The sequence below is a fragment of the Sphingobium sp. GW456-12-10-14-TSB1 genome, assembly GCF_059424385.1.
Genome location: NZ_JBWKZI010000002.1, coordinates 681,460 through 1,142,832 on the forward strand (window position 1 = coordinate 681,460; position 461,373 = coordinate 1,142,832).

At 61.6% G+C, this 461,373-nt stretch carries 392 protein-coding genes, 9 pseudogenes and 1 riboswitch (2 of these 402 cut by a window edge); of the genes and pseudogenes, 217 read left to right on the top strand and 184 right to left on the bottom strand.

Going from position 1 to position 461,373, the window contains the following annotated elements; translation table 11 throughout:
* The 3 genes in view from AC07X9_RS20365 to AC07X9_RS20375 are tightly spaced (at most 49 nt apart) and all read left to right on the top strand, a layout consistent with a single transcriptional unit that may run on beyond the window.
* A protein-coding gene (locus tag AC07X9_RS20365) for an SOS response-associated peptidase family protein (protein ID WP_086486049.1) crosses the window boundary here: on the top strand, nt 1-128 show its 3' portion. 535 nt of this gene lie to the left of the window's left edge; the window shows 128 of its 663 coding nt (coding positions 536-663); its start codon lies off the left edge, out of view; its stop codon occupies nt 126-128.
* Nucleotides 129-177: 49 nt separating this feature from the next.
* Nucleotides 178-828, top strand: a complete 651-nt coding sequence (locus AC07X9_RS20370; RefSeq protein WP_086486048.1) for an SOS response-associated peptidase — start codon at nt 178-180, stop codon at nt 826-828.
* The gene (locus tag AC07X9_RS20375) at nt 825-1,016 is read left to right on the top strand and encodes a DUF6961 family protein (protein ID WP_086486047.1); all 192 of its coding nucleotides are present in this window, start codon (nt 825-827) and stop codon (nt 1,014-1,016) included. The genes AC07X9_RS20370 and AC07X9_RS20375 overlap by 4 nt, the downstream gene beginning before the upstream one ends.
* A 10-nt stretch (nt 1,017-1,026) precedes the next feature.
* Here AC07X9_RS20375 and AC07X9_RS20380 read toward each other — a convergent pair whose 3' ends face one another.
* The 6 genes from AC07X9_RS20380 to AC07X9_RS20405 all read right to left on the bottom strand — a co-directional run bounded on the left by AC07X9_RS20380 (nt 1,027) and on the right by AC07X9_RS20405 (nt 4,235).
* A complete protein-coding gene (locus tag AC07X9_RS20380) occupies nt 1,027-1,620 on the bottom strand; it encodes an alpha-ketoglutarate-dependent dioxygenase AlkB (protein WP_086486046.1) in 594 nt (197 codons plus the stop codon).
* A gap of 49 nt (nt 1,621-1,669) precedes the next feature.
* Nucleotides 1,670-2,044, bottom strand: coding sequence for a helix-turn-helix domain-containing protein (locus AC07X9_RS20385; protein ID WP_086486045.1), 375 nt, complete (start codon nt 2,042-2,044; stop codon nt 1,670-1,672).
* Nucleotides 2,045-2,200: 156 nt separating this feature from the next.
* Nucleotides 2,201-2,863, bottom strand: coding sequence for a JAB domain-containing protein (locus AC07X9_RS20390; protein ID WP_176342139.1), 663 nt, complete (start codon nt 2,861-2,863; stop codon nt 2,201-2,203).
* Nucleotides 2,773-3,219 (bottom strand): hypothetical protein, encoded by a 447-nt coding sequence (locus AC07X9_RS20395; protein WP_489009458.1) that lies wholly within the window; start codon nt 3,217-3,219, stop codon nt 2,773-2,775. The genes AC07X9_RS20390 and AC07X9_RS20395 overlap by 91 nt, the downstream gene beginning before the upstream one ends.
* Nucleotides 3,220-3,263: 44 nt before the next feature.
* Nucleotides 3,264-3,599 (bottom strand): hypothetical protein, encoded by a 336-nt coding sequence (locus AC07X9_RS20400; protein ID WP_086486043.1) that lies wholly within the window; start codon nt 3,597-3,599, stop codon nt 3,264-3,266.
* Between the two features lie 54 nt (nt 3,600-3,653).
* Complete coding sequence (locus tag AC07X9_RS20405; protein WP_086486042.1) at nt 3,654-4,235, bottom strand: helix-turn-helix domain-containing protein; 582 nt, start codon at nt 4,233-4,235, stop codon at nt 3,654-3,656.
* A 271-nt stretch (nt 4,236-4,506) separates the two neighbouring features.
* On the opposite strand from AC07X9_RS20405, the gene AC07X9_RS20410 reads away from it, so the two are divergent.
* From AC07X9_RS20410 to AC07X9_RS20430, 5 genes are all read left to right on the top strand, one after another.
* Nucleotides 4,507-4,884: a sigma factor-like helix-turn-helix DNA-binding protein gene (locus tag AC07X9_RS20410; RefSeq protein WP_086486041.1), complete on the top strand. Its 378-nt coding sequence runs from the start codon at nt 4,507-4,509 to the stop codon at nt 4,882-4,884.
* 4 nt (nt 4,885-4,888) lie between these two features.
* Nucleotides 4,889-5,839, top strand: a complete 951-nt coding sequence (locus AC07X9_RS20415; protein WP_086486396.1) for a DUF7146 domain-containing protein — start codon at nt 4,889-4,891, stop codon at nt 5,837-5,839.
* The gene (locus tag AC07X9_RS20420; protein WP_086486040.1) at nt 5,836-7,896 is read left to right on the top strand and encodes a ParB/RepB/Spo0J family partition protein; all 2,061 of its coding nucleotides are present in this window, start codon (nt 5,836-5,838) and stop codon (nt 7,894-7,896) included. Before AC07X9_RS20415 ends, AC07X9_RS20420 begins: the two co-directional genes overlap by 4 nt.
* Before the next feature lie 123 nt (nt 7,897-8,019).
* Nucleotides 8,020-12,336 (top strand): strawberry notch-like NTP hydrolase domain-containing protein, encoded by a 4,317-nt coding sequence (locus AC07X9_RS20425; protein ID WP_086486039.1) that lies wholly within the window; start codon nt 8,020-8,022, stop codon nt 12,334-12,336.
* 56 nt (nt 12,337-12,392) lie between these two features.
* A complete protein-coding gene (locus AC07X9_RS20430) occupies nt 12,393-12,629 on the top strand; it encodes a hypothetical protein (protein ID WP_086486038.1) in 237 nt (78 codons plus the stop codon).
* A 109-nt stretch (nt 12,630-12,738) separates the two neighbouring features.
* Here AC07X9_RS20430 and AC07X9_RS20435 read toward each other — a convergent pair whose 3' ends face one another.
* The gene (locus AC07X9_RS20435) at nt 12,739-13,710 is read right to left on the bottom strand and encodes a Ros/MucR family transcriptional regulator (RefSeq protein ID WP_086486037.1); all 972 of its coding nucleotides are present in this window, start codon (nt 13,708-13,710) and stop codon (nt 12,739-12,741) included.
* Here AC07X9_RS20435 and AC07X9_RS20440 point away from each other — a divergent pair.
* The 5 genes from AC07X9_RS20440 to AC07X9_RS20460 all read left to right on the top strand — a co-directional run bounded on the left by AC07X9_RS20440 (nt 13,709) and on the right by AC07X9_RS20460 (nt 18,282).
* The gene (locus tag AC07X9_RS20440; RefSeq protein ID WP_140159610.1) at nt 13,709-14,317 is read left to right on the top strand and encodes a hypothetical protein; all 609 of its coding nucleotides are present in this window, start codon (nt 13,709-13,711) and stop codon (nt 14,315-14,317) included. The genes AC07X9_RS20435 and AC07X9_RS20440 overlap by 2 nt on opposite strands.
* A 186-nt stretch (nt 14,318-14,503) precedes the next feature.
* Nucleotides 14,504-15,700 (top strand): DUF932 domain-containing protein, encoded by a 1,197-nt coding sequence (locus tag AC07X9_RS20445; protein ID WP_086486036.1) that lies wholly within the window; start codon nt 14,504-14,506, stop codon nt 15,698-15,700.
* A gap of 101 nt (nt 15,701-15,801) precedes the next feature.
* A complete protein-coding gene (locus tag AC07X9_RS20450) occupies nt 15,802-16,014 on the top strand; it encodes a hypothetical protein (RefSeq protein ID WP_086486035.1) in 213 nt (70 codons plus the stop codon).
* 69 nt (nt 16,015-16,083) lie between these two features.
* The gene (locus AC07X9_RS20455) at nt 16,084-16,488 is read left to right on the top strand and encodes a DUF5983 family protein (protein WP_140159609.1); all 405 of its coding nucleotides are present in this window, start codon (nt 16,084-16,086) and stop codon (nt 16,486-16,488) included.
* Between the two features lie 126 nt (nt 16,489-16,614).
* Entirely contained in the window at nt 16,615-18,282 is a 1,668-nt protein-coding gene (locus AC07X9_RS20460) for a sensor histidine kinase (RefSeq protein WP_140159608.1), read from the top strand.
* 5 nt (nt 18,283-18,287) lie between these two features.
* On the opposite strand, the gene AC07X9_RS20465 is transcribed toward AC07X9_RS20460, so the two are convergent.
* On the bottom strand, nt 18,288-18,485 hold the full coding sequence (locus AC07X9_RS20465) for a hypothetical protein (RefSeq protein ID WP_176342138.1): 198 nt from the start codon (nt 18,483-18,485) through the stop codon (nt 18,288-18,290).
* On the opposite strand from AC07X9_RS20465, the gene AC07X9_RS20470 reads away from it, so the two are divergent.
* The 4 genes from AC07X9_RS20470 (at nt 18,426) to AC07X9_RS20485 (ending at nt 19,660) form a co-directional block, all read left to right on the top strand.
* Nucleotides 18,426-18,641, top strand: coding sequence for a DUF5983 family protein (locus AC07X9_RS20470; protein ID WP_086486032.1), 216 nt, complete (start codon nt 18,426-18,428; stop codon nt 18,639-18,641). The genes AC07X9_RS20465 and AC07X9_RS20470 overlap by 60 nt on opposite strands.
* A gap of 104 nt (nt 18,642-18,745) precedes the next feature.
* Nucleotides 18,746-19,015: a type II toxin-antitoxin system ParD family antitoxin gene (locus tag AC07X9_RS20475; protein ID WP_043150469.1), complete on the top strand. Its 270-nt coding sequence runs from the start codon at nt 18,746-18,748 to the stop codon at nt 19,013-19,015.
* Nucleotides 19,015-19,302: a type II toxin-antitoxin system RelE/ParE family toxin gene (locus AC07X9_RS20480; protein ID WP_086486031.1), complete on the top strand. Its 288-nt coding sequence runs from the start codon at nt 19,015-19,017 to the stop codon at nt 19,300-19,302. The genes AC07X9_RS20475 and AC07X9_RS20480 overlap by 1 nt, the downstream gene beginning before the upstream one ends.
* A 151-nt stretch (nt 19,303-19,453) precedes the next feature.
* Nucleotides 19,454-19,660, top strand: a complete 207-nt coding sequence (locus tag AC07X9_RS20485) for a hypothetical protein (RefSeq protein ID WP_086486030.1) — start codon at nt 19,454-19,456, stop codon at nt 19,658-19,660.
* Nucleotides 19,661-19,677: 17 nt separating this feature from the next.
* Here the strand turns inward: AC07X9_RS20485 and AC07X9_RS20490 are convergent, their stop codons facing one another.
* A complete protein-coding gene (locus AC07X9_RS20490) occupies nt 19,678-21,111 on the bottom strand; it encodes a DUF6880 family protein (protein ID WP_086486029.1) in 1,434 nt (477 codons plus the stop codon).
* Nucleotides 21,112-21,461: 350 nt separating this feature from the next.
* On the opposite strand from AC07X9_RS20490, the gene AC07X9_RS20495 reads away from it, so the two are divergent.
* From AC07X9_RS20495 to AC07X9_RS20520, 6 genes are all read left to right on the top strand, one after another.
* Nucleotides 21,462-21,965 (top strand): DUF736 domain-containing protein, encoded by a 504-nt coding sequence (locus AC07X9_RS20495; RefSeq protein ID WP_086486028.1) that lies wholly within the window; start codon nt 21,462-21,464, stop codon nt 21,963-21,965.
* 76 nt (nt 21,966-22,041) lie between these two features.
* On the top strand, nt 22,042-23,055 hold the full coding sequence (locus AC07X9_RS20500) for a DUF2493 domain-containing protein (RefSeq protein ID WP_086486027.1): 1,014 nt from the start codon (nt 22,042-22,044) through the stop codon (nt 23,053-23,055).
* A gap of 65 nt (nt 23,056-23,120) precedes the next feature.
* Complete coding sequence (locus AC07X9_RS20505; RefSeq protein ID WP_086486026.1) at nt 23,121-23,351, top strand: DUF6117 family protein; 231 nt, start codon at nt 23,121-23,123, stop codon at nt 23,349-23,351.
* A gap of 191 nt (nt 23,352-23,542) precedes the next feature.
* Complete coding sequence (locus AC07X9_RS20510; protein WP_176342137.1) at nt 23,543-23,998, top strand: DUF6878 family protein; 456 nt, start codon at nt 23,543-23,545, stop codon at nt 23,996-23,998.
* A gap of 12 nt (nt 23,999-24,010) precedes the next feature.
* Nucleotides 24,011-24,385 carry a DUF6915 family protein gene (locus AC07X9_RS20515; RefSeq protein ID WP_043150414.1) on the top strand — a complete coding sequence of 125 codons (375 nt, stop codon included), beginning with the start codon at nt 24,011-24,013 and terminating at the stop codon, nt 24,383-24,385.
* 372 nt (nt 24,386-24,757) lie between these two features.
* Nucleotides 24,758-25,756 carry a DUF2493 domain-containing protein gene (locus AC07X9_RS20520; RefSeq protein WP_043150416.1) on the top strand — a complete coding sequence of 333 codons (999 nt, stop codon included), beginning with the start codon at nt 24,758-24,760 and terminating at the stop codon, nt 25,754-25,756.
* Between the two features lie 54 nt (nt 25,757-25,810).
* Here the strand turns inward: AC07X9_RS20520 and AC07X9_RS20525 are convergent, their stop codons facing one another.
* Entirely contained in the window at nt 25,811-26,206 is a 396-nt protein-coding gene (locus tag AC07X9_RS20525; RefSeq protein WP_489009528.1) for a hypothetical protein, read from the bottom strand.
* 488 nt (nt 26,207-26,694) lie between these two features.
* On the opposite strand from AC07X9_RS20525, the gene AC07X9_RS20530 reads away from it, so the two are divergent.
* The 5 genes from AC07X9_RS20530 to AC07X9_RS20550 all read left to right on the top strand — a co-directional run bounded on the left by AC07X9_RS20530 (nt 26,695) and on the right by AC07X9_RS20550 (nt 33,900).
* Nucleotides 26,695-26,997: a hypothetical protein gene (locus AC07X9_RS20530; RefSeq protein ID WP_043150418.1), complete on the top strand. Its 303-nt coding sequence runs from the start codon at nt 26,695-26,697 to the stop codon at nt 26,995-26,997.
* A complete protein-coding gene (locus AC07X9_RS20535; RefSeq protein WP_086486024.1) occupies nt 26,994-29,024 on the top strand; it encodes a type IV secretion system DNA-binding domain-containing protein in 2,031 nt (676 codons plus the stop codon). Before AC07X9_RS20530 ends, AC07X9_RS20535 begins: the two co-directional genes overlap by 4 nt.
* Complete coding sequence (gene mobF / locus AC07X9_RS20540; protein ID WP_086486023.1) at nt 29,021-31,984, top strand: MobF family relaxase; 2,964 nt, start codon at nt 29,021-29,023, stop codon at nt 31,982-31,984. Before AC07X9_RS20535 ends, mobF begins: the two co-directional genes overlap by 4 nt.
* Nucleotides 31,956-32,495: a lytic transglycosylase domain-containing protein gene (locus AC07X9_RS20545; RefSeq protein ID WP_254908112.1), complete on the top strand. Its 540-nt coding sequence runs from the start codon at nt 31,956-31,958 to the stop codon at nt 32,493-32,495. The genes mobF and AC07X9_RS20545 overlap by 29 nt, the downstream gene beginning before the upstream one ends.
* Before the next feature lie 166 nt (nt 32,496-32,661).
* The gene (locus AC07X9_RS20550; RefSeq protein ID WP_086486022.1) at nt 32,662-33,900 is read left to right on the top strand and encodes a site-specific integrase; all 1,239 of its coding nucleotides are present in this window, start codon (nt 32,662-32,664) and stop codon (nt 33,898-33,900) included.
* A gap of 483 nt (nt 33,901-34,383) precedes the next feature.
* Here AC07X9_RS20550 and istB (AC07X9_RS20555) read toward each other — a convergent pair whose 3' ends face one another.
* Together istB (AC07X9_RS20555) and istA (AC07X9_RS20560) are read right to left on the bottom strand one after the other, a co-directional pair.
* Nucleotides 34,384-35,229, bottom strand: a complete 846-nt coding sequence (istB, locus tag AC07X9_RS20555) for an IS21-like element helper ATPase IstB (RefSeq protein WP_019054274.1) — start codon at nt 35,227-35,229, stop codon at nt 34,384-34,386.
* On the bottom strand, nt 35,226-36,728 hold the full coding sequence (istA, locus tag AC07X9_RS20560) for an IS21 family transposase (RefSeq protein ID WP_026149933.1): 1,503 nt from the start codon (nt 36,726-36,728) through the stop codon (nt 35,226-35,228). Before istA (AC07X9_RS20560) ends, istB (AC07X9_RS20555) begins: the two co-directional genes overlap by 4 nt.
* Between istA (AC07X9_RS20560) and AC07X9_RS20565 the strand changes: the two genes are divergently transcribed.
* Nucleotides 36,702-36,824 (top strand): hypothetical protein, encoded by a 123-nt coding sequence (locus tag AC07X9_RS20565; RefSeq protein WP_019054272.1) that lies wholly within the window; start codon nt 36,702-36,704, stop codon nt 36,822-36,824. The genes istA (AC07X9_RS20560) and AC07X9_RS20565 overlap by 27 nt on opposite strands.
* A 227-nt stretch (nt 36,825-37,051) precedes the next feature.
* A pseudogene (istA, locus tag AC07X9_RS20570) lies at nt 37,052-38,002 on the top strand (IS21 family transposase); the annotation flags it as partial.
* 232 nt (nt 38,003-38,234) lie between these two features.
* On the opposite strand, the pseudogene AC07X9_RS20575 reads toward istA (AC07X9_RS20570), so the two are convergent.
* Nucleotides 38,235-39,528 (bottom strand): annotated as a pseudogene (locus AC07X9_RS20575) (IS110 family RNA-guided transposase).
* Nucleotides 39,529-39,681: 153 nt separating this feature from the next.
* Here AC07X9_RS20575 and AC07X9_RS20580 point away from each other — a divergent pair.
* Both AC07X9_RS20580 and AC07X9_RS20585 read left to right on the top strand, forming a co-directional pair.
* A pseudogene (locus AC07X9_RS20580) lies at nt 39,682-40,044 on the top strand (integrase core domain-containing protein); the annotation flags it as partial.
* Between the two features lie 28 nt (nt 40,045-40,072).
* Nucleotides 40,073-40,276: pseudogene (locus tag AC07X9_RS20585) on the top strand (transposase domain-containing protein); the annotation flags it as partial.
* A 48-nt stretch (nt 40,277-40,324) separates the two neighbouring features.
* Here AC07X9_RS20585 and AC07X9_RS20590 read toward each other — a convergent pair.
* The 5 genes from AC07X9_RS20590 to AC07X9_RS20610 all read right to left on the bottom strand — a co-directional run bounded on the left by AC07X9_RS20590 (nt 40,325) and on the right by AC07X9_RS20610 (nt 45,449).
* On the bottom strand, nt 40,325-41,089 hold the full coding sequence (locus tag AC07X9_RS20590; protein WP_130754661.1) for a class I SAM-dependent methyltransferase: 765 nt from the start codon (nt 41,087-41,089) through the stop codon (nt 40,325-40,327).
* Nucleotides 41,090-41,248: 159 nt separating this feature from the next.
* Nucleotides 41,249-42,121, bottom strand: a complete 873-nt coding sequence (locus AC07X9_RS20595) for an alpha/beta fold hydrolase (RefSeq protein WP_495197998.1) — start codon at nt 42,119-42,121, stop codon at nt 41,249-41,251.
* A 215-nt stretch (nt 42,122-42,336) separates the two neighbouring features.
* The gene (locus AC07X9_RS20600) at nt 42,337-43,278 is read right to left on the bottom strand and encodes an MlaD family protein (RefSeq protein ID WP_086486020.1); all 942 of its coding nucleotides are present in this window, start codon (nt 43,276-43,278) and stop codon (nt 42,337-42,339) included.
* A gap of 70 nt (nt 43,279-43,348) precedes the next feature.
* Nucleotides 43,349-44,965, bottom strand: a complete 1,617-nt coding sequence (locus AC07X9_RS20605; RefSeq protein ID WP_254908111.1) for an ABC1 kinase family protein — start codon at nt 44,963-44,965, stop codon at nt 43,349-43,351.
* On the bottom strand, nt 44,955-45,449 hold the full coding sequence (locus AC07X9_RS20610; protein WP_086486019.1) for a MarR family winged helix-turn-helix transcriptional regulator: 495 nt from the start codon (nt 45,447-45,449) through the stop codon (nt 44,955-44,957). The genes AC07X9_RS20605 and AC07X9_RS20610 overlap by 11 nt, the downstream gene beginning before the upstream one ends.
* 222 nt (nt 45,450-45,671) lie before the next feature.
* Here AC07X9_RS20610 and AC07X9_RS20615 point away from each other — a divergent pair, with 222 nt between their 5' ends.
* The 9 genes from AC07X9_RS20615 (at nt 45,672) to AC07X9_RS20655 (ending at nt 55,564) form a co-directional block, all read left to right on the top strand.
* Nucleotides 45,672-46,781 carry an ABC transporter permease gene (locus AC07X9_RS20615; RefSeq protein ID WP_495197989.1) on the top strand — a complete coding sequence of 370 codons (1,110 nt, stop codon included), beginning with the start codon at nt 45,672-45,674 and terminating at the stop codon, nt 46,779-46,781.
* An 8-nt stretch (nt 46,782-46,789) separates the two neighbouring features.
* Nucleotides 46,790-47,566 (top strand): ABC transporter ATP-binding protein, encoded by a 777-nt coding sequence (locus AC07X9_RS20620; protein ID WP_031309820.1) that lies wholly within the window; start codon nt 46,790-46,792, stop codon nt 47,564-47,566.
* Complete coding sequence (locus AC07X9_RS20625) at nt 47,566-48,495, top strand: MlaD family protein (protein ID WP_024020666.1); 930 nt, start codon at nt 47,566-47,568, stop codon at nt 48,493-48,495. Before AC07X9_RS20620 ends, AC07X9_RS20625 begins: the two co-directional genes overlap by 1 nt.
* 137 nt (nt 48,496-48,632) lie before the next feature.
* The gene (locus tag AC07X9_RS20630) at nt 48,633-49,190 is read left to right on the top strand and encodes an ABC-type transport auxiliary lipoprotein family protein (RefSeq protein WP_235955281.1); all 558 of its coding nucleotides are present in this window, start codon (nt 48,633-48,635) and stop codon (nt 49,188-49,190) included.
* 401 nt (nt 49,191-49,591) lie between these two features.
* Nucleotides 49,592-50,170, top strand: a complete 579-nt coding sequence (locus tag AC07X9_RS20635; RefSeq protein WP_235955309.1) for a DUF4142 domain-containing protein — start codon at nt 49,592-49,594, stop codon at nt 50,168-50,170.
* A gap of 149 nt (nt 50,171-50,319) precedes the next feature.
* On the top strand, nt 50,320-50,793 hold the full coding sequence (locus AC07X9_RS20640; protein ID WP_405053679.1) for a hypothetical protein: 474 nt from the start codon (nt 50,320-50,322) through the stop codon (nt 50,791-50,793).
* Nucleotides 50,794-51,361: 568 nt separating this feature from the next.
* Nucleotides 51,362-52,510: an HlyD family secretion protein gene (locus tag AC07X9_RS20645; protein WP_086486325.1), complete on the top strand. Its 1,149-nt coding sequence runs from the start codon at nt 51,362-51,364 to the stop codon at nt 52,508-52,510.
* Between the two features lie 53 nt (nt 52,511-52,563).
* On the top strand, nt 52,564-54,069 hold the full coding sequence (locus AC07X9_RS20650; RefSeq protein ID WP_024020661.1) for an MDR family MFS transporter: 1,506 nt from the start codon (nt 52,564-52,566) through the stop codon (nt 54,067-54,069).
* Between the two features lie 7 nt (nt 54,070-54,076).
* Entirely contained in the window at nt 54,077-55,564 is a 1,488-nt protein-coding gene (locus AC07X9_RS20655; RefSeq protein ID WP_086486326.1) for an efflux transporter outer membrane subunit, read from the top strand.
* Between the two features lie 791 nt (nt 55,565-56,355).
* Here the strand turns inward: AC07X9_RS20655 and AC07X9_RS20660 are convergent.
* Genes AC07X9_RS20660 through AC07X9_RS20680 form a run of 5 tightly spaced genes read right to left on the bottom strand, consistent with a single transcriptional unit; the run spans nt 56,356 to nt 60,459 of the window.
* Nucleotides 56,356-57,798, bottom strand: a complete 1,443-nt coding sequence (locus AC07X9_RS20660; protein ID WP_239019096.1) for an efflux transporter outer membrane subunit — start codon at nt 57,796-57,798, stop codon at nt 56,356-56,358.
* Nucleotides 57,795-58,703 (bottom strand): HlyD family secretion protein, encoded by a 909-nt coding sequence (locus AC07X9_RS20665; protein ID WP_086486394.1) that lies wholly within the window; start codon nt 58,701-58,703, stop codon nt 57,795-57,797. Before AC07X9_RS20665 ends, AC07X9_RS20660 begins: the two co-directional genes overlap by 4 nt.
* A gap of 10 nt (nt 58,704-58,713) precedes the next feature.
* A complete protein-coding gene (locus AC07X9_RS20670; protein ID WP_086486327.1) occupies nt 58,714-58,926 on the bottom strand; it encodes a DUF1656 domain-containing protein in 213 nt (70 codons plus the stop codon).
* Nucleotides 58,923-60,257, bottom strand: coding sequence for an FUSC family protein (locus tag AC07X9_RS20675; protein ID WP_185705174.1), 1,335 nt, complete (start codon nt 60,255-60,257; stop codon nt 58,923-58,925). Before AC07X9_RS20675 ends, AC07X9_RS20670 begins: the two co-directional genes overlap by 4 nt.
* Complete coding sequence (locus AC07X9_RS20680) at nt 60,238-60,459, bottom strand: winged helix-turn-helix domain-containing protein (RefSeq protein ID WP_254908173.1); 222 nt, start codon at nt 60,457-60,459, stop codon at nt 60,238-60,240. The genes AC07X9_RS20675 and AC07X9_RS20680 overlap by 20 nt, the downstream gene beginning before the upstream one ends.
* Before the next feature lie 56 nt (nt 60,460-60,515).
* Here AC07X9_RS20680 and AC07X9_RS20685 point away from each other — a divergent pair, with 56 nt between their 5' ends.
* On the top strand, nt 60,516-60,950 hold the full coding sequence (locus AC07X9_RS20685) for a cation-translocating P-type ATPase (protein ID WP_165418760.1): 435 nt from the start codon (nt 60,516-60,518) through the stop codon (nt 60,948-60,950).
* A 69-nt stretch (nt 60,951-61,019) separates the two neighbouring features.
* Here AC07X9_RS20685 and AC07X9_RS20690 read toward each other — a convergent pair whose 3' ends face one another.
* The 11 genes from AC07X9_RS20690 to AC07X9_RS20740 all read right to left on the bottom strand — a co-directional run bounded on the left by AC07X9_RS20690 (nt 61,020) and on the right by AC07X9_RS20740 (nt 72,950).
* Entirely contained in the window at nt 61,020-62,024 is a 1,005-nt protein-coding gene (locus AC07X9_RS20690; RefSeq protein ID WP_086486392.1) for an IS30 family transposase, read from the bottom strand.
* 146 nt (nt 62,025-62,170) lie between these two features.
* Nucleotides 62,171-63,372 (bottom strand): IS3 family transposase gene (locus tag AC07X9_RS20695; protein ID WP_119744648.1). Its coding sequence is split into 2 segments (ribosomal slippage): nt 62,171-63,067 and nt 63,070-63,372, totalling 1,200 coding nucleotides; the frame shifts between segments, so codons are not numbered across the junction.
* A gap of 681 nt (nt 63,373-64,053) precedes the next feature.
* The gene (locus AC07X9_RS20700) at nt 64,054-65,418 is read right to left on the bottom strand and encodes an efflux transporter outer membrane subunit (protein ID WP_017183390.1); all 1,365 of its coding nucleotides are present in this window, start codon (nt 65,416-65,418) and stop codon (nt 64,054-64,056) included.
* Nucleotides 65,419-65,423: 5 nt separating this feature from the next.
* Complete coding sequence (locus AC07X9_RS20705) at nt 65,424-66,539, bottom strand: HlyD family secretion protein (RefSeq protein WP_017183391.1); 1,116 nt, start codon at nt 66,537-66,539, stop codon at nt 65,424-65,426.
* A complete protein-coding gene (locus AC07X9_RS20710) occupies nt 66,536-68,224 on the bottom strand; it encodes an MFS transporter (RefSeq protein ID WP_254908172.1) in 1,689 nt (562 codons plus the stop codon). Before AC07X9_RS20710 ends, AC07X9_RS20705 begins: the two co-directional genes overlap by 4 nt.
* Nucleotides 68,225-68,649: 425 nt before the next feature.
* Nucleotides 68,650-68,994 carry a MarR family winged helix-turn-helix transcriptional regulator gene (locus AC07X9_RS20715; protein ID WP_017183393.1) on the bottom strand — a complete coding sequence of 115 codons (345 nt, stop codon included), beginning with the start codon at nt 68,992-68,994 and terminating at the stop codon, nt 68,650-68,652.
* A 172-nt stretch (nt 68,995-69,166) separates the two neighbouring features.
* Complete coding sequence (gene istB / locus AC07X9_RS20720) at nt 69,167-69,895, bottom strand: IS21-like element helper ATPase IstB (protein ID WP_031304487.1); 729 nt, start codon at nt 69,893-69,895, stop codon at nt 69,167-69,169.
* The gene (gene istA, locus AC07X9_RS20725; protein ID WP_021238707.1) at nt 69,882-71,396 is read right to left on the bottom strand and encodes an IS21 family transposase; all 1,515 of its coding nucleotides are present in this window, start codon (nt 71,394-71,396) and stop codon (nt 69,882-69,884) included. Before istA (AC07X9_RS20725) ends, istB (AC07X9_RS20720) begins: the two co-directional genes overlap by 14 nt.
* Nucleotides 71,397-71,471: 75 nt before the next feature.
* Nucleotides 71,472-71,765 (bottom strand): metal-independent carbonic anhydrase family protein, encoded by a 294-nt coding sequence (locus tag AC07X9_RS20730; RefSeq protein ID WP_241763619.1) that lies wholly within the window; start codon nt 71,763-71,765, stop codon nt 71,472-71,474.
* A 413-nt stretch (nt 71,766-72,178) separates the two neighbouring features.
* Nucleotides 72,179-72,463 (bottom strand): hypothetical protein, encoded by a 285-nt coding sequence (locus AC07X9_RS20735; protein WP_017182449.1) that lies wholly within the window; start codon nt 72,461-72,463, stop codon nt 72,179-72,181.
* Between the two features lie 25 nt (nt 72,464-72,488).
* Nucleotides 72,489-72,950, bottom strand: a complete 462-nt coding sequence (locus tag AC07X9_RS20740; RefSeq protein WP_019052796.1) for a DUF3299 domain-containing protein — start codon at nt 72,948-72,950, stop codon at nt 72,489-72,491.
* A gap of 402 nt (nt 72,951-73,352) precedes the next feature.
* Between AC07X9_RS20740 and AC07X9_RS20745 the strand changes: the two genes are divergently transcribed.
* From AC07X9_RS20745 to cobA, 8 genes are all read left to right on the top strand, one after another.
* Nucleotides 73,353-73,934 carry an ANTAR domain-containing response regulator gene (locus AC07X9_RS20745; protein ID WP_017182451.1) on the top strand — a complete coding sequence of 194 codons (582 nt, stop codon included), beginning with the start codon at nt 73,353-73,355 and terminating at the stop codon, nt 73,932-73,934.
* Nucleotides 73,931-75,145 carry an ABC transporter substrate-binding protein gene (locus AC07X9_RS20750; RefSeq protein WP_017182452.1) on the top strand — a complete coding sequence of 405 codons (1,215 nt, stop codon included), beginning with the start codon at nt 73,931-73,933 and terminating at the stop codon, nt 75,143-75,145. Before AC07X9_RS20745 ends, AC07X9_RS20750 begins: the two co-directional genes overlap by 4 nt.
* A 214-nt stretch (nt 75,146-75,359) precedes the next feature.
* Entirely contained in the window at nt 75,360-76,604 is a 1,245-nt protein-coding gene (locus tag AC07X9_RS20755; protein ID WP_017182453.1) for a nitrate/nitrite transporter, read from the top strand.
* Between the two features lie 87 nt (nt 76,605-76,691).
* Nucleotides 76,692-77,912, top strand: a complete 1,221-nt coding sequence (locus AC07X9_RS20760) for an alginate export family protein (protein ID WP_017182454.1) — start codon at nt 76,692-76,694, stop codon at nt 77,910-77,912.
* A gap of 203 nt (nt 77,913-78,115) precedes the next feature.
* A complete protein-coding gene (gene nirB / locus AC07X9_RS20765) occupies nt 78,116-80,623 on the top strand; it encodes a nitrite reductase large subunit NirB (RefSeq protein WP_086486391.1) in 2,508 nt (835 codons plus the stop codon).
* Nucleotides 80,624-80,628: 5 nt separating this feature from the next.
* Nucleotides 80,629-80,964 (top strand): nitrite reductase small subunit NirD, encoded by a 336-nt coding sequence (gene nirD / locus AC07X9_RS20770; protein WP_017182456.1) that lies wholly within the window; start codon nt 80,629-80,631, stop codon nt 80,962-80,964.
* Complete coding sequence (locus AC07X9_RS20775) at nt 80,964-83,573, top strand: nitrate reductase (protein ID WP_017182457.1); 2,610 nt, start codon at nt 80,964-80,966, stop codon at nt 83,571-83,573. Before nirD ends, AC07X9_RS20775 begins: the two co-directional genes overlap by 1 nt.
* Complete coding sequence (cobA, locus tag AC07X9_RS20780) at nt 83,560-84,351, top strand: uroporphyrinogen-III C-methyltransferase (protein ID WP_017182458.1); 792 nt, start codon at nt 83,560-83,562, stop codon at nt 84,349-84,351. Before AC07X9_RS20775 ends, cobA begins: the two co-directional genes overlap by 14 nt.
* Before the next feature lie 92 nt (nt 84,352-84,443).
* On the opposite strand, the gene AC07X9_RS20785 is transcribed toward cobA, so the two are convergent.
* From AC07X9_RS20785 to AC07X9_RS20820, 8 genes are all read right to left on the bottom strand, one after another.
* Nucleotides 84,444-85,856 (bottom strand): short-chain fatty acyl-CoA regulator family protein, encoded by a 1,413-nt coding sequence (locus tag AC07X9_RS20785; protein WP_017182459.1) that lies wholly within the window; start codon nt 85,854-85,856, stop codon nt 84,444-84,446.
* A gap of 109 nt (nt 85,857-85,965) precedes the next feature.
* Nucleotides 85,966-88,644 carry an aconitate hydratase AcnA gene (gene acnA, locus AC07X9_RS20790; protein WP_086486390.1) on the bottom strand — a complete coding sequence of 893 codons (2,679 nt, stop codon included), beginning with the start codon at nt 88,642-88,644 and terminating at the stop codon, nt 85,966-85,968.
* A 108-nt stretch (nt 88,645-88,752) separates the two neighbouring features.
* Nucleotides 88,753-89,673: a methylisocitrate lyase gene (prpB, locus tag AC07X9_RS20795; RefSeq protein WP_017182461.1), complete on the bottom strand. Its 921-nt coding sequence runs from the start codon at nt 89,671-89,673 to the stop codon at nt 88,753-88,755.
* A gap of 11 nt (nt 89,674-89,684) precedes the next feature.
* Nucleotides 89,685-90,842: a bifunctional 2-methylcitrate synthase/citrate synthase gene (prpC, locus tag AC07X9_RS20800; protein ID WP_017182462.1), complete on the bottom strand. Its 1,158-nt coding sequence runs from the start codon at nt 90,840-90,842 to the stop codon at nt 89,685-89,687.
* On the bottom strand, nt 90,839-91,141 hold the full coding sequence (locus AC07X9_RS20805; protein WP_017182463.1) for a hypothetical protein: 303 nt from the start codon (nt 91,139-91,141) through the stop codon (nt 90,839-90,841). Before AC07X9_RS20805 ends, prpC begins: the two co-directional genes overlap by 4 nt.
* Nucleotides 91,138-92,325, bottom strand: coding sequence for a 2-methylaconitate cis-trans isomerase PrpF (gene prpF, locus AC07X9_RS20810; protein ID WP_017182464.1), 1,188 nt, complete (start codon nt 92,323-92,325; stop codon nt 91,138-91,140). Before prpF ends, AC07X9_RS20805 begins: the two co-directional genes overlap by 4 nt.
* Entirely contained in the window at nt 92,325-95,009 is a 2,685-nt protein-coding gene (acnD, locus tag AC07X9_RS20815) for a Fe/S-dependent 2-methylisocitrate dehydratase AcnD (protein WP_017182465.1), read from the bottom strand. Before acnD ends, prpF begins: the two co-directional genes overlap by 1 nt.
* Nucleotides 95,010-95,170: 161 nt before the next feature.
* Nucleotides 95,171-95,650 (bottom strand): uroporphyrinogen decarboxylase/cobalamine-independent methonine synthase family protein, encoded by a 480-nt coding sequence (locus tag AC07X9_RS20820; protein ID WP_254908171.1) that lies wholly within the window; start codon nt 95,648-95,650, stop codon nt 95,171-95,173.
* Nucleotides 95,651-95,768: 118 nt separating this feature from the next.
* Between AC07X9_RS20820 and istA (AC07X9_RS20825) the strand changes: the two genes are divergently transcribed.
* Complete coding sequence (gene istA / locus AC07X9_RS20825; protein WP_021238707.1) at nt 95,769-97,283, top strand: IS21 family transposase; 1,515 nt, start codon at nt 95,769-95,771, stop codon at nt 97,281-97,283.
* A complete protein-coding gene (istB, locus tag AC07X9_RS20830) occupies nt 97,270-97,998 on the top strand; it encodes an IS21-like element helper ATPase IstB (RefSeq protein ID WP_031304487.1) in 729 nt (242 codons plus the stop codon). Before istA (AC07X9_RS20825) ends, istB (AC07X9_RS20830) begins: the two co-directional genes overlap by 14 nt.
* 110 nt (nt 97,999-98,108) lie before the next feature.
* Here the strand turns inward: istB (AC07X9_RS20830) and AC07X9_RS20835 are convergent, their stop codons facing one another.
* On the bottom strand, nt 98,109-100,766 hold the full coding sequence (locus tag AC07X9_RS20835) for a TonB-dependent receptor plug domain-containing protein (RefSeq protein WP_086486389.1): 2,658 nt from the start codon (nt 100,764-100,766) through the stop codon (nt 98,109-98,111).
* A gap of 303 nt (nt 100,767-101,069) precedes the next feature.
* Here AC07X9_RS20835 and AC07X9_RS20840 point away from each other — a divergent pair, with 303 nt between their 5' ends.
* Together AC07X9_RS20840 and AC07X9_RS20845 are read left to right on the top strand one after the other, a co-directional pair.
* Nucleotides 101,070-102,719 carry an ATP-binding protein gene (locus tag AC07X9_RS20840; protein WP_176342168.1) on the top strand — a complete coding sequence of 550 codons (1,650 nt, stop codon included), beginning with the start codon at nt 101,070-101,072 and terminating at the stop codon, nt 102,717-102,719.
* Entirely contained in the window at nt 102,716-104,041 is a 1,326-nt protein-coding gene (locus tag AC07X9_RS20845; RefSeq protein WP_086486387.1) for a sigma-54-dependent transcriptional regulator, read from the top strand. The genes AC07X9_RS20840 and AC07X9_RS20845 overlap by 4 nt, the downstream gene beginning before the upstream one ends.
* Before the next feature lie 58 nt (nt 104,042-104,099).
* Here the strand turns inward: AC07X9_RS20845 and AC07X9_RS20850 are convergent, their stop codons facing one another.
* The 3 genes from AC07X9_RS20850 to AC07X9_RS20860 form a co-directional block, all read right to left on the bottom strand.
* Nucleotides 104,100-105,017, bottom strand: coding sequence for an ROK family protein (locus AC07X9_RS20850; RefSeq protein ID WP_086486386.1), 918 nt, complete (start codon nt 105,015-105,017; stop codon nt 104,100-104,102).
* Nucleotides 105,005-106,114: a glycoside hydrolase family 68 protein gene (locus AC07X9_RS20855; protein ID WP_086486385.1), complete on the bottom strand. Its 1,110-nt coding sequence runs from the start codon at nt 106,112-106,114 to the stop codon at nt 105,005-105,007. The genes AC07X9_RS20850 and AC07X9_RS20855 overlap by 13 nt, the downstream gene beginning before the upstream one ends.
* Before the next feature lie 109 nt (nt 106,115-106,223).
* Nucleotides 106,224-108,668 carry a TonB-dependent receptor gene (locus AC07X9_RS20860; protein WP_411779441.1) on the bottom strand — a complete coding sequence of 815 codons (2,445 nt, stop codon included), beginning with the start codon at nt 108,666-108,668 and terminating at the stop codon, nt 106,224-106,226.
* Between the two features lie 155 nt (nt 108,669-108,823).
* Here AC07X9_RS20860 and AC07X9_RS20865 point away from each other — a divergent pair, with 155 nt between their 5' ends.
* Nucleotides 108,824-110,158 carry an MFS transporter gene (locus AC07X9_RS20865; RefSeq protein WP_019052825.1) on the top strand — a complete coding sequence of 445 codons (1,335 nt, stop codon included), beginning with the start codon at nt 108,824-108,826 and terminating at the stop codon, nt 110,156-110,158.
* Between the two features lie 3 nt (nt 110,159-110,161).
* Here AC07X9_RS20865 and AC07X9_RS20870 read toward each other — a convergent pair whose 3' ends face one another.
* The 4 genes from AC07X9_RS20870 to AC07X9_RS20885 all read right to left on the bottom strand — a co-directional run bounded on the left by AC07X9_RS20870 (nt 110,162) and on the right by AC07X9_RS20885 (nt 115,536).
* The gene (locus tag AC07X9_RS20870; protein ID WP_019052826.1) at nt 110,162-111,166 is read right to left on the bottom strand and encodes a LacI family DNA-binding transcriptional regulator; all 1,005 of its coding nucleotides are present in this window, start codon (nt 111,164-111,166) and stop codon (nt 110,162-110,164) included.
* Nucleotides 111,167-111,344: 178 nt separating this feature from the next.
* On the bottom strand, nt 111,345-112,793 hold the full coding sequence (locus AC07X9_RS20875; protein ID WP_086486384.1) for a TolC family protein: 1,449 nt from the start codon (nt 112,791-112,793) through the stop codon (nt 111,345-111,347).
* Nucleotides 112,794-112,795: 2 nt separating this feature from the next.
* A complete protein-coding gene (locus tag AC07X9_RS20880; RefSeq protein WP_086486383.1) occupies nt 112,796-113,857 on the bottom strand; it encodes an efflux RND transporter periplasmic adaptor subunit in 1,062 nt (353 codons plus the stop codon).
* Entirely contained in the window at nt 113,854-115,536 is a 1,683-nt protein-coding gene (locus AC07X9_RS20885) for an ATP-binding cassette domain-containing protein (RefSeq protein ID WP_086486382.1), read from the bottom strand. The genes AC07X9_RS20880 and AC07X9_RS20885 overlap by 4 nt, the downstream gene beginning before the upstream one ends.
* 448 nt (nt 115,537-115,984) lie before the next feature.
* Between AC07X9_RS20885 and AC07X9_RS20890 the strand changes: the two genes are divergently transcribed.
* Genes AC07X9_RS20890 through AC07X9_RS20900 form a run of 3 tightly spaced genes read left to right on the top strand, consistent with a single transcriptional unit; the run spans nt 115,985 to nt 119,691 of the window.
* The gene (locus AC07X9_RS20890; RefSeq protein ID WP_167383168.1) at nt 115,985-117,364 is read left to right on the top strand and encodes a glutamine synthetase family protein; all 1,380 of its coding nucleotides are present in this window, start codon (nt 115,985-115,987) and stop codon (nt 117,362-117,364) included.
* Between the two features lie 43 nt (nt 117,365-117,407).
* Nucleotides 117,408-118,703, top strand: coding sequence for an aspartate aminotransferase family protein (locus tag AC07X9_RS20895; protein ID WP_086486380.1), 1,296 nt, complete (start codon nt 117,408-117,410; stop codon nt 118,701-118,703).
* Nucleotides 118,696-119,691, top strand: a complete 996-nt coding sequence (locus tag AC07X9_RS20900; RefSeq protein WP_086486379.1) for a phosphotransferase enzyme family protein — start codon at nt 118,696-118,698, stop codon at nt 119,689-119,691. The genes AC07X9_RS20895 and AC07X9_RS20900 overlap by 8 nt, the downstream gene beginning before the upstream one ends.
* A 49-nt stretch (nt 119,692-119,740) precedes the next feature.
* Here the strand turns inward: AC07X9_RS20900 and AC07X9_RS20905 are convergent, their stop codons facing one another.
* Nucleotides 119,741-121,237: an aldehyde dehydrogenase gene (locus AC07X9_RS20905; protein ID WP_086486378.1), complete on the bottom strand. Its 1,497-nt coding sequence runs from the start codon at nt 121,235-121,237 to the stop codon at nt 119,741-119,743.
* Nucleotides 121,238-121,256: 19 nt separating this feature from the next.
* The gene (locus AC07X9_RS20910; RefSeq protein WP_017183747.1) at nt 121,257-122,084 is read right to left on the bottom strand and encodes a type 1 glutamine amidotransferase; all 828 of its coding nucleotides are present in this window, start codon (nt 122,082-122,084) and stop codon (nt 121,257-121,259) included.
* 92 nt (nt 122,085-122,176) lie between these two features.
* Between AC07X9_RS20910 and AC07X9_RS20915 the strand changes: the two genes are divergently transcribed.
* The gene (locus AC07X9_RS20915) at nt 122,177-122,749 is read left to right on the top strand and encodes a DUF3237 family protein (protein WP_241763668.1); all 573 of its coding nucleotides are present in this window, start codon (nt 122,177-122,179) and stop codon (nt 122,747-122,749) included.
* 13 nt (nt 122,750-122,762) lie between these two features.
* On the opposite strand, the gene AC07X9_RS20920 is transcribed toward AC07X9_RS20915, so the two are convergent.
* Nucleotides 122,763-123,503: a GntR family transcriptional regulator gene (locus AC07X9_RS20920; RefSeq protein ID WP_017183745.1), complete on the bottom strand. Its 741-nt coding sequence runs from the start codon at nt 123,501-123,503 to the stop codon at nt 122,763-122,765.
* A gap of 252 nt (nt 123,504-123,755) precedes the next feature.
* Here AC07X9_RS20920 and AC07X9_RS20925 point away from each other — a divergent pair, with 252 nt between their 5' ends.
* The 10 genes and pseudogenes from AC07X9_RS20925 to AC07X9_RS20970 form a co-directional block, all read left to right on the top strand.
* Nucleotides 123,756-125,057, top strand: a complete 1,302-nt coding sequence (locus tag AC07X9_RS20925; protein WP_017183744.1) for an NAD(P)/FAD-dependent oxidoreductase — start codon at nt 123,756-123,758, stop codon at nt 125,055-125,057.
* Between the two features lie 40 nt (nt 125,058-125,097).
* Entirely contained in the window at nt 125,098-127,371 is a 2,274-nt protein-coding gene (locus tag AC07X9_RS20930) for a TonB-dependent receptor (protein WP_017183743.1), read from the top strand.
* A gap of 41 nt (nt 127,372-127,412) precedes the next feature.
* Nucleotides 127,413-128,573, top strand: a complete 1,161-nt coding sequence (locus tag AC07X9_RS20935; RefSeq protein ID WP_017183742.1) for a hypothetical protein — start codon at nt 127,413-127,415, stop codon at nt 128,571-128,573.
* A 14-nt stretch (nt 128,574-128,587) separates the two neighbouring features.
* Nucleotides 128,588-129,733 carry a serine hydrolase domain-containing protein gene (locus AC07X9_RS20940; protein ID WP_495197999.1) on the top strand — a complete coding sequence of 382 codons (1,146 nt, stop codon included), beginning with the start codon at nt 128,588-128,590 and terminating at the stop codon, nt 129,731-129,733.
* Nucleotides 129,714-131,162 carry an NAD-dependent succinate-semialdehyde dehydrogenase gene (locus AC07X9_RS20945; RefSeq protein ID WP_017183740.1) on the top strand — a complete coding sequence of 483 codons (1,449 nt, stop codon included), beginning with the start codon at nt 129,714-129,716 and terminating at the stop codon, nt 131,160-131,162. Before AC07X9_RS20940 ends, AC07X9_RS20945 begins: the two co-directional genes overlap by 20 nt.
* An 89-nt stretch (nt 131,163-131,251) precedes the next feature.
* Entirely contained in the window at nt 131,252-132,364 is a 1,113-nt protein-coding gene (locus tag AC07X9_RS20950; protein ID WP_017183739.1) for an acyl-CoA dehydrogenase, read from the top strand.
* Between the two features lie 2 nt (nt 132,365-132,366).
* The gene (locus AC07X9_RS20955; RefSeq protein WP_017183738.1) at nt 132,367-133,545 is read left to right on the top strand and encodes a CaiB/BaiF CoA transferase family protein; all 1,179 of its coding nucleotides are present in this window, start codon (nt 132,367-132,369) and stop codon (nt 133,543-133,545) included.
* Nucleotide 133,546: 1 nt separating this feature from the next.
* The gene (locus AC07X9_RS20960) at nt 133,547-134,941 is read left to right on the top strand and encodes an aminotransferase family protein (protein WP_140159648.1); all 1,395 of its coding nucleotides are present in this window, start codon (nt 133,547-133,549) and stop codon (nt 134,939-134,941) included.
* A 37-nt stretch (nt 134,942-134,978) separates the two neighbouring features.
* Nucleotides 134,979-135,500, top strand: coding sequence for a serine hydrolase (locus tag AC07X9_RS20965; RefSeq protein WP_254908170.1), 522 nt, complete (start codon nt 134,979-134,981; stop codon nt 135,498-135,500).
* A 44-nt stretch (nt 135,501-135,544) separates the two neighbouring features.
* A pseudogene (locus tag AC07X9_RS20970) lies at nt 135,545-136,084 on the top strand (serine hydrolase domain-containing protein); the annotation flags it as partial.
* 218 nt (nt 136,085-136,302) lie between these two features.
* Here AC07X9_RS20970 and AC07X9_RS20975 read toward each other — a convergent pair.
* From AC07X9_RS20975 to istA (AC07X9_RS20985), 3 genes are all read right to left on the bottom strand, one after another.
* The gene (locus AC07X9_RS20975; protein WP_081490946.1) at nt 136,303-136,863 is read right to left on the bottom strand and encodes a zinc/iron-chelating domain-containing protein; all 561 of its coding nucleotides are present in this window, start codon (nt 136,861-136,863) and stop codon (nt 136,303-136,305) included.
* Between the two features lie 366 nt (nt 136,864-137,229).
* Nucleotides 137,230-137,958, bottom strand: coding sequence for an IS21-like element helper ATPase IstB (istB, locus tag AC07X9_RS20980; RefSeq protein WP_031304487.1), 729 nt, complete (start codon nt 137,956-137,958; stop codon nt 137,230-137,232).
* Nucleotides 137,945-139,459: an IS21 family transposase gene (istA, locus tag AC07X9_RS20985; protein WP_021238707.1), complete on the bottom strand. Its 1,515-nt coding sequence runs from the start codon at nt 139,457-139,459 to the stop codon at nt 137,945-137,947. The genes istB (AC07X9_RS20980) and istA (AC07X9_RS20985) overlap by 14 nt, the downstream gene beginning before the upstream one ends.
* 118 nt (nt 139,460-139,577) lie before the next feature.
* Between istA (AC07X9_RS20985) and AC07X9_RS20990 the strand changes: the two genes are divergently transcribed.
* Complete coding sequence (locus tag AC07X9_RS20990) at nt 139,578-139,856, top strand: glutathione S-transferase C-terminal domain-containing protein (protein WP_017181607.1); 279 nt, start codon at nt 139,578-139,580, stop codon at nt 139,854-139,856.
* A gap of 57 nt (nt 139,857-139,913) precedes the next feature.
* Here AC07X9_RS20990 and AC07X9_RS20995 read toward each other — a convergent pair whose 3' ends face one another.
* Nucleotides 139,914-143,366, bottom strand: a complete 3,453-nt coding sequence (locus AC07X9_RS20995; RefSeq protein WP_086486377.1) for an indolepyruvate ferredoxin oxidoreductase family protein — start codon at nt 143,364-143,366, stop codon at nt 139,914-139,916.
* A 136-nt stretch (nt 143,367-143,502) separates the two neighbouring features.
* On the opposite strand from AC07X9_RS20995, the gene AC07X9_RS21000 reads away from it, so the two are divergent.
* From AC07X9_RS21000 to AC07X9_RS21025, 6 genes are all read left to right on the top strand, one after another.
* Nucleotides 143,503-144,189: a Crp/Fnr family transcriptional regulator gene (locus AC07X9_RS21000; protein ID WP_167383169.1), complete on the top strand. Its 687-nt coding sequence runs from the start codon at nt 143,503-143,505 to the stop codon at nt 144,187-144,189.
* Between the two features lie 351 nt (nt 144,190-144,540).
* The gene (gene nhaA, locus AC07X9_RS21005) at nt 144,541-145,734 is read left to right on the top strand and encodes a Na+/H+ antiporter NhaA (RefSeq protein WP_086486376.1); all 1,194 of its coding nucleotides are present in this window, start codon (nt 144,541-144,543) and stop codon (nt 145,732-145,734) included.
* On the top strand, nt 145,731-147,302 hold the full coding sequence (locus AC07X9_RS21010) for a DUF389 domain-containing protein (protein ID WP_017181611.1): 1,572 nt from the start codon (nt 145,731-145,733) through the stop codon (nt 147,300-147,302). The genes nhaA and AC07X9_RS21010 overlap by 4 nt, the downstream gene beginning before the upstream one ends.
* Entirely contained in the window at nt 147,299-148,576 is a 1,278-nt protein-coding gene (locus AC07X9_RS21015) for a cation:proton antiporter (protein ID WP_017181612.1), read from the top strand. The genes AC07X9_RS21010 and AC07X9_RS21015 overlap by 4 nt, the downstream gene beginning before the upstream one ends.
* Entirely contained in the window at nt 148,573-149,982 is a 1,410-nt protein-coding gene (locus AC07X9_RS21020) for a DUF2254 domain-containing protein (protein WP_017181613.1), read from the top strand. The genes AC07X9_RS21015 and AC07X9_RS21020 overlap by 4 nt, the downstream gene beginning before the upstream one ends.
* Before the next feature lie 64 nt (nt 149,983-150,046).
* Nucleotides 150,047-151,393, top strand: coding sequence for a chloride channel protein (locus AC07X9_RS21025; protein ID WP_017181614.1), 1,347 nt, complete (start codon nt 150,047-150,049; stop codon nt 151,391-151,393).
* A 55-nt stretch (nt 151,394-151,448) separates the two neighbouring features.
* Here the strand turns inward: AC07X9_RS21025 and AC07X9_RS21030 are convergent, their stop codons facing one another.
* The 8 genes from AC07X9_RS21030 to AC07X9_RS21065 are packed head-to-tail and all read right to left on the bottom strand — an operon-like array spanning nt 151,449 to nt 158,167.
* The gene (locus AC07X9_RS21030; protein ID WP_017181615.1) at nt 151,449-151,553 is read right to left on the bottom strand and encodes a DUF2474 family protein; all 105 of its coding nucleotides are present in this window, start codon (nt 151,551-151,553) and stop codon (nt 151,449-151,451) included.
* Nucleotides 151,553-152,551, bottom strand: a complete 999-nt coding sequence (gene cydB / locus AC07X9_RS21035; protein ID WP_017181616.1) for a cytochrome d ubiquinol oxidase subunit II — start codon at nt 152,549-152,551, stop codon at nt 151,553-151,555. Before cydB ends, AC07X9_RS21030 begins: the two co-directional genes overlap by 1 nt.
* Nucleotides 152,548-153,951 (bottom strand): cytochrome ubiquinol oxidase subunit I, encoded by a 1,404-nt coding sequence (locus AC07X9_RS21040; RefSeq protein ID WP_086486456.1) that lies wholly within the window; start codon nt 153,949-153,951, stop codon nt 152,548-152,550. The genes cydB and AC07X9_RS21040 overlap by 4 nt, the downstream gene beginning before the upstream one ends.
* Before the next feature lie 53 nt (nt 153,952-154,004).
* Nucleotides 154,005-154,802, bottom strand: coding sequence for a sulfite exporter TauE/SafE family protein (locus AC07X9_RS21045; protein WP_017181618.1), 798 nt, complete (start codon nt 154,800-154,802; stop codon nt 154,005-154,007).
* Entirely contained in the window at nt 154,799-156,376 is a 1,578-nt protein-coding gene (locus AC07X9_RS21050; RefSeq protein WP_017181619.1) for a bifunctional protein tyrosine phosphatase family protein/NAD(P)/FAD-dependent oxidoreductase, read from the bottom strand. Before AC07X9_RS21050 ends, AC07X9_RS21045 begins: the two co-directional genes overlap by 4 nt.
* A 29-nt stretch (nt 156,377-156,405) precedes the next feature.
* Nucleotides 156,406-156,819 carry a DUF6691 family protein gene (locus AC07X9_RS21055; protein WP_017181620.1) on the bottom strand — a complete coding sequence of 138 codons (414 nt, stop codon included), beginning with the start codon at nt 156,817-156,819 and terminating at the stop codon, nt 156,406-156,408.
* The gene (locus tag AC07X9_RS21060) at nt 156,816-157,253 is read right to left on the bottom strand and encodes a YeeE/YedE family protein (RefSeq protein WP_017181621.1); all 438 of its coding nucleotides are present in this window, start codon (nt 157,251-157,253) and stop codon (nt 156,816-156,818) included. Before AC07X9_RS21060 ends, AC07X9_RS21055 begins: the two co-directional genes overlap by 4 nt.
* The gene (locus AC07X9_RS21065; protein ID WP_017181622.1) at nt 157,250-158,167 is read right to left on the bottom strand and encodes an MBL fold metallo-hydrolase; all 918 of its coding nucleotides are present in this window, start codon (nt 158,165-158,167) and stop codon (nt 157,250-157,252) included. Before AC07X9_RS21065 ends, AC07X9_RS21060 begins: the two co-directional genes overlap by 4 nt.
* 101 nt (nt 158,168-158,268) lie before the next feature.
* Between AC07X9_RS21065 and AC07X9_RS21070 the strand changes: the two genes are divergently transcribed.
* On the top strand, nt 158,269-158,892 hold the full coding sequence (locus tag AC07X9_RS21070) for a peroxiredoxin (protein WP_037514041.1): 624 nt from the start codon (nt 158,269-158,271) through the stop codon (nt 158,890-158,892).
* On the top strand, nt 158,889-159,272 hold the full coding sequence (locus tag AC07X9_RS21075) for an ArsR/SmtB family transcription factor (protein ID WP_017181624.1): 384 nt from the start codon (nt 158,889-158,891) through the stop codon (nt 159,270-159,272). Before AC07X9_RS21070 ends, AC07X9_RS21075 begins: the two co-directional genes overlap by 4 nt.
* A gap of 55 nt (nt 159,273-159,327) precedes the next feature.
* Here AC07X9_RS21075 and AC07X9_RS21080 read toward each other — a convergent pair whose 3' ends face one another.
* Entirely contained in the window at nt 159,328-160,164 is an 837-nt protein-coding gene (locus tag AC07X9_RS21080; protein ID WP_017181625.1) for a YncE family protein, read from the bottom strand.
* Nucleotides 160,165-160,274: 110 nt separating this feature from the next.
* Here AC07X9_RS21080 and AC07X9_RS21085 point away from each other — a divergent pair, with 110 nt between their 5' ends.
* The 25 genes from AC07X9_RS21085 to AC07X9_RS21205 all read left to right on the top strand — a co-directional run bounded on the left by AC07X9_RS21085 (nt 160,275) and on the right by AC07X9_RS21205 (nt 188,343).
* A complete protein-coding gene (locus AC07X9_RS21085) occupies nt 160,275-161,531 on the top strand; it encodes a glycosyltransferase (RefSeq protein WP_241763578.1) in 1,257 nt (418 codons plus the stop codon).
* Nucleotides 161,528-162,466, top strand: coding sequence for a hypothetical protein (locus AC07X9_RS21090; protein ID WP_017181627.1), 939 nt, complete (start codon nt 161,528-161,530; stop codon nt 162,464-162,466). Before AC07X9_RS21085 ends, AC07X9_RS21090 begins: the two co-directional genes overlap by 4 nt.
* Complete coding sequence (locus AC07X9_RS21095; RefSeq protein ID WP_017181628.1) at nt 162,463-163,008, top strand: DUF2141 domain-containing protein; 546 nt, start codon at nt 162,463-162,465, stop codon at nt 163,006-163,008. The genes AC07X9_RS21090 and AC07X9_RS21095 overlap by 4 nt, the downstream gene beginning before the upstream one ends.
* Before the next feature lie 3 nt (nt 163,009-163,011).
* Nucleotides 163,012-164,187, top strand: a complete 1,176-nt coding sequence (locus tag AC07X9_RS21100) for a glycosyltransferase (protein WP_017181629.1) — start codon at nt 163,012-163,014, stop codon at nt 164,185-164,187.
* 120 nt (nt 164,188-164,307) lie between these two features.
* Nucleotides 164,308-165,405 (top strand): endonuclease/exonuclease/phosphatase family protein, encoded by a 1,098-nt coding sequence (locus tag AC07X9_RS21105; protein WP_026002134.1) that lies wholly within the window; start codon nt 164,308-164,310, stop codon nt 165,403-165,405.
* Nucleotides 165,405-166,577: a TonB-dependent receptor domain-containing protein gene (locus AC07X9_RS21110; RefSeq protein ID WP_017181631.1), complete on the top strand. Its 1,173-nt coding sequence runs from the start codon at nt 165,405-165,407 to the stop codon at nt 166,575-166,577. Before AC07X9_RS21105 ends, AC07X9_RS21110 begins: the two co-directional genes overlap by 1 nt.
* A 15-nt stretch (nt 166,578-166,592) precedes the next feature.
* Nucleotides 166,593-168,083 carry a glycosyltransferase 87 family protein gene (locus AC07X9_RS21115; RefSeq protein ID WP_017181632.1) on the top strand — a complete coding sequence of 497 codons (1,491 nt, stop codon included), beginning with the start codon at nt 166,593-166,595 and terminating at the stop codon, nt 168,081-168,083.
* Nucleotides 168,084-168,233: 150 nt separating this feature from the next.
* The gene (locus tag AC07X9_RS21120) at nt 168,234-169,370 is read left to right on the top strand and encodes a bile acid:sodium symporter family protein (protein ID WP_086486375.1); all 1,137 of its coding nucleotides are present in this window, start codon (nt 168,234-168,236) and stop codon (nt 169,368-169,370) included.
* Entirely contained in the window at nt 169,367-170,701 is a 1,335-nt protein-coding gene (locus AC07X9_RS21125) for an AtzE family amidohydrolase (RefSeq protein ID WP_086486374.1), read from the top strand. The genes AC07X9_RS21120 and AC07X9_RS21125 overlap by 4 nt, the downstream gene beginning before the upstream one ends.
* Nucleotides 170,701-172,050, top strand: coding sequence for an NCS2 family permease (locus AC07X9_RS21130; protein ID WP_017181635.1), 1,350 nt, complete (start codon nt 170,701-170,703; stop codon nt 172,048-172,050). The genes AC07X9_RS21125 and AC07X9_RS21130 overlap by 1 nt, the downstream gene beginning before the upstream one ends.
* Nucleotides 172,047-172,964 carry a 5'-methylthioadenosine/S-adenosylhomocysteine nucleosidase gene (locus AC07X9_RS21135; protein ID WP_017181636.1) on the top strand — a complete coding sequence of 306 codons (918 nt, stop codon included), beginning with the start codon at nt 172,047-172,049 and terminating at the stop codon, nt 172,962-172,964. Before AC07X9_RS21130 ends, AC07X9_RS21135 begins: the two co-directional genes overlap by 4 nt.
* 4 nt (nt 172,965-172,968) lie before the next feature.
* Nucleotides 172,969-174,552 carry a gamma-glutamyltransferase family protein gene (locus tag AC07X9_RS21140; protein ID WP_017181637.1) on the top strand — a complete coding sequence of 528 codons (1,584 nt, stop codon included), beginning with the start codon at nt 172,969-172,971 and terminating at the stop codon, nt 174,550-174,552.
* Complete coding sequence (locus AC07X9_RS21145; protein ID WP_017181638.1) at nt 174,546-175,781, top strand: allantoate amidohydrolase; 1,236 nt, start codon at nt 174,546-174,548, stop codon at nt 175,779-175,781. Before AC07X9_RS21140 ends, AC07X9_RS21145 begins: the two co-directional genes overlap by 7 nt.
* Nucleotides 175,768-177,006, top strand: a complete 1,239-nt coding sequence (locus AC07X9_RS21150; protein ID WP_086486373.1) for a pyridoxal-phosphate-dependent aminotransferase family protein — start codon at nt 175,768-175,770, stop codon at nt 177,004-177,006. Before AC07X9_RS21145 ends, AC07X9_RS21150 begins: the two co-directional genes overlap by 14 nt.
* A 163-nt stretch (nt 177,007-177,169) precedes the next feature.
* Complete coding sequence (gene puuE / locus AC07X9_RS21155; protein ID WP_017182014.1) at nt 177,170-178,039, top strand: allantoinase PuuE; 870 nt, start codon at nt 177,170-177,172, stop codon at nt 178,037-178,039.
* On the top strand, nt 178,036-178,416 hold the full coding sequence (gene hpxZ, locus AC07X9_RS21160; RefSeq protein ID WP_017182013.1) for an oxalurate catabolism protein HpxZ: 381 nt from the start codon (nt 178,036-178,038) through the stop codon (nt 178,414-178,416). Before puuE ends, hpxZ begins: the two co-directional genes overlap by 4 nt.
* Nucleotides 178,413-178,853 (top strand): 2-oxo-4-hydroxy-4-carboxy-5-ureidoimidazoline decarboxylase, encoded by a 441-nt coding sequence (gene uraD, locus AC07X9_RS21165; RefSeq protein WP_017182012.1) that lies wholly within the window; start codon nt 178,413-178,415, stop codon nt 178,851-178,853. Before hpxZ ends, uraD begins: the two co-directional genes overlap by 4 nt.
* Nucleotides 178,850-180,268 (top strand): FAD/NAD(P)-binding protein, encoded by a 1,419-nt coding sequence (locus AC07X9_RS21170; protein WP_017182011.1) that lies wholly within the window; start codon nt 178,850-178,852, stop codon nt 180,266-180,268. Before uraD ends, AC07X9_RS21170 begins: the two co-directional genes overlap by 4 nt.
* Nucleotides 180,265-180,597, top strand: coding sequence for a hydroxyisourate hydrolase (gene uraH, locus AC07X9_RS21175; protein WP_017182010.1), 333 nt, complete (start codon nt 180,265-180,267; stop codon nt 180,595-180,597). The genes AC07X9_RS21170 and uraH overlap by 4 nt, the downstream gene beginning before the upstream one ends.
* A 1-nt stretch (nt 180,598) precedes the next feature.
* Nucleotides 180,599-182,026, top strand: coding sequence for a xanthine dehydrogenase small subunit (gene xdhA / locus AC07X9_RS21180; RefSeq protein ID WP_017182009.1), 1,428 nt, complete (start codon nt 180,599-180,601; stop codon nt 182,024-182,026).
* Nucleotides 182,019-184,328 carry a xanthine dehydrogenase molybdopterin binding subunit gene (gene xdhB, locus AC07X9_RS21185; RefSeq protein WP_017182008.1) on the top strand — a complete coding sequence of 770 codons (2,310 nt, stop codon included), beginning with the start codon at nt 182,019-182,021 and terminating at the stop codon, nt 184,326-184,328. The genes xdhA and xdhB overlap by 8 nt, the downstream gene beginning before the upstream one ends.
* Entirely contained in the window at nt 184,325-185,245 is a 921-nt protein-coding gene (xdhC, locus tag AC07X9_RS21190; RefSeq protein WP_086486372.1) for a xanthine dehydrogenase accessory protein XdhC, read from the top strand. Before xdhB ends, xdhC begins: the two co-directional genes overlap by 4 nt.
* Nucleotides 185,242-186,552 (top strand): guanine deaminase, encoded by a 1,311-nt coding sequence (guaD, locus tag AC07X9_RS21195; protein WP_017182006.1) that lies wholly within the window; start codon nt 185,242-185,244, stop codon nt 186,550-186,552. The genes xdhC and guaD overlap by 4 nt, the downstream gene beginning before the upstream one ends.
* Entirely contained in the window at nt 186,549-187,553 is a 1,005-nt protein-coding gene (locus tag AC07X9_RS21200) for an adenosine deaminase (protein ID WP_086486371.1), read from the top strand. The genes guaD and AC07X9_RS21200 overlap by 4 nt, the downstream gene beginning before the upstream one ends.
* Nucleotides 187,554-187,647: 94 nt before the next feature.
* The gene (locus AC07X9_RS21205; RefSeq protein WP_017182004.1) at nt 187,648-188,343 is read left to right on the top strand and encodes an HAD family hydrolase; all 696 of its coding nucleotides are present in this window, start codon (nt 187,648-187,650) and stop codon (nt 188,341-188,343) included.
* Here the strand turns inward: AC07X9_RS21205 and AC07X9_RS21210 are convergent.
* The 3 genes from AC07X9_RS21210 to AC07X9_RS21220 form a co-directional block, all read right to left on the bottom strand.
* Nucleotides 188,340-188,918, bottom strand: coding sequence for an LOG family protein (locus AC07X9_RS21210; protein ID WP_017182003.1), 579 nt, complete (start codon nt 188,916-188,918; stop codon nt 188,340-188,342). The two genes, AC07X9_RS21205 and AC07X9_RS21210, sit on opposite strands and share 4 nt — an antisense overlap.
* Nucleotides 188,918-189,448: a phosphoribosyltransferase gene (locus tag AC07X9_RS21215; RefSeq protein ID WP_017182002.1), complete on the bottom strand. Its 531-nt coding sequence runs from the start codon at nt 189,446-189,448 to the stop codon at nt 188,918-188,920. The genes AC07X9_RS21210 and AC07X9_RS21215 overlap by 1 nt, the downstream gene beginning before the upstream one ends.
* Before the next feature lie 78 nt (nt 189,449-189,526).
* Nucleotides 189,527-190,462 (bottom strand): LysR family transcriptional regulator, encoded by a 936-nt coding sequence (locus AC07X9_RS21220; RefSeq protein WP_017182001.1) that lies wholly within the window; start codon nt 190,460-190,462, stop codon nt 189,527-189,529.
* Nucleotides 190,463-190,779: 317 nt separating this feature from the next.
* On the opposite strand from AC07X9_RS21220, the gene AC07X9_RS21225 reads away from it, so the two are divergent.
* The 3 genes from AC07X9_RS21225 to AC07X9_RS21235 all read left to right on the top strand — a co-directional run bounded on the left by AC07X9_RS21225 (nt 190,780) and on the right by AC07X9_RS21235 (nt 195,817).
* Nucleotides 190,780-193,260: a TonB-dependent siderophore receptor gene (locus tag AC07X9_RS21225; RefSeq protein ID WP_017182000.1), complete on the top strand. Its 2,481-nt coding sequence runs from the start codon at nt 190,780-190,782 to the stop codon at nt 193,258-193,260.
* A 63-nt stretch (nt 193,261-193,323) separates the two neighbouring features.
* A complete protein-coding gene (locus tag AC07X9_RS21230) occupies nt 193,324-194,424 on the top strand; it encodes a purine nucleoside permease (RefSeq protein ID WP_017181999.1) in 1,101 nt (366 codons plus the stop codon).
* Between the two features lie 310 nt (nt 194,425-194,734).
* The gene (locus tag AC07X9_RS21235) at nt 194,735-195,817 is read left to right on the top strand and encodes an IS5 family transposase (RefSeq protein ID WP_031309815.1); all 1,083 of its coding nucleotides are present in this window, start codon (nt 194,735-194,737) and stop codon (nt 195,815-195,817) included.
* An 81-nt stretch (nt 195,818-195,898) separates the two neighbouring features.
* Here AC07X9_RS21235 and AC07X9_RS21240 read toward each other — a convergent pair whose 3' ends face one another.
* Nucleotides 195,899-197,473, bottom strand: a complete 1,575-nt coding sequence (locus tag AC07X9_RS21240) for an adenosine deaminase family protein (RefSeq protein ID WP_086486455.1) — start codon at nt 197,471-197,473, stop codon at nt 195,899-195,901.
* Between the two features lie 218 nt (nt 197,474-197,691).
* Between AC07X9_RS21240 and AC07X9_RS21245 the strand changes: the two genes are divergently transcribed.
* Genes AC07X9_RS21245 through AC07X9_RS21265 form a run of 5 tightly spaced genes read left to right on the top strand, consistent with a single transcriptional unit; the run spans nt 197,692 to nt 204,133 of the window.
* On the top strand, nt 197,692-200,214 hold the full coding sequence (locus tag AC07X9_RS21245; protein ID WP_017182398.1) for a DUF1592 domain-containing protein: 2,523 nt from the start codon (nt 197,692-197,694) through the stop codon (nt 200,212-200,214).
* 10 nt (nt 200,215-200,224) lie between these two features.
* A complete protein-coding gene (locus tag AC07X9_RS21250) occupies nt 200,225-201,565 on the top strand; it encodes a DUF1552 domain-containing protein (RefSeq protein WP_017182399.1) in 1,341 nt (446 codons plus the stop codon).
* Nucleotides 201,558-202,925, top strand: a complete 1,368-nt coding sequence (locus AC07X9_RS21255) for an ankyrin repeat domain-containing protein (RefSeq protein WP_017182400.1) — start codon at nt 201,558-201,560, stop codon at nt 202,923-202,925. Before AC07X9_RS21250 ends, AC07X9_RS21255 begins: the two co-directional genes overlap by 8 nt.
* Nucleotides 202,926-202,952: 27 nt before the next feature.
* The gene (locus AC07X9_RS21260; protein WP_026002260.1) at nt 202,953-203,450 is read left to right on the top strand and encodes a c-type cytochrome; all 498 of its coding nucleotides are present in this window, start codon (nt 202,953-202,955) and stop codon (nt 203,448-203,450) included.
* Nucleotides 203,451-203,503: 53 nt separating this feature from the next.
* Nucleotides 203,504-204,133: a cytochrome b/b6 domain-containing protein gene (locus AC07X9_RS21265; protein ID WP_017182402.1), complete on the top strand. Its 630-nt coding sequence runs from the start codon at nt 203,504-203,506 to the stop codon at nt 204,131-204,133.
* Between the two features lie 16 nt (nt 204,134-204,149).
* Here the strand turns inward: AC07X9_RS21265 and AC07X9_RS21270 are convergent, their stop codons facing one another.
* Nucleotides 204,150-204,614, bottom strand: coding sequence for an Lrp/AsnC family transcriptional regulator (locus AC07X9_RS21270; RefSeq protein WP_017182403.1), 465 nt, complete (start codon nt 204,612-204,614; stop codon nt 204,150-204,152).
* 117 nt (nt 204,615-204,731) lie between these two features.
* On the opposite strand from AC07X9_RS21270, the gene alr reads away from it, so the two are divergent.
* The 4 genes from alr to AC07X9_RS21290 all read left to right on the top strand — a co-directional run bounded on the left by alr (nt 204,732) and on the right by AC07X9_RS21290 (nt 208,012).
* Nucleotides 204,732-205,865 carry an alanine racemase gene (alr, locus tag AC07X9_RS21275; RefSeq protein ID WP_017182404.1) on the top strand — a complete coding sequence of 378 codons (1,134 nt, stop codon included), beginning with the start codon at nt 204,732-204,734 and terminating at the stop codon, nt 205,863-205,865.
* On the top strand, nt 205,862-207,118 hold the full coding sequence (locus tag AC07X9_RS21280) for a D-amino acid dehydrogenase (RefSeq protein ID WP_017182405.1): 1,257 nt from the start codon (nt 205,862-205,864) through the stop codon (nt 207,116-207,118). The genes alr and AC07X9_RS21280 overlap by 4 nt, the downstream gene beginning before the upstream one ends.
* A gap of 18 nt (nt 207,119-207,136) precedes the next feature.
* Nucleotides 207,137-207,481 carry a RidA family protein gene (locus AC07X9_RS21285; RefSeq protein ID WP_017182406.1) on the top strand — a complete coding sequence of 115 codons (345 nt, stop codon included), beginning with the start codon at nt 207,137-207,139 and terminating at the stop codon, nt 207,479-207,481.
* A 255-nt stretch (nt 207,482-207,736) separates the two neighbouring features.
* Nucleotides 207,737-208,012, top strand: coding sequence for an HU family DNA-binding protein (locus tag AC07X9_RS21290; RefSeq protein ID WP_017182407.1), 276 nt, complete (start codon nt 207,737-207,739; stop codon nt 208,010-208,012).
* 69 nt (nt 208,013-208,081) lie between these two features.
* Here AC07X9_RS21290 and AC07X9_RS21295 read toward each other — a convergent pair whose 3' ends face one another.
* From AC07X9_RS21295 to AC07X9_RS21305, 3 genes are all read right to left on the bottom strand, one after another.
* The gene (locus AC07X9_RS21295; protein WP_017182408.1) at nt 208,082-210,106 is read right to left on the bottom strand and encodes a M3 family metallopeptidase; all 2,025 of its coding nucleotides are present in this window, start codon (nt 210,104-210,106) and stop codon (nt 208,082-208,084) included.
* 144 nt (nt 210,107-210,250) lie between these two features.
* Nucleotides 210,251-210,913, bottom strand: coding sequence for a thiaminase II (gene tenA, locus AC07X9_RS21300; protein WP_286867756.1), 663 nt, complete (start codon nt 210,911-210,913; stop codon nt 210,251-210,253).
* Nucleotides 210,914-210,927: 14 nt separating this feature from the next.
* A complete protein-coding gene (locus tag AC07X9_RS21305; RefSeq protein WP_241763614.1) occupies nt 210,928-213,072 on the bottom strand; it encodes a TonB-dependent receptor in 2,145 nt (714 codons plus the stop codon).
* Nucleotides 213,063-213,190, bottom strand: a riboswitch (TPP riboswitch). (Overlaps the previous gene by 10 nt.)
* 190 nt (nt 213,191-213,380) lie before the next feature.
* On the opposite strand from AC07X9_RS21305, the gene AC07X9_RS21310 reads away from it, so the two are divergent.
* Nucleotides 213,381-214,556, top strand: coding sequence for a carbohydrate porin (locus AC07X9_RS21310; protein ID WP_244917277.1), 1,176 nt, complete (start codon nt 213,381-213,383; stop codon nt 214,554-214,556).
* Here AC07X9_RS21310 and AC07X9_RS21315 read toward each other — a convergent pair.
* Nucleotides 214,553-215,791, bottom strand: a complete 1,239-nt coding sequence (locus tag AC07X9_RS21315) for an MFS transporter (RefSeq protein WP_017182412.1) — start codon at nt 215,789-215,791, stop codon at nt 214,553-214,555. The two genes, AC07X9_RS21310 and AC07X9_RS21315, sit on opposite strands and share 4 nt — an antisense overlap.
* A 181-nt stretch (nt 215,792-215,972) precedes the next feature.
* Between AC07X9_RS21315 and AC07X9_RS21320 the strand changes: the two genes are divergently transcribed.
* The 5 genes from AC07X9_RS21320 to AC07X9_RS21340 all read left to right on the top strand — a co-directional run bounded on the left by AC07X9_RS21320 (nt 215,973) and on the right by AC07X9_RS21340 (nt 222,705).
* Nucleotides 215,973-217,442, top strand: a complete 1,470-nt coding sequence (locus AC07X9_RS21320) for an aldehyde dehydrogenase (RefSeq protein ID WP_086486368.1) — start codon at nt 215,973-215,975, stop codon at nt 217,440-217,442.
* A gap of 8 nt (nt 217,443-217,450) precedes the next feature.
* Entirely contained in the window at nt 217,451-217,855 is a 405-nt protein-coding gene (locus AC07X9_RS21325) for a hypothetical protein (RefSeq protein ID WP_241763616.1), read from the top strand.
* A gap of 148 nt (nt 217,856-218,003) precedes the next feature.
* Nucleotides 218,004-218,942, top strand: coding sequence for an AraC family transcriptional regulator (locus AC07X9_RS21330; RefSeq protein ID WP_017182414.1), 939 nt, complete (start codon nt 218,004-218,006; stop codon nt 218,940-218,942).
* Between the two features lie 89 nt (nt 218,943-219,031).
* Nucleotides 219,032-221,617 (top strand): TonB-dependent receptor, encoded by a 2,586-nt coding sequence (locus AC07X9_RS21335; protein ID WP_086486367.1) that lies wholly within the window; start codon nt 219,032-219,034, stop codon nt 221,615-221,617.
* Nucleotides 221,618-221,619: 2 nt separating this feature from the next.
* Entirely contained in the window at nt 221,620-222,705 is a 1,086-nt protein-coding gene (locus AC07X9_RS21340; RefSeq protein ID WP_017182416.1) for an NAD(P)-dependent alcohol dehydrogenase, read from the top strand.
* 78 nt (nt 222,706-222,783) lie between these two features.
* Here the strand turns inward: AC07X9_RS21340 and AC07X9_RS21345 are convergent, their stop codons facing one another.
* From AC07X9_RS21345 to AC07X9_RS21355, 3 genes are read right to left on the bottom strand one after another with little or no spacing between them, the layout of a single operon-like run.
* Nucleotides 222,784-224,220: an aldehyde dehydrogenase family protein gene (locus tag AC07X9_RS21345; RefSeq protein WP_026002264.1), complete on the bottom strand. Its 1,437-nt coding sequence runs from the start codon at nt 224,218-224,220 to the stop codon at nt 222,784-222,786.
* A 10-nt stretch (nt 224,221-224,230) separates the two neighbouring features.
* The gene (locus tag AC07X9_RS21350; protein ID WP_241763618.1) at nt 224,231-225,052 is read right to left on the bottom strand and encodes a glutathione S-transferase family protein; all 822 of its coding nucleotides are present in this window, start codon (nt 225,050-225,052) and stop codon (nt 224,231-224,233) included.
* 5 nt (nt 225,053-225,057) lie between these two features.
* A complete protein-coding gene (locus tag AC07X9_RS21355; RefSeq protein WP_017182419.1) occupies nt 225,058-225,810 on the bottom strand; it encodes a glutathione S-transferase family protein in 753 nt (250 codons plus the stop codon).
* A 238-nt stretch (nt 225,811-226,048) separates the two neighbouring features.
* Between AC07X9_RS21355 and AC07X9_RS21360 the strand changes: the two genes are divergently transcribed.
* Complete coding sequence (locus AC07X9_RS21360) at nt 226,049-226,717, top strand: glutathione S-transferase family protein (RefSeq protein ID WP_017182420.1); 669 nt, start codon at nt 226,049-226,051, stop codon at nt 226,715-226,717.
* Nucleotides 226,714-227,139, top strand: a complete 426-nt coding sequence (locus AC07X9_RS21365; RefSeq protein ID WP_017182421.1) for an acyl-CoA thioesterase — start codon at nt 226,714-226,716, stop codon at nt 227,137-227,139. The genes AC07X9_RS21360 and AC07X9_RS21365 overlap by 4 nt, the downstream gene beginning before the upstream one ends.
* Here AC07X9_RS21365 and AC07X9_RS21370 read toward each other — a convergent pair whose 3' ends face one another.
* Entirely contained in the window at nt 227,140-227,769 is a 630-nt protein-coding gene (locus tag AC07X9_RS21370; RefSeq protein ID WP_017182422.1) for a TetR/AcrR family transcriptional regulator, read from the bottom strand. It abuts the gene before it with no gap.
* Nucleotides 227,770-227,853: 84 nt separating this feature from the next.
* Between AC07X9_RS21370 and AC07X9_RS21375 the strand changes: the two genes are divergently transcribed.
* Genes AC07X9_RS21375 through AC07X9_RS21400 form a run of 6 tightly spaced genes read left to right on the top strand, consistent with a single transcriptional unit; the run spans nt 227,854 to nt 233,898 of the window.
* The gene (locus AC07X9_RS21375; protein ID WP_017182423.1) at nt 227,854-228,978 is read left to right on the top strand and encodes an acyl-CoA dehydrogenase family protein; all 1,125 of its coding nucleotides are present in this window, start codon (nt 227,854-227,856) and stop codon (nt 228,976-228,978) included.
* Nucleotides 228,979-228,989: 11 nt separating this feature from the next.
* The gene (locus tag AC07X9_RS21380; RefSeq protein WP_026002265.1) at nt 228,990-230,174 is read left to right on the top strand and encodes an acetyl-CoA C-acyltransferase; all 1,185 of its coding nucleotides are present in this window, start codon (nt 228,990-228,992) and stop codon (nt 230,172-230,174) included.
* Nucleotides 230,175-230,191: 17 nt separating this feature from the next.
* Entirely contained in the window at nt 230,192-230,953 is a 762-nt protein-coding gene (locus AC07X9_RS21385) for an SDR family NAD(P)-dependent oxidoreductase (RefSeq protein WP_017182425.1), read from the top strand.
* Nucleotides 230,953-231,735 carry an enoyl-CoA hydratase/isomerase family protein gene (locus tag AC07X9_RS21390; RefSeq protein ID WP_017182426.1) on the top strand — a complete coding sequence of 261 codons (783 nt, stop codon included), beginning with the start codon at nt 230,953-230,955 and terminating at the stop codon, nt 231,733-231,735. Before AC07X9_RS21385 ends, AC07X9_RS21390 begins: the two co-directional genes overlap by 1 nt.
* A gap of 4 nt (nt 231,736-231,739) precedes the next feature.
* Nucleotides 231,740-232,903 carry an acetyl-CoA C-acetyltransferase gene (locus AC07X9_RS21395; protein ID WP_017182427.1) on the top strand — a complete coding sequence of 388 codons (1,164 nt, stop codon included), beginning with the start codon at nt 231,740-231,742 and terminating at the stop codon, nt 232,901-232,903.
* A complete protein-coding gene (locus AC07X9_RS21400; protein ID WP_017182428.1) occupies nt 232,903-233,898 on the top strand; it encodes an NAD(P)H-dependent flavin oxidoreductase in 996 nt (331 codons plus the stop codon). Before AC07X9_RS21395 ends, AC07X9_RS21400 begins: the two co-directional genes overlap by 1 nt.
* A gap of 3 nt (nt 233,899-233,901) precedes the next feature.
* On the opposite strand, the gene AC07X9_RS21405 is transcribed toward AC07X9_RS21400, so the two are convergent.
* Entirely contained in the window at nt 233,902-235,509 is a 1,608-nt protein-coding gene (locus AC07X9_RS21405; RefSeq protein WP_017182429.1) for an alpha-amylase family glycosyl hydrolase, read from the bottom strand.
* Between the two features lie 461 nt (nt 235,510-235,970).
* Between AC07X9_RS21405 and AC07X9_RS21410 the strand changes: the two genes are divergently transcribed.
* Nucleotides 235,971-236,663 (top strand): CDP-alcohol phosphatidyltransferase family protein, encoded by a 693-nt coding sequence (locus AC07X9_RS21410; protein ID WP_026002267.1) that lies wholly within the window; start codon nt 235,971-235,973, stop codon nt 236,661-236,663.
* A gap of 242 nt (nt 236,664-236,905) precedes the next feature.
* On the opposite strand, the gene AC07X9_RS21415 is transcribed toward AC07X9_RS21410, so the two are convergent.
* Nucleotides 236,906-237,739: a helix-turn-helix transcriptional regulator gene (locus AC07X9_RS21415; RefSeq protein WP_017182431.1), complete on the bottom strand. Its 834-nt coding sequence runs from the start codon at nt 237,737-237,739 to the stop codon at nt 236,906-236,908.
* 112 nt (nt 237,740-237,851) lie between these two features.
* Here AC07X9_RS21415 and AC07X9_RS21420 point away from each other — a divergent pair, with 112 nt between their 5' ends.
* On the top strand, nt 237,852-238,733 hold the full coding sequence (locus tag AC07X9_RS21420; RefSeq protein WP_380789501.1) for a beta-keto acid cleavage family enzyme: 882 nt from the start codon (nt 237,852-237,854) through the stop codon (nt 238,731-238,733).
* 10 nt (nt 238,734-238,743) lie between these two features.
* Nucleotides 238,744-239,682 carry an SDR family NAD(P)-dependent oxidoreductase gene (locus tag AC07X9_RS21425; RefSeq protein ID WP_017182433.1) on the top strand — a complete coding sequence of 313 codons (939 nt, stop codon included), beginning with the start codon at nt 238,744-238,746 and terminating at the stop codon, nt 239,680-239,682.
* Nucleotides 239,683-239,748: 66 nt separating this feature from the next.
* Here the strand turns inward: AC07X9_RS21425 and AC07X9_RS21430 are convergent, their stop codons facing one another.
* The 8 genes from AC07X9_RS21430 to AC07X9_RS21465 all read right to left on the bottom strand — a co-directional run bounded on the left by AC07X9_RS21430 (nt 239,749) and on the right by AC07X9_RS21465 (nt 250,667).
* Nucleotides 239,749-241,167, bottom strand: a complete 1,419-nt coding sequence (locus AC07X9_RS21430) for a porin (protein WP_017182434.1) — start codon at nt 241,165-241,167, stop codon at nt 239,749-239,751.
* 106 nt (nt 241,168-241,273) lie between these two features.
* The gene (locus AC07X9_RS21435; RefSeq protein ID WP_086486366.1) at nt 241,274-242,146 is read right to left on the bottom strand and encodes an amidohydrolase family protein; all 873 of its coding nucleotides are present in this window, start codon (nt 242,144-242,146) and stop codon (nt 241,274-241,276) included.
* Nucleotides 242,136-244,253 (bottom strand): PQQ-dependent dehydrogenase, methanol/ethanol family, encoded by a 2,118-nt coding sequence (locus AC07X9_RS21440; protein WP_017182437.1) that lies wholly within the window; start codon nt 244,251-244,253, stop codon nt 242,136-242,138. Before AC07X9_RS21440 ends, AC07X9_RS21435 begins: the two co-directional genes overlap by 11 nt.
* A gap of 37 nt (nt 244,254-244,290) precedes the next feature.
* Nucleotides 244,291-245,853, bottom strand: a complete 1,563-nt coding sequence (locus AC07X9_RS21445; RefSeq protein WP_086486365.1) for an AMP-binding protein — start codon at nt 245,851-245,853, stop codon at nt 244,291-244,293.
* A gap of 4 nt (nt 245,854-245,857) precedes the next feature.
* The gene (locus AC07X9_RS21450) at nt 245,858-246,607 is read right to left on the bottom strand and encodes a glutathione S-transferase family protein (protein ID WP_017182439.1); all 750 of its coding nucleotides are present in this window, start codon (nt 246,605-246,607) and stop codon (nt 245,858-245,860) included.
* A complete protein-coding gene (locus AC07X9_RS21455; RefSeq protein ID WP_017182440.1) occupies nt 246,604-247,371 on the bottom strand; it encodes a glutathione S-transferase family protein in 768 nt (255 codons plus the stop codon). The genes AC07X9_RS21450 and AC07X9_RS21455 overlap by 4 nt, the downstream gene beginning before the upstream one ends.
* Nucleotides 247,372-247,433: 62 nt before the next feature.
* Nucleotides 247,434-249,938 (bottom strand): TonB-dependent receptor, encoded by a 2,505-nt coding sequence (locus tag AC07X9_RS21460; RefSeq protein WP_241763617.1) that lies wholly within the window; start codon nt 249,936-249,938, stop codon nt 247,434-247,436.
* A 270-nt stretch (nt 249,939-250,208) separates the two neighbouring features.
* The gene (locus AC07X9_RS21465) at nt 250,209-250,667 is read right to left on the bottom strand and encodes a Saro_0803 family transcriptional regulator (RefSeq protein WP_229380626.1); all 459 of its coding nucleotides are present in this window, start codon (nt 250,665-250,667) and stop codon (nt 250,209-250,211) included.
* 112 nt (nt 250,668-250,779) lie between these two features.
* Here AC07X9_RS21465 and AC07X9_RS21470 point away from each other — a divergent pair, with 112 nt between their 5' ends.
* Nucleotides 250,780-252,249: a lignostilbene-alpha,beta-dioxygenase gene (locus AC07X9_RS21470; RefSeq protein WP_017182443.1), complete on the top strand. Its 1,470-nt coding sequence runs from the start codon at nt 250,780-250,782 to the stop codon at nt 252,247-252,249.
* A 3-nt stretch (nt 252,250-252,252) separates the two neighbouring features.
* Here the strand turns inward: AC07X9_RS21470 and AC07X9_RS21475 are convergent, their stop codons facing one another.
* The 5 genes from AC07X9_RS21475 to AC07X9_RS21495 are packed head-to-tail and all read right to left on the bottom strand — an operon-like array spanning nt 252,253 to nt 258,562.
* Complete coding sequence (locus AC07X9_RS21475) at nt 252,253-253,857, bottom strand: MFS transporter (RefSeq protein WP_017182444.1); 1,605 nt, start codon at nt 253,855-253,857, stop codon at nt 252,253-252,255.
* Nucleotides 253,854-254,909: an amidohydrolase family protein gene (locus AC07X9_RS21480; RefSeq protein ID WP_017182445.1), complete on the bottom strand. Its 1,056-nt coding sequence runs from the start codon at nt 254,907-254,909 to the stop codon at nt 253,854-253,856. Before AC07X9_RS21480 ends, AC07X9_RS21475 begins: the two co-directional genes overlap by 4 nt.
* 3 nt (nt 254,910-254,912) lie before the next feature.
* Nucleotides 254,913-256,340, bottom strand: a complete 1,428-nt coding sequence (locus tag AC07X9_RS21485) for an NAD-dependent succinate-semialdehyde dehydrogenase (RefSeq protein ID WP_017182446.1) — start codon at nt 256,338-256,340, stop codon at nt 254,913-254,915.
* Nucleotides 256,341-256,345: 5 nt separating this feature from the next.
* Nucleotides 256,346-257,104 (bottom strand): nuclear transport factor 2 family protein, encoded by a 759-nt coding sequence (locus AC07X9_RS21490; RefSeq protein ID WP_086486364.1) that lies wholly within the window; start codon nt 257,102-257,104, stop codon nt 256,346-256,348.
* Nucleotides 257,105-257,146: 42 nt separating this feature from the next.
* A complete protein-coding gene (locus tag AC07X9_RS21495) occupies nt 257,147-258,562 on the bottom strand; it encodes an MFS transporter (RefSeq protein ID WP_017183421.1) in 1,416 nt (471 codons plus the stop codon).
* A gap of 133 nt (nt 258,563-258,695) precedes the next feature.
* On the opposite strand from AC07X9_RS21495, the gene AC07X9_RS21500 reads away from it, so the two are divergent.
* Nucleotides 258,696-259,598: an SDR family NAD(P)-dependent oxidoreductase gene (locus tag AC07X9_RS21500; RefSeq protein WP_017183420.1), complete on the top strand. Its 903-nt coding sequence runs from the start codon at nt 258,696-258,698 to the stop codon at nt 259,596-259,598.
* 1 nt (nt 259,599) lies between these two features.
* Here AC07X9_RS21500 and AC07X9_RS21505 read toward each other — a convergent pair whose 3' ends face one another.
* Nucleotides 259,600-260,175, bottom strand: coding sequence for a hypothetical protein (locus AC07X9_RS21505; RefSeq protein ID WP_017183419.1), 576 nt, complete (start codon nt 260,173-260,175; stop codon nt 259,600-259,602).
* Nucleotides 260,176-260,686: 511 nt separating this feature from the next.
* Here AC07X9_RS21505 and AC07X9_RS21510 point away from each other — a divergent pair.
* The gene (locus AC07X9_RS21510; protein ID WP_017183417.1) at nt 260,687-261,070 is read left to right on the top strand and encodes a c-type cytochrome; all 384 of its coding nucleotides are present in this window, start codon (nt 260,687-260,689) and stop codon (nt 261,068-261,070) included.
* Nucleotides 261,071-261,073: 3 nt separating this feature from the next.
* On the opposite strand, the gene AC07X9_RS21515 is transcribed toward AC07X9_RS21510, so the two are convergent.
* Together AC07X9_RS21515 and AC07X9_RS21520 are read right to left on the bottom strand one after the other, a co-directional pair.
* Complete coding sequence (locus tag AC07X9_RS21515; RefSeq protein WP_017183416.1) at nt 261,074-262,441, bottom strand: ATP-binding protein; 1,368 nt, start codon at nt 262,439-262,441, stop codon at nt 261,074-261,076.
* Nucleotides 262,438-263,172 carry a response regulator transcription factor gene (locus tag AC07X9_RS21520; protein WP_017183415.1) on the bottom strand — a complete coding sequence of 245 codons (735 nt, stop codon included), beginning with the start codon at nt 263,170-263,172 and terminating at the stop codon, nt 262,438-262,440. The genes AC07X9_RS21515 and AC07X9_RS21520 overlap by 4 nt, the downstream gene beginning before the upstream one ends.
* Before the next feature lie 340 nt (nt 263,173-263,512).
* Between AC07X9_RS21520 and AC07X9_RS21525 the strand changes: the two genes are divergently transcribed.
* From AC07X9_RS21525 to AC07X9_RS21570, 10 genes are all read left to right on the top strand, one after another.
* Nucleotides 263,513-264,640 (top strand): efflux RND transporter periplasmic adaptor subunit, encoded by a 1,128-nt coding sequence (locus AC07X9_RS21525; protein WP_017183414.1) that lies wholly within the window; start codon nt 263,513-263,515, stop codon nt 264,638-264,640.
* 10 nt (nt 264,641-264,650) lie between these two features.
* Nucleotides 264,651-267,800 (top strand): efflux RND transporter permease subunit, encoded by a 3,150-nt coding sequence (locus tag AC07X9_RS21530; protein ID WP_017183413.1) that lies wholly within the window; start codon nt 264,651-264,653, stop codon nt 267,798-267,800.
* The gene (locus tag AC07X9_RS21535; protein WP_026002433.1) at nt 267,797-269,152 is read left to right on the top strand and encodes an efflux transporter outer membrane subunit; all 1,356 of its coding nucleotides are present in this window, start codon (nt 267,797-267,799) and stop codon (nt 269,150-269,152) included. The genes AC07X9_RS21530 and AC07X9_RS21535 overlap by 4 nt, the downstream gene beginning before the upstream one ends.
* A 91-nt stretch (nt 269,153-269,243) precedes the next feature.
* The gene (locus AC07X9_RS21540; protein ID WP_017183411.1) at nt 269,244-270,350 is read left to right on the top strand and encodes a ThuA domain-containing protein; all 1,107 of its coding nucleotides are present in this window, start codon (nt 269,244-269,246) and stop codon (nt 270,348-270,350) included.
* A gap of 111 nt (nt 270,351-270,461) precedes the next feature.
* Complete coding sequence (locus tag AC07X9_RS21545; protein ID WP_017183410.1) at nt 270,462-271,115, top strand: TetR/AcrR family transcriptional regulator; 654 nt, start codon at nt 270,462-270,464, stop codon at nt 271,113-271,115.
* A gap of 175 nt (nt 271,116-271,290) precedes the next feature.
* The gene (locus AC07X9_RS21550; RefSeq protein ID WP_026002432.1) at nt 271,291-272,466 is read left to right on the top strand and encodes an amine dehydrogenase large subunit; all 1,176 of its coding nucleotides are present in this window, start codon (nt 271,291-271,293) and stop codon (nt 272,464-272,466) included.
* Between the two features lie 2 nt (nt 272,467-272,468).
* Nucleotides 272,469-272,999, top strand: coding sequence for a MauE/DoxX family redox-associated membrane protein (locus tag AC07X9_RS21555; protein WP_017183408.1), 531 nt, complete (start codon nt 272,469-272,471; stop codon nt 272,997-272,999).
* Between the two features lie 6 nt (nt 273,000-273,005).
* A complete protein-coding gene (locus tag AC07X9_RS21560) occupies nt 273,006-273,608 on the top strand; it encodes a thioredoxin domain-containing protein (protein WP_017183407.1) in 603 nt (200 codons plus the stop codon).
* Between the two features lie 23 nt (nt 273,609-273,631).
* Entirely contained in the window at nt 273,632-274,177 is a 546-nt protein-coding gene (locus AC07X9_RS21565; RefSeq protein WP_019052330.1) for a methylamine dehydrogenase light chain, read from the top strand.
* Between the two features lie 12 nt (nt 274,178-274,189).
* Nucleotides 274,190-274,696: a cytochrome c family protein gene (locus AC07X9_RS21570; RefSeq protein ID WP_017183405.1), complete on the top strand. Its 507-nt coding sequence runs from the start codon at nt 274,190-274,192 to the stop codon at nt 274,694-274,696.
* 80 nt (nt 274,697-274,776) lie between these two features.
* Here AC07X9_RS21570 and AC07X9_RS21575 read toward each other — a convergent pair whose 3' ends face one another.
* Nucleotides 274,777-277,530: a TonB-dependent receptor gene (locus AC07X9_RS21575; RefSeq protein ID WP_026002431.1), complete on the bottom strand. Its 2,754-nt coding sequence runs from the start codon at nt 277,528-277,530 to the stop codon at nt 274,777-274,779.
* Nucleotides 277,531-277,900: 370 nt separating this feature from the next.
* On the opposite strand from AC07X9_RS21575, the gene AC07X9_RS21580 reads away from it, so the two are divergent.
* Nucleotides 277,901-279,931 (top strand): tetratricopeptide repeat-containing sulfotransferase family protein, encoded by a 2,031-nt coding sequence (locus AC07X9_RS21580; protein ID WP_019052329.1) that lies wholly within the window; start codon nt 277,901-277,903, stop codon nt 279,929-279,931.
* Here the strand turns inward: AC07X9_RS21580 and qhpE are convergent.
* The 12 genes from qhpE to AC07X9_RS21640 form a co-directional block, all read right to left on the bottom strand.
* On the bottom strand, nt 279,919-280,539 hold the full coding sequence (gene qhpE / locus AC07X9_RS21585; RefSeq protein ID WP_017181224.1) for a subtilisin-like serine protease QhpE: 621 nt from the start codon (nt 280,537-280,539) through the stop codon (nt 279,919-279,921). The two genes, AC07X9_RS21580 and qhpE, sit on opposite strands and share 13 nt — an antisense overlap.
* The gene (locus AC07X9_RS21590) at nt 280,532-282,235 is read right to left on the bottom strand and encodes an ABC transporter ATP-binding protein (RefSeq protein ID WP_019052328.1); all 1,704 of its coding nucleotides are present in this window, start codon (nt 282,233-282,235) and stop codon (nt 280,532-280,534) included. Before AC07X9_RS21590 ends, qhpE begins: the two co-directional genes overlap by 8 nt.
* Nucleotides 282,232-283,239, bottom strand: a complete 1,008-nt coding sequence (locus AC07X9_RS21595) for a hypothetical protein (protein ID WP_017181226.1) — start codon at nt 283,237-283,239, stop codon at nt 282,232-282,234. The genes AC07X9_RS21590 and AC07X9_RS21595 overlap by 4 nt, the downstream gene beginning before the upstream one ends.
* Entirely contained in the window at nt 283,236-284,324 is a 1,089-nt protein-coding gene (locus AC07X9_RS21600; protein ID WP_017181227.1) for a YncE family protein, read from the bottom strand. Before AC07X9_RS21600 ends, AC07X9_RS21595 begins: the two co-directional genes overlap by 4 nt.
* Nucleotides 284,325-284,332: 8 nt before the next feature.
* Nucleotides 284,333-284,692, bottom strand: coding sequence for a quinohemoprotein amine dehydrogenase subunit gamma (gene qhpC / locus AC07X9_RS21605; RefSeq protein ID WP_017181228.1), 360 nt, complete (start codon nt 284,690-284,692; stop codon nt 284,333-284,335).
* A complete protein-coding gene (gene peaB, locus AC07X9_RS21610; protein WP_017181229.1) occupies nt 284,689-286,143 on the bottom strand; it encodes a quinohemoprotein amine dehydrogenase maturation protein in 1,455 nt (484 codons plus the stop codon). The genes qhpC and peaB overlap by 4 nt, the downstream gene beginning before the upstream one ends.
* Nucleotides 286,140-287,870 (bottom strand): quinohemoprotein amine dehydrogenase subunit alpha, encoded by a 1,731-nt coding sequence (peaA, locus tag AC07X9_RS21615; RefSeq protein ID WP_019052327.1) that lies wholly within the window; start codon nt 287,868-287,870, stop codon nt 286,140-286,142. Before peaA ends, peaB begins: the two co-directional genes overlap by 4 nt.
* 281 nt (nt 287,871-288,151) lie before the next feature.
* Nucleotides 288,152-290,335, bottom strand: coding sequence for a xanthine dehydrogenase family protein molybdopterin-binding subunit (locus tag AC07X9_RS21620; protein ID WP_017181231.1), 2,184 nt, complete (start codon nt 290,333-290,335; stop codon nt 288,152-288,154).
* The gene (locus AC07X9_RS21625) at nt 290,332-290,784 is read right to left on the bottom strand and encodes a (2Fe-2S)-binding protein (protein WP_026002074.1); all 453 of its coding nucleotides are present in this window, start codon (nt 290,782-290,784) and stop codon (nt 290,332-290,334) included. Before AC07X9_RS21625 ends, AC07X9_RS21620 begins: the two co-directional genes overlap by 4 nt.
* Before the next feature lie 139 nt (nt 290,785-290,923).
* Nucleotides 290,924-291,955: a ribosome small subunit-dependent GTPase A gene (rsgA, locus tag AC07X9_RS21630; protein WP_017181233.1), complete on the bottom strand. Its 1,032-nt coding sequence runs from the start codon at nt 291,953-291,955 to the stop codon at nt 290,924-290,926.
* A 52-nt stretch (nt 291,956-292,007) separates the two neighbouring features.
* Nucleotides 292,008-293,507, bottom strand: a complete 1,500-nt coding sequence (locus tag AC07X9_RS21635; RefSeq protein ID WP_017181234.1) for a UxaA family hydrolase — start codon at nt 293,505-293,507, stop codon at nt 292,008-292,010.
* 67 nt (nt 293,508-293,574) lie between these two features.
* On the bottom strand, nt 293,575-294,357 hold the full coding sequence (locus AC07X9_RS21640) for an N-formylglutamate amidohydrolase (protein WP_017181235.1): 783 nt from the start codon (nt 294,355-294,357) through the stop codon (nt 293,575-293,577).
* Nucleotides 294,358-294,570: 213 nt separating this feature from the next.
* On the opposite strand from AC07X9_RS21640, the gene AC07X9_RS21645 reads away from it, so the two are divergent.
* The 4 genes from AC07X9_RS21645 (at nt 294,571) to AC07X9_RS21660 (ending at nt 298,877) form a co-directional block, all read left to right on the top strand.
* Nucleotides 294,571-295,398, top strand: coding sequence for a transglutaminase-like domain-containing protein (locus AC07X9_RS21645; protein WP_017181236.1), 828 nt, complete (start codon nt 294,571-294,573; stop codon nt 295,396-295,398).
* A 111-nt stretch (nt 295,399-295,509) separates the two neighbouring features.
* Entirely contained in the window at nt 295,510-295,962 is a 453-nt protein-coding gene (locus AC07X9_RS21650; RefSeq protein WP_017181237.1) for a PA2169 family four-helix-bundle protein, read from the top strand.
* Nucleotides 295,963-296,169: 207 nt separating this feature from the next.
* Nucleotides 296,170-297,318, top strand: coding sequence for an extracellular catalytic domain type 1 short-chain-length polyhydroxyalkanoate depolymerase (locus tag AC07X9_RS21655; RefSeq protein WP_019052326.1), 1,149 nt, complete (start codon nt 296,170-296,172; stop codon nt 297,316-297,318).
* A gap of 374 nt (nt 297,319-297,692) precedes the next feature.
* Nucleotides 297,693-298,877: a FadR/GntR family transcriptional regulator gene (locus AC07X9_RS21660; protein WP_140159646.1), complete on the top strand. Its 1,185-nt coding sequence runs from the start codon at nt 297,693-297,695 to the stop codon at nt 298,875-298,877.
* 16 nt (nt 298,878-298,893) lie between these two features.
* Here the strand turns inward: AC07X9_RS21660 and glpK are convergent, their stop codons facing one another.
* The 6 genes from glpK to AC07X9_RS21690 form a co-directional block, all read right to left on the bottom strand.
* Nucleotides 298,894-300,387: a glycerol kinase GlpK gene (gene glpK / locus AC07X9_RS21665; protein WP_017181241.1), complete on the bottom strand. Its 1,494-nt coding sequence runs from the start codon at nt 300,385-300,387 to the stop codon at nt 298,894-298,896.
* The gene (locus tag AC07X9_RS21670; RefSeq protein ID WP_017181242.1) at nt 300,387-301,877 is read right to left on the bottom strand and encodes a glycerol-3-phosphate dehydrogenase; all 1,491 of its coding nucleotides are present in this window, start codon (nt 301,875-301,877) and stop codon (nt 300,387-300,389) included. The genes glpK and AC07X9_RS21670 overlap by 1 nt, the downstream gene beginning before the upstream one ends.
* Nucleotides 301,878-302,016: 139 nt before the next feature.
* Nucleotides 302,017-302,886, bottom strand: a complete 870-nt coding sequence (locus tag AC07X9_RS21675; RefSeq protein WP_017181243.1) for a DeoR/GlpR family DNA-binding transcription regulator — start codon at nt 302,884-302,886, stop codon at nt 302,017-302,019.
* Nucleotides 302,883-303,392, bottom strand: a complete 510-nt coding sequence (locus AC07X9_RS21680) for a DUF3237 domain-containing protein (protein ID WP_241763565.1) — start codon at nt 303,390-303,392, stop codon at nt 302,883-302,885. The genes AC07X9_RS21675 and AC07X9_RS21680 overlap by 4 nt, the downstream gene beginning before the upstream one ends.
* Before the next feature lies 1 nt (nt 303,393).
* A complete protein-coding gene (locus tag AC07X9_RS21685; protein ID WP_017181245.1) occupies nt 303,394-305,091 on the bottom strand; it encodes an alpha/beta hydrolase family protein in 1,698 nt (565 codons plus the stop codon).
* On the bottom strand, nt 305,091-307,271 hold the full coding sequence (locus tag AC07X9_RS21690; RefSeq protein WP_017181246.1) for a TonB-dependent receptor: 2,181 nt from the start codon (nt 307,269-307,271) through the stop codon (nt 305,091-305,093). The genes AC07X9_RS21685 and AC07X9_RS21690 overlap by 1 nt, the downstream gene beginning before the upstream one ends.
* 217 nt (nt 307,272-307,488) lie before the next feature.
* Here AC07X9_RS21690 and ku point away from each other — a divergent pair, with 217 nt between their 5' ends.
* The 4 genes from ku (at nt 307,489) to AC07X9_RS21710 (ending at nt 313,737) form a co-directional block, all read left to right on the top strand.
* The gene (gene ku / locus AC07X9_RS21695) at nt 307,489-308,358 is read left to right on the top strand and encodes a non-homologous end joining protein Ku (protein ID WP_017181247.1); all 870 of its coding nucleotides are present in this window, start codon (nt 307,489-307,491) and stop codon (nt 308,356-308,358) included.
* Entirely contained in the window at nt 308,358-308,831 is a 474-nt protein-coding gene (locus AC07X9_RS21700; protein ID WP_017181248.1) for an MgtC/SapB family protein, read from the top strand. Before ku ends, AC07X9_RS21700 begins: the two co-directional genes overlap by 1 nt.
* Complete coding sequence (gene ligD / locus AC07X9_RS21705; protein WP_017181249.1) at nt 308,831-311,335, top strand: DNA ligase D; 2,505 nt, start codon at nt 308,831-308,833, stop codon at nt 311,333-311,335. Before AC07X9_RS21700 ends, ligD begins: the two co-directional genes overlap by 1 nt.
* 242 nt (nt 311,336-311,577) lie before the next feature.
* The gene (locus tag AC07X9_RS21710; RefSeq protein ID WP_017181250.1) at nt 311,578-313,737 is read left to right on the top strand and encodes a dipeptidyl-peptidase 5; all 2,160 of its coding nucleotides are present in this window, start codon (nt 311,578-311,580) and stop codon (nt 313,735-313,737) included.
* 69 nt (nt 313,738-313,806) lie between these two features.
* Here the strand turns inward: AC07X9_RS21710 and AC07X9_RS21715 are convergent, their stop codons facing one another.
* Both AC07X9_RS21715 and AC07X9_RS21720 read right to left on the bottom strand, forming a co-directional pair.
* Nucleotides 313,807-314,250, bottom strand: a complete 444-nt coding sequence (locus AC07X9_RS21715; protein WP_017181251.1) for a DoxX family protein — start codon at nt 314,248-314,250, stop codon at nt 313,807-313,809.
* A gap of 49 nt (nt 314,251-314,299) precedes the next feature.
* The gene (locus AC07X9_RS21720; protein WP_019052323.1) at nt 314,300-314,575 is read right to left on the bottom strand and encodes a BufA1 family periplasmic bufferin-type metallophore; all 276 of its coding nucleotides are present in this window, start codon (nt 314,573-314,575) and stop codon (nt 314,300-314,302) included.
* A gap of 210 nt (nt 314,576-314,785) precedes the next feature.
* On the opposite strand from AC07X9_RS21720, the gene AC07X9_RS21725 reads away from it, so the two are divergent.
* The 5 genes from AC07X9_RS21725 to AC07X9_RS21745 all read left to right on the top strand — a co-directional run bounded on the left by AC07X9_RS21725 (nt 314,786) and on the right by AC07X9_RS21745 (nt 318,028).
* Nucleotides 314,786-315,325, top strand: a complete 540-nt coding sequence (locus AC07X9_RS21725) for a sigma-70 family RNA polymerase sigma factor (RefSeq protein WP_017181253.1) — start codon at nt 314,786-314,788, stop codon at nt 315,323-315,325.
* Complete coding sequence (locus tag AC07X9_RS21730) at nt 315,322-315,963, top strand: DUF1109 domain-containing protein (protein ID WP_017181254.1); 642 nt, start codon at nt 315,322-315,324, stop codon at nt 315,961-315,963. Before AC07X9_RS21725 ends, AC07X9_RS21730 begins: the two co-directional genes overlap by 4 nt.
* A 111-nt stretch (nt 315,964-316,074) precedes the next feature.
* Nucleotides 316,075-316,344 carry a BufA2 family periplasmic bufferin-type metallophore gene (bufA2, locus tag AC07X9_RS21735; protein WP_017181255.1) on the top strand — a complete coding sequence of 90 codons (270 nt, stop codon included), beginning with the start codon at nt 316,075-316,077 and terminating at the stop codon, nt 316,342-316,344.
* A gap of 59 nt (nt 316,345-316,403) precedes the next feature.
* Complete coding sequence (bufB, locus tag AC07X9_RS21740; RefSeq protein WP_017181256.1) at nt 316,404-317,234, top strand: MNIO family bufferin maturase; 831 nt, start codon at nt 316,404-316,406, stop codon at nt 317,232-317,234.
* Complete coding sequence (locus AC07X9_RS21745; protein ID WP_017181257.1) at nt 317,231-318,028, top strand: HvfC/BufC N-terminal domain-containing protein; 798 nt, start codon at nt 317,231-317,233, stop codon at nt 318,026-318,028. The genes bufB and AC07X9_RS21745 overlap by 4 nt, the downstream gene beginning before the upstream one ends.
* Nucleotides 318,029-318,041: 13 nt before the next feature.
* On the opposite strand, the gene AC07X9_RS21750 is transcribed toward AC07X9_RS21745, so the two are convergent.
* Nucleotides 318,042-320,024 (bottom strand): BCCT family transporter, encoded by a 1,983-nt coding sequence (locus tag AC07X9_RS21750; RefSeq protein WP_017181258.1) that lies wholly within the window; start codon nt 320,022-320,024, stop codon nt 318,042-318,044.
* A 146-nt stretch (nt 320,025-320,170) separates the two neighbouring features.
* Between AC07X9_RS21750 and AC07X9_RS21755 the strand changes: the two genes are divergently transcribed.
* Entirely contained in the window at nt 320,171-321,880 is a 1,710-nt protein-coding gene (locus AC07X9_RS21755) for a ubiquinone-dependent pyruvate dehydrogenase (protein ID WP_017181259.1), read from the top strand.
* On the top strand, nt 321,877-323,514 hold the full coding sequence (locus AC07X9_RS21760; RefSeq protein ID WP_019052322.1) for an FMN-binding glutamate synthase family protein: 1,638 nt from the start codon (nt 321,877-321,879) through the stop codon (nt 323,512-323,514). Before AC07X9_RS21755 ends, AC07X9_RS21760 begins: the two co-directional genes overlap by 4 nt.
* A 25-nt stretch (nt 323,515-323,539) precedes the next feature.
* Here the strand turns inward: AC07X9_RS21760 and AC07X9_RS21765 are convergent, their stop codons facing one another.
* Nucleotides 323,540-324,079: a MarR family winged helix-turn-helix transcriptional regulator gene (locus AC07X9_RS21765; protein WP_017181261.1), complete on the bottom strand. Its 540-nt coding sequence runs from the start codon at nt 324,077-324,079 to the stop codon at nt 323,540-323,542.
* A gap of 187 nt (nt 324,080-324,266) precedes the next feature.
* Between AC07X9_RS21765 and AC07X9_RS21770 the strand changes: the two genes are divergently transcribed.
* From AC07X9_RS21770 to AC07X9_RS21795, 6 genes are read left to right on the top strand one after another with little or no spacing between them, the layout of a single operon-like run.
* A complete protein-coding gene (locus AC07X9_RS21770) occupies nt 324,267-327,182 on the top strand; it encodes a TonB-dependent receptor domain-containing protein (protein ID WP_086486363.1) in 2,916 nt (971 codons plus the stop codon).
* 24 nt (nt 327,183-327,206) lie between these two features.
* Nucleotides 327,207-328,619: an MFS transporter gene (locus AC07X9_RS21775; protein WP_017181263.1), complete on the top strand. Its 1,413-nt coding sequence runs from the start codon at nt 327,207-327,209 to the stop codon at nt 328,617-328,619.
* Nucleotides 328,620-328,633: 14 nt separating this feature from the next.
* Nucleotides 328,634-329,548 (top strand): TauD/TfdA dioxygenase family protein, encoded by a 915-nt coding sequence (locus tag AC07X9_RS21780; protein ID WP_241763566.1) that lies wholly within the window; start codon nt 328,634-328,636, stop codon nt 329,546-329,548.
* A gap of 9 nt (nt 329,549-329,557) precedes the next feature.
* Entirely contained in the window at nt 329,558-330,529 is a 972-nt protein-coding gene (locus AC07X9_RS21785; RefSeq protein ID WP_086486362.1) for a 2-hydroxyacid dehydrogenase, read from the top strand.
* Nucleotides 330,529-331,410 (top strand): hypothetical protein, encoded by an 882-nt coding sequence (locus AC07X9_RS21790; RefSeq protein ID WP_017181266.1) that lies wholly within the window; start codon nt 330,529-330,531, stop codon nt 331,408-331,410. The genes AC07X9_RS21785 and AC07X9_RS21790 overlap by 1 nt, the downstream gene beginning before the upstream one ends.
* A gap of 53 nt (nt 331,411-331,463) precedes the next feature.
* On the top strand, nt 331,464-331,955 hold the full coding sequence (locus AC07X9_RS21795) for a DUF3237 domain-containing protein (RefSeq protein WP_017181267.1): 492 nt from the start codon (nt 331,464-331,466) through the stop codon (nt 331,953-331,955).
* A gap of 22 nt (nt 331,956-331,977) precedes the next feature.
* Here the strand turns inward: AC07X9_RS21795 and AC07X9_RS21800 are convergent, their stop codons facing one another.
* From AC07X9_RS21800 to AC07X9_RS21810, 3 genes are all read right to left on the bottom strand, one after another.
* The gene (locus AC07X9_RS21800; protein ID WP_017181268.1) at nt 331,978-333,726 is read right to left on the bottom strand and encodes a PAS domain-containing protein; all 1,749 of its coding nucleotides are present in this window, start codon (nt 333,724-333,726) and stop codon (nt 331,978-331,980) included.
* Between the two features lie 173 nt (nt 333,727-333,899).
* A complete protein-coding gene (locus AC07X9_RS21805; RefSeq protein ID WP_254908168.1) occupies nt 333,900-335,204 on the bottom strand; it encodes a hypothetical protein in 1,305 nt (434 codons plus the stop codon).
* A 194-nt stretch (nt 335,205-335,398) separates the two neighbouring features.
* Nucleotides 335,399-335,761, bottom strand: a complete 363-nt coding sequence (locus AC07X9_RS21810; protein ID WP_017181270.1) for a 2Fe-2S iron-sulfur cluster-binding protein — start codon at nt 335,759-335,761, stop codon at nt 335,399-335,401.
* Nucleotides 335,762-336,506: 745 nt separating this feature from the next.
* On the opposite strand from AC07X9_RS21810, the gene AC07X9_RS21815 reads away from it, so the two are divergent.
* From AC07X9_RS21815 to AC07X9_RS21825, 3 genes are all read left to right on the top strand, one after another.
* Nucleotides 336,507-337,514, top strand: a complete 1,008-nt coding sequence (locus AC07X9_RS21815) for a sterol desaturase family protein (RefSeq protein WP_241763567.1) — start codon at nt 336,507-336,509, stop codon at nt 337,512-337,514.
* A gap of 353 nt (nt 337,515-337,867) precedes the next feature.
* Nucleotides 337,868-340,192 carry a TonB-dependent receptor gene (locus tag AC07X9_RS21820; RefSeq protein ID WP_037513921.1) on the top strand — a complete coding sequence of 775 codons (2,325 nt, stop codon included), beginning with the start codon at nt 337,868-337,870 and terminating at the stop codon, nt 340,190-340,192.
* Nucleotides 340,193-340,202: 10 nt separating this feature from the next.
* Nucleotides 340,203-341,747 carry an alpha/beta hydrolase domain-containing protein gene (locus AC07X9_RS21825; RefSeq protein WP_026002076.1) on the top strand — a complete coding sequence of 515 codons (1,545 nt, stop codon included), beginning with the start codon at nt 340,203-340,205 and terminating at the stop codon, nt 341,745-341,747.
* Nucleotides 341,748-341,909: 162 nt separating this feature from the next.
* On the opposite strand, the gene AC07X9_RS21830 is transcribed toward AC07X9_RS21825, so the two are convergent.
* The 13 genes and pseudogenes from AC07X9_RS21830 to AC07X9_RS21890 all read right to left on the bottom strand — a co-directional run bounded on the left by AC07X9_RS21830 (nt 341,910) and on the right by AC07X9_RS21890 (nt 353,929).
* Entirely contained in the window at nt 341,910-342,299 is a 390-nt protein-coding gene (locus AC07X9_RS21830; RefSeq protein ID WP_017181275.1) for a carboxymuconolactone decarboxylase family protein, read from the bottom strand.
* A gap of 26 nt (nt 342,300-342,325) precedes the next feature.
* Nucleotides 342,326-343,753 carry an NAD-dependent succinate-semialdehyde dehydrogenase gene (locus tag AC07X9_RS21835; protein WP_017181276.1) on the bottom strand — a complete coding sequence of 476 codons (1,428 nt, stop codon included), beginning with the start codon at nt 343,751-343,753 and terminating at the stop codon, nt 342,326-342,328.
* A gap of 36 nt (nt 343,754-343,789) precedes the next feature.
* Nucleotides 343,790-343,966: pseudogene (locus AC07X9_RS21840) on the bottom strand (cytochrome b); the annotation flags it as partial.
* Between the two features lie 102 nt (nt 343,967-344,068).
* Entirely contained in the window at nt 344,069-344,875 is an 807-nt protein-coding gene (gene istB / locus AC07X9_RS21845; protein WP_069338825.1) for an IS21-like element helper ATPase IstB, read from the bottom strand.
* Nucleotides 344,865-346,388: an IS21 family transposase gene (gene istA / locus AC07X9_RS21850; protein WP_086485527.1), complete on the bottom strand. Its 1,524-nt coding sequence runs from the start codon at nt 346,386-346,388 to the stop codon at nt 344,865-344,867. The genes istB (AC07X9_RS21845) and istA (AC07X9_RS21850) overlap by 11 nt, the downstream gene beginning before the upstream one ends.
* Nucleotides 346,389-346,494: 106 nt before the next feature.
* Nucleotides 346,495-346,860 carry a cytochrome b gene (locus AC07X9_RS21855; protein ID WP_254908165.1) on the bottom strand — a complete coding sequence of 122 codons (366 nt, stop codon included), beginning with the start codon at nt 346,858-346,860 and terminating at the stop codon, nt 346,495-346,497.
* Between the two features lie 17 nt (nt 346,861-346,877).
* Nucleotides 346,878-347,663: an SDR family oxidoreductase gene (locus AC07X9_RS21860; protein WP_017181278.1), complete on the bottom strand. Its 786-nt coding sequence runs from the start codon at nt 347,661-347,663 to the stop codon at nt 346,878-346,880.
* Nucleotides 347,660-349,249, bottom strand: coding sequence for an acetolactate synthase large subunit (locus AC07X9_RS21865; RefSeq protein WP_086486361.1), 1,590 nt, complete (start codon nt 349,247-349,249; stop codon nt 347,660-347,662). Before AC07X9_RS21865 ends, AC07X9_RS21860 begins: the two co-directional genes overlap by 4 nt.
* A gap of 15 nt (nt 349,250-349,264) precedes the next feature.
* On the bottom strand, nt 349,265-350,173 hold the full coding sequence (locus AC07X9_RS21870; RefSeq protein WP_241763568.1) for an alpha/beta fold hydrolase: 909 nt from the start codon (nt 350,171-350,173) through the stop codon (nt 349,265-349,267).
* An 18-nt stretch (nt 350,174-350,191) separates the two neighbouring features.
* Nucleotides 350,192-350,797 (bottom strand): amino acid synthesis family protein, encoded by a 606-nt coding sequence (locus AC07X9_RS21875; RefSeq protein WP_017181281.1) that lies wholly within the window; start codon nt 350,795-350,797, stop codon nt 350,192-350,194.
* Between the two features lie 67 nt (nt 350,798-350,864).
* A complete protein-coding gene (locus AC07X9_RS21880; RefSeq protein ID WP_017181282.1) occupies nt 350,865-351,353 on the bottom strand; it encodes a VOC family protein in 489 nt (162 codons plus the stop codon).
* Nucleotides 351,340-352,374 carry a WD40/YVTN/BNR-like repeat-containing protein gene (locus tag AC07X9_RS21885; protein ID WP_241763569.1) on the bottom strand — a complete coding sequence of 345 codons (1,035 nt, stop codon included), beginning with the start codon at nt 352,372-352,374 and terminating at the stop codon, nt 351,340-351,342. The genes AC07X9_RS21880 and AC07X9_RS21885 overlap by 14 nt, the downstream gene beginning before the upstream one ends.
* A gap of 46 nt (nt 352,375-352,420) precedes the next feature.
* Nucleotides 352,421-353,929 (bottom strand): aldehyde dehydrogenase family protein, encoded by a 1,509-nt coding sequence (locus AC07X9_RS21890; protein WP_017181284.1) that lies wholly within the window; start codon nt 353,927-353,929, stop codon nt 352,421-352,423.
* 229 nt (nt 353,930-354,158) lie between these two features.
* On the opposite strand from AC07X9_RS21890, the gene AC07X9_RS21895 reads away from it, so the two are divergent.
* Complete coding sequence (locus AC07X9_RS21895) at nt 354,159-354,896, top strand: 2-keto-4-pentenoate hydratase (protein ID WP_255209707.1); 738 nt, start codon at nt 354,159-354,161, stop codon at nt 354,894-354,896.
* Nucleotides 354,893-355,696 (top strand): SDR family NAD(P)-dependent oxidoreductase, encoded by an 804-nt coding sequence (locus AC07X9_RS21900; RefSeq protein ID WP_017181286.1) that lies wholly within the window; start codon nt 354,893-354,895, stop codon nt 355,694-355,696. Before AC07X9_RS21895 ends, AC07X9_RS21900 begins: the two co-directional genes overlap by 4 nt.
* Nucleotides 355,697-355,801: 105 nt before the next feature.
* Here the strand turns inward: AC07X9_RS21900 and AC07X9_RS21905 are convergent, their stop codons facing one another.
* Together AC07X9_RS21905 and AC07X9_RS21910 are read right to left on the bottom strand one after the other, a co-directional pair.
* On the bottom strand, nt 355,802-356,986 hold the full coding sequence (locus tag AC07X9_RS21905; RefSeq protein WP_017181287.1) for an MFS transporter: 1,185 nt from the start codon (nt 356,984-356,986) through the stop codon (nt 355,802-355,804).
* A 63-nt stretch (nt 356,987-357,049) separates the two neighbouring features.
* Entirely contained in the window at nt 357,050-358,417 is a 1,368-nt protein-coding gene (locus tag AC07X9_RS21910) for an aminotransferase (RefSeq protein WP_086486360.1), read from the bottom strand.
* Between the two features lie 209 nt (nt 358,418-358,626).
* Here AC07X9_RS21910 and AC07X9_RS21915 point away from each other — a divergent pair, with 209 nt between their 5' ends.
* Nucleotides 358,627-359,577 (top strand): LysR family transcriptional regulator, encoded by a 951-nt coding sequence (locus tag AC07X9_RS21915; RefSeq protein WP_241763570.1) that lies wholly within the window; start codon nt 358,627-358,629, stop codon nt 359,575-359,577.
* A gap of 65 nt (nt 359,578-359,642) precedes the next feature.
* On the opposite strand, the gene AC07X9_RS21920 is transcribed toward AC07X9_RS21915, so the two are convergent.
* Nucleotides 359,643-360,830, bottom strand: coding sequence for an acyl-CoA dehydrogenase family protein (locus AC07X9_RS21920; protein ID WP_017181290.1), 1,188 nt, complete (start codon nt 360,828-360,830; stop codon nt 359,643-359,645).
* Between the two features lie 391 nt (nt 360,831-361,221).
* Between AC07X9_RS21920 and AC07X9_RS21925 the strand changes: the two genes are divergently transcribed.
* From AC07X9_RS21925 to AC07X9_RS21950, 6 genes are all read left to right on the top strand, one after another.
* A complete protein-coding gene (locus tag AC07X9_RS21925) occupies nt 361,222-363,621 on the top strand; it encodes a TonB-dependent receptor (protein WP_241763571.1) in 2,400 nt (799 codons plus the stop codon).
* Nucleotides 363,622-363,961: 340 nt separating this feature from the next.
* Nucleotides 363,962-366,475, top strand: a complete 2,514-nt coding sequence (locus tag AC07X9_RS21930) for a TonB-dependent receptor (RefSeq protein WP_051034277.1) — start codon at nt 363,962-363,964, stop codon at nt 366,473-366,475.
* 10 nt (nt 366,476-366,485) lie between these two features.
* Nucleotides 366,486-367,739, top strand: coding sequence for a YdcF family protein (locus AC07X9_RS21935; RefSeq protein ID WP_017181293.1), 1,254 nt, complete (start codon nt 366,486-366,488; stop codon nt 367,737-367,739).
* Complete coding sequence (locus tag AC07X9_RS21940; RefSeq protein WP_017181294.1) at nt 367,736-369,670, top strand: glycoside hydrolase domain-containing protein; 1,935 nt, start codon at nt 367,736-367,738, stop codon at nt 369,668-369,670. The genes AC07X9_RS21935 and AC07X9_RS21940 overlap by 4 nt, the downstream gene beginning before the upstream one ends.
* Entirely contained in the window at nt 369,667-370,872 is a 1,206-nt protein-coding gene (locus AC07X9_RS21945) for a Ca2+-dependent phosphoinositide-specific phospholipase C (RefSeq protein WP_019052314.1), read from the top strand. The genes AC07X9_RS21940 and AC07X9_RS21945 overlap by 4 nt, the downstream gene beginning before the upstream one ends.
* A gap of 273 nt (nt 370,873-371,145) precedes the next feature.
* Nucleotides 371,146-373,923 (top strand): TonB-dependent receptor, encoded by a 2,778-nt coding sequence (locus tag AC07X9_RS21950; protein ID WP_086486359.1) that lies wholly within the window; start codon nt 371,146-371,148, stop codon nt 373,921-373,923.
* A gap of 86 nt (nt 373,924-374,009) precedes the next feature.
* Here the strand turns inward: AC07X9_RS21950 and AC07X9_RS21955 are convergent, their stop codons facing one another.
* Nucleotides 374,010-375,032 carry a LacI family DNA-binding transcriptional regulator gene (locus AC07X9_RS21955; RefSeq protein WP_017181297.1) on the bottom strand — a complete coding sequence of 341 codons (1,023 nt, stop codon included), beginning with the start codon at nt 375,030-375,032 and terminating at the stop codon, nt 374,010-374,012.
* A gap of 168 nt (nt 375,033-375,200) precedes the next feature.
* Between AC07X9_RS21955 and AC07X9_RS21960 the strand changes: the two genes are divergently transcribed.
* From AC07X9_RS21960 to AC07X9_RS21975, 4 genes are all read left to right on the top strand, one after another.
* Complete coding sequence (locus tag AC07X9_RS21960; RefSeq protein ID WP_017181298.1) at nt 375,201-377,060, top strand: alpha-amylase family glycosyl hydrolase; 1,860 nt, start codon at nt 375,201-375,203, stop codon at nt 377,058-377,060.
* A complete protein-coding gene (locus tag AC07X9_RS21965; RefSeq protein ID WP_017181299.1) occupies nt 377,057-378,667 on the top strand; it encodes an alpha-glucosidase in 1,611 nt (536 codons plus the stop codon). The genes AC07X9_RS21960 and AC07X9_RS21965 overlap by 4 nt, the downstream gene beginning before the upstream one ends.
* Nucleotides 378,664-380,721, top strand: a complete 2,058-nt coding sequence (locus AC07X9_RS21970; RefSeq protein ID WP_019052313.1) for a glycoside hydrolase family 97 protein — start codon at nt 378,664-378,666, stop codon at nt 380,719-380,721. The genes AC07X9_RS21965 and AC07X9_RS21970 overlap by 4 nt, the downstream gene beginning before the upstream one ends.
* Before the next feature lie 142 nt (nt 380,722-380,863).
* Entirely contained in the window at nt 380,864-382,360 is a 1,497-nt protein-coding gene (locus tag AC07X9_RS21975; protein WP_017181301.1) for an MFS transporter, read from the top strand.
* A gap of 35 nt (nt 382,361-382,395) precedes the next feature.
* Here AC07X9_RS21975 and AC07X9_RS21980 read toward each other — a convergent pair whose 3' ends face one another.
* Both AC07X9_RS21980 and AC07X9_RS21985 read right to left on the bottom strand, forming a co-directional pair.
* Nucleotides 382,396-384,612 carry an amylo-alpha-1,6-glucosidase gene (locus AC07X9_RS21980; RefSeq protein ID WP_086486358.1) on the bottom strand — a complete coding sequence of 739 codons (2,217 nt, stop codon included), beginning with the start codon at nt 384,610-384,612 and terminating at the stop codon, nt 382,396-382,398.
* Nucleotides 384,613-384,620: 8 nt separating this feature from the next.
* On the bottom strand, nt 384,621-385,715 hold the full coding sequence (locus tag AC07X9_RS21985) for a glycosyltransferase family 4 protein (protein ID WP_017181303.1): 1,095 nt from the start codon (nt 385,713-385,715) through the stop codon (nt 384,621-384,623).
* A gap of 300 nt (nt 385,716-386,015) precedes the next feature.
* Here AC07X9_RS21985 and AC07X9_RS21990 point away from each other — a divergent pair, with 300 nt between their 5' ends.
* Both AC07X9_RS21990 and AC07X9_RS21995 read left to right on the top strand, forming a co-directional pair.
* The gene (locus tag AC07X9_RS21990) at nt 386,016-386,846 is read left to right on the top strand and encodes a 23S rRNA (adenine(2030)-N(6))-methyltransferase RlmJ (RefSeq protein ID WP_017181304.1); all 831 of its coding nucleotides are present in this window, start codon (nt 386,016-386,018) and stop codon (nt 386,844-386,846) included.
* A gap of 58 nt (nt 386,847-386,904) precedes the next feature.
* Nucleotides 386,905-388,185 (top strand): cation:proton antiporter, encoded by a 1,281-nt coding sequence (locus AC07X9_RS21995; protein ID WP_017181305.1) that lies wholly within the window; start codon nt 386,905-386,907, stop codon nt 388,183-388,185.
* Between the two features lie 68 nt (nt 388,186-388,253).
* Here AC07X9_RS21995 and AC07X9_RS22000 read toward each other — a convergent pair whose 3' ends face one another.
* The 4 genes from AC07X9_RS22000 to AC07X9_RS22015 all read right to left on the bottom strand — a co-directional run bounded on the left by AC07X9_RS22000 (nt 388,254) and on the right by AC07X9_RS22015 (nt 393,093).
* Entirely contained in the window at nt 388,254-390,377 is a 2,124-nt protein-coding gene (locus AC07X9_RS22000) for a TonB-dependent receptor (RefSeq protein ID WP_017181306.1), read from the bottom strand.
* Nucleotides 390,378-390,603: 226 nt separating this feature from the next.
* Nucleotides 390,604-391,098, bottom strand: coding sequence for a DUF3299 domain-containing protein (locus AC07X9_RS22005; RefSeq protein ID WP_017181307.1), 495 nt, complete (start codon nt 391,096-391,098; stop codon nt 390,604-390,606).
* A gap of 7 nt (nt 391,099-391,105) precedes the next feature.
* Nucleotides 391,106-392,425, bottom strand: coding sequence for an ABC transporter permease (locus AC07X9_RS22010; protein ID WP_017181308.1), 1,320 nt, complete (start codon nt 392,423-392,425; stop codon nt 391,106-391,108).
* A complete protein-coding gene (locus AC07X9_RS22015; protein WP_017181309.1) occupies nt 392,422-393,093 on the bottom strand; it encodes an ABC transporter ATP-binding protein in 672 nt (223 codons plus the stop codon). The genes AC07X9_RS22010 and AC07X9_RS22015 overlap by 4 nt, the downstream gene beginning before the upstream one ends.
* 225 nt (nt 393,094-393,318) lie before the next feature.
* Between AC07X9_RS22015 and AC07X9_RS22020 the strand changes: the two genes are divergently transcribed.
* Both AC07X9_RS22020 and AC07X9_RS22025 read left to right on the top strand, forming a co-directional pair.
* Nucleotides 393,319-395,400, top strand: a complete 2,082-nt coding sequence (locus AC07X9_RS22020; protein ID WP_017181310.1) for a TonB-dependent receptor domain-containing protein — start codon at nt 393,319-393,321, stop codon at nt 395,398-395,400.
* A 122-nt stretch (nt 395,401-395,522) separates the two neighbouring features.
* On the top strand, nt 395,523-396,179 hold the full coding sequence (locus tag AC07X9_RS22025; RefSeq protein WP_017181311.1) for a hypothetical protein: 657 nt from the start codon (nt 395,523-395,525) through the stop codon (nt 396,177-396,179).
* A gap of 61 nt (nt 396,180-396,240) precedes the next feature.
* Here the strand turns inward: AC07X9_RS22025 and AC07X9_RS22030 are convergent, their stop codons facing one another.
* Nucleotides 396,241-396,645 (bottom strand): MerC domain-containing protein, encoded by a 405-nt coding sequence (locus AC07X9_RS22030; protein WP_019052312.1) that lies wholly within the window; start codon nt 396,643-396,645, stop codon nt 396,241-396,243.
* Between the two features lie 85 nt (nt 396,646-396,730).
* On the opposite strand from AC07X9_RS22030, the gene AC07X9_RS22035 reads away from it, so the two are divergent.
* From AC07X9_RS22035 to AC07X9_RS22050, 4 genes are all read left to right on the top strand, one after another.
* Nucleotides 396,731-397,390 carry a GTP-binding protein gene (locus AC07X9_RS22035; RefSeq protein WP_017181313.1) on the top strand — a complete coding sequence of 220 codons (660 nt, stop codon included), beginning with the start codon at nt 396,731-396,733 and terminating at the stop codon, nt 397,388-397,390.
* A gap of 112 nt (nt 397,391-397,502) precedes the next feature.
* The gene (istA, locus tag AC07X9_RS22040; RefSeq protein ID WP_021238707.1) at nt 397,503-399,017 is read left to right on the top strand and encodes an IS21 family transposase; all 1,515 of its coding nucleotides are present in this window, start codon (nt 397,503-397,505) and stop codon (nt 399,015-399,017) included.
* Nucleotides 399,004-399,732, top strand: a complete 729-nt coding sequence (gene istB, locus AC07X9_RS22045; protein WP_031304487.1) for an IS21-like element helper ATPase IstB — start codon at nt 399,004-399,006, stop codon at nt 399,730-399,732. Before istA (AC07X9_RS22040) ends, istB (AC07X9_RS22045) begins: the two co-directional genes overlap by 14 nt.
* A 459-nt stretch (nt 399,733-400,191) precedes the next feature.
* Nucleotides 400,192-400,320 carry a hypothetical protein gene (locus tag AC07X9_RS22050; RefSeq protein WP_019052405.1) on the top strand — a complete coding sequence of 43 codons (129 nt, stop codon included), beginning with the start codon at nt 400,192-400,194 and terminating at the stop codon, nt 400,318-400,320.
* Between the two features lie 41 nt (nt 400,321-400,361).
* Here AC07X9_RS22050 and AC07X9_RS22055 read toward each other — a convergent pair whose 3' ends face one another.
* Complete coding sequence (locus AC07X9_RS22055; RefSeq protein ID WP_081609930.1) at nt 400,362-400,550, bottom strand: hypothetical protein; 189 nt, start codon at nt 400,548-400,550, stop codon at nt 400,362-400,364.
* Entirely contained in the window at nt 400,547-401,293 is a 747-nt protein-coding gene (locus tag AC07X9_RS22060; RefSeq protein WP_019052406.1) for a Crp/Fnr family transcriptional regulator, read from the bottom strand. Before AC07X9_RS22060 ends, AC07X9_RS22055 begins: the two co-directional genes overlap by 4 nt.
* 346 nt (nt 401,294-401,639) lie before the next feature.
* On the opposite strand from AC07X9_RS22060, the gene katE reads away from it, so the two are divergent.
* The 10 genes from katE to AC07X9_RS22110 all read left to right on the top strand — a co-directional run bounded on the left by katE (nt 401,640) and on the right by AC07X9_RS22110 (nt 411,838).
* On the top strand, nt 401,640-403,730 hold the full coding sequence (katE, locus tag AC07X9_RS22065; protein ID WP_086486357.1) for a catalase: 2,091 nt from the start codon (nt 401,640-401,642) through the stop codon (nt 403,728-403,730).
* A gap of 77 nt (nt 403,731-403,807) precedes the next feature.
* Nucleotides 403,808-404,962, top strand: a complete 1,155-nt coding sequence (locus AC07X9_RS22070; RefSeq protein ID WP_017183435.1) for a glycosyltransferase family 4 protein — start codon at nt 403,808-403,810, stop codon at nt 404,960-404,962.
* A complete protein-coding gene (locus tag AC07X9_RS22075; RefSeq protein ID WP_017183436.1) occupies nt 404,955-405,890 on the top strand; it encodes a glycosyltransferase family 2 protein in 936 nt (311 codons plus the stop codon). The genes AC07X9_RS22070 and AC07X9_RS22075 overlap by 8 nt, the downstream gene beginning before the upstream one ends.
* 242 nt (nt 405,891-406,132) lie before the next feature.
* The gene (locus AC07X9_RS22080; RefSeq protein ID WP_241763652.1) at nt 406,133-406,930 is read left to right on the top strand and encodes a glycosyltransferase; all 798 of its coding nucleotides are present in this window, start codon (nt 406,133-406,135) and stop codon (nt 406,928-406,930) included.
* Entirely contained in the window at nt 406,927-408,042 is a 1,116-nt protein-coding gene (locus AC07X9_RS22085; RefSeq protein ID WP_017183438.1) for an acyl-CoA dehydrogenase family protein, read from the top strand. The genes AC07X9_RS22080 and AC07X9_RS22085 overlap by 4 nt, the downstream gene beginning before the upstream one ends.
* Nucleotides 408,036-408,716, top strand: coding sequence for a PIG-L deacetylase family protein (locus tag AC07X9_RS22090; protein WP_026002438.1), 681 nt, complete (start codon nt 408,036-408,038; stop codon nt 408,714-408,716). Before AC07X9_RS22085 ends, AC07X9_RS22090 begins: the two co-directional genes overlap by 7 nt.
* On the top strand, nt 408,713-409,303 hold the full coding sequence (locus tag AC07X9_RS22095) for an SAM-dependent methyltransferase (protein ID WP_017183440.1): 591 nt from the start codon (nt 408,713-408,715) through the stop codon (nt 409,301-409,303). The genes AC07X9_RS22090 and AC07X9_RS22095 overlap by 4 nt, the downstream gene beginning before the upstream one ends.
* On the top strand, nt 409,300-410,151 hold the full coding sequence (locus AC07X9_RS22100; RefSeq protein ID WP_253204307.1) for a glycosyltransferase family 2 protein: 852 nt from the start codon (nt 409,300-409,302) through the stop codon (nt 410,149-410,151). The genes AC07X9_RS22095 and AC07X9_RS22100 overlap by 4 nt, the downstream gene beginning before the upstream one ends.
* 338 nt (nt 410,152-410,489) lie before the next feature.
* Nucleotides 410,490-410,945: a MaoC family dehydratase gene (locus AC07X9_RS22105; RefSeq protein WP_017183442.1), complete on the top strand. Its 456-nt coding sequence runs from the start codon at nt 410,490-410,492 to the stop codon at nt 410,943-410,945.
* Nucleotides 410,942-411,838: an HpcH/HpaI aldolase/citrate lyase family protein gene (locus AC07X9_RS22110; protein ID WP_017183443.1), complete on the top strand. Its 897-nt coding sequence runs from the start codon at nt 410,942-410,944 to the stop codon at nt 411,836-411,838. Before AC07X9_RS22105 ends, AC07X9_RS22110 begins: the two co-directional genes overlap by 4 nt.
* A 241-nt stretch (nt 411,839-412,079) precedes the next feature.
* On the opposite strand, the gene AC07X9_RS22115 is transcribed toward AC07X9_RS22110, so the two are convergent.
* The gene (locus AC07X9_RS22115; RefSeq protein WP_100215222.1) at nt 412,080-412,919 is read right to left on the bottom strand and encodes a phosphotransferase family protein; all 840 of its coding nucleotides are present in this window, start codon (nt 412,917-412,919) and stop codon (nt 412,080-412,082) included.
* Nucleotides 412,920-413,031: 112 nt separating this feature from the next.
* Here AC07X9_RS22115 and AC07X9_RS22120 point away from each other — a divergent pair, with 112 nt between their 5' ends.
* A complete protein-coding gene (locus AC07X9_RS22120) occupies nt 413,032-413,205 on the top strand; it encodes a hypothetical protein (RefSeq protein ID WP_017183445.1) in 174 nt (57 codons plus the stop codon).
* Nucleotides 413,206-413,364: 159 nt separating this feature from the next.
* Nucleotides 413,365-414,597, top strand: coding sequence for an FAD-dependent oxidoreductase (locus tag AC07X9_RS22125; protein WP_017183446.1), 1,233 nt, complete (start codon nt 413,365-413,367; stop codon nt 414,595-414,597).
* Nucleotides 414,598-414,783: 186 nt separating this feature from the next.
* Here AC07X9_RS22125 and speD read toward each other — a convergent pair whose 3' ends face one another.
* The 8 genes from speD to AC07X9_RS22165 are packed head-to-tail and all read right to left on the bottom strand — an operon-like array spanning nt 414,784 to nt 421,669.
* Nucleotides 414,784-415,182 (bottom strand): adenosylmethionine decarboxylase, encoded by a 399-nt coding sequence (gene speD / locus AC07X9_RS22130; protein WP_019052409.1) that lies wholly within the window; start codon nt 415,180-415,182, stop codon nt 414,784-414,786.
* A complete protein-coding gene (locus tag AC07X9_RS22135) occupies nt 415,179-416,789 on the bottom strand; it encodes an NAD(P)-binding protein (RefSeq protein ID WP_017180983.1) in 1,611 nt (536 codons plus the stop codon). The genes speD and AC07X9_RS22135 overlap by 4 nt, the downstream gene beginning before the upstream one ends.
* Nucleotides 416,779-418,314 (bottom strand): polyamine aminopropyltransferase, encoded by a 1,536-nt coding sequence (locus tag AC07X9_RS22140; RefSeq protein ID WP_017180982.1) that lies wholly within the window; start codon nt 418,312-418,314, stop codon nt 416,779-416,781. Before AC07X9_RS22140 ends, AC07X9_RS22135 begins: the two co-directional genes overlap by 11 nt.
* Nucleotides 418,307-418,519, bottom strand: coding sequence for a DUF350 domain-containing protein (locus AC07X9_RS22145; protein ID WP_017180981.1), 213 nt, complete (start codon nt 418,517-418,519; stop codon nt 418,307-418,309). The genes AC07X9_RS22140 and AC07X9_RS22145 overlap by 8 nt, the downstream gene beginning before the upstream one ends.
* A gap of 9 nt (nt 418,520-418,528) precedes the next feature.
* A complete protein-coding gene (locus AC07X9_RS22150; RefSeq protein WP_017180980.1) occupies nt 418,529-418,675 on the bottom strand; it encodes a hypothetical protein in 147 nt (48 codons plus the stop codon).
* Nucleotides 418,672-420,012, bottom strand: coding sequence for a DUF4178 domain-containing protein (locus tag AC07X9_RS22155; protein WP_086486356.1), 1,341 nt, complete (start codon nt 420,010-420,012; stop codon nt 418,672-418,674). Before AC07X9_RS22155 ends, AC07X9_RS22150 begins: the two co-directional genes overlap by 4 nt.
* A complete protein-coding gene (locus AC07X9_RS22160) occupies nt 420,005-420,673 on the bottom strand; it encodes a DUF4178 domain-containing protein (RefSeq protein WP_017180978.1) in 669 nt (222 codons plus the stop codon). The genes AC07X9_RS22155 and AC07X9_RS22160 overlap by 8 nt, the downstream gene beginning before the upstream one ends.
* A 6-nt stretch (nt 420,674-420,679) precedes the next feature.
* Nucleotides 420,680-421,669, bottom strand: coding sequence for an SPFH domain-containing protein (locus AC07X9_RS22165; protein WP_017180977.1), 990 nt, complete (start codon nt 421,667-421,669; stop codon nt 420,680-420,682).
* Between the two features lie 182 nt (nt 421,670-421,851).
* Here AC07X9_RS22165 and AC07X9_RS22170 point away from each other — a divergent pair, with 182 nt between their 5' ends.
* Nucleotides 421,852-423,996 (top strand): DUF3857 domain-containing protein, encoded by a 2,145-nt coding sequence (locus tag AC07X9_RS22170; protein ID WP_253204306.1) that lies wholly within the window; start codon nt 421,852-421,854, stop codon nt 423,994-423,996.
* Between the two features lie 122 nt (nt 423,997-424,118).
* Here AC07X9_RS22170 and AC07X9_RS22175 read toward each other — a convergent pair whose 3' ends face one another.
* Nucleotides 424,119-424,601: a vWA domain-containing protein gene (locus AC07X9_RS22175; protein ID WP_140159645.1), complete on the bottom strand. Its 483-nt coding sequence runs from the start codon at nt 424,599-424,601 to the stop codon at nt 424,119-424,121.
* 18 nt (nt 424,602-424,619) lie between these two features.
* On the opposite strand from AC07X9_RS22175, the gene AC07X9_RS22180 reads away from it, so the two are divergent.
* Entirely contained in the window at nt 424,620-424,904 is a 285-nt protein-coding gene (locus AC07X9_RS22180) for a nuclear transport factor 2 family protein (protein ID WP_140159644.1), read from the top strand.
* A 211-nt stretch (nt 424,905-425,115) separates the two neighbouring features.
* On the top strand, nt 425,116-425,448 hold the full coding sequence (locus AC07X9_RS22185; protein ID WP_017180974.1) for an alpha/beta fold hydrolase: 333 nt from the start codon (nt 425,116-425,118) through the stop codon (nt 425,446-425,448).
* On the opposite strand, the pseudogene AC07X9_RS22190 reads toward AC07X9_RS22185, so the two are convergent.
* A pseudogene (locus AC07X9_RS22190) lies at nt 425,437-425,775 on the bottom strand (integrase core domain-containing protein); the annotation flags it as partial. The gene AC07X9_RS22185 and the pseudogene AC07X9_RS22190 overlap by 12 nt on opposite strands.
* A gap of 153 nt (nt 425,776-425,928) precedes the next feature.
* Here AC07X9_RS22190 and AC07X9_RS22195 point away from each other — a divergent pair.
* Nucleotides 425,929-427,222 (top strand): annotated as a pseudogene (locus AC07X9_RS22195) (IS110 family RNA-guided transposase).
* Between the two features lie 213 nt (nt 427,223-427,435).
* Here the strand turns inward: AC07X9_RS22195 and AC07X9_RS22200 are convergent.
* From AC07X9_RS22200 to AC07X9_RS22210, 3 genes and pseudogenes are all read right to left on the bottom strand, one after another.
* Nucleotides 427,436-428,149: pseudogene (locus AC07X9_RS22200) on the bottom strand (transposase); the annotation flags it as partial.
* Nucleotides 428,150-429,343: 1,194 nt separating this feature from the next.
* Nucleotides 429,344-430,186: an NAD(P)-dependent oxidoreductase gene (locus tag AC07X9_RS22205; RefSeq protein WP_017180971.1), complete on the bottom strand. Its 843-nt coding sequence runs from the start codon at nt 430,184-430,186 to the stop codon at nt 429,344-429,346.
* 250 nt (nt 430,187-430,436) lie between these two features.
* Nucleotides 430,437-431,660, bottom strand: a complete 1,224-nt coding sequence (locus AC07X9_RS22210) for a cytochrome P450 (RefSeq protein ID WP_017180970.1) — start codon at nt 431,658-431,660, stop codon at nt 430,437-430,439.
* A gap of 116 nt (nt 431,661-431,776) precedes the next feature.
* Between AC07X9_RS22210 and AC07X9_RS22215 the strand changes: the two genes are divergently transcribed.
* Complete coding sequence (locus tag AC07X9_RS22215; RefSeq protein ID WP_017180969.1) at nt 431,777-432,142, top strand: nuclear transport factor 2 family protein; 366 nt, start codon at nt 431,777-431,779, stop codon at nt 432,140-432,142.
* 36 nt (nt 432,143-432,178) lie between these two features.
* Here the strand turns inward: AC07X9_RS22215 and AC07X9_RS22220 are convergent, their stop codons facing one another.
* The 3 genes from AC07X9_RS22220 to AC07X9_RS22230 all read right to left on the bottom strand — a co-directional run bounded on the left by AC07X9_RS22220 (nt 432,179) and on the right by AC07X9_RS22230 (nt 436,479).
* Nucleotides 432,179-432,982 (bottom strand): SDR family NAD(P)-dependent oxidoreductase, encoded by an 804-nt coding sequence (locus AC07X9_RS22220; protein ID WP_081490866.1) that lies wholly within the window; start codon nt 432,980-432,982, stop codon nt 432,179-432,181.
* A gap of 75 nt (nt 432,983-433,057) precedes the next feature.
* Nucleotides 433,058-435,454: a TonB-dependent receptor gene (locus tag AC07X9_RS22225; RefSeq protein WP_017180967.1), complete on the bottom strand. Its 2,397-nt coding sequence runs from the start codon at nt 435,452-435,454 to the stop codon at nt 433,058-433,060.
* Nucleotides 435,455-435,600: 146 nt separating this feature from the next.
* Complete coding sequence (locus AC07X9_RS22230; RefSeq protein ID WP_017180966.1) at nt 435,601-436,479, bottom strand: AraC family transcriptional regulator; 879 nt, start codon at nt 436,477-436,479, stop codon at nt 435,601-435,603.
* 224 nt (nt 436,480-436,703) lie between these two features.
* Between AC07X9_RS22230 and AC07X9_RS22235 the strand changes: the two genes are divergently transcribed.
* Nucleotides 436,704-437,993: a spinster family MFS transporter gene (locus tag AC07X9_RS22235; RefSeq protein WP_017180965.1), complete on the top strand. Its 1,290-nt coding sequence runs from the start codon at nt 436,704-436,706 to the stop codon at nt 437,991-437,993.
* A 53-nt stretch (nt 437,994-438,046) separates the two neighbouring features.
* Here the strand turns inward: AC07X9_RS22235 and AC07X9_RS22240 are convergent, their stop codons facing one another.
* The 3 genes from AC07X9_RS22240 to AC07X9_RS22250 all read right to left on the bottom strand — a co-directional run bounded on the left by AC07X9_RS22240 (nt 438,047) and on the right by AC07X9_RS22250 (nt 440,741).
* A complete protein-coding gene (locus tag AC07X9_RS22240) occupies nt 438,047-438,439 on the bottom strand; it encodes a carboxymuconolactone decarboxylase family protein (protein WP_026002038.1) in 393 nt (130 codons plus the stop codon).
* Nucleotides 438,436-439,290, bottom strand: coding sequence for an NAD(P)-dependent oxidoreductase (locus tag AC07X9_RS22245; RefSeq protein ID WP_241763557.1), 855 nt, complete (start codon nt 439,288-439,290; stop codon nt 438,436-438,438). Before AC07X9_RS22245 ends, AC07X9_RS22240 begins: the two co-directional genes overlap by 4 nt.
* A gap of 122 nt (nt 439,291-439,412) precedes the next feature.
* On the bottom strand, nt 439,413-440,741 hold the full coding sequence (locus AC07X9_RS22250) for a spinster family MFS transporter (protein ID WP_017180964.1): 1,329 nt from the start codon (nt 440,739-440,741) through the stop codon (nt 439,413-439,415).
* Nucleotides 440,742-440,884: 143 nt separating this feature from the next.
* Here AC07X9_RS22250 and AC07X9_RS22255 point away from each other — a divergent pair, with 143 nt between their 5' ends.
* Nucleotides 440,885-441,157 carry a PRC-barrel domain-containing protein gene (locus AC07X9_RS22255; protein ID WP_017180963.1) on the top strand — a complete coding sequence of 91 codons (273 nt, stop codon included), beginning with the start codon at nt 440,885-440,887 and terminating at the stop codon, nt 441,155-441,157.
* A gap of 69 nt (nt 441,158-441,226) precedes the next feature.
* Nucleotides 441,227-441,856, top strand: a complete 630-nt coding sequence (locus AC07X9_RS22260; protein WP_017180962.1) for a TetR/AcrR family transcriptional regulator — start codon at nt 441,227-441,229, stop codon at nt 441,854-441,856.
* 27 nt (nt 441,857-441,883) lie between these two features.
* Here the strand turns inward: AC07X9_RS22260 and AC07X9_RS22265 are convergent, their stop codons facing one another.
* The 12 genes from AC07X9_RS22265 to AC07X9_RS22320 all read right to left on the bottom strand — a co-directional run bounded on the left by AC07X9_RS22265 (nt 441,884) and on the right by AC07X9_RS22320 (nt 452,971).
* Nucleotides 441,884-442,417, bottom strand: coding sequence for a VOC family protein (locus tag AC07X9_RS22265; protein ID WP_017180961.1), 534 nt, complete (start codon nt 442,415-442,417; stop codon nt 441,884-441,886).
* Nucleotides 442,414-443,682 (bottom strand): hypothetical protein, encoded by a 1,269-nt coding sequence (locus AC07X9_RS22270; RefSeq protein ID WP_017180960.1) that lies wholly within the window; start codon nt 443,680-443,682, stop codon nt 442,414-442,416. Before AC07X9_RS22270 ends, AC07X9_RS22265 begins: the two co-directional genes overlap by 4 nt.
* Nucleotides 443,679-444,455 (bottom strand): SDR family NAD(P)-dependent oxidoreductase, encoded by a 777-nt coding sequence (locus AC07X9_RS22275; RefSeq protein ID WP_009823710.1) that lies wholly within the window; start codon nt 444,453-444,455, stop codon nt 443,679-443,681. Before AC07X9_RS22275 ends, AC07X9_RS22270 begins: the two co-directional genes overlap by 4 nt.
* A 25-nt stretch (nt 444,456-444,480) precedes the next feature.
* Nucleotides 444,481-445,668 carry a sulfotransferase family protein gene (locus AC07X9_RS22280; protein ID WP_017180959.1) on the bottom strand — a complete coding sequence of 396 codons (1,188 nt, stop codon included), beginning with the start codon at nt 445,666-445,668 and terminating at the stop codon, nt 444,481-444,483.
* A gap of 124 nt (nt 445,669-445,792) precedes the next feature.
* Nucleotides 445,793-446,923 carry a phosphotransferase family protein gene (locus AC07X9_RS22285; protein ID WP_017180958.1) on the bottom strand — a complete coding sequence of 377 codons (1,131 nt, stop codon included), beginning with the start codon at nt 446,921-446,923 and terminating at the stop codon, nt 445,793-445,795.
* Between the two features lie 2 nt (nt 446,924-446,925).
* A complete protein-coding gene (locus tag AC07X9_RS22290; protein ID WP_017180957.1) occupies nt 446,926-448,008 on the bottom strand; it encodes a TIGR03857 family LLM class F420-dependent oxidoreductase in 1,083 nt (360 codons plus the stop codon).
* A gap of 60 nt (nt 448,009-448,068) precedes the next feature.
* Nucleotides 448,069-448,524, bottom strand: a complete 456-nt coding sequence (locus tag AC07X9_RS22295) for a nuclear transport factor 2 family protein (RefSeq protein ID WP_017180956.1) — start codon at nt 448,522-448,524, stop codon at nt 448,069-448,071.
* Between the two features lie 11 nt (nt 448,525-448,535).
* On the bottom strand, nt 448,536-449,729 hold the full coding sequence (locus tag AC07X9_RS22300) for a DUF1214 domain-containing protein (protein WP_017180955.1): 1,194 nt from the start codon (nt 449,727-449,729) through the stop codon (nt 448,536-448,538).
* 106 nt (nt 449,730-449,835) lie between these two features.
* Complete coding sequence (locus AC07X9_RS22305) at nt 449,836-450,600, bottom strand: tyrosine-protein phosphatase (RefSeq protein ID WP_017180954.1); 765 nt, start codon at nt 450,598-450,600, stop codon at nt 449,836-449,838.
* A 4-nt stretch (nt 450,601-450,604) separates the two neighbouring features.
* On the bottom strand, nt 450,605-451,117 hold the full coding sequence (locus tag AC07X9_RS22310) for a VOC family protein (protein ID WP_017180953.1): 513 nt from the start codon (nt 451,115-451,117) through the stop codon (nt 450,605-450,607).
* Nucleotides 451,118-451,179: 62 nt separating this feature from the next.
* Nucleotides 451,180-451,971 (bottom strand): SDR family NAD(P)-dependent oxidoreductase, encoded by a 792-nt coding sequence (locus AC07X9_RS22315; RefSeq protein ID WP_017180952.1) that lies wholly within the window; start codon nt 451,969-451,971, stop codon nt 451,180-451,182.
* A gap of 121 nt (nt 451,972-452,092) precedes the next feature.
* Entirely contained in the window at nt 452,093-452,971 is an 879-nt protein-coding gene (locus AC07X9_RS22320; protein ID WP_017180951.1) for a helix-turn-helix transcriptional regulator, read from the bottom strand.
* A 151-nt stretch (nt 452,972-453,122) separates the two neighbouring features.
* On the opposite strand from AC07X9_RS22320, the gene AC07X9_RS22325 reads away from it, so the two are divergent.
* The 3 genes from AC07X9_RS22325 (at nt 453,123) to AC07X9_RS22335 (ending at nt 455,362) form a co-directional block, all read left to right on the top strand.
* Nucleotides 453,123-454,412, top strand: a complete 1,290-nt coding sequence (locus AC07X9_RS22325) for a sulfotransferase family protein (RefSeq protein WP_017180950.1) — start codon at nt 453,123-453,125, stop codon at nt 454,410-454,412.
* A gap of 90 nt (nt 454,413-454,502) precedes the next feature.
* Nucleotides 454,503-454,820 carry a 2Fe-2S iron-sulfur cluster-binding protein gene (locus tag AC07X9_RS22330; protein WP_017180949.1) on the top strand — a complete coding sequence of 106 codons (318 nt, stop codon included), beginning with the start codon at nt 454,503-454,505 and terminating at the stop codon, nt 454,818-454,820.
* 38 nt (nt 454,821-454,858) lie between these two features.
* A complete protein-coding gene (locus AC07X9_RS22335) occupies nt 454,859-455,362 on the top strand; it encodes an ester cyclase (protein ID WP_017180948.1) in 504 nt (167 codons plus the stop codon).
* Between the two features lie 32 nt (nt 455,363-455,394).
* Here the strand turns inward: AC07X9_RS22335 and AC07X9_RS22340 are convergent, their stop codons facing one another.
* Entirely contained in the window at nt 455,395-456,048 is a 654-nt protein-coding gene (locus AC07X9_RS22340) for a TetR/AcrR family transcriptional regulator (protein WP_241763555.1), read from the bottom strand.
* Between the two features lie 78 nt (nt 456,049-456,126).
* Between AC07X9_RS22340 and AC07X9_RS22345 the strand changes: the two genes are divergently transcribed.
* From AC07X9_RS22345 to AC07X9_RS22355, 3 genes are read left to right on the top strand one after another with little or no spacing between them, the layout of a single operon-like run.
* Nucleotides 456,127-457,065: a Rieske 2Fe-2S domain-containing protein gene (locus tag AC07X9_RS22345; RefSeq protein ID WP_017180946.1), complete on the top strand. Its 939-nt coding sequence runs from the start codon at nt 456,127-456,129 to the stop codon at nt 457,063-457,065.
* A gap of 14 nt (nt 457,066-457,079) precedes the next feature.
* On the top strand, nt 457,080-458,153 hold the full coding sequence (locus AC07X9_RS22350; RefSeq protein ID WP_017180945.1) for an aromatic ring-hydroxylating dioxygenase subunit alpha: 1,074 nt from the start codon (nt 457,080-457,082) through the stop codon (nt 458,151-458,153).
* A 59-nt stretch (nt 458,154-458,212) separates the two neighbouring features.
* A complete protein-coding gene (locus AC07X9_RS22355) occupies nt 458,213-459,289 on the top strand; it encodes an LLM class flavin-dependent oxidoreductase (RefSeq protein ID WP_017180944.1) in 1,077 nt (358 codons plus the stop codon).
* A gap of 94 nt (nt 459,290-459,383) precedes the next feature.
* On the opposite strand, the gene AC07X9_RS22360 is transcribed toward AC07X9_RS22355, so the two are convergent.
* Together AC07X9_RS22360 and AC07X9_RS22365 are read right to left on the bottom strand one after the other, a co-directional pair.
* Complete coding sequence (locus AC07X9_RS22360) at nt 459,384-461,039, bottom strand: FAD-dependent oxidoreductase (RefSeq protein WP_017180943.1); 1,656 nt, start codon at nt 461,037-461,039, stop codon at nt 459,384-459,386.
* A gap of 73 nt (nt 461,040-461,112) precedes the next feature.
* Nucleotides 461,113-461,373 carry the end of a TIGR03619 family F420-dependent LLM class oxidoreductase gene (locus AC07X9_RS22365; protein ID WP_026002035.1) on the bottom strand. The gene runs 660 nt beyond the window's last position, so 261 of the gene's 921 nt are visible here — the last part of the coding sequence; its start codon lies beyond the right edge, outside the window — the gene reads right to left on this strand; the stop codon is at nt 461,113-461,115.

A 461,373-nucleotide genomic window follows, 5' to 3' on the forward strand; every position in this document is an offset into this window, starting at 1 on the left:
GGGACGTCATCGGATTCCAGCATCGCGCACCCTTTGCTGCTGAGCGCATGGTCGTCGAGCATACAGAAGATCTCTGGCGCAGCGGAAAATTGCCGGCGAAAGCCCAGCCGCAGCTTGCCTTGCTCTGAACGCCGCGCAACACTTGCAGTCGGGCGGCGCGACTAGGCAGGTGCGACGATGTGTACTCTTTATACCGAGCGACTAAGCGCAGCCGAGGTGGCGGCGCATTTCGGCGTCGAAGCGCCCGACATCGCCGCCATGAACGTGCCGGACGAAGTCTATCCCGGCTATCCCGGCATGGTGGTGCGCGAGACGGAAGGAAAGCGCGTCCTTCAATCCATGGTCTGGGGGTTTCCGCTGGTCCTGCGCGGCATGAAGCCTGGATCCAAGCCAAAGCCTGTCAATAACATTGCCGACCTGCGCAAACCCATGTGGATCGGCCTCGCGCGAAAGCCCCAATGGCGTTGCCTCATCCCGCTGACTGCCTTTGCAGAGGCCGAAGGCGAGAAAGGGAGCAAGACCCGGACCTGGTTCAATCTGAAGGAGCGGCCTGTTTTCGCCTGGGCCGGACTTTGGCGAGAAAGCCAGGAATGGGGCGCGGTCTATTCAGGCGTCATGACGGATTGCAATGAAGCGATCCGCCCGGTGCATGATCGCATGCCTGTGCTTTTGCATGAGGATGAATATGACCATTGGCTGGGCGGATCGTTCGAGGATGCAGTCGCTTTCCAGGATCGCTGCTTCCCCGACCACCTCATCGAGATGACGCGCACCAGCGATCCCTGGAACAAGCCACGAGTGGCAGCATCCGCGCCGTCGCTCCTGTGAGGGGCGATCTTGAGCGCTGGGCCGAAGCACTGGCGGTAGAGCGGCAACATGGCGCCGATGCAGGGCAATTTATCGCAGAAAGAGTAAGAACTCTCGCACTGGCGGGTGATGAGGCAGGAGTGACGCGATGGCTCGACATTGCAACACGGCTCGATCAGCTACTTGATGCAGGCGCCCTGGAGCACTGAAGCTTTGTTGCTATCTGACCATGTTCCGGTCCGTCAGTGTGTCTGACAGCGTACGGAAGGTGATCGACCAGCGGGTTTCTTCCATTTCAGCTATGCTATGTTCCCATTGATGCCGCGCTTCACCCTGAAGGTGATAGATCGAACGCGGTGCTAGCGGGACGGTGACGCGATCGAACCCGCCGGCCTTGCGCCGCCGAAAGCGTAGCGGTGCGGACACGCCCAGCGAAATGCCAACGACATGGTCGAATACCGGACGATCGCGGTGCCAGCCAATGCCAGCGCCCGGATCGTAGCGGATGAGGAGCGCCTGGGCGAGGCTAGCAGGCTCAAGGCCGGCAAAGGCGGCGGCTCTGCCGCGCGTAGGTAGCAGCCAATCAGGCATGGGATCGGTCGGCCCGAAGCGCGCATCGTCAAAATCATAACGCCAGCCAAAGGAACTGGTCAGGCGTTTGCCAAGCCAGCCCTGGAAGCGAAATGGCTCGAGCGTGGTAGCATTGATCCCGGCTATCAGGCTCAATTCCTCGTCGCGAGAGAGAAGGTCGTCACGATAGGAGAGGCCCGGAATTTTCGGGGGCTCGAACAGATCGGGAAACAGGCTGGCCATCCATGCCTAAATTGGGACGCTGCGCTTAGAAGGCAATCGCATAGGTGATTTATGATTTCCCGCCTTCCCATAACTCAATAATCCGATCAAGCAGACGGTCGACGATGGCAAGGCCTTGGGCCGTCATCGAAATCGCGACGCGTCGCCCATCAGGACGAGGAATGTCCCGCGTCACCAACCCCCGCTTTTCCATCTCGGCGATCTTGCGGTGGGCGGTCGATTGCGGAATGTCGGGGGCGGCGGTATACAGGGAAAAGAGATAGACCTCCCGCTTCTCATATTGCGCCAGGTAAAGATCGAGCAGCATGTCCCAGACAGGGCTGGGGCATAGACGATAGCCAATAGCCTCACCAATCGTCCGCCGCATCACCACCAGCCTGCGGCACATATCGATACGTCTGTCGGGGGGATATATCTGCGTCATGTCATGCCTCCTTTTTTGGATACTGACCCTTCGCTCCTCTCTTCGGCCCGTGGACGAGCGGGCCATGTTTGACAGCCACATCGATCATTGCAGTTCGCCTGAAGTGGTTGCCGCCTTTCTGGCTACGCCTGCTGTGCGGCGCGGCGGGGCGTGGGGCTAAAGATACCCCGCCTGGCGGAAGCTCACATGTCCGGCATGGGCGATGACCAGATGATCATGGACCGCGACATCCAGGCAGCGTGCGGCATCGACAATCTTCCTCGTGAAGGCCCGGTCAGCCCGTGAAGGCTGAGGTTGGCCCGATGGATGATTATGAATAAGAAAAATTGCGGTCGCGCCTATCTCGACGCATCGCTTCATGATTTCGCGCGGATAGGCGTGCACATGAGATATGGTGCCGGTAGCCAGCACCTCATCTGCCAGTATCTCATTGACGGCGTTGAGGAAAAGCACCCGCAACTGTTCGACCGGCGCGAATGCCATGGTGGCGCGCAGATAGTCCAGCAGTGCCTGTTCGTTCGAGAGTATCGATTTACCGGCGAGTTTTCCGCGCAGAATATGGTGGATAGACATTTGCAGGCACTCAAATGTCCGCTCGACACATAGCGCGCCATCCAGAAGGCGCATCCGGTCCTGGCGCCGCGCAGAGAGGGTTGCAGCAAAAGAACCGAACCTGTCGACCAGCCGCTGCGCCAGTTCGGGCGCGCGCGCCGGACAGGTGAGCGCGATCAGCTCTTCCAGGGCCTGTCGACACCGCGCTGTTTTATCCGGCTGCGATGTCGAAAGGTCGCGCCGATGAGCATGGTTTGTGCCACCCAACTCCACACCGCCAGCGCATCGACATAGGCACGCGGTACAATCGCCGGCATCAGGATCCGCATCAGATGCACGGCTACCTCTGCGCCTAGCATCGCCGCAACCCAGAGCGGCCAGAACCGTGTGCTTTGTAGAGAAAGCCATATAAACACACTCAATAAAGCGAAATCGACCAGGAGAATGGCGATCTCGATATGATGGAACCGGTCGCCGAACGGGTCGACAAGCCCTACGGACAGACAGGCAGCGCCCAGCAGGGCTGCAGCGCCGATCCTTTCGGGCGTGCCGCCCCGCCATGCGGCATAGAGGGTGCTGACAATGAGCAGGGTCAGGAACGCGATTTGCCGGGTCATGACCATGATTGAACCCAGGTAGCCGCATTGCGTCAATCGTCTCGTGCGCGTCAAACGACGCGCAGATGGGCAGGCTGATCATGCGAGACAACTTTGAAAAGATCGCCATAGGCGGTTTGCCCGAGGCCAACATCATCGCTGGCCCGTTTGAGATGGGCGTGGGTTATGACCATCTGCTCGCGTGTCTGCGCAATCAGCATGACAGCAGCGGCAGATGTCGCGATAGCCTCCTGGCCGATCGCGGCCGCAAAACGGGCATCAAGACGGGCCAGAGGTAGCGAGGCGTTGAGTTCGGCAATCCGGGCAGCAGCAATATCGAGCGCAGCTTCGGCAGCAAACAGCCGCTCGGCAACCGATTTGGCGATGGTCTGTCGTTTAATACGCATAGAATCTCCTTCCCGCAAAAGCGGGTGAACAGGGAAAACATAAAAATGTTGGTTCTATTGGCGAGCCAGGGCGTCTAGCGCCGAGAGCAGAGACGCGGCCGATCCTGCCATCACAAGAGCAAGCGCCGCCATGATCGCCAGAGCAATCAACGTCATGTTCGAATTCAGGTCATTGTCGGGCCTCCCGCTTGTGCGGAATGGCAGAAAATTGCCCATCAGGGGAAAGCGTACCGAACCATGGTAGCCCTCCTGCTGTGCGGCCAATAAACCGGCATCGGCAATATCTGCGTCCACTTGATCGTCAGAGGAATCAGATTGGCCAGACGCAGCCGGGAATGGCAGAACCAAAGATTGGGCGCCTATTTTTTGGGCCCCCAAAGACGTCTCGGTGCGATCCGCTTCATAGGCAGCCACGAGGCGTGCCGCCTGCTGCCGACCAATGCCGCCCAGCTTCCCGCGCGCTTCATATATATGCTTGTCAACACGGCCGGAACTATTGCCCAGTCGCGTAGCAATTTCCTTGCTGGAATAGCCCTGCGCCACCAGGACAAGGCATTGTCGTTGCCGACCCGTAAGGCTGGCAAGCCTTGTCCTGAATACCGCAATGTCGGGCGGAACGGGTGGTTTGTTCATCATCGCGCACTGTCTCCAGCCTTGCGACGCATCGGGGCAGATCGGTCGCGCCTGATATCTCCTCTGCGGCCCCGCTCACAATGTCATGAAATTGCAACGCAAACGCAACCATTTGGCCGAGCAATTGAGACGAATTGAAGAAAATTTGCATAGCGATGTCGCGACTGACCTAGTGCGGGATGCCGCCATCCAGACCTCCGGGCATAGAGGGGAGGGGATGGACAGGGGATGATCGTGGCCGGTTTCGGCCAGAACGTCCCAACGGATATCCACCATGAACGCACTTATCGTCCGCCTCGCGCGCCATATATTCGCCTGCCTGCGTTGTCGCAGTGATGAGGCTCTCATAGGCACTATATTTGTCTGGCTCGATGACCAGGAACAAGCGGATCGGCATGATCTTCTAACCAAGCAGCGGTCGCAGGACCGATCCGCATGGCCTCGCGAGCAATCTGCTTTGCCTTCCGACAAAACCGATATGACCGCACGCTGCGCTGAACATATGCCAACCCTGACCCGGCTCTTTCTCTTGCTGCGCGTACGTTATGCCATGGAGATTGACGACATTGCGCGAACCTTCGAGATCCGCCCCCGCCGGGTTCGTCGCCATTTACGGCGAGCCGTAGCGATCGTTGCGCGCAACAGGCTTTGACGAAATGACGGTTCCCATCGACCGGCTTGTAATGGAAGCGCGCGCAAAGCTGCTGGTCAACCGTCTGGGCGGCCGCTGGGCCTCGTCTGGCGGTCTGTGCCTTTGTCCGGCCCATGACGATCATGATCCCAGCCTTTCTGTCCGACTGGGCAAGACAGCTCTGCTCTTCAAATGCTTTGCAGGCTGCCATGCCAGCGATGTCCTGCGCGCAATCGCACGGATCGACCATCAGGCGCTGGCAGCTTGTCATGAGCCAGATCATTCGACGCGCGATTTCCAATCCGGTTTCCGGCGCCAGGCGAGGGACATCTGGCGTGCGAGCCGACCGATCGCTGACACGCTGGCGCAGGCCTATCTGCAGTCGCGGTCCATCACCAATCTGGGAGAATGGCTGCGTTTTCATCCGCGAACGCCCTTGCGAACCGACACGGGGCTTGAGTTTCGCCCTGCCATGATTGCTGCCGTGCGCGACAGAGAAGAAATTGTCGCCATCCACCGGACATTCCTTGATCCTCGCTATTCCCGTCTCGCTACCGAGGTACAACCGGCCCGTCGTTTGCTGGGCCGACCCGGCCATGGTGCCGTCATGCTGGCTCCAGTTACCAATATTCTTGGCCTTGCCGAGGGCATCGAGACGGCCCTGTCGGCCATGTCCTTTCTCGACATTCCGGTCTGGGCCACGCTCGGCAGCGAGCGCTTGCACAGCATTGCCATTCCCGCGTCGGTTAAGCGGCTAATTATCCTGCCCGACAACGATCGTGCGGGCAAAATCGCCGCAATGCGTGCGCTGGCGGCGTATCGCGGCGCCGGCAGGCCAGTCAGGCATATCTGGCCGCCATCAGGCTATAATGACTGGAACGATGTCCAGCAGGCAAGGGAGGGAGGGGGATTGGATGATGTGGCGCAGGAAGACCCGATGGTCGGGTCTTTGGCGCCTGGAGATCTAAGTCGATGAACCAGCTTCCCATTCTCGTTGCCGCGGCGAACCTCAGCAAGTCGCCATCCAATGTCCGCAAGTCCAGCGATGCTGTCGCCGACGCCCAGCTTGAGGCCAATATCGCCGCCAAGGGCGTAAGGCAGAATCTGATCGGCGTGCCGGTCGCGCGCAAGAAAGGCCATTATCGTATCGCCGCGGGCGGACGGCGCCTCGATGCGGTGCATCGTCTCATCGAAAAGGGCGTCTTTGCGCCAGACTATCAGGTGCCTGTACTGGTCCTGCGCGACGCGAAAGATGCGATCGCCACCAGCCTTGAGGAAAATTTCTTCAAACTCAGCATGAACCCTGCCGACACCTGCCGGGCTTTCCAGGATATTGTCGAAACCGAAGGCAAGACTCCGGCCGAGATCGCCAAACGCTTTGGCCTGTCCGAGCGCTTCGTGCTGGGACGGCTGCGCCTCGCGGATCTGACGCCCTGCATTTTTGATGCCCTGCGCGACGGTGAGATCAGCCTCGAGATCGCCACGGCTTATGCCAGCAGTCCCGATACCGTCCGGCAGGCGCAGATATTCGAAACTCTGGGGCAGAGCTATTACCGCAATAATTTAAACGAGATCCGGCGCCAGCTTGCCCAAGGCAGCTATAGTGGCAATGACCCTAAAGCCCTGCTTGTCGGCCGCGAGGCCTATGTGGCCGCCGGTGGCCGGATCGACAGCGACCTGTTCACCGACGATGCGAGCGAGATGTGGATCGATGGCGACCTGCTCGATCAACTGGCGACCGACAGGCTGGCGCAGGCGGCGCAAGCGATCCGGGAACGGGAAGGCTTTGGCGATGTCCGCATCGTGCCGACCACCCATATTGCCTATAGCGCAACCTGGGATCTCAAGCCCCTTGAGGGCGAACAGCCACCGCTGACGCCAGAGCAGGAACAGCGGCTTGCTGATATCGAAGTGGAACTGGAAGCGTTCGAGAACCCGGTTGAAACCGACGAGACCGAGGAGGAGGTCGAAGCGCGCTATGATCGGCTGAATGCTGAATATGAGGCAATCCGGCAACGGGCACCGATTCTGACCGAGGAGCAAAAGGCGTCCGCACTGGCCTATGTGGTGATCGGTTCCGACGGTCAGCCGCGCGTCCACGAACAGCTTTATCATGTTCCGGCTGAACAGGCCGACGATGCGCAGGATTCGACCGGTGATGATGAAGGCGATGCGGATGCGGATTGCGCGCCAGCACAGGTGGCGCCGGCCCAGCCAAAGATCAGCCAGCGCCTTGCCGATGAGCTCGCTGAAATGAAGGCTGAACTTCTGCGCGTCCATATCGCCAGCGATCCGCGGTTCGCGCTCGATCTCGCCACCTTCTTCATCGCTGACGCGGCAACGCGCACCTATGGCAGCGCGGAACGGGCCACCGACCTGCGCGCCAATGCCCCCGCATCGCCGCTTCATGGCTATGAGAGCGATACGCCTGCCGCCGGACAGTGGCTCAAGCTGGAAAAAGATCTTGATCGATGCTGGATCAATCATGCCGATGTGCGGACACGCTATGACGCCTTTTGCGCTTTGAGCCATGAGGCACGGGCTGCCTGGTTCAGCTGGGCAATTGCCCGGACGGTCCAGGCGGTGCCTGCCGGGCGGACCGGCAGCGTGTTTCTCGACCATCTGGGGGTCAAGTTCGGGATCGATGTTACCGCCTGGTGGCGACCGACCGCGCGCAACTATTTCGACCGGGTCAGCAAGGCGATGATCCTCCAGGCGTTCGAAACGGTCGGCGGCCTGGAACTGAGTTCCCGCTACGCGGCGTCGAAGAAGCATGATCTTGCGCTCTCGGCCGAGCGACTGTTCAGCGGCGATCTCATCGTCGAGGCAGAGGTCAAGGAACGCGCGCTGCAATGGTTGCCGGACGCCATGCGCTTTGTGCCGGTTGGTGAAGCTGAAGCCAGTCTCACCGGAGATGGCGATGCCGATTGTGGCGTCGGGCGGGTCAGTGTCGATGGAGATGCTGCGGCGGAAGCGCTTGCTGAGGCGCCTGACGAAGATTCTGGAGAGGACCGCGTCGCGCAGGCGGCCTGAGCCCGGGGTATAATGCTGGGGACCATGATGTGTCGTCATGGTCCCTTTTTCTGTCCGCCGTCCTGGGAGGGAAGGGGAGCGGACGAGGTGTGGACCGATCGGGTCCGAGCCCTGGAGATTTTTATGACTCTTCCTTTGTTCGCTACGCAGCAGCCTGATCCCGTCGCAACGCGTTCATGCGCGCAACGCCTATTCGATGTCGCGACAATACTCGCCGGCAGTCTGACGCAATCGCAAATACCGACCCGACATGCCCTACGAAAGCTGATGACAGCAAGCTTTGGCGCGAGCGATGCACAAGGCGCATGGTCGATGCGCCAGGCCTATGATGCGCTTGAAATCGCCCTGATACTGTTCCTGCGGCGGGGGAATAGTGGCATCGCCAGATCCGGAGATCCGACTGCCTGTTACGCCGCTTTGCGCCGTCTTGAAACCAGCCTGCCCACGCACAGCTATCGCAGCGAACAGCAGATCGAGATGCAGCAGTTCAGCACGCCGCTGACCCTCGCCTGGCTGGCGGTTCAGGCAGCACGCCTTGGGCCAGAGGATCATATTCTCGAACCATCGGCAGGCACGGGAATGTTGCTCGGACCCATTCCGCCTGGACGCTGCACCTTCACGCTCAATGAACGCGATCCCGACCGCGCGGCGCTGCTCACGCTTGCCATCGGGCAGGCTGTCACCTGCCATGACGCGGAATATATCCATGACCTGTTGCCCCTGGGCGATGATCCTTCTGTGGTCCTGATCAATCCGCCCTTCGGTCGCAGCGAGGGACGCGGCAATGACCGGCAGGCCGGGGCGCGGCATTTGCGCTCGGCCTTGCTACGACTGCGCCAGCACGGTCGCTGTGTCGCCATCATGCCACCTGGCTTTGCTGCTGATGGCAGCGGCGCAAACGCCTATGCGACGATCGCGCAATTGATCCCGCCCCGCGCTGAAATAACCATCCTGGGCAGCCCCTTTGCCAAACATGGCACCGGTATCGCTGTACGACTGCTGTTATTCGACAAGGGATGGCATGGTCAGGGACAAAGTCATGTCGCCGATAATCTGGACGCAGCGCTTGATCTCGTCCTGGCACTGCCTGACCGGCTCGATCCACCTGCCTTGTTGCCACCCCCGCCGTTGCCAAAGCCACCAAGTCCTGCCGTCGCGTTCCATCTCCCTCGCCCAAAGGCAAAGGATGAGGCGGCATCGCTGTTTCGCACTTTGTCCGCCACGCCGCTCGCCGCGCCGGCGCGTATAGCAGCAAACAATGCCAATGCTGTTCCGCTTTCCTACGCCGTTCGCGACACGCCTCTGCCGGTAGGCGAGCCTGTTGGCATCTATGCGCCCTGGCGGCTTGCGCGGATTGCGATCGAAGGTGCGACACCTCATCCCGACAATCTGGTGGAATCCCTGGCCATGGGATCAGTATTGCCGCCCGTACCGCGCTGGCAGCCATTATTACAACCAAGGGCGCTCGCTGCCCTGTCCGAGGCGCAACTGGAAACCATCATCCATGCAGGCGAAGCCTTTTCACGCGATCTGCCCGGTACGTTCACGCCCAATGCAGCAGGGGATCAACTCCATGAAGATCCTGCAGGGCGCGCCTATCGGACGGGCTATTTCATTGGCGATGGCACAGGCGTTGGCAAGGGCCGGGAAGGGGCGGGCCTGATCCTTGACCAGTGGAACAGGGGTAATCGCCGTGCCATCTGGATTTCGCGCAGTGCTGCCCTGCTCGAAGACGCCCGAAGGGACTGGAGCGCCCTTGGCGGCCTGCCGATCGATATCCAGCCGCTCGATGCGTTCCCGCTCGGTGAGCCGATCGCCATGACGTCTGGCATTCTCTTCCTCACCTATGCAACGCTGCGCTCGGTCCGTCAGGACAACATCTCACGCCTGCAGCAGATATTGGGCTGGACCGATGCTGAATTTGAGGGCGTCATCCTGTTTGATGAATCCCACGCGATGGGCAACGCTGCGGGCACGCAAGGCGATTTTGGAACGGCGAAGGGGTCAGAGCAAGGCCTGGCGGGCGTTCGCCTCCAAAATGCCCTGCCCCGCGCGCGGATAGCCTATGTGTCCGCGACGGGTGCCACCAAGCCTGAAAACCTCAGCTATGCCTCGCGCCTTGGCCTGTGGGGGCCGGGCACAGGCTTTACCGACCGCAGTGCTTTCATGGCGGCGATGGACGGGGGCGGGATCGCCGCGATGGAGATCGTGGCGCGGGATCTCAAGGCCACCGGCCTCTACACCGCGCGGGCGCTGAGCTTTGCCGGAGTAGAATATGATCCGCTCGAACATCGATTGAGCCCTGACCAGATCGCCATCTATGATGCCTTCGCGGATGGGTGGGCGGTGATCCATGCCAATCTGCACCAGATATTGGGCACTTCCGGCGTCGTCGATGCCATGTCGGGTCAGACGCTGAACGGCCAGGCCAAAGGCGCGGCGCTCAGTCGATTTGAAAGTGCCAAGCAGCGCTTCTTCTCGCAATTGTTGATTGCGATGAAGGTGCCGAGCCTGATCAAGTCCATAGAGGCAGAGATAGCCGTCGGCCATGTTGCTGTCGTGCAACTCGTCACGACAGCCGAAGCGATATTGGAACGCCGTCTTGCCGATTTATGTGCGGAAGATCGTGCCAGCTTAAATCTTGACCTGTCGCCGCTTCAAATCCTGATTGATTATCTCACATCGGCCTTTCCCACCCGGCAGATGCGGGTGTACCGCGCCAGCGACGGCGAACTACGCTCTGAACCGATGATCGATGCCGACGGGCAGCCCGTCCATTGCCAGGAAGCGCTCGATGCGCGCGACACGATGATCGAGGATCTGTGCGCGCTCCCTCCCATCCCTGCTGCCCTGGACGCGCTCATCGCGCATTTTGGTGCGGACAAGGTCGCCGAGGTTACCGGGCGCTCACGCCGGATCGTCGTTGATAGCAGCGGGCGGCAGCAGGTCGAGCGGCGCGGCACACATGCCAATATCAGCGAAACACGAGCGTTTATGGAAGGGGTCAAGCCCATATTGATATTCAGCGACGCCGGATCCACCGGGCGCTCCTACCATGCCGATCTTGCCAGCAAAAGCGCAGACAAACGCCGCATCCATTTCCTGCTCGAACCAGGTTGGCGTGCCGACGTCGCGATCCAGGGGCTTGGACGCACCCATCGTACCAACCAGGCCTGCCCCCCGGTGTTCCGGCCTGTGACCACTAACTGCAAGGGCGAACGCCGCTTCATCAGCACGATTGCGCGAAGGCTGGATGGCCTTGGAGCCCTAACTCGCGGACAACGGCAGACGGGCGGCCAAAATATGTTCGATCCGGCCGACAATCTTGAAAGCGACTATGCGCGTGAAGCGCTTGGGCAATGGTATCGGCTGCTTTTCGCAGGCAAGCTTTCCAGCGTGACGATGGGCGACTTCGTCACACTGACTGGTCTCAAGCTCGTCGATGAGGGCGGTAACCTGCTTGAAACCCTCCCGCCCATCCAGCGCTGGCTCAATCGCATCCTGGCGCTGCGGATCACGATCCAGAATGCGATCTTTGAGGAATATATGGGTCTTATCCAGGCGAGGGTGGACGCAGCACGCGCGGCGGGCACGCTGGACCTTGGAGTCGAGACTATTCGCGCCGAGCGGATCGAGACCTTGTTTGAGCAGATTTTGCGCACAGATCCGGTGACCGGCGCGCAGACCTGTCTGTTGCGCCTCGAGCTTCACATCCGGCCCCGCGTTACCACATGGCACATCCTGAACCAGCGGTATCAGGGCATCGATGACATGGCTTGGTTGCGCAACAGCCGCTCCGGGCGCGTCGCCTTGCAATTGCCCTCCTGGTCGATCACCGATGAAGAAGGGCGACCCATTCTCATGTGCCAGCTTGTCCGGCCCACTGGATCGACGCGGATCGACCGGGCATCGCTCGCGCATAGTCACTGGGCCTGCATCGATGCCCAGACATTCAAGGCTTTCTGGGACGAGGAGGTAGCCGCCGCGGAGGGACGGCTCGACCTCGAGACCATCTGGGTCGCGACGGGCCTTCTTCTGCCTGTTTGGAACAGGCTACCACAGGACGATGTGCGCGTGTGGCGTATCGATAATGGCGCGGGCACATCCATCTTAGGCCGGATCATTCGTCCGGGCGCGGTCGAAAAACTGCAGGCAGCCTTTGGACTGGAACAGGGCATAAGGCTCGGTGCCAGAGACCTGCTTACTGCCGTAAAAGCTGGGGACGAAGTCGCCATACCGGGTCTTGGTAAAGCGCGTCTTGCCTATGTTCTCGTCAACAGTGCCCGTCGCCTTGAAATCCGTGACTATGATGCTGATGACCGCGCCTGGCTGAAAGCGCGCGGTGTGTTCAGCGAGATCATCCAGTATCGCACGCGGCTTTTCGTTCCCGTCGACAGGGCTGTCGAAATACTCGACGCGATCATCGCGGAGCGACGCTGAGACGGCCACGTGTGACATGGCAATACCCAAACCCGCTCATCTGACAGGGGAAACTTATGTTCAATCCGTTTCAGCGTACATGCGCCGACGCCTATTGCGAGGGTGACTTCGCCCATGTCGAAGATATCGAGCAGGTTCGCGCAGTAAGCGATACGCTCTTCACATTTCTGATGATTGAGTTGGGCACCCCCGAGGATTGCGACACGCGCGAAGAAGCACTGCGCAGAATGGCGATGGCGATTGGAAACATCCAGGATGTTGCCGCTGCGATTGAAAAGATCCAGACAGCCTGAATATCTGGACTTGTAGGTACCAATCCTATGGTCAGACATTGGCCGCCGAAGCTTATGGAACCCAAGCACCCCGGCGGCTGTCCTGCTTATCTCGATGTCTCGGACTAGGTCAGCTTTCCGCCATTTCCGGCGCGGGCTGCGCGTCGGGCGTTTTGATACCGAGGGTCTTTCGAGGGGATTTTACGGCCTTTGCAGAGCGAGCTTTGGGTGCGGGTTGCACTGGCGTCTTTTTCGCGGTGACGCTCGATTGACGTTTCGCTTTCGCAGGCTTCGAGGCTTTGACGGTGTCAACAGGTGGGGCGATCGCATCACTAGATGTCGCCGATATGCTGACTTTGGAAGGCGTTTTTCGCGCAGGCTTGGCGACAGGCTGGTCTCCTGCTGCCTTCACCTTGCGCGATGCCTTGGGTGGTAAAATGTCGGCAGATGTCGTTATGACTGGATCTTTTGGAGCGTCGGTTGCGGACATCTTCTCATCGGCGGTTGATGCTATGAGCGCAGATACAGCCTTGCTTGTGGGCCTGGCCCGGCTTGTTGCGACCGTCGTTTTAGGCGTCTTTACCTTCCGCTCCTTGCCCGTCACAGGCGCAGACGCTTGTTCGGTAGAGACATCGGCGGCGGTCGTCTCGCTCGTCGCCGGCGACGCTTTAGCAGCGCTCGCTGAGGCGGCTTTTGCTGCAGTTCCACGCTGTCCAAGGCCGAGCCTTTGCGCCACTTCCCGGCGCTGCGCGGAATAGCCCGGTGCAACCATGGGATAGGTTGAAGCAAGACCATAGCGCTCACGATATTGCGCGGGCGTCAGGCCATGCGAGGCCAGATGCCGTTTGAGCGTTTTATAAGGCCGGCCGTCGATGAGGCTGATGAGATGCTCGCGGGAGGCGAGACTTTTGCGAACACTGACTGCAGGCGTGTATTCCGGTACGGGCTCTGCCTCCGCTGCCGATGTTTGCGCCACCAGCGCTGCGCGAGTCGACTGGATCAACCCTGCCAGATCTGCGCTTGGCACCATATTATTGGTGACATAGGCGCTGAGCAACTGAACGGTCAGAACCGTGTAGTCGGGCTGGTCGGCATCGGTCATGGGAATATCCTGTCCAAGGCATGGTAAGAATGTCGGCGCTGCAGGAGCCGCAGCTCAAAAACAGGACTTTAGCCATCCGGGCCGTGATTTGTCAAAGGGGAGGGGGAGCCATGTCTGTGCAGGCAAACAGATTGGGCAGGTAAACCGGTACAGGAGCATATGGACAGTGGCGGACATATATATTCAGGGGAGTTTTGCGTTCACATGTCATGTGGAAGAGGCCGAAACATTGGACCAAGCCTGGTACGCCGTAATGTCGTTGCGCGATGACGTCGAGCCAGACACGCCCTCCGCCGCACTCACTACATTGTTTCCCCCTCTTGATGAAGACGATCCATGGTCAGGCCTGCTCAGCATCTTCGACGATCGCGATTTCCCCGACTTTGGTGCTGATCTCCAGATCGACGTCGACCGCGATAATCGGGACATGCGAATAGTGGTGATTTGCGGGATGACGGATTTTCAGCCTGCGCCGATCGAAAAGCTGATCCAGCGCTCCTGCGCCCAAAGCCTGGCACAGGCACCGATCGGTTTTGAATGGGCGGAAGTCTGTTCCAGACCGCGCGTCGGACATTTTCGCGGCGGGTGGTGCGCCCATCTTTTCTGATCGCCTCGAATTTGAAAGCACGCATCACGCCTTGTCGGCCGCCCTGAGCGGTGACGTGATCTGAACGGTGACACGCTGTTTGTGGGACACAAGTCCGTGGCCCCACATGCGGAGGGGAGGGGGGAAGGGATTTGCGAGGATCAGTGGCGCTGCCCTGGCTTCATGACCCTATGAGGAGAGCCTCCCATGTCCAGTCTTGCAATACCTGTCGACAGTGCGCCGGTAACAGGGGCCTATCGCGTCGATATTTCCCGCGGCCATAATGTCAGCCGTGTCTCGTCAGAATGGTTTTCGCGTCCCGATGACGAGAAATTCCTGTCGCTGACAGACCTTTACGACAATGTCCGCACAAGGGCCGCGCGAGCGACGACACGGATCGTCGAAAGCCGATCGCTCCGGGTTGAAGCGCGTGCCGATAATCCGGAACGCCTGACCCTGTTCTTGCCAGGCGAGGATATGCCTATCGCGCCCACCAACTGGTCCTTTGGCCAGCTCTCCAGCCTGGTCGGTGCACCCGCTTCCTATCTGCGCTCACTGCCCGCAGCGCTTGCTGGCATCAATCTCCAGCATGGCCTGCTCTCCCATCGCGGCGAACAGGTGAAGCTGCTTCAGACGCACAATGGCCGCGCTGAATTGCGCGCGGTCACAGGTCCTGATTATGGACGCATCTGGGATCATGAGCTGGTCGCCGCAGTCATGAAGATCGCGGGCGACGGCGTGGGCGATACGCGCTGGAAAGTGCCCGGCGTCCTCGACTGGTCTTCGATGCACTATAACCCCTTTGTCGATGTAACCCGCGATACCACGACGCTCTATGCATCCGATCGCGATGTCTTCCTCTTCCTTGTGGATGATACCCACCCGATTGAGGCCGGACGTCTTGCCAATGGCGATCCGGACCTGTTCTTCCGCGGTTTTTACTGCTGGAATTCGGAAGTCGGGTCAAAGACGCTGGGCATTGCCACTTTCTACCTGCGCGCCGTCTGCATGAATCGCAATCTATGGGGTGTGGAGAATTTCGAGGAAATCTCGATCCGCCACTCCAAGTTTGCCGCCAATCGCTTCGCCCATGAAGCCGCGCCTGCACTTGAAAACTTCGCTGATTCCTCCGCCAGCGGCTTCATCCAGGGCATCCGCGCCGCGCGCGAGCGCATCGTTGCCCGCAGCGACGAAGATCGCCAGACATTCCTGCGAGGTCAGGGTTTTTCCAAAGCCGAAACCGGCAAGATCATCGCCACCGTGCTGGCCGAAGAAGGTCATCCGCCTGCCAGCATTTTCGACTTTGTCCAGGGCATCACCGCCCATGCCCGGTCCAAATCCAACCAGGACAGCCGTCTCGACGTTGAGGCGAAGGGACGCCGCTTACTCGAACGGGCGCATTAAACCCGGCTGATCCCGGCACCGCGTCGCCCAATCCCCCATTCCCCCACCAGTGACGGTCGTTGGAAGGCGATCGTCACGCTCGCCCTTGAAAGGACGCCATCATGCGGACCTCGTCCCAGCATTCGCTCCAAAGCTTTCGCGTCGATATCCACTTCTTCAGCGGATCTGACCTTTATGCCTGTGAAACATACCAGATCGATGCACCCGATTGGTATCGCGCCGAGCAGCAGGCGCTGCAATTGTCGGGCGAGAGCGCTTACGACAATAGTCGAGTGCCGGATCTTCGGCGCACGGCGACATCATCGCTGGCCTGACCGTGCGTCTACCGCGCCATGTCGCCGCGCAGACACATCTCCTACACCATATATTTCAGGAGTTTTCCTATGCCTTCCTCTGCAATGCGCGGCCTTGCCTCGCTACTGGCGGGATCGTCCATGCCCGCACGCACCCATCCTGAATTGCGCAGCCGACCTGCAGAACAGTCGCCTACGCCCGCAATTGGCGTGATCGGCAAATATCAGCTGCTTTCCACCGCGCATCTCTCAATGAACACGGCGCTGTTGCTTGACAGCTGGTGCAATGGCCACGCCCATGAAGCGCCAACCATCGTGGCGCGCAACGCTCATGGCTGGTTTCTGTCGACCCGCTCTATGTCAGCCGATTGCGAGCGCGCCCTGCCTGCCGATCTGATGGCGGCCATCCTCTTTGCGCGGCGGCGCGGCATCGATCTGCTGCATTTCGACTGCGATGGTCCAACGCTGCCGCAATTGCTCGTGCATGACTGGTGAACATGAAGCACGCGGCGGCAAATCGCTTTGCGTGGATCGGCCTGGCAGCGGCGCATTTGCGATCGGAGGGGAGGGGGACTTTGACAAGGGGCGGAAAATGACCGCCTGTCCAAGGAGACACATATCATGGCTTTACCTCTCAGGATCACCCCACAGGTGGGCGCGTCCCTCATCACGCGCGTCACGCGCCTGTTCAATGGCACGATCCACGATGTGCTGAACGAACTTCTGCAAAACAGCCGCCGCGCTGGCGCCAGCGCTGTAACCCTGGATCTTGAAGGCTCTGATGGTGCCCCCATCCTTGTCGTGAGTGATGACGGTTCGGGCATCGATGACCCGGTTGCGCTGCTGACTCTTGGCTATTCTGGCTGGAATGATGCGGTTGCCCACCGCGAAGATCCGGCCGGCATGGGCATGTTCAGTCTTGCAGGACGTCAAGTTGAAGTACGATCCTGGTCGTGCGGCGCGGGCAGGGGCTGGATGGTCGAGATCCCCGAACAGGGCTGGCAGAGCCCAGAGCCGCTCGCGATCCAGCCCTGCGCCATAACCGGCGGTACGCAGTTGCGCATCGCTTTGCCGGACGCATGGACCAAGAATTTGTTGGCCGCCGCCCGCAACGCCGCCCGCTATTTTCCGCTGCCGGTGACATTGTCAGGCACGCCTCTGCCACGGGAGGATTTCCTCGCCGAGGCTGTGCGGGTCGAAAACTGGCAGGGCTGCCGCATCGGCATTTTCAGCTGGCGCGGCTACCAGCCGATCGACATGGCCCGCATCAATTTTCATGGGCTTACCGTGCCTTGCGATTTGCCGTTCGTGTCGGAGGTGGGCAAAATCGACAAATGGTGCGTGAAGGTCGACATTATCGACGCGCCCGATCTGCAACTGGTCCTGCCTGCGCGCAAGGAAATGATCCGCAATGCAGGGCTCGACGCGCTCAAGATCGCGGCAGAAGCCGCTATTTATCGGATGATCTGCGACAATGGCGACCATCGACTGGGCTTTACGGAATGGACGCGCGCCAGGGCATTGGGCATCATGCTGCCGCATGCAGCGCCCTGGCTTCCATGCTGGGCACCAATGACCGCCGACAGCATGGGGTGCGATCAGGGCGAACCCATATCGTCTCCTGATATGCTGGTCGTGCCCGCAATGGAGATAGATCTTCAGCAAGGCGCTGCGCCGATATTGGATGCGCCGGAAAAGCTCGGCATGCGCACGGTACGGATCGCGCCGGAATTTTCCGGCTATGACTGGTATGACAGGCTGCCCCGCCTGCAGACTCTTGCCTTTGTGATCGAACAAAATGGCCTCGAACATATCTATGAGGCCGACACCGAACTGGATCCGTCCTGCACATCGGGACGGGCCGACGCAATCACGCTCGAACTGGGGATCGCCGATTGCGCATTGCCTGGTGCGACGCTTACGAAGCGATGCTTCCCGCTTGAACTACTGGTGTGTCGCAATGAAGGCTATGATCTCGATGATGCGATCATCCTTATTGGAGGCAACGCCGTCGTTTCACCCGATGATCTGGCCTGGCAAATGGAACAGAGCCTTTTTAGGGCATCGGATGACAGCGATTGCGACAGTTGGGAAACCCAACAGGATAATTTTCAACGAAGCGCGCGTAACAACGCTTATGCGTTGCTGCTGAGCGAGGAGGAGGCTCTGCTGCGGCAAATCCGCGACAGGCTTACCGATAAAGTGCAATGGCTGATACCGCCGGACCGCACTCTCACGGTTACAGCGACCCGTACGGGCGTCGAACTGACATTGGAACCGGCGCCATGACGCCTTTAGACCATCCAAAAAGTCCTGCTCTGGGGGAGGCCTGATATGCGACGATCCGCGATGTTCACCCTGTCCACTATGCATATTCCGCTCGCCGAGCGACAGAAGATCGAAATGCTGATCAGCGCGGCGACGATGGCCGATTGCATGTCGCGCATGATGATCTGGTCATCGAACCCCATCTCTACGGCTTCTTCGTTCATTGTGGCATCGCCGCCTGGCAGGCCGCCGATCCGCCGGACATCTCGCCTCAACTTTGGGCGCTTCTTTCGGCAGCCGATGCGAGCGGAGCATCCTGGCTGCTGTTCGACCGGGATGAACCTCCATCCTCTTGCTGGCCGATATTCGATGCAGATTGAGGGAGCACTTCGCCTCTCGTCACCTGCTTGTCAGCATTCTGTCGAGCGCGGCTCTTGCAGAATTATATCATAAAGTGATATTTGGGCCGGAAAGGAGTTTGACTATGCCATCCAGCTTCACCTTAGGAACCCATTTCGAGGGCTTCATCAAGCAACAGGTGAACACCGGTCGTTATGCATCGGCCAGTGAGGTCATTCGCGACAGCCTGCGTCTGCTAGAGGAGCAGGACGCCATGCGACAGGCGCGGCTTGAGGCGCTACGCGCCGAGATCGATCTGGGTGCGAGCAGCGGGACTGGCATACCTGCGGAGCAAGCCTTCGCAAATGCAAGGGCACGCATTGCTGACATCGCCGCTGCCAACAAGGAGCAGTGATGCATCTTTCGTTTTCGCCGGCAGCCGACGCTGATCTGACAGATATTGCCAGTTTCATTGCCCGGGATAATGTTGATCGGGCGTTGACATTCATCGATGAACTCCAAGCGGCTTGCACAAAGCTTCTCGATTTTCCTGGCTCTGGCACGGTGCGTTCCGAGCTTCGCCCCGATCTGCGGTCCACAGTATATGGCAGTTATGTGATTTTCTACACGCTTGTGCCGGGGAGTGTCCGCATTGAACGCATTCTCCACGGTGCCCGGGATGTGAGCACTATCCTGTCGTAAGACTGATATGGCATCGGCCGGTCGTGGCGGCCGTTGCTCGCGCATTAAGCTGGACCGACTTCCTTCCTGTCAGGAGTCGAACCGTCATGCCGCATTGATGATGCTCGCTGGTTAGTCATCGGCGCAAAAAGCCCCTGATGGAGAAGTCCCAATGTCCAACACCGATCCTGCGGCATCGCTATCGCCGCGCCGCCAGCGACTGTCCTCGTTCGAAAACTCTTACGCCGTCGCCTTGCAACGCCAGCGGCAGACCGGCGTCAGCCAGTTCATCCTTCGCACGGCGAACCCTCTGCAGCCCTTCCGCACGACCAGTCGTGCGCCCAGATTGCAGGAAACCATCGTGGCGCTGGTCGCTTGAACAGAAATGGTCTGCGTTCAGCCCTCCCAGAAACCCCGTTTGCGTCCATGCTGCGCCTGGAGCGAGGCCACATAGGTTTCATGGTCGGGATGATCGCCATAATCATCGATCCTGCAGGCAAGATGTGCGCAGCTTTCCAGATGGCGGGCGGCGTGCGGATAGCGTTTGACCCGCGTCCGTTCCAGCGCGAAATCGACCATCGCGCGAAGCGCCAATGTGGCCGCCAGCGGATGGCGGGTTTCCAGCGCCTCGGCAGCATGGTTGAGCAGTTCATACGGATCGCCATCCAGCTCGTCAGCGCGCGCCAGCACCATAGCTGCCGCGCCCTCGATATCAGGCCAGGCGAGCAGGAAATGCAGGGCATGGGATAAGGACGGGAAAGCGCGGACATGGGCCAGCGCCTTCTTCTCCGCGTCGAGATCGTCAAAATCGGGCAGGCGTTTGAGATAGGCCCGCAGATATTGCGCGTCGAGCGCCTTGGCGAACCTATCCCATCGTTCGGTCTGCGCCTCGTCGGTGCGGCCCAGGGAATCGAGGATAGCGATCCGCACCCGGTCCCAATCCGGCCAGTGGCCACCTTTCTGCCGTACGGCCTGCGCGTGCTCGATAGCCGCCATCGCCTCGTCCGTCCGGCCCGCGTCGCCCAAGCGCTCGGCTATCGCCGCGGCGATGGCGGGATTGTCGCGCTGTTCGACGGGATATTGGGCTATGAAAGCATCCACATCACCCAGCGCATCGGCAATGTCCAGCAGCGCAGTCTGGACCGTGCGGGCGTGACGCCGGATCTCCATATCATCCTCGTAGAGGACGCCGCCTGACCCATAGCCGATGACCTGCCGCCCGGCCTGTGCCTGGCGTTTCGGAGGGTTTGTCGCCATCGCCTCGAACCTGGTCTTGAGCAAGCGGAGGCCGCCTTCCGCCAGAACAGGCGCCATCAGGAAGATGAGTCGGTCAAACTGGCCATAGCCATTGTCGCAGACGCTATCGAATACCCTGTCCGCTAGCCGGGCGGTTGGCATTTTCGCTGCCGCGGCCAAGGGCGCAAGATCGGGTAACGCAGTGGCGAATATCGTGCCGATCTGGCCGCTGCTATCATCACAGCGATCGAACACCGGCCTTGCCAGGGCAACCAGCTTCCAGAGCAGATCCAACGCCGTCGCCGGATCATGGGGGGCAACATGATCCATGATCGCTCTCCGTTGCGTCTCTATGTCCGCTGCCAGCAGCTTGACCTTGTGCCAGTCGACAAAGGCTTTCGCCTTGGCGATGGTCGCAAGCCGCTTGCCGATCTCGCCGGCAACATCCCCGCTGCCACGCACGCTGGCCAGCTCCAGCCGCAACCGCCGCTTGGCCTGCGCGTCCCCCGTCACAAGCTCCAGCAGCAACTGCGCCAGGCGCTGGGCACCAAGCGCTTCAAGGTTGGTCTGATTGAGGGTTTTGGATGTGGCCATGCGCCATTTCTGTCGTCCCGGAACGATGGGCGTCAAGAGTGGAATGATATCGGAACTGGGAACGGGCGGCTGCCCGCGCGGTGCGCGGGCACCGGGCTGGCGGGCTTGCGCCCCAAGCCCCGCTGCGCGGGTCTTGGCCCTGACGGGCGCACATCCCTGCCGCGTGGGGAGGGGGTTTGACCAAAAAGAAGGCGCGGTGGGGCGTGGGGCCTTGGGGGCATAAGGCGGAAAGGCAGCGGGTCGCCGCTACCAGTGGCGCAGGGGGCGAGGGCAGGATCAGAGGAGAGGAGGATCTGAAAAGATTGTCGCCGGAAATGGGTTTCGAGCGATTATCTGGAAAGGTTAAGTCAATGAACATCGGAGAAGTTCGTATCGTCAATGGTCGTCTGGAAGGCCGTGTCGCCACCCGCACCATCGATCTCCCCCGCATCGGCCTGCGCAAGGTCGACAGCCAGAACCCCCGTGCGCCGGTCTATGAAATCCTCGCGCTCAACGTCGCACGGCGCTGGGTGCAGGTCGGTGCGTTGTGGGAAGCGGTGGCCAAAAAGTCGGGCGAAATATTCCTCGCCGGCAATATCGATGATCCCAGCCTGCCCGAACCGCTGCCGGTGGCCTTTTTCCCGACCGACAATGGCGGCTATTCGATCGCCTGGCGGCGTGACACGCTGCGCTCGGACTTTGGCGGCACTGGCTTTGGCGCCGCCAATTATGACCGGATGGGTGGCGGTGACGCTGGCTATGATCGGGCAGAGGATAGCGGCTTTGGCGGTAGCACCGCTGGCATGGACGGGTCGCTGGCCGGTGCCGACGCGGGGTTCGACAGGCAAGCCGACTTTGAACGGCTGAACGGCTGATCATCCGCACTGTGGCCGGGGAGGCGTTCGCTTCTCCGGCCATTTTTTTGTCATGCCATCACCCAGGAGACAATCCATGTCCCAGGATAATGCCCGCAGCATCGACAGCTTTGCTGATCTAAAAACGCTCTATGCCGCCATCACCGCCAGTCCCGATTTTCAGCGGGCCTTTGGTGATCCGATTCCGCTCAGCATCATTGAGCCGGGCGAAAGCCCAGGCGAACATGACATGCCCGAACCGCTTGCCGCGCAGGCCGAATGCGGGGCCGTCATTGCCACCATCTTCGACCTGTTTTCTGGTACCCGGCTCGAACCGCTGGCCGCCGAGATCGCCTGGGGGTTCGTCAACAGCTTCCATTTCGTGGCGTCCAGACTAGAGCGGCGCGAGGACGCGCTGGTCGATGAACTACGCGACATGCTGCGGCGGCCCGATCTTTCCGAAGTCTTCAACAGCGAGCTGGAAGAACGGCAGTTGCTGTGCCAGTCGACCACCGAACAGCGCGAAGCGATCGAATGTATGCGCGACTATGCCGCCCATATGTATAGCGCCCAGTCGGGCTGGCCCTGGTCGCCCTCCCGGGGGACGCGGGCGTCGCCTGCATCCAGCGCCACCCAGATCGCAGTGCAGGATTTCATGCGCGCCCGCGATCTGGCTGCGCGCGAGCGCTATCTGCCCAAAGGCCCGATTGTGGTCGCCTCCGGCCATGCCGACTGGCATGACTGGCAACCGATATGGGACCGGCTCGATCTGGTGCGCAAGCGGGTGCCGCACATGACATTGGTGACAACAGCCCAGCGCAAGGGGTTCGACGCGATCGTCGCGGCCTGGGCCGGTGACCGCGGCGTGCCGCTGGTCGCTTACACTCTGGCGGGGTCCGGTCGCAAAGCCCCGTTCCTGCGCAACCGCAAGATGGTGGAACTGAAACCCGTCGAAGCGGTGCTGGGCGAAGGTTCGGGCATTCAGGCCAATCTATACCAGGCGCTGCGTAAGGCGGGCATTCCAATCCATGCCTTCCGCAAGGCGGATCAGGCCCCGGCCGAGGCCGTGGGCAGGCCTGGCGCTATGCGCCGGCGCAGCGCCGCTGCCTGATCGTCCAATCTACTAAACCGGGGACGGCGCATGAGCGACCGTCCCCTTTTTTTGGGGAGGCCAATATGGCGATACCAGATCATCACAGCCGTAATTTTCAAACGCTGCTGCGGGCAGCGGAAGACGGCAATCTTGCGCTGATGGAATGTACCGATTCCGTGACGGGCGAACCAAAATATGTTCTGTGCGCGGTTGGACGGGATGGAGAGGCTTATATCATGACGCCTTTCGGGCATCTGTGTGAAGGCGATCCCTACCTCGCCTATGTGCCACCGGGAAATCCTGAAACATTCTGATCGCAGATCTGCGCGCGTGGCGGGCAGGCGTCTAAGGCGAGTGTCGGGGCATTGCTCTTAAGTGAGCGACTGCAAGCTTGCGGCCCCAGGATAGGAGCGGAGGAGGGGGGATGTGGCGCGATGACAGGATCATCGCGTAGCTATGAAGGAGCCTGCGCATGGAAGAAGGATCAGAACGGGGCGATGGGTCTGTGTCGCCTGTAGAGGTAGACGACATCATGGCCAGATGGGCGCGCCGGGAAGCGCAGGAGGCCCAGCTTCTGCCGGTGAACAAGACCAATATTTTCGCAATATTGGCGGCTGCTGGCATGGCCATGGTGCTGATCCGTTTCGATGGATCGGGCGATAGTGGCCAGATCGAAGAGATGGAAGCGCGCGATGCAAAGGGCATCAGCCTTCCGATAACTGATACACCGGTGAACATGCTGGTCCTGCCTTGGGGCGAGGATATCCCTAAATCGCAGACTGTTCCGCTGGGCCAGGCCGTGGAAAATATCACCTATCATTTACTGGGTTCAGCCCATCCGGGCTGGGAAAATGGAGACGGGGCCTTTGGTGAATTTACCTTTGATGTTGCCGCAGGAACGATCCGGCTCGACCATTATGACCGCTACACCGCCACGGAAGAATTTACCCACCATTTCTAAAGGAGGCGCATCATGGGACATTGCTATCATCATGCGCTTTCGAGCGTACGCAAATGGGGCGGTGAGGCCGAAGATTTCCTGCCTCTCCATCAATGGTTCGACGAGCCGTCCAAACTGATCATCGCTGACTATCGGCACCGAAGCCTGCGCCATCATGCCGAAGGCATTTTCATGGCGGAGCATTTTTTCGGACCAACGATCACCCTTTCAACCGGCCGCATTGTTCCCGTGCGCCTGATCGCCGAACAGCATGTCATCGAGGATCTGGGATTTATTCCTTCCTTTGCCGATTGGGTTCGCGCCATCAAGCCCGAACCATGGATGGGACGAGCGCAGCCTATCCATAGCCTGGTCGATCCCTTTGCTATCACCGCGGCGGCGGCCTGAACTTTGGCATATTTAGGCGCGATGCCCCGGCAGTGTTTATGTTCAAACGGGGTTTGCTGATGGCGTAATATCGCCAGGTCATCCCAGGATCCATTCCCGAATCAGGGGCATCGAGCCCCAGATTCGGGAGCCTCCTCTCTTCTCTCAACTCTTTTTAGTGTGGCACGGGGTCAGCACCGGCCTCAAGGACGGCGGGGCCCCACCATTTTTTCCGGCGGGTCTGACCTGTGTCTGTAGATCCAGCCTGAGTGGCCGCCAGAAAAAATCGTGACCCCCACCGCCGCTGCGCGGTCGGGCTACGCCCGATCCTTGACCCCGGTGCTCGGAGCCCGTGCCGAAGAGAAAATCTCAAACTGTAAAGAGGAGGTTTTCATGACAAGGATTTTCCGTACCATCCGTTCTTTCCCCGAAATTGCCGACCTGCTGGCGCTCGAAACAGGGCAGGTGTCCGACCGCTTCAGCCAGGCTTTTACCGAGACGATCGACGGTTTCCGCATGGGGCATGTAGAAGAGGAGAGCGATGCCGGGATGCCCGATCCCTGGCAGGTGCAGCAGGCGACCGAACTGATGATCTGTACCCTGTTTGACGTCCTGCGAGACACAAGGCTTGAAAGCATGGCTGGGCGGATCGCCTGGGGGATCGTGCACAGCTTCCACAAGGTTGCAGGACAGCTCGATGGCGAGGCGGACAAGGCAGCGCTCAAGGTCCGGGATCTGATCCGCGATGCCGACGGCAGCGAGGTGCTGATGGCGCAGCTGGAGGAAGCGCAAACTATCTGCCAGTCCCTCGACCAAGCGCGCGATGCGGTGGCTTGCATGCGCGACCATGCCGCAGGAAGTTATCATAACGAAACCGGGCGACCCTGGTCTTCACCGCGGGGATCGCTGGTGTCGAGCAAGCGCACAGCCTCGGTGGTTGCCGCCCAGGACTTCCTGGCCGCTCGCAGGGAGAAAAAGGCCGCAAGCCATTCCCCAAAGGGACCGATCGTCATATTCTCCGGTGGGCAAGCCTGGGAGGATCATGACCAGATCACTACGACCCTTGATGCGATACGCCAGCGCATTCCGACAATGGTGCTGGCGACGAGCGCGCAGGACAAGGGATGCGATGCGATCGCGGCATCCTGGGCGGCACGCAGCGGTACACCACTCATTGCGTTCACCCTCAACCGCAAGCTGGGACAAAGGGCCGGGTTCGCCCGCAATGAGCAACTCCTGTCACTGCAGCCGGTCGAGGCGGTGGTGTGCGAAGGCTCAGGGCTTCAGTCCCATCTGGCACGATTGGTCCGCGCAAAAGGCGTGCCCGCGCACTTCTTCCGGCTTGCAGATCAGCGGAGCGGCTCAGCAGGGCAGCGTCACAGCGCGGCCTGACGGGAAGGGGTGAGGAGGATCGGTTCGGGTTTGTCGGACCGGTCCTCCTGTTTTTTACCGTCGGGATATGTCGCCCCGCTCAGGGACCCGCAAGGGGTCCGTCGCGGAGCGATGCGGTGTCGCCCTTTGAGCGACCCCGGCTCCTGCGCGCGGCTCCGCCGTGCTCGTCGCAGGGACGCCCTGCGGGCGCGGGTCGGGTTGTTGGTTATGTGCGATTGTGGCGGGCGGCAGGGCCTTGAGCGTAGCGACAGAAGCTGTGCCACCAGCGCGAATCGCGTGGGTGAGAATGTCGCGCAATTCGCGTTCGGTCAAAAATTCGATCGGCAGTTCGGAGACGATAGCGGCATATTTGCCGCGCAATGCGCGGCGGGTCTGGCCGATCTCCTGCGCAACTTTCCTCTGTCGCGCTTCAAGGTCAGCGAGGCGTTCGCGTTCGGTCATTCTGGGCATGGCATCTTCCTTTCAGATGGCCTGCCCGCCACCTGTTTCTTATCGATGGAGTGCATCATGATCGCAATGGAAATGTTGCAGCTGGGGTGCGTTTGCCTGTGGCGCGATGTGCCGCAGAAAAGAACAAAAACCCCTGCGGGGAGCCCCGCGCCTTCCGGCACGAGGCAGCGCAGTGGCAAGCGCGCTGCGAAGGAAGGACGCACGGCACGAGGCCGTTTTGTAATGCACCGTACGCACGGATGCTGCGAACGCGAAACGCCCTAATTTCCGTAGCTTATGCCCGTCACACCGGTCGGACAGTTTGTCACTGATCGTCATACCTGTATGACGCCCGATCAGTCGATCTATGCTAAGTCTTTGATCGCCCATGTCATCATTTGTCCGACGTGGCAGACACTGAACATTTCTCTATGGCATTGAGATCAAGCGACGAATCTGCTATAAGGCCCGAGCTTCACTACCCGTCGGCGCAGAAACAGGATCTGCGCATGGCCCGAATAACGATCCGTCTCGATGACGCCCTGTTCGACCGACTGGTCGATCAGGCCCATAACAGTGGCAGCACTCCGTCTGCCTATCTTCGTGATATTCTGCACCGCTTTGAGGGGGATGATCCATCGGGCTATCATGCCCGTCTGGATGAGCTGCACGCGACCGCCATTCAGACCCTGGCGATTCTCGCCAAGTCCATTGGCACGCGCACGCCCGACATATTGGCAGCCGGGCTGGCCGATGCCCGACGCCTGCTCAAGGAAAGGGGGCTGCTCGATCCTGAGCAGGATCGGCCATGAGCATTTTCCGGCATGATACATTGGGGTCCTGGACGCGTGGCGGACAGGCGATCGTCCACAATGTCCGCATGACCACGCAGGTCTTCTACCAGACCTTTCTTGCCAGTGTCATTATCTGGGTTGGCGGCATCATCTGGTATGCGCTGGAGAAGTCATCCGACTATGAACGCTTCGTTCTGATGAAGCTCGGCCAGGCAATGGTGATGGGCGATACCATCCCTGGCAACGTCACGCCCATATTGTTCAAGACACCCGCTGGCCGCGAATATTGGACGACGCCCAGAGATATACTGGAATCCGGCATTGCCCATAAGACGCTTGTCGCTTTCGAAACCTATCTCCTGCACGGGGCGGCGCTTTCGGGCCTATTTGCCCTCGCTATGCTGTTCTGGGCCTGGTTCTATTTTACCCGCATGGGCAGGGGGCTCGGGTCGAACCAGTTCCTGCGCGGTGCGCGCTTTGGAACCGTGCGGCAGATACGCCGGGCGTTGCGCTGGCAGAAGCGCGGCAGCCTCGCCATCGGCGGCGTTCCCGTGCCTCACGCATTCGAGCCAGAGCATATCCTCATCTGCGGCGCGCCTGGCACAGGCAAGACCAACCTCATCATCAAGATGCTCGACGGGGTACGCAAGACGAAGCGCCGGGCTATCATATATGACACTGCGGGTACGTTTGTGGAGAAATTCTACCGGCCAGGCACCGACATCCTCCTCAACCCGCTCGATGCCCGCGCTGATGCCTGGGCCCCCTGGGTCGATGTGCCGCGCGACTATCATTATGACCAGATTGCGGAATCGACCATCCCCGACAAGACCGGCGATCCCTTCTGGGCGAAAGCGGCGCGCGGCACGCTGGTCGCCGTCATGCGCAAGTTGGCGCGGCAGGAACGGACCCTGGTTTCGATCCTGCTGGACACCCTGCTTCGGTCCAAGCTCAAGGAACTGGCCGCTTTTGCCGCCGGAACCGATGCGTCGGCCTTTATTTCCATTGAAGGGGAACGAACCTCAGCGGGCATCCAGGCGGAACTCGCTTCGGTCATGCGCAGCTTCTCCTATCTGGATGATACAGATGATGGCCTGTCGATCCGCGATTGGGTCGCCAATGAAAAGGATGATAGCTGGCTATTCATTACCGTAAAGGCTGACCAGTTGCCCTCGCTTCGTCCGCTGATAACGGTCTGGCTGGACATCGCGATCAGCGCCATCATGAGCCTGGAGCCGGACCAGGATCGGCGTCTTTACTGTGTGATCGATGAACTGCCATCACTCCAGAAACTGCCCTCGCTCTCCGACTTTCTGGCCCGCGCCCGCAAATATGGCGGATGTGGTATATTGGGGTTTCAGAGCTATCCGCAGCTTGAAGCCACCTATGGTATTCAGGATGCAGCAGCCATCACCGGCTATTGCTCGACCTGGGTAGCGCTGCGCGCCAACGACACCCCGACCGCAAGGCATGTCAGCGAAAATCTGGGACAGGTTGAACAGGTCGAAGCCAATGAGGGCATGTCCTACGGCGTCAACGATATGCGCGATGGGGTAAATCTGTCGCGCATGCAAGTGACCCGGCCGTTGGTCATGCATACCGAGGTTACCAACCTTCCCAATCTCGTCGGCTATCTGCGTTTTGGTCGCAGTCTTCCGGTTGTGCGCTTTATCGACAGCTATAATAAGTTGCCCTCAATTGCTGTCGCGTTTGCAGAGCGGATTGCCCCGCCTGTCCGCCTGTCACCGCAGTTGGATGGGGAAGGGGCACCGACAAACACTGCATCGAAACGCGGGGCCAGGCTGACCCGTCGCAAGACTTCATCGTCATCCCACGCGACCGCCGAAATTCCGCCTGAACAAGAAGCCGGTTTTGGCGGGGTAGATGCGCCCGCACCAAATGCCGTTATGCCGAGCAGGAATGATGGTGAAAGCCAAGCGCCACCTGTACCACCGCCGTTGGAGCTTTTTGGCAAGCCCGCGGGCTTCCGCCTTTCCCAGCATGCGCGTCATGATGGTGCTCGCAACAGGGCGACGCCGGCATGATCCATCCTCGTCGCTTGAAGGGCACACCGACCAATCTCACCCGCTATTATATGGTGGGTGATTATTACACCAAAGGTGCCGACGAACATTCGCAATGGGGTGGCGCCATCGCTGCGGAGCTTGGACTGAACGGTAAGGTCGATCCCTCGACCTTCCAGGCTTTGCTTGATGGGAAGGTCGATGAGCAGAAGCTGGGGCGCCGCCGCGGCGAAAGCAAGATCCAGCATCATCCAGGATGGGACTTTGCAGTGAATGCGCCAAAATCGGTGTCGATCATGGCGCTCGTTGCTGGTGACGAACGGGTCATTGCCGCGCATGAAAAAGCGGTGAGCGTGGCGCTATCCTATCTGGAGGAACATGCGACGCTGCGTCACCGGGTCGATGGCAACATCACTCATGAAACCACCGGGCGTCTGATCTATGCTCGGTTTACCGAACATGCCTCGCGCGAACTGGACCCCCACCTCCATACCCATGTCGTGATCATGAACATGACAAATCGGGGGGACGGAACGCCCATGTCCAGCCTCGAAACCCGGGCGATGTTTTCAGAACAGATGGTTGCAGGGCAGGTTTATCGCAACGATCTGGCCCATCGGCTTAAAGAACTTGGCTATGGAATCGACTATGATCCGCGCAAGGGACTGTTCGAGATTGGTGACGTACCCAAAGAACTCATCAAACATATGTCCCAGCGCGCGGAGCAGATCGAGGCGCATGCGAGAGAAAATGGGCTGGCGGGCCAGGCGGCCCGACGTATGTCCTTTTACCAGACGCGCGGTCCCAAGGAAAAACTTGCCCTGGACGCGCTGCACGGCCGTTGGTCAGCACGCCTGGGTGTCCACCAAGATGCTATCGAAGGCGTACAGGAGGCGGCCGAGCAGAAGGGGGAGCGCCGCCTTGGTATCGAACCCGCCACCGCTGCGCGCGCCATGCTCTTTGGCCTGCGCCAGGCGGAGGGGCGCGAGGCGGTCAATAATCTGGGCAAGCTGTTGCGTATCAGCCTTGCCTCCCATGTCGGCGAAGTACGGTTGGAAGACATCCGCCCCCTCGCGCAGGGGCATGAAGCCAGAGCCAGGCTGCTTGAAACCCGCCAGCCAACTGGCGACGAAATCCACACGCGCGGGCGCACTTCGCGTCGAACCGCGCGGCTTGAACTGGCGCTCTCGGATCAACTCGCGCTCGCGCTCAATGATGCAAAGCCAATCGCCACCGGCAAGAAACTTCAAAATCTGGCTGGCGAAAATGGCCTCAACGCCGAGCAGGCTGCGGCGTTGGTGATGATCGGCACGACGGTTGACCGCGTGGTCGGTGTCCATGGCGTTGCGGGCGCGGGCAAATCGACGCTGGTCAGGGTATTGAACGCAGCCGCCGGGCCTGAAACGACCCTGATCGCGCTGGCACCCACCTCCTCGGCCGCCGCCAATCTGGGTTACAGCGCGGGAATAGAATCGCGGACCGTGGCCAGCCTGATCGCGGGTGGTGGCCGCAATGTCGATGACAGCCATGTCCTGATTCTTGACGAGGCCGGACAGCTTGGCAACCGCCAGGCGATGCGGGTGCTGGAGATCAGTCGCAAGACCGGCGCGCGCCTGATTCTGCTCGGCGATAATATGCAGACCGGTGCGATCGAGCAGGGTAAGCCTTTCTGGCTCATGCAGCGCTTGGGGCTGCCCAAGGCAGAACTGACCGCATCGGTTCGGCAGGAAACACGCCCTATGAAGGTCGCAGTGACGCAGGCCCGGCTTGAGAATTATGGGGCTTCGCTGGCATCGCTCGACAAAGTGGTAAGTGGCGATACCGCCGAAAATCTGGCGCAAGCGCTTGTAGGAGAGTGGACGCGCCTCGGTGCCAAGAGCCGCACCAAGACCAACATATTGGTGCTGGAAAATGCCACCCGTCTCATCCTCAACGACAAAATTCGCGAAGCGTTGAAGGCCGAAGGAGCGCTCGCCGGACAAGATACCGGGTTTTCCGTTCTGACGCCTTCCGGGATGACGGATCAGGAAAAGCGTTTCCCCCGCTTCTACACGCGCGGGCAGATCGTGCTTTTCTCGCGCGACGATATTGGTCTTGGTGTCGCCCAGGACAGGGAATATCGGGTCGCTGGAATTGCCAAGGACGAGACAGGGCGACAGCGGGTCCGCCTTTCCGATGAAAACGACCGCACAATACTGTGGGATCCACGCTTGGGTCGGACGTCAAAGGTCAATATCTTCAATGAGGAGCATCGTGATCTGGCCAAAGGCGATCGGATCCAGTGGCGTCTCGTCGATCATGCGCTCGGTATCCGAAATGCTGACCGGGGAACCGTAGAAAAGCTGACAGATCGAACCGCGACGATATTATGGGATCGTGACGGCAGACGTCAGGAAATTGACCTCACACGACACAAGAACTGGGACCATGGATATGCGGAAACGGTCTATTCCGCACAGTCAAAAACCTATGATCGTGTCTATGTGCTCGCTCCGGTAGGTTCGTCGCTGGTCACTGGTAAGAATTATTACACGGCCATCACCCGCGCGCGCTTTGGGGTGAAGCTTTGGACGGAGAGTGCGGATCGCCTGATCGAAAAGCTTGAACGCAATTCTGGCACCAAGACCTCTGCGCTCGAAGGGCTTGGTCGGCTCGACAAGGACAGCGTGAAGGGCAGGGCAGTCAGACATGAGCAACGCTGGGACGAGTTGCGGTTGCTACAGCAGGCGAATCGGGAAGCGCGCAAAATGCGGACATTTGATGAGCGAGAGAGGCGATCACAGCCGATGCCTGGCAGTCTGGCGACGAGCCTTGCCGGCCGCGCACAGTCGGTTGCACAGATGGTTGATCGGTGGCTGACGTCATTGCTGACCAAGTCCGACAACCAACATCGGCAGAGTATCGATCAAGCAGCGTCACGACAATCTGATGTTAATACGCCACCCCAATCGCGTGATCATCGAGGTGGTCATGATCGTTGAATGGGCAACCAGCGTTTGCCGTATTGGGGTCACGTTGCTCGCAATGTTGATGCTGACGCAAACTGCGCCCGCACAAGCCAAATCAATACTCTCTGCTTCGCACGAAGCGAAGATCGAACAATGTATTCGGCAGGCAGCGGCGGGACACGAATGGCTCGAAAGGACGCTGTGGGGACTGCGCGACCAGGAAGGTGGGTGGATTGGTGCCGAGATTTTGACTACAGACGGCAGCTATGATTTGGGACCGATGCAGGTCAATAGTTGGTGGGTGGGACGGATTTCCAGAATCCTCCGCCATCGCGGGTCGGATGTGCGCCATTGGTTGATCCACGATGCGTGTTTTAATGTGCGGGCCGCACGTTGGATATTTCTATCTGGGCTCGCTGTGACGGGTGATTACTGGCAGGCTGTTGGCGCCTACCATAGTCCGACAAAGCTGCGTCAGCAGCGCTATCGGGCGAATGTCGCGGAAAAACTGATTAAAAGATTTGGTTCGGATTTATTCGAATGAAAATATACCAAGCTGCAACTAAATCAGAGAACGAGCCTCCGTAATTATTTGAAAAGTGGATAGAAGAAACTAAGACTGGACACTCGATAATTGCAGTTATCATAGAAGCGGAATTGACCGCTCTCTATAAGGTGCGTATAGGCGCGGCTGAGGAGCGCAGGGCATCATGGGCACTGAAACCGCCCAGGAAGGGCAGAAAACCTCTGTGGCGACGCCGGAGGCGTTCATGCCGGTCCTCAGATCACCGGCCGACCTTGCATGGACAATCGTGCAGATGCGCGCCGGCGAGCGTGTTATCGTCAACGAGGCGCTGATCGCGGCTTATCAGGCCGCCTCGTCGCCCCACAGCATCCGCGCGCTCAAATCCGACGCCGAGGCGTTCGACGCCTGGTGTCGGCGCACCAACCGCATCGCGTTGCCGGCCACAGCCGAGACTGTGGCCGATTATCTCGATGTGCGGGCAGGGAAGGGGAGCCGGCCTGCTTCGCTCGCGCGCTACAAGGCGTCGATCGCCAAGATCCACCAATTGCTCGACCTCAAGGATCCGACGTCGGCACCTTTGGTCAAGCTGCGTCTGCAGGCTGTGCGCCGCGAGAAGGGGGCGGCGCAGAAGCAGGCGCGGCCGCTGCGGTTCAAAGGGCCGGTGCGCGACGTCGAGCGCGACAAGGCGCGTGGGCTCAACATCCGCGCGCTGCTCGAGAGCTGCGAAGACGATCTGCCGGGCCTTCGCGATCGTGCATTGCTGTCGGCGGCCTATGACACCGGCCTGCGAGCCTCCGAACTCGTGGCGGTAGCCGTCGAGCATATCGAGGAGGCGATCGATCCCGAGGCACGGTTGCTGCAGATCCTGCGGAGCAAGGGCGACCAGGACGGAGAGGGGGCAACCGCCTACCTCAGCCCGCGCACCGTGGGAGCGATTGTGGCCTGGACCGAGGCGGCTGAGATCACGGTGGGGCCGCTGTTCCGACGGGTGCAGGTGCGGCGGTACAAGGCCCGCGCCACCGTGCGGGGGCGGCCGATCGACAGTATATCAGGCAGGGAAACGTGGGATCTGCGCAAGACGCTATCCAAGCCGGCGGTGAAGGCGCGCGTCGAATATGACATCGGCACCGTCGCGCTGCACCCGGGCTCGATCGGGCCGATCTTTCGGTCGATCATCCAGCGGGCGTTCGATCGCGGCGCGCTGCCCGATCTGACCGCAGAGGATTTGGCCAGATTGCTAAAAGGGATCAGCGCGCATTCGACACGGATTGGGCTGAACCAGGATCTGTTCGCGAGTGGCGAGGACTTGGCCGGCATTATGGATGCGCTCCGGTGGAAATCGCCGCGGATGCCGCTCGCCTACAACCGCAACCTCGCCGCTGAGCATGGCGCTGCAGGTCGCCTCATGGCGAAAATTGCTTAGCCGTCAGCGCCGAGATCGAACGAAAGCTGGGACACTTCCGCCGTTCCTGACTCACGGCTTGAATGGCTGCTTCTGTCTGAAGCAAACGATGCCGATGGACAGAGGGTCTGACCGTAGATGTGCCGAACCTTTGGGAAGAACTCGTTAGTGCGAGAACGGATCCAGCTGAGCAATACGGCTGGAAGCACGGCGCGCCGGCGGCTAGATCGGTTCAGGGAATTACTATCTCGTGGGGGCGGAGTGCTGACTTCAATTGGGATTGCTGGCGAGGCGACATATCCAGCCGCAGGTGAGAAGCTCACCAACCTTAAAAAGATCAACTACCTATTCGGTCACAATGGCTGCGGGAAGACAACCGTATCCTGGCTGCGCAATGCGCCACATATGGCGCGGCGATCTGGATGAGAAGTTTCCGTCAATCAGGATGAGAACTGATCGTCGCGGTTTTCAAGTGGTGCCTGCTTTGATTGACGCTGGCAAGCGCTACTCGCAGGTTTGATTGTCGCTGCGCGACATTTCCTCGTTGGACTTGATTGTCGCGAAGGTCGGTGGCCGACCAGCGCGTGATTGTCGCTGGATCGCCGAGCGGCGGCGGTAGCTCTCGACATTCATCTCGAAGATTGTCGCGTGGTGAACGAGGCGATCTACGGCGGCGAGCGTCATGGCGGGATCGGGGAAGACCCGGTTCCATTCACCAAAAGGCTGGTTGGCGGTGATGAGCGTGGAACGCCGTTCGTACCGTGCGCTGATCAACTCGAACAGGACGGACGTTTCAGCCTGATCCTTGGTCACATATGCGAGGTCATCGAGGATCAGCAGATGATATTTGTCGAGTTTGGCTATCGCGGCTTCGAGCGCCAGTTCACGGCGGGCAACCTGAAGTTTCTGGACCAGGTCGGAAGTGCGGGTAAACAGGACGCGCCAGCCATTTTCGATCAACGCAAGGCCGATTGCGGCTGCCAGATGGGTTTTACCCCCACCCGGTGGACCAAAGAAGATGAGGTTGGCGCCTTTTTCGAGCCAGCCATCACCAGAACACAGCGCCGTCACCCGGGCGCGGGAGATCATTGGCACTGCATCGAAGGCGAAGCTGTCGAGAGTCTTGCCAGGTGGCAGGCGGGCTTCGCCCAGATGCCTTTCGATCCGGCGTCGGTCCCGTTCTGCGATCTCATGCTCAGCGAGCGCCGCAAGCAGGCGGGCCCCAGGCCAGCCTTCCTTGTCTGCCCGCGTGGTAAAGTCGGGCCAGATCAGTTTGATTGCTGGCAGGCGCAGGTCGTTGAGGATGAGGCTCAGACGCTGGGCGTCGATAGCGGGTGCGTTCCGGCTCATGCGGCTTCTCCCGCCAGGAGAACATCATAGGTGACAAGGGGGACCAGTTCCACCACCACGTCGGGAAGTGCCGCCGGATCGGGAGCGAAGCGTATTCGCAAGGCATCCATGTCGGGGAGACGGTTAGCAGCGACGTCGGCTGCCAGCAGTTCCGCGAGTTCGGCTTCGCAGGCCCTTTCGTGCGCCATTGCCAACAGTTCTACCATCTGCCGACAAGCGATCCGTTCGGGCAACGCGGCGATGAGCCGGTCGAAGGTCTGACGATAAGGCTCCCTTGGGAAGAGCTGGTCACGATAGACCAACTTCAGGAGCGCCATGGGTTTGCGCCGCAGGCTATGGATGACGTGCCGATAATCGACCACATGGCCGTGGGAGCCGTTATTGAACGACCGCCCCCGCGGCAATGTCATGAGGTGAGTGCCGCCGATGAACAGATCGAGGCGATCATCGTAAAGCCGAACGCGCAGCCGATGCCCGATCAGCCGTGAGGGCACGGTATAGAACACCTTACGAAGCGTGAAGCTGCTGGTCGAGGTGACCGTGACGATCGTCTCCTCATAATCGCTGGTGCGCGCGCCAGGCAGGGGCTGCAATATCGCACGCTCGGCGTCTATGCGTGGGCCGTTGCGCCGGTTCTTGCGGCTGACGACTTCGTCGATGAAGTGCCGGTAACTCGCCAGATCATCGAAGTCTCGCGAACCACGCATCAGCAGCGCGTCCTTTATTGCTGCCTTCAAATGCCCGTGCGGGCTCTCGATCCCGCCATTCTCATGGGCAACGCCGCGGTTGTTGCGCGTCGGCGTCATGCCATAATGTTCGCACAGCGCGTCATATCGCAGCGTCAGATCTTGCCGGGCATCAGCGTCCAGGTTGCGAAACGCGGCCGACAGGCTATCGCTGCGATGCTCAACCGGGGCACCGCCGACGGCCCACAGGGCGTTTTGCAACCCTTCTGCAAGCGCGACATAGCTCTCGCCGCCCAGAATGACATGGACGTGTTCGAAGCCCGACCATATCAGCCGAAAATGGTAGAGGCGATGATCGAGCGGCACGCCGACGATCGTTACGTGCTCATCGTTCATCTCGGTGAAGTCCGAGAGGCCAAGCCGTCCCGGCTCATGCACCTGCCGGAAGATCACTTCCTGCTCGGGACCATGGATCGCCCGCCATGTTCGGATCCTTCGCTCCAATGTGCGCCGAATGCGCCCATCAAGCTCAGGGTGACGGCGACATATCTCCTCGAAAATTGCCACTGACCGCAAACCAGGCGCAGCCTGGAGCATGGGGACCACATCCTCGTCGAAGATCCCGGCTAACGGGTCCGGGCGTCGCCGCTCTCGCTGGACCTGCCTTTGCGAGGGAAGCCGAGGATCTCCCTCGATGCGATATGCGGTCGCCGTGCTGATACTGGCCTTGGCGGCGGCGATCGGAACGGCATGGGTATGTCGGAGCTTCATGTAGAGCCTCATCTGATGATCGTTGACGTGGCGGCCCGGCATGAACGACATCCCCTCTCGCGAAGTTATGCCTTTGAATACCTGACCGGCCGCAACCATCAGAAACGCCCCGGAAAGGGCGACATCGCCACCTGCTGATCCGGCTCCGGGCTACGCCCTACGCCGCATCAGCAGGTGGCGATTCTCATCTTGATTGACGCTGCTCTCTCATCCTGATTGTCGCGCGGCACGCCACAATCGCCGGCTGCGCGCAATATTGTGCAGGGCGGTGACAAAACCGGCCACAGGAACGCTGGCGTTATGCTGAGCGTGGCGGAGTAAAATCCGGCCAGTGGTTAGGCTGATCGCTTTGGGGTCGGCCAGGGATGTTTGCCGTGGAGAGCTATGCCGCCGTTCGGCGCTTCGTGTTTGTAGAGGGTCACAGTCGCCGTGAGGCTGCACGGGTGTTCGGACTGAGCCGAGATACGGTCGCCAAGATGTGCCGTTTCTCGCTGCCGCCGGGCTACACGCGGACCAAGCCAGCAGAGAAGCCGAAGCTTGGGCCGCTGTTGCCGGTCATCGATGCCATTGTGGAAGCAGATCGGACGGCGCCGGTGAAGCAGCGTCATACGGCCAAGCGGATCTTCGAGCGACTGCGCGACGAGCACGGCTTTGCCGGCGGCTATACTGTGGTGAAGGATTATGTCCGGCTGTGCCGGGCGCGGGGCCGCGAGACGTTCGTGCCGCTGTCTCACCCGCCGGGCCATGCACAGGTGGACTTTGGCGAGGCGATCGGAGTGATCGGCGGTGTGCGCCAGAAGATCCACTTCCTGTGCATGGATCTGCCGCAATCGGACGCGTGCTTCGTGAAGGCCTATCCGCGCGAGACGACCGAGGCGTTCCTTGATGGTCATGTGTCGGCGTTCGCCTTCTTCGGCGGCGTGCCGTGCTCGATCCTGTACGACAATACGACGATCGCCGTGGCGAAGATCTGCGGCGAGGGGAAGCGCGAGCGCACGCGTGCCTTCACTGAGCTGTGCAGCCATTATCTGTTCCGCGACCGCTTTGGCCGGCCTGGCAAGGGCAACGACAAGGGAAAGGTCGAGGGACTGGTGAAGTTCTCGCGCGCCAACTTTATGGTGCCGATACCGGTGGCGGCGAGCTTCGACGAGTTGAACGCCATGCTCGCCGGCCGCTGCCGGTCTCGCCAGACCGAGCGTGCTGGCCGTCACGTGGAGACGATTGGCGAGCGGATGGCTGCTGACCTGGCAGCGCTACGCTCACTGCCGGCGGTACCACTGGAGCCGTGCGAGAAGCGGGCGGCGCGGGTCTCGTCGATGATCGTCAGCGACAACGTCCTGGGTCGGGAAGCAATAGGGAGATTCGGCCAGCAGGTCTCTTTGCGCCAACTACGGTCGGCGCTGCATGCATTCTGAGCCAAGTGGCTTCCACCGTCAACGGGATCGCTCTCTGCCATAGCAAACACAGGATCCAGCGGCGCCGAAGCGGCCGTGGTCCTCACCGTCCTTAGAACGAGATACGCACCCAGGTGGAAGGCCCGAACATTATCTACAGGGTCGCTTTCGCGCCCTCACGGCACTTGCAGAGAGGGGTCCTTCCACCTGGCATCCGACCGTTCGACGAACGGTCGGTACTCTGTCCCCGTCTTGACGACCGCGTGAGCCACGCGCGCCATCTTGGCGGTGAGCGCCGTCATCGCCTTTCGGCGACGATCGGCATCGTCCGCGTGCCCGGCGGTATATCGTCCGAGCTTGTCGCGGAAGCTGTTGTCGCGCTGGCGCGCGGCGACTTGGGCGGCCATCCAGAAGGTCCGGCGCAATCGTGCGTTGCCGTACTTGGATAGCTTCGTGCGACCGCGAAACGTGCCTGATTGGCAGGTCGCGAGATCGAGGCCGCAGAACTTAAGAAATTGGCGATGATGGCTGAAGCGGCGAAGATCGCCTGCCTCTGCCAGGATCGTCAGTGCATTGATCGGACCGATGCCGGGAATCTTGCGCAGCAGCTGGTAGTCAACGTCATCGGCGAGCCTGAGATGGGCAAGCCGCTCGATCTCGTCGCGCTGCTGGATGAGACTTCGTCCCTGCGCAATGACCATACGGAACATGGTGATCGCCGTAGAGTCCTCTGGCACTGGTAACGCGGTAGAAGCACACGCTGTCTCATACACATCGTTGATCAGCCGCGCCTTGGAGACCTTGCGCCCGATCAGGGGCCATACCTCGGCCGAGAAGGCCTCCCGATCAAGCGAGGTGATGCTCGTCGGGGTCGGGAACCGCTCGATCATCGCCAGGAACCAATCCGACCGGCTGTTGCCGGCAAAGCGCGCGATCTCGGGAAAATACAGCGGAAGGTAGTGGGTCAAGATGCGATGCCAGGTTTGCGTCTTCATCCTAGACACGACCTCGTGGGTCTTGGACAGTTCCTGCAGATCGTTGATCCCGGCGGCAAGTGGGTCGACGTAGCGTTGGGTGGCACCGATCCGTAGCATGTGGAGGATGACCTGCGCGTCTTTGGGATCATTCTTATCCCAGCCATTGTGCAACGCCTCTCGCGTGCGCGCCAAAGCAACCGAGGAGATGAGCCGCAGCTCGAACCCTGCAGTGAGCAAGCGATGCGCAAGGGTCCGGTGGTAATTGCCGGTCGCCTCAAAGCCGACCACGATGGGCCTGCCAATGGCGGCGAGCTGCTCGGCTAAGCCATCATAGTCCGCCTTGGTCGCGAGCACCGTCATGCGCCTGCGCCGTCCTCCTTCAGGGCGCTCGATGAGCACCTCCTGGCGGTTTTTGGCCATATCGATCGCTACGAGCACGGCGCCTGCGGGTGTAGAAGAGAGCTTGGTCATGGTTGGTCAGCCTCCAAAGTGTCGTCTCGACAACCTCACTTTAGAGACCTGCTGGGCGATCATGACCGCCTTGATGAAGCCGGCGGGCGCTACGCGCTCTTGTCTCCATCAAGGCAACCGGACCATTCCAGAACCTGCTTCCCAATTTACTACGGCACCGAGCTGACCTCGAACGCGGTCCTCGCCTGGTGCGGACAGATCGGGGTCGAGTGGCACTACATCGCGCCGGGCAAGCCGATGCAGAACGGCTACGTCGAGAGCTTCAACGGCCGCATGCGCGACGAGCTGCTCAACGAGACGCTGTTCCTCAGCCTGGACCATGCCCGCGTGGTGATCGCCGCCTGGGCTCAGGATTACAACCAGGAGAGGCCGCACTCATCCCTGGGATACGAGACCCCAGCGGCGTTCGCCGCTGAACTGGATAAGCAATGGCCTGCTTCGCTACGCCCTACGGGCTCCGCTGCGCAGGCCATTGCTCAACCCGCGCTCATGCGCAACAAAGCTGAAGGGCTCTAATCCGTGCTGGTGGAAACCAGGGGGTCACGTCACCTTGAACCGCAAGAATGCCCTGTTCGCCGGATCGGACGAAGGCGGCGATAACTGGGCGGTGATCGCCACGCTCATCGAATGCTGCAAACTCAACGCCATCAACCCGCACGACTGGTTGACGGCTACGCTCTCGCGCCTCGCCGCAGGTCATCAGGCCAATGCCGTCGACAAACTCATGCCCTGGATCGACGTGGGCTGAAAACACCGCTTACGAATCAGCAACGGAAGTCGCTAATGCATTACAGCGTCACTTTTGGCGATTATCCGATCTGTCGATCCTCCGTCCCGTTAGCAAGCCTTTGGCGCCCGTGCCTTCGAACTTGAACTCGAAGTCTCTCCAGGTTTTCCTCCAGCGTCGCGCCACGTATCTTTCTCCCGGTCTTGCTGCATCATCGAGCATGATAAGGCCTCCCGGTGCGATACGTTCGAAAAGGCGTTCCGCCATTCCTCGGGTAAAGGGATGAATTGACCAAGGCGGTCCATCTATGACAAGCAGATCAATTGTCTGTGGAAGGTCGTGCAAGGCATACCATAATCCAGGCCAGGCCTGGTCCCGAAAGTTCAGCGGAGCATGGCTGAAACTTGCCGACAGGTGGTGCTCAGCGAGCCAAATGCCCATCTGCTCAACGAACGGTTCATACTGATCGTAGCTGTATAAATGCCCGCCACCGTGAAGCGACAATGCTTTGGCGATAACCAGCGAAGTTACTCCGGAACCTAGTTCCACAACATTTTTCGGTTGTCGGACTTCAATCTCATCAACAATCCTGTGAAGAAGGTAAGTATCTGCTTTCCAGCTGCCAAGATGAGGCAAGGCGTCCTGTTCAAGGTTTATACGCTCAAGAACAGCATTTTTTTCAGCTTTGTTTCCCCCATAAAGGCTTTTCAACAGCCAAGGCCATTGGATGAGCGCAAAGAATAGCTGGAACAGGGTTTCGCCCTTTGTGCGCGCGGTGCCTGTTTCCCGCGGCATCTTTTTGGCCAGCATGCCGGTCAGATTTCTGGTCGTCAACTTTCGTCACCTTCGTTATGGATAGCAGTCCAGTGAGCGAGGCAGCAGCCAGTTACCGAGTGTCATCTTAGGCAAACCCACCAATGTATGGCGCTCTGCACAGCAAGTCGTCCGACCCTCGATGATCAGGAGCAAATCTCTTCTCCCATGCTCGTCCCTCTAGGAGCTGGACTGGCGCCCTAAAAAGCCGAGAATTGCGGCAGAAAAGGCGTCGTTTGCATCGCCTGCGACCATATGCGTGGCATCGATAATGTCGGTATATTCAGCATGCGGTGCCAGTTCGCGCAGATGTTCGACAGCGCCTTCCGAGACAAGATCACTGGATCCGCCCCTGATCAGATGCAGCGGTAGCGTCAAATTAGCGGCAGCCTTGTATAATATATTGACTTGCTGCTCCTGATGCGCGGTGTCGCTGCAATGTGCAGCCACCATATTGCGAATAAATGCTGGATCCCAGTGCCAGTAATAGCGGCCATCCTCTTTCTGCCGGAGATAGTGCCGTAGGCCACCACCCGCTCTGCGCTTGCGACGATGTGGCATGTAGCGCGCAATGACTTGTGCAGCTTCTTCCGGAGACGAAAAGCCAGTCTCGACATGTTCTTGCATGAAGCTGACCACCCGCATCACGCCGCCCGGCTCGATACGCGGGGCTATATCTACAAGAGTGAGCGATGCGAAGCTGCCTGGGGCGAGGTCTCCTTCGGCTATCATTCCGGCAAGGCCGCCGAGGGAGGCGCCTACCAGAGCCGGTTTGCGATCCATTCCTGATGCTACCGCGACGAGATCGGCCGCAAAGTCGCGCACGTCATACGCACCTGCGCTCGACCAGTCGCTATCGCCATGCCCACGCATGTCTATAGCGATAGCGCGAAACCCCGCCTCGACCAGATCTTGCACTACCCGCTTCCAGGCGCGGCGAGTCTGACCCGCCCCGTGGGCAAGCAAGACGGGCATCGCCCTGCATTCGCCCTTCACTTCAGCAGCCAGGCTGATACCAGCGGCTCCATCGATTTTGCAATTCTTCCCGGTCATCCACCAGTCTCGATCCTGCAGGCCCGATTGAAGATAAACCCCTTAGTCCATTTTTGGCTTTGCCTTTGCGCCACTTCAGGACGTTGCATCCACACACGCGCGAAGAATTGAGAGGGTTGTTCTATCGTCCTGAGTTCGTGCTTCACAGAAGCTGATTGCGCGCCTGTGCATGAAGACGAGGGTTGGTCCGTTCCTGAGCGGTCGATCGCGATCATCTATTTCCGTTCCTCAGTCGTGGGCCGGTAGTCAGGTAGTTTGGGAGATCCCAAGCCTTCCCGGTCAATCTTCTTGGCCGCATCGCCCACGCGTCGAACTGGTTCGCGAACGGAGCGGGCGGTTTCGGCGATTTGTTGCGCATCCCCTTCCAATTGCCTGATCCGGGGCCGTGCGTGTGCAATGGATAGGCCCAGAGACCGGGCCTTGCCTTCGGCATCATGCAAGGGCCGGCCGAGGCTGTCGCGAAGACCGCCCGGCGATGCCTCGAGCCTCAGGCGAAGCCTCTCCGCGTCGTCTCCCGCCCGAGCCATTACATTCCCTAGAGAATGGATCCTGTCTTCCTGCAGGGCCTCCCCCGCGATTTGACTGACATCGCTTTTCCAGTTCCGCGAGCGCAGCGCGAGTTGGCCAAGACGTTCCTCGATGGATCGCTGACCGGCAGGGTCCAGCTTCTTTGCGATGCTATCGGCACCTGACGATATCTTGGCGATCATCTCGCCTGGATTGAGGTCGCCGCTGAGGAGGCCGCCGGTCTTCACTGGTACAAGCGGGAATGGCTGTCCCGCTTGAACTGTAAGTGCCGGTTCACGCTTGTTGCTTCCCGCCAGGCTTATCTCTGCCGATCCATCGAAGAATGATTTATCGACCGACGCTGTCACGCCGCGATGGAGTAAGATGTCCTTGGTAAGGACGAACCGGACCACGACCGTATCCGGATTTGAAGGTTGGAGCCGGACCTGGGTTACTTTCCCAACGGGAACACCAAGAAGGTTGACGCCCGATCCGATTTGAACGCCGTCGACCGATTGTTTAAACTGCACCTCATACGTGGCCCCGTCAGCCTCACGTGACTGGATGAGCCACAGGGTGAACCCAATGACGGCGGTTATGAGCAGGCCGACAACAAGGCTCACCTTCAACCAGTTCGAACGCGTTTCCATGTGACCTAGAAATCCTGGAGCCGGTAGCGCGACAAATGAGCTTTTAATTTTCGCGAGATTTGGAACGTGATCACCGCCGCTTCACTCGTTCGCCAATTGCCAGGGCAATGGAAAGCACCGACAGCAGCCCGGCGATGATCGGTTCCGAGGCGAAAAGGATTGCAGCACATATTCCCAATGCTGCGGGGTAGAGCTGGGGAGTGGCTCTGCTGTTGCGCTCATCGCCGCGCAATCGTTCAAGATCCCTGGGTGCGATACTGACGGTGATCGATCCGGTACGCGCAACTCTCTCGATCTGTCCCACCAGGCTCGGCGTTGACAAGGCGGCTCTTCCAAGCGCTGCAAACAGCTTGCCCGCTTCGCCACGCAATCGCGCCGGACTCGTTCGCTCGCGCATCAGTTCCTTTGCCAGCGGAGCCAGTTCTCGAGTGATGTCGAATGTCGGATCGATGCGCCGGACAAATCCCTCTGCCGTGAGCAGCGTCCGGAGCACCAGTGCCAGATCGGGCGGGAGCGCGAGATGAAAGTCGCGCAGTATCGCAAAGACGATTTGGAAAATGTCGGTAAGGTCAATTTGCTCGAGCAGAACATTGCTGAAACGGTTGATCAGTTCGGCCAGGGCCTCTTCCAGCCTGACACGGTCAACATCAGGGTCGCCCGCCCAAAGCAGCAGAATATCGACGACCCCGCCTGTGTCCTCCGCCGCGATCGCCAGGCCAAGCCGTACCAATTCTTCCCGGCGTCGTGGCAGAAGCGTCCCCACCGCTCCGAAGTCGATAAGCCCCAGCGTTCCGTCCTCCAGGAAAAAGACGTTGCCGGGGTGGGGATCGGCGTGGAAATGACCATTGATGACGATCATGTGGAGGATCGCCTGCGCATAGGTGCTGGCGAGGCTAATGAGATCAAGGTCGCTTTGCCGCGCCGCCTCCAGATTGCTTGCCGGAACGCCTCGAAACCGCTCCTGTATGTTGACACGCCTGCCGGACAACTCCCAGTCAAAGCGAGCCGTTCGCACGCCGAAAGCTTTGAGATACTCTCCGATCGTATCGCTGGCGCGAGCTTCCGCGCCAAGGTCCATTTCCCGATCGATACTTTCAGCGAAGTGGCGCAGCAGTTCGTCCGGCTTTAGTCGCGCGATCTCGGGGATGCGGCGCTCTGCGATCCGGGCGACGCGGCGCAGCAGCCGAAGGTCGGCGTCGACAATCCGCTCGATCCCGGGACGACGGACCTTGACGATAACGTCCCGGCCGTCGAGCAGCGTTGCTGCATGGACCTGAGCGATCGAGCCGGCCGCAATCGCTTCGTCTTCAAAGGAGGCGAAATAGCTTTCCACAGTTCCGCCGATCGCCTCTTCGATAAGTGGTCGCACGGTGGCGAACGGCAGCGGCGGAACCCGGTCCTGAAGTTTCGAAAGCGCATCGATCCAATCGGGCTCCAGCAGATCACTTCGCATTGCAAGAATCTGCCCGAACTTGACCGCTGCAGGACCGATATCTTGCAGCAGCGCAACGACTGCTTCTGGTCGAGCGCTATCAAATGGTTCCTCACCACCCAGTCTGAGACCTAGCCGGGAGGCCATTCCCTTGAGGCCGTGTCGCCCGAACAGAAGCAGGATTTGTGCGAACCGCTCCCGCTCCTTCAATGCGACCGCTTCAGGCCCGTCCATCAAATGAGGATCAGCCATCATTATGTGCCTTGAGCGTGGGGACGCGACCTTGGCGGAAGCCAGCTTGCGTTTCGAGTTGATCCACGACCTTGTCGAGGTGAAGGATCGCCCTATCCAATGCTTCCAGTTCTTCCGCGGTCAAGCTGCCGAAGGTCTTCGCCACAATGCCATCGTAGAGTGGCAGGGCCTGCTCCAGCATCGCCCTGCCTGCGTCCGTGATTTCCACGAGCTTTACACGACGGTCCTCTTCAACGGGCGAGCGCGTGACCAGATCATTCTGCTCCAACCAGTCAATCGCCTGGGTTACCGTGCGCGGGGCCTGATCGAAGAAGCTTGCAATATCGGTTGAGCGGCTGGGTTGCTCGGCGAGATATACCAGCAGCTTAAGACGGGCCATCGATGCACCTTGGGACGCAAGGTGCGTGTCGATCAGCCGCCGCATTCTGTACCAGGTCCAGCCAAAGGCCGTCGCGAGTGCGCGCAAATGAACTTCCTGAGGTTCCATATGTTATGTCCTTGCTCAATCTTCGATGGCATGGCAAGGGGAGAGGATAAAGTTATGACTGCGACGAAGCTGGCACCTCTTGGCCCATGGCGTGCCATTGCTCGATCATCATCGTGAGACCCCAATGCTTGACCATGCCAAGGTTCAAGATATGCGCTGCGTGGCGTTGATGCCAGCAGGAGCCGAAATCGTCCGCTGCTCAATTCCCATGCTGCTAGTGCGATGATCGCGGCAGATTGGCATATTGACGAGGGTGGCGGCCCGACTCTGCATGTGAGCGGTGACTGGACTTCGCTTGCTTTGGGCGATGCGGAAGGGCGCCTGGGTGCCCAGGCGGCCAGGAGTCTAGTCGTGCAGCGTCTCGATCTTTCTGCTCTGGGGCGGATCGACACTGCCGGTGCCCTCCTGCTTTTGCGGTCCATGGCTCCAGACGCCGATATAGACTTTGGCGAAAGAGAGGATTTGCAAAGGCTGATAGACCTTGTTCGACCTGCCCTTGAATCAGATACGGCCGGTAAGGCTGGCGTCACTGGTGTTCTGGGATTTTTCGAGCGCTTCGGCCGTCAGTTAGTCGGGATCGCCGATGACGCCTACCAGATGCTGGTGTTCACTGGGCAGCTTATTGTGGCGCTCGGCCGTACCCTTGGCGATCCTCGCCGACTGCGCATGACGCCGCTTGTCGCGTTCATGCAGGACGCGGGCATTAATGGGCTTCCGATAGTTTTTATCATGACCTTCTTCATCGGCGCGGTCATTGCGCTCGTTGGCACCAACCTTTTGACAACGCTTGGCGTTGAGGTGTTCACGATCCAGTTGGTGGGCGTGGCCATCCTGCGCGAGTTCGGCGTGGTGATCACTGCCATCCTTCTGTCTGGACGTTCCGCATCTTCCTTTGCCGCTCAGATCGGTTCGATGCGGATGAACCAGGAAACCGATGCGATGCAGGTTATGGGCGTGGACCGCTTCGATGCGCTGGTAATCCCGCGCATCTTAGCCGCGCTTCTCATGATGCCTCTTATGACCTTCTGCGCGGATATCGGCGGTCTTGCTGGCGGACTCTTGGTCAGTTGGGTGACGATTGATATCAGCCCGGTCTTCTTCATCCAGCGTACGCTCGAAACGGTGGACATTAAGCATTTCTGGATAGGCATGTGCAAAGCGCCGTTTCTGGCTCTGATCATCGCTGCTGCGGGCTGTCGGCATGGCCTTATGGTCGGCGGCGACGTCCAAAGCCTTGGTCAAAATGTGACGTCCGCGGTCGTCCAGTCAATCTTCATGGTCATTATGTTCGATGCGATTTTCGCGGTTATCTTCATGGCGCTCGATCTGTGAGGGCGCTTGTGGAAACCGATGCCGAAGACGTGCCCATTCGCGTCAAAGGCCTGCGCACGGCTTTTGGCGACAAGGTCATCCATGAGGATCTCGGCCTTGAGGTCAAGCGCGGTGAGATATTGGGTGTGGTTGGCGGATCGGGTTCCGGTAAGTCGGTGCTGCTCAACACCATCCTGGGCCTCAAGCAGCCCGATGGCGGATCCGTCGAGATATTCGGGCAGGACATCCGCGATCCGCAAGCGCACAGTGAAGTCGAGCGTCGGATTGGGGTGATGTTCCAGCAAGGCGCATTATTCTCCTTTCTCACCGTACAAGAAAATGTCGAGGCGCCACTTCTGGAACATACGAAACTTACACGTGAGTATGTGCACGATCTTGCAAGGCTGAAGATCAAGCTTGCTGGTTTGCCGGAAGATGCAGGCTGCTTGAAGCCTGCCGAGCTATCTGGCGGAATGCGCAAGCGCGCGGGGGTAGCCCGCGCAATCGCGCTGGATCCTGATATCCTCTTTCTCGACGAGCCGACTGCCGGCCTCGATCCAATTGCTGCAGCCGAATTCGATGATCTTATCAGAACATTGCGGGATGCTCTTGGCTTCACCGTGTTCATAATAACCCACGACCTCGATACTCTGTACGCGATTTGCGACCGCGTTGCGGTTGTCGCTGACAAGAAAATCGCCGCTGTTGCAACGATCAAAGAACTTGAACGGTCAGATCACCCGTGGATCCGGAGCTATCTTCTGGGACCGCGCGGCCGTGCCGCGAAAAAAGAGAAAGAAAGCTGATGGAACGCCATGCCAACTATGCTCTGGTAGGCGCCGCCTCCATCGCGTTGCTTATCGCCACGCTTGTTTTTGTGGTCTGGCTCGGCGGTTCGGCCAAAGGAAGTGATTCTTACCAGATCGTGTTTCATGGGCCAGTCAGAGGTTTAAGCGTTGGAGGCGAAGTGCAGTTCAACGGCATCAAGGTCGGGGAAATCGGCGGAATCCGCCTCGACCAGCGCGACCCCAACCGTGTGATCACGGATATCGAACTGACGCGCGGGACACCGGTGCGCGAAGATTCGGTCGCATCCTCTGAAAGTCAGGGCATCTCAGGGGTCAGCATCGTGCAAATCAGCGCGGGCACGCCGAGCAAGCCGCTGCTCAAGACCAATGATCACGGTAAGCGGCCTGTCATCGCCAGCAAGCCCAACGCTATGTCTTCATTGCTGCAAGGCGGAGGACAGGTGGTGGCAAGCGCGACCGAGGCACTGAGCCGTGTGAACAAGGTCCTTTCGGATCGTAATATCGCCAACATCGGCGGTGCCATTCGCGATGTCCGAATGACTACGGCGGAACTGGCGGCCAATCGGACCATGTTCGCCCATGCCGGTTCCGCGCTCGCCAAACTGGATCGGGCGGCTGACGATATTCAGGGCGCGGCCTCGGCCGTTCGGCAGATTGCCGATGGCGATGGCAAGCGCGCCTTCGCCGATATCTCCCAGGCGGCAAACGAACTCAAATCGGCAGTTCATGAGGCTCGCGGCGTGATCGCCAAACTCGACACGCAAAGCGCCGATATCGGTACGACCACGATCCCTAATATCAATGCGACCATGCTGACCTTGCAAGAAACAGCTGAATCGCTGGACGGGCTAATTCGCGGGATCCGACAAAGTCCCCGCGAAGCTCTGGCCAAAAGCCGGGGTGCTGAACTGGAGTTGCCTAAGTGACATTATCAACCAGGAATCGGACTTTTGCACTTCTGTCGAGCGCCTTGCTGCTGGGTAGCTGTGGAAACCTGCTAGGCGGCGGCGAGCGCGCTGACCTTTTCAGGTTTGGCGTGGTTGAGCCCACGTCCGTCACCGGGATGCAGGGTGCGCTCCCGACTCGCTCTGTATCTCTGCTTCGCCCCCGGTTCTCGCAGGAGGTAGAGGGCGATCGCATGCTCACCACGCGGGGGGAACGTGCGCTCTACCTTAAGGGGGTTCGTTGGGTGGCGCCGGTCCCCGATCTTTTCACCCAGGCGCTGATGCGTCAATATGCGGCGCGGGCACCTGACGTGCGCCTGACGGGCGTCAGAAATGCCACCGGGGCATCGCATGCGCTGCAGATTGATATCGAGCGATTCGAAGCACGGTATGCCCTAGATGGGGGTGAAAAAGCACCGCCCACTGTCATTATCGAAGGCGATGCAACCCTGTTTGACCTTACTGATCGTCGTCCCGTTGAGGCCAAGCGCTTCTTGGTGCAGGAGCCAGCGTCCGCAAATACCACGAGCGGGATAGTCGCCGCTTTCGATCGTGCAGTAGCTCGCTCAACCACAGAATTGACGGATTGGTCCGCGCAAGCAGCGCGGAAGCATTCCACGGAGCGCGCGCTTGATACATCGAAGGATCGAATGGAACGCAAGCAGGGGATAAATTGATCATGAACTTGTCGCCGATCTCTACAATCTTAGGGCGCGAAAGCATGTACAAAATCGCCATGCGCCAGATAGCTTCGTAGGTATCTACGAGTTTTTGTTTTTATCTGAAGGGCTGACCCGATCGGAGCCAGAGTAAGCAAGATAGTATAATCCCGGATTCTACGTCTTAATAAGCGATAGCATATCGACCATGTGATAAGTCAAATCTCGCAATGATTAATATTGCTATCGGATTATGAAATGCAGTCCGCTGTCGATTTAAGTGACACTCATTTGACAATTTAATTTATGCAATGCGGGCGATGGTGGAACGATTATCCAACAGCATCGTTACGACGTCGTCACGATTAACGTGATGCGGCCACTTGACCGCTCGAAATCTATTCTACGGAGAAGGTATTATGCTGAAAGTCATTATGGCCGCGGGCGCGCTAGCGCTTTCAGGTTCAGGGGCTCTCGCCCAAGCTGTTTCACCAACAAACACAGGTTCAATGTCGAGCATGGATACCGGCACAACACCGATAGCTGGACAGAATGAGCCAGCCTTTGTGATGGCTGCATCGGATGCGAACCTCTATCAAATAAAAGCAGCGCAGTTCGCCGTGACCAAGGCTCAGCGTGACGATGTGAAGGCTTTTGCCAAACGTGTTCAGACCGAAGCGCAAATCGCGCAGAAAGCACTCATGGCCGCGCTGCGCAACGATCAGCGGACAATAAAAGCGCCATCGTCATCGCTTTCCTCCGACAGAGCCGCACTCGTGAAGCTGCTCCAGAAGACGCCGCGCGGCAGCTTCGATAATCTTTATCTATCCCAGTCCGCCCAGGTACTACAGGCGGCATGGGCCATCAACAAAGGCTATGCGCAAGACGGCACCGACCCAGCCTTGAAGCAAGTCGCGGGAACCGCCGTTCCCACACTTGAGCAAGAACTCACCAATGGGAAGGCACTTCTTCCTTCAGCATTGACCGGCGGTCAATGATCATAGTGGCGCCCGTTCTTCACGGGCGCCACTCAATGTGATCGTCATGCCCTGGCGGGCAGCCGCTGTTATTTCAAGCGCGGTAACAGCGAACCCCACAGCGGTCGTGTTTATGCTTTCAACCTTGTCTTCAGGATATTGGGCGGATGATGATACTTGTTTTTGCCATGGCGGCTCTTGCACAAACCCCCGAGCAACCCGCCAGAAAAGATGAGACAGTTGACCGCGGTCGGGAAATCGTCACGCAGCCGGCGAAAGATATTGGCGCGGCCAAAACCGAAATTCCAGCTATTCTGGAAAGAGCGCAAGAAAATCCATATGGTCTCGCCGGCTTGAAATCCTGTGCGCAGATCAAGGCCGCAACTACGGAGCTCGATAGCGTCCTCGGACCTGATTTTGCGGTCGGCAACAACAAAAAAGAGAACAGGGCTGGTCGGCTGGCCGAGGCTGGAGGGAAAACTATTGTTAACACAATCATACCGTTTCGGGGCTTAGTTCGGGAGATTTCGGGCGCAGCTCCGGCCGAAAGACGCCTGGCGGCAGCGATTGACGCCGGCTTCGCACGCCGCGGCTTTCTTCGTGGAACAGCGCTCGCGCGGCGCTGTCCGGGGAGCAAAAATTAGCGACGAAAGCTGACGCTATTGAATTCGACGCCTCTGTGTGACGCTGCGCATTATCTCTTGAACTATGGCATTGCAGGGTAATGGGCCGGGGCGGGAATAACGAAAAGCTACTCGGGCCAGAAACAATCTATATTATTGCTTCCAGGCAAGGTGACGGCGGCCCAACCGATCAAAGTGCCGGGTCACCTTTCGTGTGACCCTGGCTGATATCACCATAGGCCACAATTGTGGGGATTGAAACGGGACACCAATTCGAGGCTCACTTCTTAACGACCGCCCGATCGGGAAAGTAATTTTTCGCGTCGGAGTGCTCGGCATCACGCGCCATCAGTTTCTGTGTTGTGCACCAGCCTGGCAAACCGCTCCTCGGTATCTTTTGATTCTTGCTTGAAGATTGGGGGAGCTACAGCCTGATATGCGGCTTAGGTGTAGGACCGGTCCAGCGGCGGCGGGCAAGGAGCGGGTTATCTCTGCGTAATGCTGAGGTTCCATATAATATGCAATTGCCGATCACTCCTTAATGCTGCAAGACAGAACCACACCGCGCAACATTGGGATTGTAATTTATATGGCGGACAAGTCGGCCACTGTTTCGGCGGATCCTGAGGGCCTCGGCGAATCTGCGGTGTCGCCGCTTAAATCGCCGCGCGTTCGCCTCGCGATGCTCATTGGCGCGATCCTGCTGCTCATCGGTGGCTTTGTCTGGTACTTGGATCATCAGAACCGGGGCCGATACATGCAGGTGACCGACAACGCCTATGTTGCGGCAGATTCCGTCATCACAGCGCCCAAGATCGCCGGATATGTTGAACGGGTGTTCGTTATCGAGAATCAGACGGTTCGGCAGGGGCAGTCTCTGGCTGAACTCGATCCCCGCGAATATCGGGCGCAGACCGAACAGATTACCAGCCAGATCGAAACGGCAACGGCTGCGGGGGATACGACGCGCTCTCAGATTTCCGAACAGCAGGCAGCCATAGCGCAAGCGCAAGCCCAGCTCAACGCGGCGCGCGCCGAGGCTGCTTTCGCCGCACAGCAGGTTACGCGATATCAGCCGCTTGCCGCATCAGGCGCTGAGCCAGGGGAGCGTTTCGCGCAGCTTCAGACGCAGGCACGACAAGCTCGCGAGCGAACCAATGCTGCGCAGGCGGCGCTGATCGCCGCGCAACGGCGTGTCGGTACACTGGGCGCGCAGGTGCGTCAGGCCCAGTCGCAAGCAGAGGCCGCGCGTGCCCAACTCAAGGTGGCGCGCGTCAACGTCGAATCGACAGTGCTCAAGGCTGCAATCAATGGCCGTGTGGGCGATCTGGCTGTCCGTGTGGGGCAATTCGTGCAGCCCGGCACACGCATGATGACACTGGTTCCTGTCGATCGATTGTTCATTGAGGCGAACTTCAAGGAAACTCAACTGGGGCTTATGCGCGTCGGCCAGCCTGTTGGCATCGAAATCGATGCGCTCCCTGGCGTCGAACTGACCGGGCGTATTGCCAGTATCGCCCCTGGCACGGGCGCCCAATTCTCGGTGCTCCCCCCCCAGAATGCGACCGGAAACTTCACAAAGATCGTACAGCGCGTGCCTGTACGCATTGCAATCGATGCTCCTCTCGAAGTGCGCACGCTCCTTGTGCCGGGAATGTCGGTTGGAGTAACGGTCGATACGCGTTCAGCCAGAGGAGAGATGGATCGACTCCGTCAGGCCGTAAGCCGGAAGCGTTGACAGTGGTCACGGTCACAGCATCTCCAGACGCAGCTCGTTCCGCGCGTGCGGACTTGACCGCTTGGATCGCTGTTGCTGCCGGCTCGCTCGGCGCACTGCTGGCGACCCTCGACATCTCGATCGTCAACTCGGCACTGCCAACGATCCAAGGCGAAATCGGAGCAACCGGCACTGAGGGAACGTGGATCGCCACCGCCTTTCTCGTTGCCGAGATCGTCGTCATTCCGCTGAGCGCCTGGCTTGAACGGCTTTTGGGACTGAGAACCCTCCTTCTCATTTCCGTGACTGCCTTTACCGGGTTCTCCATCCTATGCGGCATCGCCACCGACCTTATGACGATGATCATCGGACGAACCGGGCAGGGCCTTATGGGAGGGCTGCTGATACCCACCGCCATGACGATTGTCGCAAAGCGACTCCCGCCACCCCAGCAGCCCATCGGGATGGCCCTTTTCGGAATGACCGTAATCTTGGGACCCGTTCTTGGCCCCTTGCTCGGTGGCTGGCTGACGGAAAATTTGAGCTGGCACTATGCCTTCTTCGTCAATGTTCCGGTCTGCGGGATACTCCTCTTGCTCCTGTTGCTCGGCCTGCCGCACGAACGTACGAATTGGGTCTATCTTCGCGAGGCCGACTGGTTGGGTATTATAGGCCTGATCCTTGGCCTTGGAGGACTGACGATCGTGCTCGAGGAGGGGCACCGTGAAGACTGGTTCGAATCGACGCTTATCATCCGGCTGACGTTTATAACCGTAGCAGGGTTTGTGATGTTGGCGATCGGACAGATCTGGGCAGCAAAGCCCGTCCTTAAGCTGCGAATCGTCATGAGCAGACAGTTCGGCAGTGTCGTTATCATGGCGCTAGCGCTGGGCATGGTGATGTACGGATCGACCTTCGTCATCCCGCAGTTCCTGTCGCTTATCGCCGACTATAATGCCCTCGAGACCGGACAGGTCATCTTTCTCATGGGCGTTCCTGCCTTCTTTGTGATGCCGTTCGTGCCGTTTCTGATGCGGGTTGTCGACATCAGGCTGGCCGTTGGCGCTGGCCTCGCGCTTATGGCTGCTAGCTGCTTTGTGAACACCAGTCTCACAGTGGAATCCGCAGGCGAAGCCTTTACTACCGGTCAGCTGCTGCGCGGGGTGGGGATGATCTTTGTCATGCTCTTTCTGAACCAGGCCGCCATTACCTCAGTCAGCAAGGAGGATGCTGGAGATGCCTCAGGCATCTTCAATGCTGCGCGAAACCTCGGTGGCTCATTCGCTCTGGCGGCCCTGACGTCGTTCCAGGACCAGCGTATGTCACTCCACAGCCGACGGATGGAGGAAACGCTGTGGGCAAACGATCCAAGCGTGCAGGAGTATATCGCGGGGATGTCTCATACTCTGGGAAATATGGACGCGGGCCTTCAGTCGCTCGCTGGCACAATTCAGCAGCAGGCGTTCGTCATGACCTATAACGACATATTCTTGACGATGGCGGTAGCGACTTTTGTGACGCTTCCGTTCGTGTTTTTCCTTCGCCCGCTCCCCAAGGGGATGTCGCTGACGATGCATTGAGGTGGTAATGGCAAAGTTAAGTGGTCTCATCCTTCCGCTGCTCCTTGGTGGATGTGTGGTCGGCCCGGACTATTCCGGACCACCAGAGCTCGGCCAAGCCGCGCCGCGGCCGACATTCGTTCGTCAACCAGCGGATGCGTCGACCAGCGAGCCCGAACTCGCCGAATGGTGGACGACGCTGCAAGATCCGGTTCTCGATGAGCTCGAGCGGCGCACTCTTGTCGCGAATCCCTCGATTGATGTTGTGCAGGCCCGACTTCGCCAAGCCCGTGGGTCTGTACGCCAGGAGCGAGCAAACCGCCTGCCGACGGCTGGTGCTCAGGGCGCGGCCATATTTGCTGATCTTCCCGGGATCGATCTCCAGGCCAGTCAAGGAAGTACTCTACCCACACCTGTTCCGGCACCTTCATCCGCCCAGGATGCGGACACGTCTCTGCGTTTCTACAACCTTGGTCTGAACGCAAACTGGGAAATAGATCTCGCGGGCGGGCAGGTGCGAAAAATCGAAGCGGCAAACGCGCTGGCGGCCGCAGCGGCGTATAATGTTGCAGACGCAAAGGTTCAGCTCAGCGCTGAAGTCGCGCAGACCTATACCAATCTTCGTGACCGGCAGCAGCGCGCCGCTGCTTTTCGGGGAGGTCTCGACCTTCAGCGCCAGCAACTCGCCCTAGCCCGGCAGCGTTTCGGGCAAGGCACAATCCCGGCCTTCACTGTCGGCCAAGCGAACCGCGCGGTTCAGGCCACGATCAGCGATCTCGCCGCGGCCGATGCTGAGATCGAAATATATATGAATGCGCTAGCGGTTCTCGCCGGTGAAGCGCCGGGATCTCTCGATCCGCTATTGACGCCACGGCGCGATATCCCGATCCCCCCTGCGCGGGTGTCGATCGGAGACCCTTCGGCGCTCCTGCGCCGTCGTCCCGACATCCGCGCTGCGGAGCGCAATCTCGCCGCCACAACCTCCCGGATAGGGGTCGCGGAAGCAGCTCGTTTTCCGAAAATCAGCTTCATGGGGATTCTCGGGATTGGCGGCACGTCCATCGGAGACCTGGTAGATCTGGGCAATATTTCCAACATCGCCGTCCCTCAGCTGCAATGGGGCTTGCTCGATTTTGGACGAACGTCAGCGGCGATAGCGCAGGCACGCTCTGGTCGCGATGAAGCCGAGGCACAATATAGGCAGGTAGTGCTCGGCGCGCTTGAGGACGCGGAGACGTCGCTTGCGCGCTTTGCACAGCAAAGGCGAAACGTCGCCGCATTTGCCGAAATCAAGCGGTCCGCAGATGAAGCGGCAACGCTGATGCGGCAGCGCTATGCGCGGCAGGTCATTTCGAGAGGCGACACTCTTGAGGCTGACCGCCAGCAGCGGCTTGCAGAGGCAAACCTGCACAGTGCGGTTGCGGCCCTCACCGCCAGCTATGTTGCCATACAGAAGTCGCTTGGACTGGGATGGACAGAAGCTGGGAGTCAAGCTTCAGCCCTTATGAGCAAATAATGATGGTATCTGTCCGGACTTGCCAATACAAGAATCGGCGGCCCTGCCCACCGCCAATGATGACTTTTGGCACAGGGCAACCCGCCTGTTCGGCATCCATCCTGCTGCCCTTGCGATTATACAGAGTTTCGCGGGGTAACGCGCCCCGGGGCGATTGCGATGTCTTTGACGGGGGTTGCCCCCGATAGGATGAAATACGGATTCACGACCGCATAGCCGGACGCAACATCGGACCGGAGACAACCACAGAGCAGTTTATCGGCCTCGACGTGTGATTGAATAGAATTTCTGTCCGACGAAGATCTATCCCGCGGGGAGTTGTCCTGACCGCGTATACGACCTTGTACCCGACAGACGGCATCACCCGCAGGCAGAAGATGGGGCCGCTTGTAAAACCAGCCAAGCTTACGACCTCACAACCATAGATCGACGAAGATCGAAATTGCCTTGACCGTGATGCGATTAAACAACCCACAAGTGCATCATTGGCGAGCATCGTGCCGAATTGGATATCCATGAGGCGAGACCAACCCCACCACATGATCAGGCTGCCGGGTGCCGAACACGCGCTTCGGCGATATCATTCGACGGGTTGGAGAACGGCGCCCGTCAAATCAGTTGATCGAGCAGCGGATCGTTCAATTCCCGCCACCATGGCGTCAGTTGCGGCGTGGAGGGGCACCGGGACCTGATCCGTCAGCACAAAGGATACCTATCGAGGCGGGGCTGCTCCTCTGTAATTCGGCCCCATCAAACATCCGCGGAGCGTACGCCTCGCGAAGGCTCGGTCATCATGGCCCCGCCATCCCTCCTTCCCAGCCGCCGCCGAGCGCAAGGAACAGCCGAACGCGATCCGAGGCGATGGACGCATCCGAGGCCGCCAGCGCCGCTTCGGTTGTGGCAAGGCTTCGCTGCGCGTCGAGCAGTTCAAGGCCTGTTCCAAGACCGCCCCCGGTTATCCGGGCCTGGAGCCCGGAAGCCCTCCGGCTCTCTTCGCGCGCGCGCCTGAGCTTTGCATTCTGGTCCAGATCACGGGCATAGGTGCTGAGGACCGTCTCGGTTTCGCGGAGAGCTGCGAGGACGCTGCCGTCAAATGCCGCCAGCGTCGCGCGCGCCGCTGCATCGCTTTCCGCGATCCGCGCCCTGGCGACGCGTCGGTTCGGGAAGGACCACGAGATGAGCGGGCCGAAGCTGAACCGCAACGCCGAATCGTCGACCAGCCCGCCCACGCTCCGCGAGGTCGTGCCGAGCGATGCGCCGAGGCTGACGCTCGGATAGAGGTCCGCCGTCGCCACTCCGATGCGCGCCGTCGCAGCCGCGAGCCGGCGTTCAGCTTCGCGGATGTCAGGCCGGCGCCGGATCAGCGCCATACCGTCGCCAATCGGCAGGGGGCGGTCGACGGAAGGGATGATCCGGCAGGTCGCGAGATTGGGCGGATAATCTTCGGGCGTCCGGCCGAGCAGCACGGCAAGACTGAATAGTGCAGCTTTGCGGCCTGCCTCGATCGGCGGCAGCGCTGCCTCGAGCTGAGCCAGGAGCGCGCGCGAGCGGGTGGCGTCGAGGTGCGTGTAGAGGCCGGCGCGCACGCCTCTTTCGGTGAGGGCGAGGCTTTGCCGCTGCAGTTCGACCGAATGGCGCGCAACGGTCATCCGCGCGCCGGCCGCGCAGGCATCTCCATAGGCGCCGACCACTCCGGCCACGACCGTCGTGCGCGCAAGGTCATAGGCGGCGGCCTGCGCTTCCGCATCGGCCTGCGCGGCTTCGATCGTGCGCCGAATCCGGCCCACGACGTCGAGTTCATAGGATATGCCGACGCCGGCGTCGAATGTCGCATGGGTCCCGTTGGGCGAGCCGAGACCGAGATTGGACGGCTCGCCCACCGATACGCCGCCCGCCGTGGAAGTCTGGACGCCCGCGCCGGCCTCGACCTCCTGGACAATCGCGCGCGCGCGTTCGAGATTGGCCGCCGCGACCCTGAGGTCGGTGTTTGCCTCGATCGCTTCCTGGACCAGCGCATCGAACTGGGGAATAGCGTAGAGGCGCCACCAGCGCTGGGGCAAGGGTTCAGCCGAATAGGCGGGCGATTTTCCTTCGGCAAAGCTTGCGGGCCGATCCGAGATGCCTGCGGGCAAGGGCGGCGCCCGATAGCTGGGGCCGACCGTGCCACAGCCAGCGAGCATCAGCGCGCCCATCAGTCCGAGCGGCCTTTTCGTTCCGACGCGCCCCATCGTCATTCGCTCCGGCCGGGGCCGAGCGCATTTTCCGCGCCATTGAGCGTCACGGTGACCGTCCGGCCCGCGATCAGATCGATGCCGGGCGGCACCTTGTCGATGGCGATCCGCACGGGGATGCGCTGGGCAAGACGGACCCAGCTGAAGGTGGGATTGACATTCGCGAGTAGCGTTCCGGACGCGGTCGTCCGTTCGCGATCGTCAATGCCCGCCGATCGGCCTTCAACATGGCCAGAAAGCGGCCTATCCTCGCCCATTACCCGGATCGTGACGCGGACGCCGGGGCGGATGTGCGAAAGCTTCGTCTCCTCGAAATAGCCGGCAACGTAGTAGCTGTCGGAATCGACCAGCGTCATCACGGGCTGCCCGGCGGTGGCATAGGCGCCGGGGCGGAGCGAGAAATTGGTGACGATGCCGTTGACCGGCGCACGCACCTCGGCGCGCGCCAGATTGATGCGGGCGAGATCGCGATCAGCGATCGCCTGGGCATAGCGTGCGCGGGCCTCCTCGGCGGTGGAGCGGCGGTCGTCACGTTGCTGCCCCGAGACGATATCAGAGAGGGCCTGATAGCGGCGGTTCTCCCGTTCGGCGGCGTTCAACGTTGCCCGTGCCGTGGCGACAGCGGCCTCGGCCTGCTCAACGGCATTGCGCAGCCGAACATGGTCGATGGTAAACAGGATGTCGCCGCGCCTGACCACCTGGTTGTCGCGAACGTGGACCTGCTCGACCCGGCCCGACACGTCTGCCGCGAGAGGGACCACATCCGCCCTGATCTTCCCGTCGCGCGTCTGTGGCGCGTAGGTGTAGTAATTATAGAGGTGCCAGAAGACGAACACGCCCGCACCCACCACCAGCAGGGTGAGCAAGGGCTTGAGCAGGCGGAGGAGGGTATCGCGATCTAGGGTCATGGCGGGCACTTCAGGATGCGGTGACAAGGCGTAGAGCCAGAAAGGCGGTGCCGGTCAGGATGAGGAGCAGGGCGGTGTCGAACAGCGGGCGCTGCCAGACGAGGCGGTAGAAGCTGATGGACTCGAGCACCCGCGACAGCAGCAGGCGCATCGCGAAGCCGAGGATCGCGCAGAGGAGCAGCGGCGAAACGAACACGCCCGCGATGTCGATTTCGCCGATCATGTCGCCGGTACCCAGGCCGGCGCGCGCTCGAACAGGGCGATGCGCAGACCCGCTAAGGCATGAATGGCGCGGTCGGGGCGAGCGCCGGGCGAACCATCTCCCGGCCAGAGCGCATCAAGTGCTTCGTCGATGAGCGCGAGCAGACGGGACGACGGCTGCGGTTTGTCGAACTCGCTGCGGAGTTGATCGAGAACCCGATCCGTCGCCTGCCGCCCATCGGCGGGAAGCGCGTTGCCCATCGAGCGCAGGTCGGCGACGTTCGCGCCGACCCGCAGCCGGATGAGCAGGCCGGCGCTCCGCTCGATCTGCCCGGCTGCGGCAAGGCGCGCCGTCACCACCGAAATGCGGTCGAGCGCCCGCTGGACATAGCTGTCCCGCAACCGTCGGCTGGGCGACCGGCTCAGCCGCGCGATCTCGCGCGCTTCGATGCGGAGGACGCGCTGAAGCTGATGCTGCACGCCCCAGGTACGGAACAGGCCGGCGCCGAGAATGGCGGTGAATATGCCCAGCATGCTGGCGACGCTCGCCTCGACGAAGGTTCCGAAATCGGGCGGCGAATAATGGCCCTGGAGATTGATGTTGCTGAGCCCGAAAGCGAGGAGCAGCGTCGCCATCGGACTGACGGCCGCCCAGACGCCCAGCGGCAGCATGAACAGGCCCATCATCATCGCAAAGGTCGCGAAATCGGCAGCGAGCGGGAGCAGGCCATAGCACAGGATCCCCGCCAGCAGGGTCGCTAGCAGGGCGAAACGCGCGAACATTCCGATCGCTCGGCCAGGCTCGTCGCCGCCGCCGAAGAAGGCCAGCGCTATAGTGCTGAACAGGACGGCGTTCGCGCCCTGATGCCAGCCCGTCGCATACCAGAGCCCGCAGAGGAGGGCGTAGGTTACGAGGATTCCCGCCGCGATCCGGGCAGCGTGATCAATGTCGGGGTTGAGCGGAAACGCCCGCGTCTCGCTGACTGTTCGCGCGAGCGCGGGCGCAAGCTTCGCCTTTCCGCTCAACGCCGCCTCGATCCGCGAGACTTCGCTCCAGAGCGTCAGCATTTCGGTCAGCATGTCGGCCAGCGCATCATGAATGAGCTGCTGCCACGCGCGCGCATCACTGGCATCGAGCGGAAGCGAGCGCACGGCATCGGCCAGATCGGGTGGCGGTTCCGTACCGGCATCGAGATGGGCCCTGGCCGTGGCGAGAGAGGGTCGGAGGGCCAAGCGCTCCGCTTCGCCAAGGCCCGCGATGCGGCTGCCGATCGCGGAAAGGAGCGGGACCATGCGCAGCAGGCGTTGCTGGATCGCGAGCGCGTGCCGCAGGTCATCGCGATGGATCACCACGCACCGTTTCGATGCGGGTCCGGCCGAGTTTCGCACGGAGCTTGTGGATGTGTACCTCCACCGCGTTGCTTTCGATTTCCTCCTGCCAGCCGTAGATGCGATCTTCCAGCTGACTGCGCGACAGGACGTGCCCTGGGCGCTCGGCCAAAGCATGCAGGATCGCAAACTCCCGGCGAGAGACGGCGATTTCCTTGCCATCCAAGGCCACTGATCTACGCGCTTCGCTGATTATCAGCGCACCCAGTTCCAGATCGCCGCTTGCCCGCCCACTGGCTCGAGGTGGGACTGAAATCCGGCGAAGTCCTGTCGGAGTGCACTCCGGGCGCCAAGGCCGATTTGGTGCGGACTTTGCCATGGCCGGTGCTGTTCATCGGCGACGGAGTCAACGATGCGCCGGCGCTTGCTGCGGCAGATTGCGGGATCGTTGTCGCGCGCGCCCATCCTGCGGCGGCTTCCAGTGCAGCCGTTTCCTTCCTTTCGGGAGGGGTGGAACAACTTGCGATCACCCTGTCGATCGCCCGGCGTTATCAGCGGATCTCAAGACAAAACATCTTGACTGCAATCGGCTACAATATGATTGCCGTACCAACCGCGCTCCTTGGAGGTTTGTCTCCTGTTACGGCGGCCGTTGCAATGTCCGCAAGCTCGATACTGGCTCTCGCAAACGCTGCCCGATGGGCGGTTTCGATTTGAAGCGCGACATCCATGGGATGCGTAGCATTTCATCCAGGGTGGGGCGAGCCCCACCCTGGATGGCAAAATCTATCGGGCCTTGAGGAGCTTGATTTGCTCTCCCAGAACGTCATGCGGGGTGCGATAGTTCAGGCATTTGCGAGGGGTGCTGTTGATGCGATCAGCAACGGCCTCGATTTCCTTATCCGATAGCAATGCCAGGTCCGTGTCAGACGGCAGGAAGCGCCGTATGCGACCGTTGCTGTTTTCCACGCTGCCCTTTTGCCAGGGTGCCGATGGCAGGCAGAAATAGCTCGTCATCGCGAGTTTCTTCTGGAGTGTCGCAAAGGCAGCAAATTCCGTTCCCCGGTCAAAGGTGATGCTCTGACGCAGGGAAGGGGGCAGCATGTGCAAGTGGTGCTGGATTCCCGACATGACGCCGGCGGAATGCCGACTGGGATTGCGGGCGAGGATAGTAAACCGGCTGCGGCGCTCGACTAACGAGGTGAGGTTGGCTTTGCCATATTCCAACCTGAAGATCATCAGGTCGCCTTCCCAATGACCAAAGCTGCTGCGATTACCGATTTCGGAAGGGCGTTTGCCAATGGTGTTGACCAAGGGAATATGCAGACCGCGGGGCTTACGCGCATAGCGTTGACGTCGAGATCGACGGGCAACAGGCAAAAGGCGCCACAGGCCTTGGCTTCGTCCGTCCGGCCCATAGACGAACTGGTAGATGGTCTCATGACAGACGGCTTCACGAATACCGCGATGGCGCCGAAGATATCCCGCAATCTGCTCGGGCGACCAAGCTGCTGACAAGCGGTCGGCGATATAGGCGGCAAGCTCGGGCTTTCGGGCAATCTTGCCACCACGCACCCGGCGCCTGTCCGCCATCGTTTGTGCGGCGGTCGGAAAATAGCCACGAAACATTGGCTCGTCATCGAGATGCCGGTTGCGTTTGAGCTCACGATAGATGGTCGAACGATGTCGCTGCAGCGCCGCTGCTATCTGCTGCACGGACCGCCCGGTTGCAGCCAATTGATAAATCTGTCGCCGCTCGTCCAAACCCAGATGCTGATAGCCGTTCATCATGTGCCTTCCTGGAAAAGGGATCAAACCCCTATAAATCCTAGGATTTCGCACTTCGATCTAGAATCCACCATGAGAAAAATTCCGGCGCGATAATAATAGGTATGTTAAATTGTTTAGGAGCGTGCCCTGTATGGTGTTGTTGCCCCCTAAAGGCCGGACAGTTCCTCACGGGTTGAACGTTCGATAAACTCTCTTGGCGATCTGTAGCCTAGAGCGCGATGCGGATGCACGCCATTATAGTGGTCGAGCCATTTTGGCAGCTGGTCGATGACGGCCTGTGCGTTGGGTAGCGGGCTGACGCGGGCGTAGTCTCGTTTGAGGGTCCGGACGAAAGCCTCGGCCATTCCGTTGCTCTGCGGACTTTCGACCGGCGTGGTGCGTGGTGCCAGGCCGATGTCGCGCGCGAAGCGCCTTGTATCTTGGGCAGTGTAGCAGCTGCCGTTATCAGTCAGCCATTCGATGGTGTGGGGCAGCTTGTTCACCTGGCCGAAGCGATGCTCGACGGTGGCAACCATGAGGTCGCGCACGTCCTCGGCGGTGATGCCGCCGGTAGTGGCCACATATCCCATCGCCTCCCGGTCGCAGCAGTCGAGGGCCAAGGCGACGCGGACCTTCTCGCCATTGTCGCAGCCGATCTCGAGGCCGTCCGAACACCAGCGTGTATTGCGAGTGACGACGGCGATCTTGCCGTCATGCCGGCGTTCCTCGCGGCGTCCGGCGTGGCGCTGGAGCAGTAAGCCATGCAGCTTCATGACTCGGTAGACGCGCTTTGGATTGGGCGCTGCGCGCCCGTTTTTTTCCGCCTCGCGGCGCAGCAGGGCATGCACGCGCCGATAGCCATAGGTTGGCAGGTCGGCGATCAGCCTGCGGATATCGGCGGCGAGTTCGGCGTCGGGCAAGGGCGGCCGCCCGCGACGCCGTCGTTCTGCTGGTCGTTGCATTGCGGAGAGATGCGGTCGTGACATGCCGACGGCATTTGCAACCCCGCTCACCGTCCACCCTCGGGCCACGAGGTCGAGCGCAACAGCTGTTTTTTTGGGCCTGCGGCCCGGGAGACAGCCTCGCGCAGCAGTTCGTTCTCCATCGTCTTCTTGCCGAGCAGGCGCTGCAGTTCGCGGACTTGCGCCTCAAGCGCGCGGTAGTCGGATGCGGCCACAACTTCCTCGCCGGCCGCAGCGGCTGTGAGTGCACCCTGAGTCATCAGCCGTCGCCAGGTGAATAGCTGGTTGCCCGCGATGCCATGGCGGCGGGCGACCAGCGACACCGAGTTCCCCGGCAAATAGGTCTCCTCAACGATGCGAATCTTCTCCTCGGGCGTCCAGCGCCGACGGCGCTGCACCGAGGTAATGACCTCTACGCGGTCATACGGTCAGGCATATGCATCACACTTCCATAAGTGTGAGGGCCTGTCAGGCGTTTTTGGGGGCTACTTCATATGGTGACGACATCACATTTCGGAACAATGTAGATGTTCGAATTCCCGGCACCTTTCGCCCAAGGGGATTTGAGTGAATGGAAATCTACCGGCGAGGCGTCACGACAATGTCTATGGGTCAATCGCTTGATAATTTCGACCGCCAAGTTTTCTTTGGCGAAAAGGGCAGATCGAAACTTATCAATCGCGTAGCCGTTACAAGCAAACACATCATGCATCGATGGGGACCGTGCGCGGGCCGCGGAACGGTCTGTGGAGTAAGTGTTCACAGTGATGTAAAACTTTGAATAATATTAAAAATATGGAACTTCGATCATATACGTGAGGATATTGGATGTCGGCTTCGGTTGTATCGCCCTCCCGCAACCAATGCCAGACACCTTACTCAAAGCCCCGACGCAAAAGTGCCGGGGCTTTGCGCATTCTCAACCAGTCGAGCCATTTCCAAGGTGTAATCAGCTCCATCTACTTAAGAGTTGGGGCCTTCGACAAATCCGGCATGGTTCACTATTATGAAATCGCGCTTGTTTAGGGGACTTAATATGCTGCCAAGTGCTCTGGTTTCTATTTTCGCATTGATAATGGCGGCGCCATCTAATCTGCCGCGCCTCCCACCGCCTGGTAAAGACCAATTAGGGTAGTGAGTTCATCGGTTCTGGTCTGTATCAAAGACAGGTCGACTCCCAAAAGCGCGCGCTGAGCGTCGATTTGCTCGATATAGGCCGTATAGCCGGCTCGATATCGGTTTGAAGCATGGCGCAGGGCGTCTGCCACCGCCATTCTCTGGGCCCGCAACGCGACCTCTTGTTTGGTGAGATTGGCGAGCACCGCCATACGGTCGTCTACCTCGCGGAACGCGTTGAGTGCCGCCGAGCGATAGGCCCAAGCGGCCTGATCGCGCTGTGCAGTTGTGGCGTCCAGCTGCGCGGTAAGACGTCCACCCTGAAAGATCGGCGCAAGGATGCTGCCGCCTACCGACCATAAGCTGATCGGATCGGCGAGCAGATCCGAAATCGCGATGCCAGCGCTCGCGCCCAAGTTGATCGATGGCATAAATTGCGCACGGGCTGCCCGCATCTGCGCATCGGCAGCGGCGAGGCGATACTCGGCAACCGCAATGTCGGGACGGCGCCGAAGCAGTTCGGAAGGTAAAGTCGAGGGCGCCGCTGGCTGACGCAGGTTATCAAGCGTGCCACCACGATCAACCGTTCGTGGCAGATCGCCGCTCAGCACCGCAAGCGCGTTTTCCTGCCGCGCAATCTGTGCCCGGAGCTGTGGCACCAGCTGGACCGCCGCCTGATATTCGGCTTCGGCCTGACGGAGTTCGAGCTGCGATGTATAGCCGACTTCGGCGCGGTCACGGGCGAACTTGAGCGCCTGCTGACGCGCTACGACCGTATCTTCGAGCACCATCAGACGCGCGTCGAGCGCCAGCAGCGTGATATAGCCAGTTGCGGTTGCGGCAGTCACGGAGAGCCTGACTGCCTCTTCACTGGCCTCGCTCGCGGCAACGCCGGCGCTGGCCGCGTCGATCTGCGCGGCATTCTTGCCAAAGAGATCAAGCTCGTAGCTGGCGCGAAATGCCGGTTGCACACCGACTGATTCCAGTCCTTGGCCGAAGGGAGACACTTCTCGCCGAACCGCGCCATCGACGCCTATGCCGAGCGAGGGCAGCAACAAGCCGCGTGATCCACGCTCCGTGGCGCGCGCTTGCTCGACACGGGCAGCGGCGATCCGGACATCCGGATTGTTCGCGCGAGCCTTTTCGACCAGTGCAGACATTTGCGGATCGCCAAAGCGTTGCCACCATTGCGCCTCGACCGGAGCGGGCACGCCAAGCTGCGTGCGCCAAGCGATCGGCGCAGCCACCGACGCACCCCGGGGTGCATCTTGCAAGGCAGGCGCGCAGCCAGAAATCAGCAGGGCGCCGGTGAGCGTGGCGATGAAGCGGCTGCGCATCGGCTTCACTCCCCGGTATGCACGGTGGCGACTACGGACATGCCGGGGCCAAGCCGTCGGGCGATCTTCTGGTCAGGATCAAGCACGATGCGCACAGCGATCCGCTGTGGCACTTTGACGAAATTGCCCGCGCCGGTGTCAGGCTTGACGATACTGAATTCGCTGCTGGCCGCAGGCGCGATGCTCTGGACCCGGCCGGTCAGCTGTGCCCCGCCGAGCGCATCGATTTCCAGTGTGGCGCGCTGGCCGACCGACATATTCTCCGTCTGCGCTTCCTTGAAGTTCGCAACCACCCAAAGTTCATCGGGGACGATGTACATCAACTGGGTTCCGGCGCTGACCAGCTGGCCTTCTCGCGCGGTGATTTCGCTTAATCGACCCGATCGCGGTGCGCGAATTTCCGTCCGCGACAGCTCGAAGGCGGCCAGATCGCGCGATGCCTCGGCGCCTTGGACTTGAGCCTCCAGCGCTCCGCGACCCACCCGGACGGATCGGACATTCTGGGCCGCAATAGCGCGCTGAGCCTCAGCCTGCCTTACGCCGGCCTGCGATTGACGCAGCGCCGCCAGCGCCTGATCGCGTTCGCGCAAGGAGATCGAGCCTTCATCGACCAGCTCGTTGATGCGGTTCATATCTGCCTGTGCCTTCTGGTAGCCCGCCTGGGCGCTGGCCACAGCCGCATCCTGGAGCTGCAACTGTGCCTGGGCCGAGCGCAGGCTCTGCTCGCTATTGGCCAGTGTCGCCTGCTGTGCGGCGATGTTCGCGGCTCCCTGTTGCACCTTCTGGCGGAATGGCGTGGCATCGATCCGCGCGAGCAACTGGCCCTCTTTCACTGTCTGGAAATCGGCGACGCGAACCTCGACGAGATAGCCTGCGACCTGCGGGCTGACGATGGTCGTGCGCCCGCGCACATAGGCGTTGTTGGTGGTTTGATCGCCTCCGGCAAAGGGTGGCAACCCCCAAGCAAACAGCGCAACCAGCACGCCAATGACTATCAGCGCGCCAGCAATCAGCACGCGCTCGCGCGACAGCTGGGGCGACCAGCCCTTTTCGGGCGGCGCAGGCGTGCTGGCGGCGGCCGATGTTTCGGTGGCGGCAGCTTGCGGGTTGACGGATGTCATGGGTCGTTCCTTGCGCGCATGGCCTCGATAAAGGCGAGTTCCTTGGCGAGCGGATTGCGCCCGCGAATCTTGTTGATCACCCAAGGCACGAGCAGCGCAACGAAGGTGATCGCCGAGAGCGTGCAGATGAGGAAGAAGACGTCGTTGAACGCGAGCACCGCTGCCTCGCGGCCGATCTGGGCCGAGATACTGGCCGAGGTAGCCTGCTGCACCAGCGCCGGGTCCTGCTGCAATGGCGCGGTGCGCTGCGCCGTGTTCGAGAAAGCTTGAGAGAGCTGGACATTGCTCATCGCGAGCGTCGTGCCAGCATCGATCAGATGCGTCTTGAGCCGGACCGTGTGGAAGGCGGACAGCAGCGCAATGCCAGCAAGGCCGCCGACCGATTGCGACAGCGAGAAGATGGCAATGAAGCTGATTATATAATTTTGCCCCGCAGCAAGCGCGCGCAGCATCCCCTGCATCAGCACGGGCCCCATGGCGAACACGGCAGCAAAGGCGATAGCTGCCTGTGACAGATAGAGATCCTGAGGGCGACTCATGACGCCGGTGCGGGTGTCGGCAAAGGCTGCGACGCTGATCACGAGCACGGCAAATAGCACGGGCCGGGTCAAATCCTTTGGGTCGAGCCGGATGACCGATAGCAGCATGCCAGCAGTAGTCGCTCCGGTCAGCACCCAGAAATAGCCGGTCAGCTGCTCATTGCCATAACCAAGCGCCGTGAACATGCCGCTCGCCCCGAAACCTTGCTCTGCGACCAGGATGCGCACCGTCGCCCCAATCGCCGCGATGCTGAGGATCGCACGGCTCGATAGCCAGCTCAGGTCGAGCATCGGGCTCCTTCGGTTGGCCTCGATCAGCAGACAGCCGCCTAGCCCGATAACCGCAAGCACCACCGTATAGCCCAGCCATGGCGCGTCCCACCACACGATGCGTCCCAGGATCAGGAACGCGCAGAGCGAGGCGACGCCCAGCACGAACAGCATCATGCTCGGGATATCGAGTTTTTCGAAGGTCATCTTGCGCACGCCCGGTGGCAGACGCAGCAGGTAGACAAAAGCAAGACCCAGCAGCGAGAGTGCGAACTGGAACTTGAAAACATGGGTCATATCGCCATCGACCAACAGCGCGGGGGACAGCGCACGGCAGAACGGAAAAGCGATTTGCGTGAGTCCAAGTGAGAGTACGAGACCCGCAGTCCGCATCGTCGGCGGAAGGCCCTGCATAAGATAATAGATAGTGAGAGCCGACAGTCCGCTCGCAGCAATTCCGGCAACGGCACGCGCGGCCAATTCGGCGTGATAGCCCGGCCCGATAAGCTGCACGAAATTGGCGAGCACGAGCCCCGCCATCGCCCATCGCAAGAACAGCTGGATGCCAAATTCTTGTCGCACGCGAAACAATAGCATGCTCATCGTGGCATAGGTCGCGTAGAATGCGACCGTCATCCACCCCGCCTCGACTGGCGTCAGCGCAAATTCCGCCTGCAGAGCTGGCGTATTCGCCAGCAAGAAGCCATTTTGCGCGCCGCCGACGAGGCCGATGAATACGCCGATCGCCAGATAGGCGGCGCGCCGACGGGCTGGATGGTCCGGGTTGGCGGGCGATCCGGGTAGGATCGGCATTTCATGCGGTTTGAAGGCATATCCATCGGCCTTGTCGATCAATGGGGGCGGCGGCTCAGCCACAGGCCAGCCCCTCGTCCTTGGGACGGCCGGAATTTTTCCGATGTGCCATATGTCACCCCTGAGCGGCCAACCAACATGGTCCGGCCTAATTCAACTTGTGTCGAATACGTTATGTCTTTGCTGAAGTTCCCGGCACGTCGCAAAAAACATAACATGGATTAATTTCAAAGGTGGATTTGGTTGTCATGCAGATGGTGTTGCAATGTCGCCGCCCGGCTTCGATCAACATCTTGGCCTGGGCATTGGGCAGTTCGTTGCGTAGCGGCCTCGACCAAGATTGGTCATGCGCATCAGTTGCCACAAGCGGAACGTCCGCAAACAGATTTTAGCATGATCGGTGTTCAAGCATCTGCGACGAATGCGGAGAGGGAATACTGGCCGCTTTGCTCAGCGCTGCTTTCCCGGGACACCTTACCAGATCGCCTCTATCGTGCCGCAGGATCGCGCAGTGCGGCACCTAGCTTGGCAAGATTGCTGTTCAGCGTTTTCAGCGCAGCTTCATCCATGCCGGTTGCCTTGAGAACTTCAGCAGGGACGCAGCCCAGAGCTGTCTTGGCAAGATCACTGCCCGCCGATGTCAGACCCAGGCGGACAACCCGTTCGTCTTGCTTGTCCCGCGTGCGGGTCACCAATCCGGCCGCTTCCAACCGTTTGATCAAGGGAGTGAGCGTATTCGATTCCAGATGGAGTCGCTCGCCCAGTTCGCTGACGGTCTGGCTTTCCTTGCTGCTGAGCGCCACCAGCGCGAGATATTGCGGATAGGTTGTCAAACGGCGTTCAAAAGGGACCCCCGATCGGCGTCGAAGAGGGACCCCCTTTTCAGATAATATGATGCTGGTTTGTTGAAGATGGCCTTGCGCTGCGTGCGGCGGAGGGCGGGCGTAGCCCGACCGGAGGCGCGCGCAGCGCAAGATAGATTTTTGAAGGCGCCGAAGGTGGCTGTCAGCTGCGGTTTTTGAAGCGCCAGCTGTCGTTGCCCGTCTCGACGATATCGCAGTGGTGGGTGACGCGGTCGAGCAGCGCCGTGGTCATCTTGGGATCGCCGAACACGGTCGGCCATTCGCCGAAGGCGAGGTTCGTGGTGATGATGACGCTGGTCCGCTCATAAAGCTTGCTGATGAGGTGGAACAGCAACTGCCCTCCCGAGCGGGCGAACGGCAGATAACCGAGCTCGTCGAGAACGATCAGGTCGAGCCGCGACAGCTGCGCCGCCAGGGTCCCGCCTTTGCCGATCCGGGTCTCCTCTTCGAGGCGTGTCACCAGATCGACGGTGTTGAAGTAGCGGGCGCGAGCGCCCCTTCGCACGACATTGGCGGTGATCGCGATGGCGAGGTGGGTCTTGCCTGTCCCCGTGCCGCCGACCAGCACGATATTGCGGCGAGGCGGGAGGAAGGAGCCATCGTGAAGGGAGCGGATCATCTCCTCATTGATCGGTGTGCCCTCGAAGCTGAACCGCTCCAGGTCCTTCACCACGGGCAGCCTCGCAGCCGTCATCCGATAGCGGATGGAGGCTGCATCCCGGTGGGTCGCCTCAGCACGGAGCAGGTCGGTCAGTATCTCCATGGTGGTGCGCTTGCGCTGGAGGCCGGTGGTGACCGCCTCGTCGAACGCCGCCGCCATGCCCTTGAGTCCGAGGCCGCGCATCGTGTCGATCATATCATGCCGCTGCATCATAGCCTCGCAGCAGATCATAGCGGGCACAGTCGGCGAGCGGAGGATGCTGCAGCATCCGGTCTTCCGAAGTGACGATGCTGTGGGGTGTCGCCGGCTCGCGGCGCCGGGAGAGGATGTTGAGGATCAGCTCGTCGCTGGCCGTTCCGTTCGCCAACGCTTCGCGCACGGCAGCCTCTACCGGCTCCAGGCCATCGGTGAGCACCGCCGAGAGGACCCGCACGAACCTGCGATCGGCCTCGTCCCCGGTGCCGAGCCTTCGCCGTAATCGGTGCAGGGCGGGCGGCAGATCCCAGTCCTGGAACGGTGCGCCGTTACGCAGCGCGCCGGGCTTGTGCGCGAGGACCGGCAGATAATGCCAGGGATCGTATATCGTGCGGTTCCGACCGAAGTGGCGCTCATGCTCCCCGACGATCGCATCGCCGCAGCGTATGACGATGCGATCGGCATAGGAGCGCACCTGAACGGTCCGGCGTGCGGCCGTCGACATGACCGAGTAGCGGTTGCGATCGAAGCTGATGAGGCAGGTGCCGGTGACGGCATGCTCGCTCTCATGGAAGCCGTCGAACGGTGCCAGGATCGGCTGCAGGGCCGGTCGCTCCATATCCAGCGCCTCGGCGACGGTAATATCCCCGCGTTCGGGATGGGCATGATGCTCGGCCCAGCGCCGGCACTCGGCCTCCAGCCACCCGTTGAGCTCGGCCAGGCTGGCGAACCGGAGCCGCGGCTGGAAGAAGCGGCCTCGGATTGTCTGGACCTGCTGCTCGACCTGGCCCTTCTCCCATCCCGCCGCCGGCGAGCAGGCGGTCGGCTCGACCATGTAATGATCGGTCATGATCAGGAAGCGGCGGTTGAACACACGCTCCTTGCCGGTGAACACGGCCGTCACCGCCGTCTTCATATTATCGTAGATACCGCGTCGCGGCACACCGCCGAAGAACGCGAACGCCCGGGCATGGGCATCGAACAGCATCTCCTGGCCCTCGCGCGGATAGGCCCGGACATAGGGTGCGCGCGAGTCGCAGAGACGCATATGCGCCACCTTCACCCGCATCGGCTTGCCGGCGATCTCCACATCCTCGTGGCTCCAGTCGAACTGGTAGGCCTCACCCGGCTGGAAGGTCATCGGGATGAACGCCGGTGCGCCTTCGCCAGCATCCTTCCGCCGCGCAGCACGCCAGCGCGCCGCATAGCGGCGCACCGCATCATAGGATCCATCGAACCCCTCGCGCACCAGCAGGTCATGGATACGCGTCATCCGTAGCCGATCGCGGCGGCCGCGACCTTCGTTCTCCTCAAGCAGCGCATCGAGACGATCCTGATAAGGACCGATCCGCGGCAGCGGCTGGACTTTGCGCTGATAGTTGAACGCCGCCTCCGGCGACCGGATCGCTTTGCGGACGACCTTCCGCGACAAACGAAGGTCACGAGCGATCGCCTTGATCGCCTTACCCGCTGCATGCTCACGCCGAATCCGAACCACTGTCTCCACGATCAACATCCCGTTCTCGCCAACTGATCAAAACCAGTCGGCCGACTAAATCCCCGGGATGAAGGGGTCCTTTTTGCACGCCGATCACCCCACGAAGGGGGTGCCTATTGCACGCTGATCCTCATTGTCGTCGGGAAAATTCTCGTCGCCGCCCGTGAAATAGGCGAGCGCCCCCTCCTTTGTGGGACGATAGGTCTGCGTGCCAAAGGTCAGGGTCGGCTTGAACAGAACCTTTCCATTATCATAGTCATAATTATCGTGCAGGACTTGTACCGCGACAGCACGGGCGTCTCCGCCTTCGGAATGCGCCTTGCCGACTGCGACGACGTTGTCGCACCATGTCTGCAACGCGTTATGCACCATATCTTCCGTAAACATTCGTTCGCCAACTCCGATATGCTCTGCCTTGGACAGGCAAAGCCGCTTCCGATCCGCCTTCTTGCACATGCAAGATGATCTCATATTGCACAGTATGTTATACCATAACATACTGTGCGTGTAATTTTATATTGCTGGTTCTGTTGCCATCGCTGCTTCGTGGCGTCCGGCGCAGCTACATTCGGCGCAGACGATCACCTATGTTCAGCTATGTGTCGGGATGAGCCGCCCCCGCTCCGATCAGATTAGCGCGTTGCCATGGGCAAAATCGTTGAGCGACAGGCCAAGCCAGTGACCACATGATTCTGCCAGCCGCAGCCTACTCGGCAATAGGCATCTGGGCTTTGCGATCAAGCATCGGGCGCAGGCAGTTCATTTTGCACCAGCCATGGCTGATCATCGTCAATACGGGTTTATTGCTGCGCCATTTCGACCGGTGCGGGATCAACCTTGAAACGTGAAGCGAACGCCGTCTTGGCCCGTTCCAGTTCGGCAGCCTTCTCTTGTTCATAGCGAGCCAGCGCTTCCTCTTGCGCGGCGAGCTGTTCCCTGTAGGACAGGCCAGTATAGTCGATCGCGGCCAAAATATCCGCTTCCCCGAAGCCATATCCGTGCATATCGCAGGCCATGGCCGGCATCGCGACGAGCAGCGACGCGGCCGAGGCGAGCTGAACGCCGATTGAAACTGGACCTCGCATAAATCACGTCCTTTCGACGCCGCGCTCAAATCTCGCGGCTCTCCTTCATAAGGTAGAAAATGCCGCTTTCGTCTTCGCCACTCAAGATCAACTGTCCCTCGAACGACTGTACGCCCGATCGCACCGCAATGGGTGCACTGGTCCTGATCTCGACAAACTGATTAGGAGCCGGGTTCAGGTGGAAAGGACAATCGGGTGGGTAGGCGAGCAGTACGAAATGCGTCTGCTTGGGGCTGTTCTGAAGCGGCATGACATAACCGCTTACCTTGATCCGCTTGCCTTTCAGCGCCTTGACCTTCGGTGAGAAGGCAGGCTTTGAATAGATGGTGCCAGCTTGGCGTCGCTGGATCTCCTTGGTCGATTCCAGCACGGCCCAGGATATGCCGCCCGGCGGCGCAGCCGCAGGCTTCCAGATCGATTCTGACGGTTTCAAATTATCGGGACGCTGCGCGACCGCCGCCGGTGCGATCAGGATCGCAGCCGCCATGGCATGGCAAAAAAACAAAGCCGCAGCTCGCAACGCATGTCTCCGATCAGATATGAGATAACGTTATATTCTGGCATGGTGAAGTCAAGCGGCGCTTCCGCCTCTCTGCTTTTCGGAAGTCGGGAGAGTCGAGGAGGAACAGACGCCTTGGTCCCCGACCGACTGTGACGCTATGATAGCGCAAGTCGTTGCTAGTGCCGTAGTGGTATTCTGCGACCACATGGCAATTCGCTAGCCCGCGAAAAGGCGCACAAGGCAGCTTCAGGTCAAAGTTCCTGACGATATTCGCCGGCAGGCGTGACAGGGCCATCTGAGGCGAAGGGAACGCATCCGTGGCTTCTCCTCTTGACCTTGCCTTGCCGTTGCCCGACCTGCCGTCCCCATGTCCGGCGAGTCAGCTCCATGCGAATCGTGATCATTGATGACAGCGGGCTGCGGGCCAGCGTCCTCGAAGAGGGGCTGCACGAGGCGGGCTATGACGATATTCATATCGTCCCGCCGCGCGGCGGCTTTGTCGCGCGCCTCGAACGCATGGCCCCCGATGTGGTTCTGATGGACCTTGGCAGCCCCAGTCGCGATACGCTGGAGGAGATGCTGACGGTCAGCCGTGCGCTCGCCCGGCCGATCGCCATGTTCGTGGACCAGTCTGACGAGGCGATGATCGGTGCGGCGATCGATGCGGGCGTGTCGGCCTATGTCGTTGACGGATTGCGCAAGGAGCGGGTCAAGCCGGTGCTGGAACTGGCGGTGCGGCGCTTTAACGCCTTTGCCAAGATCCAGAGTGAACTGGAAGAGGCGCGCAGCGCGCTGTCCGACCGCAAGATCATCGACCGCGCCAAGTCCATTCTGATGAACCAGCGGTCGCTGAGCGAGCAGGATGCCTATGCGCTGCTGCGGACGGCAGCGATGAATCAGGGCAAGAAAATCGTGGAAGTGGCGCAGGCGCTGATCACCGCCAGCGACCTGTTGGGAGGGGGATTATGACGACAGGGCTGCGCATCGCCTTCCTGCCGCTGACCGATGCCGCCGTCTTGGTGGCGGCGCGGGAAAGGGGTTTTGCCGAGGAGGAGGGGATTGCCCTTGATCTCGTGCGCACGACCAGTTGGGCGACGCTGCGCGACCGGCTGGTTTTTGGTCAGGTGCAGGCCGCGCACATGCTGGCGCCGCTGGCCGTAGCGGTGACGTTGGGGCTGAGCCAGCAGCCCGCCGCGCTGGCTGCGCCCTACAAGCTGAACGTCAACGGCAATATGCTGGTCATGGCCTGCGATTTCGCCAAGGCGCTGGAGCAGGCTATCGCCAGCCGTCTGGCCGATCCGCTGGGCACCGCGCATGATTTTGCCGCCGCGATCGGCCTGTGGCGGCGTAAGCCGGTGATTGGCGTCGTCCACCGCTTTTCGAGCCATGCGATCATGCTGCGCTATTGGCTGGCGAGCGCGGGCGTGGACCCGGATCGCGATGTCGTGCTGCGCGTGCTGCCGCCCTCACTGACGGTCGAGGCGATGCACGCGGGCGAGATAGACGGTTTCATCGCGGGCGAACCGTGGGGCAGCGCGGCGGTGGAAGCGGGCCTCGCTGAAACCGTGGCGATCGGCGAGCGCATCTGGCGACGCGGCGTCGAAAAGGTGCTGGCTTTCCGCGAATCCTGGCTGGAGGAGAATCCGCAAACCGTCGACCGACTGCTGCGCGCGCTGGTGCGGGCGGCGGCATGGTGCGATGATCCAGCGCACCGCGACGACCTGACGCATTTGCTGGCCCGACCGGATTATGTCGACCAGCCCGCCTATCTGATCGATCGCGCCCTCTCCGGCACACTTGTCGCGCGGGCTGGCGAACCCTCGATCGTCAGTCCCGATTTCATGCTGTTCGGGCGGGAAGCAACGCCCTTTCCCTGGCGCAGTCAGGCGTTGTGGATCTATTCGCAATTGGTGCGCTGGGGCATGGTCGATCATGATCCGGATATGGCTGCGCGGGCAGGGGCCGTGTTCCGCCCCGACATATTCCGCCGCGCGCTGGCCGACAGCAATGTGCCGATGCCCGGCGCCAGCATGAAGCTGGAAGGGGCGGTCGCCGCACCGCTGGCGGTCGGATCGCGCCGGGGCGAGCTGACGCTGGGGCCGGACAGCTTCTTTGACAAGCGGGTGTTCGACCCGGAACGAATCGACGAATTTCTGAGCGGTTTTGCGCCGCTGCGTTGATTTTCGGCGAAAAATTGTGCCTTGCAACATGACGCGAATCGCGAGATAAGATTGTAACCGCGCGACGATGCGCGTTGAACAGGAATGCGTCATCCCAAGGTCGGGACCGCCATTCCGATCTATCACACAGCAAAGCCGCTGACCGGACGTCCCATCGGGAAATGTCCGGCCTGCGGCTTTTTTTGTTCATTTTCGAACCTGGGGGTGACCTATCATGGCAACTGCATATTGGGACCGGGAGGGCGAAGGGCAGCAACCCGCCGCCACGACCAGCTTCTGGAAGGCCGGCCACACGCCGACCCTGATCGCGGCATTTCTCTATTTCGACCTGGCCTTCATGGTGTGGGTGCTGTTGGGGCCGCTCGCCCCGATGATCGCCAAGACGCTGATGCTGACGCCCGCCGAAAAGGGGCTGATGGTCGCCACGCCGACGCTGATGGGGGCGCTGTTGCGCGTGGTCAACGGCCTGCTGGTCGACCGGATCGGCCCGAAATTGTCTGGCGCGATCAGCCAGGTTATCGTCATCATCGGCCTGTTCACTGCCTGGGCGCTGGGCATCAACAGCTTTGAAGGTACGCTGGCGCTGGGCGTAGTGCTGGGTTTCGCCGGGGCAAGCTTTGCGATCGCGCTGCCGCTCGCCAGCCGTTGGTATCCCGCCGAACATCAGGGCAAGGCGATGGGTCTGGCCGGCATGGGCAATTCGGGTACCGTGCTGGCCGCCTTGTTCGCGCCGGGCCTGGCCAAATTGTTCGGCTGGAACGCCGTGCTGGGCCTGGCCTGCATCCCGCTCAGCATCGTCTTTGTCATCTATATGATCATGGCGAAGGATGCACCCAATGCGCCCCCGGCCAAGAAGATGGTCGATTATTTCCAGCCGCTCAAACAGGCCGACGCCTGGCTGCTGATGGCCTTCTATGCCGTCACTTTCGGCGGGTTCGTTGGCCTTGCCGCCAGCCTGCCGATCTATTTCACCGACCAGTTCGGCCTGACTCCGGTGATGGCGGGCTATTGCACTGCAGGCTGCGTGTTCGCCGGATCGCTGGTCCGTCCGCTGGGTGGCGCGCTGGCTGACAGGATTGGCGGCGTCAAGGCGCTGATGATGGTCTATATCGTCGCCGCGATTGCGCTGGCGGGGGTAGCCTTCGCCACCACGCTGGGGGCTGCGCTGGGCCTGTTCGTCATCGCCATGCTGGCGCTCGGCACAGGCAACGGGTCGGTGTTCCAGTTGGTGCCGCAGCGGTTTCAGGCGGAAATCGGCGTGATGACCGGCCTCGTCGGCATGGCGGGCGGCATTGGCGGCTTCTATCTCGCCAGTTCGCTGGGCTTTGCCAAGCAACTGACCGGCAGCTTTTCGGCCGGTTTCCTGATCTTTGCGGGGCTGGCGGTCATCGCCTTTGCTGGGCTGGCGCTGGTCAAGGCCCGGTGGCGCGCAACCTGGAGCACGGGCGCCCGAATCTGAGTTGACGTTTGGAGGGGAGGGGCGGACCTTCATGGAAGGCCGCCCCCTTATACCGGTCGCACCATCATCCGAGGGGGGATGACATCCATGAAATATATGATTGCGACGGCGGCCATATCGGCCGCCGCAGGGACCGTCATGTCCGCGGCCCAGGCCCAGGACATCAGGATCAAGCCGGTGGCCGAAGCACGCCTGCGTTACGAACATGCCGATCAGGAAGGACTGGCGATAGACAAGTCCGATGCGCTGACCATCCGCGCCCGTGCCGGGCTGGCCGCGACCAGCGGGGCGCTGAGCGCCACAGTCATTGGGCAGGGCAATCTGGCGGTGGTCGACAGATATTATGATGGGCTGAACGGGGCGGCGAACCGGCCGATCATAGCCGATCCTGAGAATGTCGCGCTCTATATCGCCCAGCTTCAGTACAAGACCAAGCTGGTCACGCTGACCGGCGGTCGGCAGCGGATCGCGCTGGACGACGAACGGTTCGTCGGCAATGTCGCGTTCCGCAACAATGGCCAGACATTCGACGCGATGCGGATGGAACTGACCCCCGCGCAGGGGCTGAAACTGGACCTGTCCTATGCCTGGAGCGTGCGCACCATCTGGGGTTTTCAGGGCAAGGGCGCGCGGCAGCAGGCGGTGAGCGGCGACAATATCTTCGTCAACCTGTCCTACGTCACGCCGGTCGGGACGCTGAGCGGCTTTGCCTATCTGGTCGATCAGGATGAAGCGGCGATGCAGGCATTCCGCCTGTCCAGCCAGACCTATGGCGTGCGGCTGGCAGGGACGCAGCCTTTGTCCAAGGCGGCGAAACTCTCCTATCAGCTGAGTTATGCCAAGCAGGCCGACCATCACGCCAACCCCAATAATTACAGCGCGGATTATTGGCTGGCCGATGCGACGCTGGACGTGAAGGGCTGGAAACTCAACGCTGGTTACGAAGTCCTGGGCGCGAGTAGCGGCGCTGCGTTGACCAGTTTCCAGACACCGCTTGGTACCAATTTCAAATTTCAGGGCTGGGCTGACAAATTCCTCACGACGCCAGGCAACGGCATTCGCGACATCTATGTTGGTGCTGGCTACGGCTGGAAGCAGCTAGGCCCTTTTTCCGGTGCGGCATTGATGGCTGTGTGGCATCGGTTCGACAGCGACCGGCTGGACCAGCATTATGGCGACGAGATCAACCTTATCGCATCTGCGAAGGTGAAGAAAACGGCGCTCTCCGTCCGCTACGCCCGCTATGATGCAAAGGCCATGGCGACGGACACGCAGAAATTGTGGCTTCAGGCTGATTGGTCCTATTGATCGATCATGAACGGAATCGCTTGAGCGTATCGGCGATTCCGTTTATGGTGCAACGCAAGAGGGCGATGCTGCCCTTCCTACCATAGCCGAAGCGGTCCACAGGCGGATCGGCAAGGCGCATATGATGGCAAAGCCGCCATCCTGACTTTCGGTTCTTACCGGGGGTCAGGATGGCGGCTTTTTTGTTTTCCGGAGTGACGAGGATGGAATTTCAGGGCGGTTCAAGTCCGGTGACGGACAGCGGGGACGACATCGGCGTCCCAATGGACGATGTGCGTGAACATCTGGTGGTGGTCGGGAATGGCATGGCCGGGTGCCGAGCGGTCGAGGAATTGCTGGCGCGTGACCCGGTGCGCTACCGCGTCACCATCTTCGGCGCCGAACCGCATGTGAACTATAACCGGATCATGCTGTCCCCGGTGCTGGCGGGGGAAAAGACGTTTCAAGACATCATCATCAATGACCGCGCCTGGTATGACGATCATGACATCACCCTGATCACGTCCGATCCGGTGTCGGCGATCGACCGAGCGCGCAAGACCGTCACCAGCCGGTCAGGTCGTACCATCGGCTATGACCGGCTGTTGATTGCCACGGGGTCCGACCCGTTCATCATCCCGGTGCCCGGCAAGGATCTGCCCGGCGTCATCAGCTTCCGCGACATGAAGGATGTCGATGCGATGCTGGATGCCGCCAATCGCGGCGGTGACGCCGTGGTCATCGGCGGTGGTCTGCTGGGGCTGGAAGCGGCGCATGGCCTGACCCTGCGCGGCATGAAGGTGACGGTGCTGCACATCATGCCCACGCTGATGGAACGGCAACTCGACGAAGCGGCGGCCTGGCTGCTCAAGAGTGCGTTGGAAGGGCGGGGCCAGACGATCCTGACCGGTGCCGACACAGCCGAAATATACGGTGATGGCAAGGTCGAGGGCGTGCGCCTGAAGGATGGTACGCAAATCCCCGCCAGCCTGGTCGTAATGGCGGTAGGCATTCGCCCGTCGGTCGCGCTGGCGCGCGATGCGGGGCTGGATGTCGGGCGCGGCATCAAGGTGGACGACCATATGGTCACCAGCGATGCCGCCATATTGGCGGTGGGCGAGTGCGTCGAACATGACGGCAATGTCTATGGCCTGGTCGCGCCGCTGTGGGATATGTGCCGCGCCTTGGCCGATGGCCTGACCGATCAGCATAGTGGCTACAAGGGCAGTGTCACGTCGACCAAACTGAAGGTCGCGGGTCTGGACGTTTTTTCCGCGGGCGACTTTTCCGGCGGCGAAGGGTGCGAGGACATCGTCCTGCGCGACGCATCGCGCGGCATATATAAGCGTGTCGTGGTGAAGGACGACAAGGTCGTGGGCGCGGTCCTGTATGGTGATACAGCGGACGGCGGCTGGTATTTCGACTTGTTGAAGCGCGGCGAAAATGTCGCCGACATTCGGGACCTGCTGATCTTCGGCCAAGCCTTCGCCTCCGGAGGGGGCGCGCTGGACCCTAAGGCGGCCGTTGCAGCGCTCTCGGAAGATGCCGAGATTTGCGGCTGCAACGGCGTTTCCAAGGGCCAGGTCGTCGCCTGCATCGACAAGGGGGCGTGCAGCCTGGATGCGGTCCGCGCAGGGTGTAAGGCATCGGCCAGTTGCGGCAGCTGCACCGGCCTTGTCGAAAATATCCTTGCGCTGACGCTGGGTGATGAGGTGCAGTCCGGTCCCAAAACGATGTGCAAATGCACCAGTTTCGGCCATGACGATGTCCGCCGTGAAATCGTGGCGCAGGATATGCGGTCCATCCCCGAAGTGATGCAAAAGCTGCACTGGTCCACGCCCGACGGCTGTTCGTCGTGCCGCCCAGCGCTTAATTATTATCTGCTGTGTGCGCTGCCCGGCATCTATGTCGATGACCAGCAGAGCCGTTTCGTCAATGAACGGATGCACGCCAATATCCAGAAGGACGGCACATATTCGGTCGTCCCGCGCATGTGGGGCGGCCTCACCAACCCGCGCGAACTGCGCGCGATCGCCGATGTAGTCGAAAAATACGACGCGCCGATGGTCAAAGTGACCGGCGGCCAGCGGCTCGATATTTTCGGCATCAGGAAGGAAGATCTGCCCGCCGTCTGGGCGGACTTGAACGCGGCGGGCATGGTGTCCGGCCACGCCTATGGCAAGTCGCTGCGCACCGTCAAAACCTGTGTCGGGTCCGAATGGTGCCGCTTTGGCACGCAGGATTCGACTGGCCTTGGCGTCAAGACCGAACGGATGACCTGGGGGTCGTGGATGCCGCACAAATTCAAGATCGCGGTGTCGGGTTGCCCCCGCAATTGCGCGGAAGCGACGATCAAGGATTTCGGCATCGTCTGCGTGGATTCAGGCTATGAACTCCATGTCGGCGGCAATGGCGGCATCCATGTTCGCGTCACCGACCTATTGTGCAAGGTCGCGACCGAACAGGAAGCGCTCGATTATTGCGCCGCCTTCACCCAGCTGTATCGCGAGGAAGCCCGCTATCTGGAGCGCACCGCGCCGTGGATCGAGCGGGTCGGCATCGCCTATGTCAAGCAGCGCATCGTCGAGGACGATGCCGGGCGCGAGGCGCTGCGCGCCCGCTTCCTGTTTTCGCAGCAGTTCATGCAGGATGATCCGTGGGCGGAGCGTGCAGTCGGCGTCCATAGCGACCTGCACCAGCCCCTAAGCCCCATTTCCATCGCGGCGGAGTGAGACATATGACCGACTGGATCGACATCGGCACGCTGGCCGACATTCCGCCGCGCGGTGCCCGCACCGTTCACATCGGTGGCGAGAAAGAAATTGCAGTATTCCGCACCGGCGACGACCAGATTTTTGCGCTGGTCAATGAATGCCCGCACAAAAAGGGGCCGCTGAGCCAGGGTATCGTCCATGGCCATAGCGTCGCCTGCCCGCTGCATAACTGGAACATCGCGCTGAAAAGCGGCGAGGCGCAGGGCGAGGATAAGGGCTGCACTCCGACGATCGCGGTGAAGCAGGAGTATGGCCGTATATGGATCGCGCGGCCCGAAATGGCTAAGGTGGCTGCCTGATGCGCCAGGCGATCCGCACCACCTGCGCCTATTGCGGCGTCGGCTGCGGCATCGCAGCGACGCCGACCGGCGGCCGCGCCGTAACAATCAGGGGGGATGAGGCGCATCCGGCCAATGGCGGCAAGCTTTGTTCCAAGGGCACGCATCTGGGCGAGACGGTCGGCCTTGAAGGCCGCCTGCTCCATCCGATGATCGGCGACCGACGGGCCAGTTGGGACAAGGCGCTGGACCTGGTCGCCAAGCGGTTCCGCGACACGATCGCCAGACATGGGCCGGACAGCGTCGCCTTCTATGTCTCCGGCCAGATACTGACCGAAGATTATTATGTCGCCAACAAGCTGATGAAGGGCTTTATCGGATCGGCCAATATCGACACCAACAGCCGGTTGTGCATGTCGAGCGCGGTGGCGGGACACAACCGAGCCTTCGGCGAAGATGTGGTGCCCGCCAGCTATGATGATCTGGACAAAGCCGACCTGATCGTCCTCATCGGGTCCAACACCGCCTGGTGCCACCCGATCGTCTATCAGCGGATACAGGCCGCCCGCGCCGCGCGCGGGACGAAACTGGTGGTGATAGACCCACGCCGCACCGAAAGCTGCGAGGGCGCGGACCTGCATCTGGCGTTGAGGCCCGGCAGCGATGTCGCGCTGATGAACGGGCTGCTGGCCTGGATGGATCAGGCAAAGCTGATTGACGTGGACTTTCTGCGCGACAGCGTCAGCGCGCCCAACGGTTTCTGGGATCATATTCGCACCGGCCATGACCTGTGGACCACGGCGAAAGCCTGTGACCTCTCGCCTGCGCTGCTCCAGCAATTTTATGAGCTGTTCGCCGCGACGCCGCGCACCGTTACCCTGTTCAGCCAGGGGATCAACCAGTCGATCCGCGGCACGGATCAGGTAAATGCGATCATCAACGTCCATCTTGCCACCGGTCGTATCGGCAAGCCGGGCGCGACGCCTTTCTCTATCACCGGTCAGCCCAACGCCATGGGCGGGCGCGAAGTTGGGGGACTTGCCTCGACAATAGCCGCGCATATGGATTTCGCACCGGACAATGTTGCGCGGGTCGGGCGCTTCTGGGCTGCGCCGACCATGGCGACCAAGCCGGGGCTGAAGGCCGTCGACATGTTCCGCGCCATCAACGAAGGCCGGATCAAGGCTTTGTGGGTGATGGCGACCAATCCTGCCGTGTCGATGCCCGACGCCAATCGCGTCCGCGAATCGCTGGAAACGGTGCCGTTCCTGGTCGTGTCGGACGTGATGGCCACCACCGATACCGCTGTCCACGCCCATGTCCGCCTGCCTGCTGCGGCCTGGGGTGAAAAGGATGGCACTGTCACCAATTCCGACCGTACGATCAGCCGCCAGCGCGCGCTGATGCCGCTGCCCGGCGAGGTCATGCCCGATTGGTGGATCGTGACGCAGGTTGCCCGCCGGATGGGCTGGCGCAACGCCTTCGCCTATGATCGTCCTGCCGAAATCTGGCGCGAACATGCCCGGCTGACCGCCTATCAGAATGATGGCGCGCGGCTGCTGAACCTGCGGGCGCAAGCGACGATCGGCAATGACGCCTATGATGCGATGGAACCCTTCCGCTGGGGCGGCACGCCCTTTGCCGACGGGCGCTTTTCGACCCCCGACGGCAAGGCGCGGCTGGTGCTGGTGACGCAAATGGACCTGCAGGGTCCACTTAGGGACTGGCCGATGACGCTCAACACCGGGCGCTACCGCGATCAGTGGCACAGCATGACCCGCACGGGCCTAAGCCCCAAACTTGCGCGACACCGGGAAGAACCGTTGGTCGAAATCCATGCAGACGATGCCGCTCGGCTGGGCATAACCGATGGTGATCTGTCCCGCGTATCGACGCCGCAGGGGGAAAGTCTGTTCCGCGCGCGGATCAGCGATGGCCAGCGCCCCGGCGAAGTCTTTACGCCGATCCACTGGACCGACCAGCAATCGAGCGGCGGTCGCACCGGCCTGCTGCCGCGCCCCTTGGTCGATCCCCATTCGGGCCAGCCGGGGTTCAAATCCACCCCCGTCCGGGTCGAAAAGCTTGCCACCGAATGGAAGGGTTTTCTGATCCTGCGCGGGGCCGAAGCCGTCCGCGTGCCATGCCTATGGGTGACGCGCATCACCGTGCCGGGCGGCGCGCTCTACGAAGTGGCGGGTAATGGCGATCCGGCACGGCTGGAAGCCTGCCTGCCCAAGGGTGACCGGGTCGAGGCGATCGATCGGGCGCGCGGTACCCGCCGCGTCGCAATCATCCGCGACGGCAAGCTGGCGGGCGTGCTGATCGTCACCCGTACCGGCATATTGCCGACCCGCGACTGGCTGATCGGCCAACTCGCGGTCGAGGGAGTCGGCGCATCGGTGCTGGCCGCGCGCGGGCCAGGCAATCAGCCCGACAAGGGCGCTATCATCTGTGTCTGTTTCGACATTGGCCTGAACATGATTGTCACGGCCATTCGTGAACAGGGTCTGGTCGATGTGTCCGCGATCGGCGCAGCTTTGGGGGCAGGAACCAATTGCGGGTCATGCCGCCCCGCGCTGGCCAGTATATTAGCGCAGGCACAACAGGAGACGCTTCATGCAGCCGAATGATTTGCCAGATTCCCCGATAGCGCCCGGACAGGTGTGGCTAGTGGGGGCGGGGCCTGGCGATCCAGACCTCCTGACCCGCAAGGCCGAACGGCTGATCGCTGCTGCCGACATCGTCTTTTACGATGCACTGGTAGGGCCGGGGGTGCTTGGCCTGATCCCGCCAGGCGTGGAACGGGTGGGTGTCGGCAAGCGGTCGGGCCGCCACAGCAAAGCTCAGGAAAGCATCAACCACCTCCTGCTCGCGGCGGCGAAGGCGGGGCGGCGCGTGGTCCGACTGAAGGGCGGCGATCCGTCCATCTTTGGCCGTTCGGCTGAGGAAATGGCGCATCTGGGGCGTGAAGGCATCCCTGTCCACATCTGCCCCGGCATCACCACGGCGAGCGCAGCGGCAGCGAGCGGCCATATGTCACTCACGCTGCGCGGCGTCGCGCGCGGGCTGACGCTGGTGACCGCCCATCTAATGGCCGGCGAGCCGCTCGCGCTTGACTGGCCGGCGCTTGCGAGCAGTGGGACGCTTGGCATCTACATGGGCCGCGCGGCGGCGAGCGAGATCAGCCGTAATCTGATCGATGCGGGGCGGCACCCTGACACGCCGGTCATGGTCGCGGTCAACGTCTCCCTGCCGACCGAGCGACTCATTCGGGGCAAACTCTCCGCGCTCGCCTTCTTGGTTCAGGCCGTCAGCGACAAGGAACCGACCCTGTTGTTGATAGGCGAGGCGGTTGTGGATCATGGCCGCGCCGAAGCACAGGGCAATCGCGCCCTGCTACCCGCCTGACGACTTATCACAAGGGGCTGGTACGATCCCGCGTACGGACGATCTGTTCCGGTGGCGGTTTGGCGTGGCTGAGACTGTTTGAGTGCCGCGCCTTAGTCCACCGGATATGGCGCGGCTGAGCTACGGTTTTCGTCCACCGTCACGGGGCGACCAATTGGTGGGAAAGCGCGTTGCAGGCAGTTTGGCCGCTCGCAGACCTTGCAACCGGCCCCGATTCGCGTCGCCATGGCGGGATCGGCAAGGTCCAGTCCGCGCGCGTAGATCAGACGGGAGGCATGGCGAATATCGCAGCCAAGGCCGACAGCGAAAGTCTTGCTCGGCTCTGAGTAACCTGCGTTGCCGCTGCCCACCGTGCGGGCCACCCATAGATAGGTGCGCCCGTCCGGCATCTGTGCCACTTGGGTCAGCACTCGGCCGGGTTGTGCGAAAGCTTCATAGACGTTCCACAGCGGGCAGGTGCCGCCCACGCGGGAAAAGTGAAAATCGGTAGCGGACTGCCGTTTCGAGATATTCCCTGCCCGGTCAACCCGGATGAAAAAGAATGGCACGCCGCGTGCCTGCGTGCGCTGCAGCGTGGAAAGGCGGTGGCAAACCGTTTCGAAGCCGACACCGAAGCGGCGGCCGAGCTTCTCGATGTCGTAGGCCTCCTGTTCCGCCGCCGCCAGAAAAGGGCCGTAAGGCAGAATGAGCGCACCTGCGAAATAGTTGGCAAGGCCGATCCGCGCCAGCCTGCGCGCTTCCTCTCCAGTCAGGACCGGATCATCTGCCAATCGGTCGATCTCTTGGCCCAGTTCCAGGAAGCCCAATTGCGTGGCCATCTGGAAGGTTTGCTGGCCCGTATTCAGATTGGCCGAAACATGGAGCGTGCGGGTCAACGGATCGTAGCGACGCTGCGTCCAGTTGTTCTCAGCATCGCTGTCGTCACACAGGACGTGTACGCCATGGCGCTCCTTGAGCCACATGATCACGCCGCTATGAATGGTTCGCGGTGTCAAACCGGCTTGCAGGTAAAGCCGTTCGGCCGCTTCATCCAGCGGTTCGACGTGATTGTGGCGGGCGTAGAAGAAATCGCGCACCTGTTCGAAAGGCATGCGCGGCGGGCCGCCGGCGACCCATTCGTCCCCTAGCTGCGCAGCCATCGCCTCGGACCGTTCCGAGGCTTCGCGATAGCGCCGATGCAGCGATATGAGCGTGCGACCAACAGCCGGCATGTTCATCGCCAGTTCGCGCACTTCGGCCAGCGAGATTGTATCCGACCCATCCGACAGGGCGTCGCGCAGGTCGGTAATGAGCCGCGCTTCCTCGTCGTCGGAAAAGAGCTGGACATCGATACCGAATACGGCGTTGATCTTCACCAGCACCGGCACGGTCAGCGGCCGCTGATTCTGTTCCAGTTGGTTGAGATAACTGGCTGATATGCCGAGCGCTTGTGCCAGTTCGATCTGCTTGAGCTTCTTTTCCTCCCGCAGCCGCCGCAATCGCACGCCCATAAAGGCCTTGCGCATCAATCTGTCGCTCTTCGCATTATTCGCAAATTCTCAGGCCCCGATCTCATTATCGTTGAATATCAGCGCATTTTTGCATTAGCCGCAATCTGAAATGTTTGCGAAAGGCTCAGGCCGCGAGATTGCGCAGCACGTAAGGCAGGATGCCACCATTCAGGTAGTAGGCCAGCTCGTCGGTCGTATCGATGCAGCAGAGCGTCTTGAAGCTGAAGCGCAGGCCATCCGCCCGTTCCCCTTCGACCGTCACGATTTGGCGCGGCTGCAGTCCAGCGAGACCGGTAATGGTAAATCGCTCGTCACCACGTAGGAAGAAACGATTGCGGGTCATCCCATCGGTAAACTGGAGCGGCAGGACGCCCATGCCGACAAGGTTGGAGCGGTGAATGCGTTCGAAGCTCTCGGCGATGACCGCGCGAATTCCAAGTAGCGCAGTTCCTTTCGCAGCCCAGTCGCGGGATGAGCCGGTTCCATATTCCTTGCCAGCCATAATGATCAGGGGCGTCCCGGCCGCCTTGTGCCGCATGGCAGCCTCATAAATCGGCAGGCTTTCGCCGTTCAACATCGTGTTGCCACCCTCTATACCGCCCATCATTTCGTTGCGGATGCGGATATTGGCGAAGGTGCCGCGCATCATGATCTCATGGTTTCCGCGACGGCAGCCATAGCTGTTGAAATCTGCAGGAAGCACGTTCTGCTCCTGCAACCATTGGCCTGCGGGGGAGGAAGCTTTGATCGATCCTGCCGGTGAGATATGATCTGTGGTGATCGAATCCCCAAAGATGGCGAGGCATCGCGCCGCGATGATATCGGTCACCGGCGCAGGCTGACGATCTAGGGCTTCGAAGAAGGGCGGTTCCGAGATGTAGGTGGAGGACGTCGGCCATTCATATGTAGCGCCTTTCTTGACCGCCAGCGCCCTCCAGCGCGCGTCGCCTTCGTAAACATCGGCATAGCGGGCGGCGAACATCTCAGGATCGATCGAAGTGGCGATAGTGGCGGCGATTTCGGCGTTGGACGGCCAGACGTCGCGCAGATATACTGGCTGTCCTTCCGCGCCATTGCCGAGCGGTTCGGTGCTAATGTCGCGCGACACGCTACCCAGCAGGGCGTAGGCGACTACCAGCGGCGGCGAGGCCAGATAGTTGGCGCGAACATCGGGCGAAATACGGCCTTCAAAGTTGCGATTGCCCGATAGCACGGCCGCAGTGACAAGGCCGTTCCGGTTGATCGCCTCGCTGATCGACGTTTCCAGCGAACCGGAATTGCCAATGCATGTCATGCAACCATAGCCGGTCAGCGCGAAGCCCAGCGCATCAAGGTCTTCCTGAAGGCCGGAGCGGACAAGATAATCGGTCACCACCTTGCTGCCGGGGGAGAGCGTCGCACGCACCCAGGGTTTGGGCACCAGACCCAGCGCCCGTGCCTTGCGAGCGACCAGACCAGCCGCGACGAGTACCGAAGGATTGGAGGTGTTGGTGCAACTGGTGATCGCAGCGATGGCGATGTCACCATGGCCAAGCGTGAAGTCCGCGCCGTTAACGGGCACGCGCGCGTTCAGTTCGTCCGCCTTGCCGTAGGCACCTGCCAGTTCGGTGCGCAGGCCGTGGGCTACATCCTTGAGCCGCACGCGATCCTGCGGACGGCGCGGGCCTGCAACAGATGGAAGCACCGAGGCCAGGTCAAGCTCCAGCAGATCGGTGAAAACGGGCTCCGGGCTGGCCGCATCGCGCCACATCCCCTGCGCCTTCGCATAGGCCTCGACCAGCGCTACCCGCCTTTCATCCCGCCCGGTTAGGCGCAGGTAGGCAATGGTCGCTTGATCAACCGGAAAGAAGCCGCACGTCGCGCCATATTCCGGGGCCATGTTGGCGATGGTCGCGCGGTCCGCCAGCGGTAGGGCGTCGAGCCCGGCGCCACAGAACTCCACGAAACGCCCGACCACCCCATGGGCGCGCAGCATCTGGGTGATGGTGAGCACCAGATCGGTCGCGGTCACGCCCTCGGTCAGCGCGCCTGTCAGGCGGAAGCCGACGACTTCGGGAATGAGCATCGACACCGGCTGCCCCAGCATGGCGGCTTCGGCTTCTATCCCGCCCACGCCCCAGCCCAGCACGCCAAGGCCGCCGACCATCGTAGTATGGCTGTCCGTGCCGACGCAGGTGTCGGGATAGGCGATCAGGGCAGCGCTTTCGTCCGCGCTGGTCCAGACAGTCTGGGCGATGTGCTCCAGGTTCACCTGATGGCAGATGCCGGTGTCCGGCGGCACGACCTTCAGATTGTCGAGCGTGGCCGCGCCCCATTTGAGGAATTCGTAGCGTTCGGCATTGCGTGCATATTCGATGGCGACATTGGCATCGAACGCATTTGCCGTGCTGGCCTCATCTGCCATGACGCTATGATCGATTACCAGGTGGATCGGTATCTGAGGATTGATCCGCGACGCATCGGCGCCCCACCGGTTCATGGTATCGCGCATGGCGGCCAGATCGACGATGCACGGAACCCCGGTGAAGTCCTGCATCAGCACGCGGGCCGGACGGTACTGGATCTCGCGCGTGGAGCGATAGTCCCGCTGCCATTCGACGAAGGCGCGGATGTCATCGACCGTGACCGAAGCGCCGTCCTCGAAGCGCAGGAGGTTTTCCAGCAGCACTTTGAGGCTGAAGGGCAGGCGACTGATGTCGCCCAATCGCTCAGCAGCGTGGGGGAGGCTGTAATAAGCATAATCCTGCGCCTCGACGGTCAGGGTGGTGCGGGTGCCCAAGGTGTCGTGGCCTATGGCGGTCATGGCGATGGTCCTGTAATCTCGTGATTGGCACGCGCATGGAAACGACCTTCCGATCCATCGAGATCGAAAGACCACCCTCACGCAGGGATACTGGAAAGCAGAAAGCGTCTAGGTCTGCGGGACCGCTTCGGGCACGATCGTCTTCACGATCGACGCGTCGAGTTCTTCGTAAGCATGGAGGCCGATCGTCTCGTAAAGCTCGGCGCGGGTCTGCATGGCATCGACCATGGCATGTGCGCCGCCGTCCCGTGCAATCGCGGCATAGAGCAGGCTCTGCGCCTTGTTGGCGACACGAAGCGAGGAGACGGGCCAGATGACCATCTTGTAGCCCATCGCCTCGAACTCATCTGCTGTGTAGAATGGGGTCTTGCCGAACTCGGTCATGTTGGCGAGGAGCGGTATGTTTGGGAGGGCTGCGGCGAACTTTTCGAACATTTCGCGAGTGTTCAGTGCTTCGGGGAAGATCGCGTCGGCTCCGGCATCGACATAGAGCCTAGCGCGATCCACAGCGGCATCGAAGCCTTCGACCCCGGCGGCGTCGGTGCGCGCGACGATCATGATGTCGCGGCTTGCCTTTTTCGCGGCGGCGACCTTGGTGGCCATGTCGACAGGGGAGACAAGTGCCTTGCCGTTGAGGTGTCCGCACTTTTTGGGCAGGATCTGGTCTTCCAGATGGACCGCCCCTGCGCCCGCTTCCTCAAAAGAGCGGACCATGTGCATGACATTAAGTGCTTCGCCATAGCCGGTGTCCCCGTCCACCAGCAGCGGCAGCCCGGAAGAGCGCACAATCTGGCGAATGAAGAATGTCACCTCATCCACGGTGATAATGCCAAGGTCCGGCAGGCCCATAGAGGCGGTCATCGCCGCGCCGGACAGGTAAAGCCCGTCGAACCCGGCGTTGCGCGCCTGGATCGCGGCCTGGCCGTTGTGCGCGCCGGGCAGCCGATAGATGCCCGGACGCTCCAACGCGGCGCGGAAGCGTTTGCCGGCGGATTCGGTGGGAAGGTCGTCAGCGAGAAGATAGGGCAATGGGTGTCTCCTCAAGCCGCTTCGCTGCGCTGGGCGAGCGGCACGAAAGGCAGGTTTTCCGGGCCGGTATAGTTGGCCGATGGGCGGATGATCTTGTTGTCCACGCGCTGCTCGATCACATGCGCGGCCCAGCCCGACGTGCGGGCAATCACAAAGAGTGGCGTGAACATCGCGGTCGGCACGCCCATCAGATTGTAGGATACCGCCGAAAACCAGTCGAGATTGGGGAACATGGCCTTGGCGTCCCACATCACGCGCTCGATCCGTTCGGCGACGGCATATTGGCGCTGGGCGCCCGCCTCGTCCGCCAGCGCCTTGGCGACGCGCTTGATGACGACATTGCGCGGATCGGAAATCGTGTAGACCGGGTGGCCAAAACCGATCACCACTTCCTTGGCCTCTACCCGGCGCCGAATGTCGGCTTCGGCCTCGTCAGGGGTCGCGTAGCGTTTCTGGATTTCGTAGGCGACTTCGTTGGCACCCCCATGCTTTGGCCCGCGCAGCGCGCCGATGGCGCCTGCGATGCATGAATACATGTCCGACCCGGTGCCGGCGATGACGCGCGCTGTGAAAGTGGAGGCGTTGAATTCATGCTCGGCATAGAGGATCAAAGAGGTGTGCATGGCGCGCACCCAGCGTGCCGGGGCAGGCCTGCCATGCAGCAGGTGGAGGAAATGCCCGCCGATGCTGTCGTCGTCGGTCTCTACCTCAATGCGGCGGCCATGGTGGGCAAAGTGATACCAATAGAGCAGGATGGAGCCGAGCGAGGCCATCAGCCGGTCGGCGACATCGCGCGCGTCGGGCTGGTTGTGGTCGTGCGTTTCGGGCAGCACGCATCCCAGGGCAGAAACACCTGAGCGCATCACGTCCATCGGGTGCGCGGCAGCCGGAATAGCTTCGAGCGCTGATTTCACCGAATGTGGCAGCCCGCGCAGACCCTTGAGCTTGGCCTTGTAGGCGGCCAGTTGCGGTGCAGTGGGCAATTCGCCATGGACCAGCAGGTGAGCGATTTCCTCGAATTCGGCCCCCTCGGCGAATTCCAGAATGTCGTAGCCGCGATAATGCAGATCGTTGCCGGTCTTGCCGACAGTGCACAAAGCGGTGTTGCCCGCGGCAACGCCCGAAAGCGCAACCGATTTTTTGGGTTTGAAGGCAGTTTCGGCGTTCATGCGGCATAGTCCCGTTTGTGGGTGAGCGTGGTGAAAGTGAAGCGGCCACTGGCGGCCATGGTCCGGCCGCCGTCCTGTGTCGCGGTCGCGAATACAGAGACGATTATGGCCTGATGATCGGCGCTGACCGACCAGGTTTCGAGATCGACGCCGGGCGAGGCGAAGCCTTCGTTGAGCTGGACAGATTCGCATCTGGCAAAGCGGATCGTGCCGACCAGATGCGAGGAAGCGCGATCGGCGGCGGCGCTGACCATGGCTCCGAAAAGGTCGAGACCCTTTTCCGGGCGGTTGGAGATCATATCTGTCCTCCTTCCAGTATAGCGGCGGGCACGCGCACACGACCATCCATGAGGATGCGGGCGCTGCGGCTCATGATCGCCTTGGTAACGGTCCATTTGCCGTCCACCAGCGCGGCCTCGGCTCCGACGCGCAGGCTGCCGGAAGGATGGCCGAACGTGACTGCTTTGCGTTCTCCTCCACCCGCCGCAAGATTCACGAGGGTTCCGGGCACGGCGGCAGCCGCCGCGATCGCGACCGAAGCGGTGCCCATCATCGCATGGTGCAGCTTGCCCATCGAAAGCGCCCGCACCAGTAAGTCGATCTCTCCTGCCATCACATGTCGGCCGCTTGCCGTGCGATGATCGACGGGCGGGGCGACGAAGGCGATCTTGGGTGTGTGCTGGCGCTTCGCCGCCTCCTCTGGCGTCCCGATCAGCCCCAGCTTGAGCGCGCCGATGGTGCGCAGTGCCTCGAAGCGTGCGAGTGCAGCCGCATCGCCGTTTACGGCTTCCCGCAGTTCAGTGCCGGTATAGCCGAGATCCTTGGCATCGACGAAGATCGTTGGAATGCCCGCGTCGATGAGCGTGGCCCTGATCCGCCCGCCAGCGACTAGTTCGTCAGGCACTTCGAGATCGTCCACCACGTTGCCGGTCGGGAACATCGCGCCGCCCTCATCGGCAGGGTCGAGAAATTCCAGCACGATCTCGGCAGCGGGAAAGGTCACCCCGTCCAGCGTGAATTTGCCCGTTTCCTGCACCGCGCCGCCGTTGACCGGGACATGGGCGATAATGGTCTTGCCGATATTGGCCTGCCAGATGCGCACGGTGCGTACCCCGTCCGAACCGGCGTCCACATAGCCTGCATGGATCGCGAACGCCCCGGCAGCAGTCGAGAGATTGCCGCAATTGCCCGACCAGTCGACAAAGTCGGCGTCGATGGAAACCTGCCCGTAGAGATATTCGACGTCATGGCCGGGGCGGGCGCTGGGCGAAAGGATGACGCACTTGCTGGTACTGGACGTCGCGCCGCCCATGCCGTCGATTTGCGCGCCGTAGGGGTCGGGACTGCCGACCACCCGCTGGAACAGGCGATTGCGGACCGGGCCGGGAATGCGGGCCGCTTCGGGTAGATCTTCCAGACGGAAGAATACGCCCTTGCTGGTGCCGCCGCGCATATAGGTGGCGGGGATGGCGATCTGGGACATCAGACGGTCGCCGTTTCGCAAGCCAGGAAGTCGGCGGCAAAACGCTGCAGCACCCCGCCTGCCTCATAGATCGAGACTTCCTCAGCCGTATCCAGGCGGCAGGTCACAGGTACGCGCGTGATCGCTTCGTCGGCATGGCGGATCACCAGAGTCAGTGTGGCGCGCGGGCAGCGTTCGCCTTCCACATCATAGGTTTCGGTGCCGTCGAGGCCCAGCGTCAGGCGGGTGGTGCCGGGCTGGAACTCCAGCGGCAGTACGCCCATGCCGATGAGGTTGGTGCGGTGGATGCGTTCGAACCCTTCAGCGACGATGGCTTCCACGCCCGCAAGCCGCACGCCCTTGGCCGCCCAGTCGCGCGAGGAGCCCTGTCCATAATCTGCCCCGGCAATGATGATGAGGGGCTGACGGCGATCCAGATAGGTTTCGATGGCTTCCCACATGCGGATGACCTTGCCCTCTGGCTCTACGCGGGCGAGCGAGCCTTTCTGTACTGCGCCATCGACCACGGCCATTTCATTGACCAGCTGCGGATTGGCGAAGGTGGCGCGCATCGCGGTCAAATGATCGCCGCGATGGGTGGCGTAAGAGTTGAAGTCTTCCTCCGGCAGCCCCATCCGCGCCAGATATTCGCCGGCTGCCGAACTGGGGAGGATCGCATTGGATGGCGAGAGATGGTCGGTGGTAATATTGTCGGGCAGGATCGCCAGCGGCCTCATGGCCTTCAAGGTTCGCGGGAAGGCAGCCATCGCGCCCACGCCTTCGGTATCCCAATAGGGCGGGCGACGGATATAGGTTGATTGTGGCCGCCAGTCGTAGAGCGGGCTGGCCTCGTCGCGGCTACGCGGGGCAAACATCGGATCGTAGATTGCACGAAACTGCTGCGGCTTCACAAAGGCTGCCACGATGGCGTCGATCTCCTCATCACTCGGCCACAAGTCGGCCAGGCGGATGTCTCTGCCCTCCGCCACGCCGAGCACATCATTTTCGATATCGAAGCGCATGGTGCCCGCTATCGCATAAGCGACCACCAGTGGCGGCGACGCGAGAAAGGCCTGCTTGGCGTAAGGATGGATGCGCCCGTCGAAGTTGCGGTTCCCCGACAGCACGGCGGTGGCGTAGAGGTCGCGCTCGATGATCTCGCTCTGGATCGCAGGATCGAGCGCGCCGGACATGCCGTTGCAGGTGGTGCAGGCATAGGCAACGATGCCGAACCCCAATTTTTCCAGTTCGGGCAGCAGCCCGGCTTCTTCCAGATAGAGCCGCGCGACCTTGGAACCGGGCGCGAAGGAGGTTTTGACCCATGGCTTGCGCGCCAGGCCCAGTGCGTTCGCCTTTTTCGCGACCAGTCCGGCGGCGACCACGTTGCGCGGGTTCGACGTATTGGTGCAACTGGTGATCGCAGCTATGATCACGGCGCCGTCTGGCAGTAGCCCATCGCGCTCCTGCGCCTTGGCCTCTACGAGATGGCCGGCGATGCCGCGTTCTGCCAGCGCCGACGTCGGCAGGCGGCGGTGCGGGTTGGACGGCCCGGCCATGTTGCGTACGACGGTGGACAGGTCGAACTCCAGAAGGCGCTCATATTCGGCGGCGCGCAGATCATCGGCCCACAGCCCGGTGCGCTTTGCGTAAGCCTCGACCAGGCGGACATGCGCTGCATCGCGTCCGGTCAGCAACAAATAGTCGATCGTCTGGCTGTCGATGTGGAACATCGCGGCAGTGGCGCCATATTCGGGGCACATGTTGGAGATCGTCGCGCGGTCGCCGATCGAAAGGCCGTCGGCGCCTTCGCCGAAGAACTCGATCCAGGAGCCGACGACGCGGCTCTGACGCAGGAATTCTGTGATTGCGAGCACGATGTCAGTGGCCGTTATCCCCGGCTTGCGGCGGCCGGTCAGGCGCACGCCGACAATATCGGGCAGGCGCATCATCGAGGCGCGGCCGAGCATGACCGTTTCGGCCTCCAGCCCGCCGACGCCGATGGCGATGACGCCCAGCGCGTCGACGTGCGGAGTGTGGCTGTCGGTGCCCACGCACGTATCCGGGAAGGCGACGCCATCGCGCACCTGGATGACGGGCGACATTTTTTCCAGATTGATCTGGTGCATGATGCCGTTACCCGCCGGGATCACGTCGACATTCTCGAACGCGCTCTTGGTCCATTCGATGAAGTGGAAGCGATCCTCGTTGCGGCGATCCTCGATCCCGCGGTTCTTGTCGAACGCGTGCGGGTCGAAGCCGCCATATTCGACCGCAAGCGAGTGGTCGACGATCAGCTGCGTCGGCACCACGGGGTTGACCTTGGCGGGATCGCCGCCCTGATCGGCGATCGCGTCACGTAGTCCTGCCAGATCGACGAGTGCCGTCTGGCCAAGAATGTCGTGGCACACGACACGCGCGGGATACCACGGAAAATCGAGATCGCGCCTGCGTTCGACGATCTGGGTCAGCGCGTCGGTCAGCAGCGCAGGATCGCAGCGGCGGACGAGTTGCTCAGCCAGCACGCGCGAGACATAAGGCAGGCCAACATAAGCGCCGGGGCGGATCGCCTCGATCGCGGCGCGCGTGTCGAAATAGTCGACTGCGGTGCCGGGCAGCGGTTTGCGATAGGCATCGTTCATCGGCGCTGGGTCTTCCATCAGGGTATCGACATCAGGATCGGGTCGGGGCGCTTCATCCTGCGCCATGGGGGCGTTATCGGCGGTGCGCGGCTTTTCGAAAATGGCTGAAAAGGCGAAGGGGTGCGGACGGATTTTTGCAAATCAGCGAATTTTGCGAATGCGGTCATCGCATGACCCGTCTGGTCCGCACCACCATGGTAAAGCGCGTGCGGTCGACTAGCGGAGCATTAGCCCTCAAGTTCCCGGCGGACGATGTCGGCACCCGCGCCCAGGGCGTTCAGCTTGCCGCGCGCCACCTGCCGGGACAGCGGTGCCATTCCGCAATTGGTCGACGGATAGAGCTTGTCGGCATCGACGAACTGGAGAGCCTTGCGCAGCGTATCGGCCACCTCCTCCGGGGTCTCGATGGCGTCGCTCGCCACGTCGATGGCGCCGACCATCACCTTCTTGCCCCGGATCAGTTCGATCAGGTCCAGCGGAACGCGGGAGCGGTGGCATTCCAGCGAGATGATGTCGATCTTGGACTTTTGCAGGTTGGGGAAGGTCTCCTCATACTGCCGCCATTCCGATCCCAGCGTCTTTTTCCAGTCCGTATTCGCCTTGATGCCGTAGCCGTAGCAGATGTGGACCGCCGTTTCGCATGTCAGCCCTTCGATCGCGCGTTCCAGAGTAGCGATTCCCCAGTCGTTCGCCTCTTCGAAGAACACGTTTGAGGATCAGCGTGCAATAGGCACCCCCTTCGTGGGGTGATCGGCGTGCAAAAAGGACCCCTTCATCCCGGGGATTTAGTCGGCCGACTGGTTTTGATCAGTTGGCGAGAACGGGATGTTGATCGTGGAGACAGTGGTTCGGATTCGGCGTGAGCATGCAGCGGGTAAGGCGATCAAGGCGATCGCTCGTGACCTTCGTTTGTCGCGGAAGGTCGTCCGCAAAGCGATCCGGTCGCCGGAGGCGGCGTTCAACTATCAGCGCAAAGTCCAGCCGCTGCCGCGGATCGGTCCTTATCAGGATCGTCTCGATGCGCTGCTTGAGGAGAACGAAGGTCGCGGCCGCCGCGATCGGCTACGGATGACGCGTATCCATGACCTGCTGGTGCGCGAGGGGTTCGATGGATCCTATGATGCGGTGCGCCGCTATGCGGCGCGCTGGCGTGCTGCGCGGCGGAAGGATGCTGGCGAAGGCGCACCGGCGTTCATCCCGATGACCTTCCAGCCGGGTGAGGCCTACCAGTTCGACTGGAGCCACGAGGATGTGGAGATCGCCGGCAAGCCGATGCGGGTGAAGGTGGCGCATATGCGTCTCTGCGACTCGCGCGCACCCTATGTCCGGGCCTATCCGCGCGAGGGCCAGGAGATGCTGTTCGATGCCCATGCCCGGGCGTTCGCGTTCTTCGGCGGTGTGCCGCGACGCGGTATCTACGATAATATGAAGACGGCGGTGACGGCCGTGTTCACCGGCAAGGAGCGTGTGTTCAACCGCCGCTTCCTGATCATGACCGATCATTACATGGTCGAGCCGACCGCCTGCTCGCCGGCGGCGGGATGGGAGAAGGGCCAGGTCGAGCAGCAGGTCCAGACAATCCGAGGCCGCTTCTTCCAGCCGCGGCTCCGGTTCGCCAGCCTGGCCGAGCTCAACGGGTGGCTGGAGGCCGAGTGCCGGCGCTGGGCCGAGCATCATGCCCATCCCGAACGCGGGGATATTACCGTCGCCGAGGCGCTGGATATGGAGCGACCGGCCCTGCAGCCGATCCTGGCACCGTTCGACGGCTTCCATGAGAGCGAGCATGCCGTCACCGGCACCTGCCTCATCAGCTTCGATCGCAACCGCTACTCGGTCATGTCGACGGCCGCACGCCGGACCGTTCAGGTGCGCTCCTATGCCGATCGCATCGTCATACGCTGCGGCGATGCGATCGTCGGGGAGCATGAGCGCCACTTCGGTCGGAACCGCACGATATACGATCCCTGGCATTATCTGCCGGTCCTCGCGCACAAGCCCGGCGCGCTGCGTAACGGCGCACCGTTCCAGGACTGGGATCTGCCGCCCGCCCTGCACCGATTACGGCGAAGGCTCGGCACCGGGGACGAGGCCGATCGCAGGTTCGTGCGGGTCCTCTCGGCGGTGCTCACCGATGGCCTGGAGCCGGTAGAGGCTGCCGTGCGCGAAGCGTTGGCGAACGGAACGGCCAGCGACGAGCTGATCCTCAACATCCTCTCCCGGCGCCGCGAGCCGGCGACACCCCACAGCATCGTCACTTCGGAAGACCGGATGCTGCAGCATCCTCCGCTCGCCGACTGTGCCCGCTATGATCTGCTGCGAGGCTATGATGCAGCGGCATGATATGATCGACACGATGCGCGGCCTCGGACTCAAGGGCATGGCGGCGGCGTTCGACGAGGCGGTCACCACCGGCCTCCAGCGCAAGCGCACCACCATGGAGATACTGACCGACCTGCTCCGTGCTGAGGCGACCCACCGGGATGCAGCCTCCATCCGCTATCGGATGACGGCTGCGAGGCTGCCCGTGGTGAAGGACCTGGAGCGGTTCAGCTTCGAGGGCACACCGATCAATGAGGAGATGATCCGCTCCCTTCACGATGGCTCCTTCCTCCCGCCTCGCCGCAATATCGTGCTGGTCGGCGGCACGGGGACAGGCAAGACCCACCTCGCCATCGCGATCACCGCCAATGTCGTGCGAAGGGGCGCTCGCGCCCGCTACTTCAACACCGTCGATCTGGTGACACGCCTCGAAGAGGAGACCCGGATCGGCAAAGGCGGGACCCTGGCGGCGCAGCTGTCGCGGCTCGACCTGATCGTTCTCGACGAGCTCGGTTATCTGCCGTTCGCCCGCTCGGGAGGGCAGTTGCTGTTCCACCTCATCAGCAAGCTTTATGAGCGGACCAGCGTCATCATCACCACGAACCTCGCCTTCGGCGAATGGCCGACCGTGTTCGGCGATCCCAAGATGACCACGGCGCTGCTCGACCGCGTCACCCACCACTGCGATATCGTCGAGACGGGCAACGACAGCTGGCGCTTCAAAAACCGCAGCTGACAGCCACCTTCGGCGCCTTCAAAAATCTATCTTGCGCTGCGCGCGCCTCCGGTCGGGCTACGCCCGCCCTCCGCCGCACGCAGCGCAAGGCCATCTTCAACAAACCAGCATCATATTATCTGAAAAGGGGGTCCCTCTTCGACGCCGATCGGGGGTCCCTTTTGAACGCCGTTTGACATGTAGGGTGTCTGACCGTCGGAATAGGACGCCGCCTGACCGACATCGCCATCGCGCCTGTTCTTCCACTTGTCGGGATAGGTGTTGAAGATGTTGTTCGCGCCGACAGTCAGCGAAAAGGATTCGGTGAAGGCGTAGTTCAGCGTTGCGTCGAACAGCGCCTTGCCCCGGAATGTCTGTACGCAGCGGTTCGTCGCGTCGCATTTCACATTCTTGTCCTGCGAAGAGAGACCCGTTGAGAACGCCTTGACACTGCCGAAATAGGAAGCGCGCAGGCCCAGGTTCAGCTTGTCCCAGCCATAATTGGCCGATCCCAGAATCTTGGTGCGCGGTTGCGCGACCTCGATCAGTTCGGTCGCGGTCTGGCCCAGCAGTTGGATCTGCTGCGCCGTAGCTGACGCGCCGGCCAGGATCGGCGCGGGGGTCGCCCGCTGGCGCAGCACGTCGGTCTGCGCGTGGGTGCCCGCCAGGGTGAGCGTGAGGTTCTGGTCTGATCCGATCTGCGTCTTGTAGGTCAGAACCACGTCGATGCCGCGCGTTCTGGTATCAATCTGATTGGTGAAGAAACGGATTTCGCGCGATTGCGGGAAGAGCGCACGGACCGCCGGATATTGCGCGGTAAGCAGGCCTTCGGTGATGACGATGCGGTCCTTGATGTCGATCTGGAAAGCATCGATCGTGGCGGTGACTTTTCCGCCAAGAACATCCGGCAGGTCGCCGGTTATGCCGAGCGAATAGCTATTGGAGATTTCCGCCTTCGGATCAGGTACGCCAAGCGCGGCGAGGCGCGGATCGTCGCTCGATACTTGCTGGGTAATGAAGATCTGGTTGTTCTGCACCGTCGAAGTATTGACCCGGTTGCCGGTCTGCTGGAGCGAGGGCGCGCGGAAGCCACGATTGTAGGAGCCGCGCAGCGCGATCTGGTCGGTGATCTTGTACCGCCCGGCCAACTTGCCGGACAGATTGTTGCCGAAATCGGAATATTTCTCGAAGCGCAGTGCCGCCGTGACCAGCAACCGGTCGTCGAACTCAGCCTCTGCATCGACATATGCGCCTACCGAGTGACGGCTCACGTCATTCTCGTCCGCTGGCGCGTAGCCGGGGCGGCCGTTGGCGCCCGGCGCCTTGCCTGTCACGGCGAGCGGACCCACGGCATAAGAGGCCGGATCGCCGCGTTTGACCATGAAATTGTCGCGGCGATATTGCCCGCCCCATGCGATGTTCAGGCTCTTGCCGATGAAGCCCACAGGGCCAAAATCTTTCGACGCGTTGAGGTCGACGGTCCACTGGTTGAAGGCGGTGCGCCCAACGTAGAATTCGGTCGGGCTGGCATTGCCAAGGGATGCGTTGACGGTGTTGCGGGCATTTTGATCGAGATGGTTGTCGCCATAGCCGACGCTGAAATCGACTTTCCAGTCGGCGACCACACTGTTCACGCCGCCCACAGCCGACCAGTCGATCGACGTGCCCGGCAGCACCGGGACATAGCCGTCAGGGAAGATGCCGAGCGCGGCGTTGGACGCTACCGCCGCCGAACGGAAAAAGCCGAACGCGCGAATGTCCTTCCGGCTGTAACCGCCAAAGGCGTAGATATTGGTGTCGTCGTTAACCGGATAGGATGCGTTGACGAACGCCTGATAAGTGCGGTTGCGGTTCGCGCCATAATTGCCGACGACAAACGGGGTCTGCGGATAAACGCCGCGGTCCGCACGCGGGTTGGCGGTGCTGTAGGGGAAGTTGGGTGTCGGGCCGGTCACGGCGTAGTCGGCTGGCGTCGCGGGATAGAGCGTGCCGGTGTAGGTGTCGGAGCGATTGGTGCCTTCGAACCCGAAATATTCGAGCGTGTAGTTGATGAAGCCGCCGCCGCTACCCAGCGCAATGCCGTGGTTCAGGCTGATCTTGTTGGTGAAGCCGTCGCCCTCCTGATAGATGCCGCCATTGGCCTCAAGATAGCCGCCGACCTGATCGTTCAGCACGATGTTGACCACGCCGGCGATAGCGTCGGAGCCATATTGCGCGGCGGCGCCATCCCGCAGCACTTCGGTCCGTTTTACAGCGCCAGTCGGAATCGAATTAAGGTCAGTAACCACAGTGCCAAGGCCAGGCGCCACGTTGAGGTTGATGGCGGAGAATTGGTGGCGACGCTTGCCGTTCACCAGCACCAACACCTGATCGGGGGCCAGGCCGCGCAGCGAGGCAGGGTCCGCGAAATTGGTTGCGCCGTTGACGCCATATTTGGCCGAGTTGAAAGAGGGGGAAGTGAACTGTATCTGCTGGCCAAGGTCGGTCTGGCCAGTGGCGCGCAGTTCGACATTGCTGACCACGTCCACCGCTACCGGCCGGTCCACGTCCGTGCGCGGTTTGCCGCGTGAACCGATCACCACGATGTCGCTGGACTGCGGATCGCTCATCGCCGCGGGCGCGTCCGGGGCTGGCGGTTCGACCTGCGCCTCTGGCATGGCGGCCTCGGCAGGCGCGGCCGGTTCATCGGGTGCCGGGCGCATCCCCGGAACGTCCTGAGCCCAAGCTGGCACGGCCGCCGTCAATGCCGTGCCCACCATCAATGCCGTAAGCAGTTGCCCCTTCATCATGTCCTTGCCTCTCCATTTATCGCCCCTCAACAAAGGGCAGTTATTGTTCGTGCGAGAGGCATGTTTTCGACGGTATCCCGTCGGCGGTGCCTCTCCATCTGCATCCTCTTTCGGAACGTCCCACCTTGAATCCTCGAAAAGGCGAAACTTCGCAACAAAAACAGAAAACCAATATAGTTTAGTTATATCAATGAATTAGGTATAGATCCCTCGTTTGTGTGTGCAAAAAGTTGCCCATGGGTAGTTGCCTGATGGGCCAATATTCTCCACACACCTGTCATGCGCACCGTTCAGCTGACAATTGTGGTTCGATCGATCCTGATCGCAGCGGCGGTCCTCGTCCTGGCGCTGGCCTTCGTCATTTCCGACCGCGTCGCCAAGCAGCAGGGCATCGCTGACGTTTCGAACCGAGCCCAGTCCTCCGCGATCCTGCTGTCGGCCAGCTTCCGTCGAGAGCTGGACAAGTTCAGGTTGGTTCCGATCGTGCTGGCGGACGATCAGGAAGCGCGTGAGGCCTTGTCGACGCACGATCCCGCCCGGCTGTCGCAACTCAGCCGGAAGCTGGAGGCACTGAGCAATGCGACACGCGCGGGCAATGTCTATCTTCTCGACGCCAAAGGGGTAACGGTCGCCGCGAGTAACTGGCAAAGACCGGACAGCTTTGTTGGCGACAGCTATGCCTACCGCGCCTATTATCGCGACGCGGCGCGATTGGGCAGCGCGCAGCAATTCGCGCTCGGCCAGCGGAGCCGCCGTCCGGGCCTGTATATCTCCCGCCGGGTAGAGTCTGGCGGTCGGTTGCTCGGCGTTTTCGTCGTGAAAGTAGATTTTTCGTCACTGGAGCGTGAGTGGCGCGAGACGGCTACCAGCGCATTTGTCACGGACGGGCGGGGCATTATCCTCATATCGTCAAACCCCGAATGGCAGTTCCAGACGACCAAACCCCTGTCGGCGTCAGAACGGTCGGGCGCGCGCCGCGCGTTCGAATATGGCGCGGTGCCGCTGGTGCAGAATGCGCTATATGCTGCAGGTGAAGTCGCGCCGCGCGGCCGGGCAACGCCGGAGTTCGCCTATGTCGAAGCGAGCGAGGATGTAGGCGGGGGCTGGCGCGTGCATGTGCTGGAACCGACCGAGCGGGCTGTCCGCGTTGCGGTGAACTTCGCCCGGCTGGCTGTCGCGATCACTGCGCTCGTCCTAGTGGGTCTTGTCCTGCTCTGGCGCATGCGGCGCCGCGCCGAAGCAGCGCGCGTCGAACGGGAAACAGCAACACGGCTGGCCGGGCTGCGCGAACAGCTTGTCCAGGCCAACAAGCTGGCCACGCTGGGTCAGATTACAGCGGGCGTCGCGCACGAGATTAATCAGCCGCTCGCGGCAATCTCTGCCTATGCGGGCAATGCGTTGGCGTTCAATCGTCGCGGCGACCATGCGCATGCATCCGAAGCGATCGAGCAGGTCGGCGCGCTGACCGAACGTATTGGCATCATCACGCGCGAATTGCGTGGCTTTGCGAGGCGATCGTCGGGCGACGTCGAACCGGTGGCTGTGAAGGAGGCGCTGGCAGGCACGGCGCTGCTGCTGCGCGATCGCATGCGGATGCTTGGTGCCCGGCTGGAGATCGAAGGCGCCATGGTCGCGGTTCGCGCCGAGCGGGTCGGGTTGGAACAAGTGCTGGTCAACCTTATCCAGAACGCACTGGACGCCGGCGCATTGACCATCACGGTTACGGTCGCCCCTCACAAAGACCGTGTCGCGATTACCGTCGCAGACGATGGTGCGGGACTGACGGACGAGGTCAGGGCGTCGCTGTTCATGCCGTTCAAGACCTCGAAACGGAACGGCCTTGGCCTGGGGCTGGTGATATGCCGGGACATCGTGGCCGGTTTTGGCGGGACGTTGGTCGCAGCGGCGCCGATCGCGGGCGCGGCGTTCGTAATCGACCTGGAGATGGCATGACGAATACGGTCCTTTTTGTCGACGACGACGATGATTTGCGCCGGGCTTCCGCGCAAACATTGTCGCTTGCAGGCTATGATGTCCGGGCCGTTGACAGTGGCGCTGCGGCGGTGCGGGAAGTCGATGCCGGTTTCGATGGCATCATCATATCCGACATTCGTATGCCGGGCATGGACGGGCTGGAATTGTTGCAGCAGGTCATCGCGCGCGATCCCGACATGCCCGTCATCCTGATTTCCGGGCATATCGACGTGCCGACCGCGATGGGGGCGCTGCGAACGGGCGCCTATGATGTGCTGGAAAAGCCCTATTCGAACGAGCAACTCGTCGCTGCGGTGGAACGGGCATTGGAACGTCGCCGCTTGATTGCGGAGAACAGGCAGCTTCGGCAGGCGGCGCCTGTCGATGATGCGGGGCCGCTGGTCGGCCATTCGCCTGCGATAGTGCAGCTTCGGCGCACCATTGCCCAGATCGGGCCGATCGGCGTCGACGTTCTTATCCAGGGAGAAACCGGCACTGGAAAGGGCCTGGTCGCGGAGATGCTGCACGCGGCTTCGCGACGCCGTGGTCCGCTCGTCACGATCGATTGTGGCGCCATGCCGGCGGGGCTGGTCGAGGCGGAGCTTTTCGGCAATGTCGCTGACGCGGTGCCGGGCAGCCGCATGCCGCGCACCGGTCGGCTCGAACAGGGCAACCGTGGCACCATATTCCTGGATGACATCGACGCGCTCAGCGATTCCATGCAACTGGCGGTGCAACGCGTTCTGGAGCGCCGCGAAGTGATGCCCGTAGGTGCGATCGCCGGGCGATCGATCGACCTTAGGGTCGTATCTGCCAGCAGCCTGGATCTCGAAACGCTTGCGAAGGCTGGTCAATTCCGCCTTTCGCTATTCTACCGACTGAACAGCGTCACTTTGAGGCTGCCGCCATTGCGTGAGCGTCGGGAGGACATAGCCCCTCTTTTCCGACGTTTCGTTCTTCAGGCTGCGGCGCGGCTCGGCGTGACGCCGCCCAAGCTGGAAGCCCGCGCATTCAGGCATTTGGAAAAGCATGACTGGCCCGGCAATGTCCGCGAGTTGATGCGCTTTGCTGAAAATTTCGTACTCGGCCTGGGCGACCATGATCTGGGCGCCAGCGCCAGCGCCGGACCGACGGATCTTAAAAGCAGGCTAGACGCGTTCGAAACCGAACTCATCGAGGAGGCCCTGGGCGAGGCGGCGGGCGACGTTACCCGTGCCTGCGCTGCGCTCGGCTTGCCACGAAAGACTTTCTACTACCGGCTGCAAAAGCTGGGGATTGATCCTGCCAGCTTTCGCGGCTGATCTGTTGGGCTGAGAAATGCGCACCGATGCATTCTGTAATGCCACCCATATCGTTCGCCTATCCATCGCCTCGCGTCATCGCGGCTTGCTGGCCGAGCAGGATCGCGCCCAATGGACCGGCATCTGCGCCCAGGCCGGGCGCCACGATCAATTGTTCCAGCGCGGGCGCGTTCAGATCCTCGATATAGCGGTTGAGGAGCCTGGCCGATTGCCCGGCGATCAAGGGAAGCAGTTTCGGGCGAGCCTGGATGACGCCGCCGCCCATGACAAGCCGCTCCGGCGACAGGGCCAGGATCAGCATCGTCGTCCATTCAGCGATATCGCCGGCGATCTGGTCCCAATGCGGATCATCGTCGGGCATTTCGGCCACGGGCATTGGCAGGCGTGCAGCCAATCCCGGACCGCCAACCAGTCCTTCCAGGCAATCGCCATGGCTGGGGCAGGCGCCCGCGAATTGGTCGCCGGGCTGTCGCCGAATCCGCATATGGCCTGCTTCGGGATGCAAATGGCCATGGACAGCCTGCCCGTTCACGACCACCCCCAGGCCAACGCCCGTGCCAATCGTGGCATAGGCGTGGACCGCGCAATCTTGCGATGCGCCCCACATGCCCTCCGCCAGCGCGGCACCGGCAACATCGGTATCGATGGCTATCGGGACGTCGAAGCGGCGGGCGAAGTGGCCATAGATGTCGCACCCTGCCCATCCGGGCTTGGGCGTATTGCCCATATGGCCGAAATTCGGCGCGCGGGCGTCCAGGTGCAATGGCCCGAAGCTGGCGATGCCGATGGCGGCGAACGGCGTTTGTTCGGCCCATTGCGCCAGCGCATCCGATATGAGGTTCAGCGTGTCCGGCGTTCCGGTAGGCCAGCGTCGCTGCTGAAGGATGACGCGGCCTTGCGCCAGCGTGGCGATGCATTTGGTGCCACCCAATTCGATTCCCGCGATCAGCGGTTCGCCCACCATCATGCCAGCCATACTCGGTCCCCCTCTATCTGCAACCGCAAGTCGGGTGCAGGAGCGCCGCCGAAATGGTGGCGAGCCTCCGCCGGATCGACCGGAACATGCGCGATCCCTGTCATATCAGCGAAACTCTGGACTGTCAGGTCTGGCAGCACGAACCAGCTATAGGCTTGAAAGGGTGCCCCCGGAGGATTGGCGAAGGCAAGGCCGGTGCCGTTGATTGGCCGCCATGGCCCGTCAAGGCTGTCGGACGTCATGCCATAAAGACCGTTCGGGCCAGTCGGTCCGCCGTCTGCGAATACTTTTTGCTGCGTGGACCAGAAGAGATAGTAGCGACCGCCATGGACGATGACGTGCGGTCGTTCCAGTTCGTTGTTGAGGCCGTCAGCCGAAATCAGGGGCGGCAGCCGTTGCCACTGGCCATCGGGCATAAGCCGAGCCATGCCGACGGCCCCGTTCCAGAAAGATGCCGATCGCGCAAGCGACGCGGCAAAAAAGACGTAAGCCGCGCCATCGGCGGGGTCGCGGAAGAAGGCGGGATCGCGAAAGGCCTTGATCGTGCCGATCGCCCCGCCGCCTTCCATGTCGCGCATATAGTCGATACCGTCGGGAACCAGCATCTCCACCGGGGTCGACCAGGCGGACAGGGTGATGGCGTTGCCAACTACCGACAAGGCGGCCTGTGTTTCGAACAGGCGCTGGCTGTAGCTGAGCACCTGTTCGCCCCGCGTGCCGGCAACGGTGTAATAGAGCGTGATATGATCATGGTCGCCCGATACGATCGCCGAGCCGGACCATTCGCGGCTACCCGGTGAAAAGCCGTTTTCAAACAACAAGCCAAGATCGCGCCAGACGTTGCCCACCCGGTGCATCAGTCGCAACCGGGCCATGCCATGACGGGCTTCGGGATCCAGTAATGTGGGGGCGGACAGCAGGATGAACAAAGTGCCGCCTGCTATCACCGCCTGCGAGCCGTCCTCTTCCTGCACGGGCCAATAATCCCAAAGGTCGACCCCCGGTATCAGGGGCTGCGGCTTGGGGAAGAGCGGCGCGCAAGCCATGGTTTCGCGATCGATCGCGGCGACATGGGCGGCGGTCCAGTGGCTAGTCATTGTCGGGTATCCATGGACAGGGAGGTCAGGCCATGGTCTCCACCGGTGCGTGCAGTCACCGGCGGAGACCATGATTTCCACAGGCGTCAAACGCCCCGGAAAGAGGGGATCAGAAGTCGAACCGGATCGAGGCGGAGACGGTGCGACCGTTGATAGAGCGCGCCCGGACGATGCCGTTGGCGGGAATGGTGGCGTCCTCCGCTTCGGTGAAACCCTTTACGTCGAACAGGTTGTTGGCATTGAGCGAAAGCTGAATGCGATCCATCGGCCTGACCGTCAGGAAGGCATTGACCTGCGTGTAGCCGGGCAGCTTCAACTGGTTGCTGTCCTGTGCGTAGCTGCTCGACGTCCCGATGACATTCGCGCCGACAGTGAAGATTCCCGCGTCATATTGCGGCGTCACCTGATACAGGAATTTGGCCTGGCGGCGCGGGCGATTGCCGACCACCGCAGGGTTCAGCACGTCGCTGGCGATCTTGGCGTCGGTATAGGTGCCGCCTGCCGAGATGCTGAACGGGCCGGCGCGATAGCCACCCTCCAGTTCCAGACCATAAGCGCGATAGTTGCGGTTGAAGAACGTCTGCGTCGTCGCTTCGAAATTCTGTTCCTCGGTCTTGGCGTGGAATGCCGTGGCGTTCAGCGTCAGACCGCCATTGCGATATTTGACGCCACCTTCCAGTTGCTTGACGAAATCGACCGCTGCGCTGCTATCGGTCAGCTTGCCGGTGACAGTGCTGACGGCCGGGCCGAACAGCAACCGGTCGGCATTGGCGCGCGCACCCCGGCTATAGCGTGCAAACAGCGCGACATCATCGGCCAGGCGATAATTGACGCCGAACGAATAGGACAGATATTCATAGCTATAGTCGACCGGCGCACTTGGCGTCGGGATTACCGCGACATTGGTTTCGGGGATCGAGATAACGCCATCGCCGTTCATGTCGCGGCTGGTGACGCCGACACGCCCGCCGCCCAGATCCGATCCTGCGATCGTCCCTTTGGCGTCGCCAAAATCATAACGCAGGCTGCCGTCCAGCGTCAGAGCGCCAGTAGCAAGGCTCAAGGACGCAAAAGGAGCGTTGGTGTTATAGTCGACATCATAGCTGCGGCGGCAGCAATTGCCAAAGAAGGTTGCGCCATAGCCATAGGTGCCATTTTGCGTGAGCGCTTGACCCGCTGCGTTGGTCAGATTGACAAGCGCCGCATTGCCGCCGCCGGCTACTTCAAACAGATGCGACGTCCACAGCCAATCCGTGGCGATGGTCTGGCGCGATTTGTAGAAGCCCGCGGTCGCGGTCAGCTTGCCGATGCTGGTGTCGAAATCCCGACTGACGCGCAGGTCGTTCGTAATGTTGTTCATGCTGTTGATCTTGACGTCGAACAGGACAATCTGTGCCAGATAATCGCTGCCCGCAAAGGCCTGACCAGCCTTTGGACCATTGGCGTAGGTCAGGGTCGATCCGGCACCACCCAGCGCAGTCGCGATGGCCGATCCGGTGTCGACGGCGGAGGGGAAGGGCGAACTGAAGCCGCCCGACACGTCGGAATAGCGGAAGCGTTCGGTGACGTTCCAGCCATCGCCCAGTTCGAACTGCGATTCCAGGCCGATTGCGTAAACCAAGGGATGCTGGCCATCGCGAATGTCGCGCGTGACCAGATTGTTGCGACCGTCCAGCGTCACATTGTCGCGGAAGTAACGCGAATGGAGCGTGTCACTGTTGATGCTGAAACCGGGCAAATCCTGATATTTGGGATTGCTGTTGCTGCCCGTCACCAGCACGGGATTGGGCAGATAGCCGATGGCGCGGTCGTTCAGATATTTGCCGTAGAGCCGGATATAGCCGCCAGCAAACTCCTTGGTGATGTTCGCCTTGATCTGGCCGCCCTTGTTGGCGTCATAGCCTGCCTGGCGGGGGCCTTCGCCCTGGCGATAGAAGCCACCGAAATGGAAGCGCAGGCTGTCGCTGATCCTGCCGCCATAGTCGAAGTCCAGGCGATAGTCGCGATAGTCGATGCCAGCTGTCGCCTGAATGGCCCCGCCTTCCTGCTCCCCGGTCTTTGAAATCATGTTGATGACGCCGCCGGGCGCATTGGATGCGAAGGTCGAGGCCGATCCGCCGCGGACCGATTCAACCCGGCTGATGTTGAAGTCGGAGCGCAGGAAGATGTCGGCATTGCCAAAGGTGATGTCGCCAAATTCCAGCACAGGCAGGCCGTCCTCCTGCAACTGCAGGAACTTCGCGCCGCCCGACGCGACCGGCAGGCCGCGAACCGAGATATTCGCATTGCCTTCGCCGCCGGAAGATTCGGAGCGAATGCCAGGCAGATTGCGGAAGATTTCAGCGACCGAACGCGGGGCTGCTTTGGCGATGTCGTCGTTGCTGAGCGAACTGACCGTGACGCTGCTGTTGAGCCGGTTCTGGCCGCGGGCAACCGCGGTAACGACGATTTCGTCTGATGGAGTGGATTGATCTTCAGCTAGAGTTTGTTGCTGCGCATAGGCAGGCACCGCAACTGCCATGCTGGAGGTCATCAATAGCCCCATGATCCGCATCTTCATCGTCTCTCTCCCTGCCGATTCGATCCGGCCTGATCCTGTGATGATATTTTTCTCAATCGTTTGCAAGCGGAATTGCAATCGATTGAGAAACTGATACAGATGGACTTGTAATGACGGCCACAGTCCGCCAGACCGGAGAGGTAAAGAGCATGAGCGACCCGACACCCCGCAAGCCGCACCTTTCGCTCGGGCGGATCGTGCAGATGAACCTGGGCTTCCTGGGGCTTCAGTTCAGCTTCGGCTTGCAGCAAAGCAATATGGGGCCGATCTATTCCTATCTGGGCGCGGACGAGGCGTCCTTGCCGCTGCTCTGGCTGGCCGGGCCGATGACGGGGTTGCTTGTCCAGCCGATCATCGGCGCGATGAGTGATCGCACCGTAACCCGCTTTGGCCGACGTACCCCTTATTTTCTGATCGGTGCGATATTGTGCAGCCTGTGCCTGTTCGCCATGCCCTACAGCCGGGCGCTGTGGGTGGCGGCCAGCCTGTTATGGGTATTGGACGCGGCCAATAACGTGACGATGGAGCCGTACCGCGCCTATGTCAGCGACCGGCTGGACCAGGCGCAGCGACCGCTCGGCTTTTTGACACAAAGCGCGTTCACAGGGCTGGCCCAGACGCTTTCCTATCTGGCGCCTTCCTTGCTGGTCTGGGGCGGGCTGAACGCCGATGCGGTCGACCCGTCGGGAATTCCGGTGATCACGCGGATCGCCTTCATCGTCGGCGCGGTCCTGTCCTTATCGACCATCCTCTGGTCGGTGCTGCGTGTCCCGGAATTGCCGCTGAGCGCAGAGGAAATCGCCGCGATGCGGGCTGAACCCTTGTCCGCCCGGACCACGCTGCGCGACCTGAAGCAGGCGATCGTCGAGATGCCCGTGCCGATGCGCCAGCTTGCCATCGCCATGTTGTTTCAATGGTATGCGATGTTCTGCTATTGGCAGTTCGTCGCCTTCGCCATCGCCCGTTCGCTTTATGATACGGCCGATTCAGGCAGCGCCGGCTTTCGTCAGGCAGTGCTGGTCAACGGACAGATTGGCGGCTTCTATAATTTCATCGCCTTCATCGCGGCCTTCGCCATGGTGCCGATCGCCCGCAAGATGGGCGCGCGACCTGTGCATGCGGTGAGCGTGGCAGCATCAGGCATCGCGATGCTGGCGCTGCCATATTGCTCCAGCCAGGCGATGCTGTTCATCCCGATGATCGGCATCGGGCTGGGCTGGGCCAGCATGATGGGCAATCCCTATATCATCCTGGCAGACAGCATTCCGCCGGCCCGCACCGGAATCTATATGGGCATTTTCAACATGTTCATCGTCATCCCGATGATGATCGAAAGCCTGACCATGCCGCTGATCTACCGCCCGCTGCTGGGCGGCGATCCGCGTCACGTGCTGATGCTGGCGGGGGTATTGATGCTGCTGGCAGCGATCGCGACACTGGCTATTCGGGAGCGTCCGGCTGCGCGCGCGGCTATTCCGGCCTGATCGTCAGGCGGACGCGCGCTGTACCAGTGTCGGTGCCATACAGACCGATTCCGCGGGCGTTCCGGCCAGCCGATCGAACAAAAGCTGTACCATCAGCGCCGCTCCGCGCGCGACATCCTGCCGGATCGTGGTGAGCGGCGGGTTGGTCTGGGACGCGACCATCACATCGTCATAGCCGACAACCGAAACGTCGTGCGGCACCCGCAGTCCGGCGTCGCCCAGCGCCCGCAATGCGCTCATGGCGATCACGTCCGACGCCGCGACGATCCCATCAACGGGCGGATGATCGGCCAGGAAGGCACGGATGGCGTCATAGGATGCCTGGGTAGTCAGATGGGCGGGAAGGAGCAGGCCTTCGCCCTTGCCAGCCTGCGCCAGCGCTGCACGAAAACCGGCATGGCGGGCGGCGAATTCGGGGACGTCGGGATTGCCGAAAAAGGCAAGATGGCTGCGGCCCTGCGCCAGCAGATGGTCCGCCGCCATCCGGCCACCCGCTACATTGTCCGACCCTACGGTCAGTTGGGCATAGCCATCGACCGCCGCACCCCAGACGACGAGCGGTTGATAGCGCGCCGCTACCCGTTCGATCACGTCGATCTGGTCGGACTGGCCGATCAGCAGCGCGCCATCCACCCGCCCGCCATCGACGATCCGGTCCAGCCACTGACCGTCGGTGGGAATGACGCGCGTGAGCAGCAGGTCATAGCCACGGTCGGCCAGCGCATCGGCCAGCGGCCCGATCAGACTCATGAAGAAGGGATCGGACAGATGCTGCTGCGTTTCATGGCCAAGGGGCAGGATCACACCGATCGCGCCGGTGCGTCCAAGCCGCAGGTTCCGTGCCGCGCGGTTGATCTGAAACCCATGTTCCTGCGCCAGCGCCTCGATCCGTTCGCGGGTGGCGCGAGCGATCATCGGGTTGCCCGACAAGGACCGCGACACTGTGGATACAGAGACCCCAGCGATCTTTGCCAGTTCCGCGAGGCTGGAGGCATGGGTGGATTTCATAACCTATCGCAATGTCCACAGATTATTTGCCGATTAGCGGCATAGCTAATAGGCGGATTAGGTTCGAGTCCGTATCCCATGAAAGATATTGAAGCAAGGAACCAGAAGGTCGCGGAGGGCTGCATGACCTGCTGGAGGACATCACAGCAGCGATTGGTCGATTGCTAATATTGTCTCATCACTCTGAAATGACGGCCAGGCCGAGCGCGTCTTCATCGGCAGTCGCCGCGGCGAGTTCAGCGCGCGCTGCGGCGATGCGGGCTTGGGCTTCTATCAGCTTCACCTCGGCGTTCGTCGCGCTTTCCTCGCGCTGATTGACCAGGAAAAAGTCGCTTGATCCAAGCGCGAAGCGGCGGCGTTCCGCGCTTGCCAACCGCTGCGCCAGCACGAGCTCTTTTTCGGTCGTCGCGACCAACTGGTTTGCCGTGTCCACTTCTATCCCGATTGCGGTGACTTCGGCGCGGATTTTCTCGGCCAGAAACTGTTGCTTGACCGACAGTTCATCGATCTTCGCCCGTGTTTCGGCCAATTTGCCCTTGGCCTTGCGGTTCTGGAGCGGAATCTTAAACGTGATGCCGACGATCATTTCAAGCGGCGTCCGGTTCGTGCCGCCAAGGCCCGCCGGTCCAACGTCCTTGGCGACCTCTCCGCCAAGGTCAAGCCGGGGCATCAGGTCGTTGCGGGCGAGCGCGAGCTTGACGGTTGCCTTGTCAATCTCCTCAAGCATGATTGCAAAGTCGGGACGGCCCTCCAGATTGAAGGCGGGATCTGACCTGATGCCATCGAGTGCGGTAGCATCGGCTGGCAGCCGCGCTTCGTCGACAACAACCGGCGTGCCATCCGCGCTGCGATAATAGAGCGACAGCTTTACCGCAGCGGCCCGGAAATCCTGCCGGGCTTCGACCACGAAAGCCTGCCGCCTGACCAGGTTCGCTTCATTCTCCGTCAGCAGGATGTCGGGTTTGGCACCAAGCTGCACTTGCCGCTCGATTCCGTCGGTACGTCCCCCCGCCAGCGCCAGTAGTGCTTCGTAAGCCTTGAGCTTCAATCCGGCGGCGACCCATTTCTGATAGGCTTCAACCGCGCGGGCCTGGACCCCGATGCTCGTCGCTCTGGTTTCGAAGCGAGCGATGTCGATATCATTGGCGGCCAGCCTGAACTCGGAACGCCGCGCGTCGATCAGCCGATCGCGCAGCAGCGAATAGAGCCCGCCGACTTTCAGTTCGCCTAGCCGGTTGGTGTAGGATTTGTCTTCATAGATGGGAAAGTCGCCGCGCGACGCGCGGTATTGCCCATAGACATAGCCGCCATTGTTGCTGAGCGGCTGTTCGGTCTTGCCGGCAATTTCCGTGCCGTCATAATAGCCCAGCGTCCGGCTGCGCGCCTCGACCGCAAAGACAGTGTCGAACGCGCCCTGGGCGGTCAGCGCGCGCGCCTCGGCCTGACGGTTGCGTGCCAGTGCCGCGATGATTTCTGGCGCGGAACGGGCTGACGACCGCAATACCTCTTGCAGCGTTAGCGGCCGGGCCGCTTCGTTCACCGACGACTGCGCTGCATTCTCTTGGCCATGCACAGTCGCAGGTACGGCAGCGCTTAGCAATGCTGCCATGCCGATCACGATCCGCATCGTCACTTCTTCTTTTCGATCGAGCTTTTGCCAGATGTTTCCTGCGCCTTCTGCGCGACCTGATCCTGCCCGAAGTTCAAGGGGAAATCGTTGAGCTGGCGCCATAGTTCGTAGCCGACCGTTACATTGTCACCCTGTATCCAGCCCAGCACCTTCCCGCCCTGGCGGACGAAACGGCGGTCCGGCCAGGCCGGCTTTCCGGGCCGCGGTTCGACCAGCACTCGGTACAGGCCATCGGTGCGCGGGGTCGGGTCCACAGAGCGGACCTGACCATCGTAGATGCCGACCGCGAAGGCGGGCCATCCGCTGAACTGGAATGCGGGGAAGCCTTCGAACTCAAGTCGCACAGGGCGCCCTCTGTCGACGAGGGGGATGTCGCGTCCGTCAACGAACAGTTCGACAGCACGTTCAATCTGTTCTGGCGCGATGGTGGCCAGCACCGTTCCCGCAGAAATCAGAGCGCCGCCTGCTTGCGCGTTCAGATTTTGTATGCGTCCGCCCCGCGGCGCGGTGACGATCTGCGCCGATTGCCGCATTTGCCGGACTTCAATCTGCTTGAGCTTCGCCCGCGCTTCAGCAAGCTTGGCGTTGGCATCCGCAACCTTGATCTGCGTCTGTTCATAGTCGCGTCGCGCGGCCAATCCTTCGGAAAATAGCTGGCCGGTGCGTCCAACGTCGATCGAGGCGACCGCGCGGGCCTGTTCGACCGCTGCAATCTGCGCCTGCACTTCGGCCTTTTCCGCTGCAAGGCGCTCCAGAAAGTTGGGGTCGAGATCAACGACCTTGACGATCGGATCGCCCGCCTTGACCAGTTGCCCGTCCTGAACGAAGAAGCGGTCCACCCGGCCTTCCACCAGCGACGACACTTGCTGCGGCCGGTCGTCCGGGTCGAGCGAAATGACCTGTCCGCCGCCCTGCGCAGTCTGCCGCCAGGGAACGAAGAGGATCGCGATGGCAAGGCACAGGCCAACGAATATCAGCCAGGCCACGACGATGACCAAGCGTGGCGGGTTGAGGCTGGCAAGGGAACGGAAATGCGTCAGGTGGCTCGCGCTGATCGTCACGCTTGTGCCTCCTTCTCAACCAGGAACCGTGACAGGGCGGCCGTGTCGGTAAAGCGATGTTGCGTCGTCGCCCCCAGCCAATAGCAGCTGTCGAGATGTACGGCTTCGGGCCTTCCGGTAAACAAGAGTACCGTCGTGCCCTGTTCGCGCAACATCCGTAACGTCGCCTGAAGGGGGCCGTCGGGCATCATATCGTACAGCTGTGACAGCAGCAATACTTTGGGCCGGCTGATCAGCGCGGTGGCGGCCTTGAGCTGCATCACCTCCAAGATGGAGAGCGGTGACCCGGAACTTGCCAGTTGCGTGTCCAGACCTTTGGGCAGGCTCGAAATGCGCGTCGTGAGGCCGACAATGTCGAGCACCTTGATGATGACGGCGCTGTCGGCATCTCCCCCTGCCGCCATGTTCAGATATTCGCGGATGGTCACATCGACGATACTGGGCCGGTTCAGCACCACCACGGCGGACCGCAGCAGATACATATCAAAACTGCCAAGGTCGCTGCCACCGATCGTCAGCAGGCCGGTATCGGGATTGACGTGACGCTTGAGCAGCAACGCGATCTGCCTCTCGACGCCGGGCTCTGCCAGCATGACGGTCTGCTCGCCGCTCTCGATCGAAAAATTGAAGCGTGAGCTGGCCAGTTCCACATTGCGAAAGCGGACCGAACCGTCAGGCGGAGCCTGGCCATTTAAGTCCAGCGCCTCCTGGGGAATGGCGAAAATCTGCGACAGTTCTTCCGAACTGGCCACCAGATCGTAGAAAGTGTCGAGATACCAGCCGAGTTGCGCAATCCCGTAGAACACCCCCGACAATATGAGTTCGGCGGCGACGAGCTGCCCGATCGACAGTTCGCCTGCCAGGATGAGGTTGCCGCCTAGCGCGAGCAGCGCGGCCGCAGCGAAGGCATAGACCAGGAAATAGGCGAGAGCCTGCGCGAAGCTATAGCGGAAGTAGCGACGGTGGGCGCGGATATAATTGGCCGTCACGGCCTCCGACTGGTCCATCGCAAAGGTCAAATGCCGCGCCGATTTATAAAAGCCGTTCGATGCGCCGACGCTCTCCAGCCATTGAGCGGCCTCATGCTTGGCATGTGACACGCCGATAGCGCCTGTGATCGCGCCGTGACGCCATACCATCCAGATGGCAATGCAGGTGACGATCAGCACTATGTTGAACGCCAGGAAAAAGGGGTGGTAGAAACTCGTCACGACCAGGCCGACCGCGCCCTGAAGGATGATCGTGAAGGCACCGATGACGAGGCTGGGCACCGCTTTCTGAACGACGATCATGTCGAAATAGCGGTTGAACAGGCTTCCCCGGCTCTCATCCAGAAAAAACGGGTTCTGCGCATGAACAGCCCGAACCGTGACTTCGGCGACCACCCGCGCGAAAATCCGACGCTCGAACATCGTCAGCAGGTAGAGGCGCAGGGCGCTCAGGCAAGCGACAAGGAGCAGCAGGACCAGCAGGACGCCCGACAATATCCATAGCGGCGCGACCAGGGCCGTGCGCGCCACCGAATTGATGAGTAGCTGGACCGAAATCGGTGTCGCCAGTGACAGCAATGTAATGGCCAGCGTGTAGACGACGCCAACATTCACATAGCCCTTGTCGGGTCCGACTATCTCACCAAGCCACGCGGCAGCATGCCGCAGACCGAACTGCTCGCCAGCCAATTTCCGTCCTCATCTTATGTGTGTGGCGCATGTAAAAAGGTCGCTGGCCGCCGACAAGATGGCAATGCTGCTGTGCAACATTTACTTACATGGAAGAGCCGGTCCTGAAATGCGAACGAGCGCCTTTCGGGTGTCGAACAGGTCCATAATTTCTCGACCTCGCATTGTGGATATACTCGGTGGGCAGTCGCAGCGAATTTATGATCAGTTGGCGTGCTCTGGTCATCCTATAATCCGACTCAGCCAGAACGCACAACCCAACTGCACCGACAGCAGCGAAAGCTCGTACATTTTCGACAACACCCTCCGGCCCAGCAAAACGCCGACGCGCCATTCACTTGGTTGTCACCGCCTGCCACAGTGCCGACAATAGCCTTGACACGTCGATAATGTGATCACTATATTGGCGTGCAACTGTATAAAACCGCGTCAGTCAAGTTTGGAAGCCATGCAGAACATTCCTCAACCAGCCGATGCCTTGGAATTTCTAGAGGCGAATCCGGAGATTGAATTCATCGAGGTCATTTTTACCTCGATGGCAGGGGTGCCGCGTGGCAAGCGTGTGCGACGCTCGGAACTGCTTAACATATACGAAAATGGGCGGCTGCTGCCGGGCTCCATGCTGGTGGTTGATGTCACCGGACAGGATTGCGAAGAGACCGGGCTGGTCTGGGGCAATGGCGATCCCGATTTCTTGCTGCGTCCGGTTCCAGGGACGCTGGTCAAGGCGCCTTGGCTGGGCGAAGGTGTGGCACAAGTGATCACATCTATGTACAATCTCGACGATACACCCAACGATCTTGATCCGCGCCATGTGCTTCAGCGGGTGCTTGATCGCTTTGCCGAGATCAACCTGACGCCGGTGGTTGCTTGCGAGATCGAATATTATCTGGTCGATCCGGTGCGCGGACCGCGTGGCGAGCTGCGCCTGGCACCACCGCCGGGCAAGGCGAACCCGCCCGAACTTATCGATGTGTTCAGCCTGCGTGACATTCAGGACTATGCCCCTTTCTTCAAGGAACTGTGGCGTCTGGCTGACATACAGGGCATCCCGCTTGAAGCGGTGATTTCGGAATATGCTGCGGGCCAGGTGGAACTGACGCTGCATCATGGCCCCGATGCCCTGCGCGCGGCGGACGAGGCGCTGATGTACAAGCGTCTGGCGCGCGGCCTGGCGGCGACGATGGGGATGGAAGCCACGTTCATGGCCAAGCCGTTCACCCATTCAGCAGGCAGTAGCATGCACCTGCACTTCAGCATCAACGATGATGCAGGCGACAATATTTTTGCCAGCGAAAATCCACAAGGCACGCTCGTGATGCGTCATGCCATCGGCGGCTTGCGCGAAACGCAGGCCGAAGCTTTCGGCATTTTCGCGCCCAACGCCAATTCCTACCGGCGTTACCGGGCCAATTCCTATGCGCCCACAGCGCCGATCTGGGGCGTGAACAATCGCTCGGTTTCGTTGCGCGTGCCAGCCGGGCCGCCCAAGTCGCGCCATGTCGAACATCGTTTCGCAGGTGCCGATGCCAATCCCTATCTGGCGCTGGCGGCGATGCTGGCAGGTGTCCACCATGGCATCATCAACCAGGTCGATCCCGGCCCTCCGGTCGAAGGTGATGGCTATAAGGCTGCTGCAAGCTCGCCCCACCAGGTGCCGGGCAACTGGTACGCAGCGATCGATGCGCTCGATAAATCCGACATCCTGCGGGATTATCTCGGATCGCGGTTCGTGGACATGTACTGCGCCGTAAAGCGCGTCGAGCAGGATCGCTTCTTCAGCGAAGTCGTTTCGCTGGATTACGACTGGTATCTCAAGACCGTCTGATCCGCCCGCTTTGGTGCCAGCCCACCGGACAGGGAACAACGCCGTGAACGAGCCTATGAATGATCAGGCCATTGCCGACCTGATCAAGCGCCGCAATGCTGCCTTTGGCCGTGGAGCGAAACTATTCTATGAAAAGCCGCTGCACCTGACGCGGGGTGAAGGCGCGTATCTGTTCGATACGGGCGGTCGCCGTTATGTCGATATGTACAATAATGTACCCTGCGTCGGCCACGCCCACCCGCGCATAGTAGAGGCTATGACGCGTCAGCAAGGCACGCTCAACACGCATAGTCGCTATCTACACGAAAGCGCCATAGCTCTTGCAGAGCGGCTTACCGCCTTGCAACGGGTCACCGAAAGCGCCGTGTTCAGTTGCAGCGGCACCGAGGCCGTCGAAGTAGCGCTACGCATGGCGCAAATTGCTACTGGCGCGCGCGGGATCATCTGCACGAACCATACTTACCATGGCAATAACGCGCTTGTCGGCGCGCTCACCAATCTGAGCGTGGACGACAGACGCCATGCCGGCCTGCGGTCGATACCCTTTCCCGAAACCTATCGTCCGATCGAACATGGTTTATCGGGGGCAGCGTTGGCCGATGCCTATATCGCCCGGCTCCGCGCGGCGATTGATGAACTACAGGCCGAAGGCGCAGGGATCGCTGCCCTGATCCTGTGCCCGATCCTCGCTAACGAGGGACTTCCGGACATACCGGAGGGTTTCATGGGCAAGGCCATGCACGAGGTGAAATCCGCCGGTGGCCTCATCATCGCGGATGAGGTTCAGGCGGGGTACGGGCGCACTGGACAATGGTGGGGCTATGACGCGGTCGGGCTGATCCCGGACATCGTCGTCACCGGCAAGCCCATGGGGGCGGGCCTGCCACTGGCGGCCACCACCGCTCGCCGGGATCTGGTCGAAGCTTTCCGCGCAGAAACCCGCTACTTCAACACATTTGCGGCAAGTCCGTTGCAGGGCGAGGTCGGGCTTGCAGTGATCGACACGCTCGAATCCGAAGGGATGATCGACAATGCCCGCACCGTGGGAGCGGCGCTGAAGGCCGGGCTGATGGAGAGCATGGGGCGCTGGGATAGCATAGGGGATGTGCGCGGTGTCGGCTTGTTCATCGGGATCGAGTTCGTCGATGGCGGGGGCGCGCCAGACAAGCCTCTCGCCTTCGACGTGGTGTGCCGCCTGCGCGATCATGGTTTCCTCACTTCTATCGACGGGGCGTTCAACAACATGGTCAAGATCCGCCCGCCGCTGCCATTGCAGGCTGCCGACGCCGCCGCGTTTCTCGATGCGTTCGACGTCGTCATGAAATCCATCCATGCCTGAAAAGCTGACGATCGAGCACTATGCTGACGCGGCGCAGGCGGCGGCTGATGCCTTCGGCCTCCAGGCTGCGGAACTGCGTCCGATCTCGATGACCGAAAATGTCGTGTTTCGACTGCGTGAAGCGAAGACAGGTCAACTCTATGCCTTGCGGTTGCACCGTCCGGGCTATCACGCGCTGGACACGCTGGTTTCCGAGCGTGACTGGACAACGGCCCTGGCCGACAAGGGGATGATGGTACCGACTGGAAGACGGGCCTCAAATGGAGACTGGTATGTGCCTATTGCGACGCCCGATCCCGGTGGGTTTCGCCATGCCGGGGTGACGATCTGGCACGAAGGGCAAACGCTGGAAAGCAGGATCGGATCGGACCGTGGGCCTGAAACCTGGCCGTGGTTCCACAGGCTGGGCGCTCTGCTTGGCGAATTGCACACCCACACCCGGAATTGGGTGATCCCTTCAGGGTTCGTTCGTCATCGGCTCGACATCGATGGCCTGGTGGGCGAAACGCCTTTCTGGGGTCGCTTCTGGGACAGCGCGTTGCTCGACGATCAGGAAAAACGCTTGCTGTTGAGCGCGCGGGAATGGGCCACCGCTAGACTATATGATCTTCAGGCCAACGGCGCGTTGTTCGGCCTGATTCATGCCGACAGTCATCTCGACAATGTGTTGATCAGTGGAGACCGTCTTGGTCTGATCGACTTTGATGATTGCTGCTATGGGTGGCTGGCATTCGATATGTGCGTGGCCTTGCACAGCAGTTGGGGCCATGCTGACTTCGCATCGATCCGCGACCATTTTCTTGCAGGCTACGAAATGCAGCATGCGTTGCAGGCTGACATTCTGCAACAGCTTGATCTGTTCCTGCTCCTACGGTCGTTACAACTGGTGAGTTGGCGCGAAATGCGGCCCGATATAGCCGCAAACCTGCGCAAAGAGCTTTGGATGCCAAAGCTTGCGCAGGACATTCAAAAGGCGCTCGCGTCCTGACGCTAGGATGCGCCGACGCGGGGGCAGTGGCCGGCGCATGGCTTCTGACTTAGCCGAACGTGTGGCTTATGACCTTCACGTCGCAATATTTTTCGAGCGCATGGATGCTGCGGTCACGGCCAAAGCCGGACTGGCGGAAGCCGCCGAAAGGCATAGTGATGTCGCAGCTGTCCCAACCGTTGATCCATACCATGCCCGCTACCAGCGCGTCGGCAAAGCGGTGCGCCCGGTTCATGCTGGCCGTCCAGAGCCCTGCCGCAAGGCCGTAGCGCGTGCCGTTGGCAATGCTCAACGCTTCATCGTCAGTGTCGAATGCGGTGACGCACAACAGTGGACCGAAAATCTCCTCCTGCGCCAGTGGGTGGTCGGACGGCACATCGGCAATGATCGTGGGCAGCATATAGTAGCCGCCTGTATCTGTGCGTGCGGCCTGCCCCCCACATAGGATACTCAGCCCGTCCGCCCGTGCACGGTCGACCTGTGCCAAGACCGCTTCGAGATGACCCTTGCTCGACAGCGCACCAAGGTTCGTCGCTTCGTCCAGCGGATCGGCGGGAATGATGTTGCTGGCAACGGCGGTCACGCGATCGAGCACCGTCTCCATCACCGCACGCTCCACCAGCAGGCGTGAGCCTGCCGTGCACACCTGTCCCTGGTTATAGAAGATGCCCCAGGCGGCCTGGGTGGCCACCATATCCAGATCCTGCCAGTCGGCAAAGACGATGTGCGGCGACTTGCCGCCTAGTTCGAGGCTGACCCGCTTCAGGTTGCTATCGGCAGCCGCACGCAGCAATTGTCGGCCCGTTCGTTCGGAACCGGTAAAGGCAATCAGTTGCACGTCCATATGCCGCGCCAGAGCATCGCCTGCCTCGTGCCCAAGGCCCGTCACGACGTTGAGCACGCCTGCGGGAAGGCCCCCCTCAATCGCGGTCCGGGCGAGCTTGAGCGCAGTCAGAGATGTGAGTTCGGACGGCTTCATCACAAGGGTGTTGCCTGTCGCCAGTGCGGGCGCGATCTTCCACATCGCCAGATGAAGCGGGAAATTCCACGGTACGATCACGCCGATCACGCCAAGAGGCTCATGCACGGCATAAGACAGACGGGAGGCGGGTGACGGGCCAACCTCACCATAGACCTTGTCGATCGCCTCGGCATAGTAGCGCAGCGTGTTGATCGCCTGTGGAATGTCGAAGCTGCGCGTGGCGCTGATCGGCTTGCCGGTATCGATACATTCCAACAGCGCAAAATCCTCCGCCTGCGCCTCGATCAGGTCGGCAAAATGGAGCAGGAGGCGCTTGCGATCGCGCGGAGCCATGTGGCGCCACTGTCCGGCATCGAAAGTCGCTTTCGCATTCGCCACGGCAAGATCGACGTCTGCTGTGGTACACCGCGCAATCCGGTTGATGCTGGTGCCATCGCGCGGGCTGACATTGTCCAGCGTTTCGCCATGCGCCGTTGCGCGGAAAGCGCCGTCGACGAACGGCTGCGGAGGCAGGCTATGCACGAGCAGCGACACATGCGCCAAGGCGTCATCTGGAGTAATCATGGCATGCGACCCTTTGCTGCTATTCGCCGAGATGGCGCAGCCAGTTGCGCAGTTCAGTGCGGCGGATGCTGCCATCGAGAATGTCGGTGTCGATCCCGAGCCGCCAGACCACGGGTGCGTCGACCGCGGCTTCCGCAGCGATCCGCAAGTCTGCGATGTGACTGTCGAGCATATTGCGGGTATCGAAGAATTGCCCGCCCACCATGTCGTCGCCATAGCCTTCGTATATTTCGGCAAGATGCGGGAGGTCGAACTCAGGATGATATTGCACGCCCCAGGCGATGCTCCTGCCAAGGGGAATGACGGCGGCCTGGACCGGGCAGCGGCTGTTGCTGGCCAACAAGACACTGCCTTCAGGAAGGCGTGAGACATGGTCGTAGTGAATGCATGGCGCATCGAACGCGCTGGCGCGGTCGGTAAGGAGAGGATGGCCTAACCCATCGGTGGTTGGGACGATCTTTCGTGCAAAGCCCATCTCTGCATGGGCGTCGTTGCGCTCGACCGCGCCACCCCCCGCGACCGCGCAAATTTGCAACCCCCAGCAACTGCCAAGGATCGGCAGGCCTGCGTCAGCCACGCGCCGCACCCAGTCGATCTGGCGCGTGACGTCCGGCTCATTGTCGTAAGCGTGCAGGGCAGAGCCGGAGATGACAAAGCCCGCATAATTTTCAGGCGAGCGAGGCGGCTGCGCGCCTTCGTCGGCGCCGTAAAGGACATCGATCTGCAAGTTCGGGTTTTCGGCAAGCAAAGCCCGGACATAGACTTCAGCCGTCGTCTCCTGCCCAAGATGCGCGGCGCGTTCCCGTGCGGGCTGGCTGCTGCCTTCCATCAGAAGGATATTTTTCATTATAGACCTCAAGGTGTGATCACATTATCCTGCCTCAGCTCGAACCCGTTTGCAACCGCAACTGTCGTGTTAGTGATCACAAGGAGGATGTCATGGCCCAATTGACGAGGCGAAGGATGATGGCGGCGGCAGGCGCAGGCGGCATATCGTTGCTTGCTGCCAGTGCCGGTGCGTCGGGCGCGGCCCCTGCTGCCTCGGCTGGCATGGCGCACGGCAAAGCGCGACCTGCGCCGCGCCCGGAGTGGATTTACGACGCCACGGTGGAGCTTGAGAAGGACATTCCGATGGGCAAGACGATACGGGGCGATCGTTTTCGCGTGCCGATCATCGGCGGCACATTCTCCGGCCCGGAGATGAGCGGTCGCATTTTGCCGGGCGGCTTCGACTGGCAGCTCCTGCGTCGGGACGCCTATTGGGAACTATCCGCCGACTATTTCATGGAAACTACGGACGGCGTCCAGATTCATGTGTTAAATCAGGGTCTTTGGTACAGCGCCAGCGGGGATTGGCCTGCAACTTATGCGGTGACGACTCCGCAGTTGGAGGCACCCGACGGTCGCTACGAATGGCTCAATCGCTATATTTTCACCGGAACCGTGGGGCAGGGCGGTACTGCCGAGAAGCCGGCGGTACAGCTGTCGATATTCCGATTGCTGAACCCTTGATCAGTGCCGGTCGTTAGCCGCGCTTTCGCGGCTTGCTATCCTTCGCTGCTGCTGCGGCATTGAAGCGCATCAGTTCATTGCCGATGTGGGTGATGCCGTCGCGAAGATCGGCCTCGATAGCAATGCGAAGGGCCATCCGGTTCCGGGCGCGCACGGCGTCCAGCGCCTCGGCATGGCGATCTACCGTGAATTCAGGCCCGATATATACCAATGCCTGGCGCAGGAACGGCCCGATCTGCAGCCAGAGTGATTCTATCAACGGTACGAACACCGAATCGGGCTGTGCCGAATATAGCGTGCGGTGAAAAGCAAAGTTGCCAGCCAGCCATCGATCATAGTCCCTGATCCTGACTCCCTCATCGACTTCATCGTTATACTCGACGAGTTTTGCGATCAGGGCATCGTCCACATATCCCAGCGCCCGCGACGCAGCCTCTGTTTCCAGCGCTATGCGCGCCGCCAGCAGGTCATCGAATCGCTCGGGCGACATGACCGGAATGCGAATGCGCCGGTTGCCAAGCAGTTCGACGGCGCGTTCCGCGGCAAGACGCCGCAACGCTTCGCGGATGGGCATGGCGCTTACGCCGAGTCGTTCGGCCAGGCCGCGAATCGTTAGCGGTTCACCGGGTGCGATCCGGCCGAGCAGGATGTCGGTCCGCAACTCGCTGTAAACCCGTTGCTGCACAGTCACGACGTCGACCGCAGCATCCTGGTCCACCGGCTCAATCTCGGCGATCCTAGACAATTTTTTCACCTCAAACAGACGGCTACGGGAAAATGTGATGCCAACATCCCGCCTCTATCGCATCGCTATGGGTGTTGACAACCAAAGGATGTCTTAATATGTGATCACATTATAGCAGTATGCAACGATCCATGATCTACTGTGACGAAGTCCGTTAAATGCCACACGCAGTCGTGGGTCCGGATCGTTCTGCCGCCAAACTTATTCCCAGCCGCACGGTTGTCGTGCGGTTCTAAAAGCTAACCAGAAACGGTCTGATCGATGGAACATGCGCCGATCCGCAAGCCCTATGCCGGCCTGCCCTCATATTATGCCGCAACCGCCAATCGCGTGACCGAACGCCCGCAGCTGCGCGGCGAGGAAAGGTGCGACGTGGCGATCGTAGGTGCGGGCTTCACCGGCATGTCGGCGGCGCTTGAACTTGCCGAACGCGGATATAGCGTCATCGTGGTTGAAGGCGAACGGGTGGGCTGGGGGGCTTCCGGTCGCAATGGCGGCCAACTCGTCAACGGTTACAGCCGCCAGCTTTCCGAAGTGCGCAAGCATTATGGCGCGGAGGCGGAGCGCCAGTTTGGCGAAATTGCGCGCGAAGGATCGGACATCATTCGCGAACGTGTTGCAAAATATGGCATCGAATGTGACCTGCGCGACGGAAACAGCATTGTCGGCATGCACGATGCGCACATGCGCTTCCTGCGTGGTCGCGTGGAGGAATGGCACCGCCACGGTTATACCGACGTCGAATTGCTGGAAGGCGATGCAATCCGCAAGGTCGTCAACTCCGATCGCTATGTCGGTGGCTATTACGATCCGCGCGGCGGCCACATGCACTCGCTGAACTATGTGCTAGGCGAAGCGGCAGCATTTGAGGCACTGGGCGGGCGCATCTTTGAACAGTCGCGCGTGACCAAGGTCGACCGTTCGGCTCGGCCCGTTGTCCATACTGCGCAGGGGCATATCGTAGCCAATAAGGTGCTGGTGTGCGGCAACGCCTATCTTGGTGACGCCGCGCCGGACCTTTCGGGCCGCATCCTGCCGGTATCCAGCCAGATCATCGGCACGGAAATCCTGGGCAAGGAATTGCTGGACGAACTTTTCCCGGCCAATGCGGCGGTCGAGGATACACGCTACATTCCCGACTATTATCGCAGGACCGCCGATCACCGGATCATCTATGGCGGTGGATCGGTCTATGGCGGCATCGATCCGGCCAATATCACAGCCAAGATCATGCCGCAGTTGCTGCAGACATTCCCGCAATTGCGGAACGTGAAGATCGACTTTGTGTGGGCGGGCAATTTCGCCCTGACGATGACCCGCTATCCGCAAGTGGGGCGCGTGTCCGACAGCGTATATTATTCGCAAGGTGACAGCGGCCATGGCGTGACCACCACGCAGATGCTCGGCCGCCGGCTGGCCGAAGCGATCGACGGTCAACTCACCAAGTTCGATGTGTTCGCGCGGCTTCCCTACATTCCGTTCGTAGGGGGCAAGCTATTGCGCGTGCCATACTGCGTCATTGGGTCCTGGTATTATGGATTGCGGGACAAATTGGGCATTTAGCAACCAACAAAAATCCAAAAACTAATCGGGGAGAAATGACATGCGACTTCGTCTTACCACCTCAGCCTCGCTGATCGCGTTGCTTGCCACCCCGGCCTTTGCGCAAACTAGTCCGCCGACCGATGGCGACGCGATCGTGGTAACCGCACAGAAGCGGGAGCAGAATCTGCAGGATGTGCCGATCGCGATCACGGCCGTATCCGGGCAGGCCTTGCGCGACCAGCGTATCCGTACCATCGACGAAATCGGAACCCAGGTCAGCAACACGCAGATTTATCAGGACAAGGGGGGCAGCCAGCCCAACTGGACGATCCGCGGGGTTTCGCTGTTCGATTTCAACGTCAACAACAGCCCGTCCACCTCCATTTTTATCGATGACGTCTATCAGCCTTCGACAGTGCTTGGAGCGGGCGGCATCTTTGACCTCCAGCGCGTCGAAGTGCTCAAAGGCCCGCAGGCCGGCCTTTATGGCCGCAATTCTGTGGGCGGTGCCGTGCAGATCATTTCGCACGAGCCAAAGCCCGGTGACACGGACGGCTATGTGAATGTCGACTATGGTTCGTGGAACCGCTACCGCATCGAAGCGGCGCAATCGCTTTCGCTGGGGGAGAATACGGCGTTCCGGCTTTCCGTACTTAACGATGGCAGCTTCGGCGGCGGATGGCAGAAGAGCCTGGCCGGCGGGCGAAAATGGGGCGAGCCTGATCGTCTGGCGGTGCGCGGACTGCTCCGTTCCGAGATCGGCCCGCTTACTGCAAAGTTGAAGGTCTTTTACGCGCGCGACAAGAGTGACACGGTGCTGGCAACAGCGTCCGGGGCCTATTCGCCGACCGGTCCGGACTTTTGCGATGCCTTGCTCGCAGGGCGGCTCGATCAGGCCAATTGCCTCACGCTGGCCCAGAGCATCGACCCGTCGCTGGCTGGCGCGGGAGCGCAAAGCAAAGACGGCAAGCGCGTCCTTTCCCAGGGAGAGAACCGCCTCAACAATGAAGAACTTTCGGCCACGCTCAACCTCTCGGCTGATCTTGGCGGTGTCACCATTACGTCGATCACCGGACTGACGCGCTTCGATTTCGGTTTTGCTTTCGATTATGACGCAAGCCAGCTCAACCTTGGGGGTTGGACCGAACAGGCCGGACTGCGCAACTTCAACCAGGAACTGCGCATCGCATCCTCGTCCAGTGGCGCCTTCCGCTGGCAGGGTGGCGTGGTTTATACCAACTATCGGTTCAACGAGTTCAAGGAGTTTAACTGGACCGACAATCCACTCCTGTTCGATACATTCAACCCGATCTTCGGTGTCGACTATCAGGACCTGTTCCTTGATGTGACCTATAACCAGAAGACCCGCTATTGGGGCATTTACGGTCAGTTCGACTATGACATCACGCCGGAACTGACTTTCAGCGGCTCGGTTCGCTACTCCGATGAAAAGACCACATATCGCAACGGTCGTACCGGCTTCCGCAAGATCACCAGCTTCCCCGCGCCAGGTGGCATCGACCTTATCCCGGTTGGCGACATCGACCGTGATTATAAACTTGGCGATCATTGGACGGGTTCGGCAACGCTATCGTACCGCCCGACGGATACCGCCACGCTCTACACAACCATCTCGCGCGGCTATAAGTCGGGCGGCGTACCGGGCGGTTTCCCGCAGACACCCGAAGATACGCTGCCTTATGGCGAGGAGTTCGTCCTCAACTTCGAGGGCGGTTTCAAGACCGAATGGCTTGATCGTACGCTACAAGTGAACGGGTCGGTTTTCTATTACGACCATGACGATATCCAGGCCTTCACCACGCTTCCTAGCACCCTGACACCGGGTCAGTTCGCGTTCCGTCTGACCAACATCGGTAACGGCTATAATTTTGGCGCCGAACTCGAAGTTGTGGCGCGGCCGGCGCGCGGCCTGCGGCTGGCGGCGTCGGTCGGCTATCTGAAGGCCAAGATTACCGACAGCGACAAGGTATTCTTCTCGCTGGATAATCAGGTCATTCCTTGGGAAGGTCAGCGGCTCGACTATGCACCGACCTGGAGCGGCATCCTTTCGGCCAGCTACCGCGCAGAGTTGAGCGCAGGACGTAGCCTGACCTTTGCGGGCGACTATAACTTCCGGTCGCGTCTGCGCTTTGGGCAGACTGCGGTGGATGAAGCGCTGCGCGGCGTTCCGGGTTATGGCGTTGCCAATGGTCGCATCACGCTGGCCGATGAATCCGGTTGGTCACTCGCCGTGTGGGGCAAGAACCTGTTCGAAAAGGCCTATATCACGGACGCTGGCAACGACGGCGTAGGAAGCTTCTACCGTACCTAAGGTGAGCCGCGCTCGGTTGGTGTCGCGCTGGGCTACAGGTGGTGAGCGGGCAATCGCCCGACCCTGCCAAACGGCGCATAGATGTCGCTGCGGCCATCGGATATGGCATTTGCGCCGTCGCCATCCTCTCGCTCCAGCCACTCGCGTTCGGCCCGTTGGTCGAAGCCGGGTGGTTGAGCGAGAGCAGGCTTGGCGAGATTGCCGGGCTGGAAACAGCCGGATTGGCATTGACATCGGCGATACTGCCAGGATGGCTGACGGGAAATTTCTTCCGGCTCAAGCTTGCCGTTCTGGCGGCGCTGATTGTCGCCTGCAACGTGGCGACGCCCTATGCAGGCTATTCGACAGGGCTGCTGCTTGTGCGCCTGCTGTGCGGGCTTGCAGAGGGCGGCGTGCTCGCCGGAGCGTTCGTGGTCCTGTTCCACACCGGCAATCCCGATCGCATGAACGCCTTGTTTCTGGCTGTGTCCAATACCGTTATCGCCATCGTGTCCTACATCATTCCAACGGTGATTTTGCCTGTCTATGGCACGCCGGGGCCATTCATGCTGATGGCGGGTCTTGGCCTGTTCGGCCTGGTGATGATCTTTGCAGTAGGGCACAAGCCTGAAGCCATGGCCGCGCCGGTCAGCAGCTGGCGCTCATGGCCCTTTGCGACCTGGCTCGTGCTCCTGGGCATCATATTGCAGAATGCCGGTGTGCTTTCCGCATGGGTGTTTCTTGAATCCACCGCTCGTGCCGCCAATCTCGGTGCGCAACCATTGGCGCTTTCGGCATCGCTTGGCATTCTTGCGCAGGTCGCCGGTGCTACCGCGATCGCGCTTGTCGGCTACAGGTTGCCGTCAGGCAAAAGCCTCATGATCGGCAGCAGCATGCTTGCAGGGGCAATATACTGGCTGGGGCATCCCATGGGCGCTGTGTCATTCGTTCTGGCCAATGTCCTGATGGGCGCCTGCTGGCTTGCGTTACTGCCATTGTCGATCAAGCTGATCTGCGAGATCGAGCGCAAACATCACGCGCTCTACCTCACGGCGGCTGCACAGATGGTGGGCCTGAGTATTGGCCCGCTTGTTTCTTCGTTATTCGTGTCCGAACAGTCTGTCGAACCTGCCTATCTGGTCGGCTTTGGCATGGCTGTCTTGGCGGTAATTGCCCTTGGGCTGGCCGCCAACTCACCTGACCGCATCAGACGCACTCACTAACAAGGGCCAGTAGCATGGTTTGGACTACCCGCGACACCGGCCTGTTCCGAGGCACACCTCAAACAGATCATTTCCGCCGCATGGCGAGTGTTACGCCTTGCCGCCGTATAAACCGCGCAGATCACGCGCGGCCATTTCCGCCGGCAAAGCAGGGTCTTTCGCTGCCGAAAACCTTTCAAGCCAGCGGCCAGACCCACGACCTTGCAACCTTCCTAGACGATGTGACGACCACCGGCCTGCTGGTGCTGCACAAGGGCGAGAAGGTCTATGAGAATTATTGGGAAGGCAACCGCGCCGACTCCCAGGTCGCGATCTTCAGCTGCACCAAGAGCTTCGTTTCCACGCTGGTGGCCTGTGCGCTGCGCGATGGATATATTGCCAGCCTTGACGATCGCGCCGACAAATATGCCCCTGAACTGAAGGGTTCGGGCTATGAAGGGGTGCGGATAGAGGATATTCTCCAGATGTCCTCCGGCGTGCGTTGGAACGAGGATTATGGCGATCCCCATTCCGACATCGCGCGCTTTGCCGCCGCCTATCTCGAACCGGCATCGTTCGACGCGGTCTGCGCCTCGCTGCCGCGTGAACATGCACCGGGGACGTTCAACCGCTACAATACGTGCGATACGCATGTTCTGGGCATGGTCGTGAGCCGCGCGGTCGGCCAGTCGCTGACCGACTATCTCCAGCATCAGGTCTGGGACAAGCTCGGCATGGAGGATGATGCGTTCTTCCTGATCGACGGCAAGGGCGTGGAAGCCGCTGGCATGGGCCTTCAAGTTACGCTGCGCGACATGGCCAAGCTTGGGCAGTTCATGCTTCGCGGCGGCCTTTCTCCAGACGGCGAGCAGCTTCTGCCCGCTGGCTGGATCGAAGCCTGTTCGACAGCGACCAAGGACCACCTCAAGCCCGGCGAGCGGGCGACATCAACCTACCCCTGGGGCTATGGCTATCAGTGGTGGATACCCGACAATAGCGGTGCCTACAGCGCTCTTGGCGTGTATCACCAGATGATCTGGGTGGACCCCGCAAAGGATGTGGTGATCGCCAAGACCACCGCCTACGCCGCGTTCGGGCAGGACCATGAGGACGAGAACCGGGTCGATCAACTGCATTTTGCCGCCTGCCACGCCATCGCAGATGCAGCGGCCAAGGGCTGAAGACGTGATCCAAGCTGAACTTTTCGCACATGGCGTTGCCGCGCATGGTCTTGCCGTCAGCAATCCGGCCAGCGGCGCGGTTATCGCGACTGTGCGCTCATGGTCTGCGGCGGAGGTCGAGGCTCTGGTGCCCGTGGTCGACATGGCGGGCCGCGCCTGGACCGCCCGGACCGCAAAGGACCGCGCAGTCATCCTGCGCCGCTGGTTCGATCTCATGCTCGCGCACAAGGATGCGCTCGCCGCGATCTGCACCGCTGAATGCGGCAAACCACTGGCGGAAAGCGCGGGGGAAGTGGTCTATGCAGCGGGTTTCATCGAATGGTATGCCGAGGAAGGCAAGCGGATCTATGGCGAGATCACGCCGACTTTCGCCCCCGACAAGCGCGTCCTGACCCTGACGCAAGGTATCGGCACCACGGCCGCAATCACGCCGTGGAACTTCCCAATTGCGATGATCACCCGCAAGGTCGGCCCCGCGCTTGCCGCAGGCTGTCCGATGATCCTCAAGCCGGCTGAAGCCACGCCGCTTTGTGCACTGGCGCTGGAGTATCTCGCGCTTCAAGCCGGGCTTCCCGAAAACCTGTTTCGTGTGGTTCCGACCAACGATCCGGTAGGGGTTGGCAAGCTGCTATGCTCTCATCCGGTGATCCGCAAACTCAGCTTCACGGGATCGACCGCTGTTGGCAAGCTGCTGCTTGAACAATGTGCGGGCACGGTCAAGCGCACCAGCATGGAACTGGGTGGCAATGCGCCATTCATCGTCTTTGACGATGCCGATCTTGACAAGGCGATCGACGGCATCATGGTCGCGAAGTTCCGCAATGCCGGGCAGACGTGCGTTTGCGCCAATCGCATTCTGGTGCAGGATGGGATCTATGATGCTTTCCTTGCGCGGTTCGTGCGGCGGGTCGCAGCCCTTCGGCTGGGCGATGGCGCCGATCCCGAAACGCAGATCGGCCCACTGATCGACCGTCGCGCGGTGGCCAAGGTGCGGTCGCTAATCGATGGTGCTGTCGCCGAAGGTGCCAGCCTTGCCACGGGTGGCGTCAGCCATCCGGCGGGCGAGAATTTCGTCGCACCCACGATCCTGACCGGCGTGACGCCGGACATGGACATAGCCCGGTCGGAGATTTTCGGCCCTGTGGCGTCGGTCATCCGTTTCGCCACGGAAGCTGAGGCAGTAGCGATCGCCAACGACACGCCATACGGCCTTGCCGCCTATATCTACGCCAGCGGCATGGCCCGCATCTGGCGGGTCATGGAGCAGCTTGAATATGGCATTATCGGGGTCAATGAAGGGGTCATCTCGACCGAAGTGGCGCCCTTTGGCGGTATGAAGGAATCCGGCCTTGGTCGCGAAGGTTCGCGCCACGGCATCACCGATTATCTCGAACTCAAATATGTTTTGTTGGGAGGCATTGCCGCGTGACCGGCGCTCATAACCACAACGGACAACTTGCCCCATTTTCATGGGAAGATCCGTTCTTGCTGGAAGACCAGTTGCGAGAGGATGAGCGGATGATCCGCGATGCGGCCCGCGCCTATGCGCAGGACCGGCTGCAATCGCGCATCATTGCATCCTATCGTGAAGAAACCACCGATCCCGCCATTTTCCGCGAAATGGGCGAGCAGGGCTTGCTTGGCGTCACCATTCCGGAGGCTTATGGTGGCCTGGGCGGATCTTATGTCGCCTATGGCCTGGTCGCGCGCGAAGTCGAGCGTGTTGATTCCGGCTACCGTTCGATGATGAGCGTGCAGTCCTCGCTCGTTATGTATCCGATCTACGCCTATGGCAGCGAGGCGCAGCGCCAGCGTTACCTTCCCGGCCTTGCCCGCGGCGAACTGATCGGCTGCTTTGGCCTGACCGAAGCTGACGCCGGTTCCGACCCGTCGGGCATGAAGACCCGCGCGGTCAGGACACCGTCGGGCTATCGCCTGTCGGGGTCGAAGATGTGGATTTCCAACGCGCCGATCGCTGACGTTTTCGTCATCTGGGCTAAGTCCGATGCCCACGATGGCAAGATCCGCGGCTTCATTCTTGAAAAGGGCGCCAAAGGCCTTTCCGCTCCGAAAATCGAAGGCAAGCTCTCGCTGCGCGCCTCGATCACCGGCGAGATTGTGCTCGACAATGTGGAAGTCGATGAGGATGCGCTGCTTCCTGACATCGAAGGGCTGAAGGGCCCGTTCGGCTGCCTCAATCGCGCCCGCTACGGGATCGCGTGGGGGGCAATGGGGGCTGCCGAATTCTGCCTGCATCAGGCGCGGCGTTACGGCCTCGACCGTCGCCAGTTCGGGCGACCTTTGGCGCAAACCCAGCTTTTCCAGAAGAAGCTGGCCGACATGCTGACCGAAATCGGCCTTGGGCTTCAAGCAGCGCTGCGTGCCGGCCGCATGCTGGATGAAAACACCGCCGGCGCTGATCTAATCTCGCTGATCAAGCGCAACAATTGCGGCAAGGCTTTGGACATTGCCCGGCTGGCCCGCGACATGCACGGCGGCAATGGCATCAGCGAGGCGTATCAGGTGATGCGCCACGCGCAGAATCTGGAAACCGTGAACACTTACGAAGGCACGCACGACATTCATGCGCTTATCCTGGGTCGAGCGATCACCGGGCTGGCGGCATTCTAGGCATGTCGGGCGGTCCCTTGCCCCTAGCTGGCGTCAAAGTCGTTGAGCTCGCCCGCATCCTGGCGGGGCCGTGGGCTGGCCAGACGCTAGCGGATCTGGGTGCAGAAGTGATCAAGGTCGAAAGCCCGCAAGGGGACGACACGCGTAAGTGGGGACCGCCTTTTGTCGAGAATGAGGAGGGGCAGGTTGACGCTGCCTATTTTCATGCCTGCAACCGGGGCAAACAAAGCGTTCTGGCCGATTTCAACAAGCCGGATGACCTCGCCTTCGTAAAGTGCCTGATCGCCGATGCCGACATTGTGATCGAGAATTTCAAGGTGGGCGGGCTGGTCCGCTTCGGTCTTGATTACCAGACGCTGGCAAAGGACCATCCCGCTCTGGTCTATTGCTCCATCACCGGGTTCGGGCAGACCGGCCCTTATGCCGCCCGCGCCGGATATGACGTCATCGTGCAGGGCATGAGCGGCATGATGGACCTGACCGGCGATCCTGATGGTCCGCCGCAGAAGATCGGCGTCGCACTGGCCGACTTAATCTCCGGGCTCTACGCGGTGATCGGTATCCAGTCCGCTCTGTCGCTGCGTGAGCGCACCGGGAAGGGCCAGCATATCGATATCGCCCTGCTCGATTCGATGGTGGGCGTGCTGGCCAACCAGGCGCAGAACCTTTTCGTCAGTGGGGTCGCGCCCCGACGCATGGGCAATGCCCATCCCAATCTGGCACCCTACCAGCCTTTCCCTGTTGCCGACGGCCACTTCATTCTGGCGGTCGGCAATGACGGCCAGTTTGCCCGCCTGTGCGAGATTGTCGACCGCGCCGAACTGGCATCCGATCCTGATTTTGCCACAAACCCGGCGCGTGTCGCCAATCGCGACAGGCTGATAGCTGAACTGGAAACAGCGTTTTCGGGCCGGACGAAGCAGGATATTCTCGCGGCTTGTGAAGCAGCTGGCATTCCCGCTGGCCCGATCAATGCGCTCGACGATGTTTTCGATGATCCGCAGGTGCTGGCCAGGGGCCTGCGGATCGACCTTCCGGGCGGAACGAGCGGCGTCCGCACGCCCATTCGCTTCAGTGACGCAGCGCTGCAATTGAATGTCCCTGCGCCGGCGCTGGGACAACATGACGAAACGGTCCGATGCAAGACCAAAACCCGCCCTATTTCCCCCTATGGAGCATAGCATGAACGCCTCTCTCGCCATGAAGGACCAGCGCAGCCTGTTTCACGCGGTCACCTCGATCGCCGACAATGCGAGCGCTGGCCCGTTCGTCCTCACCAAGGGCAAGGGCAGCATCGTCACCGACGAGCATGGCCGCGACTATATCGACATGGGCGCTGGCCTGTGGTGCGTGAACATTGGCTATGGTCGCAGCGAAGTGGCCGACGCGATTGCCGAAGCGACCCGCAGCCTGAACTTCCAGCATCTGTTCGGTGGCGCGGCATCAGTGCCAGCCATCGAACTGGCCGACAGGTTGCTGACCCTGTTCCGTACGCGCGCCAAAGCGCCGGAAATGGCGCGCGTGTTTTTTGGTTCGTCGGGATCGGACGCCAATGACACGGCTTACAAGCTGGTCCTCTATTACCATAATCTTATCGGCAAGCCGCTGAAGAAGAAGGTCATTTCACGTCAAGGCGCGTATCATGGCCTGACCTATGCCGCCGGCAGCCTGACCGGCATCGACGCATATCACAAGGCGTTCGACATGCCTGCGCCTGGCGTGCTCCATGTGGAGGCACCGCATCATTATCGCGGCGCGCGCCCAGGCGAGAGCGAGGCGGACTTTTCTGCTCGGTTGGTCGCCGACTTGCGTGCGACGATCGAACGCGAAGGGCCAGACACGATCGCGGCATTCTGGGCGGAACCGGTGATGGGCACGGGCGGCGTGATCCCTCCGCCGACCGGCTATTTCGAGGGTGTTCAGAAGCTGCTGGCCGAGCATGAGATATTGTTCGTGGCTGACGAAGTGATCACTGGCTTCGGGCGGACCGGCAGCTGGTTCGGGACTGGGCACTATGGCCTCAAGCCAGATATCGTCAATCTCGCCAAGGGGATCACCAGCGCCTACCTGCCACTGTCCGCGACGATCATCAGCAACCGGATCTGGGACGTACTGGAACACACATCCGCTACGGCTGGTGCGTTCATGCACGGCTTCACTTACTCCGGCCATCCGGTCTGCTGCGCCGCTGCGCTGGCCGTGCTCGACATCATGGAGAGCGAGGACGTGGTCAGCCCGGTCGCGGCAAAAGGCGAGCGACTGCTGGCGGGGCTGAGGAGCCGGTTGAAGGACCATCCTTTCGTCGGTGACATCCGCGGTGTAGGCTTGATGGCTGGTGTCGAATATATGGCCGATCCAGCTGCGAAAAGAGACTTTGCGGGCATGGCTGGCCACAAGATCGTGGCGGGCCATGCGCGGACCGAGGGTATCCTGACCAGGGCATTGCCGTGGATGCCGGTGACGGCATTCTCGCCGCCCCTGATCATCAGCGATGCCGAATTGGACGAGGCATTGGACCGCTATGTCGCCGCGGCGGAGCGGGCCATTCCGGCCTTGGAAGCAATGGCTTCGGCCTGACCGCAAGGATGCGGCATCGTTTGAAGGAGAGCATGCAATGACATTTGGATTTCGCTTGGAGGTGGCGGTCCTGCTCGGCCTGCTGGTCGCACCTGCCACGGTCCACGCGCAGCAGGAATTGCCTGTTCCATTGCAGGCCGGCGCGAAATCGGATGTGCCAGTGGCGACGCAGATCATGCGTTGGCACATGAACGATGGCGACGTGAACAGTTTTGCCTTTCGCAATATGGATCAACTGTTCACCACGCGGACGGTGGCCCACTCGGGCGCGCCATGGAGGTTCCCGAAGGTCGAGCGGCCAATGGACTTCACATATTCGTTCGGCGGTACGACATATTCGGCCGAGCAAGCGCTGGAGCGGACCTATACCAACGCACTGCTGGTCCTGAAGGACGGACGGATCGTCTCGGAAATATATCGCAACGGTTCGAACGAGCACACCCGTTTCATGGGGTGGTCGATGACAAAGTCGATCACGTCGATACTGGTAGGCGCGGCGCTGGAGGACGGTTTGATCTCGTCGATTGATGACGACATCACCCGATACCTGCCTGATTGAAGGGGGGCGGTTATGAAGGCGTGACCATTCGCCAGATCCTCCAGATGCGCTCTGGCGTGGATTATGAAGAGAGCTATGACTTCGCCAAGCCAGGTATCGCGGCGAGCAACCACATCAACGCGCTGGTGAAAAATGTGGTACGCTTTGCCGATGTTGCACGCACCATCAGGCGCAGATCGAAGCCAGGGGAGGTCTTCGCCTACAAAACCATCGATACCGCTGTGCTCGGCTGGCTGATCGAACGGGTAAGCCGGGGGTCGGTGGCCGCCTACACAGCCCGAAAGCTATGGGAGCCGCTGGGAGCGGAGGCGGACGGCTTCTATATCATGGACGGTCAGCCGGGCACGGGCCGCGAGTTCAGTGGTGCAGGCTTCAACGCCACCTTGCGCGATTGGGGGCGTTTTGGGCAGATGATGCTCGATGGCGGCATGGCCAATGGCAAGCACGTCGTCAGCGAGCAGTGGGTCAAGGCGGGGCAGACGCCGGCTGGCGAGCGGGAAGGGCCTGAAGGCGGCTATGGCTATCAGTGGTGGACCATGGCCAATTCGCCTGCTTACTCGGCGATTGGTTTGCAGGGCCAATATGTCTATATTGATCCTGCCAGCCGCACGGTTGTGGTCAAGCTCAGCTATTTTCCACCGACCGGTGGCCAAGTAATGCAGGAAACGCTGGCTTTCCTTGCGGCAGCGTCCGCGTGGCAGCCTGCAAAATTACGCTGCGCTGAAAGCGGCCGCTGTTTGATGGCGGGGAGTGCCCCCCTCAATCTCTTGTGCTGGCTTTCCGTCGCAATGCCGCCCTTTCGCTATGCCTTGGTAGCGAACACTGCATATCGCTCTCGCCAGGCCGCCACCTCGTCTTTCAAATGTGCAGGCGCTGCGGCGCCTGATATGACGAGGGTGGCGACATCATTTTCGGGGTGCATCAGCATCTTCTTGGCGCCGTCAGTAAACCAGACAGGCACCAACCGATCGCAAAGCCTGTCTAGAATGGATCGGGCTATGCCATTTTCTATGGCATCGCTGCCAGGCAGCAGGCGAACCAATATGGACACGCCTTCGAAACAATTTCGAGGTTGGCGGACGAAATCGAGCGACACCAAGATGCCGGACAGGTCGGGACGGGCTTCGTCCGGCATGTCGGCGATCCTGCGCCAAGCACAAAACCAGGTCCGGCAAATATGCGGACGCACGGCATGAATACTGCATCCTTGAGCGGTGAGTTGAGGACAGCTTTTGCCAGCCGGCTTCTGGAAATCGGACGTATCGACAGTCAAAACGGTGCAGCAGATCGTGCAATCGCCGCAATCCCGGTTTGAGAGGACGGGGCCGAGGAGAGTAGTTTCCAGATCTTTCTCTATGTCCATGGGCGCTGGGTGCCGCGGCTCTGCCTGGAATGCAAGCGAGATCAGGCACGCAAGGTCCGGGGAAAAGTCCAACAGCGAATGGCAGCAGAGTGCGCCAACGCACAAGTCTTGTGCCAAAACCATCCCAACCGCCAATTCAACCTGTCAACCGGGCGAGGAGCCCGCCTGAACGGTCACGGACTATGATATGTCAAACGGCGTTCAAAAGGGACCCCCGATCGGCGTCGAAGAGGGACCCCCTTTTCAGATAATATGATGCTGGTTTGTTGAAGATGGCCTTGCGCTGCGTGCGGCGGAGGGCGGGCGTAGCCCGACCGGAGGCGCGCGCAGCGCAAGATAGATTTTTGAAGGCGCCGAAGGTGGCTGTCAGCTGCGGTTTTTGAAGCGCCAGCTGTCGTTGCCCGTCTCGACGATATCGCAGTGGTGGGTGACGCGGTCGAGCAGCGCCGTGGTCATCTTGGGATCGCCGAACACGGTCGGCCATTCGCCGAAGGCGAGGTTCGTGGTGATGATGACGCTGGTCCGCTCATAAAGCTTGCTGATGAGGTGGAACAGCAACTGCCCTCCCGAGCGGGCGAACGGCAGATAACCGAGCTCGTCGAGAACGATCAGGTCGAGCCGCGACAGCTGCGCCGCCAGGGTCCCGCCTTTGCCGATCCGGGTCTCCTCTTCGAGGCGTGTCACCAGATCGACGGTGTTGAAGTAGCGGGCGCGAGCGCCCCTTCGCACGACATTGGCGGTGATCGCGATGGCGAGGTGGGTCTTGCCTGTCCCCGTGCCGCCGACCAGCACGATATTGCGGCGAGGCGGGAGGAAGGAGCCATCGTGAAGGGAGCGGATCATCTCCTCATTGATCGGTGTGCCCTCGAAGCTGAACCGCTCCAGGTCCTTCACCACGGGCAGCCTCGCAGCCGTCATCCGATAGCGGATGGAGGCTGCATCCCGGTGGGTCGCCTCAGCACGGAGCAGGTCGGTCAGTATCTCCATGGTGGTGCGCTTGCGCTGGAGGCCGGTGGTGACCGCCTCGTCGAACGCCGCCGCCATGCCCTTGAGTCCGAGGCCGCGCATCGTGTCGATCATATCATGCCGCTGCATCATAGCCTCGCAGCAGATCATAGCGGGCACAGTCGGCGAGCGGAGGATGCTGCAGCATCCGGTCTTCCGAAGTGACGATGCTGTGGGGTGTCGCCGGCTCGCGGCGCCGGGAGAGGATGTTGAGGATCAGCTCGTCGCTGGCCGTTCCGTTCGCCAACGCTTCGCGCACGGCAGCCTCTACCGGCTCCAGGCCATCGGTGAGCACCGCCGAGAGGACCCGCACGAACCTGCGATCGGCCTCGTCCCCGGTGCCGAGCCTTCGCCGTAATCGGTGCAGGGCGGGCGGCAGATCCCAGTCCTGGAACGGTGCGCCGTTACGCAGCGCGCCGGGCTTGTGCGCGAGGACCGGCAGATAATGCCAGGGATCGTATATCGTGCGGTTCCGACCGAAGTGGCGCTCATGCTCCCCGACGATCGCATCGCCGCAGCGTATGACGATGCGATCGGCATAGGAGCGCACCTGAACGGTCCGGCGTGCGGCCGTCGACATGACCGAGTAGCGGTTGCGATCGAAGCTGATGAGGCAGGTGCCGGTGACGGCATGCTCGCTCTCATGGAAGCCGTCGAACGGTGCCAGGATCGGCTGCAGGGCCGGTCGCTCCATATCCAGCGCCTCGGCGACGGTAATATCCCCGCGTTCGGGATGGGCATGATGCTCGGCCCAGCGCCGGCACTCGGCCTCCAGCCACCCGTTGAGCTCGGCCAGGCTGGCGAACCGGAGCCGCGGCTGGAAGAAGCGGCCTCGGATTGTCTGGACCTGCTGCTCGACCTGGCCCTTCTCCCATCCCGCCGCCGGCGAGCAGGCGGTCGGCTCGACCATGTAATGATCGGTCATGATCAGGAAGCGGCGGTTGAACACACGCTCCTTGCCGGTGAACACGGCCGTCACCGCCGTCTTCATATTATCGTAGATACCGCGTCGCGGCACACCGCCGAAGAACGCGAACGCCCGGGCATGGGCATCGAACAGCATCTCCTGGCCCTCGCGCGGATAGGCCCGGACATAGGGTGCGCGCGAGTCGCAGAGACGCATATGCGCCACCTTCACCCGCATCGGCTTGCCGGCGATCTCCACATCCTCGTGGCTCCAGTCGAACTGGTAGGCCTCACCCGGCTGGAAGGTCATCGGGATGAACGCCGGTGCGCCTTCGCCAGCATCCTTCCGCCGCGCAGCACGCCAGCGCGCCGCATAGCGGCGCACCGCATCATAGGATCCATCGAACCCCTCGCGCACCAGCAGGTCATGGATACGCGTCATCCGTAGCCGATCGCGGCGGCCGCGACCTTCGTTCTCCTCAAGCAGCGCATCGAGACGATCCTGATAAGGACCGATCCGCGGCAGCGGCTGGACTTTGCGCTGATAGTTGAACGCCGCCTCCGGCGACCGGATCGCTTTGCGGACGACCTTCCGCGACAAACGAAGGTCACGAGCGATCGCCTTGATCGCCTTACCCGCTGCATGCTCACGCCGAATCCGAACCACTGTCTCCACGATCAACATCCCGTTCTCGCCAACTGATCAAAACCAGTCGGCCGACTAAATCCCCGGGATGAAGGGGTCCTTTTTGCACGCCGATCACCCCACGAAGGGGGTGCCTATTGCACGCTGATCCTCAGCGTTGCAGCAAGAAGCCGAACGGAGCCTGGTTACCGATTTCCTCTTGGGCGACTATAGCCTCGCCGACGCAGCATTGACGCCGTTTCTTGCGCGAATGGAATTGCTGGGACTGCTGCTCCCTGAGGCAGAAGGGCCCCGCCTGCATCAATGGTGGAAGCGGGTTCAGAACCGTCCGTCTTTCGAGATTGCCGTCACCGCCGCTGCACCCGAAAATGCCGATCAGATCCGGCAACTCGCCGCCGCGGCGCAGGAGCAGATCGCAAGTCGCTACGCAAGGTGACGACTTCGGGGGCGTCGGGGCGGAGGTCTTGTTCCGCTGGTGTCCAACGTCAATAGCTCAGGGCCAGCTGCTCGCGGCACCATTGCGGGACGCAAACCGCGCTTCAGCAGCAGCGATCCGCTCTGCATAGGCTTCCATCGCGGTCTCCTTGATCGGCCCATAGCCACGCACGGCGTCAATTTCGTCCAGCAGTGCAGCCGCTTCCGGCAGATTTGCATCGCTCAGCCCATCGAGCGTGCGCTCCGCTAGTTGCTCATAGTCGCCAATGAGCTTGCGCTCCGCACGGCGCTCCGCTGTCATGCCGAAAGGGTCGCACATCGTTCCGCGCAGGAATTTCAGGCCTTTCAGGAAACGCAATGCGGGCAGCATCAACCATGCGGGAAATTCGCGCTTGGCCGGCCGCCCATCGCGCCCGCGTCCGCCCAGAAAGGGAGGCGCCAGATTGAAGCTCAGGCGCGCGCCTTCGGCGAAACTCTCGCGCAAACGCGCGTGCAGCTTCGGATCGACCAGCATCCGCGCAACCTCATACTCATCCTTGATTGCCAGCAATTTGGCATAGTTGCGCGCAAAGATGGTCGTCAGAATAGTTGAATCGGGAACCGCCGCGCTTTCACGCGCCTGCACCGCCGAAACGCGTTCGCGGTAGCGCTGCGCAAGTGCTTCGTTCTGATAGGTGGCAAGGTGCGCGGAACGATGCGCCACGATCGCTTCCAATGTGTTGGGTACGGCATCCTCGACGTCTGGCCGAGGCATCATTGCCGTCACCCGACCGGGATTGGCGACCAAAAGGCGTCCTAGACGAAAGGCATTGTGATTGAGACGGACCGCGACGCCGTTCAGCGTGATCGCCTGTTCCATCGCCGCAACCGAAACCGGCAACAGGCCCGATTGCGCCGCCATGCCCACGACCATCAGATTGGCAGCAATGGTGTCGCCGGTCAGGCCAAGCGCGAGCGCCGTCGCATCGACCTGTTGCATGCGCTCCGCGCCGATCTTTTCGGCAAGATGCGCGACCAGCACTTCGCTTTGCGGAACAGCGTCGCGATCGAATTGAAACGCCACCGTCGGAACCACCGCTTCATTGGCAATGGCACGGCTTTTCGGCGACAGCGTCGATGCTGATTCGGGCGAAAGCGCCGCGACCAGATCGAAGGCGAGCAGCAGGTCGGCCTCTCCGCTCCCCAGCCGCTGCGTATGCAGATCGTCCGGTGTGTCTGCGATGCGGATGTGGCTGAACACCGCACCGTTTTTCTGAGCCAGTCCCGTCATGTCGAACAGGGATGCTGCGCGTCCGTCGATATGCGCCGCCATGCCGATCAGGGCACCCACGGTGATGACGCCCGTGCCGCCGATGCCTGCAACCATGATGTTGTATTTGCCCGGCACCACCTTGGGCGTTTCAAGTGAATCGAACAGCGCGTCCGTCAGTGTGACACCGCTCGGCGTTCGCGGCTCGGCATCGCGGATGGTGATGAACGACGGGCAAAATCCGTCGGCGCAGCTATAATCCTTATTGCAGCTCGACTGGTCGATCGCGCGCTTGCGGCCAAACGGGGTTTCCCGCGGCAGGATACTGACGCAGCTCGATTGGACCGAACAATCGCCGCAGCCTTCGCAAACATCTTCGGCGATGAACATCCGCTTGGGCGGATTAGGGAAATTGCCGTGCTTGCGACGGCGTCGCTTCTCTGCCGCGCACGTCTGCTCATAGATCAGCACCGTGCAGCCCGGCGTTTCGCGCAGCATCCGCTGTACGCTGTCCAGCTCGTCGCGATGCTCGATGGTTACCACCTTCGGCATGGTCCGGTCGCGACGATGGTGATCGGGATTGTCGCTCAGGACGACCACCTTGCCGACACCTTCGTGCAGAAGCTGCTGTGCGATTTCCGAAACCGATAAAGGGCCATCGACAGGCTGGCCACCCGTCATGGCAACGGCATCGTTGTAGAGGATCTTGTAGGTAATGTTGACGCCGGAGGCGACCGCTGCCCGGATCGCTAGCAATCCGGAATGATAATAGGTGCCGTCGCCCATATTCTGAAAAATGTGCGGGGTGTCGGTGAAGGGCGCCAGCCCCATCCAGTTGGCGCCCTCGCCCCCCATCTGAGTCCGCAGCATCGCCTTGTCGGGGGTGACGAAGTTGACCATCGTGTGGCACCCGATGCCGGTCATCGAAACGCTGCCGTCAGGGATTAGTGTCGAGCGGTTGTGCGGACAGCCCGAGCAGAAAAACGGGCTCCGCTTCAGACTGGCTATATGGGCATTGTCGGGGCGGGCGGACGTAAGGTGCGCAATCGCCCGATCGATTGCCGCGTCGCGAATGCCGAGTTCGGCCAGCCTGCCCGCAATCAGCCGCGCGATATCGGCGGGATCGAGCTGAACGACGGACGACAGTAGTGCCCGTCCGCTTTCATCCTTTTTCCCAATCAGAAGCGGCGCATCGCGATCGTTGACGAGCGCCTCGGCGATCTGCACCTCGAGAAACGCCTTCTTCTCCTCGACCACCAGCAGCGTGTCGTGCCCGCTCGCGAATTCGGCGACACGCTCGCCGTCGAGCGGCCAGATGCACCCGACCTTGTACAGCGAGATGCCCATTGCCGCAGCGCGCACCGCGTCCAGGCCAAGCAGTTCCAGCGCCTGCATCACGTCGCCATGGCTCTTGCCGGTACTCACGATGGCAAGCCGCGGCGTCCCCGCACGAAAGACCGTTCGGTCGATCCGGTTGGCGCGAACGAACGGGATGACCAGCGGCAGTCGGTGCTCGACCACGATCTGTTCCGCGCGCAGCGGATTATAGGGTCGGATCGCAGCGTGCAGCCCTTCGGGCGGCCGCGATGCGATGGGTGGCAGCGCGGGCGCGAAATGTTCGAGGTCGATATCGATCGTAGCGGTCTGTTCGACCACTTCGTTGACGCACTTCACGGCAGTCCACAGACCCGAATGGCGCGAGAGCGCAAGCGCCAGCAATCCATAGTGCAGAATCTCGCTCACGTCGGCGGGATAGAAACAGGGGATCAGGCTCGCGGCAATAGCCTGTTCGCTTTGATGCGCGACGGTTGACGATTTGCCCCCATGATCGTCGCCATAGAACAGGACGACACCGCCTTTGGCATGAGCGCCCGCATAATTGCCATGCTTGAACGCATCGCCCGACCGATCGACCCCGGGACCCTTGCCATACCATGCGGCAAACACGCCATCATATCGAGCGCCGGGCAGCTGATCGATCTGTTGCGTGCCGGCGATGGCAGTCGCCGCTAGGTCTTCATTTACGCCAGGCTGAAACTTGATATGCGCCGCCTCAAGCCGCCTGGACGTCGACCATAGGGTCATGTCCACATTGCCCAGCGGCGATCCGCGATAGCCGCTGATATAGCCCGCCGTCTTCAATCCCGCCCGCGCATCGAGCGCGGCCTGCGTAAGCATCACGCGGGCCAGCGCCTGGGTGCCGTTCAGCATCACGCGCCCAGTGGTTACATTCCATTTGTCGTCTAGGGTGATTATGGTCATATCGGTCCCGTTTCTCGTCCGTGACCGTCTATCGGAAGCGCTGATGAAGCGCTGTCACCTGCATGACAGCGCAGATTGCTCTCCCCTGCCAACCGAAGGAGAAGGAGTGATGACTGAACGATATTCGGCATTCGATTTGCTGCAATGGCTTTCAAAGGACACCGCCGATGCGTTTCTGGCGGAAGGCAAAACGCGCCACTTTCCTGCACGCAGTTCGATCTATCTGCAGTCCGAAGAAGGCCGGGATATGTTCCGGCTTGTATCCGGGACGGTCAGACTGTCGCTGATCGGCGATGATGGCCGCGATCTTCTATACCAGTTGTTCAGCCCCGGCGATTGTTTCGGCACCAGCAGCGTCGTTGACGAAGAACCACGCCCCCATACCGCAGAAGCGTTTGACCACGTGACATTGCAGGTGTTCGACCGCGCGACGATAAACCGACTGCGGCAAGCGCATCCCGAACTGAACGATGCCCTGCTGAAGCTGCTGTCGCGGCATATGCGGCTGCTCAGCGACTATTTTGCGGCGGCTACGTTCGACGAAGTGTCGTCAAGGCTCGCCCAGCGCCTTCTCGACATTACGGAAACCTTCGGCGTTGCGCGCGACGATGGAATCGGTCTGTCCCGGCGGCTCTCGCAGTCCGAACTCGCGGCGATGGTTGGCACCGCCCGACAGACCGTAAACAAGGTGCTGCACGAGTTTCAGGAGTTAGGCATCATGTCGCTCCATCAGGGCTCCATGATATTCACCGACCTTGCCAAACTTCGCGAAATCGCACTGAAGGGCGCCCGGCTGCAACATTTCGCGGCGGTTTCATCCTGATACGGAACGTCACCGCGGATGCGTGCTTGGTCAAGATCACGTCCGTTGTCGGAAATGCAATGCCCTGACCTTCGTGCTCCATCACGTCCCGTCAAACATCAATCTCGGCAGCGTCAACACTCAAGGCGGAAGGGCTGAGAGAACGGCTGCTCACCCCTATGGTGCAGCGGCGCCATGACAGAAGCGCTTTGAGGACTAAGACCTTGGTCAGAAAATCCCGGAAGCGGTTGCGGTTGCCTCCCGCCGATGCGATGGAGGCGCCGGGTGTTCGTTTTCCATATGCAGGTGCGGGCAGGTATTCACGCTGGTCGGGCCGCCAGCGACCATTAGCCGTATTCGGACGATCATATCATGTACCACCCCCACGCGCACCCGAGCGCGATCCGGCGCTTTCTTGAAGCGCAGTCGTCCGCTGGAATCGTGCTGATGGGCGCTGCGGTCGCGGCACTGCTGATCGCCAACTCGCCCTTGGCGCAGGATTATGCTGCAATCCTCCATGCCAACGTCGGACCGCTTTCGCTGGAACATTGGATCAACGATGGTCTGATGACGATATTCTTCCTGCTGGTCGGGCTGGAGATCAAGCGAGAGATTCTGGATGGCCAGCTTTCCACATGGCCGCGGCGCGCCCTGCCAGGTGTGGCCGCGCTTGGCGGGATGATCGTTCCGGCGCTGATCTACCTTGGTTTTAATCGAGGTTCGACAGCAATCGGATGGGCGATCCCGGCGGCGACCGACATCGCATTTGCGCTGGGCGTCATCGCGCTTCTTGGAAGGCGGGTGCCGGGATCGCTGCGCATATTTCTGGCTGCGCTGGCGATCATTGATGATCTGGGTGCGGTGATCATCATCGCTGCTTTTTACACGTCTGGCCTTTCGCTGCCTTATCTTGCGGGCGCGATCCTCGCGATTTTTGTCCTGATCGGGTTTAACCGTTTCGGGGTTCGCCGCTTGTCGCCCTACCTGCTGGTTGGGCTGCTCCTCTGGCTACTGATATTGTGGTCGGGCCTGCACGCGACGCTGGCTGGCGTCATACTTGCCTTTGCCATACCGATGGAGCGCACCCCTGGCCGCTCCGACGCTGACTGCGACAGCCCCTTGCATCGTCTCGAGCGCGCGCTGCAAAAGCCCGTCGGCTTTATCGTTGTTCCGATTTTCGGCTTGGCGAATGCTGGCGTGCCGTTGCTCGGATTGCCATCCGGCGCGTTGATGGCGCCCGTCACATTCGGTGCCGCCGCCGGGCTGATATTCGGGAAGGCGATCGGCGTGTTTTGCTTTTCATCCTTGGCTGTCCGCATGGGGATAGCGGATTTTCCCGCCCATGCGAGCCGTATCCAGATGCTGGGCATAGCGCTTCTTTGCGGTATTGGCTTTACGATGAGCATCTTCATCACGCTTCTTGCGTTTCCCGACAGTCCATTGCTGCAAGCGCAGGCCAAGATCGGCATTTTGACGGGGTCGTTTGTCTCCGGGCTGATCGGCTTTGCCGTGCTGCATCGGGCGGGTAATGTGGCGCTACATGCATCGGGGGACATGGCGGAATGAGCATGGAAGGATTGACCGAACGCGCATATGTCGCGGGCAGGCGGGTGAATGCGGGGCTGGCCCGGCTGGCCCTGTATCGCTGGTGGCGGCGGCGCGTCGTCGGGACAATCGACCATCAGGCGGTCGTCGCCCGCATCATCGACGAAAGTGGATGGTCGCCCCGCTATGCTTTCATGACGATGATGTCCGCGGGCATTGCGGTGCTCGGCCTGCTGCTATCATCCCCGGCGGTTGTGATCGGCGCGATGCTGATCTCGCCATTGATGAGTCCAATTCTGGGCTTCGGATTCAGCCTCGCGCTGTTCGATTTCGCCGAGATGCGGCGATCGCTTTTGGCGCTTGCCATCGGCTCCTTCGCTGCCGTTGCCTTCACGGCGCTGATTGTGACAGCCTCGCCATTGCAGGCGCCCACGGCGGAGATTGTCGCGCGCACGCGCCCCAATCTCTTTGACCTTGGCGTCGCGCTGTTTGCCGCGCTGGCCGGCAGCTTCGCGATCATTCGCGGCCGGGGCGAGACGATCGTGGGCGTCGCCATCGCCACGGCGTTGATGCCGCCGCTCGCCGTAGTGGGCTATGGTCTTGCGACCTGGAACCTGCCGGTGCTGGGGGGCGCGCTTGCGCTATTTGTCACCAACTTCATTACCATCTCGCTCTCCGCAACGGTGATGGCGCGCTATTATGGCTTCGGGCATCATCTCTCCAGCCGCCAGAGTTGGGCGCAGACCGTGGTGCTGCTGCTCGTCTTTGCCGTCATGGCCGTGCCGCTCGGCCTGTCGCTCAACCGCATTGCCCGTGAGGCGCTGACGATATCCAGCGTTCGATCGTTGCTGAACGAACGCTTCGGCGGCGATGCGCGCGTGACCCAGTTGGAAGTGGCGTTCGACCGCAATCCCAATGTCGTCCGTGCGGTCGTCATCACGCCACGCAATCGGACCCAGAGAACCGCGGATCTGCAGCAGGCGATCGAGACGGCGCTTGGCTATCCGGTTCGGCTCGATATCGATCAGATCCTGCTCGAACCGGGCGCCGGCGCGCTCGACGCGCAGCGCGAGGAATTGCGGCAAGCGGGCGAACAGACAAATTTGGAGGCGCAGCGCATGGCCGCGCTGGCGCGGATGATCGCCCTGATCACCGGAGTTGCCAGCGATGATGTGACGATCGACCGCGATCACCGCCGCGCGACCGCAGCCGCCGTTCCGCTGCCGGGCGCGACCGTCGCCACCTATCGCACATTGGAGGAACGCGCCGCAGCCGAAACCGATGGCTGGCACGTTGCGATCGTACCGCCGCAAGGCCCGTTGCCGGAGATCGCCTTCGCCGATAATGTCGATACGCTCGATCCATCGGCGCGCGCTGCAGTGCTGACGTCCATCTGGGCGGCACAACGCTGGAACGTGCCGATGCTGGCTGTGCCCGGATTGCCGGTCGGCGAACCGCCAGCACGTCCCAACCTGACCCAACGCCGCGCCATGACCGTGGCCGCCCTGCTGGCGACGCAGGGCATCCGTGCCGCCCCCGCGCCGGGCGGGGGGCAACGCTTCAGCCTGTCTATCGGGGACGCACAATGATCGGCGGCCTCAGGCTGACGCCGTTTGACGCGGCAGCGATCCTCATCGTCCTGGCCGCCGCTCTTGGATATTTCAACTATCGCTATCTGAAGCTGCCCTCGTCGATCGGGTTGACCGTGATGGGTGCGATTGCTTCATTGCTCGTGGTCGGGATCGACCGAATTCTGCCCGGCGCGGACTTTGCGCGCGATGTCGTTCGGTTCATCGCCGGCATTGATTTCCACACCACGTTGATGGACGGGATGCTTTCCTTCCTGCTGTTCGCGGGCGCGCTCCACGTCGACTGGGGGGAGATGCGGCGCGGGCGCTGGCCGATCATTGTGTTGAGTACGATTGGTGTAGCCCTTTCCACCGCCCTTGTCGGTGGTGGCTTCCTGCTGCTCGCCCGCGCGATCGGGTTCGATTTGCCAGCGATCTGGTGCTTCGTGTTCGGGGCGCTCATCAGCCCGACCGATCCGGTGTCGGTGATGGGGGTACTCAAACGCGCGAACGTCTCGCCCACGCTGGAGGCGACTGTGGCCGGTGAGAGCCTGTTCAATGATGGTGTCGGCGTTGTGATCTTCACCATTCTCCTGGCGTCCGCCCTGTCTGGCGATGCATTCTCAATGGCCCATGCGGCAGAACTATTCGCGGTGGAGGCAGGCGGCGGCGTGCTGCTTGGACTGATTGTCGGGTGGCTGGCGTTCCGGATGATGCGTTCGATCGACGACTATAAGGTCGAGGTTTTGATCAGCCTTGCAGTCGTGATGGGCGGCTATGCGATTGCCCGGCCGCTGCATGCCAGCGGCCCGGTAGCGATGGCGGTGGCGGGGCTCATCATCGGCAATGCCGGGGTCGCGCATGCGATGAGCGAGACGACGCGCGATTATCTCCATAAATTCTGGGATCTGATCGACGATATATTGAACACTGTGCTGTTCCTGCTGATCGGGCTGGAGGTTGTGACGATCCCCGCTGATTTGCGGCTCCTCGTCCTCGGACTGGCTGCCATTCCTCTGGCGCTCGTAGCTCGCTCGCTGTCGGTGTTGCTGCCGCTTCGTGCGATCCGGCCAGGGCACCGATATGGCCGGGTTGTGCCGGTCACCCTGATCTGGGGCGGCTTGCGTGGCGGCATCTCAATTGCGCTGGCGCTCGGATTGCCCGATGGGCCTGCGCGTTCGGTGATCCTTGCCGCCACTTATGTCGTCGTCCTGTTCTCCGTCATTGTTCAGGGCGGCACGATCAAGCGGGTGCTGGAACGGCTCACTGCTGCCGATGCGAGGAACCAGTCATGAAGGCACGCCTGCTGCGACTGTCCAACGACCTGCGCGAAAGCTACTGGTTCGTGCCGACGATCATGGCCATCGCCGCTCTGCTGCTGGCGTCGGGAATGGTCTATGTCGACAGCCACGCTGGTTCGACCTGGATGGACGGGATGCCGTGGCTCTATGCCGCGCGTCCCGATGGTGCCCGCGCCCTGCTGTCCTCGATCGGCGGGTCGATGATCGGGGTGGCCGGCACCACCTTTTCGGTGACGATCGCCGCCGTTGTCTACGCCTCCGGCCAGTATGGCCCGCGCTTGCTCAGCAACTTCATGTCCGATCGCGGTAACCAGGTAACGCTGGGTACCTTTATCGCGACCTTCGTCTATTCGCTGACGGTGTTGCGCACGATACGATCGGCCGGGGAAAGCGGCGCGAGCGCACCCGCATTCGTGCCGCAACTGGCGCTGCTGGTGGCGTTGATCCTCGTCCTCTGTTCGATCGCGGTGCTGATCTTCTTCATTCACCATGTGCCGATGCGGATACATATCAACAATGTGATCGAACGCATTGGCGACCGATTGATTGAGGAGATAGACTCCCGCTTTCCGACTTATATAGGCGAAGCGCCCGGCGAGCGCCCGGACAATCCTTCTGTTCCCTCCGCCTTCCGCGAAGACGCGACCTCTGCCGAATATGAGCGCCGGACGCCTGTTCGATCGAAGAACATCGGCTATATCCAGTTGATCGACGAAGGCACGCTGCTCGCGGCCGCGCGTGAGCATGATCTGGTGATCCGCCTGCAATATCAGTCCGGCGACTTCGCGCATAATGGCAGCGTGCTGCTGGAAGCCTGGCCCGCCGAACGATGCGGTGAGGATGCGGTGAAGGCGTTGCGTGAAGCCTTCGCGGTCGGCGCGCGGCGCACGGCTCTCCAGGATCTGCGCTTCCTGATCGATGAACTGGTGGAGATTGCGGCGCGCGCCCTTTCGCCGGGGGTCAATGACCCGTTCACCGCGAACAGCTGCCTCGACTGGCTTGGCGCGGCGATGGCGGAACTGGCCCGACGCGACCTTCCATCGCACCTGCGCACTGACGAAGACCATGCGCTGCGGGTCATTGCCTATCCGGTGACGTTCGACGGCTTCATTGACCGCGCGTTCGGTGCACTTGCCCAATATGCCAGTGCGGACAGGATCGCGGGTAAGCGCTTCCTGGAGGCGCTCGGCGATGTCGCGCTTAGCTGCGACGATGCTGGGCGGATTGCCACGCTTGTTGACGAGGCGCGCGCGTTTCGGACGCTGGCGGAGGGGAAGCTGGACGGGGCGTGTCGCGACGTGGTTGTCGGTCGCGCCGACCTTCTGCTCCGGGCGTTGGCGGCTCCGGATTACAAACGCCGGCTACGGGACGATATTGGTTGGCTGGGCGGCTCCGCATGATTATCGCATTTGCCGGGCGGCTTTGCCTGACTTCCGCAGTGTTACGCGCTATGGCGGACGGATCATGGTGAATCTTCCCGAACAGGCGCGCGATCTGCTGCGCGAACATGGCCCCACCGCGCCCGTATGGCGGCGACGTGTCGCTATTCTTGGCGGCGCAGTCACGATCGGCCTGGTCGCTCTGCTGTTCGCGCATCTCGCCGACTGGGCGGGCGAACGCTTTACCGTCCTTGCCATGCGCTGGTGGTGGGCGCCGCTGATCGTCACGCCGCTGGGCTATGCCGCCATTGCCGGCATCACCGCTCGCCTCGCGCCTGCGGCGCGCGGGTCGGGCATACCGCAAGTCATGGCGGCGACGCGCGATCCCGATCATGCCATGTCGGCGCTCGTGTCGGCGCGGATCGTCATCGTAAAGCTTGGCCTGACGATCGGCACGCTGCTTGTTGGTGCATCGACCGGGCGTGAGGGCCCAACCGTTCAGGTCGCGGCGTCGATCATGGGCTATGCGCACCGGATCATGGCCATCCCCCTGCGCGCGTCGGTGTTTATCGCAGGTGGCGCAGCTGGCGTCGCTGGCGCTTTCAATACCCCGCTTGCCGGCGTTGCCTTCGCTATCGAGGAACTGGCCGCCGCCTATGAACAGCGCATGACCTTGCTCGTCATGACCGCCGTGCTCATCGCGGGCATGACCAGCCTCGGCCTGTCGGGCGACTATGTCTATTTTGGTGTGATGCGGCAGACGCTGTCAGTGCGTGAGACGATGCTGGCAGCGCCCTGCGCTGGCGTGCTGGGCGGGCTGATGGGTGCGTTCTTTTCGCGCGCTGTACTGGTGACAGGGCGCACGCGCTGGTCTCCCGTCGCGTGGCTGCGGGCGCGACCGATGCTGTTCGCCGGGCTGCTTGGCGCCATCGTCGCGATCATCGGGGTCGCCACCGGGCTGACATGGGGCACCGGCTACAGCGCGGCGCGTGCGATCATCACCGGGGCCGATGCGCCCCACTGGTATGGCTTGGCCAAGCTGGCGACGACGCTTGCAACGGCGGTGTCGGGCATGCCCGGCGGTATCTTCGCGCCGTCTCTGTCGGTCGGCGCAGGTGTCGGCGACATGCTTCGCTGGCTGTTCCCGACCTATCCGGGTGGCGCGATCGTGCTGCTGGGAATGGTCGCTTACTTTACCGGCGTTGTTCGCGCACCGCTGACTGCGGTCATAATCATCTCGGAAACGACGGCCAGCCGCGGCTTGATGATGCCGCTGCTCGCCTCGGCGCTGATCGCCGATGTGGTTGCACAGACCGTCTCGAAGGAGCGGCTTTACCACGCGCTCTCGCTTTCATTCCTGCCACCGCCGGCCGAGACAGATGCGGAAGCGGAGTCCGCTCGTCACGATCCGGCAGAAACGCCTAGATCATGACAATGGGCAGACCTGAGCCAGGGTAGGGCAGGGCATCGGGCCGACGGCCGAGCCATTACACCAGCCAGTAACGCAGTCCCAGCGATACCAGCAGCAGCGCGGCAACGCTCGCCGTCCATATGCCGACGAACCAGCCGAGCCTCACCAGGTGCGCGCGCATCAATGATATCCTTCGCTGTCGACCTTGCCCCGGAACACCCAATAGGCCCAGGCGGTATAAGCCAGGATCACCGGCACCAGAACGGCCCCGCCCACCAGCATGAACAACTGGCTGCGATAGGGGGCCGCCGCTTCCCAGATCGTGACGCGGGCAGGGATGACATAGGGCCATATCGAAATCCCCAGTCCCAGCAGGCAAAGGCCAAACAGCGCGAGCGCCCAGAGAAAAGGCTGCGCGTCCTTGCGCTGCGACAGGCTGCGATAGAATAGCGCGGTGACGATGACGGTCGCCAGCGGCACCTGCGCTGTGGCAAGGATGCCGGGCCAGGAGAGCCAGCGGCTCTGATAGCTCGCCTCCAATGTCAATGTGGCCAGGCTGACCGCGCCGATCAGAATGAGCAGCGCGATGCCCAGCCGTCCGGCATAGGTCACCACCTGCCGCTGCAACCCGCCTTCCGTCTTCCAGTTGAGCCAGCAGGCACCCAGCAGGGCGTAGCCCACCATGAGGGCAACCCCGGTCAGCAGCGAGAAGGGCGACAGCCATTCCCACCAGCCACCGGCATAGGCGCGTCCCTCCACGCTGATCCCCTGCAACAATGCGCCCAGCGCCACACCTTGGGCAAAGGTCGCCACTGCCGAACCGCCGGTAAAGGCGCGGTCCCACATCGCCCTGTGGGCCGGATCGCGCCAGCGAAACTCGAACGCCACGCCGCGCAGGACAAGGCCCAGCAGCATTGCGATCAGCGGCGCATACAGGGCGGGCAGGATGATGGCATAGGCGAGGGGAAAGGCAGCGAGCAGGCCGCCGCCGCCCAGCACCAGCCAGGTTTCGTTACCGTCCCATACCGGCGCGATGCTGTTCATCGCCGTGTCGCGATCTTTTCCCACCTTGAACAGCGGGAAGAGGATGCCGATGCCAAGGTCGAATCCATCCATCACGACATAGGCGATGATCGCAAAGCCGATGATGGCGGCCCAGATGACAGTCAGGTCGATCATCCTTCGCCTCCTTCGATGGCGGGTGCAGGTGTGATGCCGGCGGTGCGGATCGGCGCGCCGTCCAGCGTACTTTCATGCGCTTGCGGTGGCTTCCTCATAAGGTGCAGAAGATACCAGATGCCCATGCCGAATACGCTGAAATAGACAAGGACGAACGCCAGCAGCGATGCTGCGACCGCGGGCGCATCCAGCGGCGAAGCGCTGGCGGTAGTGCGTAGCAGGCCATAGACGGTGAAGGGCTGCCGCCCGACTTCGGTTACGATCCAGCCGGCCAGCACTGCGATGAAACCCGATGGTCCCAGCAGTAACGCCGCGCGATGCAGCCACGTCCATTCATGCAATTTGCCGCGCCAGCGGGCGATCAGGCTCCACAGACCAAGGCCCAGCATTGCAAGCCCTAAGCCGACCATGACGCGAAACGCCCAGAACACGATACCCACCGGGGGCTGATCGGCATCGGGTACGCTGTCCAGCCCCTTCATAGGGGCATTCAGATCATGTTTGAGGATTAGCGACGACGCCTTGGGGATGGAGATGGCGTAATCGACGCGCTTCCTCGCGCTGTCGGGAATGCCGAACAGGATCAGCGGCGCACCGTCAGGATGGCTCTCATAATGGCCTTCCATCGCCATCACCTTGACCGGCTGATGCTCCAGCGTGTTGAGGCCATGCATGTCGCCTGCAAATATCTGGATTGGTGCGACGATCGCCGCCATCCACATCGCCATGGAAAACATGGTGCGCGCGCCGGGATTGGTCCGGTCCTTGAGGAGGTGCCAGGCGCCGACGCCACCGACCGCAAAGGCCGTCGTCAGATAGGCGGCCAACACGGTATGGACCAGCCGGTAGGGAAAGCTGGGATTGAATATGATCGCTGTCCAGCTTGGGCCTGGCAGGAACTGTCCGTTCGCGCCGATCTCATAGCCTGTCGGCGTCTGCATCCAGCTGTTGACCGACAATATCCAGAAGGCCGAAATGAAGGTGCCGATCGCGACTGCGCACGTAGCCGTGAAATGCAGCTTGCGCCCCACCTTGTTGATGCCGAACAGCATGACGCCCAGAAAGCCGGCCTCCAGGAAGAAGGCAGTCAACACCTCATAGGCCATCAACGGGCCAATGATCGGGCCGGCCTTATCGGAAAAGACCGACCAGTTGGTGCCGAACTGATATGACATGACCAGGCCCGATACCACGCCCATGGCGAATACGACCGCGAAAATCTTGAGCCAATAGCGGAACAGATTGGCGTAAACGCCCTTGCCGGTCGCCAGCCATAGTCCCTCCAACACCATCAGATAACTGGCAAGGCCTATGGAAAAGGCAGGAAACAGGAAGTGAAAACTCACCGTGAAGGCGAATTGCGCGCGGGCAAGAAGCAGTGCGTCAAGCGAGTCGAACATGGGCATGTCCTTTCACCCGCCATGTAGCAGGCGGGGAGGGGGAAGGGGATTGGTCAGATTGTCATGCCGGGCAAAAAGGCAGCCGCGCTGCGCCAGAGCATGTAGAGGGCGACGATGAAGATCAGCCCGGCAAACACCATGGTCAGCCGGCCCGTCTTGCCGCCCAGCGTTTCGGCCAACCGCGTGCCACCAATGCTGCCGACAACACCACCGACCACGAATATCCCAGCGAGCGGCCAGTTGACCAGACCCGAAAAGGCGTAGTTCGCGGCCGTTGTGAGGCCAAAAGCCGTCACCGCGACAAGCGACGTGCCGACCGCCATCAACATGGGCATGCCCGTCGATGCCACCAGTCCGGGCACGATCAGGAAACCGCCGCCAATCCCGAAAAAGCCGGAAAATAATCCCGACCCCAATCCATAGGTAACGACCTTGGGCGCCTTTTCCCGATTGCATTCGGCCCCAGGATTGCCCGGATTGCCGCGCCCTTTCAGCATCAGCACACCGACGAGCAGCATGACCAATGCAAAGAGGAACAGCAGCTTGTCGCCATCGACCATCTTGCCAAAGGTCGATCCGGCGAGCGCGCCTACGATCCCGGCCGCCGCATAGATGCCGCCGCACCGCCATTTGACATGATGCGCGCGGGCATGGCTGGCGAGGCCAGCCGCCGCATTGGCCGCGACAGCCAGAGCGCTGGTGCCGATGGCGACATGGGCGTTGGGCACGCCGACCAGATAGACCATCAACGGCACGGCGAGGATCGATCCGCCCCCGCCGACAAGGCCCAGCACGAAGCCGACCAGACCGCCCGACAGGCCGCCCAGCAGATATTGCATGTTCGTCATCATGACTGCGCGCCGATCAGGCAGGGCTTTACCATCCACTCGCGCCCCTTGAGCATCCCGTGCCAGTAGACGGGCGGCAGGATCGTGTCCTTCAGCAGCCAGGACAGGCGCGAAGGCCGGGTGCCATCGATCAACCAGTTGGGGAAGCTTGGCATCAACTTGCCGCCATAGCCAAATTCAGCCAGCACGATCTTGCCTGCCTCGACCGTCAGCGGGCAACTGCCATAGCCGTCATAGATCGCGACAGGCGGCTGGCCATCCAGTGCCGCCAGCGCGTTGACCGCGACCACCGGCGCCTGCTTGCGCGCGGCCGCCATGGTTTTGGCATTGGAAGCCGAACAAGCGTCGCCCAGAGCGTAAATGTCCGGATAGCGCGGGTGGCGGAGCGTGGCTTCATCCACCTCGACAAAGCCAGAGGCCGCCGCCAGCGGGCTATGGCGGATGAAATCGGGGGCCATTTGTGGCGGCACGACGTGGATCATGTCGAACCGCTCGGCCACGCGCCGAACGCTGTCGCCGTCCGCCTGCTCGAAGATCGCGGTTTTGGACGGCCCATCTATTTCGACCAGCTTCGACCCGAAGTTCAGGTTGATGCCGTAGCGCCTGACATAGTCCATCAACGCCGGGACATAGGCGGGAACGCCGAACAGGACGGCGCCCGCCGTATGGAACTGCACGTCGCAATTGCCCAGCATGCCGGCCTTCTCCCAGCGATGGCAGGACAGATACATCGCCTTCTGCGGCGCGCCTGCGCATTTGATCGGCATGGGCGGCTGGGTGAACAGGGCGCGGCCACCCTTGAACTGTTTGACGATACGGTTGGTATAAGGGGCCAGATCGTAGCGATAGTTGGAGGTCACGCCGTCATTGCCCAAGGCTTCCGACAGACCGGGGATGGCGTTCCAGTCCAATTTAACGCCCGGACAAACGATCAGCACGCCATAGGTGACCCGTCGGTCGTCATGCAGTACTACCTGCTTCTCATCGGGCAGGAAAGCGCTAGCCGATGCCTTGATCCACGTCACGCCGCGCGGAATGAGTCGCGCTTCCTCACGCCGTGTAAAGCCGCTGTCGAACACGCCCGCACCCACCATGGTCCAGCCGGGCTGATAATAATGGGCCTCACTGGGTTCGATGATCGCAAGGCGGATACCCCGCCGTCGTTTTAGAATGCTGGCGGCGGTCGCGATCCCGGCGCTGCCACCGCCCACGATTACAACGTCATAATGGGCAGCGTCCTGACGGACCAATGCCCCCGCCATCTCCGCCAGCTTTTCCGCGCGTGCGCCCGACCGGCAATAGGCAAGCACGGGTCCCGGCAGGCTGTCGAGCGCGGCTCGCATGGCGATGGCATCGGCATCGGTCAGCGCCCCGGCCACCGCAGGAACATAGGCAAAGTCCAGTCCCGCGGCCCGGGCAGCGGCGCCCATCTCCTCTGCCGTCGGCTGATCCGCGCCTTCGCCATCGGGGCGGTTGCACAGGATCGCACGGAAACCCATCGCCGCTGCCTGCGCGATATCCGCCGGGGTTAGTTGCGCGGTGACACTCAGTGTCGGGGTCAATTGCTTGATGGCCATGATGAACCTCCTCTATCCGGCGCGGCCGGTTATGATTTTATCGTGAAGTGATGGATCGCCATGCCGCCCAGCATGGCCAGCACGAAGGGTGCGGCCGCCGCCGGGGAAAGCGCGAGGCTGGCAATGGCGGGACCGGGGCAAAGCCCGCCAATGCCCCAGCCGATACCGAACACTATTGCGCCAAGCGCCAGCTTGCCGTCGATCGCGCGCGTGTCGGGCAGAGCGAAAGCACGGTCGGCAAAGGGGCGGCTGACCCGTCTTTGGACCATCCATGCAAGCGCCATCGGGATCATCGCGCCGCCCATGACGAAGGCGAGCGTGGGATCCCATGCGCCGAACAGGTCAAGGAAGGCGCGAACCCGCATGGGGTCTGCCATGCCCGAAATGGCAAGCCCGCCGCCAAAGAGTGCGCCCGACAATAAGGCAATGATGATCCGCATCATATCATGCCCGTCAGGCGCATGAGCGCCACGGTTGCAAAGCCGCTGCCCATGAACAAGGCAGTCGCCACGATTGATCGGCGGGACAGGCGAGACAGGCCGCATACCCCATGGCCGCTGGTGCAGCCCGATCCCAGCCGGGTGCCAAATCCCACGATCAGACCCGCGACGATCAACAAGCCAGGCGCTGGAAAGGTGGCAGGGATGCCATCTGACAGCAGCGCAACCAGGACCGCGCCAACAGGCAATCCAACGGTGAATGCTATCGCCACGCCGCGCGGCGGGCCGCTGGCAGACAGGCCGATGGCCCGCGCCGCAAGCCCGCTGACCCCGGCGATCCGCCCCAGCCCCAGCAACATGATCGCGGCAGCCAGCCCGATCATGAGGCCGCCGATCAGGCCCGCAATTGGCTGCGCATCTGGAAACCCCGCTATCATAGCTGGTTAACCGGGATTTTGAGATAGGTGACGCCATTGTCGTCGGGCGGCGGCAGATGGCCTGCGCGCATATTCACCTGCACCGATGGCAGGATGAGGCGGGGCATGTCGAGGGTGGCGTCGCGCGCTTCGCGCATGGCGACGAAATCATCCTCGCTCACGCCGTCATGCGCGTGGATGTTGGCGCGGCGCTGTTCGGCGACCGTGGTTTCCCAGGCATAATGATCGCGCCCTTCGGGCAGATAATCGTGGCACAGGAACAGCCGGGTTTCCGGTGGCAATTCCAGCAGGCGACGGAGCGACCGGAACAAGGTGCGTGCATCGCCGCCGGGGAAGTCGGCGCGGGCCGTGCCATAATCAGGCATGAACATGGTGTCGCCCACAAACGCTGCGTCGCCGATGACATAGGCGACGCAGGCCGGGGTATGGCCGGGGACATGCAGCACCGTGACCGCGATATTGCCGATCATGAACTGGTCACCATCGGCCCAAAGATGGTCGAAGTCCGACCCGTCACGCTGAAACGCCGTACCTGCGTTGAACAGCGCGCCAAAGGTGTGCTGCACTTCGCAGATATGCGCGCCGATCGCGATCTTGCCGCCCAGTTTCTGCTGAAGATAGGGCGCCGCCGACAGATGGTCGGCATGGGCGTGGGTTTCCAGATGCCAGTCGACGCTCAACCCCTGCGCTTCCACATAGGCGATGACCGGTTCGACCGCTTCATGGCCCGTACGTCCAGCGGCGGGATCATAGGTCAGCACGCTGTCGATCACGGCCGCGCGACGGGTTTCGGCGTCATGCACCACATAGGTGAACGTGAAGGTCGGCGCGTCGAAGAAGGCCTTGACCACCGGCACTCCGCTTCTGGCGACACTGACCTGTACAAAGGCTTTTTCAAGTGCGGGATCGGTCATGCGACTCTCCTTCAATTTCACATTTACACATACCATGTATTTATATAATATGAAATCGTCAAGGGGTTGCAACACGCCTCTGGCAGTTGCAGGAAAGCGCCATGAATGATGTCACGACTTCCCGCCCGATCCCGCTTCGTATCGGTTCCCCCGCACCCGATTTTCGGGCGCGCTCGACAATGGGCGATTTTCAGTTGTCGGCGCTGCGGGGACAGTGGGTGATTTTCTTTTCCCATCCGGCTGATTTCACGCCGGTGTGCAGCACCGAATTTGCGGCTCTTGCACGGCGGCAGGCGGACTTTGCGGCGCGCGACTGCCGGTTGGTGGGCGTGTCCGTCGACAGCCTGTATTCCCACATCGCCTGGGTCCGGGCGCTGCGCGATCTGTTCGATGTAGAGATCGAGTTCCCGATCATCGAAGACCCCAGCATGGCCGTTGGCCGCGCCTATGGGATGATCGACGAGCATGCGGCGGACAGCATGACCATGCGGACGACCTTCTTCATCGACCCGCAGGGCGTGATCCGCGCGACCACGGCCTACCCCCACAATGTCGGTCGATCCGTGGATGAAATGCTGCGCCTGCTATGCGCGTTGCAACGGGTCGACAGCGGAACCAGCCTGACGCCGGAAGGCTGGATACCCGATCAGCCGGTCTTGCTGCCGCCTGCGCAAGGCACCGACGCCGCGCCCGATTGGTTCTGCCGGATGGCGCCCCAGTCATGACCGCGCTCTACCAGGATCGCGATGCAGCCGCGGCTGCTGCGGACAAGATCAAGACATTCGCCCAGGCCCAGCGCCTGATGATCCTGTCCTGCCTGCTGCGCGGCGAGTATAATGTCGGGGAAATCGCCGACATCACCTCCATCGGCCAGCCAGCGCTCAGCCAGCAGTTGGCCGAACTGCGCCGCGCTGACCTCGTTCAGACGCGCAAGGAAGCCAAGCAGGTCTGGTACAGGCTGGCGGACGAGAATGTGGCGCTCTGCGTACGCAATATCGAGGCGATGTTTGGCTTCGGTGGTAGCCCGGTTTTACCCGTTGCAAGACCCACGACAATATCGGCGCCAGCAGCCGAAGGCGTGGCCGGTTTCGCCCGTATTCTTTGAAAACAAGGCTTCGGCCGGTCGAAGATGAAAGCGCATGATGCTGTAGGCAAGGCGTCTAGTCGGGCTTGCCGCCATTCCAACGGATGTCGCTGGCCGCGATAATGGACTGGCCGCGCATAATCGACCAGAGGCGATGGGCTGTCTTGGGGTCCCAATCGATCGCCTGCCCCTCCGTCGCGATGGGGATGGTCGCCAGCAACTCCAGCGTCGATCCAGCGCTTGGCAGGCGCATGACATAGAGTTCGGGCCGGTCATGCCCCGTGACATATAGACGCCCGTCCGGTCCCCAGCTCATGCCCGAGCAGCTGAACGGCGCAAAACGCGCCAGCACCTCTGTCGGGAACAGCCATCCCCGCAACTGCCGGAACTGATCGTCAAGCTGTACGAGGGTCGTGTAGCGATGGTCGCGGTCGGCTTCCCTGCCCTTGCCGTCATAATTGGCGAACATCGCCCACCAGGCCCCGTCATGCCTATCAAGCGCGGTCAATGATCCTGGTCCCATGCCCAGGCTGATGCTGCGTATATGGCGCAGGCTCCTGGTATCGAAGATTTCGACAGCGCTCGTTTGTGGCACCGCCGGATAGTTGGACGCGGCGCATATCAGTTCACGGCCTACCACCGTGCAGCTGTTCATATGCGCAAATAATGTCCGGTCGCCCTTCCACTGCGCGATGCGCACGCCGTCGCTGATCCGATATTTGCCGATCCGATCATTATCGATCGCATAGATATGAACGCCATCGGAAGCGACGCCCTGCCGCGCTTCCTCTGCCTCTATGCGCAGGGTCACCGGCGCAATGTCGGCAGGGACGGCTGGCTGCGCCGCGCCCTGAACGGCAAGCAGCACGGGCAAAAGGAGAGAGACGAGCATCTCCACCCTATATGCCGACATTTGTGACGGCTTCATGATCGGCGCAACGATGACAAGCGGTTCGTCCAGCCTTCATCATTCCGTCACGAATAATGCATCAGCCTGTTATGAATATCCGACATGGGCGGGTCATGCACTGCTCTCTTCCGCCGTTACCGCCAAGCGACAATGCTATCGTCGGCAGCAACCGTGAAGCGGCTTTGTCACCGCGCGTTCTGGTCTTTCTGCATGGACCCGGCCCCGGTGGGGTCGAACGCATTGCGTTGCGGCTGATCAACGGTTGGCGGCGGGACGGCATGGACGTGCGCTTGCTCCTCGGCAACCCTGAAAGGTCGATGCAGCATGAAATGCCGCCCGGCGACGCCACCCAATATCTTCCGGCCTGGCCGTTGATCGGCCGACGCCTGGCCAGCCTGCGCCTTTTGGTTGCTATGGCGCGCGCCATTGATGCGTACCGGCCCGACATTCTGTTTTGTGCCGGCAATGTCTATGCGATCGTGGCCGTGCTGCTGAAATTGCGGCTGGGGCGGCGCTGCCCGCTCATTCTGGCCAAGATCAGCAACGACCTGATGCGATCCGACATGCCATGGATCATGCGGCCATTTTATCGGCTTTGGCTGCGCATACAGGGCAGGGCGATCGACCATTTTGCCGCCCTGTCCGATCCGATGGCACAGGAAGTCGCAGCACGGATGGGCGTTGATCATGCGCGCGTGCATGTCGTGCCCAATCCGGTGCTGGCGCTGGCCGATCTCGATGACGTCGCGCCATTGCCGTCATCGTCGCTGCCGCGCCGGGGCAGGCATTTCGTGGCGGTGGGTCGGTTGGAACGGCAGAAAAATTATCCGCTGATGCTGCGCGCTTTCGCGGCGGGACGCGGGCCGGACGACAGGCTGACCATTTTTGGACAAGGGCGCGCGCGTGACGGGCTCGAACGTCTGGCCGCCCGTCTCGGCATTGCAGGGAAGCTTTGTTTTGCCGGATTCAGCGCGGATGTCCGACGCCAGTTGCCGGACCATGACGTGTTGCTGCTGTCATCCCGCTATGAAGGGCAGCCGGGCGTGGTGGTCGAAGCGCTGGCATGCGGCCTTCCGATCATCGCCACCCGATGCTGCGCCAGCATGTCGCCCCTGCTTGACGATGGCGCGCTCGGCACGCTGGTCGATGGCGATGATGAAGCGGCGTTCGCTGATGCCATCCGTGCCGCGCACAGCGATATGCAGGATCGTCCGCGCGCCCGCGCAAAGGCGGCGGCGTTCACCATCGAACGCGCCGTTCCAGCCTATCGCGCGCTTTTCCGTCACATGCTGACCCAGTCCCCGCGCCAGCGCCACGCCGCGCTTGCCACGCTCCATTCGCAATCCCCTCTGGAGGCGCAGCTGTCATGAGCCAAGCCGATACCCTTGCCCCGCTGATCAACCCGCAGGGTGCGCGCGCCATATTGGACCCGACACCGCTGGTGCGGTCTGGCCGCAACTGGACGGCATGGTTCGGTCCGCTCATCTCCTTTGCGATATTGGCGGTCGTATTCGTCCAGATCGGCTCCTTCGATTTTCACAAGCTTGTCGCGATGCTGCCGAGAACGCCGCTCTTCTGGTTGCTGTTTGCCGTGACATACAGCCTGACGCCGGTGTGCGACTGGGTCATTTTCAACCGATTATGGTCGATACCAGCCGGTGGCCTGTCAGCCTTGTTTCGCAAGCGGATCAGCAATGAATTGCTGCTTGGCTATCTTGGCGATGTCTATTTCTACGCATGGGCGCGGCGGCATGTGACGATGGCCGGATCGCCCTTCGGCGCAGTCAAGGATTCAGCGATATTGTCGGGCGTGATGGGCAATATCGTCACGCTGGCGATGCTGCTCTTCACGCTGCCGCTGCTGTCATCGCTGCGGTTGGCGATGGACGGGCGGGCGCTGGGCATTTCGCTCACCATCCTTGTGGCGACTTCCTTTGGCCCCATCCTGTTCAGCCGCAAGGTTTTCAGCCTGCCCTGGCCCGAACGGCGGATGGTGGCGGGGGTGCATCTGGCGCGGATTGTCGCGAATGTGCTGCTTTATGCGACATTGTGGCACCTGCTGCTGCCCGATGTCGCGCTGAGCTGGTGGTTCATGCTCTCGACGCTGCGGCTGGTCCTCTCCCGCCTGCCGATGGTGCCTAACAAGGACGTGCTGTTCGCAGGCGTCGCCGTTTTCCTCGTCGGGCGTGAACTGGAAATTGCGCAGGTTCTGGCCGTGATCGCCAGCCTGCTGCTGGCCGCGCATCTGCTGGTCGGATTGATCCTGGGCGTGAGCGGGCTTGTGAAACAGCGGAGGCAGGCATGACAATTCCGGCCCTTTGGACGATCGGCATCATCGCCGCTGCGGCGGTGCCGACCATCCCGTCGACCCCGGATCTGGGGAAAGCGGAAGCGCGCTGTCGCCCCGGCGAGAACGGCCCTTCCCTACTGCTGGACATAGTGGGGCTGAAGGATCGGGAAGGCCGCCTGAAGGCGGAAGTCTATCCGGCCAATGATCAGGATTTTCTTCAGGACGACAATATCCTGATTTCCCAGGGCAAGACATTCCGCCGGGTGGAAGCGCCGGTCGAGCAAGTTGCGACGCAAAATGGCCATGTGGCGCAAATTTGCATCCGTGTGCCGGGGCCTGGCCGTTATGCGGTCAGCGTGCTGCATGATCGCGACGGCAATCGGAAATTCGGGCTATCGGTCGACGGCGTCGGCTTTGGCGGCAACCCGAAGCTGGGCATGGGCAAGCCCAAGGCCGCAGCCGCCACGATGATCGTCGGCAGCGGGCCGACGCGCGGGCGGATCATCATGAATTATCGCCGGGGATTATTGTCCTTCGGCCCGATCAAGGCGCTTTAGGTCATGCGGATCGTCGACATTTGCGCCTTTTACGCGCCGCAGGGCGGGGGCGTTAAAACCTATGTCCGGCACAAAATGCTGGCCGGGCCTGCACGCGGGCATGAAATCATCATTCTTGCGCCAGCGGCGCAGGCGCATGTGGAATATTTTGGCGATCATGGGCGCATCGAATATGTGCCCGGCCGCCGCTTCCCGCTCGACGGACGCTATCATTATTTTCATGATGAAGCGGCCCTGCACGCCCGGCTGGATGCCCTGCGCCCCGATCTGGTGGAGGCATCGACGCCATGGGGGAGCGCATCAATGGTCGCCAACTGGCGCGGCGATGTTCCGCGCAGCCTGATCATGCATGCCGATCCACTGGGCAACTACGCCTATCGCTGGTTTCGCAGCCTTGCCAGCCGCGAACAGATTGATCGCGGATTTGACTGGTTCTGGCGGCATTTGCGGCGTCTGGACGCGCGCTTCGATCATATCGTGTGCGCGAGCGACGAACTGGCGACACGGCTTGTAAATGGCGGCCTGCGGCATGTCGTCACCAATCGAATGGGGGTGCAGCCCGGCATATTCTCGCCCCGTCACCGCGACCCCGATCTGCGGCGAAGGCTGCTGCAATGGTGCGACCTGGATGAGGATGCGCTGCTGTTGTTCGGTGCCGGGCGTCACGCCCCGGAAAAACGATGGCCGATGATCATCGAAGCGGTAACGGCGTGTGGCTTCGATCGCCCGGTCGGCCTCGTCATTGCTGGCGATGGTCGCGCGCGCGCCAGCGTGCAGCGCGCCGCAGCGGACAATCCGCATGTCCGGCTGATGGCGCCGATCACGGACCGCCATGGCTTTGCCAGCCTGCTCGCCAGCGCCGACGCGCTGGTCCATGGCAGCGAATCCGAAACCTTCTGCATGATCGCGGCAGAGGCGCGGGCCAGCGGCATTCCGATGTTCTTGCCCGATGGCGGGGCAGCGGCGGATCATCTGGTGCCGGGCGCTGGCCATCATTACCGCGCGGCCGACGCATCCAGCCTGGCAGCGGCCATTCGCCTTTTCCTGGCGCAGGGTCCGTCCGGTCATCTGGCCAATGCTAGCGCCGCCGCCATTGATACGCGCACCATGGACGCGCATTTCGCCGACCTATTCACCCTCTATGAAGCGACCAGACGCAGCCTGCCGATCGCTGCATGACAATTACTGGTCGGTTCAGTGACGCCGCCGCCATCCAACTTTCATCATATTGCAGTGCGGAAGAAACGCGCACGACTCATTGGCGAGCTAGGAGGACGCCAGCCAGTGGGGGGCATCATCATGCATAAGACTTTGCGAGCCATGCTGTTTGCAGGGCTGGTCAGCTTCGTTGCAACCGGATCGACCAGCAGCAACCTGCCAGACCGCCTGAACATGGTGCAGGCATTGCCGGATGGCGGCAATACGACTTTGTCCATGATGACATATAATATCAAGGGTTTGCCCTGGCCGCTCGCGGTCGACAGGGATACCGCGCTGGTGCGGATCGGCACGCGTTTGCGCGCCCTTCGGCAACGGGGGCATCAGCCGCATATCCTGTTGCTACAGGAAGCGTTCACGCCGCAAGCGGCCGAGATTGCGCGCTCGTCCGGCTATCGGCACATGACATTCGGGCCGGATCGGCAGATGCGTTCGCCGATTGCGCCAAGCGCTGCGGATCAGGCGTTTCTTGCTGAGGCCCGCTGGGATCGCGGCGAGGCGTTGGGGAAGCAGACCGACAGCGGCCTCATCATCCTGTCCGATTATCCCATCCTGCGCGTCCGACGCCTGGCCTTTCCGGATTTCGCCTGCGCCGGGTTCGATTGCCTGGCCAACAAGGGCGTCGTGATTGCCGATATGCAGGTGCCCGGCGAAGCGGAACCTGTCGCCATTGTCAATATCCATCTCAATGCGCGCAAGGCGTCGGGCGTTTCCGTGAGCCGATCGCTGGCGGCCTATGCGCGGCAGGTCGATCTGAGCGCCCGTTTCATCGCCAGCGCGGTCCCGCACACGCGCACATTGATGATCGGTGGCGACATGAATATTGGCGGCAATAGCGACCGCAGCCGCATCTTCTTCGACGGCTTTGCTCGCCATGGCCTGTCGTTCGTCGCAGCGAGGCAGGGCGGCGCGCAGTTGGCGCTCGATCAGGCGACGATCCCGGCCCCGCAGGCACGGGCGGACCTTAAACATGCGATGCAGCGCCGCAAGGACTGGATCTTCGCGCGCGCGGGGCGCGGCTCATCGCTCGTCGTCAGGGGCGCGCATGTGCCTTTCGGATCGGAGCCTGATGGGCAGCCACTCTCCGACCATTTCGGCTATGTCATATCCTATGACCGTCAGCGCCCGCAGTTGGCGATGGCCGATGCCCCAGCCGCCAGCGCAAGGGATCATCGCTGATGCGCGGACGGCATCTACTGGCTTTGGCGATGGTGGCGTTGCAGGGTACCACTGCAGCGGCACAGGACAAGATCATCGATCAGAGCATCAGCTATGCGCTGAAGCCAGCGATATGGCGATCGCCCCTTGTGGAAGCGCGTAGCACCACGCCGGATTATGGCCTGATAGGCGCGATCCGCCCGCTTTCGGGTGACGAGCCGGATCATGTCATGGCCCTGCGCCTCCAGCGCCAGAGCCGCCGGTTCGTCGCTGCGCAGGCAGACACCGCATGGCCATTAAATGCACGGGGTTACGATCACCGCCCACGCAGCCGTACCCGAATGCTCCTGGTCGATGATCATTTTGCCCTTTCCGATCAGATAGCGATGACGCTCGGCTTTGCCGGGGTGAAGGTCAGCAACCGCAATGCCAATGTGACGATCGGCAGCGGCGACGATCGGCTGCGCGCACATGACTGGTTCATGCCCCATGCCAGCGTTCACTTCCGTCCCATCCCGGCACTCACTTTGTCGATGGACTATAACGAAGCCATGCGCGCCTATGGGGATACCGGATTTACCGGCCCGCTTGGCCTTTCGCGGCCTGATTTCGAAGCGTTGCGCCGATCCTTGCGGCCTGAAAAGAGCCGTGTCGCGTCGGTAGGCGGCCAATGGTCGGGCGGCGACATGACGGTCACGACCAGCCTTTATCGCGCCGACGTCCGCAATGGCCTGTCCTTTGCGCACCGGGCCTATCTGCCGGTCAATATCGGGTCCGCCAGCCTGTTGGGCGTGAAGATGATGGCCCGGCACCAGTTGACGCCGCAGATCGACTGGTCCGTTCGCTACCAGCAGGCGGCGGTTGAAACCATGACCGGGCGATCGGTGCAGGAACGGGAAATGACCCTGGCCGCCGCCTGGACTGTCGGGCCGTGGCGCGTCGCGGCGCAGGGATCGCATACCGGTCGTGCGGCGCTTGCGCTGCCGGGTGCCCAGCAATCGCCGCTGCGTGCGGAAGGCAGCATCGAATATGCGCCGGTGCAAACGGGTCGCCGGCGTTTGCGCCTTGCCGCGCGCTTCATCAATCCCAGCCGCCTTGTCAGCAACGGCGCCTTTGGCCCTGCGCCAGCGGGGAGCGTCCATGCGGTCGATCAGGCGCGGGCCGTGATGTTCAGCGCTGACATGGGCTGGTAAGCGTCCTCCCCTGTCATGACCAAGGCCGTGCGCGCCCACACGCTCTCCATTTTCCTGCTGGTGCTCGCCGTGCTGTTGGGCATCGCAGCGTTCCGGCCGATCGACCATGATGAAGGGCAATATGTCGCCGCGGTCGCATTGATGCGATCGGGTCTGCCCTATCGCGATTTCGCCTATCTCCAGACGCCGCTGCAACCGCTGATCTTCGCGCCGCTGGCATGGCTGTGCGAGGGCTGGCTGTTTCTTGCCCTGCGCGCGGTCAATGCCTTGTGCGCGGCAGGGGCGGCGGCCCTGCTATTTCGGGCCCTGTGCAGGGAGGGTGGATCGTCGCGCAACGCCGGGATCGCGACCATCGCGCTCGTCACCTGCCATGCTTTCCTGTTTGCTGCCACGGTCGCGCGCAACGATGCCTTGCCCTTGCTGCTGCACATGGCGGGCCTCGCGCTGCTGCTGGGCGCGCTCGGTCAGGCTCGCCGCCCATTGTCTTACATGCTCGCCGGGCTGTTGCTGGGCGCAGCGGCGTCAGCCAAGATCAGCTATGGCCTGCCCGCCGCCGCCATCGGCTTGTTCACGCTGCTGAACATGCGCCGGGTTGGGCCGATGAACGTTCTGGCTCTGGCGGCAGGGGGGATGGCCGGTGGATTGCCTATCCTGATCCTGTGGGGGATCGCGCCAGACGCCGCCTGGTTCGGCATTATCGACTATAGCCTGAAGGCGCCATTGGAATGGCAAATGCTGAACCAGCGGGCCTATATGGTGGAAACGCCGCTCAGCGCGGTGCGGCTGCTACGCTTTCTGGCGCAGGGCCCAGCCCTGTTTGCGCTTATCATGATAGGGATGGCGCGCCTTCGACATGGGAAATCTTCCATGGCAGAGGGGCTGCTGAACTTCGTGATCCTGGCGGGGTTGGTCGCTGCATGGCTGCCCCGACCCATTTATGCCCAATATCTGGTGCCGTTGCTGCCAGCGCTGTTTCTCCGCTTCGGCTTGATGCTGGATGACCTGCGCTGGTCGCGCCCCGCGATCACCGCCATTTTGATATTGTGCATGGGGGCAGGGGTCGCCGAAACGGCAATCCGCATTGCCCCGAACGTCGCAAGCGCCGACAGTCCCATCCTGTCGGCAACGATGGACGCTCATGCGATCGGGCGGATCGTGCGCGCCGCCGGTGTGACTGGTCCGATCGTCAGCCTGACGCCGGAACGGGTCGCTGACAGCGGGATTAGGCTCGATCCGCGTTTTGCCGCAGGCCCGTTCCTGTTTCGCACGCGCAACCTGCTCACCCCGGCGCAGCGGGCCGCATTTCATGTCCTGAATGGCGACAGCGTCGCGGAAGGCCTGACCCGCTATCCGCCCGCAGCGATCGTGACGGGTCAGGAAAGCGCGCCTTCGCCTGCCAGTCCCCAGGGTCTCGAATCGCCCCTGATCGCCTGGGCCAAGGCGCAAGGCTATAGCGCCACGACGCTGCCATCGGGTGCGGTCACGCTGTATCTCCAACGGGAATGATGGTCAGGCGATCATAGCTCTCATTCGCCATCCATATGGCGGCGACGGGCCGCGCGGGCATGTTTCGCCCTGGGGTAAGCGCATTTTTGCAACGATCCGTGCAAGTCATTCTATTGGATCGGTAGGGCAGGATGGGCCTAAAGGGGGGCCATGGCCCGCCTGTCAAAGCCTTCCTTCCTGCCAGACCCGTTTCTGCTCTGCCTGATCGCGACGGTGGCAGGGGCGTCTTTCGCACCGGTGCGCGGCGCGGCCATATCCTGGGTGGGGGCAGCGACGGACTTTGCGATCGCGTTGCTATTTTTCCTGCACGGGGCAAAATTGTCGCGCGCCGCGGTGCTTGCGGGGGCGGGCAACTGGCGGTTGCACCTTTATGTGCTGGCCTCGACCTATATGCTTTTTCCGGCGATTGGCCTCAGCCTCGTCGCCCTTTTGCGCGGCTATGGCGATGGCTTGCTGTTGACCGGCCTCCTCTATCTCAGCCTGCTGCCATCGACGGTCCAGTCCTCTATCGCCTTTACCGCCATAGCGGGTGGCAATGTCGCTGCGGCGGTATGCAGTGCATCCCTGTCCAACATTGTCGGCATCATCCTGACGCCGCTTCTGGTCGGCCTGTTCATGGCGGTGGATGGCGGAGGCAGCGGCTTTTCCTGGCATTCGGTGCAGGCCATCGCGCTGCAATTGCTGGTGCCTTTTCTGGCGGGCCATCTGCTGCGGCCCTGGATCGGCGCATTCATCGATCGCCACAAAAAGCTGTTGATGCCGGTCGATCGCGGGTCGATCCTGCTGGTCGTCTATACAGCGTTCAGTGCCGCCGTGGTCGGTGGTATCTGGTCGCAGGTGGGCATTGCGGACCTGTTGCTGCTATTGCTGCTCAGTCTGTTGATGCTGATCATCGTAATGGGCGCGATTCTGGGTCTTGCGCGCCTGGTCGGCCTGCCGCGCGCGGACATGATCGTCTTGCTGTTCTGCGGGTCCAAGAAAAGCCTGGTGTCGGGCGTGCCGATGGCGGGCGCGCTTTTCCCCGCCGCGCAGGTTGGCGTCATCATCCTGCCGCTGATGATCTTTCACCAGATCCAGCTGTTCCTCTGCGCCGCGCTGGCGGGTCGCTTTGCGCGAGGCGGGGCAACACTTCAACGCCCGGCGCTGCCGCGCACCGGGGCAGAGATTGAGGATGCTGCGCAGAGGCGGGGCCTGACCATCGCCGAACCCTGCATGGCGGGCGTCAGCGCCAATCTGGCGCTGCTGGATCGTCATGCCGACACCTTGTTTGCGGCTGGAAAAGCGTGAAGCAGGCCGTCGAGATCGCCGCCGCTGTCCGGTCGGGAAAGACCAGCGCCATGGCCGTGCTGGAGCAATGCCTGGCCGGATTGGCGGCCGAAGGCGGGCGACTGGTCGCGGTGACGCGCATTCTGGCCGATCGCGCCCGGTCGGAGGCAGCCGCCGTCGATGCCGCCATCGCGGCAGGGCACGAAGCCGGACCATTGGCGGGCGTGCCCTATGGCGTGAAGGATCTGTTCGATGTGCGCGGCCTGCCCACCACGGCCGGGTCCAGCCTTTATGCCGATGCGCCGCCAGCGCAATCCGATGCGGAGGCCATATGCCGCCTGCGCGCTGCCGGGGCGGTGCTGGTCGCGACGCTCAACATGGACGAATTCGCCTATGGCTTCGCCACCATCAACGCGCGGCACGGCACGACCCGCAACCCCCATGCTCCTGACCGGCTGGCTGGCGGATCATCGGGGGGATCGGCGGCGGTAGTGGCAGCGGGGCTTCTGCCCTTCTCGCTTGGCTCCGACACCAATGGATCGATCCGCGTTCCCGCCAGCCTGACCGGCATTTACGGCATCAAGCCCAGCCACGGCGCGCTGCCGATGGGCGGGGTATTTACCTTCGCCGACAGTTTCGACGATATTGGTCCCTTCGCCGTCTCCGTGGCGGACATGCGGTCTATCTGGGACGTGCTGGCCGAAAGGCAGGCAGCGCAGGATGATCCGATCCGCATCGCGCGATTGGGCGGGCGGTTTCGTGACAATGTCGATCCCGATCAGATCGCCGCGATGGATGCCATTGCGCCCGACGCGCCCCTGATCGAACTACCCGACATTGCCCGCGCGCGCTCTGCCGCTTTCCTGATCACCGCAGCGGAAGGCGGCAGATTGCACCGAGAGGCGCTCACCCGCGACGCAATGGCGTTCGATCCTGCCACGCGGGACCGGCTGATCGCAGGGGCCCTGTTGCCCGACGCCCTCTATGACGCGGCGCAGGCGTTTCGCGCGGAATATAGGCAACGCATCGCAGACATCATGGCGGACTATGATGTGCTGCTGGCCCCCGCAACGCCCTGTCCCGCGCCGCTGATCGCCGATCCGCAGATATTGATCGACGGCGCGCTGTCGCCAGCCCGCGCAGACCTGGGCATTCACAGCCAGCCGATCAGCTTCACCGGCCTGCCATCGCTCAGCGTGCCGCTGCGCCGTCCGGGTCGCTTGCCGCTGGGGCTGCAATTGATCGGCAGGGAAGGGGGCGAAGCGACATTATTCCGTTTCGCCGCCCTATTGGAAGACAAGGGGCTGACCGGCATAACATGGCCAGCGGGCGCATATCAGGGGGACGCATAATGACGGACGTGGCGGTACAGCCGGGGGCGGGGGGGCTCGAACGCTATTTCGGCCTGTGGGAACGGGGAACGTCGGCCCAGACGGAGGTGCTGGCCGGTTTCACCACCTTTCTGACCATGGCCTATATCGTGCTGGTCAATCCCGCTATCCTGGGACAGGCGGGGATGCCGATTGCAGCGGTGGCGGCGGCGACCTGTTTTGCGGCGGCCTTTGGATCGATCCTGATGGGGCTGGTCGCCAACACGCCGCTGGCACTGGCGCCGGGCATGGGCCTCAACGCCTATTTCAGCTTCACCGTGGTCCAGCAGATGGGCGTCCCCTGGCCGGTTGCGCTGGGTTGTGTGTTCATTTCAGGGATCGCCTTCCTGATCCTGACGCTGACCGGCGTGCGGCAGATGATCGTCGCGGCCATACCGATGCATCTGTTCGCCGCAGTTGCGGGCGGGATCGGCCTGTTCATCGGGTTTATTGGCCTCAAAAATGCCGGGATCATCGTCGCCAATCCTGCGACTTTCGTGGCATTGGGTGATTTGAAGGCACCAGGCGCCGCTCTGGCCCTGTTCGGCCTGCTGGTCATCGGCGTGCTCAGCGTCTGGAACGTGCGCGGCGCGATGCTGATCGGCATCGTCGCGACCACTTTGGTAGGATGGCTATGTGGCCAGGTCGTCATCAATCCGGAACCCTACAGCCTTGACGCCTTGACCGGCACCGCCTTCCAGCTTGACCTGTCGGGCGTGTTCGGCCTGACCGGCAGCCATGGGCTAGGTCTCCTTGAAATCCTCTTCGTCTTTCTCTTCGTCGACCTGTTCGACAATATCGGCACGCTGGTCGCAGTGACCAAGCGGGCGGGACTGATCGACAAGGCGGGTCGCATTCCCGGCCTCAATCGCATCCTCATCACCGACGCGGCAGCCACGATCGTCGGATCGGTCGCAGGGACCAGCACCGTCACCTCCTATGTCGAAAGTGCGGCGGGCGTGCAGGCGGGCGGGCGTACCGGGCTGACCGCTGTGGTCACCGGCCTGCTATTCCTGGCGACCATGTTCGTTGCCCCCTATGCCCAGATCGTCCCGCTGGCCGCGACCGCGCCCGCTCTCATCGTCGTTGGCGGGTTGATGCTGTTGCCGCTGACTGAAATCGAGTGGGAAGACCCGCTTTCGGCCATTCCCGCCTTTCTGACCGTGGCGATGATCCCGCTCACTTTTTCGATCGCCAACGGCCTTGCCTTTGGCATCACGGCCCATGCGATATTGAAGCTGTTGCGCGGCACGGCGACACGCGCTGACTGGTTCCTATTCCTGCTCGCTGGCCTGTTCGTTGTCCGCTTCATCTGGATGAGCGCAGCATGATCCGCGCGCTCTTCCTCGCCCTATGCGCGCTATTGCTGCCCCTGTCCGTGCAGGCAAAGCCGCTCGACCGGACCCCGCGTACAGTGGTCATGACCGCCTTTGCGCCAGAATGGGATGCGCTCGCTCATACCGTCGCCAAGCCCCGAACCTATAAGGTCAACGGCCTCACTTTCCTGACCGGCACCATGGCGGGCAAGCCGGTGCTGCTGATGCAGAGCGGCGTCAGCATGGTCAACGCCGCAATGAATACCCAATTGGTACTGGATCGTTTCACGGTGAAGCGGATCGTCTTTTCCGGCATTGCAGGCGGGGTCGATCCGGCCCTGTCGATCGGCGATGTCATCGTCGCGGAAGATTGGGCGCAATATCTGGAAGTGTCCTTCGCGCGCCAGACGCCGCAGGGCTGGGTTGTCCCCGAACCTGTCGATGCCGACGCGCCGCCGCCCTTTGGCATGATGTTCCCGCGCGGGGTGCGGCTGGGCAATGCGACCGACGCGCCGCGCCGCCATTATCGGCAGGCCGTCGATCCGGCATTGCTGGCGATCGCCCGCAAAATCGCGCCGGGCCTTACCCTGCGCCGTTGCGTGGAAGGGCAGGCGACCAGCGCAACCTGCCTCGCGCATGAACCCAAAATCGTGGTTGGCGGCACGGGCGTCAGCGCCGGGGTCTATGCCGACAATGCCGAATTTCGCGACTATCTGGCCAAGGCGTGGAAAGCGCGCGTTCTGGACATGGAAAGCGCGGCGGTGGTGCAGGTCGCCTATGCCAATCAGGTGCCGGTCATCGTGTTCCGCAGCCTGTCCGATCTGGCCGGGGGAGATGCTGGCGCGAACCAGATGACGACGTTCATGGCGCTGGCATCGGTCAACAGCGCCGATGTCGTGCGCGCCTTCGTTGCTGCGCTGCCGGACTAGGACGATGGCGCTTTCCACCATCAGCGGCACGAACGGTATGGTAACCGCCCCCCATTTTCTGGCGGCGCAGGCGGGTTGCGACGTGCTGAAGGACGGCGGCAACGCCGTTGAAGCCGCGGTTGCCGTCGCAGCCACGCTGGCTGTGGTCTATCCCCACATGACCGGCATCGGCGGGGACAGTTTCTGGCTGGTTGCCGAGCCGGATGGCGCAGTCCACAGCGTCCATGGCTGCGGCGGGGCCGCAGCGCGCGCAGACCTTGGCCTCTATGCCGGGATGGACGCGGTGCCCACACGCGGGCCGCTTGCCGCCAATACGGTGGCGGGGACGGTGTCTGGCTGGGCGGCGATACTGGAAAGCGGTGGGGGCAGGCTGCCCCTGTCCCGTCTGTTGCGCGACGCCATCCACCATGCCGATACTGGCGTAGCGGTGACCAGCGGCGGCGCGGCCATCGCAGCGGCCAAGGGCGCGGAGCTGCGCATCCAGCCCGGCGCCTATGCCGCTATCTTCGAGCCGGAAGGCCGCCCCTTGCGCGAAGGCGACAGGCTGCGCCAGCCCGCCCTCGCCGCGACGCTGCGGCGGATCGCCGACGATGGCCCGACCGATTTCTACGCCGGCGCGCTGGCCGATATGGTCGCGCTGGATCTGGCGGAGTTGGGCAGCCCGGTTGGTCGCGATGATCTGGCCGCGCATCAGGCAAGCCGACCCGCGCCGCTCAAGACCCGCATCACCGGCATTGACCTCTACAACAGCGCCCCGCCGACGCAGGGCTTTGCGTCGCTGATGATCCTCGCCTTGTTCGACCGGTTGCGCGCGGTTCAGGCGGACGGCTTTGATCATGTTCACGGCCTGGTCGAGGCGACCAAGCAGGCCTTCCTGCTGCGCGATACCCATGTCGGCGACCCCGCTTTCCATGATTTCGACTATCAGGGACTGCTCGATGATCCCGCCGCGCTGGACACCATCGCTGCCTCGATCGACCCGGCCCGCGCCATGCCCTGGCCTCGCCCGTCGGCACAGGGGGACACATGCTGGTTCGCCGCCGCAGACAAGGACGGGCGGATGGTAAGCGCCATCCAGTCCACCTACTTCGAGTTCGGATCGGGGCTGGTGCTGCCGCGCACCGGCATCACCTGGCAGAACCGGGGCAGCAGCTTTCGTCTGGCAGCGGACGGCTGGAACGCGCTTCGGCCCGGACGCAAGCCGTTCCATACGCTCAACCCCGCGCTTGCCCGTTTCGATGATGGGCGCCTCATGGCCTATGGCACGATGGGCGGGGAGGGGCAGCCCCAGACCCAGGCTGCGCTCTTCTCCCGCTACGCCCGTTTCGGCGTCGATCTCCAGCAGGCGATCAGCGCGCCCCGCTGGCTGCTGGGGCGGACATGGGGCGAGAACAGCACGACATTGAAGCTGGAGGACGGGTTCGACGACAAGCTCTACACCGATCTTGCAGCGGCAGGCCATGATGTCGAGCGGGTCGGGCCGCTGACCGCGATGATGGGCCATGCCGGGGCGATCGTTCGCCATGGCGATGGCCGCCTGGATGGGGCGACCGATCCGCGCAGCGACGGACAGGTGGCGGCATGGTGAGCGGAGGCGCAAGAGCGGTGGCGCGCTGCGACGCACTGGGCGTCGCGCCCTATAGCGACATGGCGCATGGTCTCTATCGCGGCTATCTGACCAAGGCCTATGCCGCGGCGCAGGAAGCGCTCGCCGGATGGATGGCGCAGGCGGGCATGGCCGTGCGCCGCGATGCCGCCGCCAACCTTATTGGTCGCTATGAAGGCACGTTGCCTGGCGCGCCCACTCTGCTCATTGGCAGCCATCTCGACAGCGTGCGCGATGGGGGGCGCTATGATGGGCCGCTTGGCATCATGCTGGGTGTCGAGGCCGTGGCGACCCTGCAACAGAACGGCCAGCGCCCGCCTTTCCCGATCGAAGTCATTGCTTTTGGGGATGAGGAAGGGTCTCGCTTTCCCGCAGCCATGCTCACCAGTCGTGCAGTTGCCGGGACTTTGGCTCTCGACGCACTCGATCTTGTGGATGCGGACGGTGTGGCGCTGGCGCATGCGGGCGTCAACCTGTCCAACTATCTGTCCGCGGCCCGCGCGCCCGGCTCCACCCTTGCCTATCTTGAAGCCCATATCGAACAGGGGCCGGTGCTGGAGGCCGAGGGACTGGCCGTTGGGACAGTGACCGGGATCGCCGCCCAATTGCGCTATCAGGCGATCGTCAGGGGCATGGCCGGTCATGCGGGCACGAGTTCGATGCCGCTGCGGCGCGATGCGCTGGCTGGCGCTGCCGAAATGATCCTGGCGATCGAGGGGATCGCCCGCGCCGATGCGTCCGATCTGGTCGCGACGGTGGGACGGATAGAGGCGATGCCGGGCGCGCCCAATGTCATAGCAGGCGAAGTCCGCTTCACGATCGACATAAGATCAGGTGACGCGGCGCGTCGTGATCGGGCCGCGGAAGCTATATGCGATGCGCTGGCCGGCATAGCCGATCGCCGCGATCTCGATTTCGCGATCCAGCGCGTCCACGACCTGCCCGCCAGCCCGTGCAACGTGGCGCTCATGGACCTGATGGACGCCGCCATCGCGGCTGTGGGGCATCCGGTCCGCCGCCTTGTATCGGGGGCGGGGCATGACGCCATGGTCATGGCAGCGCTCTGTCCTACGGCCATGCTCTTCATCCGTTGTCGGCACGGTATCAGCCATAATCCGGCCGAACATGTCGACCCCGCCGACGTTGATGTGGCATTGCAGGTCATGCTTGGCTTTATCGACCGATTGGGAGCGACATTTGACCCCGCTTGATCCTCTGCTCTTTGGCGAAATCGACCCGCCGCAACGCCTGTTGATGGGGCCGGGGCCGGTCAACGCCCATCCCCGCGTGCTGCGCGCCATGGCGGCCGATCTGCTGGGTCAGTTCGACCCGGAAATGACCGGCTATATGAACCAGGTCATGGCGCTCTATCGCCCGATTTTCGGCACGCAGAACCAATGGACCATGTTGATCGACGGGACAGCCCGCGCGGGAATAGAGGCGGCGCTGGTGTCGCTGGTCGCGCCGGGCGACACGGTGCTGGTGATCGACTTTGGTCGCTTCGGGCTGCTGCTGCGTGAAATATTGACCCGTATCGGCGCGGTCATCGAAACCGTCGACGCGCCCTGGGGCGAAGTCGTGCCGATGGAGGCGATCGCCGCCGCCATCGCCCGCACCGGCCCCAGGATCGTGGCTTGCGTTCATGGCGACACGTCCACGACCATGGCCCAGCCGCTCGATGGCCTTGGCGACCTGTGCCGGGCGGCTGGCGCGCTCTGCTATGTCGATGCGACCGCCACTATCGGTGGCATGGAAATTGCTGCCGATCGATGGGGCGTCGATGTCGTGACCGGCGGGCTGCAAAAATGCCTCGGCGGCCCGTCCGGTTCTGCCCCCATCACCATTTCGGATCGCGCGGCTGATCATATTTTTGCTCGCCGTCATACCGAAGCGGGCATCCGCAGCGCCGACAGCGTCGATGGCGCAGGTCCGCGTATCGGTTCCAACTATTTCGACCTCGCCATGATCATGGATTACTGGTCCGACAAGCGGTTGAACCATCATACCGAAGCCACATCCATGCTGTACGCAGCGCGGGAATGTGCGCGCGTGATGCTGGGGGAGGGGCTGGAGGCGCGCTATGCCCGCCACGCCGCCGCAGGCCGGGCCATGAGCGCAGGGTTGCGCGCCATGGGCCTTACTTTGTTTGGCGATGACATCCATCGCATGACCAATGTGACCGGCGTGTTCATCCCCGATGGCGTCGATAATGACCGGGTCCGGGCCGCCATGCGCGATCATTTCGAAATTGAGATCGGCACCGCCTTCGGGCCGTTGCAGGGCCGCATCTGGCGGATGGGCGCGATGGGCTACAATGCCATGAAGCATAAGGTGTTGATAACACTGGGCGCTCTGGAAGCTTGTCTGCTGCGTGAAGGTTTCGCCCTGCCGCCCGGCGCAGCGGTCCCGGCAGCGTTGGAGGCGTGGGACGCATGAGTGTTGATCGCGATTATGTCATCCTCCCCTTGCAGGGGAGGTGGCTGGCCGCAGGCCAGACGGAGGGGTGTCTTTCTCTCGATAGGGGAACACCCCTCCACCATTCGCTTCGCGAACGGTCCCCCTCCCCCAAAGGGGGAGGATTTATGTGGGGAATGCGTTCATGAATCGCGATCTCATCGGCTATGGCCAGCACCCGCCTGACCCGCGCTGGCCCGGTGGCGCGCGCATCGCGGTCCAGTTCGTCGTCAACTATGAAGAAGGCGCGGAAAATAGCGTCCTCAACGGCGACAAGGGGTCCGAAGCCTTCCTGTCGGACATGGTCGGGGCGGCAAGCCACCCGGCGCGGGCGATGGCGATGGAAAGCCTGTATGAATATGGCAGCCGCGCCGGTTTCTGGCGCTTGCATCGCCTGTTCACCGAACGCGGCCTGCCCGTGACCATATTCGGCGTCGCCAATGCCATGGCGATGAACCCCGGTGCGGTAGAGGCCATGCTGGCGGCGAATTGGGAAATCGCCAGCCACGGCCTTAAATGGATCGACTATCAATATGTCCCCGAAGAGGTGGAACGCGCCCATATCGCACAGGCCATCGCGCTGCATGAAAAGCTGACCGGCACTCGCCCGCTCGGCTGGTATCAGGGCCGCACGTCGCCCAACACCGCGCGGCTGGTGCGCGAAGAAGGTGGCTTCGTCTATGACGCGGACAGCTATGCTGACGACCTGCCTTATTATGCAGAAGGGCAGCTGATCGTCCCCTACACGCTCGACGCCAACGACATGAAGTGCGTTGCGCTTAACGGCTTTACCGATGGCGAGCAGTTCTTCCGCTATCTGCGCGACACGTTCGATCAGCTGCGTGCCGAGGGTGGCCGGATGATGTCGGTCGGCCTGCACGGTCGCATCGCCGGGCGACCGGCCCGCGCCGCCGCGCTCGCCCGCTTCCTGGACCATGTCATCGCCAGCGGCGATGCCTGGGTCGCCCGGCGCATCGACATTGCCCGCCACTGGATGGAGGTCCACCCCGCATGACCATAGACGATCCGATCCTGCTCGCCGAAGTCACCGCTGCCTTCATGGAATATGAGCGCGCGCTGATGGCGGATGATGTGCCCGCCATGGACGGGCTGTTCCATGACGCGCCCACCACCAACCGTTATGGCGTGGGCGAAGTGCTCTATGGCATTGAAGAGATCCGCGAATTCCGCAAGGGCCGCGGCGGATCGCCGCAGCGCAAGCTGGGGAAGGTGGCGATCACCGTCTATGGCGACAGCTTCGCTACCGCTGACGCCGAATTTTTCCGCGACAATAGCGAGCGGCGTGGCCGCCAGACCCAGAGCTGGGTCAAATTCGCGGATGGCTGGAAGGTCGTATCGGCCCATGTCAGTCTGGAGGGCAATACGCATTGACTGCGCTGTTCGAACATAGTCCCTGGGTCGAGGCGCGGGCGGACGCGCGGCCATCGTCGGGCAACCGCCATGCCGACCTGATGGCGGTTGTCCATGACGCGACGCCCGACGAACAATTGGCGCTGATCCGCGCGCATCCTGAACTGGCGGGCAAGGCGGCGATTGACAAGACACTGACCGATGCCTCCGCCGCTGAACAGGCGTCGGCGGGTTTGGATCGACTGACCAGCCAAGAATATGCACGGTTCCACGCCTTGAACGCGGCCTATAGCGCGCGCTTCGATTTCCCCTTCATCATCTGCGTGCGGCTGACCGACAAGGCGGGTATATTGGCCGCCATGGAGCAGCGGCTCAGCCATGGGCGCGACGAAGAGATCGCAACCGCGCTTGCCCAGATTGGCGAGATCGTCCGGCTGCGGCTGGAGGATATGGCATGAGCCTGGCCGCGCTGGAATCCGAGCTGGCCCGGCAACTCGTGCTGATCGGCCATGGCGGCGCCGACTGGACCCGTCCGCGCACCCATCCGAACGGGCATGTCCATGACGTCATCATCGTCGGCGGCGGGCAGAGCGGCCTGGCCGCAGCCTTTGGCCTGCTGCGCGAGCGTGTGTCCAACATCCTGGTCATCGACGAAAATCCTGCCGGGCTGGAAGGTCCATGGGACACTTATGCGCGGATGATAACCCTGCGCACGCCCAAGGAACTCAACCCCATCGATTTCGGTATTCCGGCGCTGACCTATCGCGCCTGGTGGGAAGCGCAGCATGGCGCGGCGGGCTGGGAGGCGGTCGACAAGATCGCGCGTGGCGACTGGATGGCCTATCTGCGCTGGTATCGTCGCGTCTTGAACCTGCCAGTGCGCAACGACACCAAACTCTCCCTGATCGAGCCGATGGAGGATGGCGTTCACCGCCTGCATCTGGACGGTCAGCCGCCGCTACTGGCGCGCAAGGTGGTGCTGGCGACCGGCATACAGGGCGGTGGCGAATGGCACGCGCCCGCCATGATCCGCGACGCCCTGCCCCGCGACCGCTACGCCCATACCAGCGAACCGATCGACTTTGCCGCGCTCGCTGGCAAGCGCATCGGCATATTGGGGGGAGGGGCCTCGGCCTTCGACAATGCCAATGCGGCGCTGAGCCTCGGCGTGGGTGAGGCGCATGTCTTCATACGCCGCCCCGTGCTGCCGCGCATCAACCCGATCCGCTTCATGGAACGGGTCGGTTTCACCGGCCGCTATCCCGCGCTGTCAGACGCGGACAAATATGCGGTGATGGCGTCGTTTCTTGGCCATAACCAGCCGCCCACCAACGACACGTTCGATCGCGCAGCCGCCTGGCCCGGCTTCGACCTTCATCTGGGCGCGCCCTGGCTGTCGGTCGATCTGATCGACGATCAGGTATGCGTGACCACGCCGCAGGGTGCGTATGCGTTCGATTTCGTGATCCTGTCGACCGGCCTTGTCAGCGACCCCGGCCTGCGCAGCGAACTGGGCGCGGTCGCGCCGCATATCGCGCGCTGGGCCGATCGTTTCACCCCTCCGCCCGGCGGCGCCAATGCGCTGATCGATACGCATCCTTATCTGGGCGAGGGCTTTGAACTGATACCCCGGACCGAAGCTGGCGCAGCGGCGCTGCACGGACTGTTCGCCTTCAACTATTCAGCGCTCATCAGCCTTGGCCTGTCGGCATCCGCCCTGTCGGGCCTGCAAACCGCGCTGCCCCGGCTGCTGCGCGGCATCACCGACCAGCTTTTCCTGGATGACCGCACCGCGCTGGTCGCTGACCTGCTGGCCTATGATGAAGCGGAATTTGTCGGGCAGTGGCCAAAACCCCAAGAGGAGGCAGCATGATGGCCAGCCTTTCCACCCATGTCCTCGACACCAGCCATGGCTGCCCCGCCGCCGACGTCGCGCTGCGCCTGCTCCATAGCGACGGGACGATCCTGTTCGCCGGTGTGACTGATGCCGATGGCCGCTGCCCCGGCCTGCCGCCGGTCGCGCCGGGGCGCTATCGGCTGGAATTCGCGATTGCCCGCTATTTTGCCGGGCGCGGCGTTGCGCTGGCCGATCCGCCCTTCCTCGACTCCGTCATCATCGATTTCGGCATTGCCGATGGGAGCCATTATCACGTCCCCTTGCTCGTCTCGCCCTATGGCTATTCAACCTATCGGGGCAGTTGAAATGAGCGTGCAATTCCTGCTGGATGGCGATCTGGTCGAGATCGCCGATGTCGATCCCACCGCTACCCTGCTCGATCATCTGCGCTACAGGATGCGCCGCACCGGCACCAAGGAGGGCTGCGCGGAGGGCGATTGCGGTGCCTGCACCGTGCTGGTTGGCGATCTGGATGGCGACGCTATCGTCTGGCGCGCGGTCAATGCCTGCATCCTGTTCTTGCCGATGCTGGATGGTCGCGCACTGCTGACCGTCGAAAGCCTGGCGCCCGCCGGCGCGCTTAATCCGTTGCAGGCATGCATGGCTGCCAATGGCAGTTCGCAATGCGGCTTTTGCACGCCGGGGTTCGTCATGTCGCTCTATGGTCGCTGCGTCGGGGCAAGTGGGCATGACCTGCCGGTCGCCGACGTGCTGGCGGGCAATCTGTGCCGTTGCACAGGCTATGGCCCCATCCTGGCCGCAGCCGATGCCACCGGGCCGCTGGAGCGGGACGACACGGCAACCGCGGTCGCGCTGAAGGCGTTGCGCGAGCGGCCCGCAGCATCAGGCCAGCATGGCGATCGCCGCTGGTTCGCGCCGCGCAGTGGAGCCGAGCTTGCTGACCTGCTCGCCGACCATCCCGATGCGCGCATGGTCGCGGGCGCCACCGATGTGGGCCTTTGGGTGACGAAGGGATTGCGGAGCATCGACACGCTGATCTTTCTGGGCGACGTTACCGAATTACAGACGATCGAGGAAAGCCCTGCAGGCGTCCGGCTGGGCGCGGGGGTGCGCTATGCCGACGCCCACGCCGCCTTTGCCCGCCTTCATCCCGATCTGGGCGAACTTACCCGCCGGATCGGCGGGCTTCAGGTGCGCAATGCCGGGACGGTCGGCGGCAATATCGCCAATGGATCGCCCATCGGGGATGGTCCGCCCGCATTCATCGCGCTTGGGGCGGAACTGACGTTGCGCAGCCGGGACGGGCGACGGACGATGGCGCTGGAGGACTATTTCCTCGACTATGGCAAGCAGGATCGTCGCCCCTGGGAATTTGTCGAAAGCCTGTGGATTCCGCGACCCGATTCCCAAGCCATCATCCATATCGCCAAATTGTCCCGCCGCTTCGACAGCGATATTTCAGCGGTCTGCGGTGCATTTCATCTGGCCGTCGCTGACGGGATCGTGACCGGCGCGCGTGTCGCCTTTGGCGGCATGGCGGCCACGCCGCGCCGGGCGCCGATGTGCGAAGCCGCGCTGACGGGTCAGCCTTTCACGCTGGCGACGGTGGAAAAGGCGGCTGACGCGCTGCGCGCCGACTATGCCCCCCTCTCCGACGTTCGCGGGTCCGCTGCCTATCGCCTCGACGCCGCCGCCAATCTGCTGCTGCGCCTCTGGCACCGGGAACAGGGGCAGGCCGTGTCGGTGCTTGGTCTGGAAGCCGTCCATGGCTGATCGCGATCCTGCATGGCATGTTCTGCCCAAGCCCTCACACCCGCATGACAGCGCGCCGCTCCATGTCACGGGCGCGGCCCGCTATGCCGATGACGGGCCGGAACCTGTCGACATGCTCCATCTGGCTTTTGGCCAGAGCGCCCATGCCCATGCCCGCATCCGGTCCATGGACCTGTCTGCCGTCCGGGCGGCCGAAGGTGTCGTGCATGTCTTTACCGCCGCCGACATCCCCGGCGCGAATGATGTCAGTCCGGTCGCAGGCGACGATCGGCTGCTGGCCGATGGCGAAGTGATCTGCGTTGGACAAGCCATCTTCCTGGTCGCCGCCACCAGCCAGCGCGCGGCGCGCAAGGCCGCCCGCCTCGCCAGTATAGACTATGAACCATTGCCCGCCTGCCTGACGATCGCGGCGGCGCAGGCGGCCAAGTCACTGATCGAACCGACCCAGCGGATGGCGCGCGGCGATGCTGCTGCTGCGCTGGCCAGCGCGCCCCATCGCATGACTGGCAGCTTCGATATGGGCGGGCAGGATCATTTCTATCTGGAGGGGCAGGTCGCTGTCGCGACACCGGGCGAAGATGGCCAGATTCATCTGCTCTGTTCCACCCAGCATCCCAGCGAAATCCAGCATCTGGTCGCCCATATGCTGCATCGCCGCTCCGCCGACGTGACGGTGGAGGTACGCCGCATGGGCGGCGCCTTTGGTGGCAAGGAAACGCAGGCGGCTCTGTTCGCCGCGGCGGCCGCGCTGGTCGCGGACAAAACGGGCCGCCCCGCCAAATTCCGCTGCGACCGGGACGATGACATGGTGATGACGGGCAAGCGGCACGCCTTCCGCGTCACCTATGATGTCGGTTTCGACGCGCAGGGCCATGTACTGGCGCTGCATTTGCGTCTCGCCTCTCGCTGCGGCGCCACGGTCGATCTGTCCCCCGCGATCAACGACCGGGCGATGTTCCATGCCGACAATTGCTATTGGCTGCCGGATGTTGAAATCCTGTCGGAACGGCTCAAGACCAACACCGTGTCCGACACGGCCTTTCGTGGCTTCGGCGGGCCGCAGGGGATGCTGGCGATAGAGCGCGTCATGGACGATGTTGCCGCGCATCTGGGTCATGATCCGCTGGCGGTGCGGTGCGCCAATCTCTATGGTCCCGGTCGCGATGTCGCGCCTTATGGCATGACCATCGCGGACAATATCGCACCGCAACTTATCGCCCGGTTGCGCGCCGACGCCCGTTATGACGCGCGCAGTGCCGCAATCGATGCCTTCAACGCCACCAGCCCGATCATCAAGCGTGGCATAGCCCTAACCCCGGTCAAGTTCGGGATCAGCTTTACGACCACGCACCTCAATCAGGCCGGCGCGCTGGTGCTGGTCTATGCCGACGGGTCGATCCAGATCAATCATGGCGGCACGGAAATGGGGCAGGGGCTGTATATCAAGGTGGCGCAGGTCGTCGCCGACGTCTTTGCCGTGCCGATCGACCGGGTGCGGATCACCGCCACGCGCACCGACAAGGTGCCCAATACATCGGCCACCGCCGCCTCGTCCGGTGCGGACCTGAACGGCATGGCCGCCTATCAGGCGGCGATGACGATCCGCGAACGGCTGACCGGGTTCCTTGCCCGCACCTTCGGCTGCCCCGACAGCGAGGTGCATTTTACCCCCGAAGGCGTGATCGCGGGCACCGAGCGGCTGACCTTTGCGCATCTGTGTCGCAAAGCGCATATTGGCCGCGTTTCGCTTGCCGCCACCGGCTATTATGCGACGCCCGACATTGCCTATGACCGGCAAGCGCATCAGGGACGCCCCTTCTATTATTTCGCCTATGGCGCTGCCGTGTCCGAAGTCGCGATCGACACGCTGACCGGCGAGCATAAGGTGCTGGCCGTCGACATTCTCCATGATGTTGGCCGTTCGCTCAATCGCCAGATCGACATCGGCCAGATCGAGGGCGGCTTCATTCAGGGGCAGGGCTGGCTGACGACCGAGGAACTGGTCTTTGACGATCAGGGCCGCTTGCTCACCCATTCGCCAGCGACCTACAAAATCCCGACCGCGTCGGATCGCCCCGCCCATATGACGATCAGCCTGTGGGACGGGGAGAATGTGGAGCCGACAATCAATCGGTCCAAGGCGGTCGGTGAGCCGCCCTTCATGCTCGCCATCTCGGTCTTTTCCGCCCTGACCCGCGCCGTGGCGGCGGTTGCGCCGGATGTTCGCGCGCTGCCCCGCCTTGACGCCCCCGCCACGCCCGAACGCATATTGCGTGCGGTCAGCGAGCATCGCGCGCGATGAGCGAGTGGCTGGACTGGCTGCGGCACTTTGCAGGCAAGACACCAAGCGCACTGATCACCATCCTGGGCAGCGAAGGCTCCGCGCCGCGTGGGACGGGGACGCGCATGCTGGTCACGCATCAGGGGCTGCATGGCACCATTGGCGGCGGTCAGCTCGAATATCGCGCGGTCGAACAGGCGCGCGCCATATTGGCGCTGCCGCCGGGTCAGTGGCGGGTGCAGGATTATCCGCTTGGGCCGCTGCTGGGCCAATGTTGCGGCGGTCGGGTACGGTTGCTCATTGAACATTGCGATCCCGGCGCCATGGGCTGGCTGGCGGATGCCGCGGACGATCGAATTCTCGTTTCGACGTTCCAATCCGACCGGGTGGAAAGGCATGTGGGCGATCATGCCGTGCCGTCGCCCCCGTCGGCGCGGGGGGACCGTCCCCGCGCGGGCGACTGTCTGGCGGAAATTATCGGTCAGTACCGTCGGCCGCTCTATCTGTTTGGTGCGGGTCATGTCGGTCAGGCAATCGCCCGCCACGCTGCAAACCTGCCATTCCGCCTGTCCTGGTTCGACACGCGCCCGGTTTTCGAAACGATCGATGGGGTCGCCGTCGTGCCGGAGGCAGCAATAGAGCAATGTGTGGCCGACGCGCCTGACGATGCCGCCATTCTCATCCTGACGCATGACCATGGCCTCGACTATCGCCTGACCCAGGCTGCGTTGAGCCGTCCGCCCTGCGCCTATGTCGGCCTGATCGGCTCCGCCACCAAGGGCGCGCGTTTCCATGCGCGGCTGACGCGCGATGGCATCGATGCACAGGCCCGCGCCCGGTTGACCTCGCCGATCGGCGTGCCGGGGGTCATGGGCAAGGAACCCGATGTCATCGCCATCGCCGTCCTGGCCCAACTGCTGCAATTGAGGGCGGCATGATGCAGATGGCCAAGGGGATCAAGGGCTTTCGCGGCGAAATGCTGTCAGTGTCGCGCGATCCGCATCGTCATCCTGATGCCGTTCGCTACGAACCGGATGGGTTGTTCATTGTGGAGGACGGCCTCATCGTCGCACGTGGCGACTATGCAAGTCTGGCCCCCAGCTATCCGGGCATCCCGATCGATCATCTCCCCGGCCTTGTCGTCCCCGGCTTCATCGACGCCCATGTCCATTATGCGCAGATGGATCATATCGCCTCGCACGGCGAACAGTTGCTTGACTGGCTGGATCGCCATATTTTTCCTGCGGAAAAGGCGTTTGCTGATCGCGCCCATGCCGCCAGCCTGGCGAACCTGTTTCTGGACGAGTTGCTGCGCAACGGCACGACCAGCGCGCTTGTCTTTCCTACCGTTCACGCGCATTCGGTCGACGCGCTGTTCGACGCAGCGCTCGACCGGAACATGCGCATTCTATCAGGCAAGATCTTGATGGATCTGGGGCCGGACGGGCTGGCGGACATGCCGGAAAGCGGGCGGGACGAAAGCGAAGCGCTGATCCGCCGCTGGCGGGGGCAGGGACGGCTGGGCTATGCCGTGACGCCGCGCTTCGCCCTCACGTCGTCGGACGCGCAGTTGCAGGTCGCCGGCGCATTGCTGGCCGATCACCCCGACATATTGCTGCACACGCATCTGGCCGAAAATCTCCGCGAATGTTCCGCCGTGGCTGACCGCTTCCCGACGGCACGCGACTATCTCGATGTCTATGACCGCTTTGGTCTGGTCGGTGCCCGGTCGGTTTTTGCCCATGGCGTCCACCTGTCGGACCATGCCTGCACCCGCCTCGCGGAAAGCGGCGCTGGAATCGCCGTCTGCCCCAGTTCCAACCTGTTCCTGGGCTCAGGCTTTTTCAACTTTGGTCAGGCCGATGCCCATGGCGTACGGATTGGCCTTGGCACCGATGTCGGCGCGGGCACATCCTTTTCACTGCTCCATACGGCGGGTCTTGCCTATCAGGCCGCCCTGTCGCGCGATTACCCGCTCGATCCCTTCCGCGCCCTTTATCTGGCGACAGCGGGCAGCGCTACGCTTCTGCATATCGACGATCGGGTCGGCGGGTTGGAGCCGGGGCAGGAAGCGGATTTCGTTCTGCTCGACTGTGCGGCCACGCCGTTACTGGCGCGTCGCACGGCAAAGGCCACGCTTGCAGAGCGCCTCTTCGCGTTGCAAATCCTGGGCGACGACCGCGCCATCGCGCGGACCTACATCATGGGCCAATGCGCCTGGAACCGACAAGGCACAGCATCATGACTGATCTCGACAGCTTCATCCGCGCCCTGCCCAAGGCTGAACTTCATCTGCATATCGAAGGCAGTCTGGAGCCGGAACTCATGTTCGCGCTGGCCGAGCGCAACGGCGTCGCCATTCCCTATGCCAGCGTGGAGGATGTCCGTGCGGCCTATGCCTTTGGCAATTTGCAGGATTTTCTCGACATCTATTATGCCGGGGCAGACGTGCTGCGGACGCAGCGGGATTTCCACGATCTCGCCGCTGCCTATTTCGATCGCGCGGCGGCGGATGGCGTGGTTCATGCCGAACTCATGTTCGATCCGCAGACCCATACAGATCGGGGCATCCCTTTCGCCACGGTTATCGAGGGCCTGCTGTCCGCCATGGCCGACGCGCAGGCGCGCCATGGGATCAGCAGCGCGCTCATCCTCTCCTTCCTGCGTCATCTGAGCGAAGAGGCGGCCTTCGAAACGCTGGCCGCCGCCGAGCCCTGGCTCGACCAGATCGCCGCCGTCGGCCTCGATTCATCCGAAACCGGCCATCCACCCGAAAAATTCGCCCGTGTTTTTGCCGCGGCGAGGGCAATGGGCCTGCGCCTCACGGCCCATGCCGGAGAGGAAGGGCCGCCCGCCTATGTCTATCAGGCGCTCGACCTGCTTCAGGTCGACCGGATCGACCATGGCAATCGCGCGCTGGAGGATGATGCGCTGGTCGACCGGCTGGCACGCGAAGGCATGACGCTCACGGTCTGCCCGCTCTCCAACCTCAAGCTGTGCGTGGTCGATGATCTGGTCAACCATCCGATCGACCGGATGCTGGACCGCGGCCTGCGCGCGACGATCAACTCGGACGATCCCGCCTATTTTGGCGGCTATATCGCCGACAATTATCGCGCGGCCGCCGTAGCGCGTGGGCTCACCAGGGCGCAGTTGGGTCAGCTTGCCCGAAACAGCTTCACCGGCTCCTTCCTGCCGCCCGATGCCATCGCCGCCCATCTGGAACGGTTGGATGCCCTGTTATGAGGCTGCCTGGAGTCCTTCTCTCGCTGTTCGCGACGATCGACGCTCTATGTCGATTATAACAGCCAGTCCCGCTGCTCAACGCTAGGATAAGGACATGACAATCAAGCTCATCTGCCTGGATGCCGACGACACCCTCTGGCACAATATGCGGCATTTCAACGCGACCGAAGAGGCGCTGGTGGCGATGCTCCAGCCCTTTGCCGACGCCGACATCGCCCGCGACACGCTCAATGCCTGTGAAGGGCGCAATCTCAAACTTTATGGCTATGGGGCCAAGGGCTTCACGCTTTCGATGATCGAGACCGCAGCGGAATTGGCTGGGGACCAGATTTCCAAATCGATGATCGAGGATATTCTGGCGGCCGGGCGCGCGCTGCTGGCCCATCCGGTCGACCTGTTCGACGATGTCGCCGACACGCTCGACGCGCTGGCCCACCGGGGTCGGCTCGTGCTGGTGACGAAGGGCGACCTGTTGCACCAGGAATCGAAACTCGCAGCTTCAGGCCTGGGCGACCTGTTCAGCGGCATTGAGATCGTCAGCGACAAGACCGAAAATACGTTCCGCCGTGTGTTCGGCCAATATGGCGCCGCCCCGCACGAAGCCATCATGGCGGGGGATTCGCTGCGGTCGGACATCCGCCCCGCGCTGGAGGCTGGCGCCTGGGCCGCCTATATCCCGCAGGAGGGGGCGTGGGTCCATGAAATCGCCGACACGCCCGCCGACCATCCCCGCTTCCGCCAGATCGATCGGCTGGCCGAACTGCCCGCCCTGATCGACACCATCGGCTAAACGTCGTCGTCGCCCAGCCAATGCTCTGTCTGCGGCGGCAGATATTGCGCCATGCGGTCCAGCAATATGTCCGGGTCATTGTCGATCAGCAGCATCGCCCGATGCCGGGGCTGGAGGAAACCCTCCGCAACGACAGAATCGATGAAGGTCGACATGGGCGTATAGAAACCATTGACGTTGAGCAGCCCGCACGGCTTTTCATGATAGCCAAGCTGCGACCAGCACCAGGCCTCGAATATCTCCTCCAGCGTCCCGATGCCGCCAGGCAGGCACAGGAAACCGTCGGCAAATTTCGCCATCATCGCCTTGCGCTCATGCATCGTCTTGACGACATGCAGTTGCGTGATACCCGGATGGTCATGTTCGCGCGCGCGCAGCGCTTCGGGAATGACGCCGATCACCTCGCCGCCCGCAGCGCAGACCGTATCGGCGATCACACCCATCAGCCCGACGGTCCCGCCGCCATAAACCAGGCCAATGCCCCGCTCGGCCAGCAGCGTGCCGACCCGCTCGGCGGCTTCGCGATAGACAGGCGAGTTGCCGGGCGAGGAGCCGAGATAAACGCAGATCCGCATCAGGCCAGCCGTTCCGGCACGGAACGCGCCTCTTCAACGATCGTACCCTTTGCACCGACCGCTTCCCAGGGAAACACGAACCAGCGCTTGTCTTCGTCCCGGTCGATCATCTCCGCCCAATAGTCCACCGTCACGCGCGATCGGCTGTTGGTGATGATGACGGCAAAGCGCAGATTGTCGCCATTGCAGCCATTGTCGGCCAGCAACCGCCGCACATAATCGATCGTGCCGCCGCTATCGTTGATGTCGTCGACGAACAGCAATCGCTGGCCTGCCGCGCTCTTCGCCGCGACCTTGGCCAGCAGTTCGTCAGCAAAGCCGGGTACCTTTGAACTATGGTCGATCGACAGCATCGGCAATTCGGTCTGATGCGAGATATAGACCGCAGGCACCAGCCCGCCACGGCCGATGCCGATGATGAAATCGGGCGTCCAGTCGCCCTGTTCAACCTGTCGCGCCAGCATTTGCACGTCGGCGACAAAGGCGTCGTTGGAAATATAGTGGAGCTGAGGCTCGGCAGTTTGGCTCATGACAGAAGGTCCGTTGACGGTCTGGAAAGATTGTCCGTTATCGGGTCTGCACGCTTTGGGCAATTGGCTGAGGGGCCATCATGTCATGGCGGGACCGTCGATCGATATGGGATAGCTGAGTTGCGGGAAGCCGTTTTCGATTTCCTGCAAGGCTATGCCAGCCGCATAAGACGGCGTGCGCGCCGATGCGGTACACAGCGCCAGCGTCATTGGCCGCAATATCGGGTCGGAAATCTTGGTGAAGGACAGGAGGCCGCGCTGCACCTCGGTAATGACGTCGAGCGATGTCAGTACGCCGATGCCGATGCCCTGCAATACGAGCGACGTGATCATCTGGATATTGTCCGATGACACGGCCCGGTCGATCACCACGCCGGTCGTCCCTTCCAGCACCGAAATCTGCTCATAAACCGCCAATGGCTCAGCCGGAACGATCAACCTTGATCCTACGCAACTGGAAAATCGGGCTTCCCTCTTGCCGCCCAGTGGATGGCCGGTCGGCGTGACGAAGCCCAGCACGACCTCCACGAAGGATCGGACGGCTAGGTCGCGCACGGTCTGCGGTTCGAAAAATATGCCGAAATCAACCTCTCCGCGCACCGTCGCCAGCCGGGCTGCGTCATTTTCCAGCACCCGCACGCCGATGGTGATGCCGGGATATTTGCTTTGCAGCGCCCGGATCGCGGCGGGGATATAGCCCTTGGCCAGGGCATCGATGACCGCAATATCGACATGCCCGCGTTTCAGCCCGCGCAAATCCTCTATCTGCGCGCGAACATCCGCCATGTTTTTCTGCCATTTGGTGCCCGCCGCCATCATGATCTCACCCGCAGCAGTCAGGCGCAGGCCGGTCGGCAGCCGCTCGAACAGCGGCATGCCCAGATTGGCCTCGACATTCAAAATCTGACGATCGATCGCTGACGCAGACACGTTCAGTTCGTCCGCCGCGCGCCGGATCGAGCCCAATCGGCCTACCGTTATGAAATAGCGCAAGAAACGTGAAAGTGCCGGCATACCCACCCTATTTTTTGCAACACTGCGTCGAATTCATTGCATTTGATCGCACCACGTCAAGCCCCTAGTTGCAATGCACACCACATCGTCCGGCGGCGATTGGCGGGGATCATGGCTGTGCATGCTGCAATGCACCGTCGCGAAAGGGGGGCGCCCAAGGCGCCTTGCGACCGCGGCAAGAGCCGACCGTGAAAATGGATAGAGCTGGAATTTCTCAATGAAATCCAGCCGACGATCAAATGGGAGAGGAACAGGGAGAATTAACAGCAGGGCGATCAATATGGGCCGCCCTGTTTCAAAAGGGGGGTATCTTATTCATGGCGAATATTGATCGCTTGCGCGGACAGCACCATGTCGCGCCGCGTCCGGACCGTTGCAGTCGGCCTTTTGGCGTGATCGCCGCCGGTCTTATGGCCTGTACCGCACTGACGACACCGGCCCTGGCGCAGGATGCCGTGCCGAGCGATGCGTCAGAGCCGGGAGCCGAAATCGTCGTTACCGGCGCGTTGAACGCGCTGCCCGACAAGGATGTCGGATCGATCTTCGGTTTTGCCAAGACATTGGTTGAAACGCCCCGTTCGGCCTCGACGGTCAGCAGCGAACAGATTGAGCGCTTCGGCATCACGGACATTTATGATCTGGTCGCCCAGGCGCCCGGTACCTTCACCAACAGCTTCTTCGGCGTCGGTGGTGCGCTCGACATTCGCGGTACGCCCGGCGAAGTCTATTTTCGCGGCGTTCGTCGCCTGGATAATCCCGGCAACTATCCCACGCCCATCGGCGCATCGGACCGGATCGACATTGTGCGCGGCCCGGCCTCGCCCATTTATGGCCCGTCCAAAACCGGCGGCTACATGAACTTCGTGCCCAAATCCGCGCGCGTGAAGGATGGTTCGTTGCTGACCGGGCCGGAGGGTGAAATCAGCTACACGACCGGCAGTTGGAACCGCAATGTGCTGAAGGCAGAACTGCGCGGCCCGGCGAAGATCGGTACGGCCGAATTCGGCTATAGCCTGTATGCCGAGGTCGAGGATAGCGACAGCTATTACGACAATATGTCGACCAACCAGACGATCCTGCAAGCCGCGTTCGACAGCCAGATCACCGACAATTTCCGCATTGAATTTGGCGGCATGTACCAGAAATATTCGGGTCAACAAAATGGCGGCTGGAACCGCCTGACTCAGGCTCTGGTCGATGACGGCACCTACATCACCGGATCGGCCCAGCCGGTCGATACCAATGGTGACGGACAGGTATCGCAGCAGGAATTCACCGCGATCGGCGATTTCAACCCGTTCGGTTCCTTCGGTTGTGGCGGCGGCAGCGTCTTTGCCAACGCGTCCAATAATGACGCCTGCTATGCGACCAACTATCCCTGGCTTGGGCTTACCAACGTCGGCACGACAAAGCTCAGCCGGAAGAAAGTGCTGACCGGCAAGAATGATCTGTTGGTGAACAAGGCCAAGACCGCCTATTTCGACATGATCTACACCGCCGACAACGGGCTGGAGATCAAGAACCAGTTTTTCTATGACGGCATCGATAATGATAACGAAAATAGCTACGGCTTCTCCCAGTTTCATAAAAGCTGGGTGATCGAGGACAAGATCGTCATCTCGAAAAGCTTTGATAGCAGCGCGGGTAAATTCTCCTTCCAGCTGTCGCCTTCGGTACGCTACACTAAATTCCTTCATGGCGATGATTTCGATTTTGAATATTTCCACCGCGTCGACCTGACCAAGGGCTACGACGCTCTGTCGGATCGTCTGCTATCGACCGAATGCGACTGCGATTATTCCAATTATCTCAAGGGCCATTATACCGACTATGGCTTTGCGGGCCTGGCCGACCTTGATTTCAACTTCGGCCTGGGCCTCATATTGGGTGCCCGCTATGACGATATCAGCGTCAATTCCAGCTTCATCCCGACCAAGATGAACAATGTGCCCGCCGTTACTTCTGCCAAGGGCAGCAAGGGCGGCTGGTCCTGGACGGCAAGCGCGTCTTACAAGATGCCCTTCGGCCTGATCCCCTATGCCACTGCTTCACGCCAATCGACGGTGATTGCGGGCCAGGGCTCGGAGATCGATGCCGGCACGGTGGCCGCCAACGGCTTCATCACCGCGTCCAAAATGGTTGAAGGCGGCGTCAAGGGCAGCTGGCTCGGCGGCCAGCTCTATGCCGCGCTGTCGGTGTACAAGCAGGAGCGCACCGATCACAATATCCAGTCGTCCACGGTCAACCAGTCGGTACAGACCAAGGGGCTGGAAGCGGAATTCCGCTGGTCGGTTGATCGGCATTTCCTGATTACCGGCGCCTATACCAAGACGAAGGTGGTCAACCTGACCTTCCTGGATAGCGGCACGGCGTTCAGCTTTCTGGGCTATGAGGATCTGAAGGCCTATCTGAACGACCCGTCGCTGATCTTTGGGGGTCAGCCGGGGGCGTTGCTGCCGATTGGCAGCAAGAATGACGCCCGTCGTGCGGGCATCCCTGAAAATCTCTACTCGCTGACCGGCACCTATTCGTTCGACAACGGCCTTGCGCTCAGCGCCAGCGTCGTGAAAGTGGACTCGGTCTTTTCCGGCCAGTCGCAGGCGGTCAAGCTGCCGGGCTATGCGCTGGTCGATCTGGGCGCGTCCTATCAACTGGACAATTGGCTGTTCCGCTTCGTGGTCAAAAATGCGACCAACGAGAAATATTTCCGCGCCAACTTCACCGAACTGTTCGGCAGCACGATTGTCCTGCCCGAACGGCCGCGCAGTTTCCAGGCGACGGTATCTTACAAATTCTGATGATTATGGAAGGCGTCGGACTGTCGGCGCCTTCCATAGCTGATTGGTTATAAGGGACGTTTCATGCGCCTTCTGTCTTATGTCGCGACACTGGCGAGTGCGACCCTGCTCATTGCCGCGCCAGTCCCGGCCTGCGCCGCGCTGCCTTCGGGCGTCGAGGACTGCCTGCCCGGCAAAGCCTGCGCCCATCCACTGCCAGTCCGGGTCGTTATCGTGTCGCTGTTTGAAATCGGCGAGGATAGCGGCGACAAGCCGGGCGAATTCCAGCTGTGGAAGGAACGGCGGCATCTCGATACCCGTATCCCTTTCCCCCAGTCCCATCATGACCTTTATTATAATCCCGATACCCAGATACTGGGCATGGTCACGGGCATGGGCAATATAAAGTCGGCGACTGCGACGATGGCGCTGGGTCTCGATCAGCGGTTCGACCTTTCCCACGCTTATTGGCTGGTCGCGGGCATTGCGGGCATCGATCCGCAAAATGCCTCCATCGGCTCGGCTGCCTGGGCGCGCTATCTGGTGGATGGCGATCTCGCCCATGAAATCGACGCGCGGGAAATTCCTGCCGACTGGAAAAGCGGCTATTTCCCGCTGCACAGCAAAGGCCCCAATGATCCCAGTCCGCCCGTGGGCCAGGGCGAAATATTCGAGATCAACCCGGCGCTGCGTGACTGGGCCTATGACCTGACCAAGGATTTGGCGCTGCCCGACGATCCTTCGATCCGCAAGGAACGGGCGCGCTTCACCGACCATCCCATGGCGCAGCGCCCGCCCTTCGTGCTGAAGGGCGATCAACTGGCAGCCATGACATTCTGGCACGGCGCGCGGATGACCGACTGGGCCAATGACTGGGTGAAATATTGGACGCAGGGCAAGGGTGAATTCGTCACTTCCGCCATGGAGGAAACCGGCACCTATCAGTCGATCGTCTATCTCGACCGCATCGGCCGGGTGGACAAGCAGCGCTTCATGGTATTGCGCGCGGGCAGCAACTTCACCATGCCCCCGCCCGGCGACAGCGCCGCCCATTATCTGCTGACCGAAAATGAAGGCTATGCCGGTATGAACGCCGCGCTCGAAAGTCTCTATCTGGTGGGCTCCAAGGTGGTGGACGAGTTGATCGATCATTGGGATCGCTACGAAAAGACCGTCCCGCAATAGCATGGCGCTTTGCGTTATCCGCAATGCCGACGTGCTGGTCTGCATGGACGATCCCCGGTTGGGAGATTGTCGACGGAGCTGCATCACTGGCATCATGAGCGGCATATTGTCACCATTGGCGCGCTATTCCTGATCCTGCGCGGTTTCGCGCCAAAGATCGGCGCGCATGACCGCTGCCGCGCTGGTTGCGGTCACCCTGAACCTGATCGTGCCCGATCGGATTAGCGCGGCATAGCTGGACACCTCGAAAAACTCTGGCGTTTGATCGGCGGATTTGATTCACTTCGTCGGCGATGCGTAGGAGGCGATGATGGCAAGTCAGCCTGGTTTCTTCGATCTTTCGGACCGGTACGATGCGCTGAGCGCGGCGGGCGATCCGCTGGAGCGATTAGCGGCAGTTGTGGATTTCGAGGTTTTCCGTGGTCCGCTGGTGGCAGCGCTTCGTCGCTGCGTTCGCGGCAAGGGTGGGCGACCGCCCTTTGATCCGGTGCTGATGTTCAAGATTCTGGTTCTACAGGCGCTCTATTCGCTGTCGGACGAGGCCGCCGAGTTTCAGATCAAAGACCGGTTGTCATTCCAACGGTTCCTGGGCCTTGGGCTCGATGGCACCGTGCCGGATGCGACCACGGTGTGGCTGTTTCGGGAACGCCTGGTAAATGCCAAGGCCATAGACAAACTTTTCGCTCGCTTCGACGCTGCCCTCAAGGATCGGGGCTATCTCGCCATGGGCGGGCAAATCATCGACGCTACGGTCGTGCAGGCACCCAAACAGCGCAATACCGAAGCGGAGAAAGCAGCGATCAAGGAAGGCGGCGTGCCCGAGGGCTGGAAGCCGGCCAAGACCCGGCAAAAGGACCGTGATGCGCGCTGGTCGATCAAGTACAGCAAGGCCAAGATCAAAGAGGGCGCCGATCCCAAGGCGGCTAGGCCGGTCGATCTGGCCATCCCGATGTTCGGGTACAAGAATCATATCGGCATCGACAAAACCCATGGGCTGATCCGCACCTGGGATGCCAGCGCCGCCAATGCCCATGACGGCGCACGGCTGCCGGTTCTGATCAGTAAGGACAACACTGCCTCCGGCGTCTGGGCTGATACCGCCTATCGATCCAAGAAGAACGAGGCGTTCCTGGCCAGTGGCATGTTCACCAGCCACATTCACCAGCGGCGTAAACCGCGGCGAGCGTTGCCTGAGCGGATCGCCAAGGCCAATACCCGGCGTTCCAAGATCCGCGCCCAGGTCGAGCATGTGTTCGCCGGGCAAAAGAACCGCATGGGGCTGGTCGTGCGCACCATCGGCATCGCCCGCGCTACCATCAAGATCGGCATGGCCAACTTGGCCTATAACTTCCAGCGCTTGGCCTGGCTCGAAGGGCGAACTGCGCCTGCTTGATATGAACCAAGCGCCACCGACGGTAAATCCGGCCACTGCGGCACCGGCAATATCGAAATCACCGACAAATACGCTGCAACATCACTCCTTCCACGCCGCCTCAATCCGCACCGTCGACCCTACACGCAAATCCAGCGGTTCTTCGAGGTGTCCAGCTTCGAAGGCCTGGAGATCGCGCTCCAGTCGGGCTTGCGCTGCCGCTTTCACATTTTTCGCCAGCCATGCGCCGCATCCTGGCGCATCCATTGACACGCACGCCGCAGCCCGCGCACCGCCCGGCCTGTCCTGCCACAGGCTGTCGCCCGGCAGGAAGCTGTAATGCAGCCCGTTACGCACGATCTGCTTTAAATCCGCGTAGCGCAGCCCCTGTTCGGTGACGGCGCGCAGATATTCATTGGTCATGTCACTGCGCGACACGCCTTCATCGTCGGTCGAGAGTACCACCGGCACGCCCGCTTCCCGGTATAGCGACAGCGGATGATCGCTGCCCTTCACGCCCAGTATGACCGCGTTGCTGGTCAGGTTGATCTCCACCACTACCTGATCGCGCGCCATCTGCGCCAGCAGCGCGGGCGCGTCAGTCTCATAAGCGATGTCGATGCCGTGGCCGATCCGCCTGGCACCCGCGATTTGCACTGCATCGCGAATGTGGAAGCTCAGATCGCGCGAAGGAACCAGACCCAATGTCAGTTCGCCCGCATGCAGTGACAATTGCACCTTGGGATGGCGCGCTTTGAGGAACGCGATCATCTGCATATGCAGCGCATAGTCGCGCACCGCCACCGGATCATGCTCCGGCGCGGCGATATTGACGCCGACAAAACGCGGATCGGCATCGGCCAGGGCAAAGCCGAAGGCGAGTTGCGCGAACACTTGCGCCGGTGGATTGGTGCGGATCGCCGTGTAGAGATAGCGCATCGCCACGTCGCAGGCAGGTTCGCGATCGGCCGTTCCGCATCCGTTGAACTTCGCACCCTGCGCATCATAGCCGTCATAATCGGCCCTCGCGCTGGCAACCGCATCCGGCAATAGCGGCGCGATCCTGGCGTAGAGCGCGGCAAGATCGCTGGCGTCGGCATCGGCCATCTTCATGCCCAGCAACCAGCCTGCGCGCGCGCCGCTGCCCAATTCAACATAGGAGACATGATCCGCAGCCGCCTGCCTGCGGGTCAGCGCCATCGCTTCGCCGACATGGCGACTATAGGCCGGGCCAAACGCATCGAAGGTCGCGAAGAAGCGGTCATAGCCCGACACTTCCGGGTCGCCCACGCCCGCCTCGAAACCGCGGGTGGAAAAGGCGTCGATCGCGCGCGAATAATGGGGATAGGTGCGCTCCAGCCCGGCGGCCGGGATATGTTCCGGCGGCGTACAGGGCGGTTCGACGATATGATACGTGACGGTCGAGATACACAGGCCGTCCGCGGCTGCCCAGCGAAGATAATCCTCCGCGAAATTGGCGCCGCCAGCATGATTGTGCAGGTCGCCGCCCTTGGGCATGGCCTGAAGGAAGATGCGCAGGCGCGGACTGCTATGCACGATCCGATCCAGATAGGCTGCCGTGCGCGCCTCGTTGGACAAGGCGGTGGCTGGGGTTCGCGCCACGACCGGCCCGGCGCCAACCATCAGCGCCATCAACAATGCAGCCACCCACGTCATAGCAATCCCCTGTTTCGCGGCCTTTCTGGCGACGAGGCCCAGGATGTTCAATGACGATATTGCGGACATCGCGTTGCCAAAATCAGAGCGGCGGGCGGAGCGGGCAGAATGGCGGGGCCATCCCGCGGGGTGGCCTAATTTTGCGATTCATCCGTCCCGTTAACGGCAATGGACGCAACGCGGAATCCGCAATAGGCCCGCGCTCACACCCGATTTGCATGCAAACGGCGGACGATGGGCCGCCGATCGTCATGACAAGGGGAAAGGGGACGGCGCATGGCCGCCTGCGGGACATGGGATCATATGTGATGGGCCTGAACTGGCATCCGACCTTGCCCAGTTGCATTCTGGCGCTCAGCGCGCTGGTCGCCACGGCGTCGGTTCTGGCGCGGCCGGACGAAGCAGAGCAGCCGCTTGTTGTAGAAGCTTTCGCAACGCCCGAAGCGACCCCGGCCATTTTGGGCGACTATTGTTCGCGCTGCCATAACGACAATGACAAGGTCGCAAACCTGTCGCTCGATGATGTGCGCAATGGCGATCTTTTCCATGGCAGGAATATGGAGATCTGGGAAAAGGTGCTGCGTCGCACTCGCCAGGGCGAAATGCCGCCGCTCAACAAGCCGCAGCCAACAGCTGCCGCCAGAGCCGCTTTCGTCCAGTGGCTAGAGAGCGGACTGGACGCCTATGCCGCAAAGCATCCCGATCCCGGCCGCGCGACGATCCGTCGCCTCAACCGGGTCGAATATGCCAATGCGGTGCGCGACCTTCTGGCGCTCGACGTCGATGTCAGCCGGGAACTGCCGCAGGACAATTCGGGCTATGGCTTTGACAATATCGCCGATGTGCTGAGCGTCTCACCGACGTTGATGGACCGCTATATCGCCGTCGCGAGCAAAGTTGGCCGCCTGGCGACGGGCCTGACGTCCCGGCGGGAATTCGTCACATCCTATGAAGTACCCAAGGATGGATCGGTCATGAATGGGGGCCGCCCTGCCTATAATGAGCGCGCCAGCGACGATCTGCCGCTCGGTTCGCGCGGGGGCGGGGCGTTTACCTATTATGCCCGCTATGATGCCACCTACGAGATTAGCGGCTGGCTGAACGCCAATACGAACAATGAAACCGACCGCCAGCCAGAGGATAAGGTCAGCGTCCGTGTGCCGCTGAAATCCGGGGCACATGTCATCGGCCTGTCCTTCCGGCGCCAACTGGCGCCCGACGAGAGCGTCCAGACGCTACGCAATGATCTCGACAAGGTGCCGGTGCCGACCGCGGCGCCGGTCATGCTGCCAATGGATGTCTCGGTTGATGGCGTTCGGGTCAAAACCGTTAACGTGCGGTCCTATCGCATGTCGCCGCGCTATTCGCAGCAGAATTTCCCGCGCGACGTCCTCCAGATCGACGTGGCCGGGCCATTTTCGCCAAAGGGTGTCGGCCGGACCCCCAGCCGCGATCGCATCTTCATCTGCAAGCCCCGGCGGGCCAGCGCTGAAGCCGCTTGCGCCCGGCAGATCGTCGGGGCGCTGGCCCGCCGTGCCTATCGTCGGCCGGTGAACGACAATGACCTGACGCCGCTGATGCGGGTCTATGCGACCGAGCGCGCCCAGTCCGATTTCGAACATGGGATCGAGGCAGCCGTCGAAGCGATACTGGTCTCACCCCATTTCCTGTTCCTGGTCGAGCAGGATCCGGTAGGCAGCAAGCCGGGCGGCGTTCGGCGCCTCACCGACCTGGAACTCGCGTCCCGCCTGTCCTTCTTTCTTTGGAGCAGCATTCCCGACGATACGCTGCTGTCGCTGGCCGAAACGGGCCAGTTGCAAAAGCCCGGCGTCATGGATGCGCAGATCACCCGGATGCTCGCCGATCCGCGCGCGCAGGCGTTGACGACCAATTTCGCAGGCCAGTGGCTCTATTTGCGTAACCTGGACCAACAACGGCCCGATATCAGCATATTCCCCAAATTCGATACGCGCCTGCGCCGTGCCATGGCGCAGGAAACGGAAATGTTCTTCACCTATGTGTTGCGCACCAATCGCAGCCTGCTGGATTTCATTGCGGCGGACTATACCTTCCTCAACCAGCGGCTGGCCGACCATTATGGCATTGGCGGGATCACCGGCACCGCCATGCGGCGCGTCACTCTGGACCCGGCCTCCAATCGTGGCGGGTTGCTGGGGCAGGCGAGCATCTTGACCGTCACTTCCTATGGCAATCACACATCGGTGGTGAAGCGGGGCAAATGGATTCTCGACAATCTACTCGCCGCCTCACCGCCGCCGCCGCCGCCCGACGTGCCCGCATTGCAGGAAAAGCATGACGGTCGCCTGCTGACCGCGCGCGAGCAGTTGGAACTGCATCGCAAAAGCCCGGCCTGCGCCGCCTGTCATGTGAAGATGGACCCGCTGGGCTTCAGTCTTGAAAATTTCGATGCGATCGGCGCCTTTCGCCAGAAAGATGCGGGCCAGCCCATCGACGTATCGGCGCGGATGCCCGACGGCACCCAATTTGCCGGCCTGTCGGGGTTGAAGCGCATCCTGCTCAGCCAAAAGGACGAATTCGCCAGCGCCTTTACCGAAAGGCTGCTGACCTATGCGCTGGCCCGCGGGGTGGATGCGCGCGACATGCCGGCCATCCGCACCATCACCCGCAGCGCCGCCGCAGATGGCTATCGCATCCAGACCGTCATCAAGGGGATCGTACACAGCGCGCCCTTCACCCTGCGGCGAACAACTGGTCAATGAGGGCAACGCGATGATCATCCTGCGTAAACCGCTTAGCCGCCGAACCCTGTTGCGTGGCGCTGGCACGGCCCTGGCGCTGCCCTTTCTGGAGGCGATGATGCCATCGGCCAAGGCGGCCGATGTCGCATCCCGGCCCAAAAGGCTCCAGATATTCTATTCACCCAATGGCATGATGATGGACCAGTTCATGCCATCATCAGAGGGGCCGGGCTTCATCTTGCCAGCTACGCTGGAGCCGCTGGCGCCGCATCGCGCGCAGATCAGCGTCATCACCGGCCTTGGCCATCCCAGCGCGGCGGCGATGGGGGATCGTCCGGCGGGGCATGGCCGCTCTTGCCCCGCCTTCATCACCGGCGTCCATGTGAAACAGACCGAAGGCACCGACATACGCTGCGGCATTTCTGTCGATCAGGCCTATGCCGATCATCTGGGCGACGCGACCCAGCTGAGTTCGCTCGAACTGGGTATCGATCAGGCCAGCCTGCTGGGCAGTTGCGACATCGGCTATAGCTGCGCCTATACCAATGGCATCAGTTGGCGCAATCCTACCGTCCCGCTGCCCGTCACCGCCAATCCGCGCGACGTGTTCGAGCGACTTTTCGGCGATGGCGACGCGCTGGACGCCAAGAGCCGCCTGGCCCGGCTACGGCGGCAATCGAGCATCCTGGATTTCGTGATGGACGATAGTGCGCGCCTGAGCGGCGCGCTGGGGATGGAGGATCGCCGCAAGCTCGACGAATATCTGGAAGCGACCCGCGACATTGAACGGCGCATCCAGCGCGCGATCGCGTCGGGCGGTGGCGCGCAGAGTGCTGATCTGGAACGACCGGCGGGCATTCCCGACAGTTTCGATGCGCATGTCCGCCTGATGATCGACCTACAGGTGCTGGCGATGCAGGCCGACATCACCCGCATCGGCAGTTTCATGATCGGCCGGGAACTCAGCAACCGCACCTATCCGGAAATCGGCGTGCCGGATTCCCACCATATGCTCAGCCATCACGGCAATAGCCCGGAGAAAAAGGCGAAACTGGCCCGTATCAACCGGCATCATATGGAATATTTTGCTTATTATCTGGAACGGATGAAGGCGGTGAAGGACGGCGAAGGATCGCTGCTGGACCGGACGCTGGTGCTGCGCGGGTCGGCCTTTGGCGATCCCAATGAACATGACCATATGGATCTGCCCATCATTGTCGCGGGCGGGCTGGTACCGGGCGACCGGCATGTTGTGGCGCCAAAAGGGACCACCATGTCCAATCTGCTGCTGAGCACGCTGCAGGTGCTGGATGTCCCCGCGACCCGCTTTGGCGACAGCGACGGCCCGTTCAAGGCGCTGGCCAATGTTTGATCGCGCATGCCTGGGTGTCGCCCTGCTGGCGCTGATGGCGGGATGCGGCATCGCGCAGGCCCGCGCGCCGCAGAGGGATGATGGGCTGGCGCGCGCGATCGTGGCAAATGACGTGGCGGCCGTTCAGGCTGCACTGGCCGACAGAGCCGATCCGAACCAGAAGCTGGCCTTCGGCGCGACGCCGCTAGGCTGGGCAGTCAACACCCAAAATCCCGCGATTGTCGCCGCGCTGCTGGCTGGCGGCGCGACCGTCGATACTGCCGATCAGGATGGCGTGACGCCGTTGGCGCTCGCCTGCGAACTGGGCGATCCGGCCATATTGGCGCAGTTGCTGGATGCGCGCGCCGATGTGCGCGGCGCACGGGCCGATGGCACAAGCGCGCTCGCCATTTGCGCCCGCTACGGTCCCGCAGAAGCCGTCGACCGCATGCTCTCCTTGGGCGCGGCCCCGGACAGTGTCGACAGCCGTGGCCAGACGCCCCTTATGTGGGCCGCCGCGGCGGGCCGGACTGTGGCGATGGCCCTGTTGCTGAAGGCTGGCGCAAACCCCAATCGCGTGTCGAAGGGTGGCTTCACGCCCCTGTTCTTCGCGATCAAGAGCGGCGTAGTCCCCGCTACGCAGATCATGCTGGCAGCCGGTGCGGACAGCGCCCATCGCGGCCCGGAAAATAGTAGTGCAGTCCAGCTTGCGCTGTACCAGAAAAATTACGGGGCCGCCGTCCTGCTAGTGCCGCATGGCGCGGACATAGTGGAGCGGGATCGGACCGGCGAGCAGTTGCTTCATGGCGCAGCGGCGGGAGGCGATGCCGAACTCATCCGATTACTGCTGGCCAAGGGCGCTGATCCCAATGGCCTGACCGGACCGTCGCGGATCACCTGGGTGACCGAAGCCAATTTCGGCGTTCCCCCGCCGTCGGTACCACCCACGCCCCCGTTGCTGATTGCTGCCGCCAATGGCCGCAAGGATGCCATGATGCTGTTGCTGGCCGCAGGGGCCGATCCGCGCTTCGTCGCGGCGGATGGTACCAACGTCGTGCTGGCAGCGGCGCGTGGGGGCAGTGCGGCGACGCTCGACTATGCCCTGTCTCTTGCGCCGGTCGTCGATATAGCGGGGAAAGATGGCATGACCGCGCTCCACCTGCTGGTTGCCGGCGGTGTCCAGCCAGAGCTGGAAGCCATGCTGCACATTCTGGCTGCTCGCGGTGCACGCACCGACATTCCCAGCAAATATGGCAAGACCGCCGCGCAAATGGCGGACGGTGGCCTTACCGAAGTGAAGCAGATTTTTCGCGCGGTCTTTCCCGACAAGATGTCGGTGAAGATGGCGGGTGCCGCGCCGCAGACCGTTCCTGACCATTGACAGCCAAACCGCAAGGTAGAACATCGCATGACCATATCGCCGTCTTTCCGTCTCCCGACGCTCGCAATGCTGGGGCTTCCGCTCATCATCCTGCCCATGCTGGCGCAACCGCTGACAGCCGCGCCCACCTCAGCGCCTGCGCCCAAGGCGGCGATCGCTGCGCGCCAGGCAGGCTACAAGAAGATGGGCGCGGCGATGAAGGCGCTGAACGATCAGCTCAAGAGCGGCGCGCCGGTAAAAGCCACGATGGTTGCTGCGGCCCAGACGATCGCCGCCACGGCGCGGGAACAATCCCGGCTGTTCCCGGCGGGCAGCGGCCCGACGGCGGGCCTATCCACCGACGCCTTGCCGAACATCTGGACCGATCGCGCGACCTTTGATGGACAGATGGCCAAGCTGATTGCTGAATCGGGCAAGCTGGTCGGCGTCGTCAATGGCGGCAATATCGACGCGATCCGCGCACAGGCCAAGGCGACCGGCGGTACCTGCGCCGGCTGTCATCGCCAGTTCCGCGCGGACAATTGAGCGACTGCGCCGTGTCGACTGACGCGCCATCCCTTCGTTCGCTTGTCTGGGATATGTATATCCGGCTGTTCCACTGGTTGCTCGTCGCCCTTTTGACCTTTTCCTGGTGGAGCGGCGAACAGCATGAAATGGAATGGCACCGCCTGTCGGGCTATGCCATCCTGTTCCTGCTGGTTTTTCGTATCTATTGGGGGTTTGTGGGCAGCAGCACAGCCCGCTTCGGCCAATTCGTGCGCAGTCCCCGCTCGGCCTTCACCTATCTCCAAACGCTCCGGACACGGCCCTATCGTGCCACGGCGGGTCATAATCCGGTCGGTGGCTGGAGCGTCCTGCTGATGATCGTCAGCCTGATCGCCATGGTGACGGCTGGCCTGTTCGCGGTGGATGTCGATGGCCTCGAATCAGGGCCACTCGCCGACTATGTCAGCTTCGATCAGGGGCGCCTGGCCGCTGATCTGCATGGATTGTTGTTCAACCTGCTGCTCACGCTCGTTGCGCTGCACATTGCCGCCATCCTCTATTATCTGCTGCGCCTGCGCCATAATCTGATGGGCCCGATGATCCATGGCCGCAGCACCATATATATGGAAGGCGCGGCCGATCTGCCCGTCGGATCACCGTGGAAAGCGCTTGTCGGCCTGCTCATCGCCGCTGCCTGCACCTGGGCCATCGGTTTTCGCTAAGCGGCGCGGCATCGCCTTAGCCCTTGCTGCGGCGCGGGCGCAGCGCGTCGCGCATGGCGATGCTGGAATTGATCCGGGTCACGCCGGGCATCCGCGACAAAATTTCGCTATGGATGCGCTCATAGGCATCCACGCTGTCCGCTTCGACACGCAGCCAATAATCGACGGCACCGGTCATCAGAAAGCATTCGCGGATTTCCGGACATTGGCGCACCGCATGTTCGAAGCGGGCAAGATGATCCTCTGTCTGTCGATCGAGCGTCACCTGGACCAGCACGTTGACCAGACTGTTGTCGTCCCGTCCGCCTGCGACCACGGTATAGCCGCGAATATAGCCCTGCGCTTCCAGCTGCCGGATGCGTCGATGGCAAGCCGACGGCGAAAGGCCGACCTCCGCCGCAATTTCCGCATTGGATCGCCGCGCGTTCAGTTTGAGCAAGCGCAGAATCGCGCGATCCACATTATCGAAGGACATGGCCATATGTGCAAATCCATTGAAACATTGTGCGATATAGGCGCTAAATATCGAATAATCATCTGCTGATTGCGTAGATATTCGAACAAACGTGATTTATTGTACTTCGACGTAGGAAGGGGAATGGTCTTGCAGCATGGAACGGCGGGACGCTTGTGCATCGACCTTGGCGCGCTGGTGGCCAATTATCAGCTGATCGCGCAGCATGTCGCGCCCGCTACCGTTGCTGGAGTGGTCAAGGCCGACGCCTATGGCCTGGGCGCCGTTCCGGTATCCGCTGCCCTGTACGCCGCAGGCTGCCGACATTTCTTCGTCGCTCATTTATGCGAAGCGGCGATCCTGAAACCGCATCTGCCGATCGATACCACCCTCTACATCCTCAATGGGCTGCCGCTCGGCGCGGAAGGGGATTGCGTTGCGGTCGGCGCGGTGCCCGTCCTCAATTCTCTGGAACAGATTGATAGCCGGGCCGCCTTGGCCCGCACGATGGGCCGCCCCTTGCCCGGAGTGATTCAGATCGACAGCGGTATGGGTCGCCTGGGCCTGACCCCGGATGAGCTGGCGATCCTGCGGATATCGCCGGAGCGACTGGATGGTATCGACCTGCGCCTTGTCATGACGCATCTGGCCTGCGCCGATGATCCCGACGACGGGTTCAACGAGCGGCAGCGTACCGCTTTCGATGCCATCGCTCGCCAGTTCCCCGGCGTCCCGCGCTCGATCGACAATTCGGGCGGCGCCATGACGCCGGGCGTGGGACATGGCGACATCGTCCGCGCCGGAATCGCCCTTTATGGCGGCGCCCCCCATGGCCAGCCCAATCCCATGCGGTCGGTCATTGCGCTGGACGCCTATATCGTTCAGCTGCGCACCCTCGAAGCAGGGGCAGGGGTCGGTTATGGTCTGACCCATCGGTTCGATCGGCCTGCGCGCGTTGCGACTATCTCCGTGGGCTATGCTGACGGCTGGCCGCGTCATCTCAGCAATCGTGGTAGCGCCTGGATTGGCGGCGTGCGCGTGCCCATCGTCGGGCGGGTGTCGATGGACAGTATGGCGCTCGATGTCACGGACGTGCCAGACGCCCTGCTCCATGCCGGAGCGCCGGTCGAACTGATCGGCCCGCACCAGACCATCGACGATGTCTCGGCGCAGGCCGATACGATCAGCTACGAAATATTGACCCGGCTGGGCAAGCGCTATGCGCGGACCTATCTGCCCGCGTCGGTCGCTAATCCAGACAGGAGTATCATGGCATGAAGGTCGTTATCCTGGGCGGCGGGGTCATCGGCGTCACCTCCGCCTGGTATCTCTCGCAGGCAGGGCATGAAGTCGTATTGATCGATCGCCAGAGCAGCGTGGCGCAGGAAACCAGCTTCGCCAATGCTGGCGAAATCTCGCCCGGTTACGCATCCCCCTGGGCCGCGCCTGGCATCCCCGCCAAGGCGCTGCGCTGGCTGTTCATGCAGCACGCGCCGCTGATCCTGCGCCCCAATGTGGACATGGCCATGCTGCGCTGGATGATCGCGATGCTGGGCAATTGCAACGCCGCCGACTATCGCATCAACAAGGGACGGATGGTGCGGCTGGCCGAATATAGCCGCGATCAGCTGATTGCCCTGCGCGCCGCCACCGGCATCAGCTATGACGAGCGCCGTCAGGGCACGCTGCAACTTTTTCGCGAACAAAAGCAACTCGACGGCATCGCCAAGGATATTGAGGTGCTGCGCGCCGATAATGTGCCTTTCGAGGTGCTGGACCGCGCCGGCTGTATCGCCGCCGAATCTGGCCTTGCCGCCAGCGCGTCCTCCATCGCGGGCGGCCTGCGCCTGCCCAATGACGAGACGGGCGACTGCTTCAAATTCACCAATGCCCTCGCAGACATGGCGCGGGCGCGCGGCGTCCAGTTCCTGATGGGCCGCACCATCAAGGGGCTGGCGCGCGCAGCCGGGCAGATCACCCATGTCGTCACCGACGAAGGCGACGTCACCGGCGACGCCTATCTCGTCGCCATGGGCAGCTTCTCGCCCTTGCTCCTGGCCCCACTTGGCATGCGGCTTCCGGTCTATCCGGTGAAGGGCTATTCCATCACCGTGCCGATCGTGCGGCCCGATGCCGCGCCGGTCTCGACACTGCTCGATGAAAGCTACAAGGTTGCGATCACCCGGCTGGGCGACCGCATCCGCGTGGGCGGCATGGCCGAATTGTCGGGTTACACCAATGATCTGCCGCAGGCGCGCCGCGATACGCTCGACCATAGCGTCGGCACGCTGTTCCCCGGCGCAGGCGACCTCAGCCAGGCAACATTCTGGAGCGGGTTGCGACCGATGACGCCTGATTCCACCCCGGTAATCGGCGCGACGCCAATCGACAATCTCTTCCTCAACACGGGCCATGGCACGCTTGGCTGGACCATGGCCTGCGGATCGGGACAGGTCATCGCCGACCTGATCGGCGGCCAGACCCCTGCCATCGAAACCGCCGACCTGGCTCTGGCGCGTTATCGTCGCTGATTTTCAAGGAGAAGCCTCATGACCATCACCCGCATCGAAACCGGCCCGCGCATGAGCGAGGCTGTCATTCATGGCGATACCGTTTATCTGGCGGGCCAGGTTGGCGAAGGCGACAGCGTGACCGCCCAGACCCAATCTGCGCTGGCGGAAATTGAGCGTCTGCTGGCGCTGGCGGGCAGTAGCAAGGCGCATATCCTGCGCGCTACGATCTGGCTCGCCGACATGGCTGATTTCGCCGAAATGAATGCGGTATGGGACGCCTGGATCGCAGAGGTTGCAGCGCCCACACGCGCGACCGGCGAAGCGAAACTGGCGACGCCCGATTACAAGGTCGAAATAATCATTACCGCCGCGCGCGCCTGAAGCTGGCGCAGGAGATAGGCCGGGGGCCATGGCAAAGCCCCCGACATGCCTGTCAGTCCAGAGTCGATGACGAATGCGCGAAACCACGCGGTCCACGTCCCCTGGCCCGCCCGAAACCTGCGCAAAGGGGCGCAACGGCATGAAAATCGGCCAAAACTGCCCGCAAAGCCCAAGTTTGCGCAACGTGGCATATGGACCAGCGCCTCAGCCTTGGTTATGCGGGCATGGCAATAACTCCCATACGGAAGGCATTTTATGAACAATAGCGATCTGGCCGACGGCATTGCCGCGGCGAACGGCATCACCAAGGCGGATGCTCGCAAGATTGTCGACGGTGTTTTTGCCGCCATCGCCGATGCCGCTGCCAAGGGTGAAGAAGTGTCGCTCAATGGCTTTGGCAAGTTCAAGGTGAAGGACTCGCCGGCGCGCGAAGGCCGCAACCCCTCGACCGGTGCGACCATTCAGATTGCTGCGTCGAAGAAACTCGGCTTTACCCCGGCCAAGGCGGTCAAGGACAAGCTCAACGGCTAATTGGCCGAACCGGCGTCTCTCGCAGGAGCGACGCCGGTTATGCATTACTTTTGTGGATGATACACGGCCTTACGCCGCCAGTCCCAGCGCGCGCAGCAGGGCGGCGGAATCGGGTTGACGTCCGCGGAAGGCGACAAAATTGTCGATTGCCGGGCGCGATCCGCCGCGCGCCAGAACATGGTCGCGAAAGAGGCCGCCCAGCGCGGCGCGATCTGCCTTATCCTCGGCAAAGGCTTCAAAGGCGTCGGCCGACAGGCGTTCGGCCCACAAATAGCTGTAATAGCCAGCGGCATAACCGCCCGCAAAAATATGGCTGAAACTGTGCGAGAAGCGGTGCCATGCCGGAGGGTGGATCACTGCCACATCCTGGCGCACGGCAGCGACAATCTCTTGCACTGTCGGGCCATCCTCTTGCGCTGCCGACTGGTGCAGGCGCAGATCGAACAGGGCAAATTCGACCTGCCGCAGCAGCGCCACCGCGCCCATGAAACGCCGCGCCGCCAGCATCCTTGCGATCATGGCTTCGTCCAGTGGACGGCCGCTTTCCTCATGCGCGGACACGCGCCGCAACATCGCGGGTTCCCAGGCGAAATTCTCCATGAACTGGCTGGGCAGTTCCACCGCGTCCCATTCGACGCCGGATATGCCACCGACAGATGGCACATCCACCTGCGTCAGCAGATGATGGAGGCAATGGCCCATTTCGTGGAACAGGGTCACCATTTCCTGATGGGTCAGATGCGCCGGGCGATCCGCGCTGCCGCTGGCGAAATTGCACACCAGATAGGCGATGGGAATGTGCACCGTCTCGGCTTCGCGCAAGCGTGGGCGACACACGTCCATCCATGCTCCGCCGCGCTTGCCAGCGCGAGCGAACAGATCGCAATAGAGCGCGGCTATCGGTGCGCCATCGGCATCATGCACGGTGAAATAGCGCACATCCTCATGCCAGACCGGCGCGCCGTCGGCCGGTCGGATGTCCACCCCGTACAGTTCGGTGACCAGCGCAAAGAGGCCGTCCAATATGCGCGCGAGCGGCAGATGTGCGCGAATTTCCGCCTCGTCCAGGGCATGGACCGCGCGCCGCATTCGCTCGGTCGCATAGGCTATATCCCAAGGCTCCAACCGGTCGATACCCAGTTGCGCCTGCGCGAATTTCGCCAGTTCGGCCAGTTCCCGCTCCGCATGTGGGCGGGCGCGTCGGGCAAGATCGACCAGAAATGCATCGACTTCTTCACCATCGCGCGCCATTTTGGTGGAGAGCGACAAGGCGACAGGGTCGGCATAGCCCAACAGCCCCGCCGCCGCCTGCCGCAACGCCAGCAACTGTGTAATCCGGTCGCTATTGTCGAACTGCCCGGCATGAGGCCCCTGATCGGAGGCGCGGGTGCCATAGGCCTCATAAACGGTGTGCCGTAGATCGCGATCGTCGGCAAAGCCGGTAATCGCGCGCACCGACGGCGCGTGAAGATCGATCAGCCAGCCATCCAGGCCCTTCTCCTCCGCCGTGCGGGCCATGGCGTTGCGGTCGCTTTCCGGCACGCCTGCCAGTCGGGCGGGGTCGGTGACGTGCAGCGTCCAGGCTTCGGTCGCGTCCATGACCGCATTGGCAAATTCGGTCGCCAAACGTCCCTGTGCCACGCTGTTGGCGGCAAAGGCCTCCCGCTCCGCGCCGTCCAGGCCCACGCCAGACAGCTCAAACCCTTGCAATGTCAGCGCTAGCGCGCGTGCCTGCGCTTCGTCCAGCCCGTCGCGCGGGATGGCGGCCAGCGCGTCATAGAGCGCGCGATCTTGCCCGACTTCGGCAAAATAGCTGTCGATCATCGGCTGCGCGTCGCCATGCGCCGCGCGCAGTTCGGGCGTGTTCGCGACCCCGACCAGATGGGACACGGTCTGCCATACCCGCGACAGGGCGGCATCGGCGCGATCCTTGGCCAGAAATATCGCATCATAGCCTTGCGCGCTGGCACAGCGCCGCATCGCCGCGCGATGATCGGCAATCGCCGTTTCGACGGCGGGCAGGATGTGGTCGGGCCGAATGTCGCCAAAACGCGGGAGCAGGCCGGAATCGAGCAGGGGGTTCGTCTGTGTCATGACGCTTCTTTACACAGGGCAATATGCCCTGTCTGCCCGCATCCACTCGCTTGATCGAGGCGAACGCCCAGTCCATCCGCCGCAACATGCCGGACGCCAGAATGGCCATGCTCCCCCCGCTTGGGCCAGCGGACTATTGGCGGATCAGACCGGCCAGCTTTCCAGGCGCCAGGCCGAATCCCAGAACATCCACTCATAACGGGTCGCGTTGCGGAAGGCGCGGGCCATGGCGTCGCGCACCGCCGGAGTCGTGGCGGCGGCCGCTTCGTCCACCAGCGCGCGAACCCGGTCGGTCGCCGCGCCAAACCCGGGATCGGCATAGGTTTCGATCCATGGCGCATAGGGGTTGGGACTGACGGCGCGTGGCTTGATGGCGCAGCCGACTTCCCAATAGACCCAGAAACAGGGCAGGATGCCAGCGACCAATTCCTCATAGCTGCGGGTCGCGGCCAGGCTGGCGAGATAGCTGGTGTAGCCAAGGCAGGAGGGGGTTGGCTCGGCACCCTGCGCTGTGGTTGCGCTGACGCCGAACTGAGCGAAGAAGGCCTGATGCAGCGCTTCTTCAACCTGCACCGCAACTTTCGCGCCGTCGGAAAATTCCAGCCGCCCTGCGGCACTGGGCGCGCGGGCCGCGGCGATCGCCAATGTGCGGGCATATTCAGCCAGATAGAGGCTGTCCTGCACGATATAATGTTGGAAGCTATCGCGTGGCAATGTTCCGTCTGCCAGCGCGGTCAGGAATGGATGGGCCAGGATAGCCTGCCGCAACGGGGCGACGTCTGCCCAGATCTGATCGCAAAAGCCCATCGCCATGTCCTTCGTCAAAAGCGCACGGATGCGCTGGCGCCAAATTGGCGGCCGGTGTTGATGGTGAAACTGTCGAACGGTCCATCAGGGCCAAGGCCCAGCAGTAGCGGCAATTGCTGCTGGCCAAAAGCCGAGATCGCCCAGCGTTTGTCGAGCAGGTTCTTGGCCCAAAGGTCGAACGTCCATGCCCCGTGGCTGACGCCTATACGCCCATCAACCGAGGTGTAGCCAGGTGAATGAAGGATATTGTCGATCTCGAAATCGACGCGTGAGACATAGGCGACACTAAGCCGAACATTGACAGTCGCAGGTCCGGCCGCACCCTGCCAGCCAATGCCGCTGTTGATGGTCCAGTCGGGCGCGTTGGGGGTGCGCTTGCCGCTCATGTTCAGGATAGCGGGTTCACCTGGTTCTGGCGTGGGGTTGGGCGTGAAATAGGTGCTGGTGCGGCTGTGGGTCCAGGCCAGCCCACCATCCAGGCTGAAGCCCGCGCCCAGCGCCGCCTGCGCCGACGCTTCGATCCCGTGGACATCGACCTGTGGCACCGACAGGACGACCGAATTGCCAAGGAACACGGTGTTCTGGAAGTTGTCATAGTCAGTGATGAAGCCCGCGAGCGACAGGCGAATACGCCCATCCGCGCTCTCACCCTTGACGCCCGCCTCGACCGAGCGGGTGGTTTCGGCCGGGAACACGGCCTGCCATACATCGGTCGGGCCGGGCAGGGGGTTGAAGCCGCCCGCCTTGAAACCGATCGCGCCAGTGACATAGGCGGTCAGATGATCGGTCGGGCGCCAGGCGAGGGACAGTTTGGGCTGCCATTTCTCGAACGTCCGGGCACGTTGCGCGACCGTCGTTCCACTCGCAGTACCGACCGTATCTTCCTTGCGCCGGTCGCGGTCATAGCGCAGCGCCAATGTGGCTTCGACCTGTGGCGCAATGTCGTAGCTCGCCTGCCCGAAAACACCGATCTGGCTGGAGCGGGTTTCCGCGCGCAGCGCTTCGCTGCCGAACAGCAGCGGCCCGAAATCATCGGTCCGGTCGCGCTCCAGCCGTTGGTAGAACAGGCCGACATGCCAGCGCAGCGGCCCATCGCCGCGCGACGTCAGACGGGTTTCGCTGGTCCAGGCTTTTATATCAACAGGTTGGGAGATGGGTTGAATACCATCCGGGAATAATGGCGCGCCGAACAGCGTCAATGGCTTGTCGTTGCGAAAATCCAGTTCTTCAACGAAATCCTTATGATAATCGTCATAGCCGCCAGTCCATGTGAAGAGCAGCCCGTCACCCGCTTCCTGTTCATAGCTGGCCTGCGCGCCCCACCATGTACGCGATGCCCGCCCTTCAAAATCCCCGAACGGGTCGGTCAATGCCGCACCCGACAGTCGCCCGCCATAAAGGCCAGTAACATTGCCCGATGAAATATAGGCCGCCCCGCCTTCTTCGTTGGCCCAGCCCAGGCGAAAGCGGAACGTAGCGGTTTCGTTCAGCGCGACCTTTGCCTTCAGGCGCAGATTGCGGCTGATGCTGCCATCGACCTTCTTGTCCAGAAAGCTGTTGCGGATGAAGCCGTCGCTGTTGCGATAGGAACCGGCCAGGCGCAATTGCACCTGTTGCGACACCGGGGCGTTGACCACGCCATCGGCGGTCCAGGTCAGGCCGTTGCCGATCCCGACGGCTGCTTCGCCGCCCCAGTCCGGGCCGGGATCGTTGGTCGTCATGGCGATGGCCCCGCCCGATGCCGACCGGCCGAACAAGGCGCCCTGCGGCCCCTTCAAAATCTCGACCCGCGCCAGATCATAGGGGCGCAGCGTGAAGAGTTCGGAATCGGGCAACGCCAATCCGTCGACAATATAGGCGATAGAGGGCGATTGGCTGCGGTTGGTGGATACGCCCCGCACGGATATGAGGTTGGTGCCGGGATCCTGATCGTTGATGATGAAGATGCCGGGCGTTGCCGCGATGAAATCGTCGATCGTGGTCAGGCGCTGCGCGGCGATGGCGGCGGGACCATAGACGGCGATCGTGTCGGGCACCCGGATTTCGGCTTCTGCGCGACCACGCGCGGTGACGACGATGCTGTCGTCCGCATGGGCGTAGCCTGAACCCAGTAGCAGTGCGATCGATATGGCAGGCGACATAATGGCGTAAAGACGCATATCCCTATTCCTCCGCCGGTGTGAGCCGGATCAGGTTCGCGGGTTTGCAGACTGGACGCCCCCTGCGCCCGATCCGCCTCTCAGCCCTGACAGCGCCAGGACACCCCGTGGGTTGAAACTGTCGGTGCGCCTATGGCGTCCTGCACCGGGCGTCAATCGATGGCTGAGGGTCTGGCGCATATTCATGCTGAAATGGGGTCGGTTTTCAGTCGACTATGGCGTCTGGCGAGGATCATCCGTTATCGACGCCGCAGCCCGACCTTTATTCTTCCTGTTGCTATGACCTGCGTACCGGCCCTTTTACCATCATGATGATCGCCCCCTTTCTGTTGCTGGCCGCTGCGGCGGATGATGCGTTGCCGCGGCGACCCCATTCGCACATCCATGCGGCGGGAGAGATTGACGAGACGCAGGGGCCGGTGCTGCTGGAGGTCACCTATACCGGCGAACTGATGGCCAATGTAGCGGGCGGATTGAAGCGGCGCGCGCGCTATCTCGATAATCTCGACATAGTGCTGGAGGCCGATCTGGAGGCGACGCTCGGTTGGCGCGGGGCCGAGGCGCATGTCTATGGCCTCTACAATAATGGCGCGTCGATCTCCAACGCGGTGGGGGATGTGCACGCAGTCAGCAATATCGAAACGGGGACGCGGGCGTTCAGACTATATGAAGCCTGGATCAACCAGACGATCGCGCCCGGCCTGTCGCTGAAGGCAGGATTATATGATCTCAACTCGGAATTTGATGCGCTCGATGCCGCTGGCGTTTTCGTCGGCAGCGCGCATGGGATCGGCAGCGATATTTCGCTGACGGGTCGCAATGGTCCGTCGATCTTCCCATCGACATCGCTGGCCGCGCGTGTCGAATGGCAGCCGGCCGAGGGCTGGGCTGTGCGCGCGGCGATATTGGACGGGGTACCGGGCGATCCCGACCATCCTGCCCGCACCGCGATCAAACTGGGTAACGGCGATGGCGCGCTGCTGATCGGTGAACTCGACGTGCCGATTGCCGGCGCGCGACTGTTGCTGGGGCATTGGCGCTACACAGCGACGTTCGAAGCCTGGGATGGAAGCATGGGGCGGGGCAATGCCGGGGTCTATCTGCGTGGGGAAATGCCGCTGATGAGCGATGGCGATGAGAAGGTGGACGGCTTCTTCCGGCTTGGGACGTCAAGCGGGCGGTTCAATATGTTCGACCGGTTCGCCAGTCTGGGCGTAAAATGGACAGGCGCGGTGAACGGGCGGCCGGAGGACGAATTTGGTCTGGCGGTGGTGACCGCCTCCACATCCCCCGATTATCGCCGAAGCAGTGCCGCGCAGCGCACTGAATCGGTCGCCGAAATCACCTATCGTGCGCCGCTGTCGCCATGGCTCACGGTGCAGCCCAACCTGCAATATGTCCACAATCCCGGCGCTGACCCGACCATCCGCGACGCCTGGGTCGTCGGGCTGCGCTTTGCCATTGGTTCGCGCCTGATCGACTAGGGGTGATCGCATCCGGACTGGCCAGCGCGACGTGCGGCGGGCAGGGCGAATGTGATCAGCAGGCAAAGCGCCATCGGCAGGATCGCGAACAGGAAGAAGGACCCCGGACCCGCGCCGTTGCCGATCAGCCAGCCACCGGCCAGCGGCCCGCCTATGGCGCCGATACGGGCGACTGCGACGCCAAAGCCAATGGCGGTGGCCAGACAATCGGGCGGAAAGACGCCGGTGACGACGGCCATGATGCACAGATGGACCCCGACAATGCCGCCGCCCGCCACCAGCAGCAGCAGGTTGGTCGACAAAGTCCCGGTAGACAGGATCGCCAGCAGGGCGAAAGCCGCGATGATCGTGACATAGGCACCCGCCAGCGCCAGCACGGCATGGTTGCGATCAATCAGCCAGGCGAGCGCCAGAGCGATGACCAGTCCACCCGACTGGATGATGGTGATCGATCGTGCGGCCTGATCCAGCGTGAAGCCCGCCTGCGGCAGCAGGGTCGGCGTCCAACTGATGATAAGATAGAGGCCGAAAGCATTGATACCATAGAGTAATGCAAAAACGATCGTCGGGAATCGGAGTGGCCTGCGCAATATGCGGGCAAGTGGGCGGACAGCGCGGGCGTCAGTTCCGGGCTCTGCTTTCTTTTCGGGGGGAAATAGCAGGAACAGGGCGAGCGCAAGCAGCAATGTCGCTGCGCCCGGCAACAGGAACAGCGCGCGCCAACCGCCCAGCGCGATCAGCGGCGGCGCAATCAGGCCCGCGACGATCGCGCCAAAGGAGATGCCGAGCGATACGATCGTCAACGTGCTTGCGCGTCGCCCCGGCGGCGCCCAGATCGCGGCCAGCGCAGTGACGTTGGGCAGGCATGCGCCCAGAGCCAAGCCAGTCAGCAAGCGCCATATGATGAAGCTGGCGATGTTCGTTCCGCTGGCCGTCGCCATGGTCAACAGGCCGATACAGATGACCGAGAGGGTGATCATCCGGCGGCGGCCGAAGCGATCCCCCAGCGGCGCCAGCAAAACCGCGCCGACGCCCAGGCCCAGCAATACCGCCGAAAGGGCAAAGCCGAAGCGGGCGGGCGGAATGTCGAGTGCCTTTGCGATATGGGGCAACGCCAGCGGCATCGCCGCCAGATCATAGCCATCGACGAACAGGACCAGCCCGCACAGGAGCAATGACAGGATCAGCCGCGGGGTAAAAGATGGCGTTATGCCCATGTCCTGCGGACGGGTCATGGATCGGCGTTCCTCTCTGTGGGCATTGCGCAGCGCTTATCGTAACGAATGATATAATTGGTTGGCGCCACCCCAGCCTGTCAAGCGCTAAAAAACGAGCGAACGGGTTGCGATAATAATAACGACCGTTATAGTGTGCCGCTGAAAAGGCGTAGTGCGCCAGCCAGGAAGAGGATAGACCATGGTTCCCGACAACATCCATATCGCCCACCCCGACAAGCTGTTCATTGGTGGCGCATGGGTCGAATCGACGGCTGACCGGATGATCGAAATCGTTTCGCCCAACAGCGAGGCGGTTATTGCCCGCGTCGTCGATGGGACCGAAGCGGACATGGACCGCGCCGTCGCTGCCGCCCGCACGGCGTTCGATGATGGCCCATGGTCCACCATGGCGCCTGCCGAGCGTGGCGCGATCGTGCGGCGGATGGGTGAAGAATTGGGCAAGCGCGCGCCTGAACTGTCCGCCGCCTGGACGGCGCAGGTCGGTGGCCTCGCCAGCTTTGCGCCAATCATGACTGGCGGTGCGACCGCAACATTCATGGCGATCGCAGGCTATGCCGACAGCTTTCCCTTTGTCGAAAAACGTCCGGCGAGCCAGGTCCATACGGCGATAGTTGCGCAGGAACCCGCTGGCGTTGTCGCCGCGATCGCGCCCTGGAACGCGCCCTATGGCATCATGTCGTCCAAGGTCGCCTATGCCATGGTTGCAGGCTGCACCGTCATCATGAAGCCGTCGCCGGAGACCCCGCTGGAAGCCTATATCATAGCCGAAGCGGCGGAAGCGGCAGGGGTGCCGGCCGGCGTGGTCAATCTGGTCGCGGCGGGACGCGACGCATCCGACCATCTGGTCCGCAACCCCGGCATCGACAAGGTGACCTTCACCGGATCGACGCTGGCGGGCAAGCGGATCGGCGAGGTCTGCGCCGGGCGGGTCGCGCGTTGCACGCTGGAACTGGGCGGCAAATCGGCAGCGATCGTGCGCGACGATTTTCCCATAGAGGTCGCCGCTGCGATCCTGGGCAACACCATCACGATCATGAGCGGACAGGTTTGCGCCATGCTGTCGCGTGCGATCGTGCCGCGCCATCGTCATGACGAACTGGCCGACGCCATTGCAAAGGTGATGCAGGGCATCCGCATCGGCCATAGCGATGCGCCCGATACACAGCTTGGCCCGGTGGCGATGAAGCGCCAGCTTGAACGGGTGGAGGAATATGTCGCGCTGGGTCGCGCAAGTGCCGATCTCGTGACCGGCGGCAACCGGCCTGCCCATATGAACAGCGGCTATTTCATTGAACCCACCCTGTTCGCGAATGTGGATAACAAGAGCCGCATCGCGCAGGAGGAAATTTTCGGCCCCGTGCTGTGCCTCATTCCCGCCGATGATGAGGAGGATGCAATCCGCATCGCCAATGACAGCGCCTTTGGCCTGAATGGATCGGTGCTGACCAATGACGCCGATGCCGCCTATCGCATCGGCCGTCGCATCCGCGCAGGCGGATTTGGGCAGAATGGCATGAAGATGGAGTTCGGCCTGCCTTTTGGCGGCTTCAAGCAATCGGGGATCGGGCGCGAGGGCGGGGTGGAAGGCCTGCACGCCTATCTGGAAACCAAGACCATGTTGCTCGACGCCACGCCCAGCGGCTTTTGAGCATAATCGTGCTGGATGCGCAGGGGCGGGGGCAGGGGGCCGCCTATACCGCCGCACGTATCATTTATGGGGGGTGGTTCCTGTTTTCGGGGGTAGAATATTTCACCCCCTTCGATCTTCAGCCGCTGGGCAACACGCCGCTGGCGCAGGAATTCACCCTGGCGCTGATCCACAGCGGCTTGTTCGCCTGGATCAAGATCATGGAGGTGATCGTGGCGCTGCTGGTGCTGGCGAACCGCGCGGTATTGCCTGCCGCGCTGGCCAGCGTGCCGCTCAATGTCGTGATCGGTTACTGGAATTTCGTGCTGGATCCGGGCGTAGTCGAATATGCGTTCGGCATCGTCACGCTATTGCTCAACGCCATCCTGCTCTGGCCATGGCGCAGGGAATTGATCGGCCTACTGCGTTGGTAGCCTGTGATATATCGGCCATATTGCCAGTTTCGTATGCTTGGGATACTTTTTCGTCCTGTGGGATGACTCGCTGACGACCAGCAATAGCGTCGCGGTGGGCGAAGAGAGGGATGCAGGGCATGGCTCATGATGTTCTAGATCGTGTGGAGTGCGTCCGCTGAGCGCGGTCGAGCGTTTTTCCACCCGGCTGGTGCCGCCACCGCGTCGCCAGCGTTTCTGGCGAGAGGTCGTTGCCGAAGCCTTCCCCGGCATGACCGCACACGCGCCCGAAGGCATCAAGGCGGATCTGGCGCGCTGGTCCCTGGGCGGCGTGGGGCTGGCGCGGGCACGCAGCGAACGGGCGCAGGTCAGCCGGATCGCGACCGATGGAGAGGAACGGCATCTGCTGCTCCATCTGCTCCATCGCGGGTCGGTGACCATGCTGCACGGCGATCGCAGCAGTATTGCCCGCGTGGGCGACATCGTGATCGCCGATGACCGCCACCCCTATTCCATCGACATTTCGCAGTATAACGACTGCCTGATCCTGCAAATACCGGTTGCGATGATGGGCGATGATATTGCGGGGCGCGACTGGCATGGTTGCCTGTTGCCGTCCACCAACCCCCATGTCCTGTTCATGGCCCATATGCTCCACGGCCTGTGGTCGCAGCGCGACCAGTTTGATCATCTGGATGACGATGCCGGGATATTGCTGGCCGATGCGGCGCAGATGATGTGCCGTCGCAGCACATTGGAAAGGCCATCCATCCATCAACTGCGCTCGCCGATTGAATATGCGCTGGAACATCTGGGCAATCCCGACCTTGGCACGGCGCTGATCGGCCAGGCGCTGAACCTGTCGCCGCGCGCCGTGCAGAAAAATTTCGTCCGTCAGGTCGGGCTGACGCCGACCGCCTTCATCACCGTGCGACGCCTCGAACGCGCCGCCGCGTTGCTGGCGTGCGATGATGGACGCACGATTACCGACGTTGCGTTCGAAGTCGGTTTTAACGATTCCGCCTTCTTCACCCGCTGTTTTCGCAAGCATTTTGGCGTCGCGCCGAGCCAATGGCGAAGCACCAACGGGCGTTCGCTTGCGTCCTGATCACAGGTTCGTCTGAATCCAAGACCTTTGCCTCCATAGCGCCTATCAGGACATCAAGCCGCCGATACAGGCGCGATGTTCCAGGGGAGATGAAGATGGGCAAGTCCATGATTGCGATGCTGATGGCGTCCAGCGCGCTGGTCGTAACTCCAGCAATGGCGCAGGATGCCGAACAAAGCGGCGGCATCGCCGAAATCGTCGTAACCGCGCAGAAACGCGCGGAAAATGTGCAGGACGTGCCGATCGCCATTTCGGCCTTTACCTCTGAATCCTTGCAGGAACGGGCCGTCGGCAGCGTGGCGCAGCTCTCGGCTATCACCCCCAACGTCAATCTGGACGCAGGCACGCCCTTCTCCGGCTCCACCGCCGTGCTGTCCGCCTATATTCGTGGCATCGGCTCGGACGATTTCGCCTTCAACATCGATCCGGGCGTCGGCATCTATCTGGACGGCGTCTATCTCGCCCGTACCGTCGGCGCGAACCAGGATCTGCTGGACGTCGAACGGGTTGAAATCCTCAAGGGGCCGCAAGGAACGCTGTTTGGTCGCAACACGATCGGCGGCTCGATCTCCATTGTCACTGCCGATCCGGGCAGCGCGTTCAAGGCGAAGGGCGATGTGACGGTGGGCAGCTACAATCTGTTCCAGGCGCGCGGATCCGTAACCGTCCCCATCACCGATGGCCTCAGCTCTGCCTTGACCTTTGGCATCAAGTCGCGCGACGGGTTTCTCAAGCGCCTGCGCTATCCGGACCAGCGCGCCAATAATGCGCCCCCCTTCACCGCCTTTTCCGCCGCTGGCTATGACAGCGCCAACAAGGAAGGGGCCAACGACAACTGGAACCTGCGCGGAAAGCTGCGCTGGGACAATGGCGGCGCTGTGCGGGCGACCTTCTCCGGCGACTATAGCAAGGACAAGGGGACGTCCGCCAACAAGCTGATCGGCACGGCTGAATTCGTACCCGGCAATTTCGCTGGCACGACCAACCTGCCCGGTACGGCCTTCGACCCGACCGGGACTACCGGCTTCCTGTTTGCCGGCCTGTATAATTTCTGCATCGGCAGCACGGGCGCGGAAATTGCGGCGCGCAACGCGCAGGCGCTGTGCGGCGTATCGGGTACCCAGTTCAATCCGCAATTCCAGCTGGCCAGCGTCGCCAGCGCGAATGTCGATGGCAACCCGGCGAATGACCGGCTGCCCTGGGATGGCCCCTACCTGATTGCCAACAAGGACCGCAGCTATGCCAGCGGCAACAGCTATTCCAATCTGGAAAGCTGGGGGTTGAGCGGCATTGTCGACTTCGATCTGGCCGACAATATCGCGCTCAAATCGATCACGGCCTATCGTGAATTGCACTGGAATGCAGGGCTGGATGCCGACGGGTCGCCGCTCAACTTCCTGCAACTCAGCTTCACCATGAACCAGTGGCAGTTCAGCCAGGAATTCCAGCTGCTCGGCAATGCGTTCGATGAAAAGCTGCGCTATGTGCTGGGGGCCTATTATTTCAAGGAAGCGGGCGACCTGCATGACTATGTGACCTTTGGCGAAGGTCTGGTGCAGGTCGATGGCCCCAACCAGTTGAGCACCAAAAATTACGCCTTCTTCGGCCAGATCGACTATCGGCCCATCGACCTGATCGGCATCACCATCGGCGGGCGCTACACCAATGAACGCAAGCGGTTCGAAGGCGGGCAGCAGGAACTGAACGGGTTTAATTATAAGCTGTTCGGCTGCGCCGACGCCAATGGCAATATCTTCCCCGGCGGCCCGTTTCCGCTGGCGCCGATCCCATGCCAGGTGGGATTGAGCTATCCTGATCCGACCAACCCGGTGCGCGTCTATACGCCGGGCGTCAATCGCAAGAAATTCAGCGATTTTTCGCCCAAGGTCGGGGTGCAACTCCACCCGTCGGAAGATGTCATGCTCTATGGCAGCTGGTCGAAGGGGTATAAGACGGGTGGTTGGACCACGCGCCTCACCAACCCGCAGGGCAATGTCGCACCCGACTTTAACGAGGAAAAGGCGACGACCTGGGAAGCGGGCATCAAGTCGACGCTGCTCGACCGCCATCTGCAACTCAATGCGGCGTTGTTCTCGACCAAATATCGCGACATTCAGCTCAATATTCAGATCGGCACGTCGCCAACCATTGCCAATGCGGGCGACGCGCGTATTCGCGGGTTCGAACTGGAAATGGTTGCGGCGCCTGTCGATGGCCTGACGATCAACGGCGCGATCGGCTATATCGACGCCCAATATACGTCGGTGTCGGCAGGGGCTGCGGCTGTCGGCGGAGCCAACCCCTTCCAGGCGGGCACTTTGGTGGGCGAATCTCTCCCCAAAACGCCCAAATGGAAGGTCAATCTCAGTCCGCGTTATGAAGCGACGCTGGGCAATGGCGGATCGGTGGTGCTGCTGGCGGACTGGACCTATACGTCCAGCGCGTGGAACGATACGCAGCGGACCTTGCTGCTCAAGCGTGTATCGACCGACATCGTGAACGCCTCGATCAGCTATCGCGAACCCGACGGCCACTGGTCGCTCACGGCGGGCGGCACCAACCTCACGGACAAGCGCTTCCTGACATCCGGCGGGTCGAACATCGCGGCGGGGGCTATGTTTGGCACCTATAACCGTCCACGCGAATGGTATGTTCGCTTCGGGTTCGAATTCTGATCATGGGTAGCATCGCGATCGACGCGGCGGTGGTGGAGGGGGCTGGCAACCCCTTCCGTTTCGAAAAACTGGCCATGGATGCGCCTGGGCCGGGCCAGATCAGGGTACGGCTCCATGCCTGCGGCATCTGCCATACCGACATGGTGATGCGCGACGGGGCGCTGCCTATCCCGTTCCCCGTCATATTGGGCCATGAAGGCGCTGGCGTCGTCGATGCCGTGGGGCCAGGCGTGGATGGGGTCGCACCAGGCGATCATGTGTTGCTGAGCTTTCATAGTTGCGGCGCGTGCAGCGCCTGCCACGATCATCAGCCCGGCTATTGCGCGGAATTTGTGCCGCGCAACTTTCTGGGCGTGACGCCGCCGGGGCAGGGCGGCATCTGGCGTGGGGACGAGCGGATCGGCGGCAATATATTCGGCCAGTCATCCTTTGCCACCCATGCTCTTGCCCATAGCGACAATGTCGTGCGGATCGATCGCGACCTGCCGCTCGACATTCTGGCGCCTCTGGGGTGCGGAGTGCAGACCGGCGCAGGGACGGTGCTGGAAACATTACAGGTGCAACCCGGCCAGTCGATTGCGATACTGGGTGCCGGCGCCGTCGGCCTGTCGGCCCTGATGGCGGCGGTCATTGCGGGCGCGGGACGGATTGCGGTGATTGATCGCCATGCCAGCCGCCTTGCGCTCGCGCGCGAACTGGGCGCGACCGAGACAGGCGATGATCTGGCCGCGCTTGACGGACAGTTCGATCATATCGCCGATACCACCGGCGTCCCGGCGCTGCTCGGCCTTGCGGTCGATCGGCTGGCACAGCGCGGCACGCTGGCGCTGGTCGGCGCTTATCCGCCGGGCGGCTTCACGATCGACCCTTCATCCATCATGAGCATGGGACGACGGATTGTCGGCGTGGTGGAAGGGGGCATCGACCCGCAGCTATTCATCCCGCGCCTGATCACTTATTATCGCGAAGGTCGGCTGCCGCTGGAGAAGCTGATCAAGCGCTATGCCTTTGCCGATCTGGAAGCTGCCTTTGCCGCGTCGGAAAGCGGGGCGGTGATCAAGCCGGTAGTGTTGATGCCACAGGACTGACGGCCGCTCGCAGGAAGCGGCCGTCAGTCCTCGATCTTCATGCAGTGCGTGGACAGCAGCAGGACGTCCCGGCCACCATCAATCCACCCCTTCCGGCAGAGCGCCGATGACGGACTTGACTTCCAGAAACTCCTCCAGCCCGAAGCGGCCGAATTCGCGGCCATTGCCCGATTGCTTGTAGCCGCCAAAGGGCATGTCGAAGGCCAGGCCGCCCGCGTTGACGAACACCGCGCCCGCCCGCAGGCGGCTGACGAACTTGCGCGCATGGGCCGGATCACCCGCGACATAGGCGCCAAGGCCATAGGGCGTATCATTGGCGATGCGGATCGCTGCCTCATCATCGTCATAGGGCATCAGCACCAGCACAGGGCCGAAAATCTCCTCACGAGCGATCGTCATGTCCGGCGTCACATTGGCGAACACCGTCGGGCGTACATAGCTGCCATGATCCATCCCGTCAGGACGACCAAGGCCACCTGTTACCAGCGTTGCGCCCTCGTCAATCCCGGTCTGGATCAGTGACTGGATGCGGTCCCACTGGCGCTGGCTGACGACTGGGCCAATATGGTCGCCCTCGCTTTGCGGATCGCCGACCTTCTTGGCCGCGAACATGGCGCCGACCTTTTGTGCCGCTTCGTCATGTTGGGAACGATGCACCAGCATGCGCGTCGGTGCGACGCAACTCTGGCCGCTGTTAAGCAGCACGCCGCCCACGCCACCGGGCAGAGCGATGTCCAGCGGCGTACCTTGCAAAATGATGTTGGGTGACTTGCCGCCCAGTTCCTGCGCGACGCGCTTGACGGTATCGGCTGCGTTCTTGGCGACCATGATTCCGGCACGCGTCGACCCGGTGAAACTCACCATATCGATGTCAGGATGCCTCGCCAGTGCCGTACCGACCCCGTCGCCATCGCCCTGCACCAGATTGAACACACCGGCCGGGACAGCCGCGGCGTGCATGATCTCGGCAAAGATCGCGGCGCAACTGGGCGCCTCCTCGGAGGGTTTGAGGATCATCGTGCAGCCTGCCGCCAGGGCGGGGCCAACTTTGGCGACGATCTGGTTCATCGGCCAATTCCACGGCGTGATCAGCGCAACCACGCCGATCGCTTCGCGCACCACCCTGTTGTCGCCGATTTTCTCGCTGAATTCATAGTCTTTCAGCGCCGCGAGCGACTGCGCCAGATGACCAAGACCCGACCCAGCCTGCGCCGTCTGCGCGATCGAGATGGGACAGCCCATTTCGGTCGCAATCGCGCGAGCCATGTCGGGGATGCGCTTTTGATATTCCGCCATAATCCGCTCCAGCAGCGCGATCCTTTCCTCCTTGCTGGTGAGCGAGAAGGTCTCAAATGCGCGGCGCGCGGCGATCACGGCGGCATCGACATCGGCTGCGGTGCCAAGGATCATGTCTGTCGCGCTGGCATCGGTTGCGGGGTTCATCACCGCAATCGTGCGCCCCCCCTGGCTGTCGACCCATTGGCCATCGATATAATGTTTGCATGTATTGGGCATGGGCAGGTCCTTATGCGTGAAGAAGGCCAAGGTCGGCATCAGTGGCGGGCTTTCCCCATTTGTCGCGCGGCGGCATGGGGCGGTTGGTCCAGGGCGGATCGAGCGTGAAGCTGGAGATGCGGCGGCCTTCCGGCAGGCGCCCGTTGCCGCCACCCTGGGCATAGTCATAATAGAGCGTCATCAACTCATCATGGCCATGATGGCGCTGCGCAACGGGGTGCGACAGGCAGGCTTCGCGCCAGCGCAGCAATCGGGTCAGATGCTGCGGGATCTCATAGGCTTCATAATAGTCGAGAAACCATAACCGTTTGAACATGGGAGTGAAGGCGACCTCTGCCCAGCCGAACCTGTCGAACAGATAGTCGCGGTCGGGCGCATAATGGCGCAGAAAATCGTCCAGCCGCGCATATTGCGCATCGACTTCGGCCTGATGTGCGTCGCGCTTTTCCCGATCCCGGTTCAGGATCATGCGGTATCCTGCCCCCGTAAACTGCCCGTCAGCCGCGCACAGCATCGCCTCGACGGCATGTTCATACGGGTCGTGCCGCGCCACCGCAGGATCGGGAAAGCGATCTTCGAAATAGCGCATGATGACCATGCTTTCCTTCAGCGTTTCGCCATTTTCCAGTTCCAGCGCGGGCAGCGACGTCGTGCCGCGCGTCTTGGCGAGCAGCCAGTCGGGCCGGGCCAGCGATATGTCGATCTCATGGTCGGCCATGATGTCGTGCAGCCCTTTCAGGTCGAGCAACAACTCAATCCGCTCGGAAAAGGGGCAGCCGGGGATATGATACATCCGTAGCTGGCCGCCGGGCGGTTCGTCGCACCATGCCATGGCCGTCACGCCGCCGACATGGCCGGGCGCGGCGGCATTTCCGTTTGCGATTTGGCAAACATCGCCTGCGTGGCCGGGCGGGCGTTGATCCGCTCGATCCAGGCAAGCAGATGCGGCGTGGCTTGCCCGTTAACGATATCGGCATGACCAAATTGCATCCCGTTCGCGATCGCGAAATTACAGATATCGGCCAGCGTATATTCGTCGCCCGCCAGCCAGGGGCTCTGCGCCAGGCGTTTCTCCAGCCGGTCGATCGAGACGCGAATCTTGCGCATTTCCTCGTCCAGCACCGCCTGCGGGAATCCTGCGCGGGCATTGCGCCATTTGGCCTGCTGTTCCGGTATCGGGATATGCTTCAGCTTCTCCTCAAATTCCTCATCGCTCAACTTGCGCGCCATCGGGCCGATCATCCGTTCCCAGCCAATGGTGGACACGCACCAGCAGAAATATTCGTCCACCCATTTGGTCCAGACGCGCATCTCCGCGATCCCTACCGGGTCGGCCGGGCGCAGCCGGGGGGCATCGGGGAATGCGTCCTCCAGATATTCGCAGATCACTGTCGATTCGGTGATGATATGCCCGTCGTGGTCGAGCGCGGGCACCTGACCGCGCGGATTGATTGCTTTGAACCAATCCTCATGATGCTCGAACCGGGTCGGATCGACGAAGCGGGGCGTGAACTCCAGCCCCTTTTCATAAAGCGTTAGCAGCGGTTTCATCGAATTTGCAGCCGGACCGAAGCTGTAGAGCGTCAACATGGCAGACTTCCTCACCTTGTGATGTGCAGCGTCTGTGCGCTTTCGCTGCCCGTGGTGCAGGGGCGGGCCACCGCCCGCAAGTCGTCTGTCTATACTATCAGTGGCGCTACCCGGCGGGCTGGCGGAGGCCGCAACCTGTCACTGCCAATGATAGCGCCGCCACTCGCCTTGCCGGGACGGCCGCGCTTTGCTTGGGTGATGCACGAGCGGGCAAAGATCCCGCCGGGGAGAGAAGCGGATGCTCGAATTGCTGACGTCAGAGACACCCAATGGCTGGAAGGTCTCGATCCTGCTGGAGGAACTGGGCGTTCCTTACACGGTAACGCCGATTGCGCTGACCGACCGAGTGCAGAAGCAGGACTGGTATGTCGCGCTCAACCCCAATGGTCGCATCCCGACGCTGATCGATCATGAGGCGGGCGATTTCGCTGTTTTTGAGTCGGGCGCGATCCTGCTGTATCTGGCGGAAAAATATGACCGCTTCATTCCCGCCGACGCACAGGCGCGCAGTCAGGTGATCCAGTGGGTGATGTGGCAGATGTCGGGGCTTGGCCCAATGATGGGTCAGGCAACGGTATTTAATCGCTATTTCGAAGAAAAGCTGCCATCCGTGATCGATCGCTACACCCGCGAAAGCCAACGATTGTTGGGCGTTCTGGACGCGCAACTGGCGACCCGCGACTATCTGGTCGGTGATTATTCCATTGCCGACATTGCCTGTTTCCCCTGGGTACGCGGCCATGATTGGGCCGGGGTGGAGATAGACGGATTTCCCCATCTTTTGCGCTGGTATGACCGGATCGCCGAACGTCCTGCGGTGCAGCGCGGACTGCTGGTGCCAGAACCGCCATCGGCGCAGGACATGGCGGAAAAGACCATTTTGCAAGGAAAGACCATCATCGCGTGACAGCATTTCTCCAGCGGACCGTCCGCATCGAATGGGGCCATTGCGACCCCGCCGGCATCGTTCACGCCCCGCGCTATTTCGACATTTTCGGCCAAAGCACCATGCTGCTGTTCGAACAGGCCGGGTTGCCCAAAAAGCGTGAGATGCTGGCGACCATGCCCTTTGCGGGCTTCCCGATGGTGGACGTATCGGCGCGCTTTTTCGTGCCGACCGCCTATGGCGACGATGTGCTGGTGGAAGCGGACGCGCCCATATTCGGCAATAGCAGCTTTACCGTCGCGCACCGCCTGTCACTCGATGGCAGGCTGTGCGTGGAATGCACCGAAAAGCGCGTGTGGACCATAGCGGATACGACCCGCCCCGGCGGTTTGCGCGCGCAGCGGGTGCCAGACGCGGTGCGCGCCCTGTTCGCCCCTGACTGATCAGGCGCGTGGGGCGAGGCCGCTGATCAATATATCGACCAGCGAATCGGCGACCTGTTCGGCGCTGAGCGGCCCATCCGGATCATGCCAGCGCCCCGGCCAATTGAGCGCGCCCGCCAGGGTGAAGGCGGTCATGCGCACGTCGAGCGGCGCAATCGAACCATCGGCGATGCCATCTTCGATCAGCGCGCGCATCGACAGATCGATCGCCCGCTTGCGCGCGCGGAACAGCGCCGCCCCCTCAGCGGAAAGAAATTCGTCGCCAGTGCGCACGACGCAGCGACCAAAATCGTCCATCATCACCAGTGCATAGCGGCGCAGGACGCTGCGCAACCTGGCAAGGCCGTCGCCGGGCTGCGCGCGCGCCGTATCCGCGGCAGCGCTCAGCAATTGCAGACCGCGCGTCACACACTCGATCAGCACCTGCTCCTTATTGCCCAGATAATGGTAGATGGTCGGCTTGCTGATCCCCAGGCTCGCGGCCACGTCGTCGAGCGAGGTGGCGTGAAAACCGCGCGCGTTGAACATGCGTACCGCGGCGCGCAGCACGGCTTCGCGCTTCTCCTCACGATCGCGTTCGCGCTCCTCGCGCGATCGGAAGGGGGATGGTGCGGCGTTCGGTCGGGGCAAGCTGGTCTCCTTACCCGTTTCTCTTGACAAGAAACCGGTCGATAATCAATATACCCGTGAGTATATAAGAGACGATCGGGTTTTATGCTGACGGAAATCCAGACAGCCATCCGCGACACGGTGCGCAGCTTCGCGCAGGACGCGATCCGGCCGCATAGCGCCCGTTTCGAGGCGGAGGGCGGCTATCCGTCTGCTCTGTTCGAAGAGATGGCAGGACTGGGCCTGTGGGGCATGACCGCACCGGAATGCTTTGGCGGTGCGGAAGCGGACGCCGTATCCTACGCGCTGGCGCTGATCGAACTGGCGGCGGCGGATGGGGCATTGTCCACCATCGTGTCGATCCAGAACAGCATCCTGGTTTCCGGCCTGCTCAAGGATGGCAGTGAGGCGCAGAAAGCCCGCTTCCTGCCCGATTTGATCGGCGGCCGGACAATCGGCGCCTTCGCCCTGACCGAGGCAGACGCCGGGTCGGACGCCTCGGCAGTCCGCACCCGCGCTATCAAGGTCGATGGCGGTTGGCGCATCTCCGGCGCCAAGCAGTTCATCACGTCGGGCAAGATAGCAGGCGTGGTCATGCTGGTCGCGGTGACGGACCCGGACGCAGGCAAGAAGGGCCTGTCGGTATTCATCGTGCCGACCGACCGGCCCGGCTATAGCGTCGACAAGGTCGAACATAAGATGGGGCAGGGCGCGTCGGACACCTGCGCGCTGCGCTTCGACGATATGTTCGTCGAGGATGAGCTGCTGATCGGTGAGCCAGGGCAAGGTTACCGCATAGCGCTCGCGAATCTAGAGACCGGCCGCATCGGCATCGCCGCGCAATGCGTCGGCATGGCGCAGGCCGCGCTCGACATCGCGGTCGCCTATGCCAAGGATCGCAAAAGCTTTGGCAAGCCGATCATGGAACATCAGGCGGTCGGCTTCCGCCTCGCAGACCTGGCCACCCGGCTGGAAGCCGCGCGGCAACTGGTGCTCAACGCCGCACAGGTCAAGGATGCGGGCCAGCCCTGCCTGACCGAAGCCTCCATGGCCAAGCTGTTTGCATCGGAAGCGGCCGAACAGATCGTGTCGGGCGCGCTCCAGACGCTGGGTGGCTATGGCTATCTGGAAGAATATGGCGTCGCCAAAATCTATCGCGATGTGCGGGTATGCCAGATTTACGAAGGCACGTCGGACATACAGCGCATGGTCATCGCGCGCAGTCTTTGAAAGGAATGGATATGCAGGACGATCCGGTCGTCATCGCCAGCTATGCCCGCACGCCGATGGGCGGTTTTCAGGGCGTCTTGTCGCCCCTCAAGGCCACGGAACTGGGCGCAGCGGCGGTCAAGGCAGCGGTCGAGCGCGCGGGCGTGTCGGTCGACGCGGTCGATCGCATCTATATGGGCTGCGTCCTGCCTGCGGGTCTCGGGCAGGCGCCTGCGCGCCAGGCGGCGCTGGGCGCGGGCCTTGGCCTGAACACTGAGGCCACGACCGTCAACAAGATGTGCGGTTCGGGCATGCAGGCCGCGATCATGGCGCATGAGGCGCTGGCATCGGGCGCTGTCGATGTCGTGATCGCCGGCGGCATGGAGAGCATGACCAATGCCCCCTATGCCCTGCCCAAGCATCGCGGCGGCGCGCGGATCGGTCATGACCGGATCATCGACACGATGATGATGGACGGGCTGGAAGATGCCTATGAACCCGGCAAGGCGATGGGCGTGTTCGCCGAAGAAGCGGTGCGCGACTATCAGTTCAGCCGCGCCGATCAGGATGACTATGCCATCCGTTCGCTCGAACTCGCCAATGCGGCGATCGGCAGCGGGGCGTTCGTCCGCGAAATCACGCCGGTGACGGTCAAGGGCCGGGGTGGCGACACGGTCGTCGACACTGACGAACAGCCGGGCAAGGCGCGGCCGGACAAGATACCGGGCCTCAAGCCTGCCTTCGTCAAGGATGGCACGATCACCGCCGCCAATGCGTCGTCCATTTCGGACGGTGCGGCCGCGCTGGTGATGACGCGGCAAAGCGTCGCGACCAGGCAGGGGATGAAGATCGTCGCCCGCGTCGTGGCCACTGCCGCACACGCTCATGAACCATCCAAATTCACCACCGCCCCGGTCCCGGCGATGCGCAAGCTGCTGGAAAAGGCAGGCTGGACGGTCGACGATGTCGACCTGTTCGAGGTCAACGAAGCCTTTGCCGTCGTCGCGATGATCGCCGCCAAGGAATTGGGCATCCCGGCGGATAAGCTGAACGTCAATGGCGGCGCGACGGCGCTCGGTCATCCGATCGGCGCGTCGGGCGCGCGCATCGTCGCGACGCTGATCGGCGCGCTGGAAACGCGCGGGCTGAAGCGCGGTGTTGCCAGCCTGTGCATCGGCGGCGGCGAAGCAACCGCGATGGCGATCGAACTGGCCTGATAGCAGGGGGTATAGTTATGAATATCAATGGTTTGCCAGCCATCGTTACCGGCGGAGCTTCGGGCCTTGGCAAGGCGACGGCGACGATGCTGGCAGCGCAGGGGGCCAAGGTTGCGATCTTCGACCTGAATGAGGAAGCGGGCAAGGCAGTCGCCGCGGAATTGGGCGGCATCTATGTCGGGGTCAATGTCGCCGATGACGCCAGCGTCGCGGCAGGACTGGATGCCGCAGAAGCAGCGCATGGCGTCGCCCGCATCCTGGTCAATTGTGCGGGGATCGCACCTGCGGTCAAGACGGTGGGGAAGGAGAATGCGCCCCATCCGCTCGACACGTTCGCCAAGACCGTGACCGTCAACCTGATCGGCACGTTCAACGTCATTTCCAAATTTTCCGCCCGGCTCGCCGCGGCGGAGGAGATTGACGGCGAGCGCGGCGTGATCGTCAACACAGCCTCCGTCGCGGCCTATGACGGGCAGATCGGCCAGGCGGCCTATAGCGCGTCCAAGGGCGGTGTGGTCGGCATGACCCTGCCGATCGCGCGCGATCTGGCGCAGCACAAGATCCGCGTGATGACCATCGCGCCGGGCATTTTCCTGACCCCCATGCTGGAGGCGTTCCCACAGCATGTGCAAGATGCGCTGGGCGCGCAGGTGCCCCATCCCAGTCGCCTTGGCAAACCGGCGGAATATGCTCAACTGGTCGAATCGATCGTCCGCAATCCGATGCTGAATGGTGAGGTCATCCGGCTGGATGGCGCCATTCGCATGACGCCGCGTTAATGGACGGGATCGCCTTTACGGTCGAGGACGGGATCGGGCGGATCACGCTCGACCGGCCAGCGGCAGGCAATGCCATCGACCTGCCACTGGCGCGCGCGCTGCTGGCGGCGGCGATCCGGTGCCAGACCGACGATATGATCCGTTGTATCGTGCTGACCGGCAATGGGCGGTTATTCTGTGCGGGTGGCGACGTGCAGTTGCTGGCCGGCGCAGGCGACAGACGATCGGACGTGCTGAGCGAGCTGATCGCCACGTTCCACGCCGCCGTTGCCCGACTGGCGCGCGCGCCCAAGCCTTTGGTCACATTGGTCAACGGCCCGGCGGCGGGCGCGGGGTTCAGCCTGGCCATGCTGGGCGATGTCGTGATCGGCGCGCGGTCGGCCCATTTCACCGCTGCTTATGGCGCGATCGGACTGACGCCAGACGGCGGCCTCAGTTGGCTGTTGCCCCGTCTGGTGGGACTGCGCAAGGCGCAGGACATCATCCTGACCAACCGCCGGATCAAGGCTGACGAGGCCGAGGCGATCGGGCTGGTGACGCGCATTGTGGACGACGAGGCTCTGGCAGACGAGGGATTGAAGGCAGCGGCCGCGCTTGCCGACGCTCCGATGGCAGCGCTGGCCGCCAGTCGCGCGCTGCTGGCCGACAGTTTCGAGACCGGGCTGGAGACGCAACTGGACCGCGAACTGCGCAGCATGGCGAGGGCAGGGGCGGGGCCGGAAAGCGAAGAGGGGCTGAGCGCATTACTCGCAAAGCGCACCGCCAATTTCAGGGGAGTTTGATAGCATGGCAGAAGCCTATATTGTTGAAGCCGTCCGTACTGCCGGGGGCAGGGCGCGCAAGGGCGGGTTGATCGACGTACATCCCGCCGATATGGGCGCGACCATTCTCAACGCGCTGGTCGATCGCACCGGCGTCGATCCGGCAGCCATTGACGATGTGATCGTCGGCTGCGTCAGCCAGGCGGGCGAACAAGCCTTTGCCTTAGGCCGCAACCTCGTGCTCGCATCGAAGCTGCCCGACAGCGTCCCCGCCGTGACCATCGACCGGCAATGCGGGTCTTCGCAGCAGGCGCTGCACTTCGCCGCGCAGGCGATCATGTCCGGCACGCAGGATCTGGTGATCGCGGCGGGTGCGGAAAGCATGACGCGGGTGCCGATGGGGTCCAATTACAAGCTCCACGCCGCCGCTGGCGTGGGTATCGGCCCCTGGCCAAAGAGCATCCAGAACCGTTATGGCGTTGCTGAATTCAGCCAGTTTCACGGCGCACAGGCGGTCGCCAACAAATATGGCTTCACCCGCGAGGAAATGGACGCCTATGCGCTCGCCAGCCATGCCAAGGCGGCGGCGGCGATCGACAATGGCGCGTTCAAGGCCGAAATCGTCGGGGTCGAGACTCCCGAAGGCCTTTTCGACATCGACGATGGCGTCCGGCGCGGTGGCACGATGGAGGCGATGGCCAGCGTCAAGACGCTGGAGGAAGGCGGGACGATTACCGCTGCCAATGCCAGCCAGATGACCGATGGCGCGTCGGGCGTGCTGGTCGCCAGCGAAGCGGCGATCAAGCGGTTCAACCTGAAACCCATGGCGCGCATCGTCAATCTGACCGTGACGGCAGGCGATCCGGTCATCATGCTGGAAGAACCGATCCCGGCGACCCGGCGCGCGTTTGAGCGGTCGGGCCTCAGCCTGAACGACATCGACCTGTTCGAGGTGAACGAGGCGTTCGCGGCGATCCCGATGGCATGGCTGAAGGCGATCGGCGCGGACCCGGCCAAGCTCAACGTCAATGGCGGCGCGATTGCACTGGGGCATCCGCTGGGGGCCAGCGGCACCAAGTTGATGAGCACGCTGATCCACGCGCTCAAGGCTCGTGGCAAGCGCTATGGCCTGCAGACGATGTGCGAAGGCGGCGGTGTCGCCAATGTGACGATCGTAGAGGCGCTGTAATGGGGATCAGGACGCGCTTCACCGATCTGTGCGGGATCGAGCATCCGATCGTCCAGGGCGGGATGATGTGGGTTGGCCGGGCAGAACTGGCCGCCGCAGTCTCCAATGCAGGCGGCCTTGGTATATTGACCGCGCTGACCCAGCCAACGCCCGACGATCTGCGCCGCGAAATCGACCGTTGCCGCACGATGACCGACAAGCCGTTTGGGGTGAACCTCACCATCCTGCCGTCGGTCAACCCGCCGCCCTATGCCGAATATCGCAAGGCGATCATCGATAGCGGCGTGAAGATCGTGGAGACCGCCGGGCACAAGCCGCAGGAGCATGTCGACCATTTCAAGGCGCATGGCGTCATCGTCGTCCATAAATGCACGGCGGTGCGTCACGCCTTGTCGGCGCAACGGATGGGCGTGGACGCGATTTCGATCGACGGGTTTGAGTGTGCCGGGCATCCGGGCGAGGATGATGTTCCAGGCCTGATCCTGATCCCCGCCGCTGCCGACAAGCTGACGATTCCCATGATCGCCAGCGGTGGCTTTGGCGACGGGCGCGGGCTTGCCGCGGCGCTGGCGCTGGGCGCGGACGGCATCAATATGGGAACGCGCTTCTGCGCTACCGTTGAAGCGCCTATCCATGACAATGTGAAGCAGTTTCTGGTCGATAATGACGAGCGGGGGACGAACCTCATCTTCCGCAAGTTCCACAATACCGGGCGTGTAGCCAAGAACAGCGTGTCCGATCAGGTTGTTGAGATTTCACTGCGCGAGGACGCAGTGTTTCAGGACATCCAACCGCTGGTATCCGGGGCAAAGGGGCGGGTTGCACTGGAAACGGGCGATCTGGACGCCGGGCTGATCTGGGCCGGGCAGGTCCAGGGGCTGATCCACGACATTCCGACGTGCGACGCGCTGGTCAAACGGATCGTGAGTGATGCCGAAGCGATCATAAGCGGCCGGTTGAACGACATGCTGCGCACGCAGTTGGTCGCGGCCTGAGCCTCATTGTTCGATCAGCAGGGCGGCATAGGGTGGCAAATCGCCCGGCGCTGCCCCGTTGACGGCCATCAGGATGCGCCCCGACCCGTCAAGATCGACTGGCCGCGCGATCGCTTCACTCGACAGATTGAACAAGCAGAGCAAAGACTGATCGGCGCACGTCCGCCGAAACGCCAGGCAGGCTTCGTCGGCCACGAGGATGTCGAGCGCGCCATGGCGCAGAGCCGGATTGGCCTTGCGCAGCGCCAGCATGGCGCGGGTGAAGTGCAGTAGCGATCCAGGGTCGGCTTCCTGCTGATCCACGGCAAGCGCCAGATGATCCTCGCCATGGGGCAGCCAGGGTTCGACGCCCGAAAAACCAGCCTGCGCGGCGTCGGCCGCCCATGGCAGGGGCGTGCGCGCGCCGTCACGCGACAGGGTCAACGGCCAGTTCGCGATGGCTTCTGGATCCTGCAATCGCTCGAACGGAATATCGACCTGCGTGATGCCCAACTCCTCCCCCTGATAGAGGATGGCGTTGCCGCGCAGCGCCATCAGGAGCGTCATCTTCATCCGCGCAAAGGCCGGGCGATCTTCAGGGGCGCACCATCGCGACAGGGCGCGGGGCGCGTCGTGATTTTCGAAGGCCCAGCTTGGCCAGCCCATATCCGGCTCGTCGGGCCAGCGATCGACCGTTTCCGCGACCAGCGCCGGGGTGAGTACGGGTGCGTAGAGGAAGGTAAAGCCATAGGCGCTGTTGAGGCGCTTCTCCCCGGCGGTATAGGCTTTCATCTCCTCCTCGGCGAGCGCCCCGCCTACCTCGGCCACCGTGAAGATCGCGCCATATTCGTTGCACAATGTCCGGATGCGCTCGACAAAGGGAATGATGGCGGGGTGCGACTGGCTATAGCGCTTGATTTGAAAGTCGAATGGCCGTGTGCGCGGGCTACCATCGTCCGGGGCGGGAGGATTGTCACGGAATTCGGGGTCGTGCATCGCATGATTGAGGGCGTCGAGACGAAAGCCGTCCACGCCGCGATCCAGCCAGAAACGCATGACATCCAGCAGCGCATCCTGCACTTGCGAATTGTGGACGTTGAGTTGTGGCTGGCTGGTCAGGAACTGGTGCATATAATATTGCCCGCGCCGCGCATCCCATGTCCAGGCCGGGCCACCGAACACCGACTGCCAGTTGTTGGGCGGTGTGCCGTCTGCCTGAGGATCGGCCCAGACATACCAGTCCGCCTTGTCGCCGTTGCGACTGGCGCGGCTTTGCGTGAACCAGTCATGCAGGTCCGAGCTATGGGCGAAAACCTGATCGATCGTGACCTTGAGCCCCAAAGCGTGGGCGCGGGCAACCAGCGCATCGAAATCCGCGAGGGTTCCAAATATCGGATCGACATCGCAATAATCGGCAATGTCATAACCAAAATCACGCATCGGCGAAGGGTAGAAGGGGGAAATCCAGATCGCGTCCGCCCCCAGCCGGGCGATATGATCAAGCCGCTGCGTAATCCCGTTCAGATCGCCAATGCCATCATCATTGCTATCCTGAAAGCTGCGCGGATAAATCTGATAGAGGACCGCACCCTTCCACCATGGTTGGTCAGCATTATCGGCGGAATTGGGCATTATTGTTTCGCTCCGATCAGGACGGGCGGCAAATCGGCACCGCCGCAACCACGCCAATCTACACACCGGATATGACAGGTGAAGCCCCGCTTGGCGCGAGTCGTCTATCGGGCAAATCCCGCACCGGCGACCGATTCGCTTTCCCCCGCCATCCGCAGTGAACGAAGGCGCGCAAAGCTTCCGCTACGGAAAGCTGTGCCGATACGGCAGATGCATATTTTGCAACCGCGAACAAGGTTTTCGCACTTGCAGCAAAGCGTGATTTGCCGGACATAGGGGGTGCCTTTCAGGCATCCTCTCCTAAACTTTTACGGGCTGGTCTTCGGATCGGCCCTTTTTTTGTGCATTTCAACGCTCGATTGGGCATGAGCCGGGCGGCAATGCGTAATATAATCGTCATTTTCGACGACTGGAGATGGCGGAGTGATTGTCACACCGTCATGCGTTCGTCATAAGGCACCATGACATTGCCCTCCGGCCCATCTTCTCCACCGATCGATCGTATCCAGCAAAATGTGCTGGCAGCATCCGAACGCCGCCTCCTCAACTGGCTTTGCGCCCGGATGCCGTTATGGGTGACGCCAGATGTTTTGACCGTGCTCGGCATGATCGGAGCCTTCGCCATTTTCGCCGGCTATGCCGCCAGCAGCCTGGAAGTCCATTGGCTGTGGCTCGCCATTGGTGGCTATGTCCTGCAATGGTTCGGCGATTCGATGGATGGCAGCCTGGCCCGGTTTCGCAAGATCGAGCGGCCCTCCTATGGCTATTTTATCGACCATAGTTGCGACGGGCTGGCGACCTTGCTGATTTTGGCCGGGATGGGGGCCAGCCCCTATATCCGCATGGACGTGGCGTTGGTGGCGCTGGCGGGGTATCTGCTGTTGTCGATCCATGCCTATCTGGCCGCGCGCGTGGTGGGGGAGTTCAAACTGTCCTACCTGTCCGCGGGACCGACGGAATTGCGGCTGATGCTGATCGGCATGACGCTGGCGATGATGGCGCTCGGCTATGCGCCGGGTTGGTTCGGCGCGATTTCGGGGTTCGACCTGTTCGTCGGCACCGTTTCCGTCGTCCTGATCCTGCTGTTCGTCATTCAGACGCTGGTCACGGCAAAGCGTCTGGCGATCAGCGACGCAAAGGATGCGGGTCGGTAAGACTGGTTTCAGCGACGTGGCAGAGATTGTGCGCTTGCGTCATGCGCAGCGGTCGATCGCTGCTTCGCACGCAAAATCAACTCGTTCAGGCGCATTTCATCCTGAACGCCCGAAGCAAACGCCAGGCAAAGCCAGTCCAGACACCGCGCCAGTAAAAGCATGGTTTCCTCTCAATTATATTATGCCGGGCACTATAGCATAATTGCCCGGCTGGAGAAGAGGCTTGTTGGTGGCCGATCCAATCAGGCGCAGACCGCATCAGCTTCCGCCACCAGCTGCGCCAGACGCGTTGCGCTGACATCATCCAGTGGCGCGAACAGCAATAGCCTCTGCCCCGGCGCTTCCTCGATCGCGTAGCTGGTATGGCGGAACATGATTTCGCCGACCCCGGGCATATCGGCGATGTTCGTATCTTCGAAATGCGCCATGATTTCCGATTCCTGCCAATATTGACGGAAAAATTCGGACTGTTCCATCATGTCGGCAATGATGCCTTCAAAGACGTCGGGCTGGCTGGTGCGGCTATAATCCCATTTGAAGCGCGCGATCAGGCGGCGGCACATGTCGCGAAACTTGTCGGGATCGGCCCGATAGCGCGGATTGAGCATCAGGATGCGGAACAGGTTGCGCTGATCGCGCGGCATCTGGCTGTAATCGCGAAAGGCGCGGGAGACCAGTCGGTTCCAGCCAATGACCGTCCAATCCTCCACGATGACAAGCGCGGGAATGGACAGCGAGTCCATGAGATGTTGCGTGCCTGCATGGATCGTCTCGTCGCGGCGGGTTGCCAGTGGCGGCGGGCGGTGCTGAGCCAGGGCGAAGAGAAATTCGCGCTCATTGGGACTAAGGCGCAGAGTGCGGCTAAGTCGTTCCAGCATCGGCGCGGATAATTGCACCTCGCGACCCTGTTCGAACCATGTGTACCAAGTCACGCTCATCCCGGCGAGCGTCGCCACCTCCTCGCGCCGCAGGCCGCGCGTCCGGCGGCGTTCGCCCGCAGGCAGGCCAACGTCGGCCGGTGCCAGCTTGGCGCGGGCGGCTTTCAGGAAACGCGACAATTCTTCCCGCTGTGCCATGCCTTATCCAGTTACTCTCTATAATGGGACACTCAACGGCCTTCTTGCGTGCCGTTTCCTCTGCAAGACCCCTGTTCAAGGGTCGGCGACATGCCCGACACAAGACAGGAGAGTGCGGTTGGCTGGCAAGCTATTTCTGACCTGCGCGGTGACGGGAAGCTCACCCATGCCCGATCATCCCAATTTCCCGTTCCGGCCCGATCATGTCGCGGCCGAAGCGCTGGCCGCGGCGCAGGCTGGCGCGGCGATCATCCATTTGCATGTGCGAGACCGCGAAACCGGCGATCCATCACAGGCGCTGGACGATTATCGCGAGGTGGTAGGCCTCATTCGCGCGAAGAATGACGAAGTGATCCTGAACGTCACGACCGGCCCTGGCTGCACTTGGATGCAGAGCGATGATGATCCCGCGGTCTGTGGCCCCGGCACCCTGATGTTCACGGCGGAACGACGGTTGGAGCATATTCTGGACCTGAAACCCGACATGTGCACGCTCGACATTTGCACCATGCAGCTTTGGGGCGGCGTCGCGATCAACCTCGACCCGATGATCACGACCATGGGTCATATGATCCAGGATGCCGGCGTCTTGCCGGAGATTGAATGTTTCGAGGCTGGGGACTTCGTCTTTGCCGACGATCTGATGGCCAAGGGCGCGATTCCGAAAAACGCGCCCTTCACCTTCGTACTGGGGACCAAATATGGTCTGCCCGCCACGACCGAAGCGATGCTCTACGCCAGAAACCAGATACCGCGCGACACGCCGTTCACGGGCTTCGGGGTCAGCCGCCACAGCTTCCCGATGGCGGCCCAATCGGTGCTGCTGGGCGGCAATGTCAGGGTCGGTTTTGAAGACACCATCTATCTGCGGCGTGGACGTTTGGCGGCTGACAATGCCGATCTGGTGCGCTGGGGTGTGGAAATGGTCGAGCGCATGGGCGGCGATATCGCCAGCGCAGGAGAGACTCGCGCGATGCTTGGCCTGAAACAATAAGGAGAGGGAAATGATGCAGGCAATCACAGCACCGATGGCCGATCTGCGGGGGCGGACGGCCTTCATTACCGGCGGCGCGAACGGCATCGGCCTTGGCATAGCGCGGGCGCTGGTGCGCGCCGGGGCCAATGTGGTGATCGCCGATATTCGGCAGAGTGCCTTGGCGGCAGCCAAAGCCGATCTGGCGGCAGACCAGCAGGTCGAAACCGTGGAGTTGGACGTTACGGATCGGGCTGCTTTCGCGCGGGCGGCCGATGCTGCGGAGGCGCGATTCGGGAAAATCCATATACTGGTCGGCAATGCCGGAGTCGGCGTGATGGGGCCGGTACTGGAAGCACGCTTTGACGATTGGGATTGGGGCATGGGCGTCAATCTGGGCGGGGTAATCAACGGCCTCGTCACCATCCTTCCCCGGATCAAGGCGCATGGCGAGGGCGGTCAGATCGTCACGACATCGTCCCAGTCGGCCCTTCTTCCCATCAATTATTCGGCCATTTACACCGCTGCCAAGGCGGCTGTGCTGGGCATATCGGAAGCCATATGTGGGGAACTCGCGGCAGAGAATATAGGCGTATCGGCGTTCATGCCGGGGCCTGTGCAGAGCAATATCGCCCATAGCGGCGAATTGCGGCCCGCGGAATATCGTGAAGATAGCGGCTATCGTGAGCGCGAGGAAGAACTGGAAAAGCGCCCCGTCTCACCACTCTGGATGAGTGCGGACGAAGTGGGTGAGCGGGTGCTGGCGGGCATCCGCGCAAATGACCTCTATATACTGACCCACCCGGAATTTGCGCCGGGTATGCAATCGCGCTTCGATGCGATCATGGCATCGATGCCACAGGAAACCGTCAATCAGGCACGCGCCAGGGAAATTGGTTTCCTGTTGTCCAATCCTGCATTCGACGAACAACTCGCGCGGCGCACAGCGAAGGAAACTGTCGCCAATTGAACATCATGTGCCTCTGGCCGGGCGAGAAGGGGCTAGCCCGGTCAGCTTTTTGGATCAGCGGGCTGATCAGTAATTCCACTGAACCTGGGTGCGGATCAGATTGCCTTCGGCGCGGCCGGTGCGGCGTTCGTCCGCTTCAGCGCGCTTCATCCGGGCATAAGCCATCGTGATTTCCAGCGCCTTCCATGGTTGCCATTCCAGCCCCAGTTCAAATTCGTCGGTTTCCAGACGCGGAGCGTTGGTCCCGGCCTTCCAGCCGCCACGATAATGCTGCCAGCGGCCATAGGGCATCAACGATCCCAGACCTTCCGTGGGCAGACGCATCATCGCCTGAACATAGCCGCCTTGCAGGTTCTTCGTCTGGATCGACTGGGTGGCGACATCATATTGCGGCCCCTTGCCCCAATTCCATTCGGCCTGGATGCCAAAGGGCTTGGGATAGAGCATGGCGTGCAGGCCAACGCGGTTGTCCTTGTAGGTGACAGGACTGACGCCGCCGCTGCGCAGTTCGGGCTGGACGTCGTTCATCATGGCCGATCCACCAAATTCGACGACCTGGTCGCCAATCTCGAACGGCCATGTCGCCAGCGCTACCTTCATCAGGCCGCGATTCTGTTCCGTCTTGTTGATGCCTTGCCCGTTGAACACACCGATGCCGAAAGCGCCGTAATTACCGAACAATTTTTGCCCGTCATCGGCCAGATCATCCCAGATTTTCTGAACCGAAGGCGGGGTGTAATAGGCGATCACACCCAGATCCCGTTCACCCGGAACCGCGCTGTTGATCGCGTCGCTGCGGTCCAGTGTCAGCCGGTTGGACGATGACTGCATATTTTCCCAGCCATAGGGCACTTTCGACTGGCCAAAGCGCAGGCGGAATGTCTTGGCCTTGTCGAGGAAAATGTCGGCATAAGCGTCGCGCAACTGGGCAAAGCCCTCGCGCCGTTCGCCGCCCGCCTGATTATTGACGGCGGTAGCGAAGTCGGGTTGGAGATAGAGCGAGACGCGATCCGAAACGTCCCCTTGGATGACCAGACGGACACGACGCAGCGAGAAACCGCCCCGATCCGAAATCCCGCTATCATGCACGGAACGCAGCCGCGACTGGCCAGCAGGCGCACTGTCATCGCCGGACAGGAAGGCATTGTAGCGCATCTGGGTATAGCCGCGCAGGGTCAACCGGTCATACCAGGCCTTGGACTTGCCCGCTTTGGCAGCAGGGGTCGGTGCGGGGGCCGATGCCAGCACAATGGAAGCCGGGGCCGGTGTCGTGGTGGGCGCGGCAGACTGCGGCGGCACCTGCGCGACGACGGGCGCTGCTTGGTTCTTGTTCGCAGCAAGGGCCGTCATCAGCGATTGAACCTGGGCTTTGAGCTCGTCGATCTGCGCTTGCAACTGCTCTACCGTCTGGGCTTGTGCGGCCTGCGGCATCAACGCCAGCAGGCTGACCGCCAGGCCCATCTGGAAATGTTTCGATCCGATCATTCGCTCGCCCCTCGTCTGTCCGGGGGGCGTTTATGTCGATTGAATGACAGCTATATGACACTGATTGACTTAATTCTGTAACAATATAGCGATCGAGATCTACGCTTCAGCCAAGTCCCAACAGCTTGGCCGCATTGTCCTTCATGATCAGCGGCAGCACGTCTTCGCGAAACCCCGCCGCACGCGCGGCATCGATCCATTTCTCCGGACGGATAAGCGGCCAGTCCGACCCGAACAGCATCTTATGCTTTAGTTGCGTATTCGCGTATTGGATCACCTGCTTTGGGAAATATTTTGGCGACCATCCCGACAGGTCCATGAACACATTGTCCTTGTGCAATGCCATTGACAGGCTTTCGTCGGTCCATGGCCAGCTGGGATGGGCCAGTATGATCTTCATGTCGGGAAAATCGACCGCGACATCGTCGACCAGAATCGGCTGACCATATTTCAGGCGTACCCCGCCGCCGCCCTTCATTCCCGTGCCCATGCCAGAATGGCCGGTATGGAAGATGGCGGGCAATCCATGTTCCGCGATCACTTCATAGATGGGATAGGCCACCCGGTCCGCGGGGTGGCAATCCTGCATGATGCCATGAAATTTGAATCCCCTGACGCCATGATGTTCGACCAGATCGCGCGCCTCCCGCGCGCCGAATTTGCCCTTGCGCGGGTCGATCGATGCAAAGGGAATGACGATATCGTCATGTTCCGCGGCAATGTCGGCAATCTCATAATTGCTGATCCGCTTGGCGCCGATGCCACTCTCGCAATCGACCGTGAACAGGCAGAAGGCGATATTCTGCGCGCGATAATAAGCGATGGTTTCGGGAATGGTCGGACGCTTGCGGTCCGCCTTGAAATAGGTCGACGCCGCATCGAAAAATTTGGCCATCACCGGGTCCTCCGGATCATGGCAGGACACCTCGGCATGGACATGCACGTCGATGGCCAGGATTTTGGATGGATCAATCGGCATGGGCGGATTCCAATATCTTGTCTTCGTTGGCGCGGTGGATGACATAGGCGCGGATGTCTTCAATTTCGGCTGCTGACAGGATCGATGCAAAGCTGACCATGCCATTATCCTTGAGCGCGCCGTCATGCACGACTTGCCCCCATATGTCAGCGTCGTTCAGCATGCCGCTATGGCGCAGGTCAGGGACAATGCTGCCGCCAATCGCCGCGTCGCCATGGCAGACACTGCAATAGCGGCCAAATAGCGCGCCGCCTGCCGCGATCTTCGCAGCATTGGCTGTCGATGGCGGCGGATCAAGCGGCATTTTGGCCAGCGGCGGGGCAGCGGGCAGAGCCGCCTTGCCATCCAGTTTGAACACCAGGAGGCGCGAGATGTTGCGGCTCGGCCCGCTCTTGTCCGACAGAATGCCGGGCGCCAAAGCCCAGACACCGCCCCAGCCGGCCATCACTGCGACATATTGCTGCCCGTCCAGTTCATAGCTGATCGGAGCTGCTACGATGCCGGTTTGCGCCGGAAAGGACCAGAGCTTGCGTCCGTCTCTGGTGGCATAGGCGTTGAACTCTCCGGTAGCCGTGCCCTGAAACACCAAATCGCCGCTGGTTGCGAGCAGGCCGCCATTCCACGGCCCTTTATAGGACACGCGCCAGCGTTCCTTTTGCGCAACCGGATCCCAAGCGATCAGCGCGCCACTTGTCGCCTTCATCGCCGCCTCGCGTGTTGCCTTGTCGGCGGGCATGGCGGCGGCAGCGAAATCGATGCCGACATTGAACCCCAACTTGTTCGCCTTCCAGCCTTTTTCGGGAATATAGGGGAAAGCGGCCAAGTTGGCGGGGATGAACACCAGCGAGGATTTAGGATCGAACGCCATCGGGTGCCAGCTATGCGCGCCGGTTGGGCCGGGGGAGCCGATGAAGGGCTGCCCAGTCCTGTAATAGCGCGCTTGCGGATTTTCGATCGGCCGCCCGGTCGTCATGTCGATGCCACTGGCCCAGTTGACCGGCACAAAATTCTTCGCCGAGAGCAGCTTCCCGTTGGTACGGTCAAGCATGTAGAAAAATCCGTTCTTGGGCGCCTGCATCAACACTTTGCGCTTCGCACCACCGATGTCGAGATCGGCGAGCATGATATGCTGGGTGGCGGTAAAGTCCCAGCTATCGCCCGGCGTCGTCTGATAATGCCAGGCATATTGTCCTGTCCTGGCATGGACTGCGACGATGGACGAAAGATAGAGGTTGTCGCCCTTCCCATCCGACCGATAGGCCTGGTTCCAGGGCGATCCGTTTCCGACACCGATATAGAGAAGGTCCAGCTCCGGATCATAGGCCATTGCGTCCCATACCGTGCCGCCACCACCCTGCTTCCACCATTCGCCATGCCATGTGGCGGCTGCCTCCTTCAGATAGTCCGGTTCCTTTTCAGTGCCAGGCTGGGCCGGGACAGTGTAAAATCGCCAGCGCTCCTTGCCCGTGTCCGCATCATAGGCCGCGACATAGCCACGCGCCCCGAATTCCGCGCCGCCATTGCCGATGATGACCATGCCGTTCACGACACGCGGCGCGCCGGTGATGGTGTAATTCTTGCTCTGGTCCAGCGTGACGACGCTCCAGACCGCTTTGCCGGTTGCGCGGTCGATGGCAATCAGACGGCCATCGAGCGTCCCGACGAAAATCTTGTTGCCCCACGCCGCCACGCCGCGATTGACCGCGTCGCAACAGGCCTTCACCAATGTTTCGCGCGGCACAGCCGGATCGAACGACCAGAGCAGCTTGCCGGTGCGCGCGTCATAGGCCTTCACCATGCTCCAGGCGGTCGAGACATAGAGCACGCCGTCGATGAACAAAGGCGTCGCCTCCTGCCCGCGATTGGTATCGAGATCAGCGAACCAGTCCAGGCCCAGCCTGCCGATCGTATCCTGATTGATGGCAGTCAATGGGCTGAAACGCTGCTCGTCATAGGTGCGCCCGGTCGAGAGCCATTGCGCGGGCGCGGCGGCAATGATCCGTGCCGCGTCAACGCCACCGACGCCGGTCGTGCCATTGCCCTGGCTACAGGCGGCCAGCGCCAGACTGCCGATCGTCATTGCCCAGACTGCAACCCGCATGCTCATCCCGTCCTTCATTCTCGCGGATGTTTTCACCCGTCGTTCAGTTCACCATGCGCTCACCCGACCAATGGGCCGCGCGCAAAGCTTTCTTGTCCATTTTCCCCGCCGCCGTCCGTGGAATGGCGGCGACAAAGGCCACGCTTTTAGGTGCCTTTACGCCGCCCAACCGGGCCTTGGCGTGGGCAATGATGACAGCTTCCTCAATATCATCGGCAACAACAACGGCATGAACGGCTTCTCCCCATTTTGCGTCTGGGATGCCGATGACCGCGCATTCGCGCACTAAGGACAGTTCGGTGATCGCGGCCTCCACTTCCGCGGTGAAAACATTAAAGCCACCGGACACGATCATGTCTTTCTTGCGATCGACAATATAATAAAAGCCGTCGTCATCGCGGCGCGCAATGTCGCCCGTATGATGCCAGCCAAAGGTGCGGATGTCGGCAGTTTCCTGTGCCATCGCATAATATTCGCGCGACACAAGCGCGCCGCGCACCACCAGTTCGCCTGCCTCTCCATTGGGCAGCAAATGCCCGTCATCGTCCATGATGCCGACCATGACTGAACGGGTTGGCGAACCACAGCTGGAAAGTCGTTCCGGCCGATCCCCTGCGGCCGCCGCTGCCACGACTTCGGGTGAGAGCCAGGTGACGATCATCGGTGCTTCCACCTGACCATAGGCCTGACACAGGCATGGTCCGAAAATCTCGACCGCGCGGCGGAGTTTTTCCGGGGAAACGGGCGAGCCGACCAGCAGGAAAATCTTGAGCGACGAGGTGTCGGCGTCTGCCAGTTGGCGCGCGTCGAGCAGACCATAAAGCGCGGTTGGCGGCATATAGACATGGGTCACACGGTACGCAGCGATCGCGTTCAGCACGGCGGCGGGATCGAAAGCTGGAAGTATGATCTGCGTCGCGCCGAGCGACAGGGTCGCCAGCGCGACCGGGCCAGCAGCGTGCGAAATGGGAGCAACCACCAGCGACACAGGGGCGGGGGTGCGTCCATCGACCGCTTGGGCGACCGTTTCAATCATCGTGCCCCAGCCGCTGTTGGTGACGACCACGCCCTTGGACGGGCCAGTCGTGCCGCCGGTGGGGAAGAGACCGACGACATCGTCGGGACGCCCGAACGGATCGGACAGGTCGGGCAGGGCGTCACCATCGGCTTTGGCAATGAACTGGTCGAGCGATAGGTCGCCATCCTGCGCGCGATCCAGACAGATGAAATGCCGAAGTCCCGCCACGCGCGCCTTGAGCTGCCTCACGTCGGCGGACTGGTTGCTATGATAGAATAGCCAGCTACAGCCGACATAGTTGAGATAGGCGGCGTTTGCGTCGATCGCGTTGCGGGTGTTGACCGGCACCCACTGCCCATTGGCGCGCCAAATCGCCAGTAGGGCGACCATCATTGCAGCGCTGTTGGGACCGTAAAGTGCGATCGGTTCCTGATTGCGGAATCCCCCAGCGTAGAGGGCTACTGCGATCTGCCGGGTCAGCTTGCTGACCTGCGCGAAGCTGAGCGTTTCGCCGCTCGCCGCGTCGATCAGGCAGGCATGATCGGGGTCGATGTCATGGCCCCGGTCGAAATAGTCGATCGCACGCATTGTTTCAGCCCCAGCGGTTAATCTCCGGGCCAGGCGCCCAGATCGCTTCGGGATGCGCAACATTGGCAAGGCCGAGCGCACGCACTACCGCCGGGCGGGCACGCAATCGGATTTCCCAGGCATTAGTCAATGGTGACGCGGCAAAGGCTTCCGGAACGATGCTTCGCATGCCAGCCAACCAGGCATGGGTTTCCAGATCGGCGATGGAAAAATCACCCATCAGCCAGTCGCGACCATCGGCCAGTTGCGTTTCCAGTTTCTCGACCGCCTGGGCAATCTTTACGCGGCTGTCGGCCAGTCGGGCTTCGTCAGCGTGACCTTCCACCGCATCGCGCCAACGTTGCTCCAGATCCGCGCTGGCGATCCCGGCGGGAACAGCAGCAGGCGGGTGTGCGGCGACACCCAGGCAGGCTGCGGCAGGGGCAACGCGCTCGATGACATAGCGGCACCATGCCATCATTTGCCAGCGGGCATAGGGATCGGCCGGGCGCAGCGCAGGACCACTGCCAATCTCGTCGAGATAGCAAGCCAGGAACACGCTGTCGGTCATCGCGACGCCATCGACAATGAAGACTGGCCCTTCGCCTTCGATAGACTGGTCGACTTCGATCGGATGGGGCAGGGCGGGCGCGTGACGATCGCCCGCGACCAGGTCGAACTCCCGCAAGTCCAGCGCCACATCCTTCTCGAATGCGGCTGCCAGAACGGTGAAGGATGGGCCATTGGGCTGGCCGTGGTAGAGGATCCTCGTCATGCTGGTTCGCTTTCAAGCAGGGAGATACGGCGGGCGAGGTCTGTGCGCCCCAGCGCCCAGCATGCTCGCGTCGCGGGGCGCGCGTAGATGGCGCGCAGCCAACGCATGATATTGGGCGTCAAATCGTCATTGCATAATTGCGGCTGCGACAGCGGCATGGCGTAAGCGAGATTGAAGCCGTTAATGTCGGCCAGGCCATAGCTGTCGGAGGCCAGCCAATCGCGCTGGCCCAATGCCTCTTCCAAATAGGTGATGCCAAGAGCGACGCGACGCTGGGATTCGGCCATCTCCTCCGCCGAAAAGGCGCCGTTGATCGCCTTGCGCCAGGCAATGCGTCGTTCCGGCATCGGAATGCGATCAATCGCCGCTTCCAGTTCGGCGGGGTCCTTCTGCCGCACGGAAGGACCAACGAACACACTCCATCCGATCATCGAGAAGCTGGGGGCAAGCCATTGGTCGAGAAATTTCATCCACCAACGCGTGCGCCATTGATCCACCGGGTCGACCGGCATCAGGCGGGGACCATCAAACGCCTCATCGACATATTCCATGATCGCGGTGGATTCGGTCAGCACATGCTGCCCATGGGTCATCGCAGGAATGGTGCCGAGCGGGTTGACCGCCAGATAATCCGGCTTGTGCTGGTCGAAATTCAACAGGTCTAGATAATGGCTGTCGAACGCCACGCCTTTCTCAAACAGCGCCAGCATCGGCTTGCCCGAATTGGCGTTGGGTTCCCAATGGTAGAGGGTAACGTCGGTCATGCCGATAATGTCTCCATGGTCCAGAAGACCGGGCGGCGCGAGACCGCCCGGTCAGGCGGGGATCAGAATTTCTTTTTGACCGAAATCGCCCATTCGCGTGGGTTGCCAGGGCGCCCCTTGCGCACGCCCGCGCCTGCGCCGCGCAGGTCGAACACTGACAGGAAATAATATTTATCGAACAGGTTGGTGACTTCGAGCGATATGTCGAGGTCATTGTCGGCGTTTGCCCAGGTCAAGCGCGCATTGGCGAGCGTATAGGCTGGCACGAAATTGAGGTTGCGAGTGGTGCCGATTACCGAGGAACCGGCATATTTCTTGTCCTCATAAGTGACATCGAAACGGGGCGTCAGGCTGCCTGCGCTATCGAGGTCGATCTTATATTGCGCGCCCAGGCTGAACTTCCAGGGTGGCGATACTGGCGGATCGTCAGCCGAAACGCCGCCCGGATTGGTCGGATAGGCCGCCGCCGGGCTAAGGCTGCCCGCCTTATATTTAAAGTCGAGATAGCTGATCGATGCGTCGATCGCGAGGCCATCGACCGGATAGGCTGTCAGCTCCGCCTCGAACCCCTTGACCTGCGCGTCGCCGGCATTGAGGCGGGCAGCGCAAGGAGCGCCGGGGCAGGTCAGCACCGGGATTTGAATGTCCGTATAGTCGTTGATGAACGCGGCGGCATTGAAACGCAGACGACGGTTGAACATATCGCTCTTGAAGCCAATTTCATAAGCGATGAGCTTTTCTGGCTGGAAGGCGATAACCTGGTCGGTATTGAACGGACGCGGGTTGCTCCCGCCACCTTTGAAGCCGGTGGAAACCGACCCATAGACCATGACATGATCCGATAAGCGATAATCGGCCGCGATCCGATAGTCCCAACGCTTTGCGCTATAGTGGGCGGTCAATCCGGACAATGCCCTCACGATTTCGGTGACATTGCCGTTGCGATTATAATCCAGTGTGTCCGCGCCTGAATAACTCAGCCCATATACAGCGCCGACCGGGTCGAGAAAGGCATTGACGGTGCCGTCATAGTTCAGGCGGAAATAGGTCTGATCTTTTGACTCGCTGGTATATCTTACCCCGCCACTGATCGTCATCCGCTCCATCGGTTTCCACGACAAATGTGCAAACACGGCCTTGGCGTCGGCCTTGGTCGGATCGGGCTGGCGGAACTGGAGCGGATAGACCGGGACATAGCGAATGTCCTGAAGGGAATCATAGGTCGATTTCTGCTTGAAATAATAGCCGCCCACAGTTCCGTTCAACGTATCGCCCAATTCGGCATTCAGCCGGACTTCCTGACTGAAACTCCAGTTTTCCAGATAATTGCGGCCAAAGCCGATATTGGCAGGGGAGATGTCATCATCGGAATCGAATTGCGTATCAAACGCCCGATAGCCGGTGATGGAGGTCACCGCGAAAGCGTCACTCAGCTTGTAATTGATCTGGCCCGACACACCCCAACCTTGGTAAAGGCTGCGGTCTGTCCCTTGCGTTGCGGCCAGCGGCGTGCCAGCCGCACCGAAAGGATCGACCGGGATCGGCGGCGTCCAAACGCCTGCGGGCTGACCAGTGCCAATATAGTTGCAATAGCGACCGCATATGAACCGATTGTCATAGGGGATGCCTGGCGCCGGATTGGTGTTGGGTGAATTGACCGTGCTGGTTTCCAGCAGCACTTCGCCAGCAATCGTATGTTCGTCGCGGGTATAGTCACCGATGATCGTGACATCGAACCTGTCGCTCGGTTCCCAGAACAGGATGCCACGGATCGCCTGATAGCCAACGCCGCCCAGCTTGCTGATAACGCAGTCGCCCGCAGGTTGGGTCGATGCGATACCGCTGCCCGGATTGGCGCAACCATAGTCGATACGATCGACAAACCCCTCCTGCTGCCGTGCCACACCGGAAATGCGGGCCGACAGGGTGCTGGTAATACCAAAGTCCGCCGCTGCGCGGATGCCGATGCGGTTACGGATACCGTAATTGACCTCGACAAAGCCTCCACCGTTTCCCGACGGGCGTTTTGAGTAGAGCTTGATTGCGCCACCTTCGGCATTGCGCCCGGCAAGGGTACCCTGCGGCCCGCGCAATATCTCAACCCGATCGAGATCGAGTAGCTCGAACACTGCGCCCGTCAGTTGAGGATAATAGACATCATCAATATAGATGCCGACGCCTGGTTCATAGGCAGGGTTAAAGTCATTCTGCCCCACACCGCGGATCGATGCGGAAATGGACGGACCAAAAGACGCGCCTTGGGGCTTGAGCGAAACGTTCGGCGACGCATCCGCGACCTGGGCCAGATTAACCTGACTCTTCGCCTCCAATTCTGCCGCGCTGACGGCGGTGATGGAAATCGGCGTATCCTGAAGCCGCTGTTCGCGGAACTGGGCGGTAACGACGATGTCGGCAACCATGGCGGACGACAGTGCATCCTGTTCAGCGGCCTGCGGCGCCGATGGCGGAGGAGCCGAAGACTGCGCGGATGCCGGCGTCGTGATTGCAAGGATTGATGCCGATGCCAACAAGGCATGCGTCATCGTGGTACGAAGCACGTACTGCATGGGGAACCCCCTCTCCAAAACTGGCTTGAGATCCGTCCTGCCCGGACGTGACCCGCCTGTGACGCTGCTGTGCGTCGATTGTTAGTAAGACATACAAATTTCGACGTTGCAAGAGCCTCTTTGGCCTTGCAACGACTATTGACCCAATATTTCCCAATATTGGGAGATCGCAAATAATGCTGGTATCTATGTTGGTGTTATTAGCAGTAACAGGCTGGAGTTGGGCCTGTTAGCAACTCTTTGATAAACCTTGCCTCTGGTTTTGACCCGTCAGACATAGACGCGGCGAAGCAATTCCACGAGCATCGCGGTTTCCGCTGGACTGAACCGGGCTTTTAGCCAGTTTTCATGTTCGGCAATGCAATTGCGGGCCGCCGCCAGCGACTCGCGCCCAGCATCAGTGAGGCTGAGTGTCTGGCGACGGCGATCCTGCTTGGATTCTCCGCGTTTTAGGAAGCCGCGATCCTGCATCCGGTTGACGATCGCCATCACGCTGGCCCGGTCCATTTTCAGCCGCCGACCAATATCTGCTTGCGCTATGGCGGGTTGATCCTGGATCAGCCAGAGCACCGCGACCTGTTTCTGTGTCAGCCCCAGATCGCTGAATGTTTCGGTAAAATGCTGATAGACCGCCGCGCTCGCCAACCGGATATGGAATCCAACCAGACCGTCGATGCCGCTGAGGCGGGGGTCAGGGAACAGCGCGAGCGGATCAAGATCCTTATTCATGGTATTCATAGTAACAGTGTGCAGACTAAAGGCTTTTACGTCAATCCTGGAACTTGAATATATGTGTGTGTCACATACAATAAGGTGAAGAATCATAAGCGGAGGATCAGTTGTGGCGCATTTCCCCGAAACGCCTTCCTTCACCGGCTTCAATACGCCATCGCGGATCGAGGCAGACATTGCGGACCTGGACATGATCGGGACGGTGCCGCCCGAACTGGACGGAGCCTTTTATCGGGTCCAGCCCGACCCGCAATTTCCGCCTCGGCTGGGCGATGATATTGCTTTCAACGGCGATGGCATGATCACCATGTTCCGGTTCAAGGATGGCCGGGTCGATTTCCGCCAGCGCTGGGCCAAAACCGACAAATGGCGACTGGAGCATGAAGCGGGGAGGGCGTTGTTCGGCGCCTATCGCAACCCGCTGACCGATGATGAGTCCGTCAGCGGAAAAATACGCGGCACGGCCAACACCACCGCCTTCATCCATGGCGGCACACTCTATGCGCTGAAGGAGGACAGCCCCGCACTGGCGATGAACCCCGCGACGCTGGAGACGGACGGCTATACCCGCTTTGGCGGCGCGATGACCGGCCAGACCTTTACCGCCCACCCCAAGATTGACCCGGCAACCGGCGACATGATCGCGTTTGGCTATGCCGCTAAGGGGGTGCTGACTCGCGATATGACCTATTATGTCGTTTCGCCGGACGGGACGCTGAAACAGGAGCTTTGGTTCGAGCTTCCCTATTATGCGATGATGCATGACTTCGCGATTACGCCAAATTATGCCCTGTTCCATGTCGTTCCCAGCACGTCCAGTTGGGAAAGGCTGGAACAGGGCCTGCCCCATTTCGGGTTTGATACGACGCTGCCGGTCTATCTTGGCGTATTACCTCGCCGCGCCGATGCAACCGCCGCCGACATACGCTGGTTCAAGCGCGACAACTGCTTCGCCAGCCATGTCATGAACGCATTTCAGGAGGGGACGAAAATCCATTTCGACACGCCAGAGGCGAAGAACAATATGTTTCCCTTCTTCCCCGACATTCACGGTGCACCGTTCAATCCGCAGGAGGCCGCAAGTTTCCTGACTCGCTGGACCGTGGACATGGCATCCAATGGTGATGCCTTTGCCGGAACGCAGCGACTGACGGGCATGATCGGTGAATTTCCGCGTATTGACGACCGCTTCACCGGGCTGCCCTATCGCTATGGCTGGATGCTGGTGATTGATCCCACCCAGCCGGTCGAATTGAAAGGCGGCAGCGCCGGGGGCATGATCATGAACACGCTGGGCATGGTCGATCACAAGACGGGCAAGGAACAAAAATGGTGGTGCGGACCCGTGTCGTCGCTCCAGGAGCCATGCTTCATCCCGCGATCGGTCGACGCACCGGAGGGGGACGGTTGGATCGTCATGGTGTGCAATCGTCTGGCCGAACATCGCTCCGACCTGTTGCTGTTCGATGCGACCGACATCGCCAAGGGACCGATAGCGCAGATCCGCGTACCCATCCGCCTGCGATTTGGACTGCACGGCAACTGGGCAAATGCCGATCAGATCGGACTGGCGGCTTAGGGACTATACCGGCTCCCCCGCCGCACGGGCGCGGGGGAGCAGGCTGGCATGGTCGCGCTCGACCCGGAACAGGATGATCAGCAGCAGGATGACGATCAGCGGTGCGACCCAGTTGATCGCCAGGATCGCGCCGCCCAGATCGCCGCCCCGCGCGTCGCTGATCATGCCCACGACATAGGGGCCAGTCCCCAGGCCAAAGATGGTCGAGACCACGACATAAAGGCTGACCGTCAGCCCCCGCATACGGGGCAATACTTGCTCGAACATCAACGCATAGATTGGCGGCATCCACATCGTCAGGATGAGGCTGTAGAGGGTGAAGCGCAGGTAGAAATCGCCTGCATCGGGCGCGCGATAGACCCACAGCGCAACGAACGGCGATACCCCCATGGCAAATAATGCGACCCAAACGCGGCGTGAAAGACGATGTGCGCCGATGCGATCGGACAGGGGGCCGGCGATTAGCGGGCCGACGACCCCTAAACCTGCCGAAAGCAGGCCAAATTGCATGCCCGTCATTGCAGGCGAAAGGTCATAGGTCTTCATCAGGAACGATGGGGTAAAGCCCATCACGCCATAGTTGATCACACATTGCAGCGCGCCCGCGGCGATGCATAGCAGCAGCGAGGGCTTTCCAGTAATGACGGTGAAAGCAACGGGATCGCGCCGTTTGAGATTTTGCAGCAGATTGGCAATGACGAAGGCGCCAAAGCCAATAACGCTCCATTGCACGACATGCGGGCTGATCGAAAAGCCGCCGAGCAGCAAGGGCGGACGGGGCGATACCAATTCCGCAGCGTGCATAGCGCCAAGTGAAGCGAGGATGATCATGGCGAGCAGCCCGATATTGAGCGCCCATTCCCGGCAACTGGCGCGCGCGCGCCGGAGGCTGAGCCAATGAACGCCAGGCGTTACAGCCGCCAACACCGCCCAGCTGGCGAGGAAGGGGTGGAGATCGGGTGGGCTCGCGATGCCGTCAATGGCACCGCGCCGTGGTTCCTTCAGCCTGGCCATCAGAATGGCGATGATGAAGCCGGGCGCAGCGGCGATGGCGAAGGCAAATTGCCAGCCAGCGAGCCCCAGCGGGGCGCCGCCACCGACATAGCGCGCGTCCCACCATTGCGCGGCAACTCCGCCGATGATCAGCGACCCGCCAAGGCCGAGGGCTATGGCAGCGGCGATGACCGCCATGACCAGACCGCGCCGCTGCTGGGGAAAATAATCATAGGCCAGGCTCGTGCCAGCCGGTTGGGTGGCCGCTTCGCCTACGCCGACGCACAGGCGGGACAGCATCAGGGTGAAGAAGCCCCCTGCAAAAGCCGCCCCGGCGGTCGCGATCGACCAGAAACTGATGCTTGTCGCCAGTAGCCGCGTACGGATCCAGCCATCGGCCAGTCGACCCAAAGGCAAGGAGAAGAGCGCATAGAAGAGCGCGAACACTGTGCCGTAGAGCAGTCCCATCTCCGCGTCGCCAATGCCCAGATCCGCCTTGATGGAGGGGGCCAGTATAGCAAGGATGTTGCGGTCGAGCAGGCTGACCATGTTGGTCGCTGCCACCAGTGCCAGCGCATAATAGGCCGTGCTGCGAGGCGGGACGCCCAAACTCACAGGCCGAACAGACGCTGGGCGTTCGTCTGCATCAGCTTGCGCTTGGCCGTGTCGGATATGTCCAGCAGATCATGGACGCGCACCTCATCCGGCACATATTGGTAGGGATAGTCCATCGCGTACAGGACCCGATCTTCTCCCAGCACCTTTTGGGCGAACTGGATGGCTGGTTCCCACGCCATGCCACTGGTCGTGACGCTTACATTACTGCGCATATAATCGTGGATGGTCTTCTTGAGCGGCATCATCCGTTCGTACCGCTGCGAACGCACGCCCGCCTGATGCATATAATCCAGCCGATACAGCCAATAGGGTAGCGCCTCCCCCATATGACCGACGATGATCTGAAGATCAGGATAGCGGTCAAAAATGCCGATGGTGATAAGGCGCAGCAGGTGCATACCCGTTTCCACCCCAAAGCCGAAGATCGCGCCGTCCAGCCCGGCATCCAACATCGGCCCGATCATCGCGTCGGGCGGGGTGGAAGGGTGGATATAGAGCGGCTGGCCGGTTTCCGTGAGTGCGCGGAAGATCGGATCGAATTTGGGATCGTCCAGATATTCACCCTGCGTATGGCTGTTGACCATAACGCCCTTGAAGCCAAGGTCGCGGGCACCGCGCCGGATTTCGGCAGCCGACCAATCCGGGTCTTGCGGCGCGATGGATGTCATGCCGACAAAGCGTGTCGGCTGCGCGGCACAGCGGTCAGCCAGATGATCATTAGCGCGGCTGACCATCGCCTTGGCCTCGCTCATGTCCAGCAACGGTTGCACGCCGGGCGATGTGAGCGACAGGATGGCGACGTCGATGCCGGTCGCATCCATATCGGCCAGCCGCCGATCGCCCAAATCCAGCAGGCGGTCGATAATCTCGGTAGCGCGCGGGGAAGGCGACTGCCCGTAAAAGCCCCAGAGCGACGTCATGCCCCGGTCCGCACTGCCATCGCGCACCATGCGCAGATAGGCGTCGATCTGCTCTCGTGTCGCGAAAGCCTCCTCGGTCGCGATGCGCAGATAGCCGCGATCGCCGCCGGTTTTTAAGTCGTGCGTCATGGATTATCCTTCATGGATGGCTTTGGTAACCAGACAGGCTTCAATGCCCTCCGGCCCGTCCTCCGCGCCATGACCAGACCATTTGACTCCGCCAAATGGCGCGTCAGACCCGCCGATCATCGCGGTATTGATCCCCACCATCCCCGCTTCGATCGCGCGCGCGACCCGACGTTGGCGGGCGGCGTCGCTGGTCCAGGCGTAGGCGGCAAGGCCGTAGGGCAGGCGGTTCGCTTCAGCAATCATCGCAACTTCGTCTGGGAAGCTATTGATAAGAGACACTGGCCCGAACGGCTCCTCGTTCAGGATCGCCGCAGTCAGCGGCGTGCCCGACAGGACAGTTGGCGCGTAGAAATAGCCCGCATTGCCGATCCGCGCGCCGCCGGTTTCAAGGCACGCGCCCTTCTCCACCGCGTCACCGATCAGCCGGTCCATTGCGTCAAGCCGCCGGGCGTTGGCCATAGGCCCCATGATGCTGCCATCGGCCAGACCATCACCAACGACGATTTTCTCCGCCCGCTCGACAAAGCCTGTGAGGAAGCGATCGTAAACCCCTGATTCCACGATGAAACGGGTCGGTGACACACAGACCTGCCCGGCATTGCGATATTTGCCTGCAACCACCGTATCAAGCGCGCGGTCAAGATCGGCATCGTTGAAGATCAATACCGGGCCATGGCCGCCCAGTTCCATCGTCGTGCGCTTGCAATCGTCCGCCGCCAGCTTGGCCAGATGCTTACCTACGCTGGTCGATCCGGTGAAGCTCATCTTGCGAATGATCGGCGATGATAGCAAGTGGCGCGACACTTCGTCCGGCACGCCAAACACGGCCTGTGCGACATCGCCAGGAAGGCCAGCGTCAAGCAAACATTGCAATATGCCCAGCGCGGACGCCGGCGTTTCCTCCGCTGCCTTCAATATCACTGAGCATCCCGCCGCGATGGGCGCGCCCAGCTTGCGTCCGGGATTGCCGATCGGGAAATTCCACGGGGCAAAAGCGGCGACCGGGCCGACCGGCTCCTTCGTCACGGTCGATCGCTGACCTGCCGGACGCACCAGTGCGCGACCGTAAAGGCGAAAAGTTTCACCGGCATAGAAATTGAACAGGCCGACGTTCATCATCACTTCGATGCGCGCTTCCGCCAGCGTCTTACCTTGTTCCAGTGTTGCGATCCGAGCGAGCTGTTCCTGCCGCTCGACCATCAGCCTTGCCGCACCCTGCAACACCGCTGAGCGCTCCTGTGGCGTGGAGTCACGCCAGCGCAGGAAGCCGCGTTGAGCCGCTGCCAAGGCGGCGTCCAGATCTTCCGCGTTGGCCAGCGGCAAATCGGCCAGCACATCGCCTGTGGCGGGATTGACGACGCTGTGCGTTCGCCGACCCCCGCCAATGACGCGCTGGCCATCGATCATCAAATATAGCTCTGGATAGGTCATGGAGATTAGACGTTCACAGCGCTACGGGCGGTGCGTTCGCGGTCGATATCGCCTTGCCAGCGTTCCGCCACAATCTCCCGCCCGGTCACGGGATGCTTCATGTGGAAAGGGACGACCTTGTGCGTCGGCCACAGCCAGGCATCCTCGATCAGCGCATCGGGACCGGTCGGGTCGGCAGGATAGACTTCTTTGGGGAAAGGGACATATTCCGGCTTTGTATTGGCCCAGCCGGTTTCAAAATCGGCGTGCCATTGGGGCAGATAATTCAGGACCGCGATCCGCCAGATGCCATCCACCTTGTGATACGTATTTTCATATATGCCGCCTTCCCACCATTGGCGCGGCGCCAACATCGGATTATTTGGGTCACAATGATCCTTGTGCCGCCCGGCCTGCATCATCGACCGGGCACGGGCATGGGCGGTGACGCCATCCTCGGCTATGTCGACAATATCCTGCAATTGCGGATGATCGAGCAGGAAGCCGTCGATCGGTCCGTTCGTGCCATGCGTAAAACGCTTCTGGAACCGCTCTACATAAAGGCGGCGTATCCCTTCCTTGCCGCGCCAGATGCCCCCGAAGAAGCGCACTTCTCCGTCGTCGGTGAACAGGTCGACCGTCTCGTTATACAGACATTTATCGATCAGATAGCCGTACAGATATTGGAGCTTGCGCACGTCCAGTTCATCTTCCCGCCGTTGCAGGCGGCTGGAGAGGCTGGCGACACTTTGTTCGAGTTTTGCGATACGATCCACGTCAGACATTCCACTCTCCATTTTGTATGTGATGCTTACAGAAACCAGGCTTCAGATTGCCTGCGCGGCGATCCTTTCTACCTCTTCGCGATAGGGCCGGATGGCGCGCACCATGCAGAGCGTAGCGATCGGCAAAAGCACGCTGGCGGTCATCACCAGCGCCTTCCACAATTGGGTCGGATCACCGACCAGATTGTCCTGTACCAACCCCACCAGGAAGCTGCCCATCGCGCCAAAAAAGGTAAACATGAACAAATAGATGGCCGTCACCTGACCCCGCATGGCGTTAGGCGCAACGCGCTGGATCGCGGCGTTTTGAGGTACGGCCCCCGCCATACCGAAAACCGCGCCAAGACTCGAAACAGCCAGCGAGGCATAGCCATTGGGCATCAGTGGCGCGAGAATGGCGCAGACGGTCACACACCCGAAGAAGATGGCGGCGGCCCGCACATTGGCGTCGGCATGACGCTTCGCCAGCCATTCGACGAATATCCCGCCCAGCAGCAATCCCAGCAGCGAGGCGACCAAGGTCATCGATCCCATGACCGCACCGATCTGCGCTTCATTCCAGCCATAGGTGCGGATCATGAACGGCACCCGCCAGAATTGCAGCCCGAATACCTCGATCGCGCTGAGTGCAAGACCCGCGAACAGCGGATAATAAACTCGGCGCTTGGCATGGATCGCCTTGGCTGCATCCAGCCCGGTAAATGTCAGGATACGGCGGCCAAGCGGTGCGTGGGCCGGCGGCATGATGCTGCCGAGGGGTGCTGCCTGACGTGACGGTTCCTTGATCGTGAGGAAGAGCAGCGCGACCAGCAACGCGGGCAGGCCGAGCCAGATCATCAACCATTGCCAGCCCAATATGGTAAAGCCGCCATGGACCGTCGGCGCCCATCCCGCCGCCACGCCAATCAGCATTCCGCCGATGATTGGTCCCAGCGTCGTACCGCCGATAAAGCCGAATTGTAGTAACGCGAATGCGCGGGTCAGGATGCGCGGGGGGAATGCGTCGGCCAGTAGCGAATAGGATGCGGGCGCGTGCGCCGATCCGCCGGCCGCCAGGAACACGCGCGTGCCGACAAATTGGGTGAAGCTCTGCGCTACACCGCCCAGCGCGGTAATGACGCCGATGGCCGCGACCCCGCCCGCCAGCACGAATTTGCGCGGAAAGATGTCAGCGAGGCGAGCAAGCGGGATGCCAACGAATAGATAACAGACAATGCTCGCCGGTCCCGCCAAAAAGCCGAGCTGCGAATCGGAAAGGCCGAAATCCGCCTTTATCCGTTCGGCCAGCATGGCGAACACGACCTGTTCGAAAAATGTCACGAACGTCGCCAGGATGATGACGAACAAGGCCCAATAGGCCGCCGTCATGGAATAGGCAGATGCGACGCCCTGCGTGACCGGGCGCGCATGGTCTTCGCATCGATTCTCGGTCGCGATCGGCGCAGGTGCCAGGGCCACAAGCCTTCTCCTCTTTCCGCCTGCCCCTGTACCGGGCTGATTTTTTCGGCTTGGAGAATTTGTAAGTGAAGTATACGAATATGGCGAGAGTAAAAATTCACGACCGTTAGAAATATGGGTGATGGAGAGAGCGATGCTGAACTTTGAAGGGCGAACCGCCTTTGTAACCGGGGGGGGCAACGGCATCGGGCTGGGACTGGCCCGCGCATTGTTGGCGCGTGGCGCCAAGGTCGCGATCGCCGATATTCGCGAGGATGCCATCCATACCGCGCTCAAGACGCTGGATAATCAGCACGTAATCGGCATTCCGCTCGACGTCGCATCGCGCAGCGGTTTTGCCGACGCGGCGGATGAGGCGGAGCGGGCGCTGGGTCCGATCAGCCTGTTGTTCAACAATGCCGGGATCAACCTGTTCCAGACGATCGACGAATCCAGTTTTGATGATTGGGACTGGGTGATGGGCGTCAATCTCCACGGCGTCATCAACGGTGTGATGACCTTCGTCCCGCGGATGAAAGCGGCGGGGCTGGGCGGTTATGTCGTCAACACAGCCTCTATGGCGAGTTTCCTGTGCGGCGGTGCTCCGGGCATCTATAACACGACGAAATTCGCGGTGCGGGGGATGAGCGAATCGCTCCGCTACAGCCTCGCCCCGCACGATATTGGCGTGTCCTTGCTTTGCCCTGGCCTGGTCAAAAGCCACATCTATGCCAGCGACGAAGTTCGTCCAGCGACATTGAGCGAAAACGCCAAGCCCGTCGACGGCAATGCCGTAGCCCGTTTGGCCCAGATCCACGAATTCGGCATGGAGCCGGACGTGATCGCCGCGCGCACATTGGAGGCGATGCAGGAGAACCGCTTTCACATCTTCCCGCATCCGGAATTTCAGGATGAATTGCGGGTGGTGTTCGACGAAATTCTGGCCGATTTCCGTCCCTATCCGGCAGATGCCGGCCACGACCAGCGCGTCGGGTTCGAACAGATGCGGCGGGAAAGCTATGCCAAGGCCAGAAAGGCCGCGCGCGAACGGGCTTAGGCTAAACGGCAAACAGATCGCCCTGTCGCGGGCGCGCGGGCGGTTTCGCGGTCTGGCGAGGGGTACCGACCAGCACCCGCGCTCGCCCCGTCAGCGTGTAGACGGCCTGCCGCTGCGCCCCGCGATTGAGATGGTCGACGCGATAGCCCTGATAGTGGCGCTTGAGCAATCCGGCCTTGACCAGTTCAGACGCCGCGCGGCTCAGGTTCGTCTTGCCTGACGCGCGGACGCGCGTGCGCACTTCATCCTGCACCAGCGCTTCATCAACCGCCATGTCCCCGGTCAATCGATCGTCCTTGCGCAACTCCTCTCGCACGCGTTCGACCAGCGCCATGCGCCGGGGATCGCGATGCCCCATCGGGGTCAGCGCGTCGCACAACCAGTCGCGCAGCGGCACAAGCGCTTGGCCCGTCCGCACCATCGGGCCAGCGCTGCCGTCAGGCCTGGCGACGTCCGCGATCAGGGTCAGCAGCATGAAGGCATAGCGGGGACGGGAGCAGCAATGTGACAATTGGTCGAGCAGCAGGGACAAATCACTGCCGACGGGAATGCGGGATGGGACGGGCGCATGAAACATAAGGTGAATCAAGCATAGTCCGATTGGCTTGTGAATCCCTTATTTCCAACGAGTCGCACTTTGTCGCTCGTGACACTTTGCCACCCGGTAAAGTGTCACGGCTGAGCCTTTACCGGCGAATGGCGAGACGCGGTCTGGCGGCGGAGACATGAAAACAGCATGCTATGGGCGGTGTTCGGATATGGATGGGCGAAACGACCAGGCGGCGCTGACCGACCAGTGGGGAGCGATAATCAGCTATTCCGACACTAAGCCGAACATAGGCGCAGATGATATGTGATTTAACATAATCTTTGTTATCGGACTTTATCTGGCGATGATCTGGCCGGAGCTATGCCGATCGACCGATCATACCAAAGGCTGGTTGCCCTGTGTGGGCTCCATGATACATCCGTTCGTCGGCGGTCGGTTTTTGCTGTGGTGGAAATTGCTTCAATCACCGTTCACATTCGGATTGCCATAGCAACGAGAGTGCACGGTAATGAGGCATAGCGAAGGGATGAGTGGAAGCATGACGATGGCACGGAGTTTGACTGGACTGACAATCGCTGTGGTCGCGATGGCTGCCACGCCCGCGCTGGCCCAAGCCGGCGACGCAGCCAAGGGCAAGATTGTGTTCGCGCGCTGCGCACTATGCCATGATGTCAAGCCGGGACCCAAGAAGATGGGACCCAATCTGGCTGGCCTGTTTGGCCGCACGTCCGGCACGATGGCGGGCTTTGCCTATTCGCCCGCGATGCAGAAGGCAAAGATCCGCTGGGACGCCAAGACACTCGATACGTTCCTGACCAAGCCCAGCGCCCTGGTGCCGGGTAACCGCATGGCCTTTGCCGGCGTCCCCAAGGCAGATGACCGCGCCAATCTGATCGCCTATCTTAAAGCGGAAACGAAATAGGCGTCATGCCTTCATGTCGATGGTGGCGATCAACCCGCCATCATCGGCATTGCGCAACCGTACCGACGCTTCGAAGCTCATGGCCAGCGATCGGGCTATGGTGAGGCCGATGCCGGTGCCGGTGCGTCCGCCGGGCTGACCGGTTGCACCGCGCGTAAACGGTTCGAACATCTGGTCGAGCCGGTCGGCGGGAATGCCCGGTCCCCGGTCGCGGATATGGATCAGGACACGGCTCCCTGCCCGCGCGCAGCTGATGTCGGCGCTGCCGCCATAGCGTACCGCATTGTCGACCAGATTGGCGATGCAGCGGATAAGCGCGTTGGGCTTGACGCGGACGGTACCGCCGCAGCCGGTCAGGAACCGCACCGGCGCGCCCAGTTCTTCCGCATCCTCGGCCATGCTGGCAAGCAGTGAGTCGATGTCGAGGACCGACCACTCTTCCCTCGCTTCCGTGCTGCTGGCCAGGTCCAGCCCCTCCCGCACCAGTTGCTGCATGGCTTCATGATCAGCCAGCAGCCGGGCGCGCAATTCCGCATTTTCGACCAGTTCCAGCCGCAAACGCAGCCGGGTGAGCGGCGTCTGTATGTCGTGGCTGATCGCAGCCAACAGTTGCGTCCGTTCGGCAAAGCCCGCTCTTGCGCGCCGTTGCATGAGGTTGAAGGTGGAAAGCGCGGCGCGCACCTCCTCAGGCCCGCGTTCTGGAATTTCCTCCGGGTCGAGCGATACCGAAAAAGCCTCCGCTGCCTGTTCCAGTCGACGCAACGGTTTGGATACGAAGCGGGCGACGAATATCGCAAGACCGGCTGACGCGGCGACGATCACCAGCAAATAGAGCGGATTGAATATGGTGCTGGGCGGCTTGGCGAGGCGCGGAAAGCTGAGCGCCATTTCGCGCCGTTGCCCGGCATGGTCGGTAAAACGGACGATCCAGCAGTCTGGCCGCGGCGCATCTATCAGGCCGGCTGCCCGTTCCCAGCGATTTGTGTAACTGACAAAGCAGAGGCCCGTCGGCACCTGCCCGGCTTCGGGCTGCGATCGCGGACCAAGACGTTCGACAAGCGCCTCCTGCAACGCTGTATCCGGTTCGGCAAGCGCGACTCCGGGCGGTGCTGGCGCTGCGCCTCCTATGCTGTGGTCGGCCATCATCGCCTCGGTCCGCGCAGCATCCCGCTGCAAACGGTTGGCAATGTCCACGGCGCTGGCCACCACGCGCTGCCGCCGCACCCGCTCAAAATCGTGGCGGCGGGTCTGTTCCGCCACCAGCAGCGCAATGATCGCCGCGACCGTCATGCCCAGCGTCAGGATGACGAAAATCTGCCCGGCCATGGACCGGAAAAAGCTGCGAACCCGGCCGCCCAGCCGCGCTATCATGAATAATCCACCGCGCTGGCCAGCACATAGCCCTCGCCCCGCACTGTCAGGATCAGTTCGCTGCCGCCCGCAACACTGCTCAGCTTCTGTCGCAAGCGGCTGATCTGGAGATCGATGGAGCGGTCGAACGCGGCGGTGGCGCGCCGTTCGGGCAGCAAGGCTTCCCGTCCCAGCACGATATTGGGCTGCTCTATAAAGTGGCACAGCAGTCGATATTCCGCCGATGACAGCATGACCAGCCGATCATCTGGCGCAATCAGCCGTCGCTGGACCAGGTCAAGCCGCCACGGGCCGAAATGGGCGTAGCGCGCCGACCCTGCCCTGCTCTGCGCGCCATTGTCGCCACGGCCCCGGCGCAACAGGTTGCGGATGCGCACCAGCAGTTCGCGCGGCTCGAACGGTTTGGTCAGATAATCGTCGGCACCCAGTTCCAGCCCCAGCACCCGGTCGATCGCACTGCCCCGCGCGGTCACCATGATGATCTGCACATCCGATCCCTCCCCGCGCAATTCGCGGCACAGCGACAGACCGTCGCCGTCGGGCAGGTTGAGGTCGAGGACGATGAGGTCGACCGCATGATCGCGCAATGTCTGCCGCAATTCGCCCAGATTGGCAGCAGACAGCAGCCGGTAATTTTCCTGGGCCAGTTGCCCGACGATCAATTCCCTGATGTCCGCGTCATCGTCGACGACCAATATGGTTGCGGCACGAGTGGAGGCAGTGTCGGGCATCCCCCTTCCCTAGCGCGTTGCGGGGCGAAAGTCTGCCCGGCGGTCGTCGATGATACAGGGTGATACAAAGCGATACGCTGCGCCGCACACTGGGACAGACGGAAGCCAAATTTGGCTATGCCGGTGCTGGTAAAATAGCCAAGACACGATGGTCGGCTGCCCCCTCGCCGACACCATGCGGAGTCCTTGCGATGCCTGTCCGTCCAGCGGGACGGGCAATCAGCACCCTCGATCCGGCCGTCAGCGCGCTCCCCCCTCCCCCTGCGCGCCCGGAAGGCAAAAGCGGCGCGACAAGCGCATCGCAAGGCTCCGCCTGGTCAAGAAGGAAACCCAGCCGCCTATGTTTGCGCCATTGCCTGTACGATCCCTCTCCTTGCTGGCGCTTTGCCTGGCCATGACCGCCTGTGGCGACAAGCCGCCGCCGCAAAAGGGACCGATCGAAGTGGGCGTGGTGACGCTGACGACCCGCGATGTGACGGTGGCGAGCGAATTGCCTGGCCGCACCGTATCGACCATGATGTCGCAGGTCCGTCCGCAGGTAGCCGGCGTCATCCAGAAGCGGCTGTTTACCGAAGGATCGCTGGTGAGCGCGGGACAGCCCCTCTATGAGATCGACCAGCGGCTGTACCGGGCGTCCCGCGACGAGGCGATTGCCGCGCTGGCGAGCGCGCAGGCGAGTGCTGCTGCGGCGCAGGCGAAGGCACGGCGCTATGCCACCCTGTCGGACAATGAAGCCGTCAGCGCGCAGGAGCGCGACGACGTCAACGCAACCGCGCGGCAGGCGGCCGCCGCCGTTCAGCAGGCGCGCGCCTCCCTGGCGACCAGCAACGTCAATTTGCAATTCACGCTCGTCCGCGCGCCGATCAGTGGCCGGATTGGCCGAACATTGTTCACGCAGGGCGCACTGGTCACGGCCAGCCAGGCGGACCCGTTGACCACGATCCAGCAGCTTGACCCCATCTATGTCGACATCACCCAGTCGAGCGCCCAACTGTTGCAGTTGCGGCGGTCGCTGGCGGCGGGCAGGACGCTGCCAGCCAGCGCGACGATCCGGCTGAAACTGGACGATGGCAGCGACTATCCCCAGCCCGGGCAGATCGAATTTGCCGAACCGATCGTGGACGTCAACAGCGGCACCGTGACGCTGCGTGCGCGTTTTCCCAATCCCGACGGGCTGTTGCTGCCCGGCATGTTCGTGCGCGTCGTCGCGCCGCAGGCCGTCGTGCCCAACGCCATTCTGGCCCCGCAACAGGGGATCAGCCGCGACCCCAAGGGCAATGCGACGGCGCTGGTGGTGACGAAGGACAATAAGGTCGAACGGCGGACGGTCATGGCGGGACAGGCGATTGGCGATGCTTGGCTGATCACTGACGGGCTGAAGGCCGGCGACCGGCTGATCGTGGAGGGCACCGACAAGGTGAAACCCGATGACCAGGTGAAGCCCGTGACCATCGCGACCAAGAAGTAGGAACCCGGTCTTGCTCAGTCGCTTTTTCATCGAACGGCCGATTTTCGCCTGGGTCATAGCCATCGGCGTGATGATCGCGGGCATCGGGGCCATGCTGTCGCTGCCGATCGCCCAATATCCCGACATTGCGCCGCCGTCGGTCGGCGTCAACGCGACCTATCCCGGCGCGTCCGCCGAAACCGTTGAAACCAGCGTTACCCAGGTCATAGAACAACAGCTGACCGGCATCGACGGGCTGATGTATTTCTCCTCCTCATCCTCCTCGACCGGGCGTTCGTCGATCACGGTGACGTTCGTGAAGGGCACCAACCCGGACACGGCGCAGGTGCAGGTGCAGAACAAGGTGCAGCAGGCGCTCAGTCGCTTGCCCAACGCCGTGCAGCAGCAGGGATTGACGGTCACCAAGTCGCAGACCGACTTCCTGATGCTGGTTGGCCTTTATGATGAGACCAACCGGGCTTCGCAGTCCGACATTTCCGATTATCTGGTCAATCATTTCCAGGATTCGATCGCGCGGATCGACGGCGTGGGATCGTCCCAGATATTCGGATCGCAATATGCGATGCGGATCTGGCTCGACCCCTACAAGCTGGCCGCCGTCAAGCTGATGCCGTCCGACGTGCAGAGCGCGATCGCCGCGCAGAATGTCGAAGTGTCCGCCGGGCAGATCGGCGCTGATCCCGCCCCTGCCGGGCAACAGCTCAACGCGACGGTCACGGCGCGGGCGCGGCTGCAGACGCCCGAGCAGTTCCGCAACATCATCGTCAAGACGCAGAGCGACGGGTCCATCGTCCATCTGTCCGACGTCGCGCGGGTGGAACTGGGCAATGAAAGCTATACTACTGCGGCCCAACTGAACGGTCATCCAGCGTCGGGCATGGCGTTGCAGCTGGCGCCGGGGGCCGATGCGCTCAAGACCGCGGAACTGGTCAAGGCGCGGGTGGCGACGCTGTCGACCAACCTGCCCGACGGCTACAGGATCGTATTCCCGCGCGACACGACGCCCTTCATCAAATTGTCGGTCGAGGAAGTCGTCAAGACATTGATCGAGGCAGTGCTGCTGGTCGTCGTCGTGATGTTCCTGTTCCTGCAAAGCTGGCGCGCGACGCTGATCCCGACAATCGCGGTTCCTGTCGTGCTGCTCGGCACATTCGGCGTGCTGGCGCTGTTTGGCTATTCGATCAACACGCTGACCCTGTTCGGCATGGTGCTGTCGATCGGGTTGCTGGTCGACGACGCGATCGTCGTTGTCGAAAATGTCGAGCGCATCATGGAGGAGGAAGGCCTTTCGGCGCGCGAGGCGACGATCAAGTCGATGGAGGAGATTGGCAGCGCGCTGGTGGGCATTGCGCTCGTCCTGTCGGCCGTATTGTTGCCCATGGCCTTTTTCGGCGGATCGACGGGCGTAATCTATCGCCAGTTTTCGATCACGATCGTGTCGTCCATGCTGCTGTCGGTGCTGGTGGCGCTGATCCTGTCCCCGGCCTTGTGCGCCACGATCCTGAAACCCATTGCAGAGGAACGGCGGACACAGGGCTGGTCGGGCAAGTTCAATCGCTGGTTTGATAGACTCACCGATGGCTATGTTCGCCGTACGACGCGCATGCTGGGCAAGCGGACGCTTTTCTGGGGTGGTTATGTGATCATCCTGGCCATCCTAGTCCTGCTGTTCGTGCGGCTCCCAACCAGTTTTCTGCCGGTGGAGGATCAGGGGCAGGTGATGGTGCAAATGACCCTGCCCGCCGGTGCGAAATCCAGTCGGACCGCTCGCGCGGTGGAACAGATGCAGAATTATTTCCTCAGTGACGAGAAGGACAATATCTCCTTCGCCTTCGTCATGACCGGCTTCAGCTTTGCGGGCCAGGGCGAAAATACCGCGCAGGGCTTCATCAATCTGGCGCCGTGGGGCGATCGGCCGGGCGCCATAAACAGCGCCAATGCAATTGTCGGGCGGGCCAACAAGCAGCTTGCCGCCATCCGCGATGCGCGGGTGCTGGCGATGACGCCGCCTGCCATTCGCGGCCTTGGCCAGTCCAACGGCTTCACCTTTGAATTGCTCAATAGCGGCGGGCTGTCGCGCGCGCGCTTTCTGGAGTTGCGCGATCAGTTGCTGGCCGCTGCGCAGAAAGACCCGCAGCTTGCAGGCGTGCGCGCCGCCACGCTGGAAGATACGCCACAGCTCAAGGTCGATATCGATTCCGAAAAACTGGCCGTTCTGGGGCTGACCCAAAGCGATGTCGACAATGTGCTGACATCCGCCTGGGGCAGCCGCTACGTCAATGATTTCGTCGATCGCGGCAGGGTGAAGCGCGTTTATATGCAGGCCGATGCGCCCTATCGCGCGCTGCCGAGCGATCTCGACAAATGGATGGTGCGGTCGAACGCGACCGGCGAGATGGTTCCCTTCTCCGCCTTCGCCACCAGCCACTGGACGATGGGACCGACCACCGTTGCGCGTTTCAACGGTCAGTCCGCCTATGAAATTCAGGGACAGGCTGGCCCCGGCGCGAGTTCGGGCGAAGCGATGGACCGGATCGTCGAATTGCAGAAGCAACTGCCCGCCGGCACCAGCTATGCTTGGAGCGGCCTGTCCTACCAAGAGCAATTGTCGGGCGGGCAAGCGCCGTTGCTTTATGCGCTTTCCGTGCTCATCGTCTTTCTGTGCCTGGCCGCGCTGTATGAAAGCTGGTCGATCCCCTTTGCCGTACTGCTGGTCATTCCCCTGGGTCTGATAGGCGCAGTGGTTGCGGTGTGGGCGCGCGGGTTGGAGAATAATATCTATTTTCAGGTCGGGCTGCTGACCACCATGGGGCTGGCGGCGAAGAATGCGATCCTGATCGTCGAATTTGCCGAACTGGCGCATCGGCAGGGCAAGGACGCCCTGTCGTCGGCGCTGGAGGCGGCGCGGCTGCGGTTCCGGCCAATTCTGATGACCAGTCTGGCTTTCATCGCAGGGGTCGTCCCGCTCGCCGTCGCCACCGGCGCGGGCGCGCAGAGCCGTATCGCGATCGGCACGGCAGTGGTGGGCGGCATGGTGACGGCGACGGTGTTGGCGATTTTCTACGTGCCGCTCTTCTTCGTCACTATCGCCCGGCTGTTTGGCAATGACCGGCCGACCAAGCCTGATCCGGCCCCGCCCGCTGCCGGAGTGCCCGCATGAACCGTACCGCGCTTCCTTTGGTCGCTGGGTTGATGCTGGCAGCTTGTACCATGGCTCCGGCCTATAAGCGCCCTGCCCCGCCGATCCCGGCGATGCTCCCGACGGGTGAAGCCTATGCGCCTGCACAGGTTGGCGTGCAGCCAGGACTGGCCTGGGGGCAAGTCGTCAGCGATCCGGCGCTGCGCACCGTGATCGAACGGGCGCTCGCCAATAATCGCGACCTGCGCGCGGCGCTGGCCAACATAATGTCGGCGCGCGCCCAATATCGGGTACAGCGCGCGGCCCAACTGCCAACGCTGACGGGTGATGCGGGGGCGAATGTCACCCGGCACAATGACAGCTATAGCGCCGACATCGGCATCAGCGCCTTCGAAATCGACTTGTTCGGTCGGGTCCGCAGCTTGAGCGAAGCGGCGCTGGAAAATTATCTGGCCACGCAGGAGGGCGCCCGCGCCACGCGCATCGCCCTGATCGCGGAAACCGCCACGGCCTATGCAACGCTGGCTGCGGATCGGGAATTGCTGGACCTGTCCCGCCAAACGCTCGCCAATGCAGAGCGCAGCCTGAAGCTGACCCAGTCGCTCAACGGCGCGGGGCTGAGCGGCAAGCTGGATGTCTTTCAGGCGCAAACCATAGTGGAACAGGCCGCGTCGGACGTCGCCGTCAACGTGACGCAGGTAGCGCAGGACCGCAATGCGCTGGATCTGCTGGTCGGCGCCCCGATCGAGGAGGCGTTGCTGTCAAGCTCGCTCGATGGCTTGATCGCGGGGATCGCAAGAGTGCCCGCTGGTCTGTCGTCCGACATGCTGCTCCAGCGACCCGACATCTTGCAGGCCGAGCATCAGCTCAAGGCCGCCAATGCCAATATCGGCGCGGCCCGCGCGGCGATGTTTCCGAAAATCAGCCTCACCTCGGCGATCGGCATTGCCAGTTCGGCGCTCTCCTCGCTCTTTACCGGCGATGCCTTCACCTGGTCGGCCAGCCCGTCCGCCACCATGCCGATATTCGGCGGCCCCGCCCGCGGCAGTCTGGATTATAGCAAGGCACAGCGCGACCTGGCGCTGGCGCAATATGAGAAAGCGATCCAGACCGCCTTTCGCGAAGTCGCCGACGCGCTGGCGCGCGACGGCACGATCGACGCGCAACAGGCGGCTCAACGCCGTCTGGTCGCCGCCAGCCAACGGGCCTATGATCTGTCCGAACAGCGCTACCGGTCGGGAATCGACACATTCCTGAACACACTCGTCAACCAGCGATCGCTCTATAGCGCTCAGCGGACCGCAATCGCCACGGACCTTGCGCTTGCCAGCAACCGGCTGCGGCTATACAGGGTCATCGCCGCCGACCAGTAAAAGATAGCGCTATCATAATTCGGGTTGACCATGGTTTTTGCCCGGCCTAGTCCCTGGGAAACGAACTATATTTGACAAGGACCGTCGCCCGGTGCTGATCAGGCAGGCATTTCTGGGCTGTGTCGCAGCGCTGGCTTCCATATCGGCAATGCCTGCCATCGCCAAACCTGTGATCGACTGCCCGTTGCGCGATATGCCGTTTTCGACGGCAACGCCGCTGATCGACATATTGCGTAGCCCTGCGGCACGGAGCGTGGTGGACAAAGTCGTTCCCGGCCGGATCGATACATTGCCGCCTTTCTTTACCGGCACGACGCCGCCAAGCTTCTCTGCAATCCTGTCGCTTCGTGAAGCCGTCGGCATGCTCCAGATCAAGCCTGACAAGGTCGCCGCGATTGAGGCTGAGCTTAGGGCGCTGCCGTTGACCGATGCGGAAAAGGCGGCACGCTGCGCCCGATACGACAATGATGTGCCCACATTCGCGCTGCCCGCTGGCCGTCCGCGACTGTTGCTGTTTGAAAAGATCAACGGTTTTCGCGACGGACCGTCGGTTGATGCAGCGCGCAAGGCGTTGCTGGGCATGGCCAAGCGCATGGGCTGGTCGATGGTCGTCACCGACAAGGGTGGCGCATTCAATCCCGGCACGCTGCGCACATTTGACGCTGTCATCTGGAACAATGTCAGCGGCGACGTGCTGACATTGTCGCAGCGCAAGGCGCTCCAGGCCTATCTGGCGCGCGGTGGCGGCTTTGTGGGCATGCATGGCACGGCGGGCGACCCGGTGTATTTCTGGGACTGGTATGCGGACAGGCTGATCGGCGCGCGGTTCAAGGGGCATCCATCCAATCCGCAATTTCAGGAGGCGCGCATTGCGGTGAACAAGGCGCATCCTCTGGCAAGCGCGCTGCCCGCCGAATGGCGGATGACCGACGAATGGTATTCTTTCGGTACCAACCCGCGCGCGGCTGGCGCCGATGTGCTGCTGACCCTGGATGAGAGCAGCTATAAGCTGGCGGATGGTTTGCGGATGGGCGATCACCCGCTGGCCTGGACAAACTGCATCGGCAAAGGCCGTATTTTCTATTCGGCCATTGGCCATTTGCCCGAAAGTTACAGCCAGGCGCAGCATGTCAGCCTGCTCGAAAGCGCCATCGGCTGGGCCGCCAATCGCAACGCACCATGCAGGGCCAAGGGGTAGGCCAGCCGGGCAAAAACGCAACAGATGACATCATGCCTCCGCCCGAAATGGCGGCAAAGGGTGGCCACCGGTCCTATTGGATGATAGGAGCGGCGCAAGGCAGATAGTGACATGACATCCTCACCCACCCGTCCCGGCATATACGCACGCGGGACCGAAACGGTCGACCAGATCCTCAAGGCAGCGCTGGCGGTATTGATCGACGAAGGGGCGGACGCCTTCACCTTGCGCCGAATCGCCGCGCGCTGTGATATGAAGGTCGGCAATGTCAGCTATCATTTCCCGCGCAAGGAAATGCTGATCCAGGTGATGCTGGACGAACTGGTCGATTCCTATGGCGCGATGATGGACCAGATGGTGCGCAAGCCGGGCCTGACGGTCGAAGAACGGCTACGGCGCGTCATCATCCTGTGCCTGGATTATATACAGAGCAAGCGCACCACCCATTTATTCACCGAATTATGGGCATTGGCCAATCATAGCGATTTCGTCGCCGATCGGGTGCGCGCCTTTTACGAACGGGTGCATCGCGCCATCGGCGAATATGTCGCTGAGCTCAACCCGGACCTGACCGCCGACGAAGTGCATAGCGTCGCCCTGTTCATCAGCGCGTCGATGGAAGGATCCACCCCGTTTCTGGGCTATGGCAAACCATGGGCGCACAAAATGCCGGCCTTTACCGCGCTTGCCGCGACGTCGTTGATCCAGCTGGCCAAAACGGTGACATCGCGGGATCTTGAAGGGTTGATGACAGAGGCCGCCTAGAGCGAACAAACCGGCCAAATGGGCACCATATTGCTGCATTGCAAAATATATTTCCGTTCCGCCCCCGAAACCCCTTGACCAATACCGGACAGCTGTCCAATCTTTGCGCAGACGCCGGCGTACAGACCCGATGAGTCAGCCCCGCCGTCCGCACGATCAAGGGGGATCACGCCAGATGCCGAGGACCGCCGCCAGGGGATTGTTCGCTGCTGCCGCATGGGGATGGGCACTGCTCGCCGGCCCGACGCAGGCCGCGCCCGCCGATACCGGCGCGGCGCTGGAAATGGAAACGTCTGACGTCCTGAGTATCACTCCGCCCAAACCAACTTGGTTCTTTGTGGATGGCGGTTGGGACATGCCGGGCACCAGCATCTTCGACGGCGAAACCGGCAAGATGAAGGGCATGGTTGAAACCCGCCGCCTAGCCGATTTCGCGATCGATCCGGCGGGGAAATATTATTATGTCGCCGAAACCATCTGGTCGAAGGGCGATCGCGGCACGCGGCAGGACATGGTTTCTGTCTATGACAGCCAGACATTGAACCTGATCACCGAAGTCCCGCTGCCGGGCCGCATATTGATTGGCGCGCGGAAGAATAATTTCATCGTCAGCGACGATGGCAAGACCGCCTATGTCTATGATTTCAGTCCCGTGTCCGGGGTGAATATCGTCGATCTGGTCAAGCGTAAGTTCGTAACCGCCGTGGAACTGCCCGGTTGCGCCAGCATGATGCCCAATCCGGGGGTTGGCTTTTCCGCCCTTTGCTCGGACGGATCGCTGGCAACGGTCGCGATCAAGGGGACCAAGGCGAACATCACCCATAGCGCGCCCTTCTTTTCGGCGACCGACGACCCGATCTTCGACAATTTCACCTATGACAAGCATAAGAAGGAAACGACCTTCCTGACCTATACCGGCCAGATTTATCAGGCCAAGCTGGGTCCGACGCCGACCATTTCTGCGCCCTTCTCGATCCAGGCGGCCGCTGGCATCCGTCCGGGCGAAACCAAGCCGCTGGAGCTGAACTGGTATCCGGGCGGTCGCCAGCCCATGGCGCTGCATCGACCGTCCGGCCATCTGTTCGTGCTGATGCATATGGGCGAATATTGGTCGCACAAGGCGTCCGGCACCGAAGTGTGGGAGGTCGATCTGGCCACGCAAAAGGTCGTCAAGCGGCGCACGCTCAAGGAACCGATGAACAATATCGAGGTGTCGCAGACCGACAAGCCGATGCTGTTCATGAATGGGGAAGGCGGCAACGCCATTGTCGTCGACGTCGCGACGGGTGAAGAAAAGCACAGGATAGAAAGAGCCGGGGGCAGCACCATCACGGTTGCGGACCCGTCCTGACAATGGCGCTGGGGCTGGCAATCATGGGACTGGCCGCATCGGTAGGCGTTGGACTCATCCTGCTGATCGCGGGCTTTGAAAAGCTGCGCCATCGCATCCTGTTGCCCGGCGTGATCGCCAATTACCGCCTACTCCCCAACGGCCTGGTGGCACCCGCCGCGACAATCCTGCCGATCGCCGAAATATTGATTGGCGCGGCACTGATCGCGGGCGGATGGCCGCTGCCGGTGCTGCTGGCGATCCTGCTGTTGATGTTGTTCGGGGGGGCGATGGCGATCAATATCCGGCGTGGCCGGACCCATATCGATTGCGGCTGTGGCAGACCGCAGCTGCGCCATCCGATCGGCTGGTCGCTGGTTGGCCGCAACGCCGTGCTGGCGACACTGTTGGTTCCGCGACTATGGGACGCGCCACCGCTCGGCGCGATGGACATCGCCACGGCCATGGTCGGCGGTGTCGCACTCTATCTGGCCTATCTACTCTGCAATTCCATCGGCGCGCTCCTCGCGTTGCCCGCCGCCCACCGGAGATAAGCAATCATGATGACATCGCTCATTGTCTCGCAAATATTGTCGTGGATCATGATCCTTGGCTTTGGCGTGGCGCTGCTCGCGATCGCGCGTCAGGTCGGCGTGCTGCACATTCGCGTTGCGCCTGCCGGTGCATTGACGACCGGCGGTGGCCCGGCGGTGGGCGACGCCACGGTCAAGGTCGATGCGCGCTTGCTGGACGGCGGCCCGGTAACGATCGGCGGGCACGCCCCTGACATACCGCTGCGCCTGCTGATGTTCGTGTCCGCGCAATGCCCGCTGTGCAAATCAATCATTCCGATGGCGAAATCCTTTGCCCGCGACGAGCGTGTCGCGCTCAGTTTCGTCGGTGACGATGATGCCGCGGCCCAGCGCGCGATGATCGCGCAGCACGGGCTGGAGGCTTATCCATTCGTGAATGGCCCTGAAGTGGGACAGGCCTTCGGCGTCGCGAAGTTGCCCTATGCGGTGTTGATCGACGCGGAGGGGACGATCCTGTCCAAAGGACTGGTCAACAGCCGCGAACATCTCGAAAGTCTGATCGTGGCCCATGAGATGGGGATCAAGACCGTGCAGGATTATATCGGATCGTTAAAGGCGCAGGCTGCCTGAGCGGCATATAGGGGGTCAGTGAGATGAAGAAATTTGACGCCGACGCCATGGGGGAACGCCTGTTGCGCAAGCTGGCGGGCGGCACGTCGCGCCGTTCCATGTTGTCGCGACTGGGGGCGGCGTTGGTGGCGGCGCCCGCCTTTCCTCTGTTGCCGGTCAGTCGCGCCGAAGCAGCCAAGCCAGACCGGTCACCGGAAGGCAAGACCGGTTTCGCGCGCAACGCCCAGACGAAAGACGACACCAAGTGCGACTATTGGCGCTATTGCGCCATCGACGGAGCGCTGTGCACATGCTGCGGCGGCGGCATCCACAGTTGCCCGCCGGGGGCCGAGCCTTCGCCCGTGTCCTGGGTAGGCACCTGCATCAACCCGGACGACGGCAAGGCCTATCTCATCGCCTATCGCGACTGTTGCGGCAAACCGGCCTGCGGGCAGTGCGGTTGCGACAATACCGACCGCGAAACCCAACTCTATGTGCCGCAACTCAACAATGACGTGATCTGGTGCTTCGGTACGACCAGCATGGAGTATCATTGTTCGACCGCGGTGCTGGTAGGATCCGCCAGCTAGGATCGGGCGGCGATGCGCAGGCTTGTTCTTGGTTCGCTGTTCCTGATCGGCGCGGTCGGTATTGGCCGCGCCGCGCTGCCGCCATTGGGTCCGCTGCCCGCCGCAATTACCGATCCTGACCTTGCGCGGTCCGACTATGCCGAACATTGCGGTGGCTGTCATGGCATTCAGGGCAGCGCTGCACCCGCGCTATTGCCCGAATTGCGCGGGCGGGTTGGCTGGTTCATGTGTACGCCCCAGTCGCGGGCCTATCTTATCCGCCTGCCCAATATCGCGCACAGCCGGATCAAGGACAATCAACAGCTTGCCGATCTGGTCAATTACATGGTCTTTGGCCTGGGCGGGGCCAGCGTGCCAAAGGGCGCCAAGCCTTTCACGGCGCAAGAGGTGGCACACGAACGCCAGTTCGCGCTGACATCCGTTTCGCTGAAGGCGGAGCGCACCCGCTATGTCGAGGTGGCAATCCGCCAGTGCGGCGCGCCGGCCGCCATGCGACGGCTCTATCCGGGGCAGGAATAAAAGGATTTCATAACTGAATTGGTAATAATAATGCCGCCGGATCGTTGGTCCGGCGGCATTATCAAGTCAGTAGCAGGCGCTCAGAATTTCTGGCCGAAGCGGATGCCGAAAAATTGCGGCTTGATGGTGAAGGTACGCGACGACCCGGAACAGAAGTCGATCGAACAGAAGGTATTTTTGGTCAGCTGACCGCGCTTGTCGAAGGCGTTCTGGATGAACAGCGTCACGCTCCAACTGTCCTTCTTGATGCCGCCGGAAAAGTCGAAGCTGACAAAGCCCTTTGTGTTGCCGAGCAGCGCATTATTATCGACGTTCAGATCCTGGGTCGCTCCGGTCTGGTAGAGCGCCGCGCCCTGCACATAGGCGCTATAGTCGCCCATATAGGTGTCGTAGCGGATGGATGTCGTGCCCTTGAACTTGGGCTGGCGTGGCAGGCGGGTGCCATTGGCAGCAGCGACCTGCGGCGTTGGTGGGCTGGATTCGGGCACATCCTGACCTAGCGTACAGCTCGATAGTTGGGAGATGGTCGATGTATCTTTGTCCAGCGCGAAGTTGCAGAAATTGCCCTTGAGCTTACCGTCATTATAGGCACCGGAGGTCGAGATCGTCACCTTGCCCAGCTTCAGGTCGGCATCATATTCGATACCCTTGACCACCGCCTTGCCCGCATTGCCGGTCATGCCCGCACCCTGCGCACCCGACACCACGACACCATATTGGATATTATTCCATTTCTCATAATAGACCGCTGCATTGAAGCGGAAGATGTTGTTCCAGGTCGTTTTGACGCCGAGTTCGAAATTGGTGAGCGTTTCGGACTTGAACGGAGCGACATCGACCGGGCCGAAGTTGCGGATGCGCAGTGGACGATTGAAACCGCCGGGGCGGAAGCCGGTGGAATAATTGAAATAGACCATCTTGTTGGGCTGGAACTGCCAGTCGAGCGCGACCTTGTGCGTTTCGCCATCTTCCTTATAGCGCCCGGTCTGGTCGGTCGCGCGGAAATTGGTGTTGAGGCATTGCAGCCGCTCGGCTGGGAGCGGAGTCGGGCAACCCATTTCCCCGGTCGGGACAAAGACCGACGTGACCGTATTCGCCGCAGACCCTGCGACACCGGCAAAGCCCTTGACCGCATAATCGGTCCAGAAATAACGAATGCCGCCGGTCAGTTTCAGTGTCGGCGTGATATTATAATGGCCTTCGGCGAAGATCGCCTTGTCATGATAAAGCTGGTTCTGCTCGACAGCGTAGAAGCCATCGCCCTTTACCGCCTGTGTCCCCAGCAGCATCGTGCCAAGCGGATTGCCGTTGGGGTTGATAACCGTGTCGGTGAAGTAAGGTACGCTATCATCCGCGGTGTCGGGTATTCCATCCTGATCATAATCGATCGCGAACATCGCCGGTACGCCGATCAGGCCACCTGCCACATCGCCGCCGCCGGTCTGGGTATAGCCCGTGATCGTATCCAGCCCGCGAATGGCATAATAGGTGTTCGTCTTATTTTTCTGCCGCTGATAGAAACCGCCGATCGTCACGTCGAACGGCCAATCCTTGGGCGTCGAAAGGCGTAATTCCTGGGTAAATTTGTTGCGGTGTGTATCGGCATGATAATATTGCGTCGGGTCGATCAGCGAACATTGCTGTGATGCGCCCGACCCGGTGCAATTATCGAAAAATTGCAAATAGCTTTCGTAGCCCGGCCCGAAACCGTCATAAGTGACTGTATAATAAGTATAATCGTTGAGAGTTCGCGTCCTACGTTTGAAATAGCCGGTAGCCGAAACAATGTCCCAGTCGCCGATATGACCATGGATGCTGAGCGCCGCCTGATACCAGCGATCGTCATTCCTGGTCTTGTCATAATCATGCACTTCCAGATCGCCGACACGCGGATCGAAGCCGAAATAGCCGTTGGCGACCTGCTTTTGCGCGGTGATTTCCGGCGCGACCGACCATCCATCCACCGGCTCCCACAGCAATTGGACGCGACCGCCAAATTCCTTGATACTATTATAGTCATCCTTGGCGATGTCGGAATTGTCGAGATTGAAGAAGGTCGCCGGGTTTTCGTCCCCCAGCGTATAAACGGCCGGATCGCCATTGTTGAGCAGACCGTTATTGGGCCTATTGTCGATATAGCCACCATCACGCCGGTAATAGCCCATGGCGCGGACCGCCAATGTGTCGCTTAACGGCACGTTGATGTAGGATTCCAGTTGGCCGCCAAAGTCACCCTTGCCATATTTATTGGCCTCGACATCGTAGCCGAACTCGAACTTGTCCATATTGGGCTTGTTGGTGATGATGCGGATGGTGCCGGCCAGCGATCCCGCGCCATAAAGCGTGCCCTGCGGCCCGGCCAGCGCTTCTACGCGCTCCAGATCATAGGCATGGATGTCGGGCACTTCCGTGCCCGTGATTGGAATGTCGTTCAGATAATAGCCGACCGAGGCATAGGCGCCGCCCGCTGGCACGATGCCGCGGAAAAAGGCGGTGTTGCGGCCTGGCCCGATCCCCTCGAACGATACGGATGGCAACAGCGTGGCGAAATCGCTCAAGCCCTTGACCTGCCGCTCCGCCAGCGTTTCAGCACCCAGCGCCTGCATGGAAATCGGCACTTTCTGGATGCTCTGCGCACTGCGGGTCGCCGTGACGACGATTTCAGTGAGGCCACCGCCCGCTTCATCGGCAGGTGATGTCATGGCTGGATCAGCGGCTTGGTCAGCAACGGCACTGGCCGCGCGCGCCATACCTGTAGCGCCCAGCCCGGCCAATATGGTGGTCACGCCCAATATCTTCACAAGTTGCGACCGGCGACGAGACGGAATTTTCATAGTGTTGGACTCCCCCTTTAAAAGATGCCCTCCACTCTCCCAAAATCGCGGTTATCCCGCGCGATTATGACGCATTGCAGCGTATTTTCAGCTAGCGTGTCACAACCCGAATTTCGCAAGGGCAAAACAGCCCCACGACCGGAAACGGCGCACGCCTCCAGACCTGCCGAACGACGGCATGGCATCACAATTTACCTGTATACCCCTTGGACTTTCGCTATTTCGTACGCTTGTCCAAGTTTGATAATGCTGTAACGATGGCAGGAGTCAACAGCCTAATTTTACTGTTCCCGCCCTTCGGTCGCTCCTGTTGTTGCGCAACTGCAATATCCTGTTCATTGTGCAAACGAGAAAGGAAGTAAAAGCCTCCATGGACGCTGCTTCGCACCCGCCGGTCTCCCCTTCCCGCGCACTGAACGTGGCGGTGGATCGCGCTGCCAAGCTGCTGGACACCCGGCCGGCAGAGGCTTTGGTGCATGCAGAAGAGATACTGACAAGAGCCCCCGGCCTGCCGCCCGCCGAACTGGTCGCTGCCCAGGCTTTGCGGCGCTTGGGCCAGTCAGATGCCGCTCTCTCGCGGCTTGCAGCGCTTGCCCGTCGCCAGCCGAACGTGGCCGCCCTGTTATGGGAACTCGCACAGGCAGCAAGCGAAACGGGCGATAGTGCGCAGGCTATCGCCGCGCTGGAACGCCTGGTCCGCCAACAAGCCGGTGTGGCGAGCGGCTGGTTCCTGCTGGCGCGCGAATTGCGGAAAGTCGGCCGTGACGACCAGGCATGGCGCGCAGACCTGTCGGGCATCCATGCCTCGTCGCGCGATCGCGATCTGCTTGAAGCAGCGGTGGCAATGAATGAGGGGCGCCTGAACGATGCCACAGCGATTCTGGATGCGCGGCTTGCCCGGTTGCCGGACGATCCCGCCGCTGCGCGGTTGCTGGGCGAAATTCACTGGCGTCGCGGGGATATGAGCGCGGCCCTGATATTGGTCGAACGGGCCGTGGCGACCGCGCCGGGGTTCGATCTGGCGCGCGATTTCCTGATCCGGCTGCTGCTCCAGAACAACCGCCTGACCGATGCGCTCGCCCATGCGGATGTTCTGGCGCAATCCCCGCTCGACAATCCGGGCTATGCGCTGCTGCGTGCTTCGGTGCTTGTGCGGCTGGGTGATCAGGCGCAGGCGGCAGCCATTTATCAAAGGCTGCTAGCGCAAAAGCCGGATCAGCCGCAGCTCTGGCAGAATCTGGGCCATGCGCTCAAGACGGTGGGGCGGCAGGCGGACGCAATTCATGCCTATCGCCAGGCGGTGCGCTATCTGCCGACCATGGGCGAAGCCTGGTGGAGCCTTGCCAATCTCAAGACCGTCAAGCTCGACGCAGCGGATATTGCCGTAATGGAACAGGCGCTGTCGATGCTGGCGCCGGAGGCGGCGGCACGGAGCGAGGACATCTTCCACCTCCATTTCTCACTCGGCAAGGCGCTGGAGGATGCGCACGATTATGCCGCTTCCTTTGGTCATTATGATCGCGGCAACAGCCTGCGCCGCTCGCTACTATCCTATGATGCCGATGAATTTGCCGCGGAAGTCAAGGCAACGGAAGCCTGCTTTACTGCCGCCTTCCTCACGCGAATGGGAACGGGCGGCGCCGCTGCGCCCGATCCCGTCTTTGTGGTCGGCCTTCCCCGGTCCGGCTCCACGCTGGTCGAACAGATACTCTCCAGCCACAGTCAGGTTGAGGGGACGATGGAACTGCCGGAGATGATGATCATCGCCAGCCGTCTGCAATCGCGCATCGACGAAGGCGAATTCCCCGATTTCGCCACGATGATCATGTCGCTGACCCCAGCCGACCGGCAACGGCTGGGCGAAGAATATATCGATCGCACCCGCGTTCACCGCCAGAGCGACAAGCCCCGTTTCATCGACAAAATGCCCAATAATTGGCAGCATGTTGGCCTGATCCGGCTGATCCTGCCGAACGCCAAGATCATTGACGCGCGTCGCCATCCGATGGGCTGCTGCTTTTCGGGATGGAAACAGCATTTCGCCCGCGGTCAGGCCTTTACTTACGATTTGAGCGAGATCGGTCGCTATTATCGCGATTATGTGGCGCTGATGAGCGCGTTCGATGCGGCTGCGCCCGGCCATGTCCACCGTGTGCATTATGAACATATGGTCGCCGACACGCCCGGCGAAGTCGCGCGGCTGCTCGACTATCTCGGCCTGCCGTTCGAGGAGGCATGCCTTGCCTTCTGGCGGACGGAGCGGGCAGTTCGCACCGCGAGTTCGGAACAGGTGCGTCAGCCGATCTTCACTGATGGCGTCGATCATTGGCGGCATTTCGCGCCCTGGCTCGGTCCTCTGGAAGAGGCGCTGGGACCGGAAATCGCAGCCTATCCGGCCTGACGCTCCCGCCCTATGATCCCACTGACATTGGCGACCGCGAAACTCACCCCATGAAGATTGCGCCGCTGTTCAACGCCGGGAATCGGCCGCGGATGTCCGCTGGCATGGATGACCCCTTCCGTCACAGAATAGATTCCACGCGGGCAATCCCAATCGAGGGTGACGCCCAGTACCCCGTCGAGACTGCCCGGATAGCAGGCCTGTCCGTCAACATCGCGCGCCGCGACAATCTGAATTTCTGCAACCCTGGCCCGCTCCACTACCGCCGCAAAAGCCGCGCTGTGCGCCAGATTGACGGTCCCAAGACTGAGATTGATCAGATCGACCCGCGCCTCGACCGCCAGATCAATCGCGCTGACCAGTGCCCGCGCACTGGCGCGAAGCGCCGCATGAAAGACCCGGATCGGCAGGCATAAGGCATCGGGCGCCTGATCCATGATGGCAGCGGTTACGGCCGTGCCATGGCCCAGGTCGTCCAGCGTATCGCCTTGGGTAAAGCTGCCATCGCGCGCCACGGAAAATCCCGGCAATAGACGCGCGGCATCAATATGCGGATGGTCGGGATGCACCCCGCTGTCGATGATCGCGATCCGTACCGGATCAGGCATGAACCGGCTCGCCGCGCCGCTCTACCCTGGCGCGCCCGTCCGTCAGCGTCACGATCATGTCGGCCAGCTGCGCCATGGCAGGCTTGTGCGTGATGATGATGATGGTCGCATCGGGCAACGCCCCGCGCAGCCGACCAGCTATCAATTGCTCCGTTTCCCCGTCCAGCGCCGATGTCGGCTCGTCGAGTATCAGGATGCTGGGCGAGCGCAGCAATGCCCGCGCGAGAACGATCCGTTGCCGCTCCCCCGCCGACAATGCCATGCCACGCTCCCCCGCCCGCGTGTCGTACCCCAGCGGCAGCCGCGCGATAAAATCGTCCAGCCCCGCCGCATGGGCCGCAGCTTCTATCTGGGCCTGTCGCACATCCGGAAGCGCAAAGCCGATATTCGCCGCGATCGTATCGTTGAACAGATAGGGCGACTGGTCGACCAGAATGATCTCCCGCCGCACATCGTCAAGCACATAGTCGCGCAGGTTACGGTCATTGACCATCACGCGCCCGGCATCGGGATCAAGATAGCGCACCATCAGGTCCGCCATGGTCGATTTGCCCACCCCGCTCGGTCCAAGAATCGCGCACAGGCTGCCCGCTGCTATCGTCAGGTCTATTTCGCGCAGCACGACATCACGATCATAACGCATCGCCACCCGGTCGAACCGGATCACTTGCGCCCGCTCCAGCGGCACTGGATCGGCGCACTCGACCACATCGGCCCTGGTATCGAACAGTTCGAATATCCGCCCCAGCGACACCCGTGCCGACGCGAGGCCAGACGTCAGCCCCATCAGCGTCTGGATCGGCGATAGCAGCCGCATATGATAGGTCATGAACGCGACCAGCGTACCGATGCTCATGCCATCTTCGATGATGCGCCAGCCGCCATAGAGGATCACCGCCGATGTCGCGGCGGTCATCAGCGTGCCGGGCAACGCGCCAGTCATGTAGGAGGCGACCTGCATCCGCAACATTGCGCCGACAAAGGCATCATTCTTCCGCTGGAAGCGTCCGACTTCATGCTCGCCTGCGCGTAGCGAAGCGACCACCCGCATACCCATGACCGTATCGACCAGCAAGCTACCCAGGTCCGCGCCCTTTTCCCGCATGTCACGGGTCAGCGCGGTCAACCGCCGCTGATAATATGCGAATGTCGCGAGACTTGCCGGGACCAGCACGACGCTTACCAGGAACAACCGCCAGTCGAGCCACAGCATCATGGCAACGCAGCCGACGAAGAAGAGCAGGTTGCTGACGACCGATAGCATAGTGTCGGACGCGATCCGCTGCACATCGCTTACGTCGCTGTTCATCCGCGATACGAGGTCGCCCAGCCGGAAGCTGCCGTAAAAGCGTGGCGAAAGCGTCTGGAGATGGCGCAGTAGGGCTGCGCGAATATCATAGAGCATCGCCGCCGACAGGGCGACATAGCGATAGCTGGCGAGGATATTGACCGCGAACCCGGCAACGGTCACGCCAATCATGATCGCGGCGATCCGCACCAGTGCGCCCATATCACGTCGCAAAAGCGCCTGGTCGATCATCAGTTTGGACAGATAGGGCTGCGCCAGCCCCAGCGCGGTCGACACAAGGCTGATCGCCAAAACGACCATCAGCGCGCCGCGATAGGGCCGCAGGAAGGGGCTTAGTCGCTTGTAAGCGCTCCAGTCGGCAACCGGCGTGGGCGTTGTGCCACTCATGCCGCCTGCCGCCGGGGCACCAGCCGGAACCCGTCCAGCACGAAGGCTGGCTCCGGCATCTTTGCCAGCAGGCCGGTGCACCAGCGATGCCCGTCCATCAATGCATCATGCTGCGCCCGCCACCAGTCACCCGTCCCGCCGCTGGCATAGAATTGCGCGCAGAGCGCCAGATGCCGCCGCATCGCCGCAATCAGCATTGACTGATAATGGGTCAGCAATGCCGCGCGATCGCCGCCCTCTGCAATGCCGATCAGCACGGCGGAGGCCAGTATCGCCTCCCGCACAGATTGCGCGGTGCCATCGCCACAGAGTGGATCGAAGCCCAATGCTGCGGTTCCGCAGGCCAGCCAGTCGTCGCCGCACAGGGGCAGATGCAGGCGCGGTGCTGCGAGAAAGGGCATGGAGGCCGCCCCGACGGCGTCGACCACTGGCGCAATCAATCCGCTCTGCGCCAGCAGGTCGTCCAGAGGCCCGCCTACCCCCAGCAACCAGCCTTCCCCCGTTCCGGCGGGCACCAGAAACAGCCAGCCATCCGGTACCGCCTCTACCCTGCCCTCCTGCGCGCAAGCCGGGTCACGCAAGCGTATCTTCGCGGCGACGGCGTTGCGATCACCAAAGATACGCATCTTGCCCGATGGCTGCGGCAGCGCGGCGTGAATGGAGAAATCGACCGGCACGGGGCCGGCGGCAGGTTTGTCGCTGGCCAACGCCGCCTGCACCGCTTCTTCCGACACCAGAGCCGCGCTGTGGGGGACCGCCACCGGCGCACCGCCCCAAGCGATCACTCGACGCTTGATCCTAGGGCTATCGGCAAAGAGGCCGGGCCGCCCGAACACGTCGCGCAGTAGCGCCAGAGCGGGATCGCTCAACAGGATCGTCGGCACCGGCGTGCGATGAGCGGCTTCGCTTGCGACCCGAAGGCCCGCTCCATGCAATAGATGTGCGCATGTCGTCGCCGCAATCCCGCTGCCCCGGATGCCGACGATCAAGCGCCTTTGGCTCATTCCACTGCGACCATGCCTGCGCCAGTGGTGTCATAGCCCAGATCCAGCGTCACCTCATGCTTGAGCGTTCGGGCGTCATAGACTTCCAGATCATAGCTCGCGCCGTAAATATATAGTTTCGCGCCATCGATGGACATGCCCAGGCGGAAACGCGACCGGCATGGGAACTCTGCCTTGTCGACCACGGCATTGCTGGCCATGTCCATATGCCAGAATTCGCAGCGCTTATTGCCATATTTGCCGTTGGTGACGACGGTGTAGGCCTGCTTGCCGTCGGGCGTAACCTGTAGTCCGGCCATCGCGTCTGGGGCAGGGCCGATCGGGGTAAAATCAAACTGCCGGGTCGACAAATCGAAGCGCGCCAGGCCGAACATCTTGTTATGGACATAGGTGTCGGCGGCATTGAACAGCGCCACATATTGCCCCGGTGTACGGATGGCGTCCAACGTGCCGCCAAAGCCGACATTTTCCATGCCGGCGCCTTCCGGCTTGGCCAGGTCGATCCGGTCCGTCACCTTGAGCGTCGTCAGGTCGATGATCGCGACCTTTTCCCCGAAGGCGTAGAGCGTTTTGCCGTCTGGCGACACTTTATACCCCGCGCGCCAGCTGCCAGAACGTTCATCCTCCTTGTCGAGCTCGGCCGTGCGGACAACCTTTTGCTGTTTCAGGTCGATGACGCCATACATGGGCTTGCTGACGGTATAGCGGTCTATGCCCTTATCGAATTTGGAGAGGACGGTGTAGAAATAGCGACCCGTAGGATCGGGCACTCCGCCCCAGAAACGATAGCGGGTGGTGCCGTCATTCAGGCTGAATTTGTTGATCACCTTGCGCGTCGCGGTGTCGATCACCTCGATCCCGCCGGTGGTGATGGTTGTTACATAGATGCGCTTGCCATCGTCGGACAATTGCATCGACGTGGGCAGGCCGGTGTCCAGCTTGATCGTGCCGGTGACGGCCCCCTTGCTTTCTTCAAACACCAGCAGGCGGTCGGGATAGGAGCCCATGAACAGCGTAGCTGCGTGCATGGGCGCAGCGCCCAGCATCGCCAGGCCAGGGCCCAGCATCAGACGAAATTTATGCATGGCGGCCCTCATGGGAAAACGAGATCGAGATTGCGCCAATCCTTGGTCGCGGTAGCGCAGTTACTGGCCCAGTCGGGCGAGTAGTTGACATGATCGGGCACCTGAACCGGCCAGAAACAGGTGACGTAGCAATCATAAATATCGCGCTCGACCGGCTGGCACAGCCCCGCCGTCCCGCCACTGGCATCGACTTCCCAGCCGGGAGAGAAGGAGAGCGAACAACCCATCGGCACATGCGGACGCGGCGTCTGCTGAAGGGCGACGACATCCTCCTCCATGTCCGCATCAGGGGAAGCGGCTGCCTCCATCTGCGTCACGGCCTCGTCGATCCGCTGCGCCTTTTTATTGATGGCGCGAAGATGCTTCATGACAACCCCTTTCTCTCGGCGAAGCGTTCCAGGAAGCCCGGATTACGCACCGACAACACGCCGTAGATACGCAGGCAGGTGTCGGTCCACTGGCGTATCCAGTCGCAATAATGGAGGTTGGCGTGGCCGGTATCGCCATAGCGGACAAATGCTTCATGATGGCATCCGCCCGCACATAGCGGGCGCGCCCAGCAACTCTGGCAGTCATATTTCGCCTGGACATGCCCCTTGGCCAGGAAATCTCCCTGCTTGACGCGGTCGATGCCGATGGAGACATGCCCCATGCTATGCGTGTCAGCGTCCGTGAAGCGATGGCAGGGCGACAGGTCGCCCGACGGACTGACCCCCATCAGGCCCAGCCCCGCGCCGCAGGGGTGCGATTTGTTGACGCCTGAAATCAGCTCGCTGATCGTTTCGCTAACATTGGTGAAGCCGTGCGACTCCCCGCGCAGGGCATATTCCAGCCACTCGTCCGCTAGGCTGTTGAACTGCGCCAGCACGCTATCCATGCCGTTGCCGTCCAGAGAATAGGCGCGCGTCTCCCCCGTCGTCACCGGCGCGAAGCCGACCTCGTGGAAGCCCAGATCATCCTTCAGATGGCGGAAGATGCGGACGACATCGGTCACACCTTCGGTCAGCGTCACCCGCGCGGTGATGGCCCGCGTCTTGTGATGCGCGATCAGCGTGCGCAGGCGCGGCTCGATCGCCGCATAGCTGCCCTTGCCATTCTTGAAGACGCGATGCTTGTCCTGCAATTCCGGCGGGCCGTCCATCGATACGGTCACGCCGATGCGATTGTCCGACAGGAAGGTGACAATCTCCGGCGTCAGCAGCGTTGCGTTGGTCGTGAGGCTGTAGGTGATGTCCTTGCCGGCTGCGTTCGTAGCTTCATTAGCGTAGGCCACAACATCGCGTAACAGTTTGAAATTCATCAAGGTCTCACCACCAAAAAAGGTGATGTGTACCGACTTGCGGCCGATCGCCTCCGCGATCAGCAGATCGACCGACGCCATCGCCGTTTCAAGCGTCATATATTTGGGTTTGCCCGCTGGCGTCGCGATCTTGTCCGCGCCGAATTCGTAGCAATAAGTGCAGGCCAGATTGCACTGATTGGTGACGTTCAGCACCAGCGCCTGCAACGGAAAGTCCGCCGGAGGAGCTTGTGGCGCCTCTGCAACCGGCATGGCGTGGCCCAGATGGATGAGCCGCGCCTGCCGCAATTCGCGCACCAGCCCATCGGCTTCTTCCGCCGTGCTGCCTTCGGCTACCAATTCGCGCACGAGCGCTGCGTGAGTAAGTTCCTGTCCATCAAGACGGTCCAGAACCACACGGACATGGGTGTCGATTTCGAAGATGGCGCCCGCGCTTACCAGATAGACGAACTCGCTGCCGCCTGCGGCAAAGCCGTGATATTCCGCCCGGCGATAGGTGGGTGCCTGCATCACGGTCATTGCGACACCTCCGGTTGATCCCATTTCTGATAGGCAGGCACGGCGACGACCATGTAGGACCGGGCGGTCAGCGGCTTGCCGAACTTGTCCTTTTCGGCCTTGGCCGTGGCGACGACCCAAATATCGCCATAATTATTGCGACCAAAGCGGCGGGCGGGGTTCGGCCCCTCGCTATTGGGGGTGAAGAGCGCCGCGGGACTGAGCGTGCCGACATATTTGGCGTCATCATCATAATAGACCGCCAGATATTCCTGGGTCGACCAGGTGACGTCGACCGGCCCTACCGCAATGTCATCCGCCGTCCCCTGCTTGCCGTCGATGCCATTTTCGAAGCCTATCGCCTCGAACTGGGCGTAGCCTTTAGGGAATTTGATCCCGCCCAATCGCGACAGGGCGGTTTCCGGTGTCACCTTGATATAATCAATCTTGCTGTAGACCGGGAAAGCCTGTTCCAGCACCGCGCCACCGACCGCGACATTGCGCTGTCCCGACGCCGCCCCGGCGGCAACGTCGGCCATCACCACCAGTTCCTGCGGACTGGCCGACAGTATTCTGGTCGCGGTCACGCCCATGCCCAGATCAATGTAGGCGGGCGTAAGCGAAGCGGGCAGATTGTGGCCGACGATGCGGAACTGCGCGCCCCTGGTCCCGGCCTTCACCGAACCGGGGATGACGGCCAGCACCGCTGGCGCAGCCGTTGCGCGGGTCAATTTCACGTCCAGCCCGAATTCCTGATAATCGCCCCAATACCAGCGCCCCACCGCACTTTGCTGGTCCGGCGCGAACCACATTGTTTCGCGCGCGGCGCTACCCAGATCATCGGGCCTGCCAGCGACGGCCGCGCCTTTTGACGATCCGCGCCAACTATAACCGGCGTAAACGATGCCTGCCCCGCTGCGGTTCACCGACGCTCCATTGTTGAGCGAGCGCAGCACACTGCTGGTCAGGAATTCGTCCGCTGCCTTGCCGGGCTTGATACTGAAGCTGCCCACGAAACGCCCCTGCCCCGGCGCCGATGCCACGACCAGCCATTCGCCCACCAGACGCGGCACGCTCTGGCGCGATTGCCATGCGGCCCATTCGGGCGTGTGCAGCGGCGCGGCCTTCGCCAAATAGCCAAGCGCATATTCGCCGCGCAGCATCTTGTCCTTGGGATCGCGGCCCGCCGGTTGCTCGCTATCCTCGGCCGGGCGTCGATATTGAGCGTCCGCCTGCGAATACATGGCGACATGCAGATCCTGTAACTGCTTCCATTCCAGCTTCGACCGCCGCCAAGACAGGGGCTGGGCAAAGCTATGGCAGGCAGCGCACGCCCCGCGCATGGTTTCGTTCGGGATATTGGTCTCGTCGATCATCCGCTTTTCGGCCAGATACATGACCGGCAGCGCCTCTTGCGGGGCCAGGCCATGCGACGAGGAAAGGGATTTGACGATAGCGCGCGATTCTTCGGGCGTGATCGCCAGGCCATTCAACCGGACCATACGCTTGATCGCCTGCGACCAACCTTCAGGCGTGGTGCGGACCCAGCTGATCCGCGACAAATTCCCCTTGGCATCGGGCGCGTGGCAGGTGCCGCATTTTTCCTTGACCAGCGCGTCTGCGACCGGGATCCCCGGATCGCTTTCTTTCATAAGCGCGCCATCCGGCCCGCCATCGGCCTGCGCGAACAGGATTGACGTAGAAAACAGCGCCAGCAACCCGAATTTCGAGACCGTTACCCGCTTCACCCCGTTTCCCCCACAAGCACCATAAGATGCGCGAAACCCAAGCTCAGGCAGACGCACATCGTGCGCTATCGTTTCGGAAACGTATGGCGTTGTGTAAATCCGCCATAGGAAACTGGACAGCTATCAAGATTTTTTCAAACGGGCTGATCGGCCTCTTCCGACCCCCAATCGCAACACTTGCGCGAAGGGGTGCCACGCCGATCCCGGCATGAAAGCATCCTGAAATGGCCGCCCGGAATCAGCCGCGCCAAAACCCATCGCGCTACCCGACCGGGTTGTTTTCAGACCAGCATCTCGGCCGTCACCGGAAGTGATCTGATGCGTTTGCCGGTCGCGGCGTGGATGGCATTGATCAGCGCGGGAATGACTGGAGGCAGCGCGGGTTCGCCCAGGCCCGTGGGAGGGTAATCGGTCTTGACGAATTCGACATGGATGGTTGGCGTGTCGGGAATGCGTTGAAGCGGGTGGGTATCGAAATTGGCCTGCTCGATCGCTCCGGCGACCTGGGTGATGGCCTGCCCGGCGAGCGCCTGCCCCAGCCCTTCGATCACCGACCCCTGCACCTGATGCAGCGCATTGATGGGGTTGATGATATGGCCGCCGACATCGCCTGCAACCCAGACCGTCCTGACCTTCGGCACGCCATCGGCAACGGCTACCTCCACCACTTCGGCGAAATAGCCGGCATGGCTGTAATAAAAGGCAAAGCCCTTGCCCTGCCCCTTGGGCAACGCTGTGCGGTTCGCCCAGTCGCCCATGGCCAGCGCTTTTTCGATCACGCCCCTGGCGCGCGCGGTGACGAAGGGCGGGCGATTGGCTCCCTGACTGACCTGCGCAGTCTTGGACAGGAGTTCGAGCATCAGCGTAGGCAGATCCTTGCCCGCCGCCGCCGCGATCTCATCCATGAAAGCCTGATAGACGAAGGCCAGCGCATTGGAGCCGGGGGCGCGCAGCCAGCCGGTCGGCATGTTGGTGGACAGGAAACTTTGCTCGAACAGCACATGGTCGATCAGACCCGCAGGCAACTCACCGGGTGACAGTTCGGCCGACCGCACGGGCTTGCCGTCCTTGCCAAAGGTGATGAAATGATCGTGGAAGGCAGTCAGCGCCCCATCCTTGTTGAGCGCGGCACGGAAGCCGTGCCAGCCTGCCGGGCGATAGAAATCGCGGCCCATGTCGTCAGCGCGGGTGAAGAGCAGTTTGACTGGTACGCCCGGCACTTGCGCGGCGATGCGCGCCGCCTGCACCATATAGTCGTTCATCAGCCGCCGCCCGAAACCGCCGCCGATGCGGGAGAAATTGATGCGGATCTTCTCCGGCGGCAGGCCCAGCGCCTGTGCGACCAGTCCGCGCCCGCTCTCCGGATTCTGGGTCGGCGCCCAGATTTCGATGGCGCCATCCTTGAACAGGGCCGTGCAATTTTGCGGTTCCAGCGTGGCATGGGCGAGAAAGGGGTAGCTATAGTCTGCGGTCACGACCTTGTCCGCCGACGCGAAGGCGCCATCGACATCGCCAGTGCGGACGATATTGCCGTCCGCCTTGCCCTTCGCACGGGTCGCGGCCTGCGCGGCATAGCCCTGGGTCGAAAAGCCGGTGACCGCGCTGTCGTCCCACTCGACTTTCAGCGTCTCGCGCGCCTGATTGGCGGTCCACCAGCTTTTGGCGAGGATCGCGACACCATCATAGCCGGATTCAGGGGTGCCATCGCCCTTGATCGTCAGCACATGGGCAATGCCGGGCAGCGCGCGCACGGCGTCCAGATTGGCCGATTTGAACGTGCCGCCAAATGCCGGGCAGGTTTCCAGCACAGCATGGAGCATGCCCGGCAGCTTGACATCGATGCCGAACAGCGGCCTGCCCGCGACGATGGCAGGCGTGTCGACACCGCCGACCGACTGCCCGATGATATGGAAATTTGCCGGGTCTTTCAGTTTGAGCGTCGCGGGATCGGGGGCTGGCAGCTTCGCCGCTGCGCCTGCCAGTGTGGCGTACGGGATCGACTTGCCGGTTTTGGGGTCGGTCACCTTGCCGCTGCCGGTCGTCAGCATCTCTGCCGCAACGCCCCATTGCGCTGCTGCAGCGGCGACCAGCATCGCGCGCGCCGCCGCTCCAGCCTGCCGCATGGGCAGCCATTCACGCGGGGTCGTCCGGCTGCCGCCTGCGCTCTGCCCGCCGAAAATCTTGGCGTCGGCATGGGTTTGTTCGATGCTGACCTGCGCCCAGTCGACGTCCAGTTCCTCCGCGATGAGCATCGGCAGCATCGTCTTGGCGCCTTGGCCGATTTCAGCATTTTTCGCGCCGATGATGACGCGATTGTCCGGCAGGATGCGGATGAAGGCGTTGATGATGACCGGCGTGCCGTCCGCCGCCTTCGCGATCGGCACGGCAAGATCGAACAGCAATCCGCCGCCCGCGATCAGTGACGCGGAAATGAACCCGCGGCGGGAGAGTGTCGCGCGGCTCATGCCGCGGCCGCCTTGATCGCGGCGCGGATGCGGACATAGGTGGAGCAGCGGCACAGATTGCCGATCATCGCGGCGTCAATATCCTCGTCGGTGGGCTTGGGCGTCTGGCTGAGCAGCGCGGTTGCGCTCATAATCTGCCCGGCCTGGCAATAGCCGCATTGAGGGACGTCCTGGGCGATCCAGCTGGCGGCAATGCGCTTGCCAACGTCAGTGGCTGCCGCACCCTCGATCGTGGTGACCGCTGCGCCCTTCACATCGCCCAGCAGGGTCTGGCACGACCGCACCGCCTGTCCGTCGACATGAACAGTACAAGCGCCGCAAAGCCCGGCGCCGCAGCCGAATTTGGTGCCGACCAGGTCAAGATCCTCGCGCAACACCCATAGCAACGGCTTGGCCGGATCACCCTCCACCTGCCGCTTCTTGCCATTTACCGTCAGACTGATCGCCATGCCGCCCACCTTTGACTGTGTCGCGCGCATTAGATGCTGATCTGCAGCGATCTGTCCAGTCGGTTCAGCGCTGGGGCGGTGCGCCCTGCGCTTCGTCGATCATCCGTTGGACGGGCATGAACCGCGCAACCGGCACAACCTATTTTCGCCTGGCCGCCGCCGCTGCAAGACGGTCAAGCGCGCGGCGTTCTGCCGGGCTGGCGCTATTATAGGCTTCCTCCGCAACCAGGGCACGCCAGCGATCCAGGCGGGTGGGCGTGAATACGCCATTTGCGATCGCCATTTGGACCGCGCAACCCGGTTCGCTGTTGTGGGCGCAGTCCGAAAAGCGGCACTGCTCGGCGGCCTCGACAATGTCGGCGAACACAGCGGCAAGGCCCGACGCCACATCGGTAAGCTGCAATTCGCGCATCCCCGGCGTGTCGAGCAGCCAGCCGCCATGGTCCAGCCGATGCATTTCCCGCACTGTCGTGGTGTGCCGTCCGGTGTCGTCGGCTGTGCGGATGGCCTGGGTCGCGATAGTATCAGAGCCGCGCAATGTGTTGACCAGCGTGGATTTGCCGACGCCGGACGATCCGACAAGCGCGACCGTTTGACCCATGCCACACCAGCGCGACAGGCGGGCGGCGCTGGCGGGGTCTTTGCCATTGATGCTTTCCACCTCCAATCCCGGCTGCAAATCGCGCGCCGCCGCTGCGAAAGCCTCTGGCTTGTCGGTCAGATCGGTCTTGGTCAGGACGATTACGGGATGAACCCCTACGTCGCGCGCCAGGATCAGATAACGCTCCAGCCGGGGAATGCTGAAATCCTGATTGCAGGAGGCGACGATGAACAGCGTATCGACATTGGCAGCGATCAACTGCGTTTTCTGGTCACCACCCGGCGCGCGCCGTTTGAACAGGTTGGCGCGCTGCAAGATATGCGTGATCTGGCAAGTGGCGCTGTCGACAAGCACCCAGTCGCCGACAGTGGGATGATCCTCCGCCGCCAAGCCGTCGCCAAAGCCGGGCTGAATGTCTAGAGCCCCACCCTCGCCAGCGACCACGATCTTACCGCGATGCACGGCCATAACGCGAAACGGCCTGGACCCGCTATCGCCCAATTCTGACATTTGCGCGCTGAAAAACGGGCGCCAGCCAAGTTCGTCCAGGGTCTTATCAACGGAGTCCATAATTGCTGCATGCCGCTCAAATGGCGGTTTGTATAGGGACGCCTTGCCGCTGTTACAGAGTGACGCCGCGTTTCCAGATACCGATCGAACGCTCATCATTACGTTCGTTGCACGCCGGTTCGCCGCTGGCGACCGCGATGATACGATCCAGCAACGCGCTAGCCGCTGCGTCCATGCCATTGGTCAGGACCATACCTGCGTCAAAGTCGATCCAGCCTGGTTTGGCCGCCGCAAGGGCAGAGTTGGAGGCGATCTTCATCGTTGGCACTGGGCTGCCGAGCGGCGTGCCGCGGCCAGTGGAAAATAGCGTCAGTGTCACCCCCGCCGCTGCCAATGCTGTCGTCGATACAGCATCGTTGCCCGGTGCCTCCAATATAGTCAGGCCTGTCCGGGTCGCGATATGGCCATAATCAATGACATCGACGACGTTCGAGAGCCCACCCTTCTGCACCGCGCCGAGCGATTTTTCCTCCAGCGTGGTGATGCCGCCTGCAATATTGCCTGGACTGGGATTTTCCGACACCGGTTCACCATGGTCCAGGAAATAGCGTTTGAACCGGTTGACCACCCGGGTCAGCCGATGGAACACAGCCTCATTTTCCGCGCGCACGAGCAGCAATTGTTCGGCCCCGAACATCTCGGGAATTTCGGTCAGGACCGCGGTGCCGCCTGCCTGCGTGACCGCATCGGCCATCCGGCCGATCAGGGGGTTAGCGGTCAGGCCGCTCATGGCGTCGGAACCGCCGCATTTGACCCCCAGCCGCAGCGCCGACAATGGTACGGGCTTGCGCACATCCTGCGCCATCCGTTCAGCCAGCGCCTCCAGTGCCGCCTTGCCCGCGGCAAATTCATCCTGCTCGCTTTGCGCCCTTACCGTGCGTATCCGTGCGCGCATTTCCCGCGGAATCCGGGTCAATATCAGGTCGAGTTGATTGGATTCGCAACCGAGCCCTAAAATCAGCACTCCGCCAGCATTGGGATTTTGTGCCAGTGCGGCCAGGATCGCGCTCGTGCCTTCCAGATCATGCCCCAATTGCGAACAGCCAAAAGGATGGTTGAATGCATGAACGCCATCGACATGATCGCTAACCAGCCCATCACCCCAGCGCGCCAGTCGTTCGCCCAGGCGTCCGACACAGCCCACCGAGGGTAAAATCCATATTTCGTTGCGGATGCCGACACTGCCGTCCTGCCGCACATAGCCCATGAAACCGGGCTGCGTATCAACCGGCCTTTCGACCGTCTCAACAGGCTTGGCCACATAATGATAGGCCAGTTCGCCGCGCAGCGCGGTTTTCACATTGTGGCTATGCACATGTTGGCCAACGCCGATATCCCGTGTCGCCACCCCGATCGGGGCACGATAGCGGCGGACGGCGCTTCCGGCAGTTATGTCATGGACCGCAAATTTGTGGCCCGGTGCAATCGCGTCGACAAGGGTGACTTGGCAGTCAGCCAAGACGACCACCTGCCCTGGCACGAGCGGCGTCAACGCAACGGCTACATCATCGTCCGAGGCGACTTGCAGCGCCATGATTTCTGGGTCGGGCATGGGTTGTGCCTAAATCGTTGCCAGCGCTAGCACAAGTGCAATTGACGGTGAGTATCATGCCGGGACACTATTCGCTGATACGCAGTAAAGCTGCTTCTGCGGCGCGGCGCAGATGGTCGGCCCAGATGCGTTGTCCTTCGCTGTGGCCAATCAAATCCTGCCGCACTTCTATTTCCGCATAGGAAAGGTCGCGGGCAAACGCATGGAATGGCACGGTAAAGTCGGTCGCGTCCATGGCATAGGGGACATTGTCTCCCACCGCCAGGACGCCGTCATCCCGTAACGTAGCCAGCATGGCATGGGCAAAATCGGTGCGGCCACGCCAATGCAGCACACCCACATCCCATGGTCGGGCGATCCCGTCCATGACCGGCGTGAAGCTGTGCAGCGACAGCAGGATGGTGTCGCGCCCGGACGCGCATCGCGCCGCAATCATGTCGCTGATCGCCCGATGATAGGGTGCGTGGATCGCCGCCACCCGCGCGGCGCGGGCCGTCGCGTCCAGCGCTTCATTGCCATTGATACGGCTCCCGTCGGAAACTGCCGGGATCGCATCGTCGCGCACGGGATCGCGATTGCAATCGATGACGAGGCGCGAATAAGTCTGGTACAGAAAGGCCGCATCGAGCCGTTCGGCCAGTCTATGCCCCAGTTCATGAACGCCAATATCGATGGCAATGTGACGCCGCCGGTCGGCAGCGCTCAGGCCAAGGTCGCCCAATGCAGCCGGAATGGCCGCTCCTGCATGATCACCTATCAGCAGGAACGGGGAAGCGCCTGCTGCGTTGAATAGCCCGAACGGTGCCGGATCGTTCAGACCCAACAATGCACCCGTCCCGTCTCCGGCCATCAGGATATTTCCCCATGCCCAAGCCGACGACCCTTTTTGTTATCCGTCATAGCGGTCGGCACCGGGGTTTCCTGCATAGTCATACCACCCTGATGCGCTTGCCGGAGCCATTTGGCCAGCGCCCCGGTCTGCACTGATCCCCGGCCCGCGTCGCCCTGCCCCAAACAATGCCATTAACGGCCGCTCCGTCGGCACCTCAGGAAAGTCCCGTCCATGCTGATCCGTTGCGGATATGACATCAGATTTGAAACACAGAATAAGACAGCGATCATGGCGCTGCTCAGCCTGCATCCTTCCCGGCATCTCGACCTGCGCACGCCCCAGCGGTTGCTGGCCGACCCGGATGTACCGCTCTATCATTTTGAAGACGGGTTTGGAAATGTCGCCACGCGCCTCACCATTCCCGCGGGCGGCGTCACCCTGTCATGCGATTTCGTGATCGAGGATAGCGGTTTGGTGGACGTTCCCGCCCCCGACGGTCCGCACACGCCGGTCGAAGAATTGCCCGATGCCGTGATGCCCTTCCTGCTGGGCAGTCGCTATTGCGAGACGGACCGGTTGATGGCGTTCGCCTGGGGCAATTTCGCGCATTATACGACGGCCAAGGCACGGGTCGATGCGATCGTCGATTTCGTCCACAACCATATAGAATTTGGCTATCATCATGCCCGCTCGGACATGACCGCGTGGCACGCCTTTCAGGAACAGCGGGGCGTGTGCCGGGATTTTGCGCATCTAGCCGTTACCCTGTGCCGCTGCATGAATATCCCCGCGCGTTACTGCACCGGTTATCTGGGCGACATAGGCGTCCCGCCAGTCGACGCACCTATGGACTTCAGCGCCTGGTTCGACGTCTATATCGACGGCAACTGGTACACACGCGACGCCCGCCACAACCAGCCACGCATAGGCCGCATCCTGATGGCGCGCGGACGCGACGCTACCGATGTGGCGCTCACTACGGCATTCGGCCCGACCAATCTCGTCCGGTTCGACGTCCATACTGACGAGGTGCAATCGGCCGGCGAAAAATCATACTGATAGAGGTTAAGCCGGGCATAATCGATGCGACTTTCCGGAGGGATCGTCGTTGATGGACCAAGCAGTCGCCCGACGCCGGGGTGACTGCCACCCCCACAGGAGGAAATCCCCATGTCCGACAACAGCCACGATATTTCGACCCTCAACAGCCTGATCGCGACGACGATCGACAGCGCCGATGGCTATACCGAAGCCGCCAAGGACAGCGAGAACAGCCGCTTCACTGCCCTGTTCACCAGCCGTGCTGGCGAACGGCGCGCCATTGCCACTCGCTTGCAGCAGCAGGTCGCAGCGCTCGGCGGCAACCCGGAAGATGACGGCACTCTGCTGGCAGGCGCCCATCGCATGTTCCTTAACCTCAAGTCGGTCGTGACGGGCAATGATGACAAGGCGATCATCAACGAAGTCGAAGCTGGCGAAGATCATATCAAAGCCAAGTTCGAGGATGCGCTGGAAGACAGAAAGCTGAGCCCAGCCGTACGCGACCTGGTCGAAACCAGCTATATGTCGGTCAAGGCCGGCCATGATGAGATGCGCGACATCAAACATTCGATGCAGCATTGATGCTGGGGCGGCGGGGGCAACCTCGCCGCCTTTTTCGTTACCGGAGACCTGGACCGGGACAATGTCCGCCCGTCAGCGGGCGAACCTGAAAATTTTGAACTTTGACCTTGCCGTAGCGATGTCGATCGCCATATTGTGCAGTGCAGCATAATCCGCCGCCGATTATCATGGCCAGCTTGGCCACTCTTCAAGGCCGGAGGTCATTTCATGAGAAAATTGTCCGCGAATATCGCCCAGTTGGTGGCCATGCGCGCCGCCGCAGGTCCGACAATGGAGGCAAACCAGCCGAGCCGATTGCAGGAGGTTGAATCCTTTGGCACCAATCCCGGCGCATTGAAGGCGAAATGCTACGTCCCCGCGCAAGTCGCTCAAAAGCCGGCACTGGTCGTCGTCCTGCATGGCTGCACCCAGACTGCGGACGGCTATGATCATGGTGCTGGATGGTCACAGCTTGCCGATGATCATGGCTTCATCCTGCTATTTCCAGAACAGCAGCGCTCCAACAATCCCAATCTCTGCTTCAACTGGTTTTCCCGCGCGGATAATGTCCGCGACCGTGGCGAAACATTGTCGATCCGCCAGATGATCGGAACCATGATCGACGCCCATGGGATCGACACATCGCGCATATTCATCACTGGCCTGTCAGCTGGGGGCGCGATGACCTCGATATTGCTGGCGAGCTATCCGGAATTATTCGCTGGGGGCGCGATCATAGCCGGGCTGCCCTTTGGCGCGGCCTCCAATGTTCAGCAGGCGCTGGAAGCGATGCGCGCGCCTGACACGCTCTCTGGCGACCAGCTTGGTGATCGCGTACGAAGCGCATCCGATCACGCCGGTCCCTGGCCGCGCATTGCGATCTGGCATGGCGCGGCTGACCAAACCGTCAAGAGCAGCAATGCCGACGCAATCCTGGCCCAATGGCTCTCGGTCCACGAACTGGACGAAGCGCCGAACTCGACTGAGGATATTTCCGGTCATCGCTATCGCATCTGGCACGACGCAAAGGGTCGCGCTCTGATCGAGGATTATCGCATCACGGGTATGGGCCATGGCACGCCGCTTGCCACCACCGGCAATGACGCATGCGGAACACCGATGCCGCACATGCTGGAAGCCGGTATCTCCTCCACACGACGGATCGCGGCGTCATGGGGCCTTCTGAACGATCAAAAGGTCGTACAACGCCCCAAACCAATGGATCGAGCGACAGTAGAAACGCCAAATTCACTTTCGACGGCCAAAACAGGACTTGAAACCCTATCGTCGGTCAAACCGGCACGAGCCGCCGCGAATAAGGGCAGCGTTCAGAAGATTATCGAGGATGCGCTGCGGTCGGCAGGTTTGATGCGCTAGGGTCAACAACACAACAGACAGCTGTAAAAGCTCTGGTGGGTGATCTGCTTAGCGTGTGATTGAGATGTTTTTCGGGACAATAGGCAGTGAGGCTGGTTTTGCCAGCGGAACTGCGTAATCCACGAGCTGTATCCATCGCCCGCCAAGGCAATATCTACCCCTTTTCGTGCCGCATGTTGCGGTTCAGCCAGATTGCGCGTTGCGCTGAACTTCAGTTTGATCACACCTGGTTGAGAACTGCGCCCACCTGCCTATTCAAGCCGCGCGGGCCAGTTCTTTGTCCGATTTTTGTGGCCTTGCCCTGCGTATGAACTTAAACATTCAACGCAGCTCATATCAGAAAATGTTCTGGATGCTGATCGGCAAGGTTGGGGATGGAGAGCGATCTGACCGTTTCGTCATTGCCCGACACAATGACAGGGCCGGGATTTGACAACCCGCAGCGCGCCAGAGCGCGAGAGTTGTTCAGGCGGGTGATCAACGAACATGCCGATACGCTTTCCAACTCTTCGTCGATCGCAGACAGAGTTGAGCAATGGATTTGCAACGCTCCCCTGCCGCATCGACCCATTACCGAAAGCGTCCTTTCAAAGGAATTTGGTGTTGGTCGCAGGATTGTGCGGCAGACCAGTCGCATATTGCAGCAACGCGGTGTCCTTGCTCCGCGCCGCGGTGGGAACGGCCTGGGCGGGCTTTGGGTCACAGCGCCGAGTTTGGGGGAAACGGTTGCAAAGGCTGCCGACGAACTGCGCCTTGATCAGGCCCATAATGTCCTGAACGAAGCAGCGCATTGGCTTGCTCCATCACTGGCCAGCCGGAACGATGCCCTTTCCGAGATGGTGCGTTCGTTACTGCGCTTTCAGGGGGTTAGGGATGCAATGCCGGCGCCCGACCGGAGCGACAATCTTGCCGAATGGCTTGCCAATCTTCTGCTTGGAAGAATTTCCGTATCGCAGGACCGGGACATTTTCCTGGGATCACTTTCCGACATCAGCAGCGACTATGGCGTAAGCCTTGAGGTGGCGGTCGAAGCTGTACGTATACTTGCCGATGCCCGGATCGTGAAGGTCCGCCGCGGCAGAGCGGGAGGCGTTTTTGCCAGCGCGTCGGGAACAGGATGCGCGCTGCATGTCGCCAATGCGTATTTAGCCACACAGCGTGTTTCCACTGCCGATTGCCGGGAGGTGCTTGACCAGATCAATACCGGCATGATCGAACTTGCGCGGCAAAGGCGCACATTGGAGGGGCTGAACCGTATCCGGTACGCGTTCGTTCAGATGCAGCAGGCCAACAATGGTACCGCCCTTGGCACAGCCTGGTACAGCTTCATTCGGGAAATTGCCGACATTGCAGCCAATCCCCTGATGCATTTCATGGCCAGGGCGCTCGCGTCTTCCATTCTAATGCGCCGGACTCGCAGCGCCGCACTGCCCGACGACGCTGCGCGCGAACTATTGTCGGCAAGCGTCCAGATTCTGGATCATCTGGACGATGCCTGTCAGGCCCCGATCGTAGCGGCACAATCTCGCTGCCAGAAGGCGCTGGAGAATTATTGGTAGGACCGCCGGACCCTGCTCATTCCACGTTCGTACGGTGCCTGGTCCTGGCCACCGCGTCACGCCACCCCGCAATCAGCCGCGCGCGTTCGGCGGCTGCCAGCGCGGGTTCGAACACCGCATCCCTGTTTGACGAAGATGGCGTGTCGGCCAGCGACGGCCAAATTCCGGCGGCTGTGCCAGCAAGAAAGGCCGCGCCAAGCGCTGTGGATTCGACATTGTCCGGGCGCCGGACCGGCGTTGCCAGCACATCGGCCAGAAACTGGCAGAGCCATGCGTTATGCGCCATGCCGCCATCGATCCGGATCAGATCGGCACAAAGCCCGGTATCTTCGCGCATCGTGTCGATCAGTTCTTCGCTTTGATACGCGACCGCCTCCAGCATCGCTCTGGCCACATGCGCCGCGCCCGTGCCCAAAGTCATGCCGCACAGGACAGCGCGGGCCTGCGAGTCCCAGTGCGGCGTACCCAACCCCGCGAACGCAGGGACAAGATAGACCCCGCCATTATCCGGAATAGTGCGGGCAAGTGTTTCGGTTTCAGCGGCCGAGGCGATGATGCCGAGCCGGTCGCGCAGCCATTGCACGCCCGCCCCTGCCACGAATATGGACCCTTCCAGCGCATAGCAGGTCTGCCCCCCGACACGGTAGGCGACGGTAGAAAGGAGCCGATGACGCGATCGGCTGATCGTGTCGCCAGTGTGCATCAGGCCAAAGGCGCCGGTGCCATAAGTGATCTTGACCTGACCGGCTTTCAGACATCCCTGCCCGATCAGCGCGGCCTGCTGGTCGCCGGCCATGCCCGTAATCGGCAACGCCCGTCCTAGGACAGCTGCGTCGACGGTACCGAACAGGGCGTCATTGTCCATCACTTGTGGCAGCATAGTGCGGGATATGCCGAACAACGCGCAAAGTTCGTCCGACCAATCCATCCGCTCAATATCGAAGAGCAGGGTGCGCGCGGCGTTGCTGGGATCGGTTGCGTGAACGCGGCCATCCGTCAGCCGCCACAACAAATAGGTGTCGATCGTCCCGAAGGCCAATTTGCCCGCCTCTGCGTCGCCCCGCAAACCCGGCATGGTATCGAGAAGCCAGGCCAGTTTGCTGGCCGAGAAGTAGGAATCAAGCAGAAGGCCGCTGCGCGCCGATACTTCCGTTTCCACGCCTTCCCCGATCAGGCGTTCGCATAAAGCCGCGCCACGCCGGTCCTGCCAGACGATCGCGGGATGAACGGCCCTGCCGGTCTCCCGGTCCCACACCACAAAGGTTTCCCGCTGGTTGGTGATCCCGATGGCGACAACGTCAATTCCAGCTTCTGTGGCCTGCGAAAGAGCCTGCCGCGCGGTTGCCACCACATCGCGCCAGATCGTCTCCGGATCATGCTCCACCCAGCCGGTCCGGGGATAGGATTGGTGCAATTCGACCTGCGCTCGCGCTACAATTGCGCCATCTTGGCCCACAATCAGCGCGCGGGTCGACGTCGTGCCCTGATCGATTGCCAGCACCGCCTTCATCATGACGCTCCCATTTTGGTGCCCAGGTAGGATTCCAGGCTTGCCACCTGCACGGCGGAAAGATGCAGGCCCAGCTTGCTGCGCCGCCAGAGTATGTCGTCAGCCTTTCGCGCCCATTCCTGCGCGATCAGATAATCGACCTCGCATGCGGTCAGGCCATGGCCAAAGTGAACGCCGCAATCCTGCAAACCCTGCGCGCCGCCCAGCACGAGCCAGGCGCGCCTGCCATAAGAGGCGATGAGCCGCTCCGCCCAGCCGCGCTGGAGGAAGGGATAGTGCGCGATGAGTTCCTCCACCAGCTTGGCAGCCCCGTCCATCGGGAAGTCGCCGCCGGGAAGGGCCACGCTGTCGGTCCAGCCGGGGCCTGCCAGTTCCGGTATCCGACTGGCCAGGAGGTCGATCGCCGACTGCGCGAGATGGCGGTAGGTGGTAAGCTTGCCACCGAACACGCTGAGCAAAGGCGCGCCCTCGATCGCCTCCGACAGATCGAGCCGATAACCGCGCGTCGCCGCTTCCGGCCGGCCCGATCCGTCATCGATCAGCGGGCGAACACCAGCAAAGCTCCACACTATGTCGGCGGGCGTGATCTGCTTGCGGAAATAGCCGTTCGCGCCCTCGCAGAGATAGGCGATCTCGGCGGCATCGGGCCTGATGTCGGTCAGTGAACCGCTGTGGTCGGCATCGGTCGTGCCGATCATGGTGAAGTCCTGCTCGTAGGGAATGGCAAAGAAGATGCGTCCGTCGGGGAGCTGGAAGAAATAGGAAAAATCATGGTCGAACAAGCGGGATACGACGATGTGCGAACCGCGGACCAGCCGCATGCGCTGGCTGCCACGCTGGCCGGCGAGGTCAAGCACGTCAAGCACAGCCGGCCCGCCGGCGTTGACCACGGCGCGCGCCGCATATTGCGTGCCATTGCCTGCGCGGATGCGCCAGACGCCCTGCGCCCGCTCAAGACCGGCAACAGGCGTATGCGGCAGGACGGTTGCCCCTCGATCAGCCGCATCGCGCAGGTTAAGCACGACCATGCGGGCATCGTCGACCCAGCAATCCGAATAGGCAAAGGCGGTGCGGAAACCATGTTTCAGCGGCTTTCCAGCCTCATGTGTCCGCAGGTCAAGCGTACTGGTCGGCGGCAGCTTTCGGCGGCCGCCAATATGGTCGTAAAGGAACAGACCAAGCCTTAGCAGCCATCGCGGGCGCAGGCCCGAACGGTGCGGCAAAACGAAGCGCATCGGTCGAACCGCGTGCGGGGCGATCTTCCACAGGCGCTCTCGCTCCGCCAGCGATTCCCGTACCAGCGCAAATTCGAAATGCTCAAGATAGCGCAGACCGCCATGAATGAGCTTGGTCGATGCCGAAGAGGTACCGCGGGCTATATCCCCTGCCTCCATGACAAGGACGCTCAGGCCTCGGCCCGCGGCATCGCGCGCGATCCCCGCGCCATTGATGCCAGCGCCAATGACCAGAATATCGTATATCGCAGGCATGCCGTGCGGAGGGTTGGCTGGGGGCATTTCCGGGTCTGTCGCTGAATCTGGCATCAAATCATGTCCCGAACGTCCAGAAAGGGCGGCGTTGCAAGGCTGCCGCGCGGTACAGGGCATGGCTCCTGATACGGCATGCTGATCACGCCGGGTCTGTCGCGATGACCCGAACGCCCATTTCGGCACAGATTTGTGCAAGGCGCGGATCGGTGATCCGGTCGGTTACGAAGGTATCGACATCGTTCATCGTCGCGAAGCGCACCGGCGCGTGGCGAGAAAGCTTCGAGGAATCCGCGACAAGGACAACATGACGGGCATGCGCGACGATCGATTGCGAAACCTTGATCTCGTCTATGTCGAAATCGAGCAGATTGCCATCCGCATCGAGCGCGCTCGCACCGATTACCGCATAATCCACCTTGAAAGCGCCGAGGAAATCGACCGTGAGCGGACCTACAACAGCGCGGTCCTCCGCCCGCAGCCGACCGCCCGCCACGATGACCTCTATCCCCCGTGCATCGGCAAGTATTTCGGCGACATTGAGGTTGTTGGTGACGACCATCAACCGTTGGCGCTGGGCCAGGAAGGTGGCAACCGCTTCCACGGTGGTGCCGATATTGATGAAGAGCGACACACCGTCCGGCACCAGATCCGCTGCGGCTTTGCCAATCCGGCCTTTCGCGTCGGCTGCCATGGCCTGACGCGAATGATAGCCGATATTGTCGAGCCGCGATCGCAGCATGGCTCCGCCCCGCACGCGTGAAACCGCGCCCTGCTCGTCCAGCTGGCGTAAGTCCCCACGGATCGTCTGTGGCGTTACGCCCAACAACTGCGCCAGATCCTCCACCTTGGCATGCCCGGCGCCACCAAGATGCTCGACCAGTCGCACTTGCCGCACTGCCGCCAGGTCGCGTGAGGCGTTTTCGTCTGATTTGGGTCGTTGAACCATGCCATCCCGCATAGACATAATCGTCGTGGAGGCCAAACCCGACGGATGCGGCGCTTTGGTCAAAGGACTTCATAGAAGCGCACAATGACTTGGCGAAGCTGGCCGCCAAGCACTACCGGCTCGATCGTCGAGGTGAAGACCGACTTGTTAAGCCATTCATGGTTGCCGAGCGGAGCGGTGAAAACGGGGTTCGCCCGTGCATAAGCGATACGCTGGCCGTCTGCCGCGCACGCAAGGCCCAGGTTGCGTACATGGATCAGAGCCTCGTCATGCGTGCGGATGAAATAATCGGCGACAATCTCCGTACATCCATCCTTGCGGATCAGTTGCCAGTCTGCCCCGCCGGGAACGACTGCCCCGCTCAAGGCCGGACCGCTGACTGTGCCGCCCAGCAGAGCGATTCTGTTCCCGGTGCCATGCGGCCCTTCGCCGGCCGGTTCGCTCGGCCCTAGATCAACGCGTTCCTCGAAAACGAACCGCAGTTGCGGCGCGCCGGTGGATGCTGCCGCCGCTTCCGCTGCATCGGTCAGGAGCATGGAGGCGGCGAGAGCCGCAACAAAGCGCCTCATGTCACACTCCGATCGGTTGGGTGGCGACGAGAAGCCAAGTAACGAATAGCCCCGACACAAGGGCGCCCGGCACGACCGAACCATGGCTGCGCTGCGACACGGCGCCGAACAGGCCGACAAAAGCCAGAATCACCGCAAAGCCGATCGCCGAAATCACGCGCAGTCCCTCTCCAGGCATAAGCAGGTGACCCGTGGCCGCCAGCACGCCATATTGGGCAACGAGGAAAAGGGCGAACCCGCCAGCCAGCGCAGCCATGGCACGGGCCACCGCGCCGCCCATGCTGCCGACATCAAGCGGCGAAACGGCCTGTATCAGTTGCAGCGAGCAGAGACAGCTCATCACGAAGAAGGGCGCATAAAGAAGGAAATCGCGCGCGCGCTCCAGCGAGATCGGACGGATGGTGATGAACCACCAGGAAGGATTGACGTGAAGCTGCTGGTCCGCCCCCAGCACCAGCAGGTAAGCGGGCAACAGAATGATCGCGGCAAGCGCCAATGCACGCGGCACCTCACGCATGCCCAGACCCCCGGCCTTGCGCCGCAGCATGAATAGGGAGATCAAAGCGCTGAGCAGGGCCCAACCTGCAAACTGGTTTGTGAATGTCTGCCGGAAAAGGGCGTTCTGGCCGAGCAAGGCTTCGGTCGCCATGCAGGCCGGAATGAACAGCAAAGCGGGGAGAAGCGCTATGGCGACAAGTTTGGCGATCGGCCTGGCCCCCGATGGCGGCGGGGCCGGATTCTGCTTGGGCGCGGACCTTGTGGCGAAAAAAGTTGCCGAAGCCGCGATCAATCCGGCTATCAGCAGGGGCACTGCCATGAGCGCCACGAAATTACCCGCCTCCCGCCACGGCCAGACCTGATCCGTGACGTCAAGCGCCCTGCCCCCGTCCAATGTGCGACTGAACCAGTCGAGCGCAGGGGTGATGCCGGCGGACGACTGGTGCAACCATGCATGGGTCACGGCGGGCGTCAGCAGCATGCGGGCGTTGCCATCTGCGATCCGACCGTAGAGGCGCCCCGGTACGATCGGTTCGGTACTGCCGAACAGGTCGCGCAGCTTCTTGACCGCGCCGGTCGCCAGTGGCGATTCAGGCCCCCACATGAAGCCGCCAAATTCGTCGCGCGTCCCGAAAACGACCAGCAAGTTTTTCGGGAAAGCCCGTGTGCCCTCTGGCGCAAAGGGCGCCCCAACGCTTGAGCCTTCCAGCACGAGCGAACGATAGCCGTCGGGCATCGCTTTGGCCGCGCTGAGCACGGTCCACCCGCCCATGCTGTGTCCCTCCAGCCCGATATTGCGGCGATCGACGAAAGGCAGGCTGTGAAGATAGGCGAGCGCATCCGGGCCGCCAAAACCATCGGCGAAGGCGACGGGGTCGCTGCCGCCATGTCCGCGCTGGTCGGGCGCCAGCACGACATAGCCTCTGCGGGCATATTCAGTTGCAAAGTTGGCCTGCATCTCCGCGCTGTTGAGATAACCATGGACGGCAAGGATGGCAGGTGCGGGCTTCGCACTTGTCGCTGCGCGCGGCCGGAACAGCAATGCTCGCATTTGCGCGCCGCTTGCGCCCCGGAAATGGACCTCCGAAACAGTCACGCCGTCGCCGGTCTGGATCGCTGAAGCGAGGAAGAGCCCGGCAATGGCGACGAGACTGGCGATCAGGGCGACAAGCAGCCCCGGATTGGCCCTGTACGGCATCATCAGAATTTCGCCTGAAAATCGATGCCGTAGCGGCGCGGATAGGGGACAGTCCCGAACCGCAGGAAGGTGTTCGTTTCGATACCGACGCCAACCAGCGTGTCGTTTCCGGTCAGATTCTTGCCCCACAGCCCGACTTCATATTGCCCGTCGTCAAAGGAAACGCCGATCCGCGCATTATATTCTTCGAATCCCGGCGTACGGCCAAGGCTGAAGGGAAAGACCTTGTCGTTATAGGCCGTGAAGAACTGAGAGCTTTTGTGGACCATGTCGCCATGGAGCGTCAGTTCGGCCGAAGCGCTGAGCGGAATCCTGTAGTCTGCCGCGGCGCTCATCGAGAATTTGGGCGCTTCGATCATGCGATTGCCGGCAAGGTCCGTACCGTTGAGTATCAGGCTCGTATATTTCGCGTCGAGCAATCCAAGTCCGGTCGATAGCCGCAACTGTGGCGTGATGCTGGCAGTGATTTCCGCCTCTATGCCATTGATCCGGGATTTGCCCGCATTGACCAGCGCCTGGTTGATCACCGAAATCGAATCGATGAACTGCTGATCCTTGAACTGATAGTGGAATGCAGACAGGTTCAATGTCACGCGCCGGTCGAACAACCGGCTCTTGATCCCGGCTTCATAGGCGTCGAGAAATTCGGGCTTGGCGGTCGTCAGGTCACCTGGGAACACAACCGCACCCCCGTTAAAGCCGCCGCTGCGATAACCTCGCGCATATTGGACGAACGCCATGAAATCGGACGATGCCTTGTATCGCAGGCCCAACCGGCCACTGGGCTGGGTCTCGGTATAATCGACATTGGTCGTCGGAATGCCAAGGCCGGGAATGTTCACGACCGACTGGAAATTGCGCATTTTCGCCTTGTCATGCGTCACTCGGACACCGCCATAGAGGCTAAATGTCGGCGAGAAGTTGAAGCTACCGTCCATATATGCGGCATAGGAGGTCCGCGTCTGACGATAGGTTTGCCGCGCGTCGAAGCCTCCGTCGAACTGCGACACATGGAACAGGTTGTCGAGCGTATCGCGGAAATAATAAAGGCCCGCGATCAGGTTAAACGGTCCGTCAAACTGCGTCGCAAGACGAAGATCTTGTGAATATTCCTTTGTCCTTGCCTCGAAATCCAGAGCCAACAGATTGGCGGCACTGCCGTCACCGTCAACTTCGTTGAGGAAATAGCCCTTAAGGTAGGAGGAGATGGACGTCAGCGCGACATTGCCCAGATCCTTGTTGAGCGTGAGACTGACGCCATCGCCGCGTACCCGGATGCGACCGTCCCGGTCATAATAGCCCTCGCGCGGGCCGAGCAGTTCGCCGGTATTGGGGTCACGGCGCGGGTCAAATCCGAATGCATTGGTGTTGCCTGGCAGATATCCCGTGACGTTGGTGCCGACGGCTTCGGGTGCGCTACGGGTGAAACTGTAGCGCAGGGTTGCGTCGAAGCCCGCATCATCCTTGTATTTAAGCGCGGTGCGGATCGCGACCTTGTTGAAGTTCGACTTGTCACGTCCTCCTGGCAACAGATTCTTGACGAAACCGTCGCTGTCGCTGGTATTGAAAGAGACGCGCAAGGCGAGACGATCTTCGACAAGTTGGGTATTGGCCGCGCCCTGCAGGCCAACATAGCTATAATTGCCAAGCTCGGCCGAAATGAAGCCCGAATTGTCGAATTGCGGCGCCCGGGTGATATAGCTGACAGCGCCACCCACGGTTTCCTTGCCGAACAACGTGCCCTGGGGACCGCGCAGCACCTCTACCCGGTCCATATCGAACAGTTGCGCGCCACCGAGGAAGGAAGCGCGGACGAAAACTTCGTCGTAGAAAATGCCAGTGGGCGAGGAAGCGTTAAGGTCGAATGCCGACTGGGCGATGCCGCGGACCGAGAATTTGGGCTGGTCCTCATTGCCCAGCACGCTGACCGAGAGATTGGGTGTCTGTCGGGCGATTTCGGTGCCGCTGCGCATCTGTAGCGTGCCGAGCGAAGATCCGGCGACCGCAGTGATCGAGATGGGAACGTCCTGCACGCTCTGTGCCCGCTTCTGGGCCGTGACGATAATCTCGTTGGGATCGCTCACGACCGCGTTAGCCGCCGACTGATCCTGCGCCGAAGCGGGAACTGCGAACGCGGCGGCAAGGCTGGTGGAGATGAGCAGGCTCAGATGACTGGTGCGCAAGATGATTCCCTCCCGAAAAGCCGCATCTCTCTGACGGGATGACGGCATGTTTTCTTCGCTCTTTTTCGCTGCTTTTCGTTTCCGAAAATAGCGGGCTATTTGAATCGCGGCTGACGATCAGGCCGCTTGCCGATCGGGGGGACTTGCTTGCCGCTGCGTGCCAGTGCGGCGGTGGAACCAACCTTGCGGCCATACGCTGATAGCGCGGAGGTAATGCATGCCCGCACGCGCATATTGGCAGGGTCAAATCAAGCTGGCGCTGGTTTCGATTCCGGTCGAAATCTATCCTGCCACCAAGTCTGGACCGGCCATATCCTTCCGCCAGATCCACGAACCCAGCGGCAAGCCGATCCATTACGACAAGGTGGTCAGCGGCATCGGTCCGGTCGATCGCGACGAAATCTTCAAAGGATATGAGATTTCCAAGGGCAATTACGTCCTGTTGGATCAGGAAGAGATTGAGTCGGTGAAGATCGAGAGTCGCAAGACTCTGGACCTCGTTCAATTTGTCGACGCCGATGCGATTGATGTGCTTTACTATGAAAAGCCCTATTTCGTGGTCCCCGCCGACGATCTGGCGGAGGAAGCCTATACTGTGCTGCGCGATGCGCTGCGGCAGACGAAGAAAGTCGGCCTGGGGCAGTTATCCGTGCGTGGGCGCGAACAACTGGTGTCGCTCAAGCCCTGCGGACGCGGGTTGGTGCTGGAAGTGCTGCGCTATGCCGATGAAGTCAACAAGGCCCAGAGCTATTTTCGCGGACTCCCTGGCGATGAGGCTGACCCGGAGATGCTCGACCTGGCCGTTAGCATCATCGAGAAGCGCACAGCCCCCTTCGAGCCGGAGGAGTTTCACGACCGCTATGTCGATGCGCTTCACCGTCTGATCGACAAGAAAAAGAAGGCGAAGGGCAAGCGGATCATCGAGGATGTCGACGATGAACCGGCCGGGGCCAAGGCAGGCAATGTCATCGACCTGATGGCCGCACTGAAAAAATCCGCTGGATCGGGCAAGAGCGCGACCACAAAAAGCACCGCCGCCAAGGCCAAGCCCAAAAAAGCCGCAGCGTCAAAACGCAAGAGCGCGTGATGGAACTGAACCCCGTCACGCCCCTCCATCTGATCGATGGCCCCGTGCTGCTACGGCTGGGTGCTGCGGCGGTGCTGGGCCTGTTGCTGGGCATGGACCGGGAATTGCGTGGCCATGCAGCGGGCATGCGGACCCACGGCCTTATCTGCTTTACCGCGGCGCTAATGACCGTGTGCGCCATCGCCCTGCATCTCCAGTTGCAAGGCGGGGGCAATATCGACCCGTTGCGCGTGTTCGAGGCAGCGGCCGCCTTTACCGCCATCATCGCGGCCGGGCTGATCGTATTCAGCAAGGGCGAGGTCCGCAACCTGACGACCGCAGCGCATATCTGGCTGGCGGCGGTTATCGGCATCGCCTGCGGCGCGGCGCTCTGGCCGCTGGTCGTCAGCGCGACGATCGTGGCGATCATCATGCTCACCGTCCTGGGCTTTGTCGAACGCCGCTGGCTCGATCCGCTGGATCGGACGAAATGATGGCCAGAAAGGATGCCCTTTCCACCTACAATGCCAAGCGGGATTTCGACCGCACGCGCGAACCCAAGGGCAAGGTGGCGAAAACAGGCGGCAACAGCTTCGTCGTGCAGAAACATGCCGCGACCCGCCTGCATTGGGATTTTCGGCTGGAAATGGACGGGGTGCTCAAAAGCTGGGCCGTAACGCGAGGGCCAAGCATCGACCCGGCCGACAAAAGGCTGGCCGTGCGGACGGAGGATCACCCGCTGGATTATGGCACGTTCGAAGGCTTGATCCCCAAGGGCGAATATGGCGGCGGCACGGTAATGTTGTGGGATCGCGGCACCTGGGAACCGATCGCAGGAAAGAGCGCTGCCGATATAGAGGATGGGCACCTGCATTTCATTCTGCATGGGGAGCGGATGAAGGGCGAGTGGCTGTTGGTGCGGATGAAAGGGCGTCCCAAGGAGAAGCGCGAAAACTGGCTGTTGCGCAAGATTGACGACAAGGAGGCCGGGTCGGGCGATGCGCTGGTCGAACGTGCGCTTACCAGCATAGTGACGGGCCGATCGATGGCGGAGATTGAGGCCGACAAGGCTGGCGAACAGTCCCTTGCCGGGGCGCATGGCAAAGGCTTCGCTGCGAAGATGGCGGCAGCGAAGGATCATACCGCCAAAATAAGCGACAGGCGGAAAACGCGCGCCACGGCCCTGCCCCGCTTCGTGAAGCCACAACTCGCCACGTTGGTGGATGCCGTGCCGACCGGGAACGATTGGCTGCACGAGATCAAATATGATGGCTATCGCGCGCTGATCGCCGCAAGCGGGCAGAAAGTGACGCTTTTTACGCGCAACGGCCTGGACTGGACCGAAAAATTCGCGCCGCTCACGGGTGCGATCGCCGCGCTGGACCTGCCGCCGTGCCTGATAGACGGCGAAGTGGTGGCGCTGGACGGCAATGGCAATCCCGATTTCTCGACATTGCAGCAGACGCTCAAGCGCGGGCATGGGCAGGAGGATGCGACACGGCCGCTGCACCTGTTCGCCTTCGATCTGCTTTCGCTCGATGGGCAAGACCTCAAGGGGCTGCCCACCATCGAGCGCAAGGAGCGGCTGGAAGCGCTGCTGCATCAGGCGGAATCGCCCATCCATGTCTCCGATCATGTTCTGGGGGCCGGAGAAACCTTGTTCCGATCGCTTTGCGAGGCCGGGCAGGAAGGCATCATCTCCAAGCGCGCCGACGCGCCATATCGCAGTTCCCGAACCCGCAGCTGGGTGAAGGTCAAATGCACCCGGCGCCAGGAGTTCGTCCTTGTCGGATGGACCAGGAGCAATGCCAGGGGACGTCCTTTCGCGTCCCTGCTGCTCGCCCAGCATGAGGGGCAAAAGCTGGTCTACAAGGGCAAGGTCGGGACCGGCTTCGATAGTCAGGCGATGGACGAACTGGACAAGGCCATGGCCCGCTTGGCAACCGACACGGCCCCGGTCGACGTGCCCCGCGCGGAGACGCGCGGCGTAAGCTGGATCAAGCCGAAGCTGGTTGCCGAAATCGCCTTCGCCGAATTCACTGCCGATGGTCGCGTCCGTCATGGCAGCTTCCTGGGTCTGCGTGCCGATAAGCCAGCAAAGACGGTGAAACCGGAAAAGCCCGCGCCTGCCCCTGTGCCGAAGAGCGCGATCGACATCAGCAGCCGTGATCGGGTCATCTTCCCCGAAACCGGCCAGACCAAGGGGGAACTGGCGGATTATTATTCCCGCATAGCGCCGCTGATGCTGCCTTTCTCCGCCAACCGGCCCATCAGCCTGGTCCGCTGTCCACAAGGGCGAGCGAAGAAATGCTTCTTTCAGAAGCATGACAGCGGCGCCTTCGGACAGGAAGTCCGACAGATGCCCATTCGCGAGAAAAACGGCGGGTCGGAAGATTATATCTATGTCGACAGCGCGGACGGCCTGCTGGCCTGCGTCCAGATGGGGACGATTGAATTTCACGGCTGGGCCAGCAGAACCGACGATGTGGAGAAGCCCGACCGTATGATCTTCGACCTTGACCCGGACGAAGGACTGGACTTTGACAAGGTGAAGCGAGCGGCCAAGGATATACGCGATCATCTCGCTGACATCGGGCTTGTCTCCTTCGCGATGCTGTCGGGTGGCAAGGGCGTGCATGTCGTCGTACCGCTGACGCCCGGTCACAACTGGGACACGCACAAGGATTTCGCGTCGCGCTTCGCCCAGGCTCTGAGCGCCGCAGAGCCTGACCGCTTCACTGCGACGATGAGCAAGGCGAAGCGAAAGGGCCGCATCTTCATAGACTGGTTGCGAAACCAGCGTGGCAGCACGGCCATCCTCCCCTATTCCGCCCGCGCCCGCCCCGGCGCGCCTGTCGCCATACCGATCGACTGGGAAGAACTGGACAGGATGAAGGACGCCCATCCCTTCTCCATCGATGATCCCGACACCCTGCTGAAGAGGAGCAAAGGCCTCAAAGGCTGGGGATTTGCAGCGCAAGCCCTGCCGGAAATTTGACCTGGCTCCAAAGCAACCGGGCCCAAGGAAGCGCGCTACCTTCGCGGACCATTGCCCGTATCCCGCAACTATGCGTGTTCGGGCGATCGCCGCTCAAGCGGCGAATGGATCGACTTCCTTCTTCCGTCCGCCGTGAAGGTGACGCATATGCCTATGTTATCGCTGCCGGTTCGGGCAGCTTCGATAGAATGAGGCCGCGCGGCCCACAACTGCTGCGCCGCCGTCTTGGAACAGGATTGACTATGGGAAAGATCGCACATTTTCTGGTGTCCGCGGCGATGGTCGCGGGGCTGAGCGCCACGCCAGCGTTCGCCCAGCCCAAGCAGGTGCTCACGCATGAGACGCTGTGGATGATGAAGTCGGTCGGCGCGCCGCTGACCAGCCCGGACGGCAAATGGGTCATCTATTCCCTGCGCGAACCATCCTATGCGAAGGATGAATCCGTCAGCGATCTGTGGATCGTGCCGACCGACGGCAGCGCGGCTCCGCGCAGGATAACGTCGAGCAAGGCGGGAGAGAGTGATCCGGCCTGGGCGCCCGACAGCCGCCGCATCGCCTTTTCTACCAAGCGCGAAGGCGATGATGTCGCGCAGATCTACATCCTCGACCTGGCGGGTGGCGAAGCCCGGCGCGCGACGGACGTGCCGACGGGTGCGGCCAGACCGCAATGGCGACCCGACGGGCAGGCGATCCTGTTTGAAAGCATGGTCTATCCCGGCGCAGTCGACGCGGCGACCAACAAGAAGGCAGCCGATGAGCGCAAGGCGCGCAAATTTTCCATGCGCGTCTATGAACATTTCCCGATCCGCTACTGGAACGAATGGCTGGACGATCGCCGCCCCAGCCTGTGGGTCCAGCCGCTAACCCAGGGCGCGGCAGCGCGTGACATCATCTCCACGACGCAACTGGCGAAAATGGAGGGATTTGGCGGCTCCCCGCGCAATGATGGCGGCGCGAGCCTGTCGCCCATATGGAGTCCCAATGGACAGGAAATCCTGTTCATCGCCACGACGCAGCGGTGGGATGCAGCCCATGCACGGGTCAATTACGGCCTGTACCGCATGTCCGCCGACGGTGGCGAACCGACATTGGCCACGCCGGTCCTGGGCGAATATGGCGATCCCAAATTCACACCCGACGGCAAAAATCTGATCGTCAAATTCAACAGCCAGGGCGATGAAGTATATGATCTGGCCCGACTACATCGCGTTGCGTGGCCCGCTGGCGGCGCTGCAACGCTGCTGACCGGCGCGTTTGATCGCGAAGTGGATGGCTACGCCGTGACGCCTGACAGCCGGACCTTGTTTCTGACCGTGCCTGACGCAGGTCTGGAGCATGTCTATCGCGTGCCGGTTGCCGGTGGAAAACCCGAACTGGCGATCGCGGCCAAGGTCGGCGGCTATACCGCCATAGACATTCCGTCCGATGCCAAATCGACCGAGTTGATTGCCAGCTATGGCAGCGCGGTGAACCCGGCGGAGATTGTCCGCATCGACCCCAAAAGTGGGCGTCATCGCAATCTGACCAACGTCAACACGGCACTTGCCGAAACGATCGACTGGTCCAGCCCCCAGCATTTCTGGTTCACCAGCGACAGGGGACGGCGTATCCACAATATGGTCGTCACGCCGCCCGCATTCGACGCGACGAAAAAATATCCCCTGATGGTGCTGATGCATGGCGGCCCGGCATCGTCCAACGCTGATCAGATTGGTCTGCGCTGGAACTACCATCTTCTGGCCAGCGCCGGTTATGTCGTGCTGCTGACCGACTATACCGGATCAACGGGTTATGGCGAAGCCTTTGCCCGCGCCATCAAGCTCGACCCGTTGCGCGGCCCTGCCAACGAAATCAATCAGGCTGTGGACGAGGCCGGCAAGCGGTACGGCTTTATCGACACCACCAATGCCTGTATCGGCGGCGCGAGCTATGGCGGGCATCTTGCCAACTGGATGGAAGCCACGACCACCCGGTACAAATGTATCGTCAGTCATGCCGGTGAAGTCGATCTGCTGACCCAATGGGGCACCAGCGATTTCAACTATGGGCGCGAAGTGGCCAGCGGCGGCCCGCCCTGGGGCGACAGCAAGGTCTGGCGCGACCAGAGCCCGATCACATATGGCAAGGACTGGAAGACCCCGATGCTGCTGACCGCAGGCGAAAGGGACTATCGCGTGCCGATGTCGAACACGCTGGAAACCTGGTCGACGCTGCAACGGATGCAGGTGCCAAGCCGCCTGCTGATCTTCCCGGACGCATGGCACTGGATCACCAAGCCGGAGGATAGCCGCCAATTCTATCGCGAGGTGCAGGGCTGGCTGGCCCATTATCTGAAAGGTGCGCCTGCGGTGAAGGGCGGGCCGATCACATCCACACCCGCCAGCGCTCCGGCGGCGGAATGATCGGACGGTTATAATATGAAAAAATGCCGGCGGATCATTCGATCCTGCCGGCATTTGTTCGGCCTCAACTCAGCGATCCGACCTTCGGCGCAGCAGCGCATCGGCTGACCAGGCGCCTCCGCCGCGCGCGATGAGGGGCAGCAGGATGGCAATCCAGCTAAGATGCGTCGGCCAGGCGTCGGGATAGACGAAAATTTGGATGACCAACGTCATCGTAAGGAGAGCCAGCGCTGAAAAACGCGTACCCAGCCCCAGCACGAGCAGGATAGAGAAAAGATGTTCCGCCCCGGTGGCCATGGTCGCGGCGATGTCCGGCGGCACCAGCGGCAGCGCATATTCGGTACGAAACAGCTCATATGTGCCGTCCGTGATGGTCAGGATACCCTCTACCTTCGTGCGTCCGGACAGGAAGAATATGGACGCGATGGCCATACGGGCGACGAATAGCAGCAATGCATCCGGCAACATCGCGGCGATGCGCCGAGTGCAACGATCATGGATTGGCACAAGCATCGATCATCTCCAGCAGGGCCGGGACGAAGGCACGCCCCGGCCGCTTCGGTCAGGCCTTGGGCGTCAGCGATCCGTTACCCTTGGGCGTCTTGATCGATGTGCAGGTGCCTGCCTTGACCAGCTTCCAGGCGTTGCCCTGATAGTTGACCTTGGACGTGCCCGCGCAGCTGGTGCCGGGGCCCGCAGCACAGTCGTTCTTGCCGGCGAGCGAGACGCCGTAGCATTTTTCCATCTTCGGCTTTTCCTGGGCATGGGCAGGCATGGCGAGCGCGGCTGCCGAAGCGATGGCGATGCTCGCAGCGAGCGCGGCATGGGTGGTACGCATCATGATGTCCTCTTTGATCCTGGGCCTCTTCACGCGGTCCGGACAGGCCGGACCGCGCGGTGACCGGGGAGGAGGCTGGGGAAAGCCCGTGTCACGTCGGCAAGTTCGTGACAGGCGCAAATCCGGTTACAGACATTTCGCGCGAAAATTTTTCGCGCAAAGCTGTAACCTGGCCACGACTTCCTCCGAACATGCGAATGAGGAGACAGAATGCAGACCACAGAGGAGCATCTGCGTGCGTTGATGATCGATGGGCTGAATGGCGACGCCAAGGCCCATGAAGCATTGCTGCGCCTGCTTGTTCCGCTGCTGCGGGGCTTCTATCGGCGTCGGCTTCGCGGCGCTGACGACGATGTCGAGGATATGGTGCAGGAAACCCTTATTGCCGTTCATACCCGCCGCGCCACCTACGACCGAGAGCGCCCATTCACCGCCTGGCTGTACGCGGTCGCGCGATACAAAATGATCGACCACCTGCGCCGCGTCGGCCGTCTGCGGCCGATCGAGGATTACGATGAATGGCTCACCGCTGCGGATTTCGAGGCGAGCAGCATCGCCCGGCTGGATGTGGACGACCTGTTGCAAGGGCTGCCTGACAAGCAGGCGCGGGCGATCCGCGCCACGCGGATCGAGGGACTGAGCGTCGCCGAGGCGGCAAGCGCGGAGGGTATAGGGGAATCGGACGTAAAGGTTTCGGTACATCGCGGACTGAAGGCGCTGATGGGTCGGGTACAAGGAGCGCTGCGATGAACACGGACGATCTGGTCAGGCATCTGGCCAAGGAAACGCGCCCGGTCGGTCGCAATAGCGTCGCGCGAAGGCTGGCCATCGGCATGGCCGCCGGAGGAACAGGATCGGCCATATTGATCCTGATCGCGCTTGGGATGCGGCCGGATCTGGGCACGGCGATGCAGGGCACATCCTTCTGGATGAAATGGGGCTATACCTTTTCCCTGGCGGTCGCCGCATTGATGACAACCGCGCAACTCGCCCGGCCCGATAGCGGTCGGCTGCGTGGCCTGTGGCTGCTCGTGATCCCGGTCGTCCTGCTGGCGGGCATAGGCTTTCTCGAACTGGCGCGGACTCCGTCGTCCCAATGGCTGGCGATGTGGCTGGGCGAGAGCTGGAAAAGCTGTCCATGGATGGTCCTGTCGCTGTCCGCGCCGATCTTTGCGGGATTGCTCTGGTCCTTCCGCAGGCTCGCCCCTACGCGGCTCAGGGCGGCCGGGGCGGCGGCGGGCCTTTCTGCCGGCGCATTTGCGGCGACCGTCTATTGCCTGCACTGCCCCGAAGTGTCGGCCATCTTCGTTCTGACCTGGTATTCGCTCGGCATCGTGTTGGCGACCCTGCTCGGCATGCTGGTGGGACCAAGGCTGCTGCGCTGGTGAGGCGACACAGCGTTCCAGCAGGAATTTTCGTTCGCTGCTGTAACCAGTCGACCGGCGGGACCGAAAGACAGGAGCCATCGTGGCGCAACCTGCTTTTTTGGAGAATCCCTCATGCTCACTCTCAACACTGGCCTTGGCATCGCCGCTTCCGCTGCCTCCATCGCGATCGTGGCTGCCGCCGCTGCCCCGGCCATCGCGAAGGATAGCGCCGATACGAAGGTCGTGCATTGCTACGGCATCAACAGCTGCAAGGGCACGTCCGATTGCAAGACGGCCAGCAACGAATGCAAGGGGCAGAATGTCTGCAAGGGCCACGGCTTCAAGGCCATGACCGTCAAGGCATGCAAGGCTGCTGGCGGCAGCCTGACCGAACCCCAATAACATTCGAAAGCCCGGCGCTCCCGTCAGCGCCGGGTTCCCTTGCAGCAGGGAGCGTCCTGATGATCCCGTCCTTCTCCGGCTTCGGCCTTGGCCTGCGCACGCCGCACTATGCCGACTTTTTCGACCGCGATGTCGCCGTTGATTTTCTGGAGGTGATCTCCGAAAATTTCATGGTCGATGGTGGTCGGCCCCGGCGGATATTGCGCGACATTCGCGCCCGCTATCCGGTCGCGCTGCACGGCGTGTCGATGTCGATCGGTTCCGCCGACGGCATCGACGGCTTATATCTTAACCGCCTGCGCGCACTCGTCGACGAGATCGAACCGCTGTTCGTGTCTGATCATCTGAGCTGGTCGCGGATCGAGGGGTTCAATTCCCACGACCTCCTGCCCCTGCCCTATACGATGGAAGCGCTCGATATTGTCTGCGCGAACATTCATCGGGCGCAGGATGCGCTGGGCCGCGCCATGTTGATCGAAAACCCGTCATCCTATCTCGATTTCGCGTCGGGCGACATGACTGAGTGGGAATTTCTGAACAGGGTGTGCGCACGAACGGGCTGTGGCCTGCTGCTGGACGTCAACAACGTCTTTGTCAGCGCCAGCAATCACGGCTTCGATCCGATCGCCTATCTGGATGGTGTCCCGCATGATCATGTGCGTCAGGTCCATCTTGCCGGCCATAGCCAGGGCGAACATCTGCTGATCGACACGCATGATCGGCCTGTCCCCCCGTCGGTATGGGACCTTTACGCCCATATCCTGCCACGCCTTGGCCCCGTGGCGACGATGATCGAGCGGGACGATGACATACCGCCTTTGGGGGAGCTGCTCGCGGAACTGGGCACCGCGCGGACGATCGCCGCTGGCGCAGTGAGGGCAGCGGCATGAGCCTTCTCGCACTTCAGCGCGACATGCGCGACTGGCTCGTGCGCGCCGATATGGCTGCCGCTGCGCGTATCCAATCGTCCTGCGAGGCGGGCTTTGCCGTCTATCAGAATAATTACCGGTCCCAGCTCGTCACCTGCCTTGAAAGCAGCTTTGCGCGAACCCGTGCCTGGATTGGCGAGGAGAGGTTTCTGCATGCCGCCGCGCATCATATCGACGATGTGCCGCCAAGCAGCTGGACGCTCGACGCCTATGCGCATGATTTCCCCGTGACGCTGGCAAGGCTCCAACCGCACGATCCGGAAATCGCGGAAATCGCCTGCCTGGAACTGGGGCTGGAAGAATTGTTCATCTCGGCGGACGGCCCGGCGGTCGCGCTGGATCATCTGCACGACCTTGACTGGGAATACGCCTTATTGACGTTCCAGAGGGCAATCGACCTTGTTGACCTCAAGACGAATGCCTTTGCCATCTGGTCCGCTTTGGTTGCCGGGGAAGAGCCGCCAGCGTCCCAATATCTGGGGACGCCTGAAACGGCGCTGTTATGGCGTCAGGACGAACAATGTCGCGTCAGGACCATCGACGCTATGGAGTTGCAGACGTTGCTTGACCTGCGTGGCGGCCTGCCCTTCGGTGCGGCATGTCGAAAGGTGACGGTCCAGCTAGGCGAAGATCGCGGCATAGCGCTTGTCGGCCAGTGGCTGGGGCAATGGCTGGCCGACGGCCTGATTGCTGCGATCACCGCGCAGGACAAGCCCGTCGGTTCCGGCAATCCCCGGCTGGAGGGGCCATGCTGACGGGGCCACGCGATCAAGCCATGCGGCGTATGTGGCGAAAGCTGGCATAGCGGCCCACAATTTCGTGGATCAGTTGTTCGCGCGTATAGCCGGTCACATCACGGGGCTGATCGCCTTGGGGGCTTTGCGCCATCGCGCGATAGTGCAGCTTGTCGCCTTGCTGCGCCTTGCGTGTTTCGGCCCAGGCAAAGCTTGGCGTGCGAAAGCCGCGTAGCTTCACGCTGTATCTGAAGGCACCGCGGTCGCCATGGTTTACGGCGAGCGTCACATGGTCCGGCCCGCGCGATATGTCAGGCGCAAAGCCCGCCGCGCTCATTTCCGCAGCCACGGCATCCAGCGCAGGGGACGCAACATCGTCTATGAAGGCGCGGACTTCCGCTTCCTTGTAGAAATGGACGATATTGGCGAGGCGACGTTGCCAGCCCAGCGTTTCATCTTCGCTGTCTTGCGCGCCGGAAAGGTCGAGCGCGTCCGTGTCGGACTCGGTTTGCAGCGCCCTTAAGAGGCCATAGCAGATGAAGATCATGACAACGGCAAAGGGCAAGGCACTGGCGATGGCGGCGGTCTGCAAAGCGCGCAGCCCGCCCGCCAGCAGCAGCACCGCCGCCACCGTACCGGCGCAGACCGCCCAGAATACGCGCTGCCAGACGGGCGTATTTTCCGCCCCGCCAGACGTGATCATGTCGATCACCAGGGCCCCTGAATCAGCCGACGTTACGAAGAAGGTGATGACCAGCAAGGTCGCGATACCCGACGCCAGCGTCGAAAGCGGCAGTTGCTCCAGCACTTCGAACAGCGCGACGGGAAGGTTGTTGACCACGGTCCGGGCAATGGGCGCGACGCCGCTCATGTCGAGCGAGATGGCTGTATTGCCGAATACGGTCATCCACAGAAAGGTGAAGAGCACCGGCACGAGCAGCACGCCGGTCACGAATTCGCGGATGGAGCGCCCGCGCGAGATGCGGGCGATGAACATGCCGACAAAGGGCGACCAAGCGATCCACCAACCCCAGTAGAACATCGTCCAACTGCCGATCCACGGGTTCGGCTCATAGGCGTACATGCGGAACGTGCGCTGGACCACCGCGCCCAGATAGGCGCCGATATTCTGCACATAGGCCTGTAGAAGGAATACGGTCGATCCGGCGAAGAGCACGAAGAGCAGCAGCGCGATGGCCAGCACGATGTTGAGTTCCGACAAGCGCTTGACGCCCTTGTCGAGCCCGGCCACGACCGACAGCGTGGCCATGCCGGTGATCGCGGCGATGAGTATGAGCTGGACGCTGCTGTTGGTGGGGATGCCGAACAAATGGCTAAAACCTGCGTTGACCTGTAGCACGCCAAGGCCCAGCGACGTCGCCACCCCGAACATCGTGCCCAAGACGGCAAATATGTCGATGGCGTGGCCGACCGGCCCGTAAATATGCCGTCCGATCAGGGGAAACAGCGCCGAACGGATGGTCAGGGGCAGTCCGCGGCGGAACGAGAAATAGGCCAGGGCCAGCCCAACAACGATGTAGATCGCCCAGGCGTGAAGGCCCCAGTGAAAGAAAGTCAGGACCATGGCCTGCCTGGCGGACTCCACGGTTTTGCCTTCGCCCACCGGGGGCAGTGCATAATGCTGCACCGGTTCGGCCACGCCAAAGAAGATCAGGCCGATCCCCATGCCTGCGCTGAACAGCATCGCAAACCATGAAAGATAGCTATATTCCGGTTCGCTGTCGTCGGGCCCCAGCTTGATGTCGCCATAGCGGCTGAGCATCAGGTAGAGCGCGAAGATGAGAAAGCCGGCGACAGAGGCGATGTAGAACCAGCCGAAATCGCGCACGATGAAGCTCTGCACAGAGTTGAACATGTCCCCCGCACGATCGGGGAACAGCGCGCCGAACGCGGCGAAGGCGACGATCAGCACCGCCGAGATATAGAATACCGGCGCATTCACCTGCATCCGGGGCGCAGGCTGCGCGCCGGTCGCGGCCTCTTGCTCGTCCAACATTCTCTACCCCCTGCCTTTCAGCCAATCCTCAGGAACGACTCTACGCCTGATTTGTTTCTGCGCGATATTTTCGCGTGCGCAATGATCCCACTTGCGCCCCTTGTGCGTTTCCTGGCTCAGACGAGTACGCTTCAAAGGACAGGCGCATGACGACAGTCGCACAGGTGATCATAGAAACGCTGCAATCTGCCGGCGTACGCCGCTGCTATGGCGTTCCCGGAGACACGCTCAATCACATCACCGATGCGATCAGGACCAGCGACATACGCTGGGTGCATGTCCGGCATGAGGAAGCGGCAGGCTTTGCGGCGGGCGCCGACGCCATGCTGACCGGCGAACTTGCTGCCTGTGCGGGGTCCTGTGGTCCCGGCAGCCTGCATTTCATCAACGGCCTGTTCGAATCGCACCGCAATCGCGCGCCCGTGATACTGATCGCCAGCCAGATCGTCCGCGACGAGCTTGGCTTTGACTTCCCGCAAGAGGTCGATTTCAAATCGGTCTATGCATCGTGCAGCGTCTTTTGCGAGGAAATCCGCACGCCTGCCCAGGCGCGGCGCATGACCGCGATGGCGGCGCAAGCCGCCCTGGCGAAGCGCGGAGTGGCGGTGCTGATCGTGCCTGCCGACGTGTCGAGCGCCAAAGCGCCTGACGAGCCGCATTTCGCCGTGCACCGCGCCGCGCCGGTCGTGCTGCCTTCCGACGCGGAGCTTGACCGGCTGGCAAGCGCAATCAATGCCGGCAAGCGCGTGGCGATCTATGGCGGGTCAGGATGCGAGATGGCGCATGATGCGGTAGTAGCGCTGGCCAGCCGGTTGCGCGCGCCGGTCGCTCGCACATCGCGCGCCAAGGATTTTCTGGAAGCCGACAATCAGTTCGACGTAGGCATGACCGGCATTTTTGGCAGCGAGTCGGGCTATCACGCCTTGATGTCATGCGACGTGCTGCTGCTCCTTGGTTGCGATTTTGCATGGCGGCAATTCTACCCGGACAAGGCAACCATCCTGCAGGTCGATCTTGACGGCACGCATCTGGGACGCCGCCATCCCGTCGATATCGGGGTGGTTGGCGATATTGGCCCGACGCTTGAAGCCTTGCTGCCGCGCATCACGCCGCGCGAGGATGACAGCTTTGTGAATGAATGCCTGGATCATCATCGCAAGGCGGTGGCGGCGCAGGCAAAGCACGCGACGGAAGGCAAGGGCGGCGCGATCCATCCGCAATATCTGACGGAAATGATCTCCCGTCATGCGGACGCCGATGCGATATTCACGGCGGATGGCGGATCGCCGATGGTGTGGTGCCTGCGCCATATCGCCTCGACCGGGCAAAACCGCACGGTCGTCAGTCTCAGCCACGGCACGATGGCGAATGCCATGCCTCAGGCGCTGGGGGCCAAGGCGGCCTTCCCGGACCGGCAGGTCATTTCCCTGTCGGGCGATGGCGGGATCGCCATGCTGATGGGTGACCTGCTGACCGCCATTCAGGAAAAGCTGCCGATCAAGGTGGTTGTCTACAATAATGGCGCGCTCGACTTCGTGGAGATTGAACAGAAGGTCGAGGGGCTGCTCGACAGCTATACGGAACTGGTCAATCCCGACTTTGCGCGGGTGGCCGAAGCCATCGGTTTTCGCGGATGGCGGGTCGAAAAGGCGCAAGACCTTGAATCGATGGTGCAAGCCTGGCTTGCCGAGCCGGGCCCGGCACTGCTCGATGTCGTGACCGATCGGTTTGAACTGGTGATGCCGCCCAATGTGAAGCCGGGGCAGGTGGCCGGCATGGCGCTCTATTCGGCCAAGGCGGTACTGAACGGACGCGGGCGCGATGTCGTGGGCATCGTGCGGAACCTGCTGTCATGAACAGGCGCCCTGCCCTGGCGGACTCCCTGTTCCGCGACCACGCCCTGTCCCGCAACGCCCTGCTGCTGGCGGGTCTGGTCGGCACGATCGCCGTGACGCTGATAGGCTTGCGCCATCCCCGCGCCTTTTGGCTGCTGCTGCTGTTCGTGCCGCTGCTGGTCGTGGCGCTGATCGACCTATTGCAGACGCACCATTCCCTTCGCCGCAACTATCCCGTTTCGGCGCGGTTCCGCTGGTTCTTTGAATGGCTGCGGCCCTTCCTGCGATCCTACATCGTGGAGAGCGATCTGGATGGACGCCCGTTCAGTCATGACGAGCGCGCGCTCGTCTATGCGCGCGCCAAGGGTGATGTGTCGACCCATCCCTTTGGTACCGAACTGGACGTCTATTCCGAGGAATATGAGTGGCTGGCCCATTCGATAGCGCCATCGCGCCATGCCGAGAAATATACACGCGTCTCTGTTGGAACGGACCAGTGCAGTCGACCCTACAGCGCCGCACGGCTCAATATTTCGGCGATGAGTTTCGGGGCATTGGGCAGCAATGCGATCGAAGCGCTGAACCTGGGTGCCAGGATTGGCGGATTCTATCATGACACGGGCGAGGGCGGACTGTCGCCCTATCATCTCAAACATGGCGGCGACATAGTCTGGGAATTGGGGTCTGGCTATTTTGGCTGCCGCAATGCCAGCGGCAATTTCGATCCGGCTCATTTTCGCGACAAGGCCACCAATGACGCAGTGGTCATGACGGAAATCAAGTTGAGCCAGGGTGCAAAGCCCGGCCATGGCGGTTTGCTGCCAGGCCCGAAGGTGACGGCGGAGATCGCCAGGATTCGCGATATTCCAGAAGGCGAGGACTGCCTGTCGCCACCTTTTCACACTGCCTTTTCGACGCCGCGCGAACTGCTCGCCTTCGCCGCGCAGATGCGCGATCTTTCCGGCGGGAAGCCGGTCGGCATCAAATTATGCGTGGGCTATCCGCATGAATTGTTCGCCGTGGTAAAAGCGATGATCGAGACGGAGATACTGGTCGACTTCATCGTCATTGATGGCGCGGAAGGCGGTACGGGCGCTGCGCCGACCGAATTGTCCGATCGGGTCGGCATGCCGTTGCGCGAAGGGTTGATATTGGCGCGCAACGCGCTTGTGGGCACGAACCTCAAGGACAAGGTGCGCCTTGCCGCATCGGGCAAGGTTAATTCCGGCGCGGCGATCGCGATGAATGCGGCGCTGGGCGCTGACTGGTGCAATGCGGCCCGGTCCTTCATGTTCTCGCTTGGCTGCGTGCAGTCCATGCGCTGCCACACCGATACATGCCCGACAGGGGTAGCCACCCAATCGCCCGCGCGTCAGCGTGCGCTGGTGGTGCCGGAAAAGGCAGAGCGGGTCGCCCGCTTCCAGAGGGCGACGCTCGACGCGCTCCACGACATTGTCGTGGCCGCTGGCCTCAATTCACCGGACGAATTCACCCCCGATGGTCTGCGCCAGCGGATCAACGCGGCGGAGATGCGATCGATCGACGAAATCTATCCGTTCGTGCAACCGGGAGAATTGCTGGACGGCGCACGCGATCCGCGGCTTGCGAACTGGTGGAACGCGGCCGATCCGGCCAGCTTTGCAAGACGGGCGTAATCGCCACAGGGACAAGCCATCCCCGTTACACGGGGTCATCGTCCATGTCCTGAGCCTCACCCACGCCCGCAATGATCATCCCCAGCACGCGCGTCGCCAGTTCCATGTCCTGTTCGCTCAGTTTGGCAAATACCGCCGACCGGATCTCGGACAGGATCGGCTGCACCTGTTCGACGACCTCGATACCGGCGGGCGTTATCTCGATATGGCGTGATCGCTTGTCGGTGGGATTTTCCGTCCGGCGGATCAGACCGTCGGCTTCCAAGGCGTTCAACGTCCGGATCAGCGGCGGCCATTGGATCGCCAGACGGGCCGAGAGCAGCGATGTGGTAACAGGCGGCGGCGCAACACTCAGGACGAAAAGGGTCTGCCATCTGGGCCTGGACTGACCGGTCGCCGCCAGCATCCGGCTTTCGACATGCGTTCCCCAACGCCGCGCCGCGAGCGAGAGCATGCGCGTGAGCCGAAATTCGACATCGTCCCGCGATCCTTCGGGAAAATAGGCGCGATATTGCGGCGTGTTGCTGTCGAACGGGTCGACCGGATTGGAGTCGTCGGTAGCCATATCATTCCCATCGCAATGCGGGGTGCGCTGAATTTTATCCCCCTCAGTCGTTCTTAGCGGCGCTCTTAAGCAACTGCAAAATGCGCGTTTTCCTGCCGATCTGGCCAATGGATGAAGCCGTTGACAATATATGTACCGTGATACATACATTGCTCCAGAGGCCGCAGCAGAAGGCCAGGAGAGGGAAATGATGATGCGATTGAGCACCCAGCACATGCGTGCAAATGTGAGCGGCCGGGCCATTGCCGGGGCACTGATGGCGGCATTGCCGATCGGCGCAGCCGCACAGGATGCCGTGACGGCCTCGCCGCCCGCCACCCGGCAATCGGACGACGTGGTCCCCGCCGATCTCCCCACAACCGACATCGTCGTGACGGGGACGCGCCTTGGGTCCAGCTTCAACGCGCCGACGCCCGTCACCTCGATCGGGGCGGAACGTCTGGATGCGCTGGGCATCACCAATGTCGGCGAAGCGCTGAACCAGCTGCCCAGTTTCCGCGCATCGAGCGGTCCTGCGGCCCAGGCCAATCTGGGCGGCAATATCGGCGCCCGGTTGCTCGATCTGCGAGGACTTGATCCGCAACGCACGCTTGTCCTGGTCGATGGCAAGCGCTTCGTCCCCAGCACCGTGCAGGGTTCGGTCGACACCAACCTCATTCCATCGTCCCTGTTGCGCACTGTCGATGTCGTGACTGGCGGCGCTTCGGCCGCTTATGGTTCGGATGCCGTCGCAGGCGTCGTGAACTTCATCCTTGACCGCAAGAAGGAAGGGCTGGACGGCGAATTTGCCGCCGGCATGTCCCAGCGGGGCGATGACGGCAATCTGTTCGCCAGCCTGTCGGGCGGCATGCGCCTGAGCGATCGCGTCCATATCATCGGCGCAGTGGAATATGAAAAGCTGGAAGGATTGGGCACCTGTACAAGCCGTAGCTGGCGCAACAGCCAGACCCTGATCCTCGGTAACACGCCGGGCGCCGGTGGCCTGCCCGCCAACCTCATCATCGCCGGGGTCAATACATCGACGATGACGCCGGGCGGCCTGATCAACCGATCCTATAATGCAGCTGGTCAGGCGATCGGCACGACGGCTACCGACCCGCTGCGCGGCACGAAGTTCCTTCCCGACGGCACGCCGGGTCAATTCCAATATGGCACGCTGGTCGGCCCGCTCTTCATGCTTGGCGGCGAAGGACAGGGGCGTAACGGCTTCATTTCGGCCCTGCGGCTTAAAGTGCCGCTGGAGCGGGTTTCCAGCTATGGCGCGCTGACGGCGGAACTGACCGATGATGTGACGCTCACCGCCGACATATCCTATGGCCGCGTCAAGGGCACGGTCGACGGCGCGATCTTCCGTGACTTCAATGGCACGTTGCTGGGCCGCATCAAGCGCGACAATCCATTCATTCCCGCCACCGTCGCGTCGGCGATGGACGCCAATGGCGTGGCTTCCTTCATCCTGGGCAAGGCCGCGTTCGACCTTGGCCCTGGCCGTGCAACATCGACCACGGAAACCTATCGCGGCGTTCTAGGCGTAGAGGGGCGACTGAGCGACAGGTGGACGGTCAACGGCTTCTACCAATATGGCCGCACCAACTTCACCCAGCGTGCGACCAACCTCGTCAATCAGGCCAATCTGCTGAAGGCGGTGGATGCGGTACAGTCTGGCGGCCAGACCGTCTGCCGCGTCAATGCCGATGCGATCGCCAGTAATGACGATGCCTCCTGCGTCCCCTTCAACCCCTTTGGCGAAGGGCAATATAGCCAGGCGTCGGTGGGCTACATCACCGGCAACGGCCTGCAACATACCGTCAATGAACAGCATGTCGCAGGCATCGACCTGCGCGGCGAATTGTTCGACCTGCCTGCCGGGCCTGTTACGGTGGCGGTCGGCGCGGAATATCGCCGGGATACGGTCGATGGCACCGCCGACCCCATTTCGGCGGCAAACGGCTTCTATTCGCTCAACGGGTCGGCCCTGTCGGGCGGCGTGACCGTGAAGGAGGTATTTGGCGAGGTCGCCGTGCCGCTGTTGCGCGATTCAGCCTTTGGCTATGCGCTCGATCTCAATGGCGCGGCCCGCCGCACCCATTACAGCACGACAGGATCGGTCACGACCTGGAAGGCTGGCCTGGTCTATGAACCGGTAGAAGGCGTCAGGTTGCGCGGCACGCGGTCACGCGACATCCGCGCGCCCAACATCTTTGAACTGTTCGGGCCGCAGACGCTCCGCTCGATCGGCCTGTCCGACCCGCTGAACGGGGGATTGCAGACCAATCCCTTCGTCATAACCGGCTCCAATCCCAATCTTTCCGTTGAAAAGGCGGACAGCTGGACCGGCGGTTTCGTGATCGCGCCGCGCAGCGGCCCGTTCCAGCGGCTGCGTCTGTCGGTCGATTATTATAATATCAAGATGGCCGATGCGATCGGCGCGCTGGGCGCGCAGACGCTGGTCAACCGCTGCGCGCAAGGGGCCACCAATTTCTGCAGCCAGATAACGCGCGACGCCAACAACCAGATTCTTCAGGTTCGCGACGTCATCCTCAATTCCAATGCGCTCAAGACCAGCGGCTATGACATCGAATTCCAATATCGTCAGCCGATCGGATCGTGGGGCGAACTGAATGCGCAACTGATCGCGAACATCACCAAAGAATTGACCACCGTCGATGCCCTGGGCGCGGTGGACCGCGCGGGCCAGACCGGCGTTCGCACCGGGACGATACCGGGCGTGCCCGACTATGTGCTGGACGGCGTCCTCACCTGGACCGTTGGCAAGTTCCAGTTGACCGGCCATGGCCGCTACATTCCGTCGGGAATCTACTGGACCAATTTCGTCGGGCCGGATCAGGATGGCTATGCCGTTACCGCGCCCAACAGCGTCGACAACAACAATGTCCCCAGCCGCTTCTACCTTGACATGACGGCCCGCGTGAATGTCGATACCGGCAATGGCCGGACCTTCCAGCTGTTTGCGACGGTCAACAATCTGCTGGATCGTGATCCGCCCGCAATGCCCGGCCCGTCGGGCGGCACCAACCAGATTCTGTTCGATCCGGTCGGTCGTGCGTTCAAGGTCGGCGCGCGCTTCCACTTCGGTTCATAAGGCGCGGGATCGACAGGAGCCGATATGAGCATGAACGCAACCGATCCGTCACCCCCTGTCGTCATCCATCTGACAGATGTGATCGAACGTCAGCGGATCAATGCGTTCATCATCCGGCTGGTGGCGCTATCCTGGGCGGTCACCTTCCTCGATGGCTTCGACATGCTCGTCATCTCTTTCGTCGCGCCCTATCTGCGCGACGGATTTGGTGCGGACGTGATTTCGCTGGGCGAACTGTTCGCGACGGGCGTGTTCGGGGCGATGCTGGGCGGGATCGCCTTTGGCTGGCTGGGCGACCGTTATGGGCGGCGCCCGATCATCATCGCATCGGTCGTGGCCTTTGGCGCCACCAGCATAGCCATGGCGCTTGCGCCAAACATGCATATGCTCCTCATCCTCCGTTTCCTTAATGGCCTGGCGCTGGGCGGGCTGATGCCGCTTGCCTGGGCGCTGAACATCGAATTCGTGCCCAGCCGCTATCGCGCGACTGTCGTGACCGTCATCATGATGGGCTATACGCTGGGCGGCGTGGTCGCCGGGCCGATGACGGTCTGGCTGGCGCCCGATTATGGCTGGCAATCGGTATTCATGGTGTCGGGCGTGGCGACGCTGCTGCTCGTGCCCATTCTCTTTGCCCTCCTCCCCGAATCCGCTCGCTATCTGGCGGTGAAGGGACGATCGCCCGAAAAGATCGCCAGGTCGCTGAACGCGCTGGCGCCGGGGCTTGGCGCGCGGCCGCAGGATCATTTCACGGTCACCGACGAAGCGGTGGCCTCAACCGGGCAAAGCTTCCGCATCACGACCCTGTTCAAAGGCGACCTGCGCCCGATCACCAGCTTGCTGTGGCTCGCCTATATCGGCAGTTCGATGGCGGTCTATTTCAAGTCGAACTGGGGACCGATCATCTTTGAGGATGTCGGCTTCACCCGGACCCAGGCGGCGATGATCATGTCCGTCAGTTCGATCGGCGGTTCGATCGCGGGGCTGGCGCTCATGCGCTTCACTGACCGCCTGGGTCCGATCGCCATCGCCTTCTATCCCATGCTGGCGGCGCCGCTGCTGCTGGTCATGGGTCTGGCGCCCGTTTCGCTACAGGGGCTGGCCGCCTTCTCCCTGCTCAGCATGGCGATGATCAGCGGCACGCATTTTGGCATGCATTCCATCGCTGGCATCTTCTATCCCAGCGCGATCCGCGCCAATGGCGCTGGATGGGCAACGTCGGTGGCGAAGATCGGCTCGATCTTCGCGCCGCTGCTGGGCGGTTATCTGCTGGCGATGAACATGCAGCCGCGCCTGCTGTTCGTGCTGCTGGCGGCCACACCGCTGCTCTCTGCCGTGTCGCTCGTCCTGCTCGCCCGTGTCGGCAAGCGCCGGGCCGCCCGCAATCCCGTTCCCACCGAAAACACCATCCTTCCGGCGAAAGCCGACCAAGCCTAACAGGAATTATGATCATGGCTCTGACTGCGACCCCCATAACAGCGCGCTTTGGCGCGGAGCTCTCCGGCATCGACGTCGGCAAACCGTTGAGCGACGCCGATTTCGCCGCCATCAAGGACGCGATGAACCAATGGGGCGTATGCGTCATTCGCGGGACCGGGTTCGACAATGCCGCCCACATCGCCTTCAGTCGCCATTTCGGCCATCTGGAAACCGCGCCTGCGGTCAAGAACCGGCCGCGCCGCCACCCGAACACGCCGGAAATATTCGACGCCAGCAACCTCACCCCGGCGGGCGAGATACTGGTCGATGAAAATATGGTGCTGCACAAGAAAGGCGATCGGCTCTGGCATACCGATTCTTCTTTCATGGAACTGCGGTCGGCCTATTCGCTGCTCCTTGCCTATGAAGTGCCCAAGGAAGGCGGCCTTACCTATTTCGCGGACATGCGATCGGCCTATGAGGATCTGCCGGCCGACATCCGGGCGAAGATCGATACGCTGGAAGCCGACCATTCGCTCTGGTATTCGCGACTGCTCGCCGGTTTTCCGATCACGGAGGAAGAAATTGACGGCCGACCCAAAGCGCGCCAGCCCATGATCATGCATCAGGAAGCGACTGGACGTACCGCCATCTATATCGGCAGCCATGCGATGGATGTCGTGGGCCTGCCGCGTGAGGAAGGCCGCGCGCTGATCAAATATCTGATCGAATTCGCCACCCAGCCGCAATATGTGTTCGGCGTCGCCTACGAACCGGGCGACATCGTGATCTGGGACAACCTGACCACCATGCACCGGGGCGGCGATTTCGACATTTATAACGAGCGGCGCGACATGCGGCGTACCACCGTGCGCGAAGGCGAACCGCCCGAACATGCCGATGATCCGTTCACGGCCTATTTCTCCGCCTCGGCACCAAAGAACTGATCCGAAACGATGGTCGACAAGCCCCGGATATTGGTGACACGCAAATGGCCCGAGCCGGTCGAAGCGCTGATCGCGCAGCGCTATGACGCGACATTCAACGATAGCGATGTGGCACTGACGAGCGCGCAACTGGCCGCGGCCATGCGTGACTTCGATGCGATCTGCCCCACCATCACCGATCCGCTGGATGCCAGCATATTGGGCGTGGCGGGGCGACGGGTGCAGATCATCGCCAATTACGGCGCAGGCGTTGATCATATCGATCTCGCGGCGGCGCGGGCGGCGGGCATTGTCGTAACCAATACGCCCGGCGTGCTGACCGACGCGACCGCTGACATCGCCATCACGCTGATGCTGATGACAACGCGCCGCGCAGGCGAAGGCGAACGGGAATTGCGTGCCGAGCAATGGACCGGCTGGCGGCCGACCCATTTGCTTGGGACCAGCTTGCGCGGCAAGACGCTGGGGCTGGTCGGCTTTGGCCGGATCGCGCAGGCGATGGCGGAGCGCGCCCGTTTCGGCTTTGGCATGGACATCGTCTATTTTTCACGGCGGCCGGGCGCGCAGGAAGATGAACAGCGCCTTGGGGCGCGCTTCGTGCCGTCACCGGTCGATCTGGTGGCGCAAAGCGACGTCGTATCGCTGCATATCCCCGGCGGCGCGGAAACCCGCAACATCATCGATGCGGCCATTTTCGCGCACATGGCCCCCCATGCCATATTGATCAACACCGCGCGGGGTGACGTGGTCGACGAAGGCGCGTTGATCGACGCACTGGAAGCAGGGCGGATCGGCGGCGCGGGGCTGGATGTCTTTGCTGGCGAACCCCATGTCTCCCAACGCCTGCGCGATGCGCCCAATACCGTCCTCCTCCCCCATCTGGGCAGCGCAACGCGGGAAACGCGCGAAGCGATGGGCATGCGCGCCCTTGCCAATCTGGACGACTGGCGGGAGGGCCGGACGCCCCGCGATAGCCTGTAATGCCTGTGTCCATTGATAATCTTATCGCGGCGGAACAGTTGCCCGCCTCTTACGCGGCGATAGTCGATCGCTGGTGGCGGCCGCTCGCACAGCAGATCGCGCAGTGGCACAGCTTGGCAGGGCGCACCCTGATCGTCGGGATCAACGGGGCACAGGGCAGTGGAAAATCCACGCTCTGTCGCTTCCTCTGCGCGTCGCTGTTACCTGAACATGGGGTATCGGCGGCGGTGGTTTCGCTCGATGATCTTTACCTGCCCCTGGCGGCGCGCGAGCGGATCGCGCAGGACATACATCCCCTTTTCCGGACGCGCGGGGTGCCGGGGACGCATGATGTCGATGCGGGGATCGCGTTGCTGGATGATATGGCCGCCGGGCGGGAAGCCCTGATCCCGCGGTTCAGCAAGGCGCTGGACGACCGATTGCCGCGGGCCGACTGGACACGCCATGCCGGCAAGGTCGACATTCTGCTGTTCGAAGGCTGGTGCGTGGGCGCTCGGCCACAGGATGCCGACAGCCTGATCAAGCCGCTCAACGCGCTGGAGGCGCAGGAGGACGCCGAAGGCATCTGGCGACGCCATGTGAACATGGCCCTGCAGACTTCCTATGCGCAGCTGTTTTCGCGGATCGACCATCTGGTGATGTTGCAGCCGCCTTCGTTCGATCATGTTCTCGCCAACCGGCTACTTCAGGAACATAAGCTTCGCGCGGCCGCGCCGGATGCGCCAGCTATCATGGATGACGCCGCCGTGGCCCGCTTCGTGAGCCATTATGAGCGTGTGACCCGCCATATGTTCGCCGACCTTCCGGCGCGCGCGGACATATTGTTTCAGCTCGATGCACAACAGAATGTGATGTCCTGCCAGCGCCTTGCCCGCCCATGACTGGCAAATGCTAGACTGCACTCTTGTAACCGGATCGCCCGTAGATGGAGCCGATGACCATGTCGCCTGACAATATCCCTGTCGATGCCATCCGGCCCGGCCTTGAATTCCTCTATGCGGCCAGCGCGCAACTGGCCGATCCGATACAGATTGGCCCGACGCCGGACGGCATGCGGCGGATCATACCGATCCTGTCCGGCACGGTCGAGGGGCCAGGCATTCGCGGCCATATCCTGGGCGGTGGAAGCGACTGGCAGCTTCTGCGGCCGGATGGCGTCACGGTCGCGGACGCGACCTATGCGATCGAAACCGATGATGGCGCGGTCATCCAGATCCGCAACAGGGGGCTGCGGCATGGGCCTGCCGATGTCATGGCGCGTCTGGCAGGCGGGGAGCCTGTCGATCCGTCGGGTTATTATTTCCGCACCGTCCCCGAATTCATCGCACCCGTTGGCCCTTATGAATGGCTCAACAGCAGCATCTTCATCTGCTCTGGCGCACGTTACTCCGACTCGATCCGGCTATGGGTCTGGCGCGTCACCTGATCGGTCGACGCGAGGGACCGGACTATTCTTCGGCTGCGCCGAACTCGGACGGAATGCGACGCGCTTGACCGGCGGCGCGTTTTGCCAGCGCTTGCGCCACCCGGTCCAGCAGCTCGGCCTTGCGCCACGGCTTGCCAAGCACATCCAGCCCGCGCCGCAACGGTCCTTCTGCAACCAGTTCCTCATTATAGCCCGTCGTCATGAGAACCGGCATATCCCGATCCTGCGCAGTGATCGCTTCGGCCAGCGCGATGCCATTGAGCGTGCCGGGCATGACCAGGTCGGTAAACAGCAGGTCGATGGGATCGGTCGCGCGAATCCGCTCCCATTCCACCAAAGCAAGGTCGCCATTTTCCACCGCCGTCACGCGGTATCCCGCCTCGACCAGATGCTCCTGGGCAAGGGCGAGTACGTCGGGGCTGTCCTCGACAAGCAGGATGTGTGCGCCGTCCACCTTGGCGCTTTCGCCGACAGGATGCCCCGCCGTGTGAACCGTGGGCAGCGCGTCCGCACCAGCCACCGGAAACAGCATGCGGATCGTCGTGCCCTTCCCCGGCGCGCTGTCAATCTCCAGCCGGCCACGCGATTGCTGGACGAAACCGGAAGCCATGGCGAGCCCCAGGCCGGTGCCCTTGCCGGTCGGCTTGGTCGTGAAAAAGGGCTCGGCGGCGCGCGCGGCGACATGCTCCGGCATCCCCTCCCCCTCGTCGCGCAGCTCAATGACGACATAATCGCCGGATTTCAGCTGCCGCGCCTCTGCATCGCCGTTCAGATGCAGCTTCAAGGTGCAGATCGTCAACAGCCCGCCGCCTGGCATCGCGTCGCGCGCGTTGAGCGCTATGTTGAGGATGGCCATCTCAAACTGTTCGGCATCCAGCACCGCCTTGGGCAGCCCGTGGCGCAGGCTCAGATGAAGCTCGACTGAGCGGCCCAGCGAACTTTCCAGCATGTCGGCAAACCCGACAATGCAGGCATTCACATCGATCGCGCGCGGGTCCAGCCGCGTCTTGCGTGCAAATGCCAGCAATTGCCCGGTCAGCTTGGCGCCACGCTCTGCAGCGCCCTGCGCGCGCGCGAGATAAGCCTGCGCTTTTTCATCCGCGACGCGGCCCGACAATAGTTCCAGATTGCCGGTCACCACTTGCAGAAGATTGTTGAAGTCGTGCGCAAGCCCGGCAGTCAGTTGGCCAATCGATTCCATCTTCTGCGACTGCTGATACGCCTGCTCGCTTTCCTTGCGGCGCGTCACGTCCAACTGGCTGGCGAAGAAATAGAGGAGGTTGCCCGACGTGTCGTAAACCGGGCCAATGAACACCGCGTTCCAGAACGGTGTCCCGTCCCGCTTGTAGTTCAGTATCTCGACGGCGATCGACTCACGCTGGGCGATCGCATCGCGCAGTTCGTCAACCGCGGCACGATCGGTCTGCGCACCTTGGAGAAAACGACAGTTCCGTCCCAGGATCTCGCTCTCTTCATAGCCGGTCAGATCAAGGAACGCCTTGTTCGCGAACACGATCGGATTGTCTGGCTGTGCGGGGTCCGTCAGGATCATCGGCATGCGGGTCATCTCGATCGCCGCGAAAAAGACGTCGCCACGATCATCGAGTCCGGGCCGGGTGATAACACTTTCGCGCCAATGCTGCCGAGCCTTGCGACCAGTGGTATCCTTGCCGTCGTCCTGTAGCGTGTCGCCTGCCGGAATACCCTGGCTCTGTCCTGCGCTTTCGACGTCAAAGCCAGCGTCGTTTTGCCCGTCTTGGTCTTGATTCATGTGTTTCCTCTAGTTGCCAACGCGCACGAGTCCAACCGTGCAACGATTGGCGCGCCATTTGGTTACCAAGGCAATGGAAAGGACCGATCATGGATCAGCGAAGCGGATGCTACCGCGTCGCCGGTATTGCAATCATCCCTGCGTTGAAGGCCGCCGGAGCCCGATCAAGTCCATCATCGTTGCAAGGTGGCGTCCCATTGACGCCCTGCTTGCGTCGGTCTCACGATAATCAGCCGGTTTGCCACGCCGGATGGTCCGAAAGTCCGGATTTCATAAAGCGCTTCGAACGCGGACTTTTCATTGGCTTTCCCTGTCAATATGGCCAGATCGGCTTGACGGGACACAATCTGTGCCACCTCCACAAGACCCGGATCGTTCATTCCGGCGATCACCAGAATACGGTTGCCAAATGGCCCTGGAAAGCTGGCGACATAGGCATAGTCGCGACGCAACATGCGCTCCTTGGACGGGTCGGCCCAATTGGCTTCGAACCGCCGGCCACTCCGGCGATCAACGATCGCGTCTCCGGTCGGCATCAAAGCAAAACCTGATCGATCAAATATCGGCTCGCTGAGGTCGCGCAGATCGCTCAACAGACCGACATAGACGATATTATGCGTCTTGAGCATGTCTGTGGTGAAGCGCGACGATGTGATCGCCCTGGCCTTGGCATCGCCCGTAGCCCGGTTCAGGACCGGCATGATGGACACCAGCGCGGGGGCCATCGCCGCTGGCAGGTCAAACTGGTTGAGATCGACCACTTGGGCACCATCGCGTTTGTGGTTGAGCAGGTAGCGGTCGAGATCTTCGCTGCTGGTGACGAGCGGATCGACCACCTGCCGAACGACCCGGCCGTTTTCGACTTCCCCGAACGCATAACGATCACCCACAATCAGGGCGGTCGGGATCGCCGAATGTGTCAGGGGCTTCCAGAACGCGGACGCCAGCCGAGCATCTCTCGTCAGGTTCAAAGGCCAGAACCAGGCCATCAGCACCGCAAGGAGAATGATTCCAAGGACGCAGATCGCCAGGACAGGCCGCGCCAGCATATTGTAGCGGGTTTGACGCCCGGGTGTTTCTGCGTCGTCAGTCTTGCCGATGGAAGCCTCCGCGACCAGTCCCGCAGCATCGAGATCGATGTCGGACCTGAGTTGGAGGCGATATTCCCCTCGTGGCAGCACGAGATGTTCGCCTTCCCTGTTGGGGGGCAGGTTTTCCAGCTTCTTGCGCAGCCGGTGGATGCTCATCCTGACGGTGGCGTCCTGGCCGAGATGATCGCTTGGCGAAAGCCCGAATACCTCCTGCGCGATCTCGATCTCTTTGGGCGTTCTAGCTGCTAGAGAGGATTCGACGAGGAAGTCGAACAATCGATTTATCTGTACCGATTTTCCCAGACTTCCACTCGTTCGGACCGTTTCGGCGAATGCTCTCAACCGTTCCCGTGCACTGTCATCTGACGACATGGCATCTGACGACATGGCATGGGATCGTGAACGTGGGACGGAATGACGGACCAGGTTGAATTTTCAGCGCTGTGCTCCAAGCAACAATCTTAACATATCTGCGCCCCCTCTGTCCGTAAGTAAACACCCTAGGTCACACATGCCGCCCTATGTTGCGGACGCAGGCGCCAACGCGGCCGCAATCGGACAGTGACGCCTGCTCCGGTTCATTACTCCTCGACCGCTACGGTAACTTCCATGCCGTGCAACTGTGCGGAAAACGGGATCTGGCAGGAAAGGCGCGATTGCGACGCCCGGTTGGCGATGCTGTCGAGCAACGCGTCCTCATCGTCACTCATCGGCGGCAAGAGGCTCAACCACTCCGCGCCGACATAGACGTGACACGTCGCGCAGGAGCAGACTCCGCCACAATAGGCAGGCAGTTCGGCAATGCCCGCATCGCGGATCAGCTCCATGACCGAATGACCGGGCGACGCGGCAACATCCCGAACGACTCCATCGGACAGCAAGACCCGCAGCCCGCCTTCCCGCTGCGGTTCAGCGGCAACATCTTCTACGGGCGATATTGACATATTCACTGTGCTCATCTCCTCAAAAATCCTTGCGCGTGCGCCCTTTGCGGGCCCGAATACACCTATGGCTGTGGATATTATGAATGTGAATTTGACCCACGCGGCGCCGCTCGCGAAGCTATCGCATCTCGATCAGGCAACCGTTCATCATTGTTCATTAATTGGCAGCGAATTCGCAATAATGTCAATGATTATCTCATATTTGCAACAGCAACCTGACGCACTCACCGGCACATACTGACTATTGCGGCACATTCAGAACGCCGCACCGCGGCGCCTCATGCACGGATTTTCGTGGCCCTTTGGGCCCTCACCTTCCCGGCGCGATCCGCCGTCAATCCAAAGCGTCGCAGCCTTTGATACGGTACGTTACGTCCAGCACAATACTGTTCGTTACTTTTGGTCGCAGCCGAGGCGCGCGATGCTTTCCCCCATGGCCAACCAAGCTTGCGCTGCGAAGCAGGGCGATACGAATTGCATCCTGGCGAGCAGCCACCGTCGTGGCGACGCCAGCATTCGCGCTCCCGCATCGCTGCTGGGCATGCGCAAGCAATGGCTGAACACGCTCCTTAACGAGCGGACGCGAATAGGAGAGACAATATGATTACATGCTTCAACCCCGCCCGCCCCCCGTCGGCCGTCGTCGATCATGGAATCGTCTCGCACCGATCGGCTGGCCGACATCGCCCGCCTCCAGGCCGCTCTGTCCTCGCGATCTGCGCATGCCTGTCGACAGGAGGTCATCATGGACAATTCTAACCTGTGGTCCGGCATTCGCGCCTTTTACGAACCGACCATTGAAATCATGGCGATGTGGATGTGGGGTCTGCCTCTGTTCGCGGCGGTGGTTGCGATCATCTTCATTCTGTCGGAACGTCCCAACGGCCCCATATCGTTCAAAATGTTGCTTAATGCCGCCTTCCCGCGCGACCTGCACAGCCATGCCTCGGCACGGGTCGATCGCTGGAATGCGATCATCCTTTTCGTCATCGGCTTCCCGCTCGTCGGCCTGTTCGCACTGAATGGCCTGGCGATCGCGACCAACGTCGCCAACTTGCTCAGCGCCGAATTTGGTGCCACCGCCCCGCTGCTGCATGCGGCCTGGGCAATCGTCGCCGTGCAATTTCTGGTCTTTTTCCTGGCCACCGACTTTATGGGATATTGGGTCCATTACTGGTGTCACACCAACCCCTTCCTGTGGACCCTGCACAAGCCGCACCACACGGCCGAAACCCTGACCCCCTGGACGCTCTATCGCCAGCATCCGATCGAATTCTTCATCGTCAATGCTGTCCCGGCGGTGTTTGGCGGCCTGGTGACGGGCGTGGCCCTTTATGCCACGGGCACGGCTCTGCACCCTGGAACCATGGCCTGCGTCGGCATTATGGCCTATATATTGTTCTTCGTGATCGACTTTCTATCCCACGTCCATGTGCCGGTATCATATGGCTGGCTGGATCGGATCGTGCTGGCACCCGTGATGCACAATCTGCACCATAGCATCGAGCTTCACCATCGCGACAAGAACAACGCCGTGGTCCTGACATTGTGGGACTGGATGTTCGGCACGCTCTATCTGCCCAAAAAGGGTGAAACCTGGCGGTGGGGCGTCAATGAAGAAGAGTTCGGCGACCAGAATCCGCATAAGACCCTTAAAGGCTTTTATGGCGAACCCTTTGTCGTCGCCGGCCGGCAGATCAGGGATCTGGTGCGCGTCGGACGGCGGCACGAGGCAGAAGCCGACCCGAAATAATAACGTTACCCGCGCCCATGGCTGCGACCGTTACGGCTATCCGCCGAGGTCGCAGCCAAAGCTGTAACGCCCGCGAATCCGGCCTGTCCTTGCATTAACATGCGATCGTTACGCCGCGATACGGTACGTTACTTACCCCACAGGCGTTGCCCCCATAGCCTCTGAGACGCGATGGGATGAGCACCAGCCCCAAATACCCATTTTTCCAGCACCCTCTCGGGACTGCGATTTTCGCGCCGGGCTTGGGCAAAAAAAGGCGGCACGCATGACGTAGCCGCCAATGAGACAGGGAGTAAAACTGTATGAGGCCTTTCGACACATTCGTTTCCGAACGCCACCGGCGCCTTTTGAGCATGAGCGCGAGCGTATCGATCCTGACGCTGGTCCTGATAGCAGAACTCAACGGCACCGCAGCTCTGGCTCAGGCATCTCAAGGCTCTGCCGTTGATCGGCCCTCACCAGCACAAGCCCGCAACAACGATGACGACAGCAACGCGATCGTCGTTACCGCACGGCGAAAGGAAGAGTCGCTGACGGACGTGCCAGCCTCGATCACGGCCTATTCTTCGGACTTCTTCAAAAAGCAGAATATCCAGACCTTCGCTGATTATGCGACGAAACTGCCAAACGTCACGTTCCAGTACGGCCAGGGCGGCGATTTTTCGTCGGTCGGCTTTGTCGGCGGCAGGCAGACGACCATCCGCGGCGTCGCCGGAGCCAACACGACAGCCTATTACATCAACGATACCCCCGTCCCGGCCTCGATCAGCCCGCAGACCCTGGACCTTGATCGCATCGAAGTCCTTAAAGGACCGCAGGGCACGCTTTTCGGCGCCAGTTCGATGGGCGGCAATCTGCGCTTCATCACGCGCCAGCCGACCTTCACCGAAAACAGCTACACCGCCCAAATCCAGGGCGGCGGCACCAAGAATGGCGGCTTCGATTTCGACGGCAATGCCCTGGCCAACCTGGTTGTCGTACCCGACCGGGTGGGACTGGACATCGCTGGCGGCTACACGCGCGAGTCCGGTTTCATCACGCGCCGTTTCCCCGGTGCGTCTGGGGCCCTTGTTTCGGTGCCCGGTCAGGGGCGCGGCGACACCTACTCGGCCTCCGCATCCTTGCGGGCGAAGCTGACGGATGAGTTGGAGGCGACGATCAGCGGCATCGGGCAGATATATAATCTGCATGGTTTCCCCGCCGCCTATCTCCCCCTCCCCGGTTATCGCCCCGTGACCTACACGATTGATCGCGATCGCGACGTGCAGGAATATTCCAAAGATCGTTGGGGGCTAGGATCGCTTGTCCTCAAATATTCGGGCGAAGGATATTCGATCGTCTCTTCCAGCAGCTATTTTGCGCGTCGAACGAAGGAACTGGAAGACACGACCGAAGGCAATAACGGCTATATCAGGGATGTGCTTGGTGTGGATATCGGGGATCCACCTTTGCCGACCATCAACATTTCCAAGGACCGGCGCTTCACGCAAGAGGTCAGGCTTTCGTTCGACGAAGGCACCCTGCTGCCCGGCTTGTCCGGCATCGTCGGCTTTTTCTATCAGCACCGTTTCAACAGCTTTGCACAGCCGGCCCTGCCTGTTCCGGAATTCGAGGATGCGGGTTTCGATCCGCCATTCATCACGCGCCAGACGTTCCCGACGCATGAAGACAATAGCGCGATATTTGGCGAGCTATATTATGAAATTCTACCCAAACTGACACTGACCGGCGGGCTGCGCCAATATTGGATCAAGCAGAAGGCCGACGCCGTGCTGAGCGAAGGCATCTTCAATTCGCCGGGCGGCGACCTGGCACCGGCACGCCGCAGCCGCCAGAGCGGCATCGTTCCAAAGTTCGTCGTTTCTTACAAGCTGCCGCGGGAGGGTACGGTCTACGCATCGGCGTCGAAGGGTTTTCGTCTGGGCGGATCTCAGGGCCGGTTGCCGGATTTCTGCCAGTCGGACCTCGCTGCGATCGGGCGCACGCAGGATGATACGCAGGATTTCAAGTCCGACACGTTATGGAGCTATGAAGTCGGCGCGAAGAGCCGGATCGCCGGAGGGCGGCTGAACGTTGCGGCCGCCGCGTTCCAGATCGATTGGTCCAACATCCAGCAGCAGGTGATCCTGCCCACATGTACGTTCAGTTTCACCGCCAATGCCGGCAAGGCACGCATTCGCGGCGGCGAACTGGAAGTGAGTGGCAGGCCCATCGCCGGCGTGCCCTTGATGCTCCAACTCGGCCTTGGCTACACCGATGGCCGCTTGCTTGACCCCGGCCTCCTCGCGCAGGCGCCTGATACCCGGCTCGTCCAGACGCCCAGATGGACCGGATCGATTTCGGGCAATTACGATCATCCAATCAGCGACAACGCGTCGCTCCTTATCAGCGCTGACTATAGCTACACAGGGGGGCTGAAAGTCGCAAACAGCGCTGGCGGCTTCCTCGACCGCAAGCCACTTAACTTTGTCAACGCCTCCATCGGCGTGAAGTTTGGCACCTCCCAGATCACGCTTTATGGCAAGAACCTGCTCGACAAGCGCCTCAACCTCGGCGACCTGTACAGTTCGGGCATCGAGCGGTCGGAAATCCTGGCCGATGGCAGTGCCCAGCGCCTGCCGCGTGGTGCGGTCAGCCGTCCGCGCCAGATTGGCGTCCAATTCAGAACCGACTTCTGAGATGGCCATTATGAGCAAAGCGTCATCATTGCCCGACACAAAGCGACGGTGGCGCTCTCCCGCCTGCGGAACAGCACTGGCCCTTGCCATCGCTTTGCTGGTCGCGAGCGGTGCCGACGCTGAAGTGCTGCCGATGCCGACCGTCACTCCGGTCCCGCCCAGCGGAAAGCTACCGCTTTCTTCAGCGGCGCGGGCGGGAACCGAATATGTCGATCTCGAAGAGGTCGGCTATGAAGAGGCGGAATATTATCTCACGGGCGTAGCGCCCGCGATTACAGCAACGGGTCAGACCGTCACGACCGCTCCCTACATCACCCGGTTTCTGATACGCCAGCCCAAAGATCCTGCGCGGTTCAACGGTACAGTCATTATCGAACCGTTCAGCTGGTTTGGGGAGCGGGCTGCCGGCTGGATATTGACCCGCGATTACCTCACCCGAAAAGGATATGCGTTCGTCGGCTACACCCTGTCGATCAACACGCCGCCCAATGACCCGAAATTTCCGCCCGATGAAACCGGACAGAGCGGGGACGCCCGGCAATATGGCGACATCGTCAATTTCGATTTCATGCGCCGCTTCGACTATCCGCGCTATGCACCGCTTGGCAGCTACTTCGACGCAGGCAAGTTCCTGCGCGGTGGAAAGCCAGACCCGTTCATCCCCCAAGCGCAGGGCATCAGCGCTGAACTGGCGATGCTGCTCAAATCGAACCTGCCGCACGGTCCCCTGGCAGGGCGCAAGGTCGAACGGGTCTATGTCAACACCTGGGCGGTCAATGCCCAGATCTGGATGGACTATCTCGATCAGGGTCGACACCAGCAATGGCGTATGCCGGACGGACGTCCCTTGATCGACGCCTATATGACAGGCAAGCTCGCCTATGGCGAGGTGGCGGGAGACAGCATCCGCGTGCCGCGCCACATGCCGACAGACGCGCCCTTCGTCACCATTTTCAGTCAGTCTGAAACGGTGCATGATGCGATCGAACAGATAACCCTGCCGCCTGACACAGACCAACCCAAATTGCGTTATTATGAGGTGATGGGCACCCCACATTTGCGCAAAGCCGATCTGGGGACTGGCGAAGTGGAGCCCATGCCATACGAGCGCGGAAAGCCGGACGATCCGCGGTGCCAGCAGATTTACGACGAGCCATCCGAACTGCCATTCTCGGCGTTGCTGGACGCGCTTGACCGATGGGTGCGATTGGGGGTGCCGATGCCTCGTGCGGACCGGGTCGCGCGCGACGGCGCGGGCGTGCGGCGAGACGCCAAAACCGGCAATATAGTGGGAGGCGTACGCCCGCCCTGGATCATGGTGCCAAGCGCCGAATATTGGACCGACTATGAAACCGGCTGTGGCGTCGTCTATGACACAAAGCTTCCCTATTCCGCTGCGCGACTACGCGCTCTTTATGGCAATTATCGCAACTATGCCCGTCGGTTCGAGGACGCCAAGCGCCGATCCGTATCGGCAGGATATTTGCTTCCAGGCGATGCTGAAGGACTTGAGCCAATAGCCTCTCCCGCCGACTTTACGAAAAAGGCGCCCTGACAGCCGAAACATGGCTTTTGGCTTGCTGCGGAAACGGGTCGCATCGGATTTGCGGATCGGCAAATCCGATGCTGATCAGCGCAACTGCCGTTGCAAGAGCGGGAAACTCAACCACGCTCCTTCGCGGCCCTGTGCGACGCGGGCAGTAGAGAGAAACGCTGCCTATTCAGCCAGTTCCGCGTCATATTCAGCGAATGCAGCCTGTGCGATGCGGGTAGAATCGATCCCGGCGGGAATTCCGCAATATACCGCAACCTGCAACAAGGCTTCGCGAATTTCCTCGCGGGTGAAACCGTTGCGCAGAGCCGCCTTGACGTGCAGCTTCAATTCGTGCGGCCTGTTCAGCGCACTGATCATGCCGAGATTCAGCAGGCTGCGGTCCCGCCGCGACAAACCATCGCGGGCCCATATCTCACCCCAGCAATAGCTGCTCGAAAGCTCTTGCATCGGGCGGCTGAAATCATCTGCCTGCGCCATGGAACGGGCGACATAGTCCGCGCCCAGAACCTCGCTGCGAATGCTCAGCCCTTTGGCCAGTCGATCTTCGTCCATAACCGCTCTCCGAGCCAAGGCCGAGCCTATAGCCCGCCGATAAGGCAATATTTGATGTTCATATATTCCGACAGGCCATGGCTCGATCCCTCCCGACCAAAGCCTGATTCCTTGACCCCACCAAAAGGCGCGACCTCGGTCGAAATCAGACCGTCATTGACCCCAACCATGCCATATTCCAGCCCCTCCATAAAACGCCACTGCCGGGCGAAATCGGCGGTGTAGACATAGGCCGCCAGGCCAAAGGGCGTGTCATTGGCAATCTGCATGGCCTCGCTTTCGTGCGTGAAGCGGATCACGGGCGCTACCGGCCCGAATATCTCTTCATGCGCGATCGCCATGTCCGTGGTGACGCCGGTCAGAACGACAGGCGGGTGAAATGCGCCCTGCTCAGGAACGTCCGGAGCTGTTCCAGCCTTGGACGCGCCCTGGATTTCCGCCTGCTTGACCAGGTCAGCGACGCGACCGGCATCCTTGTCACTGATCAACGGACCCATGCCCGAAGGGTTATTGATGCCGTCGCCTACACGCAATGCCTCGACACGCGCGGTCAGGCGTTCGACAAAAGCGTCATGAACGCCTGCCTGAACCAGAAACCTGTTGGCGCAGACGCAGGTCTGCCCGGCATTGCGAAAGCGTGAGGCCATGGCGCCCTCGACCGCCCGGTCGATGTCGGCATCATCGAATATGATGAAAGGCGCGTTCCCGCCCAACTCCAGACTAAGGCGCTTAACCTGCCCCGCCGCCTGAGCCATGATGAGCTTCCCGACCTGCGTCGATCCGGTAAAGCTGATCTTGCGGACAAGGGGGTGGGTGCAGAACACGTCACCAGCCTCCGAAGACCGCACTGCCGGGGCGACCCGGAACAGGTCATGCGGCACGCCGGCCTGATGCGCCAGATTTTCAAGCGCCAGCGCCGAAAGCGGCGTCAGTTCAGCCGGTTTCACGACAATGGAGCATCCCGCCGCGAGCGCCGGTCCAGCCTTGCGCGTTATCATTGCCAGCGGGAAATTCCATGGCGTGATCGCAGCACAGGTGCCGACCGGCTGACGCAGCGTGATGATCCTCTTCCCCGACGCATGGGTCGGGATTACCTCGCCATAGGCGCGGCGCGCTTCTTCGGAAAACCATTCAATGAAAGCCGCGCCATATTTCACTTCGCCGCGCGCTTCATCAAGGGGCTTGCCGCTCTCCAGCGTCATCAGCATCGCCAGCGCCTCGGCATGTTCGCACATCAGATCATACCAGGCGCGCAACACATCGCTGCGCTCCTTCGCCGTGCGAGCGCCCCATTCATGCCGTGCCGCGTCAGCGCGCTCGACGATCTCGACCAATTCCGCGCGATTATAGCGGCGGATGGTCGTGACTTCGCGCCCGTCTGCCGGATTTGTGACCTTCAGCCCGCCTTGATCAAGATATTCAGGGCGTAACAAATGCAGTGCCGGGTCAGTCATTGCGACAGAACTCCAAGGAAATGAAAGAAAATGGTCTCACAACATGCGCGACAGGACGTCGGTTTCACCGCCCTTGTCTTGCAGGCGGTGCTTTGCCGCACCTGCAACGTGCAGAACGATCAATGCCAGAAGCAGATAGGCGCCATATTCGTGAAGCGCCTGAAATAACGCAAAGGCCTCATCATTCTTTGGCAGTAGTTCAGGCAAATGACCGAAGAAAAAGAAGGGAACGCCATCGCTCTGCGTAAAACTGGAGTGTTGATTTCCACTGAGAAGTGACCCGGGTTTTCCATCGAGAAGTGACCCGTCTGCGGATTATGTTTCGGGTGTCATGGGTGGGTCAACCCGTGGTTTTCTCCTTTGGGTTCTGGCCTGCTTGGCAGAGCTGTTTTTGAAGCGGAAGCTATCGTTGCCGGTCTCCAGGATGTGGCAGTGATGGGTAAGCCGATCGAGAAGCGCCGTGGTCATTTTGGCGTCGCCGAACACGGTGGCCCATTCGCTGAAGCTCAGGTTTGTGGTGATGATGACGCTGGTGCGCTCGTAGAGTTTGCTCAGCAGATGGAAGAGCAGCGCGCCACCTGAAGCACTGAACGGCAGATATCCAAGCTCATCCAGGATAACGAGATCGGAGTGCAGGAGGCGATTGGCGATCTGACCGGCCTTGCCCTGTGCTTTTTCCTGCTCGAGCGCATTGACCAGTTCGACCGTCGAGAAGAAGCGGACGCGCTTTCGATGATGTTCGATGGCCTGGATGCCCAGCGCGGTTGCCACATGGCTCTTGCCGGTGCCAGGACCGCCGACCAGCACGATATTGTCGGCGATGTCGATGAAGTCGCAGCGATGCAACTGACGCACCAGAGCTTCATTGACCTCGCTACTGGTAAAGTCGAAGCCGGCCAGATCGCGATAGACAGGGAAGCGCGCGATCTTGAGCTGATAGGCCACAGACCGAACCTCCCGTTCTGCTGTCTCGGCTTTGAGCAACTGGGAGAGGATCGGGATGGCGGCTTCGAAGGCTGGAGATCCCTGTTCCATGAGATCGGTGACGGCCTGCGCCATGCCATGCATCTTGAGGCTGCGGAGCATGACAACGATGGCGCCGCTGGCAGGGTCATGACGCATGACGCTTCTCCTTGCGCAGATCATCATAGCGTTCGACATTGGCCATCGGCTCGCTGACCAGCTTGAGCGCCTGGGGCGCCGTCACCGGCGGCGTGGAGATCGGTTTTCCGTCGACCAGCCTATAGAGCAGATTGAGGATATGGGTCTTGGTCGGAACGCCAGCCTCCAGCGCCATGGTGACCGCCGTCAGCACCAGTTGCTCATCATGATGAAGAACCAGCGCCAGTATTTCGACCATTTCCCTGTCGCCGCCAGGATTGCGCAACAGATGTCGCTGCAGACGCTGGAACGCATCGGGTAGCTCAAGGAAGGGCGCTCCGTTGCGCAGGGCGCCGGGTTTGCGCTGCACGACCGCCAGATAATGACGCCAGTCATAAACCGTATGACCTGGACCGTCGTGAGAGCGGTTGATGATGCGCTGATGCGCGCAGATTGGCTGCCCCTCGGCGACGACCTGGAAGCGATCAGGATAGACGCGCAGGCTGACAGTGCGATTGGCGAAAGAGGCCGGTACGCTGTAGCGATTGCGCTCAAAGTGGATGAGGCACGTCGGCGATACCCGTTTGCGATATTCCACAAAACCATCGAAGGGCCTGCCCGCAACCATCAGACACTCAGATTCATCGGCCCAGGCATTGGCAACCGACCCGGGTTCGATCCCGTGAGAGATGTCCTCCCATAACGCCTTGCAGCGCTCCTCCAGCCACAGGTTCAGCGCATCAAGGCTCTCGGCCTGCGGCGTGGGTTGCCACAGACGGTGCCGCGCATCCTGGACATTCTTCTCGACCTGCCCCTTTTCCCATCCCGCAGCCGGGTTACAGAACTCGGCTTCGAACAGATAGTGGCTGACCATCGTCAGGAAGCGTGCGTTGACGGTGCGTTCCTTACCACGCCCGACCTTGTCGACCGCCGTGCGCATATTGTCATAGATACCCCGGCGCGGCACGCCGCCCAGCACGCGGAAGGCGTGATTATGGGCGTCGAACAGCATCTCATGGGTTTGCAGAAGGTAGGCGCGCACGATGAATGCCCGGCTGTAACTGAGCTTGAAATGCGCGACCTGCAGCTTGGTCCGAACCCCGGCAATGATTGCCCAGTCCTCGCTCCAATCAAACTGGAAAGCTTCCCCCGGCGCGAACGACAGGGGCACGAATGTCCCACGCCCGCCAATCTGTTGCTGGCGCCGATAATCTTCGCGCCAGTCCCGAGCAAAAGCGGCAACCCGGTTGTAGGATCCTTCATAACCCAGGCTCACCAGATCGGCGTGAAACTGCTTGATCGTGCGCTTCTGCTTGCGCGATCGGCCCATCTCGCGCCGCAGCCAGGCCGCCAGATGCTCAGCAAATGGATCCAGTTTGCTTGGTCGATCAGGCACCTTGAATCGCGGATCGATCGTCTCGGACCGCAAATATTTGCGGATCGTGTTGCGTGATAGTCCGGTGCGCCGCGCTATCTCTCGGATCGGTAGATGATCGCGAAAATGCCAGCGCCGGATAACGCTCAATAACGCCATGTCCAACACTCCATATACCCTCGCTTGCCAAAGCCAGGGACGAGTTCAACATGGGTCAATTCTCAGTGGAAATTTACGCCCTACCCGGGTCACTTCTCAGTGGAAATCAACAGCTGGAGGACATTGAATAGCCAAAAATCGGGATCAGCAGTGTCAATGTCATGATCAAACGGTGGACCGCATGCGATAACATTCGTTCCCAGCCGGTCAGACCGTCCGGGGTTTGCGGCAACACCCGCCGCTTCTGCCAGCGAATAAGTAGGTGGAGCACCGCCAGCAGCCAGGCCAGGACGCCGAATTGCTTATGATTGGGATAGAAAAATTCGAATTTCGCTATCGGAGTGCTGTCCGGCAAGCTGGTCATATACCAGCCCGACCAGATCAGGCCCAGAATGATGACCGCTCGGAGCCAATGCAAAATGCGCATGGAGAGCGGATATTTGGGACTTTTCCGTCCAGTGTCTTCCTGCATGACCTTTTCCCGATCCTCTAGAGGTAAACGCCTCGCGAATAGCCTCCATCGATAGTCAGGGATTGCCCGGTTATCGAAGGACTCTGCGCATTTGCCAGAAAGGCAATGAATTGCCCGACCTGGGCAGGAGACAGGATTTCACCCGTCGGGATGTCATGGACGAATTCGGCCTCGATGTCCTTTGCGGTAACATCGCGTTCCTCGGCCATTTCGGCAAACAACTCGTCCAGGTGAGGCGTCCGGACGATGCCGGGATTGACGACATTCACCGAAATGCGAAACCGCCCGAGCTGATCGGAAAGTACCTTTGTCAAATGGGCGACCGCGGCATTGCGCAGACCACTCAAAGTGTCGCTCGACCGCCCGGTCAGCCCGCCGATATTGACGATATGTCCCGCCCCCTGTCGCTTCATCGCGGGGACGACCGCCTGCGCGTAACGCAAATATCCGCCCACCTTCACGTCGACATCGGCAATCAACGCATCAATATCGACGTCTTCGATAGCGCCGCCGATGGGCGTAGAGCTTGCTGCCGCGTTGACCAGCACATCGATGCGACCGAACCGATCGACGACCGTTTCGGCAAGGGCTTTGGTGGCGGTGGCATCGCGGGCGTCGGACGCAATCGCGACGACAGGCGTGTCGACGCTCTCCCTCAACCGCGCCGCCGCAGCCTCCAGCGCCGTCTCGCCACGCGCCGTCAAGACAATCGTAAAGCCGGCATTGGCCAGTTGATCGGCGATGCCGGGAACCAGTCCGCCGCTGCCGCCGGTCAGGATCGCAACCCGCTGGCTGCCGCTCATGGCAATTCTGCCTGTATCAGCAACGGCCCATCAAGCGTCAGGCCATGGCGTAGTGCCGCAGACAGCTCTCCATTCGTCGTGGCGCGGATCGCCTCGACACCATAGCCTTTGGCCAACGCGACCCAATCGACCTTGGGACTGTCCAGTTTCGTCAGATCGGCGACAATCTTGTCATCGAGCGGCACTTCGGCCCGATTAAGTTCGGTCTGCAGGATCGCGTAGCGATGATTGGCGGCGATGATGATCGTGACCTTCAGCCCCTCTCGCGCCATCGTCCAAAGCGATTGCAACGTATATTGTGCGCTGCCATCGGACTGAAGAGCAACGATACGGGCGTCAGGCTGCGCTAGCGCAGCGCCGACCGCGCAAGGCAGCCCCTGCCCAATCGCGCCTCCGGTATTCGTCATCACCCGGTGCCGCTTCGCGCGATGCGCGTTGCGCAGCCAGGGGCCGCCCAGAGTTGACCCTTCAAGTGAAATCACCGCGTCCTGCGGCAACTGGACCAGCAGTTCCTCCACCACCGATACCGGCGTTAAAGCTGCGTCCGCTTCGGGCGAGCAGACCGCCTCCATCGGCGCAGGCGCGGGCGCTGGCTCACCGCCAACCTGACTGGCAAGCGCGACCAGCGCGGCAACGGCATCCTCGCCAGGCGCAGCCAGGCGCACCAACCTTTCGTCGGGCACCAGCTGGCTGGACCAGCCTTCATAGCCGAAATAGCTGATCGGCATGCGCGCGCCAGCCAGCACGACGCGGGCATCGCCCATTTGTGCGATGACATCATCGGGGAAATAGGCCTGACGCTCCACTTTCGGCAGATCCCCACCCAGCGTTACGATCCCCGGATAGGGTTCCATCAGCAACCGTCCGCCCAGAGCGGCGGCGAGCGCGGCCCCGGCACGAATCCCGGCTTCGGTGAGTGCGCTGCCCCCCAGCAGGACGATGGTTTCGCCCGGTTCGGACAGCGCGGCCACCGCTGATTTGATCCTGTCGTCCCCCACCGAAGTCAGCTGGTACGGCACGAACCCTACTGTGTTTCCGTTGTCAGGCGCCGGGGCATCAACCACATCGGTCGGGAAAATCAGCGTTGCAGCGCCACCTTCCGCCAGATTGGTCGCCGCGAACGCCTGTCGCACATCATCAGCGATCGCATCAGGCTTTGCGAGGGAGATGACCTGACGGGATACAGGTTGTGCCAGCGAGACAATGTCCGACGTCAGCGGCGCGTCATAGGCCAGATGCCATGTCGCATGATCACCGATCAGGTTGATGATCCGCGAACCCGCGCGGCGCGCATTGTGGAGATTGGCGATGCCATTGGCAAAGCCAGGCCCCAGATGCAGCAGGGTCAGCGGCACTTGTCCCGAAACGCGGGCATAGCCATCGGCCGCGCCTGTACACACGCCTTCAAACAGGCTGAGAACGCAGCGCAACCGTCCGTCACGCGCCAGCGCACTGACCAGCCCCAATTCGGTCGTCCCAGGATTGGCGAAACAAATGCGCGCGCCGCCTTCATACAGGCTGTCGAGCAAAAGATCGGCGCCCAGGCGCCCGCTGACGGGCGCTTTTGCTTCGCTTTGAACGTTCATAATATCTCTTTCCTGTCAGCCAAGCGCCGCCCCACCGACCTTCAGGCCGGCAAGGAAACCTTCGACAAGGCGCATGAAACTTTCATGTGCATCGTCATGAACATAATGGGAGGCTTCAGCCACGCTGGCATGTGCGAGCCTGGGGTTGCCGGCTTCCAGCTCCCTCACCTTATCGAGGTTGCAAAAATCCGATCGCCCGCCCCGGATCACCAGAGTGGGGGTACGGATCGCGGCAATCACCGGGTGCAGATCAACCACGCGCGATGGATCAGGTTGAATGCGGGTCGCCGCAATACCATCCGCATCATAACGCCATACCACCGAACCGCTGTCGTCTGCCCGCATCGATTCAAACAATCGTTCCTCGATGGCTGCATCAGACACGTTGGGCCGCAGCTTGCGCCAATAGGCGCGGGCCTCCGCCCAGTCGGCAAAGCGTGTTGGCAACGCAGCCATTTCTGCGACGATCCGTTCAAACCCGGCACCCGATACCGAAGAACCGGCAGTGATGTCTTCCACGACCAAAGCCAGCAACCGATCCGGATGCTTGGCGGCGTAGCAATAGGATGTCGTTCCGCCCATCGAATGACCGACCAGCACGAAGCGATCGAGCTTCAGGGCATCGGCAACCGCTTCCAGATCGCCAAGATAGGCGTCGGTATAATAGTTGCGCTCCGCATCCCAGTCGCTTTCCCCCCGGCCACGCGCGTCGAACGCAATCATGTGCCAGCGATCGGCCAGAGACGATGCCAGCTTGCGCCATGTCCCGGAATAGCCTCGCAAGCCATGCAGCAACAGCATGGCTGGCGCTTCCGGGTCACCCCATTCACGCACATATAGATCCAACGTGCCGCTCGAAATGCGGCGGGTCCGCTCCCTGTCAAGCGTCGCGACGGGAAGCGGAGCCTGGCCTTGGTCTGTCATCGTCTGGATGCTCATGCGTCAGGTCAGTCCGTTGCCTTCGGCATCTTCGGCCTTGAGGCCGCCCAGGCGCGCATTCAGCCGTCCGCGCGTGGCAAATGCCCAGCAAACGATCACTTCGTCACGATTGGGCGCATCATCGAAGGAAACGCTCATCGTGTCGTAATGCGAACGAACGTAGAGAGCATCCTTGTGGCCGAAGGGAATGTCGAGAATAGTGCCCGGAACGCCGCGCTTGCCCGTCGAGGGAACCCATGACGCGCCGCCGCCCACTGCATCACGGACCGGATTGGCCGCCGGGTTGGTCAGCAGGGCATTGCCATGCTCATACTCACCATCGATGCCGACCATGATCGCCTTGCCGTAGCTTTCGATCTTGGCACCACCCGACAGCGCATTCAGCCGTCGCCCGATTTCCGTGCCCAGTTCCGGGGAGGCATCGATCCAGGCCGAAAGATCCTCGACAAACTGGCCGGCATAGGGGTTCTTGATGCACGCGCCGATCATATATTTGACCAAAGGCTGGCCATCTGCAGGAGCGCCTGTTTCACCGGCCCAGATTTCTTCCACCTGGCTGAACCATTTGCGGATGTGGAAAGCGCCGAAGTTCGGCTCATACGTCTTCATGTCATTCTCCCTGCCTCTGCCGTTTGGCAAAGTGTGTTGGCTTGGCGGTCCAGTTCGCCGACCGCTGCTAAAGTTGGCTCGGATCTACCGGATCGGCCTGCCCCTGATTGCGGGTCAGTTCAGCCTGCGAGGCTCCGGTTTCCTGGGGAACGCGCTGGCAGAACACTTCCAGCATGTGCCCGTCAGGATCATAGAAATAGATCCCGGTCGAAACCCCATGGTCCAGGATTTCGGCGATCTTGACGCCACGCTCCGCGAAAAAAGCGTAGTTCCGCCGCAAATCGTCCATGCTCGTGCCAGCCATCATCAGGCCGACATGCTCAAACTCTTTGCCTGTGGTCGCGCCTTCTTCTGCCGGAAACAGCGCAATATCGTGGTCGCTGACCCCGAAGCTCAAAAATACGCCGCCCTTATACGGGCCATCGGCGGCACGAGCGACGATCTTCATGTTGAGGATGTCGCTATACCATTGCGCGGAGAGTTCGGGGTCCTTCACGAACAATACGATATGGGCGATCTTCTCCACCCGGATCGGGGAGGTTTCAGTTTGTGACATGCGGCAACCCCAAATCTTCAGGAATTCCAGGTATCCAGGTCAGATCCGTAATCTCGTTGAACTCGCGCCATTCCTTTGCCCAGGATTTTCCGGCATCTGTCGAGAGATACAGATAACCGAATTTGCTTCCCGCCAGCATGAAATCAGGATCGGCCGGATTTGCGCCGAATGCCCACATGCAGGAGTTTGAAGGGCGGTCGAGTTCCGCCTTCGTCCAGGTCAGGCCAGCATCGTCCGATGTCAGTATCGCGGCCGTGGTGCCGGGCGTCCCGTCACCAATTCCCAATGCAATCTCCCGATTACTGCCAGGCTTGCGCATCAGCAGTCGCGAATAGCGCAGGCCCCAACTTTCCTTGGCAGGCAGACGGACCCAGGTCTCGCCATTGTCGGTGGAACGATAGAGCGCGATGACGGTGAGCGCGAGATGCACTGTCGTTCCATCGTCCTGCTTCAGAATAACGATGTCATGCAGATCGGAATTGCCACCAAATTCCGACCAGCTCGTATCGATGCGTTGCCACGTATCGCCACCATCGCGGCTGCGGTACAGGCCGCCTTCTTCAACCCCTGCCCAAACATCATTGGAATCGGCCGGGTCGACGGCAAGCGCCAGCATGCGGGGGCGATTCACGCCCGCGCAAAACTCCGGCATTTCCAGCGGCGTGCGTTCCCAGCTCTTTCCGCCATCGCGCGAACGGAACAGGATAGCGCGCGAAGGGGCGCCAGTGCCGGCATAGATCACCTTCGGATCACTCTCGCTCACCACCAGCTTCCACACGGCAAGACCGTTCAGCGCACAATCAATCCTGCTCCAGTGAACGCCATGGTCAGCGCTGTAGAACAAACCTTTTTCCGCCCCGGCAAACAGCGCTTCGGGATTGGCGGGATCAATCAGCAGGCAGCGAACCCGGTCGTCATATTCCAGATCCTGCCCGATATTGATCCGATACCAATGCTTGCCCTCGTCATGGGTGCGAATGATCGCCTGCCCATCGGTTGCAACTATCATGGTCCTGCTCATGAGGTCTCCTGCTATTCTATCGATGCTTGCTATAGTCCGACGCCGTTCAGCTCAGATTGACCCAGATGCTCTTGATCTCGGTGTAGAGCTCCATCGCCTGGCGACCATGCTCACGCCCCCAGCCGGACTGCTTGAAGCCGCCAAATGGCGTGGCATTGTCGACAAGATTGAAACAGTTGATCCAGACCGTCCCGGCCTTGACCGCTCCGGCTAGGCGGTGCGCCTGCTTGAGGTCGTTCGTCCAAATTCCTGCCGAAAGGCCGAAATCGGAATCATTCGCCTGCGCCACCAGATCTTCGGGGTCCGACCAGCTCAGCGCGCTCAACACCGGGCCGAAGATTTCCTCTCGCACGATGCGCATGTCACGGCCCGCATTTGCCATGATCGTGGGTTCAAAGAAGAAACCCTCGCCATGGGCTTTTGGCCGACCGCCACCGATCAGGATTTCAGCCCCTTCATTCTTCCCGATTTCGACATAGCCGCTCACCTGGTCCCATTGCTCCTGTGACACCAGCGGACCGAAATTCACGCTCGGGTCCAGACCATTGCCGATCGTGAGCCGCGCCGCATGGTCAGCAACCCGTGCCAGAAGATCGTCATGGATCGAGGCATGCGCATACAGCCGCGAACCTGCGGTGCAGGTCTGCCCCTGATTGAAGAATATCCCCGCCGCTACAGATGCCGCGGCGGCATCGAGATCAGCGTCAGGCAGGACGATCTGCGGAGATTTTCCACCCAGTTCGAGACTGACCTTCTTGAGATTGACGGTAGAGCCGCGCACGATCGCCTTGCCGACAGCGGTCGACCCGGTGAAGGCTACCTTGTCCACGCCTGGATGGTCGACCAGTGCCGCACCCGCTTCGCCAAAGCCGGTTATGACATTGAAAACGCCAGCAGGAATACCGGCCTCCAGAGCCAGTTCAGCCAGCCGCAGGGCCGTCAGCGGGGTTTGCTCGGCTGGCTTGAGGATAACGGTACAACCTGCTGCCAGCGCCGGGGCCACTTTCCATGCCGCCATCGACATGGGATAATTCCACGGCACAATCAGTCCGCAAACGCCCACCGGCTCGCGCACCGTATAATTCAGGATTTTCGCGCCGCTGCGGGGCGATACCGGCAGCGTTTCACCGCCAAATTTCGTCGGCCAACCGGCATAATAGCGGAAGGTCTTGATCGAACCTTCGATTTCGACGGCCTGGGTCAGCGTTGCCGGCTTGCCATTGTCCATGCACTCAAGAACGGCCAACTCTGCTGCATCGCGCTCGATCAGATCGGCCAGACGATTCAGCAATTTGGAGCGATCCACTGCGCTCATGTCGCGCCAGCTGGGATCGACCAGCGCCTTGCGCGCGGCTTTGACCGCCAGATCGACGTCGGCTACGCCACCTTCTGCCACCTGGCAAATTTCCTGGCCCGTCGCAGGATTTACGGTGGCGAAGGTCTTGCCCGACTGCGCCTGCACCGATTTCCCATCGATAATCAGCCCGCGGGGCGTTTTGCCGAGATCAGAGCGAAGCGCTTCGGCCTTTGCATATGCTGTAGACTGTTCTGACATGGCCTTGACCCTCAATTGCTGAAACCTGTTCTGCCCGCGGCGCCTTGACGCCTGAGCGATTCCATCCATCTAATAGCGGATCGACACAATGTAAACAATTATAGATTTATCAGATTATTTGTTGCATATGCACGACAATGCCAAAGACGTTCAGACCGAAGGAATCATGGTGCAGGACAACAATTTCGATCTTGAAAGGGCACTGCTCGCGGCCACCGGGGAAAGGCGAATGTCGACGCCCCTGCCCCAGCAATTTCCGAGCGTTGACGAGGCGTATGCCATTCAGCGCAGAATCCACGCCCGGACTGGTCAACCCATCATGGTGTGGAAACTGGGCCTGACCGGCAAGGCCCCGCAGGACGCGTTCGGCGCTGCCGAGCCAACCGTGGGTCGCCTTCCGGCCAGCGCGATATTTTCGGACCGCAGCCAGATTTTCGCGGTCGTGCCGGAAATATATGCGGAGGCAGAACTGGTGTTCGAAATGGGCAGCGATCTGCCGGTGGTGGACAGGCCCTATACACGGGCCGACATCTGCGCGGCGCTCAAGGGGATTTATACCGGCATCGAGATCGTCTTTTCCCGTTTTACCGACGATCACCAATCGCTGCCCCTGCTGATCGCCGACAATGTCAATGCCTACGGCCTTGTGCTCGGCGGCAAACTGTCGTCGCAGTGGGAAGACAGGTTTGCCGATATGCCAGCCAAGCTCAGCCGCAATGACGAGGCGCCTGTCGAAGGCTCGACCGCAAGAGTTTTGGGCAACCCGCTTGATGCTGTCGTCTGGCTGGCCAACTGGTTGCGCGAAAACGAAAATGACAATTTGAAGAAAGAACAGTTGATCGCATCGGGCACCACGACCGGCGCGACCGAGATTTTCGCAGGAGACACTATAAGCGTCAGCTTCGACGGCGCACCTGCGGCCCGTATCTCCCTCATTCCGTCAGACGAGAAGGACCAGTCGTTATGAATTTGAAACTTGGTATTGAAGGCAAGGTTGCCGTCATCACAGGGGGTGGCGTTGGCATTGGCAAGGAAACGGCGCGCAAGCTGGCGCTTGCCGGCGTCAAGGTAGTGATCGCTGCGCGTACCGCTTCGAAGCTTGAAGCGGCAGCGCAGCAATTGCGTGACGAAACAGGTGGCGAGATCATCGCGGTTCCAACCGACACCACGTCCAAGGAATCGGTTCAGGCGCTTGTCGATATCGCAGTGGAAAAATTCGGTGCCGTTCACATATTGGTGAATTGCGCCGCAGCGCCGGGCGGACTGGTGCGCAATGCCATTGAGGAAGCGGACGAAGATGCGCTCATGCTGGACCTCAATACAAAATTGTTCGGCTATTTCCGCACGGCAAAGGCGTGCGTCCCTTACATGCGCAAGGCTGGCTGGGGACGGATCGTCAATGTTGGCGGGTTGACCGCGCGCTGCACCGAAGCGCTGTCGGGCATGCGCAATACAGCGCTCGTCCATTTCACAAAGACGCTGTCGGACGAAGTGGGCAAGGATGGCATCACGGTGAACATCATTCACCCCGGCGTCACCCGGACCGAACATATCGAGGAATGGTTCGCCGAAATGGCGGCCGAGGAAGGCACCACGGTCGATGCGATCGTCGCGCGCGAAGCCGGTGATCCGGCCGCGCTGAAACGCATGCTCGAAGTGGAAGAAGTAGCCGATCCGATCGTGTTCCTGTGCTCCAATCTGGGCAGCGGGATCACGGGCGAATCGATCGCCGTCGACGGCGGCCTGTCGCGCGCCATATTCCTCTAAACGGCAATGGGCTGCCCTGAGAGGGGCAGCCCGTTTTCAACCGTCGGACGATGATCGCAACGCATCGGCGCGTCGTTATGCGGGACTATATGCCCGCCATCTCCCTCATGCGGGGCTGCGTCCCCATTGTGCAGTCGAAATTGTGACAATGATGCTGAGCGCCAATATGAGACTTGCGGCATAGATCATGACCGCAAAAGATCCCGTGATCAGGCTAGCCGCCGCAGCAGCGGGGCCCAGCCCCGTGCCAAATGTCTGGATCGACGCCATTGCGCACACCACGCGTCCGCGTTTGCAGGCTTCCGAGCATATTCCTGACAAAAGCGGCTGCGCGAAATTCCAGCTGAACAACATCATCGCACAGGCCAGGATATAGGCCGTGCTCGAAACCTGGTCGCGGAACAACAGAAAGCTGATGGTGCCGATCAACCCGCTGAATATCAACGGCCAGCTCCGTCCCCAGCGGCGCGGCAGGACACCTGCCAGCCCTGCCCCGACGACGCCCGCCATGGTTCCAATGGACAGCCCGCTGGCAATGGCGTTGTCCGTCAAACGGCTCAACTGGCCGATGCGCTCGGCATAGCTCCACACCCCGCCCATGGCGAAGAAGAGCAGAAACACGCCGACAAGCGCGCCGGATGCCACCCGCAGGTCCAGCTTGCCGCCGCCCGCCGCGAATATGTCCGGCTCATCCTTGCTGCCGTCGGGAAAGGCCCGTAGCGAGAGCAGCACGAGAGCCGTAAGCCCTGCATTGGCGATGAAAATGGTGCTTGGCGCGAACATCGCCATCAACGCGGGAAGAAAGTAGAGAAACAGCGAGCTCAATGCGGCGCCGGTCACCAGATATATGGCAAACGCCCGATCCGGATTTTTCGCGCGGCCCAAAGCTGCAAAGGCAAAGCCTATCGCAATTCCTTCCCCTGCCCCGGCCACGACCCGCGCGGCGGCCATGGCCGGAAAACTGACAACGGCTGCCGTTAAAATATTTCCGCTTATTATGAGCGCCAGGCCAAGACCTACGGCCACACGCCAGGGCACTCTGGACAAAGCAAATGTGCTGAGGCCGATCGTCACGCCCATGGCGTTGATGTCCCAGGCCGCCAGATAACCCAGCTGGTCGTCGTTAAACCCGGTTTTCTGCGCTATTACCGCCAGGAAACCGGGCGTCACGAAAATCACGACCGCGCCGACCAGCCCAAGCAATATTGCAGAAATCAGTCCGCCTCTGGTCAGGCGTTCCGCGCCTTGTTCCGCAGCGCCCAGGCCCGAAATCGCCGTGTTAAGCTCCATGTCGCCCCATTCCCAAGGTTTAGTGAACGGGCCGCCCAGAAAGTCTGGACGGCCGTTATGCGATCAGGCTTTCAAAACATCGTCGACGGCCAGCGCGAATTTGTCGACGATCTCGTCGGCTTCCGCACGCGTGAGTACGAGCGGCGGGGCGAAGACAAGCGTGTCGCCCAATGCGCGGGTGATCAGCCCCCGTTGCGCCGCCGCTTTGAGAACCTGACGCCCGGTGCGATTTTCCGGCGGCAGGATTTGCTTTGTCTCACGGTCCTGCATCAGTTCGATGCCCAGCATCAGGCCCTGGCCCCGAATATCGCCGACATGGGGATGCTGGCCCAACCGGTCGCGCAAGCCCTGCATCATGTAGGGGCCAACATCGGCTACATTTTCAACCACCTTGAGCTCATCGATCAGCTTGAGCGCGGCCAGCGCGGCCGCCGCGCCGACAGGATGGGCCGAATAGGTGTAACCATGGCCAAATACGCCGATCTTGTCCGCGCCGGAGTCCAGAACGTCCCAAACCTTGGGAGAAATGAACACGGCCGACATGGGGAAATAGCCTGACGTCACCCCCTTGGCGGAGGTAATGAGGTCGGGTTCATATCCATATGTCTGGCTGCCCCAATAGGTGCCCAGACGACCAAAGCCCGAAACCACTTCGTCCGCGATCAGCAGAATGTCATTCTTCTTGAGGATCGGCATGATCTCTTCAAAATAGCCTTCGGGCGGCGGAATGAGACCACCAGCGCCCATTACGGCCTCTGCGAAAAATGCGGCGATGGTATGCGCGCCTTCCCGCTCGATCACATCTTCCAGTTCCTTGGCGAGCTGGCGGGAAAATTCCCGCTCGGACATGCCGTCAGGCGCCTTTCGGTAATAATAGGGGGCGCTGACATGCAGGATCGGCCCCTTGGGCAAATCGAACAGATTATGCATGCCCGGCAGGCCGGTCAGGCTGGCCGTGGCGACGCCGGAGCCATGATAGGCATTCCAGCGCGCAATGACCTTCTTCTTTTCAGGCTTCCCGCGCAAATTGTTGTAAACCCAGATGATCTTGAGCTGCGTTTCGTTCGCATCGCTTCCCGACGTACCGAAGAAGATGCGAGACATGGGCACCGGCGCGCGCGCCAGCAGCGCCTCCGCGCATTCGCCCACAACATCCGTGCTCATGCCGTTGAAGGTGTGGAAAAACGAAAGCTTCTCGCTTTGACGTGCAATCGCCTCGGAGATTTCCTTGCGCCCATAGCCAAGGTTCACGCACCAAAGGCCGGCCATCCCATCAAGATATTCCTTGCCGTGAATGTCCCGAACCCGCACGCCGGAGCCCGATTCCATCATCATCGTGCCTTCAGCCTTCAGATCGTTGATCGATGTGAACGGATGAAACTGGCTGCTCACGTCACGCTGCGAGGATTGGGAAAGCTTCTCAAACATCATAAATCTCCGTCGATCACCACAACACGAATCGCCGCCATGCAATTCAAGTGGGCGCACACTCGTGCATGGGCATCTGCATACGCAACAGTGAATATCAAAACAATATTATTTTTGCATAATCGCAACAATTACGAACAAGCGCGCCTTTAGCTTTCGCCCTATTTCAGCAATCCGATTGACTAATCTGGCTCTATGAAAGAGGGAGAGGCATGGAAGAAAGACCGGACCTAGGTAACGTGATGGCGATGATCTCGTTCGCCGCCGTTGTAAGCACAGGGGGGTTTTCGAACGCCGCCAATTTGCTGGGCTATTCAAAGGCCGCCGTCAGCCGCCAAATCGCCAAACTCGAACAAAGCATTGGCGTGCGCCTGCTGGAACGGACGACGCGTTCCGTTTCGCTGACCCCTGCCGGACGCGAAATGTATGCGCGCTGCGCCAGAATTGTCGATGAGGTGAACGAGGCAAATCAGATCATCACCGGGATGGTGTCAAAGCCTCGCGGCGATCTCAAGGTCAATGCGCCCGTCGTTTCCTCGCTGTTCGACCTGACGGCGATAATACCCAGATTCCTGCAAACCTATCCCGACGTACGCCTGTTCCTCAACTTGTCGGACAGCCATGTCGGAATGCTCAAAGGTCGTTTCGACGTGGCCTTCTGGATGGGCGATCCACCTGACTCCAGCTTTGAATATGTGCTGCTTCGGGATTATCCGATGGCTTTGATCGCAGCGCCGGCCTATCTCGCCAAGACCGGCAAGCCGCATACGCCGCATGATCTGAAGGATCACACTTTCATCATTGAAACCCATCTCTCGAAAGTGGGCGAATGGCGACTTTCCGATGATGTTTCGGTTACCGTCAATCGCGGCCCGCTGACCAGCAATTCGGTTCGCATGGCGCGCGAGGCCGCGCTTCAAGGTCTCGGCATCAGCTACCTGCCTCGCTTCCTGGTGGAAGAAGACATCGCGGCGAACCGGCTGGAACCGCTCCTGACCGATGTGGTCAGCGAAAGCATCCCGCTTCATATCATCTTCCCGCGCGGCAATTTCGCCCTTTCCAAGGTCAGGGCGTTCGTCGATTTCGTTCGTGAAAATATGCGGCCTGACAAGCCGGACGCTTCAGCCCCCCTGCTGGCACTCGCGCACGACCTGAAATCCTGACGCCACTTCAGCTCGGTATCCGGCCCCTCGCAGGGCCAGGATAAGCCGGGGTTGATCTGATCCGATCACAAATCCATGCAATCATTGTCGAAACCGAACGCAAGGCCGCCGACATTGCGCGCATAGGGATAGGGATTGTTGGCGACATGCGCGCGGGCGCAGTGAATATCGAGGAAAGCGCGCTGGACGACATTGCCAGAATAGATCGCCTTTCCTCCCGAAAACAGCATCAGCTTGTCGATTGCTTCGACGCAGCGCGAAACCATGGCGGTGGTGCTATGGCCCAATTCCGCGCGGCGCTCGATCGGCCAGTCGCCACTTACCGCCCTGGCTTCCAACTCCGCCAGATCCGCCGCGAGCCGCAGCTCAAGATCGCTCAATATGAGCTTCACGTCCGCGACCGCCTTCTGGATCGTCGGATCGCTCGCCACGCTCAATCCGGTATAAGTCGTGCGCTTCTTGCGCGTCGTTTCCACAAACACATTCAATGCCCGTCGCAGCGAACCTATGGACGTGGTCGAAACCGTCCGGTTGAAAAGCTGCGCAAACGGAATCGCATAGAGCGCTTCGCTGTTGAGCGCGTGTCCGGGACAATCCAGATTGAACATGTCGCGTTCGCGCAGGACGCGATGCTCCGGGACGAACACGTCATCCACAACGATATCGTTGCTTCCGGTCGGGCACAGGCCCATCACATTCCAGGTATCGACGATAGTATAGTCGCTGCGCGGCAGCAGGAAATTATAGGGTTCGGCTTTACCATCCCCCCCTTCTGCAACCATGTTCGCGCCCAATATCACCCATGAACAATGCGCCGACCCGCTCGAAAATGCCCAGCGACCGCTGAACCGATATCCACCATCCACCTTCCTGGCCTGCCCCGTTGGCATATAGGATGAACTGATCAGCACGCTTTGGTCCTGGCCCCAGACATCTTCTGCGGCCTGTGGATCGAACAGGGCGAGCTGCCAGTTGTGAACGGCGACGACGCCATAGACCCACGCGCTGCCCATGCAGCCCTCCGCCAGCGTCTTTGCCACCTCGCAATAGACAGCCGGTGACATTTCATAGCCGCCATAGCGTTTGGGCTGTAATATCTTGAAAAAGCCGGCCTCCTGAAACGCAGCGATGGTTTCCGCCGGCACCTGCCTGTTGGTGATCGCCTGTGCCTCACGCTCCTGCAAGATCGGAACGAGCGCACGGGCGCGCTCTACAATGGCGTCCGGGGTGATGCTGGTTTCCAGAGGGTGCATTTGCGATAATCCGTTTGCGGCTTTCAGGACCTGAGGCACGTTGCTCTCCTTTTCGGGCAGCGAATCACTGCGACGATTGATCCAATGTACCTCATGGCGATCTCAATTGACAATCGGCTATAATTCTCGCGATTGTTGCGTGATGGCAACATGAAGCGCGTCCATGATTGATTATTTAATGTCTATATTCAGTATGTTACATTCTCATCTGCCTGACAGCGCTCAAATCAGAAAAACCGGCTCCATCGATCAATTAATTGTTTCCATTTAGGAACAATGAAAGCATAATACCGCCTGCTGTAAATTTATATTGCCGCGTCACGACGGCTCGTTTTGCAGCTTGCCTGTTCGCAGTGCTGTGGGGACAAAAAAATCTAGGGAGTGAGTGATCATGCAGAATAAGACACGCGCCGCGCGGTGCGTTTCGTTGATATTGGCGTGCTCGGCGTTGACCGTTCCGGTTCTGGTTAGCGCTCAGGAAACCACTGATGACGGCGCGCAGCCGGCACTGTTCGGCGAAATCGTCGTCACCGCCAACAAGCGCAGTGAAAGTCTGCAGAAAGTTCCCATTTCGGTCAGCGCCTTTACCGGCGAACAGATCAACCGCCTGGGCATCACCGAAACGACGCAGATCACGCAGCAAATCCCCTCTTTGCGCGTCAATGCCTGGTCGCCGAACCTGACCATCTTCAGCCTGCGCGGCATATCGCAGAGCAATTTTACCGATAATCTGGAAGCGCCGGTCGCTGTCTATCAGGACAATGCCTACATCGCATCGATGAACGCGATTTCGGGCCAGTTGTTCGACATTAAGCGTGTGGAGGTCCTGCGCGGACCGCAGGGTACGTTGTTCGGTCGCAATGCCACTGGCGGGTTGATCCATTATCTCAGCGAAGATGCCAGTCGTGACGAATTGAACGGTTATGTTCAGGGCGAATATGGCCGATTTGACAGCAAGTCTCTGGAAGGCGCCGTCGGCGGGCAACTCACGCCGGGGCTGCGCTTCCGCGCCGCCGCCCGCATGGAAAAGGCCGATGGCTATATCAAGTCCCGCGACACGCTGGCGCCCGATGGTTCGCTGATCGCGCCAGGCAGCGGACAGGATCTGGGCGGCAAAAACGGATGGGCGGCGCGCCTCAATATCCAGGCGGACTTTTCACCCGATGCAACGCTCAGCCTCTGGTACAAGCATTCCGAAGACAATAATGTCGCGACCGGCGGCTATGTGTTTGAAAACTGCGTCTATCTCGACAATGGCTATTGCAACACCAATGCGGCGGGCCTGAGCGACGATCAGAATGGCGTGATCAACGGTGTCACTGGCGAAGCAGCATCGCCATGGGTTCATTTCGGCGAGCGCAAAGGCAGGCTCGACCGGGTGATGAACAGCTACCAGGCCGAACTGAACTGGGATCTTGGCGCGGCCAAGCTGACATCCATCACAAATTATCTGGAGATGGACAAAACCTATGCAGAAGATGGCGATGCGCTGCCCTTCCTTATCGTCAACGTCGATACCTCGATCAACTTTCACCAGTTTTCGCAGGAACTGCGGTTTGCGGGCGAGACAGACCGTCTGAAATGGCAGCTTGGCGCCTATTATCTCAACATGTTCTATGACGGCGTTCACGGCGTCACCGGCGCGCCGATCTACGATCTGGCAGTGTCGGGAAATGGCGGTTTCTCCGTCCCGACCGTCGATCAATTTTACAAGATCAGGTCGAAAAACTGGTCGCTATTCGCTCAGGGCGACATCACGCTGACGGATCGATTGTCACTGACATTGGGTGGCCGATATTCGAAAGATAATAAATCCATCGCCTATGTTAACATCCTGAGCGATCCCACCTACGCGCCGCAACCCAACCCCGTCGTGCTGTTCACCGACAAGGATCTGGCGGCCGTCGTACCTGGCGTCAATCGTGAAAAATATGGCGATTGGGCAGCCCGCGCGTCCCTCAATTTTCAGGCCACTCCAGACACGCTGCTGTTCGCATCCTGGAACCGGGGTATCAAGGGCGGCAACTGGTCGCTTTCATCCAATATCGCAGCCGCTGATTTCCAGCACCGGCCTGAAACGCTCAACAGCTTCGAAGCAGGATTCAAAACATCCCTGCTAGGGCGATCGCTGCGCCTCAACGGCACCCTATTCCATTATATCTACGATGATTATCAGGCTTTTTCCCTTGCCGGCGGCGTACCCCATGTTTTCAACAGCAATGCCCATGCGACGGGCGCAGAGCTGGAAGCCTTCTGGTCCCCGTCGAAAAATTTCGATGTTGTGTTGGGCGGCACATGGGAAACATCGTCGGTCGACAGCATACCGGCGACCGACGTCCAGTTTGGACCGGAGTTTTTTCCGGGAGCGCCTGACAGTCAATATTGCACCAATCTGGGCGGCCTGTTCCGCTGCGATTTCCCGCAAAAGACCATTAAAGGCGCACAATTTCCAAACGCCCCGCGCTTCAGCGTCAACTATCTGCTGCGCTACAACCATGACGTTCTGGGCGGCAACATCGCCGCGCAGATCGACGGCGTATGGTATGACGATCAATATCTGGAAGTGACCAACGGCCTGGGTTCGCAGCAGAAGGCCTATAATGTCACCAACGCGTCCCTGACCTATCGGCACGAAGGCACGGGCATGTCGCTCACCGCATGGGGACGCAATGTGTTCGACAAGGCCTATCGCGCCTATGCCCTCAACCTCGGCATTCTGGGCGTCACCTCCATCTATGCGCCCCCGGCCACATATGGTGCGACCCTGCGCATACCTTTTGGCGCACGATAAGCAGCCGGTGCCCAACCCCGGAGCTGCATGGCTCCGGGGCCATTTCCTCCTGACCGCAACCAGATAGCCTCCATCTCAAGCAACGCGATAACGCTCTCGACGACAACATTATCGTTTCAAATCTGTTGGTTGTATCCGACAATTCGAGTGATCGAGAGGGGCAGCAGAGCAGGTTGGCCGCCAAGGCGCGGACCTGATCGGGGCCAGGCATGACGCGCCAAGGCGCGTCAAATTTTTTTACGAACCATCCTCACCCTTTCCGACGTCGGCCGGCCAAACTGTCATGGCTGTGTCGCGAAGCGCCCCTAACCGCCCGTCATCCAAGCGGGGGAGTCGCTCAATGCAACCTACAGTTCACACGTCCAAAGCCGCCATTTTGATCACGTCGCTCAGCGTACTGGCGCTGTCGCTATCCGGCGCTGCCGCCGCGCAGGAAGCCGCGCCAGCCGTTGCTGCCGGTGCGGACGAAGATGCCGAATCGGACATCGTCGTGACCGGCAGCGCGCGCGCCCAACGCCGCTTTGACGTGTCCTATGCTGTCAATTCGCTCAGCGAGGGCGAAATCCAGAAGATCGCGCCCAAGAATTTCGCCGATCTGCTCGGCACGGTTCCGGGTATTCAGGTGGAAGCGACGGGCGGCGAGGTGCAGAACATCACCCGCGTACGCGGCATCCCGACCGATCGCGGCTATCTGATCTTCCAGCAGGACGGGCTGCCGCTCTATCATGAGATCGACGGCGTGTTCTTCAACTCCGGCGACGGCATGAACCGCTATGATCTGATGACCGAGCGGGTCGAAATCGTCCGCGGTGGTCCAGCGCCGATCTACGCGAGCAGCGCCGCCGCCATTGCAAATAACATCACGGTAACCGGCGGCCCGGAATCGCGTGGCAAGGCGCAGATCACGCTGGGCGATACCGGCCTCTATCGGCTCGACGCCATGCAGTCTGGTCCCATCAGCGATAGCAGCTATTACGCAATTGGCGGCTTCCTGCGCCAGCATGATGGCTATCGCGACGCCGGCTTTCCCAACGACAAGGGTGGCCAGATCCGCGCCAATCTGAAGCATGATCTGGATAATGGCTTCGTCAAGGTGACGATGCAGTATACGAACGATCACAACCTGTTCTATCTGCCGATCCCGATCGCCGATCCGCGCAATCCCTCCGTCTCGCTCGATCCTTACATCGACTATCACACCGGCACGATGAACTCGCCGTCGCTGCGCAACGTGAACTTCAAATATCGCGATGGCGCAGGCGTGACCCAGAGCATGACGCGCGATCTGGCCGATGGCCGCCATATCCGCTTCTTCAACGCCGGCATTCAATATGAAGGCGATTTCGACGGTTGGATCGTATCCGCCAAGGGCGGGTTTACCAAGGGCAAGAACAGCTTCGACGCCTTCTATTCGACCACCAACCCGGTCGATGGCAATGCCTTCATCGCCAGCAATCTGGCCGCCGCACGCACGGCCTTCGGTGCTGACGTGGCGCGGCTGGGCTATGCGATTGCCGGTACGAACGGCGCGACGGTCTATGATCCCTATGCCGCTTCCGGACTGGTCATGTCCGGCCAGTATCGCGTTTCGGAATCCAAATTCTATTCGGGACAGGCTGATCTGAGCGTGACCCGCCAATTCGAAACCGGCTTTGGCACGCACGACGTGCGCGTCGGCACCTATGGGTCATTCTACGGCAACACGCTGTTCCAGGCCTATCAGGACATGCTGATCGAAGTGAGGAGCCGGCCACGCACGCTCGATCTTGTCGCTTATTCGGCCACGGGCGCTGTGCTTGGCTCGGTCACGCAAAATGGGGTTTTGCGCTACACGACCACGCTCAACCAGGGCAAGGCCGATGCGAAGATGATCGCGATCTACGCAAACGACACCTGGGACGTCACCGACGGGTTGAAGATAGACGGCGGCATCCGCAAGGAATGGTACGATTATGATGGCTATTCGCTGCTGTCGACCAGCGCCAATCTGGGCGATCCCACCACGATAGCCGACAATAACACCCGCGCCTTCACGGGTGCGATCGTAACCCGGACGCTCAAGCCTTCGGCGACCAACTGGACATTGGGCGCCAATTACGATTTGAACGGCAATCTGGGCGCCTATGGCCGCGTCTCCAATCTGGAAGTGCCCCCGCAGATGGGCGTCGTATCCACCCCGGCGCCGACCATCATCAAGACCAAGGCGCGGCAGTATGAACTGGGCGTCAAGGCAAGCTACGGCCCGGCCTATGTCTATGTGACGGGATTTTACACCAAATTTAACCCGTTCAACGCCTCGTTCATCGCCTTCAACCCGGCGACCGGCCGCAACGACCAGTCCGTGCCCTTCATCGGGGAAGCTGTCGTGAAGGGGGTGGAAATCGATGGCAAGATTGCGCCTGTCCGCTGGTTCGAACTGGCCGGTTCGATCACCTATTCCGATGCGCAATATCGCAACCTGCAAAACTCGTCCGGTGCCGATCCCAGCGCAGTCAACGGCAATCAGATCATCCGCGAGCCCAAATTCTTCGGCAATGTGCGCCCGGCATTCACCTTCCCGGTTGGCGAAGGCGAATTGCAGATCGCGGGGCGTTATGAATGGGTCGGTCGCCGTTATGTCGACCTTTTCAATCTGACCGCGCTGCCCGCCTATCAGACCTTCGGCGCCAGCGCGGCCATGACCTACGGCAAATGGCGCTTCCAGGTGGTGGGCGACAATCTGAGCAACGCCAAGGGATTGACCGAAGGCAATCCCCGCACGGACCAGCTTGCCGGGCAAGGTGCAAGCGATGCGATCTATGGTCGTCCGGTGTTCGGCCGCAACTTCCGCTTCATCCTTAGCCGGAGCTGGTGATTTGCGCCTGATGCGTGCCTGCGCCTTCGGGCCTTTCGTGGCGATTGCCCTGTCGCTGGCGTCGGTAACGGCGGCGGCGCAGGAACCTGCAGGGTACGCATCACCCTTCGCCGACACGCTGTCGACGCGCGTCTTTCCGCTGTTCGCCATGTTGCGGACAGCGGACGGATGGGCCCAGGCATTGCGGGACGACAATGTTCTGCAAACGCTGATGGCCGATCGCGCGGCACGCATTCCCACAGGCACATGCACGCCATCGCCGCAATGTCTGGCCGATGCGTGGCTATGGACCGATGCGGACATCGCCTTGGTGCAGGCCCGCCTGCGGCTCCTGTTGGACGATCCCAAACTGGGCAAGGCGCTGGTCGCGCAGCAGATGCGCCCATCGGGACGTTTTGCGCGATATGCGGCTGTGTCCGATGCCGATCTGCTGGCTGCGGCATGGGCGGAAACGGCGGCGGCAACCAACCGCGTGATCGCTGTCTATGCCAAGGGTGTGGCGCCGCGCTATCCTGTCATAGATGCGACCATCTTTCCTGTAGCGTCGCCACAGATGGCCGACATTTTGAGCGCGCACGGTGTCGCCACCGCTGCGCAGGCCAAGGGCAACGACCTGTTTTTCGATCCCGCCTTGCGTTATGCGACGGGCCTGCTGCAAATGAACGAACGCATCGACGCGGGCAATTTCCGGCCATTGCTCGGCGGCGACAATGCCGCAACGAACCGCGCCATCGACGCAATGAACTGGCGCGGAAAGCCCTATACCGCTTTGCTGGTCTTTGGTCACGGACCAGAGGATGCGCAATCGCGCACGGGCGTGTTGGGGCATATCCGCCTGTCCATCGCCGCCGATATGTTCGCGCGCGGCGTCGCGCCGTTCATCATCGTGTCGGGCGGCAATGTTCATCCCAATCGCACACCGTTCAACGAAGCGGTCGAGATGAAGCGGCTGCTTGTCACGCAATATGGCCTGCCCGCCGACCGCATATTGATGGAACCGCACGCGCGCCATACCACCACCAATTTGCGCAACTGCGCGCGGCTGTTGCTGGCAGCGAAATTTCCGACCGACCGGCCAGCGCTGGTCGTGTCGGATCATCGCACGATCCAATATATCGGCAGCGACATCCTGGCGCAGCGCAATCTCGCCGAAATGGGCGTGCAGCCCGGTCGCCTGACAGCGGGGCCTGATCAGTTCACGCTGATGTTCACGCCGGACCCGGCGGCCTTCCATGTCGAAGCCATCGACCCGCTCGATCCATGAACCGCATCGTCTCTACCCTATCGGCAATCCTGGCATATGGCGCAATTGCCGCGACGGCGGGCGCGCGCGAGCCGGGGCGACTGGTCGATCCCTTCGTAGGCACGCTCGCCGATTATGGGCAACTCAGCCCGGCGGCCGTCGCCCCTTTTGGCATGGTCCAGCTTGGCCCTGACACGACGCCTGCCAATCATGCAGGCTATGACCATGCCGCCACCACGCTTACCGGATTTTCGCACACGCGCGGCGTCGGTGTCGGCTGTGACGGGGCGGGTGGCGACGTCAAGGTCATGCTTGCCTATGATGACGCCACTGGTTCCGCGCCGATCGACAAGCGCCGTGAGCGCGCCCATGCGGGCTATTATGGCGTAAGTTACGGTCCGGGCATCCTTGCGGAGATGACCGCCACGCGCGGAGCGGGCGCCTTGCGCTTCACCATGCCGAAATCCGGACAGGTGAACGTCATGATCGCCTTCGATCGTGGCTATTCCAGGCGCATCGCCGCCCATTGGCAGGCGCAGCCGGACGGTGATCTACAGGCCAGTTTTTCGGCAGGCACCGTCTGTGACGCAGGCACCTATCATCTCCACTCAGCGACCCGTCTGACCCATAATGGCAATCCGGTAACGGCAATCTGGCAAGGCGACCCGGCGCACGATGCGCAACTGGCGCTGAAGGTGCGCAGCGGCGATATTGTCGAACTGCGCACGGGCCTTTCCTCGGTTGATCCGGCAGCCGCAGCCAATGTACGTAAAGCCGAACTGGGCGACCGCCCCTTTCAGGCCGTTGCCGACCGGATATTGGCCGACTGGAACAGGCAACTTTCCCGCATCCACATCGGTGGTTCCCAAAAGCAGCAGGCACTGTTTTACACCGCATTGTTCCGGGTAATGCAGTCGCCGGTCGCCATCGCAGACCCTGACGGGCGCTTCCGCGGCAGCGATGGCATGGTCCAACGGATTTCCCCCGGACAGCAGCATTATACCAGTTGGGCGCTCTGGGACAATTACCGGACGCAAATGCCCCTGATCGCGCTGATCGATCCCGATCGTGCCGCGCAGATCGCACGCTCGCTGGTGAGGCTCTACCAGAGCGGCAAGGCGCGCTGGGCGACGCCGACCGAGCCATTTCTGACCGTGCGCACCGAGCATGCGGGCATAGCCCTGCTCGATTTCCGACGCAGGGGCATTACCGATTTCGACGCGAAGGCAGCCTTGGCCGGGATGGTCGCCGAAAGCGCCACGCTCGCGCGAAAGACGCCGGACGAACAGATCGAGGCCGCCTATGATGACTGGGCGATTGCCGAACTGGCGTCGGACCTGGGCGAAACCGCCACCGCGCAGGCGTTTCGTGCGCGGGCGCTCAGCTATCGTCCGATGTGGCTGGCCACCTTTCGGGATCTGGGTGACGATGCTGATATCGTGAAGGCGCGGGGGCTATATCAGGGCACATTGGCCCAATATCGCTGGGCCCCGGTGTTCGATCTCCCCTGGCTGGCGCAGACGCTGGGCCCGCGGTTCCGGCCTGAACTGGATCGCTTCTTCGCCGACAATCTGTTCAACATGACGAACCAGCCGGACATTCATACGCCCTATCTCTTTGCATGGGCGGGCGACAAGGCTGCGACCGAACGGGTGGTGCACCGCTATATCACCCAGTCGGTCCCCCATCGCTACGTCAATTCCGGCGTGCGGCCACAGCCTTGGGTAGGACACAGCTTTGCCTTGTCACCGCAGGGTTTTGCCGACGGCATGGACGATGACGCGGGCACCATGTCCGCCTGGTACGTGTGGGCCATGCTCGGCCTCTATCCGATAACGCCCGGCGACCCGCGCTATGTCGTCACGACGCCAATGGGCCGGAACATTCGGATCAACGGCACAGCTTTAGCGGACTTGCCGGTCCGGTCGATGCAGCAGGAGACAGGTCAGTGAAACGGTTTGCGATGATGGCCGGCCTTGCCGCGACCCTGTGTGGAGCAATGGCCGTGGCGCAACCTGCGTCGAATGCGGACGCCGTACCCATCAACGCCATACAAGTGGTCGGCACGCACAACAGCTATGCAATCCCGGCCGATCCGCGCGTGATGGCGCTGATGGCGCCACGTCTGTCCGCGTTCATGGCCAAAATAAACGACATGATGCTACCCGCGCAGCGGGCGCAGATGCTGGATGAACATCCCGGTCGCCTGACGGACATGGCGGTCAGCCTCGACTATGTGCAGATGCCGTTGCAGGCGCAGTTGCGCAGCGGCGTTCGCAGCATAGAAATCGATCTGCAACCCGATCCTGCCGGTGGCGCCTATGCCGATCCCCTGCCCTATCGCCAGTTGCGCGCGCAGGGGGTGACCGATCTCGCGCCAATCTATCGCGATGAATTGGCAAAGCCGGGGATGAAGGTGCTGCACGTTGCGGACCTGGATTTTCGCAGCCAGTGCCCGACCTTTCGCCACTGCCTGACACTGATGAAACAATGGTCGGACGCCACTCCGAACCACAGCCCTGTATTCGTGCTGCTGGAGCCCAAGCTGTCTGGCCTGGACAAGGCGATCCCCGGCGCGACACAGATTCCGCCCTTCGACAAGGCGGCGTTCGATGAAGTGGATGACAGCATCCGCAGCATCCTTGGCCGCGACAAGCTGTTTACGCCCGACGACCTGCGGGGGGACTTGCCGACCCTCGAAGCTGCCGCATTGGCAAAGCGCTGGCCAACGCTGGGGCAGGCCCGTGGCAAATTCCTGTTCCTGTTTCTCGTACCGGGCATGAATCTCAAAGCCTTCGCACCCTATCTGGACGGCCGCCCGTCACTTCAGGGACGCGCCGCCTTCGTCCAGGGTCAGGCCGGTATGGCGCACACGGCCTTCATGCTGTTCGACAATGCGCTGACGCGCGGCGCTGAAATAGGTGATGCTGTCCGCAAAGGGTATCTGGTGCGGACACGCGCCGACATTGACACCGTTGATGCGCGCGACGGTTCAGGCAAGCGCCGCGACGCAGCGCTGGCCAGCGGCGCACAGATCATATCGACCGATTATCTGACCGCGCCGAATGTCTACGCCAACGACTATCACCTTGCCCCCTTTGCGCAGGGATGGCGCTGCAACAGGCTGGTCTATCGTTGCAGCAGCGTACGATAGGCATTGGCTACCGCCTCTCTGGCTAGCGGACCTTTGATCAAGCCCGCTCTCTGTCCGCCGACAAAATAACGGCGCCTCGTCCCTCCCCGTCCTTGCCGCAACGCCCGCCCATTCAGCCGGGGAACCGCCGGGGTGCGGGGGATGTCGCGCGAAATCGCCTGAATACGTATGTGGGATTCTGTGCAGATCGGGCAGCACAGGGCTATCACGCCTCCAGACCCGCGAAAGCGGCAAGAAGCGCCTGACAGGCGTCTTGGGGAGGGTGTTTCTGCAATGCACAAATTTCATGGTTCCATTCTGCGCGCAGCTTTGATGGCGAGCGTTTCGCTTTCCGTAGCGTCTGTCGCATCCGCGCAGACGGCCGATGCGCCCGTCGCAGCCGACGAAGCTGGCGAGGCCATCGTCGTCACCGGCATCCGCGCCTCCCTCGCCTCCGCTGCGAAGATGAAGCGCGATTCGGTGCTGATCGTCGACTCCATCACTGCCGAAGATGTCGGCAAGCTGCCCGACGTGTCGATCGCGGACTCGCTGGCCCGCCTGCCCGGCGTCACCGCCCAGCGTCTCGAAGGCCGCGACCAGCGCCTGTCGATCCGCGGCCTTGGCCCCGACTTTTCCACCACCCTGCTCAACGGTCGGGAACAGGTGACGGTCGGCGACAATCGCGGCGTGGAATATGACCAGTATCCGTCCGAATTCTTCCAGAACGTCAATGTCTATAAAAGCACCGATGCGTCGCTGATCGCGGCGGGCATTTCGGGCACGGTCGACCTCAGGATGCTGCGCCCGCTCGACAAGAATGACCGCATCATCGCCGTGTCGCTGCGCGGCCAGATGAACGGCATGAACAAGCTCAACCCGGACGGCGAACGCTATGGCTATCGCGCGTCGGCGACCTATGTCGATCAATATGCCGACGACACGCTGGGCCTGGCCATCGGCTTTGCGGCATCGCAAACCCCCTCGCAGAATGAACGCTTCAACGCCTGGGGTTATCCCACCGACGCCAGCGGCAACCTGATCATCGGCGGCGCCAAGCCCTATGTGCAGTCCAACCTGCTCAAGCGCTATGGCGCGGTCGGCACGCTGGAATGGCAGCCCAGCGACAATTTCCATTCGACCTTCGACGTCCTCTATTCGCATTTCGAGGAAGAACAGCGGCTGCGCGGCATCGAATTCCCGCTCGTCTGGGGCGCCGATGTGGGCGTCAGCGACGTGACGGTCGACAATGGCTTCGTCACCGGTGCGACCTTCAGCAATGTCTATGGCGTCCAGCGCAACGATTATAACAAGCGTACCGCCGACACGATCTCGCTGGGCTGGAACAACCAGTTCAGCCTGAACGACGCGCTTCGCCTGAACGTCGATGCCAGCTGGTCGCGCGCCAAGCGCACCGACTTCCTGCTCGAAACCTATTCGGGCACAGGCTATCTGCGGTCGGGCGTGCCGGACAGCGTGCGGGTCGACCGCCAGTCCAACGGCCTGTTCAAGATCGTGCCGACCATCGACTATACCAACACCGGGATCATCAGCCTGACCGATCCCAATGGCTGGGGCTATAATGGCACGACCGCCGTGGTGCAGGCCGGTTTCCTCAATCGGCCCAAATTCATAGACGACATGCGCTCGCTCCGCATGAACCTCAACGGCGACATCGAAGGCAGCCTGTTCAGCAACTGGGAAATCGGCGGCAACTATAGCCGTCGCAAGAAAACCAGCGCCTTTACCAGCTTTTTCCTGTGCCCCACGGGCGGCACCGATTGCACCGTTGCAGGCGGCACCCCCGGTTCCGCGCCGGTCCCCAGCGAAGCGCTGCTCGGCTCCAACGTCTCGCTTGGCTATCTGGGCGTCCCGGCGATGCTGACGCTCAATCCGCTCTATCTCTACGACAATGTGCTGGACGCGGTGTATGACAATCGCCCGCAATCGCTGGTGCGCGACAATTTCGTGAAGGAAGACGTGTTCACCGGCTATGCCAAAATGACGATGGACGGCGAACTGGGCGGCAAGCCGCTCAAGGGTGCCTTCGGCGTACAGGTGATCCATTCCCGGCAACGCTCGGTCGGCACCATTTCCAGCTTCAGCAACGGCGTCGTCACGGTGGTGCCCGCATCGGGCAAGGCCAGCTATACCGACTTCCTGCCAAGCGCGCAGATATCGGTCGAACTGGAGCCGGGCTTCTTCGTCAAGCTGGGCGCGGCGCAGGCCATGGTCCGCCCCCGTCTGGATCAGGAGCGCGTGAACCAGGAATTCAGCTTCGATCCGTCCAAGATCGGCCTGGGTTCAGACCCCATGAACAGCCCGTTCAGTTCAAACGGCGGCAACACCAATTTGCGTCCTTATCAGTCGACCAATATCGACCTGTCGGTGGAGCGCTATTTCCGTAATGGCGGCTATGTGTCGCTGTCGGGCTATTTCAAGAATCTGACCGATTTCGTCGATCCCAACAACAGCATCGCCTATGATTTCTCGTCGCTCCTTCCGGCATTGCCAGTGGACGTCCACAACGAAATCATCGCCAATGGCGGCGCGATCGGCCTGCTCAAAGCGCCCGCCAACAACGGTCGGGGCACCATCATGGGCGTGGAAGGGACCGCATCGCTCCCCTTCAAGCTGTTCAGCGAGTCGCTTGATGGCTTCGGCCTGTTCGCCAGCGGCTCCTACACCCACAGCGAAGTCAAATATGGCTCCAACCCCACCGACACCGTCACCCTGCCCGGCCTGTCCAAATGGGTCGCCAGCGGCACCGCCTATTTCGAACGAAACGGGTTCCAGGCGCGGGTCAGCTATCGCTACCGTTCCTCCTTCCTGGGCGAAGTGGCGGGCCTGTCGGCAGCCCCGACCTTCCGCACCGCCAAGGCGGAAGGGATTTTGGACGCGCAGATCGGCTATGAATTCCAGTCCGGTCCGCTCACTGGCCTGTCTATCCTGCTCCAGGGCAAGAATCTGACCGACCAGCCGTTCGTCACCTATCAGAATGACGATCCGCGCCAGGTCATCGACTATCAGCGCTATGGCCGCGACTATTATCTGGGCCTGACCTACAAATTCTGATCGCCCTTCGCCAAACTGCCTGACTGCACGCAGGCAGCGCCGGGACCGCCGCTCCTTTTCAAGGAGTTGGCGGTCCCTTCTTTTTGTCAGGCAGTCATGCGGGTGATCAGGCGGGGCGCCAGCAGCGTCGGCGTCACCGGCTTGCCCTGGATCAGCCCGATCAGCGCATCGACCAGCACTTCGCCCGCACGCAGATAATCCTGCGCCACCGTGGTCAATGGCGGGCGCGTCAGGCTGACCGCCGGAATATCGTCAAAGCCGATCAGGGCGACGTCGCCCGGCACCGCCATGCCCGCCTCATCCAGCGCCCGCATCGCGCCGATGGCGATCAGGTCCGAACCCGCGAAAATCGCGTCAAAGGGGACACCGCCCGCAATCAATCGGCGCGCGGCCTCATGCCCTGAATGTTCGATCGACAGGGCATCGACATGCAGCCTGGGGTCGACGGGCAGGCCCGCTTCCGTCATCACCTGCGCCAGCCCCGCATAGCGGTCGCGAAATTCGGGGTAGCGGTCGGACGCATCGCCCAGAAAGGCGATGGCGCGACAGCCCCGTTGGATCAGACGACGCCCCGCGTCACGCCCGCCCTGCCGATTGTCGCAGCCGATCGTCATCCCCAGCGCATGGTCGTCAACCGATCCCCAACGCACGAAATGCGTCCCCTGCGCTATCAATTGCTCCAGCCGCACCCGGTAGATCTCGTAATTGCCATAGCCCAGCAGGATGATGCCGTCGGCCTTGCGGCTATCCTCATAATCGACATGCCAGTCGGTCGATAATTGCTGGAAGGATGTCAGCAGATCATAGCCGCGCTTGGCGCAGGTTTGCAGGATCGGCCCCAGCATCGACAGGAAAAAGGGGTTGATCCAGCTTTCGTCGGGCAGCAGATCCTCGAAAAACAGCAGGGCCAGCGTGTTGCTCTTCCCCCGCCGCAGCGAAGAGGCATTTTTGTCCACCGCATAGTTGAGCTGGCGCGCAATCGCCTCGATCCGCTTGCGCGTCCCCTCGCTGACCGTGGGGTCGCCCCGCAGCGCGCGCGACACGGTCGGCTGGGAAACGCCGGCCAGTGTGGCGATGTCGAACGAGGTGATTTTTTCATTGACGGCCATGGTCTGATCCTACGCCCCTCCGGCCCGCTTGGAAAGCAGGGCGTTGAGTCTGGAACATGGCTTTGAATACGTATGTCACATGCTTGGCCCGGCGGACCAACGCCGCCTAAGAAGGGGGGAACAAGACCGCCGCAATCACGCAGGTGCGGCAAAAGGGGAGGATGAGGAATGGGCAGGCGCAATCCCACGCTGTTCGCTGCGCTGCTGGCACTGGCCAGCCCGGCCCTGTCGGAGACGCCCCCCTCGCCCGCCGCAGCGGATTTTCGCGCCCGCCTGCCGGAGGATGAAGTCATCTATTTCGTCCTGCCCGACCGTTTCGACAATGGCGATCCACGCAACGACAAGGGCGGCTATGGCGGCGATCGACTGACCCATGGCTATGATCCTGCGGCAAAAGGCTTTTACCACGGCGGCGATCTTAAAGGGCTGACCCGCCGGCTTGACTATATCCAGGGGCTCGGCGCGACCGCCATCTGGGTTGGCCCCATCTTCCGCAACAAGCCGGTGCAGGGGGCAAAAGGTCAGGAAAGCGCAGGCTATCACGGCTATTGGATCACCGACTTCACCCATGTCGACCCGCATTTGGGCACCGACGCCGATTTCGCGGCGCTAGTGGCGGCTGCGCACGCACGCGGCATGAAAGTCTATATGGACATCATCGCCAACCATACCGCCGACGTCATCCAGATGCGCCAATGTGCTGCGGCCCCCTGCCCCTACCGTTCGCGGGCCGATTATCCCTATCAGCGGCGCGGCGGCGTCAACGGCCCGCCGATCAACAGCGGCTTTGCCGGCGATGACGATCATAGCGCGGACAATTTCGCCCGGCTGACCGATCCTTCCTACGCCTACACCCCCTATGTCCCAAAGGGTGAAGCCCAGGCCAAGACGCCCGCCTGGCTCAACGACGTCACCCTTTATCATAACCGGGGCGAAACGACCTACCGGGGCGAAAGCGCGACGATGGGCGATTTTGCCGGGCTGGATGACCTGATGACTGAAAATCCCCGCGTCATTGCGGGGATGATCGATATATTCGGCGGCTGGATCGACCGTTTCGGCGTCGATGGCTTCCGGGTCGACACGGCCAAGCATGTCGATCCGCATTTCTGGCAGGCTTTCGTCCCCGCCATGCAGGCGCGGGCGCGGGCCAGGGGCATCCCCAATTTCCACATTTTCGGCGAGGTGGCGGAAAGCGACATAATGTCCGGCGCGCTCGCCTGGTACACGCGCGAAGGCGGCTTTCCCGCCGTCCTCGACTTCGCCTTCCATCAGGCCGCGATCCAGACCGTCGCGGGTCCAGGTGCGACGGCGCTGTGGGAAAAGATGCTGCAAGGTGACGATCTCTATGTCCGGGGTGCCGCCACCGCGCGGCAGTTGCCGACATTCATCAGCAACCACGACAATGGCCGCTTCGCCACCTTCGTCCGCCGCGCCTTCCCCGCCGCCAGCGAACAGGAAGTGCTGGACCGCGTGACGCTGAGCCATGCCATGATGCTGACGCTGCGCGGCGCACCGACGCTCTATTATGGCGACGAGCAGGGCTTTTCGGGCGACGGCGGCGATCAGGACGCGCGCGAGGATATGTTCGGCAGCAAGGTCGCGTCCTACAACGACAATCGCCTCGTCGGCACGGACGCCACGACGGCCACGGCCCGTTTCGATCCGACCCATCCCCTCTATCGCACCATCGCCACGCTCGCCCGCCTGCGCACCGCCCATCCCGCGCTGCGCCGGGGCAAGCAGACGATCCGCGCCCGGTCGGAGGAGCCCGGCCTCTTCGCCGTCTCGCGCTTCGATCCTGATAACGGGGCGGAATATCTCATCGCCTTCAACACTTCGACCGCGCCGATCGACACCCATGTTCAGGTCGATGTCGGATCGCGGGATTTCGTCACCCTCGCCGGTGCGCCCTGCGCCGCCCGCGCTGTCGCGCCGGGCAGTCTTTCGCTCCGCCTTCCTCCGCTTGGCTACAGCCTGTGCGCTGTCCGCCCTTCCCGTTCCTTGCCCGCAAAGTCCCCTGAATGACCGACACTCTACAGCCATGGTGGCGCGGCGCCGCCATCTATCAGATCTATCCGCGCAGTTTTGCTGACTCCAATGGCGATGGCATCGGCGATCTCAACGGCATCACCGCGCGCCTGCCCTATGTGGCATCGCTTGGCGTCGATGCCATCTGGCTGTCGCCCGTGTTCAAAAGCCCGATGCGCGATTTCGGCTATGACGTGTCCGACTATTGCGATGTCGATCCCATTTTCGGCACGCTTGCGGATTTCGACGCGCTGGTCGCCCGCGCCCATGCGCTTGGCCTGCGCGTGATCGTCGATCAGGTATGGGCGCATACGTCGGACCAGCATGGCTGGTTCGTCGAAAGCCGGGCCAGCCGCGACAATGCCAGGGCCGACTGGTATGTCTGGGCGGATGCCAAGCCGGACGGATCGCCGCCCAATAACTGGCAATCGGTGTTCGGAGGCCCGGCCTGGACATGGGATGCGCGGCGCGGCCAATATTATATGCACAGCTTCCTGCGCGAACAGCCGCAGCTGCACCTGCATCACCCGGACGTGCAGTCCGCGATCTTCGACATCATCCGCTTCTGGCTGGACCGGGGCGTCGACGGCTTTCGCATCGACGCGATCAACCATTCGATGCACGATCCGAAACTGCGCGACAATCCGCCAGCCCCCGACGATGGCAGCCTGCGCACCCGGCCATTCGATTTCCAGCTCAAACTGTATAGCCAGAGCCACCCGGACCTTCCCCTGTTTCTGGAAAAGGTCCGCACCGTGTTCGACGCCTATCCCGACCGCTTCACCGTTGCAGAGGTCGGCGGCGCGGACAATGACCGGGAAATGAAGGCCTTCACGCAGGGCGACCATCGCCTCAACACCGCCTATGGCTTCGACTTCCTCTATGCGCCCGCGCTGACCAGTTCGCTCATCAGGGACGCGCTGCAAAAATGGCCGGCGGAACAGGGGATCGGCTGGCCAAGCTGGGCCTTTGAAAATCACGATGCCCCCCGCGCCGTGTCGCGCTGGGGCAAGGGTCATGATCCGGACGCCTATTGCCGGATGAAGATGCTGCTGCTCGCCTGCCTGCGCGGCAATATCTTCCTCTATTATGGCGAGGAACTGGGCCTGCCGCAGATCGACATCGCCTTTGAGGATCTCAAAGACCCCGAAGCCATCGCCAACTGGCCGCTGACCCTGTCGCGCGACGGCGCCCGCACGCCGATGCCCTGGATTGCCGACGCCCCCTATATGGGCTTTTCCACTGCAAAGCCCTGGCTGCCGATCGGCGAAGCGCATCGCCCGCGCGCGGTCGACCGGCAGGAGGCCGATCAGGCATCCCTGCTGCACTGGACCCGTCAGGTGCTGGCGCTGCGCAATGCCTCCCCTGCCCTGCGCAGCGGCACGATGACGTTCCATGATCTGCCCGGCGACCTGCTCGCCTTCACGCGCAGCCATGCGGATCAGCAGATGCTGTGCATTTTCAACCTGGGCGACCAGCCGGCGCACTGGACGCCGGACGATGCCGACCATTGGCGTCCCCTGCTGACATGCGGGGACGCCGCCCCATGGCATTTCCCGCCTGCCTCCGCCCTCGTCGCCCAATTTCAAGGATCTGTTTCATGACGCGACTGACTGCGCTTGCCCTGCCGATTTTCGCCCTGTCGCTCGCCCCTGTCGCCGCGCGCGCAGATGTCGTTGCCAAGGCCGCCTCGCCCGACGGTCGCATCACCCTCACCGTCAGTCTGGATGGCGAAGGCCGCCCCAGCTACGCCGTGCAGCGCGATGGCCAGCCGCTGATCGCCGACAGCCGCCTGGGCTTCATGCTGACGGACGCTCCCAAGATCGAACGCAACCTGATGCTGGCCGATACGAAGCGCGATCGCAGCGACACGACATGGACCCAGCCCTGGGGCGAATGGGCGACGATCCGCGACAATCACAGCGAAATCCGCCTCGCCTTCCGCGAAAAGAGCGATCTTGAACGGACGATGGACGTCACCTTCCGTCTGTTCGACGATGGCGTCGCCTTTCGCTACACCCTGCCCGATCAGCCCAATCTGCACCACGTCAACATTGCGGAGGAACTGACCCAGTTCGCCTTCGCCCAGCCCGGCACTGCCTGGTGGAAACCCGCGTTCGAATGGAACCGGGAGGAATATCTCTACAACAAGACCCCGCTCGATGCCGTCGGAACAGCGCAGACGGTGATGACGGTGAAGCTGGCGGGCGGCACCCATGTCGCGCTGCATGAAGCGGCTCTGGTCGATTATAGCGGGATGAACCTGGCGCGGGTTCAGGGCAACACCTTCCGCGCCGCGCTGACGCCGGGCGCAGGCGCACCCAAAGTCTCGCGCGATGCCGGCTTCTCGACGCCATGGCGCACCATCGCGATCGCGGACGATGCGGCTGGGCTCTACATGAACCACATGATCCTCAACCTCAACGAACCCAACAGGCTGGGCGACGTGTCGAGCTGGATCAAGCCGGGCAAATTTGTCGGCGTGTGGTGGAACATGATCAAGGGCGACTGGAGCTGGGCGCGCGGTCCCAAACATGGCGCGACCACCGCCAACGTCCGGCGCTATATCGACTTTGCCGCCGCCAGCGGCATCCCCGCCGTCCTCGTGGAAGGATGGAATGTCGGCTGGGACGGCAACTGGTTCGGCAATGGCAACGCCATGAATTTCTCTCAACCGACCGAGGATTTCGACGCCGACGGGCTGGCCGCCTATGCCAGGTCCAGGGGCGTCATGCTGATCGGCCATCATGAAACCGGCGGGTCGGCCAGCCATTATGACGGCCAGCTGGACAGCGCCTTCAAATGGGCCGCCGATCATGGCGAGCGGGTGGTGAAAACCGGCTATGTCACCGATGCGGGCCAGATCGAGCGCGTCGATGCCGATGGAACCCGCCATCGCGAATGGCATGAAGGCCAGTGGATGGTGAACCACTATCTGCGCGTCGTGCAGACAGCCGCGAAATATCATGTCAGCATCGACAGCCATGAACCTGTCAAGGACACCGGGCTGCGCCGCACCTATCCCAACTGGGTATCGCGCGAAGGTGGGCGCGGCATGGAATATAATGCATGGATCGGCGGCAAGAACCCGCCCGAACATGAAGCCAATCTGGTCTTTACCCAATTGCTGGGCGGGCCGATGGACTTTACGCCGGGCGTCCTTAGCCTTTCCGGATCGGAAGGCAGTGCGATCCAGTCGACGCTGGCCAAGCAGCTCGCCCTTTATGTTGTCCTCTATTCGCCGGTCGTGATGGCAGCCGACACGCCTGAAAATTACGCGAAATATCCCGGCCCGTTCCAGTTCATCAAGGATGTGCCGACCGACTGGTCCGACACACGGGCGCTCAATGGAGAGGTCGGCGATTATGCCACGATCGCGCGCAAGGAAAAGGGCGGCGATGACTGGTATCTGGGCGCCGTGGGTGATGAAGAAGCCCGCGCGGTTCAGGTGACGCTCGATTTTCTGGATGCGGGACGAAGCTATACAGCGGAAATCTACCGCGACGGACCGGGCGCGGATTATCGCACCGATGCGCGCCATGCGATCGTGATCGAAAAGAAGGCGGTCAGGAAAGGCGACATATTGACGATCGCAATGGCGCCGGGCGGTGGCCAGGCGATCCGCTTCGTCGCTGGCGGCAAGGCGCGCCGCCGCTGATCCTATATCCTGTCCTACAGGCGGGCAAATCTCTATGCTGCACGCTGCCCGCATGGATGGCCGCTTGTTCGATAGGATCAGGATCGGGTAATAAAATTTCAGAATTGCCGGGAAATATGCGAAGTTAAGGGGCGGATGCAGGATGGACGGTCACACAGGCAGCGCGAGCGCGAGCCGCCCCCGGCAGGGTTTTGCAGGGCTATGGAATATCAGCTTCGGCTTCTTTGGCATCCAGATCGGCTTTGCCCTTCAGAACGCCAATATGAGCCGCATCTTCCAGTCGCTGGGCGAAAGTCTGGACGATCTTGCATTGCTGTGGATCGCCGCGCCCCTGACCGGCCTGCTGGTCCAGCCGATCATCGGTCATTATAGCGACCGGACCTGGTGCCGCTTTGGTCGGCGGCGACCCTATTTCTTTGTCGGCGCGCTGTTCGCCGCCGCGGCGCTGATCGGGATGCCCCATGCGCCCGGCTTGCTGGCGGCAGCGATGATGCTCTGGATACTCGACGCATCGCTCAACGTGTCGATGGAGCCTTTCCGCGCCTTTGTCGGCGACATGCTGGCAAAGGATCAGCATATGGCCGGCTATGCCCTGCAAACCGCCTTTATCGGCGCGGGTGCGGTGATCGGTTCCGCGACGCCCTGGCTGCTTGATCATATGGGCGTTTCCAATGTCGCCGCTGCGCAGGGCATACCCGACACGGTGCGGATCAGCTTCTATATCGGCGGGGCGGCCCTGTTCCTGGCCGTCCTGTGGACGGTCCTGACGACGCGCGAATATGCGCCCGATCAGATGGCGCGCTTTGCGAAGGCTGACGGGCAACCACCCGCCGCCTTGTCGGCCGATCGGGCCATGCCTGCGGGCGGGCCGGGCTGGATCGTGGCGGGCGGCGTCATATTGGCGATCGTATGGGCCTGGTCGCTTGAAAAGGAACTCTATCTGCTGGGCGCGCTGCTGGCCGCCTATGGCTGCGCGCGCCTCGTCGCGCGTCGGCTTCATGCGCAGGGTCGCAGCGACAATCTGCTCAGCCATGTCGTCGGTGATTTTGCGACCATGCCACCACTGATGAAGCGACTGGCGCTCGTCCAGTTCTTCACCTGGTCGGCCCTGTTCATCATGTGGATCTACACCACGCCCGTCGTTGCCCAATATATGTTCGGATCGGCCGATCCCACCAGCCCCGCCTATAATGCCGGTGCGAACTGGGTCGGCATCCTGTTCGCCGCCTATAATGGCGTGGCCGCCCTGGCCGCCCCCTTCCTGCTCCAGCCACTCGCCCGCCGCATCGGCCAGGCCAATACCCACGCCATCGCGTTGATGCTGGGCGCGCTGGGCTTTCTCTCCTTCCTGTTCCTGCGCGACGCGCAACTGCTGCTCCTGTCGGAGATCGCGATCGGCATCGCCTGGGCGTCGACCCTCGCTATGCCCTACGCCATGCTCGCCTCCAGCGTGCCGCAGACAAAGCTCGGCATCTATATGGGGCTGTTCAACGCCTTCGTCGTCATCCCACAACTGCTGGTCGCGACCGTGATGGGCACGATCATGCGCCATTTCTTCCCGACCGAACCGATCTGGACGATGGCCTTTGCAGCCGGTGTCATGATGCTGGCATCCATCGCGACGCTACGTTGCCGATAGGGGGGGTAGAGGCGCGCAAATCGGCAAGTCGCCCCTCAGGCAATCGTCACGATCCGGGCGTCGCCATCATGCTTCATGGGTTTGACCGCTACCTGATCGCCCAGTCGATCGAACATGATATCGACCCTGTCGGGACCGATGCTCAGATCCTTGATGGCGAGGCTGTGGAGGAAATGCGGCAGCTTGGGCTGGTGAAAGGATATTTGCGCCGCCGGGACATCGAACCTCAGCCCCAGGCTCGACTGGATGAGCGCCAGCGGTGCCGCCGCCGACCAGGCCTGCGGGCTGCACGCCACCGGATAGAATGTCGGCCCCTGCGACCGACGGCGGGGAAAGCCGCAGAACAGTTCGGGCAGGCGCATCATGTCCACATAGGTGGCGGCGGCGAACAGCCCCTCGAATATCTGCGCGGCCTCCCGCTGATAGCCATAGCGCGCAAAGCCCCCCGCAATCAGGGCATTGTCATGCGGCCAGATCGAGCCGTTATGATAGCTCATGGGATTGTAGCGCGCCTCGGTCGAGGCGATGGTACGCACGCCCCAGCCGGAAAAGGAGGCAGGCGCCATCAGCGTCCGGACGACGGCCTCGACCCGCTCCTCGCGCGCCAGTCCTGTATAAAGGACATGACCCGCATTGGACGATCGCACCCTGCAGGGCTGCTTGTCGCCATCCAGCGCAAGTACATAGGTACCCAGTGCCGCGTCAAAGAAGGCGGCGTCGAACCGGTCGCGCAAACGCGCCGCGCGCTCGCGATACTCGGCGGCGCGCGCCTCCTGGCCAATCGTCGCGAACAGCGCCCCCGCTGCCTGCCACGCGCCATAGACATAGGCCTGCACCTCGGCGAGGGCTATCGGCCCGCGCGCCAGCGTGCCATCGGCGTGAAAGATGGAATCGTGGCTGTCCTTCCAGCCCTGATTTTGCAACCCCTGGTCGGTCAGGCGACCATATTCGACGAAACCGTCGCCGTCGCGATCGCCATGGGTGTCGATCCACTCCAGAGCCGCCTCGATATGCGGCAATATGCTGGTCAGGAAGGCAGCGTCGCCGGTCCGTTCCAGATAGGCGCCCGCCAGCATCACGAACAGGGGCGTTGAATCGATGCTGCCATAATAGTGGCGGAACGGCACCTCGCCCAGTTCCGCCATTTCTCCATGCCGCACCTCATGCAATATCTTGCCAGGTTCAGCGTCCGCCGCCGGATCGAAGCTGGTGGCCTGATGCGCGGCAAGATAGCCCAGCACGCCACGGCTGATCGCCGGGTCCATCCACAGCGTTTCGAGCGCGGTAATGATCGCGTCGCGACCGAACACCGTGCTGAACCAGGGAATGCCCGCATAGGGATAGGGGCCAAATTCGGTATCTGTCGACAGCATCGAGATGTCGGCAACCGATCGACGGGCAACCTCGTTGAACAGGTCATTGGAAGAATGCAGCCTCGCGCCACGCCTGCGCGCCGTCCGTAGCGCCCCCATGGCCTCCCTCAGCGATTTGAGGAACTGCTTGGGAAGCGGCTCCGTCGCCTCTGTCCGTTCGCAGCAGATGCGGGTGAACAGCGCGCAACGCTGACCCGGCGGCAGGGTCACCTCGAACCGCGCATGACTGTCGGTCAATGCGTCGGGCATGGGATCGAAATGCAGATGCGTCTGCCGTTCGCGATCATCGCGTCCGACATAGCCGAGCAGGACATCGGCCGCGCCGACTTGCGGTTCGCACATCGTCCCCCGGCGCAACCGCGTCATGCCGCGTATCTCGAACAGGTCGGCAAAGTCCGCAGCAAAGCTGAAATCGACGCTGACCTGACGCGTTTCCGCGTCGAAGTTGCGGATGGTGACACGCTCATACAACGCATCCTTCCACAAAAAGCGCGTGCGCCGCAGGTGGATGAGATCATGCTCGACCGCCACCCGCCCGTCGTCCCCGAAAAAATCGGGGTTGGTCAGGTCGCATGTCAGCATCGCATTATCGTCGCGCAGCGCCGAACTCAGCAGGATCGGCCGCATGGCGTTGATGGTGAGATAGAGGTGGGAAAGGTATCGGGTGTCGCAGTGATACAGCCCCTCCGGACTGCCCGGCCCGGAGATCGCGTCGCCGCTATGATCGAACACGGCAAAGCTGTTGCCATATTTGAGCGTGCGCGGCCTGCGTTCGTGGAGGGAGGCGGTCGCCGGGATGAAAAATTGGGTTTGCGCCTGGGACAGCGCTTGCCCTCCAGCGATACCCGGCATGTCGGGTTGGGGCTGACTCAGGGTCATGGCGTCTCCTATGCGACGATCTGCAATTCGGCTTCCACGCCCCGATGACGCCGCAATCGGGCGGCATCGGTACGGGCACCGGGCAGATCATGGTACAGCGCCACATAGTCCGCTGCCATCCGCTGCGCCGTGAAACGTGCGTCGAACGCGGCGCGTACCCGCCGCCGATCCAGATCAGGCAGCGCAGCAATGGCCGCCACCGCTTCATCCTCGCTATCGACGATGAAGCCGGACACGCCATGTTCGACCACTTCGGGCACCGAACCGCAACGGAAGGCGATGACCGGCGTGGCGCAAGCCATCGCCTCGATCATGACCAGGCCGAACGGTTCGGGCCAGTCGATCGGAAACAGCAACGCGGCCGCCTCGCCCAGAAACTGGGCCTTTTGCTGCTCGTTGATTTCGCCAATGAATTCCACATTGGGATAATGGTCCACCAGCGGCGCGATTTCGCGTTCCCAATAGCTGCGATCGACAGCATCGATCTTGGCCGCGATCTTGAGCTTGAGCCCCGATCGCGCGGCAATGCGGATCGCGCGATCGGGCCGTTTTTCCGGCGATATGCGCCCAAGAAAAGCGAGATAATCCTCGCCCGCGCCCAGCCGGGGCGCCAGCAGGTCGGCGGGCAGGCCATGATAGATGGTGCCACCCCAATTGACCGGCGGCATGGGCAGCCGCTGATGATCGGAAATCGACACCAGGCTGTGCTGTGCAAAGGTGCGGTAGAATGGCGGCAGGTCTGGCAGATCGAGCCGGCCATGCAGCGTGGTCACGGTGCGCCCGATGAAATCATGCGCCATCGGCAGGTGCAGCATGTCGATATGGAAATGCAGCGCGTCAAACTCGTCGGCGCGGCGGCGGACCTGCTCCATCATTATCATATGATAAGGGATTGTGTCGACGACAGCGGGGTTGAGACGCAACGCCATGTCCGTGATCGGCACCAGTTCCGCGCTGGTTTGCGAATCGCCGCTGGCGAACAGGGTGACTTCATGGCCCTGACGGACCAGTTCTTCGGTCAGATAGGATACGATACGTTCGGTGCCGCCATATAATTTCGGCGGGACACTTTCGGCCAGGGGAGCGATTTGCGCGATTTTCATACGGGCGTCCTCTCAAACGAGTTGAGCCCTTCGTCCCCCATCCACGACAAGGCTGCACCGCTACAAGCCTCCAGAAGCACGCAAGTTTCATGAACGACAATCTTTCGTCTATTCCTCCTCGTCGTCGGTCTGGGCGCTCTCACGCAGATGGCCAACATACTGCTGAAGATGGCGGCTACGGATTTGAAGGTTTCCGCGCGACTCTATACGAGCATCCGATGTGTTGCTTCAATCGCCTCGCGCGCCGCTTCCCCACCCGGCGGCTCGTATGAAGGCAGATCGTCAGGATTTTGAATCTCAATGAATTATCGCCATTCCTTCCATGCTGGCAATAGCGCCGATGTCGTGAAACACAGCCTGCTGATCGCCCTTGTCCGGGCGTTGCAGCAGAAAGAAGGCGCCCTGACCCTGATCGACACCCATGCCGGCTGTGGGCTGTACGACCTTGGCAGCGAGGAGGCCCAGCGCACCGGCGAGGCCATTAACGGCGTGCTGCGGGCGTTCGCCGACACCAACCCGTTACTGGACGACTATCGCGCCGCCGTGCGGGCAGTGAATGACGGGCCCGAACCACGCCTCTACCCCGGCTCGCCGCATATTCTGGCGCAGCTTCTGCGCCCGCAGGATTTCCTGATCCTGAACGAAAAACATCCCGAGGACGTTCATGCCTTGCGCAGCGCGATGCGCGGCACGTCCGCCGCCGTGCATCAGCGCGACGCCTACGAGCTATGGCTGGCATTGCTGCCGACCCAAACACCGCGCGGCGTGGTGGTGGTCGATCCGCCGTACGAGCAGACAGACGAACGCGCCCGTATCACAGCCACTCTGGCCGCCGCTTCCCGCAAATGGGCGCACGGCGTCACGGTGATCTGGTATCCGCTGAAAGACCGCGCCACGCATTCACGGTGGAAGGACCAGTTGCGCAGGCTCGGCATCCCGAAGTTTCTGTGCGTGGAACATTGGCTGTACGATGACGACCAGTCCGGCATCTATAATGGTGCAGGTCTGTTTATCGTCAACCCGCCCTACGCCTTCACGCAGGCCCTGCCGCCGTTGCAAAAGGCTCTGCGCGCTGCGCTGGCGCCGGAGGGGCATAGCGGCGAGATCACCTCCGATTGGCTGGGCCGGTAAAATCGCTGTCTTGCCATGGGTGATGTAGCCAATCCGACGATTGCGTCGTTATCAGGCGATGCAGCAAATCATTTCAGCACCTGACCCCTATATCCTGATCCTCACCGGCGCCGGACTACTGATCGCGCTCGTGGCATGGCTTCCATTGGCGCTCAAGCGCCTTCCGCTGTCCTTGCCCGTCGTCTGCATCGCCATCGGCGTAGCCATATTTTCCTTGCCTGCGGTTACGCTGCGCCCCCTGCCGCTCACCTATCCCGAAGTGACCGAGCGCTTTACCGAATTCGTCGTAATCATCGCCCTGATGGGGGCCGGGCTGAAACTCGACCGACCTTTCAGCTGGGGCAAATGGAACATCACCTGGCGGCTGCTCGCCGTCACGATGCCGTTGGGTATCCTGGCCATAACGCTCATCGGTCAGTGGTGGCTTGGCCTCTCCTGGGTAGCGGCGCTGCTGCTGGCGGCCAGCCTTGCGCCGACCGATCCCGTGCTTGCTGCCGACGTTCAGGTAGGCCCACCCAAGTCCGGGGAAGAGGACGAGGTGCGGTTCGGACTGACCTCGGAGGCGGGACTGAATGACGGCCTGGCATTTCCATTCGTGCATCTCGCCATCGCCATGGGATTGGCGTCAACGACGGGCGAGCCCTGGGCTGCGCAATGGCTGTTGCACAATGTCCTGTGGGAAATTTGCGCGGGCGTTCTGGTTGGCTGGCTGATCGGCCGTCTGTTTGGGTGGCTGACCTTCCATATTCCCGCCGACACCCGATTGTCTAAGACCGGCGACGGACTGATCGCGATTTCCGCGACATTCATATCCTATGGCGTCACCGAAATCCTGCATTGCTACGGGTTCCTGGCCGTATTCGTGACCGCGCTAACGCTACGGCGATCGCATCGGGATCATGCCTTCAACCGGCAAATGCACGATCTGACCGAACAAGTTGAGCGGTTGGCCATGATGGTGCTGCTTCTGCTATTTGGCGGCGCGCTGTTGAGTGGCATGCTCTGGCCGCTGCGGTGGGTCGATGTAGCGGCGGCCATCGTCATCCTGCTGGTGGTCCGGCCCTTTACCGGGCTGGTAGCCCTTGCCGGGTTCCGCGCGAGCCGGGCGGAAAAGAGAACTATCGCCTTCTTCGGCATCCGGGGCGTCGGATCATTCTATTATCTTGCATATGGCCTCAATCACCTGAAGATTGATGAGGGGCCTCGCCTGTGGGCCATCGTCGGTTTGGTGGCTTTGCTGTCAATCCTGCTGCATGGCCTGACCGTCACCCCCGCCATGCGAATGCTTGATCGCTGGCATGGGCGCGATCCCGACGGGAACGGTTCCGCCGCTCATTAAATCGGCCAAGGAGCGCCGCTGCCTGATATAATGTCCCGCCGCGGCAGCCGCGGCGGGACATCCGGCCTTCAGAAGGTGACGCGGGCCGTGACGCGGATGTCGCGTCCCGACAATGGCGCAAAGTCCTTCAGGAAGGAGGCATGGCGGCGGGCAACAACGTCGAAGATGTTGTTCGCCGACAGCGCAAAGCTCAGGGGACGCTCCATACCCCAGGGGCGGTAGTTGACCTCGGCATTGACGAGCGTGAAGCCCTTCGTTTCCGTCTCGAAGTCGGATATGCGCTTCTGGTCGTCCGTCCACTCGACCTCGCCGCGCACATCCACCTTGGGACTGGTGACGCCCAGGCCGCCGAGCACACGCAGCGGCGGAATGCGCGGCGCGGGGCCCTCGCCGACGATCCGGGCATGGACATAGTCGCCCAGCGCATCGGCGACGAGTTTCATCTCGCCGAATGTGGCGAGGGTAACCGAACCCTGCGCTTCAAACCCGTAATATCGCGCCTTCGCCTGATTGAACTGATAGACGGGCAGGCCATCCTCTTCCTCGCCGGTCAGCCCTTCATAGATGAAGTTGGAAAACCAGTTATGATAGGCCGAGGCTTCGAAACTGTAATTGTCGCCCTTCCCGCGCAACACAGCTTCCACCCCCAATGCGCGTTCGGTCTTGAAATCGGGATTGCCGACTTCGAACGCCTGCGTCCCGGCATGCGGACCATTCGCAAACAATTCTTCTGCCGAAGGCGCACGTTCGGACCGGGAGATGTTGGCGCCCAGACGCCAATTGTCATTCAAGCCATAGGACGCGCCGCCGGAGAAGGAGAAAGTGTCGAAGGTCCGCTTGCCCGAAAAGAACTGGTCCTGTTCTTCGAGCGGCAGCGCCTGCAACTCGCTATGCTCATAGCGCGCGCCCGCTTCCAGCTTCACCGGGCCATAATTGAGGGTCTGCAGGGTGAACGCGCCGAACTGCTGCGTGTCATTCTTGGGCAGGAAGGCTTCGTCGCCAACCACGTTGAAGTTTCGCGAATAATATTGAACGCCACTTGCGCCCTGCCACGGGCCACGATCGGCCTGCACCAGTTCGATGCGCCCTTCCATGCCCTTGTTGTAGAAAGCAGTGCCGACTGCGCCGTCCTCCTCCAGTTCGAAATGGCGATAGGCGGCATAGCTCGCGCGCGCGCGAATGGTCTTGAGGAAACCGCCGCCCGTCTCGACCTCCGCCCGCAAATCCAGTCGATCCTGCGCGAGATCGAGGCGCGGCGCCTCCTGTTCCTGGCCGGGTCGGGTCGCGTAACGAACGGGCACGCCATAGAGGCTATCATAGTGGCTGTAGGAAACGCCCAGATTGCCGGTCTCGGTAATCAGGGCAGCACCGACGCCTGCAGTCCAGGTCTTGGCCTGGCTGTTGGGCAGCTTGCCCCGGATAGCGGCGTTGCCGGCAAAATCGATGGCTTCCTCGCCCTCTGCCGGCTCTTCTGCGGGAAGCTGGCTGGATGCCAGCGCTTCCGCACGGGCACTGGGCGACAGGGCGTAGCCACCAATACGCATATTGTCGGATTTCAGATAGCTGCCGTCGGCGTGAACGACGAACTTGTCACCCAGCGGTACGTCGACCGAACCCGCGCCGCTGCGCTCGTCGGCCGCGCTGCCATAGGTGGCGATCGCGTCGACATGAACAGGCTCTTCGGGCACGCTGCGGGGAATGCGCTTGTCAATGACGTTGACCACGCCGCCGATCGCCGACGCGCCGAACAGCAGCGACTGGGGACCGCGCAGCACCTCGATGCGTTCGGCCAGCAAAGGGTTGACCACGGGAGCATGATCGACGCTGGTGTTGGACACGTCGATCGAGCCGATGCCATCGACCAGGACACGGACGCGCTCCCCCTGAAGCCCGCGCAAAACCGGGCGGGACGCGCTGGGACCAAAGGAGGTCGCGGACACGCCGGGCGTATGCTGGAGCGTTTCGCCAATCGAAGGCCGGATGGCCTGGGTCAGCTCGCTGCCCTGAAGCACCGACGTGCCAGAGAGGATGTCGGACCGATCACGCTGGAAAGGCGCAGTCACGATGATGTTGGCAGGGGTTTGTTCGTGCGATCCCGCTGTGGCTGACCCGTCATCCTCCGCCAGAGCGGGATGGCTTAGCGTCAGGACCGCGATGGCCGAACAAGTAGATAGTAGAAAACTGATGCGCATGGGGTACCCTTTTTATGATCCGAACCTCGGATCCTCTCCTGAATGCGCTCTTGGCGCGTTCCCCTGTCGCGGCTCTCTTATGCGGCTTTGTTTTTAGATACAATATATCATAAACAAATCGTGTCAAAATATTGCTGGATCGGCGCAAAGGGTGATGAGGGGCAGAAACCCGCAGCCGGATTATGCCTTGCCAGCGGGCTTCATGACCAAGCCCCCCCTCCGGGATTCAGGCCGGGCGCGCGTTCAACAGGCGATAGAAGATACCGCTTTCATCATAGCCGGTCAGTTGCAATGTCCCGGTTACGACATGCACCTTGCTTTCGTCGGTCGGGAAAGGAACCGCCGCATTGATCTCGATGAACTGATTGGGCAGCGCATGCATGTGGAAGGGGCAGCCGGGTGGATAGCCAAGCAGAACCCAATGTTTCTGCTTTAACCCATTGTCGAGCGGCATCATCCAGCCCGCAATCTTGATCTGCTTGCCATTGAGAGCCTTCACCGCCGGCGGAAAGCTCGGCTTGGTGTAGATCATCATCGTCGCCTCGTCCGTGCGGTCGTTCAGCTTCGTTTGCTGGAGCAAAGACCAAGGCGTGCCGCCCGCAGGCGTCTTTGCCGGTTGCCACACATCTTTGGTCGGGGCTGGCTTGCCCAGTTGCATCGCGGCGCCAACCGGAATCGCGGTCAGCGCCAGCAGGGCAGGTAAAATCAAAAGGCGCATCATGGACTCCTTAACTGGATCGCGTCAGGCTGTCGGCCAGATCGAGGCGGAAGACGCGCAATGCGGGGATCAGGGATGCCACAAGGCCAATGGTCAGGACCGCAAGCAGGATCGCTGCTTCACCAGGCAAAAGCGTGAAGGGATCGAATCCGAAATCCCTGAGTTGCTCGAAGCTTTTGCGCGCCAACGCCAGCGCGCCATGGCCCAGCAGCAGCCCCGCAAGCCCGCCAATGGCCGAAATGACGAGACCTTCCGCCATGATCGTTCCGAAAATCTGCGCGCGGCTGGCGCCCATGACACGGAGCAACGCCAGATCGCCTTCCCGCGCCGACGCCGCCGCAAGCAAGGCGACAAAGATGGAAAGACCGCCGGTCGCCGCGAGCAGCCAGGCAAACGCGCGCGCACCATCAATGCCGACACCCAGAAGCGACAGGAGCCGGGCTGTCTCGACGGCGGGCACCGCAGCCTGCATGTTGGTTTGGCGGTTGATCATCGATGGTATGCGTACGGCGCCGAACGCGGACCTGTACGATACCAGAAGCGCCGTAATTTCCGGCTTCAACTGTTCCCGCTCGGTCAGATTGGCAGGCCGATCATGCGCGTCATGATCCGCATCATGATGCTCGGCCGCTTCATGCTGATCTGCACCCATCGCTCCATGCTCATGTGCGTGCTGGCCCTCGTGCAATTCCTCCTCGTCATGATGATCATGCTCGATGCCATGCACCTCCCAGGCGCTTTCCACATTGGAAAGGATGAGGCGATCCATCACAGATCCGGTAGGCGCGAGGATGCCGACGGTGGTAAAAGGAGTATGGTCATGATGGCCGGCATTTTCGTCTTCGGTCAGCCCATGCGACCCGACGAAGCGCTGTCCAAGCGTCATGCCGAGTTCTTCGGCCACCCGCGCGCCGATGACGACCTCCTGCGCCTTGGCGAACATCCGCCCCTGCGCCAGCTTCGCATCCTGAAGGCCAAGATAGGCCGGCTCGGTCCCGACGATCCGGAAACCCCGGAAATTGTCCCCCAGGGCAAGCGGGATAACCTGCCGCACGGATGGATCGCGACGGAGCAAGGCAATGCTGTCCAGGGGAATGTTTCCCGTGGGCGTATCCATCTGGTAGATGCTGGACAGGATCAATTGCAGCGGCGACCCCTTGGCCCCCACGACCAGATCGACGCCGCGTGCGTCGCGCTCGAAGCGATCGCCCAATTGGGTGGATACCGACAGCAGCATGACGAGCATGGCAACGGCCAATGACAGCAGCAGGATGTTGAGCGCGCTCATCAGCGGACGATCGCGCAGATAGGCCAGGGCAACGCGGATCATTGGATCGTGCCCCCTTGGGCGCCCAGAGTGATGGTATGCGGGATCAGCTTTCTAAGGCGCTGATCATGGGTTGCGATCAGCAGGGTCGAACCGTTGCGATCCGCCGCTTCGATCAGCAGCGAAGCCACCCGCGCAGCATTGTCATCGTCCAGTGCCGATGTCGGTTCGTCCGCGATCAGCAGGCTGGGCCTGCCTATGAGCGCGCGCGCGATCGCCGCTCGCTGGGCCTCGCCCTGGCTCAGGCGACGGGGCTTGGCGGCGGCGCGGTGGGCGATCCCCAACTGGGCAAGCAGCCCGTCAATCGCATCGTTCGTCGTGGGATGACCGCTCAGCCGTCCGGCCAGATGCAGATTCTGCCGCACGGTCAAAGCCGAAACAAGGCGCAGCGACTGGAAGATCAGGCCGATCTTGTTCCGCCGAAGGGCATCGCGCGCCGTCTGGCTGCGCCCTGTCATGGCCTCGCCATCAACCATGATCTGGCCCTTGTCAGGTGCCAGCAGTCCGGAAATGGCGTGAACCAATGTCGTCTTGCCCGATCCTGACGGTCCCAGGAGCAAATGATGCACCCCACGGTCCAGCCGGATTGCCAGGTCATTCAGGACCGGCGTCGGGCCGTAACCATGGGTCAATCCGGCGATATCCAGAACCGGCGTAGCGGGGGATTGCATATTGTCTCCCAAGAAGATGGCCGTGAAACCTTGGCTGAATGTCACGGTGTATCATAACGATCAACTGTGCAAGCTTCCACTCCTGTCACGCCCCAAATGCCAGAAACATTTTGTAACTAACTGGAAACATTGATTTGTTCTGCAAAATTTTTGCCGATCCGGGGTTGTTTCATGATATGATATTACGTAACTGCGCCCTACTCAAATCATTGGCAGGGGCATTTTGTGAGAAATCACCTTCATTATCTATGTGCCGTATCGCTCATCGCGATCGCACCCGGTACGGCAGTTGCCCAAGCGGGCGGTCATGGCAAGAACGACATTGTCGTGACGGCGGCGCCATTGGGCCAGACGGCCGATGAAACCGTTACACCGGTTGTCACGCTCACAGGGGAAGAACTGATCCACCGACGCGCGGCGACTCTGGGTGAAACGCTGGCCGGCCAGCCTGGTATCAATTTCGAGAATTTCGGCGGCGGCGCCAGCCGTCCGATCATTCGCGGCCAATCCTCGCCCCGCGTGCAGGTGCTGAGCGACAGCGCCAATGTGCAGGACGCCTCGGCAATCTCGCCCGACCACAATGTCACGGGCGAACCGCTATTGCTGCGCGGGATCGAGGTGCTGCGCGGTCCGGCGACCCTGCTCTATGGTAGCGGTGCGATCGGCGGTGCGGTCAACCTGCTGGATGAAAAGGTGCCGACCTACGTTCCGGAAGGGGGCATCGCCGGCGCAGCCGAAGGCCGCTTGGGCACGGGCGATGACGAGCGCAGTCTCGTAGGCGGTGCGACCGTGGGCGTCGGGCCGCTGGCGCTGCGTGTTGAAGGCGTCCACCGCCGCTCCGACGATTATCGGGTGCCTCGCGCCTTTGGGGAGGACAGAGTGCATGGCTCCTACAATGACACATCGACCTTCAGTGTCGGGGGAAGCTGGATCGGCCCGGACGGCTATCTGGGCGTTGCCTATACCCGCCAGCGCAATGAATATGGCGTGCCGGGCCACAATCATGATTATGAAAGCTGCCATCCCCATGGCATCGGCCTGCATTGCGGCAGTCATGGAGAAGAAGAGGAGCATGATCACGACCATGATCATGAACACGACCATGAGGAGGAAGTGCCGTTCGTGAAGCTGCGGAGCAATCGCTTCGACATTCGCAGCGATTATGACAATCCGGTGCCCGCGCTGGAGAAGGTACGCTTCCGCCTGTCCTTCACCGACTATGCCCATGATGAGATCGAGGATGGGGAAGCGGAAAACACCTTCCTCAACAAGGCCCACGACCTGCGTGTGGAACTGACCCATGCGCCGCTGGGGGGCTTGCGCGGCACGTTCGGCATCCAACAGAGCGGCAGCCGGTTCCAGGCGATCAGCGGCGGCGAGACTCACACGCTGAATACCGACAGCAGCAATACCGCGATTTTCCTGATGGAGACCTATTCGCTTGGTCCTGTCCGGCTGGAGGCAGCCGCCCGGCAGGAATGGCAGACGGTAAAGTCGCTGATCACGCGCTATCCGTCGATCAGGCACAAGCCCTTTTCGGCATCGGCCGCCGCGATCTGGAATGTAGGCAGCGATTACTCGCTCGCGCTGTCGCTGGCGCATACCGAACGCGCGCCTTCGGTGCAGGAACTTTATGCCTATGGCCTGCACCTTGCGACCAACACCTATGAGATCGGGATCGTCAGCGGCAACAGCCGCCTTGCCGAAAAAGTATCGCAAGGCGTTGAAAAGGCGAATTCGGTCAACCTGACGCTGCGCAAGACGGCAGGGCCGACGACCTTCACCATCGGCGCCTATCATCAGGACTTCGACAATTATATCTACGCCCAGACGCTCGACCAGTTCGAAGATTTCCGTCTGATCCGCTATGCCGGGGCAGAGGCGACCTTCACCGGCATCGATGGGGAAGTGCGTCATGCCTTCAACGATCAGTTCGCCCTGTCGGTGTTCGGCGACTATGTTCGCGCCAAGCTGAAAAATGGCGGCGGTGACCTGCCGCGTATTCCGGCCGGGCGCCTTGGCGCACGCGGCGATGCGCATGTCGGGCCGTTCACGGCGGATGCGGAATATTATCATGTGTTCGAACAGGACCGGATCGCAGCCTTTGAAACGCGCACGCCGGGCTATGACATGGTCAATGCGACGCTCGCCTATCGCCTCGAACTGGGGGACAAGCGCAGCGCGGAACTGTTCGTGCGCGGCACCAACCTGACCAACGAATTGGCATATAACCATAGCTCGTTCATCAAGACCTTCTCTCCGTTGCGCGGTCGCAACTTCGTGTTCGGCCTGCGGGGGGCATTCTGAGCAAGACGGAAGGAACAGCGCGGCGACCGTCCGCGCTGTTCCGCCATATCCAGGCGCTCCAGGGCGATCGGCTCTGGGGCACCTTTCTGGACGCGGGAACGGGCACCAATTCGATCGGCTGGGTGTCGGGGCTTGCGACCGATCGCTGGGTCGCCGTCACCGGCGCGGCGGGCCATGCCGTTCAGGTGCGTGACGCATCGGATCGCGTTCGTCGACCGCAGGACAGGATCATCGTTGGCAACTGGGCGGATCCGACGCTGCTGGCAGGTGAGCGTTTCGATACCATTCTCGCCGATTATCTGATCGGGGCGATCGAAGGCTTCGCACCCTATTTTCAGGAACGCATGTTCGCCCGCCTGCGGGCATTGGCGCGCGGGCGGCTCTATCTGATCGGGCTGGAACCCTATATCACTGAGCGTGCCGGGACGCGCGATGGCCAAATCCTGGGCGACATCGGGCGATGGCGCGACGCCGTCCTGCTCCATGCGGGCGAGCGGCCCTATCGTGAGTTCCCGATGGAATGGGTGCTGGAACAGATGACGGCATTGGGTTTTCGCATCGTGAACGCGCATCGCTTCCCCATCCGCTACCAGCGCCGGTTCGTGAACAGTCAGATCGACATGTGCGCGCCGCGGCTTTCAAGGCTTGGGGATCGGTCGCTGGCGGCGGCGCTGCACGCGCGGGGCGAAGCCTTGCGACAGGACGCCTTGGCCATCATCGCGCGCGAAGGCGGGCTGCGGCATGGCTTTGACTATGTGATCGCGGCGGAGGCAGGCTGAGCGGTCCGCAGCACGGGGGGCGTTACCGGGAAATGTAGATTGCCGCCCTTTTAGACCCCGCTCATGCGCCGGCTTTCCGGCTTTGGCTTGCGAGCCGCAGCCCTTGCCAGTTCAGCGCATGACCGATCGCCAGCAAAAGCACGCCAGGGACGGTAAATGCTGTTTCCATCCATTCCGATGATGTCGCAAGTGCGCCGATTGCCATCTGTGCAAGGCCCGGCAGGGCGATGAACAGGGGGGCGGCAGCCCTGTGATGTCGATAGCCAGCAGACAGCGCCACCAGGCTGACCGGCGCAGCAAAGACGAGCGCCCAGACATGAAAGGCTTCCGGCACGACCAGAAATGCCCCCAGCGCGGGCAGCAGCATGATCAGCAGCGGCAGGGCCAGACAATGAATGAGGCAGGCGAAGGATGCTCCGATCGCCAGCCCGTCGAGGAGCGGCTGCCTGGAGGACAATAGTTTCATGACATTCTCCGACCGACGCTGGACAGACGTCGCGCATATCCGTATCAGAGATGATATACCGTCACATAAAGGTCAAGGGCAGAATATGGCTTCCACTGACAATCGGCTTCCGGTCACCGTGCTTTCGGGCTTCCTTGGCGCGGGCAAGACCACCACCCTCAATCACATCCTCGCCAATCGCGAGGGACGGCGCGTCGCGGTGATCGTCAATGACATGTCGGAAGTGAATATCGACGCCGATCTCGTGCGCGGCGGCGACGCGGCGCTTGCGCGCAGCGAGGAAAGCCTGGTCGAGATGACCAATGGCTGCATCTGCTGCACCCTGCGCGATGACCTTCTCAAGGAAGTGCGCGCCCTTGCCGAGGCAGGCCGTTTCGACAGCCTGGTGATCGAGAGTACCGGCATCTCCGAGCCTCTGCCGGTCGCTACCACCTTCTCCTTCCGCGACGAGGAAGGGAACAGCCTCGGCGACGTCGCCCGACTCGACACGATGGTCACGGTGGTCGATGCGCTCAACCTGCTTACCGACTATTCCAGCCAGGACTTCCTTGCTGATCGCGGTGAAAGTCTGGGCGAAGATGACACACGCAGTCTGGTCGGTCTGCTGGTCGAGCAAATCGAATTTGCCGATGTGGTCGTGATCAACAAGGCAAGCGCCGTGCCTCCTGAACAGCTTGCGATCGTCAAGAAGCTCGTCGCCTCGCTCAATGCCGATGCGCGCATCATCACCTGCGATCATGGCTGAGGATCAGCGTGCAATAGGCACCCCCTTCGTGGGGTGATCGGCGTGCAAAAAGGACCCCTTCATCCCGGGGATTTAGTCGGCCGACTGGTTTTGATCAGTTGGCGAGAACGGGATGTTGATCGTGGAGACAGTGGTTCGGATTCGGCGTGAGCATGCAGCGGGTAAGGCGATCAAGGCGATCGCTCGTGACCTTCGTTTGTCGCGGAAGGTCGTCCGCAAAGCGATCCGGTCGCCGGAGGCGGCGTTCAACTATCAGCGCAAAGTCCAGCCGCTGCCGCGGATCGGTCCTTATCAGGATCGTCTCGATGCGCTGCTTGAGGAGAACGAAGGTCGCGGCCGCCGCGATCGGCTACGGATGACGCGTATCCATGACCTGCTGGTGCGCGAGGGGTTCGATGGATCCTATGATGCGGTGCGCCGCTATGCGGCGCGCTGGCGTGCTGCGCGGCGGAAGGATGCTGGCGAAGGCGCACCGGCGTTCATCCCGATGACCTTCCAGCCGGGTGAGGCCTACCAGTTCGACTGGAGCCACGAGGATGTGGAGATCGCCGGCAAGCCGATGCGGGTGAAGGTGGCGCATATGCGTCTCTGCGACTCGCGCGCACCCTATGTCCGGGCCTATCCGCGCGAGGGCCAGGAGATGCTGTTCGATGCCCATGCCCGGGCGTTCGCGTTCTTCGGCGGTGTGCCGCGACGCGGTATCTACGATAATATGAAGACGGCGGTGACGGCCGTGTTCACCGGCAAGGAGCGTGTGTTCAACCGCCGCTTCCTGATCATGACCGATCATTACATGGTCGAGCCGACCGCCTGCTCGCCGGCGGCGGGATGGGAGAAGGGCCAGGTCGAGCAGCAGGTCCAGACAATCCGAGGCCGCTTCTTCCAGCCGCGGCTCCGGTTCGCCAGCCTGGCCGAGCTCAACGGGTGGCTGGAGGCCGAGTGCCGGCGCTGGGCCGAGCATCATGCCCATCCCGAACGCGGGGATATTACCGTCGCCGAGGCGCTGGATATGGAGCGACCGGCCCTGCAGCCGATCCTGGCACCGTTCGACGGCTTCCATGAGAGCGAGCATGCCGTCACCGGCACCTGCCTCATCAGCTTCGATCGCAACCGCTACTCGGTCATGTCGACGGCCGCACGCCGGACCGTTCAGGTGCGCTCCTATGCCGATCGCATCGTCATACGCTGCGGCGATGCGATCGTCGGGGAGCATGAGCGCCACTTCGGTCGGAACCGCACGATATACGATCCCTGGCATTATCTGCCGGTCCTCGCGCACAAGCCCGGCGCGCTGCGTAACGGCGCACCGTTCCAGGACTGGGATCTGCCGCCCGCCCTGCACCGATTACGGCGAAGGCTCGGCACCGGGGACGAGGCCGATCGCAGGTTCGTGCGGGTCCTCTCGGCGGTGCTCACCGATGGCCTGGAGCCGGTAGAGGCTGCCGTGCGCGAAGCGTTGGCGAACGGAACGGCCAGCGACGAGCTGATCCTCAACATCCTCTCCCGGCGCCGCGAGCCGGCGACACCCCACAGCATCGTCACTTCGGAAGACCGGATGCTGCAGCATCCTCCGCTCGCCGACTGTGCCCGCTATGATCTGCTGCGAGGCTATGATGCAGCGGCATGATATGATCGACACGATGCGCGGCCTCGGACTCAAGGGCATGGCGGCGGCGTTCGACGAGGCGGTCACCACCGGCCTCCAGCGCAAGCGCACCACCATGGAGATACTGACCGACCTGCTCCGTGCTGAGGCGACCCACCGGGATGCAGCCTCCATCCGCTATCGGATGACGGCTGCGAGGCTGCCCGTGGTGAAGGACCTGGAGCGGTTCAGCTTCGAGGGCACACCGATCAATGAGGAGATGATCCGCTCCCTTCACGATGGCTCCTTCCTCCCGCCTCGCCGCAATATCGTGCTGGTCGGCGGCACGGGGACAGGCAAGACCCACCTCGCCATCGCGATCACCGCCAATGTCGTGCGAAGGGGCGCTCGCGCCCGCTACTTCAACACCGTCGATCTGGTGACACGCCTCGAAGAGGAGACCCGGATCGGCAAAGGCGGGACCCTGGCGGCGCAGCTGTCGCGGCTCGACCTGATCGTTCTCGACGAGCTCGGTTATCTGCCGTTCGCCCGCTCGGGAGGGCAGTTGCTGTTCCACCTCATCAGCAAGCTTTATGAGCGGACCAGCGTCATCATCACCACGAACCTCGCCTTCGGCGAATGGCCGACCGTGTTCGGCGATCCCAAGATGACCACGGCGCTGCTCGACCGCGTCACCCACCACTGCGATATCGTCGAGACGGGCAACGACAGCTGGCGCTTCAAAAACCGCAGCTGACAGCCACCTTCGGCGCCTTCAAAAATCTATCTTGCGCTGCGCGCGCCTCCGGTCGGGCTACGCCCGCCCTCCGCCGCACGCAGCGCAAGGCCATCTTCAACAAACCAGCATCATATTATCTGAAAAGGGGGTCCCTTTTGAACGCCGTTTGACAATTCCAGGCGATCATCGACCACCTTGGCGCGCAACTCGCTCGCATTGACGCCCTCGCCTAGTGATCGGGCGATGATTTGCCAGCGGATGACGGCGCAGATAGCTCCAAGCCATGGTCCGCAAAGCCATAAATGCCCGTTGGTGATTTGCCGATGTCGCAATAGAGCGCTGTCAAAAAGCGCGAACACGCTAACGTACGGGTATGGCCAACCTTGCCGATAGCTTGTTTGGTGTTTCAACCCATCGCGCGAGGGGTATGCGTGTCAGTGTTTTATGCATGCCCGCTGTAGCTGACACCTCAACGAAATGTACGTCAAGATCAACAGAGAGATGTCGATCTGGCGTGCCATCGATCATGAGCGCGAAATGCTGGAGAGTCATTTAACGAAAAGACAGAATAAAAGGGATAATATAGGCCAGGCAAACTTATATTAAACTAAGTAGCACTTCAAATTGTTGAACAAAAATCTGTTTTACTATTTATCACTTTCTGTCTTTTCCTCGATCATTCTGGCGGCTTCAATCAAACTTTTGCCGGTTTCTGATGCAGCATAGGCAGTCATGGTCACCGCGACCCCATTAGGCCCATCAAGCAGGACAAACCCTTCTGCCACGCTCGCTTTTCCGGGCAGCGAGTGAACACTGGTATCTTCTGGCGGTATCATGATGTTAGCCTTTCGACGCCTGAGCGATCCGATATAGTCTCAATGTAGAGATAGGCGGGATTAAACTGACCTCTGCGGGCCAGACCTTCGACGTCGAGAATTTCCACGAGCGATGAGCGAAAGATGCACAATCGCTCTTCCCGCAACTGCCGCAGCACGCGATTGGTGTGAACACTTGTTATGCCGCAGATTTCCGAAATATCCGCCTGGGTTAGCCCCAGGGCAAAGCGTTTTCCGTCGCTCAAGCCGACCGGCACCAGGCGGGCGTTGGTTTCAGACAGAAAATGCGCCACACGCCCAACTGCGTCCAGCCGTCCCAGGCGGAAGAGCCACGCCCGGTGCATGGCAGCATCGAGCAGGGTGGAAAACCATAGCTTGCGCGTGAGCTCGGGCATTGTCGCGTTGATGTCGTCCAAAGCCTTGTGCGGAATGACTGCAATCGTCGCCGCTGTCAGGCTTGCGACATCATGATCCAATATCTTGAGCGGATAGCCGTGCAGGTCCAGAAAATCCCCTGGCACTTGGACAGCGACGAGCTGGCGCATCCCTTCGCGATCGTCCAGGTAACGGCACATGAAGCCCTCCAGCAGCAACATGCTCACGGACAGCGTGTCACCAGCCTGCACCACAGTCTTGCGCGCATCGATCGTTCGTATTTCGAAAACCGCTTTTTCCAGAATGGCGCGTTCATGAACATCCAGTTCGACGCCGCGACGATCCCTTAGAAATTTGTCGGTAAACAAGATTGGTCCTTCACGGCGAAAAAACCTGGGTTTGGACAATAGCAACGGTCCGTGGCGACGCCGTATCCAGCCGCCGGAAATAAATCGCTATAACGTACATTAGTTTTGGATCCGTCGGCGCAACTTGCTGAAGAGCGCCGGGTTATCTCTCCGCAAGTGCCACGGGTTCCCGACCATGCGGGAATTCGCATTTATCTCGGATGGCCCTCAAACGTGCTGGAAACGCCTCCGGCGCCTCTCTCGTGCATAAGGATGCCCCATGCCTCAGTCCCCTCCCGCCGCCGGTAAAGTTCCCGGCGGTGCGCCCAAAAAGGCTTCTCGACCTGCACCTGCCGAAACTCTCTCAATGAACTTTGCAGAACCGCAGGCAGAAGGTGGCGAAACGCATCAGGTTGCCGGAGGAGACGTCGCGGTCTTGACGACGGCACATGGCATCCAGGTTGCCGATGATCAGAACAGCCTGAAACAGGGTGCGCGTGGCCCAACCTTGCTGGAGGACGCGCATTTCCGCGAAAAACTGTTTCATTTTGACCATGAAAGAATCCCCGAGCGCGTTGTCCATGCTCGCGGCTACGGTGCGCACGGCTATTTCGAACTGACGGAATCCTTAAGCGACGTCACCCGCGCGGATGTCCTCCAGCGGGTCGGCGAACGCGTTCCCGCTTTCGTGCGCTTCTCCACGGTCGCAGGGTCCAAAGGCTCCGCCGATCTGGCCCGCGACGTGCGCGGCTTTGCCGTGAAGCTCTACACGCAGGAAGGCAATTGGGACATTGTCGGCAATAATATCCCTGTCTTCTTCATACAGGACGCGATCAAATTCCCCGATTTGATCCACGCCGCCAAGCCGGAGCCGGACCGAGACTTTCCGCAGGCGCAGACTGCACATGACAATTTCTGGGACTTTATCAGCCTGACGCCCGAAAGCTTCCATATGGTGATGTGGACGATGTCGGACCGCGCTATTCCGCGTTCGCTGCGCACAATGGAGGGCTTTGGCGTCCACACCTTCCGCCTCGTCAATGCGGATGGCAAATCGACCTTCGTCAAATTCCACTGGAAGCCCAAGCAGGGCCTGCAATCGGTCATGTGGAACGAGGCGGTCAAGATTAACGGCGCTGATCCTGACTTCCATCGTCGCGACCTGTGGGACGCGATCAACGCCGGGGACTTTCCCGAATGGGAGCTAGGCGTTCAACTGTTTGACGATGCGTTTGCCGACAGCTTCGACTTCGACGTGCTGGATGCAACCAAGCTGATTCCGGAAGAATTGGTGCCTGTCCGCATCGTTGGGCGTTTGGTTCTGGACCGGGTCGTCGACAATTTCTTTGCCGAAACGGAACAGGTCGCCTTCATGACCCAGAATGTACCGCCGGGCATCGATTTCAGTAACGACCCGCTGCTCCAGGGCCGCAATTTTTCCTATCTTGATACTCAGATCAAGCGTCTGGGCAGCACCAACTTCACCCATTTGCCGATCAACGCACCCAAATGCCCGATGGCCCATTTCCAGCAGGATGGGCATATGGCGATGCGCAATCCCAAGGGGCGCGCCAATTATGAGCCCAATAGCTGGGGGGCGGCGCAGGGCGGTCCGCGCGAAGACCCGGTGCGTGGCTTTAACAGTTTCACGCAGGAGGCCGATGGCTCCAAACAGCGGGTCCGTTCAGAAAGCTTCGCCGATCATTACAGCCAGGCGCGACAATTCTTTACCAGCCAGACGCCGATCGAGCAGAAGCATATCGGCGACGCTATCGTGTTTGAACTGAGCAAGGTCGAACGTCCCGACATTCGCTCACGAACCGTCTCGCACCTGATCAACATCGACGCTACTCTGGCGCAAACTGTTGCTGACGGGCTTGGTCTTGCCTTGCCCGACCCGGCAAAGGCTGCGCGACCCAGCATGATGGACCTGCCGACGTCTGATGCACTGAGCATCCTCAAAAACGGGCCGGACAGTTTCAAGGGGCGCAAGCTGGGCATCCTCATGACCGACGGCGCTGATGCTGTCGTCTTTAATGCGCTGGTAAAGGCGGTCGACAAGGAGGGTGCGGTTTACGAGGTTGTCGCGCCCAAGATCGGCGGCGTGACCCTGTCGGATGGCACAGCGGTTCCGGCCAAACAGAAGATAGACGGGGGGCCCTCCGTTCTGTTCGACGCCATTGCCGTGGTGGCGTCAGAGGAAGGCGCTGCGCTGCTAGCCATGGACGCGGCCGCCAAGGATTTCGTCACGGATGCCTTTGCGCATTGCAAATATATCGGTTTGACAGCCGAGGCGCAGGCCTTGTTTGAAAAGGCAGGGATAGCCGATGATCTGGACGAAGCCTGCCTGCCGCTGGCGACAGCAAAGGATGCCCGGTCATTCCTGACCGCTTGCCGGGCGTTGCGCTACTGGTCGCGCGAACTGACGGTCGATCTGGACGCCCAGCCCGACGCCTGATCGCGGATCTCTACGAAAATCAACGGGGAGATGGCTTCACGCCATCCCCAACCACGCGCGCGAGAGGATGACACTCTATGCGGATCGGCATCATCGCCCATCTCAAACATCCGATAGCCGAGCCCTTTGCCGGTGGATTGGAAATGCACACGCATCTGCTGGCAAGGTCGCTGAGGGATCGAGGCCATGCAGTGACTCTGTTCGCTTCATCTCGATCGCAGCCGGGGATCAATCTGGAAGCGATCTGCGCCGAAACCGCGATACAGACTGTGGGTACGACCGAAGCCAGCGACGTGCCCTTCTTTCGCGAGCATCATGCCTATCTCAGTCTCATGACCGATTTACGCCATCGCGACTTCGACATCATCCATAACAATTCGCTCCATTATCTGCCTGTAGCTATGGCCGACAGCCTGCCCATGCCGATGGTGACGACGTTGCACACGCCGCCCTTCTGCTGGCTGGAAAGTGGTATCCGCCTATGTACAGCGCGCAGCCACAGTTTCGTCGCCGTGTCGCGCTCGGTTGCCGCTCTCTGGAACCACGTCACACATAGCGACGCAGTGATATGGAACGGCATCGACCTGCAAAAATTTGCTTTCCATCCTCAGCCCGCCGCCGATCCCTATCTGGTCTGGTATGGCCGCATCGTCCCGGAGAAGGGATTGCATCTGGCGATCGAAGCTGCCCGGCGCATTGGCCTTTCGCTGAAGATTGCAGGGCCAATCCTCGACGATGATTATTACCGGACACAGATTGCACCGGCGCTGAGTCAGGATGTCGCTCATGTCGGACATCTGACTCACGAGCAACTCGCCCACCTCGTTGGCGGCGCGCGCGCCTTCCTCTGCACACCCATGTGGGATGAACCTTATGGCTTGGTCGTTGCCGAAGCGCTCGCCTGCGGCGTGCCGGTCGCGGCCTTTGCGCGCGGGGCGATCCCTGAAATATTGGATTCCAAATGCGGGGTCCTTGCAGTTCCGGATGACGTGACCTCGCTGGCCAACGCTGTGCTGGCCGCGTTGGCGCTGGACCGCAGCGCGTGTCGGACCAGAGCGGAACAGATGTGCGATGCCGACCGCATGGTCGATAATTATGAGGCGCTATATCTGCGTCAGATTGCCAAGGCGGCTTCAACTGTCTGCAGCGAAAAAACAGCATCCATCCATCTGATGCCCTCGACACGCCTGCCCCATTCGGCATCAAGCCCTAGATCGGCCTCGCTTGGCTGACGAGCGCGCCATGACGCTGTGCGTCTGCGTGCCTGCGCGGAATGAGTCGGCACGCCTGCCGATATTGCTCGATGCGCTTGCGATGCAGGACTGGCCCGATCCGATCCCGGTTTCGATAGCCATCAACAACAGTGGCGACAATAGCCGCGCTGTTGTCGAGGCCGCCCGCCAGCGTCACGCCGGGCGGCTCAATATAGGCATAACCGAACATATCTTCGCGCCGGACCTTGCGCACGCCGGATCAGCCCGGCGGCTGGCAATGGACAAGGGCCTCGAGCTTCTGCCTGCACTGGACAAGGCTGCTCTCGTCAGTACGGACGCCGACAGCCGCCCTCCGACCGACTGGCTGCGCAATATCGCCGCTGCCTTTTCGCGTGGCGCCGACTTGGTGGGCGGCCGGATTGACATAGATGGCGCAGAACCCCTGCCACCTCAAGTGCAGCGCTTGCGCATGGCATGGGACCGGTATTGGGTGAACGTCCGTACCATCGAGGATATGATCGATCCTCTGCCCTGGGACCCCGCGCCCCGCCATGGTGATCATACCGGCGCTTCGCTCGCCATTCGCGCTGCGCTTTATCTCGCCTGCGGCGGTGTTCCCGCAATCGCGAGCGGAGAGGACCGCGCGCTCGTAACGGCAGCACTCGCCCAGGGCGGGCGGCTTGTCCATCCCGTCATGGTCTCCACACGGGTCTCGCCACGGCTGGATGGACGCGCGGACGGCGGCATGGCGGCCGGGATGCAGACATTGTTCGCGAGCGCCCAAAAAAACATCTCACCCATGGCGCCAGCCTTCACCCATTGGCACGAACGCGCGCACTGGCGCAGGCAATTGCGTATGCAGCCCGATGGCGCTGCTTTGATCGCTTTGCAAGAACCCCTGCTGCCCCCGATGCCGCATGACATGGTGCTGGAACTCCAGCCATGACCCGTCGCCCTATCGGCTACTATGTTCATCATCATGGCGCCGGCCATCGCGCGCGGGCGGAGGCGATCGCCGCCGCCATCGACTGGCCTGTCGTCCTACTGGGCACGGGGCTGGGCACGACAGGGATTGACCTGTGCGATGACCGCCCCCTTTCTGGCAGCTTCGACGGTGTGGATGAGACGGCTTCACGCCCCGCTGCCTTGCACTACGCGCCTCTGGACCATGAAGGCGTACGGTCCCGCGTGGCCCAGATCGCCCAGTGGATCGCAACCGCGCGGCCTGCATTGCTGGTGGTCGATGTTTCGGTTGAAGTGGCGATGCTGGCCCGCCTCGCATCGGTCCCCACCATCTATGTGCGGCTTAACGGCGATCGCAGCGACTTAGCCCATCTTGACGCTTTCAGGGGCGCGACAGCGCTGCTTGCGCCGTTTCATCGCGACTTGGAAATGGCATCGACGCCGCCGTGGATCAGGAACAAGAGCCGTTATCTTCCCGGCATTACGCCAGCCACACCGGATCATCTTGCCGAAGATAACAGGATACTCGTGGTGATCGGACGGGGCGGCCCGCCGGGCGATGGCTCAGCGATCGCGCAAGCGGCCCGTGCCTGCCCAAATATGCAATGGCGGGTGATCGGGCCGGTAACCTCAACGACCGATCGACCCGCAAATCTCGATCTGGCTGGATGGGTCAACGATCCGGTTCAAGAAATCGCCCGCGCTGGGCTGATAATTGGCGCTGCAGGAGACGGTTTGGTGAGTGCGGTTCTTGCTGCCAACCGTCCTTTCCTCTGTATCCCCGAGGACCGCCCTTTTAACGAGCAGTTGGCTACAGCGCTCGGGCTGGGTCGGCTGAACGCTGCAGTCGTTCTGGAAACATGGCCGTCTCCCGACCATTGGCCAGGCTTGATCCGCCAAGCAAAAATGCTCCCGTCGCAATGCCGCAAGCGTCTGCACGATCGCGATGGCGTAGATACGGCCGCTCGCTGGCTTGCGGGAATGGCCGCGGCTGCTGTTCAAGAACTGGACCCTGTCGCATGACCCTATCCCACCATACCCGTTCCAGCATCGACAGCCCGATCGCGCGCGCGGAGGCGATCACCCCCACCCTTGTCGCGCTTGGCAGCCGCTATGATGCCGCACCAGTCTTTCCGGTCGAGAGCCTGAAGGCGCTGGTCGCAGCCGACATCCATCGCACGTTCGCTCCCATCGAAAGCGGCGGCGAAGCCTTTGAGGACGCCGCCGCCCGCAACCAGTGTTTGATGCGCATCCTGCGGATCGTCGGTCGCGCAGACCTTAGCGTCGGACGGCTCTATGAAGGCCATGTCAACGCACTCGCATTGTTCGACTGGTTTGGCTCTGCTGCTCAAAAGGCCGAATTGGGCCGAAAACTTGATCAGGGCGCCTTTTACGGTGTGTGGGCCACCGAGCCGCCGCCGGGCGTGCAGCTATGCCAATCCATACTGCGGAGCGGCAAGTCTTTCGCGACAGGCGCAGGGGGACTTGCCTATGCCATCATCACCGCGCAGCCCGAACAGGGCGAGCGGCAACTGGTCGTCGTTCGTGCCGACGAACCCGCCCGGACAGACCTGTCGCAATGGCGGGTCAGGGGTATGCGGGCAACGGGCAGCGGCCTCTATGACCTGACGGGCATGGCGATCGATCCATCTCACCTGCTGGGCCGGCCCGGCGACTATGACCGCGAACCGCGCTTCACCACCGGCGCCTGGCGCTTTACTGCCGTGCAACTGGGTGGAATCGAGGCGCTGCTGACGCAAACGCGGCTCGCCATGTCTGATGCAGCGCGCGCCGATCCGCTGCAACGCGCCAAATTCGCCGACGCTGTTGCTGCGGCCCGCACCGCCTATCTTTGGATCCGCGAATGCGCACTCCGCGCTGCGCACGACGATCCCGATGGTCCCGCTTTCGCCCGCATGACGCGCGGCATTGTTGAGCGTGCAGGTCTGGACGTGATGGAGTTGGCGACGCGCATCATCGGCACGCGCAGCGCGATGGACGGCGAAAGGATCGATAAAATCATCCGCGACCTCAGCCTCTATCTGCGACAGGGCGGACCTGACTATGCCCGCGATCAGGCCGCGCTCGCCTGGCTGGACCATGACGCATGGGGCGCGGAGGACGCCTTGTGGTAGGTCTCTCTCTATCTGCGAAGCCGTGGCGAACGCTGCGTTGGCTGGTTCTTGCGCCCCATCCCGATGATGAGACGCTGGGGGCTGGCGCGCTTATTGCTCAGACGGCGAAGTCGGGGCGGCTGGCGGGCCTTGTCTATCTCACCGACGGGTCTGGTTCGCATGAGACAATGCCGGGCAGGTCGGGGACATTGGTAAGCAGCCGAAAGCGCGAAGCCGCCACCGCCTTTCACCGCCTGACGGGCAACCGCAATCAACCGCCGGTGCATCTTGACTGGCAGGACGCCTCCCCCGTCCCGCCGGGACATCCTGCTTTCGATCGCGCCGCGCGACGGCTGACCGCACTGTGCCGACGCTGGCAGGTCGATGCTCTGGCCGTCACTGCCCATCACGAACCCCATTGCGACCATGAAGCCGCTGCACAACTGGCCTATGCAGTGGGAAAGCGGAGCAAGGGCAGGCTGGTAATTGCCGAATATGTCGTCTGGGCTCTGCCGCCGACCTCCTCCAGCCATCGCGAATTGCGCACCGCGCCCATGCTGCGCGGACAGCGCCGCCTTGCCCTGGCCGCGCACCGCAGCCAGCTTACCGTGTCCCACGGTCCCGGATTTCGGCTGCCTGCTACGCGTCGTGCGATGCCCGCCAGCGACATCCTCTACCTGCGGAGAGCCTCATGACGCGGCGCAAGGCCAGCCTGGATCGGGCTTATTTCGAGACGATGTTTCGTTCGACCGACGATCCCTGGGATCTGGAAAGCAGCGCTTATGAGCGGGATAAATATGCCCACAGCATCCGTTCGCTGGGCGGGCGCACCTATGGATTGGGTTTCGAGATTGGCTGCGCAAAGGGCGTACTGACGCAGTCATTGGCGCCCCATTGCCACGCATTGTTGGCGATCGACATCAGCGAAACCGCGCTCAAGGCCGCCCGCGAGCGCTGTGCCGCGTTTGACCATGTCTCCTTTGGCCAAATGGCTTTTCCGGGACAGGCACCGGTGGGCGGCATCTTCGACCTCATCATCCTGTCCGAAGTCGCCTATTATTGGGATGATCACGACATCGGCCGCGCCGCCCAGTGGATCACCGGCCATATGGCGCCCGGCGGCGACATATTGCTGGTCCACTGGACTGGAGACACCGATTACCCCCAGAGCGGCGATGATGCGGTGCATAAAATGCAGGCCGCACTTGCCCCAGCCATCACCGAGATCACGGCGCAGCGGACGGCCAAGTATCGCCTTGATCTATGGCGCGTCTGCGCATGACCTTGAGCGTACTCACGATCGTCAAGAACCGATCGGCGCATCTGGCGCAACTGATCGAAGGTCTGCGCCGCAGCACGCATTGTCCCGACGAACTCATCATCGTCGACATGGCCAGCAATCGGCCGATCCATGCCCAACAAGCGCGATTTCCAATTCATGTCCTACGTCTTGATGGCCCAGGACTGCCACTCGCGGCAGCGCGGAACGCGGCCGCGCGGGCGGCCAAAGGGGACAAGCTGTTGTTCCTGGACGTCGACTGCATCCCGATGCGCGCACTAACAGGGGCCATCACGCAATGCCTGAAAGACCATGACGCGCTGATCTGCGCCGACATACGCTATCTTGGCCCTGACGATGCCCGTGGCGAATGGGAGGAAGCGGATCTTCTTTCGCGGGCGCATGGACATCCTGTTCGACACTTTCCTGCAAACGGTCTGCGTCAGGAGGACAATGCCGGTCTTTTCTGGTCGTTGGCATTCGGCCTGCATCGCCAGAGATTTTTTGATCTGGGCGGGTTTGATGAAGCGTTTACCGGCTATGGCGGCGAGGATACCGACTTCGGCTTCCGCGCGCGGGAGGCAGGCCTGCCCCTGCTGTTCATGGGCGGTGCTGGTGCCTTTCACCAATATCACGACGTTTTCGAACCCCCGCTTCAGCATCTGAACGACATTGTCCGCAACGCGAACCTCTTTCGGAAGCGCTGGAATATATGGCCGATGGAAGGATGGCTCGACGCCTTCGAGACAGCCGGTTTGATTTTACGGTCCGGGCACGGAATTCATGTGCTTCGTCAACCAAGCGACGTCGAAATTGAGCATGCGCGAATGTTGCAGCCCGTTTCGCCCTGACAGAGAGGGACAGCAACATGTGCGCAGGCGTGGCGCGGATCATGTTGCCGCGCCAGTCTATCGGCGCAACATGACAGCGAGGGGACTCGGATTTGTGCGCTTCAGCGTCAACTTGCTTCGATTTGTATTTCCGAATCTGACGATCGCAAATGTCCACCGAGCCAAAGGTCGCTGCCAACGGTAGCCGACTGGACCCGCTCACTCATAGTCAACAATGCGCCCCCTTGTGGCCAATCAACGCCGGGCGGGGGGCAAAATGTCGCGAACTCCGGTCATCGGGGCATGACAGCCAGGCGTTGGGCGGGTAGTTCAGACTGAGATAGCGGAGAGTGTAGCTGATGGCTGGCGTGTGGTTTGACGAAATGACGGTTGGGCAAATATTCGAGCATCCCATCCGGCGCACCGTGACGGAAACGGACAATGTGCTGTTCACCGCGATGACGCACAACCCGGCCCTGCTCCATCTGGACGAAGAATATATGCGCGGGACCGATTTTGGTCAGCGCATCGTCAACAGTGCGTTCACGCTGGGCTTGATGGTCGGCATTTCCGTCGGCGACACGACGCTGGGCACAGCGGTCGCCAATCTGGGCTGGGACGAGGTTCGCTTTCCCAAGCCGCTGTTTCACGGCGATACCATCCATGTCGTCAGCGAAGTCATCGAACTGCGTGAAAGCAAGTCGCGGCCCAATGCAGGCATCGTCACCTTCCTGCATCAGGCCTTCAATCAGCATGGTGAGTTGGTCGCGAGTTGCAAGCGCTCCGGCCTCCAGTTGAAAAGGCCACAGGGATGACCGCACCGATCCGTTCCTTTCTGTTCATTCCCGGCGACAGCGAAAAGAAGCTGGGAAAGGCCGATAGCACAGGCGCCGATGCGCTGATCCTTGATCTGGAGGATTCCGTTGCTCCGCCCAACAAAGCGCGCGCGAGAGAGATGGTGACTGCCTTTCTCATGGCACGCCCGCGCGAGCAGCGAACGTCGCAATTGTGGGTCCGGGTCAACCCGCTCGACACCGACCTGCTGCTGGGTGATCTGGCGGCAGTCGTCGCTGGCGCGCCGGACGGGATCATGCTGCCAAAGGCTAATGGGCCGGACGATGTGCGCACGGTTTCGCTTTTCCTTGATGCGCTGGAAGTCCAGGCGGGCATCGACGCTACCAGCATCAAGATTTTGCCGGTCGCCACCGAGACCGCGATCGCACCGTTCCGTCTTGGCGACTATGCTGCAGCCAATCTGGCGCGGCTGGCCGGTCTCACTTGGGGGGCTGAAGATCTGAGCGCCGCCGTGGGCGCAAGCACCAATCTGGACGCAAGCGGCGAATGGACACTGACATATAAGCTGGTCCGTTCGCTGACATTGCTCGGTGCACATGCAGCAGGCGTGGCGGCGATCGATACCTTGTTCGTCGATTTCCGCGACGAGGAAGGCTTGCGCGCATCATGCCGCGCAGCCCGCGCGGAAGGATGGAGCGGCCGTATCGCCATTCATCCCGCACAGGTCGCGCCGATCAACGAAAGCTTCATGCCAACGGTTGCCGAGGTTGAGCATGCCCGCCGGGTCGTCGCGGCCTTTGAGGCGGCCGATGGCGCGGGGACGGTCGGCCTGGATGGCAAGATGCTCGACATCCCCCATCTCAAGCAGGCCAACAACGTGCTGGCTCAGATTGCCGCCTACGTGCGCCGCTGATCCGTCTGGCATAGAGGGATCACCGGGCGCTTCGATCTTCAAGCCTCCCGATAGCGGCATATCGTAGGATAGACCGCCAGTGACGGTAAGGGCCTCGTGATCGAGAATGTCGCTCGGTATCCAAGGCACTTTGCGTCGTGACATACCGGCCTCCCCTTGTTGCCCATTATGCCTCGCTGCACAGGATATTTCTGACCGTCCCGTTCGGATTGAGCCCAAAGAACGGCGTTTGATTTCATAGTCACAATTGGTGCAGTCGGCCAATTCCATTATTTCGCAGCGCGACATCCAGATAGTGATGAAATGCTGGCGTTCTTCCCGCGTCGCGGGACCGCAACCACGCCAGCGCCACGACGGGTCGCCAAAGCGCCAAGTCAGGGGGTGAAACAGCCCCCATTGCCATGTAACTTTTGCGCAATCGCCTCGCTGCCCAGTCCCGCCACAGATTAGTCACCCAATCGGTAGGCCCGATGCCGAACCGCATCAGCATCTCGGATCGCACCGCATCGGCCGCCGGATGGCCCGACGCTGCCTTCGACCAGTCAATCACCCTCATGCCCTGTGGCGTCATCATGACATTACTAAGGTGAAAGTCGCCATGGATTAGCGCGTGTCCTTCAGGTAGAGTATTCAGATAGGCAATGGCAGCCCGTTGCAGCGCGACGGGCGCAGGGCCATGCGAGATGTCTGTAGCCAATACTTGTTTGAGTGGGCGCAACGCCCCTCCACTCTTCTGATGCATGGCGGCATGCATGGCCCCCATCCGATCCAGTGCCCACCCTGCCCGAAATGGCTTGCGGCGAATCCAGTCCATCAATGTCCCGCCTTCAAGCCGTGGATAAACGATGCCGCGCCGCCCGTCCCAAACCCACTGCCCGATCGCTGCCGCAGTAGGCACGCCGCAACCCTCTGCATAGGAGGATGCACCGGATTCCCGCGCAATCATCTCATCCGATACGCCTTCACGAAACAATTTGAGTACATGGCCATTTCCAAGGTCGAGCAGTTGCGCACTCTCGCCTCCGGCAATCAATCGTTGCGGTTCGCCAAACGGCGCAGACATGCTTGTTGGACCATCCATATCCCCTATTCCTTACGGTAAACCGCCCGCTATTCTACCAGAAATGGCGATGGTGCGTTGGAGCAAAGTCGAACGCGCTAACGAGCGGGCGTGATTCAAAGGCGAACAACTGGTGTTGTTCACGACGCGCAAGGGCGCGAAGGCGAGCGATCTTCAGTCATGGGGGCGCTCAAATGGCATCACCGAACTGGCCATTCCCCGTGACATTCGCGAAGTGGACGCGCTCCCGGTGCTCGGCACAGGCAAGCTGGATTATGTAACGATGGGGGGATTGGCAGCGGCATGACGCGCGTCATCTTGCTCGTTGGCAGGTGGTGAAATTCGGCATGTATCGCTGGATGCCGGTTCAGTTTCGCCGAATATTCCGAGCGCGCTCCCTCGCTCCCCAATATAGATTCCCGGCCATCCTCTTGGAACGGCCTGCCTGCTCGTCTAGACGTTGGTCATGCGGGGTCTGAACATCGCGATCGCAGGCTGCGGGCCGTGTGGACTGGCGGCGGCGCTGCTGCTGCATCGGGCGGGCCATCAGGTCACCCTTTTCGAGCGTTTCGATACGCCTCGCCCGATCGGTTCGGGCCTGATGATCCAGCCCACAGGCATGGCGGTCCTTGGCCGATTGGGGTTGCTGGACGACGTGTTGCGGCGCGGATCGCGCATCGACCGGCTGTTCGGCAAGGCGGGGGACCGGGTCGTCCTTGACGTTCATTATGCCGCGCTGCGCCACCGCGCTATGTTTGGCATCGGCATCCATCGCGCCAGCCTGTTTGCGATATTGCATGAGGCGGTCCTGCGAGCGGGGATCACCGTCCATACCGGGCGCACGCTCGTGGACAGCGAACCGGTCGGTGCGCAACGTACGTTGCGCTTTGCCGATGGCGAAACCAGCATCCCCTATGATCTTGTGGTCGATGCGCTGGGCACGCGCACGCCACTGGCGCCGCCGACCGGCCGGGAACTCGCCTATGGCGCACTCTGGGCCAGCCTCGACCTGCCGCAGGACGCGCGCTTCGATCCTCATGCCCTTGCACAGCGCTATGACCGCGCCAGCATCATGGCGGGCGTCTTGCCGATCGGCATCCCGCCTGGCGCTATGACGCCAAAGGCCGCCTTCTTCTGGTCGTTGCGCGCCGATCGGCTGGGCGACTGGCATCGGGCCGGATTGGGGCCGTGGAAGGCTCGCGTTACCGCGCTCTGGCCCGCATGTGCGCCGTTGCTCGACCAGATTGATGATCCCGACCAGTTGACCTTCGCCCGCTACGCGCACCGTACCCTGCGGTCACCGGCTGAGCGGGCATTGGTCCATATCGGCGACGCCTGGCATTCCGCCAGTCCCCAACTGGGCCAGGGCGCCAACATGGCCCTGCTCGATGCCTGGGCGCTAGCCAAAGGTCTGGCGGACGCGAACGGGGTGGATGAGGGGGTTCGTCTCGGCATCAAGCTGCGGCGACGCCATGTCCTGACCTACCAGTGGCTCACCGCCTTGTTCACGCCGGTCTATCAATCGGACAGTCGTTTGCTGCCCTTGATCCGCGATCGTTTTGTCGGCCCGCTGTCCAAATTTTGGCCCGCTACCAGCATACAGGCGGCGATGGTGAGTGGACTGGTCGCCGATCCGCTTGGGCCGCTGGGGCTGGAAAGTGCGCTTCATAGGCCCGCGCCAGAATCGGTGGCCGCGTGAGTACCAATCCTGCCAGCGAGCACGGCCCGATCATCGCCTTCGACGCCATGTGCGTGCTATGCTCCGCCAATGCCGCCTTCGTGCTGCGGCACGACCGGGCTCACGTCGCTGGCCCTGGATCGCAGCCAAATCGCAACCGCGCTGAACAAGCATGGACCAGATATAGTGGCCGCTCGAAAATCAACTTCAGCGTTCCAGTTTCTGACCGTCCGCTTCTCGCGCCAACTCGGAAACATCACCCCGGCGTACTAGATTCTGGCTTATGCGGGCAGGCGACAGATATCGACATAGCACATGAAGTGCCGCTGCCGGATCATGGCGCGCGCCGCACAGGAAAATGTCGACGGCTGCATAGCCATGTTCCGGCCAGGTGTGGATCGACATGTGGGATTCTGCGAGCAGGGCGACGCCGGTGACGCCCTGTCCTTCACCGAAATGATGGAGGTGAAGGCCGATCACTGTCGCCCCGGCGCTGTCCGCCGCGCCGCGCAGGGCGGCGTCGATCAGAGCGACATCGTCCAGCACGGGACATCCGTAAAGGTCCGCCAACAGGTGTCGGCCATCATAGGTAATGGGCGGAATCATAGTAGCGTCTCATGCGGATGGCCGATCGAGGATAGCGCCGCTTCCGCCGCGGCCATGCCACGATAATGGGCTTCCTCGAACAGCGACAGCCCGCTCAGGTCCGAATGGGCACGGAAGAAGGGCGGCAGGATAGCCGCGCGTTGCCGCGGCGCGACATCCCACAGGAAACCTGGCGTCGGCCGGACCATGGCGTGACCCCACTTCCAGAGGTCGATCGACCGGATCGCGCCGTTCAGGTCCGGATTCATCCCAAGCAAATCGTCACGCACCAGCCGCCGCCAATCCACATCGGACCGGTCGACCAGCAAGCGGCGGGCGGACGCGGGCGGCATGTCGGACAGGGCCATATACCAAGTCAGCACCGTAGGCCCCGTGTGCGAGTCGCTCTGGTGGGTGGCGACGACATAGCCGAGCGAAGCGCTGCTGGCCGATACATTATCCCAGGCAAGCGCGCTGCCCTTCCCCTCCGGCGCGCGATCGACGGTGACGTTGGCAATCAGCCAGGGGGCATAGCTGTAGGCTGCATCGGGCTTCTCGCCCAGCAGGCGGGTGGCGATGAAATGCGGCATGGCAAGGATCACGGCGTCAGCACGATAACGGATGCTGCTGCCCTGCTGCGCATCGAACACATCAACCATCGCTCCCTTCTCGTCAGGCCGGGCACGAAAGGCGACCTGCCCCGTCGTGATGCGATCCCCCAATCGATCAGCGATCAAGCTCGTCAGGCGGCTATTGCCTTCAGGCCAGGTCAGTTCATTGTCGCCCGAACCATCCGCAGTGAAGCCACGCCGGCTCGCAAAATAATGAATGCCGGCCCAGGCGGAGACGTCGGCTGGTTCAGTGCCGTAATCGTCACGGCAGGCGTAACGAACATGCGCGCGCAGCACAGAGGAGGTCCAGCCCTGCTGGTCGAGCCACTGCGCGAAGCTCATCCGATCGAGCGCAAGCAGATCGGCATCCCTTGCGCTATAGGCGATGGGAATGGCGAAGGCAGGCCGCCCTTCCGTATCGCGGCGACGGGAAAAGTCGGCCATGGTGCGGTTGAAGGCGGCAAGGTCGGCTTCGTCCTTGGAAGACAGGCCGGTTCGGGGTACCAGCCCCTCCTGCCATTTCCCCTGCCAGAGCAGCCGCTCCTGCAAATCGGCGCAGAGTTGCAGCGGGTCATAGACCGGCTTGCCATCCCGCTCGCCCACGATCACCCCCATTTGTCGCAGCATATGGCGCAGCCCGCGCGCTTCCTCGTTGGGAATGGGTAGGTAATGCGCGCCCAAGGGATAGGCTGACACGGCATTGCGACCGCCACGGGCATTGCCGCCAGGCTGGTCTTCGAGTTCGATCAGGCGGAAATCGTCGAAGCCGGCCTCACGCAATCGCCAGCCCGCCGACAGCCCCGCCACGCCACCGCCAGCGATCAGGAGCGGCACGCGCTCTTCGCGCACCGGTTCGGGGAAGGCGCCATCGCGCAGGCGGTGGCCAAGCGCCATGTCCGCTCCCCCGCTGCTGCCCGAAGTCGGCGTTTCACAGGCTGGCAGCGCAAGCACAGTGGCAGCCGCCATCCCGCCCTTGAGGATGGCGCGCCTGCTTGGGCCGCCCGCGTCAGCCTTCATAGCGCGCCCATTCCTCGGCGAAGCTGCGCACCAGCGCCTGATTGTCCAGACGGTTTACCGGCACCCGGCGGCGTGCCATGTCGAGCGGAAAGACCAATGCCTGCCGGGCGGTCGCATCCGACAAAAATCGATTGCCAGGCAGCAGGCGCGTCGTCGTGCCAGGATCGACCAGCCCGGCCAGGATGAAGCCCCATTCGCCGAAGCTCGGCACATAGACATGATAGGGTCTGGTCTGAAAACCGGCCGTCTCCAGCGTCTGCGCCACCGTCCAGAAAGCGGCGGGCGCGACCAGCGGCGACGTGCTCTGGACCACTGCCATGCCGCCGGGCGCCAGATGCGGGCGCAACATGCGGTAGAAGGTTTCGGTATAGAGCTTGCCCACCGAGAAATCGACCGGATCGGGAAAGTCGACGATGATGACATCGAAGCGCGCCTTCGTCTCGCGTACCCACCGGAAAGCATCAGCGTTGACGACATGCATACGCTTGTCGGTCAGCGCATCGCCGTTCAGCGCGCGCAGCAGGCCGGTCTGACTGAACAGGCGGGTCATGGCGGGATCAAGGTCGACCAATGTGACATGCCGCACGCCGGGATGGCGGAACACCTCGCGCGCGGCCAGCCCGTCGCCCCCGCCCAGGATCAGTACATTGGCCGGGCGTGCTACACGGCCCATTGCCGGATGCACCAGCGCTTCATGATAGCGATATTCGTCGCGTGAGGAAAATTGGAGGTTGCCGTTGAGGTATAGGCGGATGTCATCGTCGTGTCGGGTCAGCACCAGCCGCTGATAGGGGCTGGACGTCGCGTAAATCACGCGCTCCCCATAAGCGGCGATTTCCGACCAGCGCTGGATTCGCTCGGCCGTCAGCAAGCCTGCGATCAGGCTCATCATCACGACCAACGCCAGAATGCGTTCCCGCATCAGGCTGGCGCGTGATGGTACTAGAAGCAACAGGAGCAGCGCGACACCGACATTGAGCAGGCCGAACATGAGCCCGGTTCGGATCAGTCCCAGATGTGGCACCAGCAGGAGCGGAAACAGCAATGAAGCAGCCAGTGCGCCGACATAGTCGAAGGTCAGCACGTTCGACACCGTCTCGCTGAAATCGAACCGGTCGCGCAGGATGCGCATCAGCAGCGGAATCTCCAGACCCACCAGAAAGCCGATGACAAAGACAAGGCCATAGAGGATCGGGCGAAACTGCTCCACCAGCGGGAAAAGCAGGAACAACCCCGCTGCCGACCAGCCACCCACCAGCGCCACCAATATCTCGACCCGGATGAACAGGCGCAGCTCGTCGCGCTTGACATAGCGTGAGCACCAACTGCCCACTCCCATGGCGAACAGATAGGTGCCTATGATGATCGAAAATTGCGTGACGCTGTCGCCCAGCAGATAGCTGGCGATCGTCCCGGCAAGCAGTTCGTAGATGAGGCCGCAGGTCGCGACAGCGAACACGCTGGCCAGCAGCAACCCGACCAGCGCGGTGCGCCTGCGCTCGGTCGGCGCCGATGCGTCAGCCATGAATAGCGGCAGCTACGATGATACCCAGGGCAATGGCGATGGCGCCAGCGAACTGGGCAACGGCGACATTCTGCTTGTCCCTTATCTCCTCCCACAGCTTGCCCGGCGTCAGCAGGTCCAAAAGAACGAAGCCGGCGACGAAAACGAGCATGCCGATCCCGGCATAGACCAACGAATTGAGCAAGGTCGGCAGAGCGATGATCATCGACGTCTCCTATTTATGGGTGGGGCCGTAGGCGCGGGCGGCGCCGGCAGTGCGTCCGCCGTCGGCGAAGGGCGAATAGCCCTGCGCCGCGGCAGTCAGATAAAGACCCAATACGCCCAGGCACCAAAGGGCGTAGAGGAAGCTGCTGCGGCTCATGGCGCTTCCATCCCCCGCAACCAGTCGTCGGCATCGGCGGGTGAACCGTCCTTCTGCGCCAGCCGGGCATTTTCGAACAAGATGTGAAGGACCAGCATGAACAATGGTGGTAACAGGATCATCAGCACCGCCAGCCAGAAATTGGACGTGAAGCGAGCGCCGCGCGCCACCGTCAGGTTGACCTCGATCGGGGGCTGGCCTTCGGTCTTGTAGGTACTGCTCGACGCGTCAAAGGTCCAATTGCCAGAACTGCCCCAATGATGCGCCTGCGCATCGACGACGAGATCGTAAGTTCCGGCAGGCAGACTCGCAACCTTCAAGGTCTGCGACCGCGCCCCTTCGGACCAATAGCCGTCCGAGTCCCGGCCCGAATAATGTTCGTTCAGGGCATAGGCGTCATAGCTGTCCTGCGTCTTACGATTGACGAAGGCGACGTCGATATCGACCCAGCCTTGCTCCACACCGGGTGTCATCGCCTCGACCGTCATCGCCTGTTTGCCGAGCGGCAGCACGATTGGGCCGAATGTCTGCGACACTGTGGGGCCGTCGGGCGTCACCGACAGGCTGAACATTTGCGGTTGCATGGTCCTGCCGAACAGGGTCAGCAAAACCAGCAGCGCCACGAAGGACAGGGCAGCGATCGGCCACCAGCCCTTGATCCGCCGGGCATAGGGCGAAGGCTGGTGCGCCAGCGGCGTCATACCGGGTATCCAGACGGGCGGCGGATCGACATCGAATGCCGCCCGTATCTCCCGCCCGGTCAACAGTTCGCTGATCGTCCAGCTATTCTCCCGATCATCCTGTTCCAGGCTGAGCATGAAGCCGGGGCGTACATAGTCGCTCGCGCGCACTTCCTCGCCCGGCTTCACCCGCCAGTAGAATTCGCCCGCCACCCGCGTCACGCGCGCAGTTGTGACGCTGTAAAAGGGGGTGAAGCGTCGACCAGCGACGACCCGGTCCGGCCCGTCGCGCTGCGGCGCGGCGGTCAGCATCGTGCCCAGACTCCACTGGCCATTCTGCGCGATCAGCCAACGATAGCCGACATAGGGATTGAACAGCAGATATTCGTCCCAGATCGCCCAGCCGTCCGACCGTTGCAGCCAGCCGATCGCTTCCCATTCCACGCCGCGCAACATGCCGCGCGTGCCGAGCGGGATCGCAAGCGAAGCCTGCATTTCATTGTAGCGGGTGATGATCCGCGCCGCCGGATCGGTCGCGTCGATCAGCGTGCCGCAATATTCGCAGGCCAGCGTGACCGTATAGCCGGCCGCGCGAAGGGCGATCGTCCCGCCGCAGGCCGGGCATGACAGGGCGCGGACGCTGTCCTCCTCAGCCATAAGCGGGCAGGCTCCAGCCGGGAAGCGGACGCAGGTTACGCGGTTGCAGCGAGGCCAGGTTCACATGATGGCCGACATAGAGGGACGGTCCATGCCGATCTTTCTGGAAGGAGGCGCAGCGCCCGTCGCGATTGCGAAAATCGACGCTTAGCGCTTCCCAGCCGATGGGCGCGGTGAAGGGCAGTTCGCCTTCGCAGCCGATGCAGCATACGGTGCGGATATCGGCGACCTCATAGGATTGTCCGGCGATATTGCCGCTTTCGCCCGGTTTGACAGGGGTATCGTTCATCAGGCGGCGGATGACCTGCGCCAGCGATCCCGTCAGTTCTACCTCGCGCAGCGCCATAAATTGGCCCATAGCCTCCCCAAGCCAGGCGTGACTGCCGTCAGCCAGAAGCATCAGCCATTCGTTCCAGGCGCCATCGTCCCAGGCCCAGCGCACCCGACCGATGATCTGGAAATTCTGATCGAAACAGCGCCCTTCCGTCCCGATCTGGATCGGGCTGATATCGAACGGCAGGACGCCAGCCTCCCCCATCCCCTGCGCGCCCTGATTGTAACGCACCACGAGCGTGCGACAATAGTCGCACACCCGAACGGGCAGCGCCGACGAGCGGAAGGCAACCTCCGCGCCGCAAGTGGGACAGGTGACCAACTGCATACGGTGCTATCGAATACGGCCCAGCAGTTCCGCCTTCTTCGTATCGAATTCGGCTTGGGTCAGCGCGCCCATATCCAGCAGCTTGTGCAGCTTTTCGATCAGCGCGAACGGGTCTTCGGCCGGGGCGGAGGGCGCGCTCGCTGTGCCGCCCAAGGCGCCGGTCATCGCCTGGCCGATGGCCAGCCCGGCCGCAGCGCCGGCACCGACCCCGGCAACGCCACCAGACTGAGCGGCGGCCGTCTCGATTGCTTCGGCTGCCTGGAATTTGGCGTAGCGGTCAAGATCGCCCAGCACGCGCATCGAACTGGCCTTGTCGAGATGTTTCTGTACCTCTTCGGGAAGGGACAGGCTCTCTACAAAGAAGCTTTCGACCGACAGCCCCCATTGGGCGAAGGTCGGCGTGACCGCGGCCTTGAGCGCTTCGGACAAAGCGGTCTGGCTGGCTGCCAGATCCAGGAAAGCGGTGCCGCCGCCGGCCACCCCCGTCGCAAGCGCAGTCTGGATCGCGGCACGCAGTTGCGGCTCGATATCCGCCACCTTCACCTCGCCCAGCGTGCCCATGATGCGCGAGGCAAAGGGTGCTACCTCTTTGATACGGAAGCTGTAACTGCCAAAGGCGCGGACGCGCAGCGGCCCCAGTTCGGGATCGCGTAGCGTCACCGGCTGCGCCGTGCCCCATTTCAGGCCGATCTGCTCCTTTTCGGAGAAGAAATAGACGTCCGACTTGAAGGGCGACTTGAAACCCTTGTCCCAGTTCATGATGGCCGTCATCAGTGGCAGGGTAGATGTGTCGAGCGTGTAAAGGCCGGGACCGAACATATCCGCGATCCGCCCTTCGTTGAAGAAGGCGGCGATCTGCCCCTCCCGCACCGTCAGTTGCGCGCCATTCTGGATTTCCCGGTCGGCGAGCGGAACGCGCCAGCCGAGCTGACCCGGCTCTTCCACCCAGTCGATGACATCCACAAACTGTTTCGACAGAAAATCCAATATACCCATGTCGCTCCCCCACGCTGGTCGCCAGCTTAGAATAGCAGGCCCACGGGACAAGCGAAATTGCAGCATGCGAGACTTATGACCCTTTTCTGATCTTGTCCGAGGTCGCGATCCGGTTCCGCTTGCAACCCCTTTGGCGCCGTTTGACGCCTTACGTCCTGCTCTCAACGGCGGACGAGAGGTCGATGCCCCCGTTGCCGAAGAGCCTTGGATATTCACCCGCGATTGCAAGAGCCATCAAACACTTGCTTAAACCGCAGCCGCAGACATTATGGCGCAAATCTCAGGGGGATGTTGTGCGGTTCACGATTTCTGCTTGCTTGGCGAGCCTGCTTGCCGGATCCACCGCTTATGCAGCGAACAGTAAGATTCAAACTGGGCCTGCGCCCAAATGGGCCGTCCAGTCGGAGCCTATGCCTGTTCCTGCCGACGCTGCAGGCGCGGTTTTCATCCGCCGTCAGGACACTGAGGTTCATCTCGATGACAAAGGGCAACTGCTCTACAACGGCTATCGCATAAAGATCCTACATCCCAACGCGCTTCAGCTTGGCAATCTGTCGCTGGCATGGAATCCAGCGGCTGGTTCGCCTGTCGTCCACGCAATGAAGATCCATCGCGAAGGTCAGGTCATCGACTTATTGAAGACGGCTTCGTTCGAGATTCTGCGTCGAGAAGACCAGCTTGAAGCGGCAAGGCTGGATGGCAATCTGACCGCCGTTTTGCGTGTGCCCGATCTCAGGGTCGGGGATGAAATCGAGTTTGGCGCAACGCTCCCTGCGAGTGATCCCACGTTGGGGAAGGACGATGCCGGCCTGCTTCTCCTTGCCGCCGATCCGGCGCCGGGCCGATACCATCTTCGTCTAAGTTGGGAGGAAAAAAACAAGCCCGCCATCAAGATGACCAACGATATGATGACGGTGGCTGAACAGAGCCCGAATGCCATCGACTATCGGTTCGACAACCCTGGCGTCCTGGCGCCGCCCAAGGATGCGCCCCCTCGTTATCAATGGCAGCGGGTCGTCGAGTATAGCAGTTTCAGCGACTGGCAGGGCATATCGCGCCTTTTTGCGCCGCTATTTGCCAATGCGTCGAGTCTGAACGCCAACTCCTCACTCAAGCAGGAGGCCGCCCGCATCGCCGCGGCCCATGCGAAGCCGCTCGACCGCGCTGCCGCCGCCCTGAAAATGGTGCAGCAGGATGTCCGCTATATTTATGTCGGGCTGAATGGCGGCAATCTGACACCGGCAGGAGCCGATGAGACATGGCAACGCCGTTACGGCGATTGCAAGGCCAAGACCGCTCTGCTGTTGGCATTGCTGCGTGAGCTAGGCGTCGAAGCCGAGCCGGTCCTCGTCAATAATAGTGGTACTGATGATGGCATGGATCAGCGGCTGCCCAGCCCACGCATGTTCGATCACGTGCTGGTACGGGCGAGCATCGATGGAAAGATCTATTGGCTTGATGGCACGATGCCTGCCGTTGTCCCACCTACACAAGAGCCGGTCATTTCCTATCGATGGGTTTTGCCGTTGACCAGGCAGGGAGGCGGTCTTGAGCGGCTTGGCTGGGCACCTGCTTCGCGACCGAATGAGATCACGCTATTCGAAATCGATGCGCGTGCTGGCTTCGACAAGCCCGCACGCATTACCAATACAACCATCAAGCGCGGAATCGAAGGCTTGCAGCAGGAGGTGCAATTTTCTGTAGCGACGCCCACGCAACTGCTCAGCGCGTTTCGTCAGAATGCGATCGGAAATACATGGCAGACCATCGAGGATGTTCAGTGGCGCTATGATGCGAAGGCGCAGGCCAGCATATTGACCGTCGTCGGCACAGGCGCCGTCGACTGGGACGATGACGGCGATGGAGTAAAATCGCTGGCGCTGCCGGGTGGTGGCTTCAACCCGCCAGAAAAGCGAATACGCGCGAAAGAGCAGGATCAGGCGCTGCCATTCTACAACAAGCCGGATTTTAGCTGTCACGTCACCACGGTCCGCCTGCCATCCACGACAAGGGCGGAGCAGTGGTCGCACAAGGATGATATTAATAACCGGATGTTTGGGCGCGCATATTACCGTGCATTCGACATATATGACGGCTCGTTGCGCATGATCCGTGGATCGAGAACCGAACAAACGGAAGTCGATGCTTCCAAAGCGCAGCATGACAATGGTCGCATCGCTGCGTTTGATAACAGCATGGCATGGATAACCTACAATCCGAGCGGCAAAAACACGGATGCTCAGGCACGCAGTAGAGTGCCTACAACGACCGAGATCGATTGGACTGGTGACAATGTGCCCTGCCTGGCATCTGGCCCGGATCGGTGAAAGCGGCGTAGGGTCAGCAGCGGCTGCGGGCCGTGCGGACCCGACCCTCTGGAGGCGTTCAGCGGCAAATTCCTTTCATATCGGGATCAGACGGTCCGCTAGCGATCCCAGGCGACAGAATATTAGCCCTCATGCTCGACCTGTGCATCAGTACGCTGTATTTGCGTTGTCTTACATCGACCTCGATCATAGCTGCCGACTGTCCGGATAATCTCGCCCTGCTCCGGTTCGACGCGATGGCCTCCCACAATTCCCGCGAGCACCCGCGCAATCAGTTGGTTGAGCCGGGTCACGACATAGCAGTCGATATTCGGCTCGGCATGTCCGTTGCCGATACCACTATCGTCGGTAAGGAAGATATAGCGCCCTCCGGTGAGCGCTGCCATCGCCCGCATGACATATTGGGCGCTATCCTCGACGCCGCTCGCCGCGATCGGGACAATTCTGACGCCCTGCTCGCGCAAATGCGCGACCGCATCGAGCGTCGCGCCGAACGCGTCGCGATGGGGTGGTGCGTCCGAGATCAGCAGCACCGCCTTGGCGGCCTCCGGGCGCCATTGCATATCGTCGGCTGCGATCAGGGCACGGTCGACGGCCTCGGGCATGTCGCCGCCGCCATCGGCATGGGCCGCAAGCAGCTGGTCGATGCCCTTTACGTAGATCCTTTGATGCAGGGAGAAGGACGAGAAGGCATTTCGGCCATGATCGCCGCGGCGCGATCGCAATTTCCTGGACATGACTTCGCACTCACCGGCCCGGTCGACGAGCATGGCGGCAATATCCGTTTCTCTTGGGCGCTTTCGATCGATAGCGGGGAGCCTGTGGTGCGAGGAACCGATTTCGTGCGGGTCGACGCGCAAGGGCGCATCGCAGAGGTCGTAGGCTTTCTAGATGGAGGTGCGGCATGACAGTGCCTTTTGTCGAAAGCGAGGATGGTCATCGTTGGAGCGATGGGGCCGCTTCTGGTCGCCTCGGAAGAGAAGCCCCGCCCGGCGCGTCGGCAGAAATGCTCGATATGCTCATGACACAGATGGGAGCGATTCTGGGGGCTGAATCGAGGCCACCAAGGATGCGTTTGCGCCGGGGACCAATCCAGCAGTCAGCGAATGGCTCGGTAGCATGATCCTCGACTGCTCACGATGGACCTCCATCGATCTCCAACGTGCCTTCATGCACACGGATTTCCGGGCGAAAGCGGAGGCGCTTCGGTTGCGGATGACGATCATTTACGGTGATCGCGATGCGTCGGTCCCGATCTATCCCACCGGCGGGCGCTATGCCGAACTGATCCCGCAGTCTCGGCTTGTGGTTCACGAAGGTGCGCCGCACGTCGTCATTCACCCAACGAGGCACGCGCGTGGAGTGAGCAAGCGGAACCTTTTCGTTGGGAAACTGCAAATTGCTCCTGATCTGCCCCCGCCGAATGGACCGATTGGTTTGTTAGTGAATTAAGGTTATTGCCGCCATATCCAGACGGAGGTGGAGCGAAGCGGAACCGGAGGCCGAGATATGGCGGTGTCGCCGTTTCCGGGCCGGTGGTCGGTAGCCCAGGCTGCCGTGCGGGCGGACAGTGTTGTAATGCCGCCGCCATGATTCGATCAGCACTTTGGCCTCGGCGAGACTATAGAAGATCTTGCCATTAAGCAGTTCGTTGCGAAGCGACCCATCGAAGCTTTCGTTATATCCATTCTCCCATGGTGATCCCGGTGCGATGTAGAGCGTCTTCACGCCGATCTGCCCCAGCCATTTCTGGACGGCAGTTGCGATAAATTCGCTGCCGTAGCACATTGGGAAGCGGCCCCTCGAAGGGGCGCATTGCCTTGATGAAGGCAAGGGCGCGTAGCGCCCGCAGGCTTCATCAAGGCAGTCATGATCGGCCCGCAGGTCTCTAAAGTGAAGTTGTCGACTCAACCCTTTGGAGACAGACCGACCATGACCAAGCGTAGCTCTAATCCCACCGACGCCGTGCTGGTAGCCATCGATATGTCCAAACACCGCCAGGAGGTCCTGATCGAACGTCCAGAAGGCGGACGCCGACGTCGCATGACGGTGATGGCGACAAAGGCAGATTATGATCGCCTGGCCACGGATCTTAGCGACATCGGGCGTCCGATCATCGTCGGCTTCGAGGCTACTGGTAACTACCATCGCACGCTGGCGCATCGCCTGCTGTCCGCCGGCTTCGAGTTGCGCTTGATCTCGTCCGTTGCCTTGGCTCGAACGCGCGAGGCTCTGCACAATGGCTGGGACAAGAACGATTCCAAGGATGCGCAAGTGATCCTGCACATGCTGCGGATCGGCGCCACCCAGCGATACGTCGATCCGCTCGCCGCCGGGATCAACGACCTGCAGGAGATGTCGAAAACGCACGAGGCGATCTCCAAGGCTAAGACGCAGACATGGCATCGCATCCTGACCCACTACCTGCCGCTCTATTTCCCGGAGATTGAACGCTTCGCTGGCAACAGCCGATCCGACTGGTTCCTTGCTCTGCTCGAACGATTCCCGACTCCAACCAGCATGACTGTGCTCGGCCAGGAGACTTTCTCCCGCGAAGCATGGGACTTGGTCGGCCGCAAGGTGTCCAAAGCCCGGCTGATCAACGATATCTACGAGACCGCCTGCGCGTCCGTGGCGCTACCTGTCGACGAGGATTCCGTCTCGATCGCTATGTTCCGCATGGTGATCGCCCAAGCACGCAACCTGATCCGGCAGCGCGACGAGATCGAGCGAACGGCGCATGCCATGCTGGCCGAAAACCGCGATTATCAGCTCCTGCGCATGATCCCCGGCATTGGGCCCATCAATGCGTTGACCATTCTCGCCGAGGCAGGCGATCTACGCCGCTTCAGCCATCACCGTCAGTTCCTGAAGTTCTGCGGTCTTGATCTTGCGACCCGGCAGTCCGGTACATTCCGAGGCCGCACGATGCTGTCCAAGTACGGTAATGCGCGATTGCGGCGGACCTTTTGGATGGCTGCCCAGGTCGCCGCACGTCAGCGCAACAACAGTTTCCGCGACAAGCTCGGACGATACACTGCCGGGCACGCGGATGATGCCGATCGTCGCCGCAAGGCGATGACGGCGCTCACCGCCAAGATGGCGCGCGTTGCCCATGCCGTCATCAAGACGGGGACAGAGTACCGACCGTTCCTTGAACGGTCGGACGCCAGGTGGAAGGACCCCTCTCTGCAAGTGCCGTGAGGGCGCGAAAGCGACCCTGTAGATAATGTTCGGGCCTTCCACCTGGGTGCGTATCTCGTTCTAAGGACGGTGAGGACCACGGCCGCTTCGGCGCCGCTGGATCCTGTGTTTGCTATGGCAGGGAGCGATCCCGTTGACGGTGGAAGCCATCTGGCTCAGAATGCATGCCTCGCCGCTCAATGTCGGCGCATAGAGATCTGTTGACCAAATCTCGCTTTCCTTCGTGACCCAGGACGTTGTCCGACCGTATATGTGCGCGCGGGTCGCGGGAGATGAACAAGTCGGCCAGGGCCGCCAGCACGTCTTCATGGCGGAGCTGCCGTGCAACGATGGGCGCGAGGCATTCCCTGCTGGCCTCGTCGATGATGGTCAAGATACGGAACTTGCCACCCTCATGCGTGCGCCCTGCGACGAAGTCGTAAGCCCATAATGCCCCGGATATTGGGGCTGCAGGCGGATGCAGGACCCGTCGTTAAGCCACATGCGTCCACGTTTTGGCTGGCGCAGCGGAACCTTTAGCCCCTCACGCCGCCAGATCCGCTCAACTCGTTTATGGTTCACTTTCCATTTGCCCTGTGTCGATCGATGCTGGCCCAGCACCCGGCAGATCCGTCGTTCGGACACCGGCACCGGAAGCTCTCGTCGCACATGATCGATGCAGCGTCGTCGTCGCGAGGGGCTTAGAAGTTTAGCTGAGCTGGCCTTCGGCTCCCCGTGCGGCTTCCTGAAGGATCAGTTTATCCAGTGTCAGGTCCGAGATCGCCCGGCGCAGCCGCTGGTTCTCCTTCTCCAGATCTTTCATTCGCTGAGCCTGATCGGTCTTGAGGCCGCCATACTCCTTGCGCCAACGATAATATGTTTGCTCGCTGACTGCGATCCGCCGGCATGCCTCGGCAGTCGAGGCCCCCTGCGCCAGCACGATCTCAACTTCACGCAGCTTGCCGATGATCTCTTCCGACTTGTGCTTCTTGCTTGGCGTCTGTCGTCCCTTTCGTGGTCCAGACTATCATAGTCTCTGGGCCACTCAGCGGGAGGCAGATCACTCTTTCACGTCGGACTATACTCAAAATCGATCACATTTCAGGGGAGTACGTCACGCGGCCTGTGTTGCTGAACGAGGAACGCCGCCCGCGGATTTCCCTGGGCGGCGTATGTTGTGTGTGTGTGTTTGGTTGCGGGAGTAGGATTACAAATAAACACGCACGGAATTGATTTATATAGCGACAAATTTCTGTTCGATTTTAGAAATTCAACAATTTAATCAACAACAATATTGAACTTCTTGAGACAATATAAACCTTTGTAGTTCCATTGTCAATTTGATGGCCGCACAGACCCACGAGGATTGATTTTGAATTTTGAATAGGATCCCTGCGGCACGAACATCTTCGCGCCTTGTCGATGATAATCATCAAAATCCGTTCTCCGGAGCGGGTAAAGCCTCCGCTTTTGCGGCCCCATCCGACGTGCTAAAAATTCAAAATTGTGCCAGCCAGATACCCACGGGGAGCACCTCGGCGGTTCAACAGATTGTGAATACGTATTATGTTAATTTTTATGGTCGGTGGCCCAATGAGTGCGATTGTGTCAGTTACATTCTGCGTGAGACCGGCCGCGAAACTCTAACCCGGGGTGGACCAGAGAATGGTGTCGGATCAAAGGAGCGGGACCCTACCTCTGAATGGTAACAATCAGGGGAGCAGGTCACCGTTTTCAGAAAATTAAGACCGAAGCGTTCGACCGCCGTGGCGAAATATTCAAAGGAATCAAGTATCGAGCAAAGCCGTCTGTGGCACTCCGAGTTTACGTGCTCAAGGACGGCCGTAAACATCTCACCTTTCGAAGGAAAATAACGCCCCCAGGGGCTCTTCGAGCCACCAACCGTTGCAGCTATTCCTCACATGGTTGTCTGGGGATAGCCATCCTGCAAAAAAGATCGTCGAGCTACGGCAATGATGAACTGCCGTTGATCGAATTGACGCTCTTCCCTTCGAGAAAGCGCCCCTTAATCTTGGACGAAATAACCACAATTATAAGTTCGCCGAGGAATTAGAAAGGATAGGTCGCAAGTAGCGGGAATCGATACAAAATCGAGCACGTCGAGCTTTGTCCGCGAAACCTGATTCCTGCGGATTGTGACAATCTAGCTTTCACAGATCGCAAGCAGCGTTTTCTTGAGCAGCGTCTTGGTATGGCTGGTGATCGGCGACGGGGCATCGGCATTAGCCGCCAGCTCCTCGGCCAGTGCAAGGTCCTTTTCGCCGATGCCCGCTTGGCTGGCAAAGAAGGCGCGTCGGGCGGCGTCTCCCGGATTGTTGCGGAAATCGATGAAACCCGCCATCGGCGGGGTGAGATTGCCGTTGCGCTTCATCACGTTCAGCAGCTTATCCATCGGCACGCCGGACGCCTCCGCCACATTGGCGACCTCGACACCCAGCATGATGCCGCACCAGGATACGAGATTGTTGCAAATCTTGAGCGCCATGGCCGATCCGAGCGGGCCGATGTGCATCCTGTTCGTCGAAAAGGCGTCGAGGATAATCCGGACGCGCTCGGCGACGGATTCATCGCCGCCGGTCATGCAGAAGACGAACGGACCATCCTTGGTCATTTCGGTGCGTGTAACCGGCGCGTCGAGGACGTCGACGCCCACAGAAGCGGCGCGCTTGGCAATCTGCTGCGCGGTCTTAGGCTTGATCGTGCTGTGGATGAGCAGGGTCGCGCCCCGCTTCATTACGGGCAACAGCGCATCGACGCATTCCAGTACCTGCGTATCGTCCCGCACGCAAATGCCGACAGCGTCGGCATCGACGCCGACATCCGCGATGGATGCGGCGAGCGTGGCGCGGCCCTCGAACTTCGCCAATGCCTCGGGAAACAGGTCGTACACAGTAAGTTCGAGCGGCAATTTGGCCAATTCCCGCGCCTGATCGCCACCCATGCTGCCAAGGCCGATGAAGCCAATTTTCCTGATATTATCCGTCATGAAATATCCCTGGCCTTTTCCAAGTTCGCAAGCGAGCTAATCACTGTGAACGTCCTTCGTAAATCCCCAACTGGGTCTGCCTGACTGCCAAACTATTGCAGGAGTGCCATGGCTAACGGCTCGACCCGTAGCTTTTCATCCGAAGCGAATGTGGCGCCAGAGCAGATGGCCGGCGTCATCAGACACCCGCTCCAGATCCGAGTTTCAGGCGTCAGCCCCGATGTCGCGGCAATTCAGCCGCCGATCCTGTTCAGCTCCATTGCAAATGGAGGTCTGGCACATGCAGGATATTGCCCACATAATATGGCACCCGGAAACCGTCCTTGATCCGGAATTCCGGTATGGCCTTGACGAATTCCTCGACCGCGATCTGCAGTTCCAGCCGTGCCAGGTGCATCCCCAGGCATTTGTGGATGCCACTGCCCAGCGACATGTGCGGCGCCTTGCGATCGAAGCGGATCGCCTGGGGATCTTCATAGAAAGCCGGATCGCGTCCCACCACGGGGGAACTAAACGCCACATAATCGCCGGGCATTATTTTCTGCCCATGAATCTCGATGACCTTGGTTGCGATACGGAAGGCCGTAACCGGCGCGAAAGCGCGCAGGAATTCTTCGACTGCCAGGACGATCAGCGATGGATCAACGCGCAGCGCGTTCTGTTTGTCCGGATGCGACGCCAGATAGTTGAAGATGTTGCCGAGCAGGGACGTAACCGTGTCGAGGCCGCCAATGTACAGATTGAAGCAATGGCCGAACACCTCGTCATCATTCCACAAACGGCCATCGACCTCGAAGGTCAGCACCTTGCTGATATAGTCGTCGCGCGGCTGCTGGCGGCGTGCCTCAATCTCTTCCAGCAGATAGTCCTTTACGCAGCGTACAGCGTTACCGCGCACTTGCCAGTCGTTGGAATGGAGCATTTCCTTTTCCCATTTAAGGAATTGCGTCATTCTTTCCTGCGGCAGGCCCAGCAGATCGAGGACGATGTAGATCGGGAATTTTTCCGAAAATTCATCGATGAAATCGCATTGCCCGCGATCCTTGAAGGCGTCGATCAAGGCCTGCGCTCGCTCGCGCACCTGCTCCTTCATCGCGAACATCTTCTGCGGTGAGAAATGACTGTTCAGCGCCTTGCGATAGCCGGTGTGGACTGGCGGGTCGGCCTCGGTCGGAATGACCAGCCAGTTTTCGCCGATATTCTGCGCCCATTTGCCCATGCCGTTCTTGGTGAAATTGTCGGCATCGCGCAGCATTGCCTGTACATCCTCGGCATTTTTGAGCAGCCAGCCAGGTTGATCGCCCGGGAAGATGTTGGTGACATAGGTGATCGGCGGCAGCTCCGCATGCATCGCGGGGATCAGCACTTCCTGTGGATTGTCATAGATCACCGTCCGCGAAAAGAGCGGCAGCGCCATCGCCAGTTCGGGCGGCACGTGATCCGGCAGGGGCTGTTGTGCGACTTGGGTCATCATAGTCTCCGAAGCAAAAAGAGATAAATTCCACCCCTGCCAAAGACAGGTGCGATCGTGGCCGTCCGTCTGAGACTGGTGAGCATGCGGACGAGCCGCAATGACAGGAGGCGATGCACATGAGTGAGGCAGACGTGCTGGATCTGGAACAGGCGATCCGGGACAATTACCGGCTGTGGAACGAAGGGAAGCGCGAAGAACTCGATCGTCTTTTCCGGGCGTTGGGGCCAGAGGGGTTCACGATCGAATATGTCGGTTCGCCCGCCGTGGACGGCAACGCCGCGATGACGGAGATGTGGGCGGAATATGGAGGAAAATGCACGACCGAACCGCTGGAGGTGATCGTCAACGGCGCTGAAGGCGCCGCCTATGTCGCCAACCACCTGCAAACCAAGGATGGCGTCGTTACGCTGCCAAGCCTCGAAACCTACAAGGTCGCCGATGGCCGGCTGACGATCCGCTATTTTCATCGGACCGCTCACTAACCTCCCATGCTCCGACGTGCAGGCGCTGGACACGGCTCAGTCCTTCGCCTGCATGAAGGCCAGCAGGTCGGCATAATGGGGTTGGTGGACGAGACCGCCGCCCGAAATCGAGATGTTCTCACCCGTGATGTAGCGCGCTTCGTCCGAAGCGAGGAAGGCGACCAACGCCGCGATATCATCCGGCGTTCCGAATTCCGGCGTCAATATGTGCCGCTGGATGATTTCCTTCAGCCCTGGCACGGTCTTTTCCAGGGCTTCGGTCAGCACCACACCCGGCGCGATGCTGTTGCAGCGGATATTCTGCCGCCCATGCTGGGTCGCTACATATTTGGTGAGCCCGATGATCGCGGCCTTCGAGGAACCATAAGCGATGCGCGCCAGATCGCCCGCACTGCCCGAATTGGATGCGGTGTTGATGATCGAACCGCCCCCGCCCGCGACCATATGCGGGATGGCATATTTGCATCCGAGCAGATAGCCGGTGAGATTGACGTCGAGAATTTCGCGCCAGATGCCGATCGGAATATCGACGGCGGTGGTGTCCTGCGGGCTCTTGTCCGGATCGGTCATCGCCGCATTGTTGTGCAATATGTCCAGCCTGCCGAAATGTTCGACGGCGCGATCCACCATCGCCTTCACCGACTGCGGGTCGGCGGCATCGAACTGGACCGGCAGCGCCTTGTCGCCCAGCGGTTCCGCCGCGCGAACGGCGGCGGCCTCGAACAGGTCGGCGATCACAACGCGCGCGCCCTCCGCGACCAGGCGTCGCGCGACCGCGGCGCCGATACCGCCGCCGCCGCCTGTGACGATCGCCACCCTGTCTACCAACCTCGTCATCATGCGCGCATCCCCGGTGGTGGGCTGGCGAGAGAAGGCTGCATCGATCGCAGCTTGTCCCGCCAGCCGCTTATCCGATTAGAATTTAAACGTTGTTTCAACGCCATAGGTGACCGGCTGGCCAACATAGGCGGCTGCAATGCCCAATGTCCGATAGAGATCGGGGAAGCGGCGCAGCAGATATTTCTTGTTCGTGATGTTGCGGCCATAGACCGCCACTTCGACATTGGGATTTTCAAGCTGGAACGCGATACGCCCGTTGAAGATGCCATAGCCAGGTACGAAACCGAGGCGGTTTTCCGTGTCGTAAGCGGACTTGGTCGCCGCCGACGCTTGATCTGCCGCCCGGACCGCATCGAAATGCTGACCCCCGACATAGGAATAGGCGCCAGTGACGGCGAGCGTGCCGCCACCCAGCGGAATTTTCTGCGTGGCGCTGACGTTCAGCTGCTTCTTGGGCAATTGCAGCAGCGGCAGGCCGCTCAGGTCGACGACGCAGCCGTTGGCGACCCCGGCGCTGTTGGTGCATCCGCTGCCGGCCACCACCTGGATTTCGCTGAAGCTGCCCTTCACATATTTGCCGTCTTGCAGCGAGCCATTGAGGCTGAGCGTCATACCTTCCCACGGCACGGCCGTGATTTCATTTTCCATGCCCCAGATGCGGACCTTGCCATTATTCTGGATATATTGGGTAACGCCGATGCCGGTCACGAAGCTGTTGACGATCGCCTGATTGTCATCCTTCCAGGTATGGAAGACCGCCGTGTTGAACCGCAGGCGGCGGTCGAAGAGATCGACCTTCAGGCCGGCCTCGACGTCCTTGACCTTTTCAGGAGAAAAGGCGGGCAGACCACCGGCGCGCAGGTTCCAGCCGCCAGCCTTGGCCGCGCCGCGGGTCGCGGCATAAAGGAAGAGATTGTTGCTCGCCTGCCAGTCAATACCCAGGTTCCAGGCTGGATAGTCGAACTTGGCATTCTGCTCCTGATTGCAGCTGGTGGCCGTCACGGGGCTCGTTGGCGTCACGGTGCAGTTGATGCCGGTCGGCGTGCCCGCCACGGCGACGTTATACGGCAGACCATATACCTGTGCATTGTGCAGCACGCTGTCGCGGGTGTCCCAGGTATAACGGAAGCCGCCGACCGCACGCAGCTTCGGCGTCAGTTCATAATAGGCCTGCGCGAACAGACCGAAGGTCTTGTTGGTGACGTCGGCATTGGAATCGCGGATGAGTCCGCCGAAAATCTGCGAGCGACTGAATTCATAGCCGCTTTCCTTGCCGGCATAGGCGCCCGTGATGAAGCTAAGGCTGTCGGTGATATTGCCGGAAAGCTGGAATTCCTGAGAAACATAATAGGATCCAGACCCCGCAAAGGTCGCCAGCAACGGCACGGCCGTACCGTCCGTATCATTCTGGCCATAGTTCATCGAATGGCGATAGCCGGTGATCGACTTGAAGTTCAGGCCGCCCAGTTCGATGTTGAGCGTGCCGGAAAAGCCATATACTTCCAGCGTATTGAATGGCTGCACGCCATAGAGAGCCCGCGCTTCAGGGGTGAGCGTGCCGATAGTGGCCGGGACCGATGTCCCGGTCGCGGTGTTGCCCCACCAATGGTCCTTGGTCAGCAGGCCCGCCGTCAGGCCCGGCTGGAAGGCGGCGGGGACGATCGCCGGATTGAAGGCCCAAAGTGCGATCTGCTGACCATGGTTGTACTGACGGTTCCAGTCGCCCGAAAGGGTCAAATCCCAGCCATTGCCTTCATATTTCAGCTTGCCGCGCAAGAACTTGCTGTTGTTATCGGAAAAGTCGCGGTGGGTGGCGAAGTTGTCGCCATAGCCGTCCCGGTCACTGATTGCGCCGCTCAGGCGAATTGCGAGCCCCTCTGCCAGCGGCACATTGATATTGGCCTGCGCACCCAGCGTGCTGTAATTGCCAAACTCCGCCTTGAAGGCGCCGCTGAGCTGGTCGTTGGGATCATTGGTAACGATGTTGATCGCGCCGCCGGTCGTATTGCGGCCAAAGAGCGTGCCCTGCGGCCCGCGCAGAACTTCCAGCCGTTGCACGTCCTGAATGTCGGTCATGCCCGTCGAGGGCCGAGGGATGTAGATCCCGTCAATATAAGTGGCGACCGCCGGATCGTTGGCGAGAATAGGCTGGAGATTGCCCTGACCGCGGATGGCAACGAAGACGATGCCGTCGCCGCCGGCGGAACCGCGGCCGATGACCAAGCCCGGCGCGGTGCGCTGAAGGTCGACGACATTTTCCACCTTGGCCGTCGTCAAGGCTTCGGGGGTTAGCGCCGTGACGGCGATCGGGGTCGTCTGGAGGCTTTCTTCAGTGCGGCGCGCCGTGACGACGATATCCTGAATGCCTTCGCTAGCGCCCGATTGCGGCTGCTGCGCATAAACGGGCTGCGCCATGGCGGCGACGAGCGCGCCCATGCCGATCGCGCCCAGAGTGACGGCCTTCCTGCTCATATCTTCCTCCCCATCATTGTATGTTGCCTCGAATTCCAATGTGGAGCCGTCTAACTTGGAGCCGATCTGCTCCATAGTGGCCGGTCCACGGTTGACTGTGCGGCGATAGAATTTGGCCGCTCATCGATATTTTCCTGCTCGCCCGATCAGTGGACCTGCGCTGATGCCGACCGAAAAGCCTTGGGCGTTTGACCCGTCGCGGATCGGAAAGCGGCAGAAAAGGCGGACGTGCTGTTGAAGCCGCATCGCCAGCTGATTTCCTTGATGCGGGCGCCATCGCTTCGCAGCAGCTCCTTCGCCAAAGCAATCCGGCTGCGGGCGACAAATTCACCCAGGCTGACGCCCGTCCCTTCCTTGAAAATGCGGGCGACATGACGCACGCTCATGTTGCAGTCGCGCGCAATGTCGGCGACGCCAAGAGGCGCGGAGAGATTTTCCATCACATAGTCGATGACGTTCTGGACCTGTCGCGTGCTGCGCGAATGCAGCCCGCCCCGTTCGGGCCTGCCCATGTGCCGAGCCAGTTCGACCGCCAGGCCCATCAGCATTGATTCGACAAGCGTCTGGCTGGCAAAGCCGGGCGTCCGCAATTCCGCAGCCAGCCCAGCAAAGAGCCGACGCATGGAAATATTCTGGACGTCGGCGCAAGGCTCAACCTTGTTCAGCGGCTGCTCGCCGTCGAACAGTTCGTCCAGAAATTCTTCTCCCAGCGCGACGCAGACGAGATGGCGCTCCTGAAGCGCTGGCTCTCCGAAATATTGGCGATGCGGCGGCATGTAGAGGATGTCCCCCGACGCTGCGCGCCGGTCGGGGCGGCCCATGCTGACCATGCTGCGCCGCGGCTGCCCATCGAGCGAATAGTCCAGATAATGCTTCTCTGGACTAAAGATGCCGCTGCTGGGCTGGACCCAATCGAAATGACGCACATCCACATGCGCGTCGCGAACGCGCGCCGCTGCTTCGATGTAGAAATTCTGGACGCCAGCCCTAGCCTGACCGGTCCAATCGCTTTCCGGACGAAACATCTCTACCTCTGCCAGGTTATATTCTGTTGATAAACCTGCATAGGCGCGCCATGCGCTTTTACTTCTATCTTCGGATAGGTGGTCAAGGCTCCATGTGCGGGCACATCCCTCCCTGTGCCCGATCGAGGCGCGGCATCGGCGACAGGTTTCGCCATGCACCCAGTTCGATACAAAAACAGGAGGCGCTCAATGTCCATCGCACCGTTCTTGCAACTGCGGACGCCATGAGAGCGCTATCGGACCAACCGGCGGCCATCGGCCATTATCCCTGGTATGTGCTAGGCATATTGACGCTGGCGCAGACCTGCCATGGCATTGATCGCGCCATCATCGGGCTGGTGCTGGCGCCGGTCGGGCATGAATTTGGCCTTTCCGACGGACAGTTGGGGATATTGGCGGGCTTTGCCTATGGCATATTCTTCGCGCTCGCCGCCCTGCCCTTCGGCGTGGCCGTAGATAGCTGGAACCGACGCAACCTGATGGCGGCCGCGTTGACGCTGTGGAGCGGTGCGACGGCCCTGTGCAGCCTCGCAACGGGTTTTTGGACATTGCTCATAGGCCGCGCCGCCGTAGGGACCGCCGAAGCGGGCGGATCACCTACGGGCATGTCGCTGCTGAGCGATTATTTCGGCGAAGACCGGCGCGCGACAGCCATCGGCATCTGGTATCTGAGTTCGGGAATCGGCCTCGCCATCGCGTTCATAGTGGGCGGCGCGATCGTGCAGAGCGCCGGATGGCGCTGGGCGTTCGTGGCCGCCGGCGTGCCGGGACTGGTGCTGGCGCCGCTGCTGCTGTTCACGGTCAGGGAACCCGTGCGTGGCGCGCATGACGGGCCGGCGCCGCAGCAGGAAGAAACGTTAAGGCTGGGGCAACGTATCCGTCTGCTCGCGGCGCGGCCCGGACTACTATATTGCATCTTCGCCATCGTCCTGATCGCGGCGGGCATTTACGGCATGAGCACATGGCTCACCACCTTCCTGATCCGGGTCCACGGCATGCCCATTGCGAAGGCGGGCATCCTGATCGCCATCGCCTATGGCGGCCTCGGCTCGCTGGGCGGATTCCTCGCGGGCTGGGTGATCGACCTCGTCAATCGCCGGCGAGGTGGCTTCGATCCGGCTAGGACATCCCTGTTCGGCGCGGTGATCCCGTTGCTCACGGCGGTGACCGGCGTCGGGACGGTCCTGTTCCACGACGTCGATTTGATGCTGGCGCTGCTGATGGCCTGCGGCTTCCTCAGCGCGTCCTATAATGGCCCGATCTACGCCGTCATCGTGACGATCGCCGGGCCGCGCCTGCGGGGTCTTGCGGTATCGCTGGTGCAGTTGGGCGCGAACCTGATCGGCGTGGGCGCGGGCACCTATCTGATCGGCGCGGTCAGCGACTTTGTCGGGGGAACGGCCGGTGTCGCCTGGGGAATTGGCACCGCCATGCTGTTCACATTCGCCGGGGGCATATTGCTGCTGCTGGCGGCGCGCGCGATCCGCCGCGCCAAGGCGAGCGGCGAAGCATAAGAAAAGGGCGGCCCGGTGTTTCCACCAGGCCGCCCTTCATCCTGCACGTCCCCTCACTTCGCGGCGTTGCGTTCCTTGCGCCGTGCCTTGGCGGCCTCGATTCCCCGGAATACGGTGGTCGTATTGCCCGCCCCGGCATAGAACAGCAGGAACAGCGGCAGGAAATCCAGCTCCTCATCGGTGAATTCTTCGTTGATGAGGGCGCCGTTCATCTGGATCTCGACCAGATCGGCGCGGCCCAGCATGGCCGTCGCGCCCAGCACCAGCAAGCGCTTCTCCCGCATCGAGAAGATGTCGCTCGCCCACAGATTGGCGAACTGGTTACCGACGATTTCCTGGTTGAAGGACGATTCCCGATAGGGGAGCGTCATTTCCGACGATCCCGGCCCGTAGACCTTATCGAAGACTTCCAGTCCCTTCTGCCACTGTTCTTCACCGATACTCATGATTTTTCTCCCATCGCATTCTCCAGCCCGACGACCGTCCGATCGGTTCGGCGCGTCAATTCGACCAAGGGCAGCGCGATGCCGTAGCTGCGCCCCAGATCGATGGCCGCATCCAGATCCTTGACCATCAGGCCGCGGGTATATTCGCGCACTGCCGCTTCCTGCTCGCTGGACGACGGATCGTCGCGCACCGCCAACATCAACGGTCCGCCGACGCTGTCCGAACTGGCGTCGATCACTTCTGCGAGCTGGCGGATATCCACACCGGCATTGCGACACAGGACGGACGCTTCATAACCGGCGCGAAGGCAGCCGAAGACGATGACGTTGCGGGCGATCTTCGCGGCCATGCCCGCGCCGGGGCCGCCCATATGCGCCACCAGCTTGGCAAAGCCGTCCAGCACCGGACGCACCTTCGCAATGGTTTCATCCGTACCGCCGACGAGGCAGACGAGGCCATGTTCGCGGGATTTGGGGCCACCCGTCACGCCGCAATCGACCAGCTCCACGCCCGCCGCGTCGGTCAGGGCGCGAATGGCGTCCAGATCCTCCATGGAGACGGTCGCGACCAGCACCACGGTCATGCCCGGCCGCGCTCGCGCCAGCACGCCTTCGGAGCCTGACAGCACATCGATCGTCTGCTTCGCGTTGACGACGGCGATGATGACGACGTCGGACTGCGCGGCCAGCTCCGCCGGGCTGGCGACGACGGGCGGCACGCCCTCCAGCGCGTCGGCAGCATCGGCGCGAATGTCATAGACCGCAGCCAATTGCTGTGTCCGCGCGAGACATATGGCGACGCCCGCGCCGATCTGCCCCAAGCCGATAACGCCTGCTCTTTCCATCCTCATGATCCTTTCCGCCGCTTGGTTCGCGGTCCTGTCATATCCAGGCCGCAAGGGTGGCATAGCCGGGGATGCGCCGTCATCCCGTCAGCTACCGCGTGGCCGAACCTCGACAGATTTACCGTATTTCACGACGCATTTGTTTCCAGCGGCAGATTTTTCGCAGCAAGGCAATAATGGAGAACCGCGATCAGGAGCACGGATGCCGACAATTGCATGCTCAGTTGCAGGCCGCTTGCCGATGCCGAGAGACAGGCGGCTGGCAGCGATGCCTTGGCCGAGACCAGGCAGTCGGCGGCATAATTGCCCTTATAGAGAAAGACAGCGAGGCGATCGCTGAGATAGCCCAACACCACCGATCCCAGCCCCAGCCCGGCGACGGTCTGGCCGAAAGCATGAAGCGCCGCGGCCGACGCCCGCATGCGCGGTTCGACCAGCGATTGGGTGATGGTCATGATCGCAGGCGTGAAGGCATAAAGCAGGGTGGTGGCGACAAAGAGAAAGGCGACCAGCCACCGCCAGTCCGATTGATGGATCGCCAACAGATAGAAGGGCAGAGCCAGCCCCACCGCGGTCGCGGGCGCCCAGCCGCCCCAGCGTATGTCCCGCCGGATCAGCCGCGCGATCAGATAGCCGCCGCTGACCTGTCCGACCATCGTCGCCAAACTGAACGACAGCGCGAACACAAGGCCCGCATGCGCCAGCGGGAGATCGAACCGGCGAACCAGCAAGGGAATGAGGAACAGGTTGGTGCCGAACCCCACCAGCCCGACGAAGCCGCTGCCAAAGGTCAGGTGCAGGAAGGCAGGCGAACGGGCGAGCCGCCGAAGCACCATGGCGAAGGGGGGCGTATCCGCACTCTGCCCGGCATCCTTCCGTTCAGGTTCGGGAATGGTCGTAACCAGCAGCAGCGCCAGCAACAGGCCGGGCGCGCCAACAGCCACGAGCGCAAGCCGCCAGCCGAACGCCTGCGCCACAGCGCCGCCTGCAATTGCGGCGATGGCGCCGCCCAGCGGTACGCCTATCGCGATCAGCGAAAAGACGACCGCGCGCCGCCCGGCATCGAACCGGTCGGAAATCATCGACACGAGCGCTGGCGTGAAGCCCGCTTCGCCGATGCCGACACCCATGCGGCAAAGCAGCAGCTGAACGTAACTCCCCGCCGCGCCGGACAACGCGGTCATCAGCGACCAGAGCATGGTCACCACGGCGATGATCCGAACCCGGCTGTAGCGTTCGGCCAGCCGCGCCAGCGGGATGCCGAGCACGGCATAGAAGATGGAGAAGGCCAGTCCACCCAGCATGCCAAGCTGAAGATCGCTCAGGCGCAGGTCGTGGCGAATCGATTCGCCGACCACGGCGATGATCGTGCGATCGATGAAATTGAACATGTAGATCGCACCCAGCAGCAGCAGGAACCATCTGTCCTGTGGCCGAAACCTGCCCGCGTCCTTCATTCCTTCTCTCCTGCCGTCCGGCGGCATTCATTGTGGGTGGGACAGATAGAACAGATTCTTTTCTATGTGTATTGGTTTTCTCTTGAAACCATCCTGGGACTGCGCCAACAGATCGTCATCTTTCGACAAAGGAATCTCAGCATATGAAGACGATCATCATTGCGCTCGCCGCTCTGGGCCTGACCGCACCTGCTTTTGCCCAGGCGCCTGCGGTGGATCGCAACGAGACGATCTACTCCGCAGACGGCACCAAGATCGGCAAGGTCGATCGCGTGCTGACGGCTGCCGACGGCGCCGTATCCGCCATTCGCGTCATCTATCGTGGCAAGTTCATCTCGATCCCCGCCACCACACTGACCGCAGGCGAGAAGGGCGTGACGACCAGCCTGTCGAATGCCGAGCTGAAGAAGCTGTGACTCCTTTCCCCGCGTTTTGACGGGCCGCGGGGCATGGACCCAAGACGCGCCTCCGCTTAAAGCGGAGGCATGAGCGCAGACCAGCAACAGCCCGCACGGACTTCACGGCGGGGTCGGCCGCCACGGTCCGAAGGCCCCGCGCTCGACCGCGCGCGGCTGATCGCAACGCTGCTGGATATGGCGCGATCCGACGGGATCGAGGCGCTCAACATCCGACCTGTCGCGCAGCGGCTGGGTGTGTCCCCGCGCCTGCTCTACCATCATGTCCGCGACAAGGAGGCGATGCTCGCCCTGCTGACGGACGAGATATTGCGCGGCCGGATGCCTGACCTGTCGGCGCCCGACTGGGAAAGCCGCCTGCGCAGCATCGCCCGTGCGGTGCACATGGCCTATCGGGATTTTCCGGGCTCCGCCGCCTTCATCCTGTCGCGCAGCGCGAACCGGCTGGAGCAGCCCAATGCGCTGACGATCCGCCGCGCCATATTCGAGGCGCTGGCCGAGGCCGGGCTGACGCAACAGCAAAGCGACGAGATGCTGGTGATCTTCTCCGTCATCGTGCTGGGGAACGTCGTCGTGTCGGAAAGCCTGGACGACAATGACAACCGGCTGGCGATGCAGCGCAATGTCGTGGAAGCCGCCCTCACCCGCGCGACCGACATGCTGCTCACCGCAATCCGTGCCGTCGCGGGAGCAGCCTGAGCTCCAGCCTCAGATTCAGCCCCAGATTCAGCCGAGGTCGGCGATGGACCGGACGGGGCGATCGATCCCGTCCCACGCGCAATGAGCGGCGTGCATCCGGTCGAGCGATGCCTCCATTGCGGTAGAAATTTCCATCAGTTCGACATAGCCGCCATTGCCTCCGCGGGTATCGAACAACGCGAAACGCTCGCCCGACGGCATCTGGCCGCTGAAGGCCATGGCATAGCCTTCGCCCGTCAATCGCTCAACGCCGTCGTCATAGGGAATGCGCAGCATGACATGGTGATACCCCTCGCCATGACGGTCGAGCATTTCGGTGAAGACCGAAGGTCCGTCATTGGTCTGCTGGAGCAGTTCGATCAGCAATCCGCCGGAAAAGCCGAACGCCACCTTCATCGCCACCTGCGTTGGCGCGCCGCGATAGATCTGGCCCGGCAGCACGGGCACGTCGAACACGAAAAACGGCCCCGCGCCCATGACCCGCGTCCAGTGATCCAAGGCACGCTCCATGTCGCGCACCACCTGGCACAGTTCCAGTATAGAGCCCTTGGGCTGCATCATGCGTCTCCCCAGGTCTCGGCGTGAGTCCGCAGGCCATGCTGGCGCGCGCGGTCCCGCAATTGCCGCCCCCGCGCGGCGATGTCGACCCGGAGCACCCTTGCGTCCAAGTCGCGATCAATGGCCGCAAGATCGATGACGCGCACGTCGCGGATGAAGCAGGCGGGATCGGCGCCGTCGGGTACGCCCTGCCAGCGCAGCAGCATCCACCCTTGTTCAAGGCCTGCCGTATCGACCCAGTTGGCGATGCCCGGATCAACGCCGGCCAACACATAGCTGATCGTGCCATCGGCCCCCGGCGTAACCTGAGCGCTGTTGAGGCTGACAAGGCGCAGCATCGGATCGGGCGAGATGGTCCACGGATCGGCGATCTGGATACCGGTATAATAGCTGCCCGCCGGATCGATCGTCACCAGCAACCCCTGCCCTTCCCCCAGGGCGAAACGCCCGCCAGCCAGATAGCCCCAGCCCCCGTCGCGGCCATTGGGTCCGATCAGCCGGTTGGGTTCGGGATGACCGAGAAAATCATTCTTGAACCCCGACCAGAAGGCGACCCAGGCTGGCAGGTCGGCGACGATGGTCCGGGCGATCTCCTCCTCGTCGCGCGGGCGGTGGCCGGAGGGCGGATCCAGGCGACGGACGCTGACCTGCGCCGGCACCTGCCGCCAGTCGCGCTGACTGTCGCGGGTATAGACCTGAATCCGTGCGCCCGGCTCGGTCCGTAAATGGGTTGCGCCGCCCTCCTGCTGGCTGACCGTCACCGTCACCCTACTTTCGGCGTCGCAAAAGGGCTTCAGTTGCTGGAGCGTCAGCGCGCCCAGATTGCGTCCCAGTCCCGCATGATGCGCGGGCTCGACCTCGGCCACGATGCTGAACTGCGGCGGATCGGCGGAAAAGCGGATGTCGACGGCATAGCGCCCGTCGCCGTCGATTGGAATTTCGCGGTTGAAATTGTCGGGATTGTCGATCGCCACCGCCGCGCCCGGATAGATATGGCCGAACCAGCGCCGCGGGGCGTTGCTGATATTCCACACGACCCGGGGATCGGCGGGATCGCCATTGGCTTCGCGCATGGCCAGTCCCAGCACCCACTGATCAAGCGCCCGATCCAGCCCCAACCGTCCGTCGAGCGCGCCTGCGAGCGGGTCCGCGAGCAGCATGAGACGCGCTTCTTCGCGCGCGGCACGGATGTCAGGCCGTTCGATGAGGCGCAGCGCCAGCTTTTCCGCCGCTGCCTGATCGTCGGTCCAGAGGGGGTTCGCGGTCATGAAATGGTCCCCACCCGGCCGCCTTCGGTGAAGATGGTGCTGCCGGTCGTGTAGCTGGAACCATCCCCCGCCAGCAAGATCGCTGCGCCGACCGCCTCGTCCGCCGCGCCGAAACGCTTGATCGCGTTGCGCTCGGCAAGGCCCAGCCCTTTGTGGATCGCGGCCTCCTGCCCGTCCGGGCTCATCGATCCGACGCACAGGCAGTTGATCCTGGTGTGCGGCGCCTGCGTCTTGGCCAACTCGCGCACCAGGAAAAGAAGCGCCGCCTTCGACACGCCATAGGCGACGGCGGGCGGGATCGGCGTGAAGCCGCCGCAGCTCTGGACCGAAATGATGCTGCCCTTGCCATGCGCCTTCATATCGGCCTCCGTCAGTTCGGTCAGACGCCAGGTCGCCATGACGTTGACGTCCATCGCCGTCTTCCAGACTTCATCCGTGTTCGCCCAGAGCCCGCCATCTGCGGCATAGACGACGCCCGCCGCCGCATTGTTGAACACGATGTGGATGGGACCGAAGGCGGCGCGCGCCCCCGCCACCAGCCGTTCAAGATCGCCCTTCTCGCCCGCGTCGGCGGCGATGGCGATCGCCCGGCCGCCGTCGCGAGCGTTGATCTCTGCCGCGATCCGGTCGAGCCGGTCCTGCGAGCGGGCCGAGAGAACCACGTTGGCGCCCAATTCGGCATAGGCCTTGGCGACATGTTCGCCGACGCCCGGCCCGACCCCGGTCAGAATGGCGGTGCGCCCGTCGAGGCGGAAACGGTCGAGAACACTCATGCTGGATACTCCAGAAGATCGGGGGTCAGGCGCGGTCGAACAGATGGCCGTAGCGCGCATAATAGTCGGCGAGCCGTTCATGCACCTCGCCCGGATCGATGCCGAACTGGTCGGGGCTGTGCCTGTGCTTGCCGAGGCGGCTGGCGGCGGGATTGTTCGTCAGGAACTCCACGATGCGGTCACGATGGGGGTCGGTGAAGGGCAGGCCGAACCGGTCATAGATGCGCTCAATCGTCGTCATCGGGTCAGCGACGATATCGCGATGGGCGAGGTCCAGGATGCGGCCCTCGATCGCCGTATCGTTGGCACGGGCCTGCGTCGCTCGCGCCAACCCCGCGCACCAGGTATCGACGACCGAGCGGCCGATCGCCTGAAGATCATTGGCGCCGCCCACCGCCGCCAGGAAGCCGGCGATCATGCTCGACAGCGAAGAAAGGGTCAGCACCGGATCGCGATGCGTCCACACCAGCATCGCGCCCGGATAGGTTTCCACCAAGCCCGGCAGGTCCATGAGATGCTGCGGCGATTTCAGCGTCCAACGGCCCCTTGGCCCTTTCCACTGGAAGTGCTGGAGCATCCGCTTATGGGTGCGATATTGCCCTTCTGGCACGACGTCCTGCAGCCATCGGGCAAAGGCGGGCACGCCCAGTTCGGCCGGGAAATTGGTGCTGGCGAAATGCAGCATCATGCCATGGTTGCACTCGCCCGGCTGGGTGCAGTCCATCCGCTGGATGTCGGCCAGTTGCGGCGCGTGCTTCAGCCAGTTTTCATAGATGGCCTGCACCTGCGCGATGCGCGGATCGCTGTCGAAACTGGATATTTCCGGCGTCGGCCAGGGGATATACCATTCCCATTCGCGCGGCGCCCGGGCCGCCGGATCGAGGCAAAGCAGGTCGTAGGTGATCGTCGTCCCGGTGCGCGGCAGGCCGCAGACGATCAGCGGGTCGCCCACATCCTGCGCCACGATGTCAGGATGCAGCCGTTCGTCTTCGGCGAAGCGCAGCCGGGTCGCGAGCAGGCCGACGATTTTGCGATGCGCGGTCTCGCGTAACTGGGCCGGCGGGTCCATCGCCTCGACGGCATCGACCAGCCGGCGAAAGCCGGTCATGAAGGACTGGTCAGGTCCGAAGTCCGACAGGCCGGTCGCGGCGCGCGCTTCCGCGATCAGCGCCTCTGCGGAAAGCGGCGCGCGCTCTGCGACAGCGCTGCTCATGAATGCCCTTCGACCGGTTGCTGCCGCATGACTCACCTCTCCATATGATTATTCCACACTGTATATTTATTGGACGAGGGGTCGGTCAAGCGGGCAAATCGCGTTTATAAGCAGCGAGCCGTTTTCAGGCCGCCTTGTCTTCCACCGGCGTCAGATTCTTCATGAAGGCCACGAAATCCGGTCCGAGTTCCGGGAGAGGCAATCCCAGCTTTTCCGCCAGATAAAGGGTCATGAAATTATCGTTGAGCGACTTGTTGGTGGCGGGGATGTTGCCGATGCCGACCTGCCGGTCGAACGCGCCCACCGCGACCAGCGCCATGCGAAGCGCCGCAACAATGTCATAATAATCCAGATGCCGCGCCTTGCGGCCGCTCGCCGCTTCCCAGATGGCAATCGTCTCGTCCTTGGTCGGCAGTCCCTCCAGCCGGGTAATGCCGAAGCGGCGGCCGAACAGATCGTCGAAATAGAGCCACCAGGCGAGGTCAAGCTCGGCCGGTCCCAGCGCCGCAAGCTCCCAGTCGATCAGCGCGTTGACTTGGCCGTCGGCGGAAAACATCACGTTCGACGGCGTGGGATCGCCCCACAGCACATTCACCCCCGCATCGTTTGGCATGTTGGCGCGCACATAGGCCATGGCTGCATCCACGATGGGCATGGCGCGCCCCCGTCCGGCCGCCTTGTGCCACGCTTCGAGGGCGCCGACATATTGATCAAGCCCGGGCGGCCCATTTTCCGGCTGGGCGAGAAATTCAAAGCCATCGCGCCAGTCGATCGTCGCCAGGCTGGCAAAGGCGTTGATTGCGTTGGTGAAGCTTTGCCGACGCTGCGCCGGCGTCATCTCTACCAGCCAGCCTTCGACATTATAGTTCGGCTTCTGCTTGGCGCATTCCCCTTCCACCTTGCCCATCACCAGGAAGGGCAGCCCCAGAATATCGGGGTCGAGATGCATGCCGATCCACGGCGGGACGGGCAGGTCGCCGCGCGCATCGAGCGCCGCCATCATCTTGCCCTGCAGAGCGAGGCTGCTGCCGAACACTACTTCCAGGTCCATCGGCTGACGGCGAACCACGAGCGTCTGGCTCTGCGGGCCAGCCGGATCGACATAATCGACGTCGACGAAAAAGATGTCGGCCGAAAATCCCGCACCCAGCGTCACGTTGAGCGGACGCACGCGAATGTCGCGCCATTCGGGCTTCTCGCCCGCCAGCCAGCCCTGCAGCGGCCCGGTGATGCGTTTCGGGGTCAGCAATTCCATGATTACAACCCCTTCGCCGCCAGAGCGCGCTTCAACTCAGTGACGAGCGGCCCCATATCCTTAGGCGACGAACCATGGAGCAGGATTTCATCAGCGCCGGCGTCCAGGAAGTCCATCAGTTGGTCGGCACATTGGGCGGCAGTCCCTACTGCAGCGCCTTGATCCAGCCACTCCTGCGGAATGAGGCGGCTGACATCCACCAATTCCTGCCGGGTATAGGCCTGATCCGCAGGCTTGCCGTTGAGGCTTGCGATCTTGGGATGGGCGCGGATATCTTCCAGCACCTTCTTGTCCCAACCATTGATGTCGACGATCAGGTCGCCGAAGCCGGGCAATTCGAAATAGGTGATCGCGCGGCCGCCGACGACGGCCTCCTCTTCATCCTTGGGCAGGTCCGGGGCGACGATGATATTGTGATAGATACGCACGGACATGGGATCGCGCCCGGCCTTTTCAGCCGCGTCACGCACGATCTTGGCGCTGTTTTTCACCCCCTGCGCCGATACGAAGGGATGGAGCAGCACACCGTCGCAATGTTCGCCGGCAAATTCCAGGCTCTTCGGACCAATCGCGGTAAAGATGATCGGCGGCGGCGTGCCGCCATGACGATCGGTGAGGCTGATCGCGGGAAACTTTCCCAACACGCCTTCATAATCAACCTTTTCGCCCGCCCAGAGACGCCGACAGATCGAGATCAGATCGGCCAGCCGCTCCATGGTGATGGGCGGCGAACCGAGCATCTTCATATAGGCGGGGACAGCACGCGCGAACATCATACGAAAGCGCTCGCCGCTCATCGCCTGCATCATGTCGGCGACGCTGGCGGTGACGAGCGGATGGCGCATCGTCGCATACATGGTGCCGGTGATGCGGATCTTCGACGTAGCCTCGGCCACCGCGCCCGCCAGCACCGCCGGTTCCTTGAGCGCATAGCGTTCGGAAATCCACACGCAGCCAAGGCCGATGCGCTCCGCCTCCTTCGCTTCATCAATGCCGCGACGCGGATCGTTCACGCGGCCGGGCAGGATATAGGTGCCGAACTTGTCGAAAAGCGCCCGTGCGCCCGGTTCCACCGCTTCCGTCATTCCCATGTCCTCTCAAATATATGCCGCTGCAATGCCGTCGGGAGGAGCATTGGGAACCTGTCAAACGACAGGTCCGGGGTGCACCTCGACATAGAGGCGGGTGAGCTTGAGCGCAGCGATTTTCCACTGTCCGTCCCGACGCACATAGCGTTCCCTATAATGGCCGAAACCCGTGATCGACTGGCCGCCCGGAATGGGGCATTTGCCCGGCGCCCAGACCACCCGATCCTGCACCGCCGTGATCATGTCCGCCTCGTCGCCGCGCAGGTCGATCTCCGACGAATGGATCTGATGCGCCGACCGCGCATCGATGACCGCGGAGCGCACCTGCTCCAATATGGCAGCATGCCCACTCATCGGCGGATTGCCGGTATCCTCCTCGACGTCCAGCACCGCATCGGGCGTGAACAGGGAAAGAAAGCCGTCCCAGTCCTTCGTGTCGAGAAAGCGGCAATAGCGCGCCTTCACATTGCGGATCGCCTCATAATCGAGCAGCCGGGCCAGATCGTCGCTCATTTAGTCCTCCATCACCAGATGATGCGCGTGTGCGCGCGCAGGGTGCGTTCGCGGATCGCTTCCGCGCGTGCGTCCGGCGTCACCAGCACGGTATCGGCGGGCAGATGGCTGCGCACGTCGGCCAGCTTGACCTTCTTCATCGTCGGCGTGGGCCGCTCGTCGGTGTTGAACCAGCGCCCCTGCACCGCGCCGCTGGCATAGCCCGACGTGTCGAGCCAGTTGTGGACGCCCGGGTCGCGCGCGGAAATCACGGCGCGGAAATAGCCGTCGCCATCGAGCACGGCCTGCGCCGCGTTGAGACTGGACTGGTTATGATACCAGTCGGTCGTCTCATAAAGTTCGTTTGTCAGGATCAGCGACCAGTAGTCGACCTCCTTGGGAATCTGCACCTCGGTAATCAGCGCCTCGTCATCGGCCAGTTCGTAGGCGCCCTCATAATAGGACTGCCGGGCAAGACCGGTCATCTGCGAAAAGTCGACAACTTTCAGCGTATTGATCAGTCCTTCGTCGCGCAGTTTCTGCACCTTGTCGGGAAAGGCCAGCGCGCAGACCGCCGCAGTGGCCGGGATCTCGGCGAAACGGTGCGACAGTTGCGCCAGCGTGGGGCGTCCCTTGGCGGCATGATCGGCGTCCAGGCGCACGATGCCGAAGCGCGGCTCGCGCTCGACGCCCCAGTCGCAGGCGACGATCCGGACCATCAGCTTCTCGGTCGCGGGTTTCAGCTCCCACCAGTCGCCCTCATAGCCGGTAGGCCGGGTCGGCGAGAGGATGACATCGAAACTTCCGTCGGCACCGATATGCAGGTCGTTGAAATCATTCGCATCCTGCGCGGGATGATGCTGCCCGGTGCGCAGCGTGTCCGGGCCGAGCTGCGCCAGGATCACCATCCGCGTCGTGCCGCGATCCCCCCGGATGCGATAGGTGCCGCCCTTTTCGATCAGCGCCGCCTTGTAGATGGTGTCCGCATTGGGCTGAAAGATATTTTGGCAGATGTTGAGTTCGGGCACGAAGATCGGGTGACTGCGATCATGCATGATCGCGTCGTTGGTCGTGCGCAACACGCCCGACAGCAGCAGCCGCATCGATTCCTGCATGACGCGGGGATCGCTGCGCAGCCTTTCCGGGATACGATCACGCATCAACTGGCCCAGCGGACGAAGCTGGTCGAGCAGATCTTCCCATTCGAAAATGCCGTTGTTGCTCATCTCATTCTCCACCCTATTCTTCCGGTTGACGGCGGACGCCCCGGCGATCCCGCCCGACAGCAAAAGCCCGGCGAGGACGGCTGGCAGTCCCGTGCAGATTTCCCGCCTAGTCTGTGGCAAGCAATTGCCTCAGCGCAGCACGCCGCTGCGCGTCGACGCCGGCCGCCTCGAAATAGCCTTCAATACCGCCCCATCGCGTCGCGACCATATCGAGTGCGCTCAGGAGGAAATCATCCTGCACGCCGATCAGGATGGCCACCATGTCGTCGGGCGGCACGAAACCGAAGGTCTTTTCCAGATCGCGCTTGAGATGACCCGACACGCGCAGATTCTGGCCGAATATGTCGGACTTGCGATAATCCTCCATGATCACGGGACGCGGCACGGCGAGCAGGTCGAGGAACAAGGCGATGACGACGCCGGTCCGATCCTTGCCTGCCGTGCAATGCACCAGCATCGGCGTGTCCTGCGCCAGCAACGCATCGACCATCCGCGACAGATGCGGCAGAAAGGCCTGCGGCATGAGGCCGTAATTGTGCGTCATCACCTCGACGGCGCGCGCGGCGGTCGGCTCGCGACCGAGCGACAGCCACATGTCCTCGCCCTGCGCGCGCAGGTCGGTATTCATGTCGAGGTCGAGCATATGGCAATCCGGGCCGCACCAGCCATGGGGCGCGGCGTCCCTCTCGATCGTGGATCGGAGGTCCGCCACCGAGCGAAAGCCCAGATCCGACAGCTCTGCATGATGATCCTCGAAGAAACTCGCCGGCCCTTCGGAGCGGAACAGGATGCCGGACCGGACCTGCCCTCCCCCCGCGGTCGGCAGGCCGCCTATGTCGCGGAAATTGAGGCGGGACAGGGCGATGGTCATGCAGTCAGTCCTTCACGGGCGGATAGGCAGGGACGACGGCACGCATCTGCGCCAGCAGGTCGGGCGCCATCCAGACATGCTCGACATAATGGCCCAGCGTCGCGCGCTCGTCGGTGTAGATATAGCGCAGCGAGTCGCCCAGCGCGCCTTCGAACACGACCGGGTGCCGCGTCAGGTCGAGGGAAGCGACATGGGCGTCCCAATGCTCCAGCGGTCCGTCGATCCGGGTCGCGACATGATGGAAGCGGATGGCCAGATCGTCTCCCTCCGGCAGAAAATCGCTGAACAGGGGGGCCGTGTCGCCCACCGGCTCGATCAGTTCGATCTCCACGCCATTGACGTTCGCCAGCGCGATATTCAGCACTGGCTTGCCGACGGGGTCTTCACCCGGCTGAACGTTCGAAAATTCGAAGAAGGCCGGCGTGCCATAAGCATCCTTGAGCGTGGCCATCGCCGCGTCAAGATTGTTGGTGACATAGGCCACCTGGCAGTGCTGGCTGTTGGGCCGGGCGAACATGCATATCTCCTGTAATATCGACAGTCAGGCCGTAAAGGCCCGGCGCGGCACCTGCCGCTCGGTCAGTTGGCGGACATCTTGCCGCCGTCCACAACCAGCGTGTCGCCGGTGTGGTAAGCCGCCATGTCGCTCGCCAGATAGACGACCGCGCCTTCCAGATCGGCCGGCTTGCCCGCCCGCCCGAGCGGGGCCTTGGCGGCCACGACATCCGCGATCATCCTGCCGACCTCCGGATCGGCGAACGTCATTTCGGTTTCGATGAAGCCCGGCGCGATGACGTTGCAGCGCACCCCGATCGGACCAAGTTCGGCCGCCAGCGCCTTGGCCAGCGCATTCAGCGCGCCCTTGGCGATGCCGTAATGGGCCATGGTCGGCACGCCCTGGAAGATCGAGCCGCTGCCGCAGATGATCAGCGAACCGCCAGGGTCGCCGGCTTCCGCGCGCGCCTTCATGTGCCGCGCGCCCTCCCGCAGTGTGAAGACGGCGCCGTCGAGATTCACGTCGATCAGCTTGCGATAGGTGGCGACGTCCATGTCGGTGAACGGCACCCGGCTGGCAATGCCGGCATTGGCGACCACCGTGTCGACCCGGCCCATGGCATCGAGCGCGCGGGCGAAGCCGGCGACGATCGCGGGCTCGCTGGACACATCGACGACATCGGCGAAGACCCGCACCCCATGCGCGCGCAATGCGGCGGCCGCCTCTTCATTCTTGTCGGCGCGCCGCCCCCAGAGAATGACGTCGCTGCCGGCACGGGCGAGACCGCGAGCAAAGCCGAAACCCAGCCCCGAGTTGGCGCCCGTGACCAGCGCCACCTTGCCGCTCAGATCGAACAGATTTTCCGGCATCTCCATTCTCCCGATGGCCGCTCGAACGGCGGCGGCGCTTTGGCCCGACATTGCTGGCGACCGGACCGATGAACAAGCGGCACAAGTTTCGCGATCGTGCCAATGCCATCGCGAAACGGCCCCGGCTTCAATGCATCACGCCCTCTCGGAATTGCCGCGGGGTCAGTCCGGTCGCCTTGCGGAAGGCGGCCGAAAAGGCGGCCGCGCTGTCGAAACCGCAATCCCAGGCGATGACCTTGATCGCCGGACTGGCCTGACGCAGCAACTGCTTCGCCCGGTCGATCTTGCGGTCGGCGACGTAGCGGGTGAGCGTCTGTCCCGTGGCTATCTTGAACTGTCGGAAGAAATGGCGGGTGGAAAGGCCGCATTCCGCCGCCAGCTCGGCGACGGACGGGGGTTTGCCCGGCTGTTGGACGCGATCGTCGATGCGTTGAAGCTGGGTACGGGACATGCCCCCTCCCCCCCTGCCGCCAGCACGCGCCGAACCGCGCAGATAGCGCTGCAATTCGATCGCGGCCTGAAGCCATATCGCCTGCGTCAGCATCTCGCTGCAAAAGCCGGGTTGCGCAATCTCCCAGGCGATGCGCCGCAGCGCCTCGCGCACAGTCGGACTGCGCACGTCGAGCGAAGCCTGCAACGCGTCGCTCGACAGGTCCGGCCCGTCAAGATCGAAGCCCATTCCGTCGAAGCCGCAACATATGGATGTCTGCTCGCCCTCGCCCCATTGTGTATGCAGTTCGCTTCGCGCCGGAACGAACAGCACGTCGCCCAGGGCGCTGGACCCGCCCTTCTCCATCCCGCCATAACCGCCGCAGGGACGCCCCGGGCGAGGAGACAGCGCTAGATCGAGAAAGCTGCGTGGCGACGAAAAGACCCCACCCTGCTGGCCGCGGAAGCGATAATGATGCAATTCCATCACGACGCCGGGCAGCGCGATCCGTCCCTGGACCGTGCATTCCATCGTCGGTGTGACGGGCAGATCATAGACCTGGGAAACAGCGTTCATCCGACCTCTCCGAACAGTTTCGCCTGCCGCGGCGCCATGGCTGCATGGCATGGCGCTTTTGCGGAGCATTTGGCGCAGCGGCGATGGCTGCGCACCTTGCCGAAGAAAGGGTCCACGCTTTTAGATGGCGCATCGAAAAGAGGAGAGAACCATGGGCAGTGCCGTGCAGGAAGAGGCCGCGCGCCGTAACATCATCGACATCACCGACCTGCATCACCCCGTGCTGACCGATGTCCAGAAGCAGGTGATCGCCGGGGCCGAGGCGGCGGCGGACCAGATCGTCCTGAAGCCGGAGGTCATTCTGGCCGCCGCGCAGGCGCAGACCGGGCTGTCGAATTTTGGGGCAGATGATTTTCGCGAACGGCTGGCCGTCTGGTGCCAGGCGGTGGACGAGGATGCCAACGCCTCTGCGGTCACGCGCGCCAATCTGTTCCAGATGATGATCCGCTTTGCCGCAACGCGCCTGCGGATCGAGGACATGGTGAAGCGCCACCCGGAGATATTGGACATTCAGATCGACCGCCCGATCATCGTCGCGGGCCTTCCCCGCTCGGGCACGACGCATCTGCTCGGCCTGCTGTCGGCCGATCGCCGCTTCCGCTCGCTGCCCTGGTGGGAAGCGATCGCGCCGGTTCCCGCCCCGGACGAAACCCCGACGGACGAGGACAGCAATCCGCGCTGGACCAAAGCGGAACAGGGCTGGCGGATGATGGAATCCATCCTGCCCTATATGGCGATCATGCACGAGTTTTCGCCCGATCATATCAGCGAGGATATCGAGCTTCAGGCCGTCGATTTCTCCTCCTATCTGATCGAATGGCTGGCGCATGTGCCGCGCTGGCGCGACTATTATCTGAGCCACGACCAGTCGGGCACCTATGCCTATCTGAAGAAGGGTCTCCAGGTTCTGACCTTCCTGAAGGGTCCGAACCGCTGGGTGATCAAGTGCCCGCAGCATATGGAGCAGTTGCCCGCTCTCTATAAGACCTTTCCCGACGCCACCTTCGTCCTGACCCATCGCGATCCGGTCGGGTCGATCCGGTCCCAGCTCACCATGTATAGCTATGCGGCGCGCATGTTCCGCAAGACAATCGATATTCAGGAGCCGCTCGGCTACTGGCCCGACCGCTATGAAAAGCTGCTCCGCGCCTGCGTGCGGGATCGCGACATCCTGCCCCCGGACCAGACGATCGACGTCTATTTTCATGACTGGATCAGAAATCCCGATCCGATCCTGAAAGAGATTTATCGCATTGCCGACATCCCGCTGACCGATGAGGCTCTGGCCGATCTGCACGACTATCTGGCCGAGCATGGCGAGCAGTCCAAGGGCAAGATCGTCTATGATCTGGAACGCGATTTCCATGTGACCGGCGAGGAATTACGCCGCCCGTTCGCTTTTTATTTCGAGCGTTTCCCGGTGCAGGTTGAGGTAAAATAGGAGAGTTCACGACCTGCCTTTCGACAGGATGGAAATCAACGACCCCTGATTAGAAGGGGGCATTGCTTTCGATTCCACCAGAGGAACGCCATGCCCGAATTGAATGTCATTACCCGTGACGGCGCACAGCAGACGATCAATGCATCCGCCGAAACCTCGGTAATGGAGGCCATACGAGATTCCGGTTTCGACGAGTTGCTGGCGCTGTGCGGCGGCTGCTGTTCCTGCGCGACATGCCATGTCTATGTCGACCCGGCCTTCGCTCAGTCCCTGCCCCCGGTAACGGACGACGAAAGCGATCTGCTGGATGGATCGCCGCACCGCAACGACTATTCGCGCCTGTCCTGTCAGGTCATGATGACGGAAGCCCTCTCGGGCCTCACGGTCACCATCGCTCCTGAAGACTGAGCATAATGCCCATCCTGAATGCATGAGAGAGGACTATCGTGGCCTGGAAAGAAGATATTCGTGAACAGCTCGACGTGTCGGATTCGACCGTACTGACCGACAAGCAGAAGCAGATGGTCAAGCATTGGACCGACCTTCAGGAAACCCTGAACGCCGGCGATTTTGACGGCATGGATCGGTTTTTCCATCCCGATTTCCGGTACGGCAACCCCAACCGGCCGGATCTGGGCACCTATGAACAGTGGAAGACGTCGCCGGTCGCGCTCTACAAGACCTTCTTCCCCGCGGCCTACAAGACCATCGACGCGGTCGGCAAGGGCGACGACGAAATCTGGATCTACGCCACCCACTACTGCAAGCATGTCGGCGGCCCCTATATGGGCGTGCAGCCGACCGGCAACGAGTTTCAGGTCAACTGGTTCTCGATCGTCAAGTTCAAGGACGACAAGATCGTCAGCATCTTCAGCATTTCCGACGTGCTGACCATGCTGAAGGACATCGGCGTGGTGGAAGTCCCCCAGCCGGTCGATCCCTACAAATAAGCAGATACTCTACTGTTCTTCTTCCGCTCCGGTCAGGCGACCGGCGGAAGGAGGGCAGCGAGCAGGAAGGCGGCCAGCCTGTCCGCATGTTCGGCGGCATGGACATCATCCACTTCCCGCCCGGCCCCCAGCCTTTCCTGCATCGGCACGGCGCAGAAATAATAGCCGACCCCCTGCACCAGCAGCGCCATCAACGCGGCCGTCGATAACCCATGAACCGGCCGCTGGAGCCGCACCGCGTCGAGCAGGCCGTCGAGCCGTCGCTGGAACGGCAGCACGAATTGTTCGACGATATGGTCCAGCCGCCAGGTCGAACGGCAACCTTCCACATTGGTCAGCGCCACGATGTCGCCGTTGTCCGTCGCCCACAGGCAGAAACGCTGGATCAGGTGGCGCAGCCGAACCTCGGGATCGGCCGGTTCGTCAAAGGCGGCTTCGACGAAGGGCGAGGCCTGCGCCATACGCCAGTCGACCGCGCGTATCCACAGATCCTCCTTCCGGCCAAACCGGACATTCAGCAGATTGTGGCTAACCCCGAGCCGCTTGGACAGGTCGCGCAATGTCGTAGCTTCGTAGCCGCGCTCAGCGAAGGTCGCGAATGCAAGGGCCAGCAGCTTGTCCTCGTCTAAGGCATGGGCGGCATTGAGGGCGGGACGGCCACGAGTGCGCTGGGGACGGTCGAGCATCAGCATGTCCATAGTGAAAAGACGTTGACATATAAATTGTCATCCGTCAATTTAATAGAAAGGAGAGTGGATAGCGCTATGAGTCTCGATTCTGATCTTTGGTGGGCTGTCGCCCGGTCCGAGGAAGTGACCTCCCAAAAGCCGCTTTCCGTCGATATCGGCGATCAGCCGGTGGTGCTGTGGCGCGACAATCAGGGTATCGCCCGCGCGCTGGAGGATCGCTGCCCGCATCGTCGCGCGCCTCTGTCGCTCGGCTGCATCCGCGACAACGGCCAGATCCAGTGCGGCTATCATGGCTGGAGCTATGACGGTGAAACCGGACGGCTCAAAGAAATTCCGAACATGAAGGATCAGCAGAAATTTCCGCCGATCTACAAGGCCAATGCCTTTGCGGTAACCGAACAGGCCGGCTTCGTGCGGGTCTGCCTCAATCCCAAGGCGCAGGCGCCGCTCAGCGCCGACCCGAAATATACCTATGTCGGCACGGTCAACGTCAGTTGCAGCCATCAGGAATATTTGAACGCTCTCTATGATGACCCCAGCCTGATCCTGTCGGTCCGCGGTGTCCGCTTCAGCCCCTATCTGATGTCGGAACTGCACGAGGAAAACGGCCTGCTGGTGATGGAGCGCAACTGTCAGTGGCATCCGCTGCATTGGCCGTCGCATTTCGTGGCTGAATTTCCGCTCACCCTGCTGACGCGAACCCATCCGCTGACCGGCGAAACGCAACTGACGTTGCGAGACGACCAGTTCAACGATCTGCTCCACGCCGTCCTCTCGCCCGTGCCTTCGGCGCGGGGGGTGACCGCCGTCCGCTGGCGGGCCGAACTGGGCGTGCGCCATCCGGGCGTGCGCGGCGCCGTGCTGCGCGGGATCAACCCGCTGTCGGTGCACGCGTCGATCGACGGATCGAAATTGCGCGCCACCAAGCCCACCGTTTCGCTGCACGGCGAGGATTTGCGCAAGGCGATGCTGGAAACCAAGCCAGCGACCCATGATCAGACCGTAGCGGCCTGAAGGAGGAATTGAAGATGCTCGAAACCGCCGATCGTCCCGTTTCGCACGACGATAATTCCGCCGCGCCATCGGGTGGCAGCCCGATCGCGCTGAACGCCATCAACCGCTGGGTGCCGCATAATCTGGTGATGCGCGACAGCTGGTTTCCGGTAGCGCATGATTATTCCGTGACTGGCAAGCCCGTCCGTCGCGCCGTCTATTCGCACCCCATCTTCCTGTGGCGCGACAATGGCGTCGCCGTGGCGAGCGAGTTCCATCCCAATGAGCGGATCACCCGCGACAAGAGCGAATTCACCAACGCCCAGGGCCGCTATCCGGTGATGGAGCATTATGGCGTCGTCTGGGTATGGTTCGGCAATCCGCTGGCCGCCGATCCCCGCCATTTGCCCAGCCTGCCCTTCCTCCCGCCCAAGGGCGGCCTGCCGCGCCACATGACCGCGACCGTCCGCTTTGAAAGCTCAGCGCCAATCAGCTTGGAAAACCTGATCGACCTGACCCATGCCGATTTCCTGCACGCCGACGTCGTTGGGGACGAACGGTCGGACAGCGAGACGGTGGAAACCTTCTACGACAGCGAGACCGTCACGATGGTCCGCACCTGCGTCAACAAGTCGGTCGCGCCGGTGATGAAGTTCTTCAGCGGCATCAAGCAGCCGACCCAGAATGTGCGGCAGGTGATCCGCATCTATCTGCGTTCGCACTGCGCCATCGCCTATGGCCGGTTCAGCCCCGGCGACGATGTGCCTCTGTTCCACCCCTGCACGCCCGAAACGCGGGATCGTACGCGGATGGAAATGGTCATGAACACGTCCAATGCGGGGTTGATGTTCCGCCATGTCATGCCCAAGGCGGGCTACAAGGTGTCGCGGCAGGACAGCTATATGACGTCCCCGCAAAGCCCGCGCTACATGCGCCACACCGACCGCAAGGATTTGCACAGCAAGTTCGACCAGGCCGGGCAGCGCTATCGCATGGCGATGATGGAGTTGGCGGACCGGCAGGCGAAGGGCGATTTCGACTATCGTGACAATGTCAGCGCTGATTGCAGCGACATCATCGGCCTGCGCAAGGAACTGTTCCAGTTCTGATCTGATCTCCCCCATGGGCGGACGGCAGCGTCCGCTCTTTTTTCTTTTTTGGAGACGCCATGTCCACGCTCGTCAATGCCGTCGGCGGCGAACGCCGCTGGTGGGCCGTCATGCCTACCCTGCCCGCCTCCGCCATGGCGGGGATCGGCCAGCAGATGGAACAGGCGGGTTTCGAGGGCTGCTTCTCGCTCCAGATTTACGGGCCGCCCTTCGTGCCGATGGCCGCCACCGCCGCACTGACGAACAGCCTGAAGGTTGGCACGGGCGTCGCCATCGCGGGAACGCGCAGTCCGGTGGAGACCGCTTATGCGGCGATGGATGTCGATCGCATTTCCAATGGCCGTTTCGTGCTGGGCCTGGGCTCCAGCATCAAGAGCTGCGTCACGGGCATGTATGGGGAGCCGGAACGCAAGCTGCTGTCGCACCTGCGCGAAAGCATCAAGGTGATCCGCTATGTCATCGCCAATGCGCATAAGGGTCTCGATCCGATCGCGGGGGAATATTTCTCCGCCGATTTCGAAGAGATGATGCTGACCGCCCCGCCGGTGCGGGAGGAAATCCCGATCTGGATCGCAGCGCTGCAGGAAAAGATGACCGCGCTTGCGCTGGAGGTTGGCGATGGCCTGATGGTCCACGCGCTCTGGTCGGCCGCCTATACCAGGAGCCGACTGCCCTTCATCACCGATACGCTAGCGAAATATGGCCGCAAGCGCGAGGATATCGAAATCAACGCGTGGCCGTGGATCGCGGTCAACGACGACAAGCAGAAGGCGATCGACGATAGTCGCGCCACCGTTGCGGCTTATTCCGGCTACAAGGAATATGAACCCTTCTTCGAGGCGATCGGCTTTGGCGATCAGGCCCGCGCTTGCCAGCTCAGCCTGGGCGAGCATGGCGACATCGCAAAGGTCATCGGCAATGTATCCGACGAGATGGTCGAAGCCTTCGTAACCTGCGGGCCGGTGGACGAAGTGCTCGAAAAGATCGAGCCGTTCTGGGACGTGGTGGATTCACTCTGCCCGATGACGCCCTATCGGGATCTCACCATGGAGCAGTTGACCGACTATAATGCGGGCCTGTTCAAGCTGGTGGCGACCGCCCGGGCGGGCGCAGGCATGGTTGCCGAACCGGCGTAGCAGCCTGCGGCGCTCTCAGGAATTGAAACGGCAGAAGCCGGGATCGGGATATTCCTGATCCCGCCTTCTGCCGTTCACACCACCGTAAAAAGGATCAGGCCGGCACCAGTGTGTCGGCCATGGCTTTGCCCGCGATGAAGCCGGTCACCATGGCCGGGCCGACATTGCAGCCATGGGCCGGCGACTTGCCGCGCCAAATGGAATTGGCGTCGAGTCCTGCGGCGAACAATCCCTCCACCGGCGCGCCATCGGTTCCGATCACGCGGCACTGCGCGTCGATCTTGAGGCCCACGGTCGTCGATCCGTCGCCCGGATAGATTTTGATGGCATAGAAGGGCGCGGTTTCCACCCGGCCCAGGCACGGGTTGGGCTTGTGCTTGGGATCGCCGATCTCGATGTCGATCTGCGTGTCGCCCTTGCCGAAATCCGGATCCTTGCCGGTCTCGGCATAGCGGTTCATCTTCGCGACCGTCGCCATCAGGCCATCGGTGTCGACCCCGATCTTCGCGGCCAGTTCACGCAGACTGGGCGCCTCTATGACATAGCCCGCCGCGATCAGCTTCTTCAGACCGCCACCGCCGGGATAGACCATGCCCATGCCATATTTCTTTATGAAGGCAGCGTCGCCGATGATGTGGGCGGGCACGGTGCCGCTCTTGTGCATGGCCTCCACGAAATGGACCGAAGCCTCATTCCCGAACCGCTCGCCCTTGGCATCGACCGCGATGCAGCCGGGCTTCGACATATCAATCAGATGGGCGTAGCGCGCGACATAGCCGTCCGACCGCGTCATCTTGGACACGACGGCCCAGACCGCGTTGACCAGATTGTCGCCGTCCAGCGATGCCCCGGCTTCCAGCCCCATGTTCATCCCGTCGCCAGTGTTTTCATAGGGCAGGATCGAGACATGCTCCTCGGCATAGGGGATGTAGGCCTTGCGAAGCTGCTCGCTGGCGGAAAAGCCGCCCGACGCCAGAAGCACGCCGACCCGCGCCGCGATATCCTCGCCCTTAACGCGCACGCCGGTCACGCGGCCGGCCTTCACCAGCAACCGATCGACGGCCGCATCCTTGCGCAGCGTGACACCGGCATCCAGCGCCGACCGCATCAGGCGCGCCGCCAGCGCATTACCCATGGTCAGGCGCGTGCCGCGCGGATAGCGACGAACCTTGTCCAGGCCGAACTTCGCGGCCAGCTTGCCAAAGTGGAACAGCGACTTGGGCGAGGGCATTTCGGCCAGATAGGGGAGATCGAACAGATCGATCATGAAGCCGCCGGGCGCGTTGAACTCCTCTCGCGCTGGACGAAGATCGGCGAAGTGATCGCCCAACTTCTTGCCGTCATATTCCTGCGGCGACAACAGGCGGCCATGATCAGCCGCGCCGGGGACTTCCGGATACCAGTCGCTGCTCGGCGGCGAGAGCAGGAAACGCACCTGGCTATTCTGTTCCAGCCATTCCACCATTTCCGGACCGGCATCGAGATAGGCGTCGATCAGCGCGGGATCTGCCGTCGGTCCGATGACGTCCAGCACATATTGGCGCGCCACGGCGCGGCTGTCCTCGACACCGGCCGCTCTGGCCTGCGGACTGTCGGGAATCCAGATACCGCCGCCCGAAACCGATGTCGTGCCGCCGAAATGCGCGGCCTTTTCCAGCACGAGGACCGACAGCCCGGCAGACGCGGCCCTGATCGCGGCCGTCATGCCGGCCGCGCCCGATCCTACCACAACAACATCATATTGGGCCATCAAGTCCTCCCGATCCTTCTTTCGATATCTCTGAGGAAAGGCACGGCCTTCCGCGCCTTTCCCCCGGCAGGTTTCAGATTTTGGGCATGATTTCCTCGGCGACCCACTGGAGCCGATCGAGATATTCGGTCAGCCCGGATATCCCCGGCGGCAGAGGAACGATGGTTTCATTGACCCCCAATTCCTTCAACCAGCCCACCTGATCGATAACCTTTTGCGCATCCCGCGTTCCGGGCGCGCGCGGGTCGTCCATGATTTCGTGATGGGCGCCGACGTTGAGCATTTCCAGTGCAAAGAACAGATCGATCGGCCGCCCGTCATATTCCGGCTGTGA

Coding starts and splice junctions, on each gene's coding strand:
- AC07X9_RS20455 (WP_140159609.1), top strand. CDS start 16,084: ATGCCTTCCTCTGCAATGCGCGGCCTTGCCTCGCTACTGGCGGGATCG.
- AC07X9_RS21640 (WP_017181235.1), bottom strand. CDS start 294,357: ATGGCCGGAGACGGGACGGGTGCATTGTTGGGTCTGAACGATCCGGCA.
- AC07X9_RS21915 (WP_241763570.1), top strand. CDS start 358,627: ATGGAAGAAAGACCGGACCTAGGTAACGTGATGGCGATGATCTCGTTC.
- AC07X9_RS21350 (WP_241763618.1), bottom strand. CDS start 225,052: ATGGCATGGTGCGACGAACCGCCCGGCGGCCAGCTACGGATGTATCAT.
- AC07X9_RS22255 (WP_017180963.1), top strand. CDS start 440,885: ATGAAGACGATCATCATTGCGCTCGCCGCTCTGGGCCTGACCGCACCT.
- AC07X9_RS22070 (WP_017183435.1), top strand. CDS start 403,808: ATGCGGATCGGCATCATCGCCCATCTCAAACATCCGATAGCCGAGCCC.
- AC07X9_RS21990 (WP_017181304.1), top strand. CDS start 386,016: ATGAATTATCGCCATTCCTTCCATGCTGGCAATAGCGCCGATGTCGTG.
- AC07X9_RS21315 (WP_017182412.1), bottom strand. CDS start 215,791: ATGACCCGTCCGCAGGACATGGGCATAACGCCATCTTTTACCCCGCGG.
- istA (WP_021238707.1), top strand. CDS start 397,503: ATGTTGATCGTGGAGACAGTGGTTCGGATTCGGCGTGAGCATGCAGCG.
- AC07X9_RS21435 (WP_086486366.1), bottom strand. CDS start 242,146: ATGCCGATTGATCCATCCAAAATCCTGGCCATCGACGTGCATGTCCAT.
- rsgA (WP_017181233.1), bottom strand. CDS start 291,955: ATGGACTCCGTTGATAAGACCCTGGACGAACTTGGCTGGCGCCCGTTT.
- AC07X9_RS20900 (WP_086486379.1), top strand. CDS start 118,696: ATGCCTGAAAAGCTGACGATCGAGCACTATGCTGACGCGGCGCAGGCG.
- xdhA (WP_017182009.1), top strand. CDS start 180,599: ATGAGCGTGCAATTCCTGCTGGATGGCGATCTGGTCGAGATCGCCGAT.
- uraH (WP_017182010.1), top strand. CDS start 180,265: ATGATGGCCAGCCTTTCCACCCATGTCCTCGACACCAGCCATGGCTGC.
- AC07X9_RS20660 (WP_239019096.1), bottom strand. CDS start 57,798: ATGACGATGGGGCGCGTCGGAACGAAAAGGCCGCTCGGACTGATGGGC.
- AC07X9_RS21405 (WP_017182429.1), bottom strand. CDS start 235,509: ATGCCCAATTCCGCCGATAATGCTGACCAACCATGGTGGAAGGGTGCG.
- AC07X9_RS20600 (WP_086486020.1), bottom strand. CDS start 43,278: ATGGAAACGCGTTCGAACTGGTTGAAGGTGAGCCTTGTTGTCGGCCTG.
- AC07X9_RS21620 (WP_017181231.1), bottom strand. CDS start 290,335: ATGAGCCGCGCGACACTCTCCCGCCGCGGGTTCATTTCCGCGTCACTG.
- AC07X9_RS20615 (WP_495197989.1), top strand. CDS start 45,672: ATGATCGCGGCAGATTGGCATATTGACGAGGGTGGCGGCCCGACTCTG.
- AC07X9_RS21085 (WP_241763578.1), top strand. CDS start 160,275: ATGCACTGCTCTCTTCCGCCGTTACCGCCAAGCGACAATGCTATCGTC.
- AC07X9_RS21290 (WP_017182407.1), top strand. CDS start 207,737: ATGAACAATAGCGATCTGGCCGACGGCATTGCCGCGGCGAACGGCATC.
- AC07X9_RS21820 (WP_037513921.1), top strand. CDS start 337,868: ATGAGCGCGAGCGTATCGATCCTGACGCTGGTCCTGATAGCAGAACTC.
- AC07X9_RS20370 (WP_086486048.1), top strand. CDS start 178: ATGTGTACTCTTTATACCGAGCGACTAAGCGCAGCCGAGGTGGCGGCG.
- qhpC (WP_017181228.1), bottom strand. CDS start 284,692: ATGAAGCATCTTCGCGCCATCAATAAAAAGGCGCAGCGGATCGACGAG.
- AC07X9_RS20915 (WP_241763668.1), top strand. CDS start 122,177: ATGGCCCAATTGACGAGGCGAAGGATGATGGCGGCGGCAGGCGCAGGC.
- AC07X9_RS21345 (WP_026002264.1), bottom strand. CDS start 224,220: ATGCCCAATACATGCAAACATTATATCGATGGCCAATGGGTCGACAGC.
- AC07X9_RS22330 (WP_017180949.1), top strand. CDS start 454,503: ATGCCCGAATTGAATGTCATTACCCGTGACGGCGCACAGCAGACGATC.
- AC07X9_RS21655 (WP_019052326.1), top strand. CDS start 296,170: ATGAGAAAATTGTCCGCGAATATCGCCCAGTTGGTGGCCATGCGCGCC.
- AC07X9_RS20930 (WP_017183743.1), top strand. CDS start 125,098: ATGCGACTTCGTCTTACCACCTCAGCCTCGCTGATCGCGTTGCTTGCC.
- AC07X9_RS21890 (WP_017181284.1), bottom strand. CDS start 353,929: ATGTCAGAACAGTCTACAGCATATGCAAAGGCCGAAGCGCTTCGCTCT.
- AC07X9_RS21415 (WP_017182431.1), bottom strand. CDS start 237,739: ATGGCACAGCGGGAAGAATTGTCGCGTTTCCTGAAAGCCGCCCGCGCC.
- AC07X9_RS20690 (WP_086486392.1), bottom strand. CDS start 62,024: ATGATGAACGGCTATCAGCATCTGGGTTTGGACGAGCGGCGACAGATT.
- AC07X9_RS22185 (WP_017180974.1), top strand. CDS start 425,116: ATGATCCTCGACTGCTCACGATGGACCTCCATCGATCTCCAACGTGCC.
- AC07X9_RS21875 (WP_017181281.1), bottom strand. CDS start 350,797: ATGAAGACGTATGAGCCGAACTTCGGCGCTTTCCACATCCGCAAATGG.
- istB (WP_069338825.1), bottom strand. CDS start 344,875: ATGCGTCATGACCCTGCCAGCGGCGCCATCGTTGTCATGCTCCGCAGC.
- AC07X9_RS20595 (WP_495197998.1), bottom strand. CDS start 42,121: ATGACCGGGAAGAATTGCAAAATCGATGGAGCCGCTGGTATCAGCCTG.
- istB (WP_031304487.1), bottom strand. CDS start 69,895: ATGCAGCGGCATGATATGATCGACACGATGCGCGGCCTCGGACTCAAG.
- AC07X9_RS21645 (WP_017181236.1), top strand. CDS start 294,571: ATGCTGATCCGTTGCGGATATGACATCAGATTTGAAACACAGAATAAG.
- bufB (WP_017181256.1), top strand. CDS start 316,404: ATGATCCCGTCCTTCTCCGGCTTCGGCCTTGGCCTGCGCACGCCGCAC.
- AC07X9_RS22135 (WP_017180983.1), bottom strand. CDS start 416,789: ATGAAGGCTGACGCGGGCGGCCCAAGCAGGCGCGCCATCCTCAAGGGC.
- AC07X9_RS21280 (WP_017182405.1), top strand. CDS start 205,862: ATGAAGGTCGTTATCCTGGGCGGCGGGGTCATCGGCGTCACCTCCGCC.
- AC07X9_RS20755 (WP_017182453.1), top strand. CDS start 75,360: ATGGCAACTGCATATTGGGACCGGGAGGGCGAAGGGCAGCAACCCGCC.
- alr (WP_017182404.1), top strand. CDS start 204,732: ATGGTCTTGCAGCATGGAACGGCGGGACGCTTGTGCATCGACCTTGGC.
- puuE (WP_017182014.1), top strand. CDS start 177,170: ATGAATCGCGATCTCATCGGCTATGGCCAGCACCCGCCTGACCCGCGC.
- katE (WP_086486357.1), top strand. CDS start 401,640: ATGAACTTTGCAGAACCGCAGGCAGAAGGTGGCGAAACGCATCAGGTT.
- AC07X9_RS22210 (WP_017180970.1), bottom strand. CDS start 431,660: ATGATGACCCAAGTCGCACAACAGCCCCTGCCGGATCACGTGCCGCCC.
- AC07X9_RS21090 (WP_017181627.1), top strand. CDS start 161,528: ATGAGCCAAGCCGATACCCTTGCCCCGCTGATCAACCCGCAGGGTGCG.
- xdhC (WP_086486372.1), top strand. CDS start 184,325: ATGAGCGAGTGGCTGGACTGGCTGCGGCACTTTGCAGGCAAGACACCA.
- AC07X9_RS20515 (WP_043150414.1), top strand. CDS start 24,011: ATGGGACATTGCTATCATCATGCGCTTTCGAGCGTACGCAAATGGGGC.
- AC07X9_RS20890 (WP_167383168.1), top strand. CDS start 115,985: ATGCAGAACATTCCTCAACCAGCCGATGCCTTGGAATTTCTAGAGGCG.
- AC07X9_RS21895 (WP_255209707.1), top strand. CDS start 354,159: ATGTCGACGCCCCTGCCCCAGCAATTTCCGAGCGTTGACGAGGCGTAT.
- AC07X9_RS21250 (WP_017182399.1), top strand. CDS start 200,225: ATGATCATCCTGCGTAAACCGCTTAGCCGCCGAACCCTGTTGCGTGGC.
- AC07X9_RS20905 (WP_086486378.1), bottom strand. CDS start 121,237: ATGATTACTCCAGATGACGCCTTGGCGCATGTGTCGCTGCTCGTGCAT.
- AC07X9_RS21595 (WP_017181226.1), bottom strand. CDS start 283,239: ATGAGCCAAAGGCGCTTGATCGTCGGCATCCGGGGCAGCGGGATTGCG.
- AC07X9_RS21590 (WP_019052328.1), bottom strand. CDS start 282,235: ATGAGTGGCACAACGCCCACGCCGGTTGCCGACTGGAGCGCTTACAAG.
- AC07X9_RS20490 (WP_086486029.1), bottom strand. CDS start 21,111: ATGGCCACATCCAAAACCCTCAATCAGACCAACCTTGAAGCGCTTGGT.
- AC07X9_RS21390 (WP_017182426.1), top strand. CDS start 230,953: ATGGACGGGATCGCCTTTACGGTCGAGGACGGGATCGGGCGGATCACG.
- AC07X9_RS22180 (WP_140159644.1), top strand. CDS start 424,620: ATGGGCCGCAAGCAGCTGGTCGATGCCCTTTACGTAGATCCTTTGATG.
- AC07X9_RS21320 (WP_086486368.1), top strand. CDS start 215,973: ATGGTTCCCGACAACATCCATATCGCCCACCCCGACAAGCTGTTCATT.
- AC07X9_RS21010 (WP_017181611.1), top strand. CDS start 145,731: ATGAGCATGGAAGGATTGACCGAACGCGCATATGTCGCGGGCAGGCGG.
- AC07X9_RS22250 (WP_017180964.1), bottom strand. CDS start 440,741: ATGAAGGACGCGGGCAGGTTTCGGCCACAGGACAGATGGTTCCTGCTG.
- AC07X9_RS21445 (WP_086486365.1), bottom strand. CDS start 245,853: ATGCGTGCGATCGACTATTTCGACCGGGGCCATGACATCGACCCCGAT.
- AC07X9_RS21685 (WP_017181245.1), bottom strand. CDS start 305,091: ATGATGCCGTACAGGGCCAATCCGGGGCTGCTTGTCGCCCTGATCGCC.
- ku (WP_017181247.1), top strand. CDS start 307,489: ATGCCCGCACGCGCATATTGGCAGGGTCAAATCAAGCTGGCGCTGGTT.
- AC07X9_RS20500 (WP_086486027.1), top strand. CDS start 22,042: ATGTCCCAGGATAATGCCCGCAGCATCGACAGCTTTGCTGATCTAAAA.
- AC07X9_RS21110 (WP_017181631.1), top strand. CDS start 165,405: ATGCGCGGACGGCATCTACTGGCTTTGGCGATGGTGGCGTTGCAGGGT.
- AC07X9_RS21565 (WP_019052330.1), top strand. CDS start 273,632: ATGAAGAAATTTGACGCCGACGCCATGGGGGAACGCCTGTTGCGCAAG.
- AC07X9_RS20960 (WP_140159648.1), top strand. CDS start 133,547: ATGAACGCCTCTCTCGCCATGAAGGACCAGCGCAGCCTGTTTCACGCG.
- AC07X9_RS21545 (WP_017183410.1), top strand. CDS start 270,462: ATGACATCCTCACCCACCCGTCCCGGCATATACGCACGCGGGACCGAA.
- AC07X9_RS21815 (WP_241763567.1), top strand. CDS start 336,507: ATGGACAATTCTAACCTGTGGTCCGGCATTCGCGCCTTTTACGAACCG.
- AC07X9_RS21780 (WP_241763566.1), top strand. CDS start 328,634: ATGGCTCTGACTGCGACCCCCATAACAGCGCGCTTTGGCGCGGAGCTC.
- tenA (WP_286867756.1), bottom strand. CDS start 210,913: ATGGGCTTTTGCGATCAGATCTGGGCAGACGTCGCCCCGTTGCGGCAG.
- istA (WP_086485527.1), bottom strand. CDS start 346,388: ATGGCGTTATTGAGCGTTATCCGGCGCTGGCATTTTCGCGATCATCTA.
- AC07X9_RS20465 (WP_176342138.1), bottom strand. CDS start 18,485: ATGAACGAAGAAGCCGTAGAGATGGGGTTCGATGACCAGATCATCATG.
- speD (WP_019052409.1), bottom strand. CDS start 415,182: ATGATTCCGCCCATTACCTATGATGGCCGACACCTGTTGGCGGACCTT.
- AC07X9_RS21505 (WP_017183419.1), bottom strand. CDS start 260,175: ATGTTTCATGCGCCCGTCCCATCCCGCATTCCCGTCGGCAGTGATTTG.
- istB (WP_031304487.1), top strand. CDS start 97,270: ATGCAGCGGCATGATATGATCGACACGATGCGCGGCCTCGGACTCAAG.
- AC07X9_RS20495 (WP_086486028.1), top strand. CDS start 21,462: ATGAACATCGGAGAAGTTCGTATCGTCAATGGTCGTCTGGAAGGCCGT.
- AC07X9_RS21935 (WP_017181293.1), top strand. CDS start 366,486: ATGCGTGCCTGCGCCTTCGGGCCTTTCGTGGCGATTGCCCTGTCGCTG.
- AC07X9_RS20475 (WP_043150469.1), top strand. CDS start 18,746: ATGCCATCCAGCTTCACCTTAGGAACCCATTTCGAGGGCTTCATCAAG.
- AC07X9_RS20945 (WP_017183740.1), top strand. CDS start 129,714: ATGCAGCGGCCAAGGGCTGAAGACGTGATCCAAGCTGAACTTTTCGCA.
- AC07X9_RS22220 (WP_081490866.1), bottom strand. CDS start 432,982: ATGATGACGAGGTTGGTAGACAGGGTGGCGATCGTCACAGGCGGCGGC.
- AC07X9_RS22305 (WP_017180954.1), bottom strand. CDS start 450,600: ATGACCATCGCCCTGTCCCGCCTCAATTTCCGCGACATAGGCGGCCTG.
- AC07X9_RS20635 (WP_235955309.1), top strand. CDS start 49,592: ATGCTGAAAGTCATTATGGCCGCGGGCGCGCTAGCGCTTTCAGGTTCA.
- AC07X9_RS20450 (WP_086486035.1), top strand. CDS start 15,802: ATGCGGACCTCGTCCCAGCATTCGCTCCAAAGCTTTCGCGTCGATATC.
- AC07X9_RS21240 (WP_086486455.1), bottom strand. CDS start 197,473: ATGACGTGGGTGGCTGCATTGTTGATGGCGCTGATGGTTGGCGCCGGG.
- AC07X9_RS21570 (WP_017183405.1), top strand. CDS start 274,190: ATGCGCAGGCTTGTTCTTGGTTCGCTGTTCCTGATCGGCGCGGTCGGT.
- AC07X9_RS20535 (WP_086486024.1), top strand. CDS start 26,994: ATGAGCATTTTCCGGCATGATACATTGGGGTCCTGGACGCGTGGCGGA.
- AC07X9_RS21020 (WP_017181613.1), top strand. CDS start 148,573: ATGAAGGCACGCCTGCTGCGACTGTCCAACGACCTGCGCGAAAGCTAC.
- AC07X9_RS21120 (WP_086486375.1), top strand. CDS start 168,234: ATGGCCCGCCTGTCAAAGCCTTCCTTCCTGCCAGACCCGTTTCTGCTC.
- AC07X9_RS21880 (WP_017181282.1), bottom strand. CDS start 351,353: ATGTCACAAACTGAAACCTCCCCGATCCGGGTGGAGAAGATCGCCCAT.
- AC07X9_RS21925 (WP_241763571.1), top strand. CDS start 361,222: ATGCAGAATAAGACACGCGCCGCGCGGTGCGTTTCGTTGATATTGGCG.
- AC07X9_RS21700 (WP_017181248.1), top strand. CDS start 308,358: ATGGAACTGAACCCCGTCACGCCCCTCCATCTGATCGATGGCCCCGTG.
- acnD (WP_017182465.1), bottom strand. CDS start 95,009: ATGGCGCAGGATGAAGCGCCCCGACCCGATCCTGATGTCGATACCCTG.
- AC07X9_RS20845 (WP_086486387.1), top strand. CDS start 102,716: ATGACGAATACGGTCCTTTTTGTCGACGACGACGATGATTTGCGCCGG.
- AC07X9_RS20415 (WP_086486396.1), top strand. CDS start 4,889: ATGACGGTTCCCATCGACCGGCTTGTAATGGAAGCGCGCGCAAAGCTG.
- AC07X9_RS20420 (WP_086486040.1), top strand. CDS start 5,836: ATGAACCAGCTTCCCATTCTCGTTGCCGCGGCGAACCTCAGCAAGTCG.
- AC07X9_RS20995 (WP_086486377.1), bottom strand. CDS start 143,366: ATGACCATAATCACCCTAGACGACAAATGGAATGTAACCACTGGGCGC.
- AC07X9_RS22275 (WP_009823710.1), bottom strand. CDS start 444,455: ATGAGTGTTCTCGACCGTTTCCGCCTCGACGGGCGCACCGCCATTCTG.
- AC07X9_RS22290 (WP_017180957.1), bottom strand. CDS start 448,008: ATGACGGAAGCGGTGGAACCGGGCGCACGGGCGCTTTTCGACAAGTTC.
- AC07X9_RS20430 (WP_086486038.1), top strand. CDS start 12,393: ATGTTCAATCCGTTTCAGCGTACATGCGCCGACGCCTATTGCGAGGGT.
- AC07X9_RS21305 (WP_241763614.1), bottom strand. CDS start 213,072: ATGCGTCTTTACGCCATTATGTCGCCTGCCATATCGATCGCACTGCTA.
- AC07X9_RS21600 (WP_017181227.1), bottom strand. CDS start 284,324: ATGCATAAATTTCGTCTGATGCTGGGCCCTGGCCTGGCGATGCTGGGC.
- istB (WP_031304487.1), top strand. CDS start 399,004: ATGCAGCGGCATGATATGATCGACACGATGCGCGGCCTCGGACTCAAG.
- AC07X9_RS22310 (WP_017180953.1), bottom strand. CDS start 451,117: ATGTTCGCCCGGCCCAACAGCCAGCACTGCCAGGTGGCCTATGTCACC.
- AC07X9_RS22260 (WP_017180962.1), top strand. CDS start 441,227: ATGAGCGCAGACCAGCAACAGCCCGCACGGACTTCACGGCGGGGTCGG.
- AC07X9_RS21835 (WP_017181276.1), bottom strand. CDS start 343,753: ATGACTGACCCGGCACTGCATTTGTTACGCCCTGAATATCTTGATCAA.
- AC07X9_RS22015 (WP_017181309.1), bottom strand. CDS start 393,093: ATGCAATCCCCCGCTACGCCGGTTCTGGATATCGCCGGATTGACCCAT.
- AC07X9_RS20805 (WP_017182463.1), bottom strand. CDS start 91,141: ATGATCTCCAACCGCCCGGAAAAGGGTCTCGACCTTTTCGGAGCCATG.
- AC07X9_RS21720 (WP_019052323.1), bottom strand. CDS start 314,575: ATGCGTACCACCCATGCCGCGCTCGCTGCGAGCATCGCCATCGCTTCG.
- AC07X9_RS22035 (WP_017181313.1), top strand. CDS start 396,731: ATGGCTTCCACTGACAATCGGCTTCCGGTCACCGTGCTTTCGGGCTTC.
- AC07X9_RS22085 (WP_017183438.1), top strand. CDS start 406,927: ATGACCCTATCCCACCATACCCGTTCCAGCATCGACAGCCCGATCGCG.
- AC07X9_RS21670 (WP_017181242.1), bottom strand. CDS start 301,877: ATGCCTGCGATATACGATATTCTGGTCATTGGCGCTGGCATCAATGGC.
- qhpE (WP_017181224.1), bottom strand. CDS start 280,539: ATGCCTGATCCGGTACGGATCGCGATCATCGACAGCGGGGTGCATCCC.
- AC07X9_RS21985 (WP_017181303.1), bottom strand. CDS start 385,715: ATGAAAATCGCGCAAATCGCTCCCCTGGCCGAAAGTGTCCCGCCGAAA.
- AC07X9_RS21550 (WP_026002432.1), top strand. CDS start 271,291: ATGCCGAGGACCGCCGCCAGGGGATTGTTCGCTGCTGCCGCATGGGGA.
- AC07X9_RS21060 (WP_017181621.1), bottom strand. CDS start 157,253: ATGATAGCGGGGTTTCCAGATGCGCAGCCAATTGCGGGCCTGATCGGC.
- xdhB (WP_017182008.1), top strand. CDS start 182,019: ATGGCTGATCGCGATCCTGCATGGCATGTTCTGCCCAAGCCCTCACAC.
- AC07X9_RS22350 (WP_017180945.1), top strand. CDS start 457,080: ATGCTCGAAACCGCCGATCGTCCCGTTTCGCACGACGATAATTCCGCC.
- AC07X9_RS21910 (WP_086486360.1), bottom strand. CDS start 358,417: ATGATGTTTGAGAAGCTTTCCCAATCCTCGCAGCGTGACGTGAGCAGC.
- AC07X9_RS21400 (WP_017182428.1), top strand. CDS start 232,903: ATGGGGATCAGGACGCGCTTCACCGATCTGTGCGGGATCGAGCATCCG.
- istA (WP_021238707.1), bottom strand. CDS start 71,396: ATGTTGATCGTGGAGACAGTGGTTCGGATTCGGCGTGAGCATGCAGCG.
- AC07X9_RS20440 (WP_140159610.1), top strand. CDS start 13,709: ATGGGAATATCCTGTCCAAGGCATGGTAAGAATGTCGGCGCTGCAGGA.
- nirD (WP_017182456.1), top strand. CDS start 80,629: ATGACCGACTGGATCGACATCGGCACGCTGGCCGACATTCCGCCGCGC.
- AC07X9_RS21230 (WP_017181999.1), top strand. CDS start 193,324: ATGCGCCTTCTGTCTTATGTCGCGACACTGGCGAGTGCGACCCTGCTC.
- AC07X9_RS21245 (WP_017182398.1), top strand. CDS start 197,692: ATGCAAACGGCGGACGATGGGCCGCCGATCGTCATGACAAGGGGAAAG.
- AC07X9_RS22100 (WP_253204307.1), top strand. CDS start 409,300: ATGACCTTGAGCGTACTCACGATCGTCAAGAACCGATCGGCGCATCTG.
- AC07X9_RS21965 (WP_017181299.1), top strand. CDS start 377,057: ATGACCGACACTCTACAGCCATGGTGGCGCGGCGCCGCCATCTATCAG.
- AC07X9_RS21560 (WP_017183407.1), top strand. CDS start 273,006: ATGATGACATCGCTCATTGTCTCGCAAATATTGTCGTGGATCATGATC.
- AC07X9_RS20975 (WP_081490946.1), bottom strand. CDS start 136,863: ATGGACATAGAGAAAGATCTGGAAACTACTCTCCTCGGCCCCGTCCTC.
- AC07X9_RS22165 (WP_017180977.1), bottom strand. CDS start 421,669: ATGGGTATATTGGATTTTCTGTCGAAACAGTTTGTGGATGTCATCGAC.
- AC07X9_RS20730 (WP_241763619.1), bottom strand. CDS start 71,765: ATGTTTACGGAAGATATGGTGCATAACGCGTTGCAGACATGGTGCGAC.
- AC07X9_RS21115 (WP_017181632.1), top strand. CDS start 166,593: ATGACCAAGGCCGTGCGCGCCCACACGCTCTCCATTTTCCTGCTGGTG.
- AC07X9_RS22145 (WP_017180981.1), bottom strand. CDS start 418,519: ATGATCATCGCTCTGCCGACCTTGCTCAATTCGTTGGTCTATGCCGGG.
- AC07X9_RS21310 (WP_244917277.1), top strand. CDS start 213,381: ATGATGATCGCCCCCTTTCTGTTGCTGGCCGCTGCGGCGGATGATGCG.
- cobA (WP_017182458.1), top strand. CDS start 83,560: ATGCAGCCGAATGATTTGCCAGATTCCCCGATAGCGCCCGGACAGGTG.
- AC07X9_RS21995 (WP_017181305.1), top strand. CDS start 386,905: ATGCAGCAAATCATTTCAGCACCTGACCCCTATATCCTGATCCTCACC.
- acnA (WP_086486390.1), bottom strand. CDS start 88,644: ATGACCGCCATAGGCCACGACACCTTGGGCACCCGCACCACCCTGACC.
- AC07X9_RS22105 (WP_017183442.1), top strand. CDS start 410,490: ATGGCTGGCGTGTGGTTTGACGAAATGACGGTTGGGCAAATATTCGAG.
- AC07X9_RS21025 (WP_017181614.1), top strand. CDS start 150,047: ATGGTGAATCTTCCCGAACAGGCGCGCGATCTGCTGCGCGAACATGGC.
- AC07X9_RS21855 (WP_254908165.1), bottom strand. CDS start 346,860: ATGCAGGAAGACACTGGACGGAAAAGTCCCAAATATCCGCTCTCCATG.
- AC07X9_RS20485 (WP_086486030.1), top strand. CDS start 19,454: ATGTCCAACACCGATCCTGCGGCATCGCTATCGCCGCGCCGCCAGCGA.
- hpxZ (WP_017182013.1), top strand. CDS start 178,036: ATGACCATAGACGATCCGATCCTGCTCGCCGAAGTCACCGCTGCCTTC.
- AC07X9_RS21360 (WP_017182420.1), top strand. CDS start 226,049: ATGCTCGAATTGCTGACGTCAGAGACACCCAATGGCTGGAAGGTCTCG.
- AC07X9_RS21490 (WP_086486364.1), bottom strand. CDS start 257,104: ATGTCTGACGTGGATCGTATCGCAAAACTCGAACAAAGTGTCGCCAGC.
- AC07X9_RS22205 (WP_017180971.1), bottom strand. CDS start 430,186: ATGACGGATAATATCAGGAAAATTGGCTTCATCGGCCTTGGCAGCATG.
- AC07X9_RS20740 (WP_019052796.1), bottom strand. CDS start 72,950: ATGGCGGCTGCGATCCTGATCGCACCGGCGGCGGTCGCGCAGCGTCCC.
- nirB (WP_086486391.1), top strand. CDS start 78,116: ATGGAATTTCAGGGCGGTTCAAGTCCGGTGACGGACAGCGGGGACGAC.
- AC07X9_RS20520 (WP_043150416.1), top strand. CDS start 24,758: ATGACAAGGATTTTCCGTACCATCCGTTCTTTCCCCGAAATTGCCGAC.
- istA (WP_026149933.1), bottom strand. CDS start 36,728: ATGCCGGGCCGCCACGTCAACGATCATCAGATGAGGCTCTACATGAAG.
- AC07X9_RS22160 (WP_017180978.1), bottom strand. CDS start 420,673: ATGCAGTTGGTCACCTGTCCCACTTGCGGCGCGGAGGTTGCCTTCCGC.
- AC07X9_RS21500 (WP_017183420.1), top strand. CDS start 258,696: ATGCTGAACTTTGAAGGGCGAACCGCCTTTGTAACCGGGGGGGGCAAC.
- AC07X9_RS21710 (WP_017181250.1), top strand. CDS start 311,578: ATGGGAAAGATCGCACATTTTCTGGTGTCCGCGGCGATGGTCGCGGGG.
- AC07X9_RS22215 (WP_017180969.1), top strand. CDS start 431,777: ATGAGTGAGGCAGACGTGCTGGATCTGGAACAGGCGATCCGGGACAAT.
- AC07X9_RS21030 (WP_017181615.1), bottom strand. CDS start 151,553: ATGCGCGCGCACCTGGTGAGGCTCGGCTGGTTCGTCGGCATATGGACG.
- AC07X9_RS21755 (WP_017181259.1), top strand. CDS start 320,171: ATGACGACAGTCGCACAGGTGATCATAGAAACGCTGCAATCTGCCGGC.
- AC07X9_RS22150 (WP_017180980.1), bottom strand. CDS start 418,675: ATGAGCCGCAGCAGCTTCCTCTACGCCCTTTGGTGCCTGGGCGTATTG.
- AC07X9_RS20625 (WP_024020666.1), top strand. CDS start 47,566: ATGGAACGCCATGCCAACTATGCTCTGGTAGGCGCCGCCTCCATCGCG.
- AC07X9_RS21455 (WP_017182440.1), bottom strand. CDS start 247,371: ATGACCGACGTTACCCTCTACCATTGGGAACCCAACGCCAATTCGGGC.
- AC07X9_RS21485 (WP_017182446.1), bottom strand. CDS start 256,340: ATGACCTATCCAGAGCTATATTTGATGATCGATGGCCAGCGCGTCATT.
- AC07X9_RS20550 (WP_086486022.1), top strand. CDS start 32,662: ATGGGCACTGAAACCGCCCAGGAAGGGCAGAAAACCTCTGTGGCGACG.
- AC07X9_RS20425 (WP_086486039.1), top strand. CDS start 8,020: ATGACTCTTCCTTTGTTCGCTACGCAGCAGCCTGATCCCGTCGCAACG.
- AC07X9_RS21220 (WP_017182001.1), bottom strand. CDS start 190,462: ATGCCGGCACTTTCACGTTTCTTGCGCTATTTCATAACGGTAGGCCGA.
- AC07X9_RS20405 (WP_086486042.1), bottom strand. CDS start 4,235: ATGATGAACAAACCACCCGTTCCGCCCGACATTGCGGTATTCAGGACA.
- AC07X9_RS22175 (WP_140159645.1), bottom strand. CDS start 424,601: ATGCCCGAGGCCGTCGACCGTGCCCTGATCGCAGCCGACGATATGCAA.
- AC07X9_RS22125 (WP_017183446.1), top strand. CDS start 413,365: ATGCGGGGTCTGAACATCGCGATCGCAGGCTGCGGGCCGTGTGGACTG.
- AC07X9_RS21055 (WP_017181620.1), bottom strand. CDS start 156,819: ATGATGCGGATCATCATTGCCTTATTGTCGGGCGCACTCTTTGGCGGC.
- AC07X9_RS20875 (WP_086486384.1), bottom strand. CDS start 112,793: ATGCGGATCGTGATCGGCATGGCAGCATTGCTAAGCGCTGCCGTACCT.
- AC07X9_RS21285 (WP_017182406.1), top strand. CDS start 207,137: ATGACCATCACCCGCATCGAAACCGGCCCGCGCATGAGCGAGGCTGTC.
- AC07X9_RS20750 (WP_017182452.1), top strand. CDS start 73,931: ATGACGACAGGGCTGCGCATCGCCTTCCTGCCGCTGACCGATGCCGCC.
- AC07X9_RS21170 (WP_017182011.1), top strand. CDS start 178,850: ATGAGCCTGGCCGCGCTGGAATCCGAGCTGGCCCGGCAACTCGTGCTG.
- AC07X9_RS22245 (WP_241763557.1), bottom strand. CDS start 439,290: ATGAGGATGGAAAGAGCAGGCGTTATCGGCTTGGGGCAGATCGGCGCG.
- AC07X9_RS21920 (WP_017181290.1), bottom strand. CDS start 360,830: ATGCACCCTCTGGAAACCAGCATCACCCCGGACGCCATTGTAGAGCGC.
- AC07X9_RS22355 (WP_017180944.1), top strand. CDS start 458,213: ATGTCCACGCTCGTCAATGCCGTCGGCGGCGAACGCCGCTGGTGGGCC.
- AC07X9_RS21900 (WP_017181286.1), top strand. CDS start 354,893: ATGAATTTGAAACTTGGTATTGAAGGCAAGGTTGCCGTCATCACAGGG.
- AC07X9_RS21100 (WP_017181629.1), top strand. CDS start 163,012: ATGCGGATCGTCGACATTTGCGCCTTTTACGCGCCGCAGGGCGGGGGC.
- AC07X9_RS22240 (WP_026002038.1), bottom strand. CDS start 438,439: ATGAGTATCGGTGAAGAACAGTGGCAGAAGGGACTGGAAGTCTTCGAT.
- AC07X9_RS21775 (WP_017181263.1), top strand. CDS start 327,207: ATGAGCATGAACGCAACCGATCCGTCACCCCCTGTCGTCATCCATCTG.
- AC07X9_RS21750 (WP_017181258.1), bottom strand. CDS start 320,024: ATGTTGGACGAGCAAGAGGCCGCGACCGGCGCGCAGCCTGCGCCCCGG.
- AC07X9_RS20950 (WP_017183739.1), top strand. CDS start 131,252: ATGATCCGCGATGCGGCCCGCGCCTATGCGCAGGACCGGCTGCAATCG.
- AC07X9_RS22345 (WP_017180946.1), top strand. CDS start 456,127: ATGAGTCTCGATTCTGATCTTTGGTGGGCTGTCGCCCGGTCCGAGGAA.
- AC07X9_RS20835 (WP_086486389.1), bottom strand. CDS start 100,766: ATGATGAAGGGGCAACTGCTTACGGCATTGATGGTGGGCACGGCATTG.
- AC07X9_RS20860 (WP_411779441.1), bottom strand. CDS start 108,668: ATGCGGATCATGGGGCTATTGATGACCTCCAGCATGGCAGTTGCGGTG.
- mobF (WP_086486023.1), top strand. CDS start 29,021: ATGATCCATCCTCGTCGCTTGAAGGGCACACCGACCAATCTCACCCGC.
- AC07X9_RS21440 (WP_017182437.1), bottom strand. CDS start 244,253: ATGAGCATGCGGGTTGCAGTCTGGGCAATGACGATCGGCAGTCTGGCG.
- istA (WP_021238707.1), top strand. CDS start 95,769: ATGTTGATCGTGGAGACAGTGGTTCGGATTCGGCGTGAGCATGCAGCG.
- AC07X9_RS21425 (WP_017182433.1), top strand. CDS start 238,744: ATGATGCAGGCAATCACAGCACCGATGGCCGATCTGCGGGGGCGGACG.
- AC07X9_RS22005 (WP_017181307.1), bottom strand. CDS start 391,098: ATGATGCGCCTTTTGATTTTACCTGCCCTGCTGGCGCTGACCGCGATT.
- AC07X9_RS20605 (WP_254908111.1), bottom strand. CDS start 44,965: ATGATGGCTGATCCTCATTTGATGGACGGGCCTGAAGCGGTCGCATTG.
- AC07X9_RS21870 (WP_241763568.1), bottom strand. CDS start 350,173: ATGACAGACCAAGGCCAGGCTCCGCTTCCCGTCGCGACGCTTGACAGG.
- AC07X9_RS21410 (WP_026002267.1), top strand. CDS start 235,971: ATGACATTGCCCTCCGGCCCATCTTCTCCACCGATCGATCGTATCCAG.
- AC07X9_RS21975 (WP_017181301.1), top strand. CDS start 380,864: ATGGACGGTCACACAGGCAGCGCGAGCGCGAGCCGCCCCCGGCAGGGT.
- AC07X9_RS21860 (WP_017181278.1), bottom strand. CDS start 347,663: ATGAGCGGCAGCCAGCGGGTTGCGATCCTGACCGGCGGCAGCGGCGGA.
- AC07X9_RS20435 (WP_086486037.1), bottom strand. CDS start 13,710: ATGACCGATGCCGACCAGCCCGACTACACGGTTCTGACCGTTCAGTTG.
- AC07X9_RS21515 (WP_017183416.1), bottom strand. CDS start 262,441: ATGATAGCGCGGCTGGGCGGCCGGGTTCGCAGCTTTTTCCGGTCCATG.
- AC07X9_RS20855 (WP_086486385.1), bottom strand. CDS start 106,114: ATGACTAGCCACTGGACCGCCGCCCATGTCGCCGCGATCGATCGCGAA.
- AC07X9_RS21625 (WP_026002074.1), bottom strand. CDS start 290,784: ATGGCGATCAGTCTGACGGTAAATGGCAAGAAGCGGCAGGTGGAGGGT.
- AC07X9_RS21770 (WP_086486363.1), top strand. CDS start 324,267: ATGATGATGCGATTGAGCACCCAGCACATGCGTGCAAATGTGAGCGGC.
- AC07X9_RS21375 (WP_017182423.1), top strand. CDS start 227,854: ATGCTGACGGAAATCCAGACAGCCATCCGCGACACGGTGCGCAGCTTC.
- istB (WP_019054274.1), bottom strand. CDS start 35,229: ATGAGCCGGAACGCACCCGCTATCGACGCCCAGCGTCTGAGCCTCATC.
- AC07X9_RS20565 (WP_019054272.1), top strand. CDS start 36,702: ATGATCGTTGACGTGGCGGCCCGGCATGAACGACATCCCCTCTCGCGA.
- guaD (WP_017182006.1), top strand. CDS start 185,242: ATGATGCAGATGGCCAAGGGGATCAAGGGCTTTCGCGGCGAAATGCTG.
- AC07X9_RS20735 (WP_017182449.1), bottom strand. CDS start 72,463: ATGCGAGGTCCAGTTTCAATCGGCGTTCAGCTCGCCTCGGCCGCGTCG.
- AC07X9_RS22225 (WP_017180967.1), bottom strand. CDS start 435,454: ATGAGCAGGAAGGCCGTCACTCTGGGCGCGATCGGCATGGGCGCGCTC.
- AC07X9_RS21105 (WP_026002134.1), top strand. CDS start 164,308: ATGCATAAGACTTTGCGAGCCATGCTGTTTGCAGGGCTGGTCAGCTTC.
- AC07X9_RS21205 (WP_017182004.1), top strand. CDS start 187,648: ATGACAATCAAGCTCATCTGCCTGGATGCCGACGACACCCTCTGGCAC.
- AC07X9_RS21525 (WP_017183414.1), top strand. CDS start 263,513: ATGTTTGCGCCATTGCCTGTACGATCCCTCTCCTTGCTGGCGCTTTGC.
- AC07X9_RS20530 (WP_043150418.1), top strand. CDS start 26,695: ATGGCCCGAATAACGATCCGTCTCGATGACGCCCTGTTCGACCGACTG.
- istB (WP_031304487.1), bottom strand. CDS start 137,958: ATGCAGCGGCATGATATGATCGACACGATGCGCGGCCTCGGACTCAAG.
- AC07X9_RS21335 (WP_086486367.1), top strand. CDS start 219,032: ATGAAGATGGGCAAGTCCATGATTGCGATGCTGATGGCGTCCAGCGCG.
- AC07X9_RS20870 (WP_019052826.1), bottom strand. CDS start 111,166: ATGAAATCCACCCATGCCTCCAGCCTCGCGGAACTGGCAAAGATCGCT.
- AC07X9_RS22095 (WP_017183440.1), top strand. CDS start 408,713: ATGACGCGGCGCAAGGCCAGCCTGGATCGGGCTTATTTCGAGACGATG.
- AC07X9_RS21430 (WP_017182434.1), bottom strand. CDS start 241,167: ATGATCGGATCGAAACATTTCCAGATGGGCCTGGCGGTCAGCCTGCTG.
- AC07X9_RS20610 (WP_086486019.1), bottom strand. CDS start 45,449: ATGGAACCTCAGGAAGTTCATTTGCGCGCACTCGCGACGGCCTTTGGC.
- AC07X9_RS21065 (WP_017181622.1), bottom strand. CDS start 158,167: ATGACCGATCCCGCACTTGAAAAAGCCTTTGTACAGGTCAGTGTCGCC.
- AC07X9_RS21680 (WP_241763565.1), bottom strand. CDS start 303,392: ATGAGGCGCTTTGTTGCGGCTCTCGCCGCCTCCATGCTCCTGACCGAT.
- AC07X9_RS21830 (WP_017181275.1), bottom strand. CDS start 342,299: ATGGACGAAGATCGACTGGCCAAAGGGCTGAGCATTCGCAGCGAGGTT.
- AC07X9_RS21465 (WP_229380626.1), bottom strand. CDS start 250,667: ATGAATAAGGATCTTGATCCGCTCGCGCTGTTCCCTGACCCCCGCCTC.
- AC07X9_RS22230 (WP_017180966.1), bottom strand. CDS start 436,479: ATGTTTCGTCCGGAAAGCGATTGGACCGGTCAGGCTAGGGCTGGCGTC.
- AC07X9_RS21810 (WP_017181270.1), bottom strand. CDS start 335,761: ATGTCAATATCGCCCGTAGAAGATGTTGCCGCTGAACCGCAGCGGGAA.
- AC07X9_RS22170 (WP_253204306.1), top strand. CDS start 421,852: ATGCCCCCGTTGCCGAAGAGCCTTGGATATTCACCCGCGATTGCAAGA.
- AC07X9_RS20955 (WP_017183738.1), top strand. CDS start 132,367: ATGTCGGGCGGTCCCTTGCCCCTAGCTGGCGTCAAAGTCGTTGAGCTC.
- cydB (WP_017181616.1), bottom strand. CDS start 152,551: ATGATCGACCTGACTGTCATCTGGGCCGCCATCATCGGCTTTGCGATC.
- AC07X9_RS22265 (WP_017180961.1), bottom strand. CDS start 442,417: ATGATGCAGCCCAAGGGCTCTATACTGGAACTGTGCCAGGTGGTGCGC.
- AC07X9_RS21450 (WP_017182439.1), bottom strand. CDS start 246,607: ATGACGAGGATCCTCTACCACGGCCAGCCCAATGGCCCATCCTTCACC.
- AC07X9_RS21050 (WP_017181619.1), bottom strand. CDS start 156,376: ATGGCCATCAAGCAATTGACCCCGACACTGAGTGTCACCGCGCAACTA.
- AC07X9_RS20655 (WP_086486326.1), top strand. CDS start 54,077: ATGGCAAAGTTAAGTGGTCTCATCCTTCCGCTGCTCCTTGGTGGATGT.
- AC07X9_RS22000 (WP_017181306.1), bottom strand. CDS start 390,377: ATGCGCATCAGTTTTCTACTATCTACTTGTTCGGCCATCGCGGTCCTG.
- AC07X9_RS20705 (WP_017183391.1), bottom strand. CDS start 66,539: ATGACATCCGTCAACCCGCAAGCTGCCGCCACCGAAACATCGGCCGCC.
- AC07X9_RS22010 (WP_017181308.1), bottom strand. CDS start 392,425: ATGATCCGCGTTGCCCTGGCCTATCTGCGCGATCGTCCGCTGATGAGC.
- AC07X9_RS21745 (WP_017181257.1), top strand. CDS start 317,231: ATGAGCCTTCTCGCACTTCAGCGCGACATGCGCGACTGGCTCGTGCGC.
- AC07X9_RS20410 (WP_086486041.1), top strand. CDS start 4,507: ATGAACGCACTTATCGTCCGCCTCGCGCGCCATATATTCGCCTGCCTG.
- AC07X9_RS22280 (WP_017180959.1), bottom strand. CDS start 445,668: ATGAGCAGCGCTGTCGCAGAGCGCGCGCCGCTTTCCGCAGAGGCGCTG.
- AC07X9_RS22315 (WP_017180952.1), bottom strand. CDS start 451,971: ATGGAGATGCCGGAAAATCTGTTCGATCTGAGCGGCAAGGTGGCGCTG.
- AC07X9_RS21660 (WP_140159646.1), top strand. CDS start 297,693: ATGGAGAGCGATCTGACCGTTTCGTCATTGCCCGACACAATGACAGGG.
- AC07X9_RS21210 (WP_017182003.1), bottom strand. CDS start 188,918: ATGCGGATCTGCGTTTATCTCGGCTCCTCGCCCGGCAACTCGCCTGTC.
- AC07X9_RS22320 (WP_017180951.1), bottom strand. CDS start 452,971: ATGAACGCTGTTTCCCAGGTCTATGATCTGCCCGTCACACCGACGATG.
- AC07X9_RS20640 (WP_405053679.1), top strand. CDS start 50,320: ATGATACTTGTTTTTGCCATGGCGGCTCTTGCACAAACCCCCGAGCAA.
- AC07X9_RS20865 (WP_019052825.1), top strand. CDS start 108,824: ATGAGCGACCCGACACCCCGCAAGCCGCACCTTTCGCTCGGGCGGATC.
- AC07X9_RS22300 (WP_017180955.1), bottom strand. CDS start 449,729: ATGAGCAACAACGGCATTTTCGAATGGGAAGATCTGCTCGACCAGCTT.
- prpF (WP_017182464.1), bottom strand. CDS start 92,325: ATGTCCCAGATCGCCATCCCCGCCACCTATATGCGCGGCGGCACCAGC.
- AC07X9_RS21725 (WP_017181253.1), top strand. CDS start 314,786: ATGCAGACCACAGAGGAGCATCTGCGTGCGTTGATGATCGATGGGCTG.
- AC07X9_RS21070 (WP_037514041.1), top strand. CDS start 158,269: ATGAATGATGTCACGACTTCCCGCCCGATCCCGCTTCGTATCGGTTCC.
- AC07X9_RS21200 (WP_086486371.1), top strand. CDS start 186,549: ATGACTGATCTCGACAGCTTCATCCGCGCCCTGCCCAAGGCTGAACTT.
- AC07X9_RS22110 (WP_017183443.1), top strand. CDS start 410,942: ATGACCGCACCGATCCGTTCCTTTCTGTTCATTCCCGGCGACAGCGAA.
- AC07X9_RS22055 (WP_081609930.1), bottom strand. CDS start 400,550: ATGATACCGCCAGAAGATACCAGTGTTCACTCGCTGCCCGGAAAAGCG.
- AC07X9_RS22030 (WP_019052312.1), bottom strand. CDS start 396,645: ATGAAACTATTGTCCTCCAGGCAGCCGCTCCTCGACGGGCTGGCGATC.
- AC07X9_RS21795 (WP_017181267.1), top strand. CDS start 331,464: ATGACCATGTCGCCTGACAATATCCCTGTCGATGCCATCCGGCCCGGC.
- AC07X9_RS21075 (WP_017181624.1), top strand. CDS start 158,889: ATGACCGCGCTCTACCAGGATCGCGATGCAGCCGCGGCTGCTGCGGAC.
- AC07X9_RS20460 (WP_140159608.1), top strand. CDS start 16,615: ATGGCTTTACCTCTCAGGATCACCCCACAGGTGGGCGCGTCCCTCATC.
- AC07X9_RS21260 (WP_026002260.1), top strand. CDS start 202,953: ATGACCATATCGCCGTCTTTCCGTCTCCCGACGCTCGCAATGCTGGGG.
- AC07X9_RS21295 (WP_017182408.1), bottom strand. CDS start 210,106: ATGACACAGACGAACCCCCTGCTCGATTCCGGCCTGCTCCCGCGTTTT.
- AC07X9_RS21140 (WP_017181637.1), top strand. CDS start 172,969: ATGGCGCTTTCCACCATCAGCGGCACGAACGGTATGGTAACCGCCCCC.
- AC07X9_RS22325 (WP_017180950.1), top strand. CDS start 453,123: ATGGGCAGTGCCGTGCAGGAAGAGGCCGCGCGCCGTAACATCATCGAC.
- AC07X9_RS20785 (WP_017182459.1), bottom strand. CDS start 85,856: ATGCGCAAGGCCTTTATGGGCGTGCGATTGCGGCGGCTGCGGGAGGAA.
- AC07X9_RS21510 (WP_017183417.1), top strand. CDS start 260,687: ATGACGATGGCACGGAGTTTGACTGGACTGACAATCGCTGTGGTCGCG.
- AC07X9_RS21265 (WP_017182402.1), top strand. CDS start 203,504: ATGTATATCCGGCTGTTCCACTGGTTGCTCGTCGCCCTTTTGACCTTT.
- AC07X9_RS21380 (WP_026002265.1), top strand. CDS start 228,990: ATGCAGGACGATCCGGTCGTCATCGCCAGCTATGCCCGCACGCCGATG.
- AC07X9_RS20910 (WP_017183747.1), bottom strand. CDS start 122,084: ATGAAAAATATCCTTCTGATGGAAGGCAGCAGCCAGCCCGCACGGGAA.
- AC07X9_RS20380 (WP_086486046.1), bottom strand. CDS start 1,620: ATGGCCAGCCTGTTTCCCGATCTGTTCGAGCCCCCGAAAATTCCGGGC.
- AC07X9_RS21575 (WP_026002431.1), bottom strand. CDS start 277,530: ATGAAAATTCCGTCTCGTCGCCGGTCGCAACTTGTGAAGATATTGGGC.
- AC07X9_RS21865 (WP_086486361.1), bottom strand. CDS start 349,249: ATGAACGTTCAAAGCGAAGCAAAAGCGCCCGTCAGCGGGCGCCTGGGC.
- AC07X9_RS20665 (WP_086486394.1), bottom strand. CDS start 58,703: ATGACCCTAGATCGCGATACCCTCCTCCGCCTGCTCAAGCCCTTGCTC.
- AC07X9_RS21385 (WP_017182425.1), top strand. CDS start 230,192: ATGAATATCAATGGTTTGCCAGCCATCGTTACCGGCGGAGCTTCGGGC.
- AC07X9_RS20700 (WP_017183390.1), bottom strand. CDS start 65,418: ATGCGCAGCCGCTTCATCGCCACGCTCACCGGCGCCCTGCTGATTTCT.
- AC07X9_RS22340 (WP_241763555.1), bottom strand. CDS start 456,048: ATGCTCGACCGTCCCCAGCGCACTCGTGGCCGTCCCGCCCTCAATGCC.
- AC07X9_RS21555 (WP_017183408.1), top strand. CDS start 272,469: ATGGCGCTGGGGCTGGCAATCATGGGACTGGCCGCATCGGTAGGCGTT.
- AC07X9_RS21520 (WP_017183415.1), bottom strand. CDS start 263,172: ATGCCCGACACTGCCTCCACTCGTGCCGCAACCATATTGGTCGTCGAC.
- AC07X9_RS21135 (WP_017181636.1), top strand. CDS start 172,047: ATGATCCGCGCGCTCTTCCTCGCCCTATGCGCGCTATTGCTGCCCCTG.
- AC07X9_RS20940 (WP_495197999.1), top strand. CDS start 128,588: ATGGTTTGGACTACCCGCGACACCGGCCTGTTCCGAGGCACACCTCAA.
- AC07X9_RS21885 (WP_241763569.1), bottom strand. CDS start 352,374: ATGAGCAGGACCATGATAGTTGCAACCGATGGGCAGGCGATCATTCGC.
- AC07X9_RS21045 (WP_017181618.1), bottom strand. CDS start 154,802: ATGATGACGAACATGCAATATCTGCTGGGCGGCCTGTCGGGCGGTCTG.
- AC07X9_RS22115 (WP_100215222.1), bottom strand. CDS start 412,919: ATGGATGGTCCAACAAGCATGTCTGCGCCGTTTGGCGAACCGCAACGA.
- AC07X9_RS21355 (WP_017182419.1), bottom strand. CDS start 225,810: ATGTTGACGCTCTACAGCTTCGGTCCGGCTGCAAATTCGATGAAACCG.
- AC07X9_RS21825 (WP_026002076.1), top strand. CDS start 340,203: ATGAGCAAAGCGTCATCATTGCCCGACACAAAGCGACGGTGGCGCTCT.
- AC07X9_RS20525 (WP_489009528.1), bottom strand. CDS start 26,206: ATGCCCAGAATGACCGAACGCGAACGCCTCGCTGACCTTGAAGCGCGA.
- AC07X9_RS20745 (WP_017182451.1), top strand. CDS start 73,353: ATGCGAATCGTGATCATTGATGACAGCGGGCTGCGGGCCAGCGTCCTC.
- AC07X9_RS21145 (WP_017181638.1), top strand. CDS start 174,546: ATGGTGAGCGGAGGCGCAAGAGCGGTGGCGCGCTGCGACGCACTGGGC.
- AC07X9_RS21215 (WP_017182002.1), bottom strand. CDS start 189,448: ATGAGCCAAACTGCCGAGCCTCAGCTCCACTATATTTCCAACGACGCC.
- AC07X9_RS21950 (WP_086486359.1), top strand. CDS start 371,146: ATGCACAAATTTCATGGTTCCATTCTGCGCGCAGCTTTGATGGCGAGC.
- AC07X9_RS21800 (WP_017181268.1), bottom strand. CDS start 333,726: ATGAATCAAGACCAAGACGGGCAAAACGACGCTGGCTTTGACGTCGAA.
- AC07X9_RS21480 (WP_017182445.1), bottom strand. CDS start 254,909: ATGACGCACGACTTAAAAACCGGCGGCGATCGCGGCTATCTGCGCATC.
- peaB (WP_017181229.1), bottom strand. CDS start 286,143: ATGACCGTGATGCAGGCACCCACCTATCGCCGGGCGGAATATCACGGC.
- AC07X9_RS21340 (WP_017182416.1), top strand. CDS start 221,620: ATGGGTAGCATCGCGATCGACGCGGCGGTGGTGGAGGGGGCTGGCAAC.
- AC07X9_RS21095 (WP_017181628.1), top strand. CDS start 162,463: ATGACAATTCCGGCCCTTTGGACGATCGGCATCATCGCCGCTGCGGCG.
- AC07X9_RS22050 (WP_019052405.1), top strand. CDS start 400,192: ATGTACGTCAAGATCAACAGAGAGATGTCGATCTGGCGTGCCATCGAT.
- AC07X9_RS21940 (WP_017181294.1), top strand. CDS start 367,736: ATGAACCGCATCGTCTCTACCCTATCGGCAATCCTGGCATATGGCGCA.
- AC07X9_RS21040 (WP_086486456.1), bottom strand. CDS start 153,951: ATGTTCGACTCGCTTGACGCACTGCTTCTTGCCCGCGCGCAATTCGCC.
- AC07X9_RS21270 (WP_017182403.1), bottom strand. CDS start 204,614: ATGGCCATGTCCTTCGATAATGTGGATCGCGCGATTCTGCGCTTGCTC.
- AC07X9_RS22285 (WP_017180958.1), bottom strand. CDS start 446,923: ATGGAATTGCTGACCCCGAAACGCATCACCGGGCCGCTGCAGGGCTGG.
- AC07X9_RS20850 (WP_086486386.1), bottom strand. CDS start 105,017: ATGGCTGGCATGATGGTGGGCGAACCGCTGATCGCGGGAATCGAATTG.
- AC07X9_RS20630 (WP_235955281.1), top strand. CDS start 48,633: ATGCAGGGTGCGCTCCCGACTCGCTCTGTATCTCTGCTTCGCCCCCGG.
- AC07X9_RS21765 (WP_017181261.1), bottom strand. CDS start 324,079: ATGGCTACCGACGACTCCAATCCGGTCGACCCGTTCGACAGCAACACG.
- istA (WP_021238707.1), bottom strand. CDS start 139,459: ATGTTGATCGTGGAGACAGTGGTTCGGATTCGGCGTGAGCATGCAGCG.
- AC07X9_RS21715 (WP_017181251.1), bottom strand. CDS start 314,250: ATGCTTGTGCCAATCCATGATCGTTGCACTCGGCGCATCGCCGCGATG.
- ligD (WP_017181249.1), top strand. CDS start 308,831: ATGGCCAGAAAGGATGCCCTTTCCACCTACAATGCCAAGCGGGATTTC.
- AC07X9_RS20385 (WP_086486045.1), bottom strand. CDS start 2,044: ATGACGCAGATATATCCCCCCGACAGACGTATCGATATGTGCCGCAGG.
- AC07X9_RS20965 (WP_254908170.1), top strand. CDS start 134,979: ATGACATTTGGATTTCGCTTGGAGGTGGCGGTCCTGCTCGGCCTGCTG.
- AC07X9_RS21635 (WP_017181234.1), bottom strand. CDS start 293,507: ATGCCCGACCCAGAAATCATGGCGCTGCAAGTCGCCTCGGACGATGAT.
- AC07X9_RS20505 (WP_086486026.1), top strand. CDS start 23,121: ATGGCGATACCAGATCATCACAGCCGTAATTTTCAAACGCTGCTGCGG.
- AC07X9_RS20670 (WP_086486327.1), bottom strand. CDS start 58,926: ATGATCGGCGAAATCGACATCGCGGGCGTGTTCGTTTCGCCGCTGCTC.
- AC07X9_RS21805 (WP_254908168.1), bottom strand. CDS start 335,204: ATGTCGTCAGATGCCATGTCGTCAGATGACAGTGCACGGGAACGGTTG.
- glpK (WP_017181241.1), bottom strand. CDS start 300,387: ATGAAGGCGGTGCTGGCAATCGATCAGGGCACGACGTCGACCCGCGCG.
- AC07X9_RS21580 (WP_019052329.1), top strand. CDS start 277,901: ATGGACGCTGCTTCGCACCCGCCGGTCTCCCCTTCCCGCGCACTGAAC.
- AC07X9_RS21535 (WP_026002433.1), top strand. CDS start 267,797: ATGAACCGTACCGCGCTTCCTTTGGTCGCTGGGTTGATGCTGGCAGCT.
- AC07X9_RS21930 (WP_051034277.1), top strand. CDS start 363,962: ATGCAACCTACAGTTCACACGTCCAAAGCCGCCATTTTGATCACGTCG.
- AC07X9_RS21130 (WP_017181635.1), top strand. CDS start 170,701: ATGACGGACGTGGCGGTACAGCCGGGGGCGGGGGGGCTCGAACGCTAT.
- AC07X9_RS21970 (WP_019052313.1), top strand. CDS start 378,664: ATGACGCGACTGACTGCGCTTGCCCTGCCGATTTTCGCCCTGTCGCTC.
- AC07X9_RS21980 (WP_086486358.1), bottom strand. CDS start 384,612: ATGACCCTGAGTCAGCCCCAACCCGACATGCCGGGTATCGCTGGAGGG.
- AC07X9_RS21235 (WP_031309815.1), top strand. CDS start 194,735: ATGGCAAGTCAGCCTGGTTTCTTCGATCTTTCGGACCGGTACGATGCG.
- AC07X9_RS22295 (WP_017180956.1), bottom strand. CDS start 448,524: ATGAGCGACGATCTGGCCCGGCTGCTCGATTATGAGGCGATCCGCAAT.
- nhaA (WP_086486376.1), top strand. CDS start 144,541: ATGTACCACCCCCACGCGCACCCGAGCGCGATCCGGCGCTTTCTTGAA.
- bufA2 (WP_017181255.1), top strand. CDS start 316,075: ATGCTCACTCTCAACACTGGCCTTGGCATCGCCGCTTCCGCTGCCTCC.
- prpC (WP_017182462.1), bottom strand. CDS start 90,842: ATGAACGCCGAAACTGCCTTCAAACCCAAAAAATCGGTTGCGCTTTCG.
- AC07X9_RS21650 (WP_017181237.1), top strand. CDS start 295,510: ATGTCCGACAACAGCCACGATATTTCGACCCTCAACAGCCTGATCGCG.
- AC07X9_RS20445 (WP_086486036.1), top strand. CDS start 14,504: ATGTCCAGTCTTGCAATACCTGTCGACAGTGCGCCGGTAACAGGGGCC.
- AC07X9_RS21785 (WP_086486362.1), top strand. CDS start 329,558: ATGGTCGACAAGCCCCGGATATTGGTGACACGCAAATGGCCCGAGCCG.
- AC07X9_RS20760 (WP_017182454.1), top strand. CDS start 76,692: ATGAAATATATGATTGCGACGGCGGCCATATCGGCCGCCGCAGGGACC.
- AC07X9_RS22270 (WP_017180960.1), bottom strand. CDS start 443,682: ATGACCGCGAACCCCCTCTGGACCGACGATCAGGCAGCGGCGGAAAAG.
- AC07X9_RS21255 (WP_017182400.1), top strand. CDS start 201,558: ATGTTTGATCGCGCATGCCTGGGTGTCGCCCTGCTGGCGCTGATGGCG.
- AC07X9_RS20775 (WP_017182457.1), top strand. CDS start 80,964: ATGCGCCAGGCGATCCGCACCACCTGCGCCTATTGCGGCGTCGGCTGC.
- AC07X9_RS21905 (WP_017181287.1), bottom strand. CDS start 356,986: ATGGAGCTTAACACGGCGATTTCGGGCCTGGGCGCTGCGGAACAAGGC.
- AC07X9_RS21960 (WP_017181298.1), top strand. CDS start 375,201: ATGGGCAGGCGCAATCCCACGCTGTTCGCTGCGCTGCTGGCACTGGCC.
- AC07X9_RS20400 (WP_086486043.1), bottom strand. CDS start 3,599: ATGCGTATTAAACGACAGACCATCGCCAAATCGGTTGCCGAGCGGCTG.
- AC07X9_RS20480 (WP_086486031.1), top strand. CDS start 19,015: ATGCATCTTTCGTTTTCGCCGGCAGCCGACGCTGATCTGACAGATATT.
- AC07X9_RS21730 (WP_017181254.1), top strand. CDS start 315,322: ATGAACACGGACGATCTGGTCAGGCATCTGGCCAAGGAAACGCGCCCG.
- AC07X9_RS22155 (WP_086486356.1), bottom strand. CDS start 420,012: ATGGCTGAGGAGGACAGCGTCCGCGCCCTGTCATGCCCGGCCTGCGGC.
- AC07X9_RS21460 (WP_241763617.1), bottom strand. CDS start 249,938: ATGCAGTACGTGCTTCGTACCACGATGACGCATGCCTTGTTGGCATCG.
- AC07X9_RS21395 (WP_017182427.1), top strand. CDS start 231,740: ATGGCAGAAGCCTATATTGTTGAAGCCGTCCGTACTGCCGGGGGCAGG.
- AC07X9_RS21760 (WP_019052322.1), top strand. CDS start 321,877: ATGAACAGGCGCCCTGCCCTGGCGGACTCCCTGTTCCGCGACCACGCC.
- AC07X9_RS20645 (WP_086486325.1), top strand. CDS start 51,362: ATGGCGGACAAGTCGGCCACTGTTTCGGCGGATCCTGAGGGCCTCGGC.
- AC07X9_RS20925 (WP_017183744.1), top strand. CDS start 123,756: ATGGAACATGCGCCGATCCGCAAGCCCTATGCCGGCCTGCCCTCATAT.
- AC07X9_RS22360 (WP_017180943.1), bottom strand. CDS start 461,039: ATGGCCCAATATGATGTTGTTGTGGTAGGATCGGGCGCGGCCGGCATG.
- AC07X9_RS22140 (WP_017180982.1), bottom strand. CDS start 418,314: ATGGCTGACGCATCGGCGCCGACCGAGCGCAGGCGCACCGCGCTGGTC.
- AC07X9_RS20395 (WP_489009458.1), bottom strand. CDS start 3,219: ATGGTCATGACCCGGCAAATCGCGTTCCTGACCCTGCTCATTGTCAGC.
- AC07X9_RS21080 (WP_017181625.1), bottom strand. CDS start 160,164: ATGTCGGCATATAGGGTGGAGATGCTCGTCTCTCTCCTTTTGCCCGTG.
- AC07X9_RS21225 (WP_017182000.1), top strand. CDS start 190,780: ATGGCGAATATTGATCGCTTGCGCGGACAGCACCATGTCGCGCCGCGT.
- AC07X9_RS21955 (WP_017181297.1), bottom strand. CDS start 375,032: ATGGCCGTCAATGAAAAAATCACCTCGTTCGACATCGCCACACTGGCC.
- AC07X9_RS21015 (WP_017181612.1), top strand. CDS start 147,299: ATGATCGGCGGCCTCAGGCTGACGCCGTTTGACGCGGCAGCGATCCTC.
- AC07X9_RS21790 (WP_017181266.1), top strand. CDS start 330,529: ATGCCTGTGTCCATTGATAATCTTATCGCGGCGGAACAGTTGCCCGCC.
- AC07X9_RS22235 (WP_017180965.1), top strand. CDS start 436,704: ATGAGAGCGCTATCGGACCAACCGGCGGCCATCGGCCATTATCCCTGG.